The following is a 456763-nucleotide window of genomic DNA, read 5'->3' on the forward strand; positions in this document are numbered from 1 at the left end:
TCCTCGACAGCCGTCCGGTTCATGCTTCCAATGCCGTCACGCCCGCTACGCTGGATGCCAAAGCGAAAAAGCCGAAGGTGCCGCCGCACGCCATTATGACCGCCAGCGATCCCATGGTGCGTTTTATCGGCAGCGAATCCCCGCAGGAAAATCAGCTGTGGTTTGAAGACTGGCTGAGTAAGCTACCCGGCTGGCAGGAAAAAGGAACGCCGTGGCTGTTTATTCATACGCCGGATATTGGCGAGGTGCTGGATCTGGTACAAACGCTGTGGCCGCGCCTGCAACAGGCGTTGCCGCAGGTGGGTGCGCCCCCGGACTGGCCGCAGCAGGCGGCGCTGTTTTAAACGTTATATGCGGGTCGCCATCAGTTTGCCGTCGACGCGATAAAGGGTGAACGTAGCGATGAAATTTCTGCCGCCCATTTTTGCTGCGGGTTTGATAAAGGTACCGATAGAAACGCCGTAAGCCCGGCCCTCTTTAAAGGGATAGTCAAACAGAGGAACGCATTGGTTACGAGAAAGCGGTATGGCTTTATCCTCCATGGAATAAAATTTCCTGAACGTATTTTGCGCGTTATCAAACGAATTAATTTCAATAAGGTTTAAATGCTCATTATCTTTTGCATCAATTAACACGCAAACTTTATCATTGATGGTGATGACCTTTGCCCGATACCGGTCAAGCGTTTTTCCTTCGCAAGCGGTTAACATTGTGACCGCTGTAATGATTAATAATGGTTTTATAGCGCACATCGTTATAGTTACCGTTTTTTTGTCCACCCTATCCATTCAGGGCGTTATGCGTTTCGTTAATTACCGCGAAACGCCAACCCGCGCCCGAGCGGCACAGCATAAAGTTGCGTGAAAAATAAACTGTGCCTGAGGCCGTAATCGCGCGCTTTTGAGACCGTTCTTGCTAAGCACGCCGCGTCTTCACGACTAAACGGTTGCCGCAGCCGGTGCGGTGCTACGCGACAACAGGTGCAGCGCGCCGCGCTTTCTGCCAAAATAACGCCCTTTCCGTAGTTGACCGGATTTACCCCTATGTCTAATCGAGATACGCTGTTCTCCGCGCCTATTGATAAACTGGGCGACTGGACGTTTGATGAGCGCGTAGCTGAAGTTTTCCCGGATATGATCCAACGCTCGGTGCCGGGTTATTCCAATATCATTTCCATGATCGGTATGCTGGCCGAACGCTTTGTTAAGCCCAATACGCGGGTTTACGATTTAGGCTGTTCGCTGGGTGCCGCCACGCTTTCCGTGCGTCGTTCGGTACAGGCGGACGGCTGCAAAATTATTGCGGTTGATAACTCGCCAGCGATGGTGGAGCGCTGCCGTCGGCATATTGATGCCTTCCGCGCCAGCACGCCGGTGGAGGTGATCGAAGCCGACATTCGCGACATCAAGATTGAAAACGCCTCGATGGTGGTGCTGAATTTCACCCTGCAGTTCCTCGCGCCGGACGATCGTCTGACGCTGCTGGAGCGGATTTATCAAGGCCTGAATGCTGGCGGCGCGCTGGTGCTGTCGGAAAAATTCAGTTTTGAGAATGCCGAAGTGGGCGAGCTGCTATTTAACATGCATCACGACTTCAAGCGTGCCAACGGCTACAGCGAGCTGGAAATTAGCCAGAAGCGCAGCATGCTGGAAAACGTGATGCTGACCGACTCGGTTGAAGCGCATAAGGCGCGCCTGCGTCAGGCGGGTTTTCAGCACAGCGAACTCTGGTTTCAGTGTTTTAACTTTGGCTCTCTGGTGGCGTTAAAAGCAGGTACGGCATGATCGATTTCGGCAATTTTTATCGGCTTATCGCTCAGGGCCCGCTGGCCAGCTGGCTTGAAGTGCTGCCGTCACAGCTGGCTGCCTGGCAGCGGGAAAACCTGCACGGTCATTTTCGCAACTGGACCAAAGCGGTGGATAATCTGCCGTCGCTGACGCCGCAGCATCTTGATTTAGTGAACAGCGTGACCGCCGACAGCGATGCGCTTAGCGATCGCCAGCGTCAGGGCATCGAAAAGCTGCTGCGTACCCTGATGCCGTGGCGCAAAGGGCCTTATGCGCTTTATGGCACCCTGATTGATACCGAGTGGCGCTCCGACTGGAAGTGGGATCGCGTGCTGCCGCATATTTCACCGCTGACCGATCGCACCGTGCTGGATGTTGGCTGCGGCAGCGGTTATCACATGTGGCGGATGATCGGCGCAGGCGCCAACCTGGTGGTGGGCATCGATCCCACCCAGCTGTTCCTGTGCCAGTTTGAAGCGGTCCGCAAGCTGCTGGGCAACGACCAGCGCGCGCATCTGCTGCCGGTCGGCATTGAACAGCTGCCGGAGCTAAAGGCGTTTGATACCGTGTTTTCCATGGGCGTGCTCTATCATCGTCGCTCTCCGCTCGATCATCTCTATCAGCTAAAAAATCAGCTGGTGAGCGGCGGCGAGCTGGTGCTGGAAACGCTGGTTATCGAGGGCGACGAGCATGATGTGCTGGTGCCGGGCGAGCGCTACGCGCAAATGCGCAACGTCTGGTTTATTCCCTCGGCGCCAGCGTTGGCGCGCTGGCTGGAGAAGTGCGGCTTTGTTGATGTGCGTATCGTGGATTTCTCCCGCACCTCTACCGATGAGCAGCGCCGTACCGACTGGATGGTAACCGAGTCGCTGGCGGATTTTCTTGACCCCAACGACAGCAGCAAAACGCTGGAAGGTTATCCCGCCCCGCTGCGCGCCGTGCTGGTCGCGCGCAAGCCGTAATCGCGCCTTGCAGGGCATCCGCCTGATGCCCTGCTCTCTCATTCCCGCCTTATGCCCTGCCCGGACAAAACGCCTCTTAGCAGAAAGCAGAGTTTAGCGATGAACACTAAACTTAACGCAGCGATCACAGGAGGGAGCATGAGAGAGTTTGATTATGAGCTGGATTTTAAAACCATCGATTTTCGCCAGCAGCCGGAGCTGTATCAGGTAGGCCGCGGCGAACAGGGTGTATTGCTGGTCGAGCCTTATAAATCAGAAATATTACCGCACTGGCGTTTTCGTACGCCCGCTATCGCGCGTGAGTCAGCGGAAAAAATCATGGCGCTGTTTGAAAATTATCGACAGCAGGATGATTTTGTCGGCATGGATATGGCGCGTAAATTTATCCAGATGGGCTTTACCCGCGCGCGGCGCTACGCCAACCATCCCGGCGGTAAAAAATATGATGCCGAGCGCCAGGTATTGCCGCAGCAGCTGGATGCGGAGAAGGTGGAATCAGCAACCATTTTCAAAGGCTACTGGGATAAAATTCGCGCCGATGAAGATTATCTGCGGCGTAAAAAAGCGCACCAGCAGCGCTACGGTTAATCTCTTTTTGCCACGCTTTAACAAACCAACGCGCAAAAACCTGCCAGGCTGTAGCTAACACCTTAAATCGATAGCTAAAAGGAGAGCAGGAATGAGTAAGTTTGTTTTTTCCTCCCCACGCAAATATGTTCAGGGCGCAGGCGTCCTGTCTGAGCTGGGAACCTGGCTGAAAGAACTGGGCGATAGTGCCTTCCTGATCGCTGACGATATTGTTTGGGGTCTGGTTGGTGAGCAGGTGCAGGAGACGCTCAGGCAGAGCGAGATCCAGCAGCATTATGAAAAATTCAATGGCGAGGCGTCCGGGAATGAAATTACCCGCCTGGCGAACGCGGCGCGCCAGCAGGGTTCGGCGATCGTTGTCGGCCTGGGCGGCGGCAAAACGCTCGATACGGCAAAAGCGGTAGCGGATGAACTGCAGGCGCCGGTGGTGATTGTCCCCACCGCTGCCTCAACCGATGCGCCCTGTAGCGCGCTTTCCGTTATCTACTCCGATAGCGGCGTATTTGAAAGCTATCGCTTCTACAGTAAAAACCCCGATCTGGTGCTGGTCGATACCTGGGTTTGCGCTCAGGCACCGGTTCGGCTGTTTGCCTCTGGCATTGCCGACGGCCTGGCAACCTACGTTGAAGCGCAGGCGGTGCTGCGTTCGCACGGTAAATCGATGGTTAATGGCGATCCGACCATTGCCGGGATGGCGATTGCCCGCGCTTGCGAAGAGACGCTGCTGACCTGGGGCTACAGCGCCTGGACCGCTGTCGCGCAGAAGCGCGTGACACCGGCGGTTGAAGCGGTGGTGGAAGCCAACACGCTGCTGTCGGGACTGGGCTTTGAAAATGCCGGTCTGGCGGGCGCGCATGCGATTCATAACGGCTTTACCGCGATCGAAGGCGATATCCATCATCTGACGCACGGGGAAAAAGTCGCGTATGGCACGCTGACGCAAATGGTGCTGGAGCAGCGGCCGGATGAAGAGATTGCACGCTATATCCGCTTCTATCGCTCAATCAATATGCCGACCACCCTGGCGGAAATGCATCTGGAGCAGGAAAGCTGGGAAAATATGGTGAAAATCGGCGCGCTGGCGAACGGCGAAGGCGATACGCTGAAGAACCTGAATCCAAACCTGACGCCGGAAGCGGTAGCCAATGCTATTCTGGCGGTGGATGCCTTTAGCCAAAGCGTAAAATAATCAGGCGCGACGTTAACCTGATCGAGGCGCCCAACGGCGGCGCCTCTGTGCTATGCAGCCCGACCTTTAGCGCTCTACCCTATTCCGTCTTGCCATCCCAGTATTCAAAGCGATACGCCGTCCCCAGCTGACGCTCCAGGGTTTCCTGCCCGGTGATTTCCGTTTCATGGGAGTAGCTCAGGGTACAGTTACCGGTTTTATCCCAGCTCTGACACTCATCAAGCGTGGTAATGCTGCCGTTGCTGGTGGTATTCACCATCCGCATACCCAGCTCGCGCTGTTGATTATCGTAGGAGTAACTCTCCTGACTTTGCGCCGAACTGCTGCCGGTGAGCAGCCCCGCCTTGTTCCAGCGATAGCGATACTCGCCGTTAGTGAGTGCATCCGATCCGCGTGAGGTACTACTGCTTAAGCGCAGCTGAGGATCATAATCGTAGGTGGTTTCGGTGAAGCCTTTCTTTCCCATCAGAATAAAGCTGTCGCTGGCGCTGATGATATTGCCTTTAGCGCCCACCATATAGCTGATATTGCCCTGTTTGTTATTCACCTCAACCAGGGCATCCTCTTTTTGTACTTTTACTGAGATTTGATATTCAGCCAGCCAGCCATGATTAACGCGAAAAATATGCTGCTCCATCGCTAACACAATGTTTTGATCGTTTTTATCGTAGCTGATATCCGCCACGACCAGCTGGCCGCACCGGTCGAACTGGCCCAGCACGCGCTTTTGCGAATTAACGTTTTTGCCAAACTCGCCCATTACCACCTGTTTAATCGGCCCTTTTGCCGTGCCGCCCAGCAAAATCACGCTGTTGCTCTGGGTTATCGCTGCAGGAAGGGGGCGACAGGTTTCCGCCGCCACGTTCAGGCTGCAAACGCTCAGGCTGAAAAAGCCGGTAGTCAGTGCCAGGGATCCAGACTTCATTATCAATTCCTGTGTTAAACAACGGGACGCTGGCGTTTACGCGTCCGCCGAGGGCGGTCTAAGGCCGGGCTGGCGTTACCGATAGGATAATATCCAGCATAGCCCATGACGCAGGGAGCGGTATAGCGAAGGCGTGGAGATACAGCACGAAATATCGCGGTGAAAAAAGCCTTCCGCATGGCGCGGAAGGCTCAAAGGGTTATGCTGGCGTTACCGTCTCGTTATTATCGAACGATAACCAGGCCGAGTTTTTCGCCGAACCTAAAGAGTAGTAATAACGCAGCTTCTTATCGGCACCGTATCCCAGCACCATTTTACCCATCGCTTTACCAATGTTATTCACTGTCGAGGTCAGAGATTTCAGCTGTGCCTGTGAATAGACGAAGCCACAGGTAATGCCGTCATTCTGATTAAACAGCCATTCAATTTCCGGCACATCCCCTTCGGTTGACGCACTGGAACCACCGGATGAATTGGTTTTGGTATAGCGAATTGAAAGCGGTACTGCAGAATTAAGATTGTAACAGTTGCTCATTACAAACTTCTCGCCCACATCACGCATGCTTGACGCATATTTCCCTGAGGCGAATCCGGTACTGGTAATATGAATTTTCGCCAGGTTAATTAAGCTGAGCGCATATTCATTTTTACCCACATCAATGATGCTGTGGTTAATTGAGAGCGTACCGCCCGATCCGCCCTGGAACAGGATGCCGCTGGCGGTGCCATTACCACGCAGACGACAACCGGTAAGCAGAAGCGTATTGGACTCGTTAGTGGAACTTTTAATTAAATTGGCGAAGCCATCAGCAAAACAGTTATTCAAATGCAAATCTTCCGCCGGTACCAGGTTAAAGGCGTTATTTTTCGGATCGCCTTTATTCAGCATCGAAATTTGCAGCGTCAGTTTATGCTGACCGGAAACGGTTGATGAGCGGTCAAGAATAAAACCATCCCCAACCGATCCTTCATCCATCACTACCGTTGAGCGGATATTCACGTTAAACGACCAGTTCTGTACGCAAATTGCCCCGCGTTTTGGCGCCCAGTTCGCCCCCTGCAAATCAGTGGGTTTACGGGTGTACTTGATGGTGTTCTCTACCATGACGTTGGTACACATAATATAGGCTTCCGCCCACCAGGTAGCGCCACCGATAGAAACGTTACCAATGGATGAACCGTTACTGATCCCTTCCATCACAAAGTGACGGCGGAACGGACCATACGCCAGGTTATTCGCCATAATGGTATGCTGGGCATCAAACTGCGCACGTCCGGTATTGGAGGTGACCGGCGCTTCGGCATGAAACGCGATACGTCCATCGGTACCCTCTTTACAGGAGGCGTAGTTATGAGCAATGACCGTACCTGAACCCCAAATACTCACTGCGTCGCCGCGATCTTCCAGCCCTACGCCGATACAGTCGAGGAAGTTATTACCAATGATACGTGAACCATGGGCACGCTGAACGGAACCGGCAATCACCGCGTTCACCTGGTTAACCATGGTACAGCCTTCAACGACACAGAAATCGGCCTGAATATCGATCGTACCCTGACGCCCGCCGCCCGCTTCATTACTTTGCAGCAAAAGTGGATTGGTTGATTTCAGCTGGCGTACCTGGCAACGTTCATGTTTAAGCGCAATCATGGCGCGGCCGCTCATATCAGAGCCTATCGGCCGGATTTCACCCGTCTCCGTTCCTTCGATAATCTGCCCTTCAAAGGCAGTTTTAACCTGCGCAGAAAGATTAATAATGGTGTCGACAATGACATATCTCTCTTTTTTAAGCAGCGCCTGAAAGGCGGCAGTATTATCGGTTTTATAATCAGTTGCGCTTGTTGCTGCAATTTTCTGTGAAGATGTAGTTAAAGCCATGATGAACCTCCAGAATGAAAAAATAAGGGTTTTTATCCGTGTTAAAACTATTCAGTACGTAAATTCAGGTTGCGGAAATCCCTTTCCGCTTTTATTACGGAATTATATTTTTACCGCTTTTATTATTTAGCCCTGGTGCTTATCACTTAATGTTGTGATGAATTATTACTATTTTCTGTTTCAGTTGACGCCACTGAACCCGGCGGTGCTTTTTGTCGGGTAATACGTGAAAGCATCCCTAACAGCATGACGACGAATGAAGCGACCTGTAGCCAGTGCGACGGAATCATTGATTTTAAGTCAGGTGGCATTTCAAGCCAGATAGTTGGCAACAGCCCCAGCAGCACCAGCGCCTTCGTAGAATGCCAGCGCCACCAGTCCGGCCAATCCTTAACTAGTCGTAATTTCATCCTCATACAATCACCCCTCTGTAACTGTCATAACTGCCACTTCGCATGACTTCTGCATGGCGCTTTGCTCTATTCGGTGTTTGCCGGGCCCACTTGCTCATCAGCATGCTGCTGGCCGCCGCGGCAAAATTTTCCTGGGAAATCAGGGCCAATGTATTCTTGAATGCCGCCAACCCCTCGATACCCATCTGCCATGCCATACTGTGCAAAATATCGCTACGCGGTTCGTTACAATGGCGCAGCGCATCAACAATTCCTGGTATGGCATTCATTTGTAACCTGTTATTGCTTAACAGAGTTTCCAGCCATACGCTCCCCACTTCTTCCGGCACCGTAAAGGTGTAGTTAGTGATTGGGCATCCACGTGGCCCAAGTTTTATGCCATAAGCCACGGTGGGATAGCCTTCGGTATCGATATAGGGCTTTGCCCGATAACCTTCTTCAAATTTAAGAATTTTTATTATTTCGCTCATAGCACACTCCTTCTCCAGCTTACCTGTGACCTTGTTAAAAATTGGCTCTGCCGCATTGGTGGTTTTCATTCTGTTATGTATAATGCTTGAACCCATAACAAAACGTATCGAATCAGGCCATAGCAAAGCGTGTTTGACGAACAATACGGCGCGCTATAAATTTTCGTTTATGAAAACAGATTCTCTTGCTACGCGGCTCAATATAGCGATGAACATGGCCGGAATGACTCAGGGTGCTTTAGCTAAAGCATCCGGCGTTTCCCAGCCCACTATCTGGCGTCTGACCAAAGGTCAGGCCGCAGGATCGCGCAAGCTGGTCGACATCGCGGCCGCACTCAACGTCAATGTCGAATGGCTGGCCAAAGGTCAGGGAGAGATGCAAGGACCTTCAACCAGAGAAGGTTTTTCACATACTCCCGCGGCCAGTGACGTTCCTGTCTGGACGCTGGCGGGTAAAACCAGCGAGACCGTTACCACGCCTAACGGCGTCCGCGCCAAAAAAACCTGGCGAGCCTATTTGATAGATCGAAACAGCGGTTGTGCTGAAGCCACTGCGGGCAGTATCGTGATTATTGATACTGATATTCCGCCTGAATCGGGCGACCTGGTCATCGCCCGTGTCAGTGAACGCATCAGCGTCTATCGCTATCTCGAAGGTCCATCTAACGGCTTTTTAACCGTGGATGATCCACGCTTACCGGCTGTTGAACTCTCCTCCTCTGCCGAACTCATCGGCGTTGCTATATTTTTAATCCGTGATTTGCGCCGGTAAGCCGCCACATCATCATCCGGTAAGGTGAACTCGCGATATTGCCCACCGGCGACACGATATAAGACATAAATCATGGCGACCCTCTTCAGCTACTAAGCTCGTCAGTTATCTAACTTCCCATCGGCGCCTGGCGCCGCTCCGGGTTCAACTATGCTTCAACACGCCTATGAAGCATGAATGCGGCTTATTAGTTCGCTGACGAGGCGGTCAACACATTCACGAGACTTCATAACCTTTGTTATTAAAAATACTATTAGCTATTAAAAAAGAGTCAAGTTTGTTTACTGAAAAAAGTGGTCTTAATCGCAAGAGATTCTGATAGCAAAACGTAGGATAGACGGGCGTCTCAGCCGGTTAGGCGTGTGCTAACTTCGTGCCAGCTAATCATTTTTTCTCATTTAATGATTAAACAAGCTTAACGGTAACAAGAGATAAAAAGATGCTAAAAAAAATTTCGAAAATAGTTTAAAAAAATCTTCCCGCCATAGCGATAATCCGATCGCTCTAAAAATAATCGCTTTAAAACAATCATTTAAAAAGCATGCAACCCAAAAGTGGTATTTTTTCATGGAGATGAGGAAAAGCGCCATCTGTCAGCCCATAATGGCATAACAAGAAAATATATTATTATTCAATAACTTAAAAATATTGGCGTTTGTTTAACGATACACCGGTGTTGTCGGACGTGCTTTAAGGATGTGGTTAGCGACAGTAATCAATGTGAGAATTGTGATCGTGCGCGTTTAGTTAAATTTGCTGAAACTTTAACCTTTTACTTAAGACCAAAGCGTATTAAAGGTAATAGCATAAATTTTGACCTTTAAAAAATGCTCTCTGATCCAGGTCATGGGAAGGGTCGGGGCGATGTTCGGTGAGAGTACCCGTTTGGCCGCTGCGGGCAGAAGATAAAGACGAATAAAATTGCCGCCGCATTTATTTGCGGCAGCCAGCAAGCGATATGGGCTGAGGGCGGGCTAATGTTGAAAAAAGAACGGCTCACCGCGCGCCCGTAGCGTTGAAAAAGGATCGCTTCTCTTTTTATGATCCTGACTGGGCTTCAAAATCTTGTTGTAAGCGTTCTGGATTAAGCGCGACCGCTTGCGTATTAGTGGTGATGATCTGGCGCAGCATCAGGTTCTGATGGGCATACCTTTTCGCCTGATCGTTAAGCGCGGTCACCACCGAACTTTTATCCGATGTTTTATCCTGTCGCACGGAATAAAGCATAAACGAGGACTCATCTTCTTTTGGCCGACATCCTACAAACCAATGCTCATCGCGATAAAGCAGTTTGCATGTGGCGGTAAAAAGGGTCATCGCAAGGCCACTCTGGATATCGCTACGCGCAACGGTAGCCCAGTGAGGAGGGGTTAATGATTCGCCGGGTTTATCTGGATTTTTAACAAACGTTATACCTTCCTGGTCATTACATGCGGTCAAAGCCAGCACCATAACGGCAAGGATCGATGTTAACTTCCTGTTTTTCATAATTCTTTACCCTAACTATCTCTGTAACAAAATTTTACTCTGCTTACAAAAGCGCAGTAGCGATGAAAAATTATATAAGAATTTGAGGGAAATAATCGAGATTATTCTTATCGAATTTTTATATAACTGCGCAATATGTGTGACGAAAGCAGATGTAAGCTAATCACGGCGCATCATGCACGAACAGACGGGACACCCGTTTAACGTCAAAGCGAACAAACGATAACGCCTCAGATGATGAAAAAAAATGATTCGCATTAACATGTAACACAAGGTGATGTTTAATACCGTCCTGCGCACTTCACAGGATATGAAAATGGCTGTTCGCTTCACCACACTCCGGCGCATTCCGGGTGGCGTATGGATTATTGGTTTCGTTAGCCTGCTGATGGATGTCTCCTCAGAGATGATTCACAGCCTGCTCCCACTCTTCATGGCCACGGCTCTGGGTACGCCGGTGGTGATCATTGGGCTTATTGAGGGCCTTGCTGAAGCGACAGCTTTATGCATAAAAGTTTTTTCGGGCGTTATCAGCGATTACCTGGGAAAACGCAAAGGGCTTGCGGTACTTGGCTATGGGCTTGGCGCGCTCAGTAAACCACTGTTTGCGCTGGCCTCCACGTCAGGCATGATCTTCAGCGCGCGCATGATCGATCGGGTAGGGAAAGGGATCCGCGGCGCGCCGCGGGATGCGCTGGTCGCCGATGTCACGCCGCCTGAAATCAGAGGCGCGGCGTATGGCTTGCGCCAGACGTTGGACACCATCGGCGCTTTCCTCGGTCCGCTGCTGGCCGTTGGCCTTATGCTGCTGTGGAGCAATGATTTTCGTGCCGTTTACTGGGTCGCCGTGGTACCCGCCTTTCTCGCCGTTGCCCTGCTGTGTTTCGGGTTACATGAACCACGTACGCCCGTGACCACTGTTCGCACTAATCCGATTAAAAAAGAAAACCTGAAAAGATTGGGTGCCGACTGCTGGTGGGTTATTGCGTTGGGTGGCGTCTTTACGCTTGCCCGCTTTAGCGAAGCGTTCCTGGTGCTAAAAGCCCTGGAGGTTGACATACCGCTGGCCCTTATTCCACTGGTGATGGTGGCGATGAACGTGGTCTTTTCTGTTACCGCCTATCCCTTTGGCCGCTTATCAGACAGCATCAGCCACAGGCGTCTGCTTCAGATGGGGCTGGTGGTGCTTGTTGCCGCCGATCTGGTGCTTGCCTTTAGTAACGGCTGGGTTGGGATTATCGCTGGCGTTGCGCTATGGGGCGTACATATGGGCATGACACAGGGGCTGCTTAACGCCATGATTGCCCGCACGGCACCAGCAGACCTGCGCGGCACGGCATTTGGTTTTTTTAGCCTGCTGAGCGGCGTCGGGTTATTGCTGGCAAGCCTCGGTGCAGGATGGCTCTGGGATATCTGGGGTTCCGCTTCGACATTCTTTGCTGGCGCGGTTATTTGCCTGTTTACGCTCGTGCTGACACGATTCGCCCCGGAAAAATCATAATCAGCCGTTTACCGGGAAAGGATTCTGCCAGCGGCCGCTCTTTCTGCCGTTAAAAGCTGCTTATTAATCGGTAGCCGGTTGGCTGTTGACTACGGAATACAAACAGCAAGCCAACCATACAAAATAATACCGGCAGGCCGAATAAGCTTGCCGGTTGTTATGGTAGTCGTAACACGGATAACTACAGGTTTATGACCTGCCCTCCTTCCTCAGCCAGGCGCGTCAGGTAGTGCGAAGCATCCAGAACCTGGTAGGGAAAATAGAGGCCAGGCGCGACCGGCGGTTTGCCATCCAGCCCAACCAGCCGCTCAAGCAGCAAGGCAATCCCCATTCCGGTTAAGGGTGCTGCGCCGCCCGGATGAACAACCGCATGTCGGGAGTGAAGCGTCTGACCCGAAGGATCCAGACCCGCCAGCTCAATAAGGATTTCAGTTGAAAATGCTCCGCCTTTGCGGCGGCTGGAACTGATGCCCATGCCCAGATCGAACTGCACATTGCGCGCGCCCGTTGCTGACGCCAGCCCGACCACGTCAATTGATGAGAAGCCGGTGGCGGCAATTTCGCTGCCGTCGAGCGCCGAGAATACGGCTTTCATCTCATCGCCTTCACGCCAGATATAATCGCCATCCCGACGTGTAAGCGCTCTGGGCATCAGATGACTTAAATGTTCAAAATCAGCGGCGACCGCAGGTCCGCCGACATCTTGTTCATCGACGAGTGCTCCAATCCGAATGTCATGTACCTGGCTGAATGACCGCGCCAGATGCAGCGCAGGAACTGTTGTGGCACCCACCAGCCATTCATATCCAAGTACTATCGCTGCGGCGTCAGGCGCATTCATAAAACGTGCGATTTCCGGGGCAATCTCAAATACGCCTGAAGAGATGCTGAGGTGCGGCACCCCGCGCGACTGGGCGAAACGCAGGGCAGCAAGCGAATGATCCTTATAAAGCACCACCACGGCACTGACTTTTTGTTCACCCAGACCAAGATCCTCTGCCGCCGCGTCGATTGCGACACCTTGCGCGCAGCCGATTTCCGCCGCGGCCTTTTGCGCCTTGGCGAGCTCGCGCCCGCCTATCAACAGCGGAACATCAGGATAAGTGGCGCGTAGTGCCCGTACGGTTTGTCGGCCAATCGCGCCGGAACCGCCCAGTAATAAGATGGGATCAAATGACATAAGCGTGTTTCCTCTGTTAAGTGTTAAGCTACTAAAGGTAGGAAGTTAGCACCTTAAATCAACAAAAGCTACTTTTAGTAGGTTTTTTTTACAGGCCAGATATGAGCAAAGAAGAAAACGTAACGTTATCCAAACCCCGTGCACGAAGATTATCGAAGGCAGAACGGCGACAGCAGCTTCTTGATACCGCCCTGTTGATCGTAAAAGAGGAGAATGCGGATCGACTCACGCTGGGTCACCTTGCAGCGCGCGCAGGCGTCTCTAAACCCGTGGTTTATGATCATTTTGCGACGCGCTCAGCGTTACTGATTGAGCTGTACCGATGGATTGATATGGAAAGGATCAGAAATTTCACCGAAGCGATGGCCACCACGCCCCTAAGTTTGCCGGAAACCGTACAGACTCTGGCAAGCGCTTATATCCATTGCGCCGCAGACAACACGGACGAGTTCCACGCGGTAGGCGCGGCACTGGCGGGCAGCGAAGAGAAAGCGGCGGTTTTTCAGGAATTGCTCGATAACTGTGTTGCGATGTTCGTGTCAGTTCTGACGCCCCATGTAAACATGTCGCCCCGGGCGTTACAGCAATGCTGTGTTGGCCTGGTTGGCGCGGGGGAGGCACTCGCGGTGGCATTAACTCGTGAACGGCTGAACCAGAGCGAAGCGGTTACCGCCTTCGCCTTGCTGATCCAGGGAGTAACAGAAGCTTAATGCGCATGGCTGCCAGCCAGATGGCCGGAGGAGGAGATCGCCAGGGTGCTATTCTCCCCCTCTTCGGCCTGCTCCAGTTCACGCAAGATGCCACAGTCGCGCGTTGCCCGGTTGGCATGACAGTGGCTTTGTAAGTCATAAAGTTGCTTTTCCAGCATACTCAGTTCACGTATCCGCGCCTGTACATGATGCAGATGCGCATCTATCAGGGCATCAACCGTTCCGCAGTTGGCATCAGGCTGGCTGCGTGCCTGTAGCAGCACCCGGATCTCTTCGTGGGTCATATCCAGCGCCCGACAGCGGCGAATAAACATTAGCCGGTCTACATGTGCATTATCGTAATGCCGGTAGTTATTGCTCTGATCCCGCAGCGCAGCCTGGAGCAACCCCTCACGCTCGTAATAACGCACTGTTTCAACCGAGCATCCAGCCTGTCGCGCCAGTTCACCAATTTTCATCTCTCACCTCGTTAAACTTGACCCTGTAGTTACATCAGGGTTTTTAATGCCAGTATAGATGATCAAAGGGATAAAAAAATGAGTAACTGCTGCGGTAATAATCGGTGTGGTACAAACGCTACCAGCGAGGCCGGTTCAGCTGAGCGCCTGCGCCGCGCTTCACCTTCGTTATCAGCGCTGGCGGGAAGCGATGATATGCAGACGCACCTGCGTATCATGCAGATGGACTGCCCGGTTGAAGAGAACCTGATCCGAAAAAAACTGGCCGGGATGCCAGCCGTGAAAGCGCTGGATTTTAACCTTATGCAGCGCGTACTGACGGTGGTGCATACGCCGGATGCGCTGGATCCGATTCTGAGCGCTATTCGTTCGCTGGGCTTTGAGCCTGAGCGTACTGACAGCAGCAGTCAGCGCGAGGCGCCGGAGGAAAAGAAAAAGCCCTGGTGGCCGCTGGCGCTGGCTGCCGTGGCGGCGCTGAGCGCTGAAGCCATGCACTGGACGGGTATGCCGACCTGGCTGGAAGCGGCGCTGGCATTGATCGCCGTTGCAGCCTGTGGCCTGTCCACCTACCAAAAAGGCTGGATTGCCCTGCGTAACGGCAACCTGAATATTAACGCCCTGATGAGCATCGCCGTTACCGGCGCTCTGGCGCTTGGGCAGTGGCCGGAAGCCGCGATGGTGATGGTTCTGTTCACTATCGCGGAGCTGATTGAGGCGAAGTCCCTCGATCGCGCGCGCAATGCTATCGGCGCCCTGATGAAACTAACGCCTGAAAGCGCCACGGTACAACAAACTGACGGCAGCTGGAAAACGACCGATGTGCGCGCCATTGCGGTTAACAGCCTCGTTCGGGTAAAGCCCGGCGAACGTATCGCCCTGGATGGCAACGTGGTGCGCGGGCGTACCGCTATCAATCAGGCACCGGTCACCGGCGAAAGCCTGCCGGTCGATAAAGGTGAAGGCGACGTGGTTTTTGCCGGCACGATTAACGGTTCCGGTGGCTTTGAATACCGGGTAACGGCCGCTGCCGGAGAGACCACGCTGGCGCGTATTATTCACGCCGTGGAGGCTGCGCAGGGGGCAAAAGCCCCCACGCAACGCGTTGTTGACCGCTTCGCCCAGGTTTATACCCCCGTGGTGTTTGCCATTGCGGTGGCGGTAGCCGTACTTCCGCCGTTGATTTCCGGCGCAGGCTGGCAGGAGTGGATCTATAAGGCGCTGGTGATGCTGGTTATCGCCTGTCCCTGCGCGCTGGTGATTTCCACGCCGGTAACCCTCGTCAGCGGCCTGACGGCGGCGGCTCGTCGCGGGATTTTGATCAAAGGCGGCGTTTACCTAGAGCAAGGCCGTAAGCTCAAATGGCTGGCGCTCGATAAAACCGGCACCCTGACGCACGGCCAGCCGGTACAGACGGATGCGGTTATTTTCTCTGGCGTTCCCGAAGAGGAAAGCCGCAGGCTGGCCGCCAGTCTGGCAGGTTATTCGGATCATCCGGTATCGCAGGCCATATCGGCGGCGTCAGAAGGCGTGCAGCGTTATGAGGTAGATAACTTTGAAGCGCTGCCGGGGCGCGGCGTGCGCGGCGTGATCAAGGGTGCCACTTACAGCCTGGGCAATCTGCGGCTGACAGAAGAGACCCTGCGCTGCCCGGAAAAGATAAGGGCTGCGATCGCTAAGCTGGAGGCACAAGGTAAAACGGTGATTATGCTTTGTGATGCTCATCAGGTGCTTGGGCTGTTTGCGGTAGCCGATACCGTGAAAGAGAGCAGCCGCGAAGCCGTGAGTCAACTGCATAAATTGGGCGTCAGAACCCTCATGCTGACCGGCGACAACACGCACACCGCACAGGCGATCGCCGCCCAGGTAGGTATTGATGAAGCACGGGGCGACCAGCTGCCAGAAGATAAACTGCGCGCGGTGGAGGATTGCGCGACCCAGGGCGTTATCGGTATGGCAGGTGACGGTATCAATGATGCGCCAGCGCTGGCGCGCGCTGATATTGGTTTTGCCATGGGTGCGATGGGCACGGATACCGCGATTGAAACCGCGGATGTGGCGTTAATGGACGATGATTTACGCAAGATTGCGGCCTTTGTCCGCCTTTCTCGCCAGACTTACGGCGTACTGGTACAAAACATCGTGATGGCAATCGGCATTAAGGCGCTGTTTCTGGCTTTAACGATCGCGGGCATGGGCACGATGTGGATGGCGGTGTTCGCGGATGTAGGAGCCAGTCTGCTTGTGGTGGCGAACGGCCTGCGCCTGCTGCGTAAATAGCCGCTGCTGCTGCCCGTCAGATAACGGCGGGCAGCATGCGCTTGTTGCGCATCATGCGCCTGGCTGCGTTGCGCCAGCAGCGGAAATTGCCGCGGCCACAGGCGGGCCTTTAGCACCCAAGAGGAGTTACGGCCTCGCCGGTTTTTGGCGCTCTGCTAATCGCGCTGATGCAAAATAAATTTTAATCTGCATGCCAAGTAATTTTATACGCGCAGCGTCTTGCCTGATTCAATATATGCTCTGTACGCTCTACCTTTGCGTCAAGGACTTCGCTGAACAGCATTAACTCAGCGCGACAAAATCCCTGACAGGCAGCTGCCGCGGCACAGATTGGGCAGTGATTTTCGATCAAAAGTAACGTTCCATCCGCCAGCTCTTCATATTCCGCCATATAGCCCTCCAGCGAACGTAACGAAGCCAGACGCGCAACCCGTTCCCGTAAATCGGCCGCGTCATTGAGCGCATGCAGATAATTTTCCCGGCTGGTCTGCTCACGCAGCGCAATCAGACGGTCAATGGCCTGCTCGCCAAAGGCGTGACGCACCGTATCCAGTAACTGAACGGTCAATGTAGAGTGCGTATCCGGAAAGCGGTTATGTCCTGCCTGGGTTAACGTCCAGAACTGGCTGGGACGGCCAACGCCTCTGTTCTGCGCATAGGTTTCCACCAGTCCCGCCGAAGCGAGTTTAGTGAGCTGTTGGCGTGCAGCCTCGGCAGTAATACCCAGGGTTTCTCCCGCCTCCGCTGACTGCTGCGGCCCGCGTGTTTTCAGCAAATAAAGCAGGCGGTCTGGTGTAGCTGATGCTTTCTCGCCGGAATTTAACAAGCGATTGCTTGACAAAATAATCCTCCCCTTTTAATAATCCAAGCGATTACTTGTTTTATTAATGTAACGGATCCTTTTGCAGCCAGCAATGGGACATTTAACGTAACGCATGCCGGGAGGCTTATATGGCGTCAGTACAGGAAGGAAGCTGGGGTGATTTACTGGGTGGCAGAAATCTGTTTTTTGCTATTGCTCTCTCGGGCGGGGTGGCGCTACATGCCATTAACATTTACATCGCGACAACCGTGCTGCCCTCGGTGGTTAATGAAATTGGCGGCCTTGAACTTTACGCATGGAATACCACGCTGTTTGTTGTGGCCTCGATTCTGGGTTCCGCGCTGACAGCCCGCCTGCTGAGCCTGGCCGGGCCGCGCATGGCCTATTCGGTGGCAGCCCTGTTATTCATCGCAGGCAGCCTGGTATGTGCGCTGGCGCAGAATATGCCGGTTATGCTGGCTGGTAGGACACTACAGGGTATCGGGGGCGGTTTTTTGTTTGCGCTCTGCTATGCCATGATTTATGCGGTATTTGATGAAAAGCTCTGGCCGCGTGCGATGGCGCTGATTTCCGGCATGTGGGGTGTGGCTACTCTGCTTGGGCCTGCCGCTGGCGGAATATTTGCCGAGATGAACGCCTGGCGGGCTGCGTTTGGCATACTGGTGCCGTTGACGTTGGTTTATATCTTGCTGGTCTGGCTGATTTTTCCCACACACAAACGTGCAACGGCTTCTGCGGCAGGCAAGTTACCGCTGATTCAGTTATTGCTGCTGGTCGCCGCAGTAATGGCGGTGAGTACAGGAAGCATGTCATCTGACGTCGCGGCCAATATTACGGGCATAAGCGTTGCTGCGGTATTGATCCTGTTATTGATACGCCAGGAATTTGTCAGTGAAACAAGGCTGTTGCCGCGTGACGCGCTGCGGATGAACTCGCCTTTACTCGCGCTCTATATCACCATGGGGCTGCTGATCATTGGTATGACGAGTGAAACTTTTATCCCCTATTTTCTGCAAATCCTGCATGGACAGACGCCATTGATCTCAGGGTATCTGGCGGCGCTGATGGCCGCAGGATGGACAGTATCAGAAATCTGGAGTTCCGGCTGGCAAGGCAGGGGCATTAAACGCGCCATTGGCATCGGGCCGGTGCTGGTGTTAGCGGGCATGGTATTGCTGGCGCTTATTACGCCTCGTGCCGCCGCAGGGGACTGGCGCGTGCTCTGTTTGATTGGCCTGGGGTTAACGCTGGTAGGGTTTGGCATCGGGCTGGGCTGGCCGCATTTGCTGACGCGGATTCTGCAGATTGCGCCTGCTGACGATCAGGATGCGGCGGCGACGTCAATTACTACCGTTCAGCTGTTTGCTACCGCGCTGGGTTCTGCAGTAGCGGGTGTGCTGGCAAATGCTGGCGGCTTATCAGAGCCAGGCGGCGCACAAGGCGCTTCATCCGCTGCATGGTTGCTCTTTGCGGTAATGGCAGCCGCTCCGCTGCTCTCTTTGCTGAGTGCAAAAAAGGTTATTTCCGGGCTCAATAAGTCCACTGCTGGTTAAATTTACGCGCATCTTTGTCAGTTAAACAAAGATGCGCTTATCTGACAGGCTTGAGTCGAAAACCTGAGATGCTCCTATAATAATGCGCGTGAACCAGATAATCTGGACAAGAATCATGGCTATTTTTTAACGAATCTGACAATCAGGGTTGTTGGCTGAATATAAGGAGAAATAATGCCGTTGCTATTTGGTGAGTTATCTGGCGTTCCATCATGGGTGCCTGCTGTATTGCTCGTCACGCTATCCCTTGCAGTGGGTTTTCTCACGCGCTTTATACTTTTAAGATTTATCCGTTACTGGCAAAGTCGTGACAGAAAGCTATTCAAGTCACTTGAAAAACACCTCCGCGGCTCAATGTTTCTCTTCCTTCCCCTGCTGTTAATCAGTTTCGGGGTCGAGCATGTTAATATCCAACCGGGATCGCTGGGTTTTATTAGCACCACCGTACATATATTTATTATATTATCATTTTGCTCAGTGCTGATTCGCTTGATCAATGTTGCTCAGGATATGCTTTTCATCCGCTATGATATTAACATTTCAAATAATCTTCGCGCCCGCAAAATCCGCACGCAGATCATTTATGTTAAAAAAGTGGCTATTGCCGTTCTTGTTATGCTCTGTCTTTCTCTGATTCTGCTTAGTCTTCCTGGCGTGCGAAAATTCGGTACCACTATTCTGGCCGGTGCCGGGGTTGCCGGAATAATCATTGGCTTTGCGCTACAGAAGTCGCTGGTTAACCTGTTCGCGGGCATTCAAATAGCTTTTACGCAACCGATAAAAATTGATGATGCTGTTGTGGTTGAAAAAGAATGGGGCTGGATTGAAGAGATAAACCTGACTTATGTTGTGGTGCGCCTCTGGGATTTGCGCCGACTGGTGTTGCCTATTACCTACTTTACGGAAAATCCATTCCAAAACTGGACGCGTAACAATGCGCAAATTTTAGGCTCTGTTTTTCTTTACCTGGATTATTCCATGCCGTTAGATCCGCTGCGCCAGCACTTTGAAAAAGTCCTAAGTGAAACAAAACTCTGGGATCAACAAACTCAGGTGCTTCAGGTGACCGATACCACGGAAAAAACCATGACGATCAGATTGCTGATGACGGCACAGAATTCCCCTACGGCCTGGGATTTACGCTGTCACGTGCGGGAAAAAATGATTGAGTTTATTCAGCAACATTACCCGCAGGGCCTTCCTCATGTAAGAGCGACCCTGAGCGCTTCCGGGCCTGACAATCCACGCGTAGAGTAACTAAAGATACCCCACGTAAATCGCCCGCACCGCGCGGGAGTTGCGTGGGGTATGGCGGTACGGTTGCAGGCGATATGGCAACAGCAGCCCTGTGCCAGAGGCGGGGCGTAATATTCTGTCGGTCTGGCGCTGATACTGTGCGTTAATATCAGTTTTTCTGCGATAAACGCCAGAAATCGTGACCCGCCGGATATTGGTATAAACGCAGGGAAAATTGTCCAGCGATCGCAGTAATATACTCAAAAATAGCTGATTGCGTATTTTCATACTCCATCCACAGCGTAGATGAGGTAAAGCAATAGATTTCCAGAGGGATCCCGGCTGGCGAGGGCTTCAACGTCCTGACCACGATATACATATCTTTAACGATATCAGTGCGTTCGGCGAGCCAGGACATCAAGTAGTGACGAAAAAGCGTTAAATTTGTCAGCCCGTTATCAATAAACCAACTGTCCGCCACCCCCGTCGGATCACGGCCATCAAGCAACCTGGTAAGCGGCTCATTCACTCCGCGTATCGCCAGCATGGGGGCCAGCATCTCCTGGGAAAGAAAGTTAACCGAGTGCTGATCAATATTGGTACTGCGCATAATCCGGCGCGCGCCCGAGGAGAACATCGCCTGCCAGTTAGTATAGGTTTCGGTCAGAAAATTCTTGGTCGGGATACGCGAGATGGTATTATCCCAGTTACGGATAGTTATGGTATGTAATGCAATATCGGTGACCTCGCCGCTGAGATTCTTATCGGGCATTTCAATCCAGTCGCCCAGTTGCAGCACGTCATTTGACGAAACCTGAACGTTGGCGACCAGCGAAAGCAAGGTATGCTGAAACACTAACATCAGCACCGCCGCCACGGCACCAAGACTGGAAATAATAATCGCGGGTGATTTATTCGACATCACGGCGAGAATCATAATCGCTGCGATGATATGAATTAATATTTTCCCTATCTGAATATAACCTTTGATGGAATGATTCTTACGTTTGGCCTTGCGTAAATAGGAGTTATTTACGATATCCAGCATTTCATTGAAAAATATCGATAAGAAAACAAAAAATAAAATCCCGCAAATTGTATTAATCGCCGCTACCAGCGAGGCTGGCATATTCGGCATAAACTGCAATACGTAATAAACAATAATAACCGGGATGAAATTTGAGAGCTTTTCGGCAATACGGCGATCTTTCTCTAATGGAACGTCCTGTTTATGGCTGGCAAAGAAGGCTTTACGCACCACTTTAATTAGCAAAAACTTGCACATAAAGTGCGCAACCATGCCGGAAATCACCAGCAGAATAATATTAAAACCAACGGAGAGCACCGGGTTTCTTTCGATAAACGTTAATAAAGAATTCAAATACGCCATCATTCATCGCCTGGATAATTATTCCATTTTGTATCAGCCACAGCCAGCGGGCTATATATACAAAAATTCAATTAATTAGCATCATTACATAACGAAGGCGTATAAGTCCACGCTTTGGGGCGCCGGCTCGTCCTGAAACACGCTTTCCCGGTTTAGGTTAACAAACCGGGTCGGTTATACGGCAGATCGGCCAACCCAGCGGCGATGCAGCGCGGAGAATGCTTTCAACGTCGTTGCAGTCGCCGATTTATGCGCTGGCACGCTGGACCAGTTCCCAGGACATGATGGTTCGCTCTGCAACGGCATCGGGATTGTCGATTTTCTTTAACAGCAAAGCGAGCGCCTGGCGACCAATGTCGCGGGAAGGCTGGACGATAGTGGTCAACGGCGGAAAGACCATTTCAGACAGTTCGGTGCCATCAAAACCGGCAACCGCAATATCCTGCGGGATACGCAGCCCGGCTTCCTGAATGGCGGCCATCGCCCCCGCTGCCAGCGTATCGGATATCGCAAATACCGCATCGGGACGCTCTTCGCTCGCCAGCAGCGTTTTCATCGCCTGCTTTCCGGCATTGAAGCTGAGCTCGCTGGCGTAAGCGATGCTTTGCCAGTCGAGCTGGCTGCTGGCCAGTTGGCTGAGGTAGCCTCTTTGGCGCAGCCGGGCATATTTATAGCTTAAATCGTGATTGATAAGCGCAATGCGTTGATGGCCCTTCTCAGCCAGATAGCGCACCATCGCCTGCGACGCTTCAGCATCATTGATGCCGACACAGGAGATATCCCCGGCATCCGCATATTCAGCGCACTGCACCCAGGGCGCCTTATTTATCATGCGGGCAAGATCGGGCAGTTTGCTGAAGGCATCCATGGTGATAATCCCGTCCACCATTTTACCGGCCAGCAATTGCAGGCTGGAACGCGAACGATCGATATCGGCCCCTGAGTTACACAGCAGAATGCGATAGCCGTTCTTTTCAGCCGTCTCTTCAATGCCCTTAACCACTTCAGCACAAAAAGGGTTAGAAATATCAGAAACCATCACCAGAACCATTGAGCTGCGGGCGGTACGCAGCTGGCGCGCCAGCAGGTTCGGCTGATAATTGCTGTCCCGAATGGCATTGAGCACTTTATCGCGGTTTTTATCTTTTACGCTGTCGCTGTTGTTCAGTACCCGCGATACCGTCGCAACAGAAACGCCCGCGAGACGGGCGATTTTTTGGATGGACATGGTGGTAACTCTTGCTTAATCAGATATCACGCAGGCTACCATAATTCAGGAGAAACACTAAGTTAGCCCGACGCTGTCACAGCAGGCCGGGCCACGATCTACACGTTCACGTTAACCCAGCGCTGCTGCGCATTGCTTTGCACAATAGCATCAACCACGGCCATGATTTGCGCGCCGTCATGGAAGGTAGCAAACGCCGCTGCATCCTGTGCCGGTGGCGCGCCCTGTTCCACCGCCTGATAAAATTGCTGCATCATATTGCGAAACGCATCTGGCCAGCCTTCGATATGTCCGCCGGGGAAACGCGCCCGGCTGGCGACCTCAGGATTCATCAGCGTCGGATCGTCCGTCAGCAGCTGATTCGCGTTGTGTCGATGCCCCAGCCACAGCTGCTGGGGCACCTCCTGATCCCAGGCGAGCGAGCTCAGGCTGCCGTTTACCTCCAGGCTTAAGCGGTTTTTACGGCCTGCGGAGACCTGCGATACCGAGAAACAGCCTTTACTGCCGTCATCGAAGCGGAACAACACAAAACCCATATCTTCGGTGGAAACCTTGCGGGATTCATATTGTGTTTCTTCATCTGGCGCACCAAAGGTTGCGGCGTTATTCAGGCTGGCTTTGCGCGTGGGCCAGACAATGGACAGATCCGCCATCACCTCAACGATTTTCCTGCCGGTAATAAACTGGATGGTATCGCACCAGTGTGAGCCGATATCCGCGACGGCACGCGACGCGCCGCCCTTTTCTGCATCAACCCGCCAGTTATAATCTGTTTCCTCCAGCATCCAGTCCTGCAGATAGCTGCCCTGCGCTGAAAACAGCCGACCCAGCTGCTGATGCCTCACCATGCTGGCCGCCTGTTGAACCATGGCAAACTGGCGATAGACGAAGCTGACGCCATGCACCACGCCCGCCTGCTCAGCCAGCTCCACCAGCTCACGCGCTTCCGCCACTGTCATGCATAGCGGCTTTTCAGAGAACAGATGTTTTCCGGCGCGCAGGATCTGGCGGTTAATTTCCGCGTGCAGGTGGTTCGGCGTGCAGTTATGTACGGCCTGCAAGCCTTCATGCTGCAGAAAGGCCGCGACGTCGCCGTAAGCGTGCGGCACATTAAGTTCGCGCGCGCGCGCATCGGCCGACGCCTGGCTGCTGTCGCAAATGGCGATCACCTTGACGTTGCCAAGCCGACGTAGCGCTTCGATATGTGCCGGGCCGATAAATCCGGTACCAATAATTCCGACGTTAATCATTGCCCGCTCCCGTTATCCAGACCCAGCTGCGCCCGTATGGCCGCGTCGCTGCTCGCCCGCGCGGCAAAATCATCAAAGGTTCGCCCGGCAACCGGAATAATGTGGTTGCGGATAAATTCCGCGCCTTCGCGCGCACCGGCCTCGCCCTCTTTCAGGCAACACTCCCACTCCAGCACCGCCCAGCCGTCAAAGTCATACTGCGCAAGTTTGCTGAAGATGCTTTTGAAATCAATCTGCCCGTCGCCCGGCGAACGAAACCGCCCGGCACGCTCAATCCACGGCAAATATCCGCCATAAACGCCGCTGCGCCCGTTCGGCAGATACTCAGCATCTTTAACGTGAAAAGCCTTGATACGCGCATGATAGATATCAATAAATTGCAGATAATCCATCTGTTGCAGATGCAAATGGCTGGGGTCGTACAGCATGTTGCAGCGCGGATGGTTATTGACCCGCGCCAGAAACCGCTCAAAGGTCGCCCCATCATGCAGATCTTCGCCCGGATGGATTTCATAACAGAGATCAACGCCGTGGCGGTCAAACTCATCCAGCACCGGATGCCAGCGGCGCGCCAGTTCATCAAACGCCTCACTGAGAAGCTGAGGATTATGGGGCGGCCACGGGTAGAGATAAGGCCATGCCAGCGAGCCGGAGAAGGTCGCATGGGCGCTGAGTCCCAGCCTGGCCGACGCCGCTGCCGCCAGCTTCACCGTGTGGATGGCCCATGCGCTGCGCTTCTGGCTGTCACCGCGTACCTGCGCGGGCGCAAAGCCGTCAAACGCGATGTCGTGCGCCGGATGCACCGCAATCAGCTGCCCCTCAAGGTGCGTGGATAACTCGCTAATCACCAGCCCGTAACGCGCCAGTAAGCCGGTGACCTCATCACAGTAGGTCTGGCTGACGGCGGCCTGTTCCAGGTCAAATATCGCCGGATGATTACAGGGGATCTGCACAGCTTTGTATCCAAGCCCGGCGGCCCATTGCGCCAGCCCCTCCAGCGAATTAAACGGCGCCTGCTGCGTAATAAACTGCGACAGGAAAATACCAGGTCCTTTTAAGGTTTTCACGCTCACCTCCCGTTAATCAAACCGCTTCATCCCGATACTTAAAGGAGAAGAGGAAAACAATGGCGATCGCCGCAGCCGCAGCCGCCGGAATCCACCAGAAAATTGCCCAGTTCTGGGCCGTACCGTTTCCGGCGATCAGGCTGTTGTAAAGCACGCCGGAAATTTGTGAACCCAGCAGCATGCCAATGCCATAGGTAAACATCACAATCATGCTTTGCGCCTGCCCTTTCACTTTTTCACCGGCAATACGATCGGTATAGATAAAGCCCACCACGAAAAAGAAGTCGTAACAGACGCCGTGCAGCAGGATGCCGAGGTAAATCAGCGCACGGCTTTCGTCGCCCATGCCCATCGCAAACAGCGCATAACGAACAAACCAGGCGACCATGCCAGCCAGCAGCATGTATTTCACGCCGAGACGGCGGAACAGGAACGGAATCACCAGCATGAAGAATATTTCTGACATCTGACCAAAAGACATCACGGTACTGACGTTTGTGACGCCTGCGTCGGCCAGCCAGGAGGCGGTATAGGCGTAATAAGTGCCCAGCGGAATAGAGATCAGCATGGCGCACAGGGAAAAAATAAAGAAATGGCGGATTTTCAATAAGGCGAAGGCATCCGCACAGAAGAGATCGCGCACTCTGAAAGGCAAGCCTTTAGCCGGTGCGGGCGTGTGCGGCAGCGTCAGGCTGTAAATAGCCAGCGCGACGGAGCACAGCGCCGCCACGGTAAACACGGAAGTGCTGTCAGAGATGCCGACAACGCCAATAAATATGCCCGCAACGATCCAGCCAATGGTGCCGAATACCCGCACCACCGGGAAACTTTTATCGCTGCTGTTCAGGCTGTGAAACGCGATATTGTTAGAGAGCGCGAGGGTTGGCATAAAACACAGGGTATAACCAAACAGCAGCGCAATCAGCAGCGCGCCATTTTCAGCCACCAGCGCGGCGGGCACAAACCACAGGATCACCGCCCCTGCCAGATTCATTACCGCCATGACTTTCTGCGACGGGAAGAAGCGGTCTACCAGCATACCCAGCACAAAGGGCGAGAGGATCGACGCTATCGGCCCCGCCGAGAACGCATCCCCGATCAGCAGCGACATATTGTGCCGGGCCATGACCAGGCCGAGCGTGACAGACCAGCTGCCCCAGATGAAAAACTGCATAAACATCATCAGCGACAGTCTGGGTACCAGCAGCCGTTGTTGCGTTCCCGCGTTCCCGGCCCCGTGCGTTGTTGCGACCATGCTAGCCTCTCAAAAGTAATCGATTACAATTTGGGTTTCCCATAAAGTAATCGATTACAAAAATGAGATCCGCAGCCTCGATCACGTTTCTTATTTTTCTCACAGCAAGTTTTTTGTGCGGGTGGAGGGGCCAACGCTTGAAGTATGTTTAAGGTCAGGACATGTTGCTATCACCATAAGATGCCGTGCGGTTTAATACCCGTTTCTCATTAAGCTAATTCTTACGTAAATATCTTGTTGCAGTCAGAAACAGCGCGATAAGTTGGAAATTAGCGTTAATTTTGTTATGTTATATCATCGTCGATAGCCTATTTTTATGGTTTGATTTTGAAATATTTCCTTGCCGCAGTTACTTCACTGTTTTTTATTTTCTATACCAGCGACAGCTGCGCCAGGCGCGCGGAATATACGCCTAAAACTCAGTCACGCGCCGTACTGGTTTACGATGTCGACGCAGGGAAAACGCTCTACGCTAAAAATATTCATTCCGTTTATCCGATTGCCTCTATTACTAAACTGATGATGGCGGTAATTACCCTGGATGCAAGGTTGCCTGCCAAAAGAATAATCACCGTGAAACCCGCAGACCGGGATTTGCTGAAAAAAACCGGCTCACGGTTAACGGTGGGATCAAAGTTAACCCGCACAACCATGCTGCATATTGCCTTAATGTCTTCAGAGAACCGCGCAGCGGCGGCATTAAGCCGTTATTACCCTCATGGTCGTCAAGCGTTCATCCGGCATATGAACCTGAAAGCAAAAAAATACAGGATGTTAAGGACGCACTTTACCGATCCTACCGGTTTGTCGCCCGCCAGCGTTTCAACGGCGCATGACCTGCTTTTACTGGTTAAACATGCGAGCCAGTATCCAGTTATCCGCCGCTACTCTACGGATAAAAAGCTGAGGGTATTTACCGGTAAAGGCAGCCTGATTTATAAAAGTTCCAACGGCCTGATCAATAACAGGCAGTGGAAGATAGCACTGCAAAAAACCGGTTTTACCAATGAGGCTGGTCACTGTATGGTGCTCAAAACTACCATTAAGCACAGGAAATATATTTTTATTATCCTTGGTGCGCGTAACCACTATGGTCATTATGCCGACGCCATAACATTAAAAAACTGGCTACTGCATAAACGATAATCACCGGCTATTGTATGCACTCCGCGTCTTAGGTTAACGCATTATTCCTGCTGGCGTATAAAAGGCTGCGTTCATTTATCTTATAAAAATGTTGTATTACGTTGGCGGGCTGTTTACTCTTTCGGCCGAATTAATTGTCCTTCATGGAGTGGAATCACATGTTTAAGCACCTTGTAACGGGAAGTCTGTTGGGTCTGGCACTGCTGAGCAGCGGCGCGCAGGCAATCGAGGGCAGTGTTGATGTTGGTGAACATAACACCAACCTGAACCTTGGCCTTGGTACTACCTCACCTGGTCTGTTCCTGAAAGGTAACTGGCTGCGCAGCGATCACGATGGCAGCACCTACGGCCTTGGTCTGGGTTACAACATGGAGGTGGGTGATTTCCGCCTTGCGCCTACGGCAAAAGCGCTGTTCACCCACCCGGAAGATGGCCGTGACGGTTTTACCGTGGCAGTGGGTGCAGGCGCTCATTACAGCTTTAACAGCATGTGGAGCCTGTATGGTGAGTACTACTATGCGCCAGAAGCCTTTTCCGATCGTCTGGACAGCTATCAGGAAGCCGCAGGCGGCCTGAGCTTTACGCCGATCTCGCTGGTAAACCTGCGCGTGGGTTATCAGTATATTGAGCTGAACAACAAAGGCAGCCGTAAAGATAACGTTCTGGTCGATGGTCCGTACGTAGGCGCCTCACTGCGTTTCTGATGCGCGGCGCGCTACGTCGGGTCACGCTTTACGGCGCGCCGACGGCTTACTGAGCGCCCAGGTCGCTATTTGGCAATACGGGCGGGCATGGCAATCTCCATGCCCGTTATCTATTTTAACGCGGCGACGTTGCCAGCATCGCATCGAGATTCTTGCGCGATGTGGTGATAATGCTCCATGGATCTTTTGGCTTGTCGTGTTCGATGATGAACCATTTAACGCCGCTCTGCTTCGCCGCAGGCAGGATAGTCCCCCAGTCCAGGATGCCCTCCCCTAACGGGGCAAAATTCATTTCGTCATCTCTGATGCCAATCGACGAATTGTCTTTGGCATGGATGGCGTAAAAACGACCTGGATAGGTTTTCAGAAACCTGACAGGGTCCTGACCGCCGCGTGAAACCCATGCGACATCCAGCTCAATCATCAGGTTTTCAGGCTGGGTGTGCTGCAGGATGATGTCGAGCGCGGTTTCACCCTGATATTTTTTCATCTCAAAGTTATGGTTGTGGTAGGCCAGCTGAAGTCCATCATGTCGTAACTTTGCGCCCAGCCGGTTTAAACGCTCGGCAAAGTCGATCCACGCCTGTTTGCTGTCGGGGCGATGCTCCGGATCAATCCACGGAACGATCAGCGTACGGTTGTTAACCGCTTTGCTGAAGCTCACCGTTTCCTGATACTGATTTTCCAGCACAGAGAGCTGAACATGCGATGAAGTTACGTTCAGCTGATATTTTTGCAGCTCAGCGCGCAGCTGGGCGGCGCTGAGATCGTGCGTACCCACAATTTCAACGTTTTTGAAACCAGCCTTATGCGCCATAGCGAACTGTTCATCAGCCGAGCCCACATTGCGTAAGGTATACATTTGCAGAGCCGTTTCGCTTTTAACGCTGGCGGGCGGCGCCGCGCATGCGGTCAGGAAAACGGAGGCAAGCAGGCAAGAACCTGTGATAAATCGGGTAAACATTTCTGGCTCCTTTATTGGAAAGTAATCGATTACAAAAGTATACTAAAAAATAATCAATTACTTGCATGAGCTTAAGTGAAGGTTAAAAGTGAGAGTTATGTCAGGTTTTTGCTAAAAAGCGTTGCTAACCACTCTGCGTGCTGCTGGCCGAATGCCTTAACCATCACACGACAGTGCTTGGGTGCTGTCGTTTTGTCCTGTGAAGCACAGCCCTGATTTTTGCTGTTATGGCACGGTAGAAAATAGGTAGCGCGCTATATTTTGCAATAATTTCCTGCTTGCCCATGAATAAGCAACGCCGGATAATCGCTATCTACATTTTTATATAACGATGATCCATCATGTTAAAAATAGCGGTTAGTACGCTGGCATTGCTGGTTGGCACCACCTTCAGCGTTTCAACATTTGCAGGCAGTGATATTCGTGTAACTTACGCCGGTTCAATGGGAAAAGTAATGGATGAAAGCTTAGGGCCCGCTTTCGCCAAACAGCAGGATGGTCACTATCAGGGTCAGGGCCAGGGCGCTTACGGTATGGCGCGTTTGCTCGCGAGCAAAAAGCTGACCGCTGACGTTTTTGTCTCCATTACGCCAGGCCCAATGCAAATATTAAAAGATGCCGGATTAATCGATACCGCCGTGCCGGTTGCCAGCACCAGCATGGTGATCGCTTACAGCCCGAAAGGAAAGTATGCCCGGCAATTTGCGGCGGCTAACGGTAACGATGCCAGCTGGCTGCGGGTGCTGTCGACGCCGGGCTTAAAGTTTGGTCGTACCGATCCGATTAACGATCCGAAAGGTCAGAACATCGTCTTTACGCTTTTACTGGCAGAGAAATATTACCAGATGCCGGGCATTGCCAACAAAGTGATGGGCGACGTGCAAAATCCTGCGCAGGTAAGCCTGGAGGGTGGTTTGCTGGCGCGTCTGGGAAATGGCCAGGTCGATGCGGCTGCGGGATATGAAAGTGAAGTGCGTTCCGCGCACCTTCCCTATATCGCCCTGCCGGAAGAGATAAACTTGAGTAATCCGGCTGAAACGAAAAAATGGTATGAGACCGTCAGCTTCAACGTTAAGGACAGCCAGGGCCGGGACAAAGTCTTGCATACCCAACCGCTGGTTTACTATGCGGCAGTGTTGAAAAATGCCCCGCACGGCGAGCAAGCCGCGCAAGCCTTTGTGAAATTTATGCTTAGCCCGCAGGGTCAGAAGCTTTATCAGCAAAATGGCTATGCGGCTCCCAAAGGTGATGCGCTTTACCGGTGAAACGCTTTCCTTCCGCCACCCTGTGGCTTTCATTACCCGCGTTGCTGATGCTGGCCGTGCCGTTTTTGACCCTGATCGGCATCACGCACTGGCGTGGCTTTCATCTGGCGTGGGGCGATGAACATGCCATCACCACCTCAATGGGCCTGGGATTACTGTCGTTATTGATCGTCATTGTCAGCGGCCTGCCTCTGGCATGGTGGTTGTCACAGACGCGCAGCAGAGCGGGCTTAATTGTGGAATTGCTGGTGCTGATTCCCCTTTTAACGCCGCCGCTGGCGATGGGCATTCTGTTAGTTAGCGCTTATGGGCCTTACAGCCCAGCGGGTTCGCTGCTGGAACATCTGGGCGTGGAGATTATCAATAATCCTGCGGCGTTTGTGCTGGCACAGTGGTATGGCGCCTTGCCCTACTTCGTGACAGCAGCGCGCTCGGCCTTTGCCGGGGTTCCGACGGTCATCCTGGAGGCTGGCCGCACGCTGGGCGCATCGCCCTGGCAACGCTTTTGGCGTTTATCGCTGCCGCTGGCGGCGCCCGGATTAGCTTCCGCCGTTTCGCTGGCCTGGGTGCGTGCTATTGGCGAGTTCGGTATCGTGATGATTTTTGCTTATTTCCCGCAGGGGATGCCGGTTCAGTTGTACAACAACTTACAGAATGACGGCGTGGATGCAGTCTATTACCTGTTATGGCTGCTGCTGCTGTTTACCCTGCCCTTACCGCTGATGTGTTTTGCGTTGATGCGGCGCTACGCTGCATATCGCAAGCAGGCATAACAAGACTATAGCGATCGCTATAGCTGCAGGAAACAGGGATTTTCCTATGGTCAGCATGGAGATTAAAAGCCAACAAAAACTGACGAAGGCCTGGACACGATTTATTTCAGCTACGCTTTTTACTGATTTTATATCGTTATCCCAAGAGGGCGCCGTGCCACCATTACAGCCAATACTCAAACCAGATCTAAAACGTTCGCTAATGGCTACGATACCGCTTGGCGTGGGTATGATGGCGGCGGTGGATGAAATTGTCTTTCATCAGATTCTGGCCTGGCACCATTTCTTTGACTGGGGCACGCCCGCTTTCAGCCTGCTTTCAGACGGCCTGCTGCATTCCGCCGAGCTGATTTTCTTTATTATCGGCTTTTTCATGTTTACTGATCTGCGTAAACGCAACACGCTTGACCGCACATCAGCATGGGCCGGTTTCTTTTTTGGCCTGGGAGGATTCCAGCTATTTGACGGCATCGTTGACCATAAACTACTGCGGTTACATCAGATCCGTTATGTCGACAATATTCTGCCTTATGATTTGGCCTGGAACGGGTTTGCCGTTGTTTTACTCCTGATCGGATGGCGACTCTATCGCCGCTCCCGCGCCCTGCCCCGCCGCACAACGGGATCGTAAGAATGGAGCAGATGATGCATCACGGCAGTCCTGCTCATCCGGCGGCACTCTTAATCCTGTTAGTGGTTTTACCTCTGGGCCTGCTTTTGTTGTATCTCATAGCGGCTTTCAGGCTACGCAACGCTTCAGGCTGGAGCAGCTGGCGGATAATCAGTTTCACCACAGGAACAGCGCTGATTGTGATTGCTATGTTGCCGCCGCTGGCAGACTGGGCCCATCGGGATCTGCGCGGCCATATGCTGCAGCATCTGTTTTTGGGCATGTTTGCGCCGCTTGGACTGGTATTTGGTTTCCCCGGCACGCTGTTACTACGTACGGTCTCGGCGCATACGGCACGCTGCTTGATGCGTTTTCTAAGGGCACGTCCGGTTAGATTTCTGATTCATCCCATTACAGCAGCGTTGCTGGATATCGGTGGAATGTATCTGCTTTATCTGACGCCGTTATTCGCGCTGAGCATGACGCATCCTGCGCTGTTTGTATTCCTTCATCTGCATTTCGTTATTTCAGGTTACCTGTTCACCTGGTCAATTGCTGGCCCCGACCCGGCGCCGCATCGTCCGGGAAGAACGCTACGGCTTGCGGTTGTTTTTCTGGCGACGGCGGCGCACGCCATTCTGGGCAAATTGATGTACGGCTATGGCTATCCGCACGGCACCGCGGCCAGTCTTGCTGAAATACGGGCAGCGGCGCAGTGGATGTATTATGGCGGGGATCTGGCGGAGCTGTTGCTGATAACGGCCTTTTTTGCCGCCTGGTTCAGGCATCGCAGCGCGCTGCCTGATGCGCTGGCGGCCCGTTAATCATGATTTTCAATAGCCTCATATCAGGCATACTGAATGTTCATAATCCCGCGTTCGGTCCGATAAATTGTGGCATCCACCTGCCAGGTAGAGTGAATCAGCTCCGGCGTAAGCACCTCAGCAGGCTCGCCTGCCGCCACGACCTGACCTTCATGCAGTACCACCAGGTGCTGACAATATTTTGCCGCCAGGTTGAGATCGTGCAGAGCCACGATCACGGTAACCGGCAGCCCGGAAATCAGACGCATCAGCTCCAGCTGGAACTGTATATCCAGGTGATTGATCGGCTCATCCAGTAACAGAATGTCTGGCTGCTGGGTAAGCGCACGCGCGATCTGACAGCGTTGGCGCTCACCGCCTGACAGGCGCTGCCAGGCGCGGTGCGCCAGGGCTTCAAGCTTCATCATCGACAGCGCCTGTTGCACAGCATTCTCATCAGACTGACGCCAGGGCGTGAATGCATTGCGATGCGGCGTGCGGCCAAGACGAACAATATCAATCACGCTCATCTCCGCCTCAGATTCCGCATGCTGCGGCACAAACGCGAGCTTGCGGGAAAGCTCGCGTCGGCTCAGGTTGCTTGTCAGCTTCCCGCCAATTTTCACGCCCGCGTAGGCGCAGGGCTGGACGCCCGCCATCGCGCGAATCAGCGTGGATTTTCCAGACCCGTTTGGTCCGAGCAACCCTACCGTTTGCGCGCGTTGCGCCACAAAACTGATGTCAGATAACACGCGGCGAGCCTGCAATGTCACGCTCAGCTTATCAACCACGACATGCATAATTATTTCTCCCGGTTACGGTACAGAATCAGGGCAAAAACAGGCGCGCCGACCAGCGCTGTCACAACGCCAATCGGCAAAACCTGATGGCTGATCAGCGTGCGTGAGATCAGGTCGGCAAGAATCATAAAATGGCACCCGGCAAGAAAGGCGATCGGGATGGTTATCAGATGGCGATGCCCGGCAATCATACGGGTGATATGCGGGATCACCAGCCCGACAAAACCCACGGCGCCAATGGCACTGACGATCACCGCAGTCATCAACGCGGTGGTCAGCAGCAGAACCACGCGCACTAACAGTACACGCGTGCCCAGCGTCGCGGAGACTTCGGTGCCAAAGTTAAAGGTATCCAGTGAGCGCGCATAGCAGATCACTATCAGCAATCCCGTGGCTACCACGGCAAAGCACAGCAGCGCATCAGCCCAGCGAACGCCGCTCAGGCTTCCCAGTAGCCAGAACATCACGCCGCGTGACTGCTCGGCATTGGCCGCCGTGCTAACAATGTACGACGTCAGCGCGTTAAACAGCTGCGTACCGGCGATACCGGCCAAAATGATACGTGCCGCGTTCTCGCGCATGCCGCCTGATAGCAGCACGATCAGCATAAACGCGATACAGGCGCCGATAAACGCCCCGGCGCTGGTGGTGATTGCGCCGCTGCCAATCCCCAGCAGCATAACGCTGACGGCGCCGGTGGAGGCACCGGCAGAGATGCCCAGTAAATAGGGATCGGCCAGCGGATTACGCAACAGCGATTGCAAAACCAGTCCGCATAACGCCAGACCGCCGCCGCTGCTGGCCGCCATCAGCGCACGACTCATGCGGTACTGCCAGACAATCCCGGCCTCGACAGCAGGTAGATCGAAATGGGTGATACCCAGACCGTTGGTTATGGCGCGGGCGGTGGTGACAAAACTTATCGGCATATCGCCGGTGGCTGCCGCCAGCGTCATCATTAGCGGCAGACTCAGGGCCCCCGTAAAAATGATCAGGCCGGTTCGCCAGTAAAAAAAAGCATGACGGATCATTTGGCTTGATCAAACGCATTCATCTGCTGACCCATCAGCTCGACCGCTTCTACGTTACGTAAAGAGGGATTGAGCGACATAGCCGGCACCACCACAATATGGCCCTTTTTGACTGCGGGCATTTCACGCGTGACAGGGTCGGTTTCCAGGAAGCGTTTTTTCGTCGCTACATCATCGGCAGGGTAAAGCCGTCTTTCCATACTGGCGATAACAATGATGTCAGGCTGCGCTTTAACAATGTGTTCCCACGTCACCGCAGGCCATTCCTCATCAGAGTCGATGATATTAGTGAGGCCAAGCGTTTTACCGATCCAGCCTGGCGCGCCTTTACTGCCTGCAACCCACGGATCGCCTTTCAGGCGGGTACTTGAAAACCAGTACACCACTTTACGTGGCGTGGCTCGCTGCGTATTAACCTGCTGCTGCGCGGCGGCAATGCGGTCAGCCAGCTTCTGTTTCAGCGCCTCGCCACGAGCAGGCACATCAAAAATGCGCGCCAGCGCGGTGATTTCATCAAAAATAATATCGATTGAGTAAGGCTCCGAGCGCGCGCCATCGCCATTGGAGGTCGCGGTAACCGCTTTCGCTGTGCAGTCCGCTGGCGAGATCCAGGTTTTAATGCCCAGCTGGGTAAATTGCTGGCGCGTAGCGACCTCCCCCTGCGGACCGACGTGCCAGCTGTACTGCGCCAGTACAAGTTCAGGGCGCTGAGCCGCGACGGCTTCAAATCCTGGCGCATTCTCCGCCAGCCGCTTCAGGTTTTTACCCTGCTGACGCAAATCGTCGGGTAATGCGCCAAACCAGACAGATGTACCGGCAATGTTCTTTTCCAGCCCCAGCGCCAGCATCAGTTCGGTTTCGTGCTGACCAATGGTCACTACGCGTAACGGGGCGTGATTAAACGTCTCTTTCACACCGCAGTTATCAATAGTCAGCGGATAGCGGGCGGCGTATGCACCGGCAAGGGGAGCAGCCAGCATGGCAGATATCAGTAAAAAGAAAGGTAATTTCATCGTTCCGTACGTCAAGTTATGTTATAACATAACAATATGCCTTGCCAGAAATTGACTGTCAACGTGTAATCTACAGTTCCCCGCCTCTCCCGTTTACGCTCAGTGCTTTTTTATAAGAGCAGGATATTAAAAAGCTACGCTCATGCCTGATTGCCCAACATCGCTGTCAGGATAGCTTGTCGTTCTTTTAATGAGTTAATTGCTGGCCTTCCAGATAAAGTGAAAATCGCATTGAGATAGTTTTTTCGGTGCAGAACAGCGCGCATACTTTGACACATCAATTATTGCCAAAGCTGGCAGCATTGAAAATAAATAATGCTGATTGACGGAAAGAAAGGAGCGGCCGCTGACATATATTTTATTAATAGCCGCTTTATTCGCTATTATGGCTCTTGATCGGGTAGTGACCGCATATATATCCGCACGCCCCAATAAATTCTAAGTAGCATAATGTCAATCGTTACGCATACGATTTATTCATATACGTTAAAGCATTTACGCTTCATTAATCTTTAGCCGCTGCAAAAAAGCGCTTTGCACTTGACCTGGTTAATGGCTTTTATTAATCTACCTTTACCTCTACCCGACGATAAAAGTAATGAAACTAATCAGGCGGTTTTTATTAAAAAGGAAGACAATTGGCGTGCTGGCCATAAGCTCAACCGTGCTGGCTATTATTCTTTATCAGAACAGTTATCAGCTTAGTGAAACGAGCATCACTATTCCTCATAAGCCAAATGACCTTGACGCTATTCTGGCGATGCCACGTCATCCGCTGGCAGAGGGAAAACCCGGTGTGGTGATATTTGTTCATGGCGATGGCCCGATCAACGCGACGCATGGCGGCTTTTATCGGCCAATCTGGGAAGCGCTGGCGCGTTCAGGTTTCGCCTCTTTATCATGGAACAAGCCTGGCGTTGGCGGTGCATCCGGTAACTGGTTGCAGCAAAGCATGGATGACCGCGCCGATGAAGTGGTGGCGGCTATCCGCTGGATAAAAGGCCAGCCGCAGCTGGACGGTCAGCGCATTGCGCTGTGGGGGGCCAGTCAGGGAGGCTGGGTTATGCCAAAAGTGGCGGCCAGATATCCTGACCTCTGCTTTATGATCGCGGTTTCCCCAGCGATTAACTGGCTGCAACAGGGGCGCTATAATACTATCGCCAGCATGAAACAGCAGGGGCGCGCGCAGCATGAAATCGATGAAGAATTAAAGCGCGATCGTCAGGTGTTAGCGCTACTCAATAATAATGCCTCTTTCGAGCAGTATCAGAAAACCCAGGGCGATGCCGCTGACTTTACTGCTGACCGCTGGCATTTCGTGCATAAAAATTATCGCAGCGATGCCAAACAGGATCTTAACGCTATACATTTTCCGGTATTTCTGGCGCTGGGTGGCAAAGATATCAACGTTGATATTAACAATACTGAACAGGTTTATCGTCAATATTTGCATCAACCAAATCAGTTGGAAATAAAACGCTATTCCCAGGCCACCCACTCGATGTTAGAAAAGTCTACCGAGGACTCGGTAATAAAAACCTGGTATAAAGGCCTGCTTTTCCCACGCGCTATTTTTTATCCTGGGTTTTTACCGGATCAGCAGCAGTTTGTCTGGCAGCACCGTGGCTGCCAGTAATAGAGATGGCGGGGAAGTCCCGCCTTTTTCTAATACCAACGGGAAATTCTCATTCCGAGAATAAACGTTAATAAGCCAAACCCCAACAGCATTAACGTAGCAGGCATTACCAGCTGGACATCCGCGCCTTCAATAAACACTTTCCTCATCGCTCCTGAAGAGGCTAATACAACACCCCCAAAGAAACAGACATTGCCCGCAAACAGTAGTAGAAATTGCTGATTGTGACGCGTGAATATAATCGCGTCGCTAAGCTCAATAACCCTACGATTTCAGCATAGACGCGGATAACGCAGCCGACCAGGGGGTGTTACAATAACGAGAACTGGTGCTAAAGAGGGCCACGCTGGATACGGCTAACGCCGAGACCAAAGCCGCTAAACTTGAGGTCCAGAAATATTTAGTGACTGCACCGAATACGCCACGCATCGTGCGCGCAGAACTGGAAGATGTTTTCGTGAATGCGGTTAAACCCGGTCAGCACGCTGAAGTGACACTGGAAAATAATGATAATCGTGTTTTTAAGGCGCGGGTTTTACGCCTGGGCGATGTATTTGGCGCCCGCCAGAGAACCGACGATCCCAGCGTCAATCAGGATACGCGGATTGTAGAATGTGTGCTTACCCTGGATGCGCCAATAAGCCGCCTTGGACAACGGGTGCTGGTGCGTATTTTTCCGGAGGACAGCCCTTCTCAGACGGATGAGCCGAGCCAAACCGCACGTCAGGGGTAGTCGGGCAGCGTTATTCAGGCGGTGAAAATTAACCACAACGCGGTATTCACGCATAAAAACTATGTTTACTTTTGCAAAGCACCCTACGCCATGCGCATTTATATACCAGCAAAGCCTGGGCGTGGTGACCCGCCACCCGGAGGTAAGCGTCTGTTTAGTCGCTTTTGACAGCGCCGCTTACCACGATGCGCTCTTTACACAGTTGTCGATACCCTTTCCGGAGATGTTGAAACCAGCGGTGGCGAAACGTCGGGCAGACTACCTTGCTGGCCGTTATGCCGCCCGTCAGCTGTTACAGAGTGTGGGATGCGAGAGCGCCGTTGCAATGGGTGCCGACCGCGCGCCGGTCTGGCCTGTTGGGTGGTGGGGCAGTATTTCCCATACGGAGAAATGGGCGATTGCTATTTTGGCACCGTACCGCGCCAATATACACCTGGGCGTGGATATTGAAACGCTGCGGCCGGAGGTGATGCGGGAGATTGCCACGACCTTTACCACCGCCAGTGAACGCGATCTGTTAGCTACGCGTGGTCTTCCCTGTGAGACCGCGCTGCTTATCGCCTTTTCCGCGAAAGAGAGTGTGTTCAAAGCGCTCTATCCCCAGGCGCAGCACATTTTTGGCTTTGAAGCAGCGAAGCTGTGCGAGCTTAACCCGCAGCAACATCGCTTTACGCTGGAACTGACCAGGCCGCTGGCACCCGGCCTGCCCGCAGGCTATCGTATCTACGGTGACTACTTCATCGCTGAAGAGAGTGTGATTACGCTAATTGTTTGACGTGCTGAACATTGAGCGTTAAATCGTTCAGAGTAACGCTTATCACTGACAGGCGACTGCGCCTGTGCGACACACTGCCATGTAAAAAGCAGCCAATTCAGGCAACCGCGCGCCCGCCTCAGGCTGAGCAAGGCAGAAGCGGGCTTCGGCAACATTATTTCTTTTTATTGAGCATCGCCTTTAAATCCGCAAAGGGATTATGGGTGGCTGCAGCAATATCTTTCTGCGCGTCCTCTCCTGCCCTAACGGTTGTCCCGTACTGATCGGCTTCGGTGTATTTTGAATGTTCGTGATCGTGACAATAGAGACACAACAGTTCCCAGTTACTGCCATCTTCTGGGTTATTGGTGTGATCGTGATCGATATGATGGACGGTTAATTCGCGCAGGTTGGAATAAACAAATTCGCGCGCGCAGCGGCCACATACCCACGGATAGATTTTCAGTGCTTTTTCGCGGTAGCCGCTTTCAAGCCGCGAATAGTTTTTTGGGATCAACGCCATTGCTGATATTACCTGTAAGCAATAATTTTACGTGTGAAGCAGCAGGCTACCCCGCTTAACGGGCGGCTGCAAGCTACATAAATGCGCCCTGCATGTCGACTGTGAGCAACCGGTTATACCGACCTGGATGGATTGGCTCCCCTGGGCAAAGGGTACCGGCAGCTGATAACCCACCGTGATACGGAATATAAAACGCCTTGCGCAACATGACTTGCTGAAAATTATTTAATAATCCTGCTCTATTGGGTTTGCAGGGCTGTGCGTTGCGGACATAATCTGCCTCTGTTCTCCGCTTCGGCTTTTCTTCTGGGTTAGGGTTTGGAACCATAATTATGTTCACTTTTGACTGGCATCGTTTTTTCCTTAATGACCTCTCCATATCGTTCCTGGCTGAGGTCGCCGTACGGGTCCTTTTTGCTTACGTCATCGTATTCTCTTTCCTGAAAGTATCCGGTAGACGAGGCATCAGGCAGCTTTCCCTGTTTGAGCTGGTTATAATTCTTACGCTGGGTTCTGCTTCAGGTGATGTTACTTTTTATGACGATGTCCCCGTGCTGCCTGTTGCCATGGTGTTTTTAGTTTTATTGGTACTCTATCGAATAACGACCGCTCTGATGGCCCGCAGCCCCCGTTTTTCAAAATGGGTGGAAGGCGAAGTGATTACCCTTATCACGGATGGCTTGTATGAGTTGAACAGCCTCAGAGGATTAAACATTTCTGAAGATGAATTTTTTATGGAGCTTCGTCAAAACGGGGTGGAGCACCTTGGTCAGGTTCGTCTGGCGCTGGTTGAACTGGATGGGCAGATAAGTACCTTTCTGTATGATCGTGATGACATCCGTCCCGGCCTGTCGGTGCTGCCTCCGGCACACCGGGAAACCTATTTTCGGATGCCCGCTGATGACATATATGCATGCAATCACTGCGGCCAGACGCAAAATATCGCCGCCGCCTGTACCCATGTTTGCCCGAGATGTCAGGGAGAGAGCTGGTCGGTGGCGCTATCGACCAAACGTCCGCGTTAATATAAACGGGCGGAAGGGAGGAACTGTTCTACGTTTCGCGGCTGTATTCTGATGTTTGGCTATTTTTTCAGACGCAGAGCGTTCAGCAAGGCCCCTTCGGTAAGGGTTCGACTCTTTGAAACAAAAAAAACCCCAACAACATGCTGGGGTTTGGTACTTGCAAACATCACGTCTGAAGAACGGCGTGCTGTGCGGCAAAAACTGTTATGGCTCAGGCAACCCGGACAACATTCATCTGCATAATGCTTTTGATCGCCTCAACCATTTCGCCATCAACACATTGACGGCTGAATTCATCGGTTTCGACATCTGAACTCATGGAAACGCCCGCCTTGCGGTAGCGCATCGGGGAAGAAACCAGATGGCTGGCAGAGCTATGTAGCTCACGAATCCCGGCATCCAGAAACTTTTGCAGGTTACTTAACCTGACGCCCGCTCCTGCCATAATGATTGGACCTTTACTTAACTCAGTAAGTTCCTTTAATAATGCAATTCCATTCTCGGCATTTTGCTGCTGGCCTGATGTCAGAATGCGCGCAACGCCCAGCCCGGTCAATGTCTCCAGCGTACGTTTCGGACTATGACACAAATCGAAAGCGCGATGGAAGGTCACCTGCATATCGCCGCACAGCGCCATAATTTCTTCCATCCTGTTGATGTCTATATACGCATCCTCATCCAGCATCCCAATCACCACGCCGGGAAAACCCAGATCGCGAATTAACGCCACATCGACTTTCATGGTGGCAAATTCACGGGCGCTGTAGCAAAAATCGCCGCCGCGCGGACGAACAATAGGGTGTACCGGTATATGAAGATATTCACGTGCCGCCTGCAGCATGCCTGCGGACGGGGTCAAACCGCCCTCTTTCGGCGCGGCGCACAGTTCGATCCGGTCAGCACCCGCTTCCTGGGCATTAACAGCGCAGTCGATTCCGTAGCAGCAGACTTCCAGTTTAACCATTTCATCCTCCTGTTAATGACTGCTGGCTGGTTTTCTGATTCTCAGTTAGGCTCAGTTTGCAGGGCAGTATAAAGGGAACCTTAATCATGGCATTCAATTTCGATGAATGGATAGACCGGCATCACAGCGATAGTCGCAAGTGGCAAAAATATGGCGATCGCGATATTTTGCCGCTGTGGGTCGCAGACACTGATTTTCGCTCGCCGCCTGCGGTCATTGAGGCCTTGCAGGCGCGCGTGGCACATGGCGTATTCGGTTACGGCAGCGAACCGGTTGAGCTGATTGATATTGTTATTGAACGCATGGCGTCACGCTATAACTGGCATATCGAAGCGGACTGGCTGGTGGTTTTACCCGGCGTGGTGGCTGGCCTCAATTTATGCGTCCGCGCGTTTACCTCACCCGGTGAAGGCACACTGGCTCCCACGCCAATCTACCCGCCCTTCAGGCAGGCTGCGGCCTGGGCCGGGCGCAGTCAAATCAATCTGCAAATGCGTCTGGAACACCAGCGCTGGGTGATGGATCTGGCGGCCGCCGAGATGCAGCTAAGCGGCAATGAAAAATTATTGATGCTGTGCAACCCGCACAACCCCGGCGGCACCGTTTACCGCCGCGAGGAGCTGGCACAGCAGCTGCGGTTTGCCGAGCGCCACGATTTAATCGTCTGTTCCGATGAGATTCACTGCGATCTTATTCTGGAGCCGGGCTTAACCCACATTCCTTTCGCGACGCTGAGCGAAGATGCTGCGCAGCGCTCGGTGACGTTAATCTCACCTTCGAAAACCTTTAACATTGCTGGTCTCGGCGCGTCGCTGGCGATTATTCCGAACAAGGCATTGCGTCAGCGTTTTCAAGAGGCGCGGCGCGGTATGGTGCCTGCGGTTGATATCCTGGCGCTGACCGCCGCCACTGCGGCCTGGCGTGATGGCCAGCCCTGGCTGGAGGCTCAGCTCGATTATTTACGGCATCACCGTAACTGGCTGTGTGAACGCGTTAATGCCCTGCCGGGCTTAAGCGTCGTGCCGCCGGAAGCGACCTATCTTGCCTGGATTGCCGCCCGGCTACCTGAGGTTACCAGCCCGGCGCTGTGGTTTGAAAAGCATGGGCTAGGTTTTTCCGCGGGCCGCGAATTTGGCGACGATGGCTTTGTGCGTTTTAATTTCGGCTGCACGCGCGCCACGCTGGAAGAGGCGGTCGCGCGTCTGGAGCGTGCCGTCGCCGCGGCAAATGCTTAATCCTGTTCGCTGTCAACGATTTCGCGCAGGCTCCAGGGATGGAATTTAACGGTGATCTCGCCGTCGGTCACCGCCAGCGTTGGATTAGGCAACCGTTCTCCTTCGCCCTGCGGCGCGCTGGTTTTAAACGAAATGCCCGGCTGCAACAGGCCGCTGTCGGATAACAACGCCATTGCCCGGGCACCCAGCGTTGCCGGATCGCCGCGCAGAACGATCTCCACGTGCTCCCACCCTTCATGACGATAGAGTTTATTGCCCGGCCAGGGTAGCTCAACCACCTCGATCTGCCAGGGTCCGACGGGCAGCGGTTCGTGCAGTTGAAACAGGCAAATCGGTCTGCCATTAATCATTTTTTCTGAAAACAATGTGCCGACCTGCATCAGGCCTTGTTTCCAGCGTTCCGCTGTTGCAATTTGATGGCAGCGCACCGAAATATGGTCAGCTTCGAGATTTTCCAGTGATAAATCCAGCTTTTCCGCCAAATTTGCCAGTGATTTTTCAAAACGCGGCAGATCGTTTGCCAGGTCAGATAGCGCTTCCAGATTATTCCTGAATGGCACAATTCCTCTCCACTTTTGTTCAGTTTCATTAAACATTGATTGCTTTTTAAGCAATTTTGCAAGGCCATTTATAGTTGTAAAAATAAAGCTCAGAAAATAAATTTTAGATAAGTTGACGTAATTTACCGGATTAATGTCCAGTTTAGCACGGTACAGGACCAGAAAATATTTTATAAAAACATGGTTAACCTAATGTTTTTAATTATGTTTGCCCAGGGTTTAAGGTAATTCCTAATTGGTCAGGTGCGCAATTGCGGCTACCAGGCCTTTCTTATAGATTTACCCGAACCATCACACAAGGAATGGCTTTATGTTTAAACTCATTATCATTGCAGTTCTTATCGCGCTGATGGGGTATGCTCTCTCCCGCCACTGGAAGGTGCGCAATGAAAAAACGGTAAATAACCCTTATCGGCACTCTCGACGTCGCTAACCTTTTTTCGTCAGTGGCGGAAACATCTACAGCAATGTTTCCGCCCGCTACGGCTGCTGACGCCCCTCTTCAAATAAAGTATACTTCCCCCCTTCTTTTTTCCGCGGCGCCATTGTACAGCAACCTGTCAGACTGTCAGGCGTCGTGATGATTATGCCTGCCGCTTCCCCTGCGGCGGGCAATGCAGACAGATGAAGGTAATTCGGTGAATATTCAGGCTCTCCTTTCGGAAAAAGTTAGTCAGGCGATGATCGCCGTTGGCGCACCGGCAGATTGCGAACCTATGGTTCGTCAGTCGGCCAGGGTTCAGTTTGGCGATTACCAGGCCAACGGCATGATGGCGGTCGCGAAAAAACTGGGTCAGCAGCCACGCCAGCTGGCCGAGCAGGTGGTACAGCATCTGGCCCTCGACGGTATCGCCAGTAAGGTTGAAATCGCCGGCCCGGGCTTCATTAATATTTTCCTGGCCCCTGAATGGCTGGCGCAGCAGGCGGAAGCCGCGCTGGCATCGCCGCGCCTGGGCGTTGCGCCGGTAGAGGCGCAAACCATCGTCATCGATTACTCCGCGCCAAACGTGGCGAAAGAGATGCACGTCGGCCACGTGCGCTCAACCATTATTGGCGATGCCGCAGCGCGTACGCTGACGTTTTTGGGTCATAACGTTATCCGCGCCAACCATGTCGGCGACTGGGGCACGCAGTTCGGGATGTTGATTGCCTATCTGGAAAAGCAGCAGCGTGAGCATCATGAAGCGATCGCGCTGGCCGATCTGGAAGCGTTCTACCGTGAAGCGAAAAAGACCTACGACGAAGACCAAGCCTTTGCCGAGCGCGCGCGCGGTTATGTGGTGAAGCTACAGGGCGGCGATGAATATTGCCGTACTATGTGGAAGCAGCTGGTTGACATTACCATGACGCAAAACCAGACGGTTTACGATCGTCTGAACGTGACGCTGACGCGTAACGACGTGATGGGTGAGAGCCTGTATAACGATATGCTGCCGGGCATCGTCGCCGATCTGAAAGCCAAAGGTCTGGCGGTTGAGAGCGAAGGCGCGACCGTGGTTTTCCTTGACGAGTTTAAAAACAAGGAAGGCGAGCCGATGGGCGTGATCGTCCAGAAGAAGGACGGCGGCTATCTTTATACCACCACCGATATTGCCTGCGCGAAATATCGCTATGAGCAGTTGCACGCCGATCGCGTGTTGTACTATATCGATTCACGTCAGCATCAGCATTTGATGCAGGCCTGGACCATTGTGCGTAAAGCGGGCTATGTACCGGAGTCGGTGCCGCTTGAGCACCATATGTTCGGCATGATGCTGGGCAAGGATGGCCGTCCATTCAAGACCCGCAGCGGCGGTACGATTAAGCTTTCCGATCTGCTGGATGAAGCGGTTGAGCGTGCGACCGCACTGGTTTCTGAGAAGAATCCAGAGATGGATGCCGATGAACTGCGCAAGCTGGCGAATATTGTGGGTATCGGCGCGGTGAAGTATGCCGATCTGTCGAAAAGCCGCACCACCGATTATATTTTCGACTGGGATAATATGCTGGCGTTCGAGGGCAATACGGCACCTTATATGCAGTATGCCTATACCCGCGTGCTGTCGGTGTTCCGCAAGGCGGGTATCGATGAGAATGCGCAGCTGGAAGGCGCAATTCAGCTGAGCGACGATCGCGAAGCGCAGCTGGCAGCGCGTCTGTTGCAGTTTGAAGAGACCATTACGCTGGTGGCGCGCGACGGTACGCCGCACGTGATGTGTGCTTATCTGTACGATTTGGCCGGTCTGTTCTCTGGTTTTTACGAGCACTGCCCGATTCTGTCGGCAGAGGATATCGCGGTACGTCAGAGCCGACTGAAGCTGGCGCTGCTGACAGCACGTACGCTGAAGCAGGGTCTGGATACGCTGGGTATTGAGACCGTAGAGCGGATGTAAGTCGCGGGCCGTTGACCTTTGCCGCGCGAAAGTTGAATAGCGCCGCCAGAGGTTAAATGTTAAGAAGAATCCACGCTGCGGCGTGGATTTTTTTATGCCGTCTCGGCTAAAAACGGCATAGCTTCAGAAGCTAAAAAAACGGCATGGCTTCAGGCTTTGCGACCGCCCGTGATGGACAGGCCGCTACGTAAAGACGAGCGCGTAAAACCAAATAACATGGGCGATCCGGACTCTGACGTGTGATTTTTATGCCGCCTCAGTTAAAAAGCGGCATGGCTTCAGCCTTTGCGATCGCCCGTGATGGACAGGCCGCTACGTAAAGACGCCGTAAACCCATCCCTGGGGACTCTGCCGCGTCATCCCTGACGCGGAAGCTTTACTACGCGGCCTGTCCACCCCGGCTGTAAGATCGGTATTGCGGTTAAACCCACCCTGCCACTGTTGCATAGAGCAAACCAGCCTCCGCCACCACGGGTTAAGTCATGCAATACAGAATTAGGAATGAGTATTGATGTTGCAGGTCAACCAGCCTCTGCCACCACGGGTTAAGTCATGTAATACAGAATTAGGAATGAGTATTGATGTTGCAGGTCAACCAGCCTCTGCCACCACGAGTTAAGTCATGCCATACAGTGTTCGGGGAGTAGGCGGGGCTGTACGATGAGGCGGGCCTCCCACGCTATGGACGGCGTGGGCGGAGGCCCCAGGGACGGGTTTATGCCGTCCCGCCGAACGTACAGCCCCGCCTGCGACCGGCACAAATCCGGTTTTAAGTTTCAAGTTTCAAGTTTCAAGTTTCAAGTTTCAAGTTTCAAGTTTCAGTTCTTAGCCAACCCGGTTTTATTTAACAGCACATCCTTAATCCTGCGCGCCTGATAAAAACGCATCGTTCGCTTAAATCTATTTATATAGGCGGAGCGGGCGGCAAACTGTTGCTTTCTGCCGTTTTCCAGAACAGACGTTTCCCGATTAACATCTGAAGTAGTAATAACGGCCCGCTTACTGCACCATACGCGCAAACGCCCATTATTCCTAAAAAACATCCAGCGGTCAGCCTCAAAAATAACCGGCCTGTTTTGTTTAAGGATTTCCTGCGCGGCGGCCTGATTAATTACATAACCATAACCACCGCTGCCATAAGCCAGCCGATAATATTCATTACCATGACAATCCACACTTTTAATATTACAGTTATAAATGTTATCCCCGGTAAGCAGAAACACCTCAGGTCTGGTCGCGCTAATTAATTTTTTAATACCTGCTAAATGACTGGCCAGATTGGCGCCCGGCACGGAATCATCCTCCAGCACCAACGCATACGGCACATCCTCCGCTACCATTCTGGCATAAATGGTTAAATGACTCAGCGCGCAGCCTATCTCGCCGTTGGTCAAGGCACAGCGCGGATAATCATGCGTAACCAGCGTTAACATCTCTGTTGACAATGTCCGCCCATCCACGGCATGAATTAACTCATACTTTAATTTATTAATGACGCATTGCTTAACTATCTTTTCACGTCGCTCATGATCTTTTTCTAAATTAATAACAAACGTTTTCACATCAAGGGACCTCGCAATAATTCTGAGGGAATTAACCAACAGGTTATTCACCTCAGGTAATACAAACCCGAAAATAGAATGAAGTTGTTATCGCAGGATAATATAAGCAAGCCGTTAAAAAAACCCGTAACGCTCCCGTGCCATGCAATCAGAGCACAAGCATTAAAAGGCCTTTTATTAATTAACAAAAAAGAAAAGCGTTAACGCCAAACAATTCATTTTCATTAAGCAAATAACGCCCGATCAGAAATAAGCGCACAGATTATTTAAAAAAAGAACACAGCGAGAAAACATAAGGCGGGAAATAAAACAAAGCTCCCACGCCAGAAACGTGGGAGGCGACAGCGCAAGCTGAGAAGCGATCTTAACCGGGAAGCGGTGCTAACCATCCGCACAGATTACTGATAATTCACCATCACCTGATTACTGCGCACCCGCGTAACAGGAAACAGCCTTCCCTGCCCCGGCACGCTATACACAAAGCGCAGCGTATCGCTGGCGGGCACATTAGTCAGGCCGCGCGTCGAGCCGCTGGCGCCTTCAATCGGCGTACAACGGCTGCTGGAACAGAGCTTCACCGTCAGCCCCGCTGGCTGCGGGCCGGTCAGCTCAAAACGCCAGTAAATCACGCTCATCAGGCCGGAAATCGGCCCCGGCGGCGCAATCGGCGGCGATGAGGCTTCCACGCCGCGATTGCTCAGCGTCGCACCCGTGCCGCTTCCTTGCCAGGCACCCTGCGCCGCCTGCGTTGCCAACGGCAACAGCAGCGCCAGCGTACAGAACAAAAATCGCATTATTGACCTCCAATCGTGGCCGTCATACGGATATGACGATTATCGCTCAGCTCCATATTGGAGAGCACCGCCAGCTGCGGCAGATTACGGCGCAGGAAACGCGCCAGCAGCGCACGCAGCGGATGATTAACCAACAGCACCGGCGGCGCGCCCAGCATCTCCTGATTTTGCAGCGCATGCTGCGTCTGTTCCAACAGACGATCCGCCAGACCCGGCTCCAGCCCGCCGCCGCCCTGCAATGCCTGCAGCAGCAAACGTTCCAGCGTCGCATCAAGGCCGATAACCTGCACCTCGCCGTTGCCCGGGAACCACTGCTGGGTAATCGCACGACCCAGCGCCACACGTACCACCGTCGTCAGCTCATACGGATCGTTCTGCACCGCCGCATGTTCTGCCAGCGTTTCAATAATGGTGCGCATATCGCGAATCGACACGCGCTCGGACAGCAGATTTTGCAGCACCTTATGCAGCGTCGTCAGCGACACCACGCCCGGCACCAAATCTTCAGTCAGCTTCGGCATCTCCTGGCTCACGCGATCCAGCAGCTGCTGCGCTTCCTGACGACCAAACAGCTCGCTGGCGTATTGACCAATCAGATGATTAAGGTGCGTCGCCACCACGGTACTGGCTTCCACCACGGTAAAGCCCTGAATCTGCGCCTGCTCTTTCAGCGCGCTGTCGATCCAAATCGCCGCCAGACCAAAGGCCGGATCGACCGTGGCTTCACCCGGCAGCGTACCGGACGCCGTACCAGGGTTGATCGCCATCCAGCGTCCAGGCCATGCGTCGCCGCTGCCGATCTCCACGCCTTTCATCAAAATACGATAGCGGGCGGCAGGCAGATCCATATTGTCGCGAATATGCACCACCGGCGGCAGAAAGCCCATCTCCTGCGCGAACTTCTTACGAATACTGCGGATACGTCCCAGCAGCTCGCCATCCTGCTGTTGATCCACCATCGGGATCAGGCGATAGCCCACTTCCATCCCCAGTGAATCTTCCAGCTGCACATCGCCCCATGTCGCTTCAACCGTTGCCGCCGTCTCCTGCGCACGCGGCAGTGATTGCGTGACCGGCTTCGGCTTCATCTCGCGGCCACGTTGCCACCAGGCCAGGCCTAACAGACCGGCGGTAAACAGCAGAAACACCAGGTTCGGCATGCCCGGCACCAGCCCTAACAGACCTAACACGCCTGCACTCAGCATCATCACGCGTGGGTTGTTAAACAGCTGGGTCACCATCTGCTCGCCCACATCCTGATCGGTGCTGACGCGCGTCACGATGACACCGGCGGCGGTTGAGATCACCAGCGCCGGGATCTGTGCCACCAGGCCGTCACCGATGGTCAGCAGCGTATAGGTTTCACCCGCTGAACCCAGCGACATCCCGTGCTGCAACACGCCCACCAGCAGGCCGCCCACCACGTTGATAATCATGATCATGATGCCCGCGATGGCGTCACCGCGAACAAACTTACTGGCACCGTCCATTGAGCCGTAGAAGTCCGCTTCCTGCGTCACTTCGGAACGACGCTTTTTCGCCTCCTCTTCACCAATCAGCCCGGCGTTTAAGTCGGCATCGATCGCCATCTGCTTGCCGGGCATCCCGTCGAGCACAAAACGCGCGCCTACTTCGGCGATACGTCCGGCACCCTTGGTGATGACCATAAAGTTAATGATGATCAGAATGATAAATACCACGATACCGATGGCGAAGTTGCCGCCGACCAGGAAGTGGCCGAACGCTTCCACCACCTGACCTGCCGCCGCCGCGCCGGTGTGCCCTTCCATCAGGATCACACGCGTCGAGGCGACGTTCAGCGCCAGACGCAACAGCGTAGAAAACAGCAGAATGGTCGGGAACGCAGCGAATTCCAGCGTGCGCTGGGTGAACATCGCCACCAGCAGCACCATGATCGACAGCGCAATGTTAAAGGTAAAAAACAGATCGAGGATAAAGGGCGGCAGCGGCAGCACCATCATCGACAGGATCATCAGAATCAGCAGCGGGCCAGCCAGCACCTTCCACTGCGTATCTTTCATGTTACCCGGTAAGCGAAGCAACTCGGCCAGATTAGCCATCAGTTTTCGTCTCTCCTGCAAAGTCCAGTTCAGCCGGTACCGGCAAACGTTGAGGTTTCTGCGGTATCAGGCCGCCTTCGCGCTTCCAGCGACGCAATTGCCATACCCAGGCCAGCACTTCCGCCACCGCGCCATACAGCGCGCCCGGAATGTGCTGCCCTATTTCACTGTGACGATAAAGGGCGCGCGCCAGCGGCGGCGCTTCCAGAATCGGCACGCGATGTTCTTTTGCCAGCTCACGAATCTTCAGCGCTACGTCGCCTGCGCCCTTCGCCAGCACTTTTGGCGCGCTCATTTTCTTATCGTCATACTGTAATGCGACAGAATAGTGCGTCGGGTTGGTAACGATAACGTCCGCTTTCGGCACGTCAGCCATCATGCGGCGGCGTGCGGCGGCGCGCATCGCCTGACGGATGCGTCCTTTAACATGCGGATCGCCCTCCATCTCTTTATATTCATCGCGGATTTCCTGGTTGGTCATGCGCAGCTGCTTGAAGTAGCTGAACAACTGCCAGAACACATCGAAGCCCACCATCGGCACCAGGCCCAGCACCACCAGAAAACAGCAGACGGCGATCATATGCATGCCGTGCGCCAGCGCATCAAACGGTGATTCGCTAATCAGGTGCAGCATCTCCGGCCAGCTTGTCCAGACATACCAACCCGCGACCGAACTCACCAGCGCCGCTTTCATTATCGCTTTTAACAGCTCGGCCCAGGTTTGCGCGGAAACCATGCGCTTCAGGCCGCTCAGCGGGTTCAGCTTACTAAACTTGAAAGAAATTGATTTGCCGCTCAGGACGACGCCGCCCAGCAGCATCGGCGCGGCGATCGCCACCAGCACCAGGCCCGCCATCATCGGCACCAGCGCCCATACCGCCTGCCCCAGCAGCCGACTGACGTGGCGTACAATCTGACCGGGATCGTTAATCAAACGATGATCGAAACTAAAACCTGAGGCGACCATTTCCGCCAGCTGGCGCGCCATCGGCTCGCCGCCCATCCACAAAATCAGCAACCCCGCCACCAGCATCAGCAGAGAAGTCAGTTCACGCGATCGCGGTATCTGCCCTTCTTTACGCGCTTTCTCAAGTCGGTGGGGTGTGGGGGATTCTGTTTTTTCCTCGTCGCTACCTTCAGCCACGTTGATCAACCTGTATCGGAATGGGGATTGCGCATAGCTTGCCAAACAAAGGCAAAGTTAATGGGTGGAGTAACAGGGTTAAACAGGGGTTATTTCAGGGAATGGAAAAAGCAGACCGACGATCGGGTTATCGTCGGCCTGTTGATCATTAAGACGCTGCCGCTCCGGTTACCGGGCGGCAGCATTTAACTTAGAAGCCCAGACTATCGAGCAGGTCGTCGACCTGATCCTGGTTCGCTACCACGCCAGGCGCGGCGGCATTGATCTGCGGGCCGTTCAGCAGGCTATTCTCTTCCCGCTTCTGACGCGCATTCGCTTCCGGCATATTCTCCAGCAGCACCATCAACAGCTGGCGCTCAATTTCCTGGATCACATCCATCATACGCTTGATAACCTGACCGGTCAGGTCCTGGAAATCCTGCGCCATCATGATGTCGAGCAGCTGTGAATTGGTAAAGGACGTGTGTTCCGGCACGGTGGCCAGATATTCGCGCGTATCCGAAACCAGTTCACGAGCATCCGCCAGCTCGATGGGGTCCTCAAACCAGGCATCCCAGCGTGTCTTAAGATCTTTGGCGCCGCTTTCCAACGCATCCTGGCGCGGCTGTGATGCTTCTACGCAGTTCAGCGCACGCTCGGCAGCCTGAGCCGTCATCTGAACGACATAATCAAGGCGGTCACGGGCGTCAGGAATCGCTTCCGCCGCTTCCGCGATCGCCTGATCCAGCCCCAGCTCACGCAGGCTGTCGCGCAGCATACGCGTTAACGAGCCAACGCGCGCAATGATGTCCTGCGCCGACGCCGCGTCGGTCGCTGGTTTCGTAAGTTCGCTCATCACGTCTCCTTACATACCTAATTTTTCGAAGATCTTACCTAACTTCTCTTCCAGAGTGGCCGCAGTAAAAGGTTTCACTACATAGCCGCTGGCACCCGCCTGTGCCGCAGCGATGATGTTCTCTTTCTTCGCTTCCGCGGTCACCATCAATACCGGCAGCTTGCCCAGCGTGGCATCAGCACGGATGGTTTGCAGCAGCTGCAGGCCATCCATGTTCGGCATGTTCCAGTCGGAAATGACGAAATCGAAACCGCCCGCGCGCAGCTTGGTCAGTGCGTCTGCCCCATCTTCGGCTTCTTCAACGTTGTTGAAGCCCAGCTCTTTCAGCAGGTTGCGCACAATACGACGCATCGTATTGAAATCGTCTACCACCAAAAAACGCATATTCTTGTCAGCCATACCTACTCCTGTGTTATCTCGACCCGCTGGACGGGCTCGGTTAAATTCGCAATGCCTGTCCGGCGCTAATTTTCGCCAACATGTGCTGGCTGATTTGGTGCAGATCCACCACTTCACTGGCTCCCCCGTAAGCAATCGCTTCACGGGGCATGCCGAAAACCACACAACTTGCTTCGTTCTGCGCGATGGTCCAGGCGCCAGCGCGATGCATTTCTAACAGCCCCGCTGCGCCATCGTTGCCCATACCGGTCAGAATCACGCCAACGGCGTTACGTCCGGCATGTTGCGCCACCGATTTAAACAGCACATCCACAGAGGGCTTATGGCGGTTAACCGGCGGACCATCGTTCAGCTTCACCTGATAGTTGGCGCCGCTGCGCACCAGCTCCAGGTGCATCGCACCGGGCGCGATATAGGCGTGCCCCGGCAGAATACGTTCGCCATCTTCCGCTTCTTTCACGGTGATCTGGCAAAGCTTGTTCAAACGCTCGGCAAACGAGCGGGTAAAACCTGGCGGCATATGCTGCGTGATCAGCAGCGCCGGGCTGGTCATCGGCAACGGCTGTAGCACATGGCGAATCGCTTCGGTGCCGCCGGTCGATGCGCCAATGGCGATCAGCTTTTCACTACTCAGCAGCGGGCCAGCCTTCAGCATCGCCGGTGCCGCCTGTGCAACGCGCGGCACCAGTCGGGCGCGCGCTGCGGCACGGATCTTGTCGGCAATCATCTGGCTGTAGGCCATCATGCCTTCGCGAATACCCAGCTGCGGCTTGGTCACGAAATCAATCGCGCCCAGCTCCAGCGCCCGCAGGGTCACTTCCGAGCCTTTCGCCGTCAGTGATGACACCATCACCACCGGCATCGGGCGCAAACGCATCAGCTTCTCCAGGAAATCGAGGCCGTCCATACGAGGCATCTCAACATCCAGCGTCAGCACCTGCGGGTTGTATTGCTTAATTAAATCGCGCGCCACCAACGGATCGGGCGCCGTCGCTACCATTTCCATATCGGGATGACTGTTGATGATCTCCGTCATCAGTTGTCGCATCAGCGCTGAATCATCAACGCACATTACGGTGATTTTGCTCATGATCTTTCCTTAGTCAGCCCGTAAACCGTTTGTCCGCGCAGATAGAACTCTTTACTGATCTGGCTAAAGTTTTCCGAGTGGCCCGCAAACAGCAGGCCGCCGGGCTTCAGCAGTGGCACAAAGCGGCGCAGGATCTTTTCCTGCGTTTCTTTGTCGAAATAGATCATTACGTTGCGGCAAAAAATCGCATCAAACGGTCCGGGCAGCGACCACTCGTTCGCCAGCAGGTTAAGCTGGGTAAAATCCACCATGCCAGCCAGTTCAGAACGTACGCGCACCATGCCGGAGTGCGGGCCGGTGCCACGTAAAAAGAAACGCTGCATCTGCTGTTGCGAGAGCGTACGCAGCTCTTCCTGGCGATAGATACCCGACGAGGCCTTTTCCAGCACCTGGGTATCAATATCGCTGGCGTGAACCGAGAACTTCCCCGGCCCGGCGCCCAGCGTTTCCGCCAGCGTCATGGCGATCGAGTACGGCTCTTCGCCGGTAGAGGCCGCCGTGCTCCAGACGTTGTAACTTCCGCCACGCCGTTTGGCATGATCGGCCAGAATCGGGAAGTGGTGCGCCTCACGGAAAAACGCCGTCAGGTTGGTGGTCAGCGCATTGATAAATGCCTGCCACTCGGCGCTGTTCTGATCGTTTTCCAGCAGCGCAAGATAACGTCCGAAGTCATCAATGTTTAACGTGCGCAAACGACGCACCAGCCGGTTGTAAACCATCTCGCGCTTATGATCGGCAAGAACAATACCGGCGCGTTGATAAATTAACTGGCTGATACGACGAAAATGCGTATCAGAGAGAGGCAAGCGCTGAACCATCTGGGATAACAGCGTTGCGTTCTCGGGTGCTGCCAGTAATGTCGATTTCTTCATCCAGGTTCACCCAACAAAAAGCAGATTAAAGGTTAAAGGGCGCCGCTTCCCGGCGAGGGCGTTACGCTCGCTCGCCTGGACGCGCCTGTCTGGCAATCAGTCGCGCAAACCGCGCCGCTGTTGCTCAGTCGAATGCGCCGGGCTACAGGCGCATTCGTGGCCGTTGCCGCTTCCTCTCTCAGCGCGGCATTCTGCTGTGTGACCCAATCTGGCTGGCGAACAACCGCGTACATTCTGTCAACACATTACTTACTGCCACTGCACGCGCGATTAGAAGGTTTCCCAGTTCTCATCCGATGCAACGGTTTTGCGACCTGCCGCGGCTGGCGTCACGCTTTGCGGCTTTTTCGCTGCCGTACTAACGTTAACGGCGGCGGCGGCAAATTCTTTACGAATTCTGAACACTGCAACGGCCTGGCTGAGACGGCTGGCCTGCTGTTCCAGCGTGGCGGCCGCCGTGGCGGACTCCTGCACCAGCGAGGCGTTCTGCTGCGTCACGCGATCCATCTCGGTAACCGCCAGGCCAACCTGGTCGATACCACGGCTCTGCTCGTCTGACGCCGAGGCGATTTCGCCCATGATGTCGGTGACGCGCGTAACTGCGCTGACGATGTCGCTCATGGTTTCACCCGCGCTTTCCACCAGCACAGAACCGGTATCGACACGGGTGACGGAATCTTCAATCAGCGATTTGATCTCTTTCGCTGCCTGCGCGCTGCGCTGCGCCAGATTACGCACTTCGCCCGCAACCACCGCAAAGCCACGGCCCTGCTCACCGGCGCGTGCCGCTTCCACCGCGGCGTTCAGCGCCAGAATGTTGGTCTGGAAGGCGATGCCGTCGATCACGCTGGTGATATCAGCAATTTTCTTCGAGCTGCCAGCGATTTCGTTCATGGTTTTCACCACGCCATCCACCACCTTGCCGCCCTTCTGTGCGGTTTCCGACGCGCTCAGCGCCAGCTGCGACGCCTGACGGGCGTTCTCCGCGTTCTGTTTCACCGTAGCGGTCAGCTCTTCCATGCTGGCAGCGGTCTGCTCCAGCGAGGCGGCCTGCTGTTCGGTACGGGAAGAGAGATCGTTGCTACCGGCGGTGATTTCGCTGGCGCCGGTGTAGATGGCGTCAGAACCGTCACGCACGTCGCTGACAGTGCGCACCAGCTCCTGCTGCATATGCTTCAGGCTGGCGGCCAGCTCGCTCATTTCGTTGCGCCCTTCCACTTCGATCGGCTGCGTCAGATCGCCTGCGGCAATATGACGGATTTGCTCCACGGTGGATTTCAGCGGACGCAGCAGAATTTGATGCATACCGGTCCAGACCAGCGCCACAACGGCGGCCAGAATCGCCAGCACAACGCCAATAATCCACAGCGCGCGCTGATAAGCGCTCTCATTCTGTTCGGCACCGGCGGTCATTAAGCCGAGGGTGGTTTGCGCCCAGGTGGTATAAGCGCTTTCAAAATCGTTCTGATAGCCCTGTGTCGGCTGGTCAACAAAACCTTTCAGGTTGCCTGCGCCCAGCATCTGCACCAGTTCGAGCAGCGCGTCGTGCAGCACCTTATATTTTTCGTCTACCGCCACCAGGTAAGGCATGTTTTTGACATCATCAGGCAGTTCCTGCTGATAGGCATTAAAGCTTTTATCCGCCGTTTCTACCTGCTCCTGAGCCAGCGCGACCAGTTCGGCGACGGTACTGCCGCTGCCGGAATTGTTGGCGTCGAGCATGTAGCGAATACCTGCGCGGTTAAGGGTGTTACGCGCCTGAATCAGCGCCACCCAGGCGGCGTTGAGATTAACCTGCTCACGCTGGATCTGCTGCGTCAGCACAAAATTTTGTCGATCCCCTTTTAGGGCGTTAAAGAACAGCCCGCTTGAGGCAAGCTGAAGTACAGCAAATATTGCCAGCACCATGACCAGTGCCGTCACAACTTTAATATGTTTAAACATGGTGAACCTTAAAGCGTGGTTGAGTGATGAGATTTATCGGCACACTTAACGGGATCTTTATCCTTATCTGAAATTAACCGTGGCTGACGGGTGCGTAACAACGGGAGATTAAACAGAAAGGGCAAGGTGTAGCTGTGGGCGGCCGTTAGCCACAGAAAAAGGACGCCGTCTTATGACGGCATCCTTCAGGCCAATCGCTTATCAGATGCAGGGGATAGCGAGATTAAAAGGTTTCCCAATTGCTGTCGCCTGCGGCAGGCGCAGCAGCCAGCTTGGTGGATACCGGCTTGCTCAGTACCGGCGTTTTCAGCGCGGTCGGACGGCTTGCCTGGTCCTGACGCACTTTAAATACCGATACCGCATGGCTCAGGCGGCTGGCCTGTTCTTCCAGCGCGGCGGCCGCAGAAGCGGACTCTTCCACCAGCGAGGCGTTCTGCTGCGTTACGCGATCCATCTCGGTGACCGCCAGGCCAACCTGGTCGATACCACGGCTCTGCTCGTCTGACGCCGAAGCGATTTCGCCCATGATGTCGGTGACGCGCGTAACTGCGCTGACGATGTCGCTCATGGTTTCACCGGCGGTGCCAACCAACGCGGAGCCGGTATCAACACGGGCAACCGAATCTTCGATCAGCGATTTGATCTCTTTCGCTGCCTGCGCGCTGCGCTGCGCCAGATTACGCACTTCGCCCGCGACCACCGCAAAGCCACGGCCCTGCTCACCGGCGCGTGCCGCTTCTACTGCGGCGTTCAGCGCCAGAATGTTGGTCTGGAAGGCGATGCCGTCGATCACGCTGGTGATATCAGCAATTTTCTTCGAGCTGCCAGCGATTTCGCTCATGGTTTTCACCACGCCATCCACCACCTTGCCGCCCTTCTGTGCGGTTTCCGACGCGCTCAGCGCCAGCTGCGACGCCTGACGGGCGTTCTCCGCGTTCTGTTTCACCGTAGCGGTCAGCTCTTCCATGCTGGCAGCGGTCTGCTCCAGCGAGGCGGCCTGCTGTTCGGTACGGGATGAGAGATCGTTGCTACCGGCGGTGATTTCGCTGGCGCCGGTGTAGATGGCGTCAGAACCGTCACGCACGTCGCTGACGGTGCGCACCAGCTCCTGCTGCATATTCTTCAGGCTGGAAGCCAGCAGGCTCATTTCGTTGCGCCCTTCCACTTCAATCGGCTGTGTCAGATCGCCTGCGGCAATGGCCTGAATGTGCTGCATGATTTTTTGCAGCGGCAGCAACAGGATGCTCTGCAGACCGAACCAACACATAACGATCACCGCAACCACCAACACCATAATGGTACCGAGGATCCACAGCATGGTGGTAAAGGCGCTTTCGTTTTCGGCAACGCCTTTCTCTGACAGCACTGCCTGCGCGCTACGCCATTCGGTATAGACGGCCTGCGCCTCATCCTGCTTCTGTTCAATATTCTGTTTAAACATTTCGGTCAGCTGCTTTGCTGCCAGCTGATCGGTCATATCAGCAAGCGACTTCGCCAGCGTCGTGTATTTCTCTTCCATGCGCTGTGAAAGGTTGCTATCCAGGCCCGGCGTATTAGGCATCGCTTTATAGATGCTATAATGCTTTTCCGCTTCCGCCAGCTGCTTCCGGCTCTGCTGCACCAGCGCATCCACGCCGCCGCCGTTGATTTCACTGGCCATAGAACTTTGCAGACGCAGCATGCCACGGTTAAGCGTGATACGCGTTTGGTTTAGCCCGATCCAGGCGTCGGTTAACGCCGCGACGTTCTGGCTGGCAGTTTGTGAGACTGAAAAATTCGTTTTATCTTTATTTAGCGCATGGAAAAACAGCCCGCCCGACAGCAGCTGCATTGCGCCAAACATGACCAGAACCACGATCAGGCTGGTCACTACTTTAATTCGCTTTAACATGTTTACCCCTGGTATTGAGAAAAGGACTGCCACTCTTTTATCGGCACAGCAGGAGTAAGATTTATTTACTGAAGTAAAAAAAGCGTGTGGAAGCAAAAAATGATGCCGTCGAATGACGGCATCGGCAGAAAAGTGCAACGGTTAAAAGGTTACCCAGTCATCCTCCGCGGATGGCTGTTTGTTTTCCAACCGGGCGTGAGTTTGCGGCAGCATCAGCGTACGTGCCTGCGTGTCGTTTTGCTGGTTTACGCTGTCCGGTAGCGTAAACACGGCCACCGCCCGATCCAGAACGCTAGCCTGTTCTTCCAGCGCGGCGGCAGCGGCGGCAGAGGCTTCCACCAGCGTGGCGTTCTGCTGGGTCACGCTGTCCATCTCGTTAACCGCTACGCTAACCTGTTCAATCCCACGGCTCTGTTCATCGGAGGCGGCGGCGATTTCCGCCATAATATCGGTAACGCGTTTTACCGCGCCGACAATGTCACTCATGGTCTCGCCCGCGCTGCCCACCAGCACGGAGCCGGTATCTACACAGTTCACAGAGGCGTTAATCAGCTCTTTGATCTCTTTCGCCGCCTGCGCGCTCCGGCTGGCCAGGCTGCGTACTTCGCCCGCAACCACCGCAAAGCCGCGTCCCTGCTCACCGGCGCGCGCCGCTTCCACCGCCGCATTCAACGCGAGGATATTGGTCTGGAAGGCGATGCTGTCGATAACGCTAATGATGTCGGCAATTTTTTTCGAGCTGTGCGAAATTTCATCCATGGTCGTCACCACGTTATCCACGACCTTGCCGCCACGCAGCGCAGTTTCAGAGGCACTCAGGGCCAGCTGTGAGGCCTGACGGGCGTTATCGGCGTTCTGTTTCACCGTGGCGGTCAACTCTTCCATGCTGGCGGCCGTTTCTTCCAGCGATGCCGCCTGCTGCTCCGTGCGGGAGGCCAAATCGCCGCTGTCGTGAGAAATGGTGATGGCGCTGTTATAAATATTCTTCACTCCGCCGCGCACGTCGCTGACGGTTTGCGTCAGCGATTGCTGCATTTCTTTCAGGCTGTGCGCCAGCTGTGCCATTTCGTTATGGCCTTCAACCAGAATATTTTCCGTGAGGTTGCCGCAGGTAATATGTTGGATATGCTTGATTGACGCCTTCAGCGGCTTCAGCAGGATACGTTGCAACATGACCCACATTAAGCCGGTACTGATAACCACCAGCAGCGACATAAATATTGAAAGCGCGATGGAATAGATATGGTCTCGATCGTTAGTCTCGCCGATCTCATTAACCAGCTTCTGCTTTTTCGCCAGCCAGTTATCATAGGCCTGAATAAAGTTACTTTGGTGCTGCTCAATCGGTTGTGCCAGATAGCCGGTCAGATTACCTTTGCTGAGTAACGTTTTCAGTTCACTCAGCGCCCCATGCATGCTGCGGTAGGCTGAGATAACCTCGTCATGATCCTGCTCGGAAGAGAGCAACAGCGACTGCTGGAACCTGTTAAACTCCACTTCTGCTTCCGCCAGATAACCTTCCGCCAGTCTCCAGATTTCTTTAGCGAAAGCAGCATGGTTTTTATTCTTTTCCCCCAGCGTGGAATAAAGTGCATAGCGGCTAAACGCGGTGCGTGCTTTTATCAGCTCAGAGCCAAGATCGGATAAATGCGTTTGCTGAGTGCGAATGGCGTGATCGACTTTAATATTATGCTGATTTCGTTGTAGAGAGTAATAAAACAAGCCGTTAGTTGTTAACTGCATTAGGCTAAATAAGGCTAATACGGCATATAGCAACGTGACAATCTTTATATTTTTAAACATATAGTTCCCTTATGTCGAACATACAAGTAACAGTCCGCGCAGTGAATGTTCTGTCCTTTTATCGCCAGGGTTTACGCCTCCCCCTGCCGTAGCGGCCCTGCCGGAACCCGCTCTATCAGGCTTTACTTTTGCCCGATGTGTCATTTCCTTTTTAGTTATTTATTAATAACAGAAATGTCTGAAACATATTTATTTCACACGACAATAACACGCAGCAGAAATAAATAAGAAGCTTCGCAAAAGATGTAAAAAAGGGCGCCATTATGGCGCCCTTTTTTTATTATGTCACCCCGTAATCATTTCACGGATTTATCATCCAACGGGATGCGCAGTCTGTTTTATGCGCTACGTAACGTATCCATTAACGCCATTTCGTCGCTGCTCAACAGCTTCTCAATATCAACCAGGATAAGCATACGCTCACCCAGCGCACCAAGTCCTGTCAGGTATTCGGTCGACATGGTTACCGCGAACTCTGGCGAAGGACGGATCTGATCGGTGGTCAGCGACAGCACATCAGACACGCCATCAACCACGATGCCCACCACGCGATGCTCGAGATTAAGCACGATTACTACGGTGTTATCGTTGTATTGTACGCCCGGCTGCGCGAACTTCACGCGCAGGTCGATAATCGGCACAATCACGCCGCGCAGGTTGGTCACCCCTTTGATAAACGCCGGGGTATTGGCGATGCGGGTTACCTGATCGTAACCACGGATCTCCTGCACTTTCAGAATATCGATGCCGTATTCTTCGTCACCGAGCGTAAAAACCAGAAACTCTTGTCCGACGGTCTCGCCGGCCAGTTTCGTTACATTTGCCATTCCAGTCATAGGTTTGCCCCTAATTGGTTACGATTACGCGGCGCCGGAAACGCGCTTTTCACGGTTCAAAGATTGCAGTGCAGAGACATCAACGATCAACGCGACGCTGCCATCGCCAAGAATAGTGGCGGCGGAGATGCCCGGCACTTTGCGATAGTTGCTTTCAAGGTTTTTCACCACCACCTGATGTTGGCCAATCAGCTGATCAACCAGCAAGGCGTAGCGTTTGCCCGCGCTCTGCAATATCACCACAATGCCCTGAGTCGCCTCGGTTTTCGCGTCCTGCACATCGAAAACGTTCCACAGCTCAACCAGCGGCAGGTATTCACCACGCACTTCAAGCACGCATTCGCCACCTGCCAGCGGTTTCAAATCTTCAGCGCGTGGCTGAAGCGATTCCATGACCGCGTTCAGCGGCAGGATAAAGACTTCATCCGCTACGCGTACTGACATGCCATCAAGGATCGCCAGCGTCAACGGCAGCAGGATACGGATCGTCGTGCCCTTGCCCTGCTTCGATGCGATCTCAACGTGGCCGCCCATTTCCTGGATGTTTCGTTTCACCACATCCATGCCGACGCCACGGCCCGACACATCGGTAACCTGTTCGGCGGTGGAGAAGCCAGGTGCAAAAATCAGCATGCCCACTTCTTCATCACTCATGGTGTCGCTGACCGGCAGACCAGAAGAGAGCGCCTTGGCCAGAATACGCTCGCGGTTCAGGCCCGCGCCGTCATCGACCACTTCGATGCAGATATTGCCGCCCTGATGTTCCGCTGACAGCGTCAGGTTGCCCACCGCGCTTTTGCCGTTGGCGACGCGCTTCTCCGGTGATTCAATGCCGTGATCCAGGCTGTTACGCACCAGGTGCGTTAACGGATCGATGATGCGTTCGATCAGGCTCTTATCCAGCTCGGTCGAGCTACCCAGCAGCGTCAGCTCAACTTCTTTGCCCAGCTTGCTGGCAAGATCGCGCACCAGGCGCGGGAAGCGGCTGAAGACATACTCCATCGGCATCATACGAATTGACATCACCGATTCCTGCAGGTCGCGCGCGTTACGCTCCAGCTGGCCCATGCTGTTCAGCAGATCGCCATGCGCAACCGGATCAAGCGCGCCGGAGCGCTGCGCCAGCATCGACTGGGTAATCACCAGCTCGCCGACCAGGTTGATCAGCTGATCGACCTTCTCTACCGCGACGCGAATACTGCTCGACTCGCTGACTTTTGCCGGTGCCGCCTTTTTGCTTTCGCGTTTTGCCGCCGGTGCCAGCTCGGTAACCGTTGCGGGCGGCGCGGTAATTTCCGCTTCAGCCATGGTGGTCGGCGCAGCAGGTGCGGGCGCCGCGGCCGCCGGGGCGGAGGAGCCATCCAGGAAACTGATCTGCGATTCTTCAATCACAAAGCAGAGTACCGCGACCAAATCATCTTTATCGATGGTGGTGTCGAGCGAGGCTTCCAGGCTGGTTTCACCTTTTTGCACATCGCTAACGGTACCGAGGTTGCCCAGCTCTTCCAGCAGCAGCGCCACTTCGCTCGGCTTCAGTGAGCTCAGCTTCAGGCGCAGGCCGGATGCTGCCGCAGCAACGGGTGCAGCGGCAACCGGTGCAGCTGCAGGTTTAATCGCCGGTGCGATGGTTTCACCTTTCGCTTCCAGCGCCAGCTGGCGCAGCGCTTCACAAATATATTTAAAGCTTTCGGCGTCAGGCTCCTGACCCGCCTTATAGGCATCCAGCTGTTCCTGCATAATATCTTTAGTTTCCAAAAACAGGTTGATGATGTCAGTGCTGAGCTGCATTTCGCCCCGGCGCGCACCGTCCAGAATGTTCTCCAGAATATGCGTGGTTTCCTGCAAAACCACGAAGCCAAAGGTGCCGGCCCCGCCTTTGATCGAATGGGCCGCACGGAAAATGGCGTTAAGCTGTTCCGAATCTGGCTCCTGCGGGTCTAACCCCAGCAGGTGTTGCTCCATGTCCGCCAACAGCTCGTCAGCTTCATCGAAGAACGTCTGATAAAAATCGCTGATATCCATGCTCACGGTATCACCTCTGCTGTGAGTCGCGATCAGGCTGCGTCGTGCTGGCAGGAGCTGGCGGTAAATCAGTTACCGGCTTCTCCTGACTGGCCGGCGCGGCCTGTGAGGGTTGAAGATCTGGGTTTAAGTCCGCAGCAGACGGCTGAGCCGGCGCGGTAATTTCTTTCATGCTCTGCGGATCGCTGAGCTGTACTCCGTCACTTTCGGCATTCTCTTTTTCGATTTGCGCCTGGGTGTCGTGGTTCAGCACCAGCAGGCTGATGCGACGGTTGATCGCCTCATCGCCGCCGCGGTTTTTCAGACCCATGGTGTCGGACATGCCCACCACGCGCAGCATCTTGCTGCCATCCAGGCCACCCATTACCAGCTCACGCCGTGAGGCGTTGGCGCGGTCGGCCGACAGTTCCCAGTTGCTGTAGCCACGGTCGCCCGAGGCATACTGGAAATCATCGGTGTGCCCTGCAAGACTGATCTTGTTTGGCAAATCATTTAAAATCGGCGCAATCGCCCGCAGAATATCGCGCATATAAGGCTCGACCTGGGCGCTGCCGGTTTTAAACATTGGCCGGTTCTGGCTATCGATAATCTGGATGCGCAAACCTTCTTCAACCAGGTTAATAATCAAATGCGGCCGCAGCGCTTTCAGGCGCGGATCGGATTCAATCAGCTGATCGAGACGCTCGCGCAGGCGTTTAAGACGGATCTCATCCAGCTTGCGCTTTTCCGCATCCATATCGATATGCTTTTGTACTTCGCCTTCCTTTTTCGTCGGATCGTCGCCGCCACCGGGAATGGGGCTTTCACTGTCGCTGCTGCGCTGACCGCCCGATAACGCCACCTTTAGCGGCGTCTGGAAATATTCCGCGATCTGCGTCAGCTGCTTGGGGTTCGCCACCGAAATCAGCCACATCACCATGAAAAACGCCATCATCGCGGTCATAAAATCGGCGTAGGCGATTTTCCATGAGCCATGACCACCCTCATGCTTTTTATGCTTGCGTTTTTTAACAACGACTATGGGGTGATTGTGGTTGTTCATGCGTCTTGGCCCGAAGTCTGTTTACCGGCTGATTTCGCGTTACGTACGTGCTCCTCCAGTTCGGCGAACGACGGACGCTCGGTGGAGTACAACGTCTTACGACCAAATTCCACAGCGATCTGCGGCGCATAGCCGTTCAGGCTGGAGAGCAGCGTCACTTTAATGCACTGCATCATCTTGGTGGTTTCTGAACACTTCTGACGCAGCACCGATGACAGCGGCGAAATAAAGCCGTAAGCCAACAGGATGCCGAGGAACGTCCCCACCATCGCGTGCGCAATCAGCTCGCCGAGCTCCGCCGCCGGGCGATCCGCCGAAGCGAGCGTATGGACCACGCCCATGACCGCCGCCACGATACCGAAAGCCGGAAGTGAATCGCCCATAGCGCCAATACTTTGCGCAGGAACGTCGCATTCATGCTCGTAGGTTTCGATCTCTTCATCCATCAATGCTTCAATTTCGAACGCATTCATATTGCCGCTGATCATTAACCGCATATAGTCGGTGATAAAATCCACTAACTTGTTATCGGACAGAATGCGCGGGTAATTAGCGAAAATTTCACTTTCTTTTGGGTTTTCAATATCGCGTTCCAGCGACATCATGCCCTGCTGACGCGATTTGGCCATCAGGCGATATAACAGCGCCATCAGATCCATATAGACCGCTTTATTATATTTGGAACCGCGAAAAAGCAGCGGTAACGCTTTTAATGTGGCCTTAATCGCTTTGCCGCTATTGCCAACAATAAACGCGCCAATACCGGCGCCGCCGATAATCACCAGTTCCGAAGGTTGATAAAGCGCGCCCAGATGGCCGCCGACCATCATATAGCCGCCCAACACCGAGCCAACAACGAGGAGGTAACCCAAAATAACCAGCACAATAAATCCTTACGTCAGTAACGTGTTGGTGGAAGTTAAGCCAGAGAGCCGCAGGTGTTATTCGTCTGCGTGAAGACAAAAAAAAAGCAGCGGTTAAAAACCGCTGCTGGATGTCATCTCACAGTGCGAACAAACTTAAACGGCGCGTTTAACCTGTTCATCCAGCAGTTGTGAAATGTTATCGGCAGCCTCTGCCGAAAGTTTACGTCTTTTTACCGCACGTGATGGCGGCTGGCACAGGCTGCAGGCAAAGCTGCCAACCGGCTGATGCGCATGGTTGATAAAGCTTCCACCGCAGCATTTGCAGTCGGACAGTTCGAGCATGCCACTCTCAACGAAACGCACCAGTGTCCATGCGCGCGTCAAACCTAACAGCGGGCCATCGTCCGATTGCGGACACTGCTCAAGATAGAGACGATACGCTTTAATTACCGCATCTACGCCGCTGGTGAGTTTGCTTTTCAGCAGAAACATCCAGGCGTTACAGAACATCGACGCATGAATATTCTGTTCCCACGTCATAAACCAGTCGGTAGAAAACGGCAGCATGCCTTTTGGCGGCGGACTGCCGCGCAGCTCTTTATATAATTTAATTAAACGGCCACGGCTAAGCTGAGTTTCGCTTTCTAACATTTGCAGACGCGCGCCGAGCGTAATTAATTCCATCGCCAGCTGAATATCGCGTGCTTCCTGAACAATACTTTTTTCGCTCATTATACCGCCCTCTTTTTTGGCGCTTCGTCTTTTGCGGCATCGCGTAATAAACGACTGGATAATAAAATGCCGGTGTGAATTTGCTGTAAATCATCCACACGCGATTCCTGCGTCAGGCGGTTAATAAGATTGTGGTCATTAAAGCGAAACTGACAGACTAACTGATTCGTTTCAGCTAATTTCACCATTTCTGGCAGCGTTAACTGTGACAACGTATCAGCCATTGTCTCATCAATCCCCAAACGGAACATTGCAGAGGCTTTTTCCTGGTTAATTAAACGTTGAGCAAGCAGCAAATATGACAAGTTGATATCGTAAATATGTTTTAATAATTCGGATGTACCCATTTTTTTCCCATCCTGACTAACTCTACTTTTAACTGTGCGGAATGGTTACCGCATTCTTGGTTGCTGGCTGGTAAATCTAAAGATGGCAAAAAATCAGCGGCTGATGCCAAACATTTTTATAAACATTTTTCACATCCCACCGGGATACTGAGTCAGTAATAGTCATAACTACAGGCCATGTATTACTTGAGTTGTATCTGTCTTCCGTGACGTTCGCTTACATTTTTTTAAGATAATTCCGAAAGCAGTGCAAATGTATCCCCTCTGATTTCGACATACAACGAGCGATCGGTAAAATTTTAGATAAAGTGTGATCTGCGTCACACTTTTAAGGCAAATTGTCGAAAATAATCCATCAGTAACGCTTGTGAATAGTGCATTCCGCAATCAAAAAAGCCACTTTTTGCTAAATTTTTAGCTTCTCGTTAACAAAATCGCAGCAAAAGTTTGCTTTTTGCTCAGATTGCGCCATGGGCGAGGTAAAAGCGCTGTTACGCAAAATTAACAGCGGCATATTTTTATCACGACCATATTTAATGCTGGTTTACCCCTGCAGAAGCCGTTGTGATATTAATCACTTAGTGTAATCGTTTCGAATGAAGATAATTATCCTGTCTGCCGCAGAGAGGTCAGATGAGTGCCTTCTGACAACGAATCGTTAACAGTGAAGCGGCATTGTATGAAGCGCATCAGGAAGCGTAACAAGTTGTTACATAAGGAGTATGAATGAGTTAGCGCAAAGGCGGAGGGAACTTAAGTAACTATCGGCACGGCTAAAGGTTTCTTTATCGCCCGCCTCGCTTTTTTGCCTGAATGGGTAACGAACGGATGAAAAACAGGCGATCGGTTCTCGCCTGTGCTTTTTTCATTCAATCTATTAATAAGGCGGAATGCACGATTTTATGCGGTTGTTACGCTTCTCTGACCGTGACTTATGTCAGACCTGTCAGGCGTAACGGCAAATTAAACGCAGCGGTAAAAACGGGAAAACGTATCAACGTCCTTGTTGATGCGTTCGCTTAATCAGGCGAGACGTTGAAAAGTTGCGACTTTATTATCCGTGTCGCCTTCTTCAGAGCGCGGCGTAATCGCGCGCAGATCCTGCAGGAAGCTTTCACGCCAGTGGCTGATATCGTTTTTACGCAATATCGTCATCATGTCGTTATAGCGGGAAATACGCTCCGTGCGTGACATAGTCAGCGCCTTGTCCAGCGCCGCCGCCACTTCATCGCGATCGTACGGGTTGACGATCAGCGCTGAGGTTAGCTCATTCGCCGCACCGGCAAAGCGCGACAGCACCAGCACACCGGGATCTTCCGGGTCCTGCGCGGCAACATACTCTTTCGCCACCAGGTTCATGCCGTCACGTAACGGCGTGATCAGCGCGACGTCGGTCAGGCGGAAAATTTTCATCAGCAGACGACGATCGAAGTGCTGGTTAAGATAGTAAAGCGGCGTCCAGCCCAGGGTGCCATATTTACCGTTGATGCGCCCTGCTTCCGTCTCCAGCTGGTGACGAATATCCTGATACGCCTGCACATCGCCACGCGAGGTCGGCGCGATCTGCGAGTAGCGAATTTTACCGCGATGCTGCGGAAAGTTTTCCAGCAGCGCTTCATAGGCGAGGAAACGTTCCGGCAGCCCTTTGGAGTAGTCCAGACGCTCACAGGCGATGATGTTTTTCGCATCGCCCAGTTCGCGCTTCATGGCCGCCATCTTCGGCGGCAGCGGGCCTTCTGCCATCTCTTTGATGCTGTCCGGTTCAATCCCGATAGGATAGACCTCGGTGGCAAAGGTATTGCCAAAGGCGCGATGTAGCTTCGGCCCTTTATGCTGTACCTGCGTCAGCAGCGCCATGCACTCCAGGAACGCCTGACGATCGTTTTCCGTCTGGAAGCCCAGCAGATCATAATCGCACAGCATTTCCAGCAGCTCTTTATGCGGCGGCAGCGCGTTGAAAATTTCCGGCGTCGGGAAAGGAATGTGCAGGAAGAAACCAATGCGGTTATTCACGCCGCGTTTACGCAGCTCGGCGGCAAACGGCAGCAGATGGTAATCGTGAATCCACAGAATGTCGTCTGGCTCGATCAGCGGCAGCAGGCGTTCTGCCAGCAGCGCGTTAACATGACAGTAGCCGTCCCACGCTTCGCGCTGGAACTGCACTAAATCGAGACGGTAATGAAAGGCGGGCCAAATAACGGTGTTAGAGAACTGACAATAGTAAAGATCGTAATCGTTTTGATTCAGCGGGAAAGAGGCGTAGGTAATGCCTTCCTGCTTAACGATATCGATATCTTCATTATCTTCTTCACCAATGGCGCTAATTTCACCATTCCAGCCGAACCACAATCCACCGGTAGTTTTCAGCGCATCCAGGATACCAACCGCCAGGCCACCGGCGCTGGCTTTGGATCCATCTGGTACAGCGATACGGTTAGATACGACTACTAAGCGACTCATAACCTTGACTCCTTACCGACGTTGTCTTGTCTTGATCTAGTTGTAATTTAATTTGCTCCAGCCAGGCATACACATCATTCACCCCTTTCAGGCGATAATGCGCCTCGCTTGAGCCTTCACCGACTTTCACGGATATGCCCTGCAGCGCGTTGACTGCACGGAATCCTTTTTCATCCGTTAAATCATCACCAATAAATACCGGAATACGCCCGGCAAACGGCACTTCTCCCATAAAAGCGTTGATCGCTTCGCCTTTGTCCACGCCCTGTGGCTTGATCTCCACGACACATTTACCCGGCTGCAATGCCAGCTTCGGAAAGCGCGCAACCAGATGTTGAGCCAGCTGCATCACGTCGTCTTCATACTGCACGGCACGGCGATAGTGCAACGCAAACGCCATGCCTTTGGTTTCCAGCTGCGTACCCGGCCACTGCGCCATGGCGTTATGCAACACGTCGCTCAGCTCCTGGCCCATGGTGGCCGGCAGAGAAATACGATGCAGTTCGCCATTGGAATCACGTCGCTCAGCGCCGTGCACGCCCGCCGCGGGCACCCGTAACGGGGCCGCCAGCATATCCAGTTCATGAATTGGTCGGCCGGAAACCAACGCCAGCGCGCCATCGCTTAAGCGAGAAAGCGTCTGTAACGTATCGCGCACCGGCTCGGGAATAAAAGCTTCATCGGGACGCGACTGAATGGCAGCCAGCGTACCGTCAACATCAAAAAAGAATGCGTAGAGGCCGCCGCTCAGGGAAGGTAATTGATGATGTTCTGCTGCTACGGTTTTCACACTCTTTCTCCTGATCGGATTAACGCGGTTAACAGTGCAACAAGCACCATAGGACTAACACGCGTATAACGTTTGATGCAGCAGAAGGATGGCGAATCTGGGCAGGTTTAAAGCGCGGCTTGGTGAGACAAGTGGCACAATGCTGGATAGCTAATGATGGCGACTCTCCCGGGTTGACCTGTTGCTGGTCGGCCCTGAGCCGACTGCCCATCTCGCATCTCTTCATGCGGACATCGTACCAAACCAGTATAGTCGCCCTTTTTGGCTTCGCCAGGCAGGAGGCAATTTTCAGAACAAGCTGAATTTTGCAAAAAAAGGTGGACTTAGCCGCTTCAGCACAGCGGGTCGGCAATCGGCTCAACCAGTTCCGGCTGTTGATGGCGCGGGCTGCCTACCGCCCGGCTAACGGGATGCCAGCTGAACTGCTGCGCATCCAGCGCGGCCTGCTCCGCCAGCGAGGCGGCACGTTGCGCTGAGGTATCGGGATGCAACCATTCGCTTACCGCCTGCGCCTCCAGCACCAGTGGACGCCGGTCATGCAGGTCCACCATGCCGCGATCGCTGGCGGCAGTAAGGATCACAAAGCCCTCTTTTTCCTGCGGGCGGGCAAAAGGCGCATGACCTATCGCGGCGAAAAAGAGCGGCTGGTGTTGATGATGATAGATGTAATAAGGCTGTTTCTTGTCGCCTTCCCGCTTCCATTCATACCAGCCATCGGCCATCACTACCGCACGGCCATGCTGCCATAGCGGGCGAAACATTTTGCTTTCCGCCGCCGTTTCTACGCGCGCGTTAATCAGCGGCGCTTTATGCCACCAGGGCGGCGCATAGCCCCAAAAAACCGGATCGAGATGCAGCGCATCGTCGCGATGATTCAGCAACAGCACATTGCTGCCGGGCGCAACGTTATAGCGGCCGATGGGCTGCTCATCCCAGGCAATATTGCGCTCGGCCTGACCAGCAAGCGCCGACAGCCAGGCTTCGCGTGATTGAATTTGCGTAAAACGTCCGCACATAGCGCCTCCTTTATAAAACAGTATAGAAGGCGTTCAGCGATCAAGCGGCGGCGCGCCAGCCCCGTACGATCTCAGCGCTGCTCGCCACCTGTACCGTGTTTCCCGGCATGATCAGATTGGCCCACACTTCGTTATGCTGCTCGATCAGCTGTTCTGCCGTGGCCCAGCGGCGATGTGCGGTAGTATGCGCGTCAGACGCCACGCAAACGGCATATCCCTTGCTGTTGCCCACTTTAATGGTGGTATCGACGCAGTAATCGGTGGCGCAGCCGCAGATCACAAAAGAGGTGGCGTTAAGCTGCTGCAACAGTTCATCAAGCTCGGTATTCCAGAAGCTGTCGCAGGCTTCTTTATTAACATAGTGCGCGCCCGGCGGCTGATGCAGCTCCGGCAAAATTTGCCAGGCCTCGTTGCCAGGCTGCATATCCGCATCGAGATGCTGAATGAAAATAGTGTGCTCGGCGGCGCTAATCAGCTGATTAATCGCGGCGGTGCGCCCTGCCCGATCGAAGCGCGGCGTGGTGAACACGCCGTTTTGCATATCAACCACAATCACTATACGTGCAGACATAGAAGTTTCTCACTGAGAAAGAGAGGCCTCATCTTCCCTGATGCCTGACGCCGGGGTCAATCCCCGCCGATCACAATTTAGCCTGTACCTGCCGGGGCGGCTGCGTGCCAATAATACGCGGCATCACTTCACGCATCAGCGCCATAAACTGACGCAGGCGTGCCGGATAATAGCTGGCATAGGGATAGAGCAGATAAACCGGCAGCGGCGGCGCCTGCCACGCAGGCACCAGCTGCTGTAGCCGCTGCGCCTGTAGATCCTCTCTGGCAATCCATGACGAGAGCATCGCCGCGCCCAGTCCGGTCAGAGCCGCACGTCGTATCGCGTAAAGGCTGTCACTGCTGAGGCGCGGCGTAATAGGAAACTGGAAATGCTCGCCGCTGTGCATCTCAGTCAGCAGCACCTCATTATGATAAAACATGTTCAGCGCCAGCCAGGGCAACTGCGCCAGATCCTGCACCTTTTGCACCGGCGGACAGCGCCGCAGCAGCGCGGGCGCGGCAACCACAATTCGCGGCACCTCCGCCAGCAGCACCGCGACCACCGACGGATCGGTAACCTCGCCAACGTGAATCGCGCAGTCGATGCCTTCGGCAATAAAATCGGGCGTATGGTCGTTGAGCGTCCATTCAATACGGGTATGCGGATAGCACTGTAGATAGTCGCCCAGCGGCGCGATCAGCTGATCCTGACCAAAGGCGTGCGGCGCACGCACGCGTAGCACGCCTACCGGTTCATCGCTCACCGCATGCAGCTCATCTTCCAGCAGCAGCCACTGTTCGGTCAGGCGGCGCGCATGTTGATAACAACGTTCGCCGTCATCGGTCAGCTTCATGCTGTGGGTGGTACGCTGAATCAAACGTGCGCCCAGCAGCTGCTCCAGCGCGCGCAGACGTCGGCTAACGGTGGGCTGACTGGTTTGCATCTGCTGGGCCGCCGCCGACAAGCTGCCGCTTTCCACGATGCGCACAAACGTATGCAGCAGCGTTATACGATCGGTACTGCCTGAGACAAGTTCTTTCATACGTTCAGTGTATAACAGTTTTACCCCAATGACGGCTACCCGGCTGCGCCGTAAAAGCGAAAAATAGCCCTACTTTCGCTTCTGGAGATACTGTTATGTCAATCGTTACTGCTTCTTCCCCTGCGGCTGCGGCGGGCCTCTCGCTGAAATCACAGTTTTTACTGGCCAGCGGTGCCGGGCTGAGCGTCGCTTCTATTTATTACAGCCAGCCGATGCTTAGCATCATGGGCAGCAGCTTTCATACCAGCGTCAGCGAAACCGGGCTGGTGCCAACGCTGACGCAGCTGGGCTATGCGCTGGGCATCCTGTTTCTCACGCCGCTGGGCGATCGTTACGATCGTCGCCAGATCATTTTGCTGAAAGGGCTGTTGCTGACCTTAACGCTGCTGCTGTGCAGCGTTACCGGCACATACAGCATGCTGCTGCTAAGTAGCCTGGCGATTGGCCTGGCGGCGACCGTGGCACAGGATATTATTCCGGCAGCGGCGGCGCTGGCGACGGAGCAGCAGCGCGGTAAAACGGTCGGTACGGTGATGACCGGTCTGCTGGCCGGTATTTTGCTATCACGCGTGGTCAGCGGCGCGGTGGCCGATCTGTTTGGCTGGCGCAGCATGTATGCCGCCGCCGCGCTGGGCGTGCTGTTGATTACGCTGGCGATTTGGCAGGCGTTGCCGCGCTTTACTCCCGGCTCGCGCCTCTCTTATCTGGCGCTGCTGCGTTCGCTGGGCCAGCTCTGGCTGCAACATGGCGCGCTGCGTCGTGCCGCGCTGGCGCAAGGGCTGCTCTCAGTGGCGTTTAGCGCCTTTTGGTCAACGCTGGCATTGATGTTGGCCGAACGTTATCAGCTGGGCAGCGCCTCCGCTGGCGCTTTTGGCCTGGCGGGTGCCGCAGGCGCGATGGCGGCACCGATTGCTGGCGCTATCGCCGATCGTCACGGTGCGCATCAGGTAACGCGTATCGGCTCGGCGCTGGTGATGGTCTCATTCGCTCTGATGTTTGTGATGCCGTTGCTGTCGCCTCCGGCTCAGCTGGTGGTGATTGTCATCAGCGCGATAGGGTTTGATTTAGGCTTGCAGGCCACGTTGATTGCTCACCAGACGTTGGTTTACGGGCTGGATCCCGCAGCACGCAGCCGCCTGAACGCGGTGATGTTTACGGTAATTTTTATCGGCATGGCAAGCGGCTCTGTGCTTGGCAGCCAGGCGTTAGCGTTAGCGGGCTGGACTGGCGTGGTGGCGTTGGCGACTCTGGCGGCGGCGGGCGGCCTGATACTGCGTCTGCGTCGCTAATGCATAATTCGCTACTGGCACAAAAAATTTAACCGGAAACGCCGGTTTAACATGAAAAATTTTCCGGTTAGGCGCTTAGCTGAACAGAAAGAGCGGCGCCAATTGCCGGTGAACAGCAGATTATGCGAGGATAATTAACTTAGCATCACGACCCCATCTGGAGAAGTAGAAGAATGGCCATTGAATATGCAGTAATTGCAGGCGGATGTTTCTGGTGTACCGAAGCGGTGTTTAAAGACATTATCGGCGTTGAATCCGTAGAGAGCGGCTATACCGGCGGCACACGCCCTAACCCGACCTATGAGCAGGTATGCAGCGGTGCGACGGGTCATGCTGAAGCGATCCGCATCGGGTTCGATCCAGAGAAAGTCAGCTTTGGCGATCTGCTGGATATCAGTTTTGTTACCCACGATCCGACTCAGCTGAACCGTCAGGGCAACGATATCGGCACCCAGTATCGCTCGGCGATTTTCCCGGCCAACGCTGAACAGGAAGCGGAAGCCAAAGCGGCAATTGCCCGTGCGCAGCAGGATAACAGCGACCCGATCGTCACCACTATCGAACCGCTGAAGGAGTTTTATCCGGCGGAAGATTACCACAAGAATTATTGGGAAGGCGCAGGCCAGCGCAACGGCTACTGCATGGCGGTCATCCCGCCTAAGCTGCAAAAGCTGCGTAAGAGTTTTGCTAACCGCGTGAAGGCCTCTTCCTAAGCGCTAAGCCAGCAAGCGTCCCGCGCTGCACACGGCGCGGGATATCCTATCAGCAAGCAGGTGTTGTACTCATCGCGCTTACTTTTTCAATCCCAGCGCATCGTGAATCGTAAAGAAGAGATCGGTTTGGTCAGTCAGGCCAACGACATTTGCCGCATGCGGGCCATAAGCCGCAATACGCAACTGCGAACCGGTATGCTCTTGCGATTCTCCTTCTGAGTTGCCGTAACTGACGGTCATAACCGCGCCATCTTTGGTATTTAACGCCTGCGTCAGGCCCGGCGCTTTGGTGCCGTTTTCAACGATCTGACTGGAGTGCGCATGGTCAGCGGTAACGATCACCAACGTGTTGCCATCTTTACGGGCGAATTCCAGCGCCTTCTGTACCGCTTCGTCTAAATCAACCGTTTCACCAATTTGCCCGCAAGGATTGGCAGCGTGATCCTGTTTATCGATCGAGGCACCCTCAATCTGCAGGAAAAAGCCCTTTTCATGAGTGCTAAGCAGGCTGATGGCTTTATCGGTCATCTGCGCCAGCGTTGGCGTGCTGGCTGGACGCTGCGCGTTCACCTCACAGGTGACCGCTGGGTTATCAATGTTACCGTGATAGCTGGCTTTCGGACCCTGCCAGCGCACCGGCATGTTGCCCGCGCTAAACAGGCCCAGCAGCGGTTTCTGTTGGTTCGCTGCGCTAACCGCATTCAGCGTTTGCAGATCGCCCACCAGCTGATAGCCGCGCGCTTCAGCCTGTTCACGCAGCGTTTTTCCCTGATAATCGCCTGCTTTGGCTACTTCGCTAAAGGTTTTCGCGCCACCGCCCAGCGTAACGTCGGCACGCGCAACCAGTAGCTGCTCAGCAATGGATCCTCTGCCGCCCTTCTCCAGCGCATTGCTGGCGCAAAGCTCGCTGGTTTTTACCGGGCCGTAGCATTTGCGTGAGGTGACATGAGAGATTTGCGCCGCAGGCGTGGCATCTTCCAGCTCAGCGGTTGAGACGTTGCCGGTGGCTTTGCCTGCGGCTTTAGCCAGCTCCAGCAGCGTGACATGATCTTTGCCGTTAACATCAACGCCAAGCGCGCCGTTATAGGTTTTAACGCCGGTGGCCCAGGCGGTCGCCGAGGCGGCTGAATCGGTTACATAGCTGGGTTTATGCGTCTCTTTATCCAGCGAATAATGGGTATATTGTCCGGTAAGCGGCAGCGCATCGATGCCTTTAAAAAAGCCGCCCGCGCCCATGGCATAGTTACGCGCCAGCGTGATTTCCGAGTCGCCCATGCCATCGCCAATCAGTAAAATGACGTTTTTTGCCGGTGCGTTGCTTAATGAGGCTCGCAGCGCTTCAGTTTGATCGCCATTAACCCGCCGTGCGCCGCCTTGTTGGGTAATATCACCCATTGCCGCGCGTGACAGCGTAGCCATCTCCGCCATAGCGTTGCCACCGATCAGGGTTGCTAACAGGGACAATGCTAATAAGGGCTGTTTTTTCATTTACTTATTCCTGTGTAAATTTCCGTTACGCGATGTGTAAAGAAGCGTAAGTCAGCGGGGTGTCATTTTTCTTACGCGGCGATGTCATTTTTATGACAGCCGATTAAAGCGAGCGAATTGTATAAGCCTTAACCGGCGGCGACGAAAGGCAGAAATAGTGCTTGACCCTTTAATAACAACTCCCTATAGTAGCGCCCCGTTGCCACCCAGAGCGGTGTCAACAGACAATACGGTGAGGTGTCCGAGTGGCTGAAGGAGCACGCCTGGAAAGTGTGTATACGGCAACGTATCGGGGGTTCGAATCCCCCTCTCACCGCCATCTTAAACGAGAAAGCCTGAGCGAAAGTTCAGGCTTTTTTGTCTGCATAGTTCACCGCTTGAGAGGGGTGATGAGAACCCCCGCCGGGTTCGACAACGTGCGCAGCAGGTTGGACAGCCGCAGGCTGCCCGCAGGGCGAGCGAAGCGAGTCAATCCCCCTCTCACCGCCATCTTAAACGAGAAAGCCTGAGCGAAAGTTCAGGCTTTTTTGTATGCATAAGCGCCTAATTAAGCCTGAGCGAAAGTTCAGGCTTTTTTGTCTGCATAAAAAAGCCCGGACTTGCGTCCGGGCTTGGGCTACAGCTACTCACTCAATCAACTATAAGCATGCAGCGCGCGCTGACAGAGCGCGGAGCGCACGCAATCCTCTTTACCAAACCGCACCAGGCTTACCATTTCATCTTCCACAAAACGATTAAGCGCGTCGGCCAGGCCTGATGTCACGCCCGCAGGCAAATCGCACTGGGTAATATCGCCATTAACGATAACCGTCACGTTCTCGCCGAGGCGGGTTAAAAACATTTTCATCTGTGCCGCAGTGACGTTTTGCGCCTCATCGAGGATCACCACCGCGTTTTCGAAGGTACGCCCACGCATATAAGCAAAGGGCGCGATTTCTACTTTGCCAATTTCGGGACGCAGACAATATTGCATAAAGGAAGAGCCGAGACGTTTAACCAGAACGTCATAGACTGGGCGGAAATAGGGAGCAAACTTTTCAGAGATATCACCGGGCAAAAAGCCCAGATCCTCATCGGCCTGCAGCACCGGTCGGGTCACGATAATCCTGTCGACATCCTTGTTAATCAGGGCTTCTGCTGCTTTGGCAGCGCTAATCCAGGTTTTACCGCACCCCGCTTCGCCGGTGGCAAAGATCAGCTGTTTTGTCTCAATGGCGTTGAGATAGTGCGCCTGAGCCTCATTACGCGCCTCAATCGGTGAACGGTCGCGTGAATCACACGCCATGCCAATGGCATCCAGACCACCCATATGCACCAGCGAGGTGACCGATTCTTCTTCACGCTGACGATGGCTGCGTGAATCACTACGCAGCACTCGACGAGCTTCACGACGCGCTTTGATCACTGCTTTCTGTCTTCCCATAGTGGCACCTTACAATTGGTTTCATTTCCCGCACCTGAGCCGATCGGGTGCGATTACGTGAACGCTTTAGAGGGTGGCTTCCTTCAGAGCCTTACGAGCCATTGAATGAGCATATGCCGTAAGCATACGCCGGAAATCATAAAAGGGATAAGTTAAGCCGGGAGGATTGAAAAAAGATGAAAATAACCAGGAGAAAGAAAAACACGCGCGCAACAACGTGCGAAGTTTTTTATTTGAAACGGGTTGTCCATTACAGGACTTTTCCATTCGCATTCTCCATCGAGGAAGCTGGTCATTGCAGACTGCCGACCTGTATAAAGTGCAACAGATTCTTCTAAATTTGCAACAGCAATTTTACCTGAATGAATAAAAAACAATCATCCAACCTCAGGAAAAAGATGACACTTTTATTTATTGTTTTTAAACAAGGACTTAAAAAGGTTAAATAGCGTTGAGATAATTCAGAAAATTCGTAACGAGCGGAAAAAATAAGTGCGCAGTAAAAAGGTGAGTAAAAAACAGTCTCCCGTCATTTATAGCCAGACGAGAGACCAGACGTTAATCAGGACTCCAGTAATGACTGTGCCAGATATTGTTGATTATTTGCCACGCCGGGCAGCACAAAGAAATAGCCTCCCCCCACTGGTTTAATATATTCCTCCAGCGCTTCACCGTTGAGCCGTTTTTGCACCGTTAAAAACCCTTTTTCTAAATCGTGTTGATAACAAACGAACAGCAGCCCCATATCCAGCTGACCGGCAGGCGTGACGCCAGCGGAATAGCTGTAGCCGCGACGCAGCATCAGGCTGCTTTGCGTTTGCGGCGTGCGTGGATTAGCCAGGCGGATATGGGCATCCAGCGGAATGACTTTTCCCTGCGGGTCCTGCGTGTAGTCCGGCTCATCGTGTTCGTTTTTCATCCCCAGCGGCGCACCGCTGAGTTTTTCCCGCCCGAAAATGGTTTGCTGTTCGCCTAATGGCGTGCGGTCCCAAAATTCAACGCGAAATTGGATAATTCGTACCGCCTGATAGCTGCCGCCCTGCGTCCAGGCTGGTTCCTGCTGCTCGTGCGTTACCCAAAGGAGGGTATCCATCAGCGCCTGGTTCGCGGTATCAGGATTGGCCGTGCCGTCTTTAAAGCCCAGCAGGTTAATGGGCGTCTCTTTGCCTCGGCTGCGCGCCGCATGTTCAGAGATAAACCCTTCGCGCCGCCAGCGAATCGCCAATAGATCGGGCGTATGTTTTATGATGTCGCGCAGCGCATGAATCACGGTATCGTTGGTGTTGGCGCAGATTTGCAGCAGCAGATCGCCGTGGCAGCTTTCTGCATCCAGCGCGTCGTTGGGAAAACGCGTCATGGTTTGCAGCTTAGCGGGTTTCAGCGCCGCCAGGCCGTAGCGCTCGTCAAACAGCGCGTCGCCAACCGAGACGGTGATTGTCAGATTATCGGGCCAGATATGCTCGCCGAGGATGCCGGAATCCAGCGGCGGCAGCTGCGGATTAGAGAGCAGCGGCGCCCTGCCGCCCTCGGTGAGAAAGGCGATGCGTGCGGTAAGCAGCGTAAACAGTCGCACCAGTTCGCTTTTATCATTCGCCAGCACGTCAAAAGCCACCAGCATCATCGCTGCCTGCTGCGGTGTGGTGATCCCTGCCTGATGCGCGCCGTAAAACGGCTGGCGTTCTTCGCGGGCATTCGGGGAGAGCGCGCCGGGCGAGAAGCTTTGCGCCGCTGCGCCGCTGACCGGACAACCGCCGCCCATCACGGCGGCACCGCTCAGCAGTCCGAGCCCTTTTAACAGGCGACGCCGTGAAGGCATCGCCGCATCGGTCACTTTTTTCATCCTGCTTAATCCAGCCCCAGCGTACCGCGCAGCAGCGCCAGATCTTCCGCCAGCGTGGTAATCGGCCCTTTCAGACGATTACGGTCGGTGATCGTGAGTTTTTCGTAGGAGGCGAAGCCCTCTCCGCTGCGGTATTTGCTCAGGATGGCTTCGACTTTTTTGAAGTTGTTATCCACTTTGCTTAGCAGCTGCGGATTGGCTTTTTCCAGCTGCGGACGCAGCAGATTAACAATTTTCTGTGCGCCTTCGACGTTGGCCTGAAAATCCCACAGGTCGGTACGGCTGTAGCGATCTTCTTCGCCAGAAATTTTGCTGGCCGCCACTTCCTCAATCAGGCCCGCCGCACCGCCCACCACTTTGCCCGGCGGGAAAGCCAGCGCATTGATGCGTTTTTGCAGTTCCAGCGTGTCCTGATAGAGACGATCGGCATAAGCGTTCATGCCTTCGGTGCTGTGATCGCCAAACAGCGCTTTTTCCAGACGATGGAAGCCGGTGAATTTAGGATCGGCCGCCTTTTGTTCGTAATCATCTTCACGCGCGTCAATGCTGCCATCGAGGTCAGAGAAGAGTTCAGCGATCGGTTCGATACGCTCGTAATGCTGGCGGGTGGGTGCATAGAGCGACTGCGCTTTTTTCACATCGCCCGCTTTGACCGCGTCGGTGAAGGCTTTAGTGCCGCTGACCAGCTGAGTGACTTCTGCCGTGACCCAGGTTTTATAGTCAGCAATCGCGCTGCCAAGCTGCGCCAGTTCGGCCTGTTTGTCGCTGTTTTGCTCCGCGCCCGTGGCCTTGACGATCAGTTTGCCTTTCGGGTTACTGAGCAGGCCGCAGGTCATTTCATATTCGCCGGGTTGAAGGTTGGCGGTCAGTTTTTGCGTGAAGCCTGGCGCGATATTTTCACGCTCTTCCACCACCATGACCCCTTTGAGGATTTCCCACTCCAGTGCTTTTTGGCTGTTGTTGCGAATAATAAACTGGGTTTTGCCCGCATTCACGGTGATTGCCATCGGCTCGCACTGTTTGTCATTCACGCTGACGTTAACCTGCGGTACGTCGGCCGCGCTGGCCAGCGCCGACCAGGCCATAAGGGAAGTCAGTAAGGCTTTACGGCGAGTGAAAATCGTCATTGATGTGTCCCTGTTAAAGTCATAAACAGGCGCGACATGCGCGCCAGTGGGTTTAGCGTGTTGAACGGGCCGCAACGGCCGTGGGCCGGGCAGGCATAAAAAACAGCAGTAGCGCCGGAATCAGGTAGATAATCCAGACCGCCACTTCGCTGACGGTGGGCGTTTCCTGATAACCCAGCAGGCTTTCCAGCAGCGTCCCGATCAGGGTGTGGGTGGAGAGCGTGCTGCTCAGGTCAAAGGCGATGGTTTGATAGTGGTTCCACAGTCCCGCTTCGTGGAAAGCGCGGATTGCCCCGGCAGCCAGGCCTGCGGCGACAAAGATGATAAACAGACTGCTCCATTTGAAGAATTTCGCCAGGTTGAGTTTGACGCCGCCCCAATAGATGAGCGCGCCAATGATCGCAGCGGTGGCAAGCCCAAGTACGGCCCCGACGGGCGGCGCAATACCGACGTCCTGGGTGAAGGCGGCAAGCAGGAAGAAGACCGATTCCAGCCCTTCGCGCGCCACGGCGAGAAAGACCATCAGTATCAACGCCCAGCCGTTGTTGTTGCCTTTTTGCAGCGCCTGGTCGACGGCTACTTCCAGCTGCGCTTTGACGTTGCGTGAGACGTTACGCATCCAGAAGACCATCCAGGTGAGGATGATGACGGCGATGACGGCCACGATGCCTTCAAAGAGTTCTTGTTGTTTTTGCGGGAATTCGCCGGTGGTAGCGTTGATGAACAGGCCAAGCGCCAGGCAGAGTGCGGCAGCGATAAAGACGCCAGCCCACATTGCGCCGAACCAGCGGGTGCGTTGGGTACGTTTCAGGTAGCTGGCGATCAGGCTGACGATCAGCGCCGCTTCCAGCCCTTCGCGCAGCATGATGAGAAAGGGAACGAACATGCCTGATCCTCGATAGTTTTTATGCACGTAAAGTGACGTAAAGAAGCGTAAACACAAACGATACTGATTATCATTATCGGCAGATAAAAAACAAGTGACTTTGCGTGATTATTTTTTAGTTTGAGACGGAAATGTTGCTTGCAGCCGTAGGGCTATGTTTATGGAGCGTTAGAGTGCGTATGGCGGTCGCAGGGCTGCGTTTACGTAGCGCGTATGGCGGTCGCAGGCAGGCAGGCGCTCCGTAAAGTCGCCGTGAACCCATCCCTGGGGGCTCTGCCGCGTCATCCATGACGCGGAAGCTTTACTCCGCGCCAGCCTGCCTGCTCCCTTGTTTGGTGCATATTTGCTGGTTTTCAGGGGCATGTGGCTTTGCCCTGCTCCCTTGTTTGGGCAAGTGGGTGGTGAATCACAGGCATAAACAAGGCCGGTATCGCTACCGGCCTGACATACGTTTTGAACGCTTATTTGGTGTGGTATTCAGCATCTGCCGCATCGAAGCGCGCCTGCGCTTCAACAGAAGGCGCTCGGCCCATCAGGCTGACTACGTAGATAGCAAGGCTGGCAAACAGGAAGCCAGGAATGATTTCGTACAGATCCAGCCAGCCGTAGTGTTTCCATACCAGCACGGTCAGCGCGCCAATCACCATACCCGCCAGCGCGCCGTTGCGCGTGGTGCGTTTCCAGCAAACAGAGAAGAGCACTACCGGGCCAAAGGCGGCGCCGAAACCGGCCCAGGCGTAGCTTACCAGGCCCAGTACGCGGTTTTCCGGGTTAGCGGCCAGCGCAATAGCAATCAGCGCAACCACCAGCACCATCATACGTCCAATCCACACCAGCTCATTTTGACTGGCGTTTTTACGAAAGAAGCCTTTGTAGAGATCTTCCGTCAGGGCGCTGGAGCAGACCAGTAGCTGACAGCTCAGCGTCGACATTACCGCCGCCAGAATTGCCGAAAGCAGAATGCCCGCGATCCATGGGTTAAACAGAATACGCGCCAGTTCGATAAAGATACGTTCGCCGTTTTCGTTCACGCCAGCCGCCTGCTCAGGGTGATTCTGGAAATAGGCGATGCCGAAAAAGCCTACCGCGACGGCGCCCGCCAGGCAGAGGATCATCCAGGCCATACCGATACGGCGTGCGGTACGAATCGAGCGATGGGAATCGGCTGCCATAAAGCGCGCCAGGATATGCGGCTGCCCAAAGTAGCCCAACCCCCAACCCAGCAGCGAAATCACCGCAACAAAGTTCAGCCCTTTCAACATATCAAGGTTTTCCAGGCTTTTCGCTCTGATCACCTGCAACGAGTCATCAAAGCCGCCCACGGCAATAATCACCATAATCGGCGTTAACAGCAGCGCGAAAATCATCAGGCTGGCCTGCACGGTATCGGTCCAGCTTACCGCCAGGAACCCACCAACAAAGGTGTAGAGAATGGTGGCGGCCGCACCGGCCCACAGCGCCGTTTCGTAGCTCATGCCGAAGGTGCTTTCAAACAGACGCGCCCCCGCCACGATGCCGGATGCGCAGTAGATGGTAAAGAACACCAGAATCACGATGGCAGAGATAACGCGCAGCAGTTTGCTGCGATCTTCAAAGCGGCTGGTAAAGAAATCCGGCAGCGTTAAGGCGTTATTGTGATGCTCGGTTTGCACGCGCAGACGACCGGCGACAATTTTCCAGTTCAGCCAGGCACCAATGGTCAGACCGATGGCGATCCAGCTTTCGGAAATGCCCGCCAGAAAAATAGCACCCGGCAACCCCATCAGCAGCCAGCCGCTCATATCCGATGCGCCCGCTGACAGTGCGGTCACCAGGCTGCCCAGACTACGTCCTCCCAGAATATAATCGTCAAAGTTTTTGGTTGAGCGCCAGGCTATAAAGCCAATTAACACCATGCCAAGAATATAGATGATGAATGTCACCAACATCGGTGTGCTTACTGTCATCAGGTTCTCCATTTATTATCGGTATTAAGCAGAGGGTTATTTGCCCTGTCATCCCGCTGGAACGCAACGGTTTCTTATTATGCGTTAATCACTGGCGCGCTATCCTGCCGGAAAGGTTTACCACGCACAATGCATTTAACACCGCTGTTACAGTGAATTCACTACCCCTTACCATCATAAGTTCAGAAGGTTGCACCAGGTCACACTTCGTCCAGTTGCACTTCTGGCGCAACCGCTTCGGTGCCAGGAAATACAGGCTTGCGCAAACCTGGCGAGATATTTGCAGCAAGAACCATGCCGCTTTCGCTGATTTAACAATTTAGCGTTTGCGTAGAGTGTTAACAGGCTCACAATTAACACGGTTGCACAAAGTTGCAACATAGGTGATATTGCGCCATACACGGTGATTTAAGGTTTTGAGGAGCGTTCAAGGCATGGGAACCACGACCATGGGTGTCAAACTGGATGAAGCCACCCGCGACAGAATTAAACGGGCTGCACAACAGATCGATCGCACGCCGCACTGGCTGATTAAACAGGCGATTTTTAACTATCTTGAGCAGCTGGAACAGGGCGCGCAGCCTGCGGAGTTCCCGCTACAGGCGGCAGCCAATGAGGCTGAAGAGCCGTTGCAGGAAGAGCCGCATCAGCCGTTTCTTGATTTCGCAGAACAGATTCTGCCGCAAACGGTCGCCCGCGCTGCCATCACCTCCGCCTGGCGTCGCCCGGAGCCTGAAGCCGTGTCGATGATGCTGGAGCAGGCGCGTCTGCCTGCGCCGCAGGCTGAGAAAGCGCAGCAGCTGGCCTGGACGCTGGCCGATAAGCTGCGGCACCAAAAAGGGGCAACCGGACGCGCCGGTATGGTGCAAAGCCTGTTGCAGGAGTTCTCGCTTTCATCGCAGGAAGGCGTGGCATTAATGTGTCTGGCTGAGGCACTGCTGCGTATTCCCGATAAGCCGACGCGCGATGCGCTCATTCGCGATAAAATCAGCAACGGCAACTGGCAGGCGCATCTGGGCCGTAGTCCGTCGCTGTTTGTTAATGCCGCGACCTGGGGTCTGCTGTTTACCGGGCGTCTGGTTTCAACGCATAACGAAACGAACCTGTCGCGCTCCCTGAACCGCATTATCGGTAAAAGCGGCGAGCCGCTGATCCGTAAAGGCGTGGATATGGCGATGCGTCTGATGGGCGAGCAGTTTGTTACCGGCGAAACCATTGCCGAAGCGCTGGCCAACGCGCGCAAGCTGGAAGAGAAAGGCTTCCGCTACTCTTACGATATGCTGGGCGAAGCGGCGCTGACCGCTAACGATGCGAAAGCCTACCTGCTCTCTTACCAGCAAGCGATTCATGCCATTGGTAAGGCTTCAAACGGGCGCGGCATTTATGAAGGACCGGGGATTTCCATTAAGCTCTCCGCGTTGCATCCCCGCTATAGCCGCGCGCAGTATGCGCGTGTGATGGATGAGCTCTACCCAATTCTTAAATCGTTGACGCTGCTGGCGCGCTCTTATGATATCGGCATCAATATCGACGCCGAAGAGGCCGACCGCCTCGAGCTGTCGCTCGATCTGCTGGAAAAACTCTGTTTCGAGCCGGAACTGGAAGGCTGGAACGGCATCGGCTTCGTGATTCAGGCTTACCAAAAACGCTGTCCGTTCGTGATCGACTCGCTGATCGATCTGGCGCAACGCAGCCGTCGTCGTTTGATGATCCGTCTGGTAAAAGGCGCTTACTGGGACAGTGAAATCAAACGCGCGCAGGTCGAAGGGCTGGAAGGCTATCCGGTTTATACCCGCAAGGTGTACACCGATATCTCTTATCTGGCCTGCGCACGCAAGCTACTGGCGGTGCCGAACCTGATCTATCCGCAGTTCGCGACCCACAATGCCCACAGCCTGGCGGCGATCTATCACCTGGCGGGCAATAACTACTATCCCGGCCAGTATGAGTTCCAGTGCCTGCACGGCATGGGCGAGCCGCTCTATGAGCAGGTGGTTGGCAAAACCGCCGATGGCAAGCTGAACCGTCCGTGCCGTATTTATGCACCGGTTGGCACCCATGAAACCCTGCTGGCCTATCTGGTGCGTCGCCTGCTGGAAAACGGCGCCAACACCTCCTTTGTTAACCGCATCGCGGATAAAACCCTGCCGCTGGATGAGCTGGTAGCCGATCCGGTGCAGCAAGTGGAACGTCTCGCCGCAACGGAAGGCGCGATTGGCCTGCCGCACCCGAAAATTCCGCTGCCGCGCGATCTGTACGGTGATAAGCGCCCTAACTCTTCCGGTCTCGATTTAGCCAATGAACATCGTCTGGCGTCGCTCTCCAGCGCGCTGTTAAGCAGCGCCGCGCAGTTATGGCGCGCCGAACCGATGATTGAGGGCGAGCTGAGTCTGGGTGACTACACGCCGCTGCTGAACCCGGCCGATCCCAGCGATGTCGTCGGCGAAGTGCGTGAAGCCAGCGAGCAGGAGGTGGCGCAGGCGTTACAGGCATCGGTCAACGCCGGTCCTATCTGGTTTGCCACGCCGCCGCAGGAGCGCGCCGCTATTCTGGAACGCGCGGCGGAGCTGATGGAAGGCCAGATGCAGACGCTGATCGGCATTCTGGTGCGCGAGGCAGGTAAAACCTTTAACAACGCCATTGCCGAAGTGCGCGAAGCGGTTGATTTCCTCTATTACTACTCCGGCCTGGTCAGCAGCGATTTTGATAATGAAACTCACCGTCCATTAGGGCCGGTGGTCTGCATTAGCCCATGGAACTTCCCGCTGGCGATTTTCACCGGTCAGATCGCGGCCGCCCTGGCGGCGGGCAATAGCGTGCTGGCGAAGCCTGCTGAACAAACGCCGCTGATCGCGGCTCAGGCGGTGCGTATTCTGCTTGAGGCAGGCGTGCCGACCGGCGTAATCCAGCTGTTGCCGGGTCTCGGCGAAACCGTCGGCGCTCAGCTGACCAGCGACGAGCGGGTGCGCGGCGTCATGTTTACCGGCTCTACCGCCGTCGCCACGCTGCTGCAACGTAACCTCGCCGGACGTCTCGATCCGCAAGGACGTCCAACGCCGCTGATTGCTGAAACCGGCGGCATGAACGCCATGATTGTGGATTCTTCGGCGCTGACCGAACAGGTGGTGCTGGATATCGTCTCTTCGGCCTATGACAGCGCGGGCCAGCGCTGTTCGGCGCTGCGTCTGCTCTGCGTGCAGGAAGATGCCGCCGAGCATACGCTGAAAATGCTGCGCGGTGCGATGGCGGAGTGCCGCATGGGTAACCCGGAACGTCTTTCAACGGATATCGGCCCGGTGATTGATGCCGAGGCGAAAGAGAATATCGAGCGCCATATTCAGGCGATGCGCGCTAAAGGATTAAAGGTATTCCAGGCGGTGCAGGAAAATCAGCAGGACAGCAAAGAGTGGGCGCAGGGCACCTTTATTAAGCCGACGCTGATTGAGCTGAACAGCATTGAGGAGCTGGATAAAGAGATCTTTGGCCCGGTGCTGCATGTGGTGCGTTTTACGCGCAGCACGCTGCCGCAGCTGATCGAGCAGATCAACGCTTCCGGCTATGGCTTAACGCTGGGCGTGCATACGCGCATTGATGAAACCATCGGTCAGGTGACGCAACGCGCTAAGGTTGGCAACCTGTACGTGAACCGTAATATGGTCGGCGCGGTGGTCGGCGTGCAGCCGTTCGGCGGTGAAGGCTTATCGGGCACCGGTCCGAAAGCGGGCGGCCCGCTCTATCTCTATCGTCTGCTGTCGCATCGTCCCGATAACGCCTTGCAGGTAACGCTCGATCGTCACGATGCCGAACAGACGCTGGATGCGACGCTGCGCCCTTCCCTGCTTGAGGCGCATAAAGCGCTGAGCGACTGGGCCAAAGCGCAGCTGGCGGAAATCTGCGCGCGCTTTGAAAAACTGGCGCAGGGCGGCACGGTGCGCGTACTGCCGGGTCCAACCGGCGAACGTAATACCTATATTCTGCTGCCGCGCGATCGCGTGCTTTGTCTGGCGGATAACGAGCAGGATGCGCTGGTGCAGCTGGCGGCGGTGACCAGCGTCGGTAGTCGCGCGCTGTGGCAAGATGATGAGCTGCACCGTAAGCTGGCGCAGCTACTGCCGGAGAAAGTGCGAGCTCAAATCGATTTCGCGCAGGATCCGCTGGCGCCGGAGCAGCATTATGATGCAGTGATCTATCATGGCGACGCGGATCAGCTGCGTCTGCTGTGTGAGAACGTCGCGGCGCGCGCCGGTGCGATCGTTTCAGTACAGGGCTTTGCCCGTGGCGAAACCAATCTGCTGCTGGAGCGTTTGCTGATTGAACGTTCGCTGAGCGTCAATACTGCGGCTGCGGGAGGAAACGCCAGCCTGATGACCATAGGCTAACCTAACGCGTTACTCAAAGCCGTCTTGTTTCAGGACGGCTTTATTTTTATGCTGTTGCCTGGAAAATGATCGCCTCGTGGAGAGGAGATGCACGTGGGCAACGGAGCGCGCCATGACAGACAGGAAACCACACGCCAGAGAAACAACAACCCCAACGCCGCACGATGCGGCATTCAAGCAATTTCTTACCCATCCCGATACTGCCAGAGATTTTATTCAGCTGCATATGCCTGCGGAGCTGTTAAGGCTTTGCGACCTGACTACGCTGAAGCTTGAGTCCGGAAGTTTTGTCGAAGAAAATCTTCGCGCTTATTTCAGCGATGTGCTTTATAGCCTGAAAACCACCACGGGTGAAGGTTACATACACGTCCTGATAGAGCATCAAAGCACGCCTGACCGGCATATGGCTTTTCGTCTGCTGCGCTACGCCGTGGCGGCCATGCAGCGACATCTGGATGCAGGCTACGACGCATTGCCACTGGTTATTCCGCTGCTTTTTTATACCGGCAAACGCAGCCCTTATCCTTACTCTACCAACTGGTTGCAGGAGTTCGACGATCCTGCTTTAGCTGGCAGGCTTTACAGTACTGATTTTCCCCTGGTGGATGTCACTGTCATTGCAGATGACGATATTATGCAGCATCGACGTATGGCCGCTTTAACGCTGCTACAGAAACATATCCACCAGCGTGATTTGGCTGAACAGTTAGAGAGGCTGGCCGTGCTTTTGGTAACAGAGCCTATTACGGGACAACAGTTGATTTCGTTGATAAACTATCTTCTGCAGGTAGGTGAAACGTCAGACGCAGAAGCATTCGTGCGTACACTGGCACAACGGGTGCCACAACACGGGGACACACTCATGACTATTGCACAGCAACTTGAGCAAAAAGGCATGGAAAAGGGGATGGAAAAGGGGATGGAAAAAGGACGCAAAGAAGAAGCGCTGAAAATTGCCCGCAACATGCTGCAGAACGGTATCGAACGCAGCGCTGTGATAAAAATCACCGGTGTGACGGAAGACGAGCTGGCGCAAATCCCTCAGTAACAGCCCGCCCTGTTGTCCAGCCGCGTCGGTTAGCACGCGACTGAAGCATACGCTGGCGGCAGCCTGTTTCTCGCATCAAAGCCTGCCGCCTTGCAGAAGGTGATATCACACATCAAACTTCATGCGCAGCAGGCGCGGATAGATAAACAGCGATTTCCCCATCCCTTTATTCAACAGTTTCCACACCGCGATCGAACACAGCGAACAGAGCAGTACCATACCAACCGGGAAGCCCACCGCCCACACTATTGAAAACAGCGTCGAATCAAACAGATGATGATCAAACGCGAACAAAATGGCCGTCATGCCGAAATATTCGATAAAGATGCGATGCAGCACGTAAATTTGCAGCGTATTTTTACCGATCCAGTTCATCCATGTCATACGGAACCAGGTATTCAGGGCGCGGCACAGGGCGATACAGGCCAGAATACTTAACGTACAGAGAAACAGGTTTTTCTGCACGCCCAACAGCAGGTGCACCCCGGCCAACAACGCCAGTCCCAGCCACGGCAGCAGGTTGCTTTTACGCCATTCGCTCAGGTAGATAATCTGCGCGCTCCAGAAAGATCCCATAAGAAAATAGATAAAATATTGCGAAAGGCTCTCCGGCCCCCAGCCTGGGATCATTTTTTCCACTGCGGCATAATTTAACAGCACGGCGGCAATCACCAGCGGCAGCCGCTGTTTGCGAAACAGTTTAGCGAACAGGAAGAATAGCCCCAGCGCATAAAGATACCAGGAACTGCTCATCGCCAGCAGCATTAGCGAAATAAATTCTTGCGGTGATTCAGCATAGGAAGAATTAATGTTGCTGGAAATACGTTGATGCGTAATTTCTGAGGAAATACCGTAAATGGAAAACCACTGAATAAGCCCCCAGAGAATATAAAGATAAAAAAGATTGGTCACCCGACTGGTGAATACTTTTTTCCACGGCTTATCATTAATCGCGCGTGCGGCCAGCATACCGGAGACAAAAAAGAATGCCGGCATACGCAACGGCGATAATACGGTATTGAATGCTACCCACAGCTGGCCTGCTAAACTGCCTGCCGTCAGATGTTTCAGGGTGCCATCAAAGCCCGGCAATACCACATGATAGAGCACGACTAACAGGATGCAGCCCCCTTTTAGCGTATTGACCCACTGAATTTCGTGACTTTTTTTATCGCTCATTTCTGTGATTCCCGCTAAGTTGACGGAAGAAAAAGGCTGAATAGTCAATCCGCATTATCAACGGCGCGGGAATAAAATCGCTGTAGCTTTTATCTTAAAAAAAATAAGCGGCCCTGACAGAGAATAAATAAAAATCAGGCGAGACGATAAAAAAACGGGCAGTCAGTTAATTTGACCGCCCGTGGATTAACGATATTTAGGAGGATCCTGGTGCCGTTCAGACCAGCTATTGGCTGAGAAACTTTTCCAGGAACTGGCGGGTACGCGCCTGCTGAGGATGGGCAAACAGCGCTTTTGCTGGCCCCTGCTCCACGATGCGTCCCTGATCCATAAAAATAGCGCGGTCGGCCACGTCACGCGCGAAGCTCATCTCATGCGTAACGATAACCATGGTGCGTTTCTCTTCCGCCAGCGAGCGAATCGTATTCAGCACTTCGCCGACCAGCTCCGGATCGAGCGCCGAGGTGGGTTCATCAAACAGAATCACCTCTGGGCGCATTGCCAGCGCACGCGCAATCGCGACGCGCTGCTGCTGTCCGCCGGACAGGCGACGCGGATAGCTTTGCTCTTTGCCCTGCAGCCCCACCTTTTCCAGCAGCGCCCGGGCGCGGGCAATGGCTTCGGCTTTCGGTTCGCCTTTTACGATGACCGGGCCTTCAATAATATTCTCCAGCACCGAGCGATGCGGAAACAGATTAAAGCTCTGAAACACAAAGCCGACCTGTTGACGCAGCTGGCGTACGCGCTCTTTCTGCTTGCTGACCGGCAGAGCCGCATCAATGGCGATGCCGCCCACTTTGATGGTGCCGCTATCCGGCACTTCCAGCAAATTGATGCTGCGCAGCAACGTGGTTTTACCCGAACCGCTGGGACCGATAATTGCCACCACTTCCCCGGACGCGACCTCAAGATCGATGCCATGCAGCACCGTCTGTCCGTTAAACTGTTTTACCAGTTTGCTGACTTCAATGGCGCTCATTTCGCCTCCCGATCCTGACGGTTAACATAATCTTCCAGGCGATTTTGCAGCGCCGACAGCAGCGTAGCCATTACCCAGTAAATCAGCGATGCCGCCAGATACATGGTGAACACCTCTAACGTGCGCGAAGTAATCAACTGCGCCTGACGGAACAACTCCGGCACCTGAATAGTGGCGGCCAGCGAGGTATCTTTCACCAGGCTGATAAAGCTGTTGCCCAGCGGCGGCAGTGCGGTACGCGCCGCCTGCGGCAGTACTACGCGGCGCAGCGTCTGCCAATGCGTCATGCCGATGCTAGCCGCCGCTTCCCACTGCCCGCGCTCGATGGCGGCAATCGCGCCGCGCAGCGATTCTGAGGCGTAGGCGGCGGTATTTAACGACAGGCCAATCATCGCCGAGGGGATAGGATCGAGTTCAATACCAAACTGCGGCAGTCCGTAGTAGATCATAAACAGCTGGGCGATCAGGGGCGTACCGCGAAAGATAGAGACATAAATGCGCGCCAGCCAGTTAACCGGCCAGAAAGCGGAGAGACGCATCAACGCCAGGATAAAGCCCAGCACCAGGCCGAAGAACATACCGCCGATACTGAGCTGCAGCGTAAACAGCGCGCCCTTTAATAAAAAAGGTGCTGAATCCAGCACCAGTTGGATACTTTCTTGCATTATTTAGTAACGTCCGCGCCGAACCATTTTTGTGAGATCTTATTCAGCGTGCCATCTTTCTGCATAGCGGCAATCGCCTGATTCACTGCGTTCAGCATATCTTCATTGCCTTTACGCAGCGCTACACCCGCTTCCTGGCGTGAGAAAGCCGGGCCGGCGACCGCCATGGTATTACCGGTTTTTTTCACCAGGTCGAGCGCAGCCAGGCGGTCAACCAGAATGGCGTCAACGCGACCAGAGCGCAGATCCTGATATTTGGTCGGGTCATCATCGTAGGTGCGGATATCAACGTTTTTTACATTCTCACGCAGCCACTGCTCATAGTTGGTGCCGAGGCCGACGCCGACCTTTTTATTCGCCAGATCCTGCGCGCTGTTGATGGTGCCTTCTTTATCTTTACGGGTCAGCGCCTGGATACCGGAAACGGTATAAGGCGTGGAGAAGTCATATTTTTTCTTACGTTCGTCGGAAATGGTTACCTGGTTTATCACCACATCAATGCGTTTGGAATCGAGCGATGCCAGCATACCGTCCCATTTGGTCGGCTTCAGGCTCGCTTTAACGCCAAGATGCTGCGCCAGCGCTTGCGCAAACTCCACTTCAAAACCGGTCAGCTTGCCGTTTTCATCCTGAAAGCTAAACGGCGGATAGGTGCCTTCCAGACCCACCAGCAGGCTGCCGCGCTCTTTAACCTTGTTGAGCAGGTTTTCCGCCGCGAATGTTTTTACGTTAACGCCAGCGACCAGCGCCGCCGCCATTACGCCCAGCACCAGCTGACGACGTACCTGAGAAAAAATCATATTTACCCCGTTTATTGTTGGATTGTGTGCAAAAGGCTTTTATAAAAAGCAAAGCCGAAAAATTGAATCCTGTTACCTAAAAGCAAAAATCATTAAACAGAATGATTATATACCCTAAATAATGCTACCTGCATTGTGCTGCCAGCCGTTAGACAGAAGGGTAATAAGCAAATAACGCCGGTGCACCGCCGGTATGGACAAACAGCAGCGGCCCTTCACGCTGAAAACGCTGCTGGCTAATGCCATCAATCAGTCCCGCCATCGCTTTGCCGGTATAGACCGGATCGAGAATAATCCCTTCCAGCCGCGCCAGCAGCTTCACCGCTTCCATTCCCTCTTCGCTGGGCATGCCATAACGTGGGCCAAAATAGTCGTCCCAAAGCGTAATCGGCGCGCGGCTCTGCGTTTCCAGCAGGCTGGCAACCTGCTGCTGGAGATGCGTCACCAGCGGCAGTTGATCGGCCACTTTACGTGACACTGTCACGCCAACCAGTTCGGTTTCCGGCAGTAAATGCTCTAAACCAATGGCCAGCCCCGCATGCGTGCCCGCACTGCCAGACGCGACCACCACCGCAGCGAAATCCACCACCTCTTCGCTTTGATGCGCAATCTCCTGCGCGCACTCAACATACCCCAGCGCGCCCAGCGCGTTTGAACCGCCCACCGGCACGACATAAGGGCGAAAGCCCTGCGCTTCCAGACGAACGCGCAGTTCTTCCAGCTGTTGCGCAGGAGCATGCAGCGCATCCACCAGCTCGATTTCACAATCCATTAAATCGAGCAGCAGTCGGTTGCCGTTGCCAAGGTAATTTTCCGCCTGAGTTTGAATCGGGTTTTCCAGCAGGGCGAAACACTTCAGGCCCAGCCTGGCCGCTACCGCAGCGGTTTGACGTACGTGGTTTGACTGAATCGCTCCGGCAGTAATTAACACATCGGCCCCTTCACGCAAGGCATCCGCCGCCAGAAACTCCAGCTTGCGCAGTTTGTTTCCACCCAGCGCCAACGGCGTAATATCATCACGTTTAATGAAAATATCGCGGCCAAGGTAGTCAGAAAGACGCGGCAAATGCTCCAGCGGCGTCGGTGCGCCAACCAGTTCAAGACGAGGGAATTGGGAAAGATTAGACAGGGACAAGGCAGCCTCCACGCACACGGGATAATGGCTACAGTGTTGCAGAAGATTTGACGGGGATCTATGGTCAGTTCGTGTGATAGATCGCAGCGGTGTCTGGCTGCTGAAAAAAACAGCGCGGCACGGATGAAATTTCATCCGTGCCGAACAATTAATTACGCTGCCAACCTAAAAACTGGTCATATTTGCGTAGCGCGATGCGGTAATTATTATTGCCGGCGTCCGGTAAATCATTTTCCAGACAAGCATGCCAGCTTCCGCCGCGTAATTTTTCTGCCGGATAATTTTTTGCCGACAGCATGTCATCCAGACGACGCAGACGCACCACATATTCACGTATCGTGCTATGGCTCATTTCCGTCTGCTCAAACAAATATTGTTTAAACGCCATAATGTCAAAATAATTGGGATGGGTATTACAGTAAATATCACTGCAAAACCGGCACAGCGCGGTCAGTTCGTTTTGTAATTTAAGCCAAACCTGATCGTCGATCGGCTGGTCCATCCGGGATATGGCTTCTTTATTAATGATCTGACCGCGAAAAACTAACGCCATCCTGTCGAGTACTTTTCCGCAGTGTGAACAATTACTTTGGCTGTGTTTAAAGTCTTTAAGATAACGGCTTAATGGCCTCGTTTTTAGTTTGGTTCCCATTGAGGAGACCCCCGGTTATATGTCTCGAAAGCGAGAGCTGACGCTGTCAGCGCGCTCCCGTTAACCGGGCGCGCAGGCGTTTAATCGCCTGACTGTGCAGCTGGCTGACGCGGGATTCCCCCACCTCCAACACCGCGCCAATCTCTTTCAGATTCAACTCTTCCTGGTAATACAGTGTCAGCACCATTTTTTCGCGCTCGGGCAATGCCTCGATCGCTTCAATGACGCGTTCACGCAGATTCCCTTCCATCAGCTGGTGAAGCGGATTGGCGTCTTCATGCCCTTCCGTTACCAGTTCCGCACTATCGCCATGCTCTTCGCGATATTCGTCATAGGAGAAAAGCTGGCTGTTATTGGTATCCAGCAGAATCTGCCGATACTCTTCCAGCGAAACATTTAGCTGTTTGGCAACTTCCTGCTCAGATGCGGAACGCCCCAGCGCCTGTTCGCACTGATGCATCGCCGACGCAACTTCACGCGCGTTGCGTCGCACGCTGCGCGGCGCCCAGTCACGGCTGCGTAGCTCATCCAGCATGGCCCCACGTATGCGCTGAACGGCATACGTGGTAAAGGCGGTGCCCTGTAGCGCGTCATAGCGCTCCACGGCGTTTAGCAGCCCAATACCTCCGGCCTGCAGCAAATCATCCAGCTCAACACTCGCGGGCAGCCGTACCTGCAGGCGCAATGCCTCATGGCGCACCAACGGTACATATCGCTGCCACAGCGAGTGTTTGTCCATCACGCCATCGGCGGTATAGAGATCGTTCACTTTGACTACCCTGCGTTAGTTACGTTATCGGCATGATTATCCGATTCTGTAGGGCGATCGATTGGTGGAATAGGGATAAAAAAGGCGGGTTATTTAGAAAATGTGTGTGACCACTACCGGTACGATACCAGTGGGATCACACTTTTGTTAAAAAAGGCGGCCCATTTTTTTCAGTCGTTCGCGAGTGGCTTTCGGCACAGACGGCCAAAGCGCACAGGCTTTGCCATCAATAGCCTGATAAAAGCCGTGCAGGTTATCTTCCGCCTGCGGCGCCTGGCGAAAATGCACCGTGCCCTGCTCGCCGTCAATCAGCAGTCGCCCGCTGATAAACAGCCGTCGCAGGTCACTGCGTAAGAACAAGCCATTATCAACGCTGTTATCAGCCAGCAGGCCGTCGCTGTTTTCGCGTACATCTATATGGCACGCTTCAACCCACGGCGCGGCAACATCCGCTGAAAGCGTAGTGCCGGTGATGACACAGCCGCTGTAGCGCGCTTTCACTGCCGTGCTGAATTCCGCCTGGCTGGCGCGCTGTAGCACTTTTACCCTGACGCGACGCCCCACCTGCTGACCAGCAATCACCGCCGCAGGGGCGGGCAACGCCGGGGTCTCCAGCACAACAATAAACTGTAAGGTTCGCGCCTCGCTAAAACAGGGCTGCGCCTGGGCATCAAACAACTGCCAGTAATCGTCATCGCCCTGCTGACGCATCAATGTTAAGCGATAGCCCCGACTGGCCAGCAAATTTTGCGCCGTCGCGCCATTGGGATCGAGCATCGCATAGACCCGGCTGTCGCCCATCACTTTCCACAGCACCCCGGCGGCGTCATTGCGCCGCAGATAAAGAAAGGATTGCCCCTGATGCATATAGTGTTCGAAACGACGCAGGTAATTTTTCCGATCGTTATCGTCCGCAACAAACAGCAGATCTTCCAGCGGGCTATTTTCCGCCTGATGAGCAAACACCGCCCGAATAACCAGCTGACGCGGGCTGGTAGAGGGGCTTAACAAGCCGCGAAAGGTCAGCGCCTTTTCCGTGGGATACTTTTGCCCGTAGCGCTGACTGATCTCCTCAAAGGTCAGATGTTCCCCGGGTAACAAATCATAATTGAAGCGCATAGCCACTCCAGAAAAAGAGTTACGGGTTGATCAGCGCAAAGACGCTGCTTTGCCGTTATTATCGGCAGACCGGCTATTTTCTGTAACGCCGCGTTAAAATCTTTGCCGCCCGCAGGTTATCCGCAATAAAGCCCCCGCTTTGCCCTCTTATTTGCCCCATTACTCATCCGATGTGAGGCGTAATCTTTATCACATTCCTGGGGAAGGCCTCCCCTGCACCTGGTTATATCGAGACTCTTTATGAAAGGTATCGTGCTCGCTGGCGGCACCGGCTCCCGCTTACATCCGGTCACCTGCGGCGTATCCAAGCAGCTGTTGCCGGTGTATGACAAGCCAATGATCTACTATCCGCTTTCCGTGCTGATGCTGGCGGGCATTCAGGAGATTCTGGTGATCACCACGCCGGAAGATTTACCGGCTTTCCAGCGTCTGCTGGGCGACGGCAGCGCTTTCGGTATTCAGCTGCAGTTTGCCGTTCAGCCGAAACCGGAAGGGCTGGCGCAGGCGTTTATCATTGGCGAAGACTTTCTCGCCGGGCAGGGCTGCGCGCTGGTGCTGGGCGATAACATCTTTTTCGGCCAGAGCTTCGCGAAAAAGCTGGAAGAGGTGAGCGCGCGCAGCAGCGGCGCAACGGTGTTCGGTTATCAGGTAATGGATCCGGAACGCTTTGGCGTGGTCGAATTTAATAAGCAGTTTCAGGCGATTTCGCTGGAAGAGAAACCGGCGCAGCCTAAATCGAACTATGCGGTGACCGGTCTCTATTTTTATGACCAGCAGGTTTGTGCGATGGCGAAGCAGGTAAAGCCTTCGGCGCGCGGCGAACTGGAGATCACCACCCTGAACCAGATGTACCTGGAGGATGGCCTGCTGTCGGTAGAAGTGCTGGGACGCGGTTTCGCCTGGCTGGACACCGGCACCCATGACAGCCTGTTGGAAGCCTCACATTTTATCCATACCATTGAAAAACGTCAGGGTTTTAAAGTCGCCTGCCTGGAAGAGATTGCCTGGCGTAAGGGCTGGCTGAGTGCCGCTCAGCTGCGCGAACGGGCCAACTATCTCAACAAAACCCAGTACGGATCCTATCTGCATCAGCTGCTGGTGGAAGCATGAAGGTAATCAATACGCGTATTGATGATGTAAAAATTATTCAGCCCGCCGTCTTTGGTGATGCGCGCGGCTTCTTTCTTGAGACCTTCGAAAGAAAACGTTATCAGCAACTGCTGGATATCAAGCTGGAGTTTGTGCAGGACAACTATTCCCGCTCCGGTAAAAACGTGCTGCGCGGCCTGCATTATCAGAAAACGCAGCCGCAGGGCAAGCTGGTACGCGTGGTGCGCGGCGAAGTGTTTGATGTTGCCGTGGATATTCGCCCCGATTCGCCAACCTTTGGACAGTGGGAAGGCGTGATCCTGTCGGAAGAAAACAAGACGCAGCTCTGGATCCCGCCCGGTCTGGCGCACGGTTTTTTGGTGCTGTCTGAACTGGCGGATTTTGAATACAAATGTACCGATTACTACAACCCGCAGGATGAAGCCTGCCTGCTGTGGAATGACCCTGCAATAAATATTGACTGGCCGGTGAAAGATCCCCTGCTGTCGGATAAAGATAAAAAAGGTTTACCTCTTAGGGAGTTGTTGCCATGCGCGTATTGTTAACCGGCGCTTACGGTCAGCTGGGCCGTAGCCTGCTGGATCGCTTTCCTGCCGACTGGGTGTTGCTGGCCTGTGGTTCAGCCGAGCTGGATATTACCAACCGGGCGGCGGTCGATCGCATTGTGCGCCGGTTCCGTCCGCAGGTGATTATGAATGCTGCCGCCTATACGGCGGTGGATAAGGCGGAAACCGATCGCATCCGCGCCATGAAAATCAACGCCCTTGGCCCGGAAAACCTGGCGCGTGCGGCGCGTGATACCGGCGCGCAGCTGATCCATATCTCTACGGATTATGTGTTCGACGGCACCAAATCCACGCCCTACGTTGAAAGCGATGCGCCCTGCCCTGTTAACTTTTATGGCCTGAGCAAGTGGGAAGGCGAAAAACGCGTACAGGCGATGCTGCCGCGCGCCATTATCGTGCGCACCTCGTGGGTATTTAGCGAATATGGCAACAACTTTGTTAAAACCATGCTGCGCCTGGCGCAAACACAGCCAACCCTGCGGGTGGTCAACGATCAGCGCGGTTGCCCGACCTATGCGGGCGATCTGGCGCAGGCGATGATTACCCTGGCTACCGACAGCAACGCGGCGGGAATTTATCATTACTGCGGTGATAAGGCGGTAAGCTGGTATGAGTTCGCGCTCACGATATTCAGCGTCTTTAGCGACGAATCTCCCGCGTTGCGTTCAGTTGATGTCTGCCCCATCTCCACCGCCGCCTTTAAACAGCAGGCATGCCGCCCGATGAACTCGGTCATGGTCAGCGAAAAAGCCGCGCCGCAGGCCTCCTGCTGGGATAAGGCGTTGGGCACGGTGATGTCCGCCTGAACGAAGGCGTGACAGCACGCCCGCCAGCCGATAAACAAGCCAGCAATAAGGATTGCTGGCCTGAAGGCGCACCCCGTTCTACGATGGCTGCCGCTGCTGCCGCTGCTGCCGCTTATTGATATCTGATACCGCCCTCTCGTTAAAGAAAAGCAAATACTCGCTTCGTTATCCCCACCCTTCAACTCTCGCTGCATAGTCTATGATTGTTCTGTGTATGCAGCCTGAGGCCAGGTTAACCGGACACCGTTTCATCTCCTTACTCAGCGGAACAGCCCCCTGATGGTCATCAGGTGCGGGCCGCGCCGCTACGGAATCCAGCTCGCGCTCCAGGCTTAGGCGATTAGCTTGCATCACCAAATAACATTACATGATGTCGTCCATAAGTCATTTCTGCGTTAAGCGAGGAAAATGAATGGAGTCCAAATCATTTCGTAAAAGTTGGGGCGCTGAATATGAGGCCGCCGATACCGTTCGTTTTCGTCTTTGGGCACCAGGACAACAGACGATAACCCTGCGGCTCGACGGCCAGGACCGCGCGATGAATGCAGGCGGCGACGGCTGGTTTGAACTGGAGGCCGCCGGGGTCGCGCCCGGCGCGGAATATAATTTTGTTCTTGCCGACGGCATGGTGGTGCCGGATCCCGCCTCCCGCGCTCAGAAAGCGGATGTAAACGGCCCTTCGCTGGTTATCGACCCCGCCAGCTACGCCTGGCAAAACAGCGCATGGCAGGGCCGCCCATGGGAAGAATCGGTGGTCTATGAGATGCATATCGGCACCTTTACGCCGCAGGGCACCTTCCAGGCCGCCATTGAGAAACTGCCCCAGCTGGCCGAACTCGGCATCACCATGATTGAGGTGCTGCCGGTATCGCAATTCGGCGGCAACCGGGGCTGGGGCTATGATGGCGTGCTGCTTTACGCGCCGCATGCCGCCTATGGCACGCCGGATGATTTTAAAGCCTTTATCGATGCCGCGCATGGTCATGGACTTTCGGTGGTGCTGGATATCGTTCTGAACCATTTCGGCCCCGAAGGTAACTATCTGCCGCTGCTGGCACCGGCGTTTTTCCATAAAGAGCGCATGACGCCGTGGGGCGCCGGTATCGCCTATGATGTTGACGCCGCCCGCCGTTATATCATTGAAGCACCGCTTTACTGGCTGAAAGAGTTCAACCTCGACGGCCTGCGCTTCGATGCCATCGATCAGATTGAGGATATTTCTGAAAAGCATGCGCTGATTGAGATTGCCGAGCGGATTCGCACTGAAATCGTCGACCGTCCTGCGCACCTCACCACCGAAGACAGCCGCAACGTCATTTTCCTGCATCCACGTGAACCGGATGGCTCCGTGCCGCTGTTCACCGGCGAATGGAACGATGATTTCCATAATGCCGTGCATGTGCTGGCAACCGGTGAAACCCACGCTTACTACCAGGATTTCGCCGATGAGCCGGAAAAACGGGTGGCGCGCATTCTGACGGAAGGGTTCGCTTATCAGGGCGACGTTTCTGCGCAGTCGGGCCAGCCGCGCGGCGTTAAAAGCAGCGGACAGCCGCCGGTCGCCTTTGTAGATTTTATCCAGAATCACGATCAGGTCGGCAACCGCGCCCAGGGCGAAAGGCTGATTTCGCTGGCGGGCGTTGAACGCACCAAAGTCATGCTGGCGACGCTGCTGCTCTCGCCGCATATTCCGCTGCTGTTTATGGGTGAAGAGTATGGCGAAACGCAGCCTTTCCTGTTCTTTACCGATTTCCATGGCGATCTTGCCAAAGCGGTACGCGAAGGCCGCGCCAGAGAATTCGAAGGTCACGCAGGACATGAAGGGGAAAGCGTGCCCGATCCCAATGCGGAAAGCACCTTTGCTGCCTCGAAACTGGACTGGCAGAACAGGGAAAGTGAGCAAGGACAAGCCTGGCTGGCGTTTACCCGTGAACTGTTAGCGCTGCGCCAGCAGCATATCGTGCCGTTGCTGACCCGCGCGGGCGGCGATGCGGGCAAGGTGATTGCCACCGCCGAAGGCTTCGTGGCCGTGAGCTGGGCTTTCCCGGACGGTACGCTGTCGCTGGCGTTTAATATTGGTGCCGACACCCAGCCGCTGCCTGACCTGCCTGGCGACACGCTGTTCGCCTGGCCGCAGGCGTCAGAGGCGCTGCCGCAGAATTCGATTATCGTCCGCCTGGCTGCAGGAGATGCAAAGTGAAGATCCCAACGGCTACCTGGCGCATTCAGTTTCGCAACGGCATGACCTTTGATCGTGCCGCGCAGCTGGTGCCCTATCTCAAGCGGCTTGGCATCAGCCATCTCTACGCCTCGCCGATTTTTACCGCAACCGCTGACTCGACCCACGGCTACGACGTCACCGACGCTAACGAGATCGATCCCGTTCTCGGCGGCCGCGCCGCCTTTGACCGCATGGTAAAGGCGCTACAGGAGGCCGGGCTGGGCCTGATTCTGGATATTGTGCCGAACCATATGGCCGCTTCGCTGGAAAACGCCTGGTGGCGCGACGTAATTGAGCATGGCGAAAAAAGCCGCTACGCCCGCCATTTCGATATCGACTGGTCGCGTCGCCTGACGCTGCCTTTCCTTGGCGATACCTTTGAAACGGTGCTGGAAAACGGTGAGATCGGCGTTAAGGCGGATCCGCACACCGGCAAACCGGCGCTGGCCTATTACGACAGCTTTTATCCGCTGACGCCGGAAAGCTGGCAAGGGCGTGAAGAGGAGGTGCTGCAGCTGACCGATAAGGCGGAGATCGCCAAACTGCATGAGCGCCAGCCCTGGCGGCTGATGTCATGGCGCGACGCGCCGCGCGATCTCTCCTATCGGCGCTTCTTTGAAATCACCGGGCTGGTAGGCATGCGCGTGGAAGATCCGCGGGTGTTTGATGATACGCACCGGCTGATCCTCGAACTGGTGCATTGCGGCGCGGTTGATGGCCTGCGGGTGGATCACGTTGATGGGCTGGCCGATCCGCAAGGCTATCTGGCGCATCTGCGTCAACAGGCTGGTGCGGATTGCTATATCACCGTGGAAAAAATCCTCGGTAAAGATGAGCAGCTGCCCACGGACTGGCCGGTTTCCGGCACCACCGGTTATGAGTTTATCGAGTCGCTTTCCGATGTGCTGGTGGACGGCGACAATATCCGCCTGCTGCGTAAAGCCTATGATGAGGTCAAAGGCAAACCGGTGAACATGGCGGCGGAACTGCGCTCCGCCAAGCTGCTAATGACGGACCGCAACTTTGCCGGTGAATTCTCCACGCTGCTGCGGCTGGCGATGGCGATCGCCCGCACCGATAACGTCGCGATCGAGGAGCAAGCGGTACGCGCCGCGCTGCGCGAACTGCTGATTGCGTTCCCGGTCTATCGCACTTACGGCACGGCAGCCGGACTGCCAGCGGAAAGCAACGAAATGCTGCAACGCGTGGCGGAGAAAGTCAGAACCAGCGCCAACGCGCCCGCGCCTGAGGCGCTTGATTTCCTGACCCGTATTCTGAGCGGCGATGTGTCACCGCAGGCCAGCGACGAAGCGACCCACTTCCGTACGCGCTTCCAGCAGCTGACCGGCCCGCTGATGGCGAAATCGGTTGAGGATACGCTGTTTTTCCGCCAGAACATGGAGCTGGCGCTGAATGAAGTGGGCGCCGAACCGATTCCACGCGCCTTCTCGCTCGATCGTTTCCACAGCGAGATGAAAACGCGCCTGGAGCGGCAGCCCGATGCCCTTTCCGGCACCTCGACCCACGATACCAAACGCGGCGAAGATGCCCGCGCCCGGCTGTATACGTTAACCGAAGCGCCAGAGCGCTGGGCGGAATGCGTGGCGCGCTGGCGGCAGATGAACCGGTCTAAAATCTGTCAGTTGGATGATGGCGCAGCCCCTAAACCGGCGGTGGAATGGATGCTGTATCAGGCGCTGGCTGGCGTCTGGCCGCCTACGCTCCACGCTCAGGACGAAGCGGGTCTCCAGGCGCTGGAAGAACGCTTTCTGCCGTTTGTGGAAAAGGCGCTGCGCGAAGCGAAATTACGTACCGACTGGGCAGACAGCAACGATGCCTATGAAAAGGCGGTGCTTGACTATGTGCGTCACCTGCTTTCACCGGCTAACCAGGCTTTTTTGCAGGACTTTACCGCTGCGCTACAGCCTTTTATTCGCGCCGGTCTGGTCAATAGCCTGACGCAAACCATTATCAAGCTGACCGCGCCGGGCGTGCCGGATATTTATCAGGGCAGCGAAGCGCTGAACTTCAGTCTGGTGGATCCCGATAACCGCCGCGAACCTGATTTCGCCGCGCTCGATACCATGCTGAACGGTCACGAAACCCCGGAAACCGCCACGGAAGAGAGCTGGCTAAGCGGGCGTTTGAAACAGCATGTGATTGCGCGCCTGCTGCATCTTCGTCAGCAGAACCCAACGCTGTTCCGTCAGGGAGATTACCTGCCGCTGACCGCCAGCGGCCAGCGCGCGGAGAACGTGATCGCCTTCGCCCGCACGGAGAGCGACGATGCGCTGATTGTTATCGCGCCGCGCCTGGTTTTCAGCAGCCTTGACGGCAGCCTCGACCAGCCGGATCCGCAGCGCTGGCTGGAGACGGAGATTGCGCTGCCTGAAGGGCTGGCCAACCGCCGTTATCGCAATATCCTGAGCGGGGAAACGATCTCGCTGACCGACCGCTTCCCGCTGGATACGGTTGCCTGCAGCTCGTCTGTCATACTGGTAAGTGCATGAAATTAGCTAAATAAAAACGTAATAAATTGCTGTTGTGCTTAAAAATTATCTTTCAATGGAGAGAGATGTATGTCAAACGGTAAGCTTTTTGAAATCAAGGCGGGGCATTGCCACCAGCTTGGGGCCAATTTTGATGGCGAAGGGGTTAACTTCGCTATTTTCTCTGCGCATGCCGAACGCGTTGAGCTGTGCCTTTACGATCAAGACGGCAAAACAGAAATCGCCCGACTGGAGCTGCCGGAATATACCCATGAGGTCTGGCACGGCTATGTGCCGGGCCTGCAGCCGGGCGCGCTGTATGGCTATCGGGTGCATGGCCCCTATGATCCGGAAAACGGTCATCGCTTTAACCCGAATAAGCTGCTGGTGGATCCCTACGCACGCGAGCTGGTGGGCGACATCGAGTGGAACGAGGCGCATTTTGCCTATGATCTGCTGCATGAAGATAAAGATTTAACCTTCGATACGCGCGACAGCGGGCCTTTTACGCCCAAATGCCGGGTGATCGATCCCCATAAGTTTGACTGGCAGGACAGCAACCGTCCGGACATCGCCTGGCCGAACAGCGTGGTTTATGAAGCGCATGTCAAAGGGTTTACCCAGCTTAACCCCGCCCTGCCGCCGGAACTGCGCGGCACCTTTGAGGGCATGGGACACAAGGTTTCTGTGGATTACATTAAAAGCCTGGGCATTACCTCGGTAGAGCTGCTGCCGGTTCACTGGTTCCCGGACGATCAGCATTTGCTGGATAAAGGGCTGAAAAACTTCTGGGGCTATAACTCGCTGGCGTTCTTCGCCCCGGCTTCGCGCTATTACGGCCCGAAGGGGATTCAGGGTTTCCGCGATATGGTGCGCGCGTTTCATGACGCCGGGATCGAGGTGATTCTGGACGTGGTTTATAACCACACGGCGGAAGGGAACGAACTTGGCCCTACGCTCTCGTTCAAAGGCATCGATAACTTTTCCTACTACCGCACCCTGCCCGATCAGCATCGCTATTACATCAACGATACCGGTACCGGCAACACGGTGAACACCTCGCATCCGCGCGTATTGCAGATGGTGATGGATTCGCTGCGCTACTGGGCGGAAACCATGCATATCGACGGTTTTCGTTTCGATCTGGGCACCATTCTTGGTCGTGAGCCGGAAGGCTTCGACCAGCGCGGCGGCTTTTTCGATGCGGTGATGCAAGATCCGGTGCTGTCGAAAGTGAAGCTGATCGGCGAGCCGTGGGATATCGGTCCCGGCGGCTATCAGGTTGGCGGCTTCCCGCCCGGCTGGGCGGAGTGGAATGATAAATACCGCGACACGGTGCGTGAATACTGGAAAGGCGATAATGTCTCGACCGATTTTGCGGCGCGCCTGTTGGGTTCCGGCGATCTTTACGATCAGCGCGGTCGTCGCCCCTGGGCCAGCGTTAACTTTATCACCGCTCATGACGGCTTTACGCTCAACGATCTGGTTTCGTACAACGAGAAGCATAACGAAGAGAACGGCGAAGACAATAATGACGGTCATAACGATAACCGTTCTTATAACTACGGCGCTGAAGGACCGACGGAGGATGCGGGCATCAACACGGTGCGCGAGCGCCAGAAACGCAACTTCCTCGCGACCCTGTTCTTTTCCCACGGCACGCCGATGCTGCTGGCGGGCGACGAGTTTGGCCGCAGCCAGATGGGTAACAACAACGGCTATTGTCAGGACAGCGAGATCTCCTGGATTCACTGGGAAAACCTACCGGCAAGCGCCGAGGCGCTGCGCGAGTTTACCCGTCAGGTGATTGCGCTGCGCGCGCAGCAGCCGCTGCTGCGTCGTGAAAGCTGGCGCGACGGCATGGATATTAAGTGGTTTAACGCCGGTGGCGGTTTTCAGCAGTCGGAACAGTGGGATGAAGGCTCAACGCTGGGTGTCTATATCGGTCGGGCCGATCTCCAGCCGGAGGAAGGCATCTGGCACGATGCGCTGATTTTGCTGAATCCGTTTGAAGGCAACGTGCCGTTCCTGATCCCGCAGTTTGGCGAAGGCGGCTGGGTGCTGGAACTCTCGACATCCGATACCGACCAGCGCGGTATGGTGATCACGCGCGAAAAAGAGTTTGAACTGGAAGGCCGCAGTATCGTGCTGTTCAGAAGGCCGTAAAAGGCAAACGCTGCCGCATGGCGTGGCATCACCTTGCTAAAAACAGCGCCTCAATGCGTTGCCCGCCAACGTTGAGGCGCTGTTTCGTTATGCCGCGCTAATAGCGGCATGATCCACCGTTTTATCCCCCACACGCTTAACCGCAGCCTTATCCCCTCTTTCCGTGGCTAATTAAGGCATAAAAACAGCTCTGTTTAGCGAATCAGAAACTGGCCTGGTGCTTACAATTTGCGATATGCCTTTCATGCCGCCGCTACGCAGCAACCATGGCGGCAGGTTAACCGGCTTATCCATATTATTTGCTGCATACTCTTCAGGCCATGCATGATGACAACCACAAAAAAGGCGTTACTGCTTGATGCCGGCTTCGCAGCCCTTCCTCTGCTGGCGGCGTTGGGTAAACAGGGCTATCAAACTGCGGTTTGCGGCAGTAAGCCACAGGATCCCGGCCATCAGTTCGCCGATCTCTCTTTCGATATCAACTACGCCGATCAGCAGCAGGTGCTGGCGCTGGCAAAATCGCTGAAAGTTGATGCGCTGCTGCCTGGCGTCACCGACGTCTCCTATTTAACCGGCTGTCAGGTCGCTCATCAGCTTGGGCTGCCCGGTTTTGACCAGCCCGACAGCGCTGAAATCATTTTCAAAAAAGGGGCGTTTCGCCACTGGGCGAACCAGCATGGTTATCCGGTGCCGCAGGCGGTAAACCATCCCGCTGCGGCAGACGCGCTTCCGCTGCCCCTGATGATCAAGCCGGTTGATGCCTACAGCGGTTTGGGCATTTCGTTAGTGGATAACCGGCAGGCTATTCTGCCCGCCTGGGAGCAGGCGTGCGCCGCCTCATCCGATGGCAAGGCGGTGATCGAAACCTGGATCGAAGGCAGCCTGCACAGCCATTCCGCTTTTATCCGTAACGGTAAGATTGTCGCTGAATATTTTGTCGATGAATTCTGCACGGTCTATCCGTGGCAGGTAAACAGCAGCTCGCTAAGCACCGCGCTGGACGAGCCGCTGAAAAACCAGGTGAGCGAATGTTTACAGGCGCTGGTTAATGATTTGCAGCTGTGCGACGGGCTGCTGCATACCCAGTTTATCCGTGGCAAAAACGGTTTCTGGTTGATTGAGCTGACCCGTCGCTGTCCGGGCGATCTCTATAGCCGCCTGATTGAACTTTCCACCGCCACCCCTTATGCGCTCTGGTTTGTGCAGCCGTTTCTTGACCAACCGTCAGCTATTCATGATAAACGTCCGGCGCATCAGCGGTTGATTGCGCGTCATACCCTTTCCGTGGATCGCCGTACCCCTTTTTCCTGCTTTAGCTATGGTCAGCTGCCGGCACGCATTATTGCGACCGTTCCGTTGAAAAAACCAGGCGAAATGCTGGAGTGCGCGCCGCGCGATCGGGCGGGCATTATTTTTGCCGAATTCGATCGGCTAGCTGAACTGGCAACCTATACCCCGCAGTTAAAAGCGTATTTCACTCTGGGTCAGAGTTAAGGCTGTAGACCATGAAAAAAGCATTGAAGATCGGTTTTATCGGTGGCGGACTTAATTCCGCCATTGGCCTGACCCACAGTATTGCCTGTCAGATGGACGGTCACTTTAAACTTACCGCCGGTTGTTTTAGCCGCGATGAGACGCAGAATCACCAGACCGGGCAGGCATGGGGCGTGACGCCTGAGCGTATTTACGCGCATCCAAGCGCGTTCCTGGCGCAGGAGAAGGGGCGGCTTGACGCGGTGGCGATTCTGACCCCCACGCCGGGACATCGCGATTTAATTAATGCCTGCTTACAGGCGAAGCTGCCGGTGATCAGCGAAAAAGCGATGGTGGATAACTATCAAAGCGCGCTGGTGGTACTGGCCTGCCAGCAACATCAACGCGGCAAACTGTTCGTGACCTATAACTACAGCGGTTACCCGATGGTGCGCGAGCTGCAAAAGCGCGTCCAGCGCGGCGATTTCGGCACCCTTCACCAGATCATGGTAGAGATGCCGCAGGAAGGCTTTGCGCGCCAGAACCGTGAAGGCCAGGTGGCGCAGCCGCAATCCTGGCGTCAACATGATGGCGAACTGCCGACGGTTTCGTTGGACCTGGGCGTTCATGTGCATCAGCTGGTGGATTTCATCACCGGCGACAGCGCGGCCGATGTTTATGCGGTTCACAGTACCTTTGCCAGCATCCCGGAAGTGGTCGATACGGTGCATATTATTTCTCGCTACCGCAGCGGCATGATCTGTAATTACTGGTATGGCAAAGCGGCGCTGGGCTATCGCAACGGCTTGCGTATCCGAATCATGGGCAGTAAAGGCAGCGCAGAATGGCTGCAGATGGATCCGGAATTCCTGCATCTCAGCGATGTTAAAGGCAACCGGATGATTATCGATCGCACCGCGACCGACAATATCATTGCCGGTCAGGCGCGCTATTGCCGCTTTAAGGCGGGCCACCCCGCGGGATTTATTGAAGCTTTCGCCAATTACTATGCGGATATTGCCGCTGCGCTGCGTGAAGAAGAGAGCGAGTATGCGGTTGATGCGCAGGTCGCGGCGACGGGTCTGAAGTTTCTTGAGGCGGCCAGTTTAAGCGCCCGCACCCAGCAAAAAATCGCGCTTAGCCGTTAGCCGTCGGTGGCCTGCGGGCCACCACTGCAAAACGTATGAAATAGATGATTGTTCATGGCGGCCCGCAAGGCCGCCTTTTTTATCGAGGCCGTCAGGCGGCATTTACCTGGCTGACGCGGATGATAATATCGATGATGGTGTTCTGTTCGGCGGCGGTCAGGTTCGGATGCACCGGCAGGCAGAGAACCTGCTGCGCAATGCCGCTGGCTACCGGCAGATTTGCTGGCGCGGATGAGTCGTAACCCTTATACATCGGGAAATCAGAGATCAGCGGATAGAAGTAGCGCCGCACATAGATCCCCTGCTCTTTAAACAGGTTATACAGCGCGTCCCGCGTAAGTGGAAAATGGCTGGCGTTAACAAAGATCGGGCAGTAAGCATAGTTCCATTCCGTGTTTTCCGGCAGCGGCAACAGACTCAACCCATGCACATGCGCCAGCGCCTGCTGGTAGTTCTCATAAATCTCTTTACGCACGGCGAAAGCGCGATCGACATGTTTGAGCTGCAACAGACCAAAGGCAGCCTGAATCTCATTCATTTTGCCGTTAATACCCGGCGCGACAACGGTGGTCTCATCGGCAAAACCAAAGTTTTTCAGGTAATCGATTCGGCGTTTAATCTTTTCGTTTGGACAAATAATTGCGCCGCCCTCAAAGGTATTAAACACTTTGGTGGCGTGGAAACTGACGATCGATAGATCGCCCTGATTCAGAATGCTGACGCCGTCCTGCTTAACGGCAAAACAGTGCGCCGCATCATAAATCACTTTTAAACCGTAGTTATCGGCGATGCGCTGAATCTTATCGGTATCACAGGGGATACCGTAGCAGTGTACCGGTAAAATAGCCGTGGTCGCGGGGGTGATCGCCGCTTCGATTTTGGCCGGATCGAGATTACAGGAGACCGGATCGATATCCACAAATACCGGCTTAATACCGTTCCACAGCAGCGAATGGGAGGTGGCGACAAAGGAATACGGCGTGGTAATGACTTCGCCGGTAATGCGCAGCGCCTGCAACGCGGTAACCAGCGCCAGCGTACCGTTAGCAAACAGGCTAATATGCTGAACGCCCAGATAATCAGCCAGCGCTTTTTCCAGCTCCTGATGATAAGGGCCGCCGTTGGTCAGCTGTTTGCTCTGCCAGATGCTTTCTAAATAGGGCAAAAACTCCTCAAGCGGCGGCATCAGTGGGCTGGTGACCAGCACATTGGGTAAAGAATTGTTTTCAGGGCTTTTCATTTATACACCTGCTCGATTCCGCTGGCAGTATCACGGCGATTGCCGCCCGCTGACGTACCCGTGCCACACGGGCACAAAGCTGTCAGGGGCGCATCATGCTCAGACTGCGCGTTAGGTATTAACCGTTATGATCTTTTTCCGTTGGCATTAGCGCCTGCAAAAAAAGCGTGTCCATTTCATCACTGGCATGTCGGCTGGCAAACCACGCCGGGAAAGCGGCTGCCATGCGCGCCGTTTCTTCCGCGCCGTCACGACGCTGCGCCAGCGCCAGACGCCAGGCCTCCGCACTGTTTTTCACCCGCCAGGCGGGTAAATCACTCGCCAGCGAGGCGACATCACTGCACACCGTGGGAATGCCCAGCGCGGCCAGCTGCAGCAGAATGAAGCTATCTTTGAAGCGATGCTCATCACTGTTGCTGCGCGGCAGGACGGCAAACTCGCCCGCTAATCCCCTAAGCTGCGCCATCAGATGCGACGCATCGTTACAGCGGTGGGTTTCACGCACAAAAGGCAGCCAGTCTGTGGGACAGTCGCCCAAAATAATCCAGTCGAAAGCGGCGGCGTACTGCGCAATTGCCGGTGCGATAAGCTGACGATCTTTCTCAGTCATCAGGCTGGTGGCGCACAGCACGCGTCGTCCCGCGCCGTTGGCTTTCTGCGCTGTTTTATCTTGCCACTCCGCCGTCAGAACATTGGGCAGAATAACGGCCTTTTTATGGCGTTTATTGAACCAATCAGCCTGGGCCGGGCTGTAAACCAGCCAGTTATCGATCAGCGCCTGCTGTAGCAGCGGCTTCTGGCTGCGACATTTCATCTCGCTGTCGGCAAGGTAAGCGACCCGACAGCCGCTGTTGGCTTTCACCTGGGCGACAATCTCACGAGTGCGATCGTCCACTTCGCCGCTCAGCACCATGCAGTTGGCCTGCAGACGCAGCAGCTCCGGCGCGGAGGGCACCGTAGTGAGCCGGGTAAACCGCAGGCGACCACGCGACGCCAGCGTTTGCAGCGCCTCAAGCAGCCGCTGTGCGTGGCTCTCCGCAGAATCGTCCTGAATAATCACAATAAAGGGAATGCCGTGGTGCTGGAGCGGGTTCCAGCGGGAAACCAGTTGCGCATCGGGCGCAAAAAGCCGCTCGTTCAGACTGTAATCGCGGTGATACGTCCCGTCCTGAGCAAGCGCGGGCAGCCAGCGTTGATAAAAACACGCCAGCTCTGGTGACGGCTGCGGTAAAAAGTCGCCGGGATAGCCGTTAATAGCGGCGTCTCTGACGATCAGGCTGTAAGGCGTGCAGACCAGCAGCAGTCCCGCCTGCGCCACCTGTAAACAGAGATCGATTTCTGCCAGCCGTGGCTGCGTGAACTGCGGGTTGAAACCGCCAATATGTTGCCAGACGCTACGGCGGATAAGCAGAGCGTGCATCGGCAGCGCGGAACAGTTGGCGTCGCTTTGCAAACGTGACAGATGCCCTGCGCTGCCCCAGCGTTCGCCATATCCGGCAGGAAAAGCCAGGCCGTTGACGCCGAGAATATAACCCGCGGAAAGCAGCTGCTGGTCGAAGTTCATGATTTGCGGCCCGACGCAGCCCACTTCCGGGCGCAGCGCATGGCTGGCCAGCGCGTTCAGCCAGCCAGACATAACGAAAACCGTGTTGGCATCAAGCAACAGCAGATAGTCGCCCTGCGCGTCGGCAGCGGCGGCATTGATCGCCTGCGTGGATTGGTCCGCCGTCACGGCAATCAGGCGCGCAGGGATCGTGTTGCCCGCCTGCTGTTGTAACCAGAGAGCGACCTCCGACGGCGTATGTGGCTGCGTCACGATCAGTAATTCGTAGCTGGCCCAGCGCGTCTGTTCAAAGAAGGTGGTCAGGCAGCGCTGTAGCTGCGCCAGGTTGTCGCCAGCCAGCAAGATCACCGAGAGCGAAAACGCAGGCTGCGGATCATACTGTAGCCGCCAGGGTTTCCCCGGCTGCCCTTCGACCGCTCCCTGCAGGAAGCCGCGCTGATGCAGGTATTCCCGTAGCAGCATCTGCTGCTGCTGCGAGGCGTCAAACTCACAGGCCGCGACGGGCACCAGCGTCACTGTTTCGGTAAAATGGCCGATGGCGCTGATATCGTAATGCGCGATCAGTTTCAGCACGGCATCCAGCTCAACGCTCTGCGGATAGCGCGCATCGAAGCCGCCCACCGTCATCAGCGCATCGCGTTGTAAAAATGCGCGTTGCAGATAGAGACGCGGCGCGCTTAAGAACAGATCGAGGTTAAAGTCCGGTTTAAAATGGGGAAGCATCTCCCCTTCTGCCAACAGCAACATCTCATCGGCATACACCAGGGCAAAACTCTCCAGCGTCCCCAACGCATCGCCCGCCAACAATAGCCCTTGCGCACTGTACTGGCTACCGGCCGGAATCAGCTGTAGCCAGTCAAATGCCTGCTGCTGCGCCAAATCAGCGACGGTGTTCATCCAGCTGGCGGGCGTCGCGTGCTGCACCAGCGGATCGTCGCTAAGGGCGTGCAGGCTTTCACTCACCAGCAACGCCTGGCTGCCCGGCAACTGACGCAGCTGCGGTAACAGCGTCGCCAGCGTTTGCCTGACGGCATCAGCCGATGCGTGCTGTTGATCAATCACGATCAACAACCGACGCCCGGCGCTTGCTTGCTGCGTCAACCGCGCCTGCTCGCCTGCGCCCAGCGTGCGCTGCATCAGCCAGACCGGCAGAGAGCGCTGATGTCGCGCGTCGGCTTTCTGCTGCGCCTGACGCTGCGTTTGTAATAAAAATTGCTGTAGCTGCTGCTCGCTTTCCGCGCGCAGGCCGAGAAAATAGTCGCGTGCCTTGCCAAGATGGCGGCGCACGTCATTAATCGCCTCGGGTGAAGGATCCCAGCTGTAGCCTGCATCGCCGCTATCTTTTAACGTCTCGGCGGTGATGGCGTATGCCTCATAGCCCGGCGCAGTGAGCGCCACCACCGGACTGCCGCACAGGATCGCCAGCGCGCAGGTGCCGGAGGATTCATACGAATAGAGTACGCGCGTGCGCTTCAGCAGCGCCGCCAGCTCCCGCAGCGACAGCGGATTATGCATCGAGAGAATCTGGATATCGGGCGGCAGCCAGGAAAAATCCACCGCGGATTGCGGTACGCGGTTAAGGTAAAGCAGATCGCAATCTTTCTCCTGCTGGTCATCGCAGAACAGATCCAGATCAAAGGTGTCCATCCGCAGAATGTGTGGGTTGACCGCTTTCTCAGCAAATTCTTTGCGATACCAGAAAAAGAGATCCTCCGGCCCCGCTTCCAGCCGGTTATTCTCAATTACCCCTTCGCGGTTAAGCATATAGCGCACGCACACCGGCGCAGAAAGCGGGTTGCCGGTAGTAACCTCCGGGTAAACGGCTATCCAGGGCTGTCCGCTGTTAACCACCGCATGCCAGCTCGCTTCATCCAGAGCGGGCGTATTCCATGCGGGATTAACCGTACAGCCCACCATCCACGCCTTTCCGCCCAGCTGATTAATCATATGGCCAAGCTGGTGTAATACCTGAATGCCCTGTGACGATTCGCGGTAGTCCGGCGCGACGATCAGATAAGGAAAGGTGAGCGATTGCATAATAGTCTCAGCTGATTGGAGGAAAGTAGCGGGCAACCTGGTGCCCTGCTGTTGGCAAATTCAGCGGGCGAACGCCGTTGCGCCCGTTGAAAAAAGCCGCCGCGATCTATCGCTGCGGCATAAAATGAGGGCGGCGGGTGACCATTGCAGGCCAGCCGCCGACGATTACGGCTGTGTCCAGGCGCGCTGCCAGTCGTCCAGACCGCTGCCGCGCAGATACCAGTGCTGATGGATCGCCGCACGCAGCGCATCGCCCTGACGGCGCGTGGCCGCCATATCGTTCAGATGCGCACGTATTGCCGCCATCCAGTCCTTAAAGCGGTTTTCAACCAGCGTAACCGGCAGGTCGCCACGGTAAGGTTCAATATTGGTGGCGATAATCGGCACGCCGCAGGTGCCGATCTCCAGCAGCCGCAGATTGCTTTTACATTCGTTAAACTGGTTTATTTCCAGCGGCACCAGCGCCAGATCCAGATTCAGGCTGGCCAGTTTCTCCGGGTACATTTCAAACGGTACGCCCGGATGGAATTCACACTGCACGCCGCGCGGCTTCATGCCCATAAACACCCATTCCACCTCACCTTCCAGCGCTTTGATGATCGGCAGCAAGATCTGCAAATCGCCCGCATGCGAGCTGCCGCCAGCCCAGCCGATACGCACTTTACGTCCCGTGCCGCGTTCGCTGAGCAGATGCGCCCATTGTCCTTCGGCCAGACGGTTCTGCGCGATGCGGATGTCATGATGAAAACGGCTGTAGGCATCGGCCAACGGCGCGGTAGAAACCACAATCCAGTCGGCGCTTTCCATGACCTTACGCAGGCTCTTTATCATCTTCTGTGGGAAGTGTTTACGGCTGTCGTTTTTCAGCGGCAGGTTTAGCAGATAGTCGTCATATTCCATCGCGATTTTGGCCTCGCAGACTTCGCGGTACTGCGCCATGATCGCCGGGAAACGGCTGCCGCTGAGCAGTTCCAGCAGAATCACATCCGGCTGCAACTGAGCGGCTTCCATTACGCCGGGAAGGCCGTGAATCAGACCGCCTTCCAGCAGCAAATTGCTTTCCAGCGCTTTAAACGGCTGCACCACGCGATGATGACCGCAGCCATGCCAGTTGATATGGTTCGCCAGCACCACCGGCAACGGGCGTCCCGGCAGCGGCGGCTGAAAGCGCGCCGTGCCCGACCCCACGGTAAAGGCTTTGCCGGTGCGTTGCATATGCGGGTGATAGCTCACATCATTCAGCAGCGCGCCCTGCCATTGCGTGCGCAGCGTGGCGTAGTCCGGTAACAGCGGCCGCGCCTGCACGTGAAATTTTTCCGGCAGCAGGCGGGTGGCGCCGCCCATATGCCTGACGCGCGCCCACGGCGTCCAGACGTTGAGATAACCCTGCTGCACCGCGCGCAGCCCTAAATCGACGTCGGCGAAATAGATCGGGTAGCGCTCTGCATCAAAGCCGCCGAGCGTGAAAAACACCTCTTTGCGCACCATCATGCAGGCGGCGCTGACCGCCGTCAGGTTGTGCGCAGTTTTCAGGTAGCCGTGGTAGCCTTTGCTGTCGCTGGCCGCACCTTCCCACGGGCTGTCCACGCCGTTGCCTGTTCCCAGCAGATAACCGCCGTGCTGCACGCGGCCATCCTGATATTCCAGGCGTCCGCCCACCAGCGCGATTTCTGGCCTGAGCGCCTGCTCCAGCAGCGCATCAAGCCATTCGCCATCAATGATGTGACAGTCGTTGTTTAAAAACAGCAGCAGCTCGCCGCGTGCCTGCTCAGCTGCGGCGTTGTTGATTGCCGCATAGTTAAACTGCGCGTCATAGCGCAGCACGCGGATCTGCTCGAGGCCCAGCGCCTGTAAGTCATTCAGGAATTGACATGCCTGCTCATCTTCTGACTGATTATCAACGATTAACACTTCATAGCGCTGATAGTGGGTTTTCTCCATCAGGCTTTCGATACAGGCTTTTAACAGGGCAACATGGTCACGCGTAGGAATAATAATTGACACCAGCGGCTGGCTTTCCCAGCGGTAGCGTACCCGTTGCGAGGCGGCGGTAAGTCCCGGCTCCAGCGCGGCAGTAATGCCCAGCCGCTGCAAGTGCGCAGCGACCATCTGCTGATATTCATTGCGCACGTCTGCGCGCTCGGCCCATTCCTGAGCCGCGCCGTCGCTTTTTACCAGGACTTCCGGCAGATGCCCCAGTGCGCTAACGCCCTGCTGTTCCACGGCGCGCCACAGCAGATCGAACAGGCCGAGATGCTGATAGTCAGGATTTAATGCGCCCAGCGCCTGCGCGGTCTCCCGGCTGAAGAGTAACGTCCGTCCGAGGTAAGGCGTGCTGCGCAGCAGATCGATATTAACATCAGGCCGCAGCACCACAGAGGGCTCGCTGATGCCGTCACCGTACATTTCATCCATATACCAGAACGGCGTGGCAGGCTGACGTAAACGGTGTTCGGCCAGCAACAGCAGCGCATCCGGCAGCAGTTCAACACCGGCCGGTAACACCAGTAAAGCGTGAGCGGCGGACTGATGAATTAACGCATTAAGCTCAAGCGGCCAGCCCTGCGCGCTGCGCGCAATCTCGCCTTCCGCCAGTGTTACATCCGCTACGCTAAAAATATCAATGCTGAACGGCGGCAGCGACTGCTGCATCACCGACGTGAGTGAGCGCTGGCAACGCGCGCTGTCGCCCTGCTCATCTACAATCACCACGCCAATGCTGCCGCTTTCCGGCAGTGACTGAACAAACGCCTGCAGCGCCTGACGACGCGTATCGCTGATCTGGCGATCCTGCAGCCAACGCTCCATCGAGTAGTTATTATCTGCCGAAGCCAGCACTGCCTGACTATGAAAGCGCAACGCATAACGTGATTTTTCATTTGCCGTCCAGGCTTTGGCGCGCAACGATGGCGTCAGCAGCGTCTCCAGCTGATGGCTTAAGCGCCATTTTTGCTGATGCGTCTGCTGCTGTTGCTGCGCCCACGCTGCCGCCGTGGCAAACCCCTGCGTCAGCAGTTCGCACCACTCGTCGGCATCGGGACAGGCGCGCACATTGATCGTCGTGAAGTGTTCGTCTTCCCAACGGGCAAGGTTGTCTGCACCCAGATAGCCTTCCACATAGCCACCCGCAGAAAGAAACAGCGGAATGCCCAGCGCCAGCGCTTTCGGCACGATTTCTTCGCTGCCGATCACCGCATCATATTTTTCCAGCCAGGCAGGCTGGATACGGCTTACCGGCTGGCTGCTGTCAAACCATTCCATCTGGATATCTGCCGCGCTGAGCCGTTGCAGCACTTCATACATCTCGGCGGAGAGTTCAGGCGCCACATACAGCACCCGCTTCAGCGTCTCTAAGCTGCGGGTGCGTTGATAATCGGAAAAAACGGGCGCGACGGTATAAGGCAGCTGCCGTAGATGCTGCGGCGCAACGCCGGTTGCCAGCAGGCGATCGCCCACCAGCGGCGACAGCGATAAGGTCAGCGAGGCGAGCTGGTTTTCCAGCATCACGCCATAGGGAATATAGATATCGTTATAATCGCTAAAGTGGCGGAAGATAACCGGCGCGCAGGCGGAGAGGTGATCGATCGCCTCCAGCAGTTTGCTGCTGAAGAAACCCTTATAGATCCAGATAAGCGCATAGCTGTCGGCCAGCGAACCTTGTTTATCGCTAATCAGACGAAAAGCGCCGGTTGCTGTTAATCGCATCAGTTCGCCGGTGAGATCTTTACCGGCGCTGTGCGTCACGATATCGATCTGCCATCCTTGCGGCAACAATGCATCGATAATGTCGAGTATTTCGTTGTTATGTAGGGAGTATTCGTCGAAACGATCGATGCTGATTAATAACCTGCTCATCTGCCATCCTCTTGATTAACGTCGGTCTCGCTGCGGGCACAGCTTCCCGGCGAGGGTCTATTGTCAAACAGACCGCAAGCAGATGAGGGGCAGATTAACCCCATTAAAAGCGCTTAGTTTTGCCGATTAGGCAAAAAAAAAACGCCCTCGTAATGAGGGCGTTCTGGAGAGCGTAACCGGTAAACGATTAACGCAGCAGGGACAGCATGGTCTGCGGAACCTGGTTGGCCTGAGCCAGTACGGAGCTGCCAGCCTGCTGCAGGATCTGCGAGCGAGACATGTTAGACACTTCCGTTGCGTAATCAGAGTCCTGAATACGGCTGCGTGCAGCAGACAGGTTGTTTACGGTGTTGTTCAGGTTAGTGATGGTAGACTCGAAACGGTTCTGAGACGCACCCAGCAGGCTGCGCTGGTTGTCTACAGATTTGATTGCCGCATCGATATCTGCCAGCGGGCTGCCGTCAGTCGCACCGCCAGAAGAAACGGTACCTTTCAGTACGTCGAAGCCTTCGGCTTTGGTAGAACGTGCGTTGCCGTTTACCGTCTGACCGCTGGTCGCCGCTGACGCGCCAGAGGCATTGTACAGGTTGTAGTTGTTGCTCGCGCTCAGGCTGATAGAGATGGTTTCGCCATCTTTAGAGCCAACCTGGAAGCTGTAATCTTTCTGCGCAGAACCGGTGTCCAGCACTTTGATGCCGTTGAAGTCAGTCTGTTTGGTTACGCGGTCAATCTCTTCCATACGCTGGTTAACTTCAGCCTGGATGGAGTCGATGTCAGAAGCAGAGTTAGAGCTGTTCTGCGCCTGAACGGTCAGGTCACGTACGCGCTGCAGGTTGTTGTTGATCTCGCTCAGCGCGCCTTCAGCGGTCTGCGCCAGAGAGATACCGTCGTTGGCGTTACGTGCTGCTACGCCAAGGCCGTTGATGTTAGAGGTGAAGCGGTTAGCGATTGCCTGACCAGCTGCGTCATCTTTTGCACTGTTGATCCGCAGGCCAGAAGACAGGCGCTCGATCGCGGTGCCCAGAGAAGACTGAGATTTGCTCAGGTTGTTCTGAGTGGTCAGCGACAGAGTGTTAGTATTAATAACTGCCATGATAAGTATCCTTCAAGTAAAATTAGGGTTCGGCATTTGGCCTGCGGCTTCATCACCGTCATAAATGTTATCGACAACGTTAAGCAGGACTTTAGATTTTTTTTGCCACTTCGCTAAATTAATTAATCTTGTTAAAGCCGCAAAAAAGCGCTAAAAAAAACGCCCTCGCAAGGAGGGCGTTCTGAAGAGCGTAACCGGTAAACGATTAACGCAGCAGGGACAGCATGGTCTGCGGAACCTGGTTGGCCTGAGCCAGTACGGAGCTGCCAGCCTGCTGCAGGATCTGCGAGCGAGACATGTTGGACACTTCCGTTGCGTAATCAGAATCCTGAATACGGCTGCGTGCAGCAGACAGGTTGTTTACGGTGTTGTTCAGGTTAGTGATGGTGGACTCGAAACGGTTCTGAGACGCACCCAGCAGGCTGCGCTGGTTGTCGACAGATTTGATCGCCGCATCGATGTCTGCCAGAGGCGTAGAGCCTGAAGCCGCACCGCCTGAGCCGCCGGTCACTTTACCTTTCAGTACGTCAAAGCCTTCAGCTTTGGTAGTACGCGCGTTGCCGTTAACGGTATCACCAGAAGTCATGGTTTTGGTGTTTAACGCAGTACCGGTACCCATACCCGCTGCAGCCAGGTTATAGCTGTCGCTGGAGCTGATGCTGATAGAGATGGTTTCAGCATCTTTAGAACCAACCTGGAAGCTGTAATCTTTTGAAGACGCGCCCGTGTCCAGTACTTTAATGCCGTTGAAGTCAGTCTGCTTGGTTACGCGGTTGATCTCTTCCATACGCTGGTTAACTTCAGCCTGAATGGAGTCGATGTCAGAAGCAGAGTTAGAGCTGTTCTGCGCCTGCACGGTCAGGTCACGTACGCGCTGCAGGTTGTTGTTGATCTCGCTCAGCGCGCCTTCAGCGGTCTGCGCCAGAGAGATACCGTCGTTGGCGTTACGTGCTGCTACGCCAAGACCGTTGATGTTAGAGGTGAAGCGGTTAGCGATCGCCTGACCTGCTGCGTCATCTTTTGCACTGTTGATACGCAGACCAGAAGACAGACGCTCAATCGCGGTGCCCAGAGAAGACTGAGATTTGCTCAGGTTGTTCTGAGTGGTCAGCGACAGGGTGTTAGTATTAATAACTGCCATGATGGTTTTCCTTTAAAAAAATTGGTTCAGATTCAGGCATCTGTTATGCGGCTTCATCACCGTCAACCTCATTATCGTCACCCCTAAACCAACCTTTAGAACTTTTTACGAAAATCAGAAGAAAAGTTAAAAGCCGGAACTGCAATAAAGAAGGGCTTTTTATCTGCCCATTGTTTTTTTCCTTTCAGGCTAATCTTTTCTCTGCTGCTGCCGATACCCTCACCCAGTGATAGTCAATCAATTAAGGATTACAACATGGCAACTGTTAGCTCTCTCGGTGCGGGAACCAACCTCGATCTGCAATCGTTGTATGACAGCCTGGAGACATCAGAAAAAACACGCCTGACGCCGATTACCACGCAGCAGAGCTCCTATAAGGCGAAGCTGACCGCCTGGGGCATCGTCCAGACGTCGCTGTCAAAACTGCAGACCGCTGCCGATAAGCTGAAGGATACCTCCAGCATTGCAGCGACCAAGGTGACCAGCACCAATACCGCTTTTAGCGCCACGCTGGCGAACAGCGCGGCGGCAGGCAACTATTCAGTGGAAGTGAGCGCGCTGGCTAAAGCGCAGTCGCTGCTTTCTAAATCCGTGACCAGTAAAGATACCGATCTGGGCGACAGCGCGCTGGCTTCGCGCACCATTACCATTGCGCAAAGCGGCCAGAAAACGCCGATGACCGTGACGCTGGCGCAGGACAAAACCAGCCTGGCGGATATTCGCGACGCGATTAACCAGCAGCAGGGCAGCGTCAGCGCCAGCATTATTAAATCAGATGACAATACCTATTATCTGTCGCTGACGGCGCGCGATAGCGGCACCGCTAATGAAATGACGGTAACCACCGACGACAGCACGCTGGCGCAATACATTAGCTACGACAAATCATCGTCATCCAACGCGATGAGCGAACAGGTTGCCGCCGCCGATGCCAAACTCTCCATTAACGGTGTGGCGATTACGCGTAGCAGTAATACCGTTACCGATGCGCCGGAAGGGGTCACGTTGACGCTGACGAAAACCAACGTCGGCAGCCCGGAAACCCTGACGGTACAAAAAGATAACCAGCCGATGGTTGATGCGGTGCAGGCTTATGTTGATGCCTATAACTCGCTGCAAACCACCATTGGCAATCAGACGAAATATACTGCCGTCGATCAGGGCAGCACCAGCCAGAACTCCGGTAACGGCGACCTGCTGGGTGACGGCACGCTGCGTAATATCCAAACCAGCCTGCGCTCAGCCCTTTCCACTTCGCAGGCCGGTGGCGATTTCACGCTGCTGTCGCAGATTGGCGTGACGCAGGATCTTAAAGGCAAGCTGACGGTTGACAGCGACAAGCTGAACAAGGCGCTGAATGAGAAATCAGCCAGCGTAGTGAACTTCCTGTCAGGTGACGGTAAAACCACCGGTTTCGCTACGCACGCCAGTAATCTGCTTAAAACCATGCTCTCTTCTGACGGCACGGTGCAGAAAGCAGAAGATGGGATTAATACCTCGCTGAAGCGTCTCTCCGATCAGTATGACCGGGTCAGTACGCAGATTGAAGCGACCATGGCGCGCTATAAAAAGCAATTTACCAGTTTAAGTACTTTAGTTTCATCGATGACGCAGACCGGGAACTACCTGAACCAGCAGTTCAATGCGATGAATAGCTAATCAGAGGAATAACATGTACGCAAAATCGGGAATCCAGGCCTACGCCCAGGTTGGCGTTGAAAGCGCCGTGATGAGCGCCACGCCGCATCAGCTGGTGGTATTGCTGTTTGATGGCGCATTGAGCGCCATGAAAAAAGCGGTGATTTTGATGGACCAGGGCGATATTCCCGGCAAAGGTCAGGCGCTCTCTAAAGCCATCAATATCATCACCAACGGTTTGCGCGCTGGCCTGAACCATGAGGCTGGCGGCGACATTGCCGCGAATCTTGACGGCCTGTATGACTACATGACCCGTCGTCTGCTGCACGCTAACCTGCACAATGATGTAGAGGCGATTGCCGAAGTGGAAAGATTGTTGACCAATATTGCCGATGCCTGGAAAGAGATCGGCCCGAACGCGCCTGCGGCGCAGGGCTTCTGATAATGTCAGCTAACCTTGATTTGCTTCGCCGTTATCAGCAACTGCTGATGCTCAGTAATACCATGTTGACGCTGGCGAAACAGAGTCAATGGGATCAGCTGATCGGCCATGAAGTGGGATATGTTCAGGCGGTAGAAAGCGTGACGCAGGCGGTGGCGACCACGGCCCTGCCCGCCGCGCTGCAAACGCAAATTCGCCCGCTGCTTACCCAGCTGCTGGAGAATGAAACCCTGATTAAAACCTTGCTGGCCAACCGTATGGAAGAGCTACGCGCGTTGGTTGATCAGGGCAATCAGCAAAAGAATGTCACCTCCGCCTATGGGCGTTTCTCTGGCAACGTGCTTTATCCGACCGATAGCTAACACGGCATCAGGTTATTAAGCGCGAAAAGATGACACGCCCCCGCGTGTCATCGCCTTTTTTACTGCGGCTGTTCTTGCGTTGTCGGTGTGGCAAAAACGGCGCGCATGTTTTGCGGCTGAATGTTTTGAATCACGGCGGCATTCGGCTGCAGCGCCACCTGCTCCAGCGCCTGCTGGCACTCCAGCGTCGGCTTCTCTACTCTCTTCAGCGTGAGTTTGTCATAGTGCAGCTCGCCCTCGTCCAACTCCAGCGGCATCACGCGCAGCTGTTTATTGACGTTAACGTACTTCCCATTCAGCAGCGTCAGCTTGCCCGGCTTGGCAATAACCCGCTGCCACTGGCGGCAATCCAGCGTATCGCCTTCGGCGGTAATAATCAGGCTGCCCATCGCCCGATCGCTAATCAGCCCGCGCTGCGGCCCGGTAGTTTGCCAGTAACCTTGCAGATTGGCCGGAGCAGGCGTTTTCACCGCCTGCTGATATTGATTAATCTGCGCACAGCCCGTTAGCGCCAGCGCGCCTAACAGCATCCACTTTTTCATTCTGGCTCCCTTACCTTCATTTGATGGCGGCTACGTTATAATTTTTCCCCCTGCCAGCGCAAGAAACTTGCGCACCAGAAGCGGAATGCCCACACGCTGGTTCTGGGGAAACCTGCGCCGCATAACTTTGCGGCGGTTAAACGGCGAGCCCCTGACAGCCGCCTCGCGTCAGGTTACACTTAACGCTGTCTTTATTTACAGGTTACGCCCATGAAAACGCCTCAAGAGTATTACGCGATCGCCCGTTCGATGTTTTTATCGGCCCATCCTGACTTTCAGGCCGCCCTTGATGGCCTGACGCAGGAAGAGGCGGACAGTTTTAATATGCCGTTAACCCAATATCGCAGTTTACAGGCGGACCGCCTCTACGCCTCGTTTTTACGCGCAAAAAATCAGGATGCGATTCTGTTTTCCATTCAGCTGGCGGAACCCAATAAAGAAGTGGCGATGCAGGCGATCGAAGCCTATTTGCATGAACATGCCGCTGCGCTGGGGATGACATGGGAAGAATTTTGTCAGAAGAACGATCTTTAAACGCCCTTTTCCGTTTTAATTAAAAATTCAGGCAGTTACTGCTCCAACCAGTTGTCTTGAGCACCGATAAAGTTGTACAACGAGTTCACTTTTGTATAACTTAGTGGGTGTGACAACAGTCGCGAACAACCTTGAACGAATAGTGCTTTGCACTGCCTCTGGAAGTGTCACTGGATTTCCACCTCCAGAGGTCATTTTATCTGGCGCCCCGCCGTCTCTTCACCAGTAGTTACCCTTAAGCTGCTTAATCGGCGTTAACGCTACCTCATACCCTATCGGGCGCTAACCCTCCCGCTTATTTACGCTGAGATGCGCATGTCTGACGCTAAGCGGTCTACGCCACAGCGCCAGGCCACAGAATAATCGGTTGATAACGTAAAAATGCTAAAAGGCAGTTGATACTGTTTGCATATCCAGTATGATAACTGGCGCTTCGAGCGGTGCGGAATCAAGAGGATTGCTACCCATGTTTGTTGAACTGATTTATGACAAGCGCAATGTTGCCGGGCTGCCTGGCGCGCACGAACTTATTCTGGAAGAGCTGGAAAAGCGTATCCATCGCACCTTTCCGGATGCAGAGGTGAAAGCCAAAGCCATGCAGCGTAACGCCATTGAAAGCGACGCCAGCAAAAGCGATAAATCGATTATTATCCGCATCGTTGAAGAGATGTTTGATGAAGCGGATATGTGGCTGGTAGCGGAATAACGCCGTTGTCGGATAAAGAAACCGCCCTGTAGGGCGGTTTTTTTTGGGCTAAATCACCGTGCTGGGATCCTGACCTTCTTCATCATCATCATCTTCCAGCGGATCGGCATCGTCATCGTCGTCAGCGATTTCGTCCGGCGTTTGCGGTACGGGCTCATCATCTTCTAACGGATCATTTACATCAGGACGCTCTGACATGTTAACCTCCAGTAGCCCGACAGGGGCTTTATAAGTGTAGGCACTGGTCGCGCATAGCCAGACAACTATTTTTTCACTTGTTGGCGTGGTCACAGTTACGCGTTGCGCCTGATCTTATCGTCTCTGTATTGCCCACCTGGTGCTGACTGCGGTTTCAGGCATAAAAAAAGGCCCACCGAAGTGAGCCTTTTTTATGCCAAAAGCGCGCTGAAATCTCAGGGGCTTCTGGAAGGTTGCTGCGGTCAACAGACCGCAGCCATAGCCTTTATCATGATGCCTGCGCGGCCTCAGGTAATCACCTTCAGCGCTATCCGCAGAGCCTGATACAGGCTAAAACGCCTTACAGTGCAACAACGTTAGTTGCTGACGGACCTTTAGCACCGTTCTCGATAGAGAACTCTACTTTCTGGCCTTCATCAAGGGTTTTGAAATCGTTGCTCTGGATTGCAGAGAAATGTACGAATACATCTTTGCTGCCGTCTTCCGGAGAAATGAAGCCGAAACCTTTCTCAGCGTTAAACCATTTTACTAAACCAGTCATTTTGTTAGACATAGTAACTTCCTTCTTAATGGGTGAGCCAGCTAGCGTGGCATACAAGGTCTGTATTGCAGAGAATACTTACTGGGCACTTAGGAAGAGGCTCAAGAAGAAGGTATCTAAGATAACGCTTTAAATGAGGACTGCTTTACTAAAACTGCTTTCATAAGGTCTGACTTCCAAACCGATGCGCCATTTACTCATGGAACCTAATTGAGCGCAAGCGTTATTTTAAATAATTTGCACAGCGCAAGAAATAGAAAAGCGCAGCGGCATTTCAGACGGAATCGCTGCTACGTAAAGAAACGTACAGAAAAATAAAGTTTATGTGTGCCAGCTGGGTAATAAGGGCTGTGAAACCCGCAAATAAAAATAGTTATTGCTTAACCAGGTTTCAATCCCGCTTAGCTTTAATACTGAACCAGGTTGACGCGCCTGCCAGAATTAACAGCATCACCCCATAAGCCAAACCGCCCGCCATAAAACGCAGAATAGCGCCAGCCAAAAACGCAACGGCCAGAATGGCGAAAACCAGACGTTTGTTCATTTCTTTTCCTCCTGCTCGCTTATCAGTTAAAGATTAGCAGAGCTTCTGCGGGCGCCAATAAAAAAGCCCGCAGGAAAGGTCTGATCTATGAAAATGGCTATTTATTTATCGCCTGGCATGTGGTGCTGCTATTATTCATTAGATCGCTGAATATACCGCTCTGGCCTTTGCTCCACCATTGCCAGATATTTCCGTTATATTTTGCGCCGCTGCCTGAAATCACATTGGCCATGACAACCTCAGGCTCGCCGCCTTTTTTCACGACCGCCAGCGCATTTGGCTGTTTGTTGTAGTAAGTCACCGCCAGCCGCTGACCATCATCGCACTGGTAAGTGGTTTGCGACACCTCCGTGACGCCTGCGCCGGGCAGCGAAAAAGTGGCGCTGCACCCGGTTAACAGGCAGGCGCACACAGCCAGTGCCGTTTGATTTTTATACATATATCCTCCTTAAGCTAAAGCTGTTGTTGGTAAAACGCCCCTGTTCTCACAGAGTGATAACGGGATGCCGCTCATGATGACCCATTGCCCAATATTAACGCTAATTTAGTGAAGGCTGGCTAAAAAAGGCGTTTTCGCAGCGCTGATATTGCCCGGCGCGGCGGAAACGCCCATTGAAAATGAGACGATGCTATTCACAGCACTAAAGCAGGTTAAGGCTGTACTTTCCCCTGCTCGCCTTTTAGCGCCTCATCCGCATAGCTATGTATGGTGGCAATCGCCATTGCCAGGGTTTTCGCTTTTGATGGCGATTTACTAATCAAATTTATTTTGCGCGCCTGAGCCGCAATGGTTTTTTTTAGGCTTTCGTTTTCCAGCCGTAGCTTCGCGCCATCATGGGTCAAAAGCTGCTCGCAATAGCGCATTAAGGATGAAAAATCATTGGCATTGAGCGTGATCGTTTCAGGCGTTCTTTTTTCAATCCAGTTGAGCAATGACCTGATACGCTCTGGCGACCAATCTGAAATAAATTTGTTCATAAAAAATCCTGGCATAAGCTGTGCAAATAAAAATAGTAATAAGAATGAAATTGCTTGTTATTAAGAGGCTATTATTAGCCATTATGCTCTGTTGAGAAAATGATCGAAATCAATAATAAAAAGGCACGTTTATTCGCTATTCCTGTATTTGACCGGGTGTTTACTAAAATAAGATTTTCCCTGGTCTCACGCTGAACAGGTAAACGATGTAAATGCAACCAATAAGCTGAGGCGAAATTGCTCATTATTCCAGCCGCTGAAAAGCGAACATCGAGGCGCATTTTTTTAATAAAAGGAAAGTACCTGGCGTTATTATCCAGCTTTACTAAACACTTCATATATTAATAAAAATAACTTGCCAGCTTGTAATCCGGCCAATAAATACAATCCGTTTCATCTTATTATTACTATTATTGTTTAGCGTTCTTCATGATCCTTTTTACTCTGCCCAATGATGCACTGCTTAACCTTGCCAGAAAAAAACCGCCCGTAGGCGGTTTGGCAGAAAGAAGAGTAAATTAAGAGACGTTGCCCACAATATGACCATCGATCTCTTCAATTTTTAGCCGTAACAGGGCGTTTTGCATCTCATCAAACTCCCCGCTGGCCGCTTTAACAGTCAGATCTTTCATATGGATAAAGTTTGCGGGTACCGCCTCGCCTTCCGAGACCGGCGTGTACACGTCATCAGCGACCCGCGCAAAATGCTCCGCTAAGTTTTCACCGATATCGCCAACCTGCGCTAAGTTTTCCGCCAGGGTGGAATAGTACTCTTTACCCGAAATCATTAAGCCGCTGACGACGGTGCCTTTCAGAAACAGGGTAATCCCAAACGATCCGCCAACCGCATTCACTATATTGGTGAGATAAACCAAATCCATATCACGCATCTTGCTTGCAACAACGTTTTTAACTTCTCTGTCTTCAGACATCACATCCCCCTTGCCATGATAAAGGCGATACAGTTCCGATAAGAATAATTTTAGCTTAGTAGAATCTGCACCAGGCGTCTGCTATTGTTGCACTCGCTGCGGATGGATAACCTGGGATGCGCCACGGATAAGCGGCAGCGCTGGTGTTTAGCGACTAAACGTTAATTTAACGATTCTGACAGGAGTTATGAATGTCGACATTTTCGATCATTGCCATCCCTTTTACCGTCACCGCAGTGGTTATGTTTCTGCTGGCCGCCCGCCAAAAACATAAAGCTTTTTTAATTACGGGCTATGTGATGATGGTTTCCGCTGTGGTTAACTTCGTGATAGGAATAAGTTTGCATTGATTTGATATGGCTCAATGCAGGCGTTATCTGTGCTGTGACAGAATGCGTGCCGCTTGGGTCGTTAGCTCAGTTGGTAGAGCAGTTGACTCTTAATCAATTGGTCGCAGGTTCGAACCCTGCACGACCCACCAGGCGTTAAAGCAGTATCCGATGTGAAATCGGCAGGAAGCGAACCTGCAGCAGGTTCGAGTCGAGCGTAAGCGAGACAACGTTGCCAGCGGCAACGGCCCGAAGGGCGAGGCGTAAGCCGAGTCATCCTGCACGACCCACCAGGCGGCCATCGTATAATGGCATTACCTCAGCTTCCCAAGCTGATGACGCGGGTTCGATTCCCGCTGGCCGCTCCACGCTTCCTCTATCCCGCACAAGATGTTCCGCAGTCGGCAGATTTTGGTAAATACTTCAAAGCAGGATAACAACGCCACAGGCCGATCGCGGCGATGCGGTTTATCAAAAGAGGACAAGCATGAAGAAGACAATTTACCTGCCCCAGTTTGATAAAAAAGCGGAGGCGGAAATTTTTGGCAGTAAGATCACCGTTCGCTACGAAGGTAACGAAAGCTTCCCACGTAGCCTTAAAGTGAAAGACCAGTTTTACGTGGTGATTGATGAGCAGGAAAAGGTGATGATACTGACGCGCAAAGCGATTGGCTCATGGCACTTCTCATTGCTGTAGCCAGCAACTAACCAGACCAGGCCTCGCTTCGGCGGGGTTTTTTATTGTCTGAACATCAATGCGTCAGCGGCGCCAACGCTCTGATGCTGCCCGCGTGGCGTATCCTGAGGCGGCCATCACCCAGCAGGAATACGCCAACACCGAGAGTTACTCAGGTTTACGGGACTACACCTGCATATTCATGATTTCCTGATAAGCCGCGACCAGCTTATTTCGCACCTGAATACCCATCTGCATGGAAACTGATGATTTCTGCAGATCGATCATCACGTCATTCAACGCAATGCCCGGTTTGCCCATGGTGAAGTCCTGCGCCTGCGCGCGTGCATGCGTCTGCGTTTCACTGATCTTATCCAGCGCCGCTTTCATCTGTGCGGAAAAATCCGCGTGCGCCACGTTGTCAGTGTTTCTGTTACTCGCCTGCAGCGAACCAAGCTGCAACTGCTGAATAACGCTCTCTATCCCCTGGATTGCCATGTTAACCCTCGTTGTTATTGGCGGTTCGTTTAGTTTACGCAAACAAACTTAACACAAAGTCAATAGGACAAAGGGCGTAAATGACAGCAAAACACGTGGCTTTTTGACCCATCGAAATTTGCGAATAGGAAAATAATGGCATCCATTGAAGTGGAACTTTTCTAAGCCGTATCAGGGAGTCAGTTTTGTCACCACTTAACACACAGTCCGGTCAACTGTCAGGCAGGAAATGGTCATGAATGCTACCGCAACCCAGGAAACAACAAATAAGAAAGGCTTAAATGACCTTGTTGCTCGCCTGCGCGCCAATCCGCGGATTCCGCTGATAATCGCAGCCGCCGCCGCAACTGCCATCATTGTCGCGATGGTACTGTGGGCGAAGGCACCGGCTTACAGCGTCCTTTATAATAACCTTTCAAATGAGGATGGCGGCGCGATCGTTACGCAGCTGACTCAGATGAATATCCCTTACCGCTTCGAAGAGAACGGCGGCGCCCTGATGGTGCCGGCAGAAAAGGTGCATGAACTGCGCCTGCGTCTCGCTCAGCAGGGCCTGCCGAAAGGCGGCGCCGTGGGTTTTGAACTGCTGGATAAAGAGAAGTTCGGTATCAGTCAGTTCAGCGAGCAGGTTAACTACCAGCGCGCGCTGGAAGGCGAACTGTCACGCACCATTGAAACGCTCGGCCCGGTAAAAACCGCGCGCGTTCATCTGGCGATGCCGAAGCCGACGCTGTTCGTGCGTGAGCAGAAGTCCCCTTCCGCCTCCGTCACGCTGAACCTGCAGCCGGGACGTGCGCTGGATGAAGGTCAGATCAACGCGATCGTGCATATGGTTTCCAGCAGCGTGGCCGGTCTTCCGCCGGGCAACGTAACGGTTGTCGATCAGAGTGGCCGTCTGCTGACGCGTTCCGATACTGCCGGTCGTGATTTAAATGATGCCCAGCTGAAATATGCCACCGAAGTAGAAAGCCGTTATCAGCAGCGTATTGAAGCGATTCTTGCGCCTATCGTCGGCAGCGGCAACGTGCATGCGCAGGTCACCGCCCAGATCGATTTTGATACGCGTGAACAAACGGAAGAGCAGTACAAACCGAATACCGATCCGGCGAACACCGCGATCCGTTCGCGTCAGAGCAGCAGTAATGAGCAGATTGGCGGTCAGTACCCTGGCGGCGTGCCGGGTGCGCTCTCTAACCAGCCTGCGCCTGCGAATAACGCGCCGATCGAAACGCCGAAAGCTAACGCCACGCCAGCGGCTGGCAACAATAACGGCGCAGCGGCTAACACCACTGCCACCAGCAATGCTGCGCGTTCGATGCCGTCTAATACGCATCATGATGAAACCACCAACTATGAGCTGGATCGCACCATTCGTCATACCAAGGTGAATGTAGGCGGCGTGAAACGCCTGTCGGTTGCCGTAGTCGTGAACTACCGCGCCGACGCGAAAGGCAAAGCGGTGGCGTTGAATGAGAAACAGCTGAAGCAGATTGAAGATCTGACGCGTGAAGCGATGGGCTACTCCAGCGATCGTGGCGACAGCGTCAACGTAGTGAACTCGCAGTTTACCCAGACGGAAGATGTCAGTGTCGATCTCCCATTCTGGCAGCAGCAGTCCTTCTTCGAGCAGATGATGAACGCGGGACGCTGGTTACTGGTTGCACTGGTTGCCTTCATCCTCTACCGCAAGCTGGTCCGTCCGCAGCTGTTGCGTAAGCAGGAAACCACCAGGCTGGCCGTTGAACAGGCCGCCGCCCAGGCGAAGCAGCAGCAGGAAGAACAAGCCTTCTCTGTTTCACTCAGCGGAGATGACCTGGAGCAAGAACGTAAATCTAAGCATCGTGTGAGTGCCGAAGTCATGAGCCAGCGCATCCGCGATATGTCTGAAAACGATCCGCGCGTTGTGGCGCTGGTAATCCGCCAATGGATGAGTAACGAACTATGAGTCTGACCGGTACTGAAAAAAGCGCCGTCCTGCTGATGACAATTGGTGAAGACCGCGCCGCTGAGGTGTTCAAGCACCTCAGCACGCGGGAAGTGCAACACCTTAGCGGGGCCATGGCCAATATGCGTCAAGTTTCTCACCAGCAGCTGGCTGAAGTGCTGCGTGAGTTTGAGGCGGATGCCGAGCAGTTCGCGGCGCTGAGCCTCAACTCGAACGAGTATCTGCGTTCAGTACTGATCAAGGCGCTGGGTGAAGAGCGCGCCTCCACGTTGCTGGAAGATATTCTGGAAACGCGCGAAACCACTTCCGGTATGGAAACGCTCAACTTTATGGAACCGGTAGCGGCTGCCGACCTGATCCGCGACGAACATCCGCAGATCATCGCCACGATCCTGGTTCATCTGAAGCGTTCACAGGCGGCGGATATTCTGGCGCAGTTCGACGATCGTCTGCGTCACGACGTGATGCTGCGTATCGCCACCTTCGGCGGCGTTCAGCCTGCGGCGCTGGCGGAGCTGACCGAAGTGCTCAACTCGTTGCTGGATGGTCAGAACCTCAAGCGTGCGAAGATGGGCGGCGTAAGAACCGCGGCGGAAATCATCAACCTGATGAAAACGCAGCAGGAAGAAGCGGTTATGGAAGCGGTACGCGAGTTCGATGGCGAGCTGGCGCAGAAAATTGTCGACGAAATGTTCCTGTTCGAAAACCTGGTGGATGTGGACGACCGCAGCATCCAGCGCCTGCTGCAGGAAGTGGAATCGGAGCCGTTGCTGGTTGCACTGAAAGGTGCCGATCAGCCGCTGCGCGAGAAGTTCCTCAAGAACATGTCGCAACGCGCTGCCGATATCCTGCGCGACGACCTCGCCAACCGTGGCCCGGTACGTATGTCGATGGTAGAGAACGAACAGAAAGCGATCCTGCTGATCGTCCGTCGTCTGGCGGAAAGCGGCGAAATGGTCATTGGCGGCGGCGAGGAAACCTATGTCTGATGCCTTTTCTTCTCGTCCTTGGCAGCGCTGGCAGCCTGACGATTTAGCGCGCTTCGATCAGCCGGCCGTGGTGCCGCAGACCGAGCCTGAGTTCGCCTTCGACATTAACGAAGAGAGCGAAGAACTTTCGCCGCAGTCGCAGCTGGAGCAGATGCAGACCCAGGCGCGTCTGGATGCCCATGCGCAAGGCTACGCCGAAGGTCAGCAGAAAGGCTTTAATGATGGCAGGCAGGCGGGTTTTGACGCCGGTTTTCAGCAGGGGCTGGCGGACGCGCAGCAGCAGCAGGCGCCGGTTCAGGCGCGTATGCAGCAGCTGGTAACGGAATTCCAGCACACGCTGGAAGCGCTGGATAGCGTGATCGCCTCGCGCCTGTTGCAGCTGGCGCTGGAAGCGGCGCGTCAGGTTATCGGCCAGGCGACCGCAGTCGATGGCTCTGCCCTGCTGCGTCAAATCCAGCAGATGATCCAACAGGAACCGATGTTCAGCGGCAAGCCGCAGCTGCGCGTCCATCCTGACGATCTGCAACGCGTGGAACAGACGCTGGGCCCAACGCTCGATCTGCACGGCTGGCGTCTGCTGGCCGATAGCTCGCTGCATCCGGGCGGCTGCAAACTGAGCGCGGAAGATGGCGATCTGGACGCCAGCGTGGCGACGCGCTGGCATGAACTTTGCCGCCTGGCGGCACCGGGAGAGCTGTAATGACCACTCGTCTTTCACGTTGGCTGGGTTCGCTGGATGCGTTTGAAAAACGCATGGCGGATGTGCCTGAAGTACGCCGCTACGGCCGCCTGACGCGCGCCACCGGCCTGGTGCTGGAGGCGACCGGCCTGCAGCTGCCGCTGGGCGCGACCTGCGTTATCGAACGCTACGACGGCAAACAGGTTGCTGAAGTGGAAAGCGAAGTGGTGGGCTTTAACGGTCAGAAACTCTTTTTGATGCCGCTGGAAGAAGTGGAAGGCATTTTGCCCGGCGCGCGCGTGTTTGCCCGCGGCAACGGCGACAGCGCGCAGAGCGGAAAACAGCTGATGCTCGGCCCGCAGCTGCTGGGTCGCGTGCTGGACGGCAGCGGTCGTCCGTTAGATGGCCTGCCTGCGCCGGAAACCGGCTACCGCGCGCCGCTGATCACCCCGCCCTTTAACCCGCTACAGCGCACGCCGATTACCGACGTGCTGGATACCGGCGTACGCGCGATCAACGCGCTGCTGACGGTGGGTCGCGGTCAGCGTATGGGGCTGTTTGCTGGCTCCGGCGTGGGTAAATCGGTGCTGCTCGGCATGATGGCGCGTTATACCAAAGCCGACGTGATCGTGGTGGGACTGATTGGCGAGCGTGGCCGTGAAGTAAAAGATTTTATTGAAAATATTCTTGGCACCGAAGGCCGCGCGCGTTCGGTGGTGATTGCCGCCCCGGCGGATGTGTCGCCGCTGCTGCGTATGCAGGGCGCGGCCTACGCCACGCGCATCGCCGAAGATTTCCGCGATCGCGGTCAGCATGTGCTGTTGATTATGGATTCGTTAACGCGCTACGCGATGGCGCAGCGTGAAATCGCGCTGGCGATCGGCGAGCCACCGGCGACCAAAGGCTATCCGCCTTCCGTTTTCGCCAAACTGCCTGCGCTGGTAGAACGCGCCGGTAACGGCATCGACGGCGGCGGTTCGATTACCGCTTTCTATACCGTGTTAACCGAAGGCGACGATCAGCAGGATCCGATTGCCGACTCTGCGCGCGCCATCCTTGACGGCCATGTGGTGCTGTCGCGGCGGTTGGCGGAGGCGGGTCACTATCCGGCTATCGATATTGAAGCCTCGATCAGTCGTGCGATGACCGCGCTGATTGATGAAACGCATTACGCGCGCGTGCGCCAGTTTAAACAGTTGCTCTCCAGCTATCAGCGCAACCGCGATCTGATTAGCGTCGGCGCCTATGCCGCCGGTAGCGATCCGATGCTGGATAAGGCCATTAAGCTGTGGCCGATGCTGGAGTCCTTTTTGCAACAGGGCATCTTCGAGCAGAGCCGCTATGACGATGCCTGCCTGCATTTGCAGGCCATATTTGGTTGATGTCGCCGGGCTATCCCGACGCAAGTAACGAGGTCACCTGACGATGGCTAAAGCCAACAGTGCGATGGAAACCCTGCGCGACCTGGCGCAGAAAGAGGTGGAAGACGCGGCTATCCGCCTGGGTACGATGCGTCGCGCCCAACAGCAGGCGGACGAGCAGCTGAATATGCTGCTCAATTATCAGGATGAATATCGCCACAAGCTGAACAGCAATATGTCGACCGGCATCGCCAGTTCGCGCTGGACAAACTATCACCAGTTTATTCAGACGTTGGAAAAGGCGATCGAACAGCATCGCCACCAGCTGGCGCAGTGTACGCAAAAAGTCGAGCAGGCGCTTAACGTCTGGCGCAACAAACAGCAGCGGCTGCACGCCTGGGAAACACTCCAGGCGCGTTCGCAGGCCAATGAACTATTACAGGAAAACCGTCTCGATCAGAAACGGATGGATGAGTATGCCCAGCGGGCATCTTTGAGGAAGGCTAATGATTAAGTTGCCAACATCAGTCAATACCGTCAGCGTCGATAGCGGCGCCGATCTTACCAGCGGCAGCGGCCTTGTCAGCGGCGATGGCGCGGCTTCCGGTCAGCTGCCGGAGGCGTTTTTGACGCTGCTCGGCAATCGTCTGCTGACGCTGGCGAACCAGGGCGACGGAAAAACCGCGCTCACCGCCGACGCGCAAAAAACGCTGCCGGAAAAAGCCCCGGCCACCGAACTCAGCCAGCTGTTAACCGCGCTGCAAAAGCCGGATGCGCTCAATGCGCTGCTGACGCCGGAAAAGGCTAAAGAGAATGGTAAGTCCGCCGATGATAAGGATGAGCTGAAACGAGACAGTTTAAGCGCGGCCGATCAGCAATCGTTGCAGGCGCTGTTCGCCATGCTGCCGCAAACGCCGCTGGTTCAGCAGGCGGCGAAAAGCAATGACGTGAAACTCGACGGCGACGGCCTTGCGCCGCTGACCACGCAGAGTGGCAATCTCAAAGCGGCGCTGGCGGCGTTAACCGCGCAGCAGCCTGCCGCGGCGGATAAGCCGGACGTTGGCGCGGATAAAACCAGCCTGACCAGCGCGATGCCATTGACCGCCGCTGCGACCACCGCCGCCGGTAGCGAAGAGAAATCGCCGCTTTCCAGTTTCCAGAGCCTGATGAGCGAAACGCGTCAGAGCGAAGGTAAAGAGAATAAAGAGAGCATGACGACGCATTCGCTCAGCGCGCTCTCCGCCGTGATGAATCACGCCACCGCCGCCCCCGCTGCGCCCACCGCATCGGCCACGGCGATGACGCCAGCCACGCCGCAGATTAATGCGCAGCTGGGCAGCCCGGAATGGCAGCAGGCGGTGAGTCAGCAGGTGTTGATGTTTAGCCGTAATGGCCAGCAGAACGCCGAGTTGCGCCTGCACCCGGACGATCTGGGCGCTATCCAGATCAGCCTGAAGCTGGATAACGATCAGGCGCAGCTGAATATGGTGTCAAACCATACCCAGGTACGCGCCGCGCTGGAAGCCGCGCTGCCGCATTTGCGCACCGCGCTGGCGGAAAGCGGCATCAACCTGGCGCAGAGCAACGTCAGCAGCGACGCCTTCCCGCAGAGCCAGAGCTTTGGCAATCAGCAGGAATCGCGCCGCGACCAGCCTCAGGGCGGATTTTCGCTGGCATCCGGCAGTGAAGATGAGGTAACGCCGCTGGCGGTGCCTGCCGCGTTGCAGGCGCGGGCAGCGGGCAATAACGCAGTCGATACATTCGCCTGACGGCGACAAACGCCAAAGGTAAAAGCAAAAGGCGCGTCTTTTCCCCCCATTGATCGGCGAGAGACGCGCGATAATCATTTCCGGCTCGCCACTATGGCCTGCCCCAGATAATTCACAGGGTATTTCTGCAAAATGTCTGATAACGCGAAAGCTAAAGGCCGCAAACGTTCCATCCTGATTCCGGTGTTACTGGTTGTAACGCTGGCCGCTTGCAGCGTGGCAGGCTATGTAGTGTGGCGAACAATGAATAAAACCGACGGACATGCGGAAGCTGCGAAAGTGGAACCGCCTGCCGCACCGGTCTTTTATGCTCTTGATACATTTACGGTTAACCTGGTCAATGCGGATAACGATCCCGATCGCGTGCTGTACGTAGGCTTTACCCTGCGTCTGCCGAACGAGGAAACGCGGGTTCGCATGAACGACTACCTGCCTGAAGTTCGTAGCCGGTTGCTGCTGCTGCTCTCACGCCAGGATTCATTAAAACTGGCATCGGAGTCGGGCAAGCAAGCGCTGGTAGAACAGATCAAGCAGTCGCTGGCACCGCCGCTGGTTAAAGGTCAACCTCCGCAGGAGGTAAACGATGTACTGTTTACCGCCTTCATATTGAGGTGAGTTAATGGGCGATAGCATTCTTTCACAGGCTGAGATTGACGCGCTTCTCAATGGCGACAGTGAAAGCGCGGAAGATGATAAGAATAAGAGTACGGGCGATGACAATATTCGTCCGTACGATCCTAATACCCAGCGTCGCGTGGTGCGCGAGCGCCTGCAGGCGCTGGAAATTATCAACGAGCGTTTTGCGCGCCAGTTCCGTATGGGACTGTTTAACCTGTTGCGTCGTAGTCCGGACATCAGCGTTGGGGCGATTAAAATTCAGCCGTACCATGAATTTGCCCGTAACCTGCCGGTGCCGACCAACCTGAACCTGATCCACCTGAAGCCGCTGCGCGGCACCGCGCTGTTCGTGTTTTCACCCAGCCTGGTGTTTATTGCGGTAGACAACCTGTTCGGTGGCGATGGCCGCTTCCCGACCAAAGTTGAGGGGCGCGAATTTACCCATACGGAACAGCGCGTGATCCGTCGCATGCTGAAGCTGGCACTGGAAGGTTACAGCGATGCATGGAAGGCGATTTATCCGCTGGATGTTGAATATGTGCGTTCGGAGATGCAGGTAAAATTTACCAACATCACCACATCGCCGAACGATATCGTGGTCACCACGCCGTTCCAGGTGGAGATCGGTAACCTGGTGGGGGAATTCAATATTTGTATCCCCTTCAGCATGATCGAGCCGCTGCGTGAACTGCTGGTAAACCCGCCGCTGGAAAACTCACGCCAGGAAGACAGACACTGGCGCGATACGCTGGTGAAGCAGGTGCAGCACTCTGAACTGGAGTTGATTGCTAATTTTGCTGACGTGTCGTTGCGTTTGTCACGCATCCTGCAGCTGAAGCCCGGCGATGTATTACCGATTGAAAAACCGGATCGCATTATCGCGCATGTTGATGGCGTTCCGGTTTTGACCAGCCAGTATGGTACCCAAAATGGACAATACGCGCTGCGTGTAGAACACTTGATTAATCCGATATTGAATTCGCTGAATGAGGAACAGCCCGATGAGTGACAGCAAAAATACGTCCGATGACAGCATCTCTGCGGACGATCTGTGGGCGGAGGCGATGAGTGAACAAGCCTCGACCGACAGCGCGTCATCCACCGAGAGCGTGTTCAAGTCGCTGGACAGCAAAGATATCGGCGGTTCGCTGCAGGATATCGATCTGATTATGGATATTCCGGTCAAACTCACCGTTGAACTGGGCCGTACCAAGATGACGATCAAAGAGCTGCTGCGTTTGACGCAGGGTTCCGTGGTTGCGCTGGAAGGCCTTGCCGGTGAGCCGCTGGATATTCTGATTAACGGTTACCTGATCGCCCAGGGTGAAGTGGTCGTGGTGAATGATAAATATGGTGTTCGTATCACCGATATCATCACGCCGTCTGAACGTATGCGTCGTCTGAGCCGCTAATAATGAACAACAGCACCCAGCAGGCAACGACGCATCAGGCTCCCCCGCCCGCCTTCTCTACCGGCTCGGCCTTAACGCAGGTCAGCAGCGTACTGGCAGGGATCGTATTACTGATCCTCGCCTGCGCCTGGCTGGCGCGACGTCTTGGCTTTACGCCGAAGCGTCTTGGCGGCCCGCAGGCGCTGAAAATCAGCGCCAGCGTACAGGTGGGTCAGCGCGAGCGCGTGGTGATTGTCGATGTTGAAGATGCCCGCCTGGTGCTGGGCGTGACCGCGCAGCAGATTACTCATCTGCATACGCTGCCGCCCAAAGATCCCGAACAACAGGATGCGCCGCCCGCCCAGGCGGCACCTGACTTCCGTCAGATTTTACAGACGTTAGTAAAACGTCCCGGAAAACCACAATGATTCGTCGTCTGCTTCCCCTTCTGCCGCTGCTGTTGCTCGCGCCGGAGGTGCATGCTCAATTGCCTGGTCTGGTCACTCAGCCGCTGCCGAACGGCGGTCAGAGTTGGTCTTTGCCGGTGCAGACGCTGGTTTTTATTACCTCGCTGACCTTTTTACCGGCCATCCTGCTGATGATGACCAGCTTTACGCGCATCATCATTGTGTTTGGCCTGCTGCGTAACGCGCTAGGCACCCCGTCCGCACCGCCAAACCAGGTGCTGCTGGGTCTGTCGCTGTTCCTGACCTTTTTTATCATGGCTCCGGTCTTCGATAAAATTTATCAGGATGCCTATCTGCCGTTTAGTCAGGACAAGATCTCAATGGAAGTGGCGATGGACAAAGGCGCACAGCCGCTGCGTGAGTTTATGCTGCGTCAGACGCGTGAAGCGGATCTCGCGCTGTTTGCCCGTCTGGCAAATACCGCGCCGATCGTCGGGCCAGAAGCGGTGCCGATGCGCATTCTGCTGCCAGCCTATGTTACCAGCGAGCTGAAAACCGCTTTCCAGATTGGCTTTACGGTGTTCATTCCTTTTTTGATTATCGATCTGGTCATTGCCAGCGTCCTGATGGCGCTGGGGATGATGATGGTACCGCCGGCAACGATTGCCCTGCCATTTAAGCTGATGTTATTTGTGTTGGTTGATGGCTGGCAGCTGCTGGTCGGATCGCTGGCGCAGAGCTTTTATTCCTGATACCCGGAGCAATCATGTCCCCAGAATCGGTAATGGTCCTTGGCCACGACGCCATGAAAATCGCCCTGATGGTTGCCGCGCCGCTGCTGCTGGCGGCGCTAGTCAGCGGTTTGCTTATCAGCCTGCTGCAGGCGGCGACCCAGGTCAACGAGCAGACGCTCTCTTTTATTCCCAAAATTTTATCCGTGGCCGCGACCGTCGTGGTTGCTGGCCCCTGGATGCTGAACCTGCTGCTGGACTATATCCGCACGCTGTTCACCAACCTGCCCTACATGATCGGTTAACCGACCCGCTTTTCTCGTCCCGACCTTTAAGAGACCGCACCTATGTTAACGCTGGACAGCAATCAACTGATGCTCTGGGTCGGCCAGTTTTTCTGGCCGCTGGTGCGTTTGCTGGCACTGTTCAGTACGGCGCCAATTTTTAATGAACGCGCCGTCAGTAAAAAGGTCAAAATCGGTCTGGCGGTAATGATTACCTGGATTCTGGCACCGCAGCTGCCGCCCACCAATGTAACGCTGTTTTCAGTGGGTGGGTTTTGGCTATTGATCCAGCAAATTTTGATAGGAATTGCCCTGGGCTTCACCATGCAGTTCGCGTTTGCTGCGGTGCGCATGGCGGGCGAACTGATCGGATTACAGATGGGGCTCTCTTTTGCTACTTTCTTTGATCCCGGTAGCCGATTAAATATGCCGGTGCTGGCACGCTTTCTCGATATGCTGGCAATGCTGCTGTTTTTAACCTTCAACGGACATCTGTGGTTAATCTCGCTGCTGGCGGACAGTTTTCATACATTACCGATTGGCGGCGATCCACTTAATGCCAATGCATTCCTGGCGCTTGCCAAAGCGGGCGGATTAATCTTCCTAAACGGAATGAGACTCGCGCTGCCGCTTATCATTCTCTTGCTCACGATTAACCTGGCCCTGGGTTTGTTAAACCGTGTTGCACCTCAGCTATCCGTTTTCGCTATAGGTTTTCCTGTAACCTTATCGATCGGAATTTTAACAATCGGTATACTTATGCCGCTTCTCGCCCCGTTTTGCGAACATCTGTTTAGTGAAGTCTTTGATTTACTTTCTGACATACTTTCAGAAATGCCGCAAAACTAAACTCCAACGTTTCTTAAGTCGGCGCTAATAGATAGTTAAGCACCCCCAATGTTTCTGCGTACTTTTCGAACCATTTTTATCAGAATTTCACTAAGGAAAATCTGATAAATCTCATCAGGCGATGAAAATTATTCGCAATAAATTCCACATCAAGTATTTTAAAACGGACTTCGCAACGAGTTTAATGTCAGGTCAGTCCTGGGCAAAATTCGCAAATGGATGTTTTCGAAAGAAAAAATTTTTCTGCGTTTTTTTCTTGTCTAAATAGGATTTTTACGGCATTGTCTCGGCTCTCGAGATTGCTACACATTCGCAAAACAAATCATTTTAAGATTTGTCCTATCAGGATTATCTTAGGGGTGCGCGATAGTGTAAGCGTTCTCAAAAGTTGCGTCAGACGCTGATGATGGTTATTTGTCCTGGTGACAAAATAGGCTGTTCGCGTTCTGCTGTACCTAAAAGCAGCTGGTTCTACTGGCCTGCGCAAAATCTGCTGTAGATACAAGGACGAAAGATGACCTCGGCACTGCTCCGTTTCGGAATCAGCACAGCTGAGTAAAATTACAAGATTGTTAATAGAAATCTTTCCCGTACCGCAAACGCGTATTCATCGTTGATTTAACGGATAACAAATTGGTGAGGGTCGCTATCATGCCAACGATTATTATGGATTCATGCAGCTACACACGTCTGGGATTAATGGATTACATGGCTACAAAAGGGATTAAAAAGAAAAATATCTCATCCGTTAACGATATTGAGCAGTTACATATTAAGTGCCAGCAGCTAAAACCTGGCGTTGTCTTTATTAACGAAGAATGCTTCATTCATGAAGCTGATTCCAGTGAACGTATCCGCAATATTATTTTGCAGCATCCCGATACGTTATTTTTTATCTTTATGGCGATCGCTAATATCCATTTTGAGGAATATCTCTACGTTCGTAAGAACCTGATTATTACATCAAAATCGGTAAAATCCGCCACGCTGGATAAATTACTTAGCAGTTATTTACAGAAAAAAGTTAGTGCTAACACACGCACCTCTTCTGGTATTGATGCGAACCCTTTGACGCTCAGCCAGACCGAATCAAATATGCTTAAAATGTGGATGTCCGGGCACGATACCATTCAGATATCTGACAAGATGCAAATTAAAGCCAAGACGGTTTCATCTCACAAAGGCAATATTAAGCGCAAAATTAAAACACACAACAAGCAAGTTATTTATCATGTAGTGCGCCTGACGGACAACGTGACGTCCGGTATCTATGTGAACGTAAGATAAAAAATTATGGCCGGCTTATGCCGGCCATACCTTTTGCGTTTTGCGACGCGCCTCTCATTTATCCCGCTAAGCCTTTTGCCGCGGTTGCCGATGCTAATGACGGATTCAACATCGCCAACCTCACCTACAGAGAGCAAAAGGATATGAAGAGCACCTCCCCTGAAGAAGCCTTAGAACGGGTCAGTTTTTGGCAACATCTGCGTTTGGTTCCCCTGTTTACCACCATTTTTAGCGGGATTTTACTGCTGTTTGCCCTGAGCATCGCCCTCTCCGGCTGGTTTCTGTTGCAAAGCAACCGCTCGCTGGATGAAGCGACCCAGGAAATTCAGGTGCGTATGGGGCTGTCTAACAGCTCTAACCATCTGCGTACCGCCAGGCTACTGGTGATTCACGCGGGCGCAGCGGCGCGTATTGGCGAAATGGATGAGTTTCGCTCTATCTTAAGCGCTACAGAAAAGCGTCTTTCCCAGGCACAGCAAAACTTCGATACCTATATCAATCGGCCCAATAAAAGCGAAGCCGACAGCGCACTCGATGCACCATTAAAAGCGGGTTTTAACGCTTATCTTAATCAGGGGCTGATACCGATGGTCAAAGCGGCTAAACAAGGCAGCTTTGAAGGGGTTATTGCACAGGAAACCGACGTCACCCGTAAGCTTGACGACCAATATAATCAGGTACTGTTAAAAGCGATTAAGATCCGTACTGCGCGTGCAGAGGCGATTAATCAGCAGGCGAGTTCGCAGTCGCATTTCGGTTTTATCATTATGGGCATGGCATTTGCGGTAGCGCTGGTGCTGACGCTGATGACCTTTGTGTTTTTGCGCCGTATCGTGATCAGCCCGCTGCAGCAGGCGGGTGAACGTATCGCACGTATCGCTGCGGGCGATCTCACCGCCCCGCTCCGCCAATGGGGACGCAGCGAAATCGGCATGCTTGGCGCGAACTTACAGGCGATGCAGCAGGCGCTGGTGCAAACCGTTGGCGTGGTGCGTGAAGGCGCCGTGGCGATTTATCAGGGTTCCGGTGAAATCTCCGCCGGTAATACCGATCTCTCCTCACGCACCGAGCAGCAAGCCTCAGCGCTGGAGCAGACGGCCGCCAGTATGGAGCAGCTGACGGCCACGGTGAAACAGAACGCTGATAATGCGCATCATGCCAGCCAGCTGGCTGCCGATGCCTCCGGCAAAGCGCGTGAAGGGGGTAATATCGTTAGCGGTGTGATCAATACCATGAACAATATTTCCGGCAGCTCGAAGAAAATTGCTGAGATCACTAACGTGATTAACAGCATCGCCTTCCAGACCAACATTCTGGCGTTGAACGCCGCCGTCGAGGCAGCTCGCGCCGGTGAACAGGGCCGTGGCTTTGCGGTAGTCGCCAGCGAAGTGCGTAATCTGGCAAGCCGCAGCGCGCAGGCCGCAAAAGAAATTGATGGGCTGATCGCTGAATCAGTGCAACTGATTGGTCAGGGATCGACGCAGGTCAGCCATGCCGGTGCGACCATGACCGATATTGTGGATGCCGTGCGGCGCGTTACCGATATTATGGCGGAGATCGCCGCCGCCTCCGATGAGCAGAGCCGCGGTATTCAGCAAGTTAGCCAGGCGGTTACCGAGATGGATAATGTGACCCAGCAGAACGCGGCGCTGGTAGAAGAAGCGTCATCGGCGGCCGTTTCACTGGAAGAACAGGCCGCGCGCCTGACAAAAGCCGTGGCCGCTTTCCGCCTGTCGCAGCAGGAAAACAGCGCTGCGCTTAATATGAAGCCGGTTACATCCACCGCGGTTAAATCGCGTCCGGCGCTGGCAGCCGCCGACAGTAACTGGGAAACGTTTTAATCCGCCCAAAACCTTAATGGATAGCGTTAAATGCAAAAAACCCACCTCAGGGAGGTGGGTTTTTCTTTACTGGCTTTCCGCCAGCGGCTCAACAAACACGCCTTCGTCCTGATCGGTCTCATTAAAAAACCAGATACCCAGCGGATAATCTTCCAGCGCGACCAAATACATGGTGCCTTCGTTAAAATCCTCTGCTGCCAGAATCGTGCCGGGCCGACGCGGGCCGCCATCGGTTTTAACCGTAACGCGATCGTTTACCTTCATCTTCATGCTCTTGCCTGGATATTTGGATTAAAAGCGGAGCATAAACGGCGGATTAACGACGCGCAATAACCCAGACCGCATGAATAATACCTGGAATATAGCCTAACAGCGTCAGCAGGATATTCAGCCAGAACGCACCGCCAAAACCTACCTGTAAAAATACGCCCAACGGCGGTAATAAAATGGCAATAATAATGCGCAATAAATCCATAACGGCTCCTGTTTTCTTCATTTTTCACACGGTTAAGTGTAGCAGGCCTGTTATTTGTTGCCTGTAAGGCTGCGTAAAGGGGATCCGAGCGTTACGCTGAAGGAATTTTCGTTTCCTTAACGTTTCACCGCGAGACTTCTGACACTCACTTTATCTACACTGCTGTTACTGCACTCACCCCATAAGTGCAGCCAACCTAAAAGTAACAAGGATTTTGCCCGCGCAGCGCGGGCTTTTTTTTAAGCTATTTCCTGGTTATGCCAGCCTGTGAGCCTTATCCCTTTTCCTTGCCGCTTTCCGCCTATACTTATCTCGCCGCCCCGATTGCCGGAGACCATCATGAACAACGCTAACCCGCAGAGCGCCGGAGCCGCGAGTCATTCTGCTCCTCGCTTATCTCAACGTGATGCATGGCTTTGCGACAGGATGGATGCCGATAATGAATGGGAATGGGGGCAGCAGCCAGGCGCGCCTGAACGTTATGACAGCGGCCCACAGGTGGCGCAATCATTTGAATTTGATATTCATGATTGCTCAGTAAGCGAAGTGAATCGCTAAACGGCAAAAAAAATCCCGACCTCGCAAGGTCGGGATGACAGAGTCGTCAATGAAATTCGTTACGCCAGGAAATTCCTTAACGTCTACAGACTACGTTAATTTTTCCTTAAGAAAAATCTTATTTATTAGCCAAAACGCTCGTGTTTTATCCATAGTGCGCCGTTTACTGCTTAAATTTCGCTAGCTTATCGCCCTTCAAAGGCGATTTATCATATGGATTAATCAGCCAACATTGCCTTATTTTACAGAATAATCTGATCCAAGGGTTCACACTGCTTTTACGCTCATCCGCCATTATTATTAACATCTGTCGTTATACTTAGGCATCAGCATTTACTGGAGCGGGCCTCCGTTATTATGAGGATTTAAGCATGCCGCATCTGCACGACCCGTTAATGATCGTCACCGACCTCGATGGCTCGCTGTTAGATCATCACACCTATAGCTGGCAGCCAGCAGAACGCTGGTTAGCCCAGCTGCAGCAGCAGAATATTCCACTGGTGATCTGCACCAGTAAAACCGCTGCGGAAGTTATTCCGTTGCAGCAGCAGCTTGGCTTTCCCGGGGCGCCTTTTATTGCCGAAAACGGCGCGCTGGTACAGATCGATAACGCTCAGGGCGGAATGGTGCGTCATCATGCCGGTAAAAACTATGATGAGATTTGTGATTGCCTGCGTCGCCTGCAGCAGCAGTATCGCTTTCGTTTTACCGGCTTTTCTGAGTTTACGGAAAAAGAGCTGGAGAATATCACCGGGCTGACGGCGGCGAATGTTGCGCTGGCGCGTATGCGCGAAGCATCAGAAGCGCTGGTCTGGCGCGATAGCGAAGAGCAGTTTGCGCTGTTCCGCCAGCAGCTGGAGCAAGAATCGCTGATGCTGGTGCAGGGAGGACGTTTTTGGCATGTGATGCCGAAAGGCAGCGGCAAAGGCGAAGCGCTGCGCTGGCTGCTACAAAATATGGCTCCGGCGGGCGGTAAGCGCTTTATTACCGTCGGACTTGGCGACGGCCCTAATGATGCGCCGATGCTGGATAGCGTGGATTATGCGGTGGTGATTAAAGGATACAGCAAATTCCCGGTGGAGCTGACGCGCCAGGATGAACGTCACGTTTATCAAACCATGGAATATGGCCCAACCGGCTGGAGCGAAGGCCTGGACTATTTTATTTCGCAGGAATAACGCAATCGCGGCATTTCGTCTGATTGCTTGATGGGGATTCGATATGAGTGATTTTTTCCAGAACGGCGTTATTACTAATTTTCATAATCTGACCGGTCGCTCAACCGAGTCGCTGGAAAAAGAGATGGTGCAGTTTGCGCGTAAACGCAAAATGGGTCTGATTCTGCCTTCACTGTTTTCTGAACTGGAAGGGCCAGCGCTGAATAACATTGTTGATGAACTGGCAAAGGTGCCTTATCTGGAAGAGATTGTGATCGGTCTCGATCGTGCCGATCGCGAGCAGTTTCTGTTTGCCCGTGACTTTTTCTCACGTTTGCCCCAACGCCATCGGATCTTATGGAACGATGGTCCGCGCCTGAAAGCACTGGATGCCGAGCTGGATAAAGAGGGGCTATCCCCTACCGAACCGGGTAAAGGACGCAATGTCTGGTTCTGTACCGGCTATACGTTGGCCTCTGACCGCAGCAGCTGCGTCGCGCTGCACGATTGCGATATTGTCACCTATGAGCGCGGCATGCTGGCGCGTCTGCTCTATCCGCTGGCGAATCCGGCGTTTCAGTATGAGTTCTGCAAAGGCTTTTACGCGCGCGTGGCCAATAACAAGCTGAACGGGCGCGTGGGCCGTCTGCTGGTGGGGCCGCTGCTGCGCTCGTTGCAACAGGTGTACGGCCATTCTGAATATCTGGAATATCTCAGCAGCTTCCGTTATCCGCTATCGGGCGAGTTCGCTATGCGCACCCATGTGCTGAACAATATTAAAATTCCTGGCGACTGGGGGCTGGAGATCGGGGTGTTGTCAGAGATTTATCGCAACTACACCACGCGCCAGAGCTGTCAGGCTGAGATCGCGCATAATTACGACCACAAGCATCAGCCGCTTTCCGAGGAGGATGGTACCGGCGGATTGCGCCGCATGAGCAATGATATCGTGCAGTCGCTGCTGCGTAAGCTGGCGACCATGGGCGTCAGCCTGACCAGCGACTCTTTCCGCGTGCTGAAAGCGACCTATTATCGTAACGCGCTGGATATGATGGAAATCTACAGTCATGAAGCCACCATGAACGGCCTGCATTTTGACCAGCACAGCGAAGAGGCGGCGGTTGAGATGTTTACCCAGGCGATTCTGGAAGCGGGCCAGGCCTTTATGGAGCGCCCCAACGATAAGCCTTTTATTCCCAGCTGGAGCCGCGTGCAATCCGCCTTCCCGGATATATTGCAGCGGATTTATCAGGCGGTGGAAGAGGATAACGCCGGACACGTCTGATCCGGTCGCCGCCCTGCTTCGCCCGACGCCCGTTATCCTCTGGTAACGGGCGTTTATTCTTTTGGCCGATCCGACGGCGTTTTGCTCTCCAGCTGACGCAGCTTTTTCCACGCCTGACGCACGCCTCGTTGTGCCAGCTGGCTGGCATAGCGTTCAAAAATTTCAGTTCGCCGCCGCTGTTCGTAACGATTATCACGCCAAATCATGATGCCCCGCAGCAGGGTAAACAGGATACCGAGCAGGTAGCCCCACTCCTGCATGGTTAACTCACTGATACAACCTTTCACTACGCCTAACAGCAACAGCATGCCATTCATTATCATATCCATTCCTCTTCTCCCGACGATAAAAGGATAGAGAGATAATGAACTTAAAGTACAATTAATACAAGAACTATTAGTTCATATTGTTAACGGGATCGCTTAAGCTAAATTCTCCCATTTCGCTTCCACTACGACGCCGATAATGCGGCAATCATCATGAATTTCCTGCATTTTATATTCGGGGTTGAGTGGCTTAAGGTATTTACGCCCGCCGTCTTCAATGTAACGCTTAAAGGTCGCTTCATTAGCATTGATTAAGCGCGCAACCACCAGCTTTCCTGACGTTGCCGGAATATCGGGATCCACCAGAATCATCATACCTTCGGGAATACTCAGGCCGACCGGCGAGGTCATCGAATCGCCTTTTACCTCCAGCCAGAAGCTGTTTTCGCTAACGTGACGCGTGGTAGCGGGCCAGCGATCGATCTCTGCACGCGACCAGGGTTCAACGGCCTCGCTCCACAGGCCCGCGCTTACCCAACTAATTAACGGATAACTGTTATAGCCGGGCGCCTGGGCGACCGCACGTACGTTGTTATCAAGCGTGGTGGTGCCCAGCTGTAGCCATTCACGGCTGACCGCCAGATAATCCGCCAGCGCCTGCATTTTACCGTCGCGCGGCAGCGCCTCGCCGTTAAGCCATTTCCCCACGGCGCGTGGCGTGACCGATAGCGCGCGCGCCAACATCACGCCGCGCCCGTGCGCTTCCAGGCCTTTACGATTGCAGGCTTCATTGAGCCTTGCGGAAAAAGCATGACGCAGAGTTTCTTCAGACATGGTTCACCTGGTTCATTTATGGCGTGAGATTGCGCCGAAAAGAGAAATAATGAACCAAATGTACAAAAAGGCATCCCGCCAGTCAAGACCGGCGGGACAGAGACAGGGAATTAGCTGGCAAGCTGGTGGGCATGACGGGCCGGGAACAGTTCTTCTTCCCGGAAGGCTTCGCGTCTTACGCTGTAACCATCGTACCAGCGACATTCCACCATTCCGCTGGCAATGCCGGTGACGATCATGGTTTGACCATCCTCTTTATGCTTCACTTCATCACTGACGCTGATAAACATAATGCGGCCTCCTTAGTTTGGTGAAAAAGCACCCATTATGTATAGCAGGCCTCTACAGAAATTTCCTGCTGGCCCGGCCGAATACGGAAAAGTCCAGGCGGGGAATAAGCCGAACTACAGGCGAAAAAAAACGGACCGCTGTCCGTTTTTAACGTTGTTGCCAGGCGAGGTTAGATTTTGCAGCCTTCGCAATCGGCTTCATCATTCAGCTCAACCGGTACTTCGCTGGCTTTCTTCTCAGCGTTGGCCTGCGCCTCTTCCAGCTGTGCATCGATGTCAAATTCAAACATATCGTCGTTCATGGCATGCTCCCGTTAATCAATTTCGCCGCTCTTTATACATTAAGCGCGTAGCTTCGCAATCAGATTTACCACTAACAGCACGATCGAACCAATAATAAAGCCGATAACCAGGTTCGCGCCGTTTTCCAGCAGCGTGGTTATGATGCCGTGAAAACCTTCACTGAAGTGCGAAATCCTGTGGTGCAGCGCCGGAATACCGTGGACAATAATACCGCCCCCCACCAGGAACATCGCCAACGTACCGACCACCGTAAGCACCTTCATCAGCCATGGTGCCAGCACCAGCAGCATTTTACCCAGCGCCTGCGCGACCGCAGAGGATTTGTCGCTGAGCCAATAGCCCAGATCGTCCAGCTTAACGATGCCCGCCACGATACCGTAAACGCCGATGGTCACCAGAATGGCGATGCCGGATAAAATCAGAATTTGGTTTAACAGCGGCGCGGAGGAAACAATACCCAGCGTGATGGCGACAATCTCTGCCGAGAGGATAAAATCAGTACGCACTGCCCCTTTGATTTTCTTCTTCTCGTAGCCCACGGGATCCTGCGCCACCAGCTTTTGCAGCCGCTGCTGTCGCGCTTCGGAGGTTTCCGCATTTTTATCATGCTGCAGGCTGTGCATGACTTTTTCCACGCCTTCATAGCAGAGATAAGCGCCGCCGATCATTAATAGCGGCGTGATTGCCCAGGGCGCAAAGGCGCTAATCACCAGCGCCAGCGGCACCAGAATCAGCTTGTTGAGAAACGAGCCTTTCGCCACGCCCCACACTACCGGTAATTCCCGGTTCGCTTTTACCCCAGAAACCTGCTGCGCGTTGAGTGATAAATCATCACCTAATACGCCCGCGGTTTTCTTTGCCGCGATCTTTCCCATCACAGAGATGTCATCAAGTAAGGTCGCGATATCATCAAGCAGTGTCAGTAAGCTACTTCCAGCCAAGTTAGGATCCTTTTTTACAGTTCATGATGCTGACAACAGGGGCAAACCTGTATCTCGCTGACCGCCATATCGGCAATACCTTCACAGTCCCACTCCACGCGTAACGGCCCATCACCGGCATGATGATGCAAGTACTTGCTCACCGAGCTTTCCGTCATACCGGTAATCTCTTCCGTGGCGACAAGGGTTTCACCCACATAAACGCGCGCCGTTGCCCGCGTGTTTACCATGCGCTCTCCTTGCAGCTTATACAGTCGCCGTACCGTAAGCTTAATGCTGGACATACTGTCCTCCCGGACTGATTAGGCTAAAACAGCGATCTAACCAATTATGGCCTGCTTTGGCAAACTTTGCGCTGGATCACGTTAACCTATGGCGCTAATTGATTAAAAAAATAGCAGCTGTCCTGCCATGCTGGCGGAAAATCACGATTTATAGGGGTTAATACCGCGATTACCCGCAGTCGATAGCGGCAATAATGTGCCTTGTCGCTTAATTTTATTGGCACTGTCGGTAAATTAAACCTTGTAGTTTATGACTTTTCTGAAGCAGAGCTAAATCATTAAAGTTAAGTCATCATTTATATTTTTAGTTTTCCTGCCTTATTCCGATTCTATTAATAATAAAATAAACGGAGAAGGATTAATGCGTAACATTCGGATCGTGACTGCGGCCAACAGCTTGATATTGCTTATTTTTATTGTCATTACATTTTTTATCGCCTACGTTATTAATATTGGGTTAAGTTCTGAGCATAATTTTGAGCAATCAAAACTTTCCAGCTATAAAGCTTTGCTTTTGAATGAAGTAAGGTATGAAATTGCCATGACGCGCGCCGATATTAATACAATGGATGTAGACGTATCGCGCAACCAGCCGCCGGGGCAGCGTTACGTGGATTCCTCTCAACGCCGGATAAAAGAAGTTGAGGAGGCACTGAGAGGGCTGGAAGTTTATCGTCAGGATAAAAATATAGACACTATCATTGAGTTAACCCACGAACTGCTCGGTATGTATAATTCCTCGTTGCGGCGGCTGCTCAACGGACAGGGTGTGGCAAATTCTACCTCCAGTTTGCTGAACAATATGAGCGATATGATCGATAGTTTTCTGTTGAAATCAGGGGAAGAAGATAAACAATTCGCCGCACTGGCGAAAGAGTATAAAAATAACCTGGTGATATTCTCGACGCTGATCTTCCTTGTCATTGTCATCATTTCCGTGGTGACCTGGCGCTGGGTAAAAACCAACCTGCTCTATAAGCTACACCAGTCCTCGCTTATATTTACTGAAATCAGTAAGGGTAATTTACTGGTGCCCGTTCCGTCCGAAGACAAAAACGAATTTGGTTTACTGTTCGCTGAAATGAACAAAATGAAAAATGCGCTGCTTGCCATGATCTTATCAGTGCAACGTTCCGCCATGCATATTCAGCAAAATACCAATAATATTGCGGACGGTAATCATGATCTTTCCGCACGTACCGAGTCGCAGGCCTCGTCTTTACAGCAAACCGCAGCCAGTATGGAAGAGATCAAAATCACCGTCGCGAAAAACGCGGAAACCGCCGATCAGGCCAGCCAGTTAACAACGCGTGCCAGCCTGATTTCCCATAACGCCGCAGACATCATGAGCAATGTGATTTCCACGATGGGAAGTATTGAAACCAGCGCGAACCGCATCGCCTTTATTAACAATGTGATTAATGATATTGCCGATCAGACCAATATTCTGGCGCTGAATGCGGCCGTGGAAGCGGCGCGCGCCGGGGAGCAAGGCCGTGGTTTTGCGGTTGTGGCGGCCGAGGTCCGTAATCTGGCGAAGCGCAGTTCAGATGCCGCGAAGGAAATAAACCAGCTTATTGCCGAGTCAGTGCGAAATGTAAATCAGGGTACCGATCGGGTTACCGAGGCGGGAAATACCATGAAAGAGCTGGTCTCTTCCATCGGGCAGGTCAATGAAATTATGCAGGGCATCACCCTCGCCTCTGCCGAACAGAGTTCGGGCGTAACGCAAATTGCGCAGGCGCTGAATGATATTGACAACGTGACGCAGAAAAATGCCGCGTTGGTGGAGGAATCGACAAAAATTACCCAGGATCTTACCCAGCAGGCGGCACAGCTAAACGAGGCAATTAATGTCTTTAAGCTGGAACGCAATGATGCTGCACTGCCGCTACATAACGGTAGCGCATAACCATCCGTTCGTTTTAGCTTGCCGTTGCCCCCGGCGCTGATGAAACGGGGGCAACATTATCCGCCGCCAGCATCAACGGATGCATCCCCTGATGATCGATCGCCGCATTGCTGTTGCTGACAAGGATCCACTCTTCAAGGCGGCCGATCAGCGCCTCATCATCCAGTTTTAATTTTCCGCGCAGCGCGCATTCCCATACCACCAGCACTTTCCACTGCTGCTGCGTTAACTGGGCAATATGGCGTCGGTCGCGCTCCACGTTACTGCCGATTTTCCCCATCCAGAAAGCCGTGCGGGTGGCGGGCACCTTAAAGAGATAGCAGTGATGATGATGCCAGAAACAGCCATGGACAAAAATAATCGCCCGCTGTTCATCCAGTACGAAATCGGGCCGTCCCGCCAGGTTTTTATCCTGTACCCGAAACGGGAAGCCACGATCGGTTAGCAATGCGCCCAAACGCTGTTCAATCGCGGTGTCACGCGTGCGGATAGCGCGCATATTCTTGCTACGTACGGCAGCCGAATGCACATCAGCCATAATATTCTCCTTTTGCTCTCTTAACAGTGTATGTGTCGATAGCAAAAAACGGCAAATCTCCCGCTATATCCCGACGGGCATCGCTCGCGGAGGTGAATAACGCGCGCCTTCGCAAACACCGTTGCTGACGCGCCTGGCTGACGTTACTGGCGTTTACTGACCGCCTGCGCAATCCACGGCTGCAGCAATTTCGCTACCGCAGCGAACACCGGCACGATAACCGAATTGCCGAACTGGCGATAAGCCTGGGTATCCGAAACCGGAATGCGGAACGTTTTACCGCCGGGGGTTTCAAAACCCATTAACCGGGCGCACTCGCGCGGCGTCAGGCGCCGTGGACGACGCTGCTGATTCTCAGGGTTATCAAAATCCTGTTCGCCAAGCGCGCGATCCCAGCCGCGATCGATAAGAATTTCCGAACCGTCTTTGTAATAGCGCGCCGACAGCGTACGCACCACGCCCTGGGTCCTGGCGGGATCGAACAGGCCAAAACCGAAGCCGTTGCCTTTCGCCTGATGCTTGCGCGCATAGTTATAGAGGTATTTCCACAGCGTCGGCGTCAGAATATATTTTTCCTCTACCTGCGGCTCCAGCAGTTCTGCCAGCGTACGGCGCTGCTGCGGCCAGAAACGGGAAATATCGCGCAGGGTAAAGCCAGGTTTTAAGCCCAGCTCACGGCGGAACCCCACCAGCACAATGCGTTCACGGTGCTGCGGCAGAAAATGCTGACCGTCGATAATTTTTGGGTCCGCTCCCGGCGCTTCCTCAGCATCTGCGACCTCATAGCCCAGCTCATCCAGCGTCTGCATAATGATGCGGAAGGTTTTGCCCTGGTCATGGCTTTTCAAATTCTTCACGTTTTCCAGCACAAAAATCGCGGGCTTTTTGGCGGCGATAATGCGAGCGACATCGAAAAACAGCGTGCCCTGCGCCTCACAGGCAAATCCGTGCGCCCTGCCCAAGGCATTTTTCTTTGACACGCCCGCCAGCGAAAAGGGCTGACAGGGAAAACCGGCCAACAGCACATCATGATCGGGGATCTGTTGATCGATGTGCTGCCACGCCGTCTGTTCATCAATATCGGCACGCTGGCTTAACGTCACATCACGAATATCCTGATTAAAACGGTGCTGTTGCTCGTCGCAATACCAGTTCGCTTTATAGGTACGCACCGCATGTTTGTTCCATTCGCTGGTAAAAACGCACTGGCCGCCGATGGCTTCAAAACCGCTGCGGATGCCGCCAATCCCGGCAAACAGATCGATAAAGCGAAACGCATAATGAGGATGATGCGCAGGCGGCGCGGGCAACATCTGTTGCAACAGCGCCACCTCAGCTGAAGTAAGCAAGCGCTGACTGCCTTTGCCTGCCAGCCAGCGGCTGAGCGATTCACGCGTCCATTCATGTTGATTAAGCTGACGCAAACAGGCCGCTACGGTTTTTCGATCGTAAATCGCCAGCACCTGCTGCAGTAGCTCGCTATCCTCAATCCGTTTCTGCTGTTCATCGGCCTGCGCCTGCTGAGCCAGCTGAAGCGCTACTTCATCAAATTCGCTCATAACTCTGCTGCTTTGGGAAAAAGTAGCGCAATTGTATCACCTGTTTGACCCAGCGCTCCATTGATAAGCGCAGCCGCGCTTTACTCCTGAGATTTGTCTTAATACCAGCAGAACTTCCGAAACTGCATCAGGTGCAGCCGCTGTCACAAAATTGACATCAGCCGTGCCAATACTCCTTTTTATTTTTATGGAAAGGATCATGTCGCTACTCTCCGTGCTGCCGCTACGCCTGGTGCGCCCGCTGCGTTTTCACCTGTCCCAATGCCTGTTTAGTCTGAGCACCGTTTTCTGGCTTTTTCTGGGCCTGTTTTGCCTGTTGCAGTGCGCCAGCGTGTTGGTTTTAACCCGCTCGGTCGGGCATACCCATACCACGGTGGAAACCGCACACCAGCTGCATCAACGTCAGGCGCTGCTGGAAAACGCCCGGATTGCGCTGCTGACCGCCAGCGATAACAGTCATCGCGCTGGCATCTGGTTTATGCAGGACAAAGAGACCGGCTCCGTAGATAGTTGGAAGCCGCTGGCCGCCAGCGCCGCAGAAGCGCTTACGCAGGCACAGGCCGCCTTTAGTCGCTATGGCGCACCCGCGGATAGCCCGTTGACGCAAAGTTTTAATCAGCTGGAGAGCGGCCTGCAGGAGCAGTTGAAAAGCCTGAGCGATAACAGCATTGACGGCTTTTTCATGGTGCCGATGGAGGCTTTTCAACAGCAGTTTAGCGAAGCGTGGCACGCTACCTTAACCGAGGCCGATCGGCAGGTCAGCGCCACTAATCAGGCTACGCTGCATTCGCTGACCGAAAGCCGCAATCTGCTGCTGTTTTTTTCTCTACTGCTGCTGGCGATGCTGGTGGTGGCTGGCGGGCTGCTGCTGCGCGGCGTACTGCAACCGCTGACGCAGGCAACCGTGGCGCTGAAGCATATTGCCACCGGTAATCTGACGCAGCCTTTAGCGGAATCGGGACGACAATCCCACGAGATGCAGCGCCTGTGGCAGGCCATGCGGCAGATGCAGCAGGGTTTGCAGCACATTGTCAGCGAGATCAACGGCATTGCCGAGGCGGTAATGCACAGCGCTGAAGGGATGGTACAGCACAGCGAGACGCTGAATCACAGCAATCAGCAGCAAAACAGCGCTTTCGCTCATATCGCTGCGCGCCTGACGCGCATGGCGGAGGAAGTGGAAAGCAGCAGCCGCTTTACCCAGCACGCCACCCGCCAGGTACAGCATACCGATATGCTGACGCAGCGCTGCGGCGAAATGGTGAGCCAAATGGATGGGCACATGCAAGATATCGTGCTGGCTTCCGGGGAGATATCCGGCATTGTCAGCCTGCTGGAAGGGTTATCGCTCCAGACGCGCATGCTGGCGCTGAACGCCGCCATTGAATCGGCGCATGCTGGCGCATACGGTCGTGGCTTTTCCATTGTGGCGAAAGAGATTGGCCTGCTTTCAAATCAGAGCAGCCATTCCACGCGTGAGATCGATCGCCGCATTCAACATACGCATCAGCATATTGCCACCGGCTCCGAGCGCGTACAGGCGCTGGAAACGCTTTACGATAAAATTCGTCAGGAAGTTTCCGGCGTAGCGGTGTTGCTGGCGGAGCTGGAGCAGAACGTGACGGCGCAGAGCGAACGCGTGGGTAAAATTGCAGCGGAAATTTCACGGATGGCGCAACAGGTAGAACAACATGAGGCGCTGTCGCAACAAAGCGCCAGCGCCTCACAACGTTTAATTCAACAGGCGCAGCGTCTTTCACAAAGCGTGCGCCAGTTCAATCTGTAACTATTTTTTCTTTTTGCCTTTCTTCAGCAGCGTGCGCAGCTGTTTCAGCTCGCTGCTGGTTAACTGTGGCGCATCATCCTCTTCCTGAGCCGCCGCTTCCTGACCTTCGATCTCCTGGGTATGCTGGCTATCAATCGCCGGATGCGGCTGGGTCACTAAACTGGCCTGTAAGCGCTGACTCACTTCCTGGCTCAGCGAAACCTGGTTTTCCAGCGCCAGCGTTTTTAACGTTTCCTTTAGATTAGGATCAAGTTTAATTGTTAAGCTAACCATGTCAGTCATACCATTCCTCCTGATTGTTTGCGTCAACGTAGCGGAACGGCAGCAAATTTAACAGACTGTCACAAAAATTTAATATTCGCTTAGTGCAGGTGTAAAGTCTCTCAGGACCGATTCATCCAGCGAAACCAGGTCACCCTGTAGTTCGGCACACAGCTTAGCCATGTAGGTCACCAGGAAAGCGACGTTATGTTGAGCCAGCCGCTTCCCTTCTGCGGTCTGCATGGTATCGGGCAGGCGCAGCAGTTTCTTTTGAAAGTGATCCAACGTCCAGCTGGTGTCATCAAGCTGGCGATCGCGTCCGAGCGGATCTTCGCTGTCAAACAGCGCCCGGCCTAACGCGCCAGAGGTATAAAACACCCGAGCCAGCCCAATCGCCCCCAGCGATTCCAGCCGATCCGCATCCTGCACAATGCGCGCTTCCAGCGTTTCCGGCTTAATAGCCGCGCTGAAACTATGCGCCTGTACCGCATGGGCGACAGCGTCATGTAACTCAACGGGAAAGTCAGGAAAGTCTTGGTTTAAAATGCGACGGGTTTCCACCGCGGCCTTGCTGGATGCCAGATGCCGCTGCGGATGATTCTTCGGTAAATTGACGATATCGTGAAAATAACAGGCCGTTATCACCACCAGCGGATCGGCTTCAGTGCCTTTCATAATGCGCTGGGCGCTTTGCCAGACGCGCCGCAGATGCGCGATATCATGCGCCTTATCGTCCTGCGGCCAGCTGGCATGCAACCAGTTTTCAAAGCGGGATTGCCAGAGAGTCAACGACATCATCTTCTCCTTTTTATTATTAGCAAAGCTGCGAAATGGCAGGACACCGTGCAGGACCAAAAGCGGCCAGCCTCTTCTGCGGATATACCCTTTCTGTATGACAGCCTGATGATGCGAGCCGCCGTTGTAATTAGTGAAAATCTACTCATAAAAATGCGATCTGCATCAATCTATAGCCCCACCATTACAAAATAACTACACATCTGCAACAAAGGTCACATTCTGTTGGCCAGGAATAAATCGTTAAATATTATAAATATTAATGATTGAGCAATAAATCAGACAACAAGCCTACTGCATGTCCGACCAGCTTGTGCCATATTGGAGCGGTTGTGGCTTAAGCCAGCATAAGTCGCCAAAAGGGACGCTCATTGCTTTACTGACCATTAAGAGCCTGTAAAAATATACATTAAAACAATGAGACGCGAATATCTTTCAATGTGATCGGTAATGTTTTGGCATGATATCGGGGTAAACCGTGCTTTGGCAGTAAACCGGACTGTTTCATAAGATGTTCTCATGAATAAATATTGAAATGTTCGCCCCTTTTATCACCAGTAATGTTAGGATTTATCCTATTGTCTGTTCCAAACAGCCATTACCGGGAAGTTAAGAAAAGAAGAAAAACGAGGTAGACATGAAAGAAAGGCCAATTCTGTTCTCTGAACAACGTGTACGCGCTCTGTTAGCTGGCCAGCAAACTCAAACCCGGCGAATTATGAAGTCCCAGCCTTTTGGCCCAGGACAAGATAACCATGAAGGTTGCTATGTTGTTGACGTAACAAGTAATCATTTGCACGGCAAAAAAATGATGAGCATGACTAACCTGAGCTATCAATGCCCATACGGCCAGCCGGGCGATCGGCTGTGGGTGCGTGAAACCTGGCGTGGCCCAATCGTACCAGCGGAACAATTACAAGATTATGAACGTTCGCCCGCTAATTTCCGTCAGGCGCAGTATTGCCAGTATCGTGCCGACAGCCGGGATATGGGTCTCCAGCATGACAAAGAGAGCGAAACCTTTGGCTGGCAAACCGGGATCCATATGCCGCGCTGGGCCAGCCGTATCGATTTGCTGATTACCCAGGTGCGTGCTGAACGCATTCAGGATATCAGTGATGACGATGTTATGGCGGAAGGCGTGCAAACCGACTCGCACTTTTTAAACCACTTTTTTACCATGAACAGCGAATCTATCGCGCCAAAAGAGGCTTACCGTAAAGCCTGGGAAAAACAGTACGGCGGCACCAGCTGGGAGGTTAACCCGTGGGTTTGGGTAATTGAGTTTCGTCGCGCCTGATCCCGCGGGCTGTGACGTTGCGCCGCTTTAGCGCGTTCAGCGGTTGCGTGAAACATTATGCTGCGGCATGGTACACGCTGGATAACGTTGCGCAGAGTGAGTATTGCGATGATCAAATGGCCATGGAAAGAAAAGGTCACCCCAACGCCGCTTCCCTGGGAACAGGCGCTGGCGGTACCGATCTTTGCTTCTCTGGATCCTGATGAGGAGCAAGCGCTGGTTCAGCTGGCGCAACGCTTTTTACAGCAAAAACGGCTGGTTCCGCTGGCCGATTTACGCCTGGATGCCCTGCACAGCGCACGTATCGCCCTGCTCTTTTGCCTGCCGGTATTAAAGCTGGGTCTGGAGTGGCTGGATGGCTTCCACGAAGTCTTGATCTATCCGGCGCCTTTTGTGGCTGAAGATAGCTGGCAGGATGAAGATGGGCTGGTACACAGCGATCGCAGCGTACAGTCGGGGCAAAGCTGGCAGCAGGGTCCAATTGTGCTGAACTGGCTTGATATTCAGGACTCATTTGATCTAAGCGGATTTAACCTGGTTATTCATGAAGTCGCGCATAAGCTGGACGCGCGCGGCAGCGGGTATACCAACGGCGTACCGCCTATTCCGCTGCGTGAGGTGGTCAGCTGGGAGCAGGATCTGCATGCGGCGATGGAGGCGATTCAGGAAGAGATCGATCTGGTTGGTGAAAGCGCCGCCAGCATTGATGCCTATGCCGCTTCCGATCCCGCGGAGTGCTTTGCCGTGCTGTCGGAATATTTTTTTAGCGCCCCTGAGCTGCTGGCGCAGCGTTTTCCGGCTTTTTATCAACGTATGACGCATTTCTATCGCCAGGATCCGTTGGCGCGTCTGCAACCGGCCGTGGTAACCGGGTAAATCGGCGCACCATTAAGCAAATTGCTGCAAAGCTAGCCAACTGAATAGTAATAGTTTTTTTACTGTTGACAGCCCGGTAAGCTAACGGTAATATTCGCGCCACTTAACCGATTCCTCTGTAGTTCAGTCGGTAGAACGGCGGACTGTTAATCCGTATGTCACTGGTTCGAGTCCAGTCAGAGGAGCCATATTTAGAGAAGCCCGCTCAGGGAAACCTGAGCGGGCTTTTTGCTTTTACCGTTATCAGTTTTGTTCAGTAACGGCGCGGTTATCTGGCCCTGATCATACTCAGCAGGCGACAAAGGCCGCTCTTGTCAGATAAGGATAGTTTCCAGTCTTGCCAGCACCTCGTTTATTACGGCTTCCGGTATACGCTCCAGCCGCCTGCCGTTACGCGCTGCCATATCGATGGTTCTCGGCTGATCGCAGCGAATCACGCCCGTTGTTTTCGTTGCTGCGCCATCCAGCGAAACGGCAAAGCCCGCCGAACGGGCAAAGTTGCCGCCGCTGGTCACCGGAACCACAACAGGTAATCGGGTAAATGTATTGAATGACGCTGGTGATACGATAAGCACCGGTCGCTTGCCGCTGTGCTCATGTCCGGCGCCAGGATCCAGTGATACGAGCCAGATTTCCCCTCTCTCCATTTACAGAATCTCCTTGCCCACCGCAGGCGCATCAATCCATGCCCGATCCTCTTCGCTTATTTCAGCGTGCGGATCGCACTGCGCCAGCAATGCTTCAAGCGAATAACGGGGCCGTTTCTGGGGTTCAATAATCAGGCAGCCATTATCAATGGTCAGGCCCACTTCGCTATCCGGCGCCAGCGCCAGCGTTTTCAATACGGCAGGGGGAACCGCCAGCATGACGGATCCGCCAACCTTTTTCAGGCGAGTTGTATACATAAAGCACCTCCGAATATTATATTTTAATATAACATCCACCGTGGTTGGTGCGCTATCTTTAGTCAGATTCATCATGTTGGCCTCCTGCCGCATAACAATACTGACCATAAAAAACGGTTCTGATTGTTGAAAGGATTATCGCCAAAAAGATGAATAAAATGCGGCATCGCTTCCGTATCTGACTCTGCGTGAAAAAGGCATTAGCGATAGAAAAACCAGATCTACCCGGCGGCAAAGGCCATAATGCGCGCGGCGAGCTCCTGCGGCGTCTGCATCGGCATCAGGTGTCCGGCCCCTTCGATAACCTCCAGCCTGCCCTGCGGCAGATGCGTTTGCATTATCTCCCGCTGCGCATCAATGCCGGGTACGTTGGCATCTTCGCTTCCCAGCACCAACAGTGCCGGAAGGTCGATACGGCCAATACGCTCACGCCAGTCTTCCCGGCTGCCTGCCAGCGGCCAGGCGTGCCATGCCGCCAGGCTGGCGCTTTGCGCATCGGCAATGGCGACTTCCCGCAGCGCATTGGGCAGCACCGCAGAACAGGAACCATCCACAAATTTTTCCGCCTCCGGACGCGTGCCCTGATAGCTGGCCTGCGCCTGACGATCCTCTTCGCTCATCGGCTGCGGTCCCGGCGGTGATGGCGCAACCAGCACCAGCTTCTGCAGATAATCGGGGCGTCGGGCGGCTAACGCGAGCGCAACCTTGCCGGTCATGGAGTGCCCGACCAAAATGACGTTGGTTAATTCCAGCTTACGAATGGTTTCATCCACCTGACGCACCATGGTATCCACGTCATAACCCTGAACATCGGCCGCATCGCCAAACCCCGGCGTATTCAACGCAACGCACCGGTAGCCGCGATCAAGGTAAGGCAAGGTGGGAAACCAGGTACGATGCGATCCGCCCAGATAGTGCATCAGCACCAACGTGCTCTCGCCTTTTCCCTGAATAGTGTAAGGCAGCATTACTCCTCCTCGCGTATGGTCTGATGAACATCGCCTAACGCGGCGATCTGTTGCTCGCTGTAGCCCGCCTGGCGCAGCGGCGCCAGCACATCAGCCTGAAGATCCGGCACGTAGCCGATCAGCACTTCGCCAGCGTCCCGCAGGATGACTTCATCCAGGGCGGCAGGCAGCAGCAGCGATTCGGCGCGTCCAACGCTAACGCTGATGCCGTTAGCCTCAACGGTTAACGGTTCGCCGAGGTTAGAGAGAATACGGGCACTATTGAAGCTGAAACGGTATGGCTGATTAAACTGCCAGCGCTCCAGAGCAAAATAAGGACCTGCGCAGCAAAAAGTACGCGTCAGATGCTGTTCTTCCAGCGTCAGTCCTGGCTGCGGCTGACAGCGCAGTTCAGGGCGTAACTCTGCCAGCAGCGCATCGATATTCTTCTCCCATTCTTCCTGAGAGAGGCGCGAACCATCCTCCATTTTCCACGGCATGGCATGCTGTTGAATATTGGAAGTCTGTTCGATTTCATAAATCAGCGTGTCAGGGCCAAAGCTATGCAGCATGCCGCCAGGCACATAAAAGGTATCGCCCGCTTTTACCGGCACCCGATACATCACCGCATCGTAATCTTCCGCCAGCAGCGCCGCTTTTAGTTGGGCATTATCCACACCGTCACGTACGCCCAGCAGACAGGTCGCGTCTGGTGCCGCCCACAGAATATACCAGGCTTCGGTTTTTCCGTTGGGCTGCTGCTCAAGACGCTGCGCCAGTTTGTCATTGGCGTGCAGGTGAACCGGCAGCATGCCGGTTCCGTCAATAAATTTGCTCAGCAGCGGGAAATGCGGGCCACGCCAGCCGGGAGCCACCATCTCATCGGGATAGCGCGCGGTCAGCTGGCGCAGGCTATTGCCCGCCAGTGCGCCGTTGGTCACCGAGGCGATCATGCCATCCACATCGCTGATTTCCCAGGTTTCCGCGACGCGCGTATCGGGCAGCCCCGCTTTTTTCAGCTGCTGCTTAATACGCTGACCGCCAAAGATATGTGCGGCTAACGGCGTAGTCAGTTTTAAAGGATAAGCCTTCATCATTTCCCCCTTGCGCAAGGTTAAATAACCGCAACGCCGCCGGTAACGGCGATGGTTGCGCCAGAGATATAGCTGGCTTCATCGCTGGCCAGCATGACGTAGGTCGATGCCAGCTCGGCAGGCTGCCCCATGCGCTGTAGCGGAACCTCTTTACCGAAGCTTTCAACCTGCTCTGGCGGCATCGTTGTCGGGATCAGCGGCGTCCAGATAGGGCCTGGCGCCACGGCATTAGCGCGAATACCTTTATCAGCCAGCAGCGCGGCCAGGCTGCCTGAGAAATTAACAATCGCCGCCTTGGTAGCGGAGTAGGCAAGCAGCTTTGGTTTCGGCTGGTCGGCATTGACCGATGCGGTATTAATAATCGAGCCGCCGGATGGCATATGCGGCACTGCGGCCTTGCAGATATGGAACATCGCATAGAGATTGGTTTTCATGGTGCGATCGAACTCTTCATCGCTGATCTCATCCAGCGCGTTACGCGTCATCTGAAAGGCGGCGTTATTCACCACAATATCGATTTTGCCGAAGCGTTCAGCCGCCTGCGCCACGATACTGCGGCAATGTTCCGCCTCGGTGACATCACCAGCAATCAGCAGCGCTTTTTGTCCTGCGTCTTCCACCCGCTGCGCGGTATCTTTCGCATCGTCATGCTCATCCAGATAGGAGATCACCACATCTGCCCCTTCACGAGCGTAGGCGATGGCGACGGCACGGCCAATACCCGAATCGCCGCCGGTTATAAGCGCGGTTTTACCTTTCAGGCGGCCGGATCCCTGATAGCTGGTTTCGCCGTGATCGGGCTGCGGCTGCATTTGCAGGAAGCTGCCGGGCCAGGTTTGCTGTTGTGCCTGCTGAGGGTGCTGTGGACGGTTTGTCATACGTTTCTCCTGTGATGAAAAGCAACGTCGCCTGATAAACACCGGTAGTTTGCCTGAAGAAAATGACGCTGCGTCGTTACCGGTAACCAGTGATAAGTGTAGCAGCGGTCACAAAAACGCAAGAACGATGACGTAACGTAACAGTTTGAAGAGAAAACTATTTTAAAGCGCAGCGCACCGCGCGCCTTCACTGCAACCGTCTATACTGTGGGTTACGTTGCAAAACCCTAACGGAGGCATCATGGAAAGTGAAAGCGAGGTTTACACCCGTCCAGAACCGATTGTGGAATTACCCGAAGCGGTGTTTAACCGGCTGCGCGGCGAAATCAAGCCGCAGGCGGTGAACGAGGCTGTGCGTCTCTCTACCGTTGATGCCGATGGCTGGCCGCATGCCGCTCAGCTTAGCCTGGGCGAAGTATTCGCCATTGACCGGCAGACGTTGCGCGTGGCGCTGTGGCCCGACTCGCATACCACCGAGAACCTGCGGCGCGATGGCCGTCTGTCAGTCGCGCTTGCCTATGACAAAGGCATTATCGAGATGCGCGGACGCGCGATTCAGATTGCGGAAAACGAAACCGATCTGAACCTGGCGGTATTTGAGATCGATATCGGCAATATCATGGTGCATCGCTCTGACTATGCGGAGGTTGCCACCGGCGTAACCTTTAAAATACATGATGTTGAAAAAACCGCAGCGCGCTGGCAGGCGCAGCGTCATATGTTGTCGTCGCTGGAGTAACGCGTTTACGCGCTATATGTTAAAAAGCCCCGCAAAGCGGGGCTTTTTAACGTCATTTTTTACCTAAAATCTGCTTTTGCTTAGCAACAGGCCGGTATTTTTGCAGCCACTTGCCGCTGATTAACCGACGCCAGAAGAACGTGCCGCGCACCAGCCAGTCAAGGAACATCCCCAGCCAGACGCCCACCACGCCCATTCCTAATACAATGCCTAACAGATAACCGGCGACAACGCGCGCGCCCCACATACTGAGCATGGAAACATACATGGTATAGCGCGCATCACGTGCGCCTTTCAGCCCCGCAGGCAACACCCAGGAGGCGGCCCAAATCGGCATACAGGCGGCATTGAGCCATACCAGCTGTTTCACCACCTCAATAACATCCGCCTCGTGGGTATAGAAACGCGCCAGCAGCCCGGCGAATGGCACTGAAAGCGCAGCCAGCACACACAGGCCGAACGTTGCCAGCCAGAAAATATGCTTCAGCTGACGCGTCGCCTGGCCGATTTGATTTTTACCCAGCCGCGTTCCCACAATAATGGTCGAGGCGGAGCCAAGCGCATTGCCTGGCAGGTTAATCAGCGAAGCGATAGAGAAGGCGATAAAGTTACCGGCGATTTCGCTGGTGCCCATCCCGGCGACGAAGACCTGCGTCAGCAATTTGCCGCCGTTAAAGAGTACCGATTCAATACTGGCTGGCACGCCAATGCCCAATACTTCCATTAAGATTTTGCTGTTCCAGCGGCTAAAATAGCTGCGCAACGAAATCTTCAGCGCCGGGTTAAAGCCCACCATCAGCACCACAATCACGCCAATTGCGCCGATATAGCGCGTAATGGTCAGCCCCAGCCCGGCACCAATAAAGCCCAGCCCCTCCCACGAGAGGCAGCCATAAATCAGCACGCCGCTGATCACGATATTCAGGATATTCATCCCGCCGTTAATCAGCATCGGGATTTTAGTATTGCCCGCCCCACGCAGCGCGCCGCTGCCGATCAGCGTAATGGCCGCCGCCGGATAGCTCCACGCCGATATTTGCAGGTAGCTAAGCGCCAGCGCTTTAACCTCTGGCGAGGCCCGGCCTGCGATAACATCAATAATCACATGGCCGTAAAATTCAATGACCCCCACCAGCACCAGCGCCAACACCGTCATCAGCGCCAGCGACTGCCGCGTTGCCGCACGGGCGCGCTCTCCGTCACGCTTGCCGAGACTGAACGCCACCACCACCGTTGTCCCGAGATCCACCGCTGCAAAAAAGGAGATCACCACCATATTGAAGCTGTCGGCCAGCCCTACGCCCGCCATCGCCTCTTTGCCCAGCCAGCTGACCAGGAAGGTGCTCAGCACGCCCATCAGCAGTACGCAGAGGTTTTCGATAAAAATAGGCACCGCCAGCGGCGTGATTTCACGCCAGAACAGCACTCGATAAGAACGGCGTTTGGGATACCACGCCGTCCCTTCAATGGCACGCCGCAGTTTGACGAGTAAAGTTTGCAAGATCGACCCGATGACTTTAATTAAGGTGAGAATAATGATGATGGGCAATGGTTAGCAATTATGCAAAATCTTTCCGGTACGGTTTAACGGATTATTACAACTTCGCATTTAATGAACAAAATCATCCCGATATCAGCTGGCATTACTGCGGATAAAATCAGCCATTGCGCGCGCTGAATGCTGATAATTGCTCCAAATTGATTACGCTTTCTGCAAACGGCGCCGGGGATGAAAAAAGGGTTTTGACAGCGGCCGGAAAATCCGTAATATGCGCCCCGTTCACACGATTCCTCTGTAGTTCAGTCGGTAGAACGGCGGACTGTTAATCCGTATGTCACTGGTTCGAGTCCAGTCAGAGGAGCCAAATTTAGAGAAGCCCGCTCAGGGAAACCTGAGCGGGCTTTTTGCTTTTCTGGCTCCCCGTCGCTTATCGCTGCCAACCATCCCTCGCCGCCTATTTTGACCAGCCGCCGTGGCTGTAACAGTGAACGCCCGCCACTGTTTATTTCCGGTGCGCTAACGGCTCTTTTGATTAAGTTCCTAAAACTGTTTCATTAGCACACGGCGGTTTTCAGTATGTGCTGTTATTTCTCATTGCCACGAGCCTGCTGGATATAAAAACTTCTCGCTTTAGTAATCATTTTCATTATCATTTAAAACCTGCCGTTAATAACTGAAATTACAACAATAATTCTTATGAAAGGTAGCGTTAAATGAAAAAGATCATCTGCGCCGCAGGATTCATGTTTGCCTCGGTGAGTTCTGTCTTTGCCACCACTTACCCTCTGACAATTGAGAATTGCGGCTATAAAGAAACCTTCACCGCCGCCCCCGAACGCGTGGTCGCCCTGGGGCAAAACACCGCAGAAATTTTAATGCTGCTGGGGCTAGAGGATAAAATAGCAGCGACCGCCTTTTGGCCCTCGAAAGTCTTGCCTGCACTAGCTGAAAAAAACAGTAAAATTAAAACGTTAACCGTTGAAATCCCTACGCTTGAATCTATTTTGGCGCAAAACCCGGATTTTGTTGCCGCACAGCTGCCTTTGTTAATGGGGCCGGAAAGTAAAGTGGTGAAACGTGAAGACCTCGCTACATTAGGCGTAAATAGTTATATGTCGCCAGGCATGTGCGCCACAAAAAAAGCTAGCGGGGATATGTACGGCAGCCGCCAGAAACTGTGGGATATGACTTATCTCTATCAAGAGATAGAAGACTTTGCGAAAATTTTTAATGTGGAAGCGCGCGGGCAGGCGCTTATTGCCGACTTTAAAAAGCGTGAGATAAATTTACGTCAGGAGTTTGGTAAAAATAACGATCGCGCTTTTGTTTTCTGGTTCTCCAGCTCATCACCCTCTTCTGACGCTTATGTCGGCGGGAAAAACAGCGCCTCCGGCTTTATCGCTAACGTCTTAGGCGGCCATAACGCCATTACTTCCGAGACGGAATGGCCAACCGTTGGCTGGGAAAGCATCATTGCCGCTAACCCCGATGTAATTGTGGTTTCCAGTCTCGATCGTAACCGCTGGGCGCTCGACAATGCGCAGGAAAAAATCAACTTTCTTAAAAGCGATCCCGCCGTCAGTCAGCTCGATGCGGTGAAGAAAGGTCACATTGTCGTGATGGATGGCCAGGCGATGAACCCGACCATTCGCACCCTGTACGGCGCTGAACAGGTCGGCGAGCAGCTTAGAAAAATGGGATTGAATTAATGGCTTCTGCTGTTCAACAGACGCGACGCGGGCTATTGCTGACGCTGTCCGGCGTGCTTTCATTGGTGCTGTTGGTGCTGGTTATTGCACTTGGGGTAAGCGTTGGCGAACTCTCTATTCCGCTGGAGAGCGTATTAAGCGCACTGGGTAATAAAACAGGATTAACCCATGTTCCGCTGAACCGTATCTATGAAAGCGTGATTTGGGATTTCCGCTTAAGCCGGGCGCTGGTGGCGGCCTGCTGTGGCGCGGGGCTGGCGATCTGCGGTGCGGTGCTGCAAAGCCTGCTGAAAAATGCCCTCGCCGAACCCTATGTGCTGGGCGTATCCGCAGGCGCATCAACCGGCGCGGTTTCAGTGGTGGTGCTGGGTATCGGTTCTGGTGCCGTCACGCTTTCGGCGGGCGCTTTTGTCGGGGCCTTTGCCGCCTTTGCTTTTGTGGCCTTTCTGACCAACGGCGCACGTGGCGGTAATGAGCGCACCATTCTCGCCGGCGTCGCCGCGTCGCAGCTTTTTAACGCCATTACCGCCTATACCATCAGCACCTCCGCCAGCGCCCAGCAGGCGCGCGACGTGATGTTCTGGCTGCTCGGCAGTTTCAGCGGCGTAAGATGGCCTGAATTTCAGCTAATAAGCGTTGTGGTCCTGGTCGGTCTGGCTATCTGCCTTTACTATGCGTGGGCGCTTGATGCCTTTACCTTCGGCGACGATGCCGCGCTCTCCCTTGGTATTCCTGTGGCCTGGGTACGGCTCAGCCTGTTTACCACCACCGCGTTAATCACCGCGACCATCGTCAGCATGGCCGGTTCAATTGGCTTTGTGGGGTTGGTTGTTCCGCATGTAATGCGTTTCTTTTTCGGCCCGCTGCATCGCACCTTGCTGGTTGCCAGCGCGCTGGCAGGAGCCATTTTGATGGTGCTGGCGGATATCGCTTCACGACTGCTGATCGCCCCGCAAAGCTTGCCGGTCGGCGTGGTTACCGCGCTGGTCGGCGTGCCGTTCTTTGCGGTTATTATTTATCGCTCCAGGAGCAAATCATGAGCATCTCCGCTGAAAACGTCACCTGGAAGGTAGGTAAAAAAGTGATCGTTGACGATGTCTCGCTCAGGGTTTCTGCCGGTGAAACCGTCGGGCTGCTGGGGCCCAATGGCTCGGGCAAGTCTTCGCTGTTACGCGTGCTGGCCGGCATCCGCCGCCCGCATGCGGGCACGGTAAAGCTGGATGGCAAACCAATCCGCGATATTGCTAAAAAGCAGCTGGCGCGGCGTATCGCCTTCGTAGAGCAACATGCGGCAACCGAGGCAAATATGTCTGTCCGGGATGTGGTGAAATTGGGGCGTATCCCACACCATTCACCGTTCTCCAGCTGGAATCATGAAGACGACAGGGTTGTTGATGAGGCGCTGGAGAGAGTCGATATGCTGAAATACCACGATCGGGGATGGCTGAGCCTCTCGGGCGGCGAGCGTCAAAGAGTGCATATCGCCAGAGCCCTGGCGCAAACGCCTGGGGAGATCCTGTTAGATGAGCCGACCAACCATCTGGATATCCATCATCAGATGCAGTTAATGAAGCTTATCAGCGAGCTGGCGGTAACCAGTATCGTCGCGATTCACGATCTCAACCATGCGGCGATGTTTTGTGATGCATTGATCGTGATGCAAAATGGCAAAATCACCGCCAGAGGCACGCCGGAGCAGGTGCTTACCGAATCACTGCTGTGGCAGGTTTTTCAGGTAAAAACCCGTATTGAGGTTTCGCCTTACCATGGCAAAAAACATATTCACTTTATCTCGTAACAGCAGGTTATTTTATGTTTTTGCCTTTCCTGTGCCCGCCAGCACAGCTCTGGCCGCCTGTTTTATTAGGCAGCCAGTTTGTTTTCAATATCGGCTTTTATGCCGTTGTGCCCTTTTTGGCGCTGTTTCTGCGCGACGATATGCTGCTGTCGGGCGGTGCCATTGGCCTGGTGCTTGGGCTGCGCACTTTCTCACAGCAGGGAATGTTTATCGTCGGCGGCGCGTTATCAGATCGCTTTGGCGCGCGTATCGTGATCCTTTGGGGCTGTTTTATTCGTATAGCAGGCTATTTGCTGCTGGCGTTTGGTCAGTCTCTCTGGCCCATCGTGATTGGCGCCTGCCTGACCGGCATCGGCGGCGCCCTGTTTTCTCCCTCAATCGAGGCGTTACTTGCGAAAGCGGGCCAGCAAAGCGAGGCCAGCGGTAAACGCAGCCGTGCAGAGTGGTTTGCTCTTTTTGCCGTATGCGGCGAACTGGGTGCGGTACTTGGCCCCGTCTTAGGGGCGTTATTTACCGGCCTGGGCTTTCGCCTGGTCGCGTTTGCCGGAGCCGCTGTTTTTTTGCTGGCGTTAATTGTTCTCGCTTTTGCCCTGCCGCCGTCAACAAAAAAAACGGCCTCCCTGGCGCCTGTCTCCTGGTGGTCCGCCCTGCGCCAGCCACGATTTGTGGCTTTTATTGTTGCTTACAGCGCCTGGCTATTAAGCTACAACCAGCTTTATCTGGCGTTGCCGGTAGAAATTCAACGTGTCGGCGGCAGCGAGAAAGATTTGGGGCCGCTGTTTATGCTGGCCTCGTTATTAATCATTTTTTTTCAGCTGCCGCTGGCGCGTTTAGCGCGCGCCGTTGGGCCGGTCTGGAGCCTGCCCGCAGGCTTTGTTTTGGTCTCAGCCTCTTTCCTCAGCGTAGCGCTTTGCGCCGCCGATGCCCCTGCCGCAGGCTGGCTTCGTCTGCTGCCAGCGGCTTGTTTTGTTACCTTACTGACCACCGGGCAGATGCTGCTGGTGCCCGCTGCGAAAGATCTTATTCCACACTTTGCGCAAGAGGCCACGCTCGGCGCGCATTACGGCGCTCTGGCAAGCGCCGGAGGTTGTGCGGTGCTGCTCGGCAATCTGCTCTTTGGCGGGCTGCTGGATCTTGCGCTGGTGCCCTCAGCGCAGGCCCGCTATCCCTGGCTGCTGCTGGCGCTGTTTCCATTGTGTAGCGCGGGGGTGTTGCTGGTGATTTGCCGCCGCATGCGCCTTGCTCGGTAAAAAGTGGCCTCATCGGCGCTTTCCGTGGTGCAACGCGGCAAACAAAAAAGCCCGCTCAGGTTTCCCCGGGCGGGCTTTTAGCATTCGGCTTAGCGATCAGGCCAGCACTTTCAGTTTAGTAATGCGCAGTTCGGCACGATCTTTGATGGTTTCCGCCAGGCGCAGGAAAGGTGCGGCTTCGCTGTGCTGTTGCAGATGCGCTTCAGATTCCCAGCGCTCCAGCAGCACAAAATGCTGTGGATTTTCCAGATCCTGATGCAGCTGATACTGCTGGCAACCCGGCTCGCCCTGCACTTCACGTTCTACGGTGCGCAGCGCCTGCTCAACAACAGCCTCTTCGCCTGCTTTCGGGATCACGGTTGCAACAATGGCGATAACTTCACTCATGTGGTTTCTCCTTCGTTCGATTTGATAGATAGCGTCAGGTCAGAATAGACGATAACGCGCCGCGATCGCATAGCGATTCCTCCCGCGTGGCACGCAGCGCTTAAATTTAGCGAGTAACTGCGGTTTTTTTAGGCTTGAAATTCCTGAATGGGTCAATATATTGCGTTGAGGATTATCTGAAACGTGATTACCGGGAGCCTGGCGAATGAAAACATGCGATGAAACCCTTTCTCCACAGCCGCAAAAATGGGTAGCGGCAGCGAATCAGGATGCTGTGCAGGAACTGCTGGCGCTGCTACAGCAGCAAAAGTTGCCGCCGGAAACCGCGCTGGCAAACCTTGCAGTCGCGATGTCTCAGCTGATGGCCAATAGCGGCTGCCATCAGTTTATCCTCAGCAATCCGCTCTCTCAGCTGTTGGTACTGTTGCAGACCGGCGCGCCCACCCACGGTCATCGGGTTCATTAAAACGCGCCCGCCGCTGGCGGCAGCCCTGTCTGCCGCTTCCCCTGTTTTTGCCCCGTCCCGCCTCGTGCCCCGCTTATAGCGTCTACACTTATCCGGTTACCTAATAAAGGGCCGTCATCGCAGCGGCCCGTGCTGCACTTTTTTGATCAACGCAATGTGGGCAGTGCTGCCAGGCGCTGAAGCGCCACGGCTGCTGCCATCCCCTCATCCTGTAACGGGAGACCGCTATGGCTCAGCAACGAGTAATGCGCCTGCGCATCAACGGAAAAGAACACCCTCTGGCGCTTGACGCGCGCGTAACCCTTCTTGATGCCCTGCGCGAACACGCTAACTTACCGGGCGCGAAAAAAGGCTGCGATCACGGCCAGTGCGGCGCCTGCACTGTGCATATCGACGGCGAACGCGTCTTAAGCTGCCTGACGCTGGCGGCGCAGGCAGAAGGACACGAGATCACCACTATCGAAGGGCTGGCTGGACCGGATGACACGCTGCATGCGGTGCAGGCTGCTTTTTTACGTCACGACGCCTTCCAGTGCGGCTACTGTACGCCGGGTCAGATTATGTCCGCCGTGGCCTGTATCAATGAAGGCCACGCCAACAGCGACGATGAAATCCGTGAATATATGAGCGGCAATATCTGCCGCTGCGGCGCCTATCCCTTTATTGTTGCGGCAGTGCGCGAAGCGCAGCAGCAGCTGCAACAGGAGCAAACGGCATGAGAGAGTTTGATTATCTGCGCGCCGAAACGATCGACAGCGCTACGGCGGCCACCAGCGTACCCGGCAGTCGCTTCCTGGCGGGCGGCACCACGCTAATCGACCTGATGAAATGCGACGTTGAGCAGCCTGACCGGCTTATCGACATTACGCCACTAGGCGCGATGTCTGCCATTGAGCTGGAAACGGATGTTATCCGCATCGGCAGCCTGTGCAAAATGAGCCAGGTGGCACAGCACGAAAGCTTACAACGTCTCGCGCCCGCCCTGATTCAAAGCCTTACCGGTGCCGCCTCCGCCCAGCTGCGCAATATGGCCACCATCGGCGGCAACATTATGCAGCGTACGCGCTGTAACTACTTTCGCGATCCGCGCGGCTATCAAAACTGCAACAAGCGCCATCCCGGATCGGGCTGCGCCGCCCTGAGCGGCATCAACCGCAATCATGCGGTGCTGGGCAACAGCGAACAGTGCGTTGCCGTTTATCCGGGCGATCTGGCGGTGGCGCTGACCGCGTTTGACGCCACGCTGCGGTTACAGGCACCAGACGGCAGCGAACGCCGCGTCACGGTTGAAGAATTTTTACTGCTGCCGGGCGACCGTCCCGATCGGGAACAGGATTTACATGCCGGTGAAATCATTACTGCTATTGAGATCCCGGTGACCGCCGCGCTGCAACGCTCGCACTATCTGAAAGTGCGCGATCGCAGCTCATATGAATTTGCCGCCGCCAGCGCCGCCGTAGGGCTGGAACTGGAAGAGGACGGCGTGACGCTGCGTGACGTGCGTATCGCGCTGGGCGGCGTAGCGACCAAACCCTGGCGGCTACGTGCGCTGGAGCAGGCGTTGCGTGGCAAGCCGTTTAACGAGCAGCAGCTGCGCCAACTGGCGCCGCAGGCGATGCAGGAAGCCAGCGCGCTGGCGCACAACGGTTATAAAATTACTCTGGCCCCGCGCGTTATTGTGCGCGCATTGCTGAGTGCGGGAGGCATAGCATGAGCGAAACCCTAAAACGGGACAACCCCGGCGCCGCTGCCGATGCGCTTCAGGGGCTGGGCGCGCGTCGCGATCGTATCGACGGAAAGCTGAAGATCCAGGGGCTGGCGCGCTATGCCGTGGATCATCCGGTAGAGAATCTGTGTCACGCCGTGGTGGTGCAGTCGTCGATTGCCGAAGGGGAAATCAGCCATATCGATAGCGAAACGGCGCGTCAGATGCCGGGCGTGCTGGCGGTCTATACCCATGAAAGCGGGCTGACGATTCACCCCGCCGCCACCTTTGCCAGCGGCGGCGCAGCGGCGCAATCATTTGTGCCGCTGCAAGGGCCGCGCGTGCGCTGGAACGGACAGCATGTGGCGCTGGTGGTCGCGGAAACGCTGGAGCAGGCGAAAGCCGCGGCGGCCTGCGTGCAGATTGATTATCACACCCAACCGGCGATCATCCATCCCACCGATCCGCTTGCACAGCCCAAGCCGGTAGAAGATTTAAACGTTGAATGGGGCGACGCCCACCAGGCGCTACAGCAGGCGAGCGTCTCCATTAGCGGCACCTATACCACGCCGCGTGAATATAACCTGCCAATAGAGCTGCACGGCTGCATCGCTGACTGGCGCGACGGCGAACTGACACTTTGGGAGCCAAGCCAGTGGGTCGGCGGCGCGCGCAGCGTGGTCTCGCAGTGGATGGGTATTGATATCGATAAGGTGCGCGTGCTTTCGCCCTTTACCGGCGGCGGCTTCGGTTCAAAAGGCGGCATTCAGCCCCACTCGGCGCTGGCCTGCGCCGCCTCGCGCGCGCTGGGCCGCCCGGTTAAGCTGGTGCTAACGCGCGGACAAACCTTTACCGGCTTTGGCGGACGGCCGCGCACCCGTCAGCAGCTTACGCTGGCGGCCAACAGCGAGGGCAAACTGCAGGCGCTTATCCATGAAAGCTGGAATGAAACCGCCCGCGAAGATACGCATCTGGAGCCGTGTAACTCGGTTACCGCGCTGATGTATGCGGTGCCTAACTTTCACTCGCGCCACCAGCTGGTGCCGGTCAATACCGTTAACCCCGGCTGGATGCGCGCGCCGGGTGAAAATCCCAGCAGCTGGGCGCTGGAAGTGGCAATGGACGAAATGGCCTGGGCGCTGAAGCTCGATCCGTTAGCGTTCCGCCTGCGCAACTACGCGGAGGAGGATCCGCAGGCTAATCTGCCGTGGAGCTCGCGTCAGCTGCGCGAAGCCTATGCCGCTGGCGCGCAGGCTTTTGGCTGGTCGCAGCGCCCGCTGGAGCCGGGCACCCTGCGTGAAGGGCGTCAGCGCATTGGCTGGGGCATGGCCTCCGGCAGCTATCCGGTGCGGCGCACGCCGGGCGAAGCGGGGATCACGCTGCGTTCAGACGGCAGGCTGGAGGTTCGCAGCAGCGGCGTGGATATCGGCACCGGTACCTATACCATTCTGGCGCAAACCGCCGCCGATGTGTTGAGCGTGCCCTCAGAGCAGATTGATGTGCTGCTGGGCGATACCGATCTGCCGCGCGCGCCGGTGGCGGGCGGTTCGCAGCTGGCGAACCTGCTGACCGCCGCCGTCTATAAAACCGCGCTTAAGCTGCGCGAAGCGCTGATTACGCTGGCGATCGGCAGCGCTGAATCGCCGCTGTTCGGTGCCAGACGCGAGGATGTGATGCTGGCGGAAGGACAGCTGCGGCTGTTCAGCCAGCCGGGCAGCAGCCTGAACTTTACCGATCTGCTGCGCGTCGCCGGACAGGAGACGCTGGAAGTGCAGGCGGATACCTTCCCTTCCGACGCCACGCAAAAAGATCGCGAAGATGCCGATCGCACCTCATCGAAAATGATTCCGCCGACCTCCGGCGGCTTCTCTGCGCACAGCTGGAGCGCTATTTTTGTCGAGGTGGCGGTGGATGAAGACTTTGGCACCGTGCGGGTGCGCCGCATCGTCGGCGCTTTTGACAGCGGACGCCTCTATAACCCGAAACTGGCGGAAAGCCAGTGGATCGGCGCGATGGTGATGGGCATTGGTCAGGCGCTGCTGGAAGAGGGCCAGATTGATGATGATAACGGTCGCATACTCAACGCCAGCCTGGCGGATTATCTGGTGGCGGTTAACGCCGATATCCCCGATATGGCGGTGATCAACGTCGGCGAGCCGGACTATCAGGCCAGCGCGCTCGGCGGCAAAGCGGTCGGCGAACTGGGCATTGTCGGCGTGGCGGCCGCCATCAGCAATGCGGTGTTTCACGCCACCGGCAAACGCATCCGCGATCTGCCGATTACGCTGGAAAAAATGTTAGCCGACTAACGTCTCTCGCGGAATGGTTCTAAGCTATAGTGCAACGCAAAGCTGAAACCTGAGGAGAAAAAATGGCTAACGACCATTTCGCGAATGGACTAAATACGGCGCAGGCGCTGGAGCAACTGGATGCGCTTTATTACCAGGCGGTAAACGCCTTACGTGATGCCATTAAAACCTTTATCGAGGAGGGCACGCTGCCGGATGCGCAGGCGCGTGCCAACGGGCTGTTTGTCTACCCGGAGTTGCGTATCAGCTGGGACGGCGCCTCGCCACAGAAAAATCGTACCCGTGCGTGGGGACGATTCAGCCACGCCGGTAGCTATGCCACCACCATCACCCGCCCGGAACTGCTGCGCCACTATCTGCGTGAACAGCTGGCGGTGATTGAGCGTGATTATGAGGTGACGATCGAGGTAGGTCCGTCACGTCAGGAAATCCCCTTCCCTTACGTGATTGACGGCTCCGATCTTAATCTGGATCGCACCATGAGCAGCGCGCTGGCGAAACATTTCCCCACCACCGATCTGGCGAATATTGGCGATGAAACCGCCGACGGTATTTTTAACACCACCAGTATTTTTCCCCTGAGCCACTTTGACGCGCTGCGCACCGACTTTTCGCTGGCGCGTCTGCGCCACTACACCGGTACGCCGCCGGAACATTTCCAGCCGTTTGTGCTGTTCACCAACTACACGCGCTATGTGGATGAATTTGTGCGTTGGGCCTGTGAGCAGATCAAGGATGAGAACAGCCCTTACACCGCGCTTTCCTGCGCGGGCGGCGCGCTGATTACCAAAGAGACGGAAAACGCCGAAGCCGCCCTTTCCGATCTCGCCTGGAAAAAACATCAGATGCCCGCCTGGCACCTGATTTCCCCCAACCAGCGCGGCATTACGCTGGTGAATATTGGCGTTGGGCCGTCGAATGCGAAAACCATTTGCGATCACCTTGCGGTGCTGCGTCCGCACGCCTGGCTGATGATCGGTCACTGCGGCGGTTTGCGTGAAAGCCAGCAGATTGGCGATTATGTCCTGGCGCATGCTTACCTGCGTGACGATCATGTGCTGGATGCAGTGCTGCCGCCCGATATTCCGATTCCCAGCATCGCTGAGGTGCAGCGTGCGCTGTATGACGCCACCAAAGAGATCAGCGCGATGCCGGGCGAAGAGGTAAAAATGCGTCTGCGTACCGGTACGGTGGTCACCACCGACGATCGCAACTGGGAGCTGCGCTACTCTGCTTCAGCGCTGCGCTTTAATCTCAGCCGCGCGGTGGCGGTGGATATGGAAAGTGCGACCATCGCGGCCCAGGGCTACCGTTTTCGTGTGCCCTACGGCACCATGCTCTGCGTTTCCGATAAGCCGCTACATGGCGAGATTAAGCTGCCGGGCCAGGCTAACCGCTTTTACGAGGGCGCCATTTCCGAACATTTGCAAATCGGTATTCGGGCGGTGGAACTGCTGCGCGCTGAGGGCGATAAACTGCACTCCCGTAAGCTACGTACCTTTAACGAGCCACCCTTCCGTTAAATCGGCATAAAAAAAGACGCCTGCGGGCGTCTTTTTTCGTGGCTGAATCAGGCCAGTTTAATCATCACCATGCCGACCAGCAGCAGCGACAGGCCAAGCCAGCCGCGGGGCCGCAGACGCTGGTTAAACAAGATCCAGCCCGCCGCCAGCGTTGCGATAACGCCAAAGCCGCCCCAGAGTGCATAAGCCACCGCCAGATCAATACCTTTCACCGCCTGCGCCAGCGCGCTGAATGCGCCCATCACCATTATCAGTGAGAGAATGCCCGGCAGACGCTTGCGAAAACCGTCCGAATATTTAAGCAGAATATTCGCGCCGATCTCCAGCACTACCGCCAGTATTAAAAAAACGATATGCCATCCATTAAGCGGCTGCATGGCGATCTCCTTTTATCTTTTCCTGTTGCGCAGCTTTCTCAGTACCGCCGTTCAGCAGCACAATACCCACCACCAGCACCCCCAGGCCAAGCGCCTTCATCAGCGGCAGCGATTCAGCAAACAGGGACACGCTACAGAGCGTAATCAGCAGGACGCCAACGCCTTCCCACAGGGCATAAGCGACGCCAAGCGCGATACGTTTTATCGCCAGCGATAAGGCAATATACGAGAACGTAACCATGACATACATCACCAGATGGCCAAAGTGTCCGCCGTACAGGCTGGCATATTTCATAGCAAGCGTGCCCGACACTTCTGCAACAATAGAAACCGCCAAAAATAACCAATACTTCATTTTTAATCCTCCTGGATAATAAAAACATCATCCAACTCTGTGAAAGCAGCGTAAACCCTGCCCTACAGTAAAATCTGCATAAATAAAATTAATTTTTGAATAGTTAACCAGCCATCCGGTCAGCGGCCAGCGCTGATATACCGGCGCGCAAAATGCGCGGTGGTCAGAGAAGCGTAATCGGGGCTACAGCTCGCTACACCAGTGGGTTTCGCAAGCGACTATCGGTGAGATAAAGCCAATGACGGAGATGTTTGCAGAGAATTTATTACTTTTTTTCAGCATATTTTTTCACTGGGTGAGTAAATAAAACAACTTGCTTCAGTGCCTCGTGAGTTGAACAAATTACGGTTTAGCGATAAATATAGCATGAAACCGCCGTTTATGTGAATCTCGCATTTACTGGCGGCTTTTTTGCTGACTTAAATCAATTTATTACCTGATAGTGCAGAAGGAAGTGCGTTGAGCAGGAATAAAACGTCGGTGCATCAGCGTGAATACGCCGATGCCGGGTGACCAATCATCAACAGACAGCAACCTGCACGCTACGTGGCAGCACCATCAGCGTATCGCCACAGGTTAGCATTAAATTAATGCCCTGCCCGTTTAGCGGCCAGTCACGTAAAAAGTCGATGACCTTTGGCGGCAGCTGCGGCGCCACGGCGCGGCGTTCCTGAATGCCTGGGCCGCGCAGGCGCAGCGTCAGGCCGCCGTTAAGCGCCGGTACTTCCAGAATGATGGTGGCGCCCGCCGCCGCGATAGCGCGCAGATCGGGATTGCTGTCGCTGTGCAGCAGCGCCAGGCCAGCAGGCTGCTGATGGTTTAGCGGTGCGCTGCCTGCCTGGCGCAGGCATTGGCGCAGCGCAGGCGTATTCAGCGCCTCATCCAGCCACAGCGGCGTATCCGCCTCACTCAGGGTGATGAGCAACGCGGTAGCCGCAGGCGAAAGTCCGGCCCAGCGCTGAGCGCAAGGCAGCGTAACGGCCACGCCCGCTTGGTTCATGGCTTTTAAAATTTTGCGCAGCACCGGCTGCGTCTCAACGACAGGGCGGTTTAAGCTCGCCAGTAAACTCATGTTCTTCTCCGATAGATACAGCGCAATCTGGACTATGCCTTAGCCAGATGACAGACGGGTTACGCAGGGGTAACAGCGTGATGAATTTGCGTTAAGTTCGTTGCGGAAACCTGCAGAAAAATTAGCGCTATTAATGAAACATGACTCATCCCACAATTTTAGCGCATAACCGGGAATCTGCCGCTGCGCCTGCTGTGACAAAGCGCAAATTCTCTATTATCTGTCACAATTAACGGATACGGCGCGGTGGGATGAATGGGCAAATGTTTAATAAAGATCAACTTCCAGAAAGTTTTCGACGTGAGTTTGTTCAGGAAGTTATTTTTCCTTTAGCCGCGGTATTGCTTATTACCTGGTGCGCAGCCAGTTTCAGCCTGCTGTGGACAGCCAAGCACAACAACAGCGAGGCGATTGTCCAGCAGGAAAACATTATCAAAACCGCTTTTTCCCAGAGCATGACCGAGCATTTGCGTCAGCTGCATAGCCTGGCCAACTGGCCCCCTTTCGGCCAGTATTTGCAGCAGCCCAATTTCGACCGGCGCTGGCTGGATGACAACGTTGGCCGCTGGCTGTATGAGATGTTCGGTCATCAGGAAATTTTTATTGTTGACCCAACGGGCCAGATCGTTATCAGCTGGCAGAACGGTCAGCGCGTTGATAACCAGCACTGGCACAGATTTGAAGAGGCGCTGGCACCGTGGCTGTTACGTCAGGATCGCTCGCACGGCGGGCACAGCGTTCAGGGTACGGCTGATTTTGCCCAGGTGGACGGGCGCGCAACCGTGGTTGCCATCAGCGATATCGGTCGCGTTGAGAACAATAGCGGCTTCAGGCTGATTGGCGTGAAATACCTTGACGATGGTTTCCTCAATGCGCTGGCCCAGCACAGCCTGATTAATGGTTTGCACTATATTGGCGAGCGCCCCGCGCCCGCAGAGCAGGTTCGCTTCCATTTGATCTCACGCCTGGGTTTATCCGCGGGCTATTTCGCCTGGCGGCCGGAACAGCCAGGCAGCCAGATGATGAACACGCTGATGCCTCTGATTGGCACGGTGCTGCTGGTGACGACGCTGGTCTGTATGGTGATGATGTATCGTCTCTGGCGGCTGCGACTGCGGCTGGCGCAGTCAATGTTGCGGCTGGGTGCCAGCGAAGCGCAAGCGCAGCACCTGGCGTTTCATGATGTGCTCACCGGCCTGCCCAATCGAGCATTAATCGATGAGCGTCTGATCCAGGCGCTGGCGCGCGCGTCGCGCAATCGCACTCAGGCGGCGTTGCTGCTGCTCGATCTCGATCGCTTTAAAAATATCAACGATACCTATGGTCATCACGCGGGCGACGATTTAATTATCGAGGTTTCCCATCGCCTTTCTACGTTGCTACGCGATATTGATACCGTTGGCCGCATCGGCGGTGATGAGTTCGTGATTGTGATGGAAGAGATTCAGGATATCAGCGAAGTCAATGCGCTTTGCCAGGGGATTATTGATGCGCTGGCGGAGCCTTTTACCCTGCTTGGCAGCGAGACATGGATTGGCGTTAGCATTGGTATTGCCGTCGCGCCGCAGGATGGGCTGGATCGCCAGGAGTTGATGCGTAAGGCGGATATCGCGCTGTATGAGGCCAAGAATGAGGGGCGCGCCCAGTATCGTCATTTCGCGCGCGCCATGGATGAATCCGTGCAAACGCGCCAGCAGATTGCAGCCGACCTGCGCCAGGCGCTGCAGCAAAAACAGGGGCTGGAAGTCTGGTATCAGCCGCTGATGGATGTGGACGGCGAACGAATCCTGGGCTTTGAAGCGCTGTTGCGCTGGCAGCATGCGCAGCGCGGTTTTATTGCGCCCTCCGAGTTTATTCCGATTGCCGAAGAAACCGGTCTGATTTTGCAGATAGGCGAATGGGTGCTGCGCGAAGCGTGCCGGGTTTCGCTGCGCTGGCCAACGCTGACCATTGCCATTAACGTGTCGCCGCTGCAGTTTCGCGCCGTGGGCTTTGTGCAACGCTTTAAAGAGATTGTGCAGATGGAGGGAGCCGATCCGCGCAACCTTGAACTGGAGATTACCGAAGGCGTGCTGATTGAAGATGAGCGGGAAGCGCGCGCCATCATCATCGCCCTGCGTGAGGCGGGCTTCCGTATCGCGCTGGATGATTTTGGCACCGGCTACTCCAGCCTGAACTATCTGAGCAATTTCCCGGTAGATAAAATCAAAATCGATCGCTCGTTTACCCAGTCGCTGGGCGTGGCGGAAAACTCAACGGCCATTGTGGAATCGGTGGTGCAGCTGGGTCATGCGATGGGCCTGACCGTTACCGCCGAAGGCGTAGAAACCCACGGGCAGATGTCGGCGCTGGCCGAGGCGGGCTGCAATCAATTGCAGGGTTACCTGTTTAGTCAGGCGGTGCCATCTGATCAAATCGCCCTGATGCTGGAGAAGCGCAAAGCGGGTTGAAATTTTTTATGCGTAAGTAGAACTCTTTATCCAGAATATGACCCGGCCATCCAACTGGCCGGGCACCAATTAAATCAGGCTATTGCTCAGTAATGCTCTGATACAACAGACTATTTCTTTTTCGTCGGCAGCACCTCATTCAGCAGCTGGCTGGCGGTATCGCCAATCACCTGCGCGGCGCCACGATCGCCCTTCAGCATCGAAGTCATAAAGGATTTCGCCTGCTTCAAGGTAATATGCGGCGGCAGCGGCGCGACTTCAGGATCGGTTTTCACTTCCAGCACCACCGGACGATCGCTGCTTAATGCTTCCTGCCAGGCGGCGCTGAGTTTTTCCGGATCGTCGACAAAAATCCCTTTCAGACCCAGCATCTCGGCAAAGGCGGCGTAATGGACGTTAGGAATATCCTGGCTGGCTTCAAAGCGCGGGTTGCCTTCCATTACGCGCTGCTCCCAGGTGACCTGGTTAAGATCCTGGTTGTTAAATACGCAGACAATTAACCGACCATCGCCCCAGCCTTGCCAGTATTTCTGAATGGTGATCAGCTCCGCCATGTTGTTCATCTGCATCGCGCCATCGCCCACCAGCGCCACCACCGGCTTATGCGGGAAAGCAAACTTGGCAGCAATCGCATACGGCACCGCCGCGCCCATACAGGCCAGGCCGCCGGAGAGCGTGGCGCGCTGTCCCTGCTTCACCCGATAGTCGCGGGCGAACCAGTTGGCGCAGGAGCCGGAATCGGAAGTCACGATGGCATCTTCCGGCAGTAGCGGGGACATTTCCCATACCACGCGTTGCGGGTTAACCGGCTTCGCGGGCGCCATCGCTCGGTCTTCCATGACCTGCCACCAGGCATGTACCTGACGCGCGATATCTTCCTGCCAGCTGCGATCGGCTTTATGTTGCAGCAGCGGCAGCAGCGCACGCAGCGTTTCCGCCGCATCGCCATGCAGATTCACCTCGCAGGGATAGCGCAGGCCAAGCATCGCCGGATCGATATCAATCTGGATCGCCCGCGCCTTGCCCTCTTCCGGCAAAAATTCCGTCCACGGGAAGCCGCTGCCGATCATTAACAGCGTGTCGCAGTTTTTCATCATTTCGGAGGAAGGTTTGGTGCCTAACAGGCCGATAGAGCCGGTAACAAACGGCGCATCGTCTGGCAGGACGTCTTTACCCAGCAGCGCTTTGGCGACGCCCGCGCCCAGCAGGTTCGCCGCCTGCACCACTTCAACGGCCGCGCCGCGTGCGCCGGAGCCGATCAGGATCGCCACTTTTTTCCCGGCGTTGAGGATCTCGGCGGCGCGTTGCAGATCTTCATCATAAGGCACCACTTTTGGCCGCTGATAGCCAGGGCCGGAATGGGTAAAGCCGTGAGCATGCTGCGGTGCCTGCCAGGGCTCATCCTGTAAATCTTTCGGCAAAATCAGCACTGATACGCCGTTGCGCGCTTTGGCGATGCGCACGCCGCGATCCACCAGATGACGCACCTGCGCTGGCGCGGCGGCTTCCTGTACAAAGTCAGCCACGTCAGAGAAGACGCGATCGAGATTCAGCTCCTGCTGATAATTCGAGCCGCGAGAAGTGGTTTCAGCCTGACCGGAAATCGCCAGCACCGGCGCGTGATCCATTTTGGCATCATACAGGCCGGTCAGCAGATGGGTGGCGCCGGGGCCGCCGGTGGAGAGGCAAACACCCAGCTCCCCGGTAAATTTGGCATGCCCTGCGGCCATGAATGCCGCCATCTCTTCATGACGTACCTGAATAAATTCGATACCGGCGCCCGCTTTGTTGGCGCGCTGAATCGCGCCCAGCACCCCGTTGATGCCGTCGCCCGGGTAACCGTAAATGCGCGTGACGCCCCACGCCTTGAGACGTTCTACAAAAAAATCGCTGGTCTGCATTGCCATTGTCTGTTGCTCCCTTTCAGATTACACAGACATTAAGCATAGCTGACCTGCTCAGAACACAACGGTTACCCTCAGCCCATCGCCTGACTCATCAAGCTCCAGGCGGTCATGCGCTGCGGCTGCCAGTCGCTGCCGCGCACCATGCGCAGCGGATTGTCTACCGGCTGTAAACCCACGGCCTGCAGCCATGCGCCCAGTCCAGCTTCGCTGCGGCTGTCGATACGCACAAAGGCGCCCGCCAGCGGCTGCATCGCATCGACGATCAGTTGCTGCGCGGTGTGGCTATCGGGCGCGATGACCGGACCGATCACATAACCATGACCAAAGCGGCGCGTAACGGCAAAGCCCAGCGGCTCGTTCTGCTGACGCAGCAGCGTGATTCTGGCACCGCTGTGCCACAGCTGTTGCAATAAAGCCAGCCGCTGAAAGCCGTTTGCCTGCCAGTCAAGCTGCGCCAGCGCTGGCAAATCGCCTGGCTGCGCCTCCTGCGCCGGTTGATTAACGGACGGCGGCGTCAGCGCGGGCGTTTGATACTGGATCACTTCACCTGCGGCGACAAACCCCATCTGGCGGTAAAGCGGCGCCCCGGCAGCGGTGGCATGCAAATGCAGCTGCCAGCCATCCAGCTGCTGCAACGTGTGTTGTAACAGCGCCTTACCGATGCCCTGACCGCGCAGCGCACCGGCCACAACAATCACGCCCAGCGAGGCGCGCTCTGTTCCCCATCGCCAGAACAGCGTCGTGCCGACTACCCGCCCCTGCTGTTCCGCGACCACGCCTTCACCCAGCTGCAGCATCTGTTGCCAGTCGGCAAGACGATGCGGCCATTTGACTTCCTGCGTGAGCGCCACGCAGCTGTCCAGATCCTGCGGTGTCATCGCGCGTAAATTCACCATGCCTATCCCTTGTCGGAAAATAGCGACATTAGCCGCTGCGCTAAGGAACTGCAATGTACGGGAGAAAGAGATTAAATCTGATAATCGATTGCTGTTTCCTCTTCCTGAATGCTCAGCGCCTGACGTTTAATCTCTTCCAGCGACAGGTTAGCGTTGCACAGTTCAAGGAATTGCCAGACATAGTTACGCTGTAGCTGTCCGCGCTTCAGTGCCAGCCAGACGGTGCTGGCCTCAAACAGATGACGCGCGTCAAGCCGTGTCAGTGATGATTGTGCATCCAGCTGACACGCCTGATCGGCAAGGATGCCTACGCCAAGTCCTAACTCCACATAGGTTTTCACGACGTCAGAGTCCTGCGCGCTGAGAATAATATCTGGCTTCAGCCCCGCGGCCTGAAACGCGCGATCGACCCGTGAGCGCCCAGTAATGCCCTGGCGATAGGTAATCAGCGGGTAACGGCTGAGCGCCGCCAGCGAAAGCTGCGGCTCCTGCTCCAGCGCATGTCCTTGCGGCACCAGCAGCGCGTGATGCCAGCTAAACCACGGAAAGGCTGCCAGCGCAGGCTGATTAACCAGTTGTTCGCTGGCAATGCCAATATCCGCTTCACCGGCAGCAACCATCGCCACAATTTCCTGCGGCGAACCCTGATTCAGTTCCAGACGCACCTGCGGCCAGAGGGCGCGAAAGGCTTTGATCACGTTTGGCAGGCTGTAGCGCGCCTGGGTATGGGTCGTGGCAATGGTCAGCACGCCGCTGGTTTCATTAGTAAACACATCGGCCAGCCGCCGTACCCGGCTCGCCTCATCAAGAATGCGTTCAGCAATAGTGAGCAGCGCCTTACCCGGTTCGGTCATTCCCAGCAGACGCTTACCGCGTCGGATAAAGATCTCAACGCCCAACTCCTCTTCCAGATCGCGTATATGGCGACTGACGCCAGACTGAGAAGTAAAAAGTGTGTTTGCGACTTCCGTCAGGTTGAATTCACAGCGCGCGGCTTCACGAATAATTTTAAGCTGTTGAAAGTTCAAACCGTTTCTCCTTATCTGGCGATCAATTAGTCTTTATGTTAAGCAGGCTAATTGATAGCTACAAATAATAAAAAACGGTTTGTTATGCTTTTATGTGATATGTAACAGCCGGATGCGCCAGGTGAATACGCCCGTTTTTAAACCACGTTAACCCACCAGCATCAGCTCACGTGCTTCCGGCGCCGGTTTGTTCAACAGCGTCAGCAGAATGTTTTTAACCGCCTGGGCGGAAGGCGAAAGCGGCAGTCGTGAAGAGACATTCAGCGACAGCGGTAAGTTAAGCGCAGGTGAATTGATACGCGCCATCCAGCCATTGGTAGCGCTAACCAGCGCGCGCGCCGCCGATTCCGGCAATACCGTGGCGCCCATGCCGCTGGAGACGGCGGCGGTCAGGGTCGCAAGCGATTCGATCTCGCCAATAATGCGTGCGCTCAGGCGACGTAATGAAAAAGCTTCATCCACTCGCTTACGTACCGCGCTGTAATCACGCGGCAAAAAGAGGTTCATCTGCGCCACGTCAGCCAGATCGACCGTGCTGCCCGGCGCGTCGCAGGCGCCAACCAGATAAAGCTCTTCTTTCATCAGCGGCGTGCTGCTAATGCCTGCCAGCGGCGTGCGGTCATACAGCACCGCCATATCAAGCTGCCCATTCATTACTTTTTCATTTAGCGATGAACCGCTGTTCTCATGCAGATAAACCAGGATTTCCGGGTACGCTTCACGCACCGTTTGCAGCAGTGGCATGGTCAACGATGAGGCGGCGGTGCCCGGCGCGAGGCCGATTGATACCTGTCCGTTCAGCGTTTGCCCGGCATTCATCACCGCCATTTGCGCCTGTTCACACTGACGCAGAATGGTACGCGCATGCGCATAAAGAATTTTACCCGCATCGGTTGGCGTTACGCCGCGTTTGGTACGGATGAGCAGCTGCTGATCCAGCTCGTTTTCCAGCGTGGCAACTTGCTGACTCAGCGCAGGCTGCGCGATATGCAGCACTTCTGCCGCCTGGGTCAGACTGCCGATATCGACGATTTTTACGAAATATTTGAGTCGTCTCAAGTTCATGTTGCCTCCGTCGGGGTTCCCGAATGTTGTCACCAGCTCAGACGCGCATCGCGGCTGTTCATTCAGAAGTGCAATATGCAGGCCAGCTTTTAATACAGCGCGGAACGTGCGGCTAACCTACGATAAAATAAGCAAATCTGATTACCCCAAAGGAGTTAATGCGCGGCATTAGCGGTAATAGTCGGGCAGACTTCTGGACGCTTGCACCATAAGCGTGCAGGCGCTGCGTTTAGGCTGTGCAGGTTATTAAACAGCATGGATGACGTTCCTCGCGGTTCTTCCGATCGCAGTCACAAAAACCTTTCTTCGTACCGGTAGAAATATGAGCAGCATCACTGTTCATTCTTTCCCTCGTGGCAAATGTAAAATTTATGTTATTACCTTAATCCACAAAACAATCGCTAAAACAGCGAGTTAATCACATTGAAATTATCACTTAGTTAACTTTTTCGTTGGTTAAGTAAAAAATAAATAACGTAACGTCATACTCGTAGCGCCTCACCACCAGCGATAAGCGGTAGTGCGCCTGCTCTCTCCTGAACCTTGAGAAGGAAACGATTTTGCTGACTGTACTGGGTTTTTCAATGGTGATCTGCTTCATGTATCTGATCATGACCAAGCGGATGTCGGCGCTGATTGCGCTAATTATTGTTCCCACGCTGTTCGCGCTGGTAGGCGGTTTCTGGCATGGCCTGGGAGAGATGATGCTTAACGGCGTGAAAACGCTGGCCCCTACCGGCGTAATGCTGACGTTTTCTATTCTCTATTTCGGTTTGATGATTGACGCCGGCCTTTTCGATCCGCTGGTGCGGCTGATTTTAAAAATCGTGCGCGGCGATCCGTTAAAAGTGCTGGTGGGCACCGCCGTGCTGACGTTGCTGGTTTCGCTGGATGGCGACAGCTCTACCACCTATATGATCTCCGTCGCCGCCTTTTTGCCGCTCTATCAGCGACTGGGAATGAATGTGCTGCCGATGCTCTGTTTGATTAATCTGGCCAGCGGCATCATGAACCTGTCGCCCTGGGGCGGCCCGACCGCCCGTGCAGCGGCGGCGCTGCGTATCGATGCGCTGGATATCTTTATTCCGATGATTCCGGCGATGCTGTTGGGCTGCCTTACCCTGGTGGGCATGGCGGTGCTGTTTGGCCTGCGCGAACGTCGCCGACTGGGCATTATGACGATGGAGAGCCACCATCTGGAGAATATCAGCCTGGGACTGGGCGACGCGGAGGATTGTGAAGCTAACCGTCGTCCTAAAATGTTCTGGCCTAACTTTATTCTGACTACCGCGCTGTTGGTACTGCTGGTGATGGGGCTGATGCCGATTCATATTCTGTTTATGTTGGCGTTCGCGATTGGCGTCATGCTTAACTATCCCAAACTGGAACAGCAGAAAGAGCGTATCGGCGCGCATGCCGCTAACGTGCTGGCGGTTACCGCGCTGATTTTCGCCGCCGGGATCTTTACCGGTATTTTGTCCGGCACCGGCATGGTGGACGCGATGGCCAAAAGCCTGCTGGCGGTGATCCCTCACAGCTTTGGCCCTTATCTGGCTGTATTTACCGCTGTCGTTAGCCTGCCCTTTACCTTTTTTATGTCTAACGACGCATTCTATTTTGGCATCCTGCCGGTGATTGCCCAGACTGCCGCCGGTTACGGCATTAGCGCCGAAGAGATTGCTCGCGCCTCAATTATTGGCCAGCCTTTCCATCTGCTTAGCCCGCTGGTGCCGTCAATTTATCTGCTGGTTGGCCTGGCGAAGGTCGATATTGGTGACCATCAGCGCTTTTCTATTAAGTGGGGGATTGTGGTGAGTATGGCGCTGCTGGTGGGCGGCATTGTGTTTGGCGCATTTCCGCTCTGGCATAGCTGATTTGTTGATGGCGCGCGGTTTTCGTCAAAGGCAAGGCGGCAATCAAAGTCGCTGTTCTAAATAACCTGGCATGCTGCCTGGTCGGCGCTTTTTTTCATCAAGCTCCGGTCGGGCAGTAAAGCGATTAATGGCGTAGCTGAGCCAAATCTTCTTCGGTCAAACCGGTGGCTTCCAGTACCGATTCGCGAGGCATCCCCATTTTTAACAGACTACTGGCGACTTCTAGCTTGCCTTCATTTCTGCCTTCCTGACGGCCAAGCTGGATGCCTTTCTCTATGCCTTTCTCTATGCCTTTCTGTTCAAGCTGCTGTGCGATAGTCATAAGTGCGCTCCCATGCTGCGGCACACGCTGTGCCAGTTCGCGGACAAAAGCTTCAGAGTCTGCGGACTCCCCCGCCTGAATTAAATAGTGTATCAGCGCCGTTACCTGCGGTGAAGAAAGATAATCAGCCATCAGCAACGTCGCCAGACGATCTGTTAGCGTAGCGAGATCACGCTGATGAATATGCTTTTGCAGTAACGTCAGTGCCGCCATACTGCGGTGATGCATTATTTCATCATCAGGAATCACGGTAACATCAATAAGTGGAAACGCATTGCTGTAAAGTTCGCCAGCCAGCTCAGAGTCATCGAATTCATTTAGCCAGCATGTTGAATAGGGGTAGGGGCTACGTTTGCCAACATAAAAAAGCACCGGTATCACCAGCGGCAGCTTTTTATGGCCCGCGTCGAGATGGCGCTGCATCGCGGCGACGGCGTAGCGCAGCAGGCGAAAGGCCATATGTTTGTCCGGTGAAGATTGATGCTCGATCAATACATGAACATAGCCAGCGCCTCCGGCAGTTTTCAGGCTATAAAGGATATCACTAAAATATTGCCGCAGGTCATTCTCTACAAACGAGCCGGATTCCAGCTTCAGCGTGCTGAGATCACAGATGGCACGCAACGCTGGCGGAAGATGCAGTTCCATAAAATCACGCGCAATTTCCGGCTGCGATAAAAACTGGCGAAAAGTAGCATCATGAGGCGTAGGTATCTGGTGTTTTTTCATGGGCGGATAACCTTTATACAGAGCGGTTTCTCTGGTTAGCCTTTAATAAAACGCAAAGAGATACTTACTCGGTATTATTTTTGTTTATAAATAAAAATACGATTGCGGCGCTAATTATAATTTCTGCTAAGTTTAAACATCCCGGCTGACGTCAGCGGGGAAACGTCTAACGTTAATGCCATTCGGCAGATGAGAAAAGCAGCAAAAGGCAGGTTATTGCTGATTTTGCCAGCAAACGCACAATAAAAGGCGGTACAGGCTTTGACATTGCCTCAGGCGCCCGCTAGTATTCGTCTCGTTCACACGATTCCTCTGTAGTTCAGTCGGTAGAACGGCGGACTGTTAATCCGTATGTCACTGGTTCGAGTCCAGTCAGAGGAGCCATATTTAGAGAAGCCCGCTCAGGGAAACCGAGCGGGCTTTTTGCATTCTGCGCTACATCCCGATGTCCAGATTCCGAAAAACTGTAAACTTCATATGTAGGTTTCAGGCGAAATGATATGCTGTTGTCATTGCGAATTATCTGCCCGGTGGCTCAAAGATGGCAAGTTTCACCCGTTATAGCAGTCAGGCCAATAATCTAAGAATTAAACTGGTAAGCCTTTCAAAAAAAAGAAAAATCCCTGTAGATGAGCTATTAAAAATAGTTCTTAGCCTGCTTTTTATACGCGGCTTAAATTTCGGCTACATAAACAATGATGCCAGTAAAGCTGCGCGCAGCCGCTGGTCCTTTGATGAAAATAAAATAAGGGATGTCTTTAATTCCTACATAAGCTTAATCAACCCTGGAAACAGTAACTCAGAGTTACAAAAAAAATTCCCCGAGTTTAATTTTCAGTTAGCCAGCCTGTTTGAACCGCACACTCAGGATTCCCTTGCCTATACCAGAAAGGTTAACGGCGCATTAATTTGGGATTTAATTAATCTAAGCACTTTCGCTGAAAACGCATCACGTGATTTTGATGAATACGAATATACAAGAACAGTGTTTGATCATCTTTTTTATACTCTTTTAGGCAAACCCTTAAGGTCTGATGAACAATTTTACGCACGCCTTATTCAAGGGCTGCACCAGCATGATGACATGATATATAGTGAGTATCCCCTGCTCACTGGTGAACTTGTTGTTAATAATGAGGAAGCTTTAACACCGTACGCTAACTATTTACTTACTCATGATTCTCAGCATATCTCATTATTTTTAACCATGCGATTAGCATTGCACAAAATTAACGCCACCAACACTGGAGAAGCAAGTTTTTATTTGTGCCGAGACGGGAAATCTTCTTTTTTTGACGCTGATGACATTAGCGCGCTGCATTATTTCTCGAAAAAAAGACAGAAAAATCCTTATACCGCCATGATAGAAATCAGCGGCAATATAAACAAAAAAGATTTTGATCATATTATAAATTCCGGCAGGCTGTTTTCTGTGATTGAGTCCAGTGGCCAGGGGGGAAGTAAGCTGCGAAAAATATTTTTAATTAGCGATAAACAATATTTCAATGAGATTCTTTTTATTGATATCTCATTAATCAGCTCCGCACTCGATCTTACCAGAATGGAAGAAGCTGAGTTAATTGGGTGCACGCTGAGCAGCTGTTTTAAAATCCCCTGGCAGAAATCGAAAATACGCAATGAAATGAACTATCAAGCACAGGCAATAACATCACGTTTATTTTCTCAGTATGAAAATCTGGCCGGGTATTGTCAACGAGTGCCGCGAGAAAAAATCACACAACTAAAGCATTTGCGAACAACCGAATGGATTGCTGAACCGACGCAAAAGAACACCTTTAACGGATTAAGCTCTAATGAAATATATGATGAAATCGTAAGCAAAAACAGAAATAAATGCCATTATATTATCGGCAATAATGGCGTTGGAAAAAGTTATCTTCTGCAGGACATAGCAAAAAAGGCGCAGAATGAGAACCCTGAAAAAACCGTATTAATGTTATCGTTCGGGTTTTCCGACCGTTTTCACACCATCAACATTGTAGATAAAAAAAAGTTAATTTACCTTGGCGATAGACCAAATAGCAAAGTTATTACTTTCAATAACCGACAAAACATGTTGGGCAAACTTATCATTATCATTTTTCAGAATGAAAAGAAAAGAAATCTCTTAAGCGAACTTTTAGATAAATTCAACCTGACATCGGAGGTTTATTTTTTACCGCCAGGATATGAGATTATAGATAACGAGCTTTATAGTAATGAAGAAACTTACAACATTAACCTGTTGCAATCAGATAACATTATCGACAGTAAGAAATTAAAAAATTACTTGCTGGCATTTCAGAAAGTTGGAATTCGTTCCGTTATCCCTTTTACTGCGCTTAGCTCCGGCGAGCAGCACATTTTAATTATGTTAGTACGTATTGTTTCCAGTATTGAATCAGGATGTATTGTACTTATTGACGAACCAGAATTAAGTCTGCATGTTAAATGGCAACAGCTGCTTCCATGGATTTTTACTAAAATAAGCCAGGAGTTTGACGTCAGTCTGGTGATAGCCACCCACTCTCCGATATTGATTACGGCTGTTGATCACAAGCATGGCCAATGCTACCAGGCCAGCTCTGAGCGGATAATTCCCATTAGCGAGGAAGAGGTAAAGAATATGGAAGCGACCTTGCTGGATGCTTTTGATATTGTAACAAAGAACAACCGTTCTGTTTACGAACACTGTGCAACGGCCATAGCTAATTTTATGCAGGCGGTTAACCAAAGCGAAGCAGAAGAGATCGAATATGCAAGAAATAAAGCATTAACTACGTTGAGCATATTACGCAATAAGATAAAAAATAACTTGGTTAAGATTCATAATCAACAAAGCGATATACAGCTGTTAAAACAAGCAGAAGAGGCAATCAAAGAAATATATACAAACCATTATAACGAGAGTAATTATGCAGAGTGAATTCTCGGCGGTATGTAAAAAAATAAAAGATAAAGGAAAAAGGGATTTTATTGAATCTCTCCTTTGTTTACTCTGTCAAAAAGCACAGGAGGCTAACGTCAACGTTTGGAACGAGCTTTATAAGCTGAAGTTATCCTATGGTAATAGTACCATCAAAGGATCCTATGTTACCAAGGCGATACGTGATTACTTAATTGAGCGTCAGAACAGTCGTTGTTGTTATTGTAAGCGTTACATATTAAACAGTTCCTGGGTACGTCAGGTTGAACATATTTTACCCACTGCGCATTACCCGCGGTTTTCTCTTACTATGAACAATCTTGCCGTTGCCTGCGCTGAATGTAACAATGCTAAAAGTAATGATATATGGTGGCAATCCATTAACCCAGCAGGCCCTTATCCAGACATGCTCCTGTTTAAAGATGCATTTCATCACAATATGCATAAATATGATGAACATGTGCGTTGGTTTCGTTACAGCAACAACAAATTTTCTTTCAGCATTTATGCTGGCCTTACCGCGCCTGGCCGTAAGCTTTGTTCAGATCTTTTAGAGAAAGTGGTGCAGGTAGAAATTTTGAATATCTGTGATGATGGCATGCAAGCAGCGCTGGATAAAATCAACTTATACAATACAAATAATAAAACCATGCCTGGCCTGGAAACATTTTTGCGCGAATTACAAAAAAAATTAATAGCCTGATTTGTGACAGATAAGGTATCAGCACAGGGATCCCTCCCTTTTCCTGATACGGTTTATGACGTGGGCGATATTCTCATAACCAGAACAGATAGCAAATAATAAAGCGCCGTGTTATTTTGCCAGCAGCCGGTTAACCTTCACGATCGAACGGGTCAGCGCGCTGCCATGATGCGGATCGCCAAAGTGAAACAGCGCCGTCGCCCGGCGAAAAGCGGGATCGCAGGGGCCGTTGGCATGGAAAGAGCGATAGCCATGAAAGAAATAGATATTGCCCGGCTGTAAATCAAGCGTCATGGGTTTAACCAGCCGTTTTCCGATGGCTTTCGTTAACAGATAACGTGACACTTTATTTTGCATCAGCGTTTTTTCCAGCACGTTAAATAATACGCTGGAGCGAAAACGTCGCAGGTTCGGAAACAGGACTAAATCACCGCGTGCCTCGCCCTGCTGGGGAATTTCGATTGGCAATAGCGCGGTAATTACGCTGGCATCATAATGGAAGGTGTTTGATTTCCTTTTGCCGCTTTCGCCCTGTACGCAGCGCAGTACCGATAAAATATTTTGCTGAGGCAAATCACGTCCTAACGACTTTTCCGCCATCAGTTGCATCAGCTGACGAAATTGATCATTTTCGCTAAGCGCAGCCAGCGGCGTATGGTCGATTTTTTCTACGTCGCCAAAAATGGCATGATAACCTTTTCCCGCTTTGGCACTCACTTCATCAATCCATTGACGAAACGTCGCCAGGCCTTCATCAGTCACCGCATTTTCCAGTACGGCGTATCCCTGATTTTCAATGTTATCTAACAGTTGTGGAACGTTATTCGGATCAAGATTAACAATAAAAGACATAGTACCCTGCCTGTTATAACTATTTTTGCTTTATGGACTTAAAAGTCCTTATTCACTACCCTGGTATTACCGGCTTAATCATAGGAGGCCTGCGCCATAAAGAAATGCATCCAGCGAAAATAAGAATCTTTAACATTTATCGTCTAATTTAGACTGGCATTAACTGGACCAGGTTTTTTCTCGCGCCTGTTCATTAATCCACTGAATTAACAACGCTATTACCTATTCATGTTAATTAATTCTTTTTTATTGCAGCCAGGAATAAGTAAACCCCTTTTTTTAGAGGTGACAAAATCAGCGATTTCTCTGCCGCTCAGTGGGCGATAACTGAAAATATTTTTTGTCACAGTAGCCAGTTGTCTGATGCGTTGTGTTTAACGCATCAACAGGCTACCCTGCCAGCGGCTTAATTAACGGGAATTCCCCTGATATGGTTGAACAGGTAAAACGCAAGAACGATCCTGAAGGACTGAAAAAACGTATTCTTGAAGGCGCGCTAAAAGCCTTTGCCGAACATGGCATGCAAGGGGCGCGTCTGGAGCAGATCGCAGGCTATGCGCAAACCACTAAACGCATGGTGGTTTACCACTTCGGCAATAAAGAAAACCTTTATATCGCCGTGCTGGAACAGGTTTATCAGCAGATCCGTGAACATGAAACCGGCCTGAATTTACGCGAACTGCCGCCGGAAGAGGCCATTAGCCGCTTGGTGGAAGAGAGTTTTGATTATCACGCCACTCACGCTGATTTTATGCGTTTGGTGTGCAGTGAAAACCTGCTGCGCGGCCGCTATATCAGCCAGTCGCCGCGCATCAAAGCGCTTAACCGCAGCGCACTGGATCTGCTGGATGAGATTTTGTCACGCGGGCAGCAGGCGGGCCTGTTTCATCATGACGTGAATACCATTGACGTGCATCGACTGATCAGCAGCATCTGCGTTCACCATGTTTCAAACCGCTATACCTTTAATGCGCTGTTTACGCCGGATAACAGCGAAGCGGAAAGCATCAAGCGTAATCGTCAGTTGGCCGTTACCGCCACGCTGCGCTATTTACGCCGCTATGAGGCGCCTTGATCTCCTGTTGGTCAAAATAGCAGGCTGGTAAGCATGCTTTACCAGCCTGCGCCGAACAGGAAACCGCCGGGAGCACCGCTACAGCAGATCGCGCCATGACATAATCAGCGCCGCCGGGAGCGGATCGGCACGCACGCCAGGCGAAGGCTGCCAGCTGTCCCAGGCACGGAAAGCGGAAAAATCAAGCCCGGTCAGGCTTTCCAGCCCGCTAACCGTAATGCGAAACTCATCTATCTGCGGCGCATTATCGTGCTGTGCAGAAGCGATCACCCGTCGCGGTTCATCCAGCAGCTTCGCCTGGCTAACCAGCAGCGCGGTAGCCTGCGGCTCTCCTTCGCTATCAATACGCAAAATCACTTTCCAGTACATCAGCGGCACTTTCGCCTCGCCATACTGCCGCCACTGATCGTTAAGCACCGGCCCGGTAAGCACCGTAATCTGCTTTTTAGACTGCAATACGCCATGCTCCAGAATGTAGCGCTCTACGCCCTGCCAGTATTGCAGGCTCTGGTTAAAGCGAAAATGCTGCGGTGAACAGTTAGTAAAGTGAAAAGTATCTTTGTTGGCGCGGATCGCCTCCTGCGGCGTACCCCAGGTAGGATCGCTGCGCCGGGTAAGATGCCCGCGATCGAACCAGCGGCTGAATTCACGATAAAAAGACTGCACCAGGTAGTAACGGCTGTCGATACGGCTGTCTTCATACCAGCTATCGCCCTCTGCCAGCAGCGAGGGCTGACCGCTGTCGCGATTGATATTGATATAACGCGCGCCATCAATATTGGTGGCCGTCAAAAAGGCGATGCGTCGTTCGGCACAGATAGCCAGCGAAAAGTTTTGGTAATCCAGAATCGCCTCAATGCCGGACGCGCCGGAGCGCAGCGGAGCCATTTCAGCCGCCCTGGGCTGCAGAATGGATGCCAGCGGCACCGTGTGGTCGGCTAAAAAGTCAGCCTGATAGCCGTTACGATTAGCATAATTTGCATCCGGCGCGGCGCGAGCCTGCTCCGTTAATGTCAGCGCGCGCTCGCCGCGTAGCGCGGCAATCAGACGTTGACGCGCCAGCGGTTCAAGTTTTACCGCCTCTGCCTTTAGCCAGTCCACCAGTGCGCTGATGCGGATGCCTTCGTTAATCAGGGTTCCGCTCTCATCCCGCGCCGCGCCGTGATGCAGCGCCACCAGCTGCCAGCTATCGTTAAAAACCGGCGCGCCGGAGGATCCCTCATCGGTGTCCGCCGTGTAATGCAGCACATTTGCCGCCGCGCTGCCCTCTTCCCCACGCGCCAGTAAATAGTTATCACGCAGCGCAACCTGCTGCGTGGCACCCGCAGGATGCTGAATAATATTTACCGCCATGCCTAAACGATGTTTATCGGGCCGGTCGCTGAGTACGATTTGTCCCAGCTGCGCCGCATCAGCCGAGCCGGTACGCGCTTCGCCCAGCGCGACGACCGTACAGTCCAGCTCATCTTCCGGGCTGGACAGCCAGAAACTGTCGGCATCCAGTGAATAGATATGGGTTGCCGCAATGCGTCCGCGCTCATTTTCCCAGTAGCCGAATTCTACGCTGTAACCCGCGGCGCGCTGAGGATCTGGCAGCACATGAAAACAGGTAACAAACAGCCCGGCGCCCGTCAGAAAACCGGTGCCTTTCGGGACGCCATCTTCGCGTACCAGCGCTACCGCGTTGGCCCGTTCCGCGCCCTGCAGTAAAAAGCCGGTGGGTAAGAAATCAGCCTCGGGGCCGACGATCGCCGTTCGTTCCAGCATGCGCTGGAAAACATAACGCTGCGCGCGTCGGCTATCCGGCTCCGCCTGTTCGATCTTTCCTTCGGCAACGGCTTTTACGCTCTGTTTGCGCTGCACCGTGGTTAATGCCAGCCGCTGCCGTACCAGATTTTCTGTCTGCGTCATGGTTACTCCTTTCGCCTCGCTGTTAAGCCGCCCTCATAACCATAGTCACCTTTGCTCATATCAGCACGCGGCTTAAAAAGGTTAAGATAGCGTCAGACTGCTGATTTCTTCAGCACTCAGCCAATTTTTGCGAAACAGGCTTTGACAAGCTCTGATACCCTCGATATTATGCGCCCCGTTCACACGATTCCTCTGTAGTTCAGTCGGTAGAACGGCGGACTGTTAATCCGTATGTCACTGGTTCGAGTCCAGTCAGAGGAGCCATATTTAGAGAAGCCCGCTCAGGGAAACCTGAGCGAGCTTTTTGCTGTTTGCTTTTTGCCATTACCATTGCCAGCGTAATAGACATCGGCTTCGGCTTCGGCTTCGGCTTCGGCTTCGGCAAAAGCTAAACGGCCTCAGCTTGCCGACTTCTCTCTCCGTGCGGCTTCCACAACATAAAATGCTGCGTAAACCCAAATCATCATTGTTAAGAGCCGCTAAAAATGTTGAATTCGGGTTAACAGCGGTCTATTGCGCGTCAGCAGGAGCGCACAAAAAACAAAAAGTACAATTACATTACCAATCTGGAATTTACCACTTAAAAAACCACCAAAACAATTTATTTCAGAATAAAAACCCACAAAACATTTACCTTTGCAATAAGACCCTGCTTTTATTAGGGATGAAATTTTATCCTGTGACATTTATCACCTCCTTGTTAAGCGATAATATCGCCCCCACAAGCGAAGATATGACTGATATAATATTAAGCTGCCTAATCCTTATTATTATTTCGGTCGCCTATATAAAATTAAGTTATATTCACTGCTTTGATATAATTACCTCCCTTGTTATTACCATGGATGTGAAAGTGATGTCATGCATTTGTAATACATATAACCCGCCGTTGTAAAATAAAATGCCGCCTATATAAAAATTGACAATGAGAGGTCAAAAAAACTAACCTTACGCCGTCAATTAAAACCATTAGGAATAATCTTAGAGAGGGATCTACTTTAAAAAAGGAGCAACTGCTACCATCATGAGGTCGAACTCTCTGTTTACTCAATATCCTTTTAAATATCTGTTAAGCGCTGTGAGTAAAGTTAGCACTTACGTTTTACTTACGTTGTTTTTTACCGGCATCCCGGCGCAGGCCTCATTAACCCTCGATCAAAGCAGGGTTATTATCAGCGCACAGAATGATTCTGGCGTAGTTAAAATTAATAACCCAACTGACCGCGATTACCTTATTCAAAGCTGGATAACCGATAGCGGTAATAATGCGCAGGAAGAGCTGTTTGTGCAGCCTCCGCTGTTAAAAATTAAAGCGCATCACAAGGTTGCACTGCATATCGAAACGATTAACGCTGCACTGGCGCAGCAACCGCATGAGCGGCTCTACCGGCTGAACGTTAAAGAGATCCCACGGGTAGATAAAAACCAGGGCAGCGCGCAGCTGATGCTGGTTATGCTGACCAGGGTAAAAGTGCTTTATCGCCCTGATACGGTTCCGGCGGAAATGAGGAAAGATTACCTCAAATTAAAATGGCAAAGAGCCAACGGCAAGCTGTTAGTTAAAAACCCAACGCCTTATTACATTACGTTTAATAAGGTATGGGAAGGCAACGATAAATTACATCCGCTTAAGGCTGATATGATTGCGCCCGGCGCAACGCTTACTATCAACCATTATCACGGCGCAGCAGACATCCATTACACTATTATCAACGACTATGGCGATAATAGTGAAACCGTAAATATATCATTATAACCCAGCACGGAATAACCAATTCATCAGCATTCCTGACAGGTTCGTTGTTCCGTTATTATTTATTAAAGGATGAAAAATGAAGCAATTAAATGCGATTTCTCTCGGTATACTCCTGGCGACATCTTCTGCGGCGTTTGCCGGTAGCGAAGGCGTGGTTCATTTTAACGGCCATGTTAATGAACCTACCTGTGCGGTAATCAGCCCTAAACAAAATATTAAGCTGGATACAATCGGCGCTGCTGAATTACTGAATGTGAATGTTGGCGAAACCACTGAAAAAGGCTCAAAGCAATTTGAAATCCACCTTAATTGCGACACGCCTAATCTACAGAATCATATCGTATTGAGAATGAACGGCAATGCCGATGCTAATCAGGTACAGGCGCTAAGTAATGCTGCTGACAGCAATAACGGCGTCGGGCTGGAAGTGTTTTACAACAATCAGGTTCTGAAGCCCAACGAGACGCTCCCCGGTGCGCTGTTTAGTAACCTGAACAACCAGGGAGATGACAACCTGACGATGACCGTTCGTTACGCGCGTACCGCTCAGGAAGTGAAAGGCGGTAACGTTGAGTCTGACGTGACCTTTGTGAGTGAATACCGTTAATTCTTCCCTCTTCCCTACGTTAAAACCAGCCATGGATTTTCCATGGCTTTTTTCACCCGCAGGCAAGTAATGAGCAAGGCCCTCCCCTCTGTCGCCCTGTTGTTAATACTGCTGTTTCAGATGGCGCTATGCGCCGCGCCGCTGATAGCAGCAGAAGAATTCGATCTTTCGCTGCTGGAGAACAGTACACAAATAACCAAAAGCGAAGCGGAAATTTTTAACCGTGACAGTGAGATTTTGCCCGGTAGCTATCCGCTGACAATCGTAATTAACCAGCATGAGGTGGCACGGCAGAAAATAACTTTTCAGCTTAACCAGGGCCGCAGCGAGCCGCTGTTTCGCTGCCGCGATTTGCAAGAGTGGGGAATACAAATCAAAACCTGCGCGCACGAGCGCGGCTTTCTGACCGACTGGATAACACAAGCGCAGTTTGACGTTGATATGGGTGAGGACGAGCTTCTTATTAGCCTACCGCAGCAGGCATGGCACCAGCCCAATCCCTATGACGTGGCGCCTGACTGGAAATGGGACAACGGTATTAACGCCGCGTTTGCTGATTATGACCTCTACGCCCAACACAACGTACACAGCCTTAACGGGGATAGTCTGTACGGCAATCTCACCAACGGCATCAATTTTGCGGGCGTACGCTTGCGTAACAGCGGATTTATTTCTGCGCCCGCTATGCGCCATCCTCGTTATCAGAGCAGCACAACCTGGCTGGCATACGATCTGGACAGCTTGCGTAGCACGCTGACCGTCGGCGATTTTTATACCAGTGGCCGCCTGTTTCCCAGTATGTCGCTGCGTGGCGTGAGCCTGGCGACCAATATGGCGATGTTCCCGAATAGTGAACGCAGCTATATTCCGGCCATTATCGGCTCGGTAAGCGCTAACGCCACGGTGATTGTCAGGCAGAGTGGCTATGTGATCGCCACTCGCCAGATCCCGCCGGGCGCGTTTAATATTAACGATATTCCGGTTTCCTCTTCGGCAGGCGATATTGATGTCACCCTTGTTGAAGCCAGCGGCAAACGGCAACACTTTGTCCAGCCTTTTAACACCAACAGCTTTCAGGTGCCCAGCGGCAGCCTGCGCTACGCTTTTAATCTGGGGCGCAGCCGCACAGAAGAGGCGCAGTCGCTGCTGGAAACCTCGCTGCTGTATGGCCTGAATAACACTTTTACCCTGCTGGAAGGCGTGCAATATGCCGAAAGGTACCACAATATCGTTTCGGGCCTTGGCGCGAACGTCAGATGGCTGGGCGGAGTTAATTTGTTGCTTAATCAGAGCCGGACGACCGCTAACAGCCATAGCCGATCGGGCAAACAGCTGCAGCTGGGCCTGAACCGCTTCCTGCCGCTAACGGATAGCTATATTTACGCCTCCGCTACGCACCGCTTCACCCCCGGCTACCGCGAATTTAGCCAGGCGACGCGCTCCGATGCCTCGCTGCGTCATAGCTATCGTAATAAATACAGCATACAGCTGAGCCAGAATATCAAGGGCCTGAACCTGGCGCTGAACTACAGTCAGGAGATCGACTGGAACGGCGAACGCTACCGCAGCTGGCAAACTAACCTCAACCTTTACCCCGGACGCGCCACGCTGCTGACTTCGCTCTCGCGCCGCTATCGGCCAGGCCATGCGGGCGAAAATGTTATTTCACTGAGCCTTAGCATCCCGCTGGGACGTGAGCGCAAATATTATGTTGATATCAGCCAAACGGGCGGTGAAAACCGCAGCAGCCAGATCGCGTTCAGCGGCACCGGCGGGGCCAATGATGCACTGAATTATTCGCTGGGCGCGTCACGCAGCAGCGGGCAATATCAGTATGACGCTTCCGCCTGGTACACCTCCAGCCAGGGCGTAACGCACGCCGCCTGGTCACGCGGCGGCTCGGCCCAGCAGTGGCTGCTGGGACAACGTGGCTCCGTGGTAATGCATCGTCATGGGGTGACGCTGGGGCAGCCGCTGAACGGCAGCGCGGCGATTATCCATACGGCTGATGTGCGCGATATCGGCGTGGAAAACGCCCGGTATGTGAAAACCGATCGCTGGGGAAACGCGGTGGTGCCAGGCCTGGTGCCCTATTACTACAATGAGCTGACGCCGGTTTTGGATCGCAAGCGCCAAAAAACCGTTAAGGTTGATGAAACCGTTGCGCGCCGCGTACCGCGTCAGGGTGCCATCGTTGAGGTGGAATTTTCCGCTTCGCGCCAGCAGCAGCATTATGTTCGCGTCAACGGCGATGACGCGGTTGCGCTCGCTTTTGGCAGCGTGCTGTCCGATGCGGATAATCATCAGCGCGGCATCGTTTCCCTGGGCGGTATTGCCTCGCTCGATATTTATCAGCTGTCCTGGCCGCTGCACAGCAAACTGCCATCGGGCCAACCCTGCCATATCGCACGCCCCGACCAACAGGCGATGGCGAAGAAAATCTGGACGCTGGTCTGCCGCCCCTAATCGGGCAACAAGCCGCCCGCCCCGCAGAAAACAAAACGGGCCGCAAGCGCGGCCCGATGGTAACCAGCCAGCGCTCAGGCTGGCCGCAAAGATTACTGATTCTGTCCCGGGACTTTATGAACGCCCATTGACTTCAGTTTCTTGGAAAGCTCACGACGCTCTTTCGACAGATCGGCGTTTTTGATGATGTATTCATCCACGCGGTCTTCATAGTCGCTGCGCATGCTGGCGATAATTTCCTGAATCGCTTCAACGCTCATGCCCGGCTTGATGTATTCGCTCAGGTTATCCAGCAGCAGCACACGTTTCTGGTTGTCACGAATTTTCTTTTCAACATCGTGAATTTCGCGCTGCAGCTTGTGCTTGCGGCGGTTCATGCGCACGAACTCAAGCACGTCCTGAAATGATTGCTTTGCATTTTCCATGTTGACACCTTTCATTAGGCCTGCCTGAACAGGCGGTATTGTCGTAGCCTTCAGCTTAGCGGCTCGCCTGGGCCGATGGCAATTTTCACGTTTAAATTCAGACTGTGGGACATTTTAGCGCGAAATCTTGCGCAGCCACAGCGTCGATTGTCGAAACGGTTATTTACGCATGGCCAGCCGGATAAGATCGGAAAGGCGTTCCAGCTGTTTCGCCAGCTCCAGACTTAGCCAGACATAGCCATGAATCGGCGTTTCCACCAGCCGATCGCTGTCGTTTTCCGCAATCAGCTGCCGCAGTTCACGTACGATCTCCGTCAGCTCATGATTATTTGCCGCAACCCGTTCGGTATTGCCGTTAATCAACATTTCTGACAGCGCCTGAAAGGTATTTTCCGTCATCTGCTGCGTACGGCGCAGGGTGGATGCATTCAGCAAGATCAGATGACTGGCGCGGGAAGACCACCAGGCGTTAATCTGCAGCTCCAGCGTACAGAGAATGTTGCGGTTGATGGTCTGGATGCCTTCCAGCACCGATTTCGGAATGCGCGTCTCTTTGCTGGCAGGCTCCAGCAGCGAGCGCATACGTACGATGTCGGTTAATACCTGCTGTAACGGTTTGTCGAGGCGCGGCTTTTCTACCAGATTTGGAGAAAAACCGGCATGATAAATTTTAGCCGTCGCCGCCAGTGAATCAGAAAGCTTGATGCGCCAGTGAATATAGGCTTTTTGCGGCCAGATGCTGGTAAACAGCAGCGCCAGCAGCGAGCCGAGGATCACGTCGCCGCTGCGCCACAGCGCGGTGGTCATTTCCCCTGCTGGCGCCCCACACACCACCGCCAGCGTAATACCTATCAACAGCGCCATATAAGGGCGTTTGCCCAGCGTTAAGTAGCCGCAAATAAACATCACCATCGTGCACCACGCCAGCATCCACGGCAGGGAGATCAGCTCCAGTTTCAGGGCAATCAAACCGGAGATAGAACCGAAAATGGTGCCGCCAATACGCTGCAGCGCACGTGGAAACACATTGCCCCATGAAGAGATCGGCCCCATCACTACCACCAGCGTAATCAACGGCCAGCTGCCCTCAGGAATATCGCTCAAACGTACCAGCAGGAAAGTCAGGACAAAGCCCAGCGCGATGCGCACGCCGTGGACGATACGGTAGTGGCGGTAAACGCTGAACTCGACGGTTGAAAGCGGTTTATCAGGGCGCAAGAAAACTCTCCGCGATGAGGGAATACGGGACGTTATCATAACCTGGAGTCACCAACGGCATGAGACTTTCGTCTATATTTGGCTGATTTTTAACTCAATTTAACATTAATGAAAAAACTGATTAACGCATATTCGCCGCCAGGGGCTGCACGATGCCTGAAAGCAGCAGAGGCGAGAATTCGCCTCTGCCTGAGGATTAAAACTTCTGTTTCAGATAATCGCCGATTTTGGTAATCAGCCCGCCCTCTTCCACTTTGTTCAGCGTCATAAGCGGATAGCTTGCCAGTACCTGATCCTTGTCGATCACCTGAATGGTGCCAACTTTCTCACCCTGCTTCAGCGGCGCTTCAAGATCTTTGCGATCGATAACATATTTCGCTTTGATATCGCTCATTGCGCTGCGCGGCACTGACAACGAGATATCTTCGGTGGTGCCCACTTCTACCTGATGCGGGCTACCGTACCAGACGTTCTCTTTACCCAGCGCTTTGCCCGCATGGAACAGCTGCACGGTGTCGAAATTGTTGTTGCCCCAAATCAGCAGCTTGCGCGCCTGTTCTTCACGGCCTTTAGGGCTTTTACCGCCCATGATCACCGCAATCAAACGATGATGCCCTTCCAGGCTGGAGGCAATCAGGTTGAAACCCGCGCTTTCGGTATGGCCGGTTTTCAGGCCATCAACATGCAGGTTTTTGTCCCACAGCAGACCGTTACGGTTCTGTTGGGTGATGCCGTTCCAGGTCAGCGATTTCTCACTGTACATCTGATAAAAATCGGGCTCGCCTTTAATAATGGCGCGTGACAGCACCGCCAGATCGCGCGCGGTGGTGTGCTGGCCCGGTGCATCGAGACCGTGAACCGTTTCAAAATGGGTATGGGTTAGCCCCAGCTTCGCCGCATAGTCATTCATCATTTTGACAAAGGCGTCCTCGCTGCCAGCAACGTAATCCGCCAGCGCAACGCAGGCATCGTTGCCGGAATCGATGATCACGCCACGGCTTAAATCGCGCACCGTAACCTGCTCGCCCGGCTTGAGGAACATCAATGAGGAACCTTTAAATACCGGATTTCCGGCGCCCCAGGCATCTTGTCCGATGGTCACTTTATCGTCACGGCTGATACGGTGCTGATCGATAGCGCGATCGACCACATAACCGGTCATCAGCTTCGTCAGGCTGGCCGGATTACGCTGTTCATCGGCGTTACCTTCAGTGAGTATTTGCCCGGTCGTGGCGTCCATTAGCACCCAGGATGCGGCATCCACCGGCGGCGGCGTCAGCGGAAAAGATAACGAAGCCGCATGGGCCTGAAATGCCAAAAACAGAAAACCGGTAATACTTGCAAGCTGACGCCTTTTCAACGGAACACCCTCAATGATAAACAGGAATTTAATCAGGGCGTTGTTGTACGGGATTAAACCCGAACATTTCTTAATAAATTGCAAATAATTATGTATTTAACGCGCGCCTTGCTGCTGCTTATTGCGTCAGTTTTCGCTATAGCGTCATTCAGCTCTATTAGCCGCCGAGCTGAATAACAAAAAAGCCACCTGCTGGTGGCTTCGTTTGTTAACATTCGCAAAGGAAATTAGTGCGGAATTTCGGTCATTGATTTTACATCGGAACGATTGATCTGCTGCTCGTTACCGTTGGCGTCCTTATACTTAATCAAGCCGGTAGCATTGTCCTCTTTGGGTTTACCATCGCTGACAATCGTACGTCCATCGTTGGTATGGATAGTGTAGTTGCTGCTGGAACAACCCGCCAAAGGCAGGGCTGCGGCAAAGGCAAATGCTAATAATGCTGTCTTTTTCATCATAACCTCCTGTTCAGATATTTACACTTAATGTTTAGCACACTTTAATCATTACGCAATTTATCACCCCTTGCTTTGCGGATGTCCTTTGTAATATTTCGAAAGCAATTAATCCCCGTTTAGCCCGCCATATTGGTGAGGTGTCCTACCCTTTAGTAACAGTCCCACAACAGAATGTAGAAAATTATGAAACATCAAAATCGCACTATTGGTATTGCTCCTTACGGCGGATCGGCAGGCGGCTGGGGCGCGCTTAAGGCCGTTGCCGATGCCTTACGTGGTCAAATGTCGGTGAAGCAGGACGTTATTGCGCTGTTTAAAGTGAATCAGCCGCAGGGCTTCGACTGCCCTGGTTGCGCGTGGCCCGATCCGCGCCACGCCTCCTCGTTTGAATTTTGCGAAAACGGCGCGAAGGCCGTTTCCTGGGAAGCCACCAGCAAACGCACCACGCCGGAATTTTTCGCCGCGCACACGGTAAGCGAACTGTGGCAGCGCAACGCATTTGAACTGGAAGGCGAAGGCCGCCTGACGCATCCGATGAAATACGATGCCGCCAGCGATACCTATCAACCGATTGAATGGGAAACCGCCTTATGTGAAATAGGTGAGAAGCTACAAAGCTATAGCGATCCCGATAGCGTAGAGTTTTATACTTCCGGACGCGCCTCCAACGAGGCGGCTTTCCTCTATCAGCTATTTGCCCGCGAATATGGCACCAACAATTTCCCTGACTGCTCCAATATGTGCCACGAACCCACCAGCGTCGGCTTACCGCAGTCGATTGGCGTCGGTAAAGGCACCGTTGAACTGGAAGATTTCGACCACTGCGACCTGGTGCTCTGTATCGGCCACAACCCTGGCACCAACCATCCCCGTATGTTGGGTACGCTACGTGAAGTCTCCAAACGTGGCGCAACTATCGTCGCCATTAACCCACTGCGCGAGCGCGGGCTGGAGCGTTTTACCTCGCCGCAAAGTCCAATTGAGATGTTATCCCTCGGCTCTACCGCGCTGGCCTCGACCTATTATAAAGTGCGCGTCGGCGGCGATGCGGCGATGCTGAAAGGCGTAATGAAAGCGTTGCTGGCGATGCATGAACGGGCGCTGAAAGAAGGCGATCCGGGAGTGATCGACGAAGCATTTATTCGTGAACATACCGAAGGCTTCGAAGCATTGAAGCAGGATCTGCAGGCAACCGAATGGCCGCATATTCTGAAAGTTTCCGGTATGGATTACGAGGAGATCCTGAATATTGCTCACCTGTATGCCAAATCAGAAAAAACTATTATCTGTTATGGCATGGGCATTACGCAGCATCAATACGGCACCCAGAATGTGCAGCAAATTGCTAACCTGCTGCTGATGCGCGGCAATATCGGCAAACCCGGCGCGGGGATCTGTCCGCTGCGCGGTCACTCTAATGTCCAGGGCGACCGTACCGTGGGGATTACTGAAATACCTTCGCAGGAGCTGCTCGACAGCATCGAAAACGTATTTGGCTTTAAGCCGCCGCAACATCACGGCCACGGCGCGGTCGCCGCTATTCAGGCGATGCGCGACGGCAAAGCGAAGGCGCTGCTCTGTCTTGGCGGCAATCTGGCGGAGGCGATGTCCGATCCGCAGGTAACCTTTGCGGCGATGCGTAAGCTTGATTTGGTGGTGCATATGGCAACCAAACTCAACCGCTCGCATCTGCTGCTGGGCAAGCACAACTATATTTTGCCGGTGCTGGGCCGTACTGAACAGGATGTGCAGGCTTCCGGCGAGCAGAGCATCACCGTTGAAGATTCAATGTCGATGGTTCACGCCTCGCGCGGCACACTGAAACCCGCTTCGCCGCACCTGAAATCGGAGCCAGCGCTGGTTGCCGGGCTGGCTAAAGCGACGCTGCCACATAGCAAAATCAACTGGGATCGGATGATCGGCGATTACAGCTTTATCCGTGAAGCGATTGAGGCTGTTTTTCCGGCCTTCTATGATTTCAACCGCCGTATACAGCAGCCGGGCGGTTTTCGCCTGCGCAACGCCGCCTCCGAGCGCGAATGGAATACACCTTCAGGTCGGGCGCAGTTTATGGTGATGGAAGGGGTAAATGAGGATCCGCGTTCCCTGAAATGCCACGATCTGGTGCTGACCACCTTGCGCAGTCATGACCAGTACAATACTACGCTGTATGGCCTGAACGATCGCTATCGCGGCGTAACCGGACGGCGCGACGTGCTGTTTCTTAATGCCGACGAGGCGGAGAAACGACAGCTGCGCGTGGGTGATAAGGTGAATATTATTGCGCTCGATCCTGATGGCAAACGTACCCGACGCCGCATGGATAACCTGACCATCGTGGTACTGGATATGGCTCCCGGCTCGGTGGGCGCCTATTATCCGGAAGCGAACGTCATGGTGCCGCTTGACAGCCACGATACCGCCAGCGGGATCCCGGCGTATAAAAGCATTCCCATCGAGATGGAACCGTGCGAAGTGCCGGTAGCAACCTCTGGCGCGCTGCGCTAACGACCAGGCAAAGCGTAAAAGGCTCCGCCATGATGGCAGAGCCTTTTACCATATCAAGTTTTCATAATACGCAGGCACAACCTGCAATATTAATAATTCAAGCCCGCTGCTTTACAATTGACAGGGCTTTCCTTATTGCCAAATTCCACACTACACTGCCCTTCTTTACCAAAGCGATATGTCATTTTCACATTAAATTTATTTTTCTTTTTAATGGTTTTATCATTGGGCATCCCTTTTTTTATGTCATCCGCCTGTTCCACAGCATTCTGCTTACCCAGATGAAAAGGCTGACTGAAAACATTTCCCTTAACAATCGCAGGGCCTGACTCAGGATTACCGCGAACGCGGACAGAAGCTCGATTACTGGTGCCAAACTGGCCATAATCAAATATATTGTTGGTTATAACTATTTTTTCCCCGCCCGTATTGTTAAATTTATGCATATCGAACTGATGATATTCATCACGGGTCTTAGCACTTCTTATTAAATTATCATACGCAAAATATTTTTCCCCAGGCGATCCTTTCCCTGCGATAGCATGGCGATTTTTAACAAAAGCGTTGCAATAAACATTAACGTCAGCTTTTCCGTTTTGTACTGTCACCCCATATCCGCGCTCATGCCTGACATTGTCATGAATATAATTATGATGCACTTTATTAAGCAAGCTCTTATTAATTGATACAGCCGCAGCAGACCACCCATAAAGCTCATTATTATCAATCACTACCGATCCACCATCAGGTATCGTTTGTAGCCCAACGATGAGGTTTTTAGTTGAAGAAGGCTGGCCTGGCCCCTCAATCCGGAGGCCACTAATGCGTGATGAATTTTCAAGCAAAATGATGGCATATGAAGAAGCACTATTGTCTTTATAGTTAACCTTCAGCTTCCCCCCTTCCTCTCCATTTATTCCGCGGCTGCCAAATATCACCTGCCCACGTTTAACCCGCAGGCTATTTTTTTCATTGGGTATAGTAATAGTAACGCTGGAAGGAATATAGATATACTTTTCACCCGCGTTGACATGCTTTTTAAGCTCAGCAAAATTTTCTGCGGTAACATATTTTACGGCATCTTTATTGATACCTTGTTGGTAACCCTCTCCTCCACCAAGAACGTCGCAACGCGTGCCTTTTTTTCTCGATTTCGCAGCAGGATATTCCTTAGCCTTTACAGATGAATGCTCCTTTTTTTTGCTATGGCTAACCGATTTTCGCCCACCATGTCTGATTTTTATCGTGCCTTGAAGCATGTTTTTATTTTGACTCTCTTTTACCGGCGACGCGTCGGCTCCGGGAAAGTAAAGCGGATCATACCGGGATATCATTTCGCCTGCTTCATTCAGTAACGTTGTCAATGAACCCAGCATGCCGGAAGCGGTATTGCCACTGTTATCCGGTAGCGCGCCGTTTTTGAAAACTGCAGGGGGCACTTCTCTCTCAGACATTGATACAGCGTTTTCAGAAGTAGCCGGAAGCGGTGCATTGGGCAGCCTCAATTGCGTTACCAACATTAAAAACGGGACGACGGCGTTCTGTTGCGAAACAGGGGCCTGACACAGTGACCTGTTCTGACCTTCAGGATAAGTGCTGGCCTGAAGGATACTACGTCCAACGCGGCGTATATCACGCGGGATGACTGAGCAACCTGAGTTTATGCCTGCCGCCTGGGAAGGGTCGCGGTTGAATGTGCTGCATAGTTTATTCTGATGGGTTCCGATCGAATTTCTGTGTTGTAACGCTGATGCTGGCATCTTTTTATTCCTGTTCAACAAAAGCGGCTTTAATAAAACAATCACGCCATCATTGCTTTCATTTAACGGCTATTAAGCTACTTTTCCGCAGGCTGGATCGGACTGCGTAGATCCTGCGCTCGCATCGCTATCTGGCGGTTCTGATAACCTGGAATATGGTTTACCATGTAAGGAACATTACCCTTCAGCAGTCAACGGATAACATTTTGGCCAACGAACGCGCTCAACCAACCTTCCTTTTTCACGATTATGAAACCTTCGGTACAAGCCCGGCGCTGGACCGCCCGGCGCAGTTTGCTGCGATCCGCACCGATATGGATTTCAATATCATCGGCGAACCAGAAGTGTTTTATTGCCAGCCCGCTGATGATTATCTGCCGCAGCCGGAAGCGGTGATGATCACCGGCATTACGCCGCAGCTGGCGCGCGCGCGCGGCATGAAGGAAGCTGAGTTTGCTCAACGTATTCATGCGCTTTTCACCGTCGAAAACACCTGCGTGGTGGGTTATAACAACGTGCGCTTCGATGATGAAGTCACGCGCAATATCTTTTACCGCAACTTCTACGATCCCTATGCCTGGAGCTGGCAAAACGGCAATTCGCGCTGGGATCTGTTGGATGTGATGCGCGCCTGCTATGCGCTGCGTCCGGAGGGCATTGTCTGGCCGGAAAATGAGGATGGCTTGCCCAGCTTTAAGCTGGAACAGCTGACCCAGGCCAACGGCGTGGAGCATGCTAACGCGCACGATGCGATGTCAGATGTCTATGCCACCATCGCCATGGCGAAGCTGGTTAAAACCCAACAGCCGAAGCTGTTTGATTTCCTTTTCAGCCATCGCACCAAACAGAAAATCAGTACACTGATTGATATCCCGCAGATGAAACCGCTGATGCATATCTCTGGCATGTTCGGCGCGCTGCGCGGCAATACCAGCTGGATTGCGCCGCTGGCCTGGCATCCGGAAAATCGTAATGCGCTGATCGTGTGCGACCTGGCCGGAGATATCACGCCATTGCTGGAGCTGGACGCTGATGCGCTGCGCGAGCGTCTCTATACGCCGCGCCAGCAGCTGGGCGATGCGGCGGCTGTGCCGATCAAGCTGGTGCATATCAATAAATGTCCGGTGCTGGCTCCTGCTAATACGCTGCGCCCAAGTGATGCCGAGCGGCTGGGTATTGATCGTCAGCACTGTCTGAATAATCTGGCGCAGCTGCGTCAGCATGCCGAGATCCGCGAAAAGGTCGTAACGCTTTATGCCGAAGCCGCCCCGTTTCCTCCTTCGCAGGATGTCGATGCCCAGATCTATAACGGCTTTTTCAGCGACGCCGATAGAGCGGCAATGAACATTATTCAGCAAACGGCACCCGCCAATTTGCCCGCGCTCGATCTCACCTTTAATGACGACCGCATCGCTCAGTTGCTGTTTCGCTATCGGGCACGTAATTTCCCCGGTACGCTCGACGACAGCGAGCAGCAGCGCTGGCTACAGCATCGCCGCGAGGCATTAAACAGTGAACGCATTGAATCCTTCCTGCTGGAGCTGGAGTCGCTGGCTAACCTGCACGATGGCGATAACGACAAACTCGCTCAGCTGAAAGCACTGTATGATTACGCGCGCGAACTGGTGTCCTGAAGAATACGTTTGCCTGTAGCAACCGCGCAGATCGCCAATGGCACGTAAGTTAAGCGCATAAAATCCCCCCGCTATGCGGGTGGGTTTTTATGCCGATAAAAAATCGCTTTAACGTCTGGGAAAAAATATATTCGTAACTTGTGAAAATATAAGGCATCTGGAATAGTATTCTGGATTACTTGATATTGAAAGCCGACCAGCATAAAAATTAATTTGGCTATGCTACTGAAATATATTCTATTCAGCAAAACGCGTAATACATTTCAGTTAATAACATCAGTAAGCTTCCCTATTAAAAAACGAATGGCGAAAGTTTATTACCAGGGTATTGTCTCTTTTCCTGCTGCATGACATTGTTTCTCACTGCGTTTCCATCATAAGGAGATGATGTATGAGCTTCAGCCTGCCCGGAACCGATCTCTATTATCTCTCCCGTGACGATTTGGCTCCAGAACGTTACGAGGAAATAATCAGCCCGGTCTTTGCCTGGCCGCGAATTGATAATAAATATGTCTTTGATGACAACTTCTCTCTGCGTTTTCAGCTTATTAATATGCATGAGCGTGCCTTTAACGGTTATACCAACCAACAACCGCCGCATGGCCCACGGCAGCGGGAAAAGCTGAGAAAAATGCTGTTTGACGGCGGAGTGGTGATGCTCGGTGATTTTTCTTTTGCAAAAGGCTCGCTGTTTTATATTGATGAATGCGGCGCGCTGATTTGCCGCGATCCGCTGGCGTTTAAGTTTGACGGCGCGCGGGATATTATCCGTGAATATAATCGGTCAGTTGCCCGCCGTGACTACAGCAAACGGGGCGGAAAGCCGCGCCCTACGGCGTTACCGCTCCGGCAAGCGCAAATAAATCAGCCCGCATCGCTGAAAACCATCAATAGCAAAGCCGCAGGAAGACTACTGGCGGCCGGCGGGATGTATAACGGTAATCCAGAAGGGTTTGCTGATACAGCACGTAAACTGGGCGGAGACGCAACGAAAGGGTTTGACCAGGTACTAAATGAGCAGACCATGGGTTCGCTAACTGCATTAAGCGCTTTGTTTACTGCTGGTCGAGCCGGATTACGCTCAGCCTCAGTTATTGAACTGAAAAAACTGGAAAGCTACCTGGGGCGTTATAAAGGAAACCGAATATTATTGCAGAATATTGATGTGGTAGAAATGGATTATGTTAAAAGAAGCAGCGCGGCCCAGAGAACGTTGAGGAATTCATTCAATAATACAGTCAGACGAGAGTTTGCTAAAAACATTGCCGATCATCCGGATATTATTTACCGTCTGGATGCATCACAACGAGAGATCCTACGGGCTGGACTGATTCCAAAAGAGTTTAGCGTTCATCATAAGCTTCCGCTGGATGACAACGGAACAAACGATTTTTCAAACCTGGTACTGATCAGAAACAAGGTCGAGCATTCTATTTTTACCACTACTCAAAATGCCATCATCCGCGGCCTGTCACCCGGTGAACATAAAACGGTTTTATGGCCAGTGCCTAAAGGAGTAGTTTATCCATGAGAGAAAAAATGAGCGACTTAATGTTAGTCGTACGTGAATTTAATCTGTTGAGTAAACAAATGGGTTATACGATTAGCCCTCCTTATACAGGGCAATTCCCCACGCATGATTTTGGCCGTGGAATTGCAATGCAGCAGACGGAATTTTGGCAGCAATATGGCGAACTATTACGCATTAGCAACGGGCTATTCGCTGATGGTCATATTTTTTACGGCCTGACGAGCAATGGAGATAAGCCTGGATTACTCGAATTTAATGACGTGTTAAATACTCATGGTCATGAATTGGAAGGCATGCACGGACGCATTGTTATTGGCAGTAACAATACTGATACGCTTTATTACGATACAACGACAGGGCGATGGGAGTCCTGCGATCGTATTGGTACTGAAAAAATCTGGGAATCCTGCAAAACCCTGGCAGAGTTAATAGAAACTCAACGCGTTATGTTGATAGAAAGCCATCCGGATTTATAGTTAAAGATGAAAAATTTTGCGTTAAAGATAAAAAAGCCGCCCATCGGGACGGCTTTTGCTGTTGCGCTTGCTTATCAGAAGCGCAGCGAGGCACCAATGTAAGGGCCGTCAGCCAGCACGTTATCTTTACGGCTGCCTTTGTTGTTCAGTTCGGCATATTTATAGCCAACGCGCACGTTCAGCAGCGAAATCGGCGTAAAGCTGATACCGCCGGAGGCTTCCTGGTAGCTGTCAAGATGATCGGTAAAGGCTTCCGGTGAGTAGTAATACTCGCCGTACAGGCCGATCATCTTAGTTACCGGCAGGCTCACGCCCGCGCCGACCGCAGCGGCAAAACCATCTTTACCATCTTGCGGATCGATCCACATCGCTTTAATGCCAGGCGTCAGGAAAACCGAGCCGATTTCCACGTTATAGCCCAGACGCAGACCGGAAACGTCGCCATCATGGTCACTGCGCATCCAGTTGCCGGAGAGGCTCAGACCTGGGGAAGTGGTTCCCAGTCCAACGTTCAGGTTGGTGTAATGCTCACCCACGTCAACGCTGCCTTCGATAGCCTGCGCTGCGCCTGTTGCCAACATCAGCGCGAGACCGCTGCTTACCACTACTTTTTTAAACATTGCCAACTCCATTGATTCAGGCAGAAATTGCTGCCGCAGGGTAACCAGATGCGCAGGCGGTTACAAGGGCTTTTCTCCTGGTCAGCGCACCCGCAAGCACAGCAGCACAGCGTTTTACCGGGCTGCTTCCAGCCATAAAAAAAGGCCAGACTTTCGTCTGGCCTTCGCGCCCTGCGGTTAAACAGAGGCAGGCATTTTATGCGCCTTACTGAATCAGAGTGATTCTTCGCTGTACTGCGGCACCGGATTACGGAAGCTGCGCGTCACAACGGCGAGATAAATAATCCCGACCGCGGCCCAGATCAGCCCCAGCATCATTGAGCTTTCTTCGAGGTTAATCCACAGCGCGCCTACCGTCAGCGCACCGCACATCGGCAGCAGCAGATAGCGGATATTATCCATCAACGTATAGCGACGCTTTTCACGGATCCAGAACTGCGCGATCACCGACAGGTTAACAAAAGTAAACGCTACCAGCGCACCGAAGTTAATCAGCGCCGTTGCCGTTACCAGGTCAAAACGGATCGCCAGCAGCGCGATAGCGCCAACCAGCAGCACGTTCAGCGCTGGCGTACGCCATTTCGGATGCACGTAGCCGAAGAAACGCTCCGGGAACACACCGTCGCGTCCCATCACATACATCAGACGGCTTACGCCCGCATGCGCCGCCATGCCGGAAGCCAGCACCGTGATGCAGGAGAAGATCAGAATGCCGAACTGGAAGGTTTTGCCCGCCACGTACAGCATGATCTCCGGCTGCGAAGCGTCGGGATCCTTAAAGCGCGAAATATCCGGGAAATAGAGCTGCAGGAAATAAGACACCACGATAAAGATGATGCCGCCAATCAGCGCCGTCAGGAAAATCGCTTTAGGGATAACGCGCTCGGCATCTTTGGTCTCTTCCGAAAGCGAACTGATGCCGTCGAAGCCGAGGAATGAGAAGCACAGAATAGTCGCGCCGGTAATCATCGGCACCACATGCGCGTGCTCTGACCAGAACGGACGACTGCTAACCAGCGTGCCTGCTCCTTCGCCGTGCGCCACGCCATAAATCACCATGGCCATCAGCGCGATCATTACCGCAACCTGCAATACCACGATCAGGCTGTTGAAGTTTGCCACGGTTTTAATGCCGCGCAGGTTAGTCAGCGTCATAAAGCCAACCAGCAGCACAACAAAAATCCAGGAGGGCAGATCCGGCACCAGCGCTTCAAAATAAATTTTCGCCAGCAGAATGTTGATCATCGGCATAAACAGATAATCAAGCAGCGACGACCAGCCAACCATAAAGCCAACGTGCGGGCTGATGGTTTTCTGCGCATAGGTGTAAGCGGATCCCGCAGATGGGAAGCGGTGGACCAGCTTGCCGTAGCTCAGCGCAGTGAACAGAATCGCTATCAATGCAAAGGCGTAAGCGGTGGCGACGTGACCGTCGGTCAGGCCAGAAACGATACCAAAGGTATCAAACAGCGTCATCGGCTGCATATAGGCCAGACCAATCATCACCACCGGTAATAAGGTCAGTGTTTTTTTCAGCTGTGCGCGCGGCTGTGCGCTTTGGGTATTATGCGTCATGGTTTAGTCCCCCCATAGCGGCGGCCTGATTGAGGCGGACCACAGGGAAACTTCGCGCTATGCGAGAAAGAGTCTTCAGAGGCGTGAGGGAAGAAGCGTCGGTAAAGTTGCCGATCGCGCCATAATCATCACGGAGTCGAACACCAGCGAAAGCCAGTGAGAAGTTAGCGAGTTGCCCCATCTTTTTTTCCTTTAAACCACACGTTTGACGTGTTACGTGTATCTATCCGGCACGTTGGCCGGCCTCTTTATGGATTAGCCTGGTTAAATGCAAAAAAATAACCGACGCCTCAAGCGCCGGTTATTTATCTATTTTGCAGGGCGCATATTCTGCACTACCTGGAGGGAGGATGACAAGACGTTGAGACCTTCAGATACAATTTCTTTTTCAGCCGTTAAGGGAATCAGAAAACGGATAACATTTGCGCGTACGCCACAGGCCAGCAGCACCAGCCCCTGACGCCCTGCCTCCTGCACCAGCGCCTGCGTCAGCGCCTTTGCCGGACGCTGCGCATCACCCTCTTCCACCAGCTCCATCGCGATCATCGCGCCAAGGTGACGGATATCGCCGATGCAGTCATACTGCGTCGCCAGCTGTTGCAGAAACGCGACCACCTGCTCACCCTGCTGCTGCGCGCGCAGATTCAGCTGTTCGCGTTCGATAATGTCTAACACCGCCAGCGCTGCGGCAATGCCCATCGGCGAACCGGCATAGGTGCCGCCCAGCCCGCCCGCCTGCGCTTTTTGCATCAGCGAGGCGCGACCCACCACCGCCGACAGCGGGAAACCACCGGCCAGACTTTTCGCCAGGGTAACGAGATCTGGCTCGACGCCGCTATGCTCGATGGCGAACGTTTTGCCGGTGCGACAAAAGCCGCTCTGGATCTCATCGGCGATCAGCACGATGCCGTGCTCATCACAGAGATGGCGCAGCTGACGCATAAAGTTCGGCGAAGCGGCATAAAATCCGCCCTCGCCCTGCACCGGTTCGATAATAATCGCCGCCACATCATCTGGCGAAACATCGGCGGCAAAAATTCCCTGTAGCGCGCCCAGCGCCTGACTTTCGCTAATGCCCAAATAGCTAATGGGATAAGGCGCATGAAAAATCCCGCCCGGAAAAGGTCCATACCCTTTTTTATAGGGTTGTACTTTACCGGTCAGCGCCATGCCCAGCAGCGTACGGCCGTGAAAACCGCCGCGAAACGCAATCACGCCGGAGCGACCGGTGGCGATACGCGCCACTTTAATCGCATTTTCCACCGCTTCCGCGCCGGTAGACATCAGCAACGTTTGCGTCGGCTCAGCGATGGGCACCAGGGCGTTGAGTTTCTCCGCCAGCTCCACATAGCTGCCGTAGGGCGTGACCTGAAAGCAGGCATGCGTAAAGCATTCCAGCTGCGCCTGCACCGCGCGCATCACGTCAGGATGGTTATGGCCAGTGTTTAATACCGCGATGCCCGAGGCGAAATCGATATAGCGTCGCCCTTCGACATCCCACAGCTCGGCATTGCGCGCTTTGGCAATATAAACCTGTAGCGCACTCCCTACGCCAGGTGTGACCGCCGCCTCGCGCCGCGCCTGCCACTGTTGATTGGTTTGCATCATCACCACCTCAGGCGTTTTTTAACATCCAGTCGATTTCCGTTGCGGTAATTAGCCGTTCAAACTGCATCAGCTCATGATGTTTGCAACAGTGCCAGACAAAGCTAAAGCGTTCGCCCAACAGATCCTGTAGCGCCCGGCTGCGGGAGAAGCGATCCAGCGCTTCGCTCTGACGCACCGGCAGCGGCGATCCCGCCGCTTCATGCCCGTTCCCCGTTACCGCCGCCGGTAGCGCGAGCGCATTATCCAGCCCATGCAGAATACCGGCGAAGATCGCCGCCATCACCAGCCAGGGATTGGCGTCCGCCCCGGCAACGCGATACTCCACGCGGCGGTTTTCGATATCGCCGCAGGGAATACGCAGCGCGACGGTACGGTTGTTATGTCCCCATGAGGCCTGCAGCGGCACCCAGGATTCCGGGCAAAAGCGGCGATAGGCGTTAACATTCGGCGCCAGTAGCGCCATCGAGGCGGGCATCAGATCGATCATCCCGGCCAGTACGCGTTTCAACAGCGGCGAATCGCTGCCGTCATCGCAGGCGAAAGCGTTATGGTCGGCGGTGTCCAGCATGCTGACATGAACATGCATGCCGCTACCCGCATACTCTTCATAAGGTTTTGCCATAAAGGTGGCGGTCATGCCGTGGTTTTCCGCCACCTGACGGATCAGGCGTTTCAGCTGAAGCGCATGATCGCAGGCGCTCAGCACATTGCGCGTATGGCGCAGGTTAATTTCAAACTGGCCGGGCGAGGCTTCCGCCAGCGCGCCATCGGTGGGAATGCCCTGTAGCTGCGCCAGCCGGTCGATATCGCCTAATACCTGAGCGAAGTGGTCAAGGTTATCGACGGAGTAGACCTGACTTTGCATACTGCGCTCATCGCTGCCAGGCGTACAGGGCGGTTGAATATAGCCTTCATGGTCGCGTTGTTTATCGACCAGATAGAACTCCAGCTCTACCGCTACCACCGGAAACAATCCCCGGTTGCGCAAGCGCTGCCAGAGGTTGTTTAAGACATTACGGGGCTCAACGTCAAAGGGAGTGCCATCTTGATTGCGCATGGTCAGCAGCAGCTGTGCGATGCGGTCGGGATCGGAGGCGGAAGGAACCAGCGTGCCCTCAACGGGGATACAGATATTATCAGGCTCGCCCAGCGCCTGGCCTAATCCGGCCTGCTCGACGGTATTGCCCAAAATATCCATCGCGAACACCGAGGCGGGGAAGTAACAGCCCTTTTCCAGTTTCGCCAGGCTGCCTATCGGAATGCGTTTACCACGAAAAATACCGTTCAGATCGTTAAGAAGAATATCGACATATTGCGTTTCAGGATGGCGCTCCAGATAAGTTGTGACCTCATTCTGGAACGCGCTGGTTCGCATCTCTTCACTGTGTCTTGTGAAGTCTTCTACTTCTACCAGGTTTGTCATGATCCCACCCGCCATTTACCGTTTCAGAAGGATTGCGCTTACTGCTCAAAATAACGGCCATATTTAGAACATAGTCATAAGTCAAAAAGTGTGCAAATGTTACACAGTGGTTTGAATATTGAACAAAGGCTGACTAGATTGAAAACAGATGGGGAATGTCACAAAGCGCCGGTACCCGCGAAAAAGCCTTTATCCGTAGCCTGAAATGGCGCGCGACATCCAATACGTTCATCGCGATGTTGTCAGAAATATTTGCCAGCCGGAGGCCAGAGACGTGGAAACAATAATGGACAAACCGCTGATCGGCGTAGTGATGTGCCATACGCAACACGATGGGCATCCGGCGTGGATTCTGCATCAAAAATACCTTGATGCAGTTATGGATGCTGGCGGCATTGGCGTCGCGCTGCCCCATCGTCCCGGACTGGGCGAAACCATTGCCCAGCGTACGCTGCCGCTGCTGGACGGCCTGCTGTTGCCCGGCAGCCCGAGCAATATTGAACCCTGGCGCTATGGCGCATCAGGAGAAGAAGAAGAGGCCGATCCCGGACGCGATGAGCTGGCGCTGGCGCTGATTCCACTAACGCTGAAGCTACGGCTGCCGCTGCTGGCGATTTGCCGCGGTATGCAGGAACTGGTGGTTGCGGCGGGCGGCACGCTAAACCGTCAGCTGCCGCAGAACCCGGTGCTGCATTATGCCGACAGCGCCGCGCCGCTGGCCGAGCAATATGATCCCGCGCATCACATCCAGCTGGCGGCAGAGGGCCAGCTGACGCGTCTGCTGGATGGCGTTGCCGCGCTACAGGTTAATTCGCTGCACAAGCAGGGCATTCAGGATATCGGCCCGCGCCTACAGACTGAAGCTACCGCCGGAGACGGTGTGATTGAAGCCGTCAGCATTCCCGATCATCCGTTTGCCATTGGCGTGCAGTGGCACCCGGAATGGTGCTACCAGAATTCCCACGCCTCATCCCGGCTGTTTGAGGCATTTATCAACGCCTGTCATCAATATCGCAAGGAAAAACGGCTATGAACGAAGCCACGCTCGCCCCCGGACGACGGTTGTCGCAAATCCGGCAAGAGTTAGGTTTATCGCAGCGGCGCGTTGCTGAGCTCGCCGGTCTGACGCACAGTGCCATCAGCACCATTGAACAGGACAAAGTCAGCCCGGCGGTGAGTACGTTGCAAAAGCTGCTGACGGTTTACGGGCTGTCGCTATCGGAATTTTTCTCGGAGGCGGTAAAAAACAGGCCGCCAAAGATTGTGATCGAGCCGCACGAGCTGATCGATATCGGCAGTCAGGGCGTTTCCCTGAAGCTGATTCATAACGGCAGCACCGGCCATGCGCTGGCGATGCTGCTGGAAACGTATGAGCCAGGATCAACCACCGGCGATAAAATCCGCCATCCGGGCGAGGAGACCGGCACGCTGCTGGAGGGGGAAATTACCCTGACCATCAGCGGGCAGCGCTATCAGCTACATGCCGGTCAAAGTTACGTTATCGATACCGGGCAGCCGCACAGTTTTAGCAATACCTCTAATCGGGTCTGTCGGATTGTCAGCGCCCACTCGCCCGCTAACTTCTGAATGCCGAAGGAGACCGCAGTGAATTATGTGGACAGCTATTACGCCGCAACGGCGAATCCGCATCAGCCCTGGCCGCAGCTGGATGGCTCGGTGCAGTGCGATGTCTGTATTATCGGTGCCGGATTTACCGGTCTCTCTTCAGCACTGTTTTTAACCGAGGCGGGCTATGAGGTGGTGGTGCTGGAGGCGGCCCGCGTCGGCTACGGCGCCAGCGGGCGCAACGGCGGCCAGGTGGTAAACTCCTACAGTCGCGATATTGATGTGATCGAGCAGCGCTACGGCGCTGATGCGGCGCGGATGCTGGGCGGCATGATGTTTGAGGGCGCCGACATTATTCGCGACCGCATCGATCGCTACGCCATTAACTGCGACTATCGTCCCGGCGGCATTTTCGCCGCGCTAAACGGCCGTCAGTTGCAGCATTTGCAGGCGCAGCAGCGCCTGTGGGAGCGCTACGGCAACACGCAGCTTGAACTGCTGGACGAGCGCGGCATTCGGCGCGCCATCGCCACCGAACGCTATGTCGGCGGGCTGCTGGATCGGCGCGGCGGCCATCTGCATCCGTTGAATCTGGCGCTGGGCGAAGCGGAGGCGATCCGCCGCCACGGCGGACGAATTTATGAACAGTCGGCGGTGGAAAAAGTGATCTACGGCGCGCCTAACCTGGTGAAAACCGCACGCGGCGATGTCACGGCTAAGTTTGTTATTTTCGCCGGTAATGCTTACCTGGCGCCGGAGTTAGAACCGCGTCTGAGCCGGAAAAGTATGCCCTGCGGATCGCAGATTGTCACCACCGAGCCGCTCAGCGCGGATCAGGCGCTGTCGCTGCTGCCGGATAACTATTGCGTCGAAGATTGTAACTATCTGCTGGACTATTTCCGCCTGACCGCCGATAACCGGCTGCTGTATGGCGGCGGCGTGATTTACGGCGCGCGTGAGCCGCAGGATATCGCCGCGCTGATCCGCCCCAAGCTGCTAAAAACCTTTCCTCAGCTGCAAAATGTGAAGCTCAGCCACAGCTGGAGCGGCAACTTTTTGCTGACGCTGTCGCGCATGCCACAGCTGGGTCGCCTGGATAAGCAGGTTTACTATATTCAGGGCGACAGCGGGCATGGCGTCACCTTTACTCATCTGGCCGGTAAGCTGGTAGCGGAAACGCTGCGCGGCGATGCCGAGCGCTTTGATGCCTTCGCCCAGCTGCCGCATCTGCCCTTCCCTGGCGGACGGCGTTTTAAAGTGCCGCTGACCGCCGTGGGCGCGGCCTGGTACGCGCTGCGCGATCGGTTTGGCGTCTGAGCCGTCGCGGCGGTGAAAGTACTTAACCCAACGGCATAGTCGCCGGATCGGGATAGCGATATTCAAAACCCAACTCATCGCAGATCTTACTGCCATCGATAAGCTTGCCGTTTTTGTCGGCGGCGGCCACGAAGGTTGGCGGCGTTAATCCCAGCTGCTGGGCCACCGCCGGATAAAACTGCTGACGGGCCGGATGCGCCGGTGCGCTCAGGTTATAGATATGACCGCCTTTCGGCGTTTGCAGCAGCAGGGTTATCGCCGCCACCACATCATCCAGATGCACCAGGTTCACCCCATGCTCGCCGTCCGGCACATTGGTTTTACCGGCAAGGAAACGCCCCGGATGACGCTGCGGCCCCACCAGCCCGGAAAGGCGCAGGATATCAACCGAGGTGCCCGGCAGATCGTGCAGCCAGTTCTCCAGCTCCACCAGCGTTTTACCGGCAACGGTAACCGGCTGCAGCGGGCTATTTTCTTTCATCATGCCGCCGCCGCTGCCGTAAACCGAGGTGGAACTGGTAAAGATAATGCGCGGCACGTTGAACGCCAGCGCGCTATCCACCAGGTTCTGCACCGCACGCAGATAATTTTCGCCGCCTTCCGCCGTGCGGCTGGCCGGTAAGGTTACCACCAGCGCATCCACCGACAGCAGTGCCTCCAGCTCATCCGCATCGCACTCCAGCTCCGGCGTCAGCCGCAGCTCACAGCTTTCGATGCCGCACATGCGCGCCGCTTCAACGCCATCCGGCGTGGTTTTGCTGCCGGTAACCTGCCAGCCGCGCGCCGTTAACGCCGTTGCCAGCGGCATGCCCAGCCATCCCAAACCTACAATCGCGACCTTTTTCATTTCTGCTCCTGACGCTTTAACGTGATTAATGCTAAGGCTACGTCACCCCTGGCAGACTGACAATCTTCCGCTAAAAAGAGATTTTTATCAGCGGCGAAAAAACGGTTGCCAACCGCGGTTATCTCCGCTAGGTTAATTGACAGGCAAATGAATATACATGCAGAGAAATTATGACACGCGTTCAGTTCAACCATCACCACCACCATCATCCTGACTAGTCTTTCAGGCGATGTGTGCTGGAAGACATTTGGTCTTCCAGTGGTGCAGAACGCAAATGGCCCCCGGAAGATCATCTTCCGGGGGCTTTTTTTTGGCTGACTGCAACCAACAGGATAAATGACAAGAGGACTGGAGAGATGTTAGATAACACCCGTTTACGCATAGCTATGCAAAAATCTGGCCGTTTAAGTGATGAATCACGCGAGCTGCTGGCGCGCTGCGGCATTAAAATCAACCTGCAGCAACAGCGTCTGATCGCCTTCGCTGAGAATATGCCGATCGATATTTTACGGGTGCGCGATGATGATATCCCCGGCCTGGTGATGGACGGCGTGGTGGATCTCGGCATTGTCGGTGAAAACGTGCTGGAAGAAGAGCTGCTGACCCGCCGCGCACAGGGCGAAGATCCGCGTTATTTTACCCTGCGTCGCCTCGATTTTGGTGGCTGTCGCCTGTCGCTGGCGATGCCGGTTGATGAAGAATATAGCGGCGTCCAGTGTCTGCAAAACTCACGTATCGCCACCTCCTATCCTCACCTGCTGAAACAGTATCTTGATAAGCAGGGCATCGCCTTTAAATCCTGTTTGCTGAACGGCTCTGTTGAAGTGGCGCCGCGCGCCGGTCTGGCTGATGCCATCTGCGATCTGGTCTCCACCGGCGCCACGCTGGAAGCCAACGGTCTGCGTGAAGTCGAGGTGATTTATCGCTCGAAAGCGGTGCTGATCCAGCGCGACGGCGAGTTGCCAGCGGCGAAGCAGGAGCTGGTAGACAAGCTGATGACGCGTATTCAGGGCGTGATCAAAGCGCGTGAATCGAAATACATTATGCTGCACGCGCCAAGCGAGCGGCTGGAAGAGGTGATTGCGCTGCTGCCGGGCGCTGAGCGTCCTACCGTGCTGCCGCTGGCAGGCGATCAAAGCCGTCTGGCGATGCACATGGTGAGCAGCGAGACGCTGTTCTGGGAAACCATGGAAAAATTGAAGGCGCTGGGTGCCAGTTCCATTCTGGTGTTGCCAATTGAGAAGATGATGGAGTAATGCCATGAGCCGCTTTGACACGCTTACCGACTGGCAACAGTGCGACGAGGCGCAGCAACAGGCGCTGCTGATGCGTCCCGCGATTTCCGCTTCCGACAATATTACGCAAACGGTGCGCGCTATTCTGGCGCGCGTCAGCGAAGCAGGCGACGCTGCGCTGCGTGAATATAGCGCCGCCTTTGATAAAACGCAGGTTGACGATCTGCGCGTCAGCGCGGCTCAGATTGCCGAAGCGGCTGCACGGCTCGATGATAAAGTGAAGCAGGCGATGGCGGTGGCGGTGGCGAACATCGAAACTTTCCACCGCGCCCAGCAACTGCCAATGGTGGATATTGAAACCCAGCCGGGCGTGCGCTGCCAGCAGGTTACCCGCCCTATCCGCTCGGTGGGCCTCTATATTCCTGGCGGTTCCGCGCCGCTGTTCTCTACCGTGTTGATGCTGGCGACACCGGCACGCATCGCAGGCTGTGGACGCGTGGTGCTCTGCTCGCCGCCGCCGATTGCCGATGAAATCCTTTATGCCGCGCAGCTGTGCGGCGTCGAAGAGGTGTTTCAGGTCGGCGGCGCGCAGGCGATTGCCGCTCTCGCCTTCGGCACGGAATCGGTGCCGAAAGTGGATAAAATTTTTGGCCCCGGCAACGCCTGGGTCACCGAAGCCAAGCGTCAGGTGAGCCAGCGTCTGGATGGCGCGGCGATCGATATGCCAGCCGGTCCGTCCGAAGTGCTGGTGATCGCCGATGAAGAGGCTACGCCCGCTTTTGTCGCCTCTGATTTACTGTCGCAGGCGGAACACGGCCCCGATTCGCAGGTGATTTTGCTGACGCCGTCGCGCCGCCTGGCCGAAGCGGTGGCAGAAGCGGTGGAAGCACAGCTGGCCGAACTGCCGCGGGCCGCCACCGCACGCCAGGCGTTAGCCAGCAGCCGCCTGATCGTCGCGCGCGATCTGCAACAGTGCGTGGAGATTTCTAACCGCTACGGGCCGGAACACCTGATTATCCAGACGCGTCAGCCGCGCGAGCTGGTGGATCAGATCACCAGCGCCGGTTCGGTGTTTCTCGGCGACTGGTCGCCGGAATCCGCTGGCGATTACGCGTCCGGCACCAACCATGTGCTGCCGACCTACGGCTACACCGCCACCAGCTCCAGCCTCGGTCTGGCTGATTTTCAAAAACGCATGACGGTGCAGGAGCTGACGCCGCAGGGTTTCCTCAGCCTGGCGCCGGTTATTGAGACGCTGGCCGCCGCCGAGCAGCTTATCGCCCATAAAAATGCCGTTACGCTGCGCCTTGCCGCGCTGAAGGAGCAAGCATGAGCCAGAATATCATTGAACTCGCACGCGCTAACGTGCGCGCCTTAACGCCTTACCAGTCGGCGCGTCGTCTCGGCGGCAATGGCGATGTCTGGCTGAACGCCAACGAATACCCGCTGCCGGTGCCGTTTGATTTAACGCAAAACAGCCTGAACCGCTACCCGGAATGCCAGCCGCAGCAGGTGATTGCGCGCTACGCCGCCTATGCCGGGCTTAACCCGAATCAGGTGCTGGTGAGCCGTGGTGCTGATGAAGGCATTGAACTGCTGATCCGTGCCTTCTGCGAGCCGGGTCAGGACGCCATTCTGTTCTGCCCGCCCACCTATGGCATGTACAGCGTGAGCGCCGAAACTATCGGCGTGGAATATCGTACCGTGCCTGCGCTGGCGGACTGGCAGCTGAATCTGCCTGCCATTGCCGCCGAGCTGGATGGCGTGAAGCTGGTCTATATGTGCAGCCCGAACAACCCGACCGGTAACCTGATTGATCCGCAGGCGATTCGCGAGCTGCTGGAGATGACGCGCGGCAAAGCGCTGGTAGTGGCTGACGAGGCGTATATCGAATTTTGTCCGCAGGCGACGCTGGCAGGCTGGATTGCGGAATACCCGCATCTGGTGGTGCTGCGCACGTTGTCGAAAGCCTTTGCGCTGGCGGGCCTGCGCTGCGGCTTTACGCTGGCCAACGCGGCGGTGATCGAACTGCTGCTGAAAGTGATTGCCCCCTACCCGCTCTCTACGCCGGTGGCCGATATCGCCGCGCAGGCGCTGAGCGCTGAGGGCATTACGCTGATGCGTCAGCATGTGGTTGAGCTTAACGCTAATCGCGTCTGGCTGGCCGCCGCGCTGGCAACGCTCTCTTGCGTAGAACAGGTATTTCCCAGCGAAACCAACTATATTCTGGTGCGCTTTACTGACTCCGCGTCAGTATTTAAATCGCTATGGGACCAGGGCATTATTCTGCGGGACCAAAACAAAAACCCGGGCCTCGCCGGATGCCTGCGCATCTCCATCGGCACCCGAAATGAGTGCGAGCGCCTGATCGCCGCACTGCAAGCCCTACCCGGCGCCGCCGGTATTGTGGAGTAAGCATGAGTCAGAAAACCCTTTTTATCGATCGCGACGGCACCCTTATCAGCGAACCTCCGCAGGATTTTCAGGTGGATCGCATGGAGAAGCTGGCCTTTGAACCAGATGTGATTCCGGCCCTGCTGGCGCTGCAAAAAGCAGGCTATCAGCTGGTGATGATCACCAACCAGGACGGCCTCGGCACCGACAGTTTTCCTCAGGCGGACTTCGACGGCCCGCATAATCTGATGATGCAGATTTTTAATTCTCAGGGCGTGCGTTTCAGCGAAGTGCTGATTTGTCCGCACCTGCCAGCGGATAACTGCGACTGCCGCAAGCCTAAAACCCAGATGGTGGCCGCCTGGCTGGCGGAGGGCGCGCTGGACACGGCAAACAGCTATGTGATTGGCGATCGCGCTACCGATATCGAGCTGGCGCAGAACATGGGCATCCAGGGTTTACGTTACAGTCAGGATGGCCTGGACTGGAATGCCATCAGCCAGAAGCTGACGCAGCGCGACCGCTACGCGAAGGTGAACCGCAACACCAAAGAGACGCAGATTGAGATCGAAGTCTGGCTGGATCGCGAAGGCGGCAGCAAAATCAATACCGGCGTCGGTTTCTTCGATCATATGCTCGATCAAATCGCCACGCATGGCGGCCTGCGCATGAACGTAGAGGTGAAAGGCGATCTTTATATCGACGATCACCATACGGTGGAAGATACCGGGCTGGCGCTGGGCGAAGCGTTGCTGAAAGCGTTGGGCGACAAACGCGGCATCGGACGCTTTGGCTTTGTGCTGCCGATGGATGAGTGCCTGGCGCGCTGCGCGCTGGATATTTCCGGTCGCCCGCACCTGGAGTTTAAAGCGGAGTTTAACTATCAGCGCGTCGGCGATCTCAGCACCGAAATGGTGGAGCACTTTTTCCGCTCGATCTCCTATTCCATGGCCAGCACGCTGCACCTGAAAACCAAAGGCAAAAACGATCATCACCGCGTAGAAAGCCTGTTTAAAGCCTTTGGCCGTACGCTGCGCCAGGCGATTCGTGTGGAAGGCAATACCCTGCCGAGCTCGAAAGGAGTGCTGTAATGAACGTGGTGATCCTGGATACCGGCTGCGCTAACCTTTCGTCGGTGAAAGCAGCGATTCAACGCCTGGGCTATCAGCCGCAGGTCAGCCGCGAGGCAGATATTGTATTGCAGGCAGACAAGCTGTTTCTGCCGGGCGTGGGCACCGCTCAGGCGGCGATGGATCAGCTGCGCGAGCGTGAGCTGGTGGATCTGATCAAGGCCTGTACGCAGCCTACCCTGGGCATCTGTCTCGGTATGCAGCTGCTTGGCAGCGCCAGCGATGAAAGCGGCGGCGTGCCAACCTTAGGCATTATCGATCAACCGGTAGAGTTGATGACCGATCACGGCCTGCCGCTGCCGCATATGGGTTGGAACCGCGTCACGCCGAAAGCGGGCGAGCATCTGTTCCGCGGCATTGAAGATAACAGCTGGTTCTATTTTGTTCACAGCTATGCGATGCCGGTTAGCCCTTACACCATCGCCCAATGCAATTATGGCCAGCCGTTTACCGCTGCGGTACAGAAAGATAATTTCTATGGCGTCCAGTTCCACCCTGAGCGTTCCGGCAAAGCGGGCGCACAGCTGCTGAAAAACTTCCTGGAGATGTAAGGATGATTATCCCGGCGTTAGATTTGATCGAAGGCAAGGTGGTGCGTCTGCATCAGGGCGATTACGGGCAGCAGCGCGATTACGGTAACGATCCGCTGCCGCGTTTGCAGGCGTATCAGCGTCAGGGCGCGCAGCTGCTGCACCTGGTTGATTTGACCGGGGCGAAAGATCCGGCGGCGCGTCAGCTGAACCTGCTGAAACAGCTGCTGGCAGGCGTTGAGGTGCCAGTGCAGGTTGGCGGCGGCATTCGCAGCCGTGACGACGTCGCTGCGCTGCTGGAAGCGGGCGCAACGCGCGTGGTGGTCGGCTCGACGGCAGTGAAGCAGCCGGAAGAGGTGCAGCGCTGGTTTAACGAGTTTGGCCCGCAGGCGATGGTGCTGGCGCTGGATGTGCGCATTGATGCCGATAACCACAAAGAGGTGGCGATCAGCGGCTGGCAGGAAGCGGCGGGCGTCACGCTGGAACAGGTGATTGAGCAGTTCCTGCCCTTTGGGTTACAGCATGTGTTATGCACTGATATTTCGCGCGACGGCACGCTAAGCGGTTCGAATGTTTCACTTTATCAGGAAATTTCCGCGCGTTTCCCACAGGTGGCGTTTCAGTCCTCCGGCGGCATCGGCTCGCTGGACGACATCGCCGCCTTACGTAACAGCGGCGCACAGGGCGTGATTGTGGGACGCGCCCTGCTGGAAGATAAATTTACGGTTTCGGAGGCCATTTCATGCTGGCAAAACGGATAATTCCCTGTCTTGATGTGCGCGATGGTCAGGTGGTTAAGGGCGTGCAGTTTCGCAATCACGAAATCATCGGCGATATCGTGCCGCTGGCGCAGCGCTATGCGGAAGAAGGCGCGGACGAGCTGGTTTTTTATGATATTACCGCCTCCAGCGATAACCGCGTGGTGGATAAAAGCTGGGTGGCACGCGTAGCGGAAGTGATCGATATTCCCTTCTGCGTTGCTGGCGGCATTAAAAGCGCCGAGGACGCCGCGCAGATCCTCTCTTTTGGCGCCGATAAAATTTCCATTAACTCACCGGCGCTGGCCGATCCTGAACTCATTACCCGTCTGGCGGACCGCTTTGGCGTGCAGTGTATGGTGGTGGGCATTGATACCTGGTATGACGAGCAGAGCGGGAAATATCACGTTAATCAGTATACCGGCGATGAAAAACGCACCCGGGTGACGCAGTGGGAAACGCTGGACTGGGTAGAAGAAGTGCAAAAGCGCGGCGCAGGCGAGATCGTGCTGAATATGATGAATCAGGATGGCGTGCGTAACGGCTATGATCTGGTTCAGCTGCAAAAAGTGCGTGAAGTATGCAAAGTGCCGCTTATCGCCTCCGGCGGCGCAGGCACCATGACGCATTTCCTGGAAGCCTTCCGTGACGTCAACGTTGACGGCGCGCTGGCCGCTTCGGTATTTCACAAGCAGATTATCAATATTGGTGACCTGAAACGATTCCTGATTGAGCAAGGTGTGGAGATTCGCCCGTGTTAACAGAACAGCAGCTTTCCCAACTGGACTGGGAGAAAACCAACGGCCTGATGCCGGTGATAGTGCAACATCAGGTATCCGGCGAAGTCTTAATGCATGGTTATATGAATCCGGAAGCGCTGGAGAAAACGCTGCGCGAGCAGAAGGTGACCTTTTGGTCACGCACCAAACAGCGGTTGTGGACCAAAGGCGAGACTTCCGGCCACTTTCTGAATGTAGTGAGCATCACGCCCGACTGCGATAACGATACGCTGCTGGTGCTGGCGCAGCCGATTGGTCCTACCTGCCACCGGGGCACCTCCAGCTGTTTTTCGCCCGCGGCGACAGACTGGGCATTTCTTTATCAGCTGGAGCAGCTGCTGGCGCAACGTAAACAGGCCGATCCCGATAGCTCTTATACCGCTAAGCTGTATGCCAGCGGCACCAAGCGCATTGCGCAAAAAGTGGGAGAGGAAGGTGTCGAAACCGCGTTGGCCGCAACGGTAAACGATCGTCATGAGCTGACGAATGAAGCCTCTGATCTGCTCTACCACCTGATGGTGCTGTTGCAGGATCAGGAACTTGATCTGAGCGCGATAATTAACAATCTACGCGCACGGCATAAGGCTTAGTGCTGGGTTACCGATAAAAGACGCGCCACGGCGCGTCTTTTTACTTTCTGTCGCAGAAAATTAGCGACGCTGGCACAAATACTAACCCTATGCGGCCGGTATCAGATGCCTGATTTAATTAAGGTATGCGTTACCTTGTTAAAACGGGCAGCTTCAAAGCAGTTATGTTAATTGACGTTATGCCCGTTTCTGAACCGTTCTGCCGGTGGCATTTTCAAACGCTTCAATTTCATACTTTAAGATTTCTAACTCATCTGTTTCATTTTTCATTGTTGCTTGATGATGTTTGAAAGCCAGCATTGACGTAAGGCCCTCCTCCAGTTCTAGAGTGGTTTCGGAAGGCCTTCTTTCACGTAATACCGGAGAAAAGACAACTAACTGATCGGCATCGATAAAATAATATTTATCGTCTTTGGTTTTTAAAACATTGCCATCAACATTAATATCATGCATATGAAATCCACGCTCATGAAGCGTATCTTCCGCATCATCAATTTCTTCCGGCTCTAACTGGACGCCCTCAATATACTTTGATACCAGGACTTTTATCTCTTTGCCTTTAAAATTAATATTAGCGACACGTGAAAAAGATTCATCGTCATTAGCCAGATTTAAATATCTGCTTACGCGTTCCGGATTAGCGTTTTTTTGTGCACCTGACATCCAGTCAACCTGAACCCCATGACAATTGACAGGCGTTTTTACTACGAAATCGCCAAAGCGGTATACCGTTCCATAACTGCCTTTACCCAGAATATTTTGATTGTTAAATTTAATTTCGTTCAGATTTTTTATAAAATCATCAATATTTGCGGATGTCTGGTTAGCTATAACCTTTTGATTATCGACATGTTGATTAGCCGTTTGGCTTTCTGCTCGTATATACGATGTGAGTAATGTTTCCTTAGCAGGCGCGCACGGCACAGGTAAGTTCTCTCTGGCCAACGTATCCTTTTTTTCAGCTATCTGTTGAGTTAATAGCTTTACAGTTGAGAAGAATGGCTGTTCTTTACTATTATCTGATTTTTCCTGATAGCGTTCGGCAAGAAACTGTAGTTTTTGCTTTAGCCTGTTATGCGGGTTTTGTTTCGCTTCGCTGTTTTCTACGGGCTTAGCAATTTCTTTAGCGATTTTAATAACAGGTTGATCTTTTTTTAGAGCATTTTGCTGTGACGCGCTATTGTTACTTGGTTTTATACTTTCGTTATTTGCTTCGATGTTTTTATGAAGCATACTCGCCAAGAAAACTGTTCTGGCTTCATTTAATTTGGCAGTCAGCGGCTTGTTTTCTGCATTAATTAAGCGGTTGAAAACATTGTCATCCATGCCTTTTCCAGCATTGCCGCTGGCATATATCCCATTTTTCATTAATGGGTTGATTTTATTAAAATGCATATTCATTTGCATAGTTTCTTTCCTGGTTTATAAAAAATTAATCCTGTTTTTATCAATGACAGCATTTATTATTAACCCAAGCATAAACTTCGGGCCAAACCCTCTCTACAATCATTTTTAATAAACCGCGCGTCAATAATAAAAAATGTAAACCTGAATAAACGCAGCACACTAATGTTTATCAGAAACAACATTTACTTTAAATCAACCCTGCCTGCTATAGCCGAGCATACGGCTTCAGGTAAAACAACGTATGATATTTGGTTAACTAACGATCAAACTCGTTTTGGTTTACTGGCAAAGGGACAAATTAGCACTATTTTATCTGTTTACTTGCAAAAATCGCTAATTACTCTCTTAATTCATTGCGAAAGGGTAAATTCAATAAATGCATAAGTAATTAAGTTTATCCAGGATAACTTTAATCAACCCGATCGGGTTGCAAGCAGAAGCTTTATAGGGAAAACACATTTACCAGGGTAACAGCTGCGGGTTTTCTTCTCAGTAACATCACTGGCAGGACCTGCTGTTACTGCACACCTTTACCCGGTTTAGGTTCAAGCAGGCATAAAAAAAGCCCGGAAACTTGCGTTCCCGGGCTTAATAAATGGCTAATTTAATATCAGATAAGTTACTAAAGTGCTTGTTTACGCTGCCGATAAGTTGCGGTCATATTGCGTCCCAGCACCACCGCCGAGCCGACAACACCGCCCAGCAACACCGCCAGCACCAGCGTCAGGCCTTTTTTCGGGCTGTCACGACGGATAGGCAAATCAGGCTCCATGATATAGCGGAACGACTGCAGGTTATCCACCTGGATTTTCAGATCCGTAATCAAGCGCAACGCGCGTTGCGTCGCGTAATAGCTCTCATCCAGCGGCAGCGGTCGGGTCGCTTCGTTCGCAATTGACGAGTTGAGCGCCTTGGTGCCCAGCAGATAGAGCGTATCATCGGATAAGAACTCCGCCTGAGTCAGCTGCGAGGTAGTAATACCGGCCCCTTCCGCCACTTTCAGCGCCTGTTTTAACGCTTCTATGCGCTGCTCTTTCTTGTCCTGCGCTACTTTCATCTGAGATGTCAGCGAGTCTGATAATTCACGGGTTTTCACGGCCATATTGCGTTTGATATCCGCACCGTAATCATCCACGACTTCGTTATTTACCAGCTTGATAAAATGCGTTACCTGCGCCTGCGCCTCTTTCGCCGTCTCTGCGGTAAACTTCACGCTGAGCGGATCGTTTTGACCGGCTGTAACCGGGCCGATGCGTAAATCCTGCGGGTCATCGAGGTTTTGTAGCGCGCCAGCCAGTGCCGCGATAGAAGCGTGAAAGCGATTAAACAGCTGATGCTGTAGCTCGACCACGCCCGGTTTGTCCTGCGGCGACTGAGAATAAAGCACGTTAAGTGCGGCGTTATAGTTGGCCACCTGCCCTGCGCTGGGCTGGGTAACGATCGCTTCGGAGGTCCACTTTTCTTTAGCAGTGAAGAGATAAGCGATGGCCAGTAACAGGAACAAAATCACGGTGGCGATAATGATCTTTTTACCGTTCCACAGCTGAGCCACAACATCCAGCAGGTCAAGCTCATCATCATTGTTATAAAAAGTCTGACGAAGTAAAGACGGATCCGTATTTGTCTTATTTTCTTGGTTCATGTTTCTGGTATGCCCAACTGATAAAGTGAAAAGCGGAATGATAAACGCCAGGAAGAAAACAATAGCAAAAGGAGCGGTAAGGAGTTATCTGAAATTAATAAAAAACCTCCCATTGGGAGGTTTTTTAAGCAAAACGGGATTAGTCCAGCCATTCGGTGTGGAACACGCCGTCTTTATCGGTACGCTTGTAGGTATGCGCACCGAAGTAGTCACGCTGCGCCTGGATCAGGTTCGCTGGCAGCACCGCAGAGCGATAGCTATCGTAGTAGGCGATTGCCGCTGAGAAGGTTGGCGTCGGGATACCATTCTGTACGGCATAAGCGACCACGTCGCGCAGCGCCTGCTGGTATTCATCAGCGATGTTTTTGAAGTAAGGCGCCAGCAGCAGGTTAGCGATGTCCGGCGTATCTTTATAGGCATCGGTGATCTTCTGCAGGAACTGAGCACGGATGATGCAGCCAGCACGGAAGATTTTAGCGATTTCGCCGTAGTTCAGATCCCAGTTGTTTTCATCAGAAGCCGCTTTCAGCTGTGAGAAGCCCTGCGCATAAGAGACGATTTTACCCAGGTAAAGCGCACGACGGACTTTCTCGATAAACTCAGCTTTATCGCCGCTGAACGCTTGCGCAGCCGGGCCGCTCAGCACTTTCGAGGCGGCAACGCGCTGGGATTTCAGTGAGGAGAGGTAGCGCGCAAAAACAGATTCGGTGATCAGCGAGAGCGGCTCGCCCAGATCCAGCGAGCTCTGGCTGGTCCATTTACCGGTGCCTTTGTTCGCCGCTTCATCCAGAATCACATCAACCAGGTAGTTACCTTCTTCATCTTTCTTGGTGAAGATATCTTTGGTGATGTCGATCAGGTAGCTGCTCAGTTCGCCTTCGTTCCACTCGCTGAAGGTTTTCGCCAGGTCTTCATTGCTCAGACCCAGGGCATTTTTCAGCAGCGCGTACGCTTCAGCAATCAGCTGCATATCGCCATATTCAATGCCGTTATGCACCATTTTCACATAGTGACCTGCACCGTCCGGACCGATATAGGTTACGCAAGGCTCGCCTTCGGCACGCGCAGCGATTTTATCCAGGATTGGCGCAACCAGCTCATACGCTTCTTTCTGACCGCCAGGCATAATGGAAGGCCCTTTCAGCGCGCCCTCTTCACCACCGGAAACGCCGGTACCGATAAAGTTAAAGCCCTGCTCAGAAAGTTCTTTGTTACGACGGATGGTATCTTTATAGAAAGTATTACCGCCATCGATCAGGATGTCGCCCTTATCCAGGTGCGGCGTGAGTGAGGCGATAGTTTTATCAGTCGCTTCGCCCGCCTGCACCATCAGCAGGATACGGCGCGGTTTTTCCAGCGAGTCTACAAACTCTTCGATGCTGTAATAAGGCGCGAGTTTTTTGCCCGGGTTTTCGGCGATAACTTCATCAGTTTTTTCCCGCGAACGGTTGAAGACGGATACGGTATAGCCGCGGCTCTCAATGTTAAGTGCCAGGTTGCGGCCCATTACCGCCATACCTACAACGCCGATCTGTTGCTTGGACATTATTTACTCCTGTCTGTTAAAACAACTATTAAAACCAAGGATTTAGTTCAGAGCATTAACACCTGAAGATGCTACATGCTACCTTGATTCTTTGTGAAACAGGTAGCAATAGGTGTGATTGGTTTTAGTAACTGTATAAATTCCATCCATTAATATTGAACGATAGCTCGATAGCTGTTCCATAATATACGGAAAGTCTGTGTCTTATATACAGCAACTTAGATTAAAAAACATGATCGCTATTGAAATGCTTTTTTGCGAACCACAATGTAACGCATCAAAGTTTAAATATTTCTTTTCCAAAGCTGCTTAAATCAGGGTATATATTTACGACGCAGGTTGAAATCTTTACTAAAAGCATCAAGTAAGGCATGCCAACAGACTAACGCCGTATCCTTTCTGAAAAATAAAAGCTCTTTTGATATATATAGTAATGCAATCAATAAAGGACGGATACGAACAATGGTGTTTTGCCCATGAACACGATGTATATGGAAAAAATTTCTCAGCATGAAATATCCTTTCCAAGAACGCAAATCAGTACTTTGATTATTTACCAACAATCGTTTCGCAACAGCCTTGGTATTACATACTATTTCAAAACCAGCTTTTTTTGTTCGAATAGCATAATCGAGATCATCATAAAAAATAAAAAAATTCTTATTTGGCAATCCCACTTTTTCAATAATTTGGTAAGGTATCAATGGCCCCTCAAACGGTATCCCATCAATAGCTATTTCTTCTTCTGCTTTAATATTTGGCATCGACATTTTATCCAACACTGTCTCTTTTTTAGGACGCATGATAAAAGGAGATGACAGATCAAATTTTGTCGGTGAGTACTCAGCACAGCTGCCGTCAAGGTTATAGCGTATCGGCTGGGTTATTTTACTTTCGTTAGCATTAGCCAACATAACTTCCAGGCAATCTACGGAAGGTAACAAATCGTCATCCATTATCCATAGATAATCAAACTTCTCTTGCATAGCTTTTTCAAAGCCATAACAAAAGCCGCCTGCTCCACCTAAGTTAGCCCCTGTATTAAAATAATCAATTTTAATCTCTGATACAGCCTGAATACTGCTAACAAGTTCTTGGGTGCCATCATTACTGTTATTATCAATAATAATTATCTTGTTTAGTTTATAACTTTGAGAAATCACACCCTCGATTACTTTAGCTAGTAATTCTTTTCTTTTAAAAGTTACAATAAGTGCATTAACTCTTATCATATGCTACTCAGCTTTTCGTACAATGAAATATAGCCCTGATTCATAGTGGCTAAATCATATTCTTGTGCTTTAACAAGATTTTCCTGCGCTAGCTTATGGCATAACGCTTTATCTTGCTCCAAAAGCAAGATTTTTGCAGCTAAATCTTGCGCATCTTTTTTATTCACCAGGCATTGTGAATTAATCATTTCATCAACACCATCAACGTTAGTTGCAATGACCGGTTTTCCTGCGGCCATATACTCAATAACGGAAATAGGTAAGCCTTCATAATGCGTTGATAAAACACACAAATCAGCTAATTTAATTATTGCGGTCACATCACTTCTTCGGCCTAAGAAAAGGCAACGTTCAGCAACGTTAAGCTGCTTAGCAAGTAATTGACAATTCTCTAATCTTACGCCTGAACCTATAAACACTACTTGCATATTTAGGGGCAAATATGAAAGTGCCCGAATGAGCGTGTCATGATCTTTTTGATCAAAAAAACGTGCGGTCATTACAATTAAAAATTTTTCTTCGCTCAAACCTAAATCCTGACGAGTAACGGAATCATTACATAAACTATTTTTTATATCGATTCCGTTTAATATTGTTAAGACTTTACTCTTTATTGAAGGAAGCCATTTAATTATATTAGATGAAGATGCTTTACTTACACCTACTATGCTATGGTATAAAGAATAGACAATATATTCTAGCGGCTTAAATAAACTTCTCCTACGCTTGTTTGTAGTACAATGTTCAGTCGTAACTAACTTTTTCCTGTGAAATAAATTAGCAAACGCTAAAAAGTACTGCGTTGGAAATAAGTGAGAATGAATTAAATCATAGCCCCCAATTATTTTTATCAACAGTAAAATATTTAAAGGATTATATACAGATGAATAATTACCAACTATTACTCTAATGTTTTTAACTTTGAAATTTTCAGCTAGCGCAACTTGATTTTTATCTAACACCATAAGATCTACTTCATAACCTGCGCTAACCAAGGCCGGTAATAAATTCAACAGATAGGTTTCCACGCCCCCTTCAGTGAGCCGATTTGTAACATGTAATATTTTCATTTATAGCTCGCATCATTAAAGTTAGCTCAGGTAATCGAAAAAGGTAATAACACCCCTTCCCACTTCCCGGTAAAATAATTCAAAGAAAATATAGACGCGGCAACAAAACAAAGTAAGACGCTGCACAAGTATTTATTCTCTTTAGTCTTCATAATTAGTGGAATAAAAGAAAGCAGTAGTACTTCAGTGATAGAATAAAATGTCGCAATGCGAGCTGCAAATATTTCAAAATCATTCCATAACAGATACCAGACCAGTGAAAAGGCATATAATTTGAAAGAAATTTCAAAATACTTATTGCGTTCAGCCAAAGCCTGATAGTAGTAGAAGCAAAAAGCGCTTAAAAGTATTCCTTTAAGGATAACTAAGTTAGTTAATACGCCGGCTCCTCCACCATATTTAGAGTTATTATAATATTGAACACGCTCAAGAAAGCTAATTGCGGGTAATTGCTTAAACAATCCGCCTAAAGGAAATAGAATACCAATTACTAACGATACTAAAATAACTATACCTATTGTTTTTCTTGAAATCCGAGCATTGCCGATAAAATAAGCCATCATGAAAACAGCAGCACCCAAATGAAATAAAAGAGCAACAGAGATAGTAACAATGAAATAGCGAAGCTTCTTTTCTAAAATAAACCTAATAGAATACAAACACAGAGCACAAGCTAGCCCAGCTCGAATTTGCATCATTTCTCTTGCAACATAAGTATGCGCCATATAAAAGAGAACACAAAACAAAAAATATGGTGAATACTTTTGATAACAACTAAGGTTAATAGCTACAGAGATAAGGGAAAAAAAAGAAAAAATGATCAACGGACTATTAGAAAAATTAGCAAAAAAATAATTCAAGTATGCAAAGGCAGGATCGGCAGCAACAATATTTATCTGTTTGTAATCCCCCCCTTGTGAGAGCAAATTAAAATAACGAGCATAGTTATTATAGTCAGGTGAATCTAATCGAAAACCTGCCATATAGGATAACGCAATACATGAAATGAACAGGACGGCAGTAGAAAACCCTATATTCTTTTTCGAAACAACTTGCAGAAGAGCAAAGGGCAGCAGCAGGATAAAAGCAACCTGGAGAATAAACATAAAGCCCCTATATTTATTCAGCAAGATTTTCTTTAACAAAGTACAGAGCACTCCTTATTACTTGATGCATATCGTAATACTTGTACTCAGCAAGTCTGCCACCAAAGTAGACATCTTTTTCTTCTTTTGCCAACTTTTTATATTTTTTTAGCAGCGCCATATTTTTCTCATCATTGACAGGATAATAGGCCTCATCTCCTATTTTCCATTCAGCCGGATATTCTTTAGTGATGACAGTATGTTTAGTTTCAGAGTAATTAAAATGTTTGTGCTCAATAATTCGCGTGTAAGGAACTTCTCTTTCAGTATAATTTATTACCGCATTTCCTTGATAGTTAGGAGTATTTTCAAAACGTTCATGCTCAAATTTCAAACTTCTGTATTCTAATGCACCAAATTGATATGAATAATATTCATCAATAGCGCCAGTGTAGATAACTTTCTTTGCTAAATTACTATATGCCTGTCTGTCTTTTAAATAATCCACATTTAATCTAACTTCGATGTTTTCAAGTAACTTTTCAATTAATCGTGTATAGCCTTCAACAGGAATGCCTTGATATTTATCAGAAAAATAATTATTATCAAAAGTAAACCGCACTGGTAACCTGTTTATAATAAATGCAGGAAGATCGGTAGCGTTTCTTCCCCATTGTTTTTCAGTATAGCCTTTGATTAACGTTTCATAGATATCTCGACCGACCAAGGAGATAGCTTGCTCTTCTAAATTACCTGGAATTTGATCAGCCACATTTCCCTTTTGGGAATTTATTTTATTGATGGCTTCTTGAGGCGTTTGTGTACCCCATAGCTGATAAAAAGTATTCATATTAAAAGGAAGGTTATAGAGCTTACCCTTATACTTTGCTAATGGTGAATTAGTGAAGCGATTAAATTCTACAAAGCTATTAACATAATCCCAAATTTCCTTATCATTAGTATGAAAAATATGCGCCCCATATTTATGAATATGTATGCCATCATGGTTTTCTGTATAAACATTACCGCCGATGTGAGAGCGTTTATCAATTACTAATACATTAAAACCAAGGCTTTTTAACTTTTGCGCACAAACTGCCCCAAACATTCCAGAACCAACAATAAGGTAATCGTACATGTTTTTAACCCTTAGCTATTAAATTTTTACTTTTTATTCAGTTTAAAGAAATTGTAGCTGTAGAAAACCACAAAAAGGAAACGAGCCATAATAAACATTATTATTGCTCCTATTACACCTACTTTATATATTAAGAGATAGCCTATTACAGCTGATATAGCGGAAACTAACAATGAAATGTTTCTGAATAGTCCATCCAACTTTTTTGGAAAAAAATAACCATATGATAAAGAATAAAGCAAACTCGCAAAGATAATTGAAGGTGATAAGTATTTTAGGTAAAGCGCAACGTCGGAATAACCACTCCCAAGGAACACATTTATAATAGCATCACCTAATAACAATATCAAAATTACCGGAAAAGCGCCGCTAATAACATTGATAAGGGCCATATTTCCTAATGAAAAATCACCCTTCACTACACTAGGGTAAATTGCTTTTGCCAACATAAGTTGAAAGGAACCAGCAATATTAATTAACCGCATCGAAAGTGAATAGTTTGCAAACAACGCTGGGGAAGTAAATAAACCGATCAAAAGGGGTGGTAAGTTACTGTAAAGATTCGGCGCAAAATCCCCGATAAAACTATCAAACCCTGACTTCAAATCAGGATATATATTTTTTAAGCTTACTTTTTCTTTAATGCCTTTCCTGCATCTTCGAAACAAGTAAGAAAAAGTCCCAGTGACAAGAAAGACTAAAGAGATTGAAACAATAGCAATATCTAAATCATCAACGGATTTGACTAAAAAATATATTATTATCAACTGTAAAGATCTGGCTACCAAAGATGACACAGCCAATATTGTCATATCTTGCTTTCCTTGATGATACCAGGGAGCGGTCAGATAATATCCGACAATAGCCATGAAAACATTTAATACCAGAAATGAAATATTAATGCTATTAGTTTGAGTAAGGCTTATATAAGCCAGACTTAAAAAAAATGAGATAATGCTAAAGAAAAACCTTACGGATTGCACTCTAGCATATATTTTTTGTTCTTTTTCTTTCTCAACTACTCCAGCGATTTCTCTTACTGCATAAATATTTGAACTATAATCAATAAGTATAAAAGCAAAAATATAGATTGATGAAAAAAGTAGGAAAATGCCATATCCAGACGGAGTTAACACACGGGACAGATACGGCATCGTTATAATAGGTACAATAATATTTAATACATTAATTGAAGAGAGCCCAATAAAACTAGAAATTATAGATCTATTCGATGACATAACCACGCCAATATTAGTATTTATTTTTGTTCTGCTGATTTTGTTAAATATTCATCCAGAGCCTGTGCATAAACTTCCTCCAGAGAAAGATTGTTTTCCTTAGTCTGCCATACACCATGTTCTGATTTTACATATTTCTTTTTAGCATTCATCTGTGTATAAGGACCAAAGTGCACACACTGGAATTCAATGCATTTAAACGAACCATCTTTCAACTTCACGATATCCAACGAAACATACGGCGTTTCGATTTTTTTACGTAGGGTATCACAAAAATCTAAAAGTTCACTTTCTGCGTTAGGGTAAGTAAATTTACCGCTTCCGCTGGCTTTGAAACTTCCGCTTCTTACATCTCTTTGTAATACGTATAACGTTGAGCCAAATGCTAATACTTTATAATCGCATGTTAGCCCAGAGTAGAACTCTTGTAAGCAATAGCGCGTATATTTTTTATGATAGGTATTGAAGGATTCAGAATACTTATTCTTCAAAAGATGCTTTTTAATTAAAGTTTTAAGCGCGAACATCAAGTAGTTAAGGTTCAAATCATACCTGGAAAACTTCTTTAAAACTTGAATTAACGCTTCATTATTGTTTACCAGCTCAACCCCTGAACTGCCAGCGCCATCCGTCTTCTTTGCTACAACCGTTTTTGATATGCCTACTGGACGAATAAAATACTCCTGATGAGGGAAATATTCCGTACCTATTTTTTTTGCAAGTAATGCCTGAACCCCTTTGTTCTCATGCGCCAATATATTGTATTTATTAGGTATTAAAAGCTTTTCATTTTTACCATAAAAAACAATATTAAGCGTATCGTCAATATATTTTTTTATATCAGGATTCTGATGGCTACCTACAATATAATAAGCTTGAGTATCAATTTCTTCCGACTGTAAATCCTGGATATCAATAGTTGAAATAGTATGTTTTTTTAACTCTAAATACTTAGCTAATTTTTCTGTATCTATTGAGGAATCGGTAGGCAAAGATTGACCAAAATATCCACATACTGTAATGATTTTAATATCCATTTTATTTCCTTTGGTTTAATGCTTCTGTTCAACGACACAGAAGCATTGTTCATATTTTTCTATAATAAGTGAACATTTGTATTTCGATACTGAATTACGTATTCGTAATGGATCAAACTTTTCTGATAAGAGTTTTAAGATAGAATTTGCCATTCCCTCAATATTTTTATATTCAACCAGATAACCATTAACACCATCTGCCAAAATCTCTCGTGGCCCACTGGGGCAGTCATAAGCTACAACAGGAGTCCCTAAAGCCATTGACTCAAGGATAACATTTGGAAAACCTTCATAAGCTGACGTAAGGATAGTAGCCTGAGCTTTTAGATAAAAGCTTTCGATATCTTTTTGGAAGCCAGTAAAAATGACATACTCCGATACCCCTAAATGTTCTACCCAGGAGCGTAATTCATTTTCTAAGCTTCCCTTTCCTACAATAACTAGCTTTAGGTCAGGATAATGCTCATGAACTCGGGAAAAAGCTGAAATTGCATGCGCAAAGCATTTTTGTGCCTCCAGCCTTCCTGCGCAAAGCAGATAGTGTTCTTTTTTTATATTTTGTATCTGTTTTGAAAATAACTCATCACCAATGGGATTATTTATGACGCAGCTTTTACTGGCCACTTCAGGAAAGTTTTTTATCAAATCTTCCTGCATGTCAAGACACTGATTAATATAATAATCAGCCTTGCCATATATTTTTTTAATTATTGGTATAACAACCTTGCTGCGCCAGAAACTGCCTTTTTCGCTTAGATTTTTGCTTAATGTATTAATATTCCTGGCAACTATTTTAAAATCCAGCTTATATATCATTCTTATGATGACTAACAATACCGTTAACTCATAACTAAAAACAAGTACAGTTCCGGATCTGTTCTTTTTAAAATACTTGACTAAAGGAAAAAAAGCATACCTCGCATTTGTTACATTAAGGGAGGTAAATGCTATTTTCGCATCTAAGTTTTTTTTGTAAGCTTCATCACCCGCATTAAGCACTAATAGATTAACCTGCCTCTTTTCGCTATTTACAAAACTATTAGCCAGATTAACACATACGCGCTCTGCTCCTCCCCCAGATAGCGAACCTAATAAAAAGGTAGTTTTATTCATTTTCAAAAGAGTTCCATTTAGTATAAGATCTTTAGTAAAACAATTATTTGTAAAATTTTAATCACCGACCAGGCGTTGTGTTTTATTTATTATTCATAATAGGTGCTAACTTTGGCTGGTAATCCTTTTCTTTTTAAATTTTGATAGCCTGATAGTTATATTTTGAGAAGAATTTATACTAAAAAAGTAACAGACAGCTGATAACATATATATTATCAATATCATTGTATCGCTTATATCTAATGCTTCTAAATAAAGGCCCCATGCAGAAAACAGGAAAGATAGCGTAAACACGATGCATAATGCGATACATGGGCTAATGTTTTTATTTAGCAACACATGATGCAAATGTTCCCGGTCTGGTTTGAACGGGCTGTCCCCTCTTCTGATGCGTCCCATCATCACGCGCAGCATATCCATTAGCGGAACGGCAATCAGCCACAGTGCGGTCACCGGGCGCATTACCGCGTCTTCGCCCTGGGTGGCGATAATCAGCAGCCAGATCACGGTAAAACCAATCAGCGTGCTGCCCGCATCGCCCATAAACACTTTAAACTTGCGTCCCCACGGGATGCCCAGATTAAGTAGAATATACGGCAGGCAGGCAACCATCAGGCACAGGCACCATAACGCCATATCAATCCGATTGCCCATCCAGAACACCACGGCCAGCGCGCCAAACGTCACCGATGAAAGCGCGCCAAGCAGGCCATCAATGCCGTCGACCATATTGAAGGCGTTAATCGCCGCGACCACCGCCAGCAGCGTTACCGCATAGCCGATAACGCCCAGGATCAGTTCGTAGCCAAACAGAATATGACCAAGGGAATAAAGATAGAGGCCGTTGTACATCATAATACTGGCCACCAGCGCCTGTAACGCCATGCGCGGCATCACCGGCAGATCCAGTTTGTCATCAAGCACGCCGACCACAATCAGCATGGTGGCGCAAACCATATAAATGCTAAAGTCAGGCAGCCAGTCGGGCTGCATAACGTAAATAATCCACAGAGAAAGATAAACCGATACCCCGCCGACCAGCGGTATATGGCCGTTATGATGTTTCCGCGCGTTAGGTTTATCTACCAGCCCCACTTTTTTCGCTATCTTGCGCGAGATAAAAAGCAGCGCCAGCGCTCCCAGAAAAACGAGCACGATTTCTTGCATGTTTACACCAGTATTGAAATTGACCACAGTTACCTGAAAACGCCCACGCTACCGCCCCTGGCTTTAAGCAACCAGTCGCTTCAGCAGTTCAGGGCTCAAACAAGCATAGCCTGTGTGAGCAACACGGTAATTTTTTCTCGCAACGCCAGCAGAATGCGCTGTAACCCTGCACTAATAGTTTACGATTCTCGTACTATCGTCGCATACAGACAAGCATAAAATCACCGGTTTTCCCGTTGAGCTATTCGCTTTCCTTGCCAGAACGGCGCGATTGTTTGCTTTACAAACAAAGCGCTCAAAATATCGACTTCTCTTCCTTGCCTGTCCGCGCCCAGGCCATTAATGCTGTTATCGCTTTTCTGGCGCGGTTTTACCCGCTAACGCTATCGAATAACAATAAGGCTGTTGAGGTATGGTTTAACTAAGGTCTGAAACAGAAATGGCCTCTGTTTCCAGAAGCCATCAACATTCATCAATGTAACTTACTCTGCGCCAGGCTTTTCAGCGAAACCGAAAAGCGCGATACGCGGTAATAACACATTAGAGTGACTTACTCTTAACGGTAGCCGTTAGGATTTTTAGACTGCCAGTTCCAGGTGTCACGCATCATCTCATCAATGCCGCGCGTTACGCGCCAGTCCAGCTCTTTATCGGCCAGCGTAGCGTCAGCCCAGAATGCAGCTAGATCGCCATCGCGACGCGGTTTGATATCATAAGGAACCGGTTTGCCGGAGGCTTTCTCAAACGCCTTCACCATCTCCATAACCGAATAGCCCTTGCCAGCGCCGAGGTTATAGGCTTTATAACCCTGCAGCTGCGCCAGATGATCCAGCGCTTTTAAATGGCCTTCCGCCAGATCGACCACGTGAATATAGTCACGCACGCCGGTGCCATCTTTGGTGTCATAGTCAGCGCCAAAAATGCCCAGCTTATCCAGACGGCCAATAGCGACCTGAGCAATGTAAGGCAGCAGGTTATTCGGAATACCGTTGGGATCTTCACCAATATCGCCAGACTCATGGGCGCCTACCGGGTTGAAATAGCGCAGCGCGATCGCGGTAAAGTTGCTGTCCGCCTTGGCATAATCCTGCATGATCTGTTCAACCATCAGCTTGGAGGTGCCATAAGGGCTGGTGGTGCCGCCAATCGGCGTCGTCTCAACGTAAGGCACCGGCGCGTTCGCGCCATATACGGTGGCGGAAGAACTAAAGATAAAGTTATAGATCCCGGCGTTACGCATCTCTTCCAGCAGCACAACCGTACCTGAAACGTTATTATCGTAATATTCCAACGGCTTACGGGTTGATTCACCTACGGCTTTTAATCCGGCGAAATGGATCACAGCGCTAATGGTGTTGCTGGCAAAGATATCGCGCAGGCAGGCGCGATCGAGGATATCGCCCTCAACAAAAACGGCTTTCTTTCCGGCCAGTTTTTCCACGCGGTTGATCGATTCCCGCGAAGCATTACTGAGGTTATCCATTACCACAACGTCGTCACCGCGCTGCAACAGCGCCAGCACCGTATGCGAGCCGATGTACCCTGCTCCGCCCGTTACCAAAATAGCCATGTGAACTCCTTTAATGCCGCGCAAAGGCGCGGCGGATCATAATGAGGAATTATTTCGCCAACAATTCTTTAATCGTCTCGCGGAAGGCCGCGCCCTGCTGATTGCTGCGCAGGCCATAGCTGACAAACGCCTGCATATAGCCCAGCTTACGGCCGCAGTCGAAGCTGTTGCCGGTCATCAGGCTGGCATCAACCGGCTGCTTTTGGCTCAGGCTGGCGATGGCGTCCGTCAGCTGAATACGGCCCCATGCGCCTGGCTCGGTTTTCTCCAGCTCAGCCCAGATATCCGCTGACAGCACGTAACGGCCTACCGCAGCCAGGTCGGAAGTCAGCGTCTCAGTCTGTTCCGGTTTTTCTACGAAACTGGTGATGGTGCTGACGCTGCCTTCGTTTTCCAGCGGCTCCTGGGTGGAGATAACTGAATATTCTGACAGATCGGCGCCCGGCATATGTTTCGCCAGTACCTGGCTGTGGCCGGTGTCTTCAAAGCGCGCAATCATCGCGGCGAGATTATAACGCAGATGGTCAGCGGTGGAATCATCCATGATGACGTCAGGCAGCACAACCACAAAAGGATTATCGCCAATCATCGGACGGGCGCACAGCACCGAGTGACCGAGGCCCAACGGCTGCGCCTGACGCACGTTCATGATGGTTACGCCCGGCGGGCAAATGGATTGTACTTCACTGAGCAGCTGACGCTTCACACGCTGTTCCAGCAGCGCCTCAAGCTCATAAGTGGTATCAAAATGGTTTTCCACCGCGTTTTTGGACGCGTGCGTGACCAGAACGATTTCCTTGATGCCCGACCTGACGACTTCATCAACAATGTATTGAATCATCGGCTTATCTACGATAGGCAGCATCTCTTTAGGAATGGCTTTTGTAGCAGGGAGCATATGCATACCGAGACCCGCAACGGGGATAACTGCTTTAAGCTTGGTCATATTTTTTCCATATAATGATGTGAAGACATTCAGCGATTATGCAATAAAGAGGCAATCGTTAAGTATAATCTTATTCTGAAAATTTTCCTCAGCAATAGTGTTAAGGAAACAAACAATTAAGTCATATGCTGTTAAGCAGCTGAATAAATCAAAGTTGCTCAGTAAAATCTGAAACGACAATAAAATCCCAAAAGGCCTAATCAACTTATTTTATTACGGCAAGCATTATTCGCTGAGATTAATCTGATAAAAAACCGGCAATTTACCCTAAGTGTAAAAAAGCGTTTTCTTTTATCTGATTTTAAATATTACACCTTCCAATTATCCAACTTAAATGAATAATGAAACCTGGCGTTATCATTCTTAAAAGGGTCAGAAATGAGCATTAATGAAAAAGCCAGTGAAGAACGTATCCACTCGCGACGTAAGGCATTAACCAAAATATTAGCCTCCGCCGCCGCTATCGGCACCCTCGGTAGCCTGACGCGCGCCAATGCCGCGCCCGCTTCCGCCCTGCCGGTGCCCGCGCCAGACGGCCCGACCGGTAAAATCAACGGCGCGCCGGGCATTATCCTCGATCACGCCTCCACCTCATGGGCGAAGATTCGTAATGACGTGCAGCGCGGTCACGGCGCGGTCGATAATTACGCCGCCTTACAACAGCTGGTGGAAGATAAGAAATACCTGACGATTGATACGCCAATCAGTATAAATAAAACCATTAAGCTTACGGTGAAAAACCAAATCATCGAAGGGCGCGGCAACGGAATTATTACGCCATTAGGGAATATGGGTAATGGTTTTTTACTGGAATTGAAAGCTGACGCGACGCAAATTCATGGCATCGTATTAGATAATCCTATGCTGCTAAAAAGCGAAACGGGCGGACGTCAGGGCGGGATAATGATTTCCGCTAACTATTGCGAAGTTTCCAACTGCTATTTCTATCGCATGCTGCAATCGGTTATTGCCCCGGCCGGTTTTGGCGCCTACGGCACCAAAGTGACCAACAACTGGTTTTTAGAATGCCTGGGTGCCGGTACCGGTATGCGCGATCTGCATTCCAAAATGGGCGAAGATCGTGGCGATGCGGTCACCATCTGGGGTTCCGGCACTATTATTACCGGCAACCATGCTTACTGTAAGGCGGGTGAAGATGCCCGCCTGGCGTTTCATGCCGAAGGGCTGCCCGGCGCACGCAAACATCTGCGCGACTTCGATCATAAAGACATCATCATGGCGAACAATATGGCGAAGGGCAGTTTCCGTCGTCACTTCGTGATGGAAAACATTATCGGCGGCGTCTCGATCGGCAACCTTTCTATGGGCGGCGCGACCTGGTGGGGTGAAGCCTATATTCAGTGCAAAAATATCAACGTCAAAAATACCATCCGCTACAGCAACAGCCCCGATACCCTGAACGGTAACGCCTGGCGCCCGATCAAAGCGGCCATTGCCGTAGTGAATTATAACGAAGGCATTAATATCGATAGTACCGTGCTGATTGCGAAAGGCACCAAAGCCTACGGCTTCGCCATTGCGACCCAAACCGGCGATCATGATGTCACGCTGTCCGGCAGTATGATTAATGAAGGCGCTCGCACTAATACCGCGCTGTTCCTTAATCAGCCGAAAAGCTTCCGCATACATAACCTCGATACCCATGGTTTTGCACGGGCGGCGCAAATCACCACCAATAAAGATGTCACCATTACCAGCAATAACTGCTATCACCAGCTTAACGGTAGCGGAAAAGGCGTTGAAGTGGTGAAAGGCGCAGGCGGAACCATTAACATCAATGGCGATACCTATAGCGGCGCAACCACCGCCTTTAAACTGCCTAACCTCGACAACCTGAGTATCCAGAATACGCGCGTCAGCGATGCGGAGCGCTTTGCCGAGCTGAGCGGAATCAAGCAGACGCTGATGGTTACCCATAATATGGCGACCACACAGCAGGCGATCCCGCTGGTTTACAGTAACGGCACCGCACCGGATATTAGCTGGTGCGTGGAAGGAAACAGCGGCGTACGCAGCAACTTCTCTTACACCAGCGAACAGCTTTCCGCCGTCAACTCGGCGCTGAATCAGCGCAGTAAGCAGGCCGGTAAAAGCATCAGCGTGAATAATAACGCGGTGTATGTGGCACTGGGCAACGCGCCGGACTCACCATGGTTAAATCTCGCTACGCAAAAAGTGGTGAAGCCTGCCTAAAAAAAAGCCTCAGCGCAGATGGCTGAGGCTTTTTATTTCGCTGCGCGCTAAGCATAGCTTACGCGCACGCTTGTCAGGAGGCCCGAAGCTTTAAACGCTTTAGCGCAAAGTTAAAGACGCGCCAGGCGAAGTAGTTGTTTTCCGCCAGCGTGATATCGAGATTACGGTAGCGTGAGACCAGCGTATTAAGCTCGCCTTGCGATTTCGCGCTGAACTTCACTTCAGAACCTTTCGCCACGCCAATCACGTTCAGGATATTGGTAATGATCCGCGCACGCAGATGCTTAGCGCTCTCTTTTTCCGACGTCCGCTGCATCAACCCTTCCAGCGCATCACAGGCGCGCAGATAGCCAATGGCATTTTTCTCTGAACGCGAGCTTTGCATGATCGAACCGATACGGATACGACGCTGGAAAAAAACGCTGTCGGTTACATAGGTTTTACCGGCAACAAAAAACAGGCGCGGGGTAAACTCTTCATCTTCATGAATAATCGGCAGGAAAAAGAGCTGGTGCTGCGTCTGTAATTTGCGGGCAAAAATATATAGCCAGGCGTTGGGAATAAAAGCGTTGGATTCCGACAGCGTATTAAACGCCTGCTCACCGCTGGCAAAGAGATGCTCCATACGGCGACGATAGGAGATCAGCCGCACCTGCTGTGACTGATCGCCTCCTTTGCTTTTGGCGATCGGATCTTCAAACGATTCGGCAGAAAAAGCAAAGATATCCAGATCGGGATGCTGTTCCAGCGTTTCATAAAAGCGCTGGATCAGGCCATCAACGGAAACGTCATCCGAGTCAAAGTAATAGATGTAATCACCGGTGGCGGCGCGCGTGCCGGTATTGCGCGCCTCCCCCAGTCCGCCATTGGCGGTATGAATAATCTTTACCAGCGGATGCGAGCCATACAGCGTCTCTACCAGGTCGCCGGAGCCATCCGTCGATCCGTCATCGACGATAATGACTTCCCAGGGCTGCACAGACTGCGTAAGAATCGAATCAACAGCTTCCTGAACATAATCCAGTACGTTATAAACAGGAATAATGATGGAAAGTTTAGGAATCGTTGGCTCTTCTATCATAAAGTAATCAACTCACAGTCAGGGACATCTTTGGTCCAGGAAGCGTAGTAGCCTGAATTCTTACCGTAGGAGTTGTCCAGCAGCTTGGTTTTCACGCCCAGCAGGCAGCATAAGATATGCCCGTGCATACGTGAGGTCACTACCGTATCGTGTGACATAAAATAATCATTAACGCGATTCACCAACGTATCGGTGTAGTCACTCCACTTCTGCGGCGTATTAAACAGGCGCGTGCTCAGCGTGCGGTTTACGCGCTCAAAGTTGAGGTAAACCTGCGTTTTGGAACGATCCTGATCGGTGCAGATATCTTCCCAGTCTTCAAAGCCTTCTGGCCCAGGCATCCCTGGCAGGCCATCTACCTTGGTCTCTTCGATATCTTTACGGATCATCCACAGCGTATCGCGCTTGATATCGTTCGCCGACTGTTTCGGGAACACGTTCCACAGCGCGTGCGCCATATCCGGGCACAGGCGTACATCTTTGCAGAAATGCTCTTCCAGAATTTTCTTGCTACGTTCATCACGGCAGAAAATCGTCAGGTTTTTGTGCTGACGGATAATCTGAGCCGACTGCAACATTTTAGATTTGTCTTTAAAGTGCACCGTCTGCGGCATATAGACGATCTTATGATGCGGGAAGTTCTCTACCACCGCTTCGCGCAGGCGCTGGTGGTGACCATACAGGTCGCCAAAGTTACCACCGCCGTGCATCAGCAGGATCACATCTTTAGGCAGATTGCGGTTTTCTGACAGCCACTTCATGCTGGTTTTATCGGTACGTCGTGCCAGCACCTGATAATTACGCTCTTTAAAGAACTGCTCAGTACCTTTGTAAATTAACAGGTCTCCGACATTAAGATGCAGAGGTATATCGAGATAAACAACCTTGCTGCCCGGTGGCACAACGGCATCAATAACTGACAGGGTGTTTTTAAGTTTATCCATATGATGCATGATTAGTTTTCCGCTCTTAAAATTCGACGAAGTTTTGGGTTTTTAAACAGGTGATTCTTCATTTCTACAATCAGTGGGTCGCGGCTGATTAATATCGCCATCAGGAACACCAGCCCGCCCGAAATAATCTGGACGGCTAAGAGTACGGGAAGCGCAACCGAAGTCGAGAAGAAGAATCCGATAATATAAGAGACAATTAACGTCGGCAGCGCCATACGGAATGGCATCCAGATACTGTATAAATATTGTTTATAGCTTGGCCCTAATACCGGACGAATCAGGATGAAATAACTCAGCCAGGTATTCAGCACTTGCACCGCCAAAAAGCCTAATGAGGCGCCAAATCCGCCGCCCATTTTCGCGCCGATCCAGATAGCCGGAATAAACAGAAACAGCTTCACCACGTTAAACTTAAAGCTGATATCAACGCGTGCTTTCGCCATCAACAGCGAACCGATCGGGTTACCAATCGAACGTAGCAGGCCCACCACGCACAGCACCTGTAAAATCGGGGTAATAAAACGCCATTTCTCCCCAAACATAAACAGCACAAAGTTCTCTGCGACCACTAACAGCCCTAACAACGCCGGGAAGTTAAGCAGCCCAACCAGAGAAAGCAATTTATAGAAGTTTTCCCGCAGCTTTTGCTGATCGTCCTGAATTTTGGCAAAAGCAGGAAACAGCACGCGCGTAATAATGGGATTGAGTTTGGTTGGCGGCATCACCGCAACGTTGTAGGCAAGGTTATAACCGCCGGTAATCGCCGCACCCAGGGTGCGGGACAGCACCGCCGTCGCCACGTTGGAGTTCAGCTGATTAACCAGACTATCCGCCGTGAGATACGCGCCAAACTTCAGGTTAGAGGTAATGGTGCGAAAGGAGAACTGGAAACGCGGCTTATAGGTTTTGCGACCGTACCAGGAGAACATCAGGGTACGTACCGTTACCATCGCCAGATAACCCCAAATCGCGGTTATCGCCTGCGGTTTGTACCATGCGGCAACCATGGTCACAGTAAAGCCAATGGTAACCGCCAGCGTTTCAGTTAAACCAATTTTGGGGAATTCCAGCTCTTTTTGCAGCAGCGCACGGAACTGCTGGCCATGAGGAATAATCAGAAACGCGATGGATAATACCTGGATCAGCTGTTTGAGATCCGGCTGTTTTAACCAGCCGCTAATCAAACCGCTGCAGCTAAATACCACCGCAAATACCGTCAGACCAATCAGAATATTGATCCAGTAAAGCGTGGAGAGTTCTGCCTCAGAAATTTCCCTGCGCTGGATAATCGAATTCGACAATCCGAAGTCGGAAAGCGTATCCGCCAGCAAAATAACCACCATCGCGATTGTGAGCAAACCGAACTGATGAGTATCGATTAGCCGCGCCAGCAGCGTCATTTGCAGGAAGCCAATGCCAATTGTCGAAAGCGTCGACAAGGCAGACCACTTGGCCCCTTTTACTGTTTTTTCTTTTAAGCTCATAATCCACGTCTAAGCAGGGTGAAGTCCGCTTTCAATGTGAGAAAACTACGAACCGCATTTTGCAGCAAAATGCGGTTCCTGGCAGGCTGCTCTCTTACGCGCTCCGCTTAGTAAGCGGTTTTGCTGATGAAACCTTTAAAGAGAGTCAGGAAAATAATGCGCATATCAAGCCACAGGCTCCAGTCACGGATATACTGCAGATCGAACTCAACGCGTTTTTCCATTTTTTCCAGCGTATCGGTTTCACCACGCCAGCCATTAATCTGCGCCCAGCCGGTAATGCCCGGTTTCACCTTATGGCGCAGCATGTAGCCCTGAATAATCGAGCGGTACTGTTCGTTATGCGCAACGGCGTGCGGACGCGGTCCAACGATAGACATATCGCCTTTCAGCACGTTGATAAACTGCGGCAGCTCATCAAGCGAGGTAGAGCGCAGAATACGGCCGATTGGCGTAATACGCGTATCGCCTTTGGTCGCCTGAGTGACTTTGTCGCCGTTTTCCATTACCGACATCGAACGGAATTTCCACACCTTAATCGGCTTACCATCCATGCCGTAACGCACCTGACGGAAAATAACCGGGCCCGGCGAGGTGAATTTCACCAGCGCGGCAATGGTCAGTAACGCCGGTGAAATAAACAGCAGAATGCAGGAGGAAACCACGATATCTTCGATACGTTTCAGTACCATATTGATACCGTTCATCGGCGTTTCAAACAGCGGCACCACCGGCACGCCATTAATCTCTTCCGTACGCGACTGCAGAATATTAAAGGTGAAAATATCGGGAATCAGCATTACCGAACAGGTGGTATCAGAAAGTTTTGCCACCAGATCGCGGATGGCCACTTCTTCTGACATCGCCATCGCAATGTAGATTTTATCCAGTTTCCCTTCCCGGGCATCAACTAACAGCTGCTCAAGATTGCCGCAGTAATCAATGTTGCCAGCATCACTACGAGATTCATTAGCAACGTCAGAATAAAGCCCGACAACGTTCATACCCATCCAGGGAGCGTTAATGAAACTATTAGCAAGTGAGACGCCAATGGGCATATTTCCGACAATGGCGACGTTGCGCGTGTTGTATCCCAGCTTGCGGATAACGCGGGCAAAGAAGCGAATCGCCAGACGGCAACCAATAAATCCGATCGCCACAATACCGAACCACAACAGATAGGCTCTGAAGTTAAGATCCAGATCGCTGGCGAAAGACATCACGCCGGCGGTAATTAAAATACTTAATGCCCAGTTTTGCAGAATCAGCTGCAGCTCGTGAGCGAAACTCACGCCGCGCCATGAGCGATAAAAATCGGTAATACCACCGATCATCTGGAATAACGCCAGAGCGGTAAGGGAAAGTAACCACCAGGATGATGAAAAAGACTGGGATTCAATGCGTGCTAAAATATACAGCCCTGTAAACATCACAAAAATGTCAGAGAAACGCTGTATTATGGAAATAATCGACGCGTTAGTACGGGTACGAAATCCACTCGCCGTCATCATTTTATTATCATCCCTGCCTAATTCATGCATGATTGAAGACATGTCTTAGACCTCGCTATAGTTAATTGGTGTTCAACGTTTCAGTATGTCGGCATATAAACTATGCGTTTTGGCTATCATAGCCTGCGAAGTAAAATTATTGGCAAAATATTGATTTCCTTTTCGCCCCTTTTCCCGCAAATCAGATTTATCCAGGTGGTTCAGAACAGTCAGCAAGGAATCCGCGTCGCCATTCTTAAACAGGTAGCCGGTTTCATTATTCATTACCACTTCTGGCAGCGATGTTGCGTCGCTGGCAATAATAGGTAATGAGTAACTCATTGCTTCCAGCGGCACCATCGCGAACCCTTCCCAGCGGCTGGGAATAACCAAAACATCCGCTGCAATAAAATAAGGTTCCATTTGGCTGGCTTTAAGCCATCCGGTGTACTCCGCACCCGGCAGCTTTTCAATTTCCTCTGCGCTGTGCACGCTATCGCCAATTAATGTCAAATGAATATTAGGGTTTTGATTACGCTTCATGGCATTAAATAAAACGTCGTAGCCTTTCTGGTAATCAAAACGCCCAACAAACAGCACATTAATGCGCGGATCATCAAGCGTATCCGGCCTGACAACCTGGCGTTCAGCGACGCCGTTATGCACCACGACGAGTTTATCGCCGCGAATACCGTGCGCCTTTGCCTGGTCCGCTTCATACTGGCTGACGCAAATAATCGCGTCGGTCATGGGCAGAAGCGCTTTTTCAATAAAGGAATAGATCTTTTTCTTACCGTTGCTGGTCTGCATCAGGAAGCTAAATGCATGCGGACAGTAAACCACTTTCGGGCGCGCAACGGGCCACAGCAACAACAAACAGGCACGGCCAATCACGCCAGCAAACGAGCTGTGAAGATGTACCACATCAGGCTTAAATTTGATTACCGTGCGGCAAAACGCCGAGGCAAACGAGAACAGTGCGCCAAGCGATCGGCCTTTACGCTCCCATTTTACAACGTTCTCTGCGTGTGCCGTATCCAGTTCTCCTGCCTGATCCGCCGGGATCAGGCACTGGATTTGATAACTGCCCTTATCATCCTGTTGTGCCGCGACGAGTTGCTTTAAAACTGTGGCAACGCCACCTTTTATTGTCTCAGCAGCATGGAGGATTTTCATTTACTCTTCCTTTTTGAATTTCCCAAAACTTAAATAAACGTAAAACATTAATGGATAAAACGGTGACAGGTGACGCAAATAGCTGCCGTAGTCTGGCTCAAACAGGCTTTGAATAACCGTGTATGAGATAATCGCCAGCGAAAATAACACCACCAGCGGGTAGCTTCTGTCCTGCAGGGCGGCATTCAGCGTCTGCCATATTCTTCTGTACATCAGAATAATAAAGGCGGAAATAACAACATAATAAGGCGATAACATTAAAATCAGCGGGAACGGGAAAAAGAAGGTTATCCACGTCAGGCTGACGTTCATCCACCCGAATAAAGGGTTGCCTGGCGGGAACCAGGGGCGAATCAGCGTGTTGCTACCATCGCCTTCGCTGTCCAACCGGTGTTCATTGACCTCGTTACGGAAGTTATCAACGTCGATACCTAAACCATACTGGAAGCCAAACGCCAGCACCAGTAGCGACAGCAGACATAAAATAAATACCCATTTTCCTTTATGGACATAACGTGACATCAGCAGCAGGCCATAAAATTCCAGCAGGAACAGGAACCAATATGTTCTGAAGTAATAAGCATAAAATATGGCGAAGCAGGTCCATATTAACAGCCCGGCAGTACGATGCGCGAAGGTGATAAGCAGCGGCATCATCATCAGAAAAACAATAAAGTCTTTACTCTGCCACGTCAGGTTAATCATTGAGGAAAAGCAGAAGAACAGAAACACGCCGATATCGAAAATATTCATCGACCCGCCGCGCACCTTGATAAAGATAAAAACGAAGGTGCTGATAATAATAATGGCGGAAATCAGCGCAAATACAATCGAGCTTTGTTCAAAGCCTAACAGTTTATAAAAGTACGCTGTGCTGCCGTAAGAGTTCCCGGCGCCAAAACCATAAGTAAACTTCATAAAGCTAAAGATGGTGATCTGATCCGAAAAGAAGTACGGCTTCATCACCGATTCTTTTACTAATGCGACGGCCATCATCATCAGCATCATAAACAGGAACAACATAAAGGTCATATGCGGATCGAAATAGAGATAGCGATTCTTTCTTATACCTATCTTCATCGATAAAAATTTCATTTTATTTTCGCCATTCCAATTGCTGTTTTAAATCACTTCCCCGGAACAATGCGTTTCGCGGTAATAGTGGCTAACTTTTTAAATCTTTCGTTCATCATCGCCATAAAATGGCTGAATTTTATTTTTCCTGACAGCAATAGTTTCAAATAGATCGCGATACCTTTCGATTTTTCATTTGAAAGCAAATAACTGTCGGCGATAATTTTTGCGTAGAACCCGAACCAAATATAGCTGGGTACGCGCTTTTTAATGCTCTCCAGCCAGATTAAGGATTTATCGCGTTTGCCATCGGAGGAAATACGCGCGGTTGAGTCAGAATCGTCGTAAATCGTCAGCGGCAGATCGAGATAGAGGAAGCTGGCGCCCCTCTCCTGCAGGCGCAGGGCAAAATCCCAGTCCTGATGTTTACGCAGCATAGGATCAAACTGCGCCAGTTTCGCGATTTCCGCGTCCAGCAACAGGGTACTGGTCTGGAAATCGTTGCCCAGCAGCAGGAACTCCATGATTGAGGCGTATTTTTTCAGGTCTTTATTACGGCGCAGGTGCAGGCCTTCCGGGCGCTTATTATATTTAGCCGTCATGCACACGCGGTTTTTACCCGGCTGCTGACGCAAATAAGCCAGCTGCTTTTCCAGCTTTTCCGGCACCCATTCATCATCGGAATCGAGCAGAGCAATAAATTCGCCGCTGCTGCGCTCAATGCCTTCATTGCGCGGACGCGTCCCGCCGCTGTTTTGCGGCAGCTGGATAAAATGAACGCGTTCATCCTTTACGCTCGCCATCACTTCAGCGGTATTATCCGTCGAAGCATCATCCACCACGAACACTTCAATGTTGCGCCAGGTTTGATTTAAAACGCTGTTTAGGGTTTTTAAAATGATGTCGGCACGATTATAGGTAGGAATAACGACGCTGATTAAAGGCGTAGACTCAGTCATAACATCAGTCTCAATTGATTCGTTTTAAAAACCTTAAAAGGCCAGCCGCGAACGGCTGGCACTCTCGTTTACGGCTTGGTTGATTCGTAGCTATAGTGGTAATAGCCGTAGCCGTAGGCGCTGGCTGCTTTTTTCACCACCAGGTTCAGAATGGCGCCTTTGATTTCAATACCGTTCTGTTCAAAACGACGTACGCTGACTTCAATCTCTTTCACCGTGGATTTTTCAAATCCTGCCACCACCATGTTGGTGCCGGCCTGCATGCCGATAATGGCTGCATCGGTTACGGCCAGAATCGGCGGCGTATCGATAATCACGATATCGTACAGTTTCTGCACGCTGGCCATCAGGTCGACAAACTTCTGGCTCATCAGCAGCTCAGACGGGTTAGGCGGCAGCTGACCGCGCGGAATAAAGTCGAGTCCGCTGACGTTGGTTGGGCGAATCGCCTGCTCCAGCGTCGCCTGATTTGACAGCAGGTCAGACATACCGTGACGGTTATCGCTATTAAACAGCTCGTGGGAATAACCTTTACGCATATCGCCATCGATAAACAGCACGCGCTGACCAGACTGGGCAACCACGGCCGCCAGGTTGGTACTGATAAAGGTTTTACCGATATCCGGGCTGCTGCCGGAGATCATCACGATATTGTTTGGCGCATCCAGCATGGCGAAGTGCATGGTGGTGCGCAGGCTGCGTACCGCTTCAATTGCCAGGTCAGCCGGGTTCGCCAGCGCCAGCAATTCACCGCCGCGTACCGCTTTTTTGCCTTTCTCTTTACCAATCAACGCCAGTTTACGGTCACGCTGTTGCTGCCATTCGGAAATCGGAATGCTGGCATAAACGTTGATGCCGCTGTTTTCCAGCTGCTCCGGGCTTTCGATGCCGCGAATCAGAATGGTTTTCATCAGCACGTAAATGGTGGAAACCAGCAGGCCCAGCACCAGAGAGATAGCGATAATGATGGCAGAGCGCGGCGCGATCGGCTTATTCAGCACCAGCGCCGGGTCAACGATACGTACGTTACCCACGGTACTGGCTTTGTTGATGCTCAGCTCTTGCTGTTTATTCAGCAGCTGCATGAACACCGCCTGGCCGGCATCGACATCACGTGTCAGACGAATAATTTCCTGCTGAGTACGCGGCAGAGAGGATACCTTGCCTTCCAGCGATTTTTTCTCATCGCGCAGCGTTTTACGCTTTTCTAACAGCGTGCGGTAAGCCGGGTGCTCTTTGGTATACAGCTTGGAGATTTCCGCTTCACGGAAGGTCAGCTCATTCAGCTGGTTATCCACGTTTACCATGGTATCCAGCATCGATTTGGCTTCCAGCGTCAGATCCACCGAGTCATTCTGCTGACGGAACGCATTCAGCTTGTTCTCGGCATCATCCAGCTTCTGGCGCACTTCCGGCAGCTGACGCTGAATAAAATCGAGGCTCTTTTGCGCTTCCTCAGATTTACGTTCAACGTTTTGCAGCAGGTAGTTTTCGGTAATGGCGCGCAGTGTTTCCTGCGTCAGCTGCGGATCGGGACCGTTCAGGGTCAACGCCAGCACGCCGGTATCTTTACCCTGATCCACCACGCTAAGACGGCCCACTAAATCGTTGTAGGTCGGCAGGTAGCCATTTTTCTGTACGACAAAAGCATCGCCCGGCTCGGCATTGGTATCAGAAACCAGGATTTTCACCTTGCCCTGCTCTGCGCTCTGGCCCACTTTACCTTTCACCAGTTCGCCGTCATCGCCAGAGAGGGTAAAGGTGTTGTTCTCACCGATATCCAGCACCAGCTTTGAGCCGATCAGTTCAGGCGGCAGTTCCAGACGAGAAACGGCGGCTTTTTTGTCGTCGTTGCCCATCAGGCGTGCCCAGCCTGCGCCCACAACCGGCACATATTTCGGTGCGACGGTAGTTTGCAGGTTAAGATCTTCGATGGTCTTACCCAGCACCATACGTGACATGATCAGGCCAATCTGCGCATCTGACGTCGGTTTAGTATCCGGCATCAGGTTGGAGATTTGCGACATCACCAAACTGCCCTGGTTCTGCTCGACCTGCACCAGCGCATCCGCACGATAAATCGGCGTGGCCAGAATGGAGTAGATAATACCTATTACTGCGAATAGCGCGGTTACGCCAATAATGAGCCAGCGATGATCGATAATTGAACCGTATAAACGGGCTACATCGATTTCATCTTTGGCATCTGCAATTTTCTGCGAGCTATCTGATTTTTTATTGACCATTATTATGCCTGATTATCGATTTAATGCGTGGGCCCATTTCTGAGCGGCGTCATCCAATAAAAGGTATACAGATTCAAAAGCCTCTATACTTTTTCGATATGGATCCGGGATTTCACGACCGTTGCACCAATGACCAAACAGCATGGTTTTGCCGCGAACTTCCGGGGCAATCTTGCTGATGGCATTAATATGCTGTTTTTCCATCACCAGGATCAGATCGTTTTCTCTGCACATGGTTGAAGTAATTTTGCGTGCACGGTGTCCCTCCAGCGAGAGGTCATGTTGCTCTGCGACGTTGATGGCGTTTTCATCTGCTGGATAATTTACCAGCGCGCCTAATCCTGCCGATTCAACTTTCACATCCGGGCAATAGCGTTTTAATAACCGCTCGCCGGTTGGCGAACGGCAGATATTCCCCACGCAGACAATGAGAATTGAATTAAACATATTCATCACCAGGTTTTGATATCTTTCACTGAGTCGATGCTATAGCGAACACTGTTGACGGTCGGTAACAGCTGGTTGATCACACGGTTCCAGCGGGTCAGCGGCGTTGCGGTCACGTAGACAATGTCATACGGCTGTAGCTGGAATTCGGTACCCAGCACCATCGAGGTAGCATCAGCGGTATTCAGCTGATAGATATTGGCGATCTTGCCGCCCTGCTCGCGGTTCGGACGAATCACAAACACGCCGGTGGCATTGGAGACTTCCTGATTCAGGCCTTCCGCATTGCCTAACGCTTCCGTCAGGGTCATACCGCTGCGATCCATTTTCAGCGTCTGCTGGCGGGTGACTTCACCCATCACAAACACTTTCAGTTCGTCATTACGCGGCACATAGAGAATGTCGCCCGGATAGAGCAGACGGTTCTGCGTCAGGTCGCCGTTTTGCATCAGCGCCTGCAGAGAGATACGCTGCTCACGGCCGTTGTGGGTCAGAACCACGTTATGCCAGTCAGCGTCTGCCGCCATGCCGCCTGCGGCGTTAATGGCGTCCAGCACCGTCAGTGGGATATTGGTGATTTCCTGTTTGCCAGAAGTACCGACTTCACCGGTGACGTACACCTTTTGCGAACGGAAAGCGGCGATATTGACATCAACCTGCGGGCTTTCGATGTAGCTCGCCAGACGGTTTTGCAGTTCGCTGCGCACCTGTTGAATGGTTTTCCCGGCGACTTTGACTTTACCGATGTAGGGATAATAGATGGTGCCGTCGGAATGCACCCAGTTGCCGGTGTCGCTGGCGCTGCGGTACTGACCGGCAGGGGTGGTCAGCTCCGGGTGATCCCAAACGGTAACGCTCAGCACATCGCCAACGCCGATACGGTATTCATAATTGGCGATTTCCATATCCAGCTGCGGATTCGGCTGTGCGACGATAGGTTTACGGCGCAGCTGCTCAACCAACATAGGCGTAAGAGGAAAGACATTGACCATTTTATCGATGTCATAGTTAGCATCCTGCTGCTTAATAACATCTTTACCGCTGGTGGAAACATTTTGCCCTGGGACTACAGTACAGCCACTGATAAGTGAGATTGACACCAGTAACGGAGCCAACTTTAGTTTCGTTTTCATCATTGAATTATCATCACTATTGCTGATTTATTGTCTAAAGCGGTGTGTGTCGCCGCAAAAAAATGTTCATGAATAAACGTCAATTCACGACCAATCTGCCCTAACTATTGCTGTTCCGTCATGAGATGTTTGCCCCTCGTTTTATGCATAAATGTCCCTGCTGCGAAGCCGCGCCGTTAACGCCCGGTAAAAACGCACGCGGTTCGCTGTCCTGCAGTTCAATCATTAATGGCCAGCGTGCTGACCGTATCGGTATTAATTCTTGCTGAAGTTCAGGTGATGAAACCTGAATCAGACTTTTTGATGGCTACCCTATTCTGTCGTATTTATTTAGCATTAGTCTTAAAACAACAGAAATTTATAAATTACTCTTGACGGGCATATTTTAATCCCTTCATCAGAGTTTAAGCACGCTACCGCCCCTGGCTTTCAGCTACCAATGCTGTTAAATCAGAAACAGTGCTATTTGAGGCGCAGGGATCGGTTAGCTTTTATAGGGTGCATAAAGGCTGAGAGATGGCTCTTTTATCAGAGCGCAGCAAGAGAGCCGCATCAATTATCTCGGTCCGATCACATAAGTTATGGCTAGATTTTTATACTATTGACTGGTTGTGACAAGCACAGGAAAGCAGATCCATAGCACTTTCAGAATAAGACTAAAGAATATAAAAAATAAAGCTTTATTTTCAGTAACTTAACCCACGGAAGCCTTTCTTTCTTTTCCAGATAATTCCGGCTTGATAATACCTTTTATTACATGATGTAAACAGACGACGTTTATTTCTCCAGCAAATGTTAATAAGCATCCTGCCTCTTTGAACAGCAAAATCTCATTAAGCTTGTGTGCAGATATATGAATAATGGGCGCAGAATAAGGCTTGCGCTTTTTTTGTTTAGGATTTATCTCAGGTAATATTGCGTTTTCATTATTCAGATCTCATCATCTCTCAGGCAAATAAACAATTAAGGGCGAAAACAAGGTATGGAATGGATCGCAGATCCGTCAATCTGGGCAGGGCTGGTGACATTAATTGTGCTGGAACTGGTATTGGGTATCGATAATTTGATTTTTATTGCCATTCTGGCGGAAAAGCTGCCTGCTGCGCAGCGCGATCGCGCAAGGGTCACCGGCCTGCTGTTGGCGCTGCTGATGCGTATGGGGCTGCTGGCCTCTATCGCATGGCTAACCGGCCTGACGCGCCCGCTGTTTACGCTGTTTAACCACAGCTTCAGCGCCCGCGATCTGATTATGCTCATTGGCGGTTTGTTTTTGCTGTTTAAGGCCACCATGGAGTTGAATGAGCGGCTGGAAGGCGGCGACGGCAATGATAAGCCGCAAAAGCACGGCGCGCGCTTCTGGCCGGTAGTGGCGCAGATTGTGGTGCTGGACGCGGTTTTCTCGCTGGATGCCGTTATCACCGCCGTTGGCATGGTCGATCACCTGCCGGTAATGATGGCGGCGGTCACCATCGCCATCTGCCTGATGATTTGGGCCAGTAAGCCATTAACCCGTTTTGTTAATGGTCATCCCACCATTGTAATTCTCTGCCTGAGCTTTTTGCTGATGATCGGCTTCAGCCTGATTGCAGAAGGGTTTGGCTTCCATATTCCGAAAGGCTATCTCTATGCGGCTATCGGCTTCTCAATTTTAATTGAGTTTCTTAACCAGCTGTCGCAGTTCAACCGGCGTCGCTTTCTCTCCTCAACGATGCCGCTGCGCCAGCGTACCGCCGAGGCGGTGTTGCATCTGCTGCGCGGGCAGCACGCCGAGGCGGATCTGAATGCGGAAAGCGCCTCGCAGAGCGGAGATACGGACGAACAGGCGGTATTTAATAAGCAGGAACGCCAGATGATTGTGCGGGTTATGGGCATGGCGCAACGCAGCGTCAGCAGCATTATGACCTCGCGCCACGATATCGATCACGTTGATTTAAGCGATGACCCCGCAGAAATCATGGCGCAGTTGGATCGTAATCAGCACACCCGCATCTTAATTACTGAAAACGGCAGCGAGCCGCTTGGCGTGGTGCATATTATCGATCTTCTGCATCAGTCTTTGCATCAAAACTCGCTCGACCTGCGCGCCTTAATTCGCCAGCCGCTTATTTTCCCGGAACAGCTGACGTTGCTGATGGCGCTGGAGCAGTTCCGCAACGCACGCACCCATTTTGCTTTTGTGGTGGATGAGTTTGGTTCAGTAGAGGGGGTGGTTACCCTGAGCGACGTAATGGAAACCATTGCCGGTAGCTTGCCGAATGAGAGCAATGAGCTGGACGCGCGCTATGATATTCGTCAGAAAGAGGATGGCAGCTGGATAGCGAACGGTCATATGCCGCTGGAAGACCTGGTGATGTATATCGAGCTGCCGCTTAATGAAAAGCGCGATTATCATACGATTGCCGGTCTGCTGATGGATCAGCTTCAGCATATCCCGCAGGCGGGCGAAGAGTTACAGCTGGGCGACTGGCTTATTCGCACGTTAGAAGTGGAAAGTCATCGCGTACATAAAGTGCATATTATTCCGCTTTATCAGCGCGAACCCGATTACGAAACCTGACTCAGGGCACGCGGTGGCGTGAATCGGGCATCACACGCCGTGACAGGTATTCGGCATCACATACCGTGCATAAGCCAGGCATCACGGCGCGGGAAGCAGAGAAGCTCCCGCGCCGGTCTATTTAGTGCGGCGCCTTCACCGGTGCCGCGCTTTTTTGATTCCGCTGCGACCACTCATCCAGACGCGATTTTATTTCGTTCTCCAGCTTCTGACGCAGCAGCTGATCCACCTGCAAATGATATTGCAGATTATCCCAGTCGCCGTAAATATGCAGCGGCACCGCCGTCTGTTGCAGCATGGCGATAAGATCGTTATCCCCTTTCCAGCCGCTGGTCACCTGCACGCCGAAGTTAATATCGCTCTGACGACGCAGCATATCTATCTGCCCTGCCCCGCCGAGCTGGAAGCCAGACGCGCCGCCGTTGAGATTTTTCAGCGCAATCAGGCCATCTTTTAAGGTTGCCTGCGCCTGTAACTTATCAAGGCGGGTTTCGTTACTGTTGCCCGTTTCCTCGCCGCTGCTGACCCGATCGCTGTTACGCGCTACGGCCCGCTGCACCAGCTGCTGAAAGTTCATGCCGATAATCCGCGCGGAATCCAGCTCGAGGGCGGCATCACCGCGCCAGCGGCGATGAAAATCATCCACGCTCAACCCATCGCCCGCCAGCTTGCCGGTTAACGTCAGCTGACCATCCAGCGTCGGCGGCAGCGCGAAAGCCTGTAACAGCGGCGCCAGGGCGATATTTTGCAATACCGGGTTCAGCGCCACCTCGGTTAACGGCTGATGCAGATTTAACGTGCCCGGCAACGAGAAGGTGCCCTCCCCTATGCGGCCACTAAACTGATGCAACGCGATTTGTCCCTGTTGATTTTGCGCATCCAGCGCTACCTGCTGCATATCCAGCCCATGCCAGCGCAGCGTATCAACCTGCATTTTCAGCGCGGCGGTCAGGCTGTTTAACGGATTATCCAGATCGTCCGCCGCGTCGGCGATCACCGGCGGACGGCTGTTGCTGACGGGCGCGGTGCCAGGCGACGCGCTGGATGATACATCCAGGCCAGCAAGCGCATCCAGATCGAGATGTGGCGAGCGCATATCAACGGAGATCGCTGGCGCGTTACCCAGCTTGCCGCTAATCGCGCCGTTGAGCTGGCTTTCGCCCAGCGCCAGCGCCACGTTCTGCAATGAGAAGCGCTGGCTCTCATTCAGCCACTGCGCCTGCAGGCTGCCTTTGCCCTGCAATCCCGCGGCGGGCAGACCTGGCCCCTGTAGCTGCCAGCTCAGCGATTTCACCGTACCGTTCACGCGCTGTGGATAGTCGGCGACGTTCATTTCGCCTTCCAGCGCCAGCTGCAGTTCGCGCTGATCGCGGTTAACCCGCGTCGCCAGAGAAAGCGTCGCCTCGCGGCGGCTATCCTGCGTTAAAGAGAGGTTTAGATCGCGGAAGTTGATGGCTTCGCCCTGCGGCTGTTGCCAGATAAGCAGGCTATCGGCCACTTCGAGATTATTGATATCGAATGTCCAGCCTTTGACCGGCTCCGGCGGCGTGGAATCCGTCGGCCCTACCGGCGCATCGGCAGGCTGCTGCGCCTTGCTCTCCGGCGTCAGGCGGATCACTGCGTTTTTCAGCATCACCTGCTTCACGCTAAGCTGATGCGACAATAAAGGAAGGAGATGGACATCCAGCCGCATATTTTCGGCCATGACGATAGGCTGCTGCGCGCCGGGCGCCGTGACCGACATGCGACCAGCCAGGATGCTCAGCTGCGGCCAAACATGCCAGCGCAAATCGCCCTGCAGGCGCAGCTGATAGCCGCTACGCTGTTCAACCTGCTGCACCATGTAGTTGCGAAAATCGTTGGGGTTAACCAGCAATACCAGCGCCGTCATCCCTGCGACAATGACGACGAATAAAATAGCCAGCGTGGTAATTAGTCGTCTCATCCCTTCCCCTGATCAGGCAGTTAGTCTTTATCGATTCGGCTGGCGTCCGCGCCCTGCTGCCCTTTGTATTTAGCATCTTCACGACGGTTATACGGGCGAGCGGCGGGACCCGACAGCGGTTCAAAGCTTAGCGCACCAATCAGCATACCGGGACGTAAGGCCAACGGCAGCTTACCTGAATTATAGAACTCCAGCACGATTCGGCCCTGCCAGCCGGGATCGATACGGTGTGCGGTGACATGCACCATCAGCCCGAGACGCGCCAGCGACGAACGGCCATCCAGCCAGCCCACCAGATCGTCAGGCAGCGTCACCGACTCCAGCGTGACGGCCAGCGCCAGTTCGCCCGGATGCAGATAAAAGGCCTCGCCTTCCGGCAGCACGATCTCATCGCTCATCACGCGATCCAGCGCCGCGCTGACTTCATGTTTCGGGCCGCTTAGATCGATAAAGGCGGCGGTGTGGCCACGGAAAGTGCGAAACTGATTGCCCAGCCGCACATCCACGGTTGCGCCGTTAATGCGCTCTACCGGCGGGCGCGGCGTAATCGCCAGCTTGCCGTTATCAAGCCAGGCTTCAATATCGCGGTCGCATAATCTCATCCCCGTTTACTCCTTTTCCTTCGCGCGCAGGCGGGCTTACTCAAAGAACTGGTTGATTTTCGCTTTCAGAATATCGATAGCGATGCGGTTTTTACCGCCGCGCGGCACGATAATATCGGCATACTGCTTGGAAGGTTCGATAAACTGCAGAAACATCGGACGCACGGTTTTCTGATACTGCGCCATCACCGAATCCATGGAGCGACCACGCTCGTTAACGTCACGTTTCATACGGCGCATCAGGCAAATATCCAGCGGCGTATCGACAAAAATCGAGAAATTCATCTCTTCACGCAGCCGGGCATCGGTCAATAACAGGATCCCTTCCAGAATGATCACCTTTTTCGGCTTCAGATGAATGGTTTCCTGGGTACGGGTATGGTCAACGTAGCTGTAAACCGGCAATTCAATATGCTGGCCCGCTTTCAGTGCCTGCAGATGCTGCAGCAGCAAATCATGATCCATCGCGCTGGGATGGTCATAGTTGGTTTTAATCCGCTCTTCCATGGTGAGATGGCTTTGGTCTTTGTAATAACTGTCTTCAGGAATCACGCCGATATGCTCATCGCCAACCTGATCGCGGATTTCACGATACAACGTGCTGGCAATTAAACTTTTTCCTGATGCGGATGCGCCTGCGATACCTACAATGACGCATTGGTGGGACTTGTCAGTCATAAAATTAAAGACCTGATAACTGTGTGACGTGGCACCAGGTGATGTCGAAACATCATCCTTAGCGTTCAGTCAGATATTGAGAGGATTAACTGGCGGCAATTATAGGGAGATCGCCGGTTTGATGCCAGAAAAAAGCGGCTGATACGCTGCCGGACGCCGAAGCGCTGCGCGGAATGCCTGCTTTTCAGACTTTCTCCTTTGGCGCAATCGCCTTTCATCGATAAACTGCTACGCGCGATCCACCTCTCACTTTTTCGTGGCAGCGTAGCGACGCCCCTTTCCCGCTGACGGCGAAAGGCATACTCATAAACAGAAAGGTTGGCTATGTCCTGGAGAACAATTACCTATTTTGGCGACAGCATGTTGCTGATCCCCACAGCAATCCTTATCGCCCTGATCCTGCCGTGGAAAAGCAGCGATCGACGCACCGTCTGGCTTTGGATACTGGCGTTTGGCCTGGCGGGGTTGATCGTCAGCGTGTCGAAAATCCTGTTTATGGGCTTCGGCATCGGCAGTGCGCGCTTTAATTTCACCGGCTTCAGCGGCCATAGCGCAATGTCGGCGACCCTCTGGCCGGTGATGCTGTGGCTGTTGTCGGGCCGCCTGCCCGCCTTCTGGCGCGGCGTAGCGGTAACCATTGGTTATATGGTGCCGCTGCTGGTAGGCGCGTCACGTCTGGTGCTGCTCGCCCATTCAAAAAGCGAAGTCGCTACTGGCCTGTTGTTGGGCTTTACTCTCAGCACGCTGTTTCTGATCCACCAGCGTAACACGCAGCTGAAAGGCTTTTCCCTGCCGCAGATCGGCGCCGCGCTGGTGTTGCCGCTGGTGATCATCAGTCACGGACGCATCGCCACCACGCAACATTTTCTTGCGCATCTCTCAGCCGATATCGCCGGGCTGGAGAAACCCTGGACGCGGGCGGACCTGCTCCGGCAGCGCGATCCGGGCTATCAATCGTTTGAATAGACGCGCTATTTTAGCGGTTGCCAACAGGTCAGCTTGACTATCCTGTGCTAGCATCACGAAAGTGATATCACACCTGTTCGCGCTGGTGCGGACAGGCTAGCCGGACCCGTGGATGACAACCAATACCTTTTCGCCCGCGCATAACATCGTTGCCGCCATCAGGCCCGCTCTGCTACTGGGCCTGCTCTGCTTTTTTATCTCGTTGTTTTGCCTGACGTTGATGGCGCTTGATAATCATATTTCCCCCATCTGGTACGCCTCTGCGCTGATGACGGGGCTGGTGTTCCGCTACCGTGGTCGCCAGCTGGCGCTGCAATTGCTGGCCTGTGTCATCGGCACGCTATGCGCCAACCTGCTGATTTTTGACTCAGGCTGGCCGCTGTTCTCCTATGCTTGTATCAATTTGCTGCAAAGCCTGCTGGGCGGCTATCTGCTGCGCATCCTGCTGAAGCCGGAATCGGCGCTGGATTCGTTGCTAAGCTGGTGGAAAATGGTCGTTACCGCGGGCGTTCTGGCGCCGTTGTTCAGCGGATTAATGGCGCTGTGCTGGTCGCATTTCACCGGCGGCACGCCTGGCCTGGGTTTTTTCTCTACCTGGGTGTTATCAGAAGTGATTGGGGTGCTGGCGCTGGGGCCGATTTGCCTGCTGTGGCAGCCGAACTATCTGCGCCGCCAGGCGCGGCAGGGCGCGCTGACCGAGACGCTGCTTATCCTGACCGCCTCGTTACTGATGTGCTGTGTGGCGCTGCGCTTTCTGCCCTGGCCCTTTACGTTTGTGATGGTGATTTTGTTTTGGGTGGCGATACGTCTGCCGCGCCTCGATGCCTTTCTGGTTTTTTTCGCCAACGTTTCGCTGATCTCGCTGCTACTGGCGCTGCATCTGATCGACCTGTACTCCATCAGCCCCACCTTTACCCGCACCGCACCCTGGCTGCCGCTGCTGCTGGTGCTGATTCCCGGTCATGTGATGACGATGGTGATGCACGCCTTCCGCGAGGAAAAAAAACATATCCGCGCCAGCGAAGAGATCAACCGGCGGCTGATGGAGCGTATTACGCTGGCTAACGAAGTAGGCGGCATCGGCGTCTGGGAGTGGGATGTCAAACGCAACGAGATGAACTGGGACCGGCGCATGTTCGCTATTTATGAGCTGAATCCAGATTCCCGACCGACCTATCGGCTCTGGCTGAGTCTTCTGCTGCCGGAAGATCGCCCGCTTGCCGAGGAAGCAGTACGCCGCGCGCTGGAAGAGAATATTCCCTTTAGTCTCGAGTGCCGGATTATGACCCGCCACGGCCTGCGCTATATCCGCACGCAGGCGGAAAGCCAGCGTAATGCCAACGGGAAAATTACCCGTCTGCTGGGCATTAACCAGGATGTCACCGAGCTGCGCCTGCTGACCGAAGCGCTGTATCGTGAAAAAGAGCAGATGCTGATCACGCTGGATGCCATTGGCGAGGCGGTTATCAGCACCGACGAGCAGCTGTGCGTGACCTTTATGAATCCGGTTGCCGAACAGATGAGCGGCTGGACGCAGGAGCAGGCGGCGGGCAAACCGCTCAACGACATTTTACGCATCACCTACGGCGCCTGGGGGCCGCAGCTGGAGAATATTCTCTACTGCAGGTTATCCAATACCATGACCGATCCCGAACGCGATCTGGTGTTGCATAACGCTTCCGGCGAGCATTTTGCGGTTGAGTACAGCCTGACGCCGCTGAAAACGCTGAGCGGCAAAAACATCGGCAGCGTGATGGTGATCCAGGATGTCAGCGCCTCACGCGAAATGCTGAAGCGCCTGCACTACAGCGCCTCACACGATACGCTGACGCGCCTGCCGAATCGGGCCAGCTTTGAGCATCAGCTGAAGCGGCTGCTGCTTTCCGCCAGCGAACGGCAACAGCAGCACGTGCTGGCATTTATCGATCTCGATCGCTTTAAAGCGGTTAACGACAGCGCGGGGCATGCAGCGGGCGATGCGCTGCTCACGCAGCTGGCGGAATTAATGCGCCACCGCCTGCGCAGCAGCGACTTTCTGGCGCGTCTCGGCGGCGATGAGTTTGGCCTGCTGTTGGCCGATTGTGACATCAACGCGGCCCGACAGCGCGTGCAGGAGATCGTCAGCGCGATTAATGATTACCGCTTTTTATGGGAAAACCAGCTACACCGCATCGGCGCCAGCGCCGGTTTGACCGCAATCGATGCCGATAACTGCCAGAGCAGCGAAGTGCTGGCGCAGGCGGATCTCGCCTGTTATCACGCTAAACATAATGGACGCGGTCAGCTTTCGCTGTATGAAACCCGGCTCCAGCGCGAGCCGCAGGCGACGCTTTCGCTGGAGGAACAGGTCAAATCGCTTGATAAGCCGCTGCGCTGGCTGGCCTGGGCGGTTTGCGCGCCCAACAAAACGCAGGCGGCCAGTTTTTATCTTTTGCAGCCCCGGCTGACAAACGCCCAGGGACAGGAGAGCGATATCAGCGATATTCGCACCGCCTTAGCGGATGAAGCGCTGTGCCTGAGGCTGGATCGCACGCTGATCGAGAACTTTTTTACCCTTTACGCGCAGGGCATCGCCCGGAAAGGGTTAAATATGGTGTTGCCGCTGGCGGTGGAAAGCCTGCTTAACACGGAATGGCAGCAAACGCTGTTTGACTACCTTGATGCCAGCACGCTACGCGACGATTCGCTGATTATCAGTCTCGATACGCATCTGCTGTTGCAGCATCGGGAAACGTTGCACCCGCCTTTATTGCGCCTGCGCCAGCGCGGCTGCCGTATTCTGCTGCGCAATTTTGGCCGCAATCTGGATGCTTTTGCACAGCTGCCGCATGAACAGATCGATTTTATTCAGCTTGCGCCCGACCTTACCGCCAACGTGCATTTTAAGCTGATGGATGAAATGCTGGTTTCTATTATTCAGGGCCAGGCGCAGCGGCTGAATATCACTACCGTTGCAGGCCCGGTGGATCTGGCTATGGCGCTGACCACGCTGACCAGCGTCGGTATTGACGCCGTCTGGGGCAATGCGGTTAAAGAGTGCGAACCGCTAAACGCGCTGCTGGAAAACAGCTTCTTCGCCATCAAATAGCCGCCCGATGCCGTTAAGGCCATCTGTCACGCGGGAAACATTTGCCAGCCCCGATCGGCTCGGGTAAAGTCACCCCCTTTTTTCTCAAGGGGGGTCTTTATGTTTATCGGTTTTGATTACGGGACGGCTAACTGTTCCGTGGCGGTGGTGGAAAATGGCGCGCCGCGGCTGCTTAAACTGGAAAAGGATTCTCCTTATCTGCCGTCCATGCTGTGCGGCCCAACGCGCGAAGCCATTAGCGAATGGCTGTTCCGCCATCACCAGGTGCCGACGCCGGAAGCGGAAAACCAGGCGCTGCTGCGTCGCGCTATCGCTTTTAACCGCGAAGAAGATATTGAGGTGACGCCCGGCAGCGTGCACTTTGGCCTCGATGCGCTGGCGCAATATATGGCCGACTCCGAAGAGGTCTGGTTTGTTAAATCGCCGAAATCCTTTCTGGGCGCCAACGGCCTGAAACCGCAGCAGATCGCCCTGTTTGAAGATCTGGTCTGCGCCATGATGCTGCACATTCGCCAGACCGCCGAGCAACAGCTGACCGGCACCATCGATCAAGCAGTGATTGGTCGTCCGGTAAACTTCCAGGGGCTGGGCGGCGAAGAGGCTAACCGTCAGGCGCAGGGTATTCTGGCGCGCGCCGCCAGTCGCGCCGGTTTCCGCGACGTCATCTTTCAGTTTGAACCGGTGGCGGCGGGACTTGATTTTGAAGCCACGTTACAGCAAGAAAAACGGGTGCTGGTGGTGGATATCGGCGGCGGTACCACCGACTGCAGTATGCTGCTGATGGGGCCGCAGTGGCATAACCGCGCCGATCGCACCAGCAGCTTGTTAGGGCACAGCGGCTGTCGCGTCGGCGGCAACGATCTGGATATTGCGCTGGCGTATAAAGAGCTGATGCCGCTGCTGGGGCTGGGCGGTGAAACGCAGAAAGGCACCGCGCTGCCCGCGCTGCCCTGGTGGAACGCCGTCGCGATTAACGACGTCCCGGCGCAAAGCGATTTCTACTCCGCCGCCTGCCGCAAGCTGCTACAGGAGCTGATGCGCGATGCGCGTCAGCCGGAAAAAGTGCAGCGTCTGCTGAAAGTGTGGCAGCAGCGCCTCAGCTATCGCCTGGTGCGCGCCGCGGAAGAGAGCAAAATCGCCCTTTCCGATCGCTCTGAAACCCTTGCCGCGCTGGCGTTTATTGAGGCGGGGCTTGATACGGAAATCAGCAACAGCGGGCTGGAAGCCGCTATCGCCGCGCCGCTGGATCGCATTCAGGAGCAGGTCAGGCTGGCGCTGGAAACCAGCGGCACCCAACCGGATGTGATCTACCTGACCGGCGGCAGCGCCCGCTCTCCGCTGCTGCGCCAGGCGCTACAGCAGCAGTTGCCGACCATTCCGCTGGCTTCCGGCGATGATTTCGGTTCGGTTACCGCTGGGCTGGCGCGCTGGGCGCAGGTGATGTTTGCCTGATAAGGTTGCCGGGTTAATCCGCCAGGGCTAACCCGGCCTATGCTTCAGCCGCGCTTACCTTTGCCAGCTTGCCGCAGCGGGATGTCAGCTAACGCTTTATAACAATTAACGCTTTTTATCCGGCAGCGCATGATAGCATTTCAGCCCTTGTGATTAAGGCAGGGATGGATTTATCGTGAGCCTGTGGAATATTAGCTTTCAACACTATCTTGCTTGTGCGCTGCTGCTGGTACTGCTCTGGCGCTATACCGGAATGATGGTTTGTCTGGCGGTAATGGCGCTGGGCATTTCTCTCTGGCGCGTCTGTTATGGCGAACCGTTACCGGCGCTGTTGCTGCTGTTAGTGATTGGCAGCGCGTTAGGGATGCTCTGTTTTTGTGTTGAACGTTACCGCTCAACGCGCAAAGTAAAGCGCTTGTTTATTCATTGAGCCGCCACATAATAAAAAAGCGCCCGCAGGCGCATTTTTATCGGTGATTTGACATCAAATCAGTAGCTGCTGGCCTGAGTGATTTTTTCCACCTCATCCAGATTCAGCCGCAGCTGCGCCGCTTTTACCAGCTCATTCAGCTGCTCCATCGAGGTGGCGCTGACGATCGGCGCGGTAATCCCCGGACGGACGATTTGCCATGCCAGCGCAACCTGCGTCGGCGTAATACCGCGCGCCTGAGCCACCTCATCCAGCGCCTGCAAAATACGCAGCCCGCGCTCATTCAGATATTTATCGATCACACCCTGCCCACGTTTACTTTTACTGGCATCGTCCGGATGACGATATTTGCCGCTTAAAAAGCCGCTGGCCAGCGAATAGTAATTAATTACGCCGAGGTTATGTTCGATCGCCACCTGCTCCAGACCACTTTCATACTCCTGGCGATCGTAGAGGTTATATTCCGGTTGCAGGGTTTCATAACGCGCCAGATTATTCTCTTCGCTGATTTTCAGCGCCTGACGCAGGCGATCCGCCGAATAGTTAGAGGCGCCGATAGCGCGCACTTTGCCTTCCTGAATCAGATCGTCGAACGCTTTCAACGTCTCTTCCAGCGGCGTTTGATCGTCATCGCGATGCGCCTGATAGAGATCGATATAGTCGGTTTGCAGGCGGCGCAGGGAATCTTCCACTGCCTGGCGAATATACTTTGCCGACAGTCCGGTTTTCTCAGGTCCCATCTCGATACCGACTTTGGTCGCCAGCACAATTTTGTCGCGTTTGCCGGTTTTCTTCAGCCAGTTACCAATGATGGTTTCCGATTCGCCCCCCTCGTTGCCCGGTGCCCAGCGCGAGTAAACATCAGCGGTATCAATGAACCACAGCCCTTTTTCCACCAGCGCATCCAGCAGTGAAAACGAGGTGTCCTGATCCACAGTCCAGCCAAAAACGTTGCCGCCAAAGGTCAGCGCAGGAACTTCAATGCCGCTGTGTCCAAGCGGACGGATTTCAATTGGGTTCATCATTGTTCTCCTGAATTAATCTATTACCTCTCTTTTGATGAGCGTAGCAAACATCTGTGGTTCTGTATCGCATTCTGTGGCCCGGCGCTGATTTGTCTCATCCGCTAAGATCGCGGATACTTACGCCAGCCTTACGCAGGCCTTACAGTTATTCTTAATTCCTTCATTTTTTTATCCTATTGGATAATTACACTGGTTAACTTTACGGGTGCGCCCTTGCCAGCCCGTCTGGAACCCTTGATGACACTGCCGGAGAGCAATAAACAGCAATGAATGCTTCACGCCCTACTTCTAAAAAAATTCTGTTATTGATCCTTCTCGTGCTGGTCGCCGTGGCCGGTTACTATTTCTGGCCCAAAGGCGGCAGCGACAGCAACGCCAAAACCAACGCCTCACAGCAGCCGCCGCGCGGCAAGGGTGGACGACGTAACATGCCGATGGCGCCGGTACAGGCCGCCACCGCGCAGACGCAAAGCGTACCGCAATACTTTTCTGGCCTGGGCACGGTTACCGCCGCCAATACGGTGACGGTACGCAGCCGCGTTGACGGTCAGCTGATGGCGCTGCATTTTCAGGAAGGGCAGCAGGTCGAGGCGGGCCAGCTGCTGGCGGAGATCGATCCGCGTCCTTATCAGGTGGCGCTGGCGCAGGCACAGGGGCAGCTGGCGCGTGATAAGGCGACGCTGGCAAACGCCCAGCGCGATCTGGCGCGCTATCAAAAACTGGCGCAGACCCATCTGGTGTCGCAGCAGGAGCTGGATAATCAGCGCGCGCTGGTGAGTGAAACCCAGGGCACCATCAAGGCGGATGAAGCCAGCGTCGCCAGCGCCGAGCTTAATCTGACCTACAGCCGCATTACCGCGCCCATCGCCGGGCGCGTCGGCCTGAAGCAGGTCGATATCGGCAACTATATTTCCAGCGGCGATACCACCGGCCTGGTGGTGCTGACGCAAACCCATCCGATCGATGTGCTGTTTAGCCTGCCGGAAAACAGCATTCAGGCGATTTTACAGGCGCAGAAAGCGGGCCAGCCGCTGCTGGTGGAAGCCTGGGATCGCAGCAACAGCACGTTGCTGACCCAGGGCGAGCTGCTTAGTCTGGATAACCAGATCGATGCCACTACCGGCACCATCAAGCTGAAGGCGCGTTTCAGTAACCAGGACGATCAACTGTTCCCTAATCAGTTTGTCAATGCGCGCTTAAAGGTGAACACGCTGCATGATGCGGTGGTGATCCCGGTCGCGGCGTTACAGATGGGCAGCGAAGGTAATTTTGTCTGGGTAGTGAACAGCGACAACAAAGTCAGCAAGAAAAACGTTAAGCCAGGCCTGCAGGATAGCGAAAAAGTCGTGATTAGCGCCGGGCTGGATGCGGGCGATCGCGTGGTTACCGACGGGCTGGATCGCCTGACCGAAGGCGCGCAGGTGGAAGTGGTCGCGCCGCAGTCCACGCCGCAGGCCAACGATAACGCGCCTCAGGCGGAAAAAGGCGCGCGCGCTAAAGGAGATCGCGCCTGATGCAGGTTTTACCTCCTAACGCCACCGGCGGTCCTTCCCGCCACTTTATTCTGCGTCCGGTCGCTACCACGCTGTTGATGGTGGCGATTCTGCTGGCCGGTATTCTTGGCTATCGCTTTTTACCGGTTTCCGCGCTGCCGGAAGTGGATTACCCCACCATTCAGGTGGTGACGCTCTACCCCGGCGCCAGCCCCGATGTGGTGACTTCGGCGATCACCGCGCCGCTGGAGCGCCAGTTCGGGCGGATGTCCGGGCTGCAACAGATGTCATCGCAAAGCTCAGGCGGCGCATCGGTGGTTACGTTGCAGTTTCAGCTGACGCTGCCGCTGGATGTCGCCGAGCAGGAAGTGCAGGCGGCGATTAACTCCGCCACCAACCTGCTGCCGAACGATCTGCCCAACCCGCCGGTTTACAGCAAGGTCAATCCCGCCGATCCGCCGATTATGACGCTGGCGGTCACCACCACCAGTATGCCGATGACCCAGGTGCAGGATATGGTGGAAACCCGCATCGCGCAGAAAATCTCGCAGGTGGGCGGCGTCGGCCTGGTAACGCTGTCGGGCGGACAGCGTCCGGCGGTGCGCGTGAAAATGAATGCGCAGGCGCTGGCAGCGCTCGGTCTTGATAGCGAAACGGTGCGTACCGCCATCGCCAGCGCCAACGTTAACTCGGCGAAAGGCAGCCTCGACGGGCCGGAGCGCTCAATTACGCTCTCGGCCAATGACCAGATGCAGTCGGCGGAAGATTATCGTCAGCTGATTGTCGCTTACAGCAATAACGCGCCGGTGCGGCTGGGCGATGTCGCCACCGTGGAACAGGGCGCGGAAAACAGCTGGCTCGGCGCATGGGCGAATCGTCAGCAGGCGATTGTGTTGAACGTTCAGCGGCAGCCGGGAGCGAACATCATCGCCACCGCCGATAATATCCGCAGCCTGCTGCCGGAGCTGACCGCCTCGCTGCCGAAATCGGTTGAGGTTAAGCTGCTTTCCGACCGCACCACCAATATCCGCGCCTCGGTGCATGATGTGCAGCTGGAGCTGCTGCTGGCGCTGGCGCTGGTGGTGATGATTATCTACCTGTTTCTGCGCAACGTCCCCGCCACCATTATTCCGGCGGTCGCGGTGCCGCTCTCGTTGATTGGCACCTTTGCGGTGCTCTATCTGCTTGGCTTCTCGATCAATAACCTGACGCTGATGGCGCTTACCATCGCCACCGGTTTTGTGGTGGACGATGCCATTGTGGTGATCGAGAACATTTCGCGCTATATCGAACAGGGCGAAAAGCCGCTGGCGGCGACGTTGAAGGGTGCCGGAGAGATCGGTTTTACCATTATCTCCCTGACCTTCTCGCTGATCGCGGTGCTGATCCCGCTGCTGTTTATGGGCGATATTGTCGGCCGCCTGTTCCGTGAATTTGCCGTCACGCTGGCGGTAGCCATTTTGATCTCCGCCATTGTCTCGCTGACGCTGACGCCGATGATGTGCGCCCGCATGCTCAGCGCCGAATCGCTGCGTCGTCAGAACCGTTTTTCCCGCGCCAGCGAAGCGATGTTTGAGCGGATCATCGCTTTTTACGGCCGCGTGCTTACCCGCGTGCTTAACCACCCCTGGCTGACGCTGGGCGTGGCGCTGGGCACGCTGGTGCTGACGCTGCTGCTGTGGGTGCTGATCCCGAAAGGGTTCTTCCCGTTGCAGGATAACGGCATTATTCAGGGCACGTTACAGGCGCCGCAAAGCGTCTCGTACGCCAGCATGGCGCAGCGGACGCGCGACGTCGCCTCGATTATTGAGCGCGATCCGGCAGTGCAGAGCGTCACCTCGTTTGTCGGCGTTGATGGCACCAATCCAGCGCTCAACAGCGCCCGCGTGCAGATTAACCTCAAGCCGCTGGATGAGCGCGACGATCGTATTCCGGCGGTGGTGGAGCGCCTGCAAAGCGCGGTAGCGCGCGTGCCGGGCGTGACGCTGTGGCTACAGCCGGTGCAGGACTTAACCATCGATACCCAGCTGAGCCGCACGCAGTATCAGTTTACCCTGCAAACCGGCTCGCTGGAGGCGCTGAGCGAGTGGGTGCCGCAGTTGCTGGCGCGTCTGCGCACGCTGCCGCAGCTGAAAGATGTCAGCAGCGACTGGCAGGACAAAGGGCTGGAAGCCTTTATTAAAGTCGACCGCGACAGCGCCAGCCGCCTTGGGGTGAGCATCAGCGATATTGATAATGCGCTGTACAACGCTTTCGGCCAGCGGCTGATTTCCACCATTTATACTCAGGCCAACCAGTATCGCGTGGTGCTGGAGCAGGATACTCGTCAGTCACCCGGTCTGGCGGCGCTGAACGACATCCGTATCGCCACCAGCGACGGCGGCGCGGTGCCGCTCAGCACCCTGGCTCAGGTGCAACAGCAGCATGGCGCGCTGACGATTAACCATCTCGATCAGTTCCCTTCCACCACCTTCTCGTTCAATCTCAACGACGGTTATTCGCTGGGCGAAGCGGTGGAGGCGATCGGCGCGGCGGAGCAAGACCTGGCGATGCCGTCAGATATCATGACCCGCTTCCAGGGCAGTACGCTGGCGTTCCAGGCGGCGCTGGGCAGCACGGTGTGGCTGATTGTCGCCGCCATTGTGGCGATGTATATCGTGCTGGGCGTGCTGTATGAGAGCTTTATCCATCCGATCACCATTCTTTCTACACTGCCTACCGCGGGCGTCGGCGCGCTGCTGGCGCTGATGATCGGCGGCCATGAGCTGGACGTGATCGCCATTATCGGCATCATTCTGCTGATCGGTATCGTGAAGAAAAACGCCATCATGATGATCGATTTCGCCCTTGCCGCCGAGCGTGAACAGGGCAAAACGCCTTATGAGGCGATCTATCAGGCCTGCCTGCTGCGCTTCCGGCCGATTCTGATGACCACGCTGGCGGCGCTGCTGGGCGCGCTGCCGCTGATGCTGAGTACCGGCGTGGGCGCGGAGCTGCGCCGTCCGCTGGGCATTGCGATGGTGGGCGGGCTGATTCTCAGTCAGATCCTGACGCTGTTTACCACACCGGTGATCTACCTGCTGTTTGATCGTCTGGCGCACTACACGCGTCGACGTTTCCGGCGTGGGGAGGCGCAGTCGTGAAGTTTTTTGCGCTGTTTATCTATCGTCCGGTGGCAACCTGTCTGTTAACGCTGGCGATTGCGCTGGTCGGCATTCTTGGCTTTCGTCTACTGCCGGTCGCCCCGCTGCCGCAGGTTGATTTTCCGGTGATTATGATTAGCGCCTCGCTGCCGGGCGCCTCGCCGGAAACCATGGCGTCGTCGGTCGCCACGCCGCTGGAGCGCTCGCTGGGGCGCATCGCAGGCGTCAGCGAAATGACCTCCAGCAGTTCGCTGGGCAGTACGCGCATTATTATGGTGTTCGATTACGATCGTGATATCAACGGCGCGGCGCGTGATGTGCAGGCGGCGATTAACGCCGCGCAAAGCCTGCTGCCCAGCGGCATGCCGAGCCGTCCCAGCTGGCGCAAGGCGAACCCGTCCGATGCGCCGATCATGATTATGACGCTCACCTCCGATGACTGGTCGCCAGGCCAGCTCTACGATTACGCCTCCACCCAGCTGGCGCAGAAACTGGCGCAAATTGCCGGGGTTGGCGATGTCACCGTCGGCGGCAGTTCGCTGCCAGCGGTACGGGTGCAGCTCAATCCGCAGGCGCTGTTTAATCAGGGCGTCTCGCTGGATGCGGTACGTCAGGCGATCGCCAACGCCAACGTGCGCCGTCCGCAGGGCGCGGTGGAGGGCGACGGTCAGCGCTGGCAGATCAGAACCAACGATGAGCTGAAAACCGCGGCGGAATATCAGCCGCTGATCGTGCACTACAACAACGGCGCGGCGGTGCGTCTGGCGGATGTCGCCACGGTTACCGATTCGGTACAGGATGTGCGCAACGCCGGGATGACCAACGCCAAACCGGCGGTGCTGCTGGTGATCCGCAAAACGGCTGACGCCAACATCATTGAGACCGTGGATCGCATTCGCGCCGAACTGCCGGAACTGCATAGCATTATCCCTGCCGCCGTTAACCTGGCGGTGGCGCAGGATCGCTCGCCCACCATCCGTGCCTCGCTGGCAGAGGTGGAGCAATCGCTGGTGATTGCCGTGGCGCTGGTGATTCTGGTGGTGTTTCTGTTTCTGCGTTCCGGGCGCGCCACGCTGATCCCGGCGGTGGCGGTGCCGGTTTCGCTGATTGGCACCTTTGCCGCCATGTATCTGTGCGGATTCAGCCTGAATAATCTGTCGCTGATGGCGCTCACCATCGCCACCGGCTTTGTGGTGGACGATGCCATTGTGGTGCTGGAAAACATCGCCCGCCATATCGAAGCGGGCATGAAACCGCTACAGGCGGCGTTGCAGGGCGTGCGCGAAGTGGGCTTTACCGTGCTGTCGATGAGCGTCTCGCTGGTGGCGGTGTTTATTCCGCTGCTGCTGATGGGCGGGCTGGTGGGACGGCTGTTCCGTGAATTTGCCGTCACGCTGTCGGTGGCGATTATGATTTCGCTGGTGATCTCGATTACCCTGACGCCGATGATGTGCGCCTGGTTGTTAAAGGCGGAGCGTCCTGGCCGCCAGCCGCGTACGCGCGGTTTTAACCGGCTGCTGCTGGGTTTGCAGCGCGGCTATGGCCGTTCGCTGCACTGGGTGCTGGCGCGCGCGCGCTGGACGCTGATGGTGCTGCTGGCGACTATCGGCCTGACGATTTACCTCTATATCACCATTCCAAAAACCTTTTTCCCCGAGCAGGACACCGGTCGCCTGATGGGCTTTATCACGGCCGATCAGAGCATCTCTTTCCAGGCGATGCGCGGCAAGCTGGCTGACTTTATGCGAATTATCCGTCAGGATCCGGCGATCGATAACGTCACCGGCTTTACCGGCGGTTCGCGTACCAACAGCGGCTTTATGTTTATCGCCCTGAAGCCGCTCTCTGAGCGCAGCGAAAGCGCCCAGCAGGTGATCGCCCGGCTGCGCGTGAAGCTGGCGAAAGAGCCGGGCGCCAGCCTGTTTCTGATGCCGGTACAGGATATTCGCGTCGGCGGCCGCGAGGCCAACGCCAGTTATCAGTACACGCTGCTGTCAGATAATTTAAGCGACCTGCGCAACTGGGAGCCGAAAATTCGCGCCGCGTTCAGCAAACTGCCGGAATTGGCCGACGTCAATTCGGATCAGCAGGACAACGGCGCAGAGATGGCGCTGACCTACGATCGGCAAAGCATGGCGCGGCTCGGCATCGATGTCGCCGACGCCAACGCGCTGCTGAATAACGCCTTCGGTCAGCGGCAGATCTCTACCATTTATCAGCCGCTTAATCAGTACAAAGTGGTGATGGAAGTGGATCCGCGCTATACCCAGGATATCAGCGCGCTTGACCAGATGTTTTTGGTGAACAGCGACGGTAAGCCGATTCCGCTATCGTGGTTTGCCCGCTGGCAGCCCGCTAACGCGCCGCTATCGGTCAATCATCAGGGCTTGTCGGCGGCCTCCACCATCGCCTTTAACCTGCCGGAAGGGGTTTCCCTGTCGCAGGCATCAGAAGCGATTGAGCGCACCATCACGGCGCTGGGCGTGCCTTCCAGCGTGCGCGGCAGCTTTGCCGGTACGGCTCAGGTGTTTAAAGAGACGCAAAACAGCCAGCTGTGGCTGATCGTTGCGGCGATCGCCACGGTCTATATTGTGTTGGGCATGCTGTATGAGAGCTATGTGCATCCGCTGACTATTCTCTCTACCCTGCCCTCGGCGGGCGTGGGCGCGCTGCTGGCGCTGGAGCTGTTCGGCGCGCCTTTCAGCCTGATTGCGCTGATCGGCATTATGCTGCTGATCGGCATCGTGAAAAAGAACGCTATCATGATGGTGGACTTCGCGTTGGAGGCGCAGCGGAACGGCGATCTCAGCGCGCGCGAGGCGATTTTTCAGGCCGCGCTGCTGCGTTTTCGTCCGATCCTGATGACCACGCTGGCCGCCCTGCTGGGCGCGCTGCCGCTGGTGCTGACCAGCGGCGACGGCGCAGAGCTGCGGCAGCCGCTGGGGATTACCATTGTCGGCGGTTTGGTGATGAGCCAACTGTTAACGCTCTATACCACGCCGGTGGTCTATCTCTATATGGACAAGCTGCGCCGACGGAGAAAACCGCTGGCGGTCGCGGGTTAGCGGCTGCCGGGCTTAATGCATAACAGAGGCGAACCATGAAGAATGCGCAATCTGCATCAGTACGCTGGCAACTCTGGATCGTTGCCATTGGCTTTTTTATGCAGACGCTGGATACCACCATCGTTAACACCGCCCTGCCCGCGATGGCGCGTGATTTGGGTGTCGATCCGCTACAGATGCATTCCGTGGTGGTCTCTTATGTGCTGACGGTGGCGGTGACGCTGCCGCTCAGCGGCTGGCTGGCGGATCGCTTTGGCGTCCGCAATATCTTTTTTGCCGCTATCGTGCTGTTTAGTCTGGGCTCGCTGTTTTGCGCGCTGGCGGGCACGCTGAATCAGCTGGTGCTGGCGCGAGTGCTGCAAGGCTTCGGCGGCGCGATGCTGGTGCCGGTGGGCCGTTTGACGGTAATGAAAATCGTGCCGCGTGAGCAATATATGGCGGCGATGACCTTTGTTACGCTGCCGGGGCAAATTGGCCCGCTGGTCGGCCCGGCGCTGGGCGGCGTGCTGGTGGAATATGCCAGCTGGCACTGGATTTTCCTGATTAATCTGCCGGTGGGCATTCTCGGCGCGCTGGCGACCATGATGCTGATGCCTAACTATTCGATGCAGACGCGGCGCTTTGATTTCTCCGGTTTTCTGCTGCTGGCGGCGGGCATGGCGACGTTGACGCTGGCGCTGGACGGTCAGCACGGCTCCGGCAATTCAGCGCTGACGCTGGGGCTGCTGATCCTGGCGGGCGTGTTCTCGCTGCTGTTTTACCTGATGCACGCGCGAGCAAACGATAATGCGCTGTTCAGCCTGAAGCTGTTCGACAACCGCACTTATTCTATCGGCCTGATCGGTAGCCTGACCGGACGCATCGGCAGCGGCATGCTGCCGTTTCTGACGCCGCTGTTTTTACAGCTGGGGCTGGGCTTTAGCCCGTTTCACGCGGGCCTGATGATGATCCCGATGGTGCTGGGCAACATGGGCATGAAGCGCATCGTGGTGCAGATCGTTAACCGCTTTGGCTATCGCCATGTGCTGGTCGGCTCTACCCTGGCGCTGGCGCTGGTGGTGGCGCTGTTCCCACTGGTGGCGCTGATGGGCTGGATCTGGGCGCTGCCGATTGTACTGTTTTTCCAGGGCATGGTGAACGCCATTCGCTTCTCTTCGATGAATACGCTGACGCTTAAAGAGCTGCCGGATAACCTCGCTTCCAGCGGCAACAGCCTGCTGTCGATGATTATGCAGCTGGCGATGAGTATTGGCGTCACCATTGCTGGCCTGCTGCTGGGCGCGTTTGGTCATCATGCCGCCATCGACAGTGAAATGGCGCATGAAACCTTTATCTATACCTGGCTGTGCGTGGCGCTGGTGATCGCGCTACCGGCGCTGGTTTTCTGGCGCGTGCCAAAAGCATCAAGCAAGAATGCGGCGCTGAGCCGCGGGAGATCGTCGCGTTAATGGGTAAACTGCGTTTTGGCATCAGCGCAAAGCTGTTTTGCGCCATATTTTCTACCTGCATGCTGATATTAATTACCATGCACTGGGGCGTGCGCCTCAGCTTTGAGCATGGTTTTATTGATTACATCAAGCGCGGCAATGAACAGCGTTTGACGCTGCTGAGCGAGGCGTTGGCGGATCAGTATCAGCAGCACGGCAACTGGGAATTTATTCGTAATAATAATCGGCTGGTGTTCTCGATTTTGCGCTCGCTGGAACAAAATCCCGATACCAATAATAATCTGCCGCCGCACGGCTGGCGCACGCAGTTTTGGATTATCGATCAGCGCTACCGTGTGTTGATCGGCCCGCACGCGCCGGTGCCGCAAGAAGGGATCCGCCGTGCCATTACCACCGACAGCGGTCATGTTGTTGGCTGGGTGATCGGTTCACCGCCGGAGCGCCTGACGCGCAGCGCCGACATTAACTTCGATCAGCAGCAGCGGCGCACCAGCTGGCTGATCGTGGCGCTGTCGACGCTGCTGGCGGCAACGGCAACCTGGCTGATGTCGCGCGGGCTGCTGGCTCCGGTGAAGCGACTGGTGGCGGGCACGCATCAGCTGGCGGCGGGCCATTTCACCAGCCGGGTGGCGGTAAGCAGCCAGGATGAGCTGGGACGGCTGGCGCAGGATTTTAACCGCCTCGCCAGTTCGCTGGAAAAAAACGAAAGCATGCGTCGCGCGTTTATGGCGGATATTTCCCACGAACTGCGCACGCCGCTGGCGATTTTGCGCGGCGAGCTGGAAGCGATGCAGGATGGCGTGCGTAAGCTGACGCCCGAGGCGGTCAGTTCGCTGCTGATGGAGGTCGCCACGCTCACCAAGCTGGTTGATGATTTGCATCAGCTGTCGCTGTCGGATGAGGGCGCCCTCGCCTATCGCAAAAGCCCGACCGATCTTGCCGCGCTGCTGGAGCTGGTGGCCGGTAACTTCCATGCCCGTTACGCCAGCCACGGCCTGACGCTACAGCTGGCGCTGGTGGAGCAGGCGCCCTTTTTTGGCGATCCCGATCGGTTGATTCAGCTGTTTACTAATCTGCTGGAAAACAGCCTGCGCTATACCGATGCGGGCGGAACGGTAAAGATCGCGCTGCAAACCCAGGGGGACCGCTGGCTGCTGCTGCTTGATGATTCCGCGCCAGGCGTCGCTGACGCGCAGCGTGAACAAATTTTCGAACGTTTTTATCGCACCGAAGGCTCGCGCAATCGCGCCAGCGGCGGCTCGGGACTGGGTCTGGCGATATGTCGAAATATTGTCGAAGCGCATGGCGGGATGATGTCAGCCGATCACTCTGATTTAGGTGGGCTGCAAATCAGAGTAGAATTACCGCACGATAACGCCTGAATAGCCAGCCATGACTGAATTTACTATGCCCCTTATCCTGATCGTGGAAGATGAGCCGAAAATCGCTCAGCTGATGATTGATTATTTACAAGCGGCCAACTACCGCACCCAGCACCTGGCGCGCGGCGACGAAGCGGTGGCTTTTGTGAAACACACGCCGCCGGATCTGGTGCTGCTGGATCTGATGCTGCCGGGGTTGGATGGCCTTTCCGTCTGCCGTGAGCTGCGCCGCTTTTCCGATCTGCCGATTGTGATGGTCACCGCCAAAATTGAAGAGATCGACCGGCTGCTGGGGCTGGAGATTGGCGCAGATGATTATATCTGTAAGCCTTTCAGCCCGCGTGAAGTGGTGGCGCGCGTGAAAACCATTCTGCGCCGCTGCCAGCGCAGTCCGGAAGAAACTGAGTCCGCTTCGCTGCTGCGGGTGGATGAGGCGCGTTTTCAGGCCAGCTGGGCGGGCAAAGCGCTGGACCTGACGCCCGCGGAGTTTCGCCTGCTGAAAACGCTGGCGCAGGAGCCGGGCAAAGTCTTTTCGCGCGAGCAGCTGCTGAACCATCTCTATGACGATTACCGCGTGGTGACCGATCGCACCATCGACAGCCATATTAAAAATCTGCGGCGCAAGCTGGAGGCGCTGGATGCCGATCAGCCATTTATTCGCGCGGTCTACGGCATGGGTTACCGCTGGGAAGCGGATGCGTGTCGCTTGATCTAGCGCAATTTACATCGTCGGGTCAGCCGTTTAGAATTTCTCACCTTTTAACGGGCCAGCATTCGCGCTGTGCCCGTCCGCAATATCTGACCTGACATCAGACTGAGACAATTATGTTTAAACCGGAACTCCTCTCCCCGGCCGGTACGCTGAAAAATATGCGCTACGCCTTCGCCTATGGCGCAGATGCGGTGTACGCCGGTCAGCCACGCTACAGCCTGCGCGTGCGTAACAATGAATTTAACCATCAGAACCTGGCGCTGGGTATTCAGGAAGCGCATGCGCTGGGCAAAAAGTTTTATGTGGTGGTGAATATCGCGCCGCATAACGCCAAACTGAAAACCTTTATCCGCGATCTCCAGCCGGTCATCGATATGCAGCCGGACGCGCTGATTATGTCCGATCCGGGCCTGATCATGATGGTGCGCGAGGCGTTTCCCTCTATGCCAATCCATCTGTCGGTGCAGGCCAATGCGGTGAACTGGGCAACGGTGAAATTCTGGCAGCAGATGGGGCTGTCGCGCGTGATCCTCTCACGCGAGCTGTCGCTGGAGGAGATTGACGAGATCCGTCAGCAGGTGCCGGAGATGGAGCTGGAGATTTTTGTCCACGGCGCGCTCTGCATGGCCTATTCCGGACGCTGTCTGCTTTCCGGCTACATCAATAAACGCGATCCCAATCAGGGCACCTGCACCAACGCCTGCCGCTGGGAATACAAGGTGCAGGAAGGAAAAGAGGATGAGATCGGCAATATTGTGCATCAATATGAGCCGATTCCGGTGCAGGATGTGACGCCAACGCTGGGTGCCGGTCAGCCCACCGATAAAGTGTTTATGATCGAAGAGGCAATGCGTCCCGGCGAATATATGACCGCGTTTGAGGATGAGCACGGCACCTATATCATGAACTCCAAAGATCTGCGTGCCGTGGCGCACGTCGAACGCCTGACGCGCATGGGCGTGCATTCGCTGAAGATCGAAGGACGCACCAAATCGTTTTACTATTGCGCGCGCACCGCGCAGGTCTATCGTCGCGCCATCGATGACGCCGCCGCTGGCAAGCCGTTCGATCCCTCGCTGCTAACGACGCTGGAAGGCCTGGCGCACCGTGGCTACACCGAAGGCTTCCTGCGCCGCCATACGCATGACAGTTATCAAAATTACGATTACGGCTATTCGATTTCCGAGCGCCAGCAGTTTGTCGGCGAGTTTACCGGCGAACGGCGCGGCGAGCTGGCGCAGGTGGATGTGAAAAACAAGTTCTCGCTTGGCGACAGTCTGGAGCTGATGACCCCCGCCGGTAACCTGCACTTTACGCTGACGGCGCTGGAAAACAGTAAAGGTCAGCCGGTTGAGGTGGCGCCGGGCAATGGTCATCTTGTCTGGCTGCCGGTGCCGGAAGCGCTGGATCTGCGTTTTGCGCTGTTGATGCGTAACCTTAACGGCACTACCACGCGCGATCCGCATGCCGAAATCAACGCCGTCCGCGCAAATTAATTGCCTGCGGTAACAAATTTTAGAATTTGATCACATTAGCCGGCGCGGTTTGTCGATAACATCGCGCTTGCTAAAACGAGCAACAAGAAACGGCAGTCTATACCAGGAACCACCTCATTCGCCCGCCCGGCTCCCCCGCGCGGGTTTTTCTTTGCGTGTTGCTCTTAAAGCCCAGCCGGACATGCGGTTTTCCCCCTCTTCTGTGCTATAAAAACAGTCTGACAGCGGTCTTTTATTTCACTCTTACTGCGCAATATATTGCCAAGGGAAATAGCATGGAAAAACAGGCTTTGACACTGGTGATCCTGAACGGAAAAGGTGCGGGCAATGAGGCGCTGCGCGAGGCCATTACTACGCTGCGCACCGAAGGTCATCCTATTGAAGTCCGGGTGACCTGGGAGTCAGGCGACAGTGAGCGTTACCTGCAAGAAGCCATTACGCTGGGCGCGGCCACCGTGGTCGCGGGCGGCGGCGATGGCACGATTAACGAGCTAGCGAACGCCCTGATTAACGTCGCGCCCTCCTTACGTCCGGTGTTGGGTATTTTACCGCTGGGCACCGCCAATGATTTCGCCACCAGCGCCGGTATTCCCGAAGATCCGCTGGCGGCGCTGCGGCTGGCGCTTGCTGGCAGAACGGTCAATATTGATTTGGCGCGCGTCAATCAGGATCGCTACTTCATTAATATGGCCACCGGCGGTTTTGGTACGCGCATTACCACCGAAACGCCGGAGAAACTGAAATCCGCGCTGGGCGGCGTCTCCTACTTTATTCATGGCTTAATGCGCATGGATACGCTGAAGGCGGATAGCTGCGCGATTAGCGGTCCCGATTTCAACTGGCACGGCGACGCGCTGGCGATTGGCATCGGTAACGGTCGTCAGGCGGGCGGCGGTCAGCGGCTATGCCCGCAGGCGTTAATCAACGATGGCTTACTGAACCTGAGTATCGTGAATTCGCAAGAGCTGCTTTCCACGCTGCTGCACTCGCTAACCAGCGATGAACAGAACCCGAATATTATTACCGCCACGCTGCCCTGGTTGAAAATCTCTTCCCCCAATGAGATGACATTCAACCTTGATGGCGAACCGCTGAGCGGCACCGAGTTTCATATTGAGGTGATACCGGGCGCGCTGGCCTGCCGCCTGCCGCCACAGTGTGAACTGCTGGCCTGATTTATCCCTTTTCTGCCTGTTGATGAAGATTTTTTCTTTAAAGACAGGCGGTTACCTGACACGGTCACGCCTTCATCAGCGTCATGCTGGCTGCGTCCTTTCTCCTGCGCGCCAGGCATGGCCGCAGCGTTAAAATCATTACTCGCCTTCGCCCTATCGAAACCAGGCAGATAACGAAACTGTGTGATCGGGATCGACCATTCCGTCGCTGCTACTTGTATGGTAGTACAACAGAGCTTAAATTTCGCTCATCCGAAGTCGCTATTAAGGCCAGAAAAATGAAAATTATTAACGCGGAAGTCTTTGTTACCTGCCCCGGCAGGAACTTTGTCACTTTGAAAATTACCACCGATGAAGGGATTACCGGCATTGGCGACGCCACGCTTAACGGACGCGAGCTGCCGGTCGCTTCCTATTTAAAAGATCATGTCTGCCCGCAACTGATTGGCCGCGATGCGCATCAGATTGAAGACATTTGGCAGTTTTTCTATAAAGGCGCTTACTGGCGACGCGGCCCGGTCACCATGTCGGCGATCTCCGCCGTGGATATGGCGCTGTGGGATATCAAAGCCAAAGCCGCCAATATGCCGCTCTATCAGCTGCTGGGCGGCGCATCGCGCACCGGCGTGATGGTTTATTGTCACACCACCGGCCACAGTATTGATGAAGTGCTGGATGACTATGCGCGTCACAAAGAGATGGGCTTTAAGGCCATTCGCGTACAGTGCGGCGTGCCGGGCATGAAAACCACTTACGGCATGGCGAAAGGCAAAGGCCTGGCCTATGAGCCCGCCACCAAAGGTGACTGGCCGGAAGAACAGCTATGGTCCAGCGAAAAATACCTCGATTTTACCCCTAAGCTGTTTGACGCCGTACGCCAGCGCTTTGGCTTCGATGAGCATCTGCTGCATGATATGCATCACCGCCTGACGCCGATCGAAGCGGCGCGCTTCGGCAAGCGCATTGAAGATTACCGCCTGTTCTGGATGGAAGATCCAACGCCTGCGGAAAACCAGGAGTGTTTCCGCCTGATCCGCCAGCATACCGTGACGCCAATCGCCGTCGGCGAAGTGTTTAACAGCATCTGGGACTGCAAACAGCTGATCGAAGAGCAGCTGATCGACTATATCCGCACCACTATTACCCACGCGGGCGGCATCACCGGTATGCGCCGCATCGCCGATTTCGCCTCGCTCTATCAGGTGCGCACCGGCTCGCATGGCCCGTCCGATCTCTCTCCCATCTGCATGGCGGCGGCGCTGCATTTCGATCTCTGGGTACCGAATTTCGGCGTGCAGGAATATATGGGCTATTCCGAGCAGATGCTGGAGGTCTTCCCGCATAGCTGGACATTCGATAACGGCTATATGCATCCCGGTGAGAAACCGGGCCTGGGCATTGAGTTCGACGAGAAGCTGGCGGCGAAATATCCGTATGAACCGGCCTATCTGCCGGTCGCGCGCCTCGAAGACGGCACATTATGGAACTGGTAAGGAGATAAGGACATGATGATGAAAAGCGTAGTGATTGAACAACCTGGCGAGCTACAACTGCAACAGCGCGCGTTGCCGGAACCGGCCGCCGGCGAAGTGCGGGTGAAAGTGCGTTACGCCAGCATTTGCGGCTCAGACGTGCATATCTGGCACGGCCACAACCCGTTTGCGCGCTATCCACGCGTGATTGGTCATGAATTTTTCGGCGTGATCGACGCCGTCGGCGCAGGCGTTGATGCCGCACGTATCGGCGAGCGCGTCGCGGTCGATCCAGTGGTGAGCTGCGGTCATTGCTACCCCTGCTCGGTAGGCCGCCCCAACGTCTGTCGTGAATTGCAGGTCATTGGCGTGCATCGCGACGGCGGCTTCAGCGAGTATGCCGTTGCGCCAGCGCCTAACGCTTATCGCGTGCCGGACAGCGTGCCCGATAAGCTGGCCAGTTTAATTGAGCCCTTTACCATTGCCGCCAATATCACCGCGTTCCTGAAGCCCACGGCGCAGGATATCGCGCTGGTGTATGGCGCAGGCCCGATGGGGCTGACGGCGATTCAGGTGCTGAAAGGCGTCTATGGCGTGAAGCAGGTGCTGGTGGTGGATCGGCTGCCGGAGCGGCTGGCGCTGGCGCAACAAAGCGGCGCGGATACCGTGTTTAATAACAGCGAGGTGCCGCTGGCGGCGCAGCTGGAAGGCATCCAGCCGACCCTGATTATCGATGCTGCCTGCCATCCGTCGATTCTGGCGGAGGCGGCGGCGCTGGCTTCACCGGCGGCGCGTATTGGGCTGCTTGGCTTCTCGGGCGAGCCATGCACGCTGACGCAGCAAAGCCTGACCAGCAAAGAGCTGTCGCTGTTCACGTCACGCCTTAACAGCCATCGTTTTCCGCAGGTGATTGAGTGGATCGAGCGCGGCGCTATCCAGCCGGAGAAGCTGGTCACGCACTATTTCCCTCTTGCTGACGTTGAGCAGGCGATGACCCTGTTTGAAAAAGATCCACGTACCTGCTGCAAAGTTATCTTATCTGTTACCTGAACCAGGGCCGGGCGGCAACGTCGCCCTGCTGTTAATTATTATAATTACCCTACGATTTCGGAGATACTATGTTCAAGAACTTGCGTTGGACCATCGTACTTCTGCTGTTTCTGGTCTACATGATCAATTACCTCGATCGCGTAGCGCTGTCCCTTACCGTACCGATGATTGAAAAAGATTTACTGCTGAATGCCGAACAGTTCGGCCTGATTTTCGGCAGCTTCTTCTTTGGCTACGCCCTGTTTAATTTTATTGGCGGGCTGGCGACCGACAAATATGGCCCGACGCTGGTGTTGGGCGTGGCGGTCGGCATGTGGTCGCTGTTCTGCGGCCTGACCGCGGTCGCCACCGGCTTTTGGTCAATGCTTATCCTGCGCGTGCTGTTCGGGATGGCGGAAGGCCCAATCTGCGCCTCCGCGAACAAGGCGATTAACGGCTGGTTCCCGAAAAAACAGGCGGCAACCGCCATGGGCTTTTTAAGCGCCGGTTCGCCGCTGGGCGGCGCCGTTGCCGGGCCGATTATCGGCTACCTGGCGCTGGCGTTTGGCTGGCGTCCGGCGTTTGTGATTATCTGCTCCATCGGCATCGTCTGGATGGTGATTTGGTTTTTCATCGCCTCTGATAATCCTGCGCGCAGCAAACGTGTCTCTGCCGAAGAGCGCGCCTTAATCGAAAAATTAAAAGAGGCGCAGCCGGGCGACGAGCCGGAGTTGGATCAGGCATCACACGGGCTGAGCTATTATCTGCGCCAGCCGATTATTCTGGTCACCGCCTTCGCCTTCTTCTGTTACAACTATATTCTGTTCTTCTTCCTGAGCTGGTTCCCGGCCTATCTGGTGCAGGCGCACAACCTCGACATCAAATCAATGAGCATGACCACCGTTATCCCGTGGATTGTGGGTTTCGTCGGGCTGGCGCTGGGCGGCTGGATCTCCGATAAAATTTTCAATATCACCGGTCGGCTGCTGCTGTCACGAAAAATTGTGCTGGTGGTCGCGTTACTGTCTGCTGCCGTTTGTGTGGCGCTGGCCGGTACGGTAGAAGGAGTAACCTCTGCGGTATTGCTGATGTCGGTATCGATCTTCTTTTTGTACATCACCGGCGCTATCTACTGGGCAATTATTCAGGATGTGGTGCATAAAAGCCGCGTCGGCGGGGTGAGCGGCTTTATTCACCTGATAGGTAGCGTTTCCGGCATTATCGGTCCGATCGTTACCGGCTTTATCGTGCAGCATACCGGCAAATTCGACAGCGCCTTTGTGCTGGCGGGCGTGGTTGCCGCTCTTGGCGCGTTTCTGGTGCTGTTTGTCATAAAAAGCCCGAAGGCCAGCAGCAAACCTGTTTCTGTATAAATACTTCCGGCGCGCCTGGCGCGCCGCTTCTCTGACGTAACAAGGATTTTCTCATGCTATCCGTTGAGACACTGGCAGACGATGTTGTTGTTCCTGATTACGATCGATCCCGACTGCGCGCACGCATGCTGCATATCGGCTTTGGCGCGTTTCATCGCGCTCATCAGGCGGTATGCGCCGATCGGCTGGCGCGTGAGCAGCAGAGCGACTGGGGATATATCGAATGCCTGATCAATCCGCACAGCACCAGCGATTTGGTGACGCTGCTGCGCCAGCAGGATCATCTGTATACCGTGACAGAAATGGCGGATAGCGGGAAAACGTCGCGCGTGGTGGGCGTGATTACCGCCGCCGTGAATGCGCGTACCGATGGCATTGAGGCGGTGATTGAGGCCATGTCTCAGCCGGATATCGCGATTGTTTCCATGACCGTTACCGAGAAAGGCTATTGCCATCATCCGGCCAGCGGCCAGCTTAATCTTGATCATCCGGCGATTCAGCACGATATTGCCGCGCCCGATGCGCCGCATTCGTTGCCTGGCGTGATTATCGCCGCCGTTAAGCGCCGCCGCGATCGCGGCCTGCCGCCTTTTAGCGTGATGTCCTGCGATAACATGCCGGAAAACGGCCATGTGACGCGCAATGTGGTGTTACAGCTGGCGGAAGCGCTGGATGCCGGACTGGCGGACTATATTCGTCATCATTTGACCTTCCCTTCCACGATGGTGGATCGCATCGTTCCGGCGATGACCCCGGAAGCGCTGGATACGTTGGGCGAAACGCTGGGCTGCTACGATCCGGTTGCCGTTCAGTGCGAACCCTTTTTCCAGTGGGTGATTGAAGATAATTTTGTTAACGGCCGCCCTGCCTGGGAAAAAGCGGGTGCCGAGCTGGTGAAAGATGTGCTGCCGTTTGAAGAGATGAAGCTGCGAATGCTTAACGGCAGCCACTCTTTTCTCGCTTACCTCGGCTATCTGGCCGGTTATCAGCACATCAGCGACTGTATGGAGGATGCGGATTTCCTGCGCGCCGCCCGTACGCTGATGCTGGCGGAGCAGGCGCCGACGCTGCGCACCACAGAGGTGGATCTGGTCGCCTACGCCGATTCGCTGATTGCGCGCTATCAAAACCGCGCCATCAAGCACCGCACCGGGCAAATTGCCTCTGACGGCACGCAAAAACTGCCGCAGCGCTGGCTCGACAGCATTCGCTGGCATCTGGCGCACAATAGCCGTTTTGATTTGCTGGCGTTGGGCGTGGCGGGCTGGATGCGCTATGTCGGCGGCGTTGATGAACAGGGCAACGTCATTGAAATTAACGATCCGCTAAAAGAGACGCTGGCGCAGCGCGTCAGCGAAAGCGCCGAAGGCGAAGCGCGTGTTGCCGCCCTGCTCTCGCTGGAAAAGGTGTTTGGTGATGATTTACCCGCTAACGCGCGGTTTAACGCCCAGGTGCTCGATTTTTACCAGCAACTGCAACAAGCTGGCGCTAAAGAGACGGTTAAGCGCCTGATTAACCAATATTAATTGTTCCTGTACCGAAAGGGCTGGCGTGGCGCTAACAGGCTGTTTAGACTTAAGGCTTTCGCCTCCAGCCCTCCAGGAAAGTTGTCGTATGTCAATAGCCTACATCATCACCGCTAACGAGCCGGTTAATCAGCAGATTTATCGATTTTTGCGTCAGGATATTGTGACCTGCGTCATCCATCCCGGCTCGTTGCTGTCGGAAAAAGAGGTCTCCTCGCGTTTTAACGTCTCACGTCAGCCGGTGCGCGAAGCCTTTATCAAACTGGCGGAGGCCGGACTGGTGCAAATCCTACCGCAGCGTGGCACCTTCGTCCGTAAAATTTCCGCGCAGCGCGTGGCGGACGGCCGTTTTATTCGCGAAGCGGTGGAAATCGCCGTGGTGCGTCGGGCGGCGCTGGAAGCGCCACCTGCTGCGTTAGTGGCGCTGGAACACAATCTCCAGCTGCAAAAAATGGCGGCGCAGCGCCACGACGTACAGGCTTTTTTGCTGCTGGATGATGAATTTCATCTGCTGATTGCGCAAAGCATTAACTGCGAGCTGGCGTGGGAAACGGTAGAAAATATCAAGGCCACCATGGATCGCGTGCGCTATTTAACGCTGAGCAAAGTGTCGCCGCCGGAAAGCCTAATCGAACAGCATGAAGAGATCCTCAGTACCTTGCGTAATCACGATGCCGACGGCGCGGAACAGGCGATGCGTCGGCATCTGCAGGAGATGATTTTCTCTATTACGCCCATCGCCGAGCAGAACAGCGAATGGTTTGAGCAGCCCTGATGCCGCTTTTCAGCTGGCGGCGCCCGATAAATTGCCGTTACGCCTTACCACCAGCGGTAAAAATGATGCACGGGACCAATGCCTTTGCCGACCTGCAACGTATCCGCCTCTGCCAGCGCGCCCTGTAGCCAGGCTTTCGCCGCCGCGACGGTGCTGCTCCAGTCGCTGTGACGCGGTCGTAAGGCGGCCAGCGCCGACGAGAGCGTACAGCCGGTGCCGTGCGTATTGCGCGTAGCGATACGTGGCGCGGTAAAGCGCTGCTCGCCATCGCGGGTAAACAGCCAGTCCGGGCTTTCGGCATCGCTGAGATGTCCGCCTTTGATCAGTACCGCTTCACAGCCCAGCGCCAGCAGCGCCCGCCCCTGCTGTTTCATTTCCGCTTCATTGCGCGCATGCTGCGTATCCAGCAGCGCCGCCGCTTCAGGCAGGTTCGGCGTGATCAGCGAGACCTGCGGCAACAGCCGCTCGCGCAGCGTTGCTACCGCCTGCGATGACAGCAACGCGTCGCCGCTTTTTGCCAGCATCACCGTATCCAGCACCAGCCAGGGAATCGCGGCATCGCGCAGCCTTTCCGCCACCGCTTCGACAATGTCACTCTGTGCCAGCATACCGATTTTGGCGCTGTCGATGCGTACATCGCTTAATACCGAGTCGAGCTGCGCGGCGACAAATTCGGGTTCGATACGATAGACCGACTGCACGCCGCAGGTGTTTTGCGCCACCAGTGCGGTAATCACGCTGGTGCCATACGCGCCCAGCGCAGAAAAGGTTTTTAGATCGGCCTGAATGCCTGCGCCGCCGCTGGGATCGGTACCGGCAATGGTTAACGCGTTAATTCGTTTCATGCCAGCGTCTCCTGATTCAGATTCCACAGCCCATCAAGAAAGGCAGGAATAAAGCTGCCTGGCCCGTTGGCTGCCGCCGCCGCCTGCGCGCCCGCACAGCCGATAATCCGACAGGCGCTGGCAATATGCAGCAGCCGATCGCCCGGCAGCGCGGCAAACCCCGCCACCACCGCCGAAAGCGCGCAGCCAGTGCCCACCACGCGCGTCATCAACGGCGAGCCGCCCACAATACGCAGCATGCGCTCGCCGTCGGTAACGTAATCCACCTCGCCGGTGATCGCCACAATGGTCGTGTAGCGCTGCGCCAGTTCACGGGCAGCGGAGAGCGCCGATTCCGCGCTGTGGCGGGTATCCACGCCGCGTCCGCCGCCCTGCTGCTGCGCCAGCGCCAGGATTTCAGATGCGTTGCCGCGTACGGCGGCGGGACGCAGCGCCAGCAGCTGCTGACAGAATTCACTGCGCAGACGCAGCGCGCCTACCGCTACCGGATCGAGCGTCCATGGCGTGCCCGCCTGGTTAGCGGCGTTGACCGCCGCCAGCATCGCCGCGGCGCGCGGTTGGGTCAGCGTGCCGACGTTAATCAGCAGCGCATCGGCCAGCGCGCTGAACTGCGCCGCCTCTTCGGCATCAATCACCATGGCGGGCGAAGCGTGCAGCGCCAGCAAAACGTTGGCGGTAAAAGATTGCACCACATCGTTGGTCATGCAGTGGATCAGCGGCGCGCGCTGGCGGAACAGGGAAAGAGAGTGCGCAACAAGCGCGTTATCAGGCAGGTCAGGCTGTTTCATAATGCTCCTGGCCGGCGCTCAAGAAGGCAATGCCGGTCAGGCATCTGACTTCCCTACGCTGGCATTATCCAGATCAGGTGGTACGGGTATTTCTCAGCCTTCATACGAAGGGCACCCCGAGTCATGTACATCAACAGATTGTAATTAGCGTCTTATTCAGACCTGTACAAGATAATGCCAGCGGCGAGAGGCAGACACAACCCTTACAGTCAGCATCGCCCGGCTTACGGCACAGCGACCCGCGACAGCGATCAGCATTCTCAGTAAGCCTGCGCTTGCGGGCAAAAGAACCTGCCATCACCGCGCCGCCAGGCTTTTTAAAGCCGCCCTTCTCTATACCAGGAAAAACAGCATTAACAGGCGTTTTTCGGCCGATTGGTTTAGTGCGCCTGGTTTAATCTGGCACAAGCTGGCCTGGCGTAGACGGGCCATACAGCATCTGCTCATCTCAGCGGCGAGCCGGGTCAGTTTAGCCTCTGATATTCATCAAAAACGCTATATCAACCAGCAGGCTGGCTGAGGCAGGAGAGACCATGAACTATTTTGAGCAAATCATTTTTGCTTCTGATGACAATATTAAAAATCTTTTAGACAGCCGTCGCAGCGCGAGCCTGTCAGCGTCGCAACAGGCGATTTTATTTAAGCGGCACGTCGAGATTGTTAATATGGAGCTGTCTTACAGCTGCAACCGGAAATGCGATTACTGTCCGGTCAGCTTTTCTAACCGCCAATCGGTGCAACGCTACATGGATCTGGCCGCGCTGGAAAAAGTGTGCCGCGAACTGGCTGAAATACGCTATGAAAATCGCATTTCCTTAAACCTCTATAATGAACCGTTGCTGGATCTGGCGCTGGAAAAGAAAATTGCGCTGGTGAAACAGTACCTTCCCTACAGCCATATCGCCTTCAACAGCAATGGCGACTATCTGGATCTCGCCCGGCTTGAAACGCTGGCTGACAGCGGGCTGAATAATATTTGCGTTACGCTGCATCCGCCGTCCAACAGAACGCAAACCGCTGCCGCCATTTTCCGCCGCGTCACTAAGCTGTTGGAAAAGCTGGCATGTGAAAATAAAGTCAATGATTTCACGTTGGATAGCGTTACGGAAAAGCAGTCGGTTCAGTTTCGGCATAAAGGCGTGCAGATTAAAATTCAGTGGCCGGACTGGCGTCAGAATGGTACTAACCGCGCAGGCGTGCTAACCGAACACGTTGCTTCGTCCACGATTCGCACTCAGCCCTGCGTGAAACCGTTCAGAGAATTCACCATTTTTTACGATGGTACGGTGCAACCCTGCTGTGAGAGTTTTCTTGACGATAAGACCAACCTTGCGCCTGCGGGAAATATCCACACCGCCACCATCTTTGAGATTTACGCCGCCAAAACGTTAAGTAATTTCCGGCGCGGGCTGTTTGATTTTGGTCTTAAGAAAGGTATTTGCGCCTCTTGCACCGTGGCCGACTACAGCACGCCAGAAGAAGATGTCGCAAGAAAGCGCATTTTACGTGAGCTTTAATGAATGTACGCTCCATTCCTGAACCTTAAGCGGTAAGCAAATGAACGACGTAGAAAAATTAATCGTTGCCGAAACGGAATATTTTAAGCCGATGCTGGCGCGCGCCGACCAATCCACGCTGGAACAGCGTGAACGTTGGCGGCACGAAACCATCCGCGAACGGCAGGAGCGCATCTCATTAGAGGTGTATGACCTCCTGCACGGCCAGGTAAAATATGGTCCTTTCAAAGGCCTGCGCCTGGACAGAAATACCTGGTGGGGCAAACTGGATCTCGGCTCACAGTGCCTGGGCCTGTATGAAAAAGAAATTTTGCAGCTGGTTGATGCCATCGCCAACGATCAATACAGCACGTTTATCGATATTGGCGCTGCCGACGGCTATTACGCCATTGGCATGTTGGTTTCCGGCAAAATCGGGAAAACCATCTGTTTTGAACAAACGGAACAGGGTCGCGAAGTGATTGCCGCCAACTGGCGCAAGAATGGCTCGGCTGGCGCGCTGACTATTCTGGGCGCGGCCAATCAACAAAGCCTCGCCACGTTAACGCCGCAGGATCTGCGTAACGCGCTGGTGCTGATCGATATCGAAGGATTTGAGTTTGAACTGCTAACGGCAGAGGTGCTGGAACTGTTGCAAACCGCTACCGTGGTGATTGAAGTACATCACTGGGTGGAGGCTTTTCTCGCTAAATATGAAACGCTGCTGACCGAGGCCAGCCGCTTTTTTACCATTGAAGCCATCGAACGCGTTGAGCGAGAAACCAGCCATTTGGCTGAGTTAAGAGATTTCACCGACGACAACCGGCTGCTGCTGACCTCCGAGCGCCGTCCAGGCCTGATGCGATTTTTAAAATTCACGCCTAAAAACCGCTAGCCGCCGCCTGCCGGGAGATTATCTGCCCGGCAGGCCAGCGGCTTAGGCGCTATTTAGCTTGTTCCCTGACGGTTCAGGCGTTGTGCACCATGCTCAACGCCTGCTGCACCGGCGTCAATCTGCTGGTAGATGGCGGTTTCGTCTGCTGGTAAGTGAGGCAAAAAAGCCGCAGCGGTTAATGAACGACCACCAAAAGTTGGACGCCCAACTATTAAAGGAGCCGTTCAGTTAACGCGGCAGCTGTTTTACTACCGCGCCAGGCTGACCGCCTCGCCCAGCTGCCACACCGCCATCGCATAGTGATTGCTGTGGTTATAGCGCGTAATCACGTAGAAGTTCGGCAGGCCATACCAGTATTGATAAGATTTGCCCATATCAAACCGCAGCAGACTCACCTGCGGATTGCCTTTAATCGAACTCTGCGGACGCAGGCCTGCTGCCGCCAGGCTGCTGACGCTATAGCGCGTTTTAAAGCCGTTTTCCAGACCCGGCGCCTGACCGCTGGCCGGTACCGCAACGGTTTCCCCTGGCTGCCAGCCGTGCTGTTTGAAGTAGTTCGCTACGCTGCCGATGGCATCAACCGGATCCCAAAGGTTAATTTGCCCGTCGCCGTTAAAGTCCACCGCGTACTCTTTTTCAGAAGAAGGCATAAACTGCCCGTAACCCATTGCGCCCGCATAGGAGCCGCGCAGATCGAGCGGATCCTGTTTTTCCTTACGCGCCATCAGCAAAAAGGTTTCCAGCTCGCTGGTAAAAAATTCTGCCCGCCGCGGATAGGCGAAAGAGAGCGTCGCCAGTGCATCGATAATGCGCGTTTTGCCCATCACGCGTCCCCAGCGCGTTTCCACGCCGATAATGCCGACAATGATTTCCGGCGGCACGCCATATTCCCGCTGCGCCCGCTGCAGCGCATCCTGGTACTGATTCCAGAACGCGACGCCATTCTGTACGTTATCTGGCGTAATGAATTTTTTGCGGTAGCGAATCCATGCGCCGTTCGGCCCGGAAGGCGGCTGATAGCCCGGCGTCGGTGCCTGACGATCCATCAGGCGCAGCACCCAGTTCAGACGTTTCGCCTGCGCCAGCACATCATGCAGCTGCTGGCGGTTAAAGCCATGCTCCTGCACCATTTTATCGACAAAGCGCCCGGTCGCCGGGTTACCGGCAAAGTCGCCGCTTAGCGGATGAATTTCATGCGCGGGCTTTAGTAAAAAGCCACCCTCTCCCAAAAAGGGGTTGCCGCTTTGCGGCGGTGTCGGCGTCGGTTTGCTGCTACAGGCAGCCAGGATCAGAATCAGCGGTAGAAAAAGGCGAGGATAACGCATACAAATCCATATATTCAGCGATAAAAAAGAATAATGGTAAGCGGGGATTTACGTTACGTAAAAGAAAATTCCTAATTTACTGAAAATTGACCCAGGAAAATTAACATCTACGCGCCGTGACATCAGACAGGATAACGCGGCAGGGCGATATTTGCGGCTAGCCCTGCCGCAGATATTATGGATGGTCGCGGCGGAACAGCGTCCACTCTTCAATACGTTCGCCGCTGGGTAAATGGCAATAATTGCTCTCGCCTGCGGCAGTTTTTATACGCTCCAGCTTGCCCGACTGCTGAATACAATAAACCGAGGCGGGATTGGGCATGCCGATCGCAGGCGAGCGTTTTTGCGGCGCGGGCTGATGGCTACATCCCGTTAGCGCTAACGCTGTCAGCAGCATGAGATAGTTTTTCATTACTGCGTAACCGCTTCATTAATGGCGCTATCCGCCTGCCACAGACGATATTTCACCTGCACATCGGCTGGCGTATAGATCACCATCGGCAGCTTGCTGTTGTAGCGTTGCAGGCTGTGCGCGCCAATATTGGCGGCAACAAACGCCTGATGTTTGCTGTTATCGATACAGGCCATGCGCGTCGAGGCGGGCGGCGTCAGGCTTTTTACCACGTAATAGTCGTAACCCCAGCCTTTCAACGTCTGCTGCTCCAGCTGCGCGCCCATCATATGGCGATTGCAGTCTACCTCCAGCGTTTTACCGATCAACAGCTCGACTTTGTAGTTCTCCTCGTTTTGCTGCTGCGGCAGCCAGATCACCTGACGAACCTGCCCTTTCTCCGCTGCCGGATAAGGCGCGACGCTTTCCAGAGCGGGATGCTCGTCCGCTGTTTTCGCCTGCTGAGCGCAAGCGGAAACCGAAATACAGAGCGCACTGAGTAATATTGCTTTCATTTTCATCTTCTTTTCTGCCTTTTAATGATGCATTTGTCCAGGCTAACACGAATCAGCCGTAGTTAATGCTGAAGCTAATCAAAAAAACAGTAAAAAGCCAGCATTGGCGTGGGCGGGATATTGCCCGTAACGCTTCTTTGTTGCCGTGCTGAAAAGCCGCGCGCCCTGGCGTGGAGCGAGATCCTCGTCACAAAAACCCCGCCAGCAGCAGAATTATCCATCACTATGCACTATTTACCATCACGCCTGCCGCCAGAAATTTTGTATGTTGCCTTATAGTGCAGCACATTAAACTGGAGCGGTAAAATGTCTTACGTTAACAGTAACTTAGATATAAACGATATGCACAGACGCAAAGTGCGTCGAATGAATCTGTTTATCTCTGTTTCCGCCGCGCTGGCCGGCCTGCTGTTTGGGCTGGATATCGGCGTGATTGCCGGGGCGTTGCCATTTATTACGCATCACTTTTCACTGACCAGCCACCAGCAGGAGTGGGTGGTCAGCAGCATGATGCTTGGCGCGGCGCTGGGCGCGATTTGTAACGGCTGGGTCTCTTCCCGGCTCGGGCGCAAATATAGCCTGATGGCGGGCGCGGTATTATTTATTCTGGGTTCGCTGGGATCCGCTTTCGCCAACAGCCTTGAGACGCTGTTGGCCGCGCGCGTGGTGCTGGGCGTGGCAGTAGGCATCGCCTCGTATACCGCCCCGCTCTACCTGTCGGAAATGGCCAGCGAAAACATTCGCGGCAAAATGATCAGCATGTATCAGCTGATGATCACCTTTGGCATCCTGCTGGCGTTTCTTTCCGATACCGCCCTGAGCTACAGCGGCAACTGGCGCGCCATGCTGGGTATTCTGGCGCTACCGGCGGTGCTGCTGTTTGGTTTGGTGATTTTTCTGCCCAACAGCCCGCGCTGGCTGGCGGCGAAAGGTTTACATATTGAAGCGGAAGAGGTGCTGCGAATGCTGCGCGATACCTCCGAAAAAGCCCGCGCCGAGCTGAATGACATCCGTCAAAGCCTGCAAATGAAACAGGGCGGTTGGACGCTGTTCAAACGCAACAGCAATGTCCGTCGCGCGGTATTTCTCGGCATGCTACTGCAGGCGATGCAGCAATTCACCGGCATGAACATCATCATGTATTACGCGCCGCAAATTTTTAAAATGGCGGGCTTTAGCAATACCCAACAGCAGATGATGGCGACCGTGGTGGTTGGCTTAACCTTTATGCTGGCGACGCTGATTGCCGTGTTTACCGTGGATAAAGCGGGCAGAAAACCGGTGCTGAAGATTGGCTTTTCCGTTATGGCTTTCGCCACGCTGATCCTGGGCTACTGCCTGATGCAGGCCGGGAAAGGCGATATCACCCCTGGTCTTTCCTGGCTGTCGGTGGGCATGACCATGATGTGTATCGCAGGCTACGCCATGAGCGCTGCGCCGGTGGTCTGGATCCTCTGCTCGGAAATCCAGCCGCTGAAATGCCGCGACTTCGGCATCACCTGCTCCACCACCACGAACTGGGTCTCCAATATGATTATCGGTGCCACCTTCCTGACGCTGCTGGATCTTATTGGCGCGGCGGGCACCTTCTGGTTGTATACCGGCTTTAACCTGGTGTTTATCGTGATCACTTTCTGGCTGATTCCAGAAACCAAAAACGTCACGCTGGAACATATTGAGAAGAACCTGATGGCCGGTAAAAAGCTGCGGGATTTAGGGCAGTAACCACCGCCCTCTGTTCTGCATCGATTTTCGATCATTTCATATACCCCCCGTTCGGACCTGAATAACAGGCCCGAACGCTTTTGCGTGAGGGTGTCACCGCAGCCGAATGCGACGTTTCTTTTCCGCACTTAAGGATGTTGTAACTAAGAAGCAACGCAATATCCCGCTACGACCACAAAACCCATTGATACCCCACTGTGGCTTAAAAAACCCATTCATATCCCGCAGCGGCTAACGCCCGCCCTTCTGCCGCTGTTGATTCTATCAAAGCCCGCTTTTTTGATACGGCACAACCCCTCGCTACTCATTTAGAGGTATATAAGGCTGTTTTTAATGGATACGCAATAAATAACAATAAACCAGGAGTTTACATGGCGAGGAGCAGGCGTTTTTTGGGGTTCGCATGGCTAAAAAGCGGACGAATTATGGGGCTGTTACTGCTGGGCGCGATTATCGGCGTAGCGGTGTTAGCGGGCAGCGTCACTATCATGCATAAAACCAGCGACAGCGAGTTTTGCGTTTCCTGTCACAGCATGCAGCGTCCGCTGGCGGAATATCAGGGCAGCATTCACTTTCAGAATCCGGCAGGGATTCGCGCCGGATGCGCCGACTGCCATGTTCCGCCGCAGCCGGTGGATTATATGCTGACAAAAATGGGCGCGCTGAAGGATGTGGTCGGTGAAATCAGCGGCAAAATCGATAGCGAAGAGAAATATAACGCCCATAAGCTCAGCATGGCGGAGTCCGTTTGGAAAACCATGAAGGCCAATGATTCCGCCACCTGCCGCAGCTGTCACAGCTTTGAGGCAATGGATGTGCTGGCGCAGCGTCCTGAAGCGCGTAAGGCGCATCCCGTTGCCATCCGCGAGGGCCAAACCTGTATCGACTGCCATCGCGGCGTTGCCCACATTCTGCCCGATATGAGCGCCAGCAACGCCAGCGGTGCGACGCAGCTGATTTCTGCCGCTGCCCATACGCCTGCGCAGGCGACCCGCCTCTACGCGGTGGTCACCCAGCCTTTCCGGCTCGATGCCGATTCGGCGCAAACTGACGGCACGCTGTTTCCCTCCAGCGAGATCACGGTGATACAGCGCAATGGCGACCAGCTACAGGCGCGTCTTGACGGCTGGCAACAGCAGGATGTGCCGGGCGCGCTCTATGCAGCGCCGGGTAAACGCATTATGAGCGCGGTGCTGGATGAACGCGCGGCAGAGCGCGTGACCCGCATCAGTACGCAAACCGACAGCGAAACCGGACAGCAGTGGCATCAGGTCGCGCTCACCTTCTGGCTGCCGAAAAAAAGCTTAATCGATGACCAGCAAAAAATCTGGCAGTACGCGGCTGGCCTGATGTCGGCCAACTGTACCGGCTGTCACGGTTTAACCGCCCTGGATCATTACAACGCGAATCAGTGGATCGGCGTGATGAAAGGTATGGCGCCGCGCACCGCGCTGGATGAAGAACAGCTGCGCTTGCTGACGCAGTATGCACAGAAACACGCCAGCGATATGACAAAAACAGAGGGGAGCGAACAATGAAAAATGTCACCTCCGGCTGGTCCCGCCGCCGTTTTTTACAGGCCGGTAGCGGCCTGCTGGCCGCCAGCGCCTTACATTTCGGCTACAGCAAAACTGCGCTGGCACAGGCTATCAGCCAGGCGCTGCCGCAGTTTACCGCCCTGCGTCCGGCACGGAAAGGTATCCTCACCGCTGCCCACTGGGGCGCTTTTGAAGCGATAGTAGAAAATGAGCGCCTGGTCGGCGTACAGGCGGTTTCTGACGATCCGGCGCCCAACGAGCTGATAGCCATGGCGCCCTGGCAGGTGTATGCGCCTAACCGCATCAAAACGCCGATGGTGCGTAAAAGCTGGCTGGAAAACGGTCCCGGCAGCTACCCTGAGCGCCGCGGGTGCGATGAGTGGGTGCCGGTGAGCTGGGATCGCGCCATCGCGCTGGTGAGCGCGGAAATTAAGCGTCTGCAACAGGATTATGGCCCTTCGGCGATTTACGCCGGATCGTATGGCTGGAAAAGCACCGGCATGCTGCACAACTGCCGCGCCCTGTTACAGCGCCTGATGAACCTTTCCGGCGGCTTTCTCAGCTGCAGCGGCGACTACTCCACCGGCGCGGCCCAGGTGATTATGTCGCACGTAATGGGATCGATGGAGGTCTACGAGCAGCAAACCAGCTGGCCCAACGTGCTGGAGCACAGCGAGCTGGTGGTTTTATGGGGCTGTAATCCGCACACCACGCTGAAAAATAGCTGGAACGTGCCGGATCACGTTGGTCTGGACGGCTTTGCCCAGCTGGCAAACAAAGGCATCAGAACCATCGCTATCGACCCGATCCGTCAGCCTGGCGCAAAGCAGTTAAATGCGCAGTGGATCGCGCCCCATGCCTATACCGACAGCGCGATGATCATGGGCATCGCCCATACCCTCCTCAGCGAGCAATTGCATGACGAAGCCTTCCTGAAGCGTTATACCGTCGGCTTCGATCGCTTTCGCGCCAGCCTGCTGGGCGAAACGGACGGCGTGGTGAAAAACGCGCAGTGGGCCAGCGAAATTTGTGGCGTTGAGGCGGAGAGCCTGCGCCAGCTGGCGCGTGAAATGGCGCAAAAGCGCACCATGATCATGGCTGGCTGGGGCATTCAGCGTCAGCACCACGGCGAGCAGCCGCACTGGCTGCTGGTGACGCTGGCCGCCATGCTGGGTCAGATCGGTCTGCCGGGCGGCGGCTTTGGCTTTAGCTACCATTACTCTTCCGGAGGCAGCCCGACGGCACGCGGCGGCATTATTTCCGGTATCAGCGCGGGCGAAGCGCCCAAAAACGCCCCCACGCCGATTCCGGTGGCGCGCATCGCCGACTGCCTGGCGAACCCAGGTAAAACAATTAATTTTAACGGTCGTCAGGTCACCTACCCCGACGTAAAAATGGTGTATGTCGCTGGCGGCAATCCTTTCCATCATCATCAGGATACCAATAACCTGCTGCAGGCGTGGCGGCGACCAGAAACCATCGTGGTACAGGAGCCTTACTGGACGGCGACGGCTAAGCATGCGGATATTGTGCTGCCCTGCACCACCAGCTATGAGCGCAACGATCTGGAGATGGGCGGCGACTATTCCCAGCTTTATGTGTTCCCGATGCGCCAGTGCGTTGCGCCGCAGCATCAGGCGCGCAACGATTTTGATATTTTTCGCGCCATTGCCGCGCGACTCGGCGTTGAGCAGGCTTTTACCGAAGGGCGCGATGAGATGCTGTGGCTGAAAGTGATGTATGACAAGATGAAAAGCCAGGCGCGGGCGGCGGGCGTCGCGCTGCCGCCGTTCGATATGTTCTGGCAGTCAAACAGCTATATTCGCTTTCCGATCCCGGACGCTAATAAACAGTGGGTACGCTTTGCCGATTTTCGCGCCGACCCGCTGCTTAATCCGTTGGGCACCCCTTCCGGTAAGATTGAAATCTTTTCACAGCGCGTTGCCGCCATGCACTATCCCGATTGTCCGGGCGTGCCGGGCTGGCTGCCGCCGCTGGAGTGGCACGGCAGTGAACTGGCTAAACGCTGGCCGCTGTCGCTGAATACCGCGCATCCCGCCCTGCGGCTGCACTCACAGCTGGATAATACCCCGCTGCGCGAAAAGCATGCTGTCGCTAACCGCGAAGAGATACTGATTAATCCGCAGGATGCCGTGCAGCGCGGCATTCGCAGCGGCGATCTGGTACGCGCTTTTAACGCACGCGGACAGATCCTGGTCGGCGCGCTGGTCACCGCGGATATTCGTCCCGGCGTGGTGCGTATCAGCGAAGGTGCCTGGTACGATCCCGCCGAGCCCGCTCAGCCCGGCACGCTCTGCCGCAACGGCAATGTTAACTGCCTGACCGTTGATATCGGTAGCTCAATGCTGGCGCAGGGCAACTGCGGCCATATGGCGCAGCTGGAAGTGGAAAAATATCGCGGCGAAGCCCCGCCAAATAGCGCGCACGCCATGCCGCCCGGCGTCATCTGATCGCTGCTTATTGCGCCGCTCCCGCGTCGGAGCGGCGCTCCGCCTTTGCCGTTTCCCTCTCTGCCTCGTTCGTCTGCCGTTAAGCGTGCTAGTTTTATTAACATCTGATGACATTGCGCTGAGCATAAGGAGAACGCATGCATATACGCCCTTTTACCGAAGCTGACCGTCCATTTTTACGCACGCTGTTTCTCGCCTCGCGCAAGGCCAACTGGACGTGGCTTGATGCCGACAGTTGGCAGCTGGAGGATTTTGATCGGGTCGTGTTGGGTGAACAGGTGCTGGTTGCGGAAGATGACGGTCACCGGCTGGGGTTCGCCGCCTGGCTGGAAAACGACAATTTTCTCCACAGCCTGTTTATCGATCCGCAATATCAGGGACGCGGCGTCGGCAGCGCGTTGTTACAGGCGATCCAGACGCGCTTCACCGCCACCGGCGCATTGAAATGTTTGCAGGCGAATAAAGCGGCGCAGCAATTTTACCTGCAGCACGGCTGGGAGATCGTTTCCGCCGGTGAAAGCGAGCATGGAAGCTATCTGTTAATGCACTATCCGAAAGCCGCAACGCTGCGTTACATGGGCCAATAGCCGTGATTTAACCTGTTGATAATATTTAATTATTTCATTTAACACGCTAAAAGCGTGAGCTGTCAGGGTCGTTTCTTATTCTTACTGCCAGCTTCCCGCCGCGGGTGACCGTAGCGGGAAGGTTTCACCACGCTCGCCCCGCTAGTTTTATCTCAGATTATCATTTAACCCTTTTCAGGTAGCGACCGCGCCGGTGTATTCAGCGCAGCCGCATCGCCGCTTTGATATTGATGGAGGTAAACATGAGCTTTCAACTGGCATTACCGGGCATCAGTCTGCACGGCTATGAGGCGATTGCCGATATGGCGCGGCTGCTGACGCAAAAAAACTGGGGCAAGGCGCTGATCGTTACCGATGCGCAGCTGGCGGAGCTGGGTTTAACCCGCAGCCTGACCGAAAGCCTTGAGCAGCAGGCGATTCCTTACGCCCTGTTTACCGGCGTCGCGCCGAACCCTACCGAAGAGCAGGTGCAGGCGGGCATCGCCGCCTTTCGTGAGCATCAATGCGATTTTCTGATCGCGTTTGGCGGCGGCAGCCCGATTGATACTGCTAAAGCGATTAAAATCCTTACCGCTAATCCCGGCCGCGCGGTGGATTACGCAGGCGTGGGTAACGTGCGCCAGCCCGGCGTGCCGCTGGTGGCGATTAATACCACCGCCGGTACCGCAGCGGAAGCCACCAGCAATGCGGTGATCACCGATAGCGCCCGGCAGATTAAGCAGGTGATTATTGACAGCCATTTGATTCCCGATATTGCCGTTGACGATCCGGCAGTAATGCTGGGGATCCCGCCCGATGTCACTGCCGCCACCGGCATGGATGCGCTGACGCACGCGCTGGAGGCTTATGTTTCGCTGGGCGCGCATGTGCTGACCGACCCGTCGGCGCTGGAAGCGATCGTCTTAATCCGCCGCTGGCTGCCGGTGGCGGTTGCGCAGGGGCAAAATCGCGAGGCGCGCGAGATGATGGCCTGCGCGCAATATTTGGCGGGCATGGCGTTTAACAGCGCGGGCCTGGGCCTGGTGCATGCGCTGGCCCATCAGCCGGGCGCGACGCATAACCTTCCGCACGGCGTCTGCAACGCGATTCTGCTGCCGATTGTCGCCGCCTTTAACCGCCCCGCCTGCGTGGCGCGCTTTGCCCGCATTGCGGTTGCGCTGGGCGTCGATACCTCGGCAATGGATGAAGAGGCCGCCAGCCATGCCGCGATTCAGGCGCTGCGTCAATTGGCCGGGCAGGTAGGCATTCCTTCCGGCTTCCGCCAGTTGGGCATTACAGAGAGCGATATTGAGGGCTGGCTGGATAAGGCGCTGGCGGATCCCTGCGCGCCAGCTAATCCCCGTACCGCCACGCGCGAGCAGGTACGGGAACTCTATCTTCAGGCGCTGTAAAGGCTACAGGGCGCGAAAGGCGATGTCGCCAGGGATCACTTCTCCCTGCCAGTAAAGCTCCGACGCCACCGCGCCCGCCAGCTGGCGATAGAGGTCGGCAAATTCGCTTTCCGGTCGGCGGATCACCGTAGGCTGACCGGCATCAAGATCTTCACGTAGCGTAATATGCAGCGGCAGCTGGCCCAGCAGGCGGGTATGGTATTTTTCCGCCAGCATCTCCGCCCCGCCGCTGCCGAAAATCGCTTCGAGATGGCCGCAGTTGCTGCAAATATGCATGCTCATGTTTTCCACCACGCCCAGCACCGGCACCTCAACTTTTTCAAACATCACAATGCCTTTGCGCGCATCGATCAAGGCCACATCCTGCGGCGTTGTCACCACTAGCGCGCCGGTGACCGGCACGTTTTGCGCCAGCGTCAGCTGAATGTCACCGGTGCCCGGCGGCATATCCAGAATCAGATAATCCAGCTGCGGCCACAGCGTTTCATTCAGCAGCTGCATCAGCGCTTTACTGGCCATCGGGCCGCGCCACACCATGGCGTTATCTTCAGTAACCAGATAGCCAATCGAGTTGGTCGCCAGGCCATGCACCATAATCGGCGCCATATGGGTGCCGTCCGGCGACGAAGGACGCTGATCTTCAGTGCCCAGCATTGTCGGCACCGATGGACCATAAATATCAGCGTCAAGAATGCCGACCCGGCTGCCTTCCGCCGCCAGCGCCAGCGCCATATTGACCGCCGTGCTTGATTTACCCACGCCGCCTTTACCTGAGCTTACGGCAATAATATTTTTCACACCGTTAACGCCCGGCTGGTTTTTTACCCGCTTCAGGGTGGCGATATCATGGCTTAAGCGCCAGTCAATCGCCTGCGCGCCGGTAATCCGCAGCAGATCGGCGCTGGTTTGCTCTTGTAACGCTTCAAAGCCGCTGCCCCAGGCAAACGGCATTTTGATTTCTATATGCAGCGTGTCGTCCATTAGCGCGACATGGTGCAGCGCCTTCAGCGTGGTGAGATTATGCTTCAGCGTCGGATGTGTAAAAGTGGTTAATACGCCTGCGGTCATGGCGCGCAGCGTGTCGGGCGAAAAAGCCCCCTGGGAGCGTGAACTCATCCCTTCTCCTTGTGCTTCAGGTTGTTTTATGTCCGGCTTATCGCCTGTCTTAATAACCGGTGTTTTCCGGGCATAAGGTGATGTCTCTAAGCATACCAGAAGCCCATGCAAAGCGTATTTGACTGACAACAGGCAAAATCCCTTTGTTTACGGCAGGTCGGGCTTTCGGTTACCATCTAAAGCCCTTTTTAACCAGAAGAAATAATTCCCGCTATGACTCAAGTCGCGAAAAAAATAATGGTAACGTGCGCCCTGCCGTACGCTAACGGCCCTATCCATCTCGGCCATATGCTGGAGCACATCCAGGCTGATATTTGGGTTCGTTACCAACGAATGCGCGGCAATCAGGTTTGGTTCATTTGTGCCGATGACGCGCACGGCACCCCGATTATGCTGAAAGCGCAGCAGATGGGAATCACGCCTGAGCAGATGATTGCTGAGATGAGTCAGGCGCATCAGAAAGATTTTGCTGGCTTTAACATCAGCTACGATAACTATCACTCGACGCACAGCGATGAGAACCGCGAGCTGTCGGAGCTGATCTATACCCGTCTGAAAGAGAACGGGTTTATTAAAAATCGTACCATTTCCCAGCTGTTCGACCCGGAAAAAGGCATGTTCCTGCCGGATCGCTTTGTTAAAGGCACCTGCCCGAAATGTAAAGCCACGGATCAGTATGGCGATAACTGCGAAGTGTGCGGCTCAACCTATAGCCCAACTGAGCTGATCGATCCGAAATCAGTGGTTTCCGGCGCGACGCCGGTGATGCGTGATTCTGAGCATTTCTTCTTCGATCTGCCTTCTTTCAGCGAAATGCTTCAGGCCTGGACCCGCTCCGGCGCGCTGCAGGAGCAGGTAGCGAACAAGATGCAGGAGTGGTTTGAATCGGGTCTGCAGCAGTGGGATATCTCGCGCGATGCCCCTTACTTCGGCTTTGAAATTCCTGGCGCGCCGGGCAAATATTTCTACGTCTGGCTGGATGCGCCTATCGGCTATATGGGCTCGTTCAAAAACCTGTGCGATAAGCGCGGCGATCTGAATTTTGACGAGTACTGGCAGAAAGATTCCACTACCGAGCTGTATCACTTTATCGGTAAGGATATTGTCTATTTCCATAGCCTGTTCTGGCCAGCGATGCTGGAAGGCAGCAATTTCCGTAAGCCGAACAATCTGTTTGTGCATGGCTACGTGACGGTAAACGGCGCCAAGATGTCCAAATCGCGCGGCACCTTTATCAAGGCCAGCACCTGGCTTGAGCATATGGATGCCGACAGCCTGCGCTATTACTATGCAGCCAAGCTCTCTTCACGCATCGATGATATCGACCTGAATCTGGAAGATTTCGTGCAGCGCGTTAATGCCGATATCGTGAATAAAGTGGTTAACCTGGCTTCGCGCAACGCTGGCTTTATCGCCAAACGTTTCGGCGGCAAGCTGGCGGACCATCTGGCTGACCCGGCGCTGTATCAAACCTTTACCGATGCCGCAGAAAGCATCGGCGACGCCTGGCTTAGCCGTGAGTATGGCCGCGCGATCCGGGAAATCATGGCGCTGGCCGATGTAGCTAACCGCTATGTTGATGAGCAGGCGCCGTGGGTGGTGGCGAAGCAGGAAGGCCGCGATGCCGATCTGCAGGCAATCTGCACCATGGGCATTAACCTGTTCCGCGTGCTGATGACCTGGCTGAAGCCGGTGCTGCCTTCTTTAAGCGAGCGGGTTGAAGGTTTCCTGAAAACCGAACTGCAATGGGATGCTATCGCCACACCGCTGCTGGATCATGAAGTTGCACCGTTTAAAGCGCTTTACAGCCGTATTGAGATGCCGAAAGTTAACGGTTTAATTGAAGCGTCGAAGGAAGATGCCGCTGCCGCAGCCAAACCAGCGGCAACCGGCCCGCTGGCGGACGATCCGATTGCGGATACCATTACCATTGATGACTTTGCCAAAGTCGATATGCGCGTAGCGCTGATCAAAACCGCTGAGCTGGTTGAAGGTTCCGATAAACTGCTGCGCCTGGTGCTGGATGTGGGCGGAGAAACGCGTCAGATTTTCTCTGGTATTCGCGCCGCCTACCCGGATCCTTCGGTGCTGGTTGGGCGTCATACCATTATTGTGGCTAACCTGGCGCCACGTAAAATGCGCTTTGGCGTATCGGAAGGTATGGTGCTGTCAGCAGGGCCGGGCGGTAAGGATCTGTTTATCCTTGGCGCAGACGGTGCCCAGCCAGGCATGCCGGTGAAATAATCGCCTGTAAAGTAAGGTGAAATAATTGCCTGTAAAATAATTTTCCCGCCCATCCTGAGATGGGCGTTTTTTTGTTTTTTAGACTTTTTTGTTTTGCTATATTAATAAATGCACTAAACAGAACTTATCTAATAACAACGCTACATTATCGCACCAGAGTAGCAAATTTAGCTAACAACTAATTTTTCAGTTGGTTTTTCAATTAGTAAACACCTTACAAAGATTAACCTAATTAATCGCTTATACAGGAAGAGAACGATATATTATGGTACAAAATATCTCTAGTAATTCTAATATTACCAATATAAACACTCATCATTTTGACAAAGTAAAAAAAGAACATATTACGGCCCTGGCTAAAGAAATAAAAAAAGTCACAAATAGCCACAAACAAATAACAACCAGCCGCGGAACAACCGGAAAATTTGAAGTAACACTTCATAATGACCGTAGCTTAAAAAATGTTTCTCAACAGCTAGCTCACTGCGTAATTCAAGCCGAAAACGGCCGCAAAAAAATACAATCCGAAGAATATAAAACACACTACAATGAAAACAAAGCAAAATTAAAAAAACTGGAAAAATTATCTTTAAAAGCCAGCAAACTCAAAGGAAAAATAGATAAGCAATTAGCAAAATATTATCAGGATAATCGAGAAGCCGCCAGGATATGGAAAGAAAATAACGACTCTAAGCTATTACAAAGAGAGAACGCTAAGAAGGCGCAAAGACGAGAAGATGCCCGTAAAGGCGTTTTTCCAGGAGGCATGGTAAAATAACCACCAGGCAAAATGATAGCGCGTTTTTATAAATCTTTTTCGCGCCACCAGCACGACACATTGACTTCAGGCCGCCTGATCCTACAGGCAAAACACGCTGTTGTTCACCCGTGTTCAACCCCAGGCGGCAGTACGCTTTTCTGTATAAATCAGCAAGAAAAAATGACAATAAAGAAATCTGGAAAGAAAAGCGTAAATTTCCCAGAAAAAACGTTATACGTTGCGGCGATTGTTCCCGCAGCCCCCTCTGATCTGCCCGCTCGATAACCAGCAGGCTTAATGCAACGAAAAATGTGAACGGTAGCACGTATCGGGGTTTCAGCGTATGCTTATTGGCGCTAACCACAGGAGTCTGCCATGTCAGCTGTGCTGTCTGCCTGCTGGCGCTATCTGCGCGCCTTCATCATTATCTATCTCTGCCTTTACGCCGGTATTGGCATCGCTTCCCTACTGCCTATCGTGATCCCCGGCAGTATTATTGGCATGCTGATCCTCTTTCTACTGCTGGGATTCCAGATTGTTCCGGTAAACTGGGTAAAACCCGGCTGCTATCTGATTATCCGCTATATGGCGCTGCTGTTTGTGCCGATCAGCGTCGGCGTAATGAACTACACCGATGTGCTTAGCGCCCAGTTCGGCCCGATTATGGTTTCCTGCGTAGTCAGCACCATGCTGGTATTAATCATCGTCGGTTACAGCTCGCACCGCCTGCACAGTAAACCCATCGTTGGGGACAATAAAAATGAGTGATATCTGGTGGTCGCTGCCGCTGACGCTCGCGGTGTTCTTTTCCGCCCGCAGGCTGGCGGCGCGGGTAAAAATTTCCCTGTTTAATCCGCTGCTGATCTCAATGGCGGTGATTATCCCCTTGCTGTTGCTGATCAATATGCCTTACGCGCGTTACTTTCAGGGCAGCGAAATCCTTAACAGCCTGTTGCAACCGTCGGTGGTGGCGCTGGCCTTGCCGCTCTATGAGCAAATCCATCAGATTCGCGCGCGCTGGAAATCCATTATCGGCGTCTGCTTTATCGGCAGCATTACCGCCATGGTTTCCGGCACCGCTATCGCTCTGTGGCTGGGCGCAACGCCGGAAATCGCCGCCACCATTATGCCAAAATCGGTTACCACGCCGATTGCGATGGCGGTTTCCGCCTCGCTGCATGGCATCCCGGCCATTAGCGCTATCTGCGTGCTGATCGCGGGCGTGCTGGGCGCGGTGTTCGGCCATATGCTGCTGAATCTGATGCGCATTAAAACCAAAGCCTCACGCGGGCTGGCCATCGGCAACGCTTCTCATGCGCTGGGCACGGCGCGCTGTGCCGAAATGGATTATCAGGAAGGGGCGTTCAGCTCGCTGGCGCTGGTGCTGTGCGGCATCATTACGTCTTTAATGGCACCGTTCCTTTTTCCGCTGCTGCTGGCGCTTTTTGGTTAAAAGTTGCGAGAGATCGCGCAAATTGTCATTTCATTTCACGCATTGCATTGCCGTAGCGACACAGATCACATATAACCCGTTGTCGGTGCTTTACAATTTTGGGATATCCCTTTTATAAGAGGCATGCAATGCATCCACGTTTTCGCCCGGCCTTTGCCGACTTAGCGGCTGAACTTCAGACCGCGCTGCTCCCCATGCTTGATGCGGAGGATTTTGCCGCTTTTTTTACGCCCGACCAGGTCAATGATTTATGCCAGCAAAGCGGCCTGGACGCCGACGCTTTAGCGCTGGCGCTATTGCCGTTGGCGGCCGCCTGTGCCGTTACGCCGCTGTCACAGTTTAATGTCGGAGCCGTCGCGCGCGGCATCAGCGGCCACTGGTATCTGGGTGCCAATATGGAATTCAGCGGCGCCACCATGCAGCAGACGGTACATGCTGAACAGAGCGCGGTCACCCACGCCTGGCTGCGTGGCGAAAGCAGCCTGCAAACCATTACCGTAAACTACACGCCCTGCGGCCACTGCCGCCAGTTTATGAACGAGCTGAATAGCGGCACGGCGCTGCGCATTAGTTTGCCAGGCCGCCCGGTCGCCACGCTGGGCGATTATCTGCCGGACTCGTTTGGCCCGCGTGATTTGCACATTTCCACGCTGGTCATGGATAAGGTCGATCATGGCTATGCCGCGTCAGGCGATGCGTTGGCACAGGCAGCCATCGCCGCCGCCAATCGCAGCCACGCCCCTTACAGCCAGGCGCACAGCGGCGTCGCGCTGGAAAGCGCCAGCGGCGCAATCTATCATGGCGGCTATATCGAAAACGCTGCCTTTAACCCCAGCCTGCCCCCACTGCAGGCGGCGCTGATTCTGCTGAATATGCAGGGTGAAAGCTGTCAGCAGATTGTGCGTGCCGTGCTGGCGGAACATGCCGATGCGCGACTACAGCAGCAGCCTGCCACTGCCGCCACCCTTCAGGCGCTGGGCTGCGCAACACTGCACACCGTCACGCTACAAAAAGCGTAACGTCCGCCGGAAAGTGTCAGCTTTTGTGGTCGAAAGCCAACAAAAGCTGTACTTCTGCGAGAATTTTCTTAGGATCGTGGCATCCCTTATCGTGATAAAAACACTGGCCACTTCCAGAGAGAACGTGCCTGCAACCGGAGCAAACACTGCATGGAACTCGATTACGAGAGTAAACGTCCGCTTTATATTCCCTACGCTGGTCCCATTCTGCTGGAATTTCCGCTACTGAACAAAGGCAGCGCCTTTACGATTGAGGAGCGCAACGACTTTAACCTTAATGGCCTGCTGCCGGAAACCGTGGAAACCATCGAGGAACAGGCGGAGCGCGCCTGGCGCCAGTTCCAGGATTTTAAAAACAATAACGATAAGCACGTCTACCTGCGCAATATTCAGGACACCAACGAAACGCTGTTCTATCGTCTGCTGGACAATCATCTGGAAGAGATGATGCCGATTATTTACACCCCAACGGTGGGTGCCGCCTGCGAACACTTTTCGGAAATCTATCGTCGCGCCCGCGGTTTGTTTATCTCCTATCCGAATCGCGCCAGCATTGAAGATATGCTGCAAAACGCCACCAAACAGAATGTAAAAGTGATCGTGGTCACCGACGGCGAGCGCATTCTGGGCCTTGGCGATCAGGGCATCGGCGGCATGGGCATTCCTATCGGTAAACTGTCGCTCTATACCGCCTGCGGCGGCATCAGCCCGGCTTACACCCTGCCGGTGGTGCTGGATGTCGGCACCAACAATCCGCAACTGCTGAACGATCCGCTTTATATGGGCTGGCGTCATCCGCGTATCACCGGCGAAGAGTACGATCGCTTTGTCGATGAGTTTATTCAGGCGGTGCGCAGCCGCTGGCCGAACGTGCTGTTGCAGTTCGAAGATTTTGCCCAAAAGAATGCGATGCCGCTGCTGGAGCGCTATCGCGATCAGCTCTGCTGCTTTAATGATGATATTCAGGGCACCGCCTCGGTGACGCTGGGCACGCTGATCGCCGCCAGCCGCGCAGCCGGTAATCGCCTGCGCGATCAAAACGTGGTGTTCCTCGGCGCGGGTTCGGCAGGCTGCGGCATCGCCGAGCAGATTATCGCCCAGATGAAATCGGAAGGCTTAAGCGATGAAGAAGCGCGCGCCAAAGTCTTTATGGTGGATCGTTTTGGTCTGCTGACCGATAAACTGCCCAACCTGCTGAGTTTCCAGAGCAAGCTGGTGCAGAAAAGCGAAAACCTCAGCGACTGGGATCTCGCCAGCGATTCCATCTCACTGATGGACGTGGTGCGCAATGCCAAACCGGATATTTTGATTGGCGTATCGGGCCAGCCAGGCCTGTTCAGCGAAGAAATCATCCGCGAGATGCATAAACACTGTGCGCGCCCTATCGTGATGCCGCTCTCCAACCCGACGTCACGCGTTGAGGCAACGCCGGCCGATCTGCTGAGCTGGACCGACGGCGCGGCGCTGGTCGCTACCGGCAGCCCGTTTGCGCCGGTCACCTGGCAGGGCAAAACCTATCCGATCGCCCAGTGCAACAACTCCTATATCTTCCCGGGCGTGGGCCTTGGGGTGATCGCCTCCGGCGCAACGCGCGTAACTGACAGCATGCTGATGGCGGCCAGCCGCGCGCTGGCGGACTGCTCGCCGCTGGTGAACGAAGGCGAAGGCCCGGTGCTGCCGGAAATTAAAGATATCCAGGGCGTATCGAAAGTGATCGCGATGGCGGTCGGTAAGGCGGCGCAGCTGGCCGGCGTGGCGGTGGTTACCTCAGAAGATGTGCTTTCCAAAGCCATCGCGAATAACTTCTGGATGCCGCAGTACCGCAACTATCGTCGTACCTCGATTTAAACCGCGGCCTCTCCGCCCACAGCGTGGCGGAGATTGGCTAAAAAAGCCGCGCCTGACCGGCGCGCGCTTGCTTCGCGTTAACGCCTCAAGTAGCCTTGAAGCATTCTTTCCGCCCCATCCAGAGCAACGCCGAACATGTTGAAACGCATGACATATGGTCTGATTATCATTCTGCTGTTGATGATCCTGACCGCGCTCGGCCTCGACCGCTGGATCGCCTGGAAAACGGCACCGTGGATTTATGACGATCTGACCTCGCTGCCGCATCGTCAGGTGGGCGTGGTGCTTGGCACCGCCAAATATTATCGTACCGGCGTGCTCAATCAGTATTACCATTACCGCATTCAGGGCGCGCTGAACGCCTACAACAGCGGCAAAGTTAACTATCTGCTGCTGAGCGGCGATAATGCGCTGCAGAGCTACAACGAGCCCATGACCATGCGCCGCGATCTGATCGCCGCTGGCGTCAACCCAACCGATATCGTGCTGGATTATGCTGGGTTCCGTACCCTGGATTCGATTGTGCGCACCCGCAAGGTGTTTGATACCAACGATTTTATTATTATCACCCAGCGCTTCCACTGCGAGCGCGCGCTGTTTATCGCTTTGCATATGGGCATTCAGGCACAGTGTTACGCGGTGCCTTCGCCGAAAAATATGCTGACGGTACGCGCACGCGAAGTGGCCGCCCGCCTCGGTGCGCTGGTCGATCTCTATATCATGAAGCGCGAGCCGCGCTTCCTCGGCCCGCTGGTGCCGATCCCGGCGGTACATGAAGTGCCGCAGGACGCGCAAAGCTATCCGGCAGTCACGCCGGAACAGCTATTGGAGCTGGAGCAAAAGCGCTAGCGGAACGCCGAGCGCGCGCTTGTTTTTCGGCTAAATCTCTGTCAGAACCAGCGCTGATGGGGATAAAGCGAAACGCGAATATTAAACAGATGCACCATAGCCGCGAAGGTTTCCGGATGCGTAAGCGCCAGCTTCTCCAGCTTTTTCAACAGGTTATTCAGCTCATCCAGTAGCTCCGGATGCGGCTGGGTAGCCAGCTGACGCATTTTGCGGCGCAAATACAGGCTCAGCTCATGAAACATCTGGGCGCTATAAATTTGATGCTGCTGTAATTCGCTGTGATAACGCGCATAGAAGTCATAACAGTTGGCGCCGATCCAGGTTTCAGCAATCAGATCCCCCGCCGCATTCAGTTCCGCATCGGGATCGAGACGTTTGCGCGGCAGAATAATATTCACCCGATCGAGCATACGCATAATAAAATGCTGACGCATCAGCAGTGAGGATGCATTTCGCTCTACCGCTTTAACAAATCCCAGCAAATCCCTTACTCCCAGGGTAACCGCTCGTTTGGCTATCCACGACGGCCGCTTGTTTCTGATCAGCGCCGACAAGGTTACAGCGATAATGATCCCGGTCAGGGTGGAGACGCCCGCATTCAGCGTCACAATCATATTGGGCACATAGTGATGGCTAAGCCCAATAAACCCAGGCAGCTGAATCGCGACGCTAAGCCCAATCAAATTGGTCGCGGGCCGCACCAGCATCAGGCCAAGGATAAAGAGTCCTGGAAACAGGCAGATGATCAGCGCCTGTAGCGTATTGGCTTGCGGTATCAGCAGCGCGATATAAAACAGGCTAATCACTAACGCCATTATCACGCCTTTCATAAACAGCCGCATGGGCACCAGCGGCGAATCGATACTGGCGAAGAAAGAGCTGGTGATAGCGGCCATCAACGGCGCATTGGCGCCATCCGCCCAGCCGCTGCCGATCCAGAACAGCGAAGAAAGGAATGTCGCCATAAACGCCGTCAATGCCGAAAGCAGCAGCAGCCCCCGGTCGGTATGCCGCACGTTGGCGCTGCTGGGGGATAATACGGCATCGCTGCCGCTGTAGAGATCGGCGGCGCGCGCGGTCACATTGTGCCAGGCGTCGCCAATACGAACAAAATTCGCCAGCCGCTCCAGCAGCCCGGTAAACAGCAAAATTTCTTCGGTGGAGATATGCCCTGCCCGCCACGCCTCCTGCAGCGAGGTCTGACACTCTGACAGCAGAGCTTGAATCACCGCCGTATCGCGTGAGACATCAAAGTTAAGCCATAAAAGAAAGTGCTGAAAAACATGCGCCACGCTGGGGGGAAAAGGAATTTTCAGGTCGGCCAGCAGCGTGAGCCGGGTTTCAATGGCGGTCAGCGTCGGCAGCAGATAAGTCAGGTGCTTGTACTGTACGCTCACCAGCCGAATCACATTGCGCGCGGCTTCGCCTTCGTAGATGCAATGGGTCAGCAGCGTTTCCACGTTCAGCGGGTAGTTCGCCATACCAATCAGGATATCTTCCCGCTCGGGCGAGCGCCGCCCGGTAGTATGGGTGATCAAATCGTTGCAGAGTTTCTGCGCCGTTTTATACCAGTTGCTTACGCTCTGGCTGAGCAGATGGTGCATCGGAACCGGTAATATCAGCCGGTGGATCAGCGAACTACAGATGATACCGAGCGTAATCTCTTCAAGACGCGAGATCACCGTGCCGGTAATGGCATAGGGCGAGCTGACCTCGGGGAAGCCCATAATGGCCGCGCTGTACCCGGCGAGCATAAAGATATAGCTTTTCGGGGTGCGGTCTTTCAGTGACAGATAGAGACAAATCGCCACCCACAACGAGACGCTAAAGCTGAAAAACAGCGGCGACTGCACCGTTTCAGGATAGATCAGTAAAATAAACAGGCCGCCAAGCAGTGTGCCCAGCAGGCGGAAGATCGACTTTGACAGCGTCGAGGCGGCATAAAGCTGAGAGGTGACAAATACCGTGGTCACTGCCCAGACGGGTTTTTCAAAGTTAAGCAAAAGCGCAATGGATAAAGCGAGAAACGCGGCGAGAGAGGTTTTGCAGGAAAACAAAACCGCGCTGGTTGTAAACCACTTCATTTAGGGGGAGTACCGTAGCACCATTATGTGGCGGCTATTCTGGCAAAGAGCGGGAAAAGTTACTCTCATTAAAAATAGACAAATTGTTTCTACGCAGCAGCTAAAAATTTATCGATGAAAAGAGAAGCGGCGGTTTTCACCGCCGCCCGTTTACTTATTTTTTGCGTGAATATTTTAACGAGTCCAGCGCGACGGCGAAAATGATAATGCCGCCCTTGATAATGTACTGCCAGTAAGGGTTAACGCCGATATAGGTCAGCCCGTAGTTGATCACGGTAAAGATCAGTACCCCGGTCACCACGCCAGCCACGGTACCCACGCCGCCCGCGAAAGAGACGCCGCCCACCACGCACGCGGCGATGGCATCCAGCTCATACATAAAGCCGAGGTTATTGGTGGCGCTGCCGATACGGCCCGCTTCCAGCATCCCGCCGAAGGCATAGAACACGCCAGAGAGCGCATAAATCAGGATCAGGTTAAAAGGTACGTTAACGCCGGACACTTTTGCCGCTTCCGGGTTGCCGCCGATAGCGAAAATGTTTTTACCGAAGCGCGTTTTGTTCCACAGGATCCAAACAAACACGATGGCGATAATGGCGTAGAAGGTGATGTAGGAGAGTTTAAAATCACCAAAGCGCAGGAAGCCCTGGGCAAAGGTAGAGAAACCGGCATCAAACCCGGCGATCGGCGAGGCGCCCACGTAATCGTAATAGAGCGAGTTAATACCATAAACGATAATCATGGTGCCCAGCGTGGTGATAAACGGCGTCACCTTCAGGTAGGCGATAATCACGCCGTTAACCAGACCGATCAGGCCGCCAATTACGCAAACAATCAGGATCACCAGCGGAATCGGTAAGGTATCCATGCCGGGAAACACTTTATTGGCGTTTTCCATCGACTGCAGCAGCGTCGCCGCCACCACCGCCGCCAGCCCAACCTGACGTCCGGCGGAGAGGTCGGTGCCCTGGGTAACAATTAGGCCCGCCACGCCCAGCGCGATAATAATACGCACCGAGGACTGGGTCAGAATATTACTCAGGTTCATTAAGCTGAGAAAAGTGGGATCCTGGAAAATGATAATTGCCAGCAGCACCAGCAATACCACATAAATGCCGCCCTCTTTTAACCAGGTCAGCGCATTCTTTTTAGTTGTAGCTTTCATGGTAACAACCCTTACATCGTTAAAGGTGTAACGACGCTAAACGTAATATTTCGTTCTGCGTGGTATTTTTGGTTTCGACAATACCGGCAACGAGACCATTACTCATTACCAGGATGCGGTCAGTTATGCCTAACAGCTCCGGCATTTCGGAAGAGATAATAATGATGCCTTTATCGCGCTTCGCCAGCTCGGAAATAAGCTGATAAATTTCAAACTTTGCGCCGACATCAATGCCGCGCGTCGGCTCATCCAGCATTAATATCTCCGGCTGGGTTAACAGCCAGCGACCAATAATCACTTTCTGCTGGTTACCACCGGACAGCGAACCAATCGAGGTGTGATGCCCTGGCGTTTTTACCCGCATGGAATCAATTACCCACTGGGTATCGCTTTTCATACGGCTATTATCCAGCAGGCCGATGCGATTTTTATACTGGCGGATATTGGAAATTAATGAGTTGAAACCGATATCCAGATAGGCATAAATCCCGGTGGAACGCCGCTCTTCGGTAACCAGCGCAAAGCCGTGATTAATCGCTTCGTTGGCGCTGTGGTTATTAATCGCCTTGCCGTGCAGCTTAATGGTGCCGCCCGATTTTTCGCGAATACCAAACAGCGTTTCAACAATATCGGTACGCTTAGCGCCCACCAGCCCGGCAATACCGAGAATTTCCCCTTTATGGAGATCGAAGGAGATATCACGAATCGAAGGCTGACGCAGCGACGTCAGGTTGCGCACTTCCAGAATCACTTCACCCGGCACGTTGGTTTTATCGGGGAAGCGCTGGTTCAGCGAACGTCCCACCATCATGGCGATGATCTTATCCATATCCAGCCCTTCCAGCGGCTGGGTGTTGATCCACTGGCCGTCGCGCAGAATAGTGATTTCATCGCACAGCTGAAATATCTCTTCCATTTTATGTGAGATATAGACAATGCCGCAGCCGCGATCTTTTAGCTTACGAATAATGGTGAACAGATGGTTAACTTCTTTCTCAGTCAGCGAAGAGGTTGGCTCATCCATAATCACAATTTTGGCGTCATAGGAAAATGCTTTGGCAATTTCCACCATCTGCATTTGCGAAACGGAAAGCAGCGCCACTTTATCGCGCGGATCGATATCAATATCCAGCTCGTCAAAAATCGCTTTGGTGTCACGATACATTTTATCGTGATCGACAAATAACCCTTTGCGTGGATAACGGCCAAGCCACATGTTATCCATTACCGAGCGCTGCAGCACCAGGTTTAACTCCTGATGCACCATCGATACGCCATTTTCCAGCGCTTCTTTCGCGCTATGGAAATTAATTTCTCTCCCCTGAAAAATAATGCTTCCGCTATCCTTACTGTAAATACCAAACAGGCATTTTAATAAGGTTGATTTACCTGCGCCATTCTCCCCCATCAGCGCGTGAACGGAATGCGGTCGGACTTTCAGATTGACATTATCTAAAGCCTTCACGCCAGGAAATGACTTATTAATATTGGTCATTTCCAGCAAAAATTCATGCTGTGCTGTTTTTTCACTGGCCATAATTTACCTGGCTAAATGTATCTGCGTCTGGCAAAAAGGGCACAGCTCATGCTGTGCCCGACTGCGTTTATTTACTGAATTGAGCAAGGTTTTCTTTATCTACCGCCACGTAAGGAATACGGACGATTTTATTTTCCAGCTTGAAGTTGGTGCCTTCCGCCGCAGGTTTACCGGCCGCCAGGTTTTGCGCCAGTTCAAAGGTGGCTTTCGCCTGGTTGGCGCCATCGTTCAGCACCGTACCGGCCATCGCGCCCGATTTCACCATTGCCAACGCTTCCGGCAGCGCATCGACGCCAAATACCGGAATAGAAGATTTGTTGTGCGCCTTCAGCGCTTCCACCGCGCCCATCGCCATCGCATCGTTGTTGGCAATCACCACTTCGATTTTGTTGGCGTTCGGGCCAGAAAGCCAGGCATCAACTTTATCTTTGGCCTGTGCGGTATCCCACATCGCAGTGTCCATCGCCAGCTGCTCTGTTTTGATGCCGTTGCTGTTCAGCGTATCAATCACATATTTGGTACGCGCTTCGGCATCCGGGTGGCCCGGCTCGCCTTTCAGCAGCACGAACTGAATCTGACCATCTTTATTCAGATCCCATGCAGGCGTGGCTTTCCAGTGTTTCTCAATCAGCTGTCCCTGGATAACGCCGGACTCTTTTGAGTCAGTCCCCACGTAATAGGCTTTGTCGTAGCCCGCCAGCACTTTGGCGCTTGGCTCTTTGTTAAAGAACACTACCGGTACGTCATTGCTGCGCGCTTTATCAATCACCACGCCTGCCGCAGCCGGATCGACCAGGTTAATCGCCAGGGCCTTAACCCCTTTTGCCAGCAGCACGTCAATCTGATCGTTCTGTTTTGACTGGTCGTTTTGCGAGTCATTCATCAGCAGCTGAACGCCACCGGCGGCCTGCGCATCTTTCTCCAGATCCTTACGCACCATCGACATAAAGTTATCGTCATATTTATAGATGGTAACGCCAATACGGGTATCTGCTGCGTGCGCCGTTGCACCAAACATCATGCTGGCAACCAGGGCTGTGAGGGTGAAAACCTTCTTATTCATAATATTAGTATCTCCGGTTTTTACAGGGGTCGTTCTACATCCAAATCCTCCGTCCAGTGGACAGAGGCGCGCGGATACTCAGTGAAAAAATCGGCCTGGGCGGGTCATTAAAACGTTACGCAAAGCCGATGGATTGCTGACACAAAACCTGACTTCCTTAATCGGTAACGCTTCCTGGTAAGTAATGCCAAACAGTGGCGCGGCGCGCTGTAGAGATCCTCAGCCGGTGGGCTAAAACCGTTACATGATGTTTCATCGCCGTTAAGTCGCAGCTATCATAGTGAGGCGTATGTTAATTAACTGTGAATTTACTCACAGATTGAAAACGGTTACATGGCGGAATCGTTTGAAAGGGTGATCGTCACCACACTTTGCCGCGCCGCCACCGAATGACGACGTACCAGCGTTGGCATAAAGCAGTGACCAGCGCTGGCGTCCAGTTCACCGGCAGCGCCTTTTAATGCCAGCTCAGTGGCCAGTTTCGCCATAGAAACAATGGGATAGCGCACCGTGGTCAGCTGTGGATCGGTATAACGCGAAATGGGAATATCATCGAAGCCGATAACGGAAACCTGCTGCGGCACCAGAATGCCGTTATCTTTTAACGCGGTCAGCGCGCCGGTGGCCATGCTATCGTTGTAGGTGAACAGCGCCGTGAGCTGTACATTGCGCCCCAGCAGCTCCACCATCGCCGCCTCGCCGCCCTGCATATCTGGCTCGCCGCTGCCAATCCAGACCTCCGGTGGCGTAATGCCCTGCTCATGCAGCGCCTGTAACCAGCCCGCCCGCCGTTGCTCTTCATCTTCAATCGGATGGCTGGAACCCAGGTAGCCAATGCGCGTATGCCCCTGCTGCAACAGCATACGCGTTGCCATCAGCGCACCGCTGACGTTATCCAGCCCCACGCAGCGATATTCATAGCCAGGAACGATACGGTTAACCAATACCATGCCCGGCACCTGATCCATAAAGTTGCTCAGCTCAGCGTCAGAAAGAGATTTGGAATGCACCACCAGCGCGTTGCAGCGCTGCCGGATCAACACTTCGATAGCGTGCCGCTCTTTCTCTTCCTGGTGCCAGGAATTACTGATGAGCACATGCTTTTGCACCCGCTGCGCCACGGTATCAACCGCTTTCACCAGCGCGCCGAAAAAGGGATCGGAGACATCCATCACCACCACGCCGATGGTGTCGCTCACCTGCGTCGCCAGCGCCTGGGCGTTGGCGTTTGGCCGGTAACCCAAGTTATCCACCGCCTGCTGCACCACATCACGGGTTTCAGCGGTGACCGCGCTGCTGTTGTTCAGCACGCGGGAAACCGTAGCGACGGAGACACCCGCCATGCGCGCGACGTCACGAATGGTAATCATGATGGATCACCGGAAATAAGAGAGATGTGCTGCATGTTTCACCTGCCGACTGGAGAGCTGACGGCTATTCTGGCAGGCAACCGCGCCGGGCTACGTGAAACAGGTCACACTGATGAAAACGGTTACATACAATTTTATAACAATTGTGATAGGCGTCATTGTCCGGGGCGGGCGTTAGTCAGCGGCTTGCCCGCCGCCAGCCCGGTAAGCTTACGCCACAGCCACTCCAGCGGCCCCTGACGGAAACGGCGCAGCCACAGCGTTGAGAACAGCAGGTTCGCCAGCCAGACAGGCGGCACCAGCATCAGCAGCTGCAGGCGATCGAAATGCAGGAACAGGCCAAAATGATAGAATAGCGTGGTACAGATCAGGGTTTGCAGCAGATAGTTACTTAACGCCATGCGGCCAACGCAACAGATGGGCTGAGTGATTTTCAGCCTTGCCAACTGCGGCCAGAAACCAAAGCATAGCGCGGCATAGCCAAGGCTTACCAACGGCGCGGCGAGATCGCGCGGTGCCTGCAAATAAAAGCCTGACCAGCGAAACGCCCACTCCAGATGCCATTGCAGCAGCGTCGCCGGTAGCTGAATCAGCCAGCCGAGGGTTAACAAGATCACCGCAGTTTGGCGATAGTGACGGCGACTGTAAGCCCCCTGCAGCCAGCCGTTACGCATCAGCGCGCCGCCGATCATCATCAGCCCCGCCAGCTGCCAGCCATACTGCGCACCCAGCGCCAGCAGCATGGAAGAGAGATGATTAACGCGGTTTTGCACCGCGTCCCATCCGCCGTTGAGCTTCCAGAAGGTTTCATACTGAATATCGGCCGCGCCGGGCAGCCAGGAGCGCGCCGGTTCCGGCGAGGAGATCAGGCCAAACAGCAAAAGCACGCCCACGCCCACCAGATAGAGCATCACGCCGGTATTAAACAGCGAGCGCGTCGAGGGCACATCGCGGATCATACGCCAGGCGATCAGGCCAATAATGCCGTAGGCAAGCAGAATATCCCCTTCCCACATGAAGATGGCGTGAATAAAACCGAAGATCACCAGCCAGCTTAAGCGCGCCTGGAGCCAGCGCTTGCCGCGCGGCAGCAGCATTTGCAGGCCAGCGCCAAACAGCAACGCAAACAGCGTCAGGAATTTACTTTGCGCCAGCAGATCGAGCGTCGCCCAGCTAAGCGCATCGCTCAGCGAGGGCTGGCCGTGCCAGGCGGGATTCAGGTAGGCGGCGGAAGGCAGGCCGAAGCCGCTGATATTCAGCAGCAGGATACCGAGAATGGCGAGACCACGAATAAAATCCAGCGTGATATTTCGTTGCATGCCGGTTCCTGCAGCGTCTGCCCTCTGCCGTCAGAGGAGATTAGTTATGACGCACCGCACGGAGAAACTCCTGGCGCGTGTTTTGACTGGACTTAAACAGGCCGCCCAGCGAAGTAGTGGTAGTGGCGCTGTTGGCATCGCGAATGCCGCGCGCCTTAACGCAGTAATGCACCGCATCGATCGATACCGCGACATTATTGGTGCCGAGCAGCGTTTGTAACGCAATCAATACCTGCTGCGTCAGACGTTCCTGCACCTGCGGACGCTGGGCAAAGAACTGCACGATGCGGTTAATTTTCGACAGGCCGATCACTTTATCTTTAGGGATATAGGCCACGGTCGCCTGACCATCGATAATCACGAAATGGTGCTCACAGGTGCTGGTCAGCGTGATGTCGCGCACGGTCACCATCTCATCTACCTTCATTTTGTTCTCAATGAGGGTGATTTTTGGAAAATTGGCGTAATCCAGACCGGAGAAGATTTCATTAACATACATCTTGGCGATGCGGTGTGGGGTTTCCATCAGGCTGTCATCTTCTAAATCAAGATTGAGCAGCTGCATGATTTCAGTCATATGTCCGGCAATCAGCCGTTTACGCGTTTCGTCATCCATTTCACGTACGGGCGCACGTAACGGGGTTTCCAGTCCACGTGCGACCAGCGCTTCGTGAACCAGAGCAGCTTCATGACTTAACGTCGCCATGTGATGTTCTCCAGCAGGTGTAACAGCCGATAATCGCCAACGTGGTCGTTATCGGGGTAATAATCTGAGCGCGTATTCTGAAGCACTCCGCCCGGTTTATCCAGCGAATACGCGTCATTGCCGCTGAAATCGCTTCATGCAGCGCGCCGCCATACCAGGCCGCCAGCCAGCAGCAGCGCCGCGCCGGCCACATAGAGCGCGGGATCGAGGCGATGCAAAAACAGGCTGGAAAGCGAAGAGAGCAGCGGCCCTGCCAGCTGCCCAACGGCATAACCGGTGGTCAACAGGCCCGCCAGATAACGCGCATGCTGTGGCGCCAGTTCGCGGCCACACTGTAGCGTCAGCTGTACCACGCAGAGAAACCCGCCGCCCGTCAACAACGCGCCCAACAGTAAACCGCCGATGCCGGGCATCATCCCGCCGATAAACACGCCCAGCGCCTGCATCCACAGCGCCAGCGCCAGGCGGGTATGGGTGGCGACCAGCCGACGGGTGACAATACCCAGCGCAATGCCGATGACCGCCGCGCCGCCAAAGATCGGCCAGACAAATTGCGCCACCAGGCTGTGAGGAAAACGCGTCGCCGCCAGCTGAGAGAGAAAGGTCGCGGGCAAAATATAGCCGAAGCCCGCCAGGCTATAGCTCCAGACCAGACGCTTCAGGTTGCCGTTCAACACCAGCGGCGCAGGCGCCGTTTCCGGTCGGTGCAGTTCGCCCCGGCGCGGCAGGTTCACCGCAATCGGCGCAATCAGCAACAGCGCCAGCGCGCCGTAGGCCAGCCAGGCGCCTGCCGCAGAAAAGTGGTAGCGGTTCAGCAGCACTGCCAGCATGCCGCTCAGGAAAATACCCACGCCCGGCCCGGCAAACACCATCGCCAGCAGCGCCGGTCTGTTGCGCTTTTGCAGCTGCTCGCCGCACCACGCCGCCACCAGCACCATCGCCCAGCCGCTGGCCCAGCCGATAACAAAGCGCAGCACGCCATGTAGCCAGGCATGGTTTACCCATGCGGAAAGCAGCGTCAGCGCCACCGCGCCCCATACGCCCGCCTGCAACCGCCCTTCCACGCGCTGGCGCGCGCGCATCGCATCAAACGAGCCGCATAAATAACCCAGGTAATTAAGTGCCGCGACCAGACTGGCGCTGGTTAGCGTGAGCTGATGTTCTGCAATCATCAGCGGCACCTGCGGCGTAAAGGCAAAACGCCCAATGCCCATTGCCACTACCAATGACAGCAGCGCGCTGAGCGCAATGCGCCCTGCCTTCATGCCCCGATTTTCCATATTCGCCATAACCTTTTGCCACTGAACGGTTGCGTCCATCGTGCCTGCAGTTTAAACTCACGAAAAGTGAATGTTTATAACCAAGTTGATTACGGTAAGAGAACAGATGGATTTAGTCCAGTTACGCATGTTCTGCCTGGTCGCCGAAACCGGTTCGGTGGCGCGCGCCGCAGAACAGTTGCATCGTGTCCCTTCTAATTTAACCACGCGTCTGCGCCAGCTGGAGCAGGAGATCGGGGTTGATCTGTTTATTCGTGAAAAACAACGTCTGCGTTTGTCGCCGATGGGCCATAATTTCCTCTGTTACGCCCAGCGTATTTTAGCGCTGAGCGAAGAGGCATTGAGCATGGCGCGCACCGGCGAGCCTGGCGGCAACTTCGCCCTCGGCTCGATGGAAAGCACCGCCGCCACGCGCCTGCCGAACCTGCTGGCCGCCTATCACCAACGCTATCCGGCGGTGGCGCTTTCGCTAATTACCGGCACCTCCGGGGAAATTATCGACCGCGTGCGCGAAGGCACTTTGGCGGCGGCGCTGGTTGATGGCCCGGTTAACTATGACGAGCTGAACGGCTGCATTGCCTTTCGCGAGCAGATGATGCTGATTTCCAGCGCCGATCACGCGCCGATTCACAGCGCGGCTGACGCCAGCGGCGATACGGTTTTCGCGTTTCGCACCAGCTGCTCTTATCGTCTGCGGCTGGAGGAGTGGTTCCGCGACAGCGGCGTACAGCCGCATAACGTCATGGAGATCCAGTCCTATCACGCGATGATGGCCTGCGTCGCCAGCGGCGCAGGCGTGGCGCTGATTCCGCAGTCGGTGCTGGCGCAGATGCCCGCCCGCGAGCGGGTACAGGCGCACGTTTTGCCGCCGAAGTTTGCCGATACCGCCACCTGGTTAATCTGGCGGCGTGATGCGTTTACCCCCAATGTGGAAGCGCTGAAATACCTGATTATTGAACAGTTTGACGACAAACCCGTTAATGATGAACTGATGCATCCTTTGGAGCTGATAAATGGAAATGATTAAAACCCGTGCCGCCGTTGCCTGGGCCGCAGGCGAACCGCTGAAAATTGAAGAAGTGGATTTGATGCCGCCGCAAAAAGGTGAAGTCCTGGTGCGTATCGTCGCCACCGGCGTTTGCCACACCGATGCGTATACGCTGTCGGGCAAGGATCCTGAAGGGGTGTTCCCAGCCATTCTCGGCCACGAAGGCGGCGGGATTGTGGAAGCGGTCGGCGAAGGCGTAACCAGCGTCGCGGTCGGCGATCATGTGATTCCGCTCTACACCCCGGAATGCGGCAAGTGTAAGTTCTGCCTCTCTGGCAAAACCAACCTGTGTCAGGCGATTCGTACCACGCAGGGCAAAGGCCTGATGCCGGACGGCACCACCCGTTTCTTTAAAGACGGTCAGCCAATTTTCCACTACATGGGCACCTCGACCTTCTCTGAGTACACCGTCGTGCCGGAGATTTCGCTGGCTAAAATCAGCAAAGAAGCGCCGCTGGAAGAAGTCTGCCTGCTGGGCTGCGGCGTCACCACCGGCATGGGCGCGGTGATGAATACCGCTAAAGTCAAAGAAGGCGATACCGTGGCGATCTTCGGTCTGGGCGGCATTGGTCTGTCAGCGATTATCGGGGCGAAGATGGCGAAAGCGGGCCGCATTATTGCCATCGACATCAATACCAGCAAGTTTGATCTGGCGCGCAAGCTGGGTGCAACCGATCTGGTTAACCCGAAAGATTATGATAAGCCGATTCAGGACGTGATCGTTGAGATGACCGACGGCGGCGTAGACTATTCCTTTGAGTGTATCGGCAACGTTAACGTGATGCGTTCCGCGCTGGAGTGCTGCCACAAAGGCTGGGGCGAGTCGGTGATTATCGGCGTGGCTGGCGCGGGCGAAGAGATCTCCACCCGTCCTTTCCAGCTGGTAACCGGACGCGTCTGGCGCGGCTCCGCTTTTGGCGGCGTGAAAGGTCGTTCGCAGCTGCCGGGCATCGTGCAGGATTACCTTGACGGTAAATTCGAGCTCAACGATTTTATTACCCACACCATGCCGCTGGAAGAGATTAACGACGCGTTTGAGCTGATGCATGAAGGCAAGTCGATCCGCTCCGTGGTGCATTTCAGTAAATAAACGGGAGCCATCATGCCAACGACGCTGGAATTACTGGAAGAACATCGCCTGTTTGGTGGCTGGCAACAGCGCTGGCGGCATCATTCGTCGGTGCTGGGCTGCAATATGACGTTCGGCATTTTTCTGCCGGGCCCGCAGGGCGAAGCACCGCCGCCGGTGGTTTGGTGCCTGGCGGGGCTGACCTGCACCGATGAAAATTTTGCCGTTAAATCGGGCGCGCAGCGCGTGGCGGCGGAGCTGGGTCTGGTGCTGGTGATGCCTGATACCAGCCCACGCGGCGCTGAGGTGCCAAATGATGAAGCCTACGACCTGGGACAGGGCGCGGGCTTTTATCTGAATGCCACGCAGGAACCGTGGCGGCACAATTTCCATATGTACGATTACATTAACGAAGAGCTGCCCGCGCTGATTGCCGCCAGCTTTAAGGTGAGCGATCGCCAGGCGGTGATGGGACATTCGATGGGCGGTCACGGCGCGCTGATGCTGGCGCTGCGTAATCCGCAGAAGTATGCCTCTGCCTCCGCCTTCGCGCCGATTGTTAATCCGTGCGCGGTGCCGTGGGGCCAGAAAGCGTTCAGCGCTTATTTAGGCGACGATCGTGAACAGTGGCGGCAATATGACAGCTGTTGGCTGATGCAACAGGCGCAGCAGCCGCTGCCGTTGCTGATCGATCAGGGCGACAGCGATCAGTTCCTGGCCGATCAGCTGCAGCCTGAACAGCTGGAAGCGATAGCGCAGCAGCGTGACTGGCCGCTGACGCTGCGTATTCAGCCGGGTTATGATCACAGCTATTTCTTTATCTCCTCGTTTGTTGAGGATCATTTGCGCTTTCATGCGCAGCATTTGTTGGCATAAATCAGGGGCGGCGCAAGCCGCCCTTTTTTATCACCTGCGCTGTAGCAGGCTGCTTGCTGCCGCACCGGCGAGCATGGCACTGCGGATCGGCAAAGAACGCCTGCAGCAAACCGGGCTAACGGCTCAGCGTGGCGTTAAGCGCCTCGATAGAGGTTTGTAACCCTGCCTCCACGCTCATGGTTAAATCTTCCATTTCCAGCGCGACGTCGCCGTCATAGCCGCTCATACGTAATACCGAGAAAAATTCTTTCCACCATTGCAGATCTTTGCCGCAGCCGACCGCAACATAGTTCCAGCTGCGCGTACGCGTAGCGGTGACGGGCTGATAGTCCAGCAGGCCATCCACCTCCGCCAGTCCACGCTCAATACGGGCATCTTTGCCATGCACATGAAAAATTGCCCCCTCCAGCTTACGCACGGCGGCAATCGGATCGGCTCCCATTACCATCAGATGCGAAGGATCGAGATTTATACCAATGATATCGCCCACCGCGTGACGCAGACGCAGCAGCGTGGAGGGGTTATAAACCAGCTGACCTGGAAACGCCTCCAGCGCGATTTGCTCTACGCCCTGCTGTCTGGCCTCGTGCGCAAACTTTCGCCACCAGGGGATCGCCACCGCATTCCACTGATAGTCAATCACGCCCGGCATGTAATCGGGCCAGGAAACGGTTGAGGTTATCCAGTTCGGTATGCGATCTTCCGGCCCTCCGCCGGGCAGACCGCTCATCATCACAATTTTCTTAACACCCAGCTTCCCGGCCAGCGCCAGGGTTTGATAGCTGCTGTGCGTATATTTTTCGCCCAGCTCGCCGGGTGCCAGGGGATTACCGGAGCAGTTTAGCGCCACGATATTCATATCCCGCCTGGCAAGCTCGGCGCGAAAACCATCGCGCTCCTGCACCGAGGCCAGTAGCGCTGCGGTATTGACGTGCGGACACGGCGACCAGCCGCCCGCTGTCATTTCCACCCCGGTAATACCGTAGCTTTTCACTTTATCCAGCATCGCCGGGAACGAAAGTCCAGCAAGCACATCCGTACAGAGCGCGAGTTTCATGCTATCCCCTTTATTTAACAGACAGTGAACGGGTAAGTTTTTTAATTAACGCCTGACAGACCACACGCGTTTTTGTCGGCTGCCCGCCAGGCATCCCTTTACAGCGCGGGTAAATAGAGCGCGGGACAAACAGGGAGGGCCACGTCATGTCGTTGACCCGTTTTAAGCGAGGCCAGCCCGGCATCGCACACCAGCGCGACCATATAACCGTCCCAGGCGGAGGGGCCAGATAGCGCAGCGCTGCGGGAAACATGATCGATAAAACACTGAACTTCCCGATCGTAGGCGATGGCAAATCGTTCCATACAGGAACGGGAAATCGCATGGCTCAACCCTGTCGAAGCGCGCGTCCAGGTCGCTGCCTGTTCGGTTAATCCCGCTATGGCATTTTCCCCAACCACTTCACAGCGAATGTCATAGCCGTAATCACAGTTAACAAAGAGCTCATCATCAATACGCACCCCTGACTCTGTTTCAAAAATAACGATCAACGGATCCCGCAAATGCGCACAGGCGCGTCGGCTCTTTTTCGCGGGTTTATCAACTCGTACCGCAACAATATTTTCATTCAGCAGGTAACGGATAATATCGATCTCATGCGTAGCGGAATCATTAATTGCCATTTCCGTGGTATAGCTCTCAGGCACCGCAGGATTACGATGCGCGCAGTGCATTAATAATATATTGCCCAATTCCCCGCCTTGAATAGCCTGTTTAAGCGCCTGATAGCCGGGATCGAAACGGCGCATAAAACCTAATTGCAACAGGCGTTTGCCCGATGCTACTTCCGCATCAATAATGGCTTGGGCCTCATCTGCCGTCGGCGTCAGCGGCTTCTCGCAAAAAACCGGCTTACCCGCCCTGAAAGCAGAAAGTATTTGCGCCTTGTGCGCAGGCCCGATGGAGCAAATAAAAACCGCATCAACCAGCGGCGAATTAATTAAATCGTCGGCATGATAAAAAGCGGCGGCGCTATATTCAGCAGCGGTATTATCCGCCATGGCGTGATTGATATCGCAAACCGCCGTTACCTGCGCGCCCGAAACAGTATGATTAAGGCGTTTAAGGTGATCCTGCCCAATCATACCTAAGCCGATAATACCGATATTTACCGTCATCAACGTATCCTTCATGGTCAAATCATTAAACAGAAGAGAGCGTGGAAAATAACTATTCATTGGTGCCTAGCGTTGCGCCAACGGTACAGCAAAAAATAAAACGGAAAACTATCATGGGCGCAGCAACTTTTTTATGCGTGTTACAGATCACAAATTCGTATGGAATCGGCTTTTATCATGCAAACCAGATCACAGTAATACTTACAGACCAATTGACAAAGCAAGATTGAATACATGCTAAAAAAGCCTTTTCTGGCAATAACTTTTATCGCTGATGATTATTTCCGCCTGCGGCCTTACACCCTGCTTCCTACGCGGTGAGAATAATTTCACGCCGCTTAATTTCATATTCACTATCCGGCCGCAGAAATAATGTTTTGATGATTTTCGCAGAATGCATATTTACGCTGATCAATCAGAGGGCTTTTCGGCCGCCGTACGCTATCGCCATGCAAAAGCTGACATCAGGTTGCTATCAACGTCGGATGACGCGCCAGCGCGTGACCGCCATGCAGCCCGAAAATGTGATGACAATCAAAATTTTCTGCTTAGCTGGCGGGCTGATAATAAATTTTCGCCGATCCTTACAGACAGCCTGTTATATATAAACATTCTGTAACCCATGTCCTGAGCTGACTATATAACGTGTATCGCGTCGGGCGGTGATAATAACCCGCGCCTTAATGGAGTTATTATGCCGACCTACTGTATTAATCAGTCGCCTTTGTCATATGGTTTTGAAAATGACACGCCTCCTTACCTCTCTTTTATTTGCAAAGCCGAAGGCCGTGAGGCGGCAATTCCCCGCATCATGCATCAGCATAGCGATCGTTGCGAACTGATGTTCGTTTGCGAAGGTTCGGGAAACTATAATATTGATGGCAAAAACTATAGCGTTAAGCGCGGCGACATTCTTTTATTTAATGCCGAAGTGCTGCATGATGAAAACCCGCAGGCTTCAGATGCGTTACTGATATACAGCTGCGGCATTGAGCAGCTAAAATTTGTTGGACTACCGGTGAATTATCTTACTGCACGTGCGCAAACGGCGGTGATGCCCAGTGGCGATTCCTATGCTGAAATCCGCGCCATTTTTGATCATATATGGCGACAGGTAGCCCAAAAACAGCAATACGGTCGCGAAATCACGCGCCACTTACTCAGCGCTTTGCTGCTGCTCTGCCGGAGTATCTGGCTTAAGCATCAACAACACGATACTTTTGCCAGCCTGTTATTAGGCCAGCGGGTTAAAAATTATATTGATGAGCGCTATAAGAGTGACATTTCGCTTAAATCGATAAATGCCGCGCTGAACGCGAACCCCTACTATCTTTCCCACGCGTTTAAAGATTATTCAGGTTATTCACCTAAACAATATCAGACCAGACGACGTATAGGTGAAGCGCAGTCGTTATTGCTCAGCACCGATTTAGGGGTAAAAGAAGTCGCCTGGGCGGTAGGGTACGATAACGTTAATAATTTCCATCGGATATTTCTAAACCTGGTCGGTATCCCACCGGCGCGCTATAAAAAGTACTGGCTGACGGGGCAGATACAATCCTGACGGGTGAAGGGGGCATTTCAATCAGGGCGGCGCAAGCCGCCCTTTTTTATCAGAAGCTGTAGTCCATCGCCACGAAATAGCGGCGGCCATCTTCGTTATAGCCATAATCATCGCGGCTGAAATCTTTATCCAGCAGGTTCTGCACGCCGGCGCGCAGTTTAACCGCTTTGGTCGCCTGCCAGCTGCCGCCGGTATTCCAGATCACATAACCGCCAGGCGTTACGCCGTCATTATTTAACGTGCGGCGCTGGCCGGAATAGTTAGCCTGCACATAAACGTTCCAGTCGGTCACCGGCGTCCAGTCAAGCGTGCCGTTGGCGGTATGCAGCGGCAGTTCCTGCAGCGGTTTATTACCGCCGTTGCTCAGGTCACGTCCATCGGTATAGGTATAGTTCAGCGTCAGCTTCCAGCTATCGTTGAACGGCACTTTCAGCTCGGTTTCCAGCCCGGTAATGCGCGCTTTATTAACGTTGTAATAACGGAACACCGGATTACCATCGGCATTCATGCCGACATAGTTGCTGTAGCCCGGCGCCAGCGCTTTGTCTGACGTACGCGCAATGCCGATCATATCGTCCAGGTTGTTCTGGAAAGCGGTCACGCTGCCGGTCACGCCATCCAGCAAGCCTTCCTCGCCGCGATAATAGATACCCAGCTCAAAGCTTTCACTGGTTTCCGGTTTCAAATCCTTGCTGCCGATAATAGAGCAACCGCCGCGACAGGAGTTGCTCTGCCAGTCAGGGCTAAGCTGCAACAGCGATGGCGCTTTAAACGCGTTGGCCCAGCCGCCCTTTACCGTGACCGTGTCGGTGGCGTTCCAGACCAGATATACACGCGGGCTCCAGTGGTCGCCAAAGGTTTCGTGATCGTCCATGCGCACGCCGCCGGTCAAAGCCAGCGACTCCAGCACGCGCCACTCATCTTCCACAAACAGCGCATACTGGCTCGCAGAGGTGCTGCCGCTGCTCTTCAGATTAAGCGAGTCGGTTAACTTATCGTGACGCCATTCGCCGCCAAAGGTCAGCAGCTGATTAATATCCATCAGCGGCAGAACCAGCTTGCCGTCGAGGCTGTTATTACGCGAGGTGATGGTATCGCTGGAGTAGTTATCGATCTTGTCGCCATAAAAGCGCAGTTCGGTATTGCCGAAACCCCAGCGGCCGTTATGGCTCAGGCTGTAGTTTTGACGCTCAAGGCGATTTTTATCCAGCGAATCGGAATCGCGATCCTGACGATCGAAACCGTAACCGAAGCCGATCTCCTGGCGATCGTCCGGCGTCAGGGTAAATTCGGCGCTGCCGTTACGCGCGGTATAGCCTTCGATACGCGCTGAATCGTCTTCGTTGGCAGGCGCGTCATCTTTTTCGCGCTTGCCGAGGCTGCCGTAAACTTTCACCCCGAGCAGATCGTCGATCACCGGGCCGCTGGTGAAGAAGTTGCCGTTATAGCTGTTGCCGCGATCGCGATGCTCCTGCTGCGTGGTATCGGCGCTCAGGGTGCCGTGCCAGGCCTTGCCGACCTTGCGGGTAATAATATTCACCACGCCGCCCAGCGCATCAGAACCATACAGTGAGGACATCGGGCCGCGTACCACTTCGATGCGCTCAATGGCATCGACCGGAATCCAGTTCAGATCGAAATCGTTATGGCGGAATACCGCATTGCGTGAATTAACGCGTTTACCGTCGATCAAAATCAGCGTATAGCTGCTGCTCAGGCCACGCAGGCTGATGCCTTTGCGGTTATCCCCTTCATCAGTTAACTGCACGCCCGGCACTTCGCGTAACACCTCGCGCAGGTTTTGTACCGGCTTACGTTTGATCTCTTCGCTGGTGATAACGCTGATGCTGGCTGGCGCGTCCTGTAAATTAATTTCATTCGCCGAGGCGGTTACCACCATTGTGTCGCCGCTATCTTCTCCGGCTGCATAAACAGGCAACGTCAGTACCAAAGCGGAGGTACAAATACCCGCCCGCATCACAGCATTTAAGCGAAACATACTTCTCTCCATGAGGTCAAAATAACAAGATTTAAATGTGTTGCTCACATAAAAGGGCGATATCTAATCACCAAAGTTTTTATTTACCGCCTGTTGGCTGGCTTAATGCCATTTGCCTGCGGCGTTATTCACCAGCTGAAAAGGTTTCGGCTGGCGAGATGGAATGCTTTATTAAGAAAATTCTTAGTTATAAAAAAACAGTATCCCTATAAATAGAGATTATTTAATGGTGTATCAAATTGGCCCTTATTTATCCGTACTAAGCTTGCGCGTAAAAATAAGGGCTGAGTCAATTACAGCGTCGGTTCGGCCACCAGCCCGTCAATTAATACCTGCGGCGTTCCCTGGGAGCAGCGCTCGATACGGCCGCGCACGCCGTAAACTTCAGCCAGGCTTTCCGCCGTGATCACCGCTTCCGGCGCGCCATCGGCAATTAACCTGCCCTGCTGTAGCATTAATACATGCTCCGCATGGCGCAGCGCGATATTAATATCGTGAACCACCACTACGGTGACGATATTACGCAGGCGGGTTTCCCGGCGGACTAAATCCATGACGTGGAACTGATAATTTAAATCGAGCGCGCTTAGCGGCTCATCCAGCAATAACAGCTGCGGCCGTCGGATTAATGATTGCGCTAATCCCACCAGCTGTTTTTGCCCGCCGGAAAGCTGGTCAAGGTAACTTAATGCCAGATGGGCGATACCCAACTGCTCTAACAGCGCCATGACCTCTGCTTCGCGGATGGCGCCGCCGCCGTAGCCGCCGGAGGCGCGCTGGGCAACGATAATCGATTCCAGCACGTGCAGATGCACCCCCGCCGGTAGCGACTGCGGCAGATAAACCACTTTTTCCGCGCGCCGGGCAAAAGGCAGCGCCGTCAGCTCTTCACCGTTGAGCCATAATTCGCCCTGCGCCTGATTCAACCCGGCCAGCGAGCGCAGCAATGTTGATTTACCGCAGCCGTTTGGCCCCAGCAGCACGGTGATCTTTCCGCGCGGCAGCTGAGGAACGTTGAGGTTTTCAATCACTTTGCGTTTCGGATAGCCGGTATGTAACCCACGAATCTGCAAGCCTTCCATCAGACGTTCCCCCGATGACGCAGAATAATTGTCAGGAAGAACGGCACGCCCACCAGTGAGGTCACGATGCCAACCGGAATAATGATGCCCGGGATAAGATTTTTCGAGGCCACCGAGGCCATAGAGAGCACCAGCGCGCCGGTCAGGGCGCTGGCAGGCAGATAGAAGCGATGATCTTCACCAAATATCAGCCGGGAAATATGCGGCGCGACCAGACCGATAAAACCGATCGGCCCGACAAAGGCTACCGCCAGCGCGGAGAGAATACTGATGCGTAGCAGCGTGCCGAGCCGCAGACGGCGTACATCGATGCCGAAGCTGATGGCGCGATCTTCGCCCAGACGCAGCGCGGTCAGCTTCCATGAGCTCATTAACGAGAACGGCAGCAGCAGCAGCACCGCCGCGCTTAAAATCCCCAGTTTTTCCCACGAGGCGCGCGCCAGGCTGCCCATGGTCCAGAACACCAGCCCCTGCAGCGTGTCTTCGCTGGCGATAAACTGCAGCATGGAAACCAGCGCGTTAAAGGTAAACACCAGCGCGATACCAAACAGCACCACGCCAGAGGTGGCGACCCGCGTCCAGCGCGTGACGCCATCCAGCATCAGCGCGGCAAACAGTGCAAAGACAAAGGCATTGCCGGAGATAAACCATTGATCGGGAATGCCGGGAATGCCAATGCCGAGAATAATTGCCAGCGCGGCGCCGAATGCGGCAGCGGAAGAGACGCCGAGGGTAAAGGGGCTGGCCAGCGGGTTATTCAGGATGGTTTGCATTTCCGCACCGGCCAGGCCAAGCGCCAGACCCACCACCACCGCCATTAGCGCGTAGGGCAGACGGATTTGCCAGACGATTACCCGCGTTCCGCCATCCACGCTATCCGGCTGCAACAGCGTATGCCATAGCGTGTCCAGCGTCAGGCCAGACGGGCCGAGGGTAAAATCGAAAATTAGCGAGGCCAGAATGGCCAACAGCAATACGCCCATCATCATCAGGCGATGCCGTAACAGCTGATGATAGCGCCCCATCACCGGCTCAGGCGCCGTAGCGCTGGCATAGGGGGTGGAATCTGGTGTTACACTCATGTTAAATCCTGTCAATATCCGTTCAGTCAGACACGGCGGAGTCGCCTTTCACAGCTGTGCAGCGCTGCCTGATAACCAACGGTTTTTCGCTGGCGTCAAAGAGGCGTAACGACAAAGGCTGGAACAATAAATCAAACGATAATGATTATCAATGCAATTAGTGACATTGTATAGATAGCAAAAAGGCGCAACCTGCGTTGCGCCTTTATTTTTAACCCTGCTGCATCAACCGTTAGTCACCGAAACGCGGAAAATCCATATCGCGATAGCGTACAAATCGGCTGCGACGCACCAGTTTGTAACCAAACCAGATAATCAGGAACAGCGGAATACCGATGTAGGTAGCGGCTACGCCATACCAGTCAATGGTATCGGCCAGGAACGCCTGATAGTTCTGACCAAGGGTAATAATCAGGCAGAGCACAAAGGCGAAAATCGGCCCCAGCGGGAAGAAACCGGAAAGATACGGTAAATCCTCCAGCTTATGCCCCTGCGCCACATAGCCGCGACGGAAGCGATAATGGCTGATAGCAATGCCGAGCCAGGCGATAAAGCCGGTCATCCCGGAAGTGTTCAGCAGCCACAGGTAAACCTGCTGGTTACCAAACTTCGAGGTCAGGAAGCAGAGCGCGGCAACCACAGTAGTGGCGTAGAGCGCATTGCGCGGCACGCCATTTTTCGACAGCTTAGCGAAAATGCGTGGCGCTTTGCCTTCGCTGGCCAGGGTAAACAGCATGCGCGTTGAGGCGTACATCCCGGAGTTACCCGCCGACAGCACCGCCGTCAGGATCACCGCGTTCATTATCGCCGCCGCTGACAGCAGACCGGCATGCTGGAACACCAGCGTAAACGGGCTGACGCTGATATCTTTTACATCGTTACGCAGCAGGCTGGGATCGGTGTAAGGGATAATCAGGCTGATAATCAGAATGGCGAAGATATAGAACAGCAGAATACGCCAGAATACCTGACGCACCGCGCGCGGGATGTTTTTCGCCGGATCTTCCGACTCGCCTGCGGCGATGCCGATAAGTTCCGTGCCCTGGAAGGAGAAGCCGACAATCATCGCCACGCCGATCATCGCCGAAAAACCGCCAGCGAAAGGCGCGTCGCCAATCTGCCAGTTCTGCCAGCCAGCGCTCTCGCCGCCGCGCAGAATCCCGACCATCATCATGATGCCGATAATGATAAAGATAATTACGGTAGTGACTTTGATCAGCGAGAACCAATATTCCGCCTCGCCAAAGCCTTTTACCGAGATGACGTTCAGCAGGAACATCAGGCCGAGGAACAGTGCGCTCCAGATCCAGCCCGGCGTATCCGGGAACCAGTAACTCATCACCAGCTGTGATGCCACCAGGTCAACGGCGATGGTGACCGCCCAGTTGTACCAGTAGTTCCAGCCAAGCGCGAAGCCAAAACCCTCTTCGACATATTTGGCACCATAGGTGGAGAAAGAGCCGGAAACCGGCATAAACGCCGCCAGTTCACCGAGACTGGTCATCAAGAAATAGACCATCAGCCCGATAAGCGCGTAAGAAAGCAGCGCGCCGCCGGGACCGGCCTGCGAGATCGTTGCGCCAGAGGCGACGAATAACCCGGTGCCGATAGAGCCGCCGATGGCGATCATCGTCAAATGGCGCGCCTTTAACGCACGCTGCAACCCAGGCTGTTGTGTTGTTTTTTTATCCTGAACCATATTTAAACGCTGTAGATGGGGTGAAAAGAGGCGCGATTGTAGCAACTCGTCGGGTCAAGTATAGCGATAACCCCGCGTTATAAGTTACCTTCATGATCCGCGCCGGATTATTAGCAGCGCCTGCCGCTTATTCACGGCAATAGCTCAGAAAACGGCTCAGCGCTTTGGAAATATGCTTCTGCCGATGGTGAATACGATACAGCGTGCGCGACAGCGTCGGCAGCGGCACCGGGATTTCTACCAGCGAGCCGGTTTCCAGCTGTTCGGCAATTACCCGGCGCGACAAACAGCTAATGCCCATGCCGTGACGCACCGCATGCTTGATCGCCTCGGAATTGCCCAGCTCCAGCGCCAGCTGAAAGTGCGGCAGATGCGACAGCAGCAGATAATCGACAATTTCGCGCGTGCCCGATCCCTGTTCACGCAGGATCCAGGGCGCGGCGGCGAGGCTTTCCAGCGTAACCGGCTGCTCACGCAGCGGCGTATCGGGCGCGGCAAACACCACCAGCTCATCCTGTAGCCAGGGCTCGCTGACAATATCGCTGACGTGGCACGGCCCTTCAATCAGTCCAAGATCCACACGAAAATCAGCCACCGCGTTGATCACATCCTGACTGTTGCCTACGCTCAGCTCCAGCGGCAGCGTGGGATAGTCGCGCCGCCAGGCGGCAAGCATGCCCGGCAGCAGATAGTTGCCGATGGTGCTGCTGGCGTAAAGGCGAATCGCGCCGTTATCTTCACGAAACAGCTGCTCAATATCGGTTGCCTGCTCCAGCAGCCCCACCGCGCGCGGATAGAGCAAACGGCCATGCTCGTTCACCACCAGCCGTTTCCCAACGCGATCGAACAGCTGCACGCCCAGTTGCCCTTCCAGATCGGCCAGCGCGGCGCTAACCGCCGACTGCGAAAGCGCCAGCTGCTGCGAAGCCTGGGTGGTAGAGCCGCTTTTCAGCACCTCGGTAAAGACTTCTATCTGACGCAGCGTAATATGCATTGATGCTCCTTTACGTCATAAAATGCCTGACGCCCCACATTATCAGCGCCAGCCAAAGCAGCAGCAGCAATATCAGGCCGCTGCGGCTAATTAATTTTTTGCCCTGCCGCTGCCGTTGCTCAACGTAAGCCAGACTGCGAACGCGTATCGGTGTCGGCATCATCCGCAGCAGCAGCATTACGCCTGACGGCACGATCACCGCGTCGTCTACCCAGCCCACCAGCGGAATCACATCCGGTATCAGATCGACGGGGCTTACCGCGTACAGCGCCAGCAGCCCGGTAAACAGCTTCAGCCACAGCGGCGCCTGAGGATCGCGGCAGGCGAACCATAGCGTCAGCCCATCTTTTTTAATCAACCGCACCCAGCGGCGTATCCGGTTAAACAGCACGTTCCCCTCCGCCTATATTACTTATTCCGATTAATAATAAATATATAATCAATTTCACTTTTAAGCCAGGCGTGGCGCACACTTGCCTCATTGAAAGAGGAGATTGCCTGTGGCTGAGTTAACCCTGACAAAACCGCATTTTCGTCCGGGACGTTTTTTACCGGGACTGCTGCTAACCGGCCTGATTGCCGCTGCTGCGCTCACGCTGGGCAGCCAGCATAGTTTTGCCGCGCTGGGCCTGAGCGGGCTGACGCTGGCGATCGTTATCGGCATGCTGTTGGGTAATACCCTTTATCCGCATCTGCATGCTGTTTGTGACAGCGGCGTGCTGCTGGCGAAGCAGCGCCTGCTGCGGCTGGGGATTATCCTGTACGGTTTTCGGCTGACTTTCCAGCAGATTGCGGGCGTGGGCATCAGCGGCATTGTTATTGATGCGCTGACGCTGAGCTCAACGTTTTTGCTGGCCTGCTGGCTGGGCCGCCGCTGGCTGGGGCTGGATCGGGAGAGCTGCTGGCTGATCGGCGCGGGCAGCAGCATCTGTGGTGCCGCCGCCGTACTGGCGACCGAGCCGGTCGTCAAAGCGCAGGCGGCCAAAGTGGCGGTGGCGATCGCGACCGTGGTGCTGTTCGGCACGCTGGCGATTTTTATCTGGCCACTGCTCTGGCCGCTGGCGCATCAGCTGTTTCCGGCGCTGACCGCGACGCAGTTCGGCATCTATACAGGTTCAACGGTGCATGAGGTGGCGCAGGTGGTGGCCGCAGGCCACGCCATCGGCCCGGAGGCGGAAAATGCTGCGGTGATCGCTAAAATGCTGCGGGTAATGATGCTGGCGCCGTTTCTGCTGCTGCTTTCCGCGTGGATCCAGCGTCACAGCCCGCAGCGCCCGACGCAGAAAAGCGCCCTGCCGTTTCCCTGGTTTGCTTTAATGTTTATTGCGGTGGCGCTGTTTAACTCGTTTCATCTGCTGCCGCACCACTGGATCACGCTGATTAACCAGATTAATACCGTGCTGCTGGCAATGGCGATGGCGGCGCTGGGACTGACCACGCACATCAGCGCGTTTAAACAGGCTGGCGTGCGCCCGCTGCTGCTGGGTCTGATGCTGTTTATCTGGCTGCTGCTGGGCGGCGGCGCCATTAACCTGCTGGTTCACCATTTCCTGCCTTAGGCGCATCAGTTATCATGGCCTGCCTGCTCAGGCGGGCTATTAACAGGAGAACAGCATGAAATTTATTGGCGCGCACGTCAGTGCGGCGGGCGGTGTGGAACAGGCGGTGTTACGCGCTCATGAACTGGAAGCAACCGCTTTTGCGCTGTTTACCAAAAATCAGCGGCAATGGCGGGCAGCGCCGCTATCCACCGCGACCATTGATGCCTTTCGCAGCGCCTGCGAAAAATATGGCTACAGCAGCGGTCAAATTCTGCCCCATGACAGTTTTTTAATTAACCTCGGTCATCCGCAGGAAGAGCCGCTGGAGAAATCGCGCAAGGCGTTTATCGATGAGCTACAGCGCTGCGAGCAGCTGGGGCTTTCGCTGCTTAATTTCCACCCCGGCAGCCATCTGAGCCAGATCGATGAAGATGCGTGCCTGCAACGCATCGCGGAATCGGTGAATATTGCGCTGGATAACACCACTGGCGTCACCGCCGTGATTGAAAACACCGCCGGTCAGGGCAGCAACCTGGGTTACCGCTTTGAGCATCTGGCGGCAATTATCGATCGGGTAGAAGATAAGTCACGCGTCGGCGTCTGCATTGATACCTGTCACGCATTTGCCGGTGGTTACGATCTGCGCAGCGAAGCGGACTGCGAGGCGACCTTCGCCGAGTTTGAGCGCATCGTGGGCTTTCAGTATTTGCGCGGCATGCATCTGAACGATGCGAAAAGCGCCTATGCCAGCCGTGTCGATCGGCATCACAGTCTGGGCGAAGGCAATATTGGCAAAACCGTGTTTAGCTGGCTGATGAAAGACAGCCGCTTTGACAATATTCCGCTGATTCTGGAAACCATTAATCCTGATATCTGGAAAGATGAAATTGCCTGGCTGAAGTCACAGCAGCAGCCTGCCGCCAGCATCGATTAACCGCGCTTTTGCCAGCCCGCTGGGCTGGCATTCCTCTTTTCATTTCCTCTGCCCGCTCTCCTTTAAACCCGCCGCCTACGGCCGCTTCAGCTGGATAACATCATAAAAAGTGCTTAAGTCAGGCGTGAGAACGCCGATAGAAACATCTTATTGATGTTACAGGGACATAAGAATGAAACGCTTTGTTTTGCCAGCAGCATGGTTGTTTGCGGCGCTTACCGCCACGCCATTTGGCTATGCCAGCACAGGTGACCAGCCTAAAACGATCAAATCCATCTGGATTAATCCTTTTATGATCATGCGCCTGAATAACCATATCAATATGGTCAGCAACGTGACCTTTAGCGATGGGCAGCTAATCCAGCGCTGGACGGCGGTTGACTGTTCACAACGGCAGGGCTTCCGTCTCTATTGGGACATGCTGGACAGTGAAGGCCAGACCGAACATCGTTTTTACGGCGACAGCCTGGCGCATTATGCGCCGCCGCAGCCCAGCCATGACGTCACGCCGGAACAGATCGCCTTGCTTTGTAACAGCAAATTAAAAGAGACGGATTGGGTCTATGTGGAAAAAGAGAACAGCTGGGGCACGCCAACGCTACTCGATCGCGCCAATATCGTGCGGGCGGGCGATAACCTGATCGTTAAGATCGGTTTTGGCTACGATAAGATCAGTTGGGATCCGCCCTATGATGCGCCCTTTGATTTAAAGATCGAACAGCATTTATATAACTGCACATCGCGGGTGGATAAGGTTATCGGCGCGCTGGATGTCGATCCGCAGGGTTACGTTACCGACAGCCTGATCGATAAACAGGTGATACGCCGTGCCGACAGTTTTGACACGACGCCAGCCACTACCGAGGCTTTTAATAAAATTTGCCAGCTGCCGGATGGCGCGGATTTTAACGGGCTGGGCCGCTACGTAAATAAAACAGGCAAGAAGGCTGACCAGGTTCTCGGCCCAATGATGCCGCAGTTTGATGATAATCAGACGCAATGGCTGGATCGGTTTCCGTTGGATGCGGCGGTGATGCAGAAAGCGCAAACGCTGGTTAAAGGCTGGGCGATGCCGAAGTTTCAGCGCCTCAGCTGGACAGAGACCAGCAGCACCGGCGACAAAGTAGGTTACACAATGGATGCGCGTGCCGACGGGCTGGTGGTGCGTTTAGATGACTATCGTCTGTTTAAAGCACAGCGCATTATGGTGGCAAACAGCATTCAGATGCAGTCCGCCCTTTCTATCAGCGCCCTGCCCAACCAGACCCAAACGCTTGAGACCACGCTGCGTTTCCCGCTTTATCAGGGACAGCGCTACGATACCACGGTAAAAAACAGCGAGCTGGGCGAAAAGAAAAAGGTTAATACGCTAAGCGAATCCTGCGTTGTGGCGGATAAAGAGGAAGCCCGTACGCTGAATCCCGCCTTTAGCGGCAGCTACTGGCGGGTACGCTGTGAGCAGCGCGGCGGTGATGACAATGTCACTACGGTTTCCGCTTTTTTAACCGACCTGAATATTTTCCTGCCGCTGGAGCGCCGCGAGAAAGGGAAAGATCAACAGATCACGCTCAGCGACGTTACGCTGCGCCGCTAGTGCAAAACGCCCCGCGCCGACCGGCACCCAATTTAAAGCACGGGGCGTGCAAGCCGGAGAGTAAAGCGTCCCGCGCGATCGCATGACCAAAAAAAAGCCAGCCCGCAGGCTGGCTTTTTACTACCGTGAACCGCTGACTCAGGCTTTCGCCAGCTCAGCTTCTGGACGCTTCAGCACCGCATAAGAGATGCCTGCCAACGCCGTACCTACCACAATCGCCAGCAGATAACCCAGCACCGGCGTAATCGCGCCAGGGATCAGCAGCACAAACAGACCGCCGTGCGGCGCCATCAGTTTCGCGCCAACCATCATCGAAATCGCGCCGGTTACCGCGCCGCCAACGATACAGCAAGGCAGAACGCGCATCGGATCGCGAGCGGCAAACGGAATCGCCCCTTCGGAAATAAAACAGAGTCCCAGCACCAGCGCCGCTTTGCCGCCCTCCTGCTGACCTTTATTAAATTTCCGGCGCGCCAACAGCGTTGCAACACCCATCGCCAGCGGCGGCACCATACCGGCAGCCATAATCGCCGCCATCGGCGCATAGGTTTGCGAACTCAGCAGACCCACGCCAAACGCATAGGCGACTTTGTTAATCGGTCCGCCCATATCAGCACACATCATGCCGCCCAGAATCGCGCCCAGCAGCACCGCATTCGCCGTGCCCATATTGCCCAGCCAGTGCGTCAGACCTTCCATGATTTTCGCGACCGGCGTACCGACCACGTAAATCATCAGCAGACCGGTGATCAGGCTTGCCACCAGCGGAATAATCAATATCGGCTTCAGCGCTTCCATACTCTGCGGCAGCTTCACTTTGCTGCTCAGGAACTTCGCGACGTAACCGGCAATAAAACCAGCAATGATCCCGCCAAGGAAACCGGCGTTAATTGAGCTGGCCAGCATGCCGCCAATCAGACCCGGCGTCAGGCCCGGGCGGTCGGCGATAGAGAAAGCGATAAAGCCTGCCAGCACCGGCACCATCAGCGCAAAAGCGGTGCCGCCGCCGATCTGCATCAGCGCTGCTGCCAGCGTGCCCTGCTCTTTGAACGCGGTAATACCAAAGGCAAAGGAAAGCGCAATCGACAGGCCGCCCGCCACCACCATCGGCAACATATAGGAAACGCCGGTCAACAGATGACGATAGGCTCCGGCGCGCTCTTTCTGCTCGCCGTCGTTAGCGGCACCTGACGCGCCGCCTTTCGGCTGGTAAGGCCGCGCTTCCGCCTGCGCCTTATCCAACTCCTGCGCGGTTTTCTTCAGCGCCAGACCGGTAGAGGTGCGGTACATCGGCTTACCGGCAAATTTTGCCAGATCCACTTCGATATCCGCCGCCACGATCACCAAATCAGCGTCCGCAATTTCCTGCGGCGAAATCGGGTTGCCCGCGCCGACCGAACCGCGCGTTTCCACTTTTACCCACCAGCCGCGTTTTTTCGCTTCGGTTTCGATGGCTTCGGCAGCCATAAAGGTATGCGCTACGCCGGTTGGACAGGCGGTCACCGCAACAATACGTTTTGTGCCGGTTGCAGCGCTGCCAGCGCCCGCCGCCGGTGCGGCGATCGGCTCAGCGGCCGGCGCCTGCCAGGGTTTTGCTTCTGTTTTTGCACGCGCCAGGAAAGCCTGCGGATCGCGCAGCGCCTGCGCCGCCTCGCCCATCCATACCGCTTTGCCATTCAGCACGCTGTCAGTGGGCTGTTTGTTGCCCAGCACAATCACCAGCTCAGCATCGGCAGGATTTTCCACCAGCGTCAGGCCTGCGTTGCCCGCCGCCGCCGTAATACGTTGTTTTGCCATATAGCCGGAGGCCTGCCCCAGCGAAGGATCTGTCATCAGCAGCGTTTTCATTCTACCTCTCCTGCTGTCAGTTAAAGGGTTTCAGGTCGACGCGCGCCATCATCGCGGCCAACTGAGTACGATCGGTTACGCCGACATTGCTTTGGCTTACCGCCAGTGCCGCAACGGCGGTCGCCAGGCGCAGCGTATGTTCGCTTGATTCGCGCATCAGCAGACCGTAAATCAGTCCGCCAACCATGGAGTCGCCCGCGCCTACGGTGCTGACCACTTCACATGCGGGCGGTTTGGCGATCCATTCGCCGGAGGCGTTAACCCACAGCGCGCCTTCCGCACCCAGCGAAATCACCACATGCGCGATACCCTGTTCGCGTAACGCATGCGCGGCTTCGATAACATCTTCCAGCGTCGGCAGCTTGCGTCCGGCCCAGATTTCCAGCTCGCGGCGGTTGGGTTTCACCAGCCACGGCGCGGCTTTCAGCCCCGCAACCAGCGCTTCGCGGCTGCTATCGAAAATAATGCATGGGCACTGGGCGCGCAGATCGCTCATCCAGCGGGTAAAGGCTTCCGGCGCGACGCCAGCGGGCAGGCTGCCGCTTACGCAAACCATGTCGAACTGCCCAAGCCAGGTTAACGAATCGGTGGTGAAGCGTTCCCAATCCTGCGCGCTGACGTCGAAACCGGAGAAATTCAGGTCGGTGACTTCACCATCCTGCTCGGTAAGCTTGACGTTGATGCGCGTGCGGCCCGGCACCACCTGAAAGCGGTTGGCAATGCCCAGTTCGCTAAACAGATGTTGAAAGCCGTCCTGGTTTTCCTTGCCGAGAAAGCCGCCGACGGTAACGTCAATGCCCAAATCCTTCAGCACCTTCGCCACGTTAATGCCTTTGCCCGCGGCATGCAGGCCGGTGGTTTTCACCAGGTTAACTTCTCCGCGCTCGATCTCCGGGCAATACCCCACCAGATCATAGGCCGGATTCAGCGTAATGGTTGCGACGCGTCTGCTCATGCTGCCCCCTCGCCAAGACCGTTATTGATCGCCTCTTCAATGGCGTTCAGCGCCTGCTGCGCATCTTCACCGCTGGCGGTAAAGCGCAGGCGATGACCTTTTTTCACGCCCAGCGCCACGACTTTCATCAGGCTGCGTCCGTTGGCCGGTTTGCCGCTGCCGTCAAGGTTGGTAATGGTGACATCACAATTAAACTGCTTGATCACGCTGACCAGCGCGGTGCCCGGACGGGCATGCAGGCCGTGTTCGTTGCGGATAATAAATTCCGCCGTCAGCACTTCCGCCTGCTCATCCACTTCGCTGGTCAACAACGCCAGCACGCCAGCGGCATCGGCTTTCAGCAGACGCTCCGCTTTGTTTTTCAGCAGCAGATCGCTTAAGTAGTTGAGCACCTGCAGCGGCTTATCATCGGTCACTGCCACGGTCACCAGCATGACGGCCGTTTCGCCTTCGATATCAAAAGGCTGCGCGGCGCGGCTCACCGCTACGGCGCTGCCCAGATTGCCGCTGGTGCTGTCGTTCAGCCAGATGCCCTGGCCAAGGTTCAGCGGCTGCGCGCTGATAACCTGAGCGACAAAGCTGGCGTCAACCACGCCAGCCTGCTGTAAGCGGCCCGCGTTAAGCGCCTGGAGCGTGATTAAGTCGCTGGCGTTAACGTCCACGGCAATCAGTGAGGTATCAAATTTAAATTCGCTGCCCTGCTTTTCGCCCATCAACAGGCTGCGCAGCTCTTCGGCAGAGTGAGTGGTTCTTAATTGCGCGGCGACATCATCGTCGCTCAGCACATGAGTCAACTGACGCAGCAATGCCAGATGCTCATCGGAACGGGCGGCGATCCCGATAACCACGTACGCGGTTTGATCGTCGCCCCAGTTAATGCCTTGCGGAAACTGAAACACCTGCACGCCGGTTTGCTGAACCAGATCGCGGGTATCGGTGGTGCCGTGAGGGATTGCGATGCCGTTGCCCAGATAGGTTGAAGTTTGCTGTTCGCGGGCCAGCATGCCGTTGACATAGCCTTCGCCAACGTTGCCTGCGGCAGTGAGCGCGGCGGCGACCTGACGAATAGCCTCTTCTTTATTACTGGCTGTTTGCCCTGGATGGATAGCCTTGATATCGAGCTGGAACATAGTTCTCCTCTCCTGCCGAAATTGAATCGTTTCAGCTGTATTGAGAAAAAAAGCGTTATCCCATGCCAACTTTACTACCGAGATAACGCTGAAACGTTTCAATCAGTTTGGTACAGAGTACCCTTAACGCGCAAGTTATGTCTGAAACGACGTAGCATATTTTTGAAGCAACGCACATTTCATTTACCTTTTCAGAATAATTCTGCAGCAGTGCTGACGTCGCAGCTGACCAAAAGCGTCATCTCTCGTCTGGTTTCAGCAGGCATCAGCAAAGCAGAAACAACGATAACGCCAAAGGTAAAAAAAAGGTGAACAGACAGATGAGGGACACTGGATAAGATCGTGGACTCAGGGACGGGTGAAATCGTGCAGTCGTGCAGTCGTGCAGTCGTGCAGTCGTGCAGTCGTGCAGTCGTGCAGTCGTGCAGTCGTGCAGTCGTGCAGTCGTGATGCAATAACGGACTGGCTGACCAGTGCAATAGCAGATCGGTGCGCTGGCGGGCGCGCTACCAGGGTGCAGTCGCCGCTTCCAGCGTCAGCAGCCAGGTCAGCGCCTGATCGCGTGAAGCGCCGCACATCTCGGCGGAGGGCTGCAAGCCAGCACATACTTTGGGCCGCAGCGGCGAAGCAAAGATTTTACAGCGCTGGTCGGCATCCAGCTGCACACAGGGCGTATTGGCTGGCTTACCGTGCGGCATGCCGGGAATAGGTGATGAAATGGATGGCGCTGTACAACAGGCCCCACAACCGCTACGACATTCCATACCTTTCTCCCGCTGAAAACTGCGCGACAATAGCAGTCCGTTACGGGAAATGCTATCTGCCTCGCTAAAAATCACTGCGGGATCTTGCCTGTTCTGCTGGCCGGGAGTACTTTGTCGCGATTCTTAATTATCACGATGCAGAGAGAGTTTACATGCCAAAAGCTAACGAAATTAAACGCGGTATGGCCGTTACCTGGAACGGCAAGCTGCTGCTGGTGAAAGACATTGATATTCAAAGCCCCAGCGCACGCGGCGCCTCGACCCTGTATAAAATGCGTTTTACCGATATTCGTACTGGAATGAAGGTAGAAGAGCGTTTTAAAGGCGACGATATCATTGATGCCATTTCGCTGGTGCGCCGTTCCGTCACCTTCTCCTATGTGGATGGCGATGAATATGTCTTTATGGATGAAGAAGATTACACCCCTTACATCCTGAAGAAAGAGCAGATCGAAGAAGAACTGCTGTTTATACCGGAAGGCGGCATGCCGGGTATGCAGGTGCTGACAATGGATGGGCAGGTGCTGGCGCTGGAATTGCCGCAAACTGTTGATTTGGAAATTGTCGATACCTCGCCGGGTATCAAAGGCGCTTCCGCCAGCGCGCGCACCAAACCGGCGGTAATGGCCACCGGCTTATCGATCCAGGTGCCGGAATATCTTAGCAACGGCGATAAAATCCGTATTCATATTGCCGAGCGTCGCTATATGGGCCGCGCCGACTAACACCGCGTACTCGCCGCAAACCAAATGTTACATTATAACATTTGGTTTTCACCGATAGCTGATGATAATCACTCCCCGTTGCTGCTGCTTATCCAGCCATTTCAGCTCAGTTTGCATGCCCTGCTCCGCCTGTTGCGCGTGGGCAAGGCGCGCTAACGGCTGGAACTGACGCACCCACTGACCTTGTCGGTAACATGTAATATCTAACGTCTGCTGCGTTACGGCTGTATCACAGCCAGGCTCCTGTAGCGAGCCGTAAATGCTTACCGTTGCGGCGTGACTAAAAGCAGAAAGGGTTAACAGCGTTACTATTAAGGCTAAGCCCGTTTTACATTCCATCGTTATCGCCTCCCGTTAATTTACTCAGCGTAAAAATATTATTAACGGCAACGCGCGCCTTTGTCGCCGCGGCTGAAGACGAATAAATGAATAAAAGGAGATTTTAATGATCCAGGTCAACCTGATTACCGGGTTTCTTGGCAGCGGTAAAACCACCACGCTATTGCATTTACTGGCGCAGAAACCGGAGGGCGAAAATTGGGCCATACTGGTTAATGAATTTGGCGAAATTGGCATTGATGGCGCGCTGCTGGCGGAAAGCGGTGCCGTGCTGAAAGAGATCCCCGGCGGCTGCATGTGCTGTGTGAACGGTCTGCCGATGCAGGTGGGATTAAACATGCTGCTGCGTCAGCATCAGCTTGATCGGCTGCTGATCGAGCCTACCGGCCTGGGCCATCCGAAACAGATTATCGATATGCTGAGCGCCGAGGTTTATCAGCCGTGGCTGACGCTTCAGGCCTCGTTGACATTGCTCGATCCGCGTCAGCTCAGCGATGCCCGCGTATGCACCAATGAAAATTTCCGCGATCAGCTGGCCGCAGCGGATATCGTTATCGCGAACAAACAGGATCGCTGGCAGCAGCAGGATCGGCAGGCGCTGGCGCAGTGGCAGGCGGAGCAGCTGGGCGATCGTCTGTTGGTCTGTACTGAATATGGTCGCATCGATCCGGCGTTATTAGCGCAGCCGCGCCGTAACCTGCGGGCGCTGCCGCAAAGCGAGGCGCATCAACACGCCCATCGTAATTCAGGTCTCGCCGCGCTACGGCTCGACCCTAACGCGCGCTGGCGTCGGGCGTTTAATCAGGGCCAGGGTTACTATGCCTGCGGCTGGGCCTTTGATAGCGATACGCTGTTCGATACCATCGGTATTCTTGAGTGGGCGCGTCTGGCGCCGGTATCACGCGTCAAAGGGGTGGTACGTATTGCGGAAGGCGCGGTCAGCATTAATCGTCAGGGCGCCGATTTTCATATTGAAACGCGTCAGACGCCGCCGCCGGATAGCCGAATTGAAATTATTCATGACAGCGAAGCGGACTGGAACCAGCTACAAAGCGAGTTGTTGAAACTCCGTTTAAGCGAAAAGTCCTAATCTATGCCGCTATTTTTGACCTTTGCTACGAGTTCCCTATGAACGCAAAACGCTTGGCGAGTATCCTGCTGCTGAATCTGCTTGGGGTAGTGCTGTTTTTATCCTGGTTTTTGCCTGCCGATCACGGCGCCTGGTTCGGTATCGATAAAGGGATATTTTTCTGGTTCAATCAGCATATGGCCACCAGCCATGCGTTTGCTATGCTGCTGGCGATCACCAACTATCGCGGTTTTGATGCGGTATCGCTGCTGGCGATGGGGCTGCTGTACTGGTCATTTTGGCGGCGTGAGACGCCGGAAGGCCGTCGCCGGATGCTGGCGATCGGCATCTGTATGCTGTTGACAGCGGTGGTGTTAAACCAGCTTGGTCATCTGCTGCCGGTAAAACATTCCAGCCCAACGCTGTTTTTTGATCAGGCTTATCGCGTCAGCGAGCTGACCGGCATTCCCGCCAAGGACGCCTCGAAAGATAGTTTCCCTGGCGATCACGGCATGATGCTGATTATTTTCGCCTGCTTTATGCTGCGTTATTTCGGCAAAAGCGCCTTTGCCATGGCGCTGGTGATTGTGGTGCTGTTTTCTCTGCCGCGCATTATGGCGGGCGCGCACTGGTTTACCGATGTCGCTGTGGGCTCGCTCTCGGTGGTGCTGGTGGGCCTGAGCTGGTGGTTGATAACGCCAGCCAGCGACTGGCTGGTTAACTGGCTCTGGCGTACGCTGCCAGGCAAACACAAGCCAGCCCGGTCGCGCTAAGCGCCCGCCCGCACGGGCGATAAAGAGAAAAGCTCCGCCAGATTATTGCTGCCGGGGCTTTTTTTATCGATGGATTATTAGTCTGCTAATTAGCTGGTCAGAAGAAATAATGATGACCGCCAGAACCGAATATTGCTGTGCCGCCTCGCCTGTCCAGCCCGTTTTTTCTGAAAACTTTCGCCATCCAATAAACTAACCGTTTAAACCCCCTTTAATCCCGCCATTATTTGCACAAATTTGTCGATAAAGTAACCAAATGGTTATGTATTGATTTCACATCAAAAAAACCTATAAAAAAGTGCGTAAAACCACTCGCCATGCGGCTTGCAATCGGTTAACCTCAGCCACAACCCGGCAAAAGTCGTACGTAATGTGCGCTTCTGTAAAAGAAAAATGTGCGTATTTACACATTTTAAAGATTCAGAAATTGTCTTATGTGTCGGGAGTATTTAATCTCGTGCCGTTTTGCTCATTAATCAGCGACCTCCGGTCGTAAGGACTTCAAGGGATAATAAACACAATGGTCAAATCTCAACCGTTTCTGAGATATATCTTGCGGGCAATTCCTGCTGTCGCGCTGGCGACGTTACTCTCAGCATGTAGTGGTCATCACGGACAAAACGCGCAAACTGAGACCCATGCAGTGAATAACCAGAATGGTTTTTTACTTCAAGCGTCTCAGGATGAATTTGAACAAATGGTGCAGAATGTCGATATTAAATCGCGCATTCTGGAACAATATGCCGACTGGAAAGGCGTGCGTTATCGTTTAGGCGGTACCACTAAACACGGCATTGATTGCTCCGCCTTTGTACAGCTGACTTTCCGTGAACAATTCGGCCTTGACCTGCCGCGCTCAACCTCAGAGCAAAAAGATTCTGGCCGTCAGATCGCACGCAGCAAGCTGCGTCCTGGCGATCTGGTGATGTTCCGCGCGGGCTCTACCGGCCGCCACGTTGGGATTTACCTGGGCAATGACAATTTTGTCCATGCTTCTACCAGCAGCGGCGTGATGATTTCCAGTCTTAACGACACCTACTGGAAAAAACGTTATCGCGATGGACGACGGGTATTGAGCCGGACACAAAGTTAATTTTTATCCCTGAAGTTTTATTTAATGAGCAATTAAAAACGCTGCCACGGCAGCGTTTTTTTCGTCCCAATACTCACTATTTTGAAAAATGATCTGGCTAAAAAGCAATGCAGCAGAATAACAAGACATCACGTCTCACTCGTTATATTCTCCCTTGCTTATTATCAGATGCTGGCTGTACTCATTCTTACAACAAAAAGGCTAAAGCGGGAGAGTATGCCCAATGCCATTGTCCAAAGTTATAAAGCGCCAAGCGGATCATCCGCGCCGGATAGCCTGGATCAGTACCGTTTTGGGTCTCATTTTCTTTTTTGTTTTTAGCGCCGTTACGCTGTTTATTATTCAACACAAACGCGCGCAGCAGCATGACCAGCTGGCAAGCGCCAGCAAGGCCTATATGCAGGATCTGTTTAATAACCTGGAAAAAAGCCTGCTGCCGCTGCTGAAATATACCGACAGCAATTGCCAGCGCATCGGCAGCGAACTCACTTCCCGCGCCGCCTTTACCAGCGATATCCGCACTCTGATTCTGGTACGCAATGGTCAGGCCTGGTGCTCGTCGGCTACCGGCGCGTTTCAGTTGCCGGTGCGTAATTTCGCCCATTCTCTGATGCTGTCACGCCCGCATGATATCGCGCTGGTTGGCGGTACGCCTATGCTTCCTCACCGACCCGCGATCCTGCTGTGGCTGCAGCATCCCGATGCCAGCAATCAGGGCCTCCTCGCAACGCTGGATGTGAATATGACGCCGCTGCTGCTGCTGGCCGCGCGGCAGGAGAACCTCGACGGGCTGGTCATCGTCTCCGGCGATAAGGCGCTGCTTACCTGGAGTAATACGCTGGTTCCCCGCACTACCTTGCCCGCTCACGCACTGCGTCAGTTTACCCTGCCGGGCTACGCGTTAACTTTCTATCTGTACGGCAAAGATCTTACGGCACGCGATATCGCTTTTGTGTTACTTGCCGGTCTGCTGCTGGCGGTGATAGTCGCGTCCGCCTGCTGGCTGCTCTTTTTACTGCGTCGCCGCCCCGGCAAAGAGATTTTACTGGGCATCAAGCGTAACGAATTTCATGTGGTTTATCAGCCGTTGATCGAAGCCTCATCGGGGCGCGTCTACGGACTGGAAGCGTTGCTGCGCTGGACGCATCCGCTTACCGGCCCGATTCCACCCGATGCCTTTATCACCTACGCCGAAAGCCAGAATATGATTGTGCCGTTGACGCAGCATCTGTTCAGGCTGGTGGCGCAGGATGCACAGCTGCTCCGTTGTTATCTGCCGCCGGGCACCACGATGGGGCTGAATATCGCACCAGGGCATCTCTCTGCCGACAGTTTTCGCCAGGATGTCAACGCGTGGCTTGCCGCCATGCCGCCCGCTCATTTCAGCTATGTGTTTGAGATTACCGAACGCACCATGGTAGCAGGACAAAATGTCCCGGCAGTGTTTGACTGGCTGCACCAGCAGCAGATTACCATCGCCATCGACGACTTTGGCACCGGTCACAGCGCGCTAATTTACCTGGAAAAATTCAGCTTCGACTATTTAAAAATCGATCGCGGCTTTGTGCAGAGCATCGGCATGGAAACCGTGACCTCGCCGGTGTTGGATACGGTGCTGACGCTGGCGCGTAAACTAAACCTGAAAACCGTTGCCGAAGGTGTGGAGACGGAGGAACAGGCCGCCTGGCTGATTAAGCGCGGCGTTAGCCATTTGCAGGGTTACCTGTTCAGTCGCCCCTTACCGCCTGAGCAGCTTATTCGCTATCTACAGCAGCAGCAGGCCGACCCGCGCCAGCGCGCAGATGCTTGATGGCGGCCGCCGTGCCGCCTGTTTGTCCGGGAGATCACCGATTCAATGTTACGTCTTCTGCTTATCCTGGCCGTTTTTATCGCCGCAGCGCCCACGGCGCAGGCGGAAATTATTCATGACGGCTACGCTTTCGCCGAGCTGGGCGAGCCGAAATATACCGTTAATTTCACCCATTACGATTATGCCAATCCGGCCGCGCCAAAAGGCGGCAAAATCACGCTGGCGGTGGTGGGCAATTACGATAACTTTAACCGCTTCGCCTCACGCGGCTATCCTGGCGAAGGCACGTTAACGCTGTACGATCGGCTGTTTACCAACTCAGAAGATGAAATCGGCAGCTACTATCCGCTGATTGCGGAATATGCTCGCTACCCTGCCGATTTTAAGTGGGCGGAAATTACCCTTAATCCACGCGCCCGTTTTCATGACGGTTCCCCGGTTACCGCGCAGGATGTCGCCTTTACCTTTAACAAGTTTATGACCGAAGGGATAACCTCATTTCGCCTGATCTATAAAGGCGTGACGGTAAAAGCGATTTCACGGCTGACGGTGCGCATTGAGCTGCCGAAAGCGGATAAGAGCCTGATGCTGGGGCTGTTTAGTCTGCCGGTGCTGCCGGAGAAGTTCTGGCAGTCGCGTAAGTTCAACGAGCCGCTGGGCTATCCGCCGCTTTCCAGCGGCCCTTACCGCATCAGCGCGTATAAAATTGGTCAGTATATTACTTACTCACGCGTTAAAGATTACTGGGCCGCCGACCTGCCGGTAAATAAAGGGCGCTTTAATTTCGATACTATCCGCTACGACTATTATCTGGATGACAACGTCGCTTTCGAGGCGTTTAAAGCGGGCGCCTACGACTATCGCCAGGAAGTCTCAGCAAAAAACTGGGCGACGCAGTACCGCGGCGGCAGCTTTGAACAGCAGCAAATTGTGAAAGAGGCGCGACCGAACGAGGTTGCTACCGATGCGGCCTGGCTGGCGTTTAACAATGAAAAACCGCTGTTCAGCGATCGTCGCGTGCGTCAGGCGTTAACGCTGGCTTTCGATTTTGAATGGATGAACAAAGCGCTGTTTTACCAATCTTATTTGCGCACCAGCAGCTATTTCCAGAATACCGAGTATGCCGCACAGGGTTACCCGGATGCCGCCGAACTGGCGATTCTGGCCCCCTACAAAGGCCAAATCCCCGATGAGGTGTTTAGCGAACGCTATCAACCGCCGCGTAGCGATGGCAGCGGCTACGATCGCGCTAATTTGCTGAAGGCGCTGACCTTGCTGCAACAGGCGGGCTGGCAGCTTAAAAACCAGCAGTTAGTCAACGATGCCGGAAAGCCGTTTCGCTTTGAGCTGCTGTTGCCGAGCGCAGGCAATATCGCCTGGGTGTTGCCCTTCCAGCACAATTTACAGCGCCTGGGCATCCGCATGGATATTCGTCAGATAGATAGCTCACAGTATCTGCGTCGGCTGCGACATGGCGATTATGATATGACGCCAGGGTACTATTACGCTACGCCGTGGCCAAACAGCGACCTTAGTCAGTCCTGGCAGTCCGCCTATATTGACTCCTCCTGGAACAAGGCGCGCGTGCAAAGCCCGGTACTGGATACGCTCATCGACCGCATTCTGGCGCACCAGGGCGACAAAGCGGCGCTGCTGCCGCTGGGACGCGCGCTGGATCGCGTGCTGCTGTGGAACTATTACATGATTCCGATGTGGTATGGCGCCAGCGATCGCTACGCCTGGTGGAACAAATTTTCCCATCCGGCCGTGACGCCCGCCTTTTCCGTCGGGCTGGAGAGCTGGTGGTACGATGTGAACAAGGCCGAAAAACTACCGGCCCAGCGGCGTTAAGGAGTGAATGTGGGCGCTTATTTGATTCGTCGCTTACTGCTGATTATTCCCACGCTGTGGGCGATCATCACGCTGAACTTTTTTATTGTGCAGATTGCGCCCGGCGGCCCGGTTGAGCAGGCGCTGGCCAATGCGCAGCTCGGCCAGACGTCCGGCCTGCCCGGCGGCGGCGGCGCGGAAAACAGCCGGGCGATACTCAACAGCTCGCCTGGCGACAGTCAGTATCGCGGCTCGCGCGGTCTCGATCCGGAAATCGTTGCGGAGATCACCAAACGCTACGGTTTTGATAAACCGCTGCACGAACGTTACTTCACGCTGCTGAAAGATTATATTCGTTTCGATTTTGGCGACAGCCTGTTTCGCAGCGCCTCGGTGATCCAGATGATCAAAGATAGCCTGCCGGTTTCAATATCCCTTGGCCTGTGGAGTACGTTAATTATTTATCTGGTGTCGATTCCGCTGGGGATTAAAAAGGCGGTGCGCAACGGCAGCGCCTTTGATATCTGGAGCAGTACGCTGATTATCGTGGGCTACGCCATCCCCGCCTTTCTGTTTGGCATCATGCTGATTGTGCTGTTTGCTGGCGGCAGTTATCTGGACTGGTTTCCGCTACGCGGCCTGACCTCATCGCAGTTTGCCACGCTACCGTGGTACGGCAAGATTGCCGATTACTTTTGGCATATTACGCTGCCGGTGCTGGCGACGGTAATCGGCGGTTTCGCCACCTTAACCATGCTGACTAAAAATTCCTTTCTTGATGAGATTCGCAAACAGTATGTGGTAACCGCGCGCGCCAAAGGCCTGGATGAGCGCAAGATCCTTTATCGTCACGTGTTTCGCAACGCCATGCTGCTGGTGATTGCCGGTTTCCCCGCCACCTTTATCAGTATGTTTTTTACCGGCTCGCTGCTGATTGAAGTGATGTTCTCCCTAAACGGCCTTGGCCTGCTGGGCTATGAGGCCACCATTCAACGTGACTACCCGGTGATGTTCGGTACGCTGTATATCTTTACGCTGATTGGCCTGCTGCTGAATATCGTCAGCGACATTACCTATACGCTGGTCGATCCACGCATCGATTTTGAGGGACGCTAATGAGCCGTTTGAGTCCGGTAAATCAGGCACGCTGGCAACGTTTCCGGCACAACCGCCGCGGCTACTGGTCGTTGTGGCTGTTCGCGCTGATCTTTGTACTTTGTCTGGGCGCAGAGCTGCTGGCTAACGATAAACCGCTGCTGGCGCATTATCAAAATCGCTGGTACGTGCCGCTGCTGGTGAACTACAGCGAAAGCGATTTTGGCGGGCCTTTCGCCACCGCCGCGGATTATCAGGATCCCTGGCTGAAACAGCGGCTGGCGCAGGATGGCTGGGCGCTCTGGGCGCCGATCCGCTTTGATGATAACACCATTAATTTCGCTACCACCGTCCCCTTCCCCTCTCCGCCTTCTGCGCAGAACTGGCTTGGCACCGATGCCAACGGCGGCGACGTGCTGGCGCGCATCCTCTATGGCACGCGTATTTCTCTGCTGTTTGGCCTGATGCTGACGCTGATCTCCAGCGTGATCGGCATCACGGTTGGCGCGGTACAGGGCTATTTTGGCGGCAAGGTGGATCTGTTTGGTCAGCGGATTATCGAAGTCTGGTCCGGAATGCCCACGCTGTTTTTGATTATTCTGCTTTCCAGCGTTATCCAGCCCGGCTTCTGGTGGCTGTTGGCGATCACCGTGGCGTTTGGCTGGATGAGTCTGGTTGGCGTGGTGCGCGCTGAATTTCTGCGCACGCGCAACTTTGACTATATTCGCGCGGCGACTGCGCTGGGCGTTAGCGATGGCCGGATTATGCTGCGGCATATCCTGCCCAACGCGATGGTCGCAACGTTAACCTGGCTGCCGTTTATTTTGTGCGGCTCGATCACCACTCTGACCTCGCTTGATTTCCTCGGCTTTGGTCTGCCGCTCGGCTCACCTTCGCTTGGCGAGCTGCTGCTGCAGGGAAAAAACAATTTGCAGGCGCCGTGGCTCGGTCTGGCGGGCTTCTTCACGCTGGCTATTTTACTGTCGCTGCTGATTTTTATCGGCGAAGCGGTCCGTGACGCCTTCGATCCGGCTAAGGTCTCCTGATATGGCTTCTCCTCTGCTTAGTATCAATCATCTCAGCATCGCGTTTCGCCACGGCGCGACCGAACAGCGGGTAGTGGACGATCTCTGTTTAACGGTTGAGGCGGGTGAAACGCGGGCGCTGGTCGGCGAATCCGGCTCAGGCAAAAGCGTCACCGCGCTGTCGGTCATGCGCCTGCTGCCTTCGCCGCCGGTGGTCTGGCCGCAGGGCGAAATCCTGTTTGAAGGTCAGGATCTGCTGCGCGCCGATGAACGCACGCTGCAACGGCTGCGCGGCAACCGGATAGCGATGATTTTTCAGGAGCCGATGGTGTCGCTTAATCCGCTGCATACGCTGGAAAAACAGTTGTATGAGGTGCTGTCGCTGCATCGGGGCATGCGGCGCGAAGCGGCGCGCGGTGAAATGCTGAGCTGCCTTGATCGGGTCGGCATCCGTAACGCGCGGGCGCGCCTGGCTGACTACCCGCATCAGCTTTCCGGCGGCGAACGCCAGCGCGTTATGATCGCCATGGCGCTGCTGACCCAGCCCGATCTGCTGATTGCCGATGAGCCTACCACGGCGCTGGATGTGACAGTGCAGGCGCAGATTCTGACGCTGCTGAAAGAGCTGAAGCGCGAGCTGAATATGGGGCTGCTGTTTATTACTCACAATCTGAATATTGTGCGCCAGCTGGCGGACAGCGTCAGCGTGATGCAAAACGGCAAAGGCGTGGAGCATAACCGCTGCGATCGCCTGTTTGCCGCGCCGCAGCATCCCTATACGCGCCAGCTGATTGACGCCGAGCCGAGTGGCCGTCCCGCGCCGGTTGACGTCAGCCAGCCCGTGCTGTTGCAGGTCAATCAGCTTCAGGTTGCTTTTGCGGTAAAACGCGGCCTGCTGCGCCGTACTACGCATCAATATCAGGCGCTGAAAAATCTGAGCTTTAGCCTGCGGCCTGGCGAAAGCCTGGGGCTGGTGGGCGAATCCGGCTCCGGTAAAAGCACCACCGGACTGGCGTTGCTACGGCTGATCGCCTCGCAGGGCGAGATCGTCTTCGCCGGTCAGCCGCTACAAAATCTAAGCCGCCGACAAATGTTGCCCTGGCGGCCACGGCTGCAGGTGGTTTTTCAGGATCCTAACTCTTCGCTCAATCCACGCCTGAACGTGGTGCAGATTATTGAAGAAGGCTTGCAGGTTCATCGACCGGCGCTGACGGCGCAGCAGCGGGAGCAACAGGTGATTGAGGCGATGCGCGAGGTCGGGCTGGATCCCGCGACCCGACATCGTTATCCGGCGGAGTTTTCCGGCGGTCAGCGCCAGCGCATCGCTATCGCCCGCGCGTTGATCCTGCAGCCGGAACTGGTGATTCTGGATGAGCCGACCTCTTCGCTGGATCGTTCCGTACAGAAGCAGATTCTGGCGCTGTTGAAGAAACTCCAGCAGCAGCATCGCCTGGCCTATATTTTTATCAGCCACGATTTGCAGGTTGTGCGTTCGCTATGCCATCAGGTGGTGGTATTACAGCAGGGAGAGGTGGTTGAGCAAGGTGATTGCGCCACGGTGTTTGCCGCACCGCAGCAGGAATATACGCGCCAGCTGCTGACGGCGGCGATCAAAGCGGCTGCGCGGTAAAGGTTTCAGCGATCGCGACGCCCTGGTTTTTCAGACGCACCGCGGCGGCGCTTTCGTCGCTGCGCTGTACAAACAGGCAGGGCTCGCCCTGCCATTCCACAATGGCGCATTCCACCTGAATATCTGCCAGCATCAGACGCATCTTCTGCATCACATCCCAGGCGGGCGCGCCATCATGGCTCAGCAGCCGCAGACCGATCAGATCGTCATCGGCCGCCAGCGTATTCAGTTCTATCGCTCCGCCGGCCATACCAGCCGCCCAGCGATAGCTTTGTGGTAAACGGTGTACAATCGATAATTGTAAAGTGTTCAAATGCAATCCCCAGGGCACCTGATGCTCGCGGTTCGCTGCGTCTTCGGCAAATAACTGCGCCGGTTCGCATAGCGTGACGAGCGTTTTCTTGTTACGGCATTTTGAGAGTTAGCTCTCATTTTGCTGCTATATGTACCGCGTTCAGGAAACAGGCACAACCTCTTTTGCTGCATTCCTGTAACTTTTACACACGTATACTTTTACATATAATCAACAAATCGCCTTTTTTCCAGGCCCTGAAAGGATTTAGCGCGTCTGCCCTGCTTTATGCGCCCGGCTGGCGTAGCCATAAAGCAGCAGCGAACAGGTGGCGCACAGCGCGATTGACCACACCATCGGCCAGGCGCTGGTAAAATTAGCCATCGATAATACCGCCCCCACCAGCGCGCCCACGCCAAAGCGCAGCGTGCCCGCCAGCGACGAGGCGGTGCCCGCGATATGGGGAAACTCATCCAGAATCACTGCCATCGCGTTAGACGCCACCATCGCCACGCAGCCGATAAACATCGCCACGCCAAACACCAGCGGCAGAAAACCAAGGTCAAACGCGCTCACCACCAGCAGCCAGATGCCCATGGCAAACTGGATCAGCAGGCCAAAACGGAACATCGCCAGCGGACCAAAGCGGCGTACCGAGCGGCTGTTAATCAGCGTCATGATAAACAGAAACACCACATTTAACGCAAAGTAGTAACCGAAGTTCTGCGGCGAGACGTGGTTGATTTCAATATAGACAAACGGCCCGGCGTTCAGGAAGGAGAACAGCCCGGCAAAAGAGAAGCCGCTGGCCATCATATAGCTGAAGGCGCGCTTATGACGGAACAGCGACAAAAAGTTGCGCAGCGTAGTACGTAAATGAAACCGCTGGCGCTGCTCTTTCGGCAGCGTTTCACGAATTTGCGTCGCGACCATCAGCGTCACCGCCAGCGCCGCCAGCGACAGGCTCCAGAAGATGGCGTGCCAGCTCCACAAGATCAGCAGCCAGCCGCCGATGATCGGCGCCAGCAGCGGCGCAATGGTGGTAACCAGCATCACAAACGACATCATGCGCGAAAACTCCTCTTTCGAGAAAGAATCACGCATCAGCGCGTTAATCACCACGCTGGCCGCCGCCGCCGACAGGCCATGGAGAAAACGCATATTAATCAGCTGCTCAACGCTTTGCGACAGGGCGCAGGCCGCCGCCGCCAGCGCGAAAATCAGGGTGCCGATGGTGATCACCGGCTTGCGGCCAAAACTGTCCGCCAGCGGGCCATACACCAGCTGCCCCAGCGCAAAGCCCAGGATATAGAGGTTAAGCGTCATTTGAACGCTGCCGGCACTGACGCCAAACTCTTTGGCGATCTGCGGCATCGCCGGTAAATACATATCAATCGATAACGGCATTAACATTGCCAGCAGGCCGAGAATAACCACCAGCCCGATCGATGAGTTCTTTTCCTTACGCAACTTCAATTCCTTCTTTCAGCTTCTGCCCCAGGGCGTGATGATTAACGCGGCGCGCCGATGCTGGCGACCTCTTCTTCCGTTAGCGGACGGTATTCGCCCGGCTCAAGATCGTCATCCAGCGTAATCTCGCCGATGCGCTCGCGATGCAGCGCCACCACATGGTTGCCGATCGCGGCGAACATGCGTTTTACCTGATGATAGCGCCCTTCGCTGATGGTCAGACGCGCTTCCGTATCGCTAATGACCTCCAGCGTAGCCGGTTTGGTCAGGTCTTTTTCGCCGTGCAGCTGTACGCCTTCAGCAAACAGCTGCGCGGTATCTTCCCGCAGTGGATGCTCCAGCGTCACCCGATAGGTTTTTTCACAATGGTGGCGCGGCGAGGTAATGCGGTGCGACCACTGGCCGTCGTCGGTGAGCAGAACCAGCCCGGTGGTATCAATATCGAGACGCCCTGCCGCATGCAGTTTCCAGGCGGTTGGCTCCTCAATAAAATAGAGAATAGTAGGATGATCGGGATCGTCGGTGGAACAGACATAGCCCTGCGGCTTGTTCAGCATAAAATAGCGTGGCCCGACCTGAAGCTGGAGCAGATTGCCTTCATATTCTACCTGGTGTTCCGGCTGCACTTTAAATGCCCCGTCGCGTACAATTTCGCCGTCTACCGTTACGCGTTTAGCCCGCAGTTCCCGCGCGGCGATGGCCCGGCTCACTTCCAGTTGTTGAGAAAGAAATTTATCAAGTCGCATTGCTGTGTTGGTGCCTGTTGTCTGACCTGGAGAGATACGCCTCTGGCGCATGAAGAGCGCTAAGTATACCGGGAGTTGCCAGCAGCGGACAGAGTGAAATGCCGTTTCACCCGCTTTCATGGCATAATGTGGACCGGTTTCCAAAATCTATTCTGCTCATGTCGTTTACTCTGCGTCCTTATCAACAGGAAGCGGTTGAAGCTACGCTTAACCACTTCCGTCGTTCCCAACAGCCTGCGGTTATCGTGCTGCCCACCGGCGCCGGTAAAAGTCTGGTGATCGCTGAACTGGCGCGGCTGGCGCGCGGACGCGTGCTGGTGCTGGCGCATGTAAAAGAGCTGGTGGCGCAAAACCACAGCAAATATCTGGCGCTGGGGCTGGAGGCGGATATTTTCGCCGCCGGGCTGGCGCGTAAAGAGAGTAAAAGCAAGGTGGTGTTTGGCAGCGTGCAGTCGGTGGCGCGTAACCTGCCGCTGTTCGATAGCGCTTTTTCGCTGCTGATTGTCGATGAATGCCATCGCATCGGCGACGATGAAAATAGCCAGTATCAGCAGATCCTGACGCATCTGCGCCAGCATAATGCTCAGCTGCGCCTGCTGGGGCTGACCGCGACGCCCTACCGTCTCGGCAAGGGCTGGATCTATCGCTTTCACTATCATGGCATGGTGCGTGGCGATGAACGCGCCCTGTTTCATGACTGCATTTATGAGCTGCCGCTGCGCTATATGATCAAGCACGGCTTTCTGGTACCGCCGGAGCGGCTGGATATGCCGGTGGTGCAATACGATTTCAGCCGCCTGAGCGCGCAGGCGAACGGCCTGTTTTCTGAAGCCGATCTTAACCGTGAGCTGAAACAGCAGACGCGCATTACGCCGCATATTATTAGCCAAATCGTTGAGTTCGCCGCCGATCGCCGAGGCGTGATGATTTTTGCCGCCACGGTGGAACATGCCAAAGAGGTGCTGTCGCTGCTGCCAGAAGGCAAAGCGCTGGTCAGCGCCGATACGCCGGGGCCGGAGCGCGACGCCTTAATTACCGCCTTTAAACAACAGCAGATTAAATATCTGGTCAACGTTGCGGTATTAACCACCGGCTTCGATGCGCCGCACGTCGATCTGATTGCGATTTTGCGCCCGACCGAATCGGTGAGCCTTTATCAGCAGATTGTCGGACGCGGGCTGCGCCTGTGCGAGGGCAAAAGCGACTGTTTGATTCTGGATTATGCTGGCAATCCGCACGACCTGTTTACGCCGGAAGTGGGCGCACCCAAAGGCCAGAGCGATAATCAGCCGGTGCAGGTTTTCTGTCCGGCCTGCGGCTTCGCCAATACTTTTTGGGGCAAAACCACCGCCGACGGCATGGTGATTGAGCATTTTGGCCGCCGCTGTCAGGGCGTGCTGGAAGATGATGAAGGCGATCGTGAACAGTGCGACTACCGCTTTCGCTTTAAAAGCTGCCCGCACTGCAACGCGGAAAACGACATTGCCGCGCGCCGTTGCCATGAGTGCGATGCGGTGCTGGTGGATCCCGACGATATGCTGAAGGCGGCGCTGAAGCTTAAGGATGCGCTGGTGCTACGCTGCGGCGGCATGACGCTTGAGGCGGGACGCGACGATAAAGGCGAATGGCTGAAAGCCACCTATTACGATGAGGATGGCACCAGCGTCAGTGAACGCTTCCGCCTGCAAACGCCCGCGCAGCGTACCGCTTTTGAGCAGCTGTTTATGCGTCCCCATCAGCGCGCCCCCGGCGTGCCGCTCGGCTGGCAAACCGCCCACGATGTGGTGGCGCTACAGCCGCTGCTGCGCCATCCCGATTTTGTTGTGGCACGCGCACGTGGGCAATTTTGGCAGGTGCGCGAAAAGGTGTTTGATTATCAGGGACGCTATCGTCGCGCCAACGAGCTGCGCTAACGGCGGCGCGGGAGCCACTTACGTTTGCCCCGGCCGCCAAACATCGCTATAATGCCGCGCGCTTTTGTCTGACAAAAGCTGAACAATCCCACCTGCTGCTGGGTCGCCTGTAGCAGGAATCATCTATTGAAGAGAGTAATTATGTTTACTATCAATGCAACTGAACGTAAAGAGCAGGGTAAGGGTGCGAGCCGCCGCCTGCGTACAGCTAACAAATTCCCGGCTATCGTTTACGGTGGCAAGGAAGCAGCTGTTTCCATCGAACTGGATCACGACTCTGTCATGAACATGCAGGCTAAGCCTGGCTTTTACGACGACGTTCTGGTTCTGAACATCGATGGTAAAGAAACCAAGGTTAAAGTTCAGGCTGTACAGCGTCACCCGTTCAAGCCGAAACTGCACCACATCGACTTCGTTCGCGCTTAATCGCCAACGGATCGAAAAGAACGCCGCATCTGCGGCGTTTTTTTATGCCTGCGCATCAGGCAAAACACGCGTTTACTTCCCGCTGGTGCGGCGCTGTAGCTGATCGCGCAGGTTCGGCGGCGTGCCTTTGATCGTCAGGGTATCGGTCGCCGGATCCCAGAAGATACGCTCGCCCAACAGCATCGCATCAAAGTTGATGGTCAGCCCGCCGCCGCTGCCGGCAAATTTCGTCAGCTGACGCAGCGTACTGCGATCCGCCGGGAAACGCTCTTCCAGCTCGTAGCCCTGCTCTTGCGTGAAGGTCTGGAAATTCTTTTCGCCCAGCGGCGGCAATTCGCGCGCCAGCTCTTCAATCGCAATCTCCTCGCCCGCCTGCAGCTGCTCGTTACAATAGCTGTAGACCTGCTGGCGATAGTTTTGCCGTTCGGCTTTATCCAGGCTCGATTCAGCGCAGTAGTCGTCCACCGCCTGTAACAATCCCCGGTTTTGCGCTTTGGTATCCAGCCCAACGCTGGCGCCCAGAAAATCCATAAAGAAATCGGCGACCTTACGCCCCACGCGTCCGCGTAAAAAGGTCAGGTAGCGCGTGGATTCCGGATTGGTTTCCCATTCGGTTAAATCGATGCGCGCCACGATATCGGCGTGGTTGATATCCAGATAGTGAACGCTGCTGATATCCAGCTGCTCATTAACGCGCATGCTGCTTTGGCTGTTCAGCACCGCGATCAGTAAATATTCCACCGCCAGATAACGGTAGTGACAAAACAGTACGATGCCGCCGTCGGCAAAAGGATATTTCGCCAGTTCATCGCGCAGGCGACCGGTTGCGGCGCGGCTGAAGGCCAGAAAATCCTGCTGACCGTCACGGCATTCGCGCAGCGTTTGCGCCAGCTCGCTCTCGGCATTAAACAGGCCAAGCGCCTTGCTTTTCGCGCTGTAGACCCGGTGCAGCTCCTCCACCAGTTCCGACACGGCCTGGGTGGTGGGCAACAGGCTATCACGCAGCACCAGCTCCAGCGTTTGTTCATCACGTTTGATCAACTGATGCAGGGCAATCTGGTTGATATCCAGACTCATGTTAGACTCTCCTTTAAGCTTCAGGCGCGTATTCAAACACCCCGCGCCCGCTTGATCAACCGGCGACTTCATCAACCGGAAGCCTTGCCGAAGTTTAACGCGCCGCAAACGATAAAAGTGCAGAAAAAAAGGCGTGCTTACGGTAAGATACCGCCTTTTCAATACGTATTAGTTAAGGTTATGCCACAATCATCCCGTTATAGCGACGAACGCGTGGAGCAGATCCTCGCGCAGCTGGTGCAGGTGCTGGAATCAAACCAGGCACCAACCGATCTTTCCCTGATGGTACTGGGAAACATGGTCACCAATTTAATCAATACCAGCGTGGCGCCTGCACAGCGTCGTGCGCTGGCCCGTTCCTTCGCTGATGCGCTGCAAGCCTCAGTGCGCGAAGATAAAGCCCACTAAGTGATGATCTGACCGCAAATATGGTTACCAATCGGCAGCGCTACCGTGAAAAAGTCTCCCAGATGATTAGCTGGGGGCACTGGTTCGCGTTGTTTAATATCATTTTTGCTACCCTGCTGGGCAGCCGTTATCTGCTGGTCGCTGACTGGCCCGGTTCACTGGCGGGACGCATTTACGCGTTTACCAGCTGGATCGGCCATTTCAGTTTCATTGTGTTTGCGGCTTACCTGCTGCTGATTTTTCCCCTCACATTTGTGGTGATGTCGCAGCGTCTGCTGCGCTTCTTATCCGCCATTGTCGCGACCGCCGGGCTTACGCTGCTGTTGGTTGACAGTACCGTGTTCAACCGTTTCCATCTCCACCTGAATCCGGTGGTCTGGGAACTGGTGGTGAATCCCGATCAAAGCGAAATGGCGCGCGACTGGCAGCTGATGTTTATCAGCGTGCCCGCTATTTTTCTGGTGCAGATGCTGTTTGCCACCTGGAGCTGGCAGAAACTGCGCAGCCTCAACCGCCGCAGCTTCGGCAAGCCGCTGGCCGCGCTGTTTATTAGCGCTTTTTTCGCCAGCCATCTGCTCTATATCTGGGCGGACGCCAATTTCTATCGCCCGATCACCATGCAGCGCTCGAATCTGCCGCTCTCCTATCCGATGACCGCCCGCCGGTTTCTGGAAAAGCACGGCTTGCTGGATGCGCAGGAGTATCAACGCCGTCTGGTGCAACAGGGCAACCCGGAAGCGGTTTCCGTGGCCTACCCGCTGAGCGATATTCGCTTTAGCGACAGCGGCTCTGGTCAAAACCTGCTGGTGATTACCGTTGACGGCCTTAATCAGGATTCCTTGCCTGAAGCGCTGCCTGGTTTAGCGCGCTTCGGCGAGGAGAACGTGCGCTTTAGCCAGCACTATACCGCTGGCAGCTCGCCGGATAGCGGTCTGTTTGGTCTGTTTTACGGCATTTCGCCCAGCTATATGGATGGCGTGCTGGCTTCACGTATCCCTTCCGCCTTTATTAGCGCGCTAAGTCAGCAAGGCTATCAGTTTGGCCTGTTTGCCTCGGACGGCTTTAGCTCGCCGCTTTATCGCCAGGCGTTGTTGGCTGATTTCTCTTTGCCGCTGGCCAGCAACCAAAGCAATAGCCAGACCACCGGACAGTGGCAGCGCTGGCTTGGCTCACTGCCAACCGGCCATGCGCCGTGGTTCTCGTGGGTTTCCTATCGTGGGCTGAGCGATCTGCCCGCGCGCGGTAAAGAGCGAACCCAGCGCTATCATCGTCACGCCAAAGAGATTGATGACGAAATAGGCCAGGTGCTCGCTACGCTGCGGGAAAAAGGCCTGCTGGATAATACCGTCGTGGTGATCACCGCTCAGCAGGCGGTTACGCTCCATGACCAGCAGAGCGACAACACCTATAGGTCTCTGCAGGTGCCGCTGCTGATCCACTGGCCGAATACGCCAGCGCAAACCATCAGCAAGCTGAGCGATCATCAGGATGTGATGGCTACGCTGATGCAGCGTCTGTTGCATGTCAGCACGCCGCCCGCCGAGTATTCCCAGGGGGAAGACCTGTTTGCCGCCCGACGTCGACATGACTGGGTGACCAGCGCGGACAGCGATCGGCTGATTATTACCACACCGCGCATTACGCTGGTGCTGAATGCCAACGGCAGCTATCAGGCCTATAACCGTGAAGGTCAGCTGCTGAAGGATCATAAGCCGCAGCTGGCGTTGCTGCTGCAGGTGTTGACCGACGAAAAACGTTTTATTGCTAACTGATTATTAATAAAGCAGTTAGCAAGCGGGCGTCTTGCATTTAGCGAGATTCCAGGTAGTATAACGTCACATATCGGCACGTAGCGCAGCCTGGTAGCGCACTGTCATGGGGTGTCAGGGGTCGGAGGTTCAAATCCTCTCGTGCCGACCAAAATTCCCTAAGAAAACCAGCCGATTACGGCTGGTTTTTTTGTTTTCAGAAAACGGCATGGGTAAAACCAAGGTAAAACCAGGGTAAAACCCTGACGTTGATTAGCGGCTAGCCGGAATAGTGCTGGCAGATGTTCGCCGTGACAATTGAATTAGATTTGAACGCCTACCCCTTTTACTTCATGATGCAGTGCTTCGTTGCTATCGGGTTGCCGAGAATATTGGTGTACGTGCAATAATGGTTCATGCACTTACTGAAGAAGCCAAAAATTTCTCCATTCACTATGGTTTCAAACCATCGCAAACTCAGCAGCGGACATTGTTCTTTAAACTCCCTCAATAGAACGCAAAGACGATTACTTCAAATCGCTATAAGCGATAATTTGATGGTACGAAAACATAGGCTCAGCACTCGACACTGACTATGCGTCATCTCTTAGATCGTTGAAGGCGCTCTATGGCGGAATGGGTTCATTACCACCGCCGGGCTCAAGCAGAACAAGCCCCAGCTGATCTGCTTCATCCTCAATCAAATCCAGCATAGCTTCTGAATCCAGTAAAGATTGCGATTCAATTTCTACTTCCAGCTGTTCTGGGGTTATCCGGTCACCAAATAGCATCAGCGCGGTATCGCCATGCTGCCGGGAAGACCATTGCAGCCCGTGCGCATCGGGATAAGCAGTATAGATTGCTACCGAATACTCCCGCGTAAAGGGATACTGATCCGCTGAAGAGTCCAGCAATTCAGACCGTTTCACCCCCATTTTACGTAACGTTTTAGGGTTTAAATCAGCAAGTTTCAAAGGCAAAACAGGCTTAATGACAGAATGCACCTTACCTGCCAGCCTGGCGGTATCGAAAGGCTGACCAGCCGTATCAACCGGTAAATCATGAAAAAGGGTCTCCATAATCGCTACGCCGGTACTGATGCCGCCATATAGCGTCGGTACGCCGTTACTCATTGGACTAAAGCGTGCATTCCCCAACCCTGGATTAAACTGCGTAGCGGTGAATGTCGCTGAGTGGATCCTGTAAATGCGCTTTCCCGCTGCCCAGCGGATAAAATTAACGGCAAGATTAGTCTTCGGAGCAGGTACTTTGCGTTCAACTTGCTCACTATTATCAGGATCAGCCATGCGCTCCCCCATCCACCTCCGCCTGTGCCGCCTTTAATACCTGTTCAGGCATGCTTTTCAGGACATCTTTTGGCTTTTTACCGTTAAGCCAACTGTTTGGCGTTCCAAACCAGATAGCCAGCCCCCACGATGTTTTTTTATTACCAAACAGGGAGATAATCTGTTTAACAACGGGTACCGGGCGATAACCTTCATCCAGCGCATACTCTGGATAGTTATCTTTTCCGTTCAGTTGCAGAGCGAATATCCGCCCCGCAGATTTCCAGCGATGAGGGCCGGCACTGGGATTCGTGTTGTGAAACTGCGCTTTTTCCGATAGCTCCTTTGCTGTCAGCCACGCAGAGTCAGCAAGAATGTGCGCGTTAAGCTGTTCCCGGCGCAACGCGTTACGCTCCAGGCGCTCTTGCCTGTGTAATTTTCTCGCCACGTCATCAGCGGATTTCATCACTTCTGGCGCATTAGCCGCTTTTGGTGTTTGTACGCCAGGCGCGATAAGCCCCATTGAAGCGATAACCGCATTCACCGCAGCGCCCATCGCAACTTTAATGGTTTCATCAAAACCTGAGTGGTGATGCCCTACTTTCCCTAAATCAATGACCAGGTATTCGGAATCGGCATGGGTAGTGAGTGTATGTAGCTCATTACCGTTAACCGTTTGAATATAAAATAAAGATTCATCACGGCGTGTGGTATTGCTTTTCATGGTCATCATAGCCTCCTGATGAATATATGCGTTATATTCATTATATGGTGAGCGCTGGCTTTGTCACCCGTTTTGTACAAAATTCAGGCTTAACCGGGCAACAGGCATCATGCGCCGACACAACGATCATGCAAGTAAATCGGAACAGAGGCGACACTCAGCATTACCGGAAAGCAAGATGCGCCGCTCAGCACAGCGGTTTATCATCGCTTACCAATTTCAGTCCATTGTTAGCCAGAATTGTGAAAACGGTATTTAATCAAATCCATCCCGTTTTGTGTTAATATTGGCACGGATAAATCCCCTTATGGCCTCCGTCAATCGGTTTCACTTACATACCTGTTTAAACGATAGCGAGTAAAAAATGTCATTTTCAAATCTTCGTATGAAGATCATTGAGAAAATATTGTTGGTCTGTAAAAAGAAGCCGAAGAAAGAAATCCAATTGCTGGATGATACTGAGGTTAAGCGTATTTTAATTATATCGAATAAGCTACTTGGCGATTTTCTGTTCTGCACGCCTGCTATCGCCAGCCTGAAGGAAAAATATCCTCATGCAGAGATGATGGCGGTATTGAGTGAAAAAAACCGTGGTATCGTTGATAACTGCGCCTATATAAATCACGTGGTTTATATGGAAAATCAAACAGTTAGTGTGTTAAAGGCCATACCGAAAATCAAAAAATTCCAGCCTGATCTGGCGGTGAGTTTTCATTCCCGAACCCCTTATGATCTGATCGCCGCCACCCTGGCAGGCTGTCGGTACATCGCCAAACACTATTTTAATAATGATATTAAAAAACTCATTCCGCTCTGTGATATTCACGTTATTGATAAAACCAAACCGCCGGTAATAAATCATCTTTCGCTGGTAAAAGCGTTGGGTTGCAATATTGACGATAAAAAGATGTTTTTCCCGTGCCGTATTGCACAAAAACAGCCGAATCAAGGTATTAACGTTGGTTTTCAACTTGGCGCATCAAAAAGTAATCGTTACCTGCCAAATAGCGTAATTCTACCTTTGATTCCCCGCTTGCTGGCGCGTTTTAACCATTGTCAGATTCATCTTTTTGGTGCGCCGCATGAAATAAAGCTGGGTGAAGATTTTATAGCCGGTCTGGATGAGGCGTGCGCGGCGCGCGTTGTCAATCATATTGGCAAAACCACATTGCCGATGCTGGCGCATCGTCTGAATGAAATCGATATTTTAATTACGCCTGATACCGGCACATTGCATGTCGCTACTGCGTTACAGGTGAAAACGGTCAGCCTGTTTACGCGTCGGCAAAGCAATGGCTGTGAACCGGTGCAGGATCGGCATCTGCATCGGGTGGTCTATGCCGCTGATTTCAATCCAGCCGCGCTTGACCGCAGCTGCGCTGCGCCTTTCACCTTTATCCCCAGCGATTATATTTGGCAACAGATCAGCGAGTTAATGGATGGCGAAAAGCCTGCAAACAGCGCTGTCCCGGTTGAAAATCAGCTAAAAACGCTTTCAGGTCAGTGATGAAGATCTGATAAAACCACTCCGTCACATTATTGCCATATTATTGTCACAAACCTTCCCTAGCCTGTTGCCACCTCAACGAAACGGGAAACAGGCTATGGCGGCTGTTAAAGCAAAAAATGTTCAGGATACCGAAGCCCTGCTGCATTCTGGCGTTAACAAAGTAGAGCTGGATTGGGAAATAGATAGCGATGATTTCTTCCACCTCGCCAGCCACTGGTGCGAACGCGGCGCGAAAATCACCCGCACGCAGCGACATTTCGTGCTGTCGGTGAAAGGGTTTGCGATTCCGCCAAACGACTAATTGCCACAGCCGGGGCGCCGCGCACTGTTGCTGGCGTCCCGGCTGTTGTTCAACGGTTAACGCCCGGTATCGGTGCGCTGAACCGCATCCAGCGTCGCCTTCTCTCTTTCGCTACCGGTCAACTCATGCAGCATCCCTTCGCGCATCTCCAGCAAACGATCGGCATGGATAAAATAGTGATCGTCATGGCTGATGGCGAAAACCGTTTTGCCGCTTTGCTGTAGCCAGGGTAACAGCTCGCGATAGAAAATCCGTCGGAAGTGGGGATCCTGATCGGCGGCCCACTCATCCAGCAGCAAAATATCCCGCTGCTCCGCTGCGGCCAGCAGCAGCGCCAGGCGCTTGCTCTGCCCTTTCGACAGCGCCAGGTTCAATACCTTGTTGCCTTCCAGCTTCAGTTTGTCCTGCATTTTCAGCCGCTCCAGCCACTGCTGCACCAGCGCCGGACTGGCTGGCTGCGCGTCAGGACCGATAAGACGATCGAACAGATGCACGTCGGTGAATACCGCGGAAAACAGCTGGCGGTAGCGCTCGCTATCCGTCACCGCTTCGCCATCAAGCAGAATAGTGCCGGAAATCGGCTGATAGAGACCGGTCAGCAGCATCGCCAACGTCGATTTACCGCTGCCGTTGCCGCCGATTAAAAACACCAGCTCGCCGCGCTTCAGCGTCAGGTTAATCGGGCCGACGCTGAATCCCTTTTCGCCATAGTGGAAAACCACGTCGCGCAGTTCCAGCGTCTGCCACTCTTTGATTGCGGAAGCGGCGGCGAAAGGCTCGCGCCATTCCGCCAGCTGAAAGCTGCGTAGCTTATTGAACGCCACCTGCGCGCTGAGCAGCGTCGGCAGCGCGCCCACCGCCTGCAGCATCGGGGTGCGTAAAAAAAGCAGCATCAGGGAATAGGTCGCGGCGACGGCGGTATTCGCCCATCCCAGCCCGTTAGCCATAAAGAACACCATGCCGATCGCGCCCAGCATCATGATATTTGACCAGTTAATGGCGCTGAGATGGAAGGTATCGGCGCGCACAATATGATGCCGGTAGGCGTTGGCATCTTCCTGATAAACGGTTTCATAAACCTGCTGCGCGCGTGAACGGTTCAGCGCCAGCTCTTTACGGCCATCAATCACCGTCTGGTAATCGGCGTAAAGGCTATCTTCAATCTCACGTAGCTTCGCCAGATGGCTGTAAACGCGCGAAACCAACAGCCAGCCGCCGACAATGGTTACCACCAGCCAAATGGCCGTTACCGCCAGCATGCCCGGCGACAGCCAGGCAAGATAGGCCGCCGAACCAATCGTCAGGATAATGCCCTGAATCAGTTCCGGCAGACGCACAAAGGCGATGGTGATATTGCGCACATCGCTGGTAAGGCTGGCCAGCAGCTGGGCGCTGCCGATCTGTTCAATACGTTGAATATGCGTATCCAGAATGCGCTTGATAAACTGCCCGCGCAGCTTCCAGACAAAGTGGTGCCCCAGCAGCGTCAGCGCCAGCTGTGATGCCAGCGTCACCGCCATCAGCAACAGCAACAGGCCAAGAAACGTCGGCAAAACCGCCGCCGAGGCGTTGATGCTGACAATCAGTTCGCGGTTGATGTAAGCGATGATACCAATGCCCAGCGCGGCGCTAAGCAGGTTAAGCACAATGACCGCAATAAACGGCCAGCGGTACTGTTTATAAACAACGGAGAGCAACTCCATAACTGCATCCTGATAAAAAACAAAGCAGAGTGCAGTTTAATGAGAAGCTAATCGATAGCAATAATAATTCTCAATCAACATTAGTCGCGACCGATGATTATCGTGCCCGGCGGAAAGTCAGGTTGTAACGGAACGCGCCAGCCAGCGGGTGAATGCCCGCTTTTACCGGCAGAATGCCATGGAAACGCAGCCGCGACGGGCCGCCCCACACCACGACGTCGCCATGCTCCAGCAGCACGCGCTGCACGGCATCGCCGCGTTCAAAACCGCCAAACTGAAACACCGCCGGTAAACCGAGTGAAACCGAAACAATCGGCTGACGCAGATCCTTCTCATCTTTGTCCTGATGCAGCGACAGTTTCGCGCCCGGCTCATAACGATTAATCAAACAGGCGTCGGGCTGAAAATCGTCAAAGCCCGCCTCCTGCGCGCAGCGCTGCGCCAGCAAACGAAAGCTTTGCGGCATCGGCGGCCAGCGACGGCCGGTTGCGTTATCCTCACCGGTATATTGATAGCCGCGCGTATCGCTCGACCAGCCAAGATCGCCGCAGTTGGTCATCGCCACCGACATGCGATGGCCGCCCGGCGTAATCAGATGATGGAAAGGATTGCGTCCGGCCACCTCATCAATCTGCGCCATCAGATCGGCAGCCTGTTCACGGGCGCGCCGTCGCAGGATTACCGCGCCCTCCGCCAGAGGCTCAGCCCAGGGCGCTTCATCACTAAACAGATCTAACATTGCCGCTCCGCTTTCAGCCGTACACCTTGCTGCATGCTAACGGGAGGCCGAGTCGTCCTGCAACAAAAATGCGCGAAACTGCGGCGACATCCAGCTGCTGAAACCCTCTTTATCTTTGGTAATCAAATAGACTGCCAGTTTTTCCCGCAGCGCCAGCGCTTTGGCTTTTTCCGTGCCCAGCACCATCAGGCCGGTATCCCAGCCGTCCGCCTCCAGCGCCGTGGTAGCAATCACGGTAGCAGAGACCAGCCGGTGTTCAATCGGCTGCCCGGTTTGCGGATCGATAACGTGCGAAATACGTTTGCCGTCCAGCTCGTAATAGTTGCGATAACTGCCCGAGGTGCTGATGCCGTGCCCCTGCAAATCAACCCGCGCCTGCACGGCGTTTTCCCGATCGGTGGGCTTCTGAATCGCCACTCGCCAGGCGTTGCCCGCCGCGTTATGACCGCGCGTCAGCACCGCACCGCCAACCGAAACCAGATAGTTGTTAATCCCTTCTTGTTCCATCAGGCGCGCCAGGTGATCGGTGGCGAAGCCCTCTCCCATGGTCGAGAGATCGACGTACAGCCCCGGCAAATCTTTTTGCAAATAAGCGCCGTCGGCGCGCTCAATCACCTGTAAATGTTGCAGACCGATTTGCGCTTTCGCCGCGTTAATCTCCGTTTGCGAAGGGGTATGCGATGGCTGTCTGTCCGGGCCAAATCCCCACAGATTAACCAGCGGCCCGACGGTAATATCCATTGCGCCCTGGGTTAAGCGCCCAATACGCAGCGACATCGTGATGATATCAGCCATCTCCGGGCTAATGGGCTGCGGACGGTTATCGTGCGCCTGGTTAAAGCGCGAAAGCACGGAATCCTTTTTCCAGGTCGAAAGCTCATGGTCATCGTTATCCAGCAGCTGCTGAATTTTGCTGCGCAGCGCCTCCTGCCGATCGTCTGGCACGCCCGCCAGACTAACGCGCCATTGTGTCCCCATGGTTTTACCTGCCAGCACCAGGCCACTATCCGCCGAGGTTTGCTGCTCATCGCAGCCAGCCACCAGCAATCCCAACAGCATCGCCGCCGCCAGTACGCTTTTTTTCATCACATTCATCTTTAACTGTGGTTGTGTTACTCGGCGCGACGGCGTAACAGCCGCGCACCACGACGGCACATTTTGCCCCATTTATGCCACAGCCAAGTTAACAAACGTGCCTTACCTGGCGCTTAACGGGCAAAACAGACGCAGCGGAAGGCCAACGCAGGCGTAAAAGGCATAAAAAAAGGCGACGCTAAGCGTCGCCCTGTCAAAACCACGAAGGATTTAGAACTGGTAAACCAGGCCTACGCCCACCACGTCGTCGGTGTTGATACCGGCGTCGTCGGTGAACTGGCTGTCATCCAGCAGGTTGATCTGATAATCAACATAGGTAGACATGTTTTTGTTGAAGTAGTAAGTCGCGCCTACGTCGATATATTTTTTCAGGTTCTGTTTGCCGTACCCTTCGATATCTTTGCCGCGAGAGGTCACGTAAGCCAGTGACGGACGCAGGCCGAAATCGAACTGATATTGCGCAACCAGCTCCCAGTTGTCCGCTTTATCGGCGAAGCCATAAGCAGCCTGATCGCGGTCGCCGAAACGGGTCGCGTTATAAGAACGGGTGTACATCGCCGCCAGGTAGATGTTGTTGGCATCATATTTCAGGCCGCCGGTGTAAGCTTCCGCTTTATCACCGTTGCCCAGAAGCGCAGCGCTGTTCTGCGTGTTAGTGCGGTCAGACTGGAACATTGCCGCACCCAGGCCCAGGCCGTTGCCCAGATCGTAAGTGGTGCTCAGGCCCCAGCCGTCGCCGTTCTGCGCGACTGCTTTACGGCTGCCCGCTTGTTCCGGGTTGCTGTCGTTTTTGCCCTGGTACTGCACGGCAAAGTTCAGGCCGTCAACCAGACCGAAGAAGTTGTTGTTGCGGTAGGTCGCTACGCCGTTAGCGCGCTGGAACATGAAGTTGTCTGCGCCGTAGGTGTCGCCGCCGAACTCCGGCAGGACGTCGGTCCATGCGCCGACATCGTAGATTACGCCGTAGTTACGACCGTAATCGAAAGAGCCCGCATCGCCGAATTTAATACCGGCAAAGCCAAGGCGAGTATAGCTATCTTTGGTGCCTTCGCTTTCAGAGTTGTTCAGCGCAACCTGATATTCCCACTGGCCGTAGCCGGTCAGCTGTTCAGAGATCTGCGTTTCGCCTTTGAAGCCGAAGCGCATATAGGATTGGTCGCCGTCGTTGCCGTCGTTGTCAGAGAAATAGTGCAGACCGTCCACTTTGCCGAACAGGTCAAGTTTGTTGCCGTCTTTATTATAAATCTCTGCTGCACCTGCGGAGCCTGCTACTAACAGCGCCGGGATCATCAGGGAGAGAATGTGACGTTTCATTTTTTGTTACCCTCAAATTATGTGCTTTATAGTTGCCACTGCCTGCCGAACGTTTATTTTTTCATCCGACAGCTCATTGTTCAGTCGCCAGAAGTAATAATCCATCAAGAAAATGCTACTAAATTTCCGAAACTGTTTCGTGATATTTTATTGTTGCTTCAAAATGTAAATAACGCGGAACTTTTAAACAGCACAAGGCGTTAAAAAAGAGCGCACTAATTGGTAAGAAAGATATTCATCATCTATTATAAGGCTGTTAACTAATAGCGTTAAGTCAGCACTGAATGATAAAAAAATTCTTAACTCAGGTTATAGAATAGATCCCGCTATCATCATTTTATTTGATTATTATCTTCATTCACCCTGAATGAGCTGTTTTACCCTTATATCCTGCCGGACAACGATTGTCCGGCTTTTTTTTGCCCTCAATTTAGCCAATGCGCCTCCCGGCCCGCCATCGGCTGAAAGTGGCTCGTTTGCGCGCAATAGTCCTCTCACAGGTATTTCTTAAACCAGGCGGTTTGTACGCGAATAACCTGCTGAAAATGGGCGCCGGTATAGATATCGTAATGGCGGGCATCCGGCTGTTCATATAATTCTTTTTCCTGCGCGCCAATAGCGGCAAATAACGCGCGGCCCTGCTCAGGTGGATTAACGCTATCTTTTTCGGCGATAACCACTAAAGCGGGGCATTTTACCTGAGCGGCAGCAACAGCAGGTTTATATTGCAGGGTTTCGCGTACCGTTAAAAAGGGAATTTTAATATCCATTTTCGGGTAAAGCGTGCGGTTCTCCTCAAAAAAAGCTTTTGACTCCGCATCGCTTAATACGCGATTGACGCTAACCATCATCTCTTTACCGCTGGTTTTTTGTTTTTCTGCCATTTTATCCAGCGTGGCAATAAAGGCGTTTTTCTCTGTCTCATCCATCTTACCGCTCACGATCGTTTCCCCGTCAGCAAACGCCAACTGGCTAACGATGCATTTAATTTCCGGTGCCTGCGCCGCCGCGCCAAATACATGACATCCGCCAAACGAGGTGCCCCACAGGCCGATGCGCTCTGCATCCAGCGCGGGCTGCTGCTGCGCCCAACGCACCACCGTAAGAATATCGGCAATCTGCATCGCTGGCACCAGACGGCCCCGCTCACCCTCGCTGTCGCCGAAGCCGCGATAATCAAAGGTAATCGTCGCAAAACCGGCTTCGGCAAACGCCTCAGCAAAGGCCGGCAACAAAATTTCACGAATGCCGCAGAAACCATGACACAAAACGATAACCGGTTTTTTATCTTCTCCGCTGGGCTTTTGCAGCGTAATAACAATTCCGTCAGAAATCTTTTTCGTTATAACTTCCATTAACTTATTTCCTTTATTTATTTAACCTGATGCCTGGTTGCCACATGCTAACCCACGTAACTTTCAGGAAAGCCAGCGCATACCGCTTAAGCGAGCGTAAATATATGTGCGCGAATGATAAACCTGGCCGTAATAATCTTCTCAGAGATTTGTCTGAGTTATTCCCGTCCGGCGACATAATTTAAAAGAGTGGGCGAATCCGCGCTTTGATCGCCATCGCGATATTCAGTGTCAGGTAAACAAAAAGCCCCGACCAGGTGGCCAGGGCTGATAAAAATCATGCTATCTATCGTGGCGGAAAACACCTGCTCAACTTAGCGCTCGCGCATCGCCTCATTCACTTTATTTAACGGCTTAATCAGATAATCCATCACTGTTTTCTGTCCGGTTTTGATCTCTACGTTAGCCACCATGCCTGGCACAATAGGGAATTTACGACCAGCACGGTTAACCAGCTCCGCCTTTTGCGTACGCACATACACGCGGTAGTAGTACTGGTCGCGCTTTACCTCATCCTGCAACGTGTCCGGGGAAACCGTTTCCACTTCACCCTCCAGGTCGCCGTAAATCGACGAATCATAGGCGGTAATCTTCACCACGGCGGGCAAACCGGGCCGGATATAGGCGATATCGCGCGGGTTAATGCGCGTTTCAACCAGCAGCTGATCTTCCAGCGGCACGATCTCCATCAGCTTACCGCCGGGTTGCAGCACGCCGCCAACGGTAGTGACTTGAATATCCTTCACGATACCGCGCACCGGCGAAAACAGCGTGGCGCGCGTCAGCTGATCTTCTTTGCCAGTCAGCCCCTGCATCTGCGCATCCAGTTCGGCGTTATTCTTTACCTGCTCTTCACGTGCGCGCACCGCGTATTCATTACGCGCCTCGTCGATTTTACCGCGCAGCTCGCTGACCTGACGACGCAGACGGATCACTTCCACCTCGCCCGCTGCGCCCTTGGCGACCAGCGGCGCGGTCATGCGTAGCTCTTCCTGTACCAGTTTTAGCGACTGTTGCAGGTTGCTGACGGTCTCCAGCAGATTGCGGCGGCGTGACTGGTAGAGCTGCGTTTCACGCGCCACCAGCTCCGGCTCGCGCAGCGTTTGTTCGCTAAACTGCAGCGGTTCGCCGGTTAGCTCAGCGCGCAGCCGTTCCGCCGAGGCGCGCAGCGTACGCACTTTTGCCTGCGCCTCGCCGAAATTGGACTGGAAACGCGTGGGATCGAGCCGCGCCAGAATCTGACCTTTGCTAACGATATCCCCTTCATGCACATTCAGCTGATTAACGATGCCGCCGTCCAGGCTCTCAATCACCTGCGCGCGGCTGGAAGGGGTGATTTTGCCGGTGCCGACGGTAACCTCATCAAGAATGGCGAAATGCGCCCAGACCAAAAAGATCACCAGCGCCGCGCTGCACAGCCAGATAATCATGGAGGTGCGGCGTTCATGGGTTTTCAGCTGGCTATCGACCGTAACCTGCGTCATGCGGCATCTCCTTTATTGGGCTTAGCGGCACCGGCGCTGCGCAAAATTTCATCGCGCGGGCCGTCGGCAACAATACGTCCGTTATCCATTACCACAATCCTGTCCACCAGCTTTAACAGCGCTGGACGATGGGTCACCAGCACCAGCGTGCGTCCGCTCAGCCAGTTTTTCATTTGCCGGATCACATGCTCTTCCAGCTGCTCATCCATCGAGGCGGTGGGCTCATCCAGCAACACCACCTGCGGCTGACGCAGGATCATGCGGCTGATCAGCACCATCTGCCGCTGGCCGCCGGACAGGCCGCGCCCGCCTTCGTTAATGATGCGATCCAGGCTGGCGGCATCCTGCTGAACCAGGCTCAACGCGCCGCTGACGCGCAGCGCCTGGAGCATCTCCTGCTCGCTGGCGTGTGGATTACCCAGCATCAGGTTTTGCCGCAGCGTGCCGAAAAACAGCCGCGAATCCTGCGACAGCCAGCCCAACTGGCGGCGTAAATCCACCGGATCGATGCGATTGATATCCACGCCATCCACAATCACCTTGCCCTGGGAAGGCTTCGCCTGCCCCGCCAGCAGCTTCAGCAGCGTCGATTTTCCGGCGCCCACTTTGCCCAGCAGCGCAATACGTTCGCCCGGCTTGATCTGTAACTGACCGATGTTCAGTACGTTTTTGACATTCTCTTCATCATAGGTGTACTGCACATTGCGCAGATCGTAATGGCCGGTCAGCGTCGGGCAGTGCGCCATTTCCCCCTCTTCCGGCTGATCGAGCGGCTTTTTCAACAGTTCATCCAGCCCTTTCATCGCGCTTTTGGCGTGCTGCCAGCGCGAGAAAATCATCGTCAGCTGCATCAGCGGCGCAATGGTGCGTGAAGAGAGCAGGCTGCTGGCGACCAGCGTACCGGTAGTGATATCACCCGCCAGCACCAGATAGGTGCCGAACACCAACATACTGGCGTAGGTCAACTGCTGCACCGACGAGGCCCAGCCGGTCAGCCTCGCGCCCCACAGGCGCTGCTTCATGCCGATTGCGGCGCTTACCTCGTGGGTTTGCTCCCACTGACGCTGGAAATAGGGTTCCGCCTGGAGCGCCTTGATATCCTCAACGCCTTCGATGGTTTCCACCAGCACCGCATTACGCAGCGCCCCTTCACGCATCCCCTCTTTCGCCAGTTTCGCCATCGGGATCTGCACCAGCAGGCCTGGGATCACAATCAACGGGATCGCCAGCAGCGGAATGATCACCAGCGGGCCGCCGATAAAGCCCATGATAAACAAAAACAGGATAATAAAAGGCAGATCCGCCGCCGCGCCGACGGTGGTTGAGGTCAGCAGTTCACGCACCTGATCGATTTCACGCAGCTGCGAGATAAAAGAGCCAGTGGATTTCGGCCGCGCCTCATTGCGAATATTCATCGCACGCGCAAACAGCATCGATGAGACTTTAAGGTCGATACGCTTGCCCATCAGGTCGGAAACCTGGGTGCGCATCAGACGGATCAGATACTCAATCGCGGCGGCAATCAGCACGCCGACAAACAGCACCCACAGCGTCGACTCCGACTGGGCCGGGATCACGCGGTCATAGATCTGCATCGAAAACAGAATGCCCGCCAGCGCCAGCACGTTGCTGACCACCGAGGCGAGCGAAATCTCGGCGATGCGCCGTCCCATGCCGCGGAAATTTTTCCAGAACCAGTGCTGTTCGTAAGGCTGGACAAACTCGTCAATGCGCGCATCGCGTCCGCGCGCCGCCACGCCCGGCACCGCCACCTGGGCCTGGCTCTGTTCCAGCAGCCCGCTCAGCTCGCTTTCGCGCACCACATCGCCGCCGTCGCTCAACCAGTAGCGCGCGCGCCCTTCCGCATCGATCGCCTCCACCACCGCCACGCTGCCGTTTTCCAACAGCAGGATCACCGGCGTCACCTCCTGTCGCCAGCGCAGCTTATCGCGCGGCGTCATGGTGAGATGCAGCCCCAGCAGGCCCGCCAGCCGCTCCAGCTGTTTATCAGACGGCAGATGCTCAAACCAGCGCATCTGCTGACGCAGCGTTTTGCCATCGGCAGGCTTGCCGAAGCGGGCCGCCACCCGCAGCATCGCCGCAATCCAGTTCTCCGTCGAAGTGCTTATCGTCGCTGCCTTATTCATCTCTGTTACCTGCGTCTTAATTCAGTGAAGGCAGCCGCTCGCCGCTCTGTTTTTCACGGTCGATGCCCATAATATCCAGCAAATTATCCACCGCAGCGGCATAGCGTACCGTGGCGCTCCAGCCGTCATACAGCGCGCTGAGGCGCATGCTGTCCGCCTGAAATACATCCTGCTCCACGCTGAGCAGATCGTTAAGACTGCGCTTGCTGAGCCGGTATTCATCGGCGTAAACCGAACGGGTATGCTCGGCGCTGTCCAGCTGCGCTTCTCCCGCCTGCTGGCGCTGCTGCGCGCCGATCATATCGGCGTAGGCGGTGGAGGCGTGTTGATTGATATCGAGCTTGGCGCGCTGGATCTCCGCCTGCGCTGCCTGACGCTCCGCCTCGGCCGAGCGGGTTCTGGCGTTCACCAGGCCGCCCTGATAAAGGGGCGCTTCTACCCGCAGCTGTAGCTCATCGTCCCAGTAGGATCGGTTGTCGTTTTCATAGCGGGTGCGCCCCGCCTCTACGCGAATGGTGGGCCAGTGATTGGATGCTGCCTGGTTAACCCGCTCGCGCGCCGCTTCCTGCCTGGCCTGCGCACTGCGCACCGCGGCGCTCTTTTCATAGGCGATACGATCCAGCGTGATCTGTTGCTGTAACAGGGATTCCGGCAGTTCCGGCAGGTTATCGGAGATCACCCCGGTGAGCACGGTGAGCTGCGCCTGCGCCGAGCGCTGCTGGGCGCGATACTGTTCCAGCGTGGCGCGCATACCTGCCAGGCGCGTACCCGCCTGCAATACATCGGACTGCGAGTTGAGCCCGGCGTCGGCGCGTAGCCTGGCGATATCGCGCACATGCTCCAGCGAGGCGATATTTCTGCGCGCCGAGACCACCAGCGCCTGATAGCGCTTGACCTCCAGATAGGCCTGTAGCGTATCGGCGGCCACGGTGGTCATGGTATCGAACAGGGCGAAACGGTAAGCGTCGGAAAGCGCATGTTGTTCATCGATCGCCCCGCCGGTGCGCCCAAAGTCATATAAAAGCTGACTAAGCGTAATGCCGCCGGAGGCGGAGTTATTCAGGCTGCCGGAGGAGTCGGTCTGATGTGAAGGCCCGCCGCTGGCCTGTAAAGAGATTTGCGGATACCAGGCGCTTTGCGCGGCGTCCAGCTCCGCTTCGCCGACGTTGATTTGTGCAGCCGCCTGCGCGATTTGCGGGTTACGGGCAAAAGCGCGCAGGATCGCTTCCCGCAGCGTAAGCGTGGCGATTTGCTCTTCGGTAGGGGCAGCACGCCAGTTAAATTCCGCTTTCGGCTCGGCGTCAGCCCAGGCGGGCGTGCCGATGGGGCTACACAGCGCGCTCAGGCAAAAGGAGACAAGAAGTTTACGCATGCGGCTCTATTGACCTTTTTTGTCCATATCGGGAGGGGTGGAAAGCAGCATTCACCCGTTACCTCATTAATTCCGTAGAAGATAACACCATGAATTATTATAGAGTTCCATCGGTTTTGTTAATGTAAAGTCACATTTTTGCTGTAAGCATTTCTGCAACTTTGCTGAAGTGGCGCTAAAAGGGCGTTAAATTTGCGTAAAAGAATGAAAATCGGCGGCATTGCGCCGCCGAATACATTAATAAACCCACTTTATAAAGCAGGTAAAATCTTAACGCTTACTGAACCATAGGCTTATACTACCGGTTGCAGATGTTGATGCTGTAGCGTATCCGCCAGCGTGGTTTCGCCTGGCGCGACGTAGATCGCATCAGACGCCTGCACCGTCTCCTGCGCGCCCGCCGCCGGGTTTTGCCACATATCCGCAGGCGCGACCAGCAGCGCGGTATCGGCCGCCTCGCTGATGGCAGCGACCTCGCCTGCGTTTTCCGCTGTAGAATCTTGCTGAGCGGTCTCGTTGCTGGCGGTCAGATTAGTAATCAGCGCATCGAGAGAAGGCTGCTCGCTGCTGTGCAGCCCCAGCGCATTAAAGCCCAGCGCCTGGCTGGTATCCTCATGCTGCGCATTGGCCGTTGTGTGATCGCTGCCATCGTGCGCCGCCGCCAGCGTCGCCGTCTCCGCAGAGGCAGAATGGAGCGCGCTCTCCTGCTCGGGTGCGGGCAGGCTGCTGCTCAGCGTCGCGACGCCATCCTCATCTACGGTGATGATTTTTGCCTGGACATTACGCACCGTCACGTTCTGCTGGTTCCAGTCAATTTTATCGGTCAGGGTCGCGATTACGGTATAGCTGCCTGGCGTCAGCGCTTCAATATCGCTGACCGGAATGGTGACCTGCCAGTGATTATCGAAGCCATCGTTATTTGGCCCTGCCTCAGCGGTCGTGGTATAGGTTTTGCCATTCAGCAGCACCGATACCGTGCCGCCCTGGCCCAGTCCTTCGCCGGATGATTGCGATGAGCTGATGATTAAATTCTGATGCTTCTCGTTTCCGCTCAGATGCTCATCGCCGCTGGTAGGGTCAAAAGCAAAAGTCATGGGATAGTGGTAAGGGTAACCCAGGCCCTCCAGGGTGATTTGCCGCTCGTCGGCAAACTGATTGCCATCTTTGTCCTGATAGCTGACGGTCGCGTGCGTGCTGTTGCCGTTACGCAAGCTGGGAAGCCGGTCAACGTGTACGCTCCACAGCCCGTCGCTGGTCACCTGGCCGCGGTAAGTTTGATCGCCGGCCACCAGCTTAACCGTGCTGCCTGCCGCGAGATGTTCAGCATGGCCGGTAACGTATTGATCGGCGGCAAGTTCATAGCTGTTAACGTTATCATCGCCAAAGAAGGGATCCATATTCAGCAGCGGCGTTTCGTTGCCTGCGCCCTGGGTGGTTAACGTCAGGGTTTTCGCCACCTGCGTGACTTCATTACCTTTTAACAGCGCGGCCAGCAGCGTCACCTGCCCTTCCGGCGGCAGCGCCTGTAGATCTTCATGAGGTATAGTGACGATCCAGCGGCTGTCGTTAGTGGTTTTGCTGCTGTAGGTGTGGCCGTTCAACGTCACCTGCACCTCATAACCGCTGCCAATATTACGGCCCCAGCCGGAAACCAGCAGGTCACCGCCGCGCTCAACCGCGCTCAGCACATCGTCGCCGGTGACCTGATTCATAAACAGGGCTGGCAGTTTATTGGCGGAGTTGGTCAGGGTAAATTCGCTGCTTACATGATGCTCGACGCCTGCGGTATCAGTATGTTCCGCGCTGACGCTCACTTTGCCGTTCGGGATCGCTGAAATGTCACTTTCCGGCACGCTGACATACCACATGGCATCGTTGCCCAGCGTGCCGCTGTAGGTTTTACCGTTCAGGGTAATCACTACCGTATCGCCCGGCTCGCCCTGATGCGCATAGCCGGAAATCACCGTGGCATTGCCATGCTCACCGCCGGTGATTCTGTCGTTGCCGGAGATGGGATTAAACACCAGATCCGGATCGATTACGGTGAAGGTTTTCGTTTGCGTGCTGTTAACGCTCTCGTTGCCGTTTACCGTGGCGTTAATCGACGCCACAACGGTATAGCTGCCCGGCGCCAGCCCCTGCACGTCGCTGGCGGGCACGGTTACCTGCCAGTGATTATCGAGATCGCCGTCGCTGCCCTCTACCACTGTGGTATAGGTTTTGCCATTCAGCGTGACGTAAACCGTCTGACCCCAGGCGATATTCTCGCCAGCGAATTTGGATCCGCTGATAATCAAATCATTTTGCGCTTCCTGCTGATCCACTTTGCCGTCAACGCTGATGGTATCCACCTGAAAACTCAGCGGATATTTATAGGGATAGCTGGAAGGAACCAGATGGATTTCACGACTGTCGGCGACCTGATTGCCGTCGCTGTCCTGCCAGCTCACCACCGCATGCGTGGAGCTGGTGTTGCGCGTGTTATGCAGCTGCCCCACTTTAACGCTCCAGACGCCATCGTCGGTGACGGTGCCATAAAAAGTGCGGTCGGAAATGGTGAGTTTGATTTTGCTGCCGCCCGGAATATGGGTGGCGTGTCCGGTAATAAAGGTCGAGGTGCCGATTTCATACAGGCTGATGGTGTCATCTGCCGAAACGGTATCGATGCTCAACGACGGCGAGGGCTTGCCTTCGCCCTCATTATTCAGCGTCAGGGTTTTCGCCACCTGCGCGACGCGGCCGCCCAGGCCCAGCGAAGCCAGCAGTGTGACCTGACCATCCGGCAGCGCCTGCACATCTTCGCTGGGGATAGAGAGCGTCCAGCGGCTGTCTTTGGTGGTGGTGGTGCGGTATTCATGGCCATTTAAAAGAACGGTGACTTCACGCCCTTCGGTGATGTTGCGCCCCCAGCCGGAAATCAGCAGGTCGCCGCCGCGCTCAACCGCGCTCAGCACATCGTCGCCGGTGACCTGATTCAGAAACAGTACCGGCCCCGAAACCCCGCCTTTACCGGCTTGCAGACTAAAAGAGCTGGCCGCCTGATGCAGCGCGCCGGTGTTATCGATATGGGTGGCGTTAACCAGGATGTTGCTGTTAGGTATGCGGGCGATATCGCTTTCCGGGATGCTGACCGCCCACATGCCATCGTTGCCCAGCATGGTGCTGTAGGTGGTATTGAACAGCGTGACGTTAATTTTATCGCCCGGATTGCCGTTGCGGGCATAGCCAGAGATCACCGTGGCGTTGCCATGCTCGTAAGAATCCACGCGGTTATCAATGGAGACCGGGTTAATGGTGAAGCCTTCATCAGCCGCCGCGCGGGTTAGCACGCTGCTTTGCGCCACGGCGGGTTCGGGTTCGGCGGCGGCGACGCTGGTGGTTACCAGGGAGGCGGTAGCGGGCGCGCTGGCTTCAGCTGTGGCAGCGAGCGTATCTTGCAGCGTGGCGCTGGAAAAAGGGATCGCGGCGGCAAGCCGTTGTGAGTTAGCGGTGTTGGCCATAAATGTCTCCTGTGTTGCACCAGATAAAAAAATATCGTACGCAAGCGCATCCAGCGGCTCAGGCCGGGATGGGGTGCATAGGGTTATTTATCCTTCCGTTACTGACGGAAAGGTCTGGCGCGCGCCGGAGCGATATCAGCTCAATAACAAGGATGGAAAGATTAACTAAAAAAGGTTAATTACCATGATACGCGACCAGGTATAAAGAAAAGAGACGGGCGTAGCATCTCGAACCGCTAATCATACCGATTAATTAAATTAATCGTTGGCACCAAGAAAGTGCAGAAGCCATTTTAACAGCACTTAACATAGCGCCATTTAATTAATTGAAATTTGTATCTTTTATTTAACAGTGCCGTTCGCCCTGTTGATAAATCTTGCCGCTGACGATCGTGCCGGCCCTCTCTGACAAAGAAATTTCCTTTTAGGATTCCCCCTGGTCGCTTTTGCGTTGCACTTGTTTAGTGCAGAGCCAATGCGCCGTTGCGGCAATAAAAAACGGGGCGCTGGCGGCCCCGTTGTTAAGTATTGATTATCATTCACGCGCCGTGGGACGCTTTACTTTTCTGCCTGTGCTTCCCGCGCGTCAGCACCGGCGATCGGCGCAGAAAGCACAGGCCGATCGTAAAGACGCAAAATCGTCATCCCTGACGGCTCGGCCCGCGCCATCCATGGCGCGGGACGCTTTACTCTTCTGCCTGTGCTTCCTGCGCTTTGGCATAGCGGATGCTTACGCAACGTGTACCTGCAAATTATGCTGCACCAGCACGTCGCCCAGCGTGTTGTCCGCCGCCAGCGCGGAGTTGTGATAAATATCGTACAGCTCGCCATTCACCTCACGTTGTCCAATGGTGTTCCAGACGCCATCGCCATTGTTCGTCAAGGTTACCTGGTTGCCGTCCGCCCCTTTGATCAACAGATCGTCCTGCGGTTTATCGGTGATGTTTAGCGCCTCATCGAGATCCAGTTTCACGCTGTTGGTGCCGGAGTCGCCCAGGTTGAGGATTTCGATATTCTCAATCTTCAGCCCCAGCGCGGTGAGATCCAGCTGGATATGCTCACCGTCCAGCACCAGCGTATCGGTACCGGCACCGCCGTCGATATGGGTGAAGTTCAGATCGCTTATCGTTACCGTATCAGCGCCGCTGCTGCCGGTTACCTCAGCGCCTTGCTGCTGCGTACCATCTTCCAGCACGATAGTGACGCCGCCAATGGTAAAGGTGGCGCTATCGTCAGCAGGCGTGCTGCCTACGGCCTGCTCGCTGGTATCTGACGCGGTGCTGGCGGTGGCCGCGGCGGTGCTGTCGGCCTCGGTGGTCAGCGTTGAATCAACCACTTTACTGGTGGCGACCCGCGTTGCGGCCTGCTCGCCGCTGTTAGCGGTAGCGAGGCTGCTGTCCTGATGCTGATCGGCCGCCAGCGCGTCGTCAGTGGTCAGCGCCATCAGCGACAGCGTCGCGACTTCGCTGGTGGACGCCACCGGCAACAGCGAGCCCAGCAGCAGCGTGGTGGAGGTCGAAGCCGGGTTACCCGCCGCGTCCACTGCCCTGACCGTCACGATAGAGTTAAGGTTAAGCGTGGTCAGCAAACCACCAGCAAACTTCGCGCTGTAGCGTCCCAGCGCATCAACGGTGGCCTGCTGGGTAGTGCCGTTTAGCGTGACGCTGACCGTGGTGCCCTGACGCAAGTTCAGCGTGCCGCCGGTGATCGTCAGGCCGGTTAACAGCACGCTCACCAGACTGAGCACCGGATCGACACCAATCACCGGCAGGTTATGGGTAATGGCATTAAAGCTGCCGCTGGTGGACGCGGTGTTCCCGACCGCATCGCTCACCGAAACGTTCACCGAATGCCCGCCGTCGGAAATATTACGCAGCGACGTTGACGGCACGTTCACGCTCCACGTGCCATTAGTGCCTACCGTGGTGGTGTATTGGGTTCCCGCCACGTTAACCGTCACCGTGCGGCCAATAGCGTTGGTCGCCGTACCGCTGATGCTTTCTGTGGTATTGGCCTCCGCCAGGTTCAGATAACCATCACCGCCAAAGAAGCTGTTCAGCGTCACGGTTGGCAGCGTATGGGTACCCACCTGCACTGAGCTGCTGGCGCTGCCGCTGACGCCCGCGTTGTTGGTAACGCTGACGTTAACCGCCTGCGTACCGTCGGCAATAGCCAACAGGCTGGCAGATGGCACCGACACACTCCAGGTGCCGTTAGCGCCCACGGTGCCGGTATAGCGGCTGCCCGCCAGGGTCACGTTCACCGTTGCGCCTTCTGCATTGGTTGAGGTACCGCTGATGATTTGCGTGGTTTGCGCATCCGTGGCGTTCAGCAAACCATCGCCAAACACCGGATTCAGCGTCAACGTCGGCGGCGTATGGGCGATAACGCTGACGTTGCCGGAGGCGTTGGCCACGTTGCCATAGGCATCGGTGGCGCGCACGCTGACCGTTTGCGTGCCGTCATTAATCGCCGCCAGATCGGCGCGCGGTACGCTCAGCGACCAGTTGCCGCCGCTGCCCACGGTGGTGGTGTAGCTGCGTCCGTTGAGCGTGACCACCACGCTGCTGCCGCTGCCCAGATTACTGCTGCTGCCGCTAATGGTTTGGTTGCTGTTCAAATCCACCGCGCTCAGCACGCCATCGCCGAAAATGGTATTTACGGTCAGGGCTGGCGGATTATTGCTTCCTATCTGGATGCCGGTATTGATGCTGGAAACGTTACCTACCGGGTCGGTGACCGACACGCCCACCGTTAAATTGCCATTCAGCAAGGTGCCGAGCAGATCGGGGGTGAGGTCGGCGCTGAAGCGACCGTCGCTGCCCACGGCAGCGTTCAGAACGATATTACCGACATTAATGCGTACCTGACTGCCCGCCGCCGCGTTGGCGACGGTACCGCTAACGGTTTGCGTAACCAGCGATTCCACCAGGCTCAGCACGCCGTTGCCAAACAGCGGCTCGAGCGTGATAACCGGCAGATTATGGATGCCAATCAACGCGCCCGCGGTAGCGCTGGTACTGTTGCCCGCGCTATCGGTCACCGTGACGGTCGCCGTCAGGTTGCCATCGGCCAGCCCCTGCAGCAGCGCTGGCGTCAGCGCCACGCTAAAGTTGCCGTTAGCATCCGCGGTGGTGAGCAGCGTCTGGCCGCCAATGGCAACGCTGACGCGCGCGCCCGGCTCGACGTTGCCCGCGCGGCCGCCAAGTACCTGGGTGACCAGCGCATCCGCCGCGTTCAGCAGCCCATCGCCAAACAGCGGCGACAGGTTCAGCGTCGGCGCGGTAACATCCACCACCAGTCCGGCATTGGTTGACGTGGTGTTGCCTGCCGCATCGGTCACGCTAACGCCTACCGTCAGGTTGCCTTCCGTCAGCGTCTGCAGGATATTAGGTTCCACGGTGGCGCTGAACACGCCGCCGTCGCCTACGGTCGCGGTCAGGTTGGTGCTGCCGATGTTAATCCGCACCGTTGCCCCGGCGGCGACGTTTTGCACCACGCCGCTAATGGTTTGCCCGGTCAGCAGATCGGCAATTCCGAGGAAACCGTTACCGAAAATAGGATCAAGGTTAATCACTGGCTCACTGCCAAAGATGCCGATATTCACCGACTGCGAGGCGGTGTTGCCCGCCGGGTCGGTTACCCGCACGCCCAGCGCCAGCGTACCATCCAGCAAATTGCCCAGATCCACGGCCGGAATGGTCAGCCCCCAGTTGCCGCCTGCGGTAACCTGCGTTTGATAGGTTTGATTGCCAAGCGTCACGACGACGGTAGAGCCGGTCGCCGCATTAATCACGCCGCCAATGGTTTGGTCCTGCCCCAGTTCGGCAATATTAAGCAGATTATCAACGCCAAGCACGCCCGCCAGGCTGCCAATAACCGGCACGTTATCCACAATCGCCGTCACGGTTTCGGTCACGGTGCGCTGGTTGCCTGCGGCATCGGTTAGCGTCAGGTTGAGATCGATATCGCCATCCTGCAACAGTTCCAGCACGCTCGGTGGTACCACAATTGCCCACTTGCCGTCCTGACCAACCCGCGCCGTCAGGGTAGTGCCGCCCAGCGTCAGATCGACCGTTGCGCCGATACCCGCCGAGGTGGTAATCCCGCTGATGGTCTGGCCGATGGCGGTATCCGCGGCGTTCAGGAAGCCGTCGCCAAACACCGAGTCCACCACCAGGTTCAGCGCCTGGTTAACGATTTTATTAACCGTCAGCGTAGCGTCGGTGCGGTTGCCCGCCTCATCATTGACGCGCACGCCCAGCACCAGCGGCCCTTCGGTCAGGCTGCCCAGCACTTCTGGCGAAAGATCGATGCTGAAGGTGCCATCCTCGGCCACCACGGCAGTGGCAATGGGGTTGCCGTCACCGAGGTAGATGCCCACGGTCTGCCCTTCCGCACCGCTGGCGCGCCCGGTTAACACTTGCGTAGCCAGAATGTCGGTGGCGTTGAGGATGTTATTACCCAGCAGCGCATCCAGCTCCAGCAGCGGCGCGCCAGTATCCACGGTAACGGTGCTGGTTGCGTTGCCGGTGTTGCCTGCAGCATCGCTCAGCGAGGCAGTAACAGTGTTGGTGCCATCCTCCAGAGCCTGCAGATCGGCGGCAGGTACGCTGGTTCTCCAGCTGCCATCGCCCTGCACCACTGCCCGATAGTTATTACCATTCAGGGTGACGATAACGGTACGGCCCACTTCCGATGTTGAAGCCGTTCCGCTAATGGTTTGCGCGCTGTTAAGCTCAGCGCCATTCAGCAGGCCATCGCCGGTAATCTCATTGATGGTCAGCGTTGGCGCGGTGCGATCCACCACCACCGTCGAGTTGGCGGATACCGTGCCCGCCGGGCCAGCTGCGGTAACCGTTACCGTATAGCTGCCGTCAGCAGGGAATGCGGCGGCATCAGGCGTAATGCTCCAGCTGCCGTCGGCGGTATCAATGGTGGCGGTGCCCGCTGGCGCGCCATTGACCTGTAGCGTAATGGTGCCGCCTTCTGCGCCAAAGTTAGCAAAGCTGCCGGTAAAGGCCGGTAGACCTTCGCCCGCGTTGATGATGTTATCGCCGGTCACCGAGGCCAACGTCAACAGCGGGCCTTCCGGTGGGGTGACATCCACACTAACGGTGGCGTCGGCGCTGCCGCTGTTGCCTGCCGGATCGGTCACCGTCACCGTAATGGTGCCGCTCGGTGCGGTCAGCTGCGCCAGCGCTTCCGGCGGCACACTCACACTCCAGTCGCCGTTGGCGTCCACAATGCCGCTCAGCTGGCTGTCGCCGATGGTCACCGCCACCACAGAACCCGGCTCCGCGCCGGTTGCGCTGCCGGTCAGCGTCTGCGTGGTGATGCTTTCCGCATAGTCGAGGGCATTGTCGCCGGTAAAGTCGTCGATGGTGACCACCGGCACGCTGGTATTGACGTTAAATTCACCAATCGCGGTGGCGCTGTTGCCATTCGCATCGGTGGCGGTCACGGTCAGACTGCCGTTGCCCTGCGCCAGCGCGGTCAGCGCACCAGCAGGCAAATCAGCGGTCCAGGTACCATTCGCATTTACGGTCGCCGGATAGTCGTTATCACCCAGCGTGACGACAATGCTGGTGGCGCCCCCGGTAGTGCCGCTGAGCGTCGCGCCCGCCGCCGCATCGGCCGCCGTCAGTTCGCCATCGCCAAACGGCGGATTCACCGTTGGCGCGGGCGGCGTTAGCGCGGTAGTAAAGGTTTCGGTGCGTTCAACCACGTTGCCCGCGCTGTCGATCACCGTTACCACAATGTCGTGTGGGCCGTCGCTCAGGCCGTTCAGCGCGCCCGCTGGCAGAGCCACTGACCAGTTGCCATCGCCGTCAACGGTGCCGGTATAGAGCGTTCCGCCAACATCGATTCTGAGCTGCACGCCCTGATTATCACCGCCTGCGCCGGTGCTGCCGCTTAGCGTTAACGCGCCGGAAGCTTCATCAATATTCAATATGCCATCGCCAAATGGCGTATCAATCACCGGCTCCGGCAACGTAACCGCGGTCACTACCTCAAGCGGTTCCGTGGTGCTGGTGTTACCTACCGCGTCGCTGGCGGTCACCGTGATGGTATGGGTGCCGTTACCCAGATCGGCCAGCTGTTGCGGCGTTAGATTTAACGTCCAGTTACCACCATTATCCACCGTGGCAGCCAGCGGCTGATCGTTGTTCAGCCCGCTGATGGTGACGTTCACCGTCTGACCCGCGCCGCTTACGCCGGTTTTCCCCGTCAGGGTTTGCGTTACACCAGCTTCCGTGGCATCCAGTGCGCCGTTGCCAAACGGCAGATCGAGCGTTGCAGCTGGCAGCGTATTCACAATAACCTGCACCGTCTCACTGTCGGTATCGGTATTGCCCGCCGCATCGGTGACGGTGATGGTTATCGGCAATGCGCCATCCGGCAATGCCTGCAACTGCGCTGGCGTTAAGTCAACGCTCCAGCCGCCGTCGCCATCTACCGTTACCGGATAAGCGGTGCCGTTAATGGTAACGGTCACGGTTTGCTCGCCGCTGACGCCGGTGCTGCCGCTTAAGGTGGCGCCCGCAGCCGCCTCCGTTGCATTAAGCTGGCCGTCGCCGAACGGCGTTTCCAGCGTCGCTGCCGGTAAGTTGTTAATGATGGTAGTGAAATCGGTCGAGGCGGTATCGCTGTTGCCCGCGCGATCGGAGACGGTGACGTCAATGGTATGCGGGCCGTCGGCAAGCGTTGCCAGCTGCTGCGGCGTCAGCGTCAGCGACCAGTTGCCGTTTGCGCCGACCACCGCCGTGAGCGGGTCGCCGTTGTTCAGACCGCTAATTACCACGCTAACGATCTGCCCGCTGCCGCTGATGCCGGTGCTACCGCTGATGATCTGGTTTACGCCCGCTTCGGCAACATTCAGCGCGCCATCAACAAACGGCGTAGTAATGGTTGCCTCCGGCTGCGTGGCGATTAGCAAGTCCACGCTGCCCTGCGCGGCTGCCGGGTTACCGGCGGCATCGCTGGCGCTCACCACAATCTGCGCGGTGCCATCCGGCAACCCGCTTAAGTCATCGGCAGGCACCGTGACCTGCCAGTTGCCGTCGGCATCTACCGTGGTGGTATAGCTCAGCGTGCCGATCGCGATGGTGACCGGCGTCCCTTCCGCCAGGTTGGTGGCGCTGCCGCTTAAGGTTTGCTCCACGGCGGCTTCCGCTGCGCTGATGATGCCGTCGGTGAACGGCGCATCCAGCGTCAGCGTCGGCAAGGTATTAATCGCCACGGTAAAGTCGGCGCTGCTGCTGTTAACGTTGCCGTTAGCATCGCTGACCGAGACGATAGCGGATATCGGGCCATCCTCAAGCGCCAACAGATCGCCGCTGGGAATCGTGATAATAAAGCCGCCGCCGCCGTCGGCAGTGCCGGTGTAGGTGCGACCGTTCAGGGTCACGGTGACCTGCTGACCAGCAGCGGTAAGACCGGTAATGTTAATGCCCGCCAGCGCCTCAGGCTGATTAAGAATGCCATCCGCACCGACCACTGCCTCCACGTCAAACAGAATCGGCGGGTTGGTATCTACCGTAAAGGTTCCGCTGCCCTGCGCCGGGTTGCCTGCAACGTCCGCGCCGCTGACGGTCACGCTGTTATTGCCCTGCGGCAAGGCCTGGGCCGCTTCAGCAGGCACCGTGACGCTCCAGCCGCCGTTGGCGTCAACGGTCGCGGTGTACTCCTCGTCGTTCAGGATCACGGTAAGCGTGCTGCCTTCCGGCAGACGCTGGCTGCTGCCGCTAATGATCAGTCCCTGCGCCGCCTCCTGCGCATTAACAATATCGTCGTCGGTCAACGGATCGACGCTAATCGTCGGCTGGCTGGCGGCGCTGGCGATAACGGTAAAGCTACCTTCAACCGCCGTAGGGTTCCCCGCCGTATCCGTTGCGCGCACGATAAAGTTTTGCGCGCCGTCCGCCAGCTGCGCCACGGCCGCCTGCGGTACCGTAACGCTCCAGTCGCCGTCTGCGTCTACCGTGCCGGTATAGCTGGCGCCGTTCAGCGTAACGGTTACCGTCCGGCCGGCCGCTAAATCACTGCTGCTGCCGGTCAGGGTTAACGCCTGGCCCGCTTCCGCCTGGTTGAGATAATCATCGGTGGAGACCGGATCCAGCGTCAGCGTCGGCAGATTGTCCGGGTTGGCGACCACGGTGATCGGACGATCAACCGTGCTGGCATTGCCCGCCGCATCGGTCAGGGTCACGCTGAGCGGCGTCTCGCCGTCAGGCAACCCTTGCAGCACGCTGGCGGGCACGGTGACGCGCCAGCTGCCGCCGTTCAGCACCACCGTTTGCAGCGGCTGTCCATTGAAATTCACCGTCACGGTCTGACCAACTTCGCTTTGGCTGGCGGTACCGCTAATCACCAGATCCTGTAGCGTCTCCGCTGCGTTTATGGTGTCATCCGTCGCCACCGCGTTAATTGTCAGGCTCGGCGCGCTGTAATCGACGCTGACGGCATTCTCTACCGTCCCCACATTGCCCGCCGCATCAGTAGCGGTGACCACAATCGGTAACACGCCGCCATTGAGATCCTGCAACGTCCCGGCATCCAGCGTCAGCGTCCAGTTGCCGTTGTTGTCTACCGTTGCCGGATAGTCAACGCCATCCAGCGCGACGATAACGCTTTGCCCCGCGCCGGTCGCGCCGCTGGTGCCGCTAAGCGTTTGCGTGCTTTCCGCCTCGCTGATATTCAGATAACCATCGCCAAAAGGCGTGGTGATGGTCGGTGCCAGCTGCGTATTTTGCACGGTCAGCGTACTGGTGCTGCTTCCTGGGTTGCCCGCCGCATCGCTAACGGTAACGGTGAGCGGATAGTCGCCGTTGTTGATGCCCGCCAGCGCACCGGCAGGCAGATCGAGCGTCCAGTCGCCGTTGGCGTCGGTTTCGGTGGTCCAGGTTTGACCATTTAACGCTACCGTCACCGTCTGGCCTTCCCCTGCCGTACTGCTGCCGCTAACGGTAACCGGTGCGGCGGCTTCAACAGCATTGATGCGGTTATCGCCCGCTATCGCGTCGATGGTCAGCGTTGGCGGCGTGGTATCGACCGTGACGCTGCTGTCCAGCGTACTGCTATTGCCTGCGGCATCGCTGACGGTGACCAGCAGCGGGCTTTCCCCTGGCGGTAGCGCCCCCAGCGCCTCGGCAGGCAGCGTTACGCTCCAGTTGCCGTTGGCATCAACCGTTCCGCTGTAGTCATTGCCATCCAGCGTGACCGTGACGCTCTGACCGCTGCCGGTAAGGCCGGTATTGCCCTGCAGCTGCTGCGGCGCAGCGCTTTCCGCAGCGTTGATCACGCCATCGCCAAACGGCGTTTGCAGCGTCGCGTCAGGCAAATTGTTAATCTGCACCACAAGGTTGCTGCTGTTGCTTACCGCATTGCCTGCCGCGTCGGTGGCAGTTACCGTTACCGGCAGGTTGCCGTCAGGCAGACCGGCCAGCGCGGTAGCCGGAATGGTGACGCTCCACGCGCCGTTGGCCCCCACGGTGGTGGCATAGGTGCGATCGTTAAAGGTCACCGTCAGCGGCGTACCATTGGCGAGATTGTTACTGGAGCCGCTAATCAGCAGTTCGCTGGCGGCTTCGGTGGCGTTCAGGTAGCCATCGTCGCTCAGCGGCGCAATGGCGATGCCGGAAAGCGCATTGTTAACGGTGATATCCAGCGTCTGGCTGGCGGCGTTGCCTGCTGCATCGCTGACCGTCGCGCCGATGGTTGCCGTGCCGTTAGCCACATCGGCCAGATCCGCGGCGGGCACGCTAACGCTCCAGCCGCCGCCTGCCTGTACCGTCGCACTGTAATCCTGACCGTTTAAGGTCACGGTAACGATTTGTCCCGGCTCGACATTGGTGGTGGTGCCAGATACCCGCTGCGCGGTTTGCTGCTCGGCGCCATCCAGCACATTGTTGCCAGCAAAGCTATCCAGCGTAACGGTCGGCAGGTTGGCCGCCGCCGCTTTTACCGCCAGCGGCGTAGTTACCGTGGTGGCGTTACCTGCTGTATCGCTGCCGGTGACGCTGAGCGTATAGCTGCCGTCCGGCAACGCGCCCAGATCCGCCGCCGGAATGGTCAGCGTCCAGTTGCCATCGTTGCCGACGGTGGTGGTGTAGTCGGTGCCGTTGAGATTAACGGTGATGTTGCTGCCCGCTTCCCCGTTACCGGCGAGATCGAGCGGCTGGGTCACCTCACTGGCGTTGAGCACGCCGCCGCTAACCGGCGTGGTTACCGTTACCGGCGGTGCGCTGGTGTCTACCGTGACGGTGGCATTGCCGCTGGCGCTGTTGCCTGCCGCATCGCTGACCGTCACCGCCAGGTTGTTCGCGCCCTCATCCAGCGCGGCGAGATCGGCGGCGGGCAGCGTAACGCTCCAGCTCCCGTCGGGCGCGACGCTGCCGTTGTAGGTGCTGTCGCCCAGCGTAACCGTGACCGTCTGTCCAGCGCCGCTGACGCCGGTATTACCGGTCAGCACGCCATCCTGCGTGACGTCTTCGGCGTTAAGATAGCCGTCACCAAACGGCGGATTAACGGTGACCGTCGGCTGTGCGGCAACCGCCACGTTCAGCGTGGCATTGCTGGTGATGGTTGTGCCGGTATTGTCGGTTACGCTGGCGCTGACGCTGAGTGGCCCATCGTCCAGCCCGGTCAGATTTTCTGCCGGCACCGTCACGCTCCATGCGCCGTTGGCGCCCACCGTGCCGGTAAAGATTGCGCCGTTCAGTGTGACCTCGACCGTGCCGCCAACCGGCACGTTAACGCTGGTGCCGTTAATCACCAGATCCTGCGCCGCTTCGGTAGCGTTCAGGTAGCCGTCTCCCGCCAGCGGTGCCAGCGCGATGCCGCTAATGGCGGTGTTGACGGTAAAGCTGCCGCTGGCGCTGGCGCTGTTGCCCGCCACGTCGTTGACGCTGACGCTCAGCGTCTGGCTGCCATCGCTCAGGCCGTTTAGCGCCTCCGCCGGTAGCGTGACGCTCCAGCTGCCGTCGCCGTCCACCAGGCCGGTAAAAATGGCGCCGTTCAGGGTAACGGTAACGGTTTGTCCTGCGGGGACATTGGTGGTGGTGCCGGTAAGCACCTGCGCCACCTGCTGTTCGGCGCTATCCAGTACGCCGTTGCCCGCGAAGGTATCCACGGCGACGGTAACCGCAGGCGGATTCGCTGCGCCGGTATTTACCGTCAGGTTAACCTGCTCCGTGGTGCTATTGCCGGAGGCGTCGCGCGCCGCGATGGTGATGGCGTTCGGCCCCTCTTCCAGCCCAAGCAGCGTGGCTGACGGGATCTCCACCGCCCACTGCCCGTTAACGCCAACGGTGCCGGTAAAGCTCTGCCCGTCCACGGTCACGGTAATGGTATTGCCCACCTCTCCGCTGCCGGTCAGCGCCAGCGGCTGTTGCTGCTCGGCGGCGTTTAGAATGCCGTCGCCGGAAGGATCGTCAATCGTCAGCGCTGGCGGCGCGTTATCCACGCGCAGGGTTGCCTGGTCGCTGGTGCGGTTACCGTTGGCATCGCTGACCAGTACGTTAACCGGATAGTCGGTGTTGTTGCTGAGCGCGCCGAGCGCCCCTGCCGGAACGTTGACCGCCCACAGCCCATTCTCGCCTACGTTGGTGGTGTAATTAACGCCGTTCAGCGTCACGGTGACGCTATCACCTGCGCTGCCTGAACCACTGATGCTCAGCGGCTGCCCCTGCTCCGTGGCATTCAGAATATTATCTTCTGCCAGCGGATCGAGGGTAAAGGCGGGAGCGGCGGTAGCGATGGTGACCGGCTGTAGCGCGGTGGTGCTGTTGCCGTCAGCGCTGGTCGCGGTAACGCTAAGATCGTAACGGCCATCGGCCAGTTCCTGTAGCGCGCTGGCGGGCAGACTAACGCTCCAGCTGCCGTCGGCGGAAACCGTGGCGGGATAATCGACGTTATTCAGCGTGACCGTGACGCTGCTGCCCGCATCGGTCGAGCCGCTTACCACCAGCGGATTCGCCTGTTCGCTGGCGTTAACCACGCCATCGCCAGAAGGTGGATTAATGGTCAGCACCGGTGCGCTGGTTTCTACGGTAACCGGCGTGGTGCTGCTATTGGTATTTCCGGCCGCGTCGGTCACGGTCACCACAATCGGATTACTGCCCGGCGGCAAATCCTGTAGATCGCTGGCTGGAACGGTCACCGTCCAGTTGCCGTCGCCATCCACCGTTGCCGGATAATCGTTGCCATTCAGAGAGACCACCACCTCCTGGTCGCCGCCGGTGATGCCGGTGCTGCCGCTTAGCGTTTGATCCTGGGTCAGTTCCGGGCCAGAAAGCACGCCGTCGCCAAACGGCACGTCCAGCACCGGATCAGGCAGCGGCGCGATCGCCACGTTTAAGGTGCTGTTGCTGCTTAGCGTGCCGCCGTTGCCGTCCGGCACGCTGGCAGTGACCGTTAGCGGCCCGTCGCTCAGCGCGGTGAGATCGGCCGCCGGAATGCTGACGCTCCATGCGCCGTTCGCGTCGGTGGTTCCGGTATAGGTCTCGTTGTTAAAGCTCATTGTGACCGTGCTGCCCGCCGCCACGCCGGTCGCATTGCCGCTAATGGTTAACGGTGCGGCCGCCTCAGCGGCGTTCAGATAATTGTCTTCAGAGATCGGTGCGATCGCCAGCGCCGCGCCACCCGCAGGCTGCACGGTAAAATCACCGCTGGCGCTGGCGCTGTTGCCCGCGAGATCGCTTACCGTCACCTCCAGCGTCTGGCCGCCCGCAGCAAGATCCGCCAGATCCGCCGCCGGTACGGTAACGCGCCATGTGCCGCCCGCCTGCACCGTGCCGGTATAGTCAACGCCGTTCAGGGTGACGGTAACCGTTTGTCCTGCCGTTACGTTGGTTACGCTCCCGGTAACCAGCTGATCGACGCCGCGCTCAGCGCTGTCCAGCACATCATCGCCAGCAAACGCATCGAGGGTTAACACCGGCAGTAAAGCCGGATCGGCCACCACCACTAACGCGCTGCCGCTGGTGGTGACGTTACCGATTTCATCAGTGGCGCTCACCGTCAGGGTGTAATTACCGTTCGCCAGCGCGGCCAAATCGTCGGCAGGAATCGTCACTGACCACTCGCCGTTTTGCGGCACGGTAACGGTGTATTCGTTGCCGTTGAGCGTTACCGTGACGGTTGAGCCTGCTTCCGCGCTGCCGCTAACCGCCAGCGGCGCGCCCGCCTCGCTATTGTTCAGATAACCATCACCGGCAAGCGGCGTATTGAGCGAGAGCGTCGGCGCCACGGTATCGACATTCAGCAGCGTCTGCTGGGTTATCACGCCGCCCGAGGGGCTGGTCGCCGTGGCATTCAGCACATAGCCGCCATCCGCCAGCGCCGCTAAATCGCTGACGGGCACCGTGACCGACCAGCTGCCATCACTGCCTACCGTGGTGTTATAGGTAATATCGTTCAGGGTAACGGCGATGGCATCGCCTGGGCTGCCGCTGCCGCTCAGCGTCAACGGCGTCCCCTGTTCCGGCCCGCTAAGAATGCCATCGCCCGCAACGGGATCCAGCGTCAGCGTCGGAGAAGGCAGGGAAGGATCGACAGCCAACGGAATATTGCCAATCTGAGTAGTGGTACCTGCCGCGTTGGTCAGCGAGACGCTAAGCGAATATTCGCCGTTTTCCAGCGTCGCCAGCGCGCTGGCCGGAATGGTTATTGCCCAGCGACCGTTGGCCTGCACCACGCCAGAATAGTTAACGCCATCGAAATTCACCGTTACGCGATCGCCTGCGGTGCCGGTGCCGCTAACCAGCAGATCCTGTTGCAGCTCATCACCGCTTAGCTGGTTATCGCCGGAAATCGGCGTATCCACCGTGCCGGTGGCCGGTGCGGTATTGACGTTGAATGTGCTACTGGTGGTGCCGCTGTTGCCCGCCGCATCAGTTACCGTCAGGGTGATGGTATTCGCGCCCTGCGGCAAATTTTGCAAAGCGCTGCCGGGAAGGGTGACGCTCCAGCTGCCGTCGTTACCCACCGTACCGGTATAGGTGTTGCCGCCGAGGGTAATGGTAATGGTCTGACCGGCGCCGGTGACGCCGGTATTACCGGTTAGCGTTTGGTCGCTGCCCGCTTCGTTGCCGTCCAGCGTGCCGTCGCCAAACGGCGGGTTAAGGCTCGGCTGCGGTAGCGTCACCAGCACGGTTAAATCAGCGCTGTCGCTGACAACGGCGCCAGAGGCATCGGTTACGGTAGCGGTAATGTTTTGCGTACCGTTGGTAAGGCCAGCAAGCGCCGAGGCGGGGATCGAGATACTCCATCCGCCGTTGCTGCCAACCAGCCCGGTATAGTTAACCCCGTTAAAGGTGAGCGTAACGGTGCTGCCGGCTGCCACGCCGGTGGTGGTGCCGCTGATAATCAGCGCCGTCTGGGCTTCGCCCGCGTTCAGGTAATTGTCGCCGCTAATGGGCTGGGTGATGGTCAGCGTTCCCTCTACCGGCTCTGGTGTGCCGCCGCCGTCTCCACCGCCGTCTCCACCGCCATCGCCGCCGCCATTCCCGCCGTCACCGCCGCCGTTATTGTCATCATCACCGCCACCGCCACCGCCGCCACCGCCCGCAGAGGCGATACCCACGCCCGCCAGACCCAGCACCCCGGCGATCCCCACCGCGGTGGTCAGGTTATCGCCTAGCAGGGCATTATCAGCCAGCAGTAGCGGCTCGATATCACCCAAAGATTCATAAGTTGGCGTAAGCGCCATCGCCGTGGTATCCGCGCCCTCGCTGGCGGCCGGAAATAGCGCGTGTTCAGGCGGATTCACGCCGTCGTCAAACACCAGTTCGCTGTGTTCGCCGTTCTCATCATTCAGGAAGAAGCGCTGATAGCGCACCACGCTGCCATCCTGCATATGCAAGATCAGATCGTCGCCCTGACGTTCAAAAGAGGTTACTGCGGCCCGTGTAGCGTTAACCCTGACGACGCTTGGCTCACTAAGCAGAATGGTGCGGGAAGCGTTGGTGCTGTTTTGCGAGAGTAAGGTGCCGTTTTCGCGTGAAATAATATCAACGCGCCCGGAGGAGAGCTGTGCCATCTGAAACCCCTTTTACACAAGTTGAGGTAATGTTTAAAATAATCAAAGTAAAGATATGCTTATAGTTATTCCGTATAAACAGAAGCCACTACATGTCTTTAGATTGAAGCTTACCTGGTGTGAAAAAGGGGAACAGACGCTACAGAAAGATCCACGCCCCTGGTTTAATCAGTTTTACTGCCATTATTTTCTTTTTTACGCTTCAGGTATAATCAGAAACCGCTGCGCTAGTCCTGAATAATTTTTATCGTGACCATAAAATAAAATTATATAAATGATAATTAAACCTTATGAATCGACAGGGTTAACTGAAAGGAGGCTTGATTATATTTTGGTTAATTATTTGTGTTATGAAAGAGTTAATGCCACGTAACGGTGTGTCGTGAGAGCGGGTTTTCAGTGCAAGGAATTACTGACGACGACCGGTAAAGGCCTGAGAATATTTTTGTCAATCGGTGATATTTCACACAATTTCGTGGTTTATTGCGTGAGCTTTTCGCCACTGTTTTCGCCAGAGACAGGTTCATTTGCCGTTTGTGTTACACCACTTTATTACCCGGTAAAATATTGCGCTAAAGACGGATTAAAACCGGCAATCTGTACGATACTTTTTCGCAGTCAGTTCGCCGTTGTGATGACTTTTAGCGCGTTTAGCCAGGAAATTTCCTGAAAAGCCCGATAAAAAAATAAAATTAATTAACAAGTGGCCCATTATCGTTTAATAAGCTTGCTGGCGCAGATTGGCTGTAGCCGTCATCCTGCCGGGATGAAAGGCTGCTCTGCCGGTTGATTTTGTGTTAAAAAGGAACCCCTTTGCGCATCATGGAAACTGAACAATGACATCAACGGATATTGAACAGACACGGAAGAGCCAGTTCCCGGTGCAGATGGCGACGCGCATCGCTTTTTTGATTGCGGGAATCGGCATGTCGACGTGGGCGCCGCTGGTGCCTTACGCCAAATCACGTCTGGATGTCAGCGATGCGGCACTGGGCGCTCTGCTGCTGTTTCTTGGCCTTGGCTCGCTGATCGCCATGCCGCTAACCGGCTCGCTGGTAGGCAAACAGGGCTGCAAGCGCGTTATTATCTGCTCATCTTTAGTGGTTATGCTGCTGTTGCCGTTTATGGCGACGCTCTCCTCTCCCGTGACGCTGGCGATGGCGCTGATGCTGTTTGGCGCGGCTATCGGCGTGCTGGATGTGGCAATGAATATTCAGGCGGTTGAGGTAGAAAAGGCGGCAGAACGCACCATGATGTCCGGTTTTCATGGTTTTTACAGCATTGGCGGTATTGCCGGTGCGGGTCTGGTTAGCGTCATGCTGTGGCTGGGCCTGCCGCCGCTGCAGGCGGTGCTGGTAATGGTGCTGCTGCTGGCGCTGCTGCTGCTCAGCAGTCAACGCTGGCTTCTGACGGAGAAGACGCATCAGGAAGATACGCCGCTGTTTGTCATGCCTCGCGGCTGGGTGCTGTTCCTGGGCGTGCTCTGTTTTATTCTGTTTCTTACCGAAGGCGCAGTGCTTGACTGGAGCGCCCTGCTGCTGACGCAGGAGCGTCATCTGCCCGCGGCGCAGGCCGGACTGGGCTACGCGGTATTCTCAGTTGCCATGAGCATTGGTCGTTTAACCGGCGACCGTGTGGTTAACCGCTTCAGTAACCGCCTGGTGCTGGCGGGCGGCTGTCTCTGCGCGGCGCTGGGCGTGCTGTTGTTAATTAGCGTGGATAATGTCACGGTAGCGCTGCTCTCGTTTTTACTGATCGGTTTTGGCGCGGCCAATACCGTGCCGATTTTATTCAGCGCCGCCGGGCGTCAAACCGTGATGCCGGTAAATATGGCGGTTTCCGCAATGACAACCATTGGATATGCCGGTATTCTGGCAGGCCCGGCGTTAATCGGTTTTGTGGCGCACGGCTTTGGTCTGGTGACGGCGTTTGCCGCCATTGTGGCTCTTCTGGTCGCGGTTGCGGCCAGCGCACGGCTGGTAACGCGTTAAATGGTCAGGTGCCCTCTTTCATCATGATGTACAAGTTTCCTTTATCTTCCAGCAACGTTACGCGTTTTTTCGTGATGTTTATTCTGCTGCTGCTGCTGGCGCTGGGCTTTATGGTTCATAACGCGGTTAATGCCTGGCTGACGGAAAAACGCTATGCCATGGCGGATATTACCCGTTCGGTGCAGAAACGCGTCGATACCTATCGCTTCGCCACCTGGCAGATTTATGAGAACCTGGCGGCCAGCGCCGCCGGAAGCACCCCCTCTGCCAGTCTGCAGGAGACGCGGCTGCGCCCGGATGTCTATTATCTGGAAAAAATGCGCCGCAAAACCGAGGCGCTGATTTTCGGCTCACACGACAGCAGTACGCTGGATATGACGCTGCGCATGTCTAATTATCTCGATACGCTGTGGGGCGCGGAAAACAGCACCTGGTCGATGTATTTTCTTAACGGGCAGGACAATAGCCTGATTTTGATCTCTACCCTGCCGCTGAAAGATATGGCAACGCGTTATAAAGAGAGCGCCATCAGTAATATCGTCGATGCCCGGCGCGCGGAAATGCTGCAACAGTCCAACGCGCTGGATGAGCGTGAAAGCTTCTCGCCGCTGCGTCGTTTCGCCTGGCAGAACGATCACTATTTTACCGTGCGCACCACCTTTAATCAGCCGGGGCATCTGGCTACCGTGGTGGCTTTTGATATGCCGGTGAACGATCTGATCCCGCACAATATGCCGCTGGAAAACTTCCAGCTGAAGCAGGACGCGACGCTCAATAGCAGCGCGGCCAGCGATGACGAGCTACAAAATACGCGTATCACGATCAATAACCCTAATATTGAAATCGCCGCGTCGCTGCCCAGCACGCCGCTGCAGCTGATCTATCGCATTCCGATCGCGACGCTGGCTCTGGATACGTTGCGCAATCTGCTGTGGCCGCTGCTGGTTGATCTGCTGCTGCTGCTGATGTCGCTGGCGGGCCTGTTTTTGCTGCGTCAACAGTCGTTGCGCCCGGGAGAGAACCAGAGCGCCGAGCTGGACGCGCTGCGTATGCTCAACGAAGAGATTGTCAGCAGCCTGCCCGTTGGCCTGCTAGTGTATGACTTCGCCAGCAACCGCACCATTATCAGCAATAAAATCGCTGAGCATCTGTTGCCGCATCTGAATTTGCAGAAGATCGTGAATATGTCAGATCAGCATCAGGGCATGCTCCAGGCCACGGTGAATAACGAAGTGTATGAGATTCGCCACGCCCGCAGCCAGCATTCGCCGCATGCGCAGCTGTTCCTGATGCGCGATCAGGATCGCGAGCTGCTGGTGAATAAAAAATTGCAGAAGGCGCAGCAGGTGCTGGATCGCAATCATCAGCTGCGTCAACAGCTACTACAAAACCTTGGTCATGCGCTGCATCGTCCGCTGCAGAAAGTCGTGGCGCAGTTGCAGACGCTCAGCGAAACCAGCGACGACGATCATGCGCTGGATGCGCTGGAAAACAGCCAGGCGCTGGCGCGTCTGGTGGATGATATTGTGCTGCTGAACCGGCTGGAGACCCATGACTGGGCGCCGGACGCCGCCTCGTTTAATCTGCAATCGTTGTTGGATGAGTTAACGCTGGAGCTGCTGCCGCTGTCACGCCGTAAAGGATTGACGCTACTGGTACGCAACCAGCTTAACAGCGATGAGATGCGCTTTGGCGACAGCCGCGCGATTTACAAGGTGCTGGCCACCCTGCTCCACTATTCGCTGACCACCACCAGCTGGGGCAAGATTACGCTGGAGGTGGATTCGCCTGCCGATCGTCCCGATCGGTTGAACATTCAGATTGTGGATACCGGCGCGGGACTGACGCGCGACGAACTGGGCAATAATGATTTTCCGTTCCTGGGAGAAACCACCGGGGATCGTTTCGGGCAGGCTTCCGGCCTCGCCTTTTTCCTGTGCCGCCAGCTGTGCAAGCAGATGGGCGGGCATCTGGAAATTCTTGCCCGGCCAGATATTGGCACGCGCTACAGCATTTTGTTGCACGTGCCGCCGGAGCATCAACAGCAGCAGGAAGAGAAGCTGCTGGAAGATGTCATTATGCTTATCGACATCGCTGTTGATGACATTCGCAAAATCGTTACCCATCAGTTGGAAAACTGGGGCGCGAAGTGCATTACGCCGGATGAACGCTTTGCCGGCCAATCGCACGATATCCTGATCACCGACGACCCGGCGCGGCTTTCCGGCTGGTCGTTGTTGCTGACGGATAATGAACTGGGCTTTACCGTCCTGAATGAACAGCAGTATCGGGTTAATTTTAATCTGAGTAGCGCGTTACAGGATGCGTTGTTACAGCTGATCGAGAAACAGCTATCTCAGGATATGTCGCCTGCCGGAGACGATGAAGAAGAGGAAGCCGTTCCGTTGATTAGCGGCGGGTACTACCAGCTATTTGTCGAGACAGTACCGGAAGATGTACAGAGACTGTATACTGAGGCGTCGAACAGGGATTACGCGACGCTTGCTCAGACAGCGCATCGCCTGAAAGGGGTATTTGCCATGCTTAATCTGGTACCCGGCAAGGAGCTTTGTGAACAGCTGGAACAGCACATTAAAGCGAGTGACGATTTAAACATCAAAAATACCACCAGTGATATTGACGCTTACGTCAATCAACTGCTGCAGCAAGGTAACCAATAAGATGAATAATTTGAACGTAATTATTGCCGATGACCATCCAATTGTTCTGTTTGGCATTCGTAAATCTCTTGAACAGATTGAATGGGTCAACGTAGTTGGTGAGTTTGAAGACTCGACAGCATTGATCAATAGCCTTTCTAAACTGGACGCCAACGTCCTGATTACCGACCTCTCCATGCCTGGCGAAAAATATGGCGACGGCATTACGCTGATCAAATATATCAAACGCCACTATCCGGATCTGTCGATTATTGTTCTGACCATGAACAATAACCCGGCAATCCTCAGCGCCGTGCTGGATCTGGATATCGAAGGCATCGTACTGAAACAGGGTGCGCCGACCGACCTGCCGAAAGCGCTGGCGGCACTGCAGAAAGGGAAAAAATATACCCCGGAAAGCGTGGCCAAGCTGCTGGAGAAAATCAGCGCAGGCGGCTATGGCGATAAGCGCCTGTCGCCGAAAGAGAGCGAAGTGCTGCGCCTGTTCGCCGAAGGCTTCCTGGTGACTGAGATCGCCAAAAAGCTGAACCGCAGTATCAAAACCATCAGTAGCCAGAAAAAATCAGCCATGATGAAGCTGGGCGTGGATAACGATATCGCCCTGCTGAACTACCTCTCCTCGGTCAGCACCACCGCACCGATGGATAAAGAGTAAATCTGAGTAACGCGTCAGGGAGGACGCGTTATTATCAATCGGCACCGATAAACAGACCCAACGCCAGCATTGGGTGCGTTTTAGATAGCGCTGCTGCCTTACACGCCACGTATTTTCCTGACGCGCTCGGCATAGATCGCCAGCGAGGTTTTTAACGTATCCAGCGTGACCGGCTTCGACAGACAATTATCCATACCCGCCTCCATACAACGCTGTTTCTCTTCCGCCAGCGCATTCGCCGTTACGCCAATAACCGGGAAGGTTTGCCCAAGCTGGCGCAGACGCTGCGTTAAGCGATAGCCATCCATATTCGGCATATTCACGTCGGTAAGCACGATATCGATTTCGCTGCGGCTAATCACATTCAACGCATCCACGCCATCCTGCGCGGTTTTTACCCGATATCCCAGCGAGCTAAGCTGATCGGAAAGCAGCATGCGGTTGATCGGATGATCGTCCACCACCAGAATCAAAATGTCATGATTATCAATGCCGGGCTGCTCCGGCACCGGCAGCGACGCCAGGCCATCCGGCACGTCCACCACCACGCTATAGATTCTGCCCAGCAGGGCTGGCAGCTCGTGCGGCATCGCGGTGCTGTAGATCCAGCGCCCAGGTTTGAGTTCATACGGCACATCAATATGCGCACCGTCAAAGGTGATAATCGCGCGCACCGGCAGCTCCGGCTGGAAATCATAATCGGTAATGATCACGTCATCCGCGCCCCACTCGCCATCGTCAAGACGCCGCACCTGAATACCATGCGCCTGCAACAGCCGGGTCATAAAGTCAGAGAGCGCATCGTTACGCAACGCCAGCCAGATCTGCTTATCTTCCAGACCTTCATGCAGCACCGGCGCCATCACCTGGCTGTTATAGAGCGGAATGCGCACAATAAACTGGCTGCCCATGCCCGGCTCCGATTCCACTTCAATATCACCGTCCATCATATTGATCAGCTTTTCACAGATCGCCAGCCCAAGGCCGGTTCCCTGGAAATTCCGCTGCACCCCGGTGCCGACCTGGAAGAAAGGATCGAACAGGCGGGTGATCTCTTTATTGGCAATGCCAACGCCGGTATCACGCACGCGCACCGCCAGATAGCCCTGACGAATATAGGCATGCAAAATAATGCAGCCGGTATGGGTGAATTTGATGGCGTTGTTAAGCAGGTTGGAAATCACCTGCTGCAGGCGCATCGGATCGCCATCCAGCGCCACCGGCACGTCATATTCAATAAAGCAGTAGAGCGTCAGGCGCTTTTTCACCACCAGCGATAAATAGTTGGCGGTGATATGGGTAATGATCTCGCGCGGCGCAAAAGGACGCGGTTCGATTTGCAGCTGTTCCGACTCAATTTTCGAGAAGTCGAGAATATCGCTGATGATTTTCAGCAGCAGGCTGGAGGAGTTATTCATTGCCGTGACCAGCGAATCCACCCCTTTCGGCAGCTGCTTGGTCTGCAATAAATCGAGGTTACCGATAATGCCATACAGCGGCGTGCGCAGCTCATGGCTGACGGTCGCCAGGAACATCGACTTCGACTGGCTCGCCTGCTCGGCCGCCTGCGCCATCTCCTGCAGCGACTCTTCCATTTTCACGCGCGCGCTTACATCCACCAGCACGCAAATCGCCACGTTTTCATTGCGATAGCGTGAGTGAACGAAACTGATTTGCAGGTTGGTATTGCTGCCGGTCAGCAGATCAACAAAATTTACCTGCTGACCGCTGATGATTTCCGTCAGCTTCTGGCGATCTTCCTGCGTCAGCATGGTGAGATAGTTATGCGCCAGCTCGTTACTCAGAATATTGGTGCCGTCGCGGGTACGCAAAATACAGATGCCCACCGGCGCGGAAGCAACAATTTTGCGGTTAAACTGCTCATGCTCTTCCAGCCGGTGCGCGTTCTCTTCCGCTGGCAGAAACATGCGCCTCTCAAACAGCCAGGCCAGCGTAAACAGAATAATCGCGCTGATCAAATTCAGCAGAATGGCATTAATCATCAGCAGCTTCAGCCGATCCACCAGCACATCGGTCGGCACTGAATAGATAATGCTCAGGTTTGAAGGATGCAGATTTTTCTTCAGCACCAGCTGCTTATAGCTGTCGACATAGCCAAACCAGGCTTTTTCATCATCAGGCACGTCATCAAGCGAGAAAGCCACCCGGCCGCGATTGGATGACAGCACCGGCTGATTCGCTTCATTAACCAGCGTGGCGGTAACCGGCAGGCTGCCTGGCGTAACAAAATCATCGATGCGGATGTTTTGCTCAATCCCCAGCAGCGCTTCCAGTTTGTTAGCGATATAGATCGGCGTAACCATATAGAAATAGCCGATGCCGGGTTGCCCGTTATTGCTTACCCAGTAAAGGCTGCTTTTGCGCTCGTCTTCACTGCTGTTGCGGTAGCGCAAAATACGTTCATGCAGGGTTTTCACCGTGCGTTCGCGATCGACCGAGCCGTTGCCAATGCCGAAGTCAGCCATACAAAACCCTTCGCCGCCGATAAAAAATACCCGGTTCAGCTCATAGGCGGAGGCGAAGTTGGTTTTCCAGTAGTTAAGGAAATAGCTGAGCGACTCCAGCGAACTGCGCCAGGTATTGCTCATTGCGGAGCAGTTTGAATTAGCGACCAGCGGATAAAACTGCGGCAGCGTGACTTTACCGGGGAAGACGCCGTTCAGCACGTCCGTGCCGTTAGCGCTGTTGCTAAGGCGGTTTTCCGCAATGAACTTTAGCTCGCGGGTGATATCGGTGGAGTGACGCACATACCACTGCGCCTGATCGTAGTTAAGCGTAAACTCCTGACGCACCTGCGCTTCTTGCTCATGCAGAATGCTGATAACGTAGAACGCGGTTAGCAGCGCTCCCAGCGACCAGAGCATCAGCGCCAGCGCGCGGAACAGGTAGCGGGAAATCCTTAGCGTAGTGCGAAACGAAACGAGATATTTCAAGGGAAACCTGGGCGCAACCGCCGATGATTAAAAATTTTTGATCCCGCTACAGTAGCCGCAGACGGCGAAAAAAGCCAGCCGGGCGCAGCATCCGCAGCAGAAATGGGAAAGCGCTTAGCGCAGCGCGTGGCTTATCGCCCGTGCTGCGCTGCGCCAGCCAAAGCCAGACATAAAAAAACGGGCCAGCAGCACGCTGACCCGTTGTTGATACGCTTAACGGCTTCCTGTTTCATCACGCCGCTAACAGCCAGACGACGATGAAACAGCCAGCAGACGATTACTCTTCTTCGCCGTCCACGGTGTCGTCGTCAGTTTCCACTTCCGGGGCGATATCCTCCTCCCCTTCCGCGACACTGCCATCGATCGCGTCCAGCTCTTCTTCTTCTACCGGCTCAGCCACACGCTGCAGGCCAACCACGTTCTCATCCGCTGCGGTACGGATCAGAATCACGCCCTGAGTGTTACGGCCAACAATGCTGACTTCCGATACGCGGGTGCGCACCAGGGTTCCGGCATCGGTGATCATCATGATCTGATCGCTGTCTTCCACCTGCACCGCGCCAATAACCGGCCCGTTGCGATCGGTGACTTTGATCGAGATAACGCCCTGCGTCGCACGCGATTTGGTCGGGTATTCGCTGTTAGCGGTACGTTTACCGTAGCCGTTCTGCGTTACCGTCAGGATTGCGCCTTCATCACGCGGCACGATCAGCGAAACCACGCGATCGTTTTCCGCAAGCTTGATGCCGCGCACGCCGGAAGCGGTACGGCCCATGGCGCGTACGGCCTGCTCAGAGAAGCGCACCACTTTACCGGCGGCGGAGAACAGCATCACTTCGTTGCTGCCTTCGGTCAGCGCCACGCCGATCAGCTCATCATCTTCACGCAGGTTGACGGCAATAATACCGGCGCTGCGCGGACGGCTGAACTCGGTCAGCGAGGTTTTCTTCACGGTCCCGCTGGCGGTCGCCATAAAGATATTGGTGCCTTCGGTATATTCACGCACCGGCAGAATGGCGGTGATACGTTCGTTGGCTTCCAGCGGCAGCAGGTTGACGATAGGACGTCCACGCGCGCCACGGCTCGCTTCCGGTAGCTGATAGACTTTCATCCAGTAGAGTCGACCACGGCTGGAGAAGCAGAGGATAGTATCGTGCGTGTTCGCCACCAGCAGGCGATCGATAAAGTCCTCTTCTTTAATGCGCGCCGCCGATTTCCCTTTACCGCCGCGACGCTGCGCTTCGTAATCGGAAAGCGGCTGATACTTCACGTAGCCCTGATGCGACAGGGTCACTACCACATCTTCCTGATTGATCAGATCTTCGATATTAATATCGGCGCTGTTGGCGGTGATTTCGGTACGGCGCTGGTCGCCAAACTGGTCGCGAATCGCTTCCAGCTCTTCACGGATCACTTCCATCAGGCGCTCGGCGCTTTCCAGAATATGGATCAGCTCGGCGATCTGCTCCAGCAGCGCTTTGTACTCGTCCAGCAGCTTCTCATGTTCCAGACCGGTCAGCTTCTGCAGACGCAAATCAAGAATGGCCTGCGCCTGCTGCTCGGTCAGGTAGTAGCGACCGTCGCGAATACCAAACTGCTCTTCCAGCCACTCAGGACGTGCGGCGTTATCGCCCGCGCGTTCCAGCATGGCGGAAACGTGGCCCAGCTCCCACGCCTGCGCAATCAGTCCGGCTTTTGCTTCGGCTGGCGTCGGCGCGCGACGGATCAGCTCGATAATCGGATCGATATTCGCCAGCGCAATCGCCAGACCTTCCAGGATATGCGCGCGATCGCGGGCTTTACGCAGCTCATAAATCGTACGGCGCGTCACCACTTCGCGGCGGTGACGAACGAAGGCTTCAAGGATATCCTTCAGCGCCATAATCTTCGGCTGGCCCTGATGCAGCGCCACCATATTGATACCGAAAGAGACCTGCAGCTGCGTCAGCGAATAGAGATTATTCAGCACCACTTCCGCTACCGCATCGCGTTTCACTTCAATCACGATGCGCATACCGTCTTTATCAGACTCGTCGCGCAGCGCGCTGATGCCTTCGATACGCTTGTCTTTCACCAGCTCCGCGATTTTCTCAATCAGGCGCGCTTTGTTGACCTGATAGGGAATTTCGTGAATCACGATGGTTTCACGGTTGGTTTTGGCATCGGTTTCCACCTCGCCACGCGCGCGGATATAGATTTTACCGCGCCCGGTACGATAGGCCTCTTCGATACCGCGACGACCGTTGATGATGGCAGCAGTAGGGAAATCCGGTCCCGGGATATGCTCCATCAGCCCTTCGACGCTGATATTCTCATCATCGATATAGGCCAGACAGCCGTTAATCACTTCGGTTAGGTTATGCGGCGGAATATTGGTCGCCATACCTACCGCGATGCCGGAGGAACCGTTGACCAGCAGGTTAGGCACTTTGGTCGGCAATACTTCCGGAATCTGTTCGGTGCCGTCGTAGTTCGGCACAAAATCAACGGTCTCTTTATCCAGATCCGCCAACAGCTCGTGGGCAATTTTTGACATACGCACTTCGGTGTAACGCATCGCCGCGGCAGAGTCGCCGTCAATGGAACCGAAGTTGCCCTGCCCATCCACCAGCATATAACGCAGCGAGAACGGCTGCGCCATACGCACGATGGTGTCATAAACGGCGGAGTCGCCGTGCGGGTGATATTTACCGATGACGTCGCCAACGACACGGGCAGATTTTTTGTAAGGTTTGTTCCAGTCGTTCCCCAGCACGCTCATGGCAAAAAGCACGCGGCGATGGACAGGTTTCAGGCCATCGCGAACATCTGGTAATGCACGGCCAACGATGACCGACATGGCGTAATCGAGGTAAGAGCTTTTCAGTTCTTCTTCGATATTAACCGGTGTGATTTCTCTGGCAAGGTCGCTCATGGAGCCGCTATCCCTCTACATTTATCCCGGATTTAAAGGTGCGAAAGTATATCACATTGCAATGATTCGGTGAACGGAAAGCAGCGTTTAAAGCGCGCTTTCACCTTTGGCGCGTCGTGCTGATTGCCACGAGAAGATGTATACTCCGGGAAACTTTGTCAGGAGATGAAAAAGATGAATGCAAGCGCGCAGATCAACAATGTGGATCAGGCTGAAATCGCCAAATTTGAAGCGGTGGCATCACGCTGGTGGGATCTGGAAGGCGAGTTTAAGCCGCTGCATCGCATTAATCCGCTGCGCCTTGGTTATATTGCCCAGCACGCGGGCGGACTGTTCGGCAAGAAAGTGCTGGATGTCGGCTGCGGCGGCGGGATCCTTGCTGAAAGCATGGCGCGTGAAGGCGCGCAGGTGACCGGCCTGGATATGGGCGCGGAGCCGCTGGAAGTGGCGCGTCTGCATGCGCTGGAAAGCGGCGTCACGGTGGATTATGTGCAGCAAACGGTGGAAGATCACGCCGAGCAGCACGCGGGCAGCTATGACATCGTGACCTGTATGGAGATGCTGGAGCATGTGCCGGATCCGCGCTCGGTGGTGCTGGCCTGCGCCCGTCTGGTTAAACCGGGCGGCGAAGTCTTTTTCTCGACCATTAACCGCAACGCGAAATCCTGGCTGATGGCGGTAGTGGGCGCGGAATATGTGCTGCGCATGGTGCCGCGCGGCACCCACGATGCGAAAAAGTTTATTCGCCCGGCAGAGCTGCTGCACTGGGTGGATGAAACCCCGCTGCGCGAAAAGCACATCATCGGCCTGCACTATAACCCGCTGCGCGACAGCTTCCGTCTCGCGCCCGGCGTTGACGTCAACTATATGCTGCATACGCACCACGGCGAAAGCTGATTGCCCGCAGGCGCGCAGTGAGCGATCCTCGCGCCTACAGATGAAAATGGCTGGCCTGTAGCTCTCGCTCCAGCCAGCCAAGGAAGCATTTTATTTTGTCCTTTTTTTCGCTGCCGTGAGGAAACACCAGATGATGGGCGCTCACCGGCATGGCGAAACTGTCGTCGAAAACCGGCACCAGCTTTCCCGTGCGAATATAGTCCTGCGCCAGCAGATCGCTCTCCAGAATAAATCCCATATTCATGCAGGCGGCTTCAAAGCTCATATAGGAGCGATCGAAGCTAAAAACCACATTTTTATTTTTGCACTCAACGCCATGCCATGAAAACCAGACGTCCCAGCCAATCAGCGTAATTTCTGAGTTAATTAATTCGTTGAGCATCAGTTGCTCAGGATGGCTTACCGGGTTGCGCGCCAGATAGTCCGGCGAGGCCAGCACAATCATTTTTTCATTTTTAATGGTTTTAACATTTAACGTCGACCATTCCGCCAGCCCGTGGCGAATATCAATATCCAGATTATCGCGGGCAAACTGCAAATTTTCATAAGAACAGGTGACGTTAAGCTGGATATCGGGATGCGCGTGCCGGAAGGTGTCCAGACGCTTCATGAGCCACAGCAGCCCAAAACTGGGCGAGGAGTGAACCCGTAAATGCTCATGATGGATATCATGAATAGCCTTTTCCGTGGCCCGCCCAATTACCGTCAGCGGACCGGCGATCTCTTTTAGATAAACTTCTCCCGTTAACGTCAATACCACGCCTTTGCCGCTACGGGTAAACAGTTTCTTACCTAAAAACTGCTCCAGCGCGGCGATCTGATGGCTTACCGCAGAGGCCGTAACGTTTAAATTCTCTGCCGCGCTATTCAGGCTGCCGCTGTTCGCCACTTCAATAAAAGCTAATAAATTTTTTAGCGAGGGTAAAGGAAGCGTCTTTTTTTTGTGGCCCGTCACAGTATGCTCCTGAAATGATCATTTTCGCCGCCTGAGATTTTATTGTGCCGCAGCATAACCAACAATGAAATCGCCACGTTTTTCTCATTCACCCGCTTAAGCTTTTCACAACATAAACGTGACAACGTTAGCAATAATTTATTTCCATGCTTGACTTACCCCGTCTGACTGGATTGAGAAAAAGGCATGCGCGCTTGACCGCTCTCACGAATCAAGTTTTTCTCAGCCACAACTGAATTTTTTTAACTTCCCATTTATTTTTTAGCGCATATAGTCAAGCCATCTTATTTAATCGAACCTCATAAAAAAAATGTAATTAAAACTATTTACGACGCCATTTATTTAAGAGGCTACTCTATGTTGAAAACAGACGCTGTGCTATTAGCATCAGACCGGAAAACCCATTATCGTTTTATTGTGCTTGCGCTGATATTTATTGTTTACGCTGTTAATTACGCTGACAGAACGAATATTGGCGCGGTGCTGCCTTTTATTATTGAAGAGTTTCAGATAAATAATTTCGAGGCGGGCGCCATTGCCAGTATGTTTTTCCTTGGCTACGCCATAAGCCAGATCCCCGCCGGTTTTTTTATGGCAAAAAAAGGCATTCGTGGCATGGTTGCCCTTTCAATATTTGGTTTCTCATTTTTTACCTGGCTGATGGGCACCGCTTCATCGGTGGTGGGATTAAAATGGATTCGGCTGGGGCTGGGGCTAAGCGAAGGGCCGTGCCCGGTGGGCCTCGCCTCAACCATTAATAACTGGTTTCCCGCCAAAGAGAAAGCCACTGCCACCGGCGTATTTATCGCTGCCACCATGTTTGCCCCGATTATTGTTCCACCGCTGGCGGTCTGGATTGCGCTCGAATATGGCTGGCGCTGGGTATTTTTCTCTTTCGCTATTCCTGGCATGGTGGTTGCCGTTGCCTGGTATCTGTTAGTAAAAAGCAAACCTGAAGAGAGCCGCTTTGTCGCGCAAAGCGAGCTGGATATCATTCAGGCCGATCGCCAACCGGGTAGGCAGGCGCGCAAGAATTTAGTTATGCATCCTAAATTCGCGCTACTCGATCGTATTATTCGCGTGAAAAAGCTGGAGCCAATTAGTCGGGCTAAAGATCTGTTTAAGTCTAAAAACATTATTGGTGATTTCCTCGCTTATTTTATGATGGTCAGCGTACTTTATGGCTTGCTGACCTGGATACCGCTTTATTTAGTACAGGAAAAAGGCTTTACCTTTCTGAATATGGGTTTTGTCGCCACCATGCCCTGCCTGGGTGGATTAATTGGCGCCATCGGCGGCGGTTATATTTCTGATAAATTACTTGGCAAACGCCGCAAGCCCACCATGATGTTCACCGCCATGACCACCGTTATTATGATGTTGGTGATGCTTAATATTTCCGGCGACACCGTCACTATTTGTCTCGGCCTGTTTTTTGTCGGGCTGTGCCTCAATATCGGCTGGCCTGCCTTTACCGCCTACGGCATGGCGGTTGCTGACAGTAAAACCTATCCCATCGCCGCCTCCATTATTAATAGCGGCGGTAATTTAGGCGGCTTTGTTTCGCCGATGGTAGCCGGTTTTTTACTGGATAAAACCGGCAGCTTTAATGCGGTATTCACCTATTTCGGTATTTGCGCGGCGGCAGGACTGGTGCTTATTTGCCTGCTCGACGAGCCGGAATAATCCACGCGTTATTACGTTCTAGCAAGGAGTTGATTATGTTATTACAGGATAAAGTCGCCGTTATTACCGGCGCGGCCTCGGTGCGCGGTTTGGGCTTCGCCACCGCCAGGCTTTTTGCCAGCCAGGGCGCCAAAGTCGTGATTATCGATCTTGATGCCGAAGCCAGCGCAGCGGCCGCGCGCCAGCTGGGCGACGGCCACCTCGGTCTGGCCGCGAACGTGGCCTGCGAACAGCAGGTAAACGCAGCGATTGAACAGGTCCTGGGCGCCTTTGGCCGTATTGACGTGCTGGTTAATAACGCCGGGATCACGCAGCCGATTAAATTAATGGATATCAAGCGCGAGAACTACGATGCGGTGCTGGATGTGAGTTTGCGCGGCACGCTGCTGATGTCGCAGGCGGTGATCCCGGCCATGCGCAGTCAGCACGCTGGCAGCATTATTTGTATCTCTTCCGTTTCCGCCCAGCGCGGCGGCGGCATTTTCGGTGGACCGCACTACAGCGCCGCTAAGGCGGGCGTCCTTGGGCTGATGAAAGCGATGGCGCGTGAACTGGGGCCAGATAACATTCGCGTTAATGCGATTGCGCCCGGCCTGATCCAAACCGATATCACCGCTGGCAAGCTTTCCGATGAGATGCGTCAGTCTATTCTGGCCGGTATTCCGCTGAATCGTCTCGGTGAGGCGGCGGATATCGCGGGCGCAGCGCTGTTCCTCGCCAGCCCCCTTTCCGCTTACGCCACCGGCATCACGCTCGACGTGAATGGCGGCATGCTGATCCATTAACTGACTTAAGGGGAAACCACTATGTCACAGAGTGAACTACAGAAGGTTGCCGCAGCGGCGTGGCGTATTCGCCGCTACGCCCTGCGCATGGGCGAGGTGCAGGGCCAGGGCTACATTGGTCAGGCGCTGGGCATTGCAGATGTCCTTGCCACCGCATTTTGTCACACCATGAATATTCGTCCGCAGGAGCCTGAATGGGAGCAGCGCGATCGCTTCCTGCTTTCGCATGGGCATTACGCCATCGCCTGTTACGCGGCGCTGATCGAGGCGGGCATTATTCCTGAAAGCGAGCTGGAAACCTATGGCTCGGATGATAGCCGCCTGCCGATGTCGGGCATGGCGAGCTATACGCCCGGCATGGAGATTTCCGGCGGCTCGCTGGGGCAAGGGTTAAGCATCGCCGTGGGCATGGCGCTGGGGCTGAAACAAAAGCAAAATCCCGCGCTGGTGATCAACTCCATGTCCGATGGCGAACTGGATGAAGGATCCACCTGGGAGGCCGCGCTGTCGGCGGCGCATTATCAGCTTTCCAACCTGATTAACCTGATCGATGTGAATCGCCAGCAGGCGGACGGCAACTCGCAAAAAATATTGGGTTTTGAGCCATTGCAGGATAAATGGGCGGCGTTCGGCTGGTATGTACAGCGCGTAGACGGGAACGATTTGCAGCAGGTTATTACCGCGTTTGATAACGCGAAAAATCATCCTGACGCCGTGCCGCGCGTGATCATTTGCGACACCCTGATGGGCAAAGGCGTTCCTTTTCTTGAGGCGCGCGACAAGAATCACTTTATTCGCGTTGATGCTGACGAATGGCAAAAAGCGCTGGCCGTGTTAGATACGCAACCACAAGGAGTCGCATAATGGCGCAACCGTCAACCAAACCCCGTTTGACTACCTCTGCGATGATCGCCTCTATCGCCGATGAAGGCCAGCAAACCCGCGCCGCGCCGTTTGGTCATGCTCTGGTGGAGCTGGCGCGCCAGCGGCAGGATATTGTCGGCATGACGGCGGATCTGGCGAAATATACTGATTTACATATCTTCGCCCAGGCTTTTCCGGCGCGTTTTTTCCAGATGGGCATGGCCGAGCAGCTGCTGATGGGCGCGGCGGGCGGCATGGCGAAAGAGGGCTTCGTGCCGTTCGTCACCACTTACGCGGTTTTCGCCACGCGCCGCGCCTACGATTTTATTCACCAGGTGATTGCTGAAGAGCAGCTTAACGTCAAAATCGCCGCCGCCCTGCCCGGCCTGACCACCGGCTATGGTCCCAGTCATCAGGCGACAGAGGATGTAGCGATTATGCGCGGCATTCCAGGCATGACGATCATCGATCCCTGCGACGCGCTGGATATTGAACAGGCGGTTCCGGCGATGGCGGCGCATAACGGGCCGGTCTATATGCGGCTGCTGCGCGGCAAGGTGCCGGTGGTGCTGGATAAATATGATTACCATTTTGAAATCGGCAGGGCCAGGCTGCTGGAAGAGGGACAGGATGTGCTGCTGATCGCTTCCGGTATTATGACCATGCGCGCGCTGGCGGTAGCGGAACAACTGCGCAAAGAGAATATCAGCGTGGCGGTTCTGCACTCACCTACCATCAAGCCGCTGGATGAAGTGACGATTCTGGCGCAGGCGGCGAAGCCAGGACGGCTGGTGATCACCGTTGAAAACCACAGTGCCGTCGGTGGCCTCAGCGAAGCGGTGGCGGCATTGCTACTGCACAAAGGCGTCCATCCGGCGTTTGATACCATTACCCTGCCCGATGCCTATCTTGACGCCGGCGCGTTGCCAACGCTGCACGATCGCTACGGCATTTCGACGGCGGCAATGATCGCCAAAATCAAGGCGCGCCTGGGTTAAACCGATGCCGTCGGGCCTCCCGACGGCATTTTCTCACTGCCTGCTGCATCAAAACTTATATTGCAGACCGATACGCAACCGCGTCTGGCGCTCATCGGTGGTTTTCCGCACGCTGATATCGCCCACTTCAACATAAGGCGCCCAGCTTTTAGTAAACTTCCATAACGCCTTCACGTTCTGTTCATAGTCCCATTTTTTATTATTAAAGCGGATCTGATCGCTATGCTTGTAAATATAGTTATATTCCACTTTCCAGTCGGTGAAATCATAACCCAGCCATATTTCTCCGCGATTGGTTTTCATATCTTCTTTGTCAGATTCGCTCTCACGCGTGTATTCATAACGGTAGCGACCATTAATATAGATGCCGTTGGCGAACTCATAGCCGGTCATGAAAAAGGGCTTATAAATACTGTTCTCTTCTGACGATTCCAGCGTAAAGCCCGGCTGCACAAACCACGCCTTAATCGGGCGATACTGATAGTTCAGCGTGCTTTCCGTGCCGTTGCTCACCAGATCGTGAAACGGCTTATTTTTATCGTCACCGCCAGATTTCCACTTCGCTTCAAGGGTAAAGCCAATGCCATTATCAAAGCGATGCGATACGGAAACGCGATCTTTATGCACTTTACTGTCATCCAGCCACTCATGCCTGACATCAAGCGTGACCGCCGCAGCCTGGGTAGCAGCCAGCAACAGGCCGCAGCACATTAACGTCTGTTTATTCATTATGTAATCCCGTCAGTATTGATACAGAGGTTTTTTATAATTTTATTAATGGCGAAATTTTATTTTTCGCTTAATAAAAAAGCGTTATTTTTATCGATATTACCTGTTACTACATCACTGTATTCCACCGCTTTATTTCGCAGCGACAGATTACCGTTAAAGGCGCCCTGTTTTTCAGGTGGCGTATAAGGCCCGGCGCGGAAAATAAAATTAAAGCGATGGTTATCCACGGCGATATTATTTTTCACCTGCAGCTGGCCCGGATTAAAATTATCGGTGAATCCATCCATGCCATTTTCTATTGCGACGCTATCCGTTATACGATGCGCGACCGGGATCCCCTCGCCGCCGAGCTTGAAGCCGTTGTTGGTATTGCGCAACGCAACGCTCCGCTCAATGGTGACGACGCCGTTGGGACCATCTTCAATTTTGTTGAACAGATCGAATCCGTCATCGGCATTGTCATGGGCGAAGCAGGCCACCAGCCGGTTGCCCTCGCCCACACGCATCTTCACCGCAAAACCATCAGCATTGATGCGGCCAGGATCCTGATTTCCCCAGGATTCCGCGTGTGCGATCAGGTTATGGCTGGCCCACAGCGCCCGCCCCACGCCCGCCGGAGAAGCCACCCAAATTCCGGTATCATCCGCATGATGGGCAACCACATGGCGAATCTGATTATGGCTGCCAGCGATATTAAAGCTTTTGCCGGTTACCTCGATATGCTCAATATCCCAATAGCTGGCAGAAAGATCTAAGCCATGAAAAATGACTTTGCCCGTTAGCGGCCTGAGCTTTTTCAGCCGATCGACGCTGCCGCTGCTGGCGGCAGTCAGCGTGGTTAAAGCGTAGTCGCCCGGCGCCAGCCACAGCGTACCGCCCGGTGCCAGCAGCGCCGCCGCCGAGGCCACATCCAGCGGATGCTGCTGGCTGCCGTCATTCTGCGCTTTGCCTTGCGGCGCCGCGTAAAGCTGCTGCGCATCGGCGACGGCGCGCCGGGTAACCGTCAGGCTATCTTCCCGCACCGCGCCCTTGCCGGTTTCCAGCCGGTAATCGATACGGGTGGCGTCTGCGCTCAGCGCCAGCGGCAGGCTCACCATCTTCCCTGCGGTTACCGGCTGGTTCTGCAGCTGCACAACGCCGTTACTACTGATGGTTAAGCGCCCGTCAGCGCTGCTACGCAGCTGGAACAGATAATCGGACGTGGCGCTAACCGCCGCCGAGTTAATCTCAACCTGCGTTGGGCGCGGCTGGCTGACAAACGGTTGATGCGGGGTAACCTGATGTTCGCTGAGCGTCAGGCTGGCGTGATGCACGGTAACGCGGGCGTTGCGGGAAGCGAAAAAGCCCACGTAATAACCTTCCGGCTCCAGCACCGTGACCCGCTCCGCATCGCCCGTTTGTTGGCTATGCCATTGATCGCTGTTTGGCAAGGCCCATGCGGCGTTAAAGCCGCTGTCGGTGCGCGCCAGACGCAGACGAAAACGCGGCGTTTTTGTAAGGTCAATATCCGGCTGATAAGGCTGACGCGCGATCTCCACGCCGCTGTTGCCCCACGGCTGGATCACGCCGTTACGGGAGATCAGCGTCGCGTCTACCTGTTGATGCGAACGTTTTTTTGCCGCGACGATGGCGTTCATCACCATGTTGGCGGCGGCAGGAAACTCTTCATAACCCGGCTGCAGCGGATCGCGGCGCGGTTTGCCGAGCGTATCGCGCACCAGCAGCCCTGCGCCCTCCTGACCCGCAGGCAGCGCGCCGTTTTCCGGCCCAAATTGATCGATGGTAATCTCCGCTTCCAGCTGCATATTGGCGTTAGCTGGCAGGCGAGTGTAATAGAAGGTCAATCCATCGTGGCTGTTGCCGATTTTACCGCCCCGGCTTTCCAGCGTAACGGGGAGCCGCAGCCGGTCGCCCTGTGTGCCTGCGCGGCTGCCATCCACAAACGTGACCTGATTAAGGCCCACTTTTTCCGGTAACACGTTAGTAGCGAAATTGATATCGGTTGACTGACCAAAGGTCATTGCGTGCCATTCCAGCTCAGCGACCTGCGGTAACGCCGCCGCCGCGCCATTGCTGGCGATAACTAACCATAACAAAGCCTTGTGCATAATCTTTCCTTCAGGCGTAGGCATCCTGGCCCACCCAATGGGTGGGCCTTTTAACGGTTTAATGCGTGGGTTTTACGCCTGAGGCGCCTGCTTCGGCTCTGCAGCGTTATCAGTGACCAGCGGAGCCAGCTTCATTTTCTGGCAGATGGCGCTGTTACCCCAGCACTGCTCATAGGGATAGCCCACCAGCGCTTCGATAACTTCCCGCACTTCCGGTTTGATATCGCTCTGCGCGCCGCCCGCTTTAATGCGCGCCACCTCTTCCAGCACCACCAGATGCGTTTTGCGGTTAAGCAGCATTTGTCGGCTGAAAATAATGGCGATCAGCGCCAGGGCAATGACGCCGCCAAAGAAGACCCAGGAGATGGCGTGCATCGCCGTTTCCGGCTGGGTATGAGATTTAGACTGGAAGCCGTAATAGCTGAGGATCGCGCCCATCACAAACACAATAATCGAACGCATGATTTTACCGGAGAACGTCATCGCTCCGGCGTAGATGCCTTCGCGGCGACGGCCGGTAAACACCTCATCCACATCTGCCAGGAAGGTGTAAACCGTCCACGGAATGTAATAGACGCCGCCGGTGCCGAGGCCGAAAATCACCGTGATCGCGACAATCGCGATGGTCGCGGTCTGCGGCGGCAGGTGGAAGAAGTGCAGCAGGGAATAACAGCAGACGGCGAAGATCACGATGCTCAGCGCCCAGATATAGGGTTTGCTGAAGCCGCGTTTCACGCACAGCGCAATAAAGATAGCGGTGGAACAGAGCTGCAAAATCGCGTTCAGGCTATTCAGCCCAGCGAGAATCGCCGGATCGTACAGCAGCACAAACACCACGTAGTAGGTAAAGACCGACGCAAACAGCCATTCGGCGCCAAAACCAAACAGATACATGCCCAGATGTTTACGAAAAACGCGCAGATAAAAGGTGGATTGCATATCGCGCGCCAGCGCAGCCAGGGTCTTCCACAGTGATTGCTTCTGACGCAACGCTTCTTTACCGCTATCTTCCCGCTCCCAGCTAAACCAATAGAGCAGGCCCACGGCAACAAACAGAATCACGCCATAGGTGATGCCGGTATAGAGGAACGGCTGAGCCGACTCTTTGCCATACAGCAGAATAAACTGGCCCGGAATCAGGGCGGCGAGGAAATTCGCGATCTTACCAAATATCGCTTTATAGCCGGTAAGCTTGGAGCGCAGGGTAAAATCATCCGTCATTTCGGTCGCCAGCGTCTCGTAAGGCACCATGACCGAGGTATAGATGAGTTCAAAAATAACGTAGGTGGTCAAATAATACCAAAACCCGAAGCCTTCTACCCACAGCAGCGGATAGAACACCATCAGCGGCGCGCCGATCAGCAAGAAAAAGCGCCGACGACCAAAGCGTTTACCCAGCCAGGTTTTACCAAAATTATCCGTCAGATAGCCCATGATTGGGTTACTGATGGCGTCAATAATACTGGCGGCTGAAAAGATAAACGACGCCTCCAGCAACGATAGCCCGCAGAAGGTGGTGTAGAAGTAAAGCAGCCATGCGCCCGCAATGGCCAGCGCCCCGCTGCCGAGCAGATTCCCGCCACCATAAGCCAGCTGATGGCCCAGCGTGATTTTCCTGTTATGTCCCAGAGGTATTGATTTTCTTATCATGATGTGTCGGCCTTTATATTATTGAACCGCTGTTTCATTTTAAATGAAGTGCTTTTTTATATATGTACAGGCCGCGCAATAATGTGACTAACACCGCATTAAAATCACATGCAGGCAGAACACTTAAGCATCAGAAAGGTATCCGGCAGATTGATAAAAAGCGGATTACATAATTTATATTTTTTAATCAGTGAGTTATGCAAGAGAGACTACCGAACAACGGCAGCGAACGGACAGATTAAGCGCGGTAATAGTAAGAAAATATTTCTGGTTTAGCGAGATCGGTCACACGGTGAAAAAACGTTCACTTTTTCTCTTGAATTTTTTAGTGCGATTACATTCAACTCAGATAACAGAAATGAGTAAGAGGCTAACGCGTACGGCGCGCTCGCCGTTTGCGCGTTTTTTAGCAACGGGCGTAGACGTTTTTTCGCGAAAAAAAAGGGAAATTTTACGCGCTGAACAAGAACCAGGCGCTCGATCAAATTATAACGTTTTTTTTTCAAAGGATTGACATCCCCTGTCCGCCTTATGAAACGTGGACTTAGGAAATTAGCCAGCCTGCGATCACGAGTTTTACGTGAAAATCAAGGCTTGTTAAGACGCTATTAATTACTAGAATACTCACCATCTTGTTGTTCATTTACTCTTCACCCCCTATATATAGTGTTTATCCACAGAGTTACTCACAAAGAGCAAGCTGTGCATAAACGGGGGATATTTTTTCACGGACAGGTATAACGCGACATGAATCAGAGTCTGCTCGTCACTAAACGCGATGGCCGCAAAGAGCGCATCAATCTGGATAAAATCCACCGGGTTCTCGACTGGGCTGCGGAAGGTTTACATAATGTTTCCGTTTCTCAGGTTGAGCTGCGTTCCCACATCCAGTTCTACGACGGCATTAAAACCTCCGATATTCACGAGACTGTCATTAAAGCCGCTGCCGATCTGATCTCGCGCGATGCGCCCGATTACCAGTATATGGCTGCGCGCCTGGCGATTTTCCACCTGCGTAAAAAAGCTTACGGCCAGTTTGAGCCGCCTGCGCTGTACGATCAGGTGGCACGCATGGTCGATCTGGGTAAATACGATCGTCATCTGCTGGAAGATTACAGCCGCGAAGAGTTTGAGCAGATGGACGGCTTTATCGACCACTGGCGCGATATGAACTTCTCCTACGCGGCGGTTAAGCAGCTGGAAGGTAAATATCTGGTGCAGAACCGCGTTAGCGGCGAGATTTATGAGAGCGCCCAGTTCCTCTATATCCTGGTTGCCGCCTGCCTGTTCTCTAACTATCCGCGCGAAACCCGTCTGGATTACATCAAGCGTTTCTACGACGCGGTATCCACCTTTAAGATTTCGCTGCCGACGCCGATCATGTCCGGCGTGCGTACGCCTACCCGTCAGTTCAGCTCATGCGTGCTGATCGAGTGCGGCGATAGCCTGGATTCCATCAACGCCACCTCCAGCGCCATTGTGAAATATGTTTCCCAGCGTGCCGGTATCGGCATCAACGCCGGACGTATTCGTGCGCTGGGCAGCCCGATTCGCGGCGGCGAAGCGTTCCATACCGGTTGTATTCCGTTCTACAAACATTTCCAGACCGCGGTGAAATCCTGTTCGCAGGGCGGCGTGCGCGGCGGTGCGGCAACGCTGTTCTATCCGATGTGGCATCTGGAAGTGGAAAGCCTGCTGGTGCTGAAAAACAACCGTGGCGTGGAAGGCAACCGCGTACGTCATATGGACTACGGCGTTCAGATCAACAAGCTGATGTATCAGCGCCTGCTGAAAGGCCAGGACATTACGCTGTTCAGCCCGTCTGACGTGCCGGGTCTCTACGATGCATTCTTTGCCGATCAGGATGAGTTTGAGCGCCTGTACACCAAATATGAGCAGGACGACAGCATTCGCAAACAGCGCGTGAAAGCGGTCGATCTCTTCTCGCTGATGATGCAGGAACGCGCTTCCACCGGCCGTATCTACATTCAGAACGTCGATCACTGCAACACCCATAGCCCGTTCGACCCGACGATTGCGCCGGTGCGCCAGTCAAACCTGTGCCTGGAAATCGCGCTGCCGACCAAGCCGCTGATGGATGTGAACGACGAAAACGGCGAAATCGCGCTTTGTACGCTTTCCGCCTTTAACCTGGGCGCTATTAACAGCCTGGACGATCTGGAAGAGCTGGCGACGCTGGCGGTACGCGCGCTGGACGCCCTGCTCGACTATCAGGATTACCCGATTCCGGCAGCGAAACGCGGCGCAATGGGCCGTCGTACGCTGGGTATCGGCGTGATCAACTTCGCCTACTATCTGGCGAAGCACGGCGTGCGCTATTCCGACGGCAGCGCTAACAATCTGACCCATCAGACGTTTGAAGCCATTCAGTATTACCTGCTGAAAGCCTCTAACGAGCTGGCGAAAGAGCAAGGCGCCTGCCCGTGGTTTAACGAAACCACCTATGCGCAGGGCGTGATGCCGATCGACACCTATAAGAAAGATCTGGATGCCATCTGCAACGAGCCGCTGCACCTGGACTGGGACGCGCTGCGCGAATCGATCAAAACGCACGGCCTGCGTAACTCCACGCTTTCCGCGCTGATGCCGTCTGAAACCTCGTCGCAGATTTCCAACGCCACCAACGGTATTGAGCCGCCGCGCGGTCATATCAGCATCAAAGCCTCGAAAGACGGCATTCTGCGTCAGGTGGTGCCGGAATATGAGCGTCTGAAAGAGAGCTATGAGCTGCTGTGGGAAATGCCGAACAACGACGGTTATCTGCAGCTGGTGGGCGTAATGCAGAAATTCATCGATCAGGCGATTTCTGCTAACACCAACTACGATCCGTCACGCTTTGCCAACAGCAAGGTGCCGATGAAGCAGCTGCTGAAAGATCTGCTGACCGCCTATAAGTTCGGCGTTAAAACGCTTTACTATCAGAACACCCGCGACGGCGCGGAAGATGCGCAGGACGACATTGCCCCATCCATTCAGGATGACGGCTGTGAAAGCGGCGCCTGTAAAATTTAATCGGGTCTGGCCGGAACCGCTCCGGCCATGACGCTTCTTTTGGCCACGTTTATCACGTGGCCGCAACATGGCAGGCCGTGCAACGCACGGTCAAAACGGCTGTCAGCGCCTCGCCCGTGCGGCAAGGCCAGCCTGTCCCGTTAGCATGTGGAATCAACTATGGCTTACACCACTTTTTCTCAGAATAAAAACGATCAGCTGCTGGAGCCGATGTTTTTCGGCCAGTCGGTTAACGTTGCGCGTTACGACCAGCAGAAATATGACATTTTTGAAAAGCTGATTGAGAAACAGCTCTCCTTCTTCTGGCGTCCCGAAGAGGTTGATGTCTCACGCGATCGCATCGATTATCAGGCGCTGCCGGATCATGAGAAGCACATTTTTATCAGCAACCTGAAATATCAGACGCTGCTCGATTCTATTCAGGGCCGTAGCCCGAACGTCGCGCTGCTGCCGCTGATTTCAATCCCGGAACTGGAAACATGGGTCGAGACCTGGGCGTTTTCCGAAACCATCCACTCGCGCTCCTATACGCATATTATCCGTAATATCGTTAACGATCCGGCGCTGGTGTTTGATGATATCGTCGCCAATGAGCAAATTCTGAAGCGCGCCAGCGATATTTCCGGCTACTACGACGATCTGATCGAGATGACCAGCTACTGGCATCTGCTGGGCGAAGGCACCCATCAGGTCAATGGCAAAACCGTTACCGTTAATCTGCGCGCGCTGAAAAAGCAGCTGTATATCTGCCTGATGAGCGTGAACGCGCTGGAAGCGATCCGTTTTTACGTCAGCTTTGCCTGCTCTTTTGCCTTTGCCGAGCGCGAGCTGATGGAAGGCAATGCGAAAATCATCCGCCTGATCGCCCGTGACGAAGCGCTGCACCTGACCGGCACGCAGCATATGCTGAACCTGATGCGCAGCGGCGAAGACGATCCGGAAATGGCAGAGATTGCGCAGGAGTGTCGCCAGGAGTGCTACGACCTGTTCAAGCTGGCGGCGGTGCAGGAGAAAGAGTGGGCGGAATATCTGTTCCGCGACGGCTCCATGATCGGCCTGAATAAAGATATTCTCTGCCAGTATATTGAATACATTACCAATATTCGTATGCAGGCGGTTGGACTGGATCTGCCGTTCCAGACGCGTTCCAACCCGATTCCGTGGATTAATGCCTGGCTGGTTTCCGATAACGTGCAGGTGGCGCCGCAGGAAGTGGAAGTCAGCTCTTATCTGGTGGGTCAGATCGACTCAGAAGTGGGCGAAAACGACTTCGACGACTTCCAGCTGTAATGATGGTCGGGAAGCGAATCACGCTGTGCATCTCTGGTGCGCAGCTTGAATATAACGACGAGCACCCTTCCCTGCTGGCGGCGCTGGAAGCGCATAATATCTGCGTGGAATATCAATGCCGCGAAGGCTACTGCGGCTCCTGCCGCACCCGTCTGGTGAAAGGGGAAGTGAGCTACGCCGGTCAGCCGCTGGCCTTTATTCAGCAGGGCGAGATTCTGCCCTGCTGCTGTAAAGCCAATGGCGATATTGAGATCGAGCTGTAAGGCCTTCAGGCCTTGATCGTCTCGATCACATCGACCCAGCCGTGGCCGGTGGAAACATCCATGCCGTGCAGCCAACGACGCAGCATATTCATTGCCAGCATCGCCACCAGCTCCTGACGCGTTTTTAGCGTATGGCGCTGATTATTAAATTTCACCTGCTGACCGAAGGTGCCGTCCGGCGTGTGCAGCGCAAAGCCGAGCTGCTCATCCTGCAACGATCCCACCAGCAGCGCCAGCGACGCCTGCTGTGCCTTTGCTCGCTCCTGCGCCCGCTGCACCAGCTGCGCCAGCGTCTCTTCGCCATCAGGCAGCACCTCGCCCGCCCGACACGCCACGCCGCCGCCGTTAAGCTGCCACTGCAATAACCCGACGCTGAACTGCTCGCTGACGGTTAACGCGAGCTGGCGCGCCTGTAACTGCTCCGCCAGCAACGCGGGAAGCCCCTTAGTGCCTTCAAACAGCGTGCATTCCGCCAGCTGCAAACGCACCTGCTGCCAGATCTGCTCCATCGCTACCTGCTGCGCCGCCGGGCCGGTCAGCTTGATTTCGATAATCGGGGCGGAAGAGCGATAGCCCATCACCACACCTTCCGGCAACGTTAGCGGCTCCAGCTCCGCCGCCAGATCGCTCTCGCCGCGACCAAAGGTGGTCAGGCGTAAACAGAGCGGCGGCTCCGGCAGCGTAAAGCGCGCCTTTAAACGTGGCAGGATCTGCTGCTCGACCATCACCTTAAATTCCGACGGCACGCCGGGCGTGAAGAAAATCCAGCAATCATTCAGCGTTACCGCGAAGCCGCAGGCGGTGCCTACCGGGTTATCAATTAGTTCGCTTCCGGCGGGGATCTCCGCCTGCTTGCGATTGCTGGCGGCCATGGGACGTCCGCGGCTGGCAAAGAAATCCTCGATTTTCGTAAGCCAGGCGGGCTGGAGTTCCAGCTCGACGCCGCAGGCAGTCGCCGCCGCCAGCGCGCTCAGATCGTCGCTGGTTGGCCCCAGGCCGCCGTTGACAATCAGCACATCGGCAATACGGCTGCGCTCGTTTAACGCTTCCACCAGCGCTGAGAGGCTGTCGCCGACGGTGGCGCGGCTGGTCATCGGCAGGCCATGTTGAAACAGCGTATCCGCCAGCCAGGCGGCGTTGGTATCGATAATCTGGCCATGCAGCACTTCATCGCCCGTTGAGAGCATTTCCACTCTAATCACGTCACGTCCCTCGTTTGGTTAATGTTGTTACTGTAGGAAGGCGCGCCGGTGAATACAACCGGCAGCGCACAGTTTCAGAGATAGCAGCGATAGCTTTTGCCAGATTGTCAGCAAGGCGCAGCGGCAGCAGAATAGCGCACATAATAGGTTTACCCGATTAAAATAAGACTTTACCTCGGTTAAACCTTTGACAATCACTCCGATAGAGAATCGCCACATGAATAAAAAAGGTCTTACTACCGCTTCAGGCGCGCCGGTTGCCCATAACAATAACTCGATGTCTGCCGGACGCCGTGGCCCGCTGCTGTTACAGGATGTTTGGCTGCTGGAAAAGCTGGCGCACTTCGATCGTGAAGTGATCCCGGAGCGTCGTATGCATGCCAAAGGCTCCGGCGCTTACGGCACCTTTACCGTGACGCAGGATATTACCCGTTTTAGTCGCGCTAAACTTTTTTCTGAAGTCGGTAAAAAAACCGATCTGTTTATGCGTTTTTCTACCGTAGCCGGTGAGCGCGGCGGCGCGGATGCCGAGCGTGATATTCGCGGCTTTTCCATGAAGTTTTATACCGAAGAAGGCAACTGGGATCTGGTTGGCAACAATACGCCGGTGTTTTACCTGCGCGATCCGCTGAAGTTCCCGGATCTTAACCACGTCGTAAAACGCGATCCGCGCACCAACCTGCGTAACCCTACCTACAAATGGGACTTTTTCTCGCATCTGCCGGAAGCGCTGCATCAGCTTACAATCGACTTCAGCGATCGCGGCCTGCCGCGTTCTTACCGCCATATTCACGGTTTCGGCAGCCATACCTACAGCTTTATTAATGACCAACAGGAACGCTTCTGGGTTAAATTCCATATGCGTTGCCAGCAAGGCGTGGCAAACCTGATGGACGACGAAGCGGCGCAGCTGATTGCCCGCGATCGTGAAAGTTCACAGCGCGATCTGTTTGAATCGATTGAACGCGGCGATTTCCCGCGCTGGAAGTTCTATGTGCAGGTGATGCCGGAGCATGAGGCATCGCAGACACCTTACAACCCGTTTGATTTAACCAAAGTGTGGCCACATGCCGATTATCCGCTGATTGAAGTAGGTGAGTTCGAGCTGAACCGCAACGCGGACAACTATTTTGCCGAGGTTGAGCAGGTAGCGATGAGCCCGGCGAACGTGGTGCCCGGCATCGGTTTCTCGCCGGACCGTATGTTGCAGGGACGTCTTTTCTCTTATGGCGATGCGCACCGTTATCGTCTGGGGGTGAACCATCATCAGATCCCGGTGAACGCGCCGAAATGCCCGTTCCATAGCTACCACCGCGACGGCGCCATGCGCGTGGACGGCAACAGCGGCAACGGCGCAACCTATGAGCCGAACAGCTTCGGCGTTTTCCAGGAGCAGCCGGATTTCAGCGAGCCGCCGCTGTCGCTGGAAGGTGCCGCCGATCACTGGAATCACCGTGAAGATGATGATTATTTCAGCCAGCCGCGCGCGCTGTTTAATCTGCTGAGCGAAGAGGAGCATCAGCGTATGTTTCAGCGTATCGCCGGTGAGCTGGTGCAGATCCCTGAATTTATTCAGCAGCGGCAGATTGCGCTGTTCCGTCAGGTGGATGAAGCCTACGGCGCCGGGGTGGAAAACGCGCTGCGGGCGTTGCAGGGGTAAGCACCTGGTTTCCCGCAACTGAGTAAGTCATACGTTGCACTGCTCTCATTTAACAGGGCTCTCAAACGGGAGAGTCCTGTGTATATCCTCAAAGAACACCTTAAAGTCGTTATGCACTATTTTGCCAGCGATGAAGGCTAACGGTTAACTTCAGCCCGTTTCAACATTCCCGGTACCCAGGTGAGGATCTGGATGTTGGCCTAATGAAAATGGGTCACAGACGTTACCGACGTTTGCTATCAACGGCCGGCCCCCCTACCTCGCTCTCATTATCGTTCTCTTCAATAACAACGTTATTTCCTGCGGTATTTCAGAACGTCCAACGCCAAGTTTTTACGTTTCTGGTTAATGAGTTAAAAGTAATATCCCGTTCCCGAGACCCGGGCGTTATTGAAAAGGAGGAGGGATATGTCCGCTGTGAGCGATCTGCGGACATTACTAACAGCATTCTGTGTGAATCAACAGGGAGTAGGCCAGCTGAGCAGCAGACACTAACTGTTACATATTGCATGCGTATACTCAAAAAAACTGCATTTCCGGTAGCCATTTTGTTAAACTGTGAGGAAATCAATAATATAAATTATTATTACTATGAAAATTAAAAACAAAGCAGCTATAACCTACTCTCTGATAATTATAGTTTTTGCTGCAGTATACTATTTTACTTGGTCAGTTTATCCAGACTCCTTCATAAAAAATAACGCCCTAAATTCCACTCCCATTCATAATGCTATAGATTTAGCGTTTTCGTATAATGGTGAAACTCATGAAGATTATGATAATGTTTCAAACGAGGATTTCCTCAAAGAGACATTGAAAGCAAAAAAAGAATTTGACAGAATAGTTAGTCAAAACATTAAACTTGAAAATATACTATCCCAGCAAGAATCAAAACTAAAATTAATAAACGTAAATCTGTCAAAAGCCTGGGCTAGGAATACACAGGCGTATGTGGATGAAGCGTCTCTAAAACATCACAAGGAGCTAAATGTTAAAGAAAGTGAGCTCAAGGCTATGTTGTCACAAAAGAATAAAATTCAAGGAAGCCAGTTCGATATTATGTTGGCTGATAAAAATATCGAAATATCGGAAGTTAAGCTCAGGATAGCAACTTCAGAACGCGATGCTTTAGAATATGTCTTGTCACACGTTGGTGACTTCAATGATTCAAAGCTCGTTTCTGAATTAAATACTACCAATAAAATAATAGATGACACAAGATCTAAATTAATTATAAATAACAAAGAAATGATCAAAATAAGAAATAATATGCAAGATTTGTTGAGTAAACGTCAAAAGGAAGATCTCAACTTTTGGGATTTCGCTTTTTACAGCATTGGAATATCAACAACGACTACATTTGGTGATTTAGTAGCTAACTCAAGATTAATCAGAATGCTAGTTTGCATACAACTGTTGTTATCTATTTTAGTGCTAGCCAATGTAACTCAAAGTTTCTTGTCAAAAAATAAAAATTCACGATGATCCATAGAACCTAATTGTTGTTAGGTGCGCGACGTCCGCTTTTGGCACAAAGCGGACATTAGCATTAAAAATTCAGTGACTTCCTCCTGCTCCCCAGCGCTGCTGGGTCGTCAACCCTACTGCGCTAACCAGGAAGTTCGGTCATCTTCGCCGGACCGCGCAAGCGCGTTCCGGGTCTGCCAGCTGGGCTCTGATAGTGAAGACACGAGATGCTTACGCGCCCGAGCAATAATCGCTTCAGAACTAAAAGTGGGATCGTAAAGCAAGCATCGTGTTGATGCATTCAGTAGCCAAAATAGACATGGCTACTGAATCCTTTTATGACATGGAACATTCAATAAGCGGATAGTTGCCGGACATTAAAATTTTTTCGAGAACCAGCCGAGAATTTTTTTTCCCACGCTCTTTGCTACTTCTACTGCTACTTCAGCTACTACTTCTTTTACTGACTCCCAGGCATCACCAACCCATTCTTTGACGCTTTCCCATACGCCTGTTTCTGCCTCTATTTCCATTTTTTCGTTTTTTATATCTTCCTTTGCCTCGCGGAAAAGTGAATACTTTTTTTCGTTTGGAAGTATCTCGATTATCTTCTCCATTGTTTCAACAATATTGAATTTCCTCGTCACAGAAGCAGTTTGTATATATCGAGTAGATATATCAAAAGCATGACTTATTTCAGTAACTTTTTTATTGATGTTTGCTTCTTGTTCGGCCAGAGGTTTATTTTCTTGCATATCCCAGAAAGGGATTCCTGTTGCGTAGTCGAATATCGGAGCAACGTTATCGACTTGGTTTACAACAAATAAGACCGGGCAATTTTCTTTATTTGGCTCCAATATCTCTTTATACGCTTTTTCAGCTACAGCATATGCTCTGTCATCGGCTTTAATAACCCAGATAACTAAATCCAGAGTAGGAGATAACTCTTTGTAAAGCTCGAAATATTCTTTATCTCTGTCAATGGTTTCTCCAACCCCCGGCACATCAATTAAAACTATCCCCCCGCTGCCATTTTCATTTGACGATATTGTCATTTCCTGTGCTTCTCTGGTGCAGGCAGCTACGTCACTGACTTTTGCGAGATCTTTACCAAAAAGCGCGTTGCACAAGGAGGATTTCCCTACGCCAGTTACACCAAAAACACCCACGCGTGGTGTATATCCGCGGATTTCCCTAGCTTTCTTTTCAACCAGCTCTTTAATTTTTTTTCTGTTCGTTTCGCTTTTTAAATCATGGTTATGTTGCATAAATAGACTCCTTATTATCATTATAAAGTGTGTTCTGTACTTATCTGCCTTTATCGGCATGAAGAACATAAACTTGAGCAGAGCGTGATGGTCTGCTCCATGTTAATTTAATCAAGTCCGCTTCGGCACAGAGCGGACAGAGTGCTGGACAATGTCTGCTATGAGCGAACAACGGACCTTTGATTCAAGTGTTTCCTCTCAGTTTAGTGAGCGTGGATATCCACCCGATACTCGCAGGGCCATCTAAGCCACAAATGCTATCCAATCGCTAAATAGTGTTATTCTTACAGCTATCAAAAGCGCAAAGTTTTCCCAGTAGACGACTCAGTACGGAAGGTTATTTATATGGTGATAAAGGATGCATCGAAAAAATGGAGTATGCCGATCCAGAACTAGCGGCTGGCGATGAGCCGTTTTATTATCGAGTTCGGTGGCCGCCTGAGCGGTCACCTTTAATACGCTGACAGTTACACAGAATTACTCACAAGCTCGAATTTTTAATTATTTTCTATATTTTGGTAACATTAATGGATACTCTACCCGCCAGTTGTAAGCTGGGAATTCATCCATATACCACTCGATTGCGACTCTGGCGAACATCCGGAATTCATCATCATTCCAAAGATCAATTATTAGATCTCTACTAAGTCGTCTAATTTGTTTAGAACCCTGATATACCCAACCTAAATAAGAGTCTAATTTAGGCTGATTTTTTCCTTTATAATGACCGTGAGGGATTGAAGGGTGAAAGTCTACGTCATACTGATGAAAGACCCAATCATTTAAGCCTTTTCTCTTCGATAAAAAGTGAAAATTCCCTTTTTCATCTCTACTTATACCTGGCTGAATGTCGACTTTATAAGCAGGATCATCTGTAGTGGATACGGATGAAGTGCAATCATTATCGTCATGTTCGACGGGCCAAAAGTCTTCGTCGCTCCATTCTTCCACCAAAAGAATTCGATTAGCCCTCTCATAAATTGGATCGGTTGATTCACACATGTTTTTTAGTGCCAGCATTCTATCCTTGTAATGATCCCAACTGAGTCTTTCTCCGTGAAAGTATATTTGTGACAATTTGAAGTATAATACTGATGCTTCTCTATCTAGATAGTTCATTAATTACCTCCATATTTTGTTAAATGTTTCAATAAAACAGCCATATTCATACGGTAAGCACTTTACCGTTTTCTATTACCAGTAGCCATCTCTAATTATCTCATCATATCGTTCAATCAGTGTTAACTGCTTCTTGTTATCTTTGTATGTATCCAACCATCTATCAACAGCTTCATCAAAAATAAAAAGGAAATCAGTAAAATTTAAGTAAGCAATATTGTCATGCACTTGAGTTGGATAGCCTTTCTTGCAAATAGCGATACTAAGCCGGCGTATTTTACCTTGCATCACTTTATGTGAATTCAGATTTGTCATGTGTAGCATAGAACTTCTAAGACCATAAAGTTCATCTGAAGTAACCTCAAGGCTACTGAGTGCTGAGTAAGTATCAAGCCAATTTTGAAACCCCCGCTGTACGTTACCGAATTCAATGTATGCTATAGTATCAATAAAAGACATTAAAAGTTTAAAGCTTGCCAAGTAATGTTTATTATTAAAGAGTAATTTAATAGGCTTCATTTGATCATCATTTAAAAGTTGCTTCACATGAAACTGATCATCTTTTATATACTGGTCAAGATAGTCCGGGAGGCTTTTAATACCTTCAATATGTTGATGAGGCATATTTTTATGTCTTAATTTCTCGCTAACTGAAAGTTGGATATCATATTGTATCTTTCCATCAATTACAGGAGTCACAATTACTAAGGGGTTTTGTGAAGCATTATGATTGGCTAAAGCTATTTCGAAAGGTGCAAGAGAGTTATTTACTCTCATATTCGAATTATACCTTGTTAGAGAAAGCTTTCCATCTGAATCCAATACTGATGGATGAATGGGGTGGAAAGAACGGCAAGAAGCCAAATCAATTTCTAAGTTTTTTAGCAAGAATTCAAGTTTGCAATCATCATCATTATCTAATTGATGTGGCACGATGCCTGTGTGAGTAATATGAATACCATCTTTTGAAAATATAAATATATTGTAAACAGTCTCTTTCATAGTATATCAATCCAATGTTTTTGATATTTAGATAAAAAACTTTTAGTTTAAAGTCACAATGGTCTGCTCCATTCAAAAGCATATCACACCGCTAGAACGTCCGCTTCTGGCACAAAGCGGACATCAGAAATTATGTGAATAAAAGGATAAAACGCGATGTATAGCGTTTCGTTGCCGTGCAATGCTTGTAAAGCAAATGCTATGCAAGGGCGTCTCATGAAATCAGATGTTCAACTCAACCTTAGATCCAGGGAATCACAGCGGGCGCTCATTGATGCCGCTGCGGAAATCCTCCACAAATCACGTACAGATTTTATTCCGGAAATGGCCTGTCGGACTGCCGAGAATGTGATCCTCGGCCACCGTGTTTTTAAATTTAACGATGAGCAATATGCGGAATTCATCGATATGCTTGATGCACCGGTTGCGGATGCTCCCGTTATCGACAAACTGCTGGCAAGGAAACCTCAGTGGGAGGTGTAACAGCGCCAGAACCTTTATCCAGTTTTCATCAGGTGGCGGATTTTGTTAGCGGTGATGCTGTACTCGATTTTATTGCCTGAAATCCACTGGTCAGCGACGGCGGCGACATCTACTATTCAGGAATATGGATATCGACCTCATCGGCTTTCTTCCTGCTCTGTTACCCGTGGCGCTTTCGCCTGGTGCAAGCTTTACGCTGGCTATTAACAGCGCACTGGCGGACGGCCCTCGTGGGCTTATCTCTGCCCTGGCCGGAACGGCTCTGGGAATTTATACACACGCTCTTTTAATCGGACTCGGTATCACGGCGGCGTTGGTCGCTTCGCCTGCCATTTTTAATATTTTGAAAATTACCGGCACCGTTTATCTTCTCTGGCTGGGCATTCAGCTTATACGCAGTGGTACTGCGGCCCATGTCGGCACCTTTTCGCATACAGCCGTCCCGGTTACGCTCAAAGAAGCCTGGCTGGCGAATGTATTGAATCCCAAAGCGATCCTGTTTTATCTGACGGTGGTTTCACAGTTTGCTGGCAGACAAGCCGATGTTAATGATTACCTGGTACTGGCTTCGCTACACATTTTGGTGATGGTTGTTTGGCTGTTGATGATCGGCCGGACGCTGACTTTTTCCGCCCGTAAGCTTGACCCGCTCATGTTGAAAAAGTGGATTAACATTGCTGGCGGGCTATTGCTACTCGCTTTCTCTTTAAAAACGCTGATCTGAAATATACAGGTCAGGAGACTCCCCACTGGCTGTTTTGCAGCACTACGCGATAGCCATCATGATCCTGAAAGGTCACGCCCTTCCGATCCCAATACGGATTAAACGCGCGCATGCGGGTAAAGCCTGCGCTTTCCATAGCGCCGCAGGCCGCCAGCCAGGCATCCTGCTGTGGAATATAAAGCACCAGCAGATCCTCGGCAGACGTGGCAGGCACTATCGGATGTTCAGCACACAAGGTGAACTCCAGGTGCCACGGCAGATCGTCGCGGCCCAGCATGCGTCCGCTAAAGCCGTCATGGTCGCTAAACGCACCGATTTCCTTCAGGCCAAGCCCGCGACAGTAGATGTCGCTGCTCTTCTGCAAATCCGTGACCGGCCGGGCGATACGTAAATGATGAAAGGACATATTTTTTCCGTCTGCATGGGAGGTGCACACCACCATAGCATTACTTTCGCTCTCCTGCATACGCGACGCTTTCTCTGTTCCGTTCATCAGCTTTTACGGAAGCTGTGGCCTGTAGCGTTAGCATGTTTTCACCGGACACGTGCCTGTTTCAGTTGTTTTGTAGCCATTGCGCCAGCCGTCGCCGTGAGAGTTTGATGCCGCCCTGCGCAAGCTCTTCCGGCAACCGCAGCCAGCGGATCGGACGTTGAAAGCTCGCCAGCCGCGCGCTGGCCCAGGCGGCGATGCTTTCCAGTTCGCTATCTGAGTCCAGCGCCAGCAGCGCTACCGGCCTTGCGCCCCACTCTTCATCCGCCTGTGGAATAATAAACGCCTGCCGCACCGCGGGATGGCACATCAGCAGGCTTTCAATCGCCTCCGGCTGCACCGCCTCGCCGCCGCTGAAAAACAGATTATCTTTGCGTCCCAGCACCAGAAGCTCCCCCTGCTGCCAGCGCCCCAGATCGCCGGTAGCAAACCAACCGTGCTGATTCACCAGCGGCCAGAGCTGCCCGTCGCGCCAGTAGCCGCAGGCTAAGGTTGCTCCGCGGATCCAGATCTCGCCGTTAACCACCTTTACCTCACGCTCCGCCAGCGCCTGGCCGACGCCGGGCCGGTTATCGGCGCGCTTGCCGCATACCGTGGCGGCACTTTCCGTCAGGCCATAACCGCACCAGCAGCGGATACCCGCCGCTTCTGCACTCGCCACCAAATCAGGCGGGATCGCGGCACCACCAAGCAGCACCGCTTTCAGGCCAGCAGGCCGCTGCGGTTGCTGTAGCAGTCGCCACAGCTGAGTGGGCACCAGTGAAGCAAAACTACAGCCGCTAAGCGCCTGCGGCAACGGTGCATCCGAAAGCGTCAGGCAGGCGCCTGCCAGCAACCAGCGCCAGATGATGCCCTGTCCGGAAACATGATAGAGCGGCAGCGACAGCAACCAGTTTTCGGCGGCGTTGAAACCCATTAACTGATTAACCCCCGCCGCGCTGTACAGCAGCGCGGCGAAAGTATGCGCCGCCGCCTTCGGCAGCCCGACAGAGCCGGAGGTGAGCGTAAGCGTGGCGATCGCTTCAGGCCGCCATGCGACCGGCGCGGCCGCTGTGTGCCGAATTGTGGCCATCCGCAGCGCAGCAAGAAACGGGCGCGGCAAATCGGGCAACGGCTGCGCCAGATTCAGCATAAAATCGGGATGTAAAACGGATAACAACGGCAACAGCGTGGCTGACGGCAGCTGCGGATTAAGCGGCAAAACCTGTGCGCCCGCTTGTAATAGCGCCATCCACGCCAGCAGCGCTGAGAGGCTATTTTTACTGCGCAGCGCCACCCGTGCGCCGGGCGTGACGCCCTGACGCTGAAAACCGGCGCAGAGCCGATCCAGCTGCTCGCTCAGCGCCTGCCAGCTTAGCTGCGCGTTGTCCGTGCGCAGCGCCATCGCCGCAGGCGTGGTTTGCGCCCGTTGTCGCCAGGGAAAATCATTTAAAGAACACGCGTCCACGCTTCCTCTCCCTGCAAAGGCAACGCGCAGCCGGGCCAACGCCGCACCAGCTGCTGACGCATCAGGGTTAAGGTATCCAACCCTGGCGGCGACTGCGGCGTTAGCCAGTGCGCCAGCCGTGCCAGCTGCGTTAAGCCCAGGCTCGACTCCAGCGCTGAACTGATAATCACTTGCAAACCCAGCCGCTGCGCCTCGCCGATGATCTGCTGAATATGCGCGATGCTGCCGGTCAGGGTGGGCTTAATCACCAACGCCGCCAGCCCCGGCGCGGCCTGTAGGCGAAAATCAGGCTGACGCAGGCTTTCATCCCAGGCGATAGCGATGCCCGATTCGGCAGCAAATGCCAGGCTCTCTTCCGGCGTGCGGCACGGCTCCTCAATAAAGGCGATACGCGCACGCTGCGGCGGCGTCAGGCGGCGGGCAAACTGGTGCGCTTTTTCCGGCGTCCAGCTGCGGTTAGCGTCCAGACGCAGCTGCAAATCGGGCAGCGCCTCCAGCAGCAGGCTGACCTGCAAACCATCGCGTACCGCCTCATACAGGCCGACCTTCATCTTCGCGCAGGGCGAGGGTTGCGCCTGAAGCTGCAACAACAGCGCATCGGGATCGCCATAACAGAGCTGCGCGCTGCGCCATGCTCCGGTTGGCGGCAGCTGGCTCGTCAGCTCGGCGCTGGCGCAACTCAGGCCAAACGCCACCGAAGGCAGCAGGCTTTCAGCAACCGGCTGCGCGGCAAGCCACTGCCTCAGCCAGCTTTCGCACGCCTGCTGCGCCTGCTCCAGCGTTTCGCCGCTAAAGCCCGGCAGCGGCGCGATTTCACCCCAGCCCTGCCGACCCTGTTGTTGCAGCATGACCAGCAGCCCTTCCCGCTGCGTCAGACGTCGATCGCGCAGCAGCACGCCGCTCTCCATGGGAATGGCATAGCGCCACAGTTTCGCTTTACGCATCAGGGATTACGCCTGAACGGACTAAAATCGGGCTGACGTTTCTGGTTAAAGGCGTTGCGCCCCTCCTGACCCTCTTCGGTCATATAAAACAGCATGGTGGCATTGCCCGCCAGCTCCTGTAGCCCCGCCTGACCGTCGCAGTCGGCGTTTAACGCCGCCTTCAGGCAGCGCAGCGCCATCGGGCTGTTATGCAACATCTCACGACACCAGCGCACCGTTTCCCGCTCCAGCTGCGCCAGCGGCACCACCGTATTCACCAGCCCCATCGTCAGCGCCTGCTGCGCATCATACATGCGGCACAGGAACCAGATTTCACGCGCCTTTTTTTGCCCAACAATACGCGCCATATAGGAAGCGCCCCAGCCGCCATCAAACGAGCCGACTTTCGGGCCGGTTTGTCCGAAACGGGCGTTATCCGCCGCGATGGTAAGATCGCACAGCATATGCAGCACATGGCCGCCGCCGACCGCGTAGCCCGCAACCATCGCCACCACCGGTTTCGGGCAATTGCGGATCTGGCGCTGGAAATCAAGCACGTTGAGATGATGAGTACCGCCCTCATCCTGATAGCCGCCGTAATCGCCGCGCACTTTTTGATCGCCGCCCGCGCAGAAAGCCTGCTCGCCCGCCCCGGTGAGAATAATCACGCCGATGCCTGCGTCATAGCGCGCATCCTGTAGCGCCAGCATCATCTCCTGCACGGTCAGCGGGCGAAACGCATTGCGCACCTCTGGGCGGTTGATGGTGATTTTGGCAATGCCCTCCGGCGTTTTGTGGTAGCGGATATCGCTAAAGTCACCGCTGCAGTCGCGCCACTCAACCGGCGCGTTAAGCTGTTGTTCATCGGGGTAAAGCATGAAATTCTCCAGGATTCAGACGCAGCAGCTGCGTCAGACGATCGCTAAAGGCGGCAGGACTGACGCGATGGGCATTGTGCCCGGCCGCCGGAATGGTATAGAGCGGCAGATGAGCCTGTTGGGCGAGCTGGATAAATTTGTTGTCCCACTCGCCGCACAGATAGCTGAAAGGCACCGTCAGCCGCTGCAGTTCAGGCAGCAGATTGGGCTGCTGGCTTAACGAGGTCGCCTGCAACATCGCCGCCAGCGCCGGGCCGTTGCCCGCGCTACGATGCTTAATCAGACTGTTGCGTTGTTGCTCGGTGAGTTCGTTAAACAGCGGCTGACGATACCAGGCCCGCAGCGCGACAGGCAGCGGCAGCTGGCGGAAACGGCGCATCCACAGCGCATCGTGCGCATAACGCGCCTTGCGCTGCGCTTCATCCGCCAGCCCCGGATGCCCCGCCTCGACCACCAGCCCACACAGCCCCGGCAGCGCCGCGCGACAGGCGTAATGCATCGCCGCGCGCCCGCCGAGCGAGTAGCCAATCAGCCAGTAATGGTGAACCTGATAGTGACGCAGCGTGGCGTTGATACACCCGCTGAGCTCATGGAAGCCGCTGACGCGCTGGGCGCATGAGCCACCATGCCCAGGCAGATCGATGCTGAGCATCGGCCAGTCAATAAAATTCTGCTGTACTGGCAGCCAGTCGTGCAGGGTGCCGAGAAAACCGTGCAGCCAAACCAGCGTAGGCTTGCTGCTGCGCCGGTGGCCCTGCCAGCGCGCGTGCAGGATCATAACGCCGCGCCCATCGCTACCAGCCGGGCAAAAGTTTCGGCACCGCCGTCCGGCGGCACGCTAAGCTCCACCAGCGTCGCGCCCTGACGGGCAAAGCCCTGCTGAACGGCCTGTTGCAGCTGCTGCCAGCTGGCGACCTGTTGGTAATCAAGGCCGAACATCTGCGCGGCAGGCGCAAAGCTCACCGCCTGCGGCAAGGTAAAAAATCGCTCCCGCTCGCTGACCGGCGTCGGCAACAGGGAAAAAATGCGCCCGCCGTTGTTGTTAACTACCACCAGCACCAGCGGCGCGACGGGCTGACGCAGCAGCGCCAGACTATTTAAATCATACAGCGCCGAAATATCACCCAGCAGCGCCAGCGTTGGACACGCCTCACCGCGCTGAATGCCGCTTAAGGTCGCAATCAACCCATCAATACCGCTGGCACCGCGATTGCAGTAAACCGGATAGCTCACCGGCAGCTGCGCCAGCGCATCCACCAGCCGGACCAGCAGGCTGTTACCGAGAAACAGCTGACCACCTGGCGGCAAGAGTTCCGCCAGCCGGTGCGCCAGCTGCGCCTCTGGCTCTTGTTCTGTTACCGCGCTGACCTGTCGCTGCACAGCGGCAGCCAGTGAATTCAGCGCTGAGGCCCAGGGCGGCAAGGCCGCCGCCGGATGCGCGTCAAGCCAGCGGCCAATCTCGCTGACGATGCGCCTGCCCGGCTGATTGCCCGGATCGCGTCGCCCCGGCTGCGCATCAATCAGCCACCATTGCTGTGGGCGCGCCTGCTGCTGCCATTGCAAAAGGCGTTTGCCGATCAGGTTCGCGCCAAACTGCACCACCAGCTGCGCCTGGCTCAATAGCTGCTGCGCCTGCGGATGGTTAAGCCACAGATCGGCGCAGGGCAGCGGCTGACCGGTTTGCGCCTGAATATCCGCCAGCAGCGGCCAGCCCAGCGTGGCCGCCCATTGCGCTACCGCCGCGCCCTCTTCGGCATGCATTTTTCCGGCAATGACCACGCCGCGCTTCTGCCGCCACGCAGGCCAGTCGCGCTGCGCTGCCAGCCCTGCGGGCGCGCTGTGAATTACCCATGGCATTGCCTGCGGCATGCTTTCATCCAGCGGCGTCAGCCATTCGCGCCAGGCGTCATCTTGCGGGCCATACAGCGGCTCGGCAAACGGGCAGTTAATATGCAGCACGCCCGCACCTGCTATCGCCTCATCCAGCGTTGCCGCCAGCCAACGCGCGCTGATTTCTGGCGTGGGACGCGGTAAATCACAGCGGCGGGCAAAATGGGAAAAAATGCCCGGCTGGGTAATGGCCTGATTGGCACCACAGTTAATCAGTTCAGGCGGACGGTCGGCGCTCAGCACTATCAGCCGTTCGCCGGTGAGCTGCGCCTCAATCACGGCAGGCAGCAGATTTGCCACGGCGGTGCCGGAAGTGACAATCAGCGCGACGGGAGAACGGGTGCTTTTCGCCAGGCCAAGCGCTAAAAAACCCAGTCCACGCTCATCGAAGTGGGTATGACAGATCAGCGCCGGTTCTGCCGCCGCCGCCAGCGTGAGCGGGGCCGATCGCGAGCCGGGCGCGATACAGATATGCTTTATTTGATGATGCCTCAGGGTGGCGATAATCACCTGCGCCCAACGGCGGTTAAAGCTACTGACAGACATACTTCCCCCGAAATAGTCACTCCTGAGCCAGGCGAAACAGGCGGTTCGCCTGCGGCAAACCTCACGTCAGGCGGGCTGCGTCGCTGGCGACTCCCCGACCTGCACCGGCTTCGCTATCGCACCGGCTGGCAGCAATGCCGCCAGCGCGGCCATTTTGTTTTCTGTTTCCTGCCATTCCAGCAGCGGATCGGAACCGGCGACAATGCCTGCGCCGCCATACAGCCGCAGCCGTTCGCCCTGGAGCCAGGCGCAGCGCAGCGTGACGCAAAATTCACTTTCCTGACGTGAGATAAAACCGCTGGAACCGGCGTACCAGTTACGGTTCAGCGTTTCATGATGTTGCAGAAAGGCACGCGCCGCCGTGCGCGGCAGCCCAGCCACCGCCGCCGTGGGTTGCAGGCGCTGTAACAGCAGCGCGTCGCTAAGGTTATCCAGCCGGGCGTGAATGCGTTGGCGCAGGTGTTGCAAAGTGCGCAGGCGTACCACCTCAATCGGCATCACCGCCAGATCGCTGACCACGCCTTGCAGCCGATGGCGGATATCCTCCATCACCAGTTGGTTTTCATGCCGGTTTTTTGCGTCCTGCAATAGCCATTGCGCCTGCTGACAGGCGCGCGTGAGATCGGCGTCACGGGCTACCGTGCCCGCCAGCGCCTCGGTGAGCAGACTATTTTGCTGTCGCCGCCAGAGCCGCTCCGGCGAGGCGCAGACCAGGGCGCTCCGATCGTCAACGCGCAGCATAAACTGATAGCAGTGCGGATTGGCGCGGCGGCTGGCGGCCAGCAACGCTGCTGCGGGTAATGGACGATCCCACAGCAGATCGATGGCGCGCGCCAGCACCACTTTATCCAGTTCACCGGCGGTGATAGCAGCCAATGCGTGGTTAACGCGTTGCTGCCACTGCATGCGATCCGGCAGGCAATGCCGCTGTTGCAGCGCTGCGCGCATCGGCGGTAGCGGCTGCGGTAAGCGCAGCGCCTGCAAAAAGCGTGCGGCGCGCTGTGCATCTTCTTGCAGATTATGCTCGCTGTGAATAAACAGCGTCAGCCGCTCGCCACGGCTGTCCCGCTGCCACATCAGACGCGGCAAAAAGAAAAAGCTGTTATCCGCCTCAAAGCGATTGCTGCCCCAGATGCGCCAGTTCTCCGGTAAGGCGCACGTCGCCAGCTCCGCCTGAGTCAGCGTGGAGTAACGCTGTATGGCGCCGCAAAGCGCAACCTGCTCGCTGCCGTCGCGATGCTGCCACCAGATCTGCGGTCGCTGCGGCTGCGCATGCAGCCAGGCAAGGGAATCTTCCCCCGCGGCAAGCGGCACGGTAACCGTGCGACAGCCGGGTTCGGCGCTATTGATGTTGCTTAGCTGGGTAAGTAACGCAGCATACGCGGCAGGAAGCGAATACACGCACACCTCCATAATCCTAAAGAGGTAGCCAGTGTAAAAGGGAGATTGATAAGAAATGTTGATTCAGAACAGTTCGCGCCGCGTTTTGTCGCGCTTCAGCGGGCAAGTTTCAGGAAAGGGAGCGGGTAAACATGTGGAAACCAGCCTCCTTCCCGATGGTCAGAGGCTGTGTGTGGTAAGTGCTTAGCGACGCGCCAGCAGCAGGCCGAAGATCAGCCCGGCGGTAGCGCCAATGCCGATGCCCTGCCAGGGTTTTTCATGAACGTAATCATCTGCGCGGTAGGCGACCTGCTTAGCGCGATAATAGTAAGAATCGGAAGCCGCGCTGACGCGTGCCTTCACATCATGCAGCGCCTGCTCCGCCTTCTCTTTCAGTTCGATATATTTCTGATCGGCCGGATCGCCAGAGGATTTCAGCACCTCTTCCAGCGTTTCGGTAAGCAGCGTCAAATCATCATCCAGGCGCGTTTCCTGTGGTTCACCAGCTACCCGAGGCTCATCCGTTGCTAACGGATCGCGCTTTTCTTGCGAGTCAGTTGATACAGCCATTTTCTTCCTCCGTGTAAAAACACATGCATGTCCACTAACTATAGACACTTTTTGCGCGCCTGCCTGACGCGGTATCCAGGAATTACCTGATTACCACATCAGGAAATGCATTGGTTTATATGATTAATCTGATAAATTCCTGATGACCGAATTTTTGCCGCCTGCGTCTGTCGTAGCTGACTGTAACCTGGGTTTCATCCGGGAAAGCAAATGGGTGCAGAAGCTCGACCACTACAAACTCGTTCAGCATAAGGAAATTGTTTCTGGCATGAATCGAAGAATGTTTATGAAAACGTCAATGGCATGCGCTGCGGTTAGCGGCATGTCCGGCTTATCCACGCTATTTGCGCAGTCCGCCTGGGCAGAAGATGGCATTGCTGACGGCAATGCCACGCGTTTTGACTTTGAGGTATTGAAGAAAAAAGCCGCCGCGCTGGCGCAGCAGCCTTGGGGCGGCGCGCCCGGCCCGTTGCCCGATACGCTGGCGACCATGACGCCGCAGGCCTACAACGCTATTCAGTATGATGCAGGGCATTCGCTCTGGAACGACATCGATAACCGCCAGTTGGACGTGCAGTTTTTCCACGTGGGTATGGGCTTTAAACGCCGTATCCGTATGTTTTCCGTGGACAAGAGCAGCCGCGAAGCGCGTGAGATTCACTTCCGCCCGGAGCTGTTTAACTATCAGAACACCAGCGTTGATACCAAACAGCTGGAAGGCAAAACCGATCTCGGCTTTGCCGGTTTCCGTGCGTTTAAAAAGCCGGAGCTGGCGCGGCGCGATATCGTCTCTTTCCTCGGTGCCAGCTATTTCCGTGCCGTGGATGAGACCTATCAGTATGGCCTGTCGGCGCGCGGCGTGGCGGTCAATACTTTCAGCAACGGCCAGGAAGAGTTCCCCGACTTCACCGCCTTCTGGTTTGAAACGCCAAAAGCGGATGATACCACCTTTACCGTATATGCCCTGCTCGACGGCGCCAGCCTGACCGGCGCCTTTAAGTTTGTGATCCACTGCGAGCCGAAGCGCGTGGTGATGGAGGTGGAGAACCACCTTTGCCCGCGCAAAGATATTCGTCAGCTGGGTATCGCGCCGATGACCAGCATGTTCAGCTGCGGCAACAGCGAACGTCGCATGTGCAACACCTATCATCCGCAGATCCATGACTCCGATCGCCTGGCGATGTGGACCGGTAAAGGCGAATGGATTGCCCGTCCGCTGAACAATCCGCGCAAACTGCAGTTTAACGCCTATGATGATGAAAACCCGCGCGGCTTTGGGCTGCTACAGCTGAATCACGACTTTGAAGATTATCAGGATGTGATTGGCTGGTATGACAAGCGCCCAAGCCTGTGGGTGGAGCCAGTCGGCAAATGGGGCAAAGGCGCTATCAACCTGATGGAGATCCCCACCACCGGCGAAACGCTGGATAACGTGGTCTGTTTCTGGCAGCCAGAGCAGCCGGTTAAGGCTGGCAGCGAACTCGCTTTCAGCTACAAACTTTACTGGAGCGGCCTGCCGCCGGTGCGTAGCGAACTGGCGCGCGTGGAGTCTACCCGCTCCGGTATCGGCGGCTTCCCGGAAGGCTGGGCGCCTGGCGAGCATTTCCCGGATGTCTGGTGTCGGCGTTTTGCCGTTGATTTTGTTGATGGCAATCTGAAGGATGCCGCAGCGAAAGGCATTGAGCCGGTGATTACGGTTTCCGCCGGTACGATTAAACAGGTAGAGATCCTGTTTGTTGAGCCGCTAAACGGCTATCGCATTCTGTTTGACTGGTATCCCACCAGCGATGCTGCCGATCCGGTTGAGATGCGCATGTTCCTGCGTACCAAAGATGAAACGCTGAGCGAAACCTGGCTTTATCAATATTTCCCGCCGCCAGCGGACCAGCGGAAATATATCGATGACCGCCAGATGACGGTGAACTAAGCCAACGCGGCGAGGGAAACCTCGCCGCGTCATGTTAAAACAGTGAGGAAAGCATGAGCGAAAAGAAACATTTTGTGACGCTGGTCGGCAGCCTGCGCAAAGGCTCTTTTAACGCGGCGATAGCGCATACCTTGCCTGAGCTGGCGCCTGAAGGGGTAACGATCGATCACCTAGGCTCGCCGGGCGATTTTCCTCATTATAATGCCGATCTGCAGGATGAGGGTTTTCCCGCGCCGGTATTAGCGATGGCGGAGGCGATCGCGCAGGCGGACGGCGTGATTATCGTGACGCCGGAATATAACTACTCGGTGCCGGGCGTGTTGAAAAACGCGCTCGACTGGCTGTCACGCGTTTCGCCTAACCCGCTTGCTGCGAAGCCGGTACTGATCCAAAGCGCCTCGCCGGGCAATATCGGCGGCGCGCGGGCGCAGTATCATCTGCGGCAGATTTTGGTGTTTTTTGACGCGCGCGTGATGAATAAGCCGGAAGCAATGATAGGTCAGGTTACCGATAAGGTTAAAGAGGGCGTGCTGACCGACGAAGCGACCCGCACCTTCCTCAGCAGGCAGCTACAGGCCTTTAGCGACTTTAGCCGCTAACTGTTTCAGCCAGCAGCTACGGGCCTTTAACGGCAAACGCATCGGCGGAGCGTGCTGCTCCGCCTTTTCCGCGCTATTTCACCATATCGATATGGGCAATATTATCTTCCAGGTAGATTTCGCCGACCGGTTTAAAGCCGATACGAGCGTAAAAGCCCTGCAGGTGCGCCTGCGCCGAAAGAAACTGCTGGTGGCCCGGCCAGTATTGTTCACAGCCGATCAGCGCTTGCTCCATCAAACGATAGCCAAGCTGTAACCCGCGCGCTTCGCTGGTGACAATGACGCGCCCGATTTTTACCGGACTGCCCGCATCCGCCGGGGTTAAAAGGCGCGCGCAGGCCAGCAAACGTCCCTCGCCAAGCGCGAAAACGTGGCGGTTATCGCGGGCTAAATCCTGTCCGTCGATATCCTGATAAGCGCACTGTTGTTCAACGATAAATACGCGGTTACGCAAAGCCAGAATGTCATGCAGCTGATGAATATTCAGCTCACTATGGTGTACGTCATACCAGGTTAATTCCATGCTTCTGTGTCCCTTAACGTTGAGCGTTTCTGCTACTTCTCCTGTCGCTAATCCGCAACAGGCTGGATTAATATAACCGCAATCGCTACGTAAAAATCCAGCGCTAATTTAAGTTTATTGCCCGCTGACCGCTTTAGCCCTGAAAGGCGCGCCAGACCGGGTGCATTATTTAATTCTCTTCCTGTTTATTAAGCCCCTTACTTAATAAGATTATTAATACAAAAATTTTTTCCCCTGAAAGTGGAATGATAAAATTATCGTTCATTAACCTGTCGCTCTGTTAATCAACAAGTAAAAGGAGATTACTATGTTAAACGCCGTCTCGCAAAACGGCTCTCTCGCCCAAGGTTATGACACGCCCCCATCCTCTACCCCAGAAAAGACGGATTTCACTTCCATACTGAAAAAAGTCTCTAATACCGTGAACGGCCTGACGGACAAGGGAAAAAAGGTAATTATTGATTCAGTCGCCGCTAACAGCGCTTCTCAATCTTCGTCGGATGCGCCCTCAGATGGAAAGATCAGAACGGCCAGGGAGTGTCTGGTCGATATCGCCGCGCTGCTGCGATTAAAAGGGGCGGATAAATATAATGAGCCATTGATGAATTTATTAAAGGAGGCATTTTTATCAGAGCGTTTCGATAGCTCCGGCTTAGACAGGCTGAAAAAATTAACGCTTCAGGGCGCGCCGAATAGCGCAAAAGAGGATATTAACGCCTTGCGTAGCCAGATAGATAATATTGCGGCCTCCTGTGAAAAAAGTATGGACCCGCTTCGTAGCTATATGAATTATTATGGGCGGCTCTTTGATTCTTTTTTTGCCAGCGAAATTATTAATAACCCCAGTAAGGAAATGCGGGAATCGGTACGGGTCATCGCCTATAACATTGAGGATAACTTCCGGCTTACACATTCAGCAGCTGAACAAACACAACTATGCAAAGACCTAAAAAACATGTTAATAAACGATCCGCCCCCCTGGCGTGAAAACATTCCTGAGGTTAAAACATTCCTGGAAAATAGCGCGCCAGAAAACTTCACCAACATGCTCTATACCGGTCATGAGCTTGCACACGCGCTGATTATACATTTAACGGTAAAATATATTATGGCGGCGCCGGGCTGTTATCCAATCAGAAGCAAAATATCAGGGAACTATAATAATGTGATAAAACCACAGCGAAGAAACTTAAAGCCGGTGAAAGAAAGGCCCACCAGCAACCGCGTTGGCATTTTGCTAATGCATCAGCACCGGGATGATACTTTTACCAGTGCTGGAAATGGCATAAGGCCAATTGATGCCATTAAATTTTCGTCGAAAAAAATCCCTCTGCATAATCAACAGGCGCTGACTTATGGCAGCCCGCTTGCCGTCGGCATGTCCGGCAGCGCAAATTTACTTAAAAGTTATTTTAACCACATCGCTAAACGCAGCCGGAAATTTAATATTGAGCAGGCTAAATTGCTGAGCGCGGCTGAGCTTACTTACAGTGGCGGACATTCAATCAATGAAGCCTATACGACGTTTAACATGGAAAAAAATAAACGCTTTCAACCTCTCGACTACCGCCCTTTCTGTGATCATCCTGCGATTGGAAAAGCAGTTGATCGCGCCTGGGAGGGGGTGCTAAATCAGGCTATCAGGTTTAAGAGGCTTGCCGTAGATACGCCCGCCTCCTGAGGCTGCTGGCTTTTTGCCTCTGGCGTCTTGTTCAGCTTTCGCCGTCAATATCCATAAAAAAACTGCACCTCACTTTGCCATTCGGCCAGCACGTGTGAGGTGCAGTTTTCCTGGAGCCGGTACTTCCTCTCAGCTTACATCAGCGGCTGCGCCATCCGTACCAGGCTGATCAGCGGCTGCGGATAGACACCCAACAGCAGCACCAGAATGGCGGAGATCAGCACCACGACGCCGCCTGCGGTAAACGCCCAGTTGGCAGGCGTGTCGCGGGTATGCAGCTCCGGCGGGCTGAGATAGAGGCTGACGGTCACGCGCAGATAGTAGTAGAGGCCAATGGCGCTGCCTAATACTACCGCACCGGTCAGCCACCACAGCGAGGCATCGATGCCCAGCGCGATAACATAAAACTTACCAATAAAGCCCAGCGTCATGGGAATACCGGCCAGCGACAGCATCATCACTGTCATCACTGCCGACAGCACCGGACGATGCCAGAACAGGCCGCGGTAAGAGTAGAGCGACTCGGCGTCCGGGCCGCGGTACGGGCTGGACATCAGGCTGACGACACCGAAGGCGCCAATGCTGCTGAACAGGTAACCGGCCAGATAGACGCCTGCGGTTTCCAGCGACATCTGATGAGACTGCACCGCAATCAACGCAACCAGCAAATAGCCCAGATGCGCGATAGAGGAGTAGCCCAGCAGACGCTTGATGTTGCTTTGACTGATCGCCAGCAGGTTACCAAACAGAATGGAAACCACCGCGATAATCGTCAGCACGTTGCGGATCGCTTCGCTATCGGTTGCCGGTGCGTACATAAACAGACGCATCAGCGCACCGAAAATGGCGATTTTGCTGGCGGTCGCCAGGAAGGTGGAGACCGGCGCAGGCGCACCCTGATAGACATCTGGCGTCCAGAGATGGAACGGCACCAGCGACAGTTTAAAGCCGAGGCCGATAATCATCATGCCGAGGCCTAACAGCATCAGCGGCTGGTGCAGCACGTTATCACTCAGGCTTTTGCCCAGATCCACAAAGCTCAGGCTACCGGAATCAGCATAGACCAGCGCAATACCAAACAGCAGGAAGGATGAGGCGGCGGCCGACAGAATGGTATATTTCAGCGCCGCTTCCAGCGAACGTTTCTGCCGGAAGGCGTAGCCGATCAAACCAAACAGCGGCAGCGACAGCAGTTCCACGCCGATAAACAGCGAGGCCATATGATTGGCGCTCGCCAGCACCACACCGCCCAGCGCCGCAATCAGCACCAGCAGGTAGAACTCGTCGCAGTTATCGCTGAAGCCCTGCAGCCAGGGATAGGCGAAGGTACAGGTGGCCAGACTCGCCAGCATCACCAGCCCGGTGTAGAACATCGAGAAACCATCGACGCGCAACAGCGGCGTGACATCCATCGGCCCTGCCTGGCCCACAAACCAGAGTGACAACAGCGCCAGGTTGAGGCCAATCACGGTCAGCGTCGCATTGGCAAAATGGTTGCGTCGCCACGCAATGGACAGCATCACAACCACCACCGTCAATCCGACGATCAACAGCGGCAGCAGCGCGATCAGTTGTTGAGGAGTTATTGTCATGGCGAATTACGGCCTTGTAGTTGAAATTGAAGCGGTAAACCACTGCTGAATGTTGCTCATTGCAGCATGTGAGGTGTCCAGAATCGGCTGCGGATAGACCCCAAGCAGCACCAGCAGAACCACCAGCACCATAATCATAATGAATTCCCGTGCAGACATGCCGCGCAGCGGCGTCTCTGACTTCGGCGCACCGTAATAGGCGCGCTGCATCATGATCAGCGAGTAAACGGAAGCAAACACCAGACCGAAGGTAGCGATAACAATAATCGTCGGCACCACCTGGAAGCTACCGGTAAGAATCATAAATTCACCGGCAAAGTTGCCGGTGCCCGGCATCCCCAGGTTCGCCACGGCAAAGAACAGCGACAGGCCCGGAATCCATTTCAGTCGTGACCAGAGGCCGCCCATCTGACGCATATCACGCGTATGCAGACGCTCATAGAGCTGACCGCACAGGATAAACAGCGCCGCAGCCGACAGGCCATGCGCAATCATCTGCACCACCGCGCCCTGGAACGCGAGCTGGTTGCCGGTGTAGATGGCGATCAGCACGAAGCCCATATGGGAGATGGAGGTGTAGGCGATCAGACGTTTGATATCGGTTTGCGAGAACGCCATCCACGCGCCGTAGAAGATACCGATAATCCCCAGCCACATCGCAATCGGCGCGAACTCCGCCGAGGCATTCGGGAACAGCGGCAGGCTGAAGCGCAGCAGACCGTAGGCCGCCGTTTTCAGCAGGATCCCGGCCAGGTCCACGGAACCAGCGGTCGGTGCCTGGCTGTGGGCATCCGGCAGCCAGCCATGCAGCGGCACCACCGGCATTTTTACCGCAAAAGCGATAAAGAAGCCGAGCATCAGCAGATATTCCACGCCGTGCGACATCGGGGTGTGCAGCAGCACTTCATAGTTGAAGCTCCAGACGCCGGTCGCGCGGTAATGCACAAACACCAGGCCAAGAATGGCAATCAACATCACCAGGCCAGAGGACTGGGTGTAAATGAAGAACTTGGTGGCGGCGGTAATACGGGTTTTCCCGTCCGATGCCTTATGACCCCAGAGCGCGATGAGGAAGTACATCGGCACCAGCATCATTTCCCAGAAGAAGAAAAACAGGAACATGTCGATGGCCAGGAACACGCCGATCACGCCACCGAGGATCCACATCAGGTTAAGGTGGAAAAAGCCCTGATATTTTTCAATCTCATTCCAGGAGCAGAGCACCGCCATCAGGCCCAGCAGGCCGGTCAGCACCACCATCAGCAGCGACAGACCGTCCAGCGCCAGGTGAAAATCGATGCCGAAGCGCGGGATCCAGGGAACGGAGAACTCTGATTGCCACTGCGGCATGCCTGCCGCCTGGGTCAGTGAATAGCCTCCCTGCAACCAAAGCTGCAGTGAAAGCGCCAGCGTCAAGCCCATTGTAATCAGGGCGATCCAGCGCGGCGTCTTCGCGCCTAAGCGCTCAGCCAGCCAGCACAGAAAGCCGCCGACAAATGGGATAACAATTAGCCAAGGTAATAACATGGCGGTTACGGTCCCTTTTCTAGTCCTGCATGGGCTGCCAGCTACTCTAACCGGCCAGGCCCAACCTCAGGTTTTTTCACAAGCTTATCGGTTGGGATGCAGCCATGCCGCACCCCGCTCACTAACCTTACATCACCAGCAGCAGCGCCAGCACCACAACGGCACCCACGCTCATGGAAGCAACGTACCAGCGCAGATAGCCATTTTCGCTTACTACCAGCCCTTTATTTGCCAGGCGTGATACCACTGCTGGCGTATTCAGCAGCGCATTCAGCGGATCGCGCGACAGCAGCCAGGCGACGCCCAGATAAGGCTTAACGAAAATTTTGTCATACAGCCAGTCGAAGCCCCAGGCGGCAAACCACCAGGTGCCGAAGAAACGCCCCGGCGCACTGCGCGCCACGCTGGTAACCAGCGTGCGCTTGCCAAGCCAGAGCCAGGCGGCAATCAGGATGCCCACTACCGCAACCACGCCCGATGCGATTTCCAGCCCCATTTTGCCCGCTTCGCCATGCTCGCCCGCAGGCAGAACGCCCGCCAGCGGCGGCGTGATCAGCGCGCCAATAAAGGTGGAAAGCACCATCAACACGATCAGCGGCAGGTGATGGGTAATCCCTTTGCCTGCGTGAGCATGAATTTTCTCTTCGCCGTGGAAAACGATGAAGATCATGCGGAAGGTATAAATCGAGGTCAGGAAAGCACCGACCAGCCCGGCCACCATCAGATTGATATGACCGTTCGCCAGCGCGCCGAACAGGATCTCATCCTTACTGTAGAAGCCCGCGGTAATCAGCGGCAGCGCGGCCAGCGCGGCACCGCCCACCAGGAAGCAGACATAAACCAGCGGGATGCTTTTACGCAGGCCGCCCATTTTGAAAATATTCTGCTCGTGGTGACAGGCCAGAATCACCGAACCCGAAGAGAGGAACAGCAGCGCTTTAAAGAAGGCGTGCGTCATCAGATGGAAAATCGCCGCGTCCCATGCCTGCACGCCCAGCGCCAGAAACATATAACCGATCTGACTCATGGTGGAGTAAGCCAACACGCGTTTGATATCGGTCTGCACCAGCGCGGCAAAACCTGCCAGCACCAGCGTCACCGCGCCGACAATACCGACCAGATGCAGGACTTCCGGCGTCATCAGGAACAGGCCATGCGTACGGGCGATCAGATAAACGCCCGCGGTGACCATGGTGGCGGCGTGAATCAGCGCCGAAACCGGCGTCGGACCCGCCATCGCATCAGCCAGCCAGGTCTGCAACGGCAGCTGCGCCGATTTACCGACCGCACCGCCCAACAGCATCAGCGTTGCCCATTGCAGCATGTGGTTATCCGCCGCAAAGTGCGCAGGCGCCAGCTCGACCATTTCGCGGAAGTTCAGCGTGCCCAGCTCGTTATAGAGAATGAACAGCGCAAAGGCGAGGAACACATCACCCACGCGGGTAATGATAAAGGCCTTCATCGCCGCCTTGCCGTTATCCGGATTGGTGTAATAGAAGCCAATCAGCAGATAAGAGCAAAGCCCCACGCCTTCCCAGCCGAGATACATCAGCAGCAGGTTATCGGCCAGCACCAGAACCACCATGCTGGCGATAAACAGGTTGGTATAAGCAAAGAAGCGCGAATAGCCCTCTTCCCCACGCATATACCAGGAGGCGAACATATGAATGAAGAAGCCCACCCCGGTCACCACCGACAGCATGGTTAACGAGAGGCCGTCCAGCGTCAGGGTAACGCCGATATTGAAGTTACCGACCTGCATCCAGGTCCAGAGCGCCTGGGTAAACGGCACTTTGCCGTTAGCAAAAAAGTCGATGCCGACATATAACGTGACCAGCGCCGCGAGGCCAATCGATCCCATGCCTACGGCGGCCGACAGGTTTTCTGACCAGCGGCCGCGAGAAAACGCCAGCAGCAAAAAGCCGATCAGCGGAAGCAGTATGGTTAAGTAAAGAAGGTTCATCCGCGCATCTCGCTCACTGTGTCAATGTTCAGGGTTTGACGACGGCGGTAGAGCTGCAGCAACAGCGCCAGGCCGATGCTGGCCTCCGCTGCGGCAAGGCTGATCGCCAGGATATACATCACCTGACCATCCGCCTGCCCCCAGTAGCTTCCCGCCACCACTAACGCCAGCGCCGAGGCGTTAATCATGATTTCCAGACCGATTAACATAAACAGCAGATTACGGCGCAGCACCAGCGATGTCAGTCCAAGGACAAACAGCACGGCAGCCAGAATCAGCCCGTGTTGTAGAGGGATCATGCGCGCTCCTCCTTCGTTTGCGCAGCTGCGGCATCGCTGACGCGGTTGCTAAGCACTTCGCCTGGGCGATCTTCACGACCGATATGGAACGCGACCACCAGACCCGCCAGCAGCAGCATTGAGGCCAGTTCAACCGCCAGCACATAGGGACCAAACAGGCTGATGCCTACCGCTTTCGCATCGATAACCGTGCCGTCGATGCCCTGATCGTTAGCGGACATAATGGCGTACACCATAATGATCAGCAGCAGCAGCGAAACCAGGCCCGGCCCGATCCACAGTGAAGGCTGTAGCCACTGGCGCTCCTGATCCTCAACCGACTTACCGAGGTTCAGCATCATCACCACGAACACAAACAGCACCATGATGGCGCCTGCGTAAACGATGATCTCCAGCGCACCCGCGAAGTAAGCGCCCAGCGAGAAAAAGACGCCAGCAATCGCCAACAGCGATACGATCAGGTACAGCAACGCATGTACCGGGTTGGTGTGGGTTATCACGCGTAGCGTGGTTAACACCGCCACCAGACCACAAAAATAAAACGCAAATTCCATGCCTGGCTCCTTAAGGTAACAAGCCTTTGACGTCGATGGGTTTGGCTTCGTTTTCCGCGTCGCCCTTGTCTTTCCCTTCGATCGCCATGCCTGCCATACGGTAGAAGTTGTATTCCGGGTATTTGCCCGGCCCTGAAATCAGCAGGTCTTCTTTCTCGTACACCAGATCCTGACGTTTGAACTCGCCCAGCTCAAAATCGGGCGTCAGCTGAATCGCCGTGGTCGGGCAAGCCTCTTCGCACATGCCGCAGAAAATGCAGCGCGAGAAGTTGATGCGGAAAAACTCCGGATACCAGCGACCATCCACCGTTTCCGCCTTCTGCAGCGAAATACAGCTCACCGGACAGGCAACGGCGCACAGGTTGCAGGCTACGCAGCGCTCTGCCCCATCGGGATCGCGCGTCAGAACAATACGACCACGATAGCGCGGCGGCAGGTAGACCGGTTCCTCCGGGTACATCTGCGTTTCACGTTTCGCGAAGGCATGCAGGCTCATCATCCAGATACTGCGTACCTGGGTGCCGAAACCGACAATAATCTCTTTTAATGTCATGGTTACAACCCCTTTACTGCGCGTTGTACAGAATCACTGCGGCGGTAGCCAGCAGGTTCAACAGCGTCAACGGCAGACATACTTTCCAGCCGAAGGACATCACCTGGTCATAGCGCGGACGCGGCAGCGCAGCACGAATCAGAATAAACATCATCATGAAGAAGGCCGTTTTAAGCGCGAACCAGATAAAGGGCGGCAGCCAAGGCCCGTGCCAACCGCCGAAAAACAGCGTCACAATCAGCGCGGAAACCGTGGTAATCGCCACATATTCGCCCACGAAGAACAGGCCGAACTTCATGCCGGAATATTCAATGTGGTAACCATCCGCCAGCTCCTGCTCCGCTTCCGGCTGGTCAAACGGGTGACGGTGACACACCGCCACGCCCGCGATACAGAAGGTCAGGAAGCCGAAGAATTGCGGGATGATGTTCCACAGGTGCGCCTGGTTGTTGACGATGTCGTTCATATTGAACGAGCCCGCCTGCGCCACCACGCCCATCAGCGACAGACCAAGGAACACCTCGTAGCTCAGCGTCTGCGCCGATGCACGCATCGCACCCAGCAGCGAGTATTTGTTGTTACTCGCCCAGCCAGCAAACAGCACCGCATAAACCGCCAGACCCGCCATCATCAGGAAGAACAGCAGCCCGATGTTAAGGTCGGTCACCATCCAGGTCGGGCTGACCGGCACGATGGCAAACGCTAACAGCAGCGATACAAAGGCGATAACCGGGGCCAGGGTAAAGATAAAGCGGTCGGTAAACGGCGGGACCCAGTCCTCTTTAAAGAACATTTTGATCATATCCGCTACCAGCTGCAGCGAGCCGCCCCAGCCCACACGGTTAGGCCCGTAGCGGTTCTGGAACAGACCCAGCAGACGACGCTCGGCAAAGCTCATAAAGGCCCCGCAGGAGACCACCACCAGCAGAATGACGATCGCCTTGAGAATGCCCAGCAAGATATCGATAACGTCCGGTGTTAACCAGCTCATTGTGCCGCCTCCCGCAGAGTCTCAATGTTCGCGCCCGACAGGAACGGCGGTACGCCCGGCATGCCCAGCGGCAGACCAACCTGCCCCGCCTGCAGCGCCTCGGAGAAGCGCACCGGCAAACGCAACGTCTCGCCAGCGCAGCTGAACTCCACCGCTGTCCCGGCATTGACGCCAAGCTGCGCGGCATCGGCCGGGTTAATCACCACGACGGGCTGCGGCATACGCTGCTGGATAACCGGCGCGCGCTGCGTCATCTCTTCGCTGCCGAACAGATTGTAATAAGGCGCAACGCGCCAGCCGCCGTTGCGGGCGAAGGTGCCAGGCACCGCGGTGAACCAGTCGAGCTGGCCCGCCGTCGCCTCAAACAGACGCACGCCGGGATCGCCGTTACGCAGTTTGCCGCCCACTTCATCCTGGAATTTGTTCCACGCCTGCGGTGAGTTCCAGCCTGGTGCCCAGGCGAAAGGAATCTCAGAACGTGGCGCGCTGGGCTGGTTGTTACCTTCCATCGAGAAGGAGAACATGGTGTCCATATCCTGCGGCTGACGCGGCTCATGCACGCTGATATTGGCGCGCGCGGCGGTACGTCCGCTGGAACGGTGCGGCGAACGCGCCAGCTTCTGGCCACGAATACGGAACGTCGCGTCCGGCGCGGCATCTTTAATACCCCGCAGCTGCGGCAGCGCGGCCACCGCGGCGTCGATCACGTGATCCAGCTGCGTCCAGTCAACGTGACGGCTTTGCAGCACGCTGTGCAGCGAATGCAGCCAGCGCCAGCTTTCCAGCATCACTACCGTTGCGTCGTAGTAAGCGGGATCGTAAACCTGGAAGAAACGCTGCGCGCGGCCCTCCTGATTAACCAGCGTGCCATCGCTCTCAGCAAAGCTGGCGCCTGACAGAATCAGACCCGCTTTTTCCAGCGTTGGCGTGCGCTGATGATCGACCACAATAATGTTGTCGGCGTTGCGCAGCGCGGCATCTACCTTCGCTTTCGGCGCATGGCGATAGAGATCGTTCTCCAGAATCACCACGGCGTCGGCGCTGCCGTTTTCCAGCTGCTCCAGCGCATCGTCCAGCGTGTTACCACCGATCATGCCAAGGCCGACGCTGTTGGCGGCGGAAGCGAGCAGCGTAATGCCGACGTCGGCACCGCGCCCTTTCAACGCCTTAGCAACGTTAGCCGCCGCTTCGATCATCGCTTCGCTGCCGGAGTGAGTACCGGAAATAATCAGCGGTTTCTTCGCACCCGCCAGCGCCTGAACAATCACGTCAAGCTTGCCTTTCAGGGTGCTGTCGAAATCGCTGACCGCTGGTGCGCCCGCGTCCAGCGCATGGGCGATAGCGAAGCCGAGACGCGCCTGATCTTCCACCGGCGCGCGATAGCTCCAGGCCGCGATATCATCAAGACGGGTTTCATCGACGTTGGTGACAAACAGCGGATGTTTCGCATGCTGACCAATGTTCATGATCGCCGCGATTTGCCAGTCGGCCACTTTCTGCGCCGCCGCCATTTCACGCGCTTTGCCTTTTACCGCCTGGCGCACAGAGAGCGCCACGCGCGCGCCGGTTTGCGTGAGATCTTCGCCCAGCACCAGCACCGCATCGTAGCTTTCCATTTCACGCAGCGCGGGCGTATGAATACCGCCTTCGCGCAGCACTTTCAGCATTAAATCCAGACGCGCCTGTTCGCCAGCCGGGATGCCGGTAGAGAAGTTCGCCGCGCCTACCAGTTCACGCAGCGCGAAATTGCTTTCCACGCTGGCGCGCGGCGAGCCAATACCGATCACTTTTTTCGCCTGGCGCAGGATATCCGCCGCGCCCTGCATCGCCTGTTCGGCGTTCAGTGCTACCCAGTCATTGCCGCGACGCTGCATCGGCTGACGCGGACGATCTTTACGGTTGACGTAGCCATAGCCGAAGCGGCCACGGTCGCAGAGGAAATAGTGGTTTACGCTGCCGTTATAACGGTTTTCGATACGGCGCAGTTCGCCATAGCGTTCGCCTGGGCTGGTATTACAGCCGACGCTACACTGCTGGCAGATGCTGGGCGCAAACTGCATATCCCATTTACGGTTATAGCGTTCGGAGTGGGTTTTATCGGTGAAGACGCCGGTCGGGCAGATCTCAACCAGGTTACCGGAGAATTCGCTCTCCAGCGTGCCATCTTCCGGGCGGCCGAAATAGACGTTATCGTGCGCGCCATAGACGCCCAGATCTTTGCCGTCGGCATAATCTTTGTAATAACGCACGCAGCGGTAACAGGCGATACAGCGGTTCATCTCATGCGAGATAAACGGCCCCAGATCCTGGTTGCGGTGCGTACGCTTGGTAAAACGATAGCGACGGAAGCTATGACCGGTCATTACCGTCATATCCTGCAGATGACAGTTGCCGCCCTCTTCACACACCGGACAATCGTGCGGGTGGTTAGTCATCAGCCACTCCACCACGCTTTCACGGAACTCTTTCGCTTCGCCATCGTCGATAGAAATGAAGGTACCGTCAGAGGCGGGAGTCATGCAGGACATGACGAGACGCCCGCGGGTATCCTCAGCGTTTTGGTATTGCTTTACCGCGCACTGGCGGCAGGCACCCACGCTTCCCAGCGCCGGGTGCCAGCAAAAATAAGGAATATCCAGGCCAAGAGAGAGACATGCCTGTAGCAGGTTGTCCGCTCCATCTACCTCATATTCTTTACCGTCTACATGAATTGTAGCCATAGTGAACATGCTTCCGTAAGGCTCGGGTGACCGAGCGTTAAACACAATTCTTCTTACCCTTCGCCTTTCAGGCCGCAGCGGTGTTGGCTGCTTTTACTCACCGCGCTCACTTACTTATGTAAGCTCGCGGGATTCGTTCAGTTGCCGCCTTGCTGCAACCCGAAATGCTTTGGGTAATCCCTTCCGCCTTTCAGGCCGCAGCGGTGTTGGCTGCTTTTACTCACCGCGCTCACTTACTTATGTAAGCTCGCGGGATTCGTTCAGTTGCCGCCTTGCTGC

Annotated in this window: 378 protein-coding genes, 8 tRNA genes, 1 other RNA gene, 4 pseudogenes, 1 riboswitch and 1 other annotated feature (1 of these 393 cut by a window edge); of the genes and pseudogenes, 185 read left to right on the forward strand and 206 right to left on the reverse strand. The window is 54.3% G+C overall.

Translation table 11 applies throughout. The features are described from left to right. A protein-coding gene (locus J2X14_RS05665) for a DUF72 domain-containing protein (RefSeq protein WP_352410258.1) crosses the window boundary here: on the forward strand, window positions 1–344 show its end. The gene continues 478 nt to the left of window position 1, outside the view; the window shows 344 of its 822 coding nt (coding positions 479–822); the start codon falls outside the window, past its left edge; the stop codon is at window positions 342–344. Between the two features lie 3 nt (window positions 345–347). Here J2X14_RS05665 and J2X14_RS05670 read toward each other — a convergent pair whose 3' ends face one another. Continuing rightward, on the reverse strand, window positions 348–779 hold the full coding sequence (locus tag J2X14_RS05670; RefSeq protein ID WP_352410259.1) for a putative T6SS immunity periplasmic lipoprotein: 432 nt from the start codon (window positions 777–779) through the stop codon (window positions 348–350). A gap of 264 nt (window positions 780–1043) precedes the next feature. Between J2X14_RS05670 and cmoA the strand changes: the two genes are divergently transcribed. The 4 genes from cmoA to J2X14_RS05690 all read left to right on the forward strand — a co-directional run bounded on the left by cmoA (window position 1044) and on the right by J2X14_RS05690 (window position 4526). Continuing rightward, the gene (gene cmoA / locus J2X14_RS05675; protein ID WP_352410260.1) at window positions 1044–1784 is read left to right on the forward strand and encodes a carboxy-S-adenosyl-L-methionine synthase CmoA; all 741 of its coding nucleotides are present in this window, start codon (window positions 1044–1046) and stop codon (window positions 1782–1784) included. Next, entirely contained in the window at window positions 1781–2749 is a 969-nt protein-coding gene (cmoB, locus tag J2X14_RS05680) for a tRNA 5-methoxyuridine(34)/uridine 5-oxyacetic acid(34) synthase CmoB (protein WP_352410261.1), read from the forward strand. Before cmoA ends, cmoB begins: the two co-directional genes overlap by 4 nt. A gap of 138 nt (window positions 2750–2887) precedes the next feature. Further along, a complete protein-coding gene (locus tag J2X14_RS05685) occupies window positions 2888–3337 on the forward strand; it encodes a DUF4385 domain-containing protein (protein ID WP_352410262.1) in 450 nt (149 codons plus the stop codon). Between the two features lie 91 nt (window positions 3338–3428). Continuing rightward, entirely contained in the window at window positions 3429–4526 is a 1098-nt protein-coding gene (locus tag J2X14_RS05690) for a glycerol dehydrogenase (RefSeq protein ID WP_352410263.1), read from the forward strand. 79 nt (window positions 4527–4605) lie between these two features. Here J2X14_RS05690 and J2X14_RS05695 read toward each other — a convergent pair whose 3' ends face one another. The 4 genes from J2X14_RS05695 to J2X14_RS05710 form a co-directional block, all read right to left on the reverse strand. After that, a complete protein-coding gene (locus J2X14_RS05695; RefSeq protein WP_352410264.1) occupies window positions 4606–5451 on the reverse strand; it encodes a hypothetical protein in 846 nt (281 codons plus the stop codon). Window positions 5452–5650: 199 nt separating this feature from the next. Beyond that, window positions 5651–7330, reverse strand: a complete 1680-nt coding sequence (locus J2X14_RS05700) for a hypothetical protein (protein ID WP_352410265.1) — start codon at window positions 7328–7330, stop codon at window positions 5651–5653. A gap of 146 nt (window positions 7331–7476) precedes the next feature. Next, the gene (locus J2X14_RS05705) at window positions 7477–7746 is read right to left on the reverse strand and encodes a DUF7940 domain-containing protein (protein WP_352410266.1); all 270 of its coding nucleotides are present in this window, start codon (window positions 7744–7746) and stop codon (window positions 7477–7479) included. Continuing rightward, window positions 7743–8213: a glycoside hydrolase family protein gene (locus J2X14_RS05710; RefSeq protein ID WP_352410267.1), complete on the reverse strand. Its 471-nt coding sequence runs from the start codon at window positions 8211–8213 to the stop codon at window positions 7743–7745. Before J2X14_RS05710 ends, J2X14_RS05705 begins: the two co-directional genes overlap by 4 nt. A 25-nt stretch (window positions 8214–8238) precedes the next feature. Here J2X14_RS05710 and J2X14_RS05715 point away from each other — a divergent pair, with 25 nt between their 5' ends. After that, on the forward strand, window positions 8239–8985 hold the full coding sequence (locus J2X14_RS05715) for a helix-turn-helix domain-containing protein (RefSeq protein WP_352410268.1): 747 nt from the start codon (window positions 8239–8241) through the stop codon (window positions 8983–8985). Window positions 8986–10023: 1038 nt separating this feature from the next. Here J2X14_RS05715 and J2X14_RS05720 read toward each other — a convergent pair. Beyond that, the gene (locus J2X14_RS05720) at window positions 10024–10473 is read right to left on the reverse strand and encodes a hypothetical protein (RefSeq protein WP_352410269.1); all 450 of its coding nucleotides are present in this window, start codon (window positions 10471–10473) and stop codon (window positions 10024–10026) included. Window positions 10474–10789: 316 nt separating this feature from the next. On the opposite strand from J2X14_RS05720, the gene J2X14_RS05725 reads away from it, so the two are divergent. Continuing rightward, on the forward strand, window positions 10790–11974 hold the full coding sequence (locus J2X14_RS05725) for an MFS transporter (protein ID WP_352410270.1): 1185 nt from the start codon (window positions 10790–10792) through the stop codon (window positions 11972–11974). A 181-nt stretch (window positions 11975–12155) separates the two neighbouring features. Here J2X14_RS05725 and J2X14_RS05730 read toward each other — a convergent pair whose 3' ends face one another. Next, window positions 12156–13154: an NAD(P)-dependent oxidoreductase gene (locus tag J2X14_RS05730; RefSeq protein WP_352410271.1), complete on the reverse strand. Its 999-nt coding sequence runs from the start codon at window positions 13152–13154 to the stop codon at window positions 12156–12158. Window positions 13155–13255: 101 nt separating this feature from the next. Between J2X14_RS05730 and J2X14_RS05735 the strand changes: the two genes are divergently transcribed. After that, window positions 13256–13864 carry a TetR/AcrR family transcriptional regulator gene (locus tag J2X14_RS05735; protein WP_352410272.1) on the forward strand — a complete coding sequence of 203 codons (609 nt, stop codon included), beginning with the start codon at window positions 13256–13258 and terminating at the stop codon, window positions 13862–13864. Here J2X14_RS05735 and cadR read toward each other — a convergent pair. Continuing rightward, entirely contained in the window at window positions 13861–14322 is a 462-nt protein-coding gene (cadR, locus tag J2X14_RS05740) for a Cd(II)/Pb(II)-responsive transcriptional regulator (RefSeq protein ID WP_352410273.1), read from the reverse strand. The genes J2X14_RS05735 and cadR overlap by 4 nt on opposite strands. 78 nt (window positions 14323–14400) lie before the next feature. Between cadR and J2X14_RS05745 the strand changes: the two genes are divergently transcribed. Further along, window positions 14401–16599 (forward strand): heavy metal translocating P-type ATPase, encoded by a 2199-nt coding sequence (locus tag J2X14_RS05745; RefSeq protein WP_352410274.1) that lies wholly within the window; start codon window positions 14401–14403, stop codon window positions 16597–16599. Window positions 16600–16780: 181 nt separating this feature from the next. Here the strand turns inward: J2X14_RS05745 and J2X14_RS05750 are convergent, their stop codons facing one another. Beyond that, window positions 16781–17440, reverse strand: a complete 660-nt coding sequence (locus J2X14_RS05750) for a helix-turn-helix transcriptional regulator (protein ID WP_352410275.1) — start codon at window positions 17438–17440, stop codon at window positions 16781–16783. A 110-nt stretch (window positions 17441–17550) separates the two neighbouring features. On the opposite strand from J2X14_RS05750, the gene J2X14_RS05755 reads away from it, so the two are divergent. Together J2X14_RS05755 and J2X14_RS05760 are read left to right on the forward strand one after the other, a co-directional pair. Beyond that, window positions 17551–18975 carry an MFS transporter gene (locus tag J2X14_RS05755; protein ID WP_352410276.1) on the forward strand — a complete coding sequence of 475 codons (1425 nt, stop codon included), beginning with the start codon at window positions 17551–17553 and terminating at the stop codon, window positions 18973–18975. Window positions 18976–19149: 174 nt separating this feature from the next. After that, complete coding sequence (locus tag J2X14_RS05760) at window positions 19150–20232, forward strand: mechanosensitive ion channel family protein (RefSeq protein WP_352410277.1); 1083 nt, start codon at window positions 19150–19152, stop codon at window positions 20230–20232. 148 nt (window positions 20233–20380) lie between these two features. On the opposite strand, the gene J2X14_RS05765 is transcribed toward J2X14_RS05760, so the two are convergent. From J2X14_RS05765 to J2X14_RS05785, 5 genes are all read right to left on the reverse strand, one after another. Beyond that, window positions 20381–21601, reverse strand: coding sequence for a mechanosensitive ion channel family protein (locus tag J2X14_RS05765; RefSeq protein WP_352410610.1), 1221 nt, complete (start codon window positions 21599–21601; stop codon window positions 20381–20383). Between the two features lie 247 nt (window positions 21602–21848). Then, a complete protein-coding gene (locus tag J2X14_RS05770) occupies window positions 21849–22829 on the reverse strand; it encodes a LacI family DNA-binding transcriptional regulator (protein WP_352410278.1) in 981 nt (326 codons plus the stop codon). A 98-nt stretch (window positions 22830–22927) separates the two neighbouring features. Next, a complete protein-coding gene (locus J2X14_RS05775; protein ID WP_352410279.1) occupies window positions 22928–24079 on the reverse strand; it encodes a Gfo/Idh/MocA family protein in 1152 nt (383 codons plus the stop codon). Then, window positions 24076–25146 (reverse strand): sugar phosphate isomerase/epimerase family protein, encoded by a 1071-nt coding sequence (locus J2X14_RS05780; protein WP_352410280.1) that lies wholly within the window; start codon window positions 25144–25146, stop codon window positions 24076–24078. Before J2X14_RS05780 ends, J2X14_RS05775 begins: the two co-directional genes overlap by 4 nt. Window positions 25147–25162: 16 nt before the next feature. After that, window positions 25163–26401 carry an MFS transporter gene (locus tag J2X14_RS05785; protein WP_352410281.1) on the reverse strand — a complete coding sequence of 413 codons (1239 nt, stop codon included), beginning with the start codon at window positions 26399–26401 and terminating at the stop codon, window positions 25163–25165. 327 nt (window positions 26402–26728) lie between these two features. Between J2X14_RS05785 and J2X14_RS05790 the strand changes: the two genes are divergently transcribed. Beyond that, entirely contained in the window at window positions 26729–27547 is an 819-nt protein-coding gene (locus J2X14_RS05790) for a serine hydrolase family protein (RefSeq protein ID WP_352410282.1), read from the forward strand. Between the two features lie 158 nt (window positions 27548–27705). After that, the gene (locus J2X14_RS05795; RefSeq protein ID WP_352410283.1) at window positions 27706–28251 is read left to right on the forward strand and encodes a YfaZ family outer membrane protein; all 546 of its coding nucleotides are present in this window, start codon (window positions 27706–27708) and stop codon (window positions 28249–28251) included. 115 nt (window positions 28252–28366) lie between these two features. Here J2X14_RS05795 and J2X14_RS05800 read toward each other — a convergent pair whose 3' ends face one another. Next, window positions 28367–29215, reverse strand: a complete 849-nt coding sequence (locus J2X14_RS05800; protein WP_352410284.1) for a sugar phosphate isomerase/epimerase family protein — start codon at window positions 29213–29215, stop codon at window positions 28367–28369. 341 nt (window positions 29216–29556) lie between these two features. Here J2X14_RS05800 and J2X14_RS05805 point away from each other — a divergent pair, with 341 nt between their 5' ends. Genes J2X14_RS05805 through J2X14_RS05820 form a run of 4 tightly spaced genes read left to right on the forward strand, consistent with a single transcriptional unit; the run spans window position 29557 to window position 32687 of the window. Continuing rightward, window positions 29557–30480, forward strand: coding sequence for an extracellular solute-binding protein (locus J2X14_RS05805; RefSeq protein WP_352410285.1), 924 nt, complete (start codon window positions 29557–29559; stop codon window positions 30478–30480). A 47-nt stretch (window positions 30481–30527) separates the two neighbouring features. Next, window positions 30528–31253 carry a molybdate ABC transporter permease subunit gene (locus J2X14_RS05810; protein WP_352410611.1) on the forward strand — a complete coding sequence of 242 codons (726 nt, stop codon included), beginning with the start codon at window positions 30528–30530 and terminating at the stop codon, window positions 31251–31253. A gap of 46 nt (window positions 31254–31299) precedes the next feature. Then, window positions 31300–31884 (forward strand): DUF2243 domain-containing protein, encoded by a 585-nt coding sequence (locus J2X14_RS05815; RefSeq protein WP_352410286.1) that lies wholly within the window; start codon window positions 31300–31302, stop codon window positions 31882–31884. A gap of 14 nt (window positions 31885–31898) precedes the next feature. Beyond that, window positions 31899–32687: a cytochrome c oxidase assembly protein gene (locus J2X14_RS05820; protein ID WP_352410612.1), complete on the forward strand. Its 789-nt coding sequence runs from the start codon at window positions 31899–31901 to the stop codon at window positions 32685–32687. A 23-nt stretch (window positions 32688–32710) separates the two neighbouring features. On the opposite strand, the gene J2X14_RS05825 is transcribed toward J2X14_RS05820, so the two are convergent. From J2X14_RS05825 to J2X14_RS05835, 3 genes are read right to left on the reverse strand one after another with little or no spacing between them, the layout of a single operon-like run. Next, window positions 32711–33466: an ABC transporter ATP-binding protein gene (locus J2X14_RS05825; protein ID WP_352410287.1), complete on the reverse strand. Its 756-nt coding sequence runs from the start codon at window positions 33464–33466 to the stop codon at window positions 32711–32713. 2 nt (window positions 33467–33468) lie between these two features. Continuing rightward, window positions 33469–34494, reverse strand: coding sequence for a FecCD family ABC transporter permease (locus tag J2X14_RS05830; protein WP_502889980.1), 1026 nt, complete (start codon window positions 34492–34494; stop codon window positions 33469–33471). After that, window positions 34494–35477: an ABC transporter substrate-binding protein gene (locus J2X14_RS05835; RefSeq protein ID WP_352410289.1), complete on the reverse strand. Its 984-nt coding sequence runs from the start codon at window positions 35475–35477 to the stop codon at window positions 34494–34496. The genes J2X14_RS05830 and J2X14_RS05835 overlap by 1 nt, the downstream gene beginning before the upstream one ends. A gap of 676 nt (window positions 35478–36153) precedes the next feature. On the opposite strand from J2X14_RS05835, the gene J2X14_RS05840 reads away from it, so the two are divergent. From J2X14_RS05840 to J2X14_RS05850, 3 genes are all read left to right on the forward strand, one after another. Continuing rightward, complete coding sequence (locus tag J2X14_RS05840) at window positions 36154–37146, forward strand: alpha/beta hydrolase family protein (protein WP_352410290.1); 993 nt, start codon at window positions 36154–36156, stop codon at window positions 37144–37146. Between the two features lie 328 nt (window positions 37147–37474). After that, the gene (locus tag J2X14_RS05845; RefSeq protein ID WP_352410291.1) at window positions 37475–37879 is read left to right on the forward strand and encodes an efflux RND transporter periplasmic adaptor subunit; all 405 of its coding nucleotides are present in this window, start codon (window positions 37475–37477) and stop codon (window positions 37877–37879) included. A 61-nt stretch (window positions 37880–37940) separates the two neighbouring features. Continuing rightward, window positions 37941–38654 carry a 4'-phosphopantetheinyl transferase family protein gene (locus J2X14_RS05850; RefSeq protein ID WP_352410292.1) on the forward strand — a complete coding sequence of 238 codons (714 nt, stop codon included), beginning with the start codon at window positions 37941–37943 and terminating at the stop codon, window positions 38652–38654. Between the two features lie 154 nt (window positions 38655–38808). Here J2X14_RS05850 and yajD read toward each other — a convergent pair whose 3' ends face one another. Beyond that, entirely contained in the window at window positions 38809–39156 is a 348-nt protein-coding gene (gene yajD / locus J2X14_RS05855; protein WP_352410293.1) for an HNH nuclease YajD, read from the reverse strand. A gap of 332 nt (window positions 39157–39488) precedes the next feature. Here yajD and J2X14_RS05860 point away from each other — a divergent pair, with 332 nt between their 5' ends. Continuing rightward, the gene (locus tag J2X14_RS05860; protein WP_352410294.1) at window positions 39489–40181 is read left to right on the forward strand and encodes a DUF421 domain-containing protein; all 693 of its coding nucleotides are present in this window, start codon (window positions 39489–39491) and stop codon (window positions 40179–40181) included. A gap of 211 nt (window positions 40182–40392) precedes the next feature. Here the strand turns inward: J2X14_RS05860 and cutC are convergent, their stop codons facing one another. Further along, complete coding sequence (gene cutC, locus J2X14_RS05865) at window positions 40393–41145, reverse strand: copper homeostasis protein CutC (protein WP_352410295.1); 753 nt, start codon at window positions 41143–41145, stop codon at window positions 40393–40395. Window positions 41146–41231: 86 nt separating this feature from the next. On the opposite strand from cutC, the gene J2X14_RS05870 reads away from it, so the two are divergent. Further along, window positions 41232–42380: a MalY/PatB family protein gene (locus J2X14_RS05870; protein ID WP_352410296.1), complete on the forward strand. Its 1149-nt coding sequence runs from the start codon at window positions 41232–41234 to the stop codon at window positions 42378–42380. On the opposite strand, the gene J2X14_RS05875 is transcribed toward J2X14_RS05870, so the two are convergent. Then, on the reverse strand, window positions 42377–42940 hold the full coding sequence (locus J2X14_RS05875; RefSeq protein WP_352410297.1) for a VOC family protein: 564 nt from the start codon (window positions 42938–42940) through the stop codon (window positions 42377–42379). The two genes, J2X14_RS05870 and J2X14_RS05875, sit on opposite strands and share 4 nt — an antisense overlap. 310 nt (window positions 42941–43250) lie before the next feature. Between J2X14_RS05875 and J2X14_RS05880 the strand changes: the two genes are divergently transcribed. Both J2X14_RS05880 and argS read left to right on the forward strand, forming a co-directional pair. Beyond that, the gene (locus J2X14_RS05880; protein WP_352410298.1) at window positions 43251–43373 is read left to right on the forward strand and encodes a hypothetical protein; all 123 of its coding nucleotides are present in this window, start codon (window positions 43251–43253) and stop codon (window positions 43371–43373) included. A gap of 205 nt (window positions 43374–43578) precedes the next feature. After that, window positions 43579–45312 (forward strand): arginine--tRNA ligase, encoded by a 1734-nt coding sequence (gene argS / locus J2X14_RS05885; RefSeq protein WP_352410613.1) that lies wholly within the window; start codon window positions 43579–43581, stop codon window positions 45310–45312. 818 nt (window positions 45313–46130) lie between these two features. Here argS and J2X14_RS05890 read toward each other — a convergent pair. The 4 genes from J2X14_RS05890 to flhB form a co-directional block, all read right to left on the reverse strand. After that, a complete protein-coding gene (locus J2X14_RS05890; protein ID WP_352410299.1) occupies window positions 46131–46874 on the reverse strand; it encodes a glycosyltransferase family 25 protein in 744 nt (247 codons plus the stop codon). 398 nt (window positions 46875–47272) lie between these two features. Next, window positions 47273–47668, reverse strand: a complete 396-nt coding sequence (gene flhE / locus J2X14_RS05895) for a flagellar protein FlhE (RefSeq protein WP_352410300.1) — start codon at window positions 47666–47668, stop codon at window positions 47273–47275. Beyond that, window positions 47668–49749, reverse strand: coding sequence for a flagellar biosynthesis protein FlhA (gene flhA, locus J2X14_RS05900; protein WP_352410301.1), 2082 nt, complete (start codon window positions 49747–49749; stop codon window positions 47668–47670). The genes flhE and flhA overlap by 1 nt, the downstream gene beginning before the upstream one ends. Continuing rightward, the gene (flhB, locus tag J2X14_RS05905; protein ID WP_352410302.1) at window positions 49742–50893 is read right to left on the reverse strand and encodes a flagellar biosynthesis protein FlhB; all 1152 of its coding nucleotides are present in this window, start codon (window positions 50891–50893) and stop codon (window positions 49742–49744) included. Before flhB ends, flhA begins: the two co-directional genes overlap by 8 nt. 60 nt (window positions 50894–50953) lie before the next feature. Here flhB and J2X14_RS05910 point away from each other — a divergent pair, with 60 nt between their 5' ends. Next, a complete protein-coding gene (locus tag J2X14_RS05910; protein ID WP_352410303.1) occupies window positions 50954–51082 on the forward strand; it encodes a hypothetical protein in 129 nt (42 codons plus the stop codon). Window position 51083: 1 nt separating this feature from the next. Here the strand turns inward: J2X14_RS05910 and cheZ are convergent, their stop codons facing one another. From cheZ to J2X14_RS06000, 18 genes and pseudogenes are all read right to left on the reverse strand, one after another. Continuing rightward, complete coding sequence (cheZ, locus tag J2X14_RS05915) at window positions 51084–51728, reverse strand: protein phosphatase CheZ (RefSeq protein ID WP_352410304.1); 645 nt, start codon at window positions 51726–51728, stop codon at window positions 51084–51086. A 9-nt stretch (window positions 51729–51737) separates the two neighbouring features. Continuing rightward, window positions 51738–52127 (reverse strand): chemotaxis response regulator CheY, encoded by a 390-nt coding sequence (cheY, locus tag J2X14_RS05920; protein WP_104957647.1) that lies wholly within the window; start codon window positions 52125–52127, stop codon window positions 51738–51740. A gap of 40 nt (window positions 52128–52167) precedes the next feature. Continuing rightward, the gene (locus J2X14_RS05925) at window positions 52168–53217 is read right to left on the reverse strand and encodes a protein-glutamate methylesterase/protein-glutamine glutaminase (RefSeq protein ID WP_352410305.1); all 1050 of its coding nucleotides are present in this window, start codon (window positions 53215–53217) and stop codon (window positions 52168–52170) included. Beyond that, window positions 53214–54089, reverse strand: coding sequence for a protein-glutamate O-methyltransferase CheR (cheR, locus tag J2X14_RS05930; protein WP_352410306.1), 876 nt, complete (start codon window positions 54087–54089; stop codon window positions 53214–53216). Before cheR ends, J2X14_RS05925 begins: the two co-directional genes overlap by 4 nt. 270 nt (window positions 54090–54359) lie before the next feature. Then, window positions 54360–56033 (reverse strand): methyl-accepting chemotaxis protein, encoded by a 1674-nt coding sequence (locus J2X14_RS05935; protein WP_352410307.1) that lies wholly within the window; start codon window positions 56031–56033, stop codon window positions 54360–54362. A 223-nt stretch (window positions 56034–56256) separates the two neighbouring features. Further along, entirely contained in the window at window positions 56257–57924 is a 1668-nt protein-coding gene (locus tag J2X14_RS05940; RefSeq protein WP_352410308.1) for a methyl-accepting chemotaxis protein, read from the reverse strand. Window positions 57925–58065: 141 nt separating this feature from the next. Next, window positions 58066–59727 (reverse strand): methyl-accepting chemotaxis protein, encoded by a 1662-nt coding sequence (locus J2X14_RS05945; protein ID WP_352410309.1) that lies wholly within the window; start codon window positions 59725–59727, stop codon window positions 58066–58068. Between the two features lie 338 nt (window positions 59728–60065). After that, window positions 60066–60563 (reverse strand): chemotaxis protein CheW, encoded by a 498-nt coding sequence (gene cheW, locus J2X14_RS05950; protein WP_352410310.1) that lies wholly within the window; start codon window positions 60561–60563, stop codon window positions 60066–60068. A 24-nt stretch (window positions 60564–60587) separates the two neighbouring features. After that, window positions 60588–62585, reverse strand: coding sequence for a chemotaxis protein CheA (gene cheA, locus J2X14_RS05955; protein ID WP_352410614.1), 1998 nt, complete (start codon window positions 62583–62585; stop codon window positions 60588–60590). A gap of 10 nt (window positions 62586–62595) precedes the next feature. Then, window positions 62596–63627: a flagellar motor protein MotB gene (gene motB / locus J2X14_RS05960; protein WP_352410311.1), complete on the reverse strand. Its 1032-nt coding sequence runs from the start codon at window positions 63625–63627 to the stop codon at window positions 62596–62598. Continuing rightward, window positions 63624–64511, reverse strand: coding sequence for a flagellar motor stator protein MotA (motA, locus tag J2X14_RS05965; protein ID WP_352410312.1), 888 nt, complete (start codon window positions 64509–64511; stop codon window positions 63624–63626). The genes motB and motA overlap by 4 nt, the downstream gene beginning before the upstream one ends. Before the next feature lie 135 nt (window positions 64512–64646). Next, window positions 64647–65225 (reverse strand): flagellar transcriptional regulator FlhC, encoded by a 579-nt coding sequence (gene flhC, locus J2X14_RS05970; RefSeq protein ID WP_352410313.1) that lies wholly within the window; start codon window positions 65223–65225, stop codon window positions 64647–64649. Further along, window positions 65225–65572 carry a flagellar transcriptional regulator FlhD gene (flhD, locus tag J2X14_RS05975; RefSeq protein ID WP_352410314.1) on the reverse strand — a complete coding sequence of 116 codons (348 nt, stop codon included), beginning with the start codon at window positions 65570–65572 and terminating at the stop codon, window positions 65225–65227. The genes flhC and flhD overlap by 1 nt, the downstream gene beginning before the upstream one ends. Window positions 65573–66595: 1023 nt before the next feature. Then, a complete protein-coding gene (gene otsA / locus J2X14_RS05980; RefSeq protein ID WP_352410315.1) occupies window positions 66596–68032 on the reverse strand; it encodes an alpha,alpha-trehalose-phosphate synthase in 1437 nt (478 codons plus the stop codon). Next, a pseudogene (otsB, locus tag J2X14_RS05985) lies at window positions 68029–68822 on the reverse strand (trehalose-phosphatase). The gene otsA and the pseudogene otsB overlap by 4 nt, the downstream one beginning before the upstream one ends. Before the next feature lie 332 nt (window positions 68823–69154). Next, window positions 69155–69838, reverse strand: a complete 684-nt coding sequence (locus J2X14_RS05990; RefSeq protein ID WP_352410316.1) for an SOS response-associated peptidase family protein — start codon at window positions 69836–69838, stop codon at window positions 69155–69157. A 40-nt stretch (window positions 69839–69878) separates the two neighbouring features. Continuing rightward, window positions 69879–70409 carry an isochorismatase family protein gene (locus J2X14_RS05995; protein WP_352410317.1) on the reverse strand — a complete coding sequence of 177 codons (531 nt, stop codon included), beginning with the start codon at window positions 70407–70409 and terminating at the stop codon, window positions 69879–69881. A gap of 70 nt (window positions 70410–70479) precedes the next feature. Beyond that, window positions 70480–71433, reverse strand: coding sequence for a LysR family transcriptional regulator (locus J2X14_RS06000; RefSeq protein ID WP_352410318.1), 954 nt, complete (start codon window positions 71431–71433; stop codon window positions 70480–70482). Between the two features lie 95 nt (window positions 71434–71528). Between J2X14_RS06000 and J2X14_RS06005 the strand changes: the two genes are divergently transcribed. Beyond that, on the forward strand, window positions 71529–72722 hold the full coding sequence (locus J2X14_RS06005; RefSeq protein ID WP_352410319.1) for an MFS transporter: 1194 nt from the start codon (window positions 71529–71531) through the stop codon (window positions 72720–72722). A gap of 173 nt (window positions 72723–72895) precedes the next feature. After that, window positions 72896–73435, forward strand: coding sequence for a peptide-methionine (S)-S-oxide reductase MsrA (gene msrA / locus J2X14_RS06010; RefSeq protein WP_352410320.1), 540 nt, complete (start codon window positions 72896–72898; stop codon window positions 73433–73435). Window positions 73436–73513: 78 nt separating this feature from the next. On the opposite strand, the gene phoA is transcribed toward msrA, so the two are convergent. After that, window positions 73514–74923 (reverse strand): alkaline phosphatase, encoded by a 1410-nt coding sequence (phoA, locus tag J2X14_RS06015; protein WP_352410321.1) that lies wholly within the window; start codon window positions 74921–74923, stop codon window positions 73514–73516. Between the two features lie 231 nt (window positions 74924–75154). Here phoA and J2X14_RS06020 point away from each other — a divergent pair. After that, window positions 75155–75242: transfer RNA gene (locus J2X14_RS06020), tRNA-Ser, on the forward strand. A 315-nt stretch (window positions 75243–75557) separates the two neighbouring features. Here J2X14_RS06020 and phoH read toward each other — a convergent pair. The 5 genes from phoH to putP form a co-directional block, all read right to left on the reverse strand. Then, the gene (gene phoH / locus J2X14_RS06025; RefSeq protein WP_352410322.1) at window positions 75558–76346 is read right to left on the reverse strand and encodes a phosphate starvation-inducible protein PhoH; all 789 of its coding nucleotides are present in this window, start codon (window positions 76344–76346) and stop codon (window positions 75558–75560) included. 562 nt (window positions 76347–76908) lie between these two features. Then, complete coding sequence (efeB, locus tag J2X14_RS06030) at window positions 76909–78186, reverse strand: iron uptake transporter deferrochelatase/peroxidase subunit (protein WP_352410323.1); 1278 nt, start codon at window positions 78184–78186, stop codon at window positions 76909–76911. Window positions 78187–78191: 5 nt separating this feature from the next. Next, on the reverse strand, window positions 78192–79313 hold the full coding sequence (efeO, locus tag J2X14_RS06035; protein WP_352410324.1) for an iron uptake system protein EfeO: 1122 nt from the start codon (window positions 79311–79313) through the stop codon (window positions 78192–78194). 52 nt (window positions 79314–79365) lie between these two features. Then, window positions 79366–80199 (reverse strand): iron uptake transporter permease EfeU, encoded by an 834-nt coding sequence (gene efeU / locus J2X14_RS06040; RefSeq protein WP_352410325.1) that lies wholly within the window; start codon window positions 80197–80199, stop codon window positions 79366–79368. 461 nt (window positions 80200–80660) lie between these two features. Beyond that, window positions 80661–82145 carry a sodium/proline symporter PutP gene (gene putP, locus J2X14_RS06045; RefSeq protein WP_352410326.1) on the reverse strand — a complete coding sequence of 495 codons (1485 nt, stop codon included), beginning with the start codon at window positions 82143–82145 and terminating at the stop codon, window positions 80661–80663. A 434-nt stretch (window positions 82146–82579) separates the two neighbouring features. Between putP and putA the strand changes: the two genes are divergently transcribed. Continuing rightward, complete coding sequence (gene putA, locus J2X14_RS06050) at window positions 82580–86524, forward strand: trifunctional transcriptional regulator/proline dehydrogenase/L-glutamate gamma-semialdehyde dehydrogenase (protein WP_352410327.1); 3945 nt, start codon at window positions 82580–82582, stop codon at window positions 86522–86524. A 112-nt stretch (window positions 86525–86636) separates the two neighbouring features. Next, window positions 86637–87572, forward strand: coding sequence for an Rpn family recombination-promoting nuclease/putative transposase (locus tag J2X14_RS06055; RefSeq protein WP_352410328.1), 936 nt, complete (start codon window positions 86637–86639; stop codon window positions 87570–87572). Between the two features lie 105 nt (window positions 87573–87677). Here the strand turns inward: J2X14_RS06055 and J2X14_RS06060 are convergent, their stop codons facing one another. The 8 genes from J2X14_RS06060 to J2X14_RS06095 form a co-directional block, all read right to left on the reverse strand. Further along, window positions 87678–88751, reverse strand: coding sequence for an acyltransferase family protein (locus tag J2X14_RS06060; protein WP_352410329.1), 1074 nt, complete (start codon window positions 88749–88751; stop codon window positions 87678–87680). 226 nt (window positions 88752–88977) lie between these two features. Then, window positions 88978–89730, reverse strand: a complete 753-nt coding sequence (gene tcyN, locus J2X14_RS06065) for an L-cystine ABC transporter ATP-binding protein TcyN (protein ID WP_352410330.1) — start codon at window positions 89728–89730, stop codon at window positions 88978–88980. Beyond that, a complete protein-coding gene (gene tcyL / locus J2X14_RS06070; protein ID WP_352410331.1) occupies window positions 89727–90395 on the reverse strand; it encodes a cystine ABC transporter permease in 669 nt (222 codons plus the stop codon). Before tcyL ends, tcyN begins: the two co-directional genes overlap by 4 nt. Further along, on the reverse strand, window positions 90395–91195 hold the full coding sequence (tcyJ, locus tag J2X14_RS06075) for a cystine ABC transporter substrate-binding protein (protein WP_352410332.1): 801 nt from the start codon (window positions 91193–91195) through the stop codon (window positions 90395–90397). The genes tcyL and tcyJ overlap by 1 nt, the downstream gene beginning before the upstream one ends. Before the next feature lie 148 nt (window positions 91196–91343). Then, complete coding sequence (locus J2X14_RS06080; RefSeq protein WP_352410333.1) at window positions 91344–92330, reverse strand: D-cysteine desulfhydrase; 987 nt, start codon at window positions 92328–92330, stop codon at window positions 91344–91346. Window positions 92331–92478: 148 nt separating this feature from the next. Continuing rightward, window positions 92479–92982: a flagella biosynthesis regulatory protein FliZ gene (gene fliZ / locus J2X14_RS06085; protein ID WP_352410334.1), complete on the reverse strand. Its 504-nt coding sequence runs from the start codon at window positions 92980–92982 to the stop codon at window positions 92479–92481. Between the two features lie 46 nt (window positions 92983–93028). Then, on the reverse strand, window positions 93029–93751 hold the full coding sequence (locus J2X14_RS06090; RefSeq protein ID WP_352410335.1) for an RNA polymerase sigma factor FliA: 723 nt from the start codon (window positions 93749–93751) through the stop codon (window positions 93029–93031). 147 nt (window positions 93752–93898) lie between these two features. Then, entirely contained in the window at window positions 93899–94870 is a 972-nt protein-coding gene (locus J2X14_RS06095) for an HNH endonuclease signature motif containing protein (protein ID WP_352410336.1), read from the reverse strand. 240 nt (window positions 94871–95110) lie between these two features. On the opposite strand from J2X14_RS06095, the gene rfbA reads away from it, so the two are divergent. From rfbA to J2X14_RS06135, 8 genes are all read left to right on the forward strand, one after another. Further along, window positions 95111–95980 carry a glucose-1-phosphate thymidylyltransferase RfbA gene (gene rfbA / locus J2X14_RS06100; RefSeq protein ID WP_352410337.1) on the forward strand — a complete coding sequence of 290 codons (870 nt, stop codon included), beginning with the start codon at window positions 95111–95113 and terminating at the stop codon, window positions 95978–95980. Continuing rightward, a complete protein-coding gene (gene rfbC / locus J2X14_RS06105) occupies window positions 95977–96525 on the forward strand; it encodes a dTDP-4-dehydrorhamnose 3,5-epimerase (RefSeq protein WP_352410338.1) in 549 nt (182 codons plus the stop codon). The genes rfbA and rfbC overlap by 4 nt, the downstream gene beginning before the upstream one ends. Continuing rightward, window positions 96510–97352, forward strand: a complete 843-nt coding sequence (gene rfbD, locus J2X14_RS06110; RefSeq protein ID WP_352410339.1) for a dTDP-4-dehydrorhamnose reductase — start codon at window positions 96510–96512, stop codon at window positions 97350–97352. Before rfbC ends, rfbD begins: the two co-directional genes overlap by 16 nt. 412 nt (window positions 97353–97764) lie before the next feature. Further along, window positions 97765–99552 carry a malto-oligosyltrehalose trehalohydrolase gene (gene treZ, locus J2X14_RS06115; protein ID WP_352410340.1) on the forward strand — a complete coding sequence of 596 codons (1788 nt, stop codon included), beginning with the start codon at window positions 97765–97767 and terminating at the stop codon, window positions 99550–99552. Further along, window positions 99549–102083, forward strand: coding sequence for a malto-oligosyltrehalose synthase (gene treY, locus J2X14_RS06120; RefSeq protein ID WP_352410341.1), 2535 nt, complete (start codon window positions 99549–99551; stop codon window positions 102081–102083). Before treZ ends, treY begins: the two co-directional genes overlap by 4 nt. A gap of 69 nt (window positions 102084–102152) precedes the next feature. Beyond that, a complete protein-coding gene (glgX, locus tag J2X14_RS06125; RefSeq protein ID WP_352410342.1) occupies window positions 102153–104228 on the forward strand; it encodes a glycogen debranching protein GlgX in 2076 nt (691 codons plus the stop codon). Window positions 104229–104552: 324 nt separating this feature from the next. Then, window positions 104553–105722 carry an ATP-grasp domain-containing protein gene (locus J2X14_RS06130; protein ID WP_352410343.1) on the forward strand — a complete coding sequence of 390 codons (1170 nt, stop codon included), beginning with the start codon at window positions 104553–104555 and terminating at the stop codon, window positions 105720–105722. Between the two features lie 11 nt (window positions 105723–105733). Further along, on the forward strand, window positions 105734–106849 hold the full coding sequence (locus tag J2X14_RS06135; protein ID WP_352410344.1) for a Gfo/Idh/MocA family protein: 1116 nt from the start codon (window positions 105734–105736) through the stop codon (window positions 106847–106849). 91 nt (window positions 106850–106940) lie between these two features. On the opposite strand, the gene J2X14_RS06140 is transcribed toward J2X14_RS06135, so the two are convergent. The 5 genes from J2X14_RS06140 to J2X14_RS06160 all read right to left on the reverse strand — a co-directional run bounded on the left by J2X14_RS06140 (window position 106941) and on the right by J2X14_RS06160 (window position 117779). Continuing rightward, window positions 106941–108089 (reverse strand): DegT/DnrJ/EryC1/StrS family aminotransferase, encoded by a 1149-nt coding sequence (locus J2X14_RS06140; protein WP_352410345.1) that lies wholly within the window; start codon window positions 108087–108089, stop codon window positions 106941–106943. A gap of 118 nt (window positions 108090–108207) precedes the next feature. After that, a complete protein-coding gene (locus tag J2X14_RS06145; protein WP_352410346.1) occupies window positions 108208–111690 on the reverse strand; it encodes a glycosyltransferase in 3483 nt (1160 codons plus the stop codon). Window positions 111691–111855: 165 nt separating this feature from the next. Beyond that, window positions 111856–115545, reverse strand: a complete 3690-nt coding sequence (locus tag J2X14_RS06150; protein WP_352410347.1) for a glycosyltransferase — start codon at window positions 115543–115545, stop codon at window positions 111856–111858. A gap of 187 nt (window positions 115546–115732) precedes the next feature. Next, entirely contained in the window at window positions 115733–116638 is a 906-nt protein-coding gene (locus J2X14_RS06155; protein ID WP_352410348.1) for a flagellin N-terminal helical domain-containing protein, read from the reverse strand. A 205-nt stretch (window positions 116639–116843) separates the two neighbouring features. Beyond that, the gene (locus J2X14_RS06160) at window positions 116844–117779 is read right to left on the reverse strand and encodes a flagellin N-terminal helical domain-containing protein (RefSeq protein ID WP_352410349.1); all 936 of its coding nucleotides are present in this window, start codon (window positions 117777–117779) and stop codon (window positions 116844–116846) included. 255 nt (window positions 117780–118034) lie between these two features. On the opposite strand from J2X14_RS06160, the gene fliD reads away from it, so the two are divergent. Genes fliD through fliT form a run of 3 tightly spaced genes read left to right on the forward strand, consistent with a single transcriptional unit; the run spans window position 118035 to window position 120221 of the window. After that, window positions 118035–119438, forward strand: a complete 1404-nt coding sequence (fliD, locus tag J2X14_RS06165) for a flagellar filament capping protein FliD (RefSeq protein WP_352410350.1) — start codon at window positions 118035–118037, stop codon at window positions 119436–119438. A gap of 13 nt (window positions 119439–119451) precedes the next feature. Then, window positions 119452–119859, forward strand: coding sequence for a flagellar export chaperone FliS (gene fliS / locus J2X14_RS06170; RefSeq protein ID WP_352410351.1), 408 nt, complete (start codon window positions 119452–119454; stop codon window positions 119857–119859). A 2-nt stretch (window positions 119860–119861) separates the two neighbouring features. Continuing rightward, entirely contained in the window at window positions 119862–120221 is a 360-nt protein-coding gene (gene fliT / locus J2X14_RS06175) for a flagella biosynthesis regulatory protein FliT (protein WP_352410352.1), read from the forward strand. Between the two features lie 59 nt (window positions 120222–120280). Here the strand turns inward: fliT and yedD are convergent, their stop codons facing one another. Further along, on the reverse strand, window positions 120281–120763 hold the full coding sequence (gene yedD, locus J2X14_RS06180) for a lipoprotein YedD (protein WP_352410353.1): 483 nt from the start codon (window positions 120761–120763) through the stop codon (window positions 120281–120283). Between the two features lie 210 nt (window positions 120764–120973). Between yedD and J2X14_RS06185 the strand changes: the two genes are divergently transcribed. Continuing rightward, a complete protein-coding gene (locus J2X14_RS06185) occupies window positions 120974–121297 on the forward strand; it encodes a DUF6388 family protein (RefSeq protein ID WP_352410354.1) in 324 nt (107 codons plus the stop codon). A gap of 466 nt (window positions 121298–121763) precedes the next feature. Then, on the forward strand, window positions 121764–122003 hold the full coding sequence (locus tag J2X14_RS06190) for a DinI-like family protein (RefSeq protein WP_352410355.1): 240 nt from the start codon (window positions 121764–121766) through the stop codon (window positions 122001–122003). A 48-nt stretch (window positions 122004–122051) separates the two neighbouring features. Here J2X14_RS06190 and J2X14_RS06195 read toward each other — a convergent pair whose 3' ends face one another. From J2X14_RS06195 to J2X14_RS06220, 6 genes are all read right to left on the reverse strand, one after another. Further along, window positions 122052–122201 (reverse strand): hypothetical protein, encoded by a 150-nt coding sequence (locus tag J2X14_RS06195; protein WP_352410356.1) that lies wholly within the window; start codon window positions 122199–122201, stop codon window positions 122052–122054. A gap of 340 nt (window positions 122202–122541) precedes the next feature. Further along, window positions 122542–122754, reverse strand: coding sequence for a transcription antiterminator/RNA stability regulator CspE (gene cspE, locus J2X14_RS06200; RefSeq protein ID WP_085071379.1), 213 nt, complete (start codon window positions 122752–122754; stop codon window positions 122542–122544). Window positions 122755–123133: 379 nt separating this feature from the next. Beyond that, window positions 123134–123286: a hypothetical protein gene (locus J2X14_RS06205; RefSeq protein WP_352410357.1), complete on the reverse strand. Its 153-nt coding sequence runs from the start codon at window positions 123284–123286 to the stop codon at window positions 123134–123136. A 97-nt stretch (window positions 123287–123383) separates the two neighbouring features. Continuing rightward, window positions 123384–123725 carry an MliC family protein gene (locus J2X14_RS06210; protein WP_352410358.1) on the reverse strand — a complete coding sequence of 114 codons (342 nt, stop codon included), beginning with the start codon at window positions 123723–123725 and terminating at the stop codon, window positions 123384–123386. Window positions 123726–123937: 212 nt separating this feature from the next. Further along, window positions 123938–124264 carry a hypothetical protein gene (locus tag J2X14_RS06215; protein WP_352410359.1) on the reverse strand — a complete coding sequence of 109 codons (327 nt, stop codon included), beginning with the start codon at window positions 124262–124264 and terminating at the stop codon, window positions 123938–123940. Window positions 124265–124782: 518 nt separating this feature from the next. Beyond that, on the reverse strand, window positions 124783–125196 hold the full coding sequence (locus J2X14_RS06220) for a GvpU-like protein (protein ID WP_352410360.1): 414 nt from the start codon (window positions 125194–125196) through the stop codon (window positions 124783–124785). 191 nt (window positions 125197–125387) lie between these two features. Here J2X14_RS06220 and J2X14_RS06225 point away from each other — a divergent pair, with 191 nt between their 5' ends. From J2X14_RS06225 to J2X14_RS06245, 5 genes are all read left to right on the forward strand, one after another. Next, window positions 125388–125546 carry a hypothetical protein gene (locus J2X14_RS06225; RefSeq protein WP_352410361.1) on the forward strand — a complete coding sequence of 53 codons (159 nt, stop codon included), beginning with the start codon at window positions 125388–125390 and terminating at the stop codon, window positions 125544–125546. A 55-nt stretch (window positions 125547–125601) separates the two neighbouring features. Beyond that, a tRNA-Lys gene (locus tag J2X14_RS06230) sits at window positions 125602–125677 on the forward strand. 14 nt (window positions 125678–125691) lie between these two features. Continuing rightward, window positions 125692–125818: non-coding RNA, RtT sRNA (locus J2X14_RS06235), on the forward strand. A 1-nt stretch (window position 125819) separates the two neighbouring features. After that, window positions 125820–125893: transfer RNA gene (locus J2X14_RS06240), tRNA-Gly, on the forward strand. 119 nt (window positions 125894–126012) lie between these two features. Continuing rightward, window positions 126013–126222 (forward strand): hypothetical protein, encoded by a 210-nt coding sequence (locus J2X14_RS06245; protein WP_352410362.1) that lies wholly within the window; start codon window positions 126013–126015, stop codon window positions 126220–126222. 165 nt (window positions 126223–126387) lie between these two features. On the opposite strand, the gene fliE is transcribed toward J2X14_RS06245, so the two are convergent. After that, window positions 126388–126699 (reverse strand): flagellar hook-basal body complex protein FliE, encoded by a 312-nt coding sequence (gene fliE, locus J2X14_RS06250; RefSeq protein WP_352410363.1) that lies wholly within the window; start codon window positions 126697–126699, stop codon window positions 126388–126390. A gap of 229 nt (window positions 126700–126928) precedes the next feature. Between fliE and fliF the strand changes: the two genes are divergently transcribed. The 15 genes from fliF (at window position 126929) to J2X14_RS06325 (ending at window position 140850) form a co-directional block, all read left to right on the forward strand. Next, a complete protein-coding gene (fliF, locus tag J2X14_RS06255; protein ID WP_352410364.1) occupies window positions 126929–128644 on the forward strand; it encodes a flagellar basal-body MS-ring/collar protein FliF in 1716 nt (571 codons plus the stop codon). Beyond that, window positions 128641–129633 carry a flagellar motor switch protein FliG gene (fliG, locus tag J2X14_RS06260; protein ID WP_352410365.1) on the forward strand — a complete coding sequence of 331 codons (993 nt, stop codon included), beginning with the start codon at window positions 128641–128643 and terminating at the stop codon, window positions 129631–129633. The genes fliF and fliG overlap by 4 nt, the downstream gene beginning before the upstream one ends. Continuing rightward, window positions 129626–130333, forward strand: coding sequence for a flagellar assembly protein FliH (gene fliH / locus J2X14_RS06265; RefSeq protein WP_352410366.1), 708 nt, complete (start codon window positions 129626–129628; stop codon window positions 130331–130333). Before fliG ends, fliH begins: the two co-directional genes overlap by 8 nt. After that, window positions 130333–131694 (forward strand): flagellar protein export ATPase FliI, encoded by a 1362-nt coding sequence (fliI, locus tag J2X14_RS06270; protein WP_352410367.1) that lies wholly within the window; start codon window positions 130333–130335, stop codon window positions 131692–131694. The genes fliH and fliI overlap by 1 nt, the downstream gene beginning before the upstream one ends. 43 nt (window positions 131695–131737) lie before the next feature. After that, window positions 131738–132187 carry a flagellar export protein FliJ gene (fliJ, locus tag J2X14_RS06275; protein WP_352410368.1) on the forward strand — a complete coding sequence of 150 codons (450 nt, stop codon included), beginning with the start codon at window positions 131738–131740 and terminating at the stop codon, window positions 132185–132187. Further along, window positions 132180–133442, forward strand: coding sequence for a flagellar hook-length control protein FliK (locus tag J2X14_RS06280; protein WP_352410369.1), 1263 nt, complete (start codon window positions 132180–132182; stop codon window positions 133440–133442). The genes fliJ and J2X14_RS06280 overlap by 8 nt, the downstream gene beginning before the upstream one ends. A gap of 132 nt (window positions 133443–133574) precedes the next feature. Next, window positions 133575–134057, forward strand: coding sequence for a flagellar basal body-associated protein FliL (gene fliL, locus J2X14_RS06285; protein ID WP_352410370.1), 483 nt, complete (start codon window positions 133575–133577; stop codon window positions 134055–134057). 4 nt (window positions 134058–134061) lie between these two features. Continuing rightward, entirely contained in the window at window positions 134062–135069 is a 1008-nt protein-coding gene (gene fliM, locus J2X14_RS06290) for a flagellar motor switch protein FliM (RefSeq protein ID WP_352410371.1), read from the forward strand. Then, complete coding sequence (gene fliN / locus J2X14_RS06295) at window positions 135062–135472, forward strand: flagellar motor switch protein FliN (protein WP_352410372.1); 411 nt, start codon at window positions 135062–135064, stop codon at window positions 135470–135472. Before fliM ends, fliN begins: the two co-directional genes overlap by 8 nt. Before the next feature lie 2 nt (window positions 135473–135474). Then, a complete protein-coding gene (gene fliO, locus J2X14_RS06300; protein WP_352410373.1) occupies window positions 135475–135879 on the forward strand; it encodes a flagellar biosynthetic protein FliO in 405 nt (134 codons plus the stop codon). Next, window positions 135879–136610 carry a flagellar type III secretion system pore protein FliP gene (gene fliP, locus J2X14_RS06305; protein WP_352410615.1) on the forward strand — a complete coding sequence of 244 codons (732 nt, stop codon included), beginning with the start codon at window positions 135879–135881 and terminating at the stop codon, window positions 136608–136610. The genes fliO and fliP overlap by 1 nt, the downstream gene beginning before the upstream one ends. 14 nt (window positions 136611–136624) lie before the next feature. Further along, a complete protein-coding gene (fliQ, locus tag J2X14_RS06310) occupies window positions 136625–136894 on the forward strand; it encodes a flagellar biosynthesis protein FliQ (RefSeq protein ID WP_352410374.1) in 270 nt (89 codons plus the stop codon). Between the two features lie 42 nt (window positions 136895–136936). Continuing rightward, on the forward strand, window positions 136937–137722 hold the full coding sequence (fliR, locus tag J2X14_RS06315; protein WP_352410375.1) for a flagellar biosynthetic protein FliR: 786 nt from the start codon (window positions 136937–136939) through the stop codon (window positions 137720–137722). Window positions 137723–138373: 651 nt separating this feature from the next. Next, window positions 138374–139009 carry a transcriptional regulator RcsA gene (rcsA, locus tag J2X14_RS06320; protein ID WP_352410376.1) on the forward strand — a complete coding sequence of 212 codons (636 nt, stop codon included), beginning with the start codon at window positions 138374–138376 and terminating at the stop codon, window positions 139007–139009. Between the two features lie 143 nt (window positions 139010–139152). Then, window positions 139153–140850, forward strand: coding sequence for a methyl-accepting chemotaxis protein (locus J2X14_RS06325; RefSeq protein ID WP_352410377.1), 1698 nt, complete (start codon window positions 139153–139155; stop codon window positions 140848–140850). A 66-nt stretch (window positions 140851–140916) separates the two neighbouring features. On the opposite strand, the gene dsrB is transcribed toward J2X14_RS06325, so the two are convergent. Then, window positions 140917–141114, reverse strand: coding sequence for a protein DsrB (gene dsrB / locus J2X14_RS06330; RefSeq protein ID WP_352410616.1), 198 nt, complete (start codon window positions 141112–141114; stop codon window positions 140917–140919). Window positions 141115–141166: 52 nt separating this feature from the next. After that, window positions 141167–141325 (reverse strand): YqaE/Pmp3 family membrane protein, encoded by a 159-nt coding sequence (locus J2X14_RS06335; protein ID WP_038625380.1) that lies wholly within the window; start codon window positions 141323–141325, stop codon window positions 141167–141169. Window positions 141326–141664: 339 nt separating this feature from the next. Here J2X14_RS06335 and J2X14_RS06340 point away from each other — a divergent pair, with 339 nt between their 5' ends. From J2X14_RS06340 to J2X14_RS06350, 3 genes are all read left to right on the forward strand, one after another. Further along, a complete protein-coding gene (locus J2X14_RS06340) occupies window positions 141665–141883 on the forward strand; it encodes a DUF2525 domain-containing protein (RefSeq protein ID WP_352410378.1) in 219 nt (72 codons plus the stop codon). A 371-nt stretch (window positions 141884–142254) separates the two neighbouring features. Beyond that, a complete protein-coding gene (locus tag J2X14_RS06345) occupies window positions 142255–143061 on the forward strand; it encodes a mannosyl-3-phosphoglycerate phosphatase-related protein (protein ID WP_352410379.1) in 807 nt (268 codons plus the stop codon). A 43-nt stretch (window positions 143062–143104) separates the two neighbouring features. Further along, window positions 143105–144325, forward strand: coding sequence for a glycosyltransferase family protein (locus J2X14_RS06350; RefSeq protein ID WP_352410380.1), 1221 nt, complete (start codon window positions 143105–143107; stop codon window positions 144323–144325). Window positions 144326–144378: 53 nt separating this feature from the next. Here the strand turns inward: J2X14_RS06350 and J2X14_RS06355 are convergent, their stop codons facing one another. The 6 genes from J2X14_RS06355 to J2X14_RS06380 form a co-directional block, all read right to left on the reverse strand. After that, complete coding sequence (locus tag J2X14_RS06355) at window positions 144379–144654, reverse strand: hypothetical protein (protein WP_352410381.1); 276 nt, start codon at window positions 144652–144654, stop codon at window positions 144379–144381. Window positions 144655–144747: 93 nt separating this feature from the next. Beyond that, the gene (locus tag J2X14_RS06360) at window positions 144748–145425 is read right to left on the reverse strand and encodes a LexA family protein (RefSeq protein ID WP_352410382.1); all 678 of its coding nucleotides are present in this window, start codon (window positions 145423–145425) and stop codon (window positions 144748–144750) included. A gap of 110 nt (window positions 145426–145535) precedes the next feature. Continuing rightward, on the reverse strand, window positions 145536–145715 hold the full coding sequence (locus J2X14_RS06365; RefSeq protein WP_352410383.1) for a YodC family protein: 180 nt from the start codon (window positions 145713–145715) through the stop codon (window positions 145536–145538). Window positions 145716–145885: 170 nt separating this feature from the next. After that, on the reverse strand, window positions 145886–146017 hold the full coding sequence (locus J2X14_RS06370) for a hypothetical protein (RefSeq protein WP_257788814.1): 132 nt from the start codon (window positions 146015–146017) through the stop codon (window positions 145886–145888). Between the two features lie 39 nt (window positions 146018–146056). After that, entirely contained in the window at window positions 146057–146959 is a 903-nt protein-coding gene (locus J2X14_RS06375; protein ID WP_352410384.1) for a DUF808 domain-containing protein, read from the reverse strand. Between the two features lie 14 nt (window positions 146960–146973). Beyond that, window positions 146974–147243, reverse strand: coding sequence for a hypothetical protein (locus J2X14_RS06380; RefSeq protein WP_352410385.1), 270 nt, complete (start codon window positions 147241–147243; stop codon window positions 146974–146976). 514 nt (window positions 147244–147757) lie between these two features. Here J2X14_RS06380 and J2X14_RS06385 point away from each other — a divergent pair. Continuing rightward, window positions 147758–149155, forward strand: coding sequence for a methyl-accepting chemotaxis protein (locus J2X14_RS06385; RefSeq protein ID WP_352410386.1), 1398 nt, complete (start codon window positions 147758–147760; stop codon window positions 149153–149155). Between the two features lie 13 nt (window positions 149156–149168). On the opposite strand, the gene J2X14_RS06390 is transcribed toward J2X14_RS06385, so the two are convergent. Both J2X14_RS06390 and J2X14_RS06395 read right to left on the reverse strand, forming a co-directional pair. Continuing rightward, window positions 149169–149693 (reverse strand): very short patch repair endonuclease, encoded by a 525-nt coding sequence (locus J2X14_RS06390; protein WP_352410387.1) that lies wholly within the window; start codon window positions 149691–149693, stop codon window positions 149169–149171. A gap of 143 nt (window positions 149694–149836) precedes the next feature. Beyond that, window positions 149837–151252 (reverse strand): DNA cytosine methyltransferase, encoded by a 1416-nt coding sequence (locus tag J2X14_RS06395; protein WP_352410388.1) that lies wholly within the window; start codon window positions 151250–151252, stop codon window positions 149837–149839. Window positions 151253–151451: 199 nt separating this feature from the next. Here J2X14_RS06395 and J2X14_RS06400 point away from each other — a divergent pair, with 199 nt between their 5' ends. Then, a complete protein-coding gene (locus tag J2X14_RS06400; protein ID WP_352410389.1) occupies window positions 151452–153038 on the forward strand; it encodes a methyl-accepting chemotaxis protein in 1587 nt (528 codons plus the stop codon). Here the strand turns inward: J2X14_RS06400 and J2X14_RS06405 are convergent, their stop codons facing one another. Together J2X14_RS06405 and J2X14_RS06410 are read right to left on the reverse strand one after the other, a co-directional pair. Next, on the reverse strand, window positions 153039–153320 hold the full coding sequence (locus tag J2X14_RS06405) for a hypothetical protein (protein ID WP_352410390.1): 282 nt from the start codon (window positions 153318–153320) through the stop codon (window positions 153039–153041). It lies immediately after the preceding gene. A 69-nt stretch (window positions 153321–153389) separates the two neighbouring features. Then, window positions 153390–154094: a phosphohydrolase gene (locus J2X14_RS06410; protein ID WP_352410617.1), complete on the reverse strand. Its 705-nt coding sequence runs from the start codon at window positions 154092–154094 to the stop codon at window positions 153390–153392. A gap of 637 nt (window positions 154095–154731) precedes the next feature. On the opposite strand from J2X14_RS06410, the gene J2X14_RS06415 reads away from it, so the two are divergent. The 3 genes from J2X14_RS06415 (at window position 154732) to J2X14_RS06425 (ending at window position 156458) form a co-directional block, all read left to right on the forward strand. Then, window positions 154732–155394, forward strand: a complete 663-nt coding sequence (locus J2X14_RS06415) for a hypothetical protein (protein ID WP_352410391.1) — start codon at window positions 154732–154734, stop codon at window positions 155392–155394. A gap of 108 nt (window positions 155395–155502) precedes the next feature. Next, on the forward strand, window positions 155503–156270 hold the full coding sequence (gene mtfA / locus J2X14_RS06420; protein ID WP_352410392.1) for a DgsA anti-repressor MtfA: 768 nt from the start codon (window positions 155503–155505) through the stop codon (window positions 156268–156270). A 112-nt stretch (window positions 156271–156382) separates the two neighbouring features. Further along, window positions 156383–156458: transfer RNA gene (locus J2X14_RS06425), tRNA-Asn, on the forward strand. Between the two features lie 126 nt (window positions 156459–156584). On the opposite strand, the gene J2X14_RS06430 is transcribed toward J2X14_RS06425, so the two are convergent. The 5 genes from J2X14_RS06430 to J2X14_RS06450 all read right to left on the reverse strand — a co-directional run bounded on the left by J2X14_RS06430 (window position 156585) and on the right by J2X14_RS06450 (window position 160094). Further along, window positions 156585–156917, reverse strand: coding sequence for a type II toxin-antitoxin system PemK/MazF family toxin (locus J2X14_RS06430; protein ID WP_352410393.1), 333 nt, complete (start codon window positions 156915–156917; stop codon window positions 156585–156587). Beyond that, window positions 156918–157175 carry an AbrB/MazE/SpoVT family DNA-binding domain-containing protein gene (locus J2X14_RS06435; protein WP_352410394.1) on the reverse strand — a complete coding sequence of 86 codons (258 nt, stop codon included), beginning with the start codon at window positions 157173–157175 and terminating at the stop codon, window positions 156918–156920. It abuts the gene before it with no gap. Window positions 157176–157396: 221 nt separating this feature from the next. Continuing rightward, on the reverse strand, window positions 157397–158143 hold the full coding sequence (locus J2X14_RS06440) for an alpha/beta fold hydrolase (protein WP_352410395.1): 747 nt from the start codon (window positions 158141–158143) through the stop codon (window positions 157397–157399). Next, window positions 158143–159219 carry a class I mannose-6-phosphate isomerase gene (locus J2X14_RS06445; RefSeq protein WP_352410396.1) on the reverse strand — a complete coding sequence of 359 codons (1077 nt, stop codon included), beginning with the start codon at window positions 159217–159219 and terminating at the stop codon, window positions 158143–158145. Before J2X14_RS06445 ends, J2X14_RS06440 begins: the two co-directional genes overlap by 1 nt. A gap of 17 nt (window positions 159220–159236) precedes the next feature. Continuing rightward, window positions 159237–160094, reverse strand: a complete 858-nt coding sequence (locus J2X14_RS06450; RefSeq protein WP_352410397.1) for a glucose 1-dehydrogenase — start codon at window positions 160092–160094, stop codon at window positions 159237–159239. A gap of 241 nt (window positions 160095–160335) precedes the next feature. Here J2X14_RS06450 and J2X14_RS06455 point away from each other — a divergent pair, with 241 nt between their 5' ends. Further along, a complete protein-coding gene (locus tag J2X14_RS06455) occupies window positions 160336–160833 on the forward strand; it encodes a pyridoxamine 5'-phosphate oxidase family protein (protein ID WP_352410398.1) in 498 nt (165 codons plus the stop codon). A 52-nt stretch (window positions 160834–160885) separates the two neighbouring features. Here J2X14_RS06455 and J2X14_RS06460 read toward each other — a convergent pair whose 3' ends face one another. Further along, window positions 160886–162334: an EmmdR/YeeO family multidrug/toxin efflux MATE transporter gene (locus tag J2X14_RS06460; protein WP_352410399.1), complete on the reverse strand. Its 1449-nt coding sequence runs from the start codon at window positions 162332–162334 to the stop codon at window positions 160886–160888. Window positions 162335–162622: 288 nt separating this feature from the next. Between J2X14_RS06460 and J2X14_RS06465 the strand changes: the two genes are divergently transcribed. From J2X14_RS06465 to J2X14_RS06485, 5 genes are all read left to right on the forward strand, one after another. Further along, window positions 162623–162698, forward strand: a tRNA-Asn gene (locus tag J2X14_RS06465). A gap of 349 nt (window positions 162699–163047) precedes the next feature. Further along, window positions 163048–164043, forward strand: coding sequence for a siderophore ABC transporter substrate-binding protein EitA (eitA, locus tag J2X14_RS06470; RefSeq protein WP_352410400.1), 996 nt, complete (start codon window positions 163048–163050; stop codon window positions 164041–164043). After that, a complete protein-coding gene (locus J2X14_RS06475; protein WP_352410401.1) occupies window positions 164043–165083 on the forward strand; it encodes a FecCD family ABC transporter permease in 1041 nt (346 codons plus the stop codon). Before eitA ends, J2X14_RS06475 begins: the two co-directional genes overlap by 1 nt. After that, window positions 165080–165841: a siderophore ABC transporter ATP-binding protein EitC gene (gene eitC, locus J2X14_RS06480; RefSeq protein ID WP_352410402.1), complete on the forward strand. Its 762-nt coding sequence runs from the start codon at window positions 165080–165082 to the stop codon at window positions 165839–165841. Before J2X14_RS06475 ends, eitC begins: the two co-directional genes overlap by 4 nt. A 14-nt stretch (window positions 165842–165855) precedes the next feature. Beyond that, complete coding sequence (locus tag J2X14_RS06485; protein ID WP_352410403.1) at window positions 165856–167091, forward strand: MDR family MFS transporter; 1236 nt, start codon at window positions 165856–165858, stop codon at window positions 167089–167091. Between the two features lie 96 nt (window positions 167092–167187). Here the strand turns inward: J2X14_RS06485 and J2X14_RS06490 are convergent, their stop codons facing one another. Beyond that, entirely contained in the window at window positions 167188–167478 is a 291-nt protein-coding gene (locus J2X14_RS06490; protein WP_352410404.1) for a putative quinol monooxygenase, read from the reverse strand. Window positions 167479–167683: 205 nt separating this feature from the next. On the opposite strand from J2X14_RS06490, the gene J2X14_RS06495 reads away from it, so the two are divergent. The 5 genes from J2X14_RS06495 (at window position 167684) to J2X14_RS06515 (ending at window position 173481) form a co-directional block, all read left to right on the forward strand. Further along, on the forward strand, window positions 167684–167944 hold the full coding sequence (locus tag J2X14_RS06495) for a hypothetical protein (RefSeq protein WP_352410405.1): 261 nt from the start codon (window positions 167684–167686) through the stop codon (window positions 167942–167944). Window positions 167945–168171: 227 nt separating this feature from the next. Beyond that, window positions 168172–168663 (forward strand): (2Fe-2S)-binding protein, encoded by a 492-nt coding sequence (locus J2X14_RS06500; protein ID WP_352410406.1) that lies wholly within the window; start codon window positions 168172–168174, stop codon window positions 168661–168663. Beyond that, window positions 168660–169658: an FAD binding domain-containing protein gene (locus tag J2X14_RS06505; RefSeq protein WP_352410407.1), complete on the forward strand. Its 999-nt coding sequence runs from the start codon at window positions 168660–168662 to the stop codon at window positions 169656–169658. The genes J2X14_RS06500 and J2X14_RS06505 overlap by 4 nt, the downstream gene beginning before the upstream one ends. Further along, window positions 169655–171958, forward strand: a complete 2304-nt coding sequence (locus tag J2X14_RS06510; RefSeq protein WP_352410408.1) for a xanthine dehydrogenase family protein molybdopterin-binding subunit — start codon at window positions 169655–169657, stop codon at window positions 171956–171958. Before J2X14_RS06505 ends, J2X14_RS06510 begins: the two co-directional genes overlap by 4 nt. A 62-nt stretch (window positions 171959–172020) precedes the next feature. Next, window positions 172021–173481 carry an AMP nucleosidase gene (locus J2X14_RS06515; RefSeq protein WP_352410409.1) on the forward strand — a complete coding sequence of 487 codons (1461 nt, stop codon included), beginning with the start codon at window positions 172021–172023 and terminating at the stop codon, window positions 173479–173481. Window positions 173482–173528: 47 nt separating this feature from the next. Here the strand turns inward: J2X14_RS06515 and mdtI are convergent, their stop codons facing one another. The 3 genes from mdtI to phnH form a co-directional block, all read right to left on the reverse strand. Continuing rightward, window positions 173529–173858 carry a multidrug/spermidine efflux SMR transporter subunit MdtI gene (gene mdtI, locus J2X14_RS06520; protein WP_352410410.1) on the reverse strand — a complete coding sequence of 110 codons (330 nt, stop codon included), beginning with the start codon at window positions 173856–173858 and terminating at the stop codon, window positions 173529–173531. Next, on the reverse strand, window positions 173845–174213 hold the full coding sequence (mdtJ, locus tag J2X14_RS06525) for a multidrug/spermidine efflux SMR transporter subunit MdtJ (RefSeq protein ID WP_352410411.1): 369 nt from the start codon (window positions 174211–174213) through the stop codon (window positions 173845–173847). Before mdtJ ends, mdtI begins: the two co-directional genes overlap by 14 nt. Before the next feature lie 520 nt (window positions 174214–174733). Beyond that, complete coding sequence (phnH, locus tag J2X14_RS06530; protein WP_352410412.1) at window positions 174734–175285, reverse strand: phosphonate C-P lyase system protein PhnH; 552 nt, start codon at window positions 175283–175285, stop codon at window positions 174734–174736. Between the two features lie 263 nt (window positions 175286–175548). Between phnH and J2X14_RS06535 the strand changes: the two genes are divergently transcribed. Next, window positions 175549–177735, forward strand: a complete 2187-nt coding sequence (locus J2X14_RS06535; protein ID WP_352410413.1) for a putative bifunctional diguanylate cyclase/phosphodiesterase — start codon at window positions 175549–175551, stop codon at window positions 177733–177735. Between the two features lie 110 nt (window positions 177736–177845). Here the strand turns inward: J2X14_RS06535 and J2X14_RS06540 are convergent, their stop codons facing one another. The 4 genes from J2X14_RS06540 to nac all read right to left on the reverse strand — a co-directional run bounded on the left by J2X14_RS06540 (window position 177846) and on the right by nac (window position 182631). Then, on the reverse strand, window positions 177846–179642 hold the full coding sequence (locus J2X14_RS06540) for a thiamine pyrophosphate-requiring protein (RefSeq protein ID WP_352410414.1): 1797 nt from the start codon (window positions 179640–179642) through the stop codon (window positions 177846–177848). A gap of 71 nt (window positions 179643–179713) precedes the next feature. Further along, window positions 179714–180538, reverse strand: coding sequence for a GNAT family N-acetyltransferase (locus J2X14_RS06545; RefSeq protein WP_352410415.1), 825 nt, complete (start codon window positions 180536–180538; stop codon window positions 179714–179716). 71 nt (window positions 180539–180609) lie between these two features. Then, window positions 180610–181566 (reverse strand): HTH-type transcriptional regulator Cbl, encoded by a 957-nt coding sequence (gene cbl / locus J2X14_RS06550; protein WP_352410416.1) that lies wholly within the window; start codon window positions 181564–181566, stop codon window positions 180610–180612. Between the two features lie 147 nt (window positions 181567–181713). Beyond that, entirely contained in the window at window positions 181714–182631 is a 918-nt protein-coding gene (nac, locus tag J2X14_RS06555) for a nitrogen assimilation transcriptional regulator NAC (RefSeq protein ID WP_352410417.1), read from the reverse strand. Window positions 182632–183191: 560 nt separating this feature from the next. Here nac and J2X14_RS06560 point away from each other — a divergent pair. Beyond that, window positions 183192–184505, forward strand: a complete 1314-nt coding sequence (locus J2X14_RS06560; protein ID WP_352410418.1) for a CitMHS family transporter — start codon at window positions 183192–183194, stop codon at window positions 184503–184505. A 124-nt stretch (window positions 184506–184629) separates the two neighbouring features. On the opposite strand, the gene J2X14_RS06565 is transcribed toward J2X14_RS06560, so the two are convergent. After that, window positions 184630–185556, reverse strand: coding sequence for an Rpn family recombination-promoting nuclease/putative transposase (locus J2X14_RS06565; protein ID WP_352410419.1), 927 nt, complete (start codon window positions 185554–185556; stop codon window positions 184630–184632). A 308-nt stretch (window positions 185557–185864) separates the two neighbouring features. Here J2X14_RS06565 and J2X14_RS06570 point away from each other — a divergent pair. The 3 genes from J2X14_RS06570 (at window position 185865) to J2X14_RS06580 (ending at window position 189185) form a co-directional block, all read left to right on the forward strand. Next, window positions 185865–185940 (forward strand) — tRNA-Asn (locus J2X14_RS06570). Window positions 185941–186097: 157 nt separating this feature from the next. Beyond that, a complete protein-coding gene (locus J2X14_RS06575) occupies window positions 186098–188482 on the forward strand; it encodes an AAA family ATPase (RefSeq protein WP_352410420.1) in 2385 nt (794 codons plus the stop codon). After that, the gene (locus J2X14_RS06580; protein WP_352410421.1) at window positions 188472–189185 is read left to right on the forward strand and encodes an HNH endonuclease; all 714 of its coding nucleotides are present in this window, start codon (window positions 188472–188474) and stop codon (window positions 189183–189185) included. The genes J2X14_RS06575 and J2X14_RS06580 overlap by 11 nt, the downstream gene beginning before the upstream one ends. Before the next feature lie 111 nt (window positions 189186–189296). On the opposite strand, the gene J2X14_RS06585 is transcribed toward J2X14_RS06580, so the two are convergent. After that, window positions 189297–190037, reverse strand: coding sequence for a hypothetical protein (locus tag J2X14_RS06585; protein ID WP_352410422.1), 741 nt, complete (start codon window positions 190035–190037; stop codon window positions 189297–189299). Window positions 190038–190467: 430 nt separating this feature from the next. Here J2X14_RS06585 and J2X14_RS06590 point away from each other — a divergent pair, with 430 nt between their 5' ends. Then, window positions 190468–191112, forward strand: a complete 645-nt coding sequence (locus tag J2X14_RS06590; protein WP_352410423.1) for a TetR/AcrR family transcriptional regulator — start codon at window positions 190468–190470, stop codon at window positions 191110–191112. A 78-nt stretch (window positions 191113–191190) separates the two neighbouring features. On the opposite strand, the gene J2X14_RS06595 is transcribed toward J2X14_RS06590, so the two are convergent. After that, window positions 191191–193023: a DNA/RNA non-specific endonuclease gene (locus tag J2X14_RS06595; RefSeq protein WP_352410424.1), complete on the reverse strand. Its 1833-nt coding sequence runs from the start codon at window positions 193021–193023 to the stop codon at window positions 191191–191193. A 188-nt stretch (window positions 193024–193211) separates the two neighbouring features. Between J2X14_RS06595 and J2X14_RS06600 the strand changes: the two genes are divergently transcribed. The 4 genes from J2X14_RS06600 to J2X14_RS06615 all read left to right on the forward strand — a co-directional run bounded on the left by J2X14_RS06600 (window position 193212) and on the right by J2X14_RS06615 (window position 197852). Continuing rightward, window positions 193212–193287: transfer RNA gene (locus J2X14_RS06600), tRNA-Asn, on the forward strand. A gap of 814 nt (window positions 193288–194101) precedes the next feature. Further along, window positions 194102–194779: a fimbrial biogenesis chaperone gene (locus tag J2X14_RS06605; protein ID WP_352410425.1), complete on the forward strand. Its 678-nt coding sequence runs from the start codon at window positions 194102–194104 to the stop codon at window positions 194777–194779. Between the two features lie 76 nt (window positions 194780–194855). Then, window positions 194856–195386, forward strand: a complete 531-nt coding sequence (locus J2X14_RS06610) for a fimbrial protein (protein WP_352410426.1) — start codon at window positions 194856–194858, stop codon at window positions 195384–195386. A 69-nt stretch (window positions 195387–195455) separates the two neighbouring features. Continuing rightward, window positions 195456–197852, forward strand: coding sequence for a fimbria/pilus outer membrane usher protein (locus tag J2X14_RS06615; protein WP_352410427.1), 2397 nt, complete (start codon window positions 195456–195458; stop codon window positions 197850–197852). A 92-nt stretch (window positions 197853–197944) separates the two neighbouring features. On the opposite strand, the gene J2X14_RS06620 is transcribed toward J2X14_RS06615, so the two are convergent. The 4 genes from J2X14_RS06620 to J2X14_RS06635 all read right to left on the reverse strand — a co-directional run bounded on the left by J2X14_RS06620 (window position 197945) and on the right by J2X14_RS06635 (window position 201310). After that, a complete protein-coding gene (locus J2X14_RS06620) occupies window positions 197945–198277 on the reverse strand; it encodes a DUF496 family protein (protein ID WP_352410428.1) in 333 nt (110 codons plus the stop codon). 159 nt (window positions 198278–198436) lie between these two features. Further along, entirely contained in the window at window positions 198437–199495 is a 1059-nt protein-coding gene (locus J2X14_RS06625; protein ID WP_352410429.1) for an FUSC family protein, read from the reverse strand. A 196-nt stretch (window positions 199496–199691) separates the two neighbouring features. After that, window positions 199692–200855 (reverse strand): serine-type D-Ala-D-Ala carboxypeptidase DacD, encoded by a 1164-nt coding sequence (gene dacD, locus J2X14_RS06630; RefSeq protein ID WP_352410430.1) that lies wholly within the window; start codon window positions 200853–200855, stop codon window positions 199692–199694. 227 nt (window positions 200856–201082) lie between these two features. Beyond that, on the reverse strand, window positions 201083–201310 hold the full coding sequence (locus tag J2X14_RS06635; RefSeq protein WP_085071223.1) for a YgdI/YgdR family lipoprotein: 228 nt from the start codon (window positions 201308–201310) through the stop codon (window positions 201083–201085). Window positions 201311–201496: 186 nt separating this feature from the next. Between J2X14_RS06635 and J2X14_RS06640 the strand changes: the two genes are divergently transcribed. Further along, window positions 201497–203821 carry an FdhF/YdeP family oxidoreductase gene (locus tag J2X14_RS06640; protein WP_352410431.1) on the forward strand — a complete coding sequence of 775 codons (2325 nt, stop codon included), beginning with the start codon at window positions 201497–201499 and terminating at the stop codon, window positions 203819–203821. Window positions 203822–203910: 89 nt separating this feature from the next. Here J2X14_RS06640 and J2X14_RS06645 read toward each other — a convergent pair whose 3' ends face one another. Beyond that, on the reverse strand, window positions 203911–205581 hold the full coding sequence (locus J2X14_RS06645) for a hypothetical protein (RefSeq protein WP_352410432.1): 1671 nt from the start codon (window positions 205579–205581) through the stop codon (window positions 203911–203913). Between the two features lie 206 nt (window positions 205582–205787). Between J2X14_RS06645 and sbcB the strand changes: the two genes are divergently transcribed. The 3 genes from sbcB (at window position 205788) to J2X14_RS06660 (ending at window position 209222) form a co-directional block, all read left to right on the forward strand. Next, window positions 205788–207215 carry an exodeoxyribonuclease I gene (gene sbcB / locus J2X14_RS06650; RefSeq protein WP_352410433.1) on the forward strand — a complete coding sequence of 476 codons (1428 nt, stop codon included), beginning with the start codon at window positions 205788–205790 and terminating at the stop codon, window positions 207213–207215. A gap of 391 nt (window positions 207216–207606) precedes the next feature. Next, window positions 207607–208746 carry a DUF8093 domain-containing protein gene (locus tag J2X14_RS06655; protein ID WP_352410434.1) on the forward strand — a complete coding sequence of 380 codons (1140 nt, stop codon included), beginning with the start codon at window positions 207607–207609 and terminating at the stop codon, window positions 208744–208746. 8 nt (window positions 208747–208754) lie between these two features. Beyond that, window positions 208755–209222: a YrhA family protein gene (locus J2X14_RS06660; protein WP_352410618.1), complete on the forward strand. Its 468-nt coding sequence runs from the start codon at window positions 208755–208757 to the stop codon at window positions 209220–209222. Between the two features lie 74 nt (window positions 209223–209296). On the opposite strand, the gene J2X14_RS06665 is transcribed toward J2X14_RS06660, so the two are convergent. The 4 genes from J2X14_RS06665 to J2X14_RS06680 form a co-directional block, all read right to left on the reverse strand. Beyond that, entirely contained in the window at window positions 209297–209842 is a 546-nt protein-coding gene (locus J2X14_RS06665) for a YfaZ family outer membrane protein (RefSeq protein WP_352410435.1), read from the reverse strand. A 213-nt stretch (window positions 209843–210055) separates the two neighbouring features. Next, window positions 210056–211417 carry an APC family permease gene (locus J2X14_RS06670; RefSeq protein WP_352410436.1) on the reverse strand — a complete coding sequence of 454 codons (1362 nt, stop codon included), beginning with the start codon at window positions 211415–211417 and terminating at the stop codon, window positions 210056–210058. Between the two features lie 309 nt (window positions 211418–211726). After that, window positions 211727–213022, reverse strand: coding sequence for a 4-aminobutyrate--2-oxoglutarate transaminase (gabT, locus tag J2X14_RS06675; protein WP_352410619.1), 1296 nt, complete (start codon window positions 213020–213022; stop codon window positions 211727–211729). A 10-nt stretch (window positions 213023–213032) separates the two neighbouring features. Continuing rightward, entirely contained in the window at window positions 213033–214448 is a 1416-nt protein-coding gene (locus J2X14_RS06680) for a glutamine synthetase family protein (RefSeq protein ID WP_352410437.1), read from the reverse strand. A 274-nt stretch (window positions 214449–214722) separates the two neighbouring features. On the opposite strand from J2X14_RS06680, the gene puuD reads away from it, so the two are divergent. From puuD to J2X14_RS06695, 3 genes are read left to right on the forward strand one after another with little or no spacing between them, the layout of a single operon-like run. Next, window positions 214723–215481 (forward strand): gamma-glutamyl-gamma-aminobutyrate hydrolase, encoded by a 759-nt coding sequence (puuD, locus tag J2X14_RS06685; protein WP_352410438.1) that lies wholly within the window; start codon window positions 214723–214725, stop codon window positions 215479–215481. Next, a complete protein-coding gene (gene puuR, locus J2X14_RS06690; protein WP_352410439.1) occupies window positions 215478–216035 on the forward strand; it encodes an HTH-type transcriptional regulator PuuR in 558 nt (185 codons plus the stop codon). Before puuD ends, puuR begins: the two co-directional genes overlap by 4 nt. Window positions 216036–216053: 18 nt before the next feature. Further along, window positions 216054–217331 (forward strand): NAD(P)/FAD-dependent oxidoreductase, encoded by a 1278-nt coding sequence (locus tag J2X14_RS06695; RefSeq protein ID WP_352410440.1) that lies wholly within the window; start codon window positions 216054–216056, stop codon window positions 217329–217331. A gap of 22 nt (window positions 217332–217353) precedes the next feature. Here the strand turns inward: J2X14_RS06695 and J2X14_RS06700 are convergent, their stop codons facing one another. Beyond that, complete coding sequence (locus J2X14_RS06700) at window positions 217354–218178, reverse strand: SDR family oxidoreductase (protein WP_352410441.1); 825 nt, start codon at window positions 218176–218178, stop codon at window positions 217354–217356. Window positions 218179–218348: 170 nt separating this feature from the next. On the opposite strand from J2X14_RS06700, the gene hisL reads away from it, so the two are divergent. The 9 genes from hisL (at window position 218349) to hisIE (ending at window position 225594) form a co-directional block, all read left to right on the forward strand. Next, window positions 218349–218396, forward strand: a complete 48-nt coding sequence (gene hisL, locus J2X14_RS06705) for a his operon leader peptide (RefSeq protein ID WP_100396937.1) — start codon at window positions 218349–218351, stop codon at window positions 218394–218396. Continuing rightward, window positions 218372–218490 (forward strand) — a sequence feature (His leader region). It overlaps the preceding gene by 25 nt. 44 nt (window positions 218491–218534) lie before the next feature. Continuing rightward, a complete protein-coding gene (hisG, locus tag J2X14_RS06710; protein ID WP_352410442.1) occupies window positions 218535–219434 on the forward strand; it encodes an ATP phosphoribosyltransferase in 900 nt (299 codons plus the stop codon). A 4-nt stretch (window positions 219435–219438) separates the two neighbouring features. Next, window positions 219439–220746, forward strand: coding sequence for a histidinol dehydrogenase (gene hisD, locus J2X14_RS06715; protein WP_352410443.1), 1308 nt, complete (start codon window positions 219439–219441; stop codon window positions 220744–220746). Further along, window positions 220743–221828 (forward strand): histidinol-phosphate transaminase, encoded by a 1086-nt coding sequence (hisC, locus tag J2X14_RS06720; RefSeq protein ID WP_352410444.1) that lies wholly within the window; start codon window positions 220743–220745, stop codon window positions 221826–221828. Before hisD ends, hisC begins: the two co-directional genes overlap by 4 nt. Before the next feature lie 2 nt (window positions 221829–221830). Next, on the forward strand, window positions 221831–222898 hold the full coding sequence (gene hisB / locus J2X14_RS06725) for a bifunctional histidinol-phosphatase/imidazoleglycerol-phosphate dehydratase HisB (protein WP_352410445.1): 1068 nt from the start codon (window positions 221831–221833) through the stop codon (window positions 222896–222898). Next, window positions 222898–223488, forward strand: a complete 591-nt coding sequence (hisH, locus tag J2X14_RS06730) for an imidazole glycerol phosphate synthase subunit HisH (protein WP_352410446.1) — start codon at window positions 222898–222900, stop codon at window positions 223486–223488. Before hisB ends, hisH begins: the two co-directional genes overlap by 1 nt. Before the next feature lie 2 nt (window positions 223489–223490). Beyond that, window positions 223491–224228 carry a 1-(5-phosphoribosyl)-5-[(5-phosphoribosylamino)methylideneamino]imidazole-4-carboxamide isomerase gene (gene hisA, locus J2X14_RS06735; RefSeq protein WP_352410447.1) on the forward strand — a complete coding sequence of 246 codons (738 nt, stop codon included), beginning with the start codon at window positions 223491–223493 and terminating at the stop codon, window positions 224226–224228. Next, a complete protein-coding gene (gene hisF, locus J2X14_RS06740; RefSeq protein ID WP_352410448.1) occupies window positions 224210–224986 on the forward strand; it encodes an imidazole glycerol phosphate synthase subunit HisF in 777 nt (258 codons plus the stop codon). Before hisA ends, hisF begins: the two co-directional genes overlap by 19 nt. Beyond that, window positions 224980–225594 carry a bifunctional phosphoribosyl-AMP cyclohydrolase/phosphoribosyl-ATP diphosphatase HisIE gene (gene hisIE, locus J2X14_RS06745; protein ID WP_352410449.1) on the forward strand — a complete coding sequence of 205 codons (615 nt, stop codon included), beginning with the start codon at window positions 224980–224982 and terminating at the stop codon, window positions 225592–225594. The genes hisF and hisIE overlap by 7 nt, the downstream gene beginning before the upstream one ends. 177 nt (window positions 225595–225771) lie before the next feature. Here the strand turns inward: hisIE and J2X14_RS06750 are convergent, their stop codons facing one another. The 13 genes from J2X14_RS06750 to galF all read right to left on the reverse strand — a co-directional run bounded on the left by J2X14_RS06750 (window position 225772) and on the right by galF (window position 241785). Continuing rightward, window positions 225772–227001, reverse strand: a complete 1230-nt coding sequence (locus J2X14_RS06750; protein WP_352410450.1) for an RIO2 family protein — start codon at window positions 226999–227001, stop codon at window positions 225772–225774. A gap of 622 nt (window positions 227002–227623) precedes the next feature. After that, window positions 227624–228643: an LPS O-antigen chain length determinant protein WzzB gene (gene wzzB / locus J2X14_RS06755; protein ID WP_352410451.1), complete on the reverse strand. Its 1020-nt coding sequence runs from the start codon at window positions 228641–228643 to the stop codon at window positions 227624–227626. A 139-nt stretch (window positions 228644–228782) separates the two neighbouring features. Continuing rightward, complete coding sequence (gene gnd / locus J2X14_RS06760) at window positions 228783–230189, reverse strand: NADP-dependent phosphogluconate dehydrogenase (RefSeq protein ID WP_352410452.1); 1407 nt, start codon at window positions 230187–230189, stop codon at window positions 228783–228785. Window positions 230190–230503: 314 nt separating this feature from the next. Then, window positions 230504–231421 carry a glycosyltransferase gene (locus J2X14_RS06765; protein ID WP_352410453.1) on the reverse strand — a complete coding sequence of 306 codons (918 nt, stop codon included), beginning with the start codon at window positions 231419–231421 and terminating at the stop codon, window positions 230504–230506. Then, entirely contained in the window at window positions 231418–232491 is a 1074-nt protein-coding gene (locus J2X14_RS06770) for a glycosyltransferase (protein ID WP_352410454.1), read from the reverse strand. Before J2X14_RS06770 ends, J2X14_RS06765 begins: the two co-directional genes overlap by 4 nt. Window positions 232492–232517: 26 nt before the next feature. After that, window positions 232518–233636 (reverse strand): EpsG family protein, encoded by a 1119-nt coding sequence (locus J2X14_RS06775; protein WP_352410455.1) that lies wholly within the window; start codon window positions 233634–233636, stop codon window positions 232518–232520. Next, window positions 233611–234714, reverse strand: a complete 1104-nt coding sequence (gene glf, locus J2X14_RS06780) for a UDP-galactopyranose mutase (RefSeq protein WP_352410456.1) — start codon at window positions 234712–234714, stop codon at window positions 233611–233613. Before glf ends, J2X14_RS06775 begins: the two co-directional genes overlap by 26 nt. Before the next feature lie 26 nt (window positions 234715–234740). Beyond that, window positions 234741–235952: an oligosaccharide flippase family protein gene (locus J2X14_RS06785; RefSeq protein WP_352410457.1), complete on the reverse strand. Its 1212-nt coding sequence runs from the start codon at window positions 235950–235952 to the stop codon at window positions 234741–234743. Between the two features lie 20 nt (window positions 235953–235972). Further along, window positions 235973–236989, reverse strand: a complete 1017-nt coding sequence (locus tag J2X14_RS06790) for a hypothetical protein (RefSeq protein ID WP_352410458.1) — start codon at window positions 236987–236989, stop codon at window positions 235973–235975. 15 nt (window positions 236990–237004) lie between these two features. After that, a complete protein-coding gene (locus J2X14_RS06795) occupies window positions 237005–238102 on the reverse strand; it encodes a glycosyltransferase (protein ID WP_352410459.1) in 1098 nt (365 codons plus the stop codon). A gap of 105 nt (window positions 238103–238207) precedes the next feature. After that, entirely contained in the window at window positions 238208–239269 is a 1062-nt protein-coding gene (gene wecA / locus J2X14_RS06800) for a UDP-N-acetylglucosamine--undecaprenyl-phosphate N-acetylglucosaminephosphotransferase (protein WP_352410460.1), read from the reverse strand. A gap of 556 nt (window positions 239270–239825) precedes the next feature. Beyond that, window positions 239826–240839 carry a UDP-glucose 4-epimerase GalE gene (galE, locus tag J2X14_RS06805; protein ID WP_352410461.1) on the reverse strand — a complete coding sequence of 338 codons (1014 nt, stop codon included), beginning with the start codon at window positions 240837–240839 and terminating at the stop codon, window positions 239826–239828. 49 nt (window positions 240840–240888) lie between these two features. Next, window positions 240889–241785, reverse strand: a complete 897-nt coding sequence (gene galF / locus J2X14_RS06810) for a UTP--glucose-1-phosphate uridylyltransferase GalF (protein WP_352410462.1) — start codon at window positions 241783–241785, stop codon at window positions 240889–240891. Window positions 241786–242163: 378 nt separating this feature from the next. Between galF and J2X14_RS06815 the strand changes: the two genes are divergently transcribed. Further along, entirely contained in the window at window positions 242164–243999 is a 1836-nt protein-coding gene (locus tag J2X14_RS06815; RefSeq protein WP_352410463.1) for a hypothetical protein, read from the forward strand. Between the two features lie 73 nt (window positions 244000–244072). Here J2X14_RS06815 and J2X14_RS06820 read toward each other — a convergent pair whose 3' ends face one another. From J2X14_RS06820 to J2X14_RS06865, 10 genes are all read right to left on the reverse strand, one after another. Further along, window positions 244073–245080, reverse strand: coding sequence for a glycosyltransferase (locus tag J2X14_RS06820; RefSeq protein WP_352410464.1), 1008 nt, complete (start codon window positions 245078–245080; stop codon window positions 244073–244075). Then, window positions 245077–246024: a polysaccharide pyruvyl transferase family protein gene (locus J2X14_RS06825; protein ID WP_352410465.1), complete on the reverse strand. Its 948-nt coding sequence runs from the start codon at window positions 246022–246024 to the stop codon at window positions 245077–245079. The genes J2X14_RS06820 and J2X14_RS06825 overlap by 4 nt, the downstream gene beginning before the upstream one ends. A gap of 11 nt (window positions 246025–246035) precedes the next feature. Further along, the gene (locus J2X14_RS06830; protein ID WP_352410466.1) at window positions 246036–247517 is read right to left on the reverse strand and encodes an MOP flippase family protein; all 1482 of its coding nucleotides are present in this window, start codon (window positions 247515–247517) and stop codon (window positions 246036–246038) included. Between the two features lie 107 nt (window positions 247518–247624). Next, entirely contained in the window at window positions 247625–249025 is a 1401-nt protein-coding gene (gene wcaJ / locus J2X14_RS06835) for an undecaprenyl-phosphate glucose phosphotransferase (protein ID WP_352410620.1), read from the reverse strand. 75 nt (window positions 249026–249100) lie between these two features. After that, window positions 249101–250183 (reverse strand): glycosyltransferase, encoded by a 1083-nt coding sequence (locus J2X14_RS06840; RefSeq protein ID WP_352410467.1) that lies wholly within the window; start codon window positions 250181–250183, stop codon window positions 249101–249103. Further along, entirely contained in the window at window positions 250184–251263 is a 1080-nt protein-coding gene (locus J2X14_RS06845) for a hypothetical protein (protein WP_352410468.1), read from the reverse strand. Window positions 251264–251310: 47 nt separating this feature from the next. Next, entirely contained in the window at window positions 251311–252216 is a 906-nt protein-coding gene (locus J2X14_RS06850) for a glycosyltransferase family 2 protein (protein WP_352410469.1), read from the reverse strand. A gap of 68 nt (window positions 252217–252284) precedes the next feature. Next, window positions 252285–254462, reverse strand: coding sequence for a tyrosine-protein kinase Wzc (gene wzc / locus J2X14_RS06855; RefSeq protein ID WP_352410470.1), 2178 nt, complete (start codon window positions 254460–254462; stop codon window positions 252285–252287). A 12-nt stretch (window positions 254463–254474) separates the two neighbouring features. After that, complete coding sequence (locus J2X14_RS06860) at window positions 254475–254909, reverse strand: arsenate reductase/protein-tyrosine-phosphatase family protein (protein ID WP_352410471.1); 435 nt, start codon at window positions 254907–254909, stop codon at window positions 254475–254477. A 5-nt stretch (window positions 254910–254914) separates the two neighbouring features. Further along, window positions 254915–256045 carry a polysaccharide export protein gene (locus J2X14_RS06865; RefSeq protein ID WP_352410472.1) on the reverse strand — a complete coding sequence of 377 codons (1131 nt, stop codon included), beginning with the start codon at window positions 256043–256045 and terminating at the stop codon, window positions 254915–254917. 979 nt (window positions 256046–257024) lie between these two features. Here J2X14_RS06865 and J2X14_RS06870 point away from each other — a divergent pair. Then, entirely contained in the window at window positions 257025–258599 is a 1575-nt protein-coding gene (locus tag J2X14_RS06870; RefSeq protein WP_352410473.1) for a TerC family protein, read from the forward strand. A 121-nt stretch (window positions 258600–258720) separates the two neighbouring features. On the opposite strand, the gene asmA is transcribed toward J2X14_RS06870, so the two are convergent. The 3 genes from asmA to udk are packed head-to-tail and all read right to left on the reverse strand — an operon-like array spanning window position 258721 to window position 261824. Beyond that, a complete protein-coding gene (gene asmA / locus J2X14_RS06875) occupies window positions 258721–260544 on the reverse strand; it encodes an outer membrane assembly protein AsmA (protein ID WP_352410474.1) in 1824 nt (607 codons plus the stop codon). Window positions 260545–260564: 20 nt separating this feature from the next. Then, window positions 260565–261146: a dCTP deaminase gene (gene dcd, locus J2X14_RS06880; RefSeq protein ID WP_085071171.1), complete on the reverse strand. Its 582-nt coding sequence runs from the start codon at window positions 261144–261146 to the stop codon at window positions 260565–260567. 36 nt (window positions 261147–261182) lie between these two features. Next, the gene (gene udk / locus J2X14_RS06885; protein WP_352410475.1) at window positions 261183–261824 is read right to left on the reverse strand and encodes a uridine kinase; all 642 of its coding nucleotides are present in this window, start codon (window positions 261822–261824) and stop codon (window positions 261183–261185) included. Between the two features lie 324 nt (window positions 261825–262148). Here udk and J2X14_RS06890 point away from each other — a divergent pair, with 324 nt between their 5' ends. The 4 genes from J2X14_RS06890 (at window position 262149) to J2X14_RS06905 (ending at window position 267760) form a co-directional block, all read left to right on the forward strand. Continuing rightward, window positions 262149–262790, forward strand: coding sequence for a phosphatase PAP2 family protein (locus tag J2X14_RS06890; RefSeq protein WP_352410476.1), 642 nt, complete (start codon window positions 262149–262151; stop codon window positions 262788–262790). A gap of 112 nt (window positions 262791–262902) precedes the next feature. Then, window positions 262903–265878: a diguanylate cyclase domain-containing protein gene (locus tag J2X14_RS06895; protein WP_352410477.1), complete on the forward strand. Its 2976-nt coding sequence runs from the start codon at window positions 262903–262905 to the stop codon at window positions 265876–265878. A 99-nt stretch (window positions 265879–265977) separates the two neighbouring features. Continuing rightward, window positions 265978–267330 (forward strand): molecular chaperone, encoded by a 1353-nt coding sequence (gene yegD, locus J2X14_RS06900; RefSeq protein WP_352410478.1) that lies wholly within the window; start codon window positions 265978–265980, stop codon window positions 267328–267330. A gap of 175 nt (window positions 267331–267505) precedes the next feature. Next, window positions 267506–267760 (forward strand): hypothetical protein, encoded by a 255-nt coding sequence (locus tag J2X14_RS06905; RefSeq protein WP_352410479.1) that lies wholly within the window; start codon window positions 267506–267508, stop codon window positions 267758–267760. A gap of 59 nt (window positions 267761–267819) precedes the next feature. Here the strand turns inward: J2X14_RS06905 and J2X14_RS06910 are convergent, their stop codons facing one another. Then, a complete protein-coding gene (locus J2X14_RS06910) occupies window positions 267820–268782 on the reverse strand; it encodes an aldo/keto reductase (RefSeq protein WP_352410621.1) in 963 nt (320 codons plus the stop codon). A 269-nt stretch (window positions 268783–269051) separates the two neighbouring features. Between J2X14_RS06910 and J2X14_RS06915 the strand changes: the two genes are divergently transcribed. From J2X14_RS06915 to J2X14_RS06975, 13 genes are all read left to right on the forward strand, one after another. Continuing rightward, window positions 269052–270299 (forward strand): MdtA/MuxA family multidrug efflux RND transporter periplasmic adaptor subunit, encoded by a 1248-nt coding sequence (locus tag J2X14_RS06915; protein WP_352410480.1) that lies wholly within the window; start codon window positions 269052–269054, stop codon window positions 270297–270299. After that, on the forward strand, window positions 270299–273421 hold the full coding sequence (locus J2X14_RS06920) for an MdtB/MuxB family multidrug efflux RND transporter permease subunit (protein ID WP_352410481.1): 3123 nt from the start codon (window positions 270299–270301) through the stop codon (window positions 273419–273421). The genes J2X14_RS06915 and J2X14_RS06920 overlap by 1 nt, the downstream gene beginning before the upstream one ends. Next, window positions 273418–276486 carry a multidrug efflux RND transporter permease subunit MdtC gene (gene mdtC, locus J2X14_RS06925; RefSeq protein ID WP_352410482.1) on the forward strand — a complete coding sequence of 1023 codons (3069 nt, stop codon included), beginning with the start codon at window positions 273418–273420 and terminating at the stop codon, window positions 276484–276486. Before J2X14_RS06920 ends, mdtC begins: the two co-directional genes overlap by 4 nt. A gap of 35 nt (window positions 276487–276521) precedes the next feature. Next, on the forward strand, window positions 276522–277934 hold the full coding sequence (gene mdtD, locus J2X14_RS06930) for a multidrug transporter subunit MdtD (RefSeq protein ID WP_352410483.1): 1413 nt from the start codon (window positions 276522–276524) through the stop codon (window positions 277932–277934). Next, entirely contained in the window at window positions 277934–279316 is a 1383-nt protein-coding gene (gene baeS / locus J2X14_RS06935) for an envelope stress sensor histidine kinase BaeS (protein ID WP_352410484.1), read from the forward strand. Before mdtD ends, baeS begins: the two co-directional genes overlap by 1 nt. 10 nt (window positions 279317–279326) lie before the next feature. After that, window positions 279327–280031, forward strand: a complete 705-nt coding sequence (baeR, locus tag J2X14_RS06940; protein WP_352410485.1) for an envelope stress response regulator BaeR — start codon at window positions 279327–279329, stop codon at window positions 280029–280031. Between the two features lie 110 nt (window positions 280032–280141). Beyond that, window positions 280142–281524, forward strand: coding sequence for a prephenate-dependent tRNA uridine(34) hydroxylase TrhP (gene trhP / locus J2X14_RS06945; RefSeq protein WP_352410486.1), 1383 nt, complete (start codon window positions 280142–280144; stop codon window positions 281522–281524). A 275-nt stretch (window positions 281525–281799) separates the two neighbouring features. Then, window positions 281800–282699: a lipid kinase YegS gene (yegS, locus tag J2X14_RS06950; RefSeq protein ID WP_352410487.1), complete on the forward strand. Its 900-nt coding sequence runs from the start codon at window positions 281800–281802 to the stop codon at window positions 282697–282699. Window positions 282700–282977: 278 nt separating this feature from the next. Next, on the forward strand, window positions 282978–284192 hold the full coding sequence (gene manD / locus J2X14_RS06955) for a D-mannonate dehydratase ManD (protein WP_352410488.1): 1215 nt from the start codon (window positions 282978–282980) through the stop codon (window positions 284190–284192). Window positions 284193–284210: 18 nt separating this feature from the next. Then, window positions 284211–285221 carry a Zn-dependent oxidoreductase gene (locus tag J2X14_RS06960; RefSeq protein WP_352410622.1) on the forward strand — a complete coding sequence of 337 codons (1011 nt, stop codon included), beginning with the start codon at window positions 284211–284213 and terminating at the stop codon, window positions 285219–285221. A gap of 68 nt (window positions 285222–285289) precedes the next feature. Continuing rightward, on the forward strand, window positions 285290–286573 hold the full coding sequence (locus tag J2X14_RS06965; protein ID WP_352410489.1) for an MFS transporter: 1284 nt from the start codon (window positions 285290–285292) through the stop codon (window positions 286571–286573). Window positions 286574–286626: 53 nt separating this feature from the next. Then, window positions 286627–288099 (forward strand): mannitol dehydrogenase family protein, encoded by a 1473-nt coding sequence (locus J2X14_RS06970; protein WP_352410490.1) that lies wholly within the window; start codon window positions 286627–286629, stop codon window positions 288097–288099. A gap of 88 nt (window positions 288100–288187) precedes the next feature. Continuing rightward, on the forward strand, window positions 288188–288874 hold the full coding sequence (locus J2X14_RS06975; protein ID WP_352410491.1) for a GntR family transcriptional regulator: 687 nt from the start codon (window positions 288188–288190) through the stop codon (window positions 288872–288874). Window positions 288875–288918: 44 nt separating this feature from the next. Here the strand turns inward: J2X14_RS06975 and thiD are convergent, their stop codons facing one another. After that, window positions 288919–289719 (reverse strand): bifunctional hydroxymethylpyrimidine kinase/phosphomethylpyrimidine kinase, encoded by an 801-nt coding sequence (thiD, locus tag J2X14_RS06980; RefSeq protein WP_352410492.1) that lies wholly within the window; start codon window positions 289717–289719, stop codon window positions 288919–288921. Continuing rightward, window positions 289716–290507: a hydroxyethylthiazole kinase gene (gene thiM / locus J2X14_RS06985; protein ID WP_352410493.1), complete on the reverse strand. Its 792-nt coding sequence runs from the start codon at window positions 290505–290507 to the stop codon at window positions 289716–289718. Before thiM ends, thiD begins: the two co-directional genes overlap by 4 nt. Window positions 290508–290540: 33 nt before the next feature. Beyond that, window positions 290541–290636, reverse strand: a riboswitch (TPP riboswitch). A 404-nt stretch (window positions 290637–291040) separates the two neighbouring features. On the opposite strand from thiM, the gene J2X14_RS06990 reads away from it, so the two are divergent. Together J2X14_RS06990 and J2X14_RS06995 are read left to right on the forward strand one after the other, a co-directional pair. Continuing rightward, the gene (locus J2X14_RS06990) at window positions 291041–292024 is read left to right on the forward strand and encodes a radical SAM/SPASM domain-containing protein (protein WP_352410494.1); all 984 of its coding nucleotides are present in this window, start codon (window positions 291041–291043) and stop codon (window positions 292022–292024) included. Between the two features lie 40 nt (window positions 292025–292064). Continuing rightward, window positions 292065–292898, forward strand: a complete 834-nt coding sequence (locus J2X14_RS06995; protein WP_352410495.1) for a class I SAM-dependent methyltransferase — start codon at window positions 292065–292067, stop codon at window positions 292896–292898. Window positions 292899–293146: 248 nt separating this feature from the next. Here the strand turns inward: J2X14_RS06995 and mltB are convergent, their stop codons facing one another. From mltB to eco, 3 genes are all read right to left on the reverse strand, one after another. Next, window positions 293147–294223, reverse strand: coding sequence for a lytic murein transglycosylase B (gene mltB, locus J2X14_RS07000; RefSeq protein WP_352410496.1), 1077 nt, complete (start codon window positions 294221–294223; stop codon window positions 293147–293149). 175 nt (window positions 294224–294398) lie between these two features. Further along, a complete protein-coding gene (locus J2X14_RS07005; RefSeq protein WP_352410497.1) occupies window positions 294399–294635 on the reverse strand; it encodes a putative hemolysin in 237 nt (78 codons plus the stop codon). Continuing rightward, window positions 294635–295135, reverse strand: coding sequence for a serine protease inhibitor ecotin (gene eco, locus J2X14_RS07010; protein ID WP_352410498.1), 501 nt, complete (start codon window positions 295133–295135; stop codon window positions 294635–294637). Before eco ends, J2X14_RS07005 begins: the two co-directional genes overlap by 1 nt. 300 nt (window positions 295136–295435) lie before the next feature. Here eco and J2X14_RS07015 point away from each other — a divergent pair, with 300 nt between their 5' ends. The 5 genes from J2X14_RS07015 (at window position 295436) to fucO (ending at window position 302841) form a co-directional block, all read left to right on the forward strand. Further along, a complete protein-coding gene (locus J2X14_RS07015) occupies window positions 295436–296854 on the forward strand; it encodes a sugar porter family MFS transporter (RefSeq protein WP_352410499.1) in 1419 nt (472 codons plus the stop codon). Between the two features lie 371 nt (window positions 296855–297225). Continuing rightward, a complete protein-coding gene (locus tag J2X14_RS07020) occupies window positions 297226–298392 on the forward strand; it encodes a NapC/NirT family cytochrome c (protein WP_352410500.1) in 1167 nt (388 codons plus the stop codon). After that, window positions 298389–300863 (forward strand): trimethylamine-N-oxide reductase TorA, encoded by a 2475-nt coding sequence (gene torA / locus J2X14_RS07025; protein ID WP_352410501.1) that lies wholly within the window; start codon window positions 298389–298391, stop codon window positions 300861–300863. Before J2X14_RS07020 ends, torA begins: the two co-directional genes overlap by 4 nt. A 137-nt stretch (window positions 300864–301000) precedes the next feature. After that, entirely contained in the window at window positions 301001–301450 is a 450-nt protein-coding gene (locus J2X14_RS07030; RefSeq protein WP_352410502.1) for a GNAT family N-acetyltransferase, read from the forward strand. 242 nt (window positions 301451–301692) lie between these two features. After that, complete coding sequence (gene fucO, locus J2X14_RS07035) at window positions 301693–302841, forward strand: lactaldehyde reductase (RefSeq protein ID WP_352410503.1); 1149 nt, start codon at window positions 301693–301695, stop codon at window positions 302839–302841. 3 nt (window positions 302842–302844) lie between these two features. On the opposite strand, the gene apbC is transcribed toward fucO, so the two are convergent. Further along, entirely contained in the window at window positions 302845–303957 is a 1113-nt protein-coding gene (gene apbC / locus J2X14_RS07040) for an iron-sulfur cluster carrier protein ApbC (protein ID WP_352410504.1), read from the reverse strand. Between the two features lie 213 nt (window positions 303958–304170). Here apbC and metG point away from each other — a divergent pair, with 213 nt between their 5' ends. The 7 genes from metG (at window position 304171) to sanA (ending at window position 312130) form a co-directional block, all read left to right on the forward strand. Next, entirely contained in the window at window positions 304171–306201 is a 2031-nt protein-coding gene (gene metG / locus J2X14_RS07045) for a methionine--tRNA ligase (RefSeq protein WP_352410505.1), read from the forward strand. A 265-nt stretch (window positions 306202–306466) separates the two neighbouring features. After that, window positions 306467–306979 carry a hypothetical protein gene (locus tag J2X14_RS07050; protein WP_352410506.1) on the forward strand — a complete coding sequence of 171 codons (513 nt, stop codon included), beginning with the start codon at window positions 306467–306469 and terminating at the stop codon, window positions 306977–306979. A gap of 357 nt (window positions 306980–307336) precedes the next feature. Next, window positions 307337–307729 (forward strand): CidA/LrgA family protein, encoded by a 393-nt coding sequence (locus tag J2X14_RS07055; RefSeq protein WP_352410507.1) that lies wholly within the window; start codon window positions 307337–307339, stop codon window positions 307727–307729. Next, window positions 307722–308414 (forward strand): CidB/LrgB family autolysis modulator, encoded by a 693-nt coding sequence (locus J2X14_RS07060; RefSeq protein WP_352410508.1) that lies wholly within the window; start codon window positions 307722–307724, stop codon window positions 308412–308414. The genes J2X14_RS07055 and J2X14_RS07060 overlap by 8 nt, the downstream gene beginning before the upstream one ends. A gap of 128 nt (window positions 308415–308542) precedes the next feature. Further along, on the forward strand, window positions 308543–309433 hold the full coding sequence (cdd, locus tag J2X14_RS07065; RefSeq protein WP_352410509.1) for a cytidine deaminase: 891 nt from the start codon (window positions 308543–308545) through the stop codon (window positions 309431–309433). 150 nt (window positions 309434–309583) lie between these two features. Further along, complete coding sequence (locus J2X14_RS07070) at window positions 309584–311281, forward strand: NAD-dependent malic enzyme (RefSeq protein WP_352410510.1); 1698 nt, start codon at window positions 309584–309586, stop codon at window positions 311279–311281. 135 nt (window positions 311282–311416) lie between these two features. Continuing rightward, complete coding sequence (gene sanA, locus J2X14_RS07075; RefSeq protein ID WP_352410511.1) at window positions 311417–312130, forward strand: outer membrane permeability protein SanA; 714 nt, start codon at window positions 311417–311419, stop codon at window positions 312128–312130. Between the two features lie 41 nt (window positions 312131–312171). Here sanA and J2X14_RS07080 read toward each other — a convergent pair whose 3' ends face one another. The 8 genes from J2X14_RS07080 to J2X14_RS07115 form a co-directional block, all read right to left on the reverse strand. Further along, window positions 312172–314214, reverse strand: a complete 2043-nt coding sequence (locus J2X14_RS07080) for an FUSC family protein (RefSeq protein WP_352410512.1) — start codon at window positions 314212–314214, stop codon at window positions 312172–312174. A gap of 154 nt (window positions 314215–314368) precedes the next feature. Further along, window positions 314369–315379: a galactose/methyl galactoside ABC transporter permease MglC gene (gene mglC, locus J2X14_RS07085; RefSeq protein WP_352410513.1), complete on the reverse strand. Its 1011-nt coding sequence runs from the start codon at window positions 315377–315379 to the stop codon at window positions 314369–314371. 19 nt (window positions 315380–315398) lie between these two features. Continuing rightward, window positions 315399–316916, reverse strand: coding sequence for a galactose/methyl galactoside ABC transporter ATP-binding protein MglA (gene mglA / locus J2X14_RS07090; RefSeq protein WP_502889976.1), 1518 nt, complete (start codon window positions 316914–316916; stop codon window positions 315399–315401). A gap of 67 nt (window positions 316917–316983) precedes the next feature. Further along, on the reverse strand, window positions 316984–317979 hold the full coding sequence (gene mglB, locus J2X14_RS07095) for a galactose/glucose ABC transporter substrate-binding protein MglB (RefSeq protein ID WP_352410514.1): 996 nt from the start codon (window positions 317977–317979) through the stop codon (window positions 316984–316986). Window positions 317980–318308: 329 nt separating this feature from the next. Then, window positions 318309–319349 carry an HTH-type transcriptional regulator GalS gene (gene galS / locus J2X14_RS07100; RefSeq protein WP_352410515.1) on the reverse strand — a complete coding sequence of 347 codons (1041 nt, stop codon included), beginning with the start codon at window positions 319347–319349 and terminating at the stop codon, window positions 318309–318311. Between the two features lie 155 nt (window positions 319350–319504). Next, window positions 319505–320668 (reverse strand): DUF418 domain-containing protein YeiB, encoded by a 1164-nt coding sequence (gene yeiB, locus J2X14_RS07105; RefSeq protein WP_352410516.1) that lies wholly within the window; start codon window positions 320666–320668, stop codon window positions 319505–319507. A 40-nt stretch (window positions 320669–320708) separates the two neighbouring features. Further along, window positions 320709–321374, reverse strand: a complete 666-nt coding sequence (gene folE, locus J2X14_RS07110) for a GTP cyclohydrolase I FolE (protein ID WP_249891575.1) — start codon at window positions 321372–321374, stop codon at window positions 320709–320711. A gap of 134 nt (window positions 321375–321508) precedes the next feature. Next, window positions 321509–322639 (reverse strand): YbfB/YjiJ family MFS transporter, encoded by a 1131-nt coding sequence (locus J2X14_RS07115; protein WP_352410624.1) that lies wholly within the window; start codon window positions 322637–322639, stop codon window positions 321509–321511. A 121-nt stretch (window positions 322640–322760) separates the two neighbouring features. On the opposite strand from J2X14_RS07115, the gene ptrR reads away from it, so the two are divergent. From ptrR to fghA, 3 genes are read left to right on the forward strand one after another with little or no spacing between them, the layout of a single operon-like run. After that, a complete protein-coding gene (ptrR, locus tag J2X14_RS07120; protein WP_352410625.1) occupies window positions 322761–323681 on the forward strand; it encodes a putrescine utilization regulator PtrR in 921 nt (306 codons plus the stop codon). Further along, the gene (locus J2X14_RS07125; RefSeq protein WP_352410517.1) at window positions 323668–324792 is read left to right on the forward strand and encodes an S-(hydroxymethyl)glutathione dehydrogenase/class III alcohol dehydrogenase; all 1125 of its coding nucleotides are present in this window, start codon (window positions 323668–323670) and stop codon (window positions 324790–324792) included. The genes ptrR and J2X14_RS07125 overlap by 14 nt, the downstream gene beginning before the upstream one ends. Before the next feature lie 12 nt (window positions 324793–324804). Further along, entirely contained in the window at window positions 324805–325647 is an 843-nt protein-coding gene (gene fghA / locus J2X14_RS07130) for an S-formylglutathione hydrolase (protein ID WP_352410518.1), read from the forward strand. A 115-nt stretch (window positions 325648–325762) separates the two neighbouring features. Here the strand turns inward: fghA and J2X14_RS07135 are convergent, their stop codons facing one another. Together J2X14_RS07135 and J2X14_RS07140 are read right to left on the reverse strand one after the other, a co-directional pair. Next, complete coding sequence (locus tag J2X14_RS07135; RefSeq protein ID WP_352410519.1) at window positions 325763–326704, reverse strand: sugar phosphate isomerase/epimerase family protein; 942 nt, start codon at window positions 326702–326704, stop codon at window positions 325763–325765. 98 nt (window positions 326705–326802) lie between these two features. Beyond that, window positions 326803–327822, reverse strand: coding sequence for a Gfo/Idh/MocA family protein (locus tag J2X14_RS07140; RefSeq protein ID WP_352410520.1), 1020 nt, complete (start codon window positions 327820–327822; stop codon window positions 326803–326805). A gap of 694 nt (window positions 327823–328516) precedes the next feature. On the opposite strand from J2X14_RS07140, the gene J2X14_RS07145 reads away from it, so the two are divergent. Next, window positions 328517–329386 carry an AraC family transcriptional regulator gene (locus J2X14_RS07145; protein WP_352410521.1) on the forward strand — a complete coding sequence of 290 codons (870 nt, stop codon included), beginning with the start codon at window positions 328517–328519 and terminating at the stop codon, window positions 329384–329386. A 49-nt stretch (window positions 329387–329435) separates the two neighbouring features. On the opposite strand, the gene cirA is transcribed toward J2X14_RS07145, so the two are convergent. The 6 genes from cirA to J2X14_RS07175 form a co-directional block, all read right to left on the reverse strand. Beyond that, window positions 329436–331385 (reverse strand): catecholate siderophore receptor CirA, encoded by a 1950-nt coding sequence (cirA, locus tag J2X14_RS07150; protein WP_352410522.1) that lies wholly within the window; start codon window positions 331383–331385, stop codon window positions 329436–329438. A 293-nt stretch (window positions 331386–331678) separates the two neighbouring features. Continuing rightward, window positions 331679–332467: an ABC transporter ATP-binding protein gene (locus J2X14_RS07155; RefSeq protein ID WP_352410523.1), complete on the reverse strand. Its 789-nt coding sequence runs from the start codon at window positions 332465–332467 to the stop codon at window positions 331679–331681. Next, window positions 332467–333549 carry a FecCD family ABC transporter permease gene (locus J2X14_RS07160; protein ID WP_352410524.1) on the reverse strand — a complete coding sequence of 361 codons (1083 nt, stop codon included), beginning with the start codon at window positions 333547–333549 and terminating at the stop codon, window positions 332467–332469. The genes J2X14_RS07155 and J2X14_RS07160 overlap by 1 nt, the downstream gene beginning before the upstream one ends. Before the next feature lie 232 nt (window positions 333550–333781). After that, the gene (locus tag J2X14_RS07165) at window positions 333782–335248 is read right to left on the reverse strand and encodes an amino acid permease (protein ID WP_352410525.1); all 1467 of its coding nucleotides are present in this window, start codon (window positions 335246–335248) and stop codon (window positions 333782–333784) included. A gap of 127 nt (window positions 335249–335375) precedes the next feature. Then, a complete protein-coding gene (gene yieE / locus J2X14_RS07170; protein WP_352410526.1) occupies window positions 335376–336242 on the reverse strand; it encodes a DNA-binding transcriptional regulator YeiE in 867 nt (288 codons plus the stop codon). 10 nt (window positions 336243–336252) lie between these two features. Beyond that, the gene (locus tag J2X14_RS07175; protein WP_352410527.1) at window positions 336253–336633 is read right to left on the reverse strand and encodes a YkvA family protein; all 381 of its coding nucleotides are present in this window, start codon (window positions 336631–336633) and stop codon (window positions 336253–336255) included. 109 nt (window positions 336634–336742) lie between these two features. On the opposite strand from J2X14_RS07175, the gene J2X14_RS07180 reads away from it, so the two are divergent. The 3 genes from J2X14_RS07180 to J2X14_RS07190 all read left to right on the forward strand — a co-directional run bounded on the left by J2X14_RS07180 (window position 336743) and on the right by J2X14_RS07190 (window position 340311). Further along, the gene (locus tag J2X14_RS07180) at window positions 336743–337801 is read left to right on the forward strand and encodes a YeiH family putative sulfate export transporter (RefSeq protein WP_352410528.1); all 1059 of its coding nucleotides are present in this window, start codon (window positions 336743–336745) and stop codon (window positions 337799–337801) included. 55 nt (window positions 337802–337856) lie between these two features. Next, window positions 337857–338717, forward strand: a complete 861-nt coding sequence (gene nfo, locus J2X14_RS07185; protein ID WP_352410529.1) for a deoxyribonuclease IV — start codon at window positions 337857–337859, stop codon at window positions 338715–338717. A 172-nt stretch (window positions 338718–338889) separates the two neighbouring features. Beyond that, on the forward strand, window positions 338890–340311 hold the full coding sequence (locus J2X14_RS07190; protein ID WP_352410530.1) for a hypothetical protein: 1422 nt from the start codon (window positions 338890–338892) through the stop codon (window positions 340309–340311). A 138-nt stretch (window positions 340312–340449) separates the two neighbouring features. Here the strand turns inward: J2X14_RS07190 and fruA are convergent, their stop codons facing one another. From fruA to J2X14_RS07210, 4 genes are all read right to left on the reverse strand, one after another. After that, window positions 340450–342159, reverse strand: a complete 1710-nt coding sequence (fruA, locus tag J2X14_RS07195; RefSeq protein WP_352410531.1) for a PTS fructose transporter subunit IIBC — start codon at window positions 342157–342159, stop codon at window positions 340450–340452. A gap of 16 nt (window positions 342160–342175) precedes the next feature. Next, on the reverse strand, window positions 342176–343114 hold the full coding sequence (gene fruK / locus J2X14_RS07200; protein WP_352410532.1) for a 1-phosphofructokinase: 939 nt from the start codon (window positions 343112–343114) through the stop codon (window positions 342176–342178). Beyond that, window positions 343111–344244, reverse strand: coding sequence for a fused PTS fructose transporter subunit IIA/HPr protein (fruB, locus tag J2X14_RS07205; RefSeq protein ID WP_352410533.1), 1134 nt, complete (start codon window positions 344242–344244; stop codon window positions 343111–343113). Before fruB ends, fruK begins: the two co-directional genes overlap by 4 nt. A 506-nt stretch (window positions 344245–344750) precedes the next feature. After that, window positions 344751–345008 carry a YkgJ family cysteine cluster protein gene (locus tag J2X14_RS07210; protein WP_352410534.1) on the reverse strand — a complete coding sequence of 86 codons (258 nt, stop codon included), beginning with the start codon at window positions 345006–345008 and terminating at the stop codon, window positions 344751–344753. Between the two features lie 152 nt (window positions 345009–345160). Between J2X14_RS07210 and yeiP the strand changes: the two genes are divergently transcribed. Next, window positions 345161–345733 carry an elongation factor P-like protein YeiP gene (gene yeiP / locus J2X14_RS07215; RefSeq protein ID WP_352410535.1) on the forward strand — a complete coding sequence of 191 codons (573 nt, stop codon included), beginning with the start codon at window positions 345161–345163 and terminating at the stop codon, window positions 345731–345733. A 48-nt stretch (window positions 345734–345781) separates the two neighbouring features. Here yeiP and J2X14_RS07220 read toward each other — a convergent pair whose 3' ends face one another. Then, window positions 345782–346072: a YmdA family protein gene (locus J2X14_RS07220; protein ID WP_352410536.1), complete on the reverse strand. Its 291-nt coding sequence runs from the start codon at window positions 346070–346072 to the stop codon at window positions 345782–345784. Window positions 346073–346178: 106 nt separating this feature from the next. On the opposite strand from J2X14_RS07220, the gene J2X14_RS07225 reads away from it, so the two are divergent. The 8 genes from J2X14_RS07225 to yejF all read left to right on the forward strand — a co-directional run bounded on the left by J2X14_RS07225 (window position 346179) and on the right by yejF (window position 356397). Then, on the forward strand, window positions 346179–347162 hold the full coding sequence (locus J2X14_RS07225; protein WP_352410537.1) for a CobW family GTP-binding protein: 984 nt from the start codon (window positions 346179–346181) through the stop codon (window positions 347160–347162). A gap of 38 nt (window positions 347163–347200) precedes the next feature. Next, window positions 347201–347914: a phosphatase PAP2 family protein gene (locus J2X14_RS07230; RefSeq protein ID WP_352410538.1), complete on the forward strand. Its 714-nt coding sequence runs from the start codon at window positions 347201–347203 to the stop codon at window positions 347912–347914. 520 nt (window positions 347915–348434) lie between these two features. Further along, the gene (mepS, locus tag J2X14_RS07235) at window positions 348435–349007 is read left to right on the forward strand and encodes a bifunctional murein DD-endopeptidase/murein LD-carboxypeptidase (RefSeq protein ID WP_352410539.1); all 573 of its coding nucleotides are present in this window, start codon (window positions 348435–348437) and stop codon (window positions 349005–349007) included. 223 nt (window positions 349008–349230) lie between these two features. Beyond that, window positions 349231–350817, forward strand: coding sequence for a cyclic di-3',5'-guanosine monophosphate phosphodiesterase PdeN (gene pdeN / locus J2X14_RS07240; protein ID WP_352410540.1), 1587 nt, complete (start codon window positions 349231–349233; stop codon window positions 350815–350817). A gap of 45 nt (window positions 350818–350862) precedes the next feature. After that, window positions 350863–352668 carry an extracellular solute-binding protein gene (locus J2X14_RS07245; protein ID WP_352410541.1) on the forward strand — a complete coding sequence of 602 codons (1806 nt, stop codon included), beginning with the start codon at window positions 350863–350865 and terminating at the stop codon, window positions 352666–352668. A gap of 9 nt (window positions 352669–352677) precedes the next feature. Further along, complete coding sequence (locus tag J2X14_RS07250; RefSeq protein ID WP_352410542.1) at window positions 352678–353763, forward strand: microcin C ABC transporter permease YejB; 1086 nt, start codon at window positions 352678–352680, stop codon at window positions 353761–353763. Then, window positions 353763–354788 (forward strand): ABC transporter permease, encoded by a 1026-nt coding sequence (locus tag J2X14_RS07255; RefSeq protein ID WP_352410543.1) that lies wholly within the window; start codon window positions 353763–353765, stop codon window positions 354786–354788. The genes J2X14_RS07250 and J2X14_RS07255 overlap by 1 nt, the downstream gene beginning before the upstream one ends. A 1-nt stretch (window position 354789) precedes the next feature. Continuing rightward, a complete protein-coding gene (gene yejF, locus J2X14_RS07260) occupies window positions 354790–356397 on the forward strand; it encodes a microcin C ABC transporter ATP-binding protein YejF (RefSeq protein WP_352410544.1) in 1608 nt (535 codons plus the stop codon). On the opposite strand, the gene J2X14_RS07265 is transcribed toward yejF, so the two are convergent. The 3 genes from J2X14_RS07265 to rsuA all read right to left on the reverse strand — a co-directional run bounded on the left by J2X14_RS07265 (window position 356378) and on the right by rsuA (window position 358905). Further along, the gene (locus J2X14_RS07265) at window positions 356378–356710 is read right to left on the reverse strand and encodes a YejG family protein (protein WP_352410545.1); all 333 of its coding nucleotides are present in this window, start codon (window positions 356708–356710) and stop codon (window positions 356378–356380) included. The genes yejF and J2X14_RS07265 overlap by 20 nt on opposite strands. A gap of 246 nt (window positions 356711–356956) precedes the next feature. Beyond that, window positions 356957–358159, reverse strand: coding sequence for a Bcr/CflA family multidrug efflux MFS transporter (locus tag J2X14_RS07270; protein WP_352410546.1), 1203 nt, complete (start codon window positions 358157–358159; stop codon window positions 356957–356959). A 41-nt stretch (window positions 358160–358200) separates the two neighbouring features. Beyond that, window positions 358201–358905, reverse strand: a complete 705-nt coding sequence (rsuA, locus tag J2X14_RS07275; protein ID WP_352410547.1) for a 16S rRNA pseudouridine(516) synthase RsuA — start codon at window positions 358903–358905, stop codon at window positions 358201–358203. Between the two features lie 158 nt (window positions 358906–359063). Here rsuA and radD point away from each other — a divergent pair, with 158 nt between their 5' ends. After that, complete coding sequence (gene radD / locus J2X14_RS07280) at window positions 359064–360818, forward strand: DNA repair helicase RadD (RefSeq protein WP_352410548.1); 1755 nt, start codon at window positions 359064–359066, stop codon at window positions 360816–360818. A 141-nt stretch (window positions 360819–360959) separates the two neighbouring features. Continuing rightward, window positions 360960–361244 (forward strand): 50S ribosomal protein L25, encoded by a 285-nt coding sequence (rplY, locus tag J2X14_RS07285; protein ID WP_352410549.1) that lies wholly within the window; start codon window positions 360960–360962, stop codon window positions 361242–361244. A 72-nt stretch (window positions 361245–361316) separates the two neighbouring features. Here rplY and yejK read toward each other — a convergent pair whose 3' ends face one another. Beyond that, window positions 361317–362321 carry a nucleoid-associated protein YejK gene (yejK, locus tag J2X14_RS07290; protein ID WP_352410550.1) on the reverse strand — a complete coding sequence of 335 codons (1005 nt, stop codon included), beginning with the start codon at window positions 362319–362321 and terminating at the stop codon, window positions 361317–361319. A gap of 180 nt (window positions 362322–362501) precedes the next feature. On the opposite strand from yejK, the gene J2X14_RS07295 reads away from it, so the two are divergent. The 4 genes and pseudogenes from J2X14_RS07295 to J2X14_RS07310 form a co-directional block, all read left to right on the forward strand. Next, a complete protein-coding gene (locus tag J2X14_RS07295; protein ID WP_085071075.1) occupies window positions 362502–362729 on the forward strand; it encodes a YejL family protein in 228 nt (75 codons plus the stop codon). A 20-nt stretch (window positions 362730–362749) separates the two neighbouring features. Further along, window positions 362750–364501, forward strand: coding sequence for an LPS biosynthesis-modulating metalloenzyme YejM (yejM, locus tag J2X14_RS07300; RefSeq protein ID WP_352410551.1), 1752 nt, complete (start codon window positions 362750–362752; stop codon window positions 364499–364501). Between the two features lie 71 nt (window positions 364502–364572). Beyond that, window positions 364573–364649: transfer RNA gene (locus J2X14_RS07305), tRNA-Pro, on the forward strand. Between the two features lie 174 nt (window positions 364650–364823). Beyond that, window positions 364824–364991 (forward strand): annotated as a pseudogene (locus tag J2X14_RS07310) (GNAT family N-acetyltransferase); the annotation flags it as partial. A 112-nt stretch (window positions 364992–365103) separates the two neighbouring features. Here the strand turns inward: J2X14_RS07310 and J2X14_RS07315 are convergent. Continuing rightward, complete coding sequence (locus J2X14_RS07315; RefSeq protein WP_352410552.1) at window positions 365104–365784, reverse strand: RES family NAD+ phosphorylase; 681 nt, start codon at window positions 365782–365784, stop codon at window positions 365104–365106. Next, window positions 365777–366487, reverse strand: a complete 711-nt coding sequence (locus J2X14_RS07320) for an integrase (protein WP_352410553.1) — start codon at window positions 366485–366487, stop codon at window positions 365777–365779. The genes J2X14_RS07315 and J2X14_RS07320 overlap by 8 nt, the downstream gene beginning before the upstream one ends. Window positions 366488–366932: 445 nt before the next feature. Here J2X14_RS07320 and J2X14_RS07325 point away from each other — a divergent pair, with 445 nt between their 5' ends. Together J2X14_RS07325 and J2X14_RS07330 are read left to right on the forward strand one after the other, a co-directional pair. Beyond that, window positions 366933–367994, forward strand: a complete 1062-nt coding sequence (locus J2X14_RS07325; protein WP_352410554.1) for a glycosyltransferase family 9 protein — start codon at window positions 366933–366935, stop codon at window positions 367992–367994. A gap of 97 nt (window positions 367995–368091) precedes the next feature. Beyond that, window positions 368092–368298, forward strand: coding sequence for a hypothetical protein (locus J2X14_RS07330; RefSeq protein ID WP_352410555.1), 207 nt, complete (start codon window positions 368092–368094; stop codon window positions 368296–368298). A gap of 56 nt (window positions 368299–368354) precedes the next feature. On the opposite strand, the gene J2X14_RS07335 is transcribed toward J2X14_RS07330, so the two are convergent. The 10 genes from J2X14_RS07335 to J2X14_RS07380 all read right to left on the reverse strand — a co-directional run bounded on the left by J2X14_RS07335 (window position 368355) and on the right by J2X14_RS07380 (window position 398050). Beyond that, window positions 368355–370001, reverse strand: coding sequence for a multidrug ABC transporter permease/ATP-binding protein (locus J2X14_RS07335; protein ID WP_352410556.1), 1647 nt, complete (start codon window positions 369999–370001; stop codon window positions 368355–368357). A 97-nt stretch (window positions 370002–370098) separates the two neighbouring features. Continuing rightward, entirely contained in the window at window positions 370099–370740 is a 642-nt protein-coding gene (alkB, locus tag J2X14_RS07340) for a DNA oxidative demethylase AlkB (RefSeq protein WP_352410557.1), read from the reverse strand. Window positions 370741–370776: 36 nt separating this feature from the next. Then, the gene (gene apbE / locus J2X14_RS07345) at window positions 370777–371826 is read right to left on the reverse strand and encodes an FAD:protein FMN transferase ApbE (protein WP_352410558.1); all 1050 of its coding nucleotides are present in this window, start codon (window positions 371824–371826) and stop codon (window positions 370777–370779) included. Window positions 371827–372045: 219 nt separating this feature from the next. Then, window positions 372046–373149, reverse strand: a complete 1104-nt coding sequence (gene ompC, locus J2X14_RS07350) for a porin OmpC (RefSeq protein WP_352410559.1) — start codon at window positions 373147–373149, stop codon at window positions 372046–372048. Between the two features lie 494 nt (window positions 373150–373643). Next, complete coding sequence (gene uilS / locus J2X14_RS07355) at window positions 373644–374504, reverse strand: UilS family quorum-quenching N-acyl-homoserine lactonase (protein ID WP_352410560.1); 861 nt, start codon at window positions 374502–374504, stop codon at window positions 373644–373646. Window positions 374505–374818: 314 nt separating this feature from the next. Next, window positions 374819–375988: a beta-barrel domain-containing protein gene (locus J2X14_RS07360; protein ID WP_352410561.1), complete on the reverse strand. Its 1170-nt coding sequence runs from the start codon at window positions 375986–375988 to the stop codon at window positions 374819–374821. After that, on the reverse strand, window positions 375985–378135 hold the full coding sequence (locus J2X14_RS07365; protein WP_352410562.1) for a type I secretion system permease/ATPase: 2151 nt from the start codon (window positions 378133–378135) through the stop codon (window positions 375985–375987). The genes J2X14_RS07360 and J2X14_RS07365 overlap by 4 nt, the downstream gene beginning before the upstream one ends. 16 nt (window positions 378136–378151) lie before the next feature. After that, window positions 378152–379507: a TolC family outer membrane protein gene (locus J2X14_RS07370; RefSeq protein ID WP_352410563.1), complete on the reverse strand. Its 1356-nt coding sequence runs from the start codon at window positions 379505–379507 to the stop codon at window positions 378152–378154. Window positions 379508–379800: 293 nt separating this feature from the next. Beyond that, window positions 379801–383007 carry a hypothetical protein gene (locus J2X14_RS07375; protein WP_352410564.1) on the reverse strand — a complete coding sequence of 1069 codons (3207 nt, stop codon included), beginning with the start codon at window positions 383005–383007 and terminating at the stop codon, window positions 379801–379803. A gap of 730 nt (window positions 383008–383737) precedes the next feature. Continuing rightward, window positions 383738–398050, reverse strand: a complete 14313-nt coding sequence (locus J2X14_RS07380) for an Ig-like domain-containing protein (RefSeq protein ID WP_352410565.1) — start codon at window positions 398048–398050, stop codon at window positions 383738–383740. A gap of 836 nt (window positions 398051–398886) precedes the next feature. On the opposite strand from J2X14_RS07380, the gene J2X14_RS07385 reads away from it, so the two are divergent. Genes J2X14_RS07385 through rcsB form a run of 3 tightly spaced genes read left to right on the forward strand, consistent with a single transcriptional unit; the run spans window position 398887 to window position 403377 of the window. Beyond that, a complete protein-coding gene (locus J2X14_RS07385) occupies window positions 398887–400041 on the forward strand; it encodes an MFS transporter (RefSeq protein WP_352410566.1) in 1155 nt (384 codons plus the stop codon). A gap of 23 nt (window positions 400042–400064) precedes the next feature. Beyond that, on the forward strand, window positions 400065–402722 hold the full coding sequence (rcsD, locus tag J2X14_RS07390) for a phosphotransferase RcsD (protein ID WP_352410567.1): 2658 nt from the start codon (window positions 400065–400067) through the stop codon (window positions 402720–402722). 1 nt (window position 402723) lies between these two features. Continuing rightward, a complete protein-coding gene (gene rcsB, locus J2X14_RS07395) occupies window positions 402724–403377 on the forward strand; it encodes a response regulator transcription factor RcsB (protein ID WP_085071058.1) in 654 nt (217 codons plus the stop codon). A 98-nt stretch (window positions 403378–403475) separates the two neighbouring features. Here rcsB and rcsC read toward each other — a convergent pair whose 3' ends face one another. Both rcsC and gyrA read right to left on the reverse strand, forming a co-directional pair. Next, a complete protein-coding gene (gene rcsC / locus J2X14_RS07400) occupies window positions 403476–406331 on the reverse strand; it encodes a two-component system sensor histidine kinase RcsC (RefSeq protein WP_352410568.1) in 2856 nt (951 codons plus the stop codon). A gap of 277 nt (window positions 406332–406608) precedes the next feature. Continuing rightward, a complete protein-coding gene (gyrA, locus tag J2X14_RS07405) occupies window positions 406609–409245 on the reverse strand; it encodes a DNA topoisomerase (ATP-hydrolyzing) subunit A (RefSeq protein WP_352410569.1) in 2637 nt (878 codons plus the stop codon). A 174-nt stretch (window positions 409246–409419) separates the two neighbouring features. On the opposite strand from gyrA, the gene ubiG reads away from it, so the two are divergent. Beyond that, on the forward strand, window positions 409420–410142 hold the full coding sequence (gene ubiG / locus J2X14_RS07410) for a bifunctional 2-polyprenyl-6-hydroxyphenol methylase/3-demethylubiquinol 3-O-methyltransferase UbiG (RefSeq protein WP_352410570.1): 723 nt from the start codon (window positions 409420–409422) through the stop codon (window positions 410140–410142). A 34-nt stretch (window positions 410143–410176) separates the two neighbouring features. Here ubiG and J2X14_RS07415 read toward each other — a convergent pair whose 3' ends face one another. Next, window positions 410177–411097: a LysR substrate-binding domain-containing protein gene (locus tag J2X14_RS07415; RefSeq protein WP_352410571.1), complete on the reverse strand. Its 921-nt coding sequence runs from the start codon at window positions 411095–411097 to the stop codon at window positions 410177–410179. A 375-nt stretch (window positions 411098–411472) separates the two neighbouring features. Between J2X14_RS07415 and J2X14_RS07420 the strand changes: the two genes are divergently transcribed. From J2X14_RS07420 to J2X14_RS07435, 4 genes are read left to right on the forward strand one after another with little or no spacing between them, the layout of a single operon-like run. Then, complete coding sequence (locus tag J2X14_RS07420) at window positions 411473–412783, forward strand: MFS transporter (RefSeq protein ID WP_352410572.1); 1311 nt, start codon at window positions 411473–411475, stop codon at window positions 412781–412783. 35 nt (window positions 412784–412818) lie between these two features. Beyond that, window positions 412819–413568: an SDR family NAD(P)-dependent oxidoreductase gene (locus J2X14_RS07425; protein WP_352410573.1), complete on the forward strand. Its 750-nt coding sequence runs from the start codon at window positions 412819–412821 to the stop codon at window positions 413566–413568. Window positions 413569–413589: 21 nt separating this feature from the next. Continuing rightward, the gene (locus J2X14_RS07430) at window positions 413590–414432 is read left to right on the forward strand and encodes a transketolase (RefSeq protein ID WP_352410574.1); all 843 of its coding nucleotides are present in this window, start codon (window positions 413590–413592) and stop codon (window positions 414430–414432) included. Then, the gene (locus J2X14_RS07435) at window positions 414432–415430 is read left to right on the forward strand and encodes a transketolase family protein (RefSeq protein ID WP_352410575.1); all 999 of its coding nucleotides are present in this window, start codon (window positions 414432–414434) and stop codon (window positions 415428–415430) included. The genes J2X14_RS07430 and J2X14_RS07435 overlap by 1 nt, the downstream gene beginning before the upstream one ends. A gap of 48 nt (window positions 415431–415478) precedes the next feature. Here J2X14_RS07435 and J2X14_RS07440 read toward each other — a convergent pair whose 3' ends face one another. The 3 genes from J2X14_RS07440 to J2X14_RS07450 form a co-directional block, all read right to left on the reverse strand. Further along, window positions 415479–416159: an oligogalacturonate-specific porin KdgM family protein gene (locus J2X14_RS07440; protein ID WP_352410576.1), complete on the reverse strand. Its 681-nt coding sequence runs from the start codon at window positions 416157–416159 to the stop codon at window positions 415479–415481. 59 nt (window positions 416160–416218) lie between these two features. Continuing rightward, window positions 416219–418270 (reverse strand): right-handed parallel beta-helix repeat-containing protein, encoded by a 2052-nt coding sequence (locus J2X14_RS07445; RefSeq protein ID WP_352410577.1) that lies wholly within the window; start codon window positions 418268–418270, stop codon window positions 416219–416221. 72 nt (window positions 418271–418342) lie between these two features. Beyond that, window positions 418343–419920 (reverse strand): MFS transporter, encoded by a 1578-nt coding sequence (locus J2X14_RS07450; protein ID WP_352410578.1) that lies wholly within the window; start codon window positions 419918–419920, stop codon window positions 418343–418345. Between the two features lie 747 nt (window positions 419921–420667). Between J2X14_RS07450 and nrdA the strand changes: the two genes are divergently transcribed. From nrdA to yfaE, 3 genes are all read left to right on the forward strand, one after another. Then, window positions 420668–422953, forward strand: a complete 2286-nt coding sequence (gene nrdA / locus J2X14_RS07455; RefSeq protein ID WP_352410579.1) for a class 1a ribonucleoside-diphosphate reductase subunit alpha — start codon at window positions 420668–420670, stop codon at window positions 422951–422953. 159 nt (window positions 422954–423112) lie between these two features. After that, window positions 423113–424243 (forward strand): class Ia ribonucleoside-diphosphate reductase subunit beta, encoded by a 1131-nt coding sequence (gene nrdB / locus J2X14_RS07460; protein WP_352410580.1) that lies wholly within the window; start codon window positions 423113–423115, stop codon window positions 424241–424243. Between the two features lie 2 nt (window positions 424244–424245). Beyond that, on the forward strand, window positions 424246–424506 hold the full coding sequence (yfaE, locus tag J2X14_RS07465) for a class I ribonucleotide reductase maintenance protein YfaE (protein ID WP_352410626.1): 261 nt from the start codon (window positions 424246–424248) through the stop codon (window positions 424504–424506). 5 nt (window positions 424507–424511) lie between these two features. Here the strand turns inward: yfaE and J2X14_RS07470 are convergent, their stop codons facing one another. After that, the gene (locus tag J2X14_RS07470; protein WP_352410581.1) at window positions 424512–425708 is read right to left on the reverse strand and encodes a nicotinamide mononucleotide deamidase-related protein YfaY; all 1197 of its coding nucleotides are present in this window, start codon (window positions 425706–425708) and stop codon (window positions 424512–424514) included. A gap of 217 nt (window positions 425709–425925) precedes the next feature. Here J2X14_RS07470 and J2X14_RS07475 point away from each other — a divergent pair, with 217 nt between their 5' ends. Continuing rightward, on the forward strand, window positions 425926–427368 hold the full coding sequence (locus tag J2X14_RS07475) for a catalase (RefSeq protein WP_352410582.1): 1443 nt from the start codon (window positions 425926–425928) through the stop codon (window positions 427366–427368). Between the two features lie 591 nt (window positions 427369–427959). Further along, complete coding sequence (locus J2X14_RS07480; RefSeq protein WP_352410583.1) at window positions 427960–428853, forward strand: ion channel; 894 nt, start codon at window positions 427960–427962, stop codon at window positions 428851–428853. 359 nt (window positions 428854–429212) lie between these two features. Here the strand turns inward: J2X14_RS07480 and J2X14_RS07485 are convergent, their stop codons facing one another. Continuing rightward, the gene (locus J2X14_RS07485) at window positions 429213–430103 is read right to left on the reverse strand and encodes a GTPase family protein (RefSeq protein WP_352410584.1); all 891 of its coding nucleotides are present in this window, start codon (window positions 430101–430103) and stop codon (window positions 429213–429215) included. Window positions 430104–430320: 217 nt separating this feature from the next. On the opposite strand from J2X14_RS07485, the pseudogene J2X14_RS07490 reads away from it, so the two are divergent. Next, a pseudogene (locus J2X14_RS07490) lies at window positions 430321–430499 on the forward strand (transposase); the annotation flags it as partial. Between the two features lie 105 nt (window positions 430500–430604). Here J2X14_RS07490 and J2X14_RS07495 read toward each other — a convergent pair. Both J2X14_RS07495 and J2X14_RS07500 read right to left on the reverse strand, forming a co-directional pair. After that, window positions 430605–431222, reverse strand: a complete 618-nt coding sequence (locus J2X14_RS07495; RefSeq protein ID WP_352410585.1) for a hypothetical protein — start codon at window positions 431220–431222, stop codon at window positions 430605–430607. Between the two features lie 75 nt (window positions 431223–431297). Beyond that, window positions 431298–432224 carry a hypothetical protein gene (locus tag J2X14_RS07500; RefSeq protein WP_352410586.1) on the reverse strand — a complete coding sequence of 309 codons (927 nt, stop codon included), beginning with the start codon at window positions 432222–432224 and terminating at the stop codon, window positions 431298–431300. Window positions 432225–432425: 201 nt separating this feature from the next. On the opposite strand from J2X14_RS07500, the gene J2X14_RS07505 reads away from it, so the two are divergent. From J2X14_RS07505 to J2X14_RS07515, 3 genes and pseudogenes are all read left to right on the forward strand, one after another. Next, window positions 432426–432707 carry a type II toxin-antitoxin system TacA family antitoxin gene (locus J2X14_RS07505; RefSeq protein WP_502889979.1) on the forward strand — a complete coding sequence of 94 codons (282 nt, stop codon included), beginning with the start codon at window positions 432426–432428 and terminating at the stop codon, window positions 432705–432707. Continuing rightward, window positions 432695–432775, forward strand: a pseudogene (locus J2X14_RS07510) (GNAT family N-acetyltransferase); the annotation flags it as partial. The gene J2X14_RS07505 and the pseudogene J2X14_RS07510, both read left to right, overlap by 13 nt. Before the next feature lie 56 nt (window positions 432776–432831). Next, a complete protein-coding gene (locus J2X14_RS07515; protein WP_352410588.1) occupies window positions 432832–433431 on the forward strand; it encodes a LysE family translocator in 600 nt (199 codons plus the stop codon). Window positions 433432–433441: 10 nt separating this feature from the next. Here J2X14_RS07515 and J2X14_RS07520 read toward each other — a convergent pair whose 3' ends face one another. The 8 genes from J2X14_RS07520 to elaB form a co-directional block, all read right to left on the reverse strand. Beyond that, a complete protein-coding gene (locus J2X14_RS07520; RefSeq protein WP_352410589.1) occupies window positions 433442–433837 on the reverse strand; it encodes a VOC family protein in 396 nt (131 codons plus the stop codon). 148 nt (window positions 433838–433985) lie between these two features. Then, complete coding sequence (gene menE, locus J2X14_RS07525) at window positions 433986–435368, reverse strand: o-succinylbenzoate--CoA ligase (protein WP_352410590.1); 1383 nt, start codon at window positions 435366–435368, stop codon at window positions 433986–433988. Next, window positions 435350–436312, reverse strand: coding sequence for an o-succinylbenzoate synthase (gene menC / locus J2X14_RS07530; RefSeq protein ID WP_352410591.1), 963 nt, complete (start codon window positions 436310–436312; stop codon window positions 435350–435352). Before menC ends, menE begins: the two co-directional genes overlap by 19 nt. Then, entirely contained in the window at window positions 436312–437169 is an 858-nt protein-coding gene (gene menB, locus J2X14_RS07535) for a 1,4-dihydroxy-2-naphthoyl-CoA synthase (RefSeq protein WP_352410592.1), read from the reverse strand. Before menB ends, menC begins: the two co-directional genes overlap by 1 nt. Beyond that, on the reverse strand, window positions 437153–437947 hold the full coding sequence (gene menH, locus J2X14_RS07540; RefSeq protein WP_352410593.1) for a 2-succinyl-6-hydroxy-2,4-cyclohexadiene-1-carboxylate synthase: 795 nt from the start codon (window positions 437945–437947) through the stop codon (window positions 437153–437155). Before menH ends, menB begins: the two co-directional genes overlap by 17 nt. Next, on the reverse strand, window positions 437944–439605 hold the full coding sequence (menD, locus tag J2X14_RS07545; RefSeq protein WP_352410594.1) for a 2-succinyl-5-enolpyruvyl-6-hydroxy-3-cyclohexene-1-carboxylic-acid synthase: 1662 nt from the start codon (window positions 439603–439605) through the stop codon (window positions 437944–437946). Before menD ends, menH begins: the two co-directional genes overlap by 4 nt. A 66-nt stretch (window positions 439606–439671) precedes the next feature. Next, window positions 439672–441006, reverse strand: coding sequence for an isochorismate synthase (locus J2X14_RS07550; RefSeq protein WP_352410595.1), 1335 nt, complete (start codon window positions 441004–441006; stop codon window positions 439672–439674). Window positions 441007–441189: 183 nt separating this feature from the next. Beyond that, window positions 441190–441555, reverse strand: coding sequence for a stress response protein ElaB (elaB, locus tag J2X14_RS07555; protein WP_352410596.1), 366 nt, complete (start codon window positions 441553–441555; stop codon window positions 441190–441192). Window positions 441556–441823: 268 nt separating this feature from the next. Here elaB and J2X14_RS07560 point away from each other — a divergent pair, with 268 nt between their 5' ends. Together J2X14_RS07560 and J2X14_RS07565 are read left to right on the forward strand one after the other, a co-directional pair. Beyond that, a complete protein-coding gene (locus tag J2X14_RS07560; RefSeq protein ID WP_352410597.1) occupies window positions 441824–443482 on the forward strand; it encodes a glucan biosynthesis protein D in 1659 nt (552 codons plus the stop codon). Between the two features lie 53 nt (window positions 443483–443535). Beyond that, window positions 443536–444081, forward strand: coding sequence for an NADPH-dependent FMN reductase (locus J2X14_RS07565; RefSeq protein ID WP_352410598.1), 546 nt, complete (start codon window positions 443536–443538; stop codon window positions 444079–444081). 73 nt (window positions 444082–444154) lie between these two features. Here J2X14_RS07565 and J2X14_RS07570 read toward each other — a convergent pair whose 3' ends face one another. Further along, window positions 444155–444604 (reverse strand): GNAT family N-acetyltransferase, encoded by a 450-nt coding sequence (locus J2X14_RS07570; protein ID WP_352410599.1) that lies wholly within the window; start codon window positions 444602–444604, stop codon window positions 444155–444157. A 307-nt stretch (window positions 444605–444911) separates the two neighbouring features. Here J2X14_RS07570 and J2X14_RS07575 point away from each other — a divergent pair, with 307 nt between their 5' ends. Further along, window positions 444912–446285 carry a hypothetical protein gene (locus tag J2X14_RS07575; protein WP_352410600.1) on the forward strand — a complete coding sequence of 458 codons (1374 nt, stop codon included), beginning with the start codon at window positions 444912–444914 and terminating at the stop codon, window positions 446283–446285. 134 nt (window positions 446286–446419) lie between these two features. Here J2X14_RS07575 and nuoN read toward each other — a convergent pair whose 3' ends face one another. The 8 genes from nuoN to nuoG form a co-directional block, all read right to left on the reverse strand. Next, window positions 446420–447877, reverse strand: a complete 1458-nt coding sequence (gene nuoN / locus J2X14_RS07580; protein WP_352410601.1) for an NADH-quinone oxidoreductase subunit NuoN — start codon at window positions 447875–447877, stop codon at window positions 446420–446422. 6 nt (window positions 447878–447883) lie between these two features. Beyond that, a complete protein-coding gene (nuoM, locus tag J2X14_RS07585) occupies window positions 447884–449404 on the reverse strand; it encodes an NADH-quinone oxidoreductase subunit M (protein ID WP_352410602.1) in 1521 nt (506 codons plus the stop codon). Between the two features lie 127 nt (window positions 449405–449531). Then, window positions 449532–451367, reverse strand: coding sequence for an NADH-quinone oxidoreductase subunit L (gene nuoL / locus J2X14_RS07590; RefSeq protein ID WP_352410603.1), 1836 nt, complete (start codon window positions 451365–451367; stop codon window positions 449532–449534). Further along, complete coding sequence (gene nuoK / locus J2X14_RS07595; protein ID WP_103059485.1) at window positions 451364–451666, reverse strand: NADH-quinone oxidoreductase subunit NuoK; 303 nt, start codon at window positions 451664–451666, stop codon at window positions 451364–451366. The genes nuoL and nuoK overlap by 4 nt, the downstream gene beginning before the upstream one ends. After that, entirely contained in the window at window positions 451663–452220 is a 558-nt protein-coding gene (nuoJ, locus tag J2X14_RS07600) for an NADH-quinone oxidoreductase subunit J (protein ID WP_352410604.1), read from the reverse strand. Before nuoJ ends, nuoK begins: the two co-directional genes overlap by 4 nt. A gap of 10 nt (window positions 452221–452230) precedes the next feature. Beyond that, complete coding sequence (gene nuoI, locus J2X14_RS07605) at window positions 452231–452773, reverse strand: NADH-quinone oxidoreductase subunit NuoI (protein WP_352410605.1); 543 nt, start codon at window positions 452771–452773, stop codon at window positions 452231–452233. Between the two features lie 13 nt (window positions 452774–452786). Continuing rightward, on the reverse strand, window positions 452787–453764 hold the full coding sequence (nuoH, locus tag J2X14_RS07610) for an NADH-quinone oxidoreductase subunit NuoH (RefSeq protein ID WP_352410606.1): 978 nt from the start codon (window positions 453762–453764) through the stop codon (window positions 452787–452789). After that, entirely contained in the window at window positions 453761–456484 is a 2724-nt protein-coding gene (gene nuoG, locus J2X14_RS07615; RefSeq protein ID WP_352410607.1) for an NADH-quinone oxidoreductase subunit NuoG, read from the reverse strand. Before nuoG ends, nuoH begins: the two co-directional genes overlap by 4 nt. Window positions 456485–456763 lie beyond the last annotated feature (279 nt).

It is taken from the genome of Mixta sp. BE291 (genome assembly GCF_031457955.1).
Classification (GTDB): domain Bacteria; phylum Pseudomonadota; class Gammaproteobacteria; order Enterobacterales; family Enterobacteriaceae; genus Mixta.

Excerpts from the sequence above, each read along its gene's own strand:
- cmoA (WP_352410260.1), top strand. The coding sequence starts at position 1,044 with ATGTCTAATCGAGATACGCTGTTCTCCGCGCCTATTGATAAACTGGGC.
- cmoB (WP_352410261.1), top strand. The coding sequence starts at position 1,781 with ATGATCGATTTCGGCAATTTTTATCGGCTTATCGCTCAGGGCCCGCTG.
- J2X14_RS05685 (WP_352410262.1), top strand. The coding sequence starts at position 2,888 with ATGAGAGAGTTTGATTATGAGCTGGATTTTAAAACCATCGATTTTCGC.
- J2X14_RS05690 (WP_352410263.1), top strand. The coding sequence starts at position 3,429 with ATGAGTAAGTTTGTTTTTTCCTCCCCACGCAAATATGTTCAGGGCGCA.
- J2X14_RS05695 (WP_352410264.1), bottom strand. The coding sequence starts at position 5,451 with ATGAAGTCTGGATCCCTGGCACTGACTACCGGCTTTTTCAGCCTGAGC.
- J2X14_RS05700 (WP_352410265.1), bottom strand. The coding sequence starts at position 7,330 with ATGGCTTTAACTACATCTTCACAGAAAATTGCAGCAACAAGCGCAACT.
- J2X14_RS05705 (WP_352410266.1), bottom strand. The coding sequence starts at position 7,746 with ATGAGGATGAAATTACGACTAGTTAAGGATTGGCCGGACTGGTGGCGC.
- J2X14_RS05710 (WP_352410267.1), bottom strand. The coding sequence starts at position 8,213 with ATGAGCGAAATAATAAAAATTCTTAAATTTGAAGAAGGTTATCGGGCA.
- J2X14_RS05720 (WP_352410269.1), bottom strand. The coding sequence starts at position 10,473 with ATGAAAAACAGGAAGTTAACATCGATCCTTGCCGTTATGGTGCTGGCT.
- J2X14_RS05725 (WP_352410270.1), top strand. The coding sequence starts at position 10,790 with ATGGCTGTTCGCTTCACCACACTCCGGCGCATTCCGGGTGGCGTATGG.
- J2X14_RS05730 (WP_352410271.1), bottom strand. The coding sequence starts at position 13,154 with ATGTCATTTGATCCCATCTTATTACTGGGCGGTTCCGGCGCGATTGGC.
- J2X14_RS05735 (WP_352410272.1), top strand. The coding sequence starts at position 13,256 with ATGAGCAAAGAAGAAAACGTAACGTTATCCAAACCCCGTGCACGAAGA.
- cadR (WP_352410273.1), bottom strand. The coding sequence starts at position 14,322 with ATGAAAATTGGTGAACTGGCGCGACAGGCTGGATGCTCGGTTGAAACA.
- J2X14_RS05745 (WP_352410274.1), top strand. The coding sequence starts at position 14,401 with ATGAGTAACTGCTGCGGTAATAATCGGTGTGGTACAAACGCTACCAGC.
- J2X14_RS05755 (WP_352410276.1), top strand. The coding sequence starts at position 17,551 with ATGGCGTCAGTACAGGAAGGAAGCTGGGGTGATTTACTGGGTGGCAGA.
- J2X14_RS05760 (WP_352410277.1), top strand. The coding sequence starts at position 19,150 with ATGCCGTTGCTATTTGGTGAGTTATCTGGCGTTCCATCATGGGTGCCT.
- J2X14_RS05765 (WP_352410610.1), bottom strand. The coding sequence starts at position 21,601 with ATGGCGTATTTGAATTCTTTATTAACGTTTATCGAAAGAAACCCGGTG.
- J2X14_RS05770 (WP_352410278.1), bottom strand. The coding sequence starts at position 22,829 with ATGTCCATCCAAAAAATCGCCCGTCTCGCGGGCGTTTCTGTTGCGACG.
- J2X14_RS05775 (WP_352410279.1), bottom strand. The coding sequence starts at position 24,079 with ATGATTAACGTCGGAATTATTGGTACCGGATTTATCGGCCCGGCACAT.
- J2X14_RS05785 (WP_352410281.1), bottom strand. The coding sequence starts at position 26,401 with ATGGTCGCAACAACGCACGGGGCCGGGAACGCGGGAACGCAACAACGG.
- J2X14_RS05795 (WP_352410283.1), top strand. The coding sequence starts at position 27,706 with ATGTTTAAGCACCTTGTAACGGGAAGTCTGTTGGGTCTGGCACTGCTG.
- J2X14_RS05800 (WP_352410284.1), bottom strand. The coding sequence starts at position 29,215 with ATGTTTACCCGATTTATCACAGGTTCTTGCCTGCTTGCCTCCGTTTTC.
- J2X14_RS05805 (WP_352410285.1), top strand. The coding sequence starts at position 29,557 with ATGTTAAAAATAGCGGTTAGTACGCTGGCATTGCTGGTTGGCACCACC.
- J2X14_RS05810 (WP_352410611.1), top strand. The coding sequence starts at position 30,528 with ATGCTGGCCGTGCCGTTTTTGACCCTGATCGGCATCACGCACTGGCGT.
- J2X14_RS05815 (WP_352410286.1), top strand. The coding sequence starts at position 31,300 with ATGGTCAGCATGGAGATTAAAAGCCAACAAAAACTGACGAAGGCCTGG.
- J2X14_RS05820 (WP_352410612.1), top strand. The coding sequence starts at position 31,899 with ATGCATCACGGCAGTCCTGCTCATCCGGCGGCACTCTTAATCCTGTTA.
- J2X14_RS05825 (WP_352410287.1), bottom strand. The coding sequence starts at position 33,466 with ATGCATGTCGTGGTTGATAAGCTGAGCGTGACATTGCAGGCTCGCCGC.
- J2X14_RS05835 (WP_352410289.1), bottom strand. The coding sequence starts at position 35,477 with ATGCTGGCTGCTCCCCTTGCCGGTGCATACGCCGCCCGCTATCCGCTG.
- J2X14_RS05850 (WP_352410292.1), top strand. The coding sequence starts at position 37,941 with ATGTTTACTTTTGCAAAGCACCCTACGCCATGCGCATTTATATACCAG.
- yajD (WP_352410293.1), bottom strand. The coding sequence starts at position 39,156 with ATGGCGTTGATCCCAAAAAACTATTCGCGGCTTGAAAGCGGCTACCGC.
- J2X14_RS05860 (WP_352410294.1), top strand. The coding sequence starts at position 39,489 with ATGTTCACTTTTGACTGGCATCGTTTTTTCCTTAATGACCTCTCCATA.
- cutC (WP_352410295.1), bottom strand. The coding sequence starts at position 41,145 with ATGGTTAAACTGGAAGTCTGCTGCTACGGAATCGACTGCGCTGTTAAT.
- J2X14_RS05870 (WP_352410296.1), top strand. The coding sequence starts at position 41,232 with ATGGCATTCAATTTCGATGAATGGATAGACCGGCATCACAGCGATAGT.
- J2X14_RS05880 (WP_352410298.1), top strand. The coding sequence starts at position 43,251 with ATGTTTAAACTCATTATCATTGCAGTTCTTATCGCGCTGATGGGGTAT.
- flhE (WP_352410300.1), bottom strand. The coding sequence starts at position 47,668 with ATGCGATTTTTGTTCTGTACGCTGGCGCTGCTGTTGCCGTTGGCAACG.
- flhA (WP_352410301.1), bottom strand. The coding sequence starts at position 49,749 with ATGGCTAATCTGGCCGAGTTGCTTCGCTTACCGGGTAACATGAAAGAT.
- J2X14_RS05910 (WP_352410303.1), top strand. The coding sequence starts at position 50,954 with ATGGGTGGAGTAACAGGGTTAAACAGGGGTTATTTCAGGGAATGGAAA.
- cheZ (WP_352410304.1), bottom strand. The coding sequence starts at position 51,728 with ATGAGCGAACTTACGAAACCAGCGACCGACGCGGCGTCGGCGCAGGAC.
- cheY (WP_104957647.1), bottom strand. The coding sequence starts at position 52,127 with ATGGCTGACAAGAATATGCGTTTTTTGGTGGTAGACGATTTCAATACG.
- J2X14_RS05925 (WP_352410305.1), bottom strand. The coding sequence starts at position 53,217 with ATGAGCAAAATCACCGTAATGTGCGTTGATGATTCAGCGCTGATGCGA.
- cheR (WP_352410306.1), bottom strand. The coding sequence starts at position 54,089 with ATGAAGAAATCGACATTACTGGCAGCACCCGAGAACGCAACGCTGTTA.
- J2X14_RS05935 (WP_352410307.1), bottom strand. The coding sequence starts at position 56,033 with ATGTTTAAACATATTAAAGTTGTGACGGCACTGGTCATGGTGCTGGCA.
- J2X14_RS05940 (WP_352410308.1), bottom strand. The coding sequence starts at position 57,924 with ATGTTAAAGCGAATTAAAGTAGTGACCAGCCTGATCGTGGTTCTGGTC.
- J2X14_RS05945 (WP_352410309.1), bottom strand. The coding sequence starts at position 59,727 with ATGTTTAAAAATATAAAGATTGTCACGTTGCTATATGCCGTATTAGCC.
- cheW (WP_352410310.1), bottom strand. The coding sequence starts at position 60,563 with ATGACTGGAATGGCAAATGTAACGAAACTGGCCGGCGAGACCGTCGGA.
- cheA (WP_352410614.1), bottom strand. The coding sequence starts at position 62,585 with ATGGATATCAGCGATTTTTATCAGACGTTCTTCGATGAAGCTGACGAG.
- motB (WP_352410311.1), bottom strand. The coding sequence starts at position 63,627 with ATGAACAACCACAATCACCCCATAGTCGTTGTTAAAAAACGCAAGCAT.
- flhC (WP_352410313.1), bottom strand. The coding sequence starts at position 65,225 with ATGAGCGAAAAAAGTATTGTTCAGGAAGCACGCGATATTCAGCTGGCG.
- flhD (WP_352410314.1), bottom strand. The coding sequence starts at position 65,572 with ATGGGTACATCCGAATTATTAAAACATATTTACGATATCAACTTGTCA.
- otsA (WP_352410315.1), bottom strand. The coding sequence starts at position 68,032 with ATGAGTCGCTTAGTAGTCGTATCTAACCGTATCGCTGTACCAGATGGA.
- J2X14_RS05990 (WP_352410316.1), bottom strand. The coding sequence starts at position 69,838 with ATGTGCGGACGTTTTACGCAAATTCAATCACGCGAAGCCTGGCTGTCG.
- J2X14_RS05995 (WP_352410317.1), bottom strand. The coding sequence starts at position 70,409 with ATGTCTGCACGTATAGTGATTGTGGTTGATATGCAAAACGGCGTGTTC.
- J2X14_RS06000 (WP_352410318.1), bottom strand. The coding sequence starts at position 71,433 with ATGAAAGAACTTGTCTCAGGCAGTACCGATCGTATAACGCTGCTGCAT.
- J2X14_RS06005 (WP_352410319.1), top strand. The coding sequence starts at position 71,529 with ATGTCAATCGTTACTGCTTCTTCCCCTGCGGCTGCGGCGGGCCTCTCG.
- msrA (WP_352410320.1), top strand. The coding sequence starts at position 72,896 with ATGGCCATTGAATATGCAGTAATTGCAGGCGGATGTTTCTGGTGTACC.
- phoA (WP_352410321.1), bottom strand. The coding sequence starts at position 74,923 with ATGAAAAAACAGCCCTTATTAGCATTGTCCCTGTTAGCAACCCTGATC.
- phoH (WP_352410322.1), bottom strand. The coding sequence starts at position 76,346 with ATGGGAAGACAGAAAGCAGTGATCAAAGCGCGTCGTGAAGCTCGTCGA.
- efeB (WP_352410323.1), bottom strand. The coding sequence starts at position 78,186 with ATGAAAAAAGTGACCGATGCGGCGATGCCTTCACGGCGTCGCCTGTTA.
- efeO (WP_352410324.1), bottom strand. The coding sequence starts at position 79,313 with ATGACGATTTTCACTCGCCGTAAAGCCTTACTGACTTCCCTTATGGCC.
- efeU (WP_352410325.1), bottom strand. The coding sequence starts at position 80,199 with ATGTTCGTTCCCTTTCTCATCATGCTGCGCGAAGGGCTGGAAGCGGCG.
- putP (WP_352410326.1), bottom strand. The coding sequence starts at position 82,145 with ATGACAGTAAGCACACCGATGTTGGTGACATTCATCATCTATATTCTT.
- putA (WP_352410327.1), top strand. The coding sequence starts at position 82,580 with ATGGGAACCACGACCATGGGTGTCAAACTGGATGAAGCCACCCGCGAC.
- J2X14_RS06055 (WP_352410328.1), top strand. The coding sequence starts at position 86,637 with ATGACAGACAGGAAACCACACGCCAGAGAAACAACAACCCCAACGCCG.
- J2X14_RS06060 (WP_352410329.1), bottom strand. The coding sequence starts at position 88,751 with ATGAGCGATAAAAAAAGTCACGAAATTCAGTGGGTCAATACGCTAAAA.
- tcyN (WP_352410330.1), bottom strand. The coding sequence starts at position 89,730 with ATGAGCGCCATTGAAGTCAGCAAACTGGTAAAACAGTTTAACGGACAG.
- tcyL (WP_352410331.1), bottom strand. The coding sequence starts at position 90,395 with ATGCAAGAAAGTATCCAACTGGTGCTGGATTCAGCACCTTTTTTATTA.
- tcyJ (WP_352410332.1), bottom strand. The coding sequence starts at position 91,195 with ATGATTTTTTCTCAGGTACGTCGTCAGCTGGTGCTGGGCGTAATGGCG.
- fliZ (WP_352410334.1), bottom strand. The coding sequence starts at position 92,982 with ATGGGAACCAAACTAAAAACGAGGCCATTAAGCCGTTATCTTAAAGAC.
- J2X14_RS06095 (WP_352410336.1), bottom strand. The coding sequence starts at position 94,870 with ATGCGCTTCAATTATGATTTGTTACCCGGGGAACATCTGACCTTTGAG.
- rfbA (WP_352410337.1), top strand. The coding sequence starts at position 95,111 with ATGAAAGGTATCGTGCTCGCTGGCGGCACCGGCTCCCGCTTACATCCG.
- rfbC (WP_352410338.1), top strand. The coding sequence starts at position 95,977 with ATGAAGGTAATCAATACGCGTATTGATGATGTAAAAATTATTCAGCCC.
- rfbD (WP_352410339.1), top strand. The coding sequence starts at position 96,510 with ATGCGCGTATTGTTAACCGGCGCTTACGGTCAGCTGGGCCGTAGCCTG.
- treZ (WP_352410340.1), top strand. The coding sequence starts at position 97,765 with ATGGAGTCCAAATCATTTCGTAAAAGTTGGGGCGCTGAATATGAGGCC.
- glgX (WP_352410342.1), top strand. The coding sequence starts at position 102,153 with ATGTCAAACGGTAAGCTTTTTGAAATCAAGGCGGGGCATTGCCACCAG.
- J2X14_RS06130 (WP_352410343.1), top strand. The coding sequence starts at position 104,553 with ATGATGACAACCACAAAAAAGGCGTTACTGCTTGATGCCGGCTTCGCA.
- J2X14_RS06135 (WP_352410344.1), top strand. The coding sequence starts at position 105,734 with ATGAAAAAAGCATTGAAGATCGGTTTTATCGGTGGCGGACTTAATTCC.
- J2X14_RS06140 (WP_352410345.1), bottom strand. The coding sequence starts at position 108,089 with ATGAAAAGCCCTGAAAACAATTCTTTACCCAATGTGCTGGTCACCAGC.
- J2X14_RS06145 (WP_352410346.1), bottom strand. The coding sequence starts at position 111,690 with ATGCAATCGCTCACCTTTCCTTATCTGATCGTCGCGCCGGACTACCGC.
- J2X14_RS06150 (WP_352410347.1), bottom strand. The coding sequence starts at position 115,545 with ATGAGCAGGTTATTAATCAGCATCGATCGTTTCGACGAATACTCCCTA.
- J2X14_RS06155 (WP_352410348.1), bottom strand. The coding sequence starts at position 116,638 with ATGGCAGTTATTAATACTAACACTCTGTCGCTGACCACTCAGAACAAC.
- J2X14_RS06160 (WP_352410349.1), bottom strand. The coding sequence starts at position 117,779 with ATGGCAGTTATTAATACTAACACCCTGTCGCTGACCACTCAGAACAAC.
- fliD (WP_352410350.1), top strand. The coding sequence starts at position 118,035 with ATGGCAACTGTTAGCTCTCTCGGTGCGGGAACCAACCTCGATCTGCAA.
- fliS (WP_352410351.1), top strand. The coding sequence starts at position 119,452 with ATGTACGCAAAATCGGGAATCCAGGCCTACGCCCAGGTTGGCGTTGAA.
- fliT (WP_352410352.1), top strand. The coding sequence starts at position 119,862 with ATGTCAGCTAACCTTGATTTGCTTCGCCGTTATCAGCAACTGCTGATG.
- yedD (WP_352410353.1), bottom strand. The coding sequence starts at position 120,763 with ATGAAAAAGTGGATGCTGTTAGGCGCGCTGGCGCTAACGGGCTGTGCG.
- J2X14_RS06185 (WP_352410354.1), top strand. The coding sequence starts at position 120,974 with ATGAAAACGCCTCAAGAGTATTACGCGATCGCCCGTTCGATGTTTTTA.
- J2X14_RS06190 (WP_352410355.1), top strand. The coding sequence starts at position 121,764 with ATGTTTGTTGAACTGATTTATGACAAGCGCAATGTTGCCGGGCTGCCT.
- J2X14_RS06195 (WP_352410356.1), bottom strand. The coding sequence starts at position 122,201 with ATGTCAGAGCGTCCTGATGTAAATGATCCGTTAGAAGATGATGAGCCC.
- cspE (WP_085071379.1), bottom strand. The coding sequence starts at position 122,754 with ATGTCTAACAAAATGACTGGTTTAGTAAAATGGTTTAACGCTGAGAAA.
- J2X14_RS06205 (WP_352410357.1), bottom strand. The coding sequence starts at position 123,286 with ATGAACAAACGTCTGGTTTTCGCCATTCTGGCCGTTGCGTTTTTGGCT.
- J2X14_RS06210 (WP_352410358.1), bottom strand. The coding sequence starts at position 123,725 with ATGTATAAAAATCAAACGGCACTGGCTGTGTGCGCCTGCCTGTTAACC.
- J2X14_RS06215 (WP_352410359.1), bottom strand. The coding sequence starts at position 124,264 with ATGAACAAATTTATTTCAGATTGGTCGCCAGAGCGTATCAGGTCATTG.
- J2X14_RS06220 (WP_352410360.1), bottom strand. The coding sequence starts at position 125,196 with ATGTCTGAAGACAGAGAAGTTAAAAACGTTGTTGCAAGCAAGATGCGT.
- J2X14_RS06225 (WP_352410361.1), top strand. The coding sequence starts at position 125,388 with ATGTCGACATTTTCGATCATTGCCATCCCTTTTACCGTCACCGCAGTG.
- J2X14_RS06245 (WP_352410362.1), top strand. The coding sequence starts at position 126,013 with ATGAAGAAGACAATTTACCTGCCCCAGTTTGATAAAAAAGCGGAGGCG.
- fliE (WP_352410363.1), bottom strand. The coding sequence starts at position 126,699 with ATGGCAATCCAGGGGATAGAGAGCGTTATTCAGCAGTTGCAGCTTGGT.
- fliF (WP_352410364.1), top strand. The coding sequence starts at position 126,929 with ATGGTCATGAATGCTACCGCAACCCAGGAAACAACAAATAAGAAAGGC.
- fliG (WP_352410365.1), top strand. The coding sequence starts at position 128,641 with ATGAGTCTGACCGGTACTGAAAAAAGCGCCGTCCTGCTGATGACAATT.
- fliH (WP_352410366.1), top strand. The coding sequence starts at position 129,626 with ATGTCTGATGCCTTTTCTTCTCGTCCTTGGCAGCGCTGGCAGCCTGAC.
- fliI (WP_352410367.1), top strand. The coding sequence starts at position 130,333 with ATGACCACTCGTCTTTCACGTTGGCTGGGTTCGCTGGATGCGTTTGAA.
- fliJ (WP_352410368.1), top strand. The coding sequence starts at position 131,738 with ATGGCTAAAGCCAACAGTGCGATGGAAACCCTGCGCGACCTGGCGCAG.
- J2X14_RS06280 (WP_352410369.1), top strand. The coding sequence starts at position 132,180 with ATGATTAAGTTGCCAACATCAGTCAATACCGTCAGCGTCGATAGCGGC.
- fliL (WP_352410370.1), top strand. The coding sequence starts at position 133,575 with ATGTCTGATAACGCGAAAGCTAAAGGCCGCAAACGTTCCATCCTGATT.
- fliM (WP_352410371.1), top strand. The coding sequence starts at position 134,062 with ATGGGCGATAGCATTCTTTCACAGGCTGAGATTGACGCGCTTCTCAAT.
- fliN (WP_352410372.1), top strand. The coding sequence starts at position 135,062 with ATGAGTGACAGCAAAAATACGTCCGATGACAGCATCTCTGCGGACGAT.
- fliO (WP_352410373.1), top strand. The coding sequence starts at position 135,475 with ATGAACAACAGCACCCAGCAGGCAACGACGCATCAGGCTCCCCCGCCC.
- fliQ (WP_352410374.1), top strand. The coding sequence starts at position 136,625 with ATGTCCCCAGAATCGGTAATGGTCCTTGGCCACGACGCCATGAAAATC.
- fliR (WP_352410375.1), top strand. The coding sequence starts at position 136,937 with ATGTTAACGCTGGACAGCAATCAACTGATGCTCTGGGTCGGCCAGTTT.
- rcsA (WP_352410376.1), top strand. The coding sequence starts at position 138,374 with ATGCCAACGATTATTATGGATTCATGCAGCTACACACGTCTGGGATTA.
- J2X14_RS06325 (WP_352410377.1), top strand. The coding sequence starts at position 139,153 with ATGAAGAGCACCTCCCCTGAAGAAGCCTTAGAACGGGTCAGTTTTTGG.
- dsrB (WP_352410616.1), bottom strand. The coding sequence starts at position 141,114 with ATGAAGGTAAACGATCGCGTTACGGTTAAAACCGATGGCGGCCCGCGT.
- J2X14_RS06335 (WP_038625380.1), bottom strand. The coding sequence starts at position 141,325 with ATGGATTTATTGCGCATTATTATTGCCATTTTATTACCGCCGTTGGGC.
- J2X14_RS06340 (WP_352410378.1), top strand. The coding sequence starts at position 141,665 with ATGAACAACGCTAACCCGCAGAGCGCCGGAGCCGCGAGTCATTCTGCT.
- J2X14_RS06345 (WP_352410379.1), top strand. The coding sequence starts at position 142,255 with ATGCCGCATCTGCACGACCCGTTAATGATCGTCACCGACCTCGATGGC.
- J2X14_RS06350 (WP_352410380.1), top strand. The coding sequence starts at position 143,105 with ATGAGTGATTTTTTCCAGAACGGCGTTATTACTAATTTTCATAATCTG.
- J2X14_RS06355 (WP_352410381.1), bottom strand. The coding sequence starts at position 144,654 with ATGGATATGATAATGAATGGCATGCTGTTGCTGTTAGGCGTAGTGAAA.
- J2X14_RS06360 (WP_352410382.1), bottom strand. The coding sequence starts at position 145,425 with ATGTCTGAAGAAACTCTGCGTCATGCTTTTTCCGCAAGGCTCAATGAA.
- J2X14_RS06365 (WP_352410383.1), bottom strand. The coding sequence starts at position 145,715 with ATGTTTATCAGCGTCAGTGATGAAGTGAAGCATAAAGAGGATGGTCAA.
- J2X14_RS06370 (WP_257788814.1), bottom strand. The coding sequence starts at position 146,017 with ATGAACGACGATATGTTTGAATTTGACATCGATGCACAGCTGGAAGAG.
- J2X14_RS06380 (WP_352410385.1), bottom strand. The coding sequence starts at position 147,243 with ATGTCCAGCATTAAGCTTACGGTACGGCGACTGTATAAGCTGCAAGGA.
- J2X14_RS06390 (WP_352410387.1), bottom strand. The coding sequence starts at position 149,693 with ATGGCTGATGTGCATTCGGCTGCCGTACGTAGCAAGAATATGCGCGCT.
- J2X14_RS06395 (WP_352410388.1), bottom strand. The coding sequence starts at position 151,252 with ATGAGCGAATTTGATGAAGTAGCGCTTCAGCTGGCTCAGCAGGCGCAG.
- J2X14_RS06400 (WP_352410389.1), top strand. The coding sequence starts at position 151,452 with ATGTCGCTACTCTCCGTGCTGCCGCTACGCCTGGTGCGCCCGCTGCGT.
- J2X14_RS06405 (WP_352410390.1), bottom strand. The coding sequence starts at position 153,320 with ATGACTGACATGGTTAGCTTAACAATTAAACTTGATCCTAATCTAAAG.
- J2X14_RS06410 (WP_352410617.1), bottom strand. The coding sequence starts at position 154,094 with ATGTCGTTGACTCTCTGGCAATCCCGCTTTGAAAACTGGTTGCATGCC.
- J2X14_RS06415 (WP_352410391.1), top strand. The coding sequence starts at position 154,732 with ATGAAAGAAAGGCCAATTCTGTTCTCTGAACAACGTGTACGCGCTCTG.
- mtfA (WP_352410392.1), top strand. The coding sequence starts at position 155,503 with ATGATCAAATGGCCATGGAAAGAAAAGGTCACCCCAACGCCGCTTCCC.
- J2X14_RS06430 (WP_352410393.1), bottom strand. The coding sequence starts at position 156,917 with ATGGAGAGAGGGGAAATCTGGCTCGTATCACTGGATCCTGGCGCCGGA.
- J2X14_RS06435 (WP_352410394.1), bottom strand. The coding sequence starts at position 157,175 with ATGTATACAACTCGCCTGAAAAAGGTTGGCGGATCCGTCATGCTGGCG.
- J2X14_RS06440 (WP_352410395.1), bottom strand. The coding sequence starts at position 158,143 with ATGCTGCCTTACACTATTCAGGGAAAAGGCGAGAGCACGTTGGTGCTG.
- J2X14_RS06445 (WP_352410396.1), bottom strand. The coding sequence starts at position 159,219 with ATGATGAAGGCTTATCCTTTAAAACTGACTACGCCGTTAGCCGCACAT.
- J2X14_RS06450 (WP_352410397.1), bottom strand. The coding sequence starts at position 160,094 with ATGACAAACCGTCCACAGCACCCTCAGCAGGCACAACAGCAAACCTGG.
- J2X14_RS06455 (WP_352410398.1), top strand. The coding sequence starts at position 160,336 with ATGGAAAGTGAAAGCGAGGTTTACACCCGTCCAGAACCGATTGTGGAA.
- eitA (WP_352410400.1), top strand. The coding sequence starts at position 163,048 with ATGAAAAAGATCATCTGCGCCGCAGGATTCATGTTTGCCTCGGTGAGT.
- J2X14_RS06475 (WP_352410401.1), top strand. The coding sequence starts at position 164,043 with ATGGCTTCTGCTGTTCAACAGACGCGACGCGGGCTATTGCTGACGCTG.
- eitC (WP_352410402.1), top strand. The coding sequence starts at position 165,080 with ATGAGCATCTCCGCTGAAAACGTCACCTGGAAGGTAGGTAAAAAAGTG.
- J2X14_RS06485 (WP_352410403.1), top strand. The coding sequence starts at position 165,856 with ATGTTTTTGCCTTTCCTGTGCCCGCCAGCACAGCTCTGGCCGCCTGTT.
- J2X14_RS06490 (WP_352410404.1), bottom strand. The coding sequence starts at position 167,478 with ATGAGTGAAGTTATCGCCATTGTTGCAACCGTGATCCCGAAAGCAGGC.
- J2X14_RS06495 (WP_352410405.1), top strand. The coding sequence starts at position 167,684 with ATGAAAACATGCGATGAAACCCTTTCTCCACAGCCGCAAAAATGGGTA.
- J2X14_RS06500 (WP_352410406.1), top strand. The coding sequence starts at position 168,172 with ATGGCTCAGCAACGAGTAATGCGCCTGCGCATCAACGGAAAAGAACAC.
- J2X14_RS06505 (WP_352410407.1), top strand. The coding sequence starts at position 168,660 with ATGAGAGAGTTTGATTATCTGCGCGCCGAAACGATCGACAGCGCTACG.
- J2X14_RS06510 (WP_352410408.1), top strand. The coding sequence starts at position 169,655 with ATGAGCGAAACCCTAAAACGGGACAACCCCGGCGCCGCTGCCGATGCG.
- J2X14_RS06515 (WP_352410409.1), top strand. The coding sequence starts at position 172,021 with ATGGCTAACGACCATTTCGCGAATGGACTAAATACGGCGCAGGCGCTG.
- mdtI (WP_352410410.1), bottom strand. The coding sequence starts at position 173,858 with ATGCAGCCGCTTAATGGATGGCATATCGTTTTTTTAATACTGGCGGTA.
- mdtJ (WP_352410411.1), bottom strand. The coding sequence starts at position 174,213 with ATGAAGTATTGGTTATTTTTGGCGGTTTCTATTGTTGCAGAAGTGTCG.
- phnH (WP_352410412.1), bottom strand. The coding sequence starts at position 175,285 with ATGAGTTTACTGGCGAGCTTAAACCGCCCTGTCGTTGAGACGCAGCCG.
- J2X14_RS06535 (WP_352410413.1), top strand. The coding sequence starts at position 175,549 with ATGTTTAATAAAGATCAACTTCCAGAAAGTTTTCGACGTGAGTTTGTT.
- J2X14_RS06540 (WP_352410414.1), bottom strand. The coding sequence starts at position 179,642 with ATGGCAATGCAGACCAGCGATTTTTTTGTAGAACGTCTCAAGGCGTGG.
- J2X14_RS06545 (WP_352410415.1), bottom strand. The coding sequence starts at position 180,538 with ATGGTGAATTTACGCGCGATGACACCGCAGGATCTGGACAGCTGCGTG.
- nac (WP_352410417.1), bottom strand. The coding sequence starts at position 182,631 with ATGAACTTGAGACGACTCAAATATTTCGTAAAAATCGTCGATATCGGC.
- J2X14_RS06565 (WP_352410419.1), bottom strand. The coding sequence starts at position 185,556 with ATGAAAAAACACCAGATACCTACGCCTCATGATGCTACTTTTCGCCAG.
- J2X14_RS06575 (WP_352410420.1), top strand. The coding sequence starts at position 186,098 with ATGGCAAGTTTCACCCGTTATAGCAGTCAGGCCAATAATCTAAGAATT.
- J2X14_RS06580 (WP_352410421.1), top strand. The coding sequence starts at position 188,472 with ATGCAGAGTGAATTCTCGGCGGTATGTAAAAAAATAAAAGATAAAGGA.
- J2X14_RS06585 (WP_352410422.1), bottom strand. The coding sequence starts at position 190,037 with ATGTCTTTTATTGTTAATCTTGATCCGAATAACGTTCCACAACTGTTA.
- J2X14_RS06590 (WP_352410423.1), top strand. The coding sequence starts at position 190,468 with ATGGTTGAACAGGTAAAACGCAAGAACGATCCTGAAGGACTGAAAAAA.
- J2X14_RS06595 (WP_352410424.1), bottom strand. The coding sequence starts at position 193,023 with ATGACGCAGACAGAAAATCTGGTACGGCAGCGGCTGGCATTAACCACG.
- J2X14_RS06610 (WP_352410426.1), top strand. The coding sequence starts at position 194,856 with ATGAAGCAATTAAATGCGATTTCTCTCGGTATACTCCTGGCGACATCT.
- J2X14_RS06615 (WP_352410427.1), top strand. The coding sequence starts at position 195,456 with ATGAGCAAGGCCCTCCCCTCTGTCGCCCTGTTGTTAATACTGCTGTTT.
- J2X14_RS06620 (WP_352410428.1), bottom strand. The coding sequence starts at position 198,277 with ATGGAAAATGCAAAGCAATCATTTCAGGACGTGCTTGAGTTCGTGCGC.
- J2X14_RS06635 (WP_085071223.1), bottom strand. The coding sequence starts at position 201,310 with ATGAAAAAGACAGCATTATTAGCATTTGCCTTTGCCGCAGCCCTGCCT.
- J2X14_RS06640 (WP_352410431.1), top strand. The coding sequence starts at position 201,497 with ATGAAACATCAAAATCGCACTATTGGTATTGCTCCTTACGGCGGATCG.
- J2X14_RS06645 (WP_352410432.1), bottom strand. The coding sequence starts at position 205,581 with ATGCCAGCATCAGCGTTACAACACAGAAATTCGATCGGAACCCATCAG.
- J2X14_RS06655 (WP_352410434.1), top strand. The coding sequence starts at position 207,607 with ATGAGCTTCAGCCTGCCCGGAACCGATCTCTATTATCTCTCCCGTGAC.
- J2X14_RS06660 (WP_352410618.1), top strand. The coding sequence starts at position 208,755 with ATGAGCGACTTAATGTTAGTCGTACGTGAATTTAATCTGTTGAGTAAA.
- J2X14_RS06665 (WP_352410435.1), bottom strand. The coding sequence starts at position 209,842 with ATGTTTAAAAAAGTAGTGGTAAGCAGCGGTCTCGCGCTGATGTTGGCA.
- J2X14_RS06670 (WP_352410436.1), bottom strand. The coding sequence starts at position 211,417 with ATGACGCATAATACCCAAAGCGCACAGCCGCGCGCACAGCTGAAAAAA.
- gabT (WP_352410619.1), bottom strand. The coding sequence starts at position 213,022 with ATGCAAACCAATCAACAGTGGCAGGCGCGGCGCGAGGCGGCGGTCACA.
- J2X14_RS06680 (WP_352410437.1), bottom strand. The coding sequence starts at position 214,448 with ATGACAAACCTGGTAGAAGTAGAAGACTTCACAAGACACAGTGAAGAG.
- puuR (WP_352410439.1), top strand. The coding sequence starts at position 215,478 with ATGAACGAAGCCACGCTCGCCCCCGGACGACGGTTGTCGCAAATCCGG.
- J2X14_RS06700 (WP_352410441.1), bottom strand. The coding sequence starts at position 218,178 with ATGAAAAAGGTCGCGATTGTAGGTTTGGGATGGCTGGGCATGCCGCTG.
- hisG (WP_352410442.1), top strand. The coding sequence starts at position 218,535 with ATGTTAGATAACACCCGTTTACGCATAGCTATGCAAAAATCTGGCCGT.
- hisD (WP_352410443.1), top strand. The coding sequence starts at position 219,439 with ATGAGCCGCTTTGACACGCTTACCGACTGGCAACAGTGCGACGAGGCG.
- hisC (WP_352410444.1), top strand. The coding sequence starts at position 220,743 with ATGAGCCAGAATATCATTGAACTCGCACGCGCTAACGTGCGCGCCTTA.
- hisB (WP_352410445.1), top strand. The coding sequence starts at position 221,831 with ATGAGTCAGAAAACCCTTTTTATCGATCGCGACGGCACCCTTATCAGC.
- hisH (WP_352410446.1), top strand. The coding sequence starts at position 222,898 with ATGAACGTGGTGATCCTGGATACCGGCTGCGCTAACCTTTCGTCGGTG.
- hisA (WP_352410447.1), top strand. The coding sequence starts at position 223,491 with ATGATTATCCCGGCGTTAGATTTGATCGAAGGCAAGGTGGTGCGTCTG.
- hisF (WP_352410448.1), top strand. The coding sequence starts at position 224,210 with ATGCTGGCAAAACGGATAATTCCCTGTCTTGATGTGCGCGATGGTCAG.
- J2X14_RS06750 (WP_352410450.1), bottom strand. The coding sequence starts at position 227,001 with ATGCAAATGAATATGCATTTTAATAAAATCAACCCATTAATGAAAAAT.
- wzzB (WP_352410451.1), bottom strand. The coding sequence starts at position 228,643 with ATGAACCAAGAAAATAAGACAAATACGGATCCGTCTTTACTTCGTCAG.
- gnd (WP_352410452.1), bottom strand. The coding sequence starts at position 230,189 with ATGTCCAAGCAACAGATCGGCGTTGTAGGTATGGCGGTAATGGGCCGC.
- J2X14_RS06765 (WP_352410453.1), bottom strand. The coding sequence starts at position 231,421 with ATGATAAGAGTTAATGCACTTATTGTAACTTTTAAAAGAAAAGAATTA.
- J2X14_RS06770 (WP_352410454.1), bottom strand. The coding sequence starts at position 232,491 with ATGAAAATATTACATGTTACAAATCGGCTCACTGAAGGGGGCGTGGAA.
- glf (WP_352410456.1), bottom strand. The coding sequence starts at position 234,714 with ATGTACGATTACCTTATTGTTGGTTCTGGAATGTTTGGGGCAGTTTGT.
- J2X14_RS06785 (WP_352410457.1), bottom strand. The coding sequence starts at position 235,952 with ATGTCATCGAATAGATCTATAATTTCTAGTTTTATTGGGCTCTCTTCA.
- J2X14_RS06790 (WP_352410458.1), bottom strand. The coding sequence starts at position 236,989 with ATGGATATTAAAATCATTACAGTATGTGGATATTTTGGTCAATCTTTG.
- J2X14_RS06795 (WP_352410459.1), bottom strand. The coding sequence starts at position 238,102 with ATGAATAAAACTACCTTTTTATTAGGTTCGCTATCTGGGGGAGGAGCA.
- wecA (WP_352410460.1), bottom strand. The coding sequence starts at position 239,269 with ATGCAAGAAATCGTGCTCGTTTTTCTGGGAGCGCTGGCGCTGCTTTTT.
- galE (WP_352410461.1), bottom strand. The coding sequence starts at position 240,839 with ATGGCTATTTTGGTAACGGGCGGAGCAGGGTACATCGGCTCGCATACG.
- galF (WP_352410462.1), bottom strand. The coding sequence starts at position 241,785 with ATGACCAAGCTTAAAGCAGTTATCCCCGTTGCGGGTCTCGGTATGCAT.
- J2X14_RS06815 (WP_352410463.1), top strand. The coding sequence starts at position 242,164 with ATGAGCATTAATGAAAAAGCCAGTGAAGAACGTATCCACTCGCGACGT.
- J2X14_RS06820 (WP_352410464.1), bottom strand. The coding sequence starts at position 245,080 with ATGATAGAAGAGCCAACGATTCCTAAACTTTCCATCATTATTCCTGTT.
- J2X14_RS06825 (WP_352410465.1), bottom strand. The coding sequence starts at position 246,024 with ATGGATAAACTTAAAAACACCCTGTCAGTTATTGATGCCGTTGTGCCA.
- J2X14_RS06830 (WP_352410466.1), bottom strand. The coding sequence starts at position 247,517 with ATGAGCTTAAAAGAAAAAACAGTAAAAGGGGCCAAGTGGTCTGCCTTG.
- wcaJ (WP_352410620.1), bottom strand. The coding sequence starts at position 249,025 with ATGACGGCGAGTGGATTTCGTACCCGTACTAACGCGTCGATTATTTCC.
- J2X14_RS06840 (WP_352410467.1), bottom strand. The coding sequence starts at position 250,183 with ATGAAAATCCTCCATGCTGCTGAGACAATAAAAGGTGGCGTTGCCACA.
- J2X14_RS06845 (WP_352410468.1), bottom strand. The coding sequence starts at position 251,263 with ATGAAGATAGGTATAAGAAAGAATCGCTATCTCTATTTCGATCCGCAT.
- J2X14_RS06850 (WP_352410469.1), bottom strand. The coding sequence starts at position 252,216 with ATGACTGAGTCTACGCCTTTAATCAGCGTCGTTATTCCTACCTATAAT.
- wzc (WP_352410470.1), bottom strand. The coding sequence starts at position 254,462 with ATGGTCAATAAAAAATCAGATAGCTCGCAGAAAATTGCAGATGCCAAA.
- J2X14_RS06860 (WP_352410471.1), bottom strand. The coding sequence starts at position 254,909 with ATGTTTAATTCAATTCTCATTGTCTGCGTGGGGAATATCTGCCGTTCG.
- J2X14_RS06865 (WP_352410472.1), bottom strand. The coding sequence starts at position 256,045 with ATGATGAAAACGAAACTAAAGTTGGCTCCGTTACTGGTGTCAATCTCA.
- J2X14_RS06870 (WP_352410473.1), top strand. The coding sequence starts at position 257,025 with ATGGAATGGATCGCAGATCCGTCAATCTGGGCAGGGCTGGTGACATTA.
- asmA (WP_352410474.1), bottom strand. The coding sequence starts at position 260,544 with ATGAGACGACTAATTACCACGCTGGCTATTTTATTCGTCGTCATTGTC.
- dcd (WP_085071171.1), bottom strand. The coding sequence starts at position 261,146 with ATGAGATTATGCGACCGCGATATTGAAGCCTGGCTTGATAACGGCAAG.
- udk (WP_352410475.1), bottom strand. The coding sequence starts at position 261,824 with ATGACTGACAAGTCCCACCAATGCGTCATTGTAGGTATCGCAGGCGCA.
- J2X14_RS06890 (WP_352410476.1), top strand. The coding sequence starts at position 262,149 with ATGTCCTGGAGAACAATTACCTATTTTGGCGACAGCATGTTGCTGATC.
- J2X14_RS06895 (WP_352410477.1), top strand. The coding sequence starts at position 262,903 with ATGACAACCAATACCTTTTCGCCCGCGCATAACATCGTTGCCGCCATC.
- yegD (WP_352410478.1), top strand. The coding sequence starts at position 265,978 with ATGTTTATCGGTTTTGATTACGGGACGGCTAACTGTTCCGTGGCGGTG.
- J2X14_RS06910 (WP_352410621.1), bottom strand. The coding sequence starts at position 268,782 with ATGAACCCAATTGAAATCCGTCCGCTTGGACACAGCGGCATTGAAGTT.
- J2X14_RS06915 (WP_352410480.1), top strand. The coding sequence starts at position 269,052 with ATGAATGCTTCACGCCCTACTTCTAAAAAAATTCTGTTATTGATCCTT.
- J2X14_RS06920 (WP_352410481.1), top strand. The coding sequence starts at position 270,299 with ATGCAGGTTTTACCTCCTAACGCCACCGGCGGTCCTTCCCGCCACTTT.
- mdtD (WP_352410483.1), top strand. The coding sequence starts at position 276,522 with ATGAAGAATGCGCAATCTGCATCAGTACGCTGGCAACTCTGGATCGTT.
- baeS (WP_352410484.1), top strand. The coding sequence starts at position 277,934 with ATGGGTAAACTGCGTTTTGGCATCAGCGCAAAGCTGTTTTGCGCCATA.
- baeR (WP_352410485.1), top strand. The coding sequence starts at position 279,327 with ATGACTGAATTTACTATGCCCCTTATCCTGATCGTGGAAGATGAGCCG.
- trhP (WP_352410486.1), top strand. The coding sequence starts at position 280,142 with ATGTTTAAACCGGAACTCCTCTCCCCGGCCGGTACGCTGAAAAATATG.
- yegS (WP_352410487.1), top strand. The coding sequence starts at position 281,800 with ATGGAAAAACAGGCTTTGACACTGGTGATCCTGAACGGAAAAGGTGCG.
- manD (WP_352410488.1), top strand. The coding sequence starts at position 282,978 with ATGAAAATTATTAACGCGGAAGTCTTTGTTACCTGCCCCGGCAGGAAC.
- J2X14_RS06960 (WP_352410622.1), top strand. The coding sequence starts at position 284,211 with ATGAAAAGCGTAGTGATTGAACAACCTGGCGAGCTACAACTGCAACAG.
- J2X14_RS06965 (WP_352410489.1), top strand. The coding sequence starts at position 285,290 with ATGTTCAAGAACTTGCGTTGGACCATCGTACTTCTGCTGTTTCTGGTC.
- J2X14_RS06970 (WP_352410490.1), top strand. The coding sequence starts at position 286,627 with ATGCTATCCGTTGAGACACTGGCAGACGATGTTGTTGTTCCTGATTAC.
- J2X14_RS06975 (WP_352410491.1), top strand. The coding sequence starts at position 288,188 with ATGTCAATAGCCTACATCATCACCGCTAACGAGCCGGTTAATCAGCAG.
- thiD (WP_352410492.1), bottom strand. The coding sequence starts at position 289,719 with ATGAAACGAATTAACGCGTTAACCATTGCCGGTACCGATCCCAGCGGC.
- thiM (WP_352410493.1), bottom strand. The coding sequence starts at position 290,507 with ATGAAACAGCCTGACCTGCCTGATAACGCGCTTGTTGCGCACTCTCTT.
- J2X14_RS06990 (WP_352410494.1), top strand. The coding sequence starts at position 291,041 with ATGAACTATTTTGAGCAAATCATTTTTGCTTCTGATGACAATATTAAA.
- J2X14_RS06995 (WP_352410495.1), top strand. The coding sequence starts at position 292,065 with ATGAACGACGTAGAAAAATTAATCGTTGCCGAAACGGAATATTTTAAG.
- mltB (WP_352410496.1), bottom strand. The coding sequence starts at position 294,223 with ATGCGTTATCCTCGCCTTTTTCTACCGCTGATTCTGATCCTGGCTGCC.
- J2X14_RS07005 (WP_352410497.1), bottom strand. The coding sequence starts at position 294,635 with ATGAAAAACTATCTCATGCTGCTGACAGCGTTAGCGCTAACGGGATGT.
- eco (WP_352410498.1), bottom strand. The coding sequence starts at position 295,135 with ATGAAAATGAAAGCAATATTACTCAGTGCGCTCTGTATTTCGGTTTCC.
- J2X14_RS07015 (WP_352410499.1), top strand. The coding sequence starts at position 295,436 with ATGTCTTACGTTAACAGTAACTTAGATATAAACGATATGCACAGACGC.
- J2X14_RS07020 (WP_352410500.1), top strand. The coding sequence starts at position 297,226 with ATGGCGAGGAGCAGGCGTTTTTTGGGGTTCGCATGGCTAAAAAGCGGA.
- torA (WP_352410501.1), top strand. The coding sequence starts at position 298,389 with ATGAAAAATGTCACCTCCGGCTGGTCCCGCCGCCGTTTTTTACAGGCC.
- J2X14_RS07030 (WP_352410502.1), top strand. The coding sequence starts at position 301,001 with ATGCATATACGCCCTTTTACCGAAGCTGACCGTCCATTTTTACGCACG.
- fucO (WP_352410503.1), top strand. The coding sequence starts at position 301,693 with ATGAGCTTTCAACTGGCATTACCGGGCATCAGTCTGCACGGCTATGAG.
- apbC (WP_352410504.1), bottom strand. The coding sequence starts at position 303,957 with ATGAGTTCACGCTCCCAGGGGGCTTTTTCGCCCGACACGCTGCGCGCC.
- metG (WP_352410505.1), top strand. The coding sequence starts at position 304,171 with ATGACTCAAGTCGCGAAAAAAATAATGGTAACGTGCGCCCTGCCGTAC.
- J2X14_RS07050 (WP_352410506.1), top strand. The coding sequence starts at position 306,467 with ATGGTACAAAATATCTCTAGTAATTCTAATATTACCAATATAAACACT.
- J2X14_RS07055 (WP_352410507.1), top strand. The coding sequence starts at position 307,337 with ATGTCAGCTGTGCTGTCTGCCTGCTGGCGCTATCTGCGCGCCTTCATC.
- J2X14_RS07060 (WP_352410508.1), top strand. The coding sequence starts at position 307,722 with ATGAGTGATATCTGGTGGTCGCTGCCGCTGACGCTCGCGGTGTTCTTT.
- cdd (WP_352410509.1), top strand. The coding sequence starts at position 308,543 with ATGCATCCACGTTTTCGCCCGGCCTTTGCCGACTTAGCGGCTGAACTT.
- J2X14_RS07070 (WP_352410510.1), top strand. The coding sequence starts at position 309,584 with ATGGAACTCGATTACGAGAGTAAACGTCCGCTTTATATTCCCTACGCT.
- sanA (WP_352410511.1), top strand. The coding sequence starts at position 311,417 with ATGTTGAAACGCATGACATATGGTCTGATTATCATTCTGCTGTTGATG.
- J2X14_RS07080 (WP_352410512.1), bottom strand. The coding sequence starts at position 314,214 with ATGAAGTGGTTTACAACCAGCGCGGTTTTGTTTTCCTGCAAAACCTCT.
- mglC (WP_352410513.1), bottom strand. The coding sequence starts at position 315,379 with ATGAAAGCTACAACTAAAAAGAATGCGCTGACCTGGTTAAAAGAGGGC.
- mglA (WP_502889976.1), bottom strand. The coding sequence starts at position 316,916 with ATGGCCAGTGAAAAAACAGCACAGCATGAATTTTTGCTGGAAATGACC.
- mglB (WP_352410514.1), bottom strand. The coding sequence starts at position 317,979 with ATGAATAAGAAGGTTTTCACCCTCACAGCCCTGGTTGCCAGCATGATG.
- galS (WP_352410515.1), bottom strand. The coding sequence starts at position 319,349 with ATGATTACCATTCGTGACGTCGCGCGCATGGCGGGTGTCTCCGTCGCT.
- yeiB (WP_352410516.1), bottom strand. The coding sequence starts at position 320,668 with ATGCAACGAAATATCACGCTGGATTTTATTCGTGGTCTCGCCATTCTC.
- folE (WP_249891575.1), bottom strand. The coding sequence starts at position 321,374 with ATGGCGACGTTAAGTCATGAAGCTGCTCTGGTTCACGAAGCGCTGGTC.
- J2X14_RS07115 (WP_352410624.1), bottom strand. The coding sequence starts at position 322,639 with ATGAAGGCAGGGCGCATTGCGCTCAGCGCGCTGCTGTCATTGGTAGTG.
- ptrR (WP_352410625.1), top strand. The coding sequence starts at position 322,761 with ATGGATTTAGTCCAGTTACGCATGTTCTGCCTGGTCGCCGAAACCGGT.
- J2X14_RS07125 (WP_352410517.1), top strand. The coding sequence starts at position 323,668 with ATGGAAATGATTAAAACCCGTGCCGCCGTTGCCTGGGCCGCAGGCGAA.
- fghA (WP_352410518.1), top strand. The coding sequence starts at position 324,805 with ATGCCAACGACGCTGGAATTACTGGAAGAACATCGCCTGTTTGGTGGC.
- J2X14_RS07135 (WP_352410519.1), bottom strand. The coding sequence starts at position 326,704 with ATGAAACTCGCGCTCTGTACGGATGTGCTTGCTGGACTTTCGTTCCCG.
- J2X14_RS07140 (WP_352410520.1), bottom strand. The coding sequence starts at position 327,822 with ATGACGGTAAATATCGGTATTATCGGCTTAGGTATGATTGGGCAGGAT.
- J2X14_RS07145 (WP_352410521.1), top strand. The coding sequence starts at position 328,517 with ATGCCGACCTACTGTATTAATCAGTCGCCTTTGTCATATGGTTTTGAA.
- cirA (WP_352410522.1), bottom strand. The coding sequence starts at position 331,385 with ATGTTTCGCTTAAATGCTGTGATGCGGGCGGGTATTTGTACCTCCGCT.
- J2X14_RS07155 (WP_352410523.1), bottom strand. The coding sequence starts at position 332,467 with ATGGAAGGCTTGCAGATTCGTGGGTTACATACCGGCTATCCGAAACGC.
- J2X14_RS07160 (WP_352410524.1), bottom strand. The coding sequence starts at position 333,549 with ATGAGTGTAACACCAGATTCCACCCCCTATGCCAGCGCTACGGCGCCT.
- J2X14_RS07165 (WP_352410525.1), bottom strand. The coding sequence starts at position 335,248 with ATGGTTCAGGATAAAAAAACAACACAACAGCCTGGGTTGCAGCGTGCG.
- yieE (WP_352410526.1), bottom strand. The coding sequence starts at position 336,242 with ATGCATATTACGCTGCGTCAGATAGAAGTCTTTACCGAGGTGCTGAAA.
- nfo (WP_352410529.1), top strand. The coding sequence starts at position 337,857 with ATGAAATTTATTGGCGCGCACGTCAGTGCGGCGGGCGGTGTGGAACAG.
- J2X14_RS07190 (WP_352410530.1), top strand. The coding sequence starts at position 338,890 with ATGAAACGCTTTGTTTTGCCAGCAGCATGGTTGTTTGCGGCGCTTACC.
- fruA (WP_352410531.1), bottom strand. The coding sequence starts at position 342,159 with ATGAAAACGCTGCTGATGACAGATCCTTCGCTGGGGCAGGCCTCCGGC.
- fruK (WP_352410532.1), bottom strand. The coding sequence starts at position 343,114 with ATGAGCAGACGCGTCGCAACCATTACGCTGAATCCGGCCTATGATCTG.
- fruB (WP_352410533.1), bottom strand. The coding sequence starts at position 344,244 with ATGTTCCAGCTCGATATCAAGGCTATCCATCCAGGGCAAACAGCCAGT.
- J2X14_RS07210 (WP_352410534.1), bottom strand. The coding sequence starts at position 345,008 with ATGGAATGTCGTAGCGGTTGTGGGGCCTGTTGTACAGCGCCATCCATT.
- yeiP (WP_352410535.1), top strand. The coding sequence starts at position 345,161 with ATGCCAAAAGCTAACGAAATTAAACGCGGTATGGCCGTTACCTGGAAC.
- J2X14_RS07220 (WP_352410536.1), bottom strand. The coding sequence starts at position 346,072 with ATGGAATGTAAAACGGGCTTAGCCTTAATAGTAACGCTGTTAACCCTT.
- J2X14_RS07225 (WP_352410537.1), top strand. The coding sequence starts at position 346,179 with ATGATCCAGGTCAACCTGATTACCGGGTTTCTTGGCAGCGGTAAAACC.
- J2X14_RS07230 (WP_352410538.1), top strand. The coding sequence starts at position 347,201 with ATGAACGCAAAACGCTTGGCGAGTATCCTGCTGCTGAATCTGCTTGGG.
- mepS (WP_352410539.1), top strand. The coding sequence starts at position 348,435 with ATGGTCAAATCTCAACCGTTTCTGAGATATATCTTGCGGGCAATTCCT.
- pdeN (WP_352410540.1), top strand. The coding sequence starts at position 349,231 with ATGCCATTGTCCAAAGTTATAAAGCGCCAAGCGGATCATCCGCGCCGG.
- J2X14_RS07245 (WP_352410541.1), top strand. The coding sequence starts at position 350,863 with ATGTTACGTCTTCTGCTTATCCTGGCCGTTTTTATCGCCGCAGCGCCC.
- J2X14_RS07255 (WP_352410543.1), top strand. The coding sequence starts at position 353,763 with ATGAGCCGTTTGAGTCCGGTAAATCAGGCACGCTGGCAACGTTTCCGG.
- yejF (WP_352410544.1), top strand. The coding sequence starts at position 354,790 with ATGGCTTCTCCTCTGCTTAGTATCAATCATCTCAGCATCGCGTTTCGC.
- rsuA (WP_352410547.1), bottom strand. The coding sequence starts at position 358,905 with ATGCGACTTGATAAATTTCTTTCTCAACAACTGGAAGTGAGCCGGGCC.
- radD (WP_352410548.1), top strand. The coding sequence starts at position 359,064 with ATGTCGTTTACTCTGCGTCCTTATCAACAGGAAGCGGTTGAAGCTACG.
- rplY (WP_352410549.1), top strand. The coding sequence starts at position 360,960 with ATGTTTACTATCAATGCAACTGAACGTAAAGAGCAGGGTAAGGGTGCG.
- yejK (WP_352410550.1), bottom strand. The coding sequence starts at position 362,321 with ATGAGTCTGGATATCAACCAGATTGCCCTGCATCAGTTGATCAAACGT.
- J2X14_RS07295 (WP_085071075.1), top strand. The coding sequence starts at position 362,502 with ATGCCACAATCATCCCGTTATAGCGACGAACGCGTGGAGCAGATCCTC.
- yejM (WP_352410551.1), top strand. The coding sequence starts at position 362,750 with ATGGTTACCAATCGGCAGCGCTACCGTGAAAAAGTCTCCCAGATGATT.
- J2X14_RS07315 (WP_352410552.1), bottom strand. The coding sequence starts at position 365,784 with ATGGCTGATCCTGATAATAGTGAGCAAGTTGAACGCAAAGTACCTGCT.
- J2X14_RS07320 (WP_352410553.1), bottom strand. The coding sequence starts at position 366,487 with ATGAAAAGCAATACCACACGCCGTGATGAATCTTTATTTTATATTCAA.
- J2X14_RS07330 (WP_352410555.1), top strand. The coding sequence starts at position 368,092 with ATGGCGGCTGTTAAAGCAAAAAATGTTCAGGATACCGAAGCCCTGCTG.
- J2X14_RS07335 (WP_352410556.1), bottom strand. The coding sequence starts at position 370,001 with ATGGAGTTGCTCTCCGTTGTTTATAAACAGTACCGCTGGCCGTTTATT.
- alkB (WP_352410557.1), bottom strand. The coding sequence starts at position 370,740 with ATGTTAGATCTGTTTAGTGATGAAGCGCCCTGGGCTGAGCCTCTGGCG.
- apbE (WP_352410558.1), bottom strand. The coding sequence starts at position 371,826 with ATGAAAAAAAGCGTACTGGCGGCGGCGATGCTGTTGGGATTGCTGGTG.
- ompC (WP_352410559.1), bottom strand. The coding sequence starts at position 373,149 with ATGAAACGTCACATTCTCTCCCTGATGATCCCGGCGCTGTTAGTAGCA.
- uilS (WP_352410560.1), bottom strand. The coding sequence starts at position 374,504 with ATGGAAGTTATAACGAAAAAGATTTCTGACGGAATTGTTATTACGCTG.
- J2X14_RS07360 (WP_352410561.1), bottom strand. The coding sequence starts at position 375,988 with ATGACGCAGGTTACGGTCGATAGCCAGCTGAAAACCCATGAACGCCGC.
- J2X14_RS07365 (WP_352410562.1), bottom strand. The coding sequence starts at position 378,135 with ATGAATAAGGCAGCGACGATAAGCACTTCGACGGAGAACTGGATTGCG.
- J2X14_RS07370 (WP_352410563.1), bottom strand. The coding sequence starts at position 379,507 with ATGCGTAAACTTCTTGTCTCCTTTTGCCTGAGCGCGCTGTGTAGCCCC.
- J2X14_RS07375 (WP_352410564.1), bottom strand. The coding sequence starts at position 383,007 with ATGGCCAACACCGCTAACTCACAACGGCTTGCCGCCGCGATCCCTTTT.
- J2X14_RS07380 (WP_352410565.1), bottom strand. The coding sequence starts at position 398,050 with ATGGCACAGCTCTCCTCCGGGCGCGTTGATATTATTTCACGCGAAAAC.
- J2X14_RS07385 (WP_352410566.1), top strand. The coding sequence starts at position 398,887 with ATGACATCAACGGATATTGAACAGACACGGAAGAGCCAGTTCCCGGTG.
- rcsD (WP_352410567.1), top strand. The coding sequence starts at position 400,065 with ATGATGTACAAGTTTCCTTTATCTTCCAGCAACGTTACGCGTTTTTTC.
- rcsB (WP_085071058.1), top strand. The coding sequence starts at position 402,724 with ATGAATAATTTGAACGTAATTATTGCCGATGACCATCCAATTGTTCTG.
- gyrA (WP_352410569.1), bottom strand. The coding sequence starts at position 409,245 with ATGAGCGACCTTGCCAGAGAAATCACACCGGTTAATATCGAAGAAGAA.
- ubiG (WP_352410570.1), top strand. The coding sequence starts at position 409,420 with ATGAATGCAAGCGCGCAGATCAACAATGTGGATCAGGCTGAAATCGCC.
- J2X14_RS07425 (WP_352410573.1), top strand. The coding sequence starts at position 412,819 with ATGTTATTACAGGATAAAGTCGCCGTTATTACCGGCGCGGCCTCGGTG.
- J2X14_RS07430 (WP_352410574.1), top strand. The coding sequence starts at position 413,590 with ATGTCACAGAGTGAACTACAGAAGGTTGCCGCAGCGGCGTGGCGTATT.
- J2X14_RS07435 (WP_352410575.1), top strand. The coding sequence starts at position 414,432 with ATGGCGCAACCGTCAACCAAACCCCGTTTGACTACCTCTGCGATGATC.
- J2X14_RS07440 (WP_352410576.1), bottom strand. The coding sequence starts at position 416,159 with ATGAATAAACAGACGTTAATGTGCTGCGGCCTGTTGCTGGCTGCTACC.
- J2X14_RS07445 (WP_352410577.1), bottom strand. The coding sequence starts at position 418,270 with ATGCACAAGGCTTTGTTATGGTTAGTTATCGCCAGCAATGGCGCGGCG.
- J2X14_RS07450 (WP_352410578.1), bottom strand. The coding sequence starts at position 419,920 with ATGATAAGAAAATCAATACCTCTGGGACATAACAGGAAAATCACGCTG.
- nrdA (WP_352410579.1), top strand. The coding sequence starts at position 420,668 with ATGAATCAGAGTCTGCTCGTCACTAAACGCGATGGCCGCAAAGAGCGC.
- nrdB (WP_352410580.1), top strand. The coding sequence starts at position 423,113 with ATGGCTTACACCACTTTTTCTCAGAATAAAAACGATCAGCTGCTGGAG.
- yfaE (WP_352410626.1), top strand. The coding sequence starts at position 424,246 with ATGGTCGGGAAGCGAATCACGCTGTGCATCTCTGGTGCGCAGCTTGAA.
- J2X14_RS07475 (WP_352410582.1), top strand. The coding sequence starts at position 425,926 with ATGAATAAAAAAGGTCTTACTACCGCTTCAGGCGCGCCGGTTGCCCAT.
- J2X14_RS07480 (WP_352410583.1), top strand. The coding sequence starts at position 427,960 with ATGAAAATTAAAAACAAAGCAGCTATAACCTACTCTCTGATAATTATA.
- J2X14_RS07485 (WP_352410584.1), bottom strand. The coding sequence starts at position 430,103 with ATGCAACATAACCATGATTTAAAAAGCGAAACGAACAGAAAAAAAATT.
- J2X14_RS07495 (WP_352410585.1), bottom strand. The coding sequence starts at position 431,222 with ATGAACTATCTAGATAGAGAAGCATCAGTATTATACTTCAAATTGTCA.
- J2X14_RS07500 (WP_352410586.1), bottom strand. The coding sequence starts at position 432,224 with ATGAAAGAGACTGTTTACAATATATTTATATTTTCAAAAGATGGTATT.
- J2X14_RS07505 (WP_502889979.1), top strand. The coding sequence starts at position 432,426 with ATGCAAGGGCGTCTCATGAAATCAGATGTTCAACTCAACCTTAGATCC.
- J2X14_RS07515 (WP_352410588.1), top strand. The coding sequence starts at position 432,832 with ATGGATATCGACCTCATCGGCTTTCTTCCTGCTCTGTTACCCGTGGCG.
- J2X14_RS07520 (WP_352410589.1), bottom strand. The coding sequence starts at position 433,837 with ATGTCCTTTCATCATTTACGTATCGCCCGGCCGGTCACGGATTTGCAG.
- menC (WP_352410591.1), bottom strand. The coding sequence starts at position 436,312 with ATGCGTAAAGCGAAACTGTGGCGCTATGCCATTCCCATGGAGAGCGGC.
- menB (WP_352410592.1), bottom strand. The coding sequence starts at position 437,169 with ATGCTTTACCCCGATGAACAACAGCTTAACGCGCCGGTTGAGTGGCGC.
- menH (WP_352410593.1), bottom strand. The coding sequence starts at position 437,947 with ATGATCCTGCACGCGCGCTGGCAGGGCCACCGGCGCAGCAGCAAGCCT.
- menD (WP_352410594.1), bottom strand. The coding sequence starts at position 439,605 with ATGTCTGTCAGTAGCTTTAACCGCCGTTGGGCGCAGGTGATTATCGCC.
- elaB (WP_352410596.1), bottom strand. The coding sequence starts at position 441,555 with ATGGCTGTATCAACTGACTCGCAAGAAAAGCGCGATCCGTTAGCAACG.
- J2X14_RS07560 (WP_352410597.1), top strand. The coding sequence starts at position 441,824 with ATGAATCGAAGAATGTTTATGAAAACGTCAATGGCATGCGCTGCGGTT.
- J2X14_RS07565 (WP_352410598.1), top strand. The coding sequence starts at position 443,536 with ATGAGCGAAAAGAAACATTTTGTGACGCTGGTCGGCAGCCTGCGCAAA.
- J2X14_RS07570 (WP_352410599.1), bottom strand. The coding sequence starts at position 444,604 with ATGGAATTAACCTGGTATGACGTACACCATAGTGAGCTGAATATTCAT.
- J2X14_RS07575 (WP_352410600.1), top strand. The coding sequence starts at position 444,912 with ATGTTAAACGCCGTCTCGCAAAACGGCTCTCTCGCCCAAGGTTATGAC.
- nuoN (WP_352410601.1), bottom strand. The coding sequence starts at position 447,877 with ATGACAATAACTCCTCAACAACTGATCGCGCTGCTGCCGCTGTTGATC.
- nuoM (WP_352410602.1), bottom strand. The coding sequence starts at position 449,404 with ATGTTATTACCTTGGCTAATTGTTATCCCATTTGTCGGCGGCTTTCTG.
- nuoL (WP_352410603.1), bottom strand. The coding sequence starts at position 451,367 with ATGAACCTTCTTTACTTAACCATACTGCTTCCGCTGATCGGCTTTTTG.
- nuoK (WP_103059485.1), bottom strand. The coding sequence starts at position 451,666 with ATGATCCCTCTACAACACGGGCTGATTCTGGCTGCCGTGCTGTTTGTC.
- nuoJ (WP_352410604.1), bottom strand. The coding sequence starts at position 452,220 with ATGGAATTTGCGTTTTATTTTTGTGGTCTGGTGGCGGTGTTAACCACG.
- nuoI (WP_352410605.1), bottom strand. The coding sequence starts at position 452,773 with ATGACATTAAAAGAGATTATTGTCGGTTTCGGCACCCAGGTACGCAGT.
- nuoH (WP_352410606.1), bottom strand. The coding sequence starts at position 453,764 with ATGAGCTGGTTAACACCGGACGTTATCGATATCTTGCTGGGCATTCTC.
- nuoG (WP_352410607.1), bottom strand. The coding sequence starts at position 456,484 with ATGGCTACAATTCATGTAGACGGTAAAGAATATGAGGTAGATGGAGCG.